Below are 459,942 nucleotides of genomic sequence, written 5' to 3'. Positions count from 1 at the left end.
CCAGATCGCGGCTGACAGCGGCGACGGCGTGACCTTCATCGACCGGGAAGCCGACACAAAGACGACCAAGGCGAAGTCCTGGGCCAAGCACCTGGACGTCACGCAGGTCAAGGGCAAGAAGACTACCCCGAAGACGGTGGCTGAAGGAAAGCTCACCGACTGGGACCTGTCTGTCGCCCCTGACGGTACGGTGTTCCTCACAGGTAAGGCCAAGAACAAGGGGACTCTGCCGGGACCGGTGAAGAATCCGGGGCATCTCGCCAAAGGTGCCCGCATGTCGAGTCTCGGCCACGCGGGTGTGTCCACTTCCTGGTCGGACGGCAAGACCAGCTTGATCACACCCGAGGGGGCCAAGCAGGTCCGGGACGCGCGGATCATGCTGGACGTGGTCGCCACCGGCAAGCACACCGAGCTGGACGCCACACCTCAGCTCTCCGCCACGCGGGCCGAGGCCGGAAGGCGACTCTCCCCGGCGCTGGGCATCCCGACAGGGAAGGAGTCGTCCGCGGAACCGTCGGTCAGCGGTGACAGCGAGGGTCTGTCCACGCAGACGATGCGTACCCAGGCTCTGACGGCGTCGGCGACCGGTCCGAGCGAGGGTACCGATGAACGGTACTGCGCGGTGGCCCGCAACGATGTCAAGAAGCAGGCGTTCCAGCCGACCCCGCGGCAGGTGGAATGGGCCGTGGACCAGGCCGTCGTCGGTGAGCTGAACTTCTACCGCGCGGCGAACTGGAAGAGCACCGGCATGAGCGGCTACCAGCCTCAGGGCCTGTTCCCGCCGATTGTGCTGGCCGGCGACCCCAACGGCACCCTGGACAACGAGGACCCCGACGAAACCGACCGCTGGCACATACCCTCGCAGGTAATGCTCGGCGTCACCGCGCAGGAATCCAACATGTGGCAGGCCACCCGGTTTGCTGTCCCCGGCGTCACTTCCAACAGCCTCATCGGCAACTACTACGGAACCCAGTACACATCCGACGGTACTCAGGCCGACCCATGGCGCATCAACTTCTCCGAAGCCGACTGCGGTTACGGCATTACCCAGGCCACGGACGGCATGCGGCTGGCGGGCAAGGAGAAGGACGGTGAGACGGCTCTCTCCCCGCTCACTCAGGAAGCCGTCGCGCTGGACTACACCGCCAACATCGCCTACGGCGTGCAGATCCTCTCCGACAAGTGGAACCAGACCTACCGGGCCGGGATGAAGGTCAACAACGGCCACCCGCAATGGATCGAGAACTGGTTCTTCGCCCTGTGGGCGTACAACTCCGGCTTCTACGAGACGGCTGACTCCAGCGGGCACAAGGGTCTGGGCTGGACCAACAACCCGGCCAACCCGTTGTGGAAAGCCAACCGTGTTCCCTTCCTGCAACACGCCACGGACCCGTCCAAGGACGACTACAGCCATGCCGCGCACCCGCAGGACTGGCCCTATGAGGAGAAGGTCCTCGGCTGGGCTGCTCGCCCGATCTCGGCGATGTTCTCCCCCGGCGACTTCAAGGCCGGGTACCTGGCTGCCTGGTGGAACACCAACGAGTACCGCAGCACCGTGAAGCCGCCGATCGACCTGTTCTGCGATGCGTCCAACGACTGCGTCCCGTCCAAGATCGGCGACAACGACTCCAACGATCCCGGCCTGGGTGCCTGCCAGCTCGATGCGGGTAATTCCGATACCAACCCGCACTGGCTGCACTGCTGGTGGGACAAGTCGGCCCAGTGGAAGAACTGCGACACTGCGGCCCAGTGCGGCCACCAGGTGCACCGCTTCAACACGTCGTTTCCGGAACAGGCGGACGCCAACTCCTACCCGCCGCGCTGCAGCAGCGGCCTGCCCTCGAACGCGCTGATCGTGGACGACGTGCCCGACGGCACCACCCCGGCAGGATCCGGTTCACGCGGCTGCGGGGTCGTGCAGTCAAACGGCACCTTCACCCTCACCTACCAGCCCTCCGACATCATCGACGCCGACACCGGGCAGACGATCACCACCTACCCCGGCAAGATCGACACCCACCAGATCGGCGCGGGGTACGGCAACCACTTCTGGTTCGCCCACACCCGCTCCCCCGAATCCTTCCCGGAACCCGGCGACCGGATGAAGGTCACCGGCACCTGGAAACTCGGCCAGAAGATCACCGAGCACAGCGGCCAGGCCAAGGTCTACGCGCACATCCCCGACCATGGGGCGCAGACCTCCAACGCCGAATACCGCATCAAGCACGGACACGGCACCACCGTCAAGGCGATCTCCCAGGACGCCAACCAGTCCAACAAGTGGGTCGACCTGGGCGCCTACCAGTTCAACGACACCGTCCCCGAGGTCAGCCTGGACAACTTCAACGGCGGCGACGGCTCCAAGGACATCGCCTTCGACGCCGTCGCGTTCGTGCCCGGGGACTACGACGGTCTGAACGACATCACCTTCCCCGAGGCGGACCCGAACGCGCCCGACGTCGACTTCGTGGCCGCTCAGGACGCCAAGGAAGTCCTCGCGGGCGCCACGCTGAAGGCTTCGGCGGCCGCTGAGCCGGGGGAGCAGACGTGCGCGACCGGTCGCGACAGGATCAGCTGGTGCGGCTCCTACGTCCCGTTGGACGAGGGGAAGGCCAAGTCCTCGAACACGCTCAGGAGCGCCGCCGCGGCGGCTGCGGGCCCCGTCGGATGGTGCTCGAACGTCAACGGCGCGGCCATGCAGACCAGAACGCAAGGATGTCTGCGCGGCCTGCTTCCGCTGACCGCGACACGCGACGGCGTCCCCGTCGGGAACGCGACGATGAAGGTCATCCAGGAGATCAACCTCAGCCCCAAGTCCAACGAGTTCACCACGTGGACCGAGCTGTCTCTGGTCAACATGACGGGGCTCACCTCCACCACGCTCGCATCGTTCGCGGAGGACTGCTGGCCGACCGGCGACTGCACCGAAAGCACCGGCCCCTGGATCGGCAGCACCACCTGGACCCCCGGTGACACACACGTCGCCACCCGGACCAACACCTACACCTGGAACAAGACCACCGGAGGCGAATCGAAGCTGGACTTCACCTGGGACACCACCTGGTCCACGCCCAGCGCCGGAGTTCAGGCCGTCCCGAAGTGGAGCAACAGGGCCTTCGATGTCCGCTGCGACAACAAGGTGGGCGGCAACACCGGATGCGTGTTCCCCAACTACAGCCCGACGCTTCAGATGAATACAAAGAAGTACCCGGCCGCTGCCGCGTACTACTGGGTGCTCATGGAGAAGCTGGCCTCCCACCCTGGTAGCGAGCAGCACAACAAGCCGCTGCACCGCCTGGCGGATGAGACGAAGGCAAAGGAAAACCGGGACAAGATGTGCATGCTCGCGGTCGCGGAGTGGAACCCACACCCGAACGCGGACGGCACCAGCTGCGACGAGTACCCGTTCGCAAAATCCCGTGAGAGCGGCGGGATGACGCTGTCCTCGGGCAAGTACTGCGCGCAGTTCTACGCGGACAAGCAATCCGACGGCAGCTGGATGCTAGAGCTCGACAACAACTACCCGTATCCGACATGGAACGAGATCTGCGGCCGCGCCGCGGTCCCGGCTAGGCAGAACACGGATGCCGGTGGCGACCTCGGGCGGTTCACCTCCGAGATGCGCCTGCTCGACAATGACGCGTACTTCGTCCAGACCGGGTTCGAGTACTGCGACATCAAGTCGGTCTGCAACATCACCTGACAGCGGGACTTAAAGCGAAGCGTCCTGCCGGATCATGGTGATCCGGCAGGACGCTTCGTTTCGTGGGTCAGCCCGTGACCCACTCCAGCATGCGCCCTTCATGGACCGACGGGCGACGACGCGCGGTCGGCAGCCGCAGCGATCCCTCCACCGCGTTGCACAGGTCAGTCAGCATCAGAGTCATGGACGGCCAGAGCGGCAGGTACTCGGGATCGCCGAACGAGATCTCGCCGACTTCTCCGTAGTGGCCCGTACGGTGATCGACGAACAGCAGATCACCAGTGAGGGACTGAGCGAAGGGAACCCACTGGGTGTGTGCGGTGCGCCCGACCACTTCTTCCTCGTAACCCTCCTCGACCGCTTCGTGCGCCATGGCGGAAAGGTTCTGATGCCATTCCAGGATTCCTTCGGTATCCAGAAGGCTGTACCCGAGAAGAAAGGCACCGGGCGTCATGCTGGACCTGCGCGGTGTGACACCATTGTGTTCCGAGAGAAGCGACTTCAGTTCACCGTGGAGCGGGAAACCAACTCCGCTCTCCAGCCTGGATATATCAACGGCTGAGGCTCCTGGGCGGAGCGTAGAATAATCGCCCGGCGCGTTCCGTCGAAGCCACTCTTCAAATCGGCTCCAAAGTTCCTGCATGTTGTGTATCCCGTCCATTGTGGTTCCCCGCGCGGGACAGCCGAGCTGTCAGTTCCTCCTGTCACCGTAGCAATCCGGCCGGCCGACGGTGGCTCGGGTGTGCCCATCCAGGGCTTCGGCGTAGTCGCTGAGCGTCCAGTTCATGACTGTCTGCCAGGTTGATCGGCCCGGAGAGCGGGACAGGCACGGCCGCCAAGATCATGGAGTTCTCGACGCCCCGTGACCTGCCTGGAAGACCGTGCCTGCCGAAGCATCATCGCTGATCCCGCCTGCCCTTGACCAACTCCGCGAGCATCCCGAGGGCGCGCCGGACGAAGTGCCCGGGCAGCTGGAGCGCCTCGCTCAGGTGCCCGATCCGCGCGATCCCCGCGGAGTGCGCCACGCTCTGGTCGTCGTCCTTGCCCTGACCGCCTGCGCGGTGCCGGCGGGGGCGACATCACTGCCGGCGGTCGGCGAGTGGATCACCGATGCTCCGCCCCACGTGCTGGAACACGTCGGCGTGCGACTCGACCCCCTGTTCCCCAAACGGTCCCTGCCTGCGGAAACGACGGTTCGGCGATTACTGGCCCGGATCGACGGCGACGCACTGGACCTGGCGGTGGGCCGCTGGCTCGCCGACCGCCGCAACCGAGCCGAGGGCCGGCTGCGTGGCCTGGCGGTCGATGGGAAGAGCCTTCGCGGAGCCGCCAAGCGCGTCCGGCTCACGACTGGCGAGTATGAGGGGCACGATGCGCTCGCGGATCTTCCGGGCGGACGGCGGGCGGCCGTGGAGGAGCAGGTTCGGGATGATCAGCGCTGGTCCGCCTGAGGGGCCACCAAGCCAAGGGACAAGATCGTGAGACAGAAATGCCCTGTCCCTCGAATGAGATGACGGATGAAGTGCAGGTCACCACACTGGAACAGGACATTCCGATTGCGGACCTACAACCCTGCTCGGCAGCCTTTACTCGGCGGGCCTGCTCGTGGGAGCCGGGCTGGGAGGCGTGGTCACCGCGGCATGGGGCACCTCGGCCACTCTCCTCATCGACGGTGTGTCCTTCGCCGTCTCCGCGCTGCTCATCACGAGGATCAAGCGCCCGTTCTCCAAGGCAATGACGACCGGCCGTATCCGGGTACTGGCCGACACCGCCGAACTCTGGACCTTTGTACGGACCACCCCGGTGGTGGCCGCCTTTCTCTGGCTGACTGCAGGACTGCGTCTGTGCTACGGCATGGTCGGCCTGCTGCCGGTCTATGCTCTCGACCGTTTTCACGTCGGTGATGCCGGCGTAGGCGTCCTGTATCTGACACAAGGGCTCGGCGCTGTCCTCGGCCCCTTCCTCGGCAGACGGCTCATTGCCGGGTCGGTGCGCCGACGGTTGCACGTGGCCGGAGCCGCCCTGGCGCTCTTCGGCCTCGGATACCTGGCCCTGGCCCACGCCACAAGCCTCGGCCCGGGCATGGCCGCAGCCCTGATCGGCCACATCGGTGTCGGCGGCTGTGCGATTCTCGCCGTCAACGGTCTCCAGGTGACGACTCCGGACCACATTCGCGGGCGGGTCATGGTGCTCGTCTTCGGCCTTTCCTCCGCTTTCCAGGGCGTGTCGTCCCTGACCGTGGCTCCCCTCGCGGTCGCCATCGGTATGCCCGACACCACCAGCCTCCTTGCACTGTTCGCCATCGTTTATGCGGCCATCTGGTCGATCGGTGTATCACGCAGGTGGAAAGTCCGAAAGATCGTCAAACCGGACGCGGTCCACGAGCAGGCTGACGACCCCATCCCCTGACACTGTCAAGCACACATGCACCTGCGCCTTTCCGTTCAGCACAAGCCGTGACAGCGAGCCAAAATCGATCCTCCGTTCGTACCGCCCAGGGGGGAGTGTCCAATAAACGGCGGATCCCGGGGTGTGGCGTCGTACGGTCCGGTGCTCGTCCAGGCGGCGCACCGGACGACGTGTCATGAGAAGTCGCCCTGGGGGAAGGTACTGAGCCGGCCGGCGAGTTCGGTGCGGGAGCGAACGGAGAGTTTGGCGAAGATCCGGCTGAGGTGGTACTCCACCGTCTTGGGCGACAGGAACAACGCGGCGGCCACTTCAGGAGTGGTGTGGCCTTTGCTGACGAGGACTGCCACCTGGGTCTCGCGCTCGGTGAGCGGGGCCGTGGCACGACCGTGGCGGGCGGGGGTTCTGGCTCCGGCTGCTCGAAGCTCCTCCTCGGCGGCGGTGGTCCACGGGGCGGCCCGGAGCCGCTCGAACACCTGCCGGGCGGCGAGGAGCGGGCGACGGGCGGCACCGCGCCTGCGTGTCCTGAGCAACAGTCGCCCGTACGCGAGATCGGTGCGCGCCTTGGCGAAGGGGTCCGGCAAGCGCTCGTGGTGCGCTGTCGCCCTTCGCAGCGCATCCTCGTCGGCCCGCACCAACCCCTGGCATCGTTCACTGACCGTCTGTCCCCACACGGAGGGCGCTTGCCGTACCTGCCGCAGCAGTTCGGCCGAAGCCGCCTGCGCGGCGGAGGGGTCACCGGCAGCGAGCGCCGCTTCCACGAGGTCGGGCTGGTGCTGTAGCACTGTGGGTTCCGCCAGCCCTGATCGCAGCACGCGCTGCTGCAGATCGGTCAGGCGTGCGGCGGCCTCAGCTGCTTTACCGGTACCCAGTTCGAGCAGGCCGAGTGCGGCTTCGATGTAAGGGCTGACGAGTTCCGCGCCCGTGCCGTCGAGTAGCACGCGAAATCGGTGGGCGTGCTCGACGCACTGCGCGGATTGCCCTCGGGCGGCCTCGATCCGGGCCAGTACGGAAAGGGCGTATGCCTGGAGTACGGGCTGCTTGGTCTCCTCGGCGAGCATGTCTCCCTCACTCGCCAGGGCGCAGGCCTCGTCCCAGTAACCGGTACGCATCTGCGTTTCGGCCAGAACGGTCAGAAACGGGGCGAGCCGCTCGCAAGCGCCGAACTTGCGTGCGCGCCGAACCGCCCGCTCCAGCAGGGTTCGCGCCGCCGGAAACCGCTCGAGCCACATGAGGTCCATGGCGGAGAAGCTCGTCACCTCGATGCCGATGGAGAGCGGATCCATCCCGGTGAGGAACCCCTCGCAGGAACGGAGCACCGCGGCGGCGTCGCCGCGCTCGCCGGCGAGCATCATCGTATGGGCCCGCAGGACGACCGCGGAGCGGCCGAGGTCGCCGTTCCGGTGGTGTCCGGCCGCGGCGCACGCCCGGTCCGCCGTCGCACGGGCCTGGAGGACGGCGCCGCCCATACACGCGGCTCCGGTGGCGGCCACCAGCAGAGGCACGGCCGCGGCCGGGTCCAGCCCCTCCGCCGCGTCCGCCAGTTCGTCGTGCACCTCCCGCGGTTGGCGGCGCAGGAGCAGGACCTGACTGCGCAGTCCCAACGCGCCGTTGAACACGGCGACATCATCCGTGGCGTCCGACGCCGCCCCGGCCAGTCTCAACGCCTCGTCCCCTCGGCCGACGAGCTGGGCCACCTCGGCGGCGGCCAGGAGGCAGCGCCCCTGAGCGGTCGGCGAGGACGTGAGTTCAGCGGCACGCTCGTAGGCGCGGAGCGCGGCCGGTAGGGCGCCACGGGCGCGGGCGCGGGCGGCGGTCTCCGTCAGAGCGGTTGCCGCCGCCGCGTCGGGGCCGTCCGCTGCGGCGGCGAGATGCCAGCTGCGCTGGTCACGGTCGACTGGGCCGTCGCGTTCGGAGAGCGCGCCGGCCAGGACGCGGTGCGCTTCGCGCCGCAGCTGGGGAGTCGCCCCGTGGTAGGCGGCCGCCCGCAACAGCGGATGCGCGAACCGGAAGGCGTTCCCGGCCAAGCTGACCATCCCCGCGGATTCGAGTGTCCGCAGGATCGCGGCGTCGAGGGCGAGGGCGTCGAGTGCCCGGATGAGAACGTCGGCCTCCTCGGTGAAGCCGGCCGCCGCGACGGTCACCGCCCGGCGACCCGGTTCGGGCAGCGCCGCCAGTCGGGAGGCGTAGGCGGCAGTGAGTCGCGGGCCCACCGGCAGGGGGCTCTCCGGTTCCTGTGTGACCCATCGGGAAGCACGCAGAGCCGGCGCCGCCTCCAGCAGGGCCAGTGGGTTGCCGGCGGTCTCCCGGTACAGCTTCCCGATCGTCTCGGGGTCGACGGCCGCGTGAACGGACCGCTTCACCAGCGCGGCCGCGTCAGCGGGCGTCAGACCGGTGAGTCTCAGCGTCGGAAGGTTCGCGTTCGCCTCGGTGAAGGCGCACCGCTCGGCGTCCCGTGCGGTGACCAGCACGGCAACGCCCTCGGCCTGCATACGCCGGAAGGCGAAGAGCAGCGCCTGGGCGCTCGTCTCGTCCATCCAGTGCGCGTCGTCCACCGCGACCAGCACGGGTGCCGCCGCCGCGGCATCGGTGAGCAGCGTCACCACGGCGGCTCCCAGGATCAGCCGGTCCGGCGCCTCCCCGTCCTCCAGTGACAGGGCGACACGCAGAGCGCGCGCCTGAACCTCCGGCAGGCCACCCACCAGACCCTGTACGGGGCGGATGAGTTCACTGAGGCCGGCGAAGGCGAGTTCCGCCTCCATCTCGATTCCCGTCGCCCTGAGAACCCGCATTCCCACAGTCACGGCCTCGGTCACCGCCTCTTCCAGGAGCGCGGTTTTGCCGATCCCGGGTTCGCCGCGCAGTACGAGGAGCCCGCTGCGGCCTTGCCGCGCGTCGGAGAGAAGCAGCAGTAACCGGTCTTTCTCCTCACCACGTGACAGCAGCCCGTGCTGTTCACGGCCAGGCGTCATGGAAACCCCCTGGAAAAGCGACGGTCGACGGTGCTGACGCGCGAGCACCTGTCTCCATTGTGGGCGCTCGACGGCGGCTGCGGCGGATACTAGGGAATTTACCGATATCCCTCGGTCGGCTCATCGCGCCAGAGTTGTCCTTCTCCAGCCCGCCCGGGCCGGAAAGAGAGAAGGGGATCGCGATGAACAACCTGTACACGGGGCAGATGGCCCCGCCCCCGCCGCCCGTGCCGACGGTCACCGGCCAGCTGATCAACGACGTCCGTCCATTCGGGAATGCCAGCGGCACCGTCGCGGGGGCCGCCCAGCTGGCGTGGTTCGTGGGCCGGGGCGTCTGGCGAGCGATCGGCAAGTGACAGGGGACGCCGTGCTGCGGTGGGCCTGAGGGCACCGGCCTGGGACGCCCCCGCCCCGGGCCGGTGCCCACCGTTCATGACGCCCGCCCCGGCAGCCACCGTCCGCTGCCCGGCAACGACCGGGAACGACCGAGGAGGCACCATGTTGTCCGACAATCCGATCGCCGGGCCGGAAGCAGACCGATACGGTTTCGGCACCCACGCCAAAATCCTCTGCGACGCGATATCCGCGGCCGACGACCTGCCACTCACCATCGGCGTCTTCGGCCCCTGGGGAATGGGGAAGTCGAGTTTCATGAAGGTGTGCGAGGGATTGCTCAAGGCACACGACGTCAGGACGGTCTGGTTTAACCCGTGGAAGTACGACCAGAAGGACGAGATCTGGCACGCCCTCATCCAGACCGTGCTGGCTGAGATCGCCCATGAGCTTGAGAAGCGACGGCAGTCCGGCGAGGAGACGCTGCGGGACCGGCTGACGCCAGCCCTGGACACCGTCAGGAAACTCAGCCGGGCGGCGGCCTGGCTGCTCGCCCGCCGAGCCGCCGGCCCTCTCACGGCAGGACTGCTGGCCCCCGAGGACATCGATGCCGTGCAGACCGCTCTCACCGCACCCGGAATGGACACATACCTGCACGTCAACCGCTTCGAGCAGGACTTCAGGGACGTCGTCGACACATACACCGACGGCGGCCGACTCGTCCTGTTCATCGACGACCTGGACCGCTGCACCCCGGACGCCGCGATCACCGTGCTCGACTCCCTGAAGCTCTTCCTGGGAGATGGGTCCTGTGTCTTCGTCCTGGCCATGGACCACCAGATCGTCGCCGAGGCGGCCGCCAAACGTTTCGACAACGAGCACACGGACGGCGTACGCGGGCGACAGTATCTGGAGAAGCTGATCCACTTCCCGTTCCATCTGCCCGGAGTTCCCTTCGAAGCTCTGCACCGGAATCTGCACGACCGGGTCACCGCGCTCGCGTTGACGGGGTCGCGGGAACTGTGGGAGCTCATCGAGGTCGCTTTCGCGGCCAATCCGCGACGGGTGCGCCGCTTCGTCAACGGCCTGAACCACGCGGCCCTGACCCTGCACCAGCACAGCGACGCCCCGGGGCGCGAACGGCTGCTGCACGCGGGCACGCTGCTCGCCTTCCAGATCAAGCACCCGGACTTCTTCACCGCCCTGCAGAACGATCCGGGCGTCTGGGCGCGGTTCGACGAGGCCGAGTTCGCCAAGTCCGAACTCGGCGGCGGGGACGCGGAGCTCGCCAGGAACAACCCCGGTGCACGGCGGCTGATCGCCGCCGTGTCCTCGCGGCGCACGGGTTTCGACTTCCCCCCGCCGCCGACACCCGCCGTGATCAGGCTGCTGACCGAAGTACTGACGGTGAGCGGCGGAGCGGCCCCTGACGAGGTGATGACGCGTGGAGAGTGACATGGAACCCGACGTACGGTACGCCGTCGGCCTGGACATCGGTGACGGGGAGAGCTCCCTGTGCTGGCTGGAGACCCGTGGTCGCGGTGAAGCACGCGTGTACGACAGGGGGACCGAGGGCGCTGCGATCCTGACGGCCCTGGGCCGCGAACGCCTGGATCAGGGGGATTACCGGCACCTCATCGGTGAGGCGGCCGTACTGACGCGGAACGTCCTGCACTTCAGCGTCAACTTCAAGAACCGCCCCGACCCGGACACCCTGAATCCCCCCGACGCCGTGCGGTTCGCCCGGATCCTCCTCACCGAGTTCTTCTCCGAGCACCCGGAGGTCCGGAGGGACTGCGTGGTGTACGTGGGCCATCCCACGGGCTGGGACGCCGTGTCCGTGGCGGCGTACCGCCGGCATCTCTCGTCGACGAATCTGCCCGTACGCCTCGTAGCCGAGTCTCAGTCCGCCCTGGTCCACGTCCGGGACCGAAGGAGCGAACAGCGCGACACACGCGGTCTCGACCGGGTACTGGTCGTCGACATCGGATCGTCCACGACCGACTTCACGTTCGTCGAAGACCTGATCCCGCGCAATCTTCCGCTGGGCTCCGACCTGGGCTGCCGAGTGATCGACGACAGACTGGCCAGGATGGTGCGGCAGGCGTTCGCGGGAGACAAGGCGTTCACGGAGGCTCTCGATCAGGACGGCGCGGAGGAGACGTTGCGCCTGCTGTGTCGCTGGGCCAAGGAGGCGCAGTTCACGAGGGACGATGTGCGCCTCCAGCATCTCCAGGCTGGGTGCGACACCCGCTTCGTCCCCTTCATGAACCCGTCCTTCGGCTGGCTCAGAGGAGTGGACATCCCGCTGCGTGTGGTCCGTGCCCCTGGTGGCTGGGCGGAGCGCTTCTCGGACGTCCTGACAGGGGTGCGCGACGCGCTCGGCTCGGCGGAACCCGAGCTGGTCGTGCTCACCGGCGGCGGTTCGCGCATGTCCGTGGTACGCGAACTGTGCCTGAAAGCGTTCCCGAACGCGTCCGTCGAGCATGACGAGGCACCGTCCCTCGCCGTGACCCGAGGACTTGCCGGCGTCGGACGTCACCGGGTCAACGTGGCCCGGTTCCGGCACGACATCCTGGCGCTCAAGGACCGGCCGGAGTTCGAGGACAGGATTCGTACGGGCCTGCTCGACGCGTTCGACCAGGCCAGGAGCATCCTGCTGACCCGCCTGCTGGAAAAAGCCGAGGCGGGGCCCGTTGACGACCAGGACGAACAGGACATCGACGCGCTCATCCACCGGCTGACCGGGATGGACGAGGTCCTGGCCCGCCTGCAGATACGGCTCAACGCCGAGCTGACCCCCATGGCACTGGGCATCTGCCGCTCGTACGACATCCGGGACGACCAGTTCACCCTGGACATCGTCCTGCCCGGGGTCATCGGTACCGCCATCGGCGCACGGATCCGCCCCAAGTGGCGGACGCTGCGCGCCGCTCAGGGCGTGCTCGAAGCCTACGCGAGCCTGGGAAGCGTCGGCTTCTACGCGCTGCGGTTCGCGACGGCGGGCGCGAAGTGGTCCAGGAAGATCGGCGTCGCGGGAGCCGCGGTCGCCATCGGGCTGGGGCTCCCTCACGCCGCACTGACCGGCGCCCGCACGCTCATCCGCACGACGCTGGAGAAGGCGGAACTCGACCCCGCCGAGGTGACCGGCGTCGTCGCCCAGGTGGCCGACCGGATCACCGCGCAGATGGATCGCCGCGCCCAGGAGGTGGAGCGCTTCGTCTCCGCCACGGCCCTGCCCTGACCGGGCGGTCGCGGGGTGGTCCGGCTTGGTCACCGTCGGGACGGTGACCGGGCCGTGCCGGTCCTCGCGGCAGCCGCCCGGCCGCAGCGGCCGCGCCTGCTGGTCGCCGCCCGTGCGGAGGGCTCGGCCGGACGAACCCGGCCGAGCCCCCGACGGCGCCACTCCCAGGGAAGGTGAACCATGTTTTCCTCCGAGGTCCCGAAGAAGGTCTCCAGGACGTCGTCACACTCTCCGCTCCCTACCTCGACCGCCGCAGCATGTCACTTCCCGCCGTCAAGGCCGCCTACCATGCGTACCTTGCCGTCCAGCAACCCAAGGTTCCGTCGAAGACCGTGGAGCACACCGAATTCGTCCGCGACGGATCACGGCGGACGGAGTTGAGCGGCTGGTTCCGCAGTCCTGACGCACCGGACACGGCGCTGGTGCCGGAGGACTCTTCGGCAGCGGAAGAAGCCTTGGACCGGGTCGAGGAGGGATTCCGCGTCCTGTGCGGGAGCGAGCCGGAACTCGCCCCGCTGTTCGATCTCGTGGTCAACCAGGTATTCGTCATGACGCCCCCGCAGGAGCCGGGCAGCGGTTCCTCCTTCGACGGGGTTGGGCTCGTCTACATCAACCCCCTGCCGGAGTGGAGCACGCAGGACGTCATCGAATGCCTGGTCCACGAGTTCGCCCACACCCTCCTCTACCTGGACGCCCTACGGCACACGCACCACCCTGGCTATCGCCTGCTCGACATGCCGGAAAACGAGGCGGAGACCGCCATCACCGGGCGACGCCGGTCGATCTTCTTTGCGTTCCAGAGCTTCCTCATCGCCGCCGAGATCCTCACTGTGCGACACCGGCATCCCGAAATCTGCCCCGGCGTAGGTATCCACGGGTCCACTCCAGAGATCCTGGCCACCGCGAAGAGGACGTACGACCGTTGCATGACACATCCGAACCTCGACGCTCTCGCAACACCTCGACTCAAGGCCCTTCTCAGCGACGCTCGCGCCCGCATGCAGGAGATCGAACAGAGCATGTAGCTGAAGACCGGGCGCTGTTCGCTCACACTCATAGCGCCAGCTTCACGTGAAGCTGGTGGGGAACGGTCTTCAGTGCCTCTTGTCGCCGCACGTCAGCCCCGCTCGTGAACACCCCGGGCCAGGAGCGCGGAGACGGCTCCTGGTATCAGTGCGGCGTGACCTTGCCTGCCGGCTGATCACTTCGCCTGGGAGAGCGAGACCGCGTCGGGGCCGGCGGGGAAGCGCAGCTGGCCGGTCGTGTCATGCACGGCTCGCCACACCGTCTCGGCGACGTCGCTCTCCTTGGTGAACAGGTCCTGCGCCGTGAAGTCGCCCATGGCCTTCTGCGCCCATGGCACGTAGGGCGCCGGGATCAGTTCGTCCAGCGGCGCCCCGTTCGCCGCCTTGGCCGCGTTGGCCGCGAAGTTCGTCGTCAGGCAGGCGCCCGGCTGGACCGTCTTCGCCTGGACGCCGAAGGGCGCGAGTTCGAGCGCGAGGGACGCGGTGAACCCTTCGACGGCCATCTTGCTCGCCTTGTAGACGGCTGTGAGCGGCATGTGGCCCAGCACCACGCTGGAGGTCACGTTGACCACCACCCCGGAGCCGCGCTCACGGAACTGGGGCAGCACCGCTTGTGTCACCGCCATCACGCCGAACGTGTTGGTTTCGAAGACTTCCCGTACCCGGGCCATGGGGGTGCCCTCGAACACGCCGATCGACGGGACGCCCGCGTTGTTGACCAGGACGTCGACGGGCCCCGCAGTCTCCAACGCGGCAGCGATGGTGTCGGGCCTGGTCACGTCGAGCCCGACGACACGGAGCCGGTCGGACTCGGGCAGGACGTCCGTACGCGGCGTACGCATCGTCGCGACGACGTTCCACCCCTGCGAGTGGAAGTAGAGGGCGGTCGCCCGCCCGTACCCGGATGAGGTACCAGTGATCAGAACCGTCTTCATGGTGTGCCCCTTTGCGATGTGGTGGGATCCATACGGGTGGACAGGCATTTTCCTGCTCCACGGGAGAACCGGTGATCCCATTAAATCGCTCTGACCTGCGGAGATAGTAGAACTATCCTCGCTACTCCTTGCACGATCCTCCGGTAAGGCCCACCCGGCTCAGGGCAGGAGACCTGCCGGCGCACGCACGGCCTGACGCAGGCGGGCGGCGTCCTGGCTGGGGGACGCGCCGAACTGGCGGCGGTACTCCCGGCTGAACTGCGACGGGTTGTCGTAGCCGACGCGGTGGCCGACTCCGGTGACGTCTCCGGGGTGGGTGGCGAGCAGCAGCCGGGCCTCCTGGAGCCGGATCTGCTTCTGGAACTGGATGGGGCTCATCGCGGTCACCGCTTGGAAGTTGCGGTAGAAGGCGGAGACGCCCATGCCGGACTGCCGCGCCACGTCCTCGACCCGGAAGGGCTGCGCGTAGTGCTCGCGGATCCAGCGCACGGCCCGGGAGATGTGGCTGAGGCTGCTGTCGGCCAGGCCGAGCTGGCGAACCGTCGCACCCTGCTCGCCGGTGATCAGACGCCACAGGATCTCGCGCTTGATCAGCGGGGCCAGTACGGCCCGGTCGCGTGGCTCGTCGAGCAGGCGCAACAGCCGGACCACCGCGTCCAGCAGCGCGGCCGGAGCGTCACTGACGCCGATCCCCGACGGCGCGCCCCCACTGTTCCGGGGGGCGTCTCCGGGCCCGGCCTCAAGCAGCAGCTCGGCAACGGCGGACGGTTCCAGGACGAGACCGAACCCCAGCGCCGGCTGCTTGGGGTCGGCCTGGGTGAACTGCCCTGTGACAGGCAGATCGACGGATGCGACCAGGTACTGCCCGGGCCCGTACTCGAACACCCTCTCACCCAGGGCGAGGCGTTTGGCCCCCTGCGCGATGACCGCCAGGAGTGTGCCGGACATCGAAGGCGCCGGCGGATCAGGGCGGTCGACCTTCGAGATGAGGACACCGTCGACAGCGGTGGTCCAGTCGGGCCGCGCATGGCGGGCCAGCAAGGTGCGGAGTTCTTCGAGGTACATGCGTCCATTGCAGCACCATTCCGCGCTGCGGTTCCCGAAGTCGCGAGGATCGTGCAAGTGCGAGCGAGTATCAGTCTAACGTTTCCGCAGTTCAACCCACTTGAATGGAATCACCGCACTCCACCACCGAAGAGGAAGAGAAGGAATTCATGATTGCCGACTACGGCTTCAGCGCCACCCTGACCGCCAGGCCCGGTATGGGCGACCAGCTCGTCGACCTGCTGCTGACCGGACTGAACGAGGGCAGCCCCGGCGCGAGCGAATACTGCCTCGTCTACGTCGTCTCCCGCTCCGCGTCCGACCCCGACGTCGTCCATGTCGCCGAAGGCTGGACCAGCGAGGAGGACCACCACCGCGTCTTCGCCGGCAAGACCGCCCAGGCCATCGTGGCGCAGATCGACCCGCTGCTCGCCAAGGACTCCGAGTACACCGACTACGTTCCGGTCCGCGGCAAATCCGCCCTCTGACACGCCGAACACCCCACACCCCAGCCTCTGCCGCCTCGGTGTCCACCGAGGTGACCCCCGTCCTCGCCCGACCGTCCCGCCACCACCCACGAGAGGCAACGACCATGACCACAGCACGCCCCTCCCTCGACCCCGAACTGCATGAACTCCTGGCCGACATGCCGCTGATGTCCCAGCTCAGCCCGGAAGTGCTGGCGCAGGTACGCCCCTTCTCCTCGATGCCCGTCGAACCTCTCCTCGAAGGTCGCGCCATCGACCGGCGCGAGGTCACCGTTGCGAGTCCGGACGGCACCCCGATCCCCTTGTCCGTCTTCAGCCCCGCGAACAGCGATCGCACCGCTGCCGCACCCTGCGTCTACTGGATGCACGGCGGCGGGATGGTCATGGGCGACCGCTTCTCACAGATCGACATCCCGCTGGAGTGGCTCGACGAGTTCGGCGCCGTCGTGGTCTCCGTCGACTACCGGCTCGCGCCCGAGTCCACCGGCTCCGTCCCGGTCGACGACTGCTACCAGGGACTGCTCTGGATCGCCGACCACGCTGTCGAACTGGGCATCGACCCCGCCCGGATCATCGTCGCAGGCGCCAGCGCGGGCGGCGGCCTCGCCGCCGGCGTCACCCTGCTGGCCCGCGACCTCGGCACCCCGACGATCGCCGCCCAAGTCCTGATCGGCCCCATGCTCGACCACCGCAACACCACCACCTCCAGTCACCAGTACTCGAACGAACCCGGCGTCTGGACCCGCGAGATGAACGAATTCGGATGGCGCTGCCTCCTCGGCGACCTCACCGACGACGAGGTACCCGCATACGTCTCACCCGCCCTGGCCGACGACCTCGCGGGCCTGCCGACCACCTACATCGACACCGGCTCCGCCGAAGTCTTCCGCGACGAGGACACCGACTACGCCACCCGCATCTGGGCGGCCGGCGGCCAGGCCGAACTCCACGTCTGGGCAGGCGGCTTCCACGGATTCGACGCCCTGTACCCGCAGGCACACATCTCGGCCACAGCCCGCCGGACCCGCACCGACTGGCTCGCCCGGCTCCTGCCCACGAACCCCGCCGCATAGGTGAAGCCGACGAGTTTCGGTCGTACGCTTCAGCCTTGGCCGAGACCTCAGCGTCTGCTGTCTCCGGGCGCGAGCAGGCTGGTGACCTCGGCGATCGCCTCCGCCGAGGGGTGGAAGTAACGCCGTACGTTCTCCGGCTTCTTGTGCCGGGACTTCGCCATCAGCATGGGCAGGCCGGCCCCGGCCTCGCCGAGGTGGGTGAGACCAGAATGGCGGTATTCGTGCAGGTCCCAGCCTGTGCCCGGCACCCCGCCGACTGCGGTGTGGGCGTCGAGCAGGGCGCGGGCCCGGCCGTACGACAGCCGGACCAGCCCGGTGTCCGGGCGGACACACGTCACGCGGCGCGAGGACCTTGCTGGGACCCGGCTTGCGGTGGGTGGCCACAGCGTCTTCTCCCGCAGGTGGACTTCGCGCCGGGCGATCAGCCGGTCCACGGCCATCTTCGAGTGGGCCCGGGTCTCCGAGTCCGGCGGAGGCATCCGCTTCACCCAGGCCGGGACAGCCGAGCCGTCGTATCCGCGCTCGACACACCACCCCAGTCATGACAGCACCACCGCCCGCCGGGCGTTCCACGTGTTGACCGCCGCCTCGCCCCACAGTTGTTCGAGGGCGCCGCCGATCTCGTCGTCCGCGACGGTGGCGAGCGGGCGGGCATCACCGAGGTGCTCGGCGGTCTTGCCGACGCCGATTCCGTACGACCGGAGCGTGTTCGCGTTGTCGAGCAAGTCAAGGAACACGTCGGCCGCCGCGCAGACGGTCAACGCCTTCTCGACGGGCCGCCGTACGACAGCGGGCACCGCTTCCCCCTTGCCACAAATAACGGGACCGCTTCATGCACAGCCCCGAGAACGTCACCGCAGGTCGTGATCAGCGATCCCGCAGGTAATAGGGCGTTATCTGCGGGACGACTTCAGACAGGTCCGGCCGCCGAAGGCCCGTCAGCCGCCCACCAGGGCCGCTCGATGCTTAGCGCCGGTTTTCGTTCCGATGTTCCTCAACCCCCGACTTGCGGGACGCACGCAGGGTCGGGGATTCGCGCGAAGAGGCCGGGGTGGACTCAGGAAGCGCGCTGGCCACCGGCCGGAGGACCTCATAGGGCATCCTGGCCGGCGGCATCTGCTCGGTGGACGGGTTGCTTGAGCAGGCGCCCCGGCCGTCGTGCCGTCCCCGTCGGCCACCGCGCGGCGGGTACGGACCACCGTGGCGACGTTGCCCCGGTGGAAAGCGAGCGCCGCCCGGTCGGCCTCGCTCACTGGAGTGCGATGCGCAGCACTGGACCTGCACCTGCGCCGGACGACTGTGCTTTGCGACCGCGTCCAAGCGCACAGCAGCGCCGGTGCGAGTCAGCCTTGTGGTGGGTACCAGTAGGTCAATTGCTCTCAGCAGGCTGTTGCTGCTGGACGGACCACATCGGCGCCACCTATCAGGAGCGGTGCCCTGACCGCTCCGGGACTTTGCCTCGGAGCGTTAAGAGCGGGGCCTATACCCCGGTGCAGAAAGTGATGGAGAAAGATGCGGATTGTCGTCATCGGCGGGAGCGGGCACATTGGCACGTTCCTCGTCCCCAGGCTGGTACGGGCCGGCCACGAAGTGACCAGCATCAGCCGTGGCACCCGTGCCGCATACGCCGATGCTCCCGAATGGCAGCAGGTGCGCCAGATCATCGCTGACCGCGAGCAGGAGGACGACGAAGGCACTTTCGGCGACAGGCTGGCCAGGCTGGGCCCGGACGTCGTGGTCGACCTGATCTGCTTCACCCTGGAAGCGGCAACCGCGCTGGTGGGGCGCCTGCGTGGCCAGGTCGAACACCTGCTGCACTGCGGTTCGATCTGGCGCCACGGTCCCAGCACCAAGCTGCCGATCTCCGAGACCACGGGCACCTCCCCCGTAGGGGAGTACGGAATCCACAAGGACCGGATCGCACGGATGCTGAAGGAGGAGACCGCTTCCGGAGGCTTGATGACCACATCGTTGCACCCCGGGCACATCGTTGGTCCCGGCTGGCACCCAGTCGGTCCACTGGGTAACTTCGACCCCGCCGTCTGGACCACGCTCTCGGCCGGGAAGCCGCTGCGGATTCCCGGCATCGGTATCGAGCTCATGCACCACGTGCACGCTGACGATGTCGCGCAGGCCTTTGAACGAGCAATCGAACACCGAGACACGGCAGCGGGAGAAGACTTCAACATCGTTGCCCCCAGCGCACTGAACGTCCGCGGCTACGCGCACCTGGCGGCCGGCTGGTTCGGACAGACCGCATCACTGGAACCGGTGACCTGGGAACAGTACCGCCGGACCACGACCCCAGAGCATGCCGAAGCGAGCTGGGAACACCTGTACCGCAGCCACTGCGTCACCATCGAGAAAGCCAGGACCCTCATCGGGTACGCACCGCGCTACGAACCGGAGGCTGCCGTGCTCGAGTCCGTCCGATGGCTGATCGAACACGAGGAGTTGCAGGTAGCCCATCCGCTCACCGTTTGATGGGAACGATGCCCTCCGGTTCCTGGAATACCTCTATCGGCACGGAGCGCACCGCACGTGTGGCCTCCGCGTTCAGTCCCTGCGTCAGATCGTGGTGCAGAACTACCACCGCGATACGCAAGGCCGCCTGACCGAGACCTGCGTCCCTGACAGCCTCAACGTGATCACGGACATGGCCCACCGCGGCCACCATCCACGACAGCAAGGTCCTGCCCGGCATCCATACCCGCCTGCACCGCCGCGGGCTGCTGCCCGGCGAACACCTGGTCGACAGCGGCTACACCTCCCTGCCCCACCTGGAACAGGCCGTCCGCGAACAGCAGGTCACCGTCACCGGATCACTGCCGACCAACCCCACCCACCAACACCGAAAGAGCGAAGGCTTCGGTCGGGACAACTTCCACATCGACTTCGACCGCCAGCAGGTGACCTGTCGGGGCCTGGTTCGGGTGAGTTGTTCGGTGTGGAGGCATGGAAGAAGGGCCTCTTGGTAACTCGCGGATGTCGAGTCCAGCGAGGAGCAAGAGGCCCGCTGCAGGACACCGTCGCGCGGATACCGCGCGAAACCGACCTGGCCTCTGCCTCCCCTGTCCCACCACCGCAGCGCAAGCCGTCTCAGGGAGACTCGATGAACCCTCTGGTGTTGATGTCCGACCCGCGGGTCGCCGCGATCCCGGTGCGCGAGTGCGGGGAGCCGCTCGTCGACGTGCGGGACCACAACTTCCGTGTCGATCCCCGCAAACAGGATCCGCTGGGCGCGTTCGCCCACGTCCGCCAGGGCGTCCTCGCCCGGCTGGAGCACGCCCGTTCGCTCCTGCCCGCGGGCACCGACCTGCTGTTCATCGAGGGCTATCGGCCGCTGACTCTCCAGCAGCGCTACTTCACCGACTATCGGGACAAGTTGGCAGCTGCTCAGCCCGGATGGACAGTTGAGCAGCTGCATCAAGCCGCCAGCCGGTACGTGTCGCCTCCGGAGATCGCGCCTCACTCCGCGGGCGCGGCGGTGGACGTGACCCTCGTCGACCAGGACGGTCACGAACTCGACCTCGGCGCCCTCGTCAACGCCTCCCCGGAGGAGAGTGACGGGAACTGCTTCACGCACGCCCCGAACGTCAACGATCAAGCGCGTCGCCATCGCACGCTGCTGCTCAACGCCATGGAGAACGCGGGCTTTACGAACTATGGGACCGAGTTCTGGCACTTCTCGGCAGCGGACCGGTACGACGCGCTGATGCGGCAGGACCCGCACGCGCGCTACGGACCGATCGAACTGCCCTGACGCACCGGCAGCTTCGTCCGCTTCCTCACCCCCATGCCGAGCTGGCGGGACGCTACGCCGCAGTGTGAGGGCCGGCCCCGTCCGTCCTTTCATGCCTGGGGCACAAAGACGAGCGGGAGTCGGGCGGCGCCCCCGGACGCCACGGCTGGTATGCACATACAGGACACCCATGGGCCTCGATCGAACGGACGGTCTTCCGCGATGCAAGCAGCTCTGCCTCACGCAGCTGGCGTGAGCGTAGGGACACGCTCGGCCCGACGGATGCGCTCCCCATGCCGGAGAAGGCCCTCCGCTCCCCGGGGCACCGGCGCGCCCCCGGTCCCTCAGACGGTCGCTCCGGCCGCCCGCACGATGATCTTGCCCTGGTTCTCGCCCCGTAGCATCCCCAGGAACCCGGTGACGATGCCCTCGAAGCCGTCTACCACGGTCTCATCGAGCGTGACACGTCCACTCTGCAGATGCGGCACGACGAACTCGTACAACTCCTCCTGCACCTCACGGTAGTTGCGGACCAAGAAGCCCTCCATGCGCAGGCTCTTCTCGACGATGTCGGGAAGGTTGCGCAGGGCGTAGGGCGTGCCGGTGCTGTTGTACTGGGCGATCGTGCCTATGCGCACGATCCGTCCGTACTCACGCAGCGAGGAGATCGCCGCTTCGAGGTGTTCGCCGCCGACATTGTCCATGTAGAGGTCGATCCCGTCGGGTGCCGCCTCGGCGAGCAGCTGGGCCGCCGGGCCCAAGCGGTAGTCGAAGGCCTCGTCGTAGCCGACGTGTTCGGTCAGGTAGGCCGCCTTCTCCGCTCCGCCCGCACTGCCGATCAGCCGGCCCGCGCCCATCAGCCGGGCGAATCGCCCGGTGGCTGTGCCCACACCGCCGGCCGCCGCCGAAACGAATACGTCCTGTCCCTCGCGGAGTTCGGCGATACGGGTGAGACCGACGTAGGCGGTCAGGCCGGTGCCGCCGAGGATGCTCAAGTGCGCGGAGAGCGGTACGCCGTCGAAGCGGGGGACAGCCCGTGCCTCTTCGGGGGTGACGACGGTGTGGGTGCGCCAGCCCAGCCTGTGGAAGACGATCTCGCCCTCGTGGAGCGCCGGATCACGGGAGTGCACCACCCGGCCGAGAGTGCGGCCCTCCAAAGGAGCGTTCAGCGCGAAGTCACCGTCCATCATTTCGCGGTGGTAGGGGTCCACCGACCAGTACAGGTTCTCCACCAGCGCTGTTCCCGGACCGGGTTCCGGCATCGCGGACTCGACGAAGGCGAAGTGGTCGGGTGTGGGGAAGCCATAGGGGCGGGCGGTCTGGTGCACGGTAAGTACGGTCTCGGTCATGACGGTGACCGTAGGCAGGAATGCGAAGGCCGGGCAGAGGGTTGCGCTCATGGAACGGCCCCATCCATGAAGGGCTCTCATAGAAGCAGGTGGGCCCCATGACAGCCTCAGCCGCCACAGCCTGCCCGCCCACTGCGGCTGCCGGCGCCGACCTCGCCCCGCACGAGCTGCGCATCCTCGTGGCCGTCGACCGCGAGCGCGGGTTCTCGGCGGCGGCCGAAGTCCTCGGAGTGACCCAGTCCGCAGTCTCGCACTCCATACGCGGGACGGAACGCAAGGTCGGAGCGGTCCTTTTCGAGCGGGGCCGCAAGGGCGCGACGCCCACCGCGGCCGGTACCGCCGCTGCCGCCCACGCCCGCCGGGTCCTGCGGCTCCTGGACACCCTGGCCGCAGAAGCCCGCGGCGCCGAGCGGGGCACGGTCACCGGCCCGCTGCGCATCGCAGCCTTCCGTAGCGCCGCCCTCTACCTGCTGCCGCCCGTCCTGGAGCGTCTCACCGCCCGCCACCCCGGCATCGAACCCCAGGTTCGTATCGTCCGCGAGCTGGGCTCGGGCACCGCCGGTGAGGTTGCCGAGGGGCGCGCGGACGTGGGCATCGCAACGATCGGCGCCACCTCGCCCATGCCCGCTGCGTTCATCGGCGACGTACTCATCGAGGAGCCCTACTCGCTGGTGCACCCGGCCGGCCACCCCGCCCCGCGCTCCCTGCCCCTGGTGGACTGGCACGAGAACTGCGGCTCCTACACCCGTCAGTGGTGGGCCCGGCAGGACTGGATTCCGAAGGCGACCGTCCTGGCCGAGGACGACGGCGCGGTGCTCTCCATGGTGAGCAGGGGTCTCGGTATGGCGATCATGCCCGCGCTCTCACTGAGCGAGGCACCGGGAGGCATCGAGATCACCGATCTCGGACCCGGGCGCCCCACGCGTTCCCTGGGTTATGTCACCGCTCCGGAACTGGCCTCCAGCGTCTCCGTCCGCGCTCTGATCCGCGAGCTCAGAGCGGCCCGCCAGTGAACGTGCCAGGGGTGAGCAGGAGCGGAGCAGACAGTGCAGTTTGGTGCACCACCGCACCCGCATCAGCCTCCGGGGCGGCATCGAATGAGTCCCGCACCCGACGAACGTGACCGTAAGGGTCGGGACCTCTTAAATGACTGACGCGCAGTGAGCTCGCCTACCGGAGAAGTACGCAACTGGAGAGGCGTCCACACCATGTTGCAGATGTGGGCTGCCGATGGCACCCGGGAGCGCGTCTTCATCGCGCTGATGGATCGGTCCGACCAAGCCGACGCCGTGCTCGCGGGCAACGTGCTGACGTTGTCATGGATCTCGGGCACAGCCAAAGACCGGGTGGTACCCGCCTACGTCGCCGCCCACAGGAAACAAGATTCCCGGCAGCGCCAGGTACTCGGAGGCGCTGCGGTGCGACGGACGGCGATCGCCAGCCGCCCCCTCCTCCCGGCTGGCTGTCTTCCGGGTTGCGGAGGTCCTCCTGCGGGTCCGGTGCCTTGCCGACCGGCTCCTTCACGATGTGGCCTGCAGGTACCGGTCGACGATCGGTTTGAGGTGGTCGACGTGCGGGCCGGGGAGGTTCTCCAGGTCGGCCGGGCACTCAAGGAGCGCGATCTCATCCAGTTCGGGCTCCTGGACCGCTGTCGCGGCTGAGCCGAGCAGCACCGCGAAGCGCTCATGGATGAACGCTGCGGGGCGGGGCGGGGCGGGGCCACGAAGTGCACACCGATGTTGCCGGTCGTGCCGCGGGTGACGGTCCACAGCGTCAGGTCCTGCGGGGATGTGGTGATGCCGGTTTCCTCGGTTATGGCTGCACCTTTCCGTGTCTCAACGACAGGATTGCTATGCCTCCAGAAGGCATGTCTCACGAGACGCGAGGACGACTTGCCCCAGCACGAAGCACCCGAAGCCGTGGCCGCACTGCACCGCACCAAGAGTCAGCTGGCGACAGTTCCAACATTGGGCATCGACGCCATCGGCGTACTCCAGCGTGCCAGCGTCACCGACGGCTCCGTTACTGCTGTGAACATCGCCGCCGAGGGCGGAGTGTCACGAGCTTCCTACTACCGCTCGCCGGTTGCCCCCGCGATCAAGGAGATCCTCTCTGCCCCCGACATCAAGCGTCCCAAGGTCGACGAGCTCAAGGCCGAGGTCGCCCGACTGCGCAAGAAGGAACGCGCACTCCGCCAGGAGCATGCCGCCGAGGTGCGGGAGTTGAAGGACACCACGGCGACCTACGCCAACCAGATCCAGATCCTGTCCTTGCGCAATGCCGAACTGGAAAGGGACGCCGGCAAGCTCAGGTCACAGCTCTCCTCCAGCGACGGAGTAGTCTGCGCACTGCGTCCGACCTGACATCCCCGACTTACCCCGGACCACCCTCCGGGCCGGGGCCTCCTCCGGTCTCGGGACTGGTGAGCTCGCATGTTGAGGTGTCGCGTATTCCAGCTCAGAGCGCCTCGATCGGTCACTTTGGGTCATGCGGGCGGTGTCCAGGGTCCGGCCCTGAGTGAGTATGTTCGTCCGACGGCGCGTTCGAAGCGCTTCGGGAGGGGAGAGTGCCGGTGGACATCGTCGCGATTATGGAAGCACTGGCTGAACAGGGCGTAACGGTGCTGTTCAAGGCCGACGCTGAGCGGATGGTAGAGAGAGGTAAACCTTGGACCTTCGTCGCCAGTGGAGCGCCGTTGCGCGAGGACGTCCTTGTGCGAACCGATGCCACGTCTGTGGAGCAATGCCTCGCAATGTGCTTGCCCCGCCTACGTGAGCTGGGCTTTTCGTTCCCTGAGTGAGAGAAGGCGTGACCGAACCGCCGCCCTGGATGTCAGCGCCGACTGCTTACATGAGCCCATGGACACCGTGCACACGACCGCCGCCCTCCTCCCGGACCCCGCCGAGCTCCGCGCGCACCTGCGCGCGCTGGCCGTGCTGGCCGTGCTGGACCAGGCGATCTGCCGCGACCCGCGGTTCTCCCGCTACTCCTTCTCCACCACCTGGGGGCCTGGGACGGAGGCGGCCCTAATGGACAACGGCTCGGGTGACGACTTCTCCGTCCTCTTCACCCCGGCCGGTGTGCTCGTCCGCGGCTTCGACCACGAGTCGGAGATGAGTCCGTACGCCACGGACGACGAACAGGTCTGGTCTGGTGTCATCGACGAGGTGCCCGCCGCGCTGCGCCCGCTCCTGGACGACCCGGCCTTCGTCGACGAGGGCCTCGGCGCCCCGCGGGTCACCGCCTGCCTGTGGTGGGAGACCGGCGGCAGCGCCTGGCACACCGGCTCGGGCATCGAGTTCCCCTCAGGCAGCCCGGACCCGGACGGCTCCGGGCACCTCTTCCGCCTCCTCACCGACCGCTCCCCCGAGGCCGTCCAGGCGCACTTCGAGGAGGACTACGGGCGGCCCGTCCCCCTCGACACCGTCCGCCACGTCCTCGCGGGCCACCCCCTGACCCCCGAAGCCGCCCACGGCCTCAACCCGGCCGCCCTCTCCGACGAGGCCCTGCTCCGCCGGATCGCCGCCGACCCCGAGGTCGAGGCGTACCTCGCCTGCGACGGCGAGTTCGACCTCACGCGGACCGACCCTATCGAGTCGATCGCCCTGCCGGCCGGTCTCCCGGTGGAGCCCGTGGCCGGCTGCAACGCGGGAGGCACCCACTACCTCTGCGGCCCGGCCGGCTCCGACCGCGTCCGCCCTGTCCTCTACACCGATTCCGAGGGCCAGGCTTCCCTCATCGCGGAGTCCCTCGCCGAGGCCCTGACCCTGGGCCATCGTCCTCCCCTCCTGGCACGACGCCCTGGCCGGCTTCCGTCCCCCCGCGCTCAACGCCGACTACCTTGAGGACAACCCGGACCACCCCGAGGTCCGCGACCGCCTCCTCGCCGCCCTCCGCCTCCCCCCGGCCACCGAGCCCGAGGTCCTGGCCCGCCTCCTCACCACGGCCGCCCGCACCGTCCCGGACGGCTTCCTCCCTTCGGTCGAGGGCGAGGAGGACGCGGCCTTCGAACCGATGCTCCGTCTGCCGGCCGATTAGGACAGCCCCGCCGCGCGCCGCCTTCCGGAACCGACGCACCGCTACGGCGAAGCTATGACGCACTGCCCGACTGGATGCGCCCGCCCCGCGCGGAGGGCTGTTCGCGGAGGACGTGGACCGCCTCCCCGAGGTTCGGCCCGGCGCATGCCGGATCTTCGGCAGGAGACTTTGGGGTGATCGACCTCAAGGATGCCCGGGGGCGTCCTCCTGTGGTCAGCGCCTGACCCAAGACGTTGCCAACATCTACACCACAGATGAGACACTTTCCCGTGGGACACAGAAGTTGCTCACATAACTTCGGCGAGTTCGCGGGCGGCGTTGTGGCGCAGCGCCGCGGCATCGAGCGGATCGGTGCCCTCGGGGTGCTCGACGGATCCGCCCGGCAGCTGCCAGCTGCCAGCGGCCGGGCGCGGCGGTCAGCGGCGCCATGCGCGCGGCCAGCAGGGCCCCGTCGGCGGTGGGCTGCAGGACGTCGACGAACAAGGGCGGCAGCGGATGGGCGCCCGGCACCCAGCGCAGGGCGTGGTGCCGGTAGGTCACCCGGGTCCAGCGCAGGACCAGCGTGTCGGGTCCGGAGCGGTCGACGCCGGCGCACGCGATGACCGGTCCGTCGAACAGACCTGGATTGGCCTGGGCTTTCTCTTCCCAGACGCGGTCGCGTGCCTGCTCGTGTTCCGGCGAGAGGGACGGCAGGGGCTCTTCGGCCAGGTGGAGCTCGCGGGCATTAAGACGTCATCTCATTTGGCCAGCCTTCGGTAGCAGATGAGGGTGCAGGCGATGCTGGTGAAGGCTAGGAAATGGTCAGCTCTGCGTTCGTAGCGGCGGTGCAGTCGGCGGCATCCGGCGAGCCAGGACATCGTGCGTTCTATGGTCCAGCGGTGTCGGCCCAGATGGGTAGAGGACTCGATACCTCTGCGGGCGATGCGGTGTCGGATGCCCCGGCTGGACAGCCATCGTCGCAGGTGGTTGTAGTCATACCCCTTGTCCGCATGGAGTTTTCGGGGTCTGCGCCGCCGGGGGCCGCGGCGTGAGCGGATTGGCGGGATGCCCTTCACGAGCGGGATCAGTGCCTGGCTGTCGTGCGTGTTGGCGCCCGAGATACCGATGGACAGGGGCAGGCCGGTCCGCTCCGTGATCAAGTGGATCTTTGACCCGTACTTGCCCCGGTCCACAGGATTCGGACCTGTCAGCTCCCCCTTTTCAGGGCCCGCATGTTGACCGAGTCGATCGCGCAACGGGACCAGTCCAGTTCCCCGCGGGATCCGAGTTCATCGAGGACCAGGCGGTGGAGTCTGGCCCACACCCGGGCCTTGGTCCACTCGGTGAACCGCCGGTGGGCCGTCGCGCCCGACGGCCCGAACGAGGCGGTCGGCACCTGCTGCCACGTGCAACCCGAGGTCGCCACGAAGACGATCGCAGCCAGGACTTCACGGTCGCCGTGCCGACGCCGGCCGCCACCCTGCGGCCGCGACGGCGCCTTTGGAACCACTCGCTGGAACAGCTCCCACAGCTCGTCCGGCACCAGCCGCTCAACAATCTTCGACACCCCACAAGTCTAGCTAGCCAAATGAGATGATCTCTGACACATAAGGGTTCGTCGATGCCGAGCTGCGCGGCAGGATGCTCACCAGCCTCCGCGACACGACGAAATCCGGCACCGGCCGTTGATACCGCGCCCTGCCAAGCAGGTTTCCTATAGGAGATTGCCAGAAAGCCTGAGGAACGAGGGCGCCGTGCAGATGGTCGCACTGCCACGCGGGATCGGTTCTTTGCGAAGCCCAGTCAGTGTTCGGGCGCGCCGACAGTTCCTGGAGACGTCAGGCCAGGAGCCGGCTGGCGGCTTTGACCAACTGATCGCTGGCGCCAATCGCGGTTTGCCGGAGAGTCGCGAGTTCGTCGGCATCCATGGCCTGGCGGATGCCGAAGGCCGCTCTTGCGGCGGCGGTGGCAACCTCTGCGAGATCGGGGGCAAGTACCGAAACGGACACCAGCGGGGCAGTGACGGCCGACCTGGTGCCGTGTGACTGGCTACGGGCAGCAGCAAGGGCATCGGCATCTGCTCCGGCCAGGCGCAAGTCTTCACGGCGCCACATGGCACGGCGGTGGTCGCCGATCGCAGCAACCAATGCGGTGACTGCTGCGAGCTGGGCGTCTCGACGCCGGTCCTCGCGCTCCGCGTTGCGGGTGGCGCGGGTCGCACGGGTTTGGAGGGCGCTGGTGACGATTCCGCCGAGTAGTGTTCCGGCCACTGCAATGATGCTTGCCCACATGGCTACTTCCTCGGCGAGGCACAGCAGTCGGGGTGGTCCGTCGTGTTCTGTAAGGCCTGGGCGTAGAGCGTGGCAGTGATGATGTCGGTGGTCACCAGCTAATCCTCCCGTAACCATCGGTCGTCCGGGAGAGCAACAGAGCATGACGGCGCTGACCGCTGTCAATGCCGACCGCGCACACCTCCTGGACATTCCACACATGCTGAGCATTCCGCTCCTTGGTACGCAGCCAGAAGTGTGCCACCAACTGACCCATCAGGTCGGCTTACTGGTTCCAACAAAAGCTGTTGATCATATGACTGTCGGCTTGTCTGCTCATCGGTCTGCTTATGGCGAAGCGTGAGTCGCGGCCGTGGATCGTGTCGGATGAACTGTGGTCGTTCATCGAGCCGTTGCTGCCCGTGTCGGCGCCGAAACCGGTCCAGGGCAGACCTCGGGTGTCGGACCGGCAGGCCCTGTGCCGGATCCTCTTCGTCCTGCACACCGGTATCCAGTGGGAGTACCTGCCTCAGGAACCGGGCTTCGGTTCGGGGATGACCTGCTGGCGCCGGCTGGCCGCCTGGAACGAGGCCGGCGTCTGGGGCCGACTCCATGTCGTACTGCCGGAGCGGCCGCGCTCGAAGGACAAGCCGGACTGGTCGCGGACGGTGATCGACTCCTCGCATGTACGGACTGCCCACAGGGGCCCAAAAGCGGGCCCAGCCCGGTCGACCGCGCACGGCCGGGCAACAAGCACCACCTCATCGTCGACGGGCAGGGCATCCCGCTCGCGGTGTCGCTGACCGGCGGCAACCGCAACGACGTCACACAACTGCTGCCGCTACTCGACAAGATCCCAGCGGTCACAGGCCGGATCGGCAGACCGCGCCCGCGCCCGGACACTCTGCTGGCCGACCGCGGCTACGACCACGACACGTACCGTCGCCTGCTCTGGCAGCGCGGGATCCGACCCGTAATCGCCAAGCGGGGGGGCGAACCCCGCGGTACCGGCCCGGGCATCTTCCGCTACGTCGTCGAGCGCACCATCACCTGACTCCACGGCTTCCGCCGCCTGCGCATCCGCTGGGAACGACGCGACGATATCCACGAAGCCTTCCCCGGATCCGCCCCCCTCCCCTCTGTTGTGTGACCCTCTGAGGCTTGCCCGTTCCACCCTGCCACGGAAACCAGGTTCTGATGAGGTCGCGTCCGAGGGGCCGGACACGCGCGGAGCCCGGCTCCTCACGGGGCCGGGCTCGGGGGCGGAACAGGGAGGAAGGGCCGGTCAGCGGTCATGCTCCACGGGGCCGTCGCCCATGTCCAGGCTGTCGTCGCCGACCGTCTGCCCGACGGTGGTGAGGGTGTTCCCGAGGTCGAGGTCGTCGAGGGCACCGGTGTCCAGGGAGTGGGACGGGGTGATGGCCGCCACGACGAAGCCGGTGGCGAGGGAGGCGATGGCCAGCATGCTGCGCTTCTTCATGCCGGTTCAACTGCCGGCCCGCCCAGGAGTCACGGCCGGGCCTGCGGCAGCTTGCGCAGCGGCGACCACGATGACCGCAATGGCCGCACCGATCGCGATGACCGCGATGACCGCGATGAGTTCTCGCCTCCCCCTCCATGGCTCCATGGCTCCATGGCTCCATGACGCGATACGGCGTAAATCGATGCAGAAGCGTACGTGCCACAGAGCCTGACGGGATGCCGGACACCCACTACCGCACCTCTTCCACCACACTGCGACAGGACCTACCGTGAACGCGCATGGCATGGATGACGCGGACATGCAAAGACGCGGACGTCCACCTTTCGCGAGTACGGAGGAACGTAACGATGCGTCACCTTCCCACCCGCACCACTCGCCGGAGAGCGGCCGGAGCGCTCGTCGCGGGGCTTCTCGCCGCCCTGGTACCTGCCTGGCCGCTACCCGCGGCCGGCGCGGAAGCACCGGCCGCGGTGCCGGCCGTACCGACGGCGGCCGCCGCACCGGCCCCGGCCGACGGCCTCGCCCTCACCCCGCCCATGGGCTTCAACAACTGGAACTCCACGCACTGCCGTGCGGAGTTCGACGAGGAGATGGTCAGGGGGATCGCGGACCTCTTCGTCGACAAGGGGCTCAAGGACGCCGGGTACGAGTACGTCAACCTCGACGACTGCTGGGCGCTGCCCGCCCGTGACGCGAACGGCCAACTGGTGCCGGACCCGGCCCGCTTCCCGGACGGGATCGAGGCGGTCGCGGACTACGTGCACGCCAGGGGACTCAAGCTCGGCATCTACACCAGCGCCGGCACGAAGACGTGCAACGACGCGGGCTTCCCCGGCGCGCTCGGCCACGAGTACAGCGACGCGCGGCAGTTCGCGGACTGGGGTGTCGACTACCTGAAGTACGACAACTGCAACAACCAGGGCGTGGACGCGCAGCTGCGCTACACGACGATGCGTGACGCGCTGGAGGCCGCCTCCGCGACGACCGGCCGCCCGATCGTGTACAGCATCTGCGAGTGGGGCGAGAACAAGCCCTGGGAGTGGGCGGCGGACGTCGGCCAGCTGTGGCGCACCACGGGGGACATCAGCGACGACTGGGGCTCGATGCTCTCGATCATGAAGCAGAACCTGCCGCTCGCGCGGTACGCCGGTCCCGGGCACTGGAACGACCCCGACATGCTGGAGGTCGGCAACGGCGGGATGACGGACACGGAGTACCGCACGCACTTCTCGATGTGGTCGGTCATGGCCGCGCCGCTGCTCATCGGCTCGGACCTGCGGACCGCGTCCGACGAGACCTTCGACATCCTCGGCAACGAGGAGGTCGTCGCGGTCGACCAGGACCCGCTCGGCAAGCAGGGCACCGTGCTCTCCTCCGAGGAGGGCCGCTGGGTCGTGGCCAAGGAGATGGCGGACGGCAGCCGCGCGGTCGCCCTCTTCAACGAGACCAGCAGCCCCCGGCGCATCGCCACGAGCGCGAAGGCCCTCGGACTGCCGGAGGCGGACGGCTACACGCTGCGCGACCTGTGGCGGCACAAGAGCTACCACACGGCGGGCACGGTCTCGGCGACCGTCCCCGCCCACGGCACGGTCCTCGTCCGCGTCTCGGCCGACGACCGCTGGGCCGGGAACCCGCCCGCCGTCGAACTCGGCCTGGACGGCGGCACGCTGCTCGAGGCGGGCCGCCCGAGCGCGTTGACGACGTCGGTCACCGACCTGGGCCGTACACCCGCGAAGCACGTCTCCGTCTCCCTGACCGGACCCGGGGGCTGGACCGTGCGGGCCACGTCACCGACCGGGGCGAACACCCTCCCGACCGGCAGGGCGTTGCGCACCGGGTGGACGGTGACCGCGCCCGCGGGTACACCCCCGGGGGCGTACGGCCTGACGCTGAGGGCGGAGTACCGCTCCGTGAGCGGGGCGCGGGCCGAGAACGTGCTGCCGCTGACCGCGACCGTCGCGGTGGCCCCGCCCGCCGGCACCTCGGCGCTCGGCGACCTCCCTCGGCTGTCCGCGACCAACGGCTGGGGTCCCGTCGAACGCAACACCAGCAACGGCGAGGCCGCCGCGGGCGACGGCGCGCCCCTCACGGTCGGCGGAGTCGTGTACGCCACCGGGCTGGGCGTCCACGCCCACAGCGCCGTCGAGTTCTACACGGGCGGGGCCTGCGGGACCGTCACGGCGCAGGTCGGTGTCGACGACGAGGAGGGCGCCGACGGGTCCGTCGTCTTCGAGATCTGGGCCGACGGCACGAAGGCCGCCTCCAGCGGCGTCCTGACCAACGCCGACGCGGCCCGGGCCCTTTCGGCCGACGTCGGCGGGGCCCAGGTGGTGCGCCTCGTCGTCACGGACGCCGGCGACGGCATCACCTCGGACCACGGCGACTGGGCGGACGCCCGACTCACCTGCTGACACCACCTCCCCGCGCCCCTGACGACACCGCCGGGGGCGCGGGAAGCGGCACCGCCAAAGGCGCGGGAAACAAGCGTCAAGGGCGCGGGGAACGACACCACCAGGAACCCGGGAAGCGGCACCGCCGAGGGGCGCGGGGAACAGCGCGACAAGCCCCCATCGACCCGCACGCGCCGCCGCCACCGCACCTTCACACCTTCGCACTTCAGGGGCGCGGGGAACCGCGCGACAAACCCCCACCGACCCGCACATCACAACAACCGGACCGAATCCTCCCGCACCTCAAGGCAGACGGTCGGCGGCTCAGCCGCCGACCGCCGCGCTCAGCCGCCGACCACCGCCGCGCTCGACCGCCGGCTGAGCGCCGCCGCCGCGGCGCCCACCAGCCCGGCGTCCGTGCCCATCTGGGCCGGGGTCACCGTGAGCCGCTGCACGAACGACAGCGTGGCGTAGTCGCGCAGAGCCGCCCGCAGGGGCGCGAACAGCACCTCGCCGGCCTTGCCCACACCCCCGCCGATCACCGCGATGTCGATCTCCACCAGGGTCGCGGTCGCCGCGATGCCCGCCGCCAGGGCCTGCGCGGCACGCTCGAAGGAGGCCGTCGCGACCGGGTCGCCAGCCCGGGCCGCCGCCGCCACGGCCGCCGCGGACGTGTCGCCCTCGGACCCCGGCCGCCAGCCGCCCTCGATGGCGCGGCGCGCGATGTTCGGACCGCTGGCGATGCGCTCGACGCAGCCGCGGGACCCGCACGGACACAGGTCGCCGTCGAGGTCCACGCTGATGTGACCGATGTGCCCGGCGTTGCCCGTCGGCCCGGGGCACAGCTTCCCGCCGAGGACCAGGCCGCCGCCGACCCCCGTGGAGACGACCATGCAGAGCGCGTTGTCGTGGCCGCGGGCCGCTCCCTGCCAGTGCTCGGCCGCCGTGATCGCCACGCCGTCGCCGATCAGCTCAACGGGCAGGCCGTCCGTCACCGCGCGGACCCGTTCGACGAGCGGGTAGTCGCGCCAGCCGGGTACGTTCACCGGGCTCACGGTGCCCGCCGAGGCGTCCACGGGGCCGGCGCTGCCGATGCCGACCGCCGCGACCCCGCTCCACAGCGGTGCGGCGGTCAGCTCGCCGAGCACGGCCTCCACGGCCCGCATGACGGTGTCGCCGTGCTCCTGCGCGGGCGTGGGCCGCTGGGCGCGCAGCAGGATCCGGCCCTGGCCGTCCACCAGCGCTCCGGCGATCTTGGTGCCGCCGATGTCGAGCGCGGCCACGAGGTCGGTGTGCATCAGAGTCAAATCTCCCGATCGGATCCCGGTCGGTCCGGTTGGACCATGAGGAAAGGGCAGGCCGGTCGCGCGGTGGGCCGGATCCCGTCGTCGGACTCCCGTCGGCCGGCCCCGGGGGCGGACGACGGGAACCTGACCACAGGACCCAGGGCGGCCGGAGAATGCGGTGGACAGTCTCTCTCGCATCTGACAACGTTGTCCAGGCTCTATGCTCGACGCCACATCCCGATCCGGCGGCCCACCGGGCCCGTCAGGACCGGCGCAGCCCCACGGACCAGCGGCCGACCACCGGCCCGACGGACTACAGGACAGGACAGCGCATCGTGGCCGAGACCGCCCGCCGAACCGAGAGCCGCTACGGCAACCGTCCGACCATGAAGGACGTCGCCGCGCGTGCCGGGGTCGGCCTGAAGACGGTATCGCGCGTGGTCAACAGTGAACCGGGCGTCACCCCCGACACCGAGCGCCGGGTGCAGGAGGCCATCGACGCGCTGGGCTTCCGGCGCAACGACAGCGCGCGGGTACTGCGCAAGGGCAGCACTGCCAGCATCGGTCTCGTCCTGGAGGACCTGGCGGACCCGTTCTACGGCCCGCTGAGCCGGGCGGTGGAGGAGGTGGCCCGCGCGCACGGCGCCCTGCTCATCAACGGCTCCAGCGCCGAGGACCCGGAGCGCGAGCAGGAACTGGTCCTCGCGCTGTGCGCCCGCCGGGTGGACGGGCTGGTCGTCATCCCGGCCGGTGACGACCACCGCTATCTGGAGCCCGAGATAAAGGCGGGCGTCGCCACGGTGTTCGTGGACCGCCCCGCGGGGCAGATCGACGCGGACGTCGTGCTCTCCGACAGCTTCGGCGGTGCGCGCGACGGTGTCGCCCACCTCATCGCGCACGGCCATCGCCGCATCGGGTTCATCGGCGACATGCCCCGCATCCACACCGCCGCCGAGCGGCTGCGCGGTTACCGTGCCGCCATGGAGGACGCCGGTATCCCGGTCGAGCCCGCCTGGATGTCCCTGGGCGTCACCGGCCCGGAGCGGGTCCGCCGGGCCGCCGAGACCATGCTGTCCGGCCCCTCCCCCGTGACCGCGGTCTTCGCCGGCAACAACCGCGTGACGGTCACGGTCGTCCGCGTCATCACCGAGCGCGCCCGGCCGGTCGCCCTGGTCGGTTTCGACGACTTCGAGCTCGCCGACCTGCTGCAGCCCGGGGTGACCGTGGTCGCCCAGAACGCGGCCCAGCTCGGCCGCACCGCGGCCGACCGTCTCTTCCGCCAGCTCGACGGCTCCCTCGTCTCGCCCGAGCGCATCGAGCTGCCGACACGTCTGATCACCCGTGGCTCGGGCGAACTGCCGCCCGCCGTCTGACGGATGACGCCCGGCGACGCCCCCTCCGGTCCCACCCTCGAAGAGCTCGGCCTGGCCGTGGCGCCGCGCGACGATCCCCTGGCCTACCCGGGCGCCTGGCCCGCGGGGTCGGGGATCCTCGACGGGGACCGGCTGCTGCCGCCGACCCGCCTCGTCTTCCCGGGCCGGGTCCCGGTCCTCGCGGTCGGCTCCAACGCCTCCCCCGCCCAGCTCCGGCACAAGATGCGGCAGTACGAGCTGTCGGCCCCGCTCCCTCTGGTGAAGGCGCGGGTCACGGGACTGGAGATCGGTGTGTCGGCGCACGTCAGCGCCCTGGGATACGTGTCCGCCTCGCCCTTTCGCGCCCCCGGGCACACCCGGGAGCTGTTCATCACCTGGCTGGACCCGGCGCAGCTCGCCGCGGTCGACGCCAGCGAGGGGGTCACGCGGCCGTCCGGTGCGTACGACCGGGTGCCGCTGCCCGCCACCGGCTTCCGGGTCGAGCTGGAGTCGGGCGAACCGCTCGACGGCGTCCATCTCTACGTGAACCGCCACGGGGTCCTGCACGACGGCACCGGGACCGCGCGCGGGCATCCCGGGGAGCGGCGGCTGCTCACCGAACTCCTCGCCGAGTCACCGGGGTTGAGGGAGCTGTTCGGTGCCACACCGGAGGAGTTCTGCTCCCGGGCGCGCGGGGACCTGCGGCTCTGCGCCGAGGGGACCCGGCTGTTCGCCCGCGAGGGGCGCACGACGGCTTCCGGCCTCGAGAAGTACGCACACGGGGCCGCCCGCCGGACGCCCCTGCCGTGACGGCACGGACCGTGGGCGGCAGCCGTCGCGGGCCGGTCACTTGGCCGAGACCGTGAGGTCGGCGCGCCTCGGTACCGCGTAGCCCTCCAGGTCCGCGCGGGTGAGTCCGGTGGCCCGGGCCACCTCCGCGACGTCGAGGGCCCCGCAGTCCAGGCCGCGCAGCAGATACCCGCTGAGCGCCTTGGCGGTGGCGGGCTCGTCCATCACGTCGCCGCCCGCGCGGCTCGCGTACGCGACGAGCCGCGCCGCGGCCTGCTCGAACCCCTCGCGGTAGAAGGCGAAGACGGCCGCGTACCGGGTCGGGAGGTGCCCGGGGTGCATGTCCCAGCCCTGGTAGTAGGCGCGGGCGAGCGCGCGGCGGGTGAGTCCGTGGTGCAGCCGCCAGGCGTCGTGGACCTTCGGCGTGGGGCCGACGGGCAGCACGTTGGTGGAGCCGTCCGAGACGCGCACGCCGGTTCCGGCGGCAGCGACCTGCATGACCGCCTTGGCGTGGTCGGCGGCCGGGTGGTCGCTCGCCTGGTACGCGGCGGAGACGCCGAGGCAGGCGCTGTAGTCGAAGGTCCCGTAGTGCAGGCCGGTGGCGCGGCCCCGGGCGGCCTGGATCATGCGGGCCACGGTCGCGGTGCCGTCGGTGGCGAGGATGGACTGGCTGGTCTCGATCTGGATCTCGAACCCGATCCGGCCCGGCTCCAGTGCGTGCGCCCTCTCGAACTCCTCCAGCAGCCGCACCATCGCGGTGACCTGCTCCGCGTACGTCACCTTGGGCAGGGTCAGCACCAGGCCGCCGGGCAGTCCGCCGGCCTCCATCAGGCCGGTGAGGAAGATGTCGAGTGTGCGGATGCCGCGGTCACGGACCGGCGCCTCCATGCACTTCATGCGGATGCCCATGTACGGCGCGGCCGTGCCGTCCCGGTACGCCCGCGCGACCAGCCGGGCCGCGCGGGCGGCGGCCTCGTCCTCCTCGGCGTCGGGGCGCGGACCGTAGCCGTCCTCGAAGTCGACGCGCAGGTCTTCGACCGGTTCGCGTTCCAGCTTGGCCCGTACCCGGTCGTACACGGGCTGCGCGAGGTCGTCGCGCAGGCCGAGGACGGCGGCGAAGGAGGCGGCGTCCGGCGCGTGCTCGTCGAGGGCGGCCAGGGCCCGGTCCCCCCAGGAGCGAAGGGTGCCGGCGTCGAAGGCGTCGCCCGGGACGTACACGGTGTGGACGGGCTGGCGGGTCCCGGGGTCTCCGGGGTAGCGGCGCTCCAACTCGGCGTCCACCGGGGCGAGGGAGGCGCTGATCTCCTCACCGACGGCGCCGGTGAGGCTCGTCGTCACCTTCTCCTGCCGGCCCCGAAGATCCTGATGCCCCTGGCCCATTCCACGCCCTCCGGTTTTCCGCTCCACGGAATCAACAATCCGTTGAACGAAGTTAGTCATGGACCTCCCGGCCGGTCAACACCCCTTCCCCTCCCGCGCCACCTCGGGTTACGTTCCCTCCGTCCCCCACGCCTTCCTCCGGGATCCACCCGGAGCTATAGCCATGTTCACGCCAAGAATCGATACTGCGACCCGCACGACTCGCCCGGCGTCCGCCACGGAAGGAGCATGCCGTGCCCCGTCGCAGCCGCGTCACGCGCCGCCTCGGCCTGCAGACCGCGATCGCCGCCGCGGTCGCCCTCCCGGTGTCCAGCACCGCGCTCTCCAGGACGTCCGCCTCGGCGTCGGACCGCCGCGGCAGCCTGGACGTCATGTCGTTCAACCTGCGCTTCGCGAGCGACACCGGGCCCGACAGCTGGGCCGCCCGGCGTCCCGTGATGCGCGCACTGCTGCGCCGCGGGCTTCCCCATGTGATGGGCACCCAGGAAGGCCTGTACCGGCAGGTGCGGGACATCGCGGCGGACCTCGGCCCGCACCACCGGTGGATCGGCACCGGCCGGGCGGGAGGCAGCCGCGAGGAGTTCATGGCGGTCTTCTACGACACCCGCAGGCTCGAGCCCGTCGAGTACGACCACTTCTGGCTCTCCGACACCCCGGCGGTGATCGGCTCCAACACCTGGGGCGCCGCGTACATCCGCATGGTGACCTGGGTGCGTCTGCGTGATCTGCGCGACGGCGGGCGGGAGTTCTACGTCCTCAACACCCACCTCGACAACGAGAGCCAGGACGCCCGGGCCCGTTCCGCGTCACTGATCGCGCGACGCATCGCCGGGCTCGACCGCGCCCTGCCCGTCGTCGTCACCGGCGACTTCAACGCCGCGGCCCACGACAACCCGGTCCACGACACCCTGCTGGACGCGGGGCTCGTCGACACCTGGGACGCGGCGGTCGCGCGGAGCGAGCCGTACGGCACGTTCCACGGGTACCGGCCGCCGACTCCGGACGGCGCCCGCATCGACTGGATACTCACCACGCCGGGGGTGACCACGCACCGGGCGTCGGTCGACACCTTCTCCCTGGGCGGCCGCTTCCCGAGCGACCACCTGCCCGTACGGGCCTCCCTGACCCTGGCGTGAGGACCGGGCCCCGGTACGGGAAGGGCCCCGGTGACCGTGCCGGTCGCCGGGGCCCTCCTCGTACCTCCCGGGAGACGCTCAGCCCTTGCGGGTCCTGATCTCCTCGGTGAGCTGCGGGACGACCTCGAAGAGGTCGCCGACCACGCCGTAGTCGACCAGGTCGAAGATCGGCGCCTCGGCGTCCTTGTTGACCGCGACGATCGTCTTCGACGTCTGCATGCCGGCGCGGTGCTGGATGGCGCCGGAGATGCCGGAGGCGATGTACAGCTGCGGGGACACGCTCTTGCCGGTCTGGCCGACCTGGTTGGTGTGCGGGTACCAGCCGGCGTCCACCGCGGCGCGCGAGGCGCCGACGGCCGCGCCGAGGGAGTCGGCGAGGGCCTCGATGACCGAGAAGTTCTCGGCGCCGTTGACGCCACGGCCGCCGGAGACCACGATCGCGGCCTCCGTCAGCTCCGGGCGGCCCGTCGACTCGCGCGGGGTACGGCCGGTGACCTTGGTGCCGGTGGCCTGCGCGGAGAAGGTGACGGACAGCGCCTCGACCGCGCCGGCGGCCGGGGCGGCCTCCACGGCGGCCGAGTTCGGCTTGACCGTGATGACCGGAGTTCCCTTGGAGACCCGGGTCCTGGTCGTGTAGGAGGCGGCGAACACCGACTGGGTGGCGACCGGGCCCGAGTCGCCGGCCTCGATGTCGACGGCGTCGGTGATGACACCGGCGCCGATGCGCAGCGCGAGACGGGCGGCGATCTCCTTGGCCTCGGCCGAGGAGGGGACGAGCACGGCGGCCGGGGAGACGGCCTCGTACGCGGCCTGCAGCGCGTCCACCTTCGGTACGACGAGGTAGTCGGCGTACTCGGAGGCGTCGTCGGTGAGGACCTTGACCGCACCGTGCTCGGCGAGCGTGGCGGCGGTGTCGGCGGCGCCGTTGCCCAGCGCGACGGCGACGGGCTCGCCGATGCGGCGGGCCAGCGTCAGCAGCTCCAGGGTGGGCTTGCGGACGGCACCGTCCACGTGGTCGACGTAGACGAGAACTTCAGCCATGGGACTTCTTCTCTCCTGCTTGCGAAAAGGCGAGGGACGGGCGGCGACTGCCGGGCTCGGACGAACTTGTGGCCCGTGAGGCCGCATCAGACGAACTTGTGCTCCGCGAGGAAGCCGGCGAGCTGCTTGCCGCCCTCGCCCTCGTCCTTGACGATCGTGCCGGCGGTGCGGGCCGGGCGCTCGGCCGCGGAGTCCACCGCGGTCCAGGAGCCCGCGAGACCGACCTCGTCCGCCTCGATCCTCAGGTCGGAGAGGTCCCAGGACTCGACCGGCTTCTTCTTGGCCGCCATGATGCCCTTGAAGGACGGGTAGCGGGCCTCGCCCGACTGGTCGGTGACCGACACGACCGCGGGCAGCGAGGCCTCGAGCTGCTCGGAGGCGCTGTCGCCGTCGCGACGGCCCTTGACGACGCCGTCGGCGACGGAGACCTCGGAGAGCAGCGTGACCTGGGGGACGCCCAGGCGCTCGGCGACCAGGGCCGGCAGGACGCCCATGGTGCCGTCGGTGGAGGCCATGCCGGAGACGACCAGGTCGTAGCCGGCCTTCTCGATCGCCTTGGCCAGCACCAGCGACGTGCCGATGGCGTCGGTGCCGTGCAGGTCGTCGTCCTCGACGTGGACGGCCTTGTCCGCGCCCATGGACAGCGCCTTGCGCAGGGCGTCCTTGGCGTCCTCGGGGCCGACGGTCAGCACGGTGATCTCCGCGTCGTCCGCCTCGGCGGCGATCTGCAGAGCCTGCTCGACCGCGTACTCGTCGAGCTCCGACAGCAGGCCGTCCACGTCGTCACGGTCGACGGTCAGGTCCTCGGCGAAGTGCCGGTCGCCAGTGGCGTCGGGCACGTACTTCACAGTGACAACGATCCTCAAGCTCACGCCGGCTCTCCTACTGCATCGTCTTTTCTGGGCTGCCTGCTCAGGGGCAGCATATGCGCCTGAAGCGGCCCTTCCCGGTGGGGGCTACCCGCGCTCCGGACGAATATTACTCGCCAGTACGCACGAACTACGCTCCCGCAGGTCGTTCCCTCTAAGCAAGCGCTTTGAACTGTGACCTTCGCAACGCAGCGTAATCGGAACCCGACGCCCCCGAGAGCGCGCCGTCACTCCCGCAGCCCGTTGAACCGCCCCTGGTGGTAGAGGAGGGGGCCGCCCTCACCGGCGGGGTCGCCGAGCACCACCTCGGCCAGCACGATGCGGTGGCCCCCCGCCGGAACCCGCGTGACCACCCGGCACACGAGCCAGGCGAGGACGCCATCGAGCACCGGAACGCCTTCGGGTCCTTCCCGCCAGACGGTGGGTTCGCCGAAGCGGTCGGCGCCGCTGCGCGCGAAGGTGGCGGCCAGCTCCTGCTGGTGCTCACCGAGCACGTGGACGCCGACATGGTCCGTGCGGGACATCACCGGCCAGCAGGAGGCGCCGGTGCCGATGCCGAACGAGATCAGCGGGGGCTCGGCGGACACGGAGGCGAGCGAGGTGGCGGTGAAGCCGACGGGACCGTCGTCGCCCCGTGCGGTGATCACGGCGACGCCGGCCGCGTGCCGGCGGAAGACGGAGCGGAGCAGGTCCGGGGAGGCGAGTCGGGAGGTGCGGAGATCGGGCGTGGCCGTCATGGAGTCGTCCTTCTGCGCGAAACCGGGAACGGGAGGCCTGGACTGCTCAGCAGCCCGGACAGCGCCCGCCCGCACCGCGGACGACGGCCGGGGCACACGTGCGTTCACGCTCGGGGACCTCGAAGAGGGGCGGTTCCATGGACATACGGTCAGGCTGACGATAGGTGGCTGATGCAGTCAAGTGCGTCCCGGCATCTGGGAGAAGCGTCACCGGTGGCCTCCAACCTCTGGTCAGGGGGTTTCGACCGCCTCGCCGAGCGCGGCGATCACGTCGGCTCTGCGCGGCTGTCCGGTCGCGCGGCGTACGACACGGCCCTCGGCGTCGAGGACGAGCACGGTCGGCGTCTTCAGGATGTCGAGTTCGCGCACGAGAGCCAGGCGGTCCTCCGCGTCGATCTCGACGTGCCGCACACCCGGGACCATTTCGGCCACCTCGCCGAGCACCCTGCGGGTCGCCCGGCACGGGGCGCAGAAGGCACTGGAGAACTGGACGAGGGTGGCCCGCTCACCGAGGTCCTCGCCCAGTTCGGCCGCGCCCAGCCGCTTCCCGTCGTCCCGTCCGCGCACTCTGACCCTCCCGCTCCGCCGCCGGTTCAGCACTCCGTAGGCGCTCGCCGTCGCGAGCACCAGCACACACACCACGAGTCCGGTCATCCCCGCCTTCAGCGTTCACGCGACTGCAAAGATTCCCGCCGTCCAGGAAAGATCCTCATACGGAATGCTTGCCTCATGGACATCGACGTGAGGGGGCCGCGCTTCGGCGCGGCCGTGACGACCGCGGTTCTGGCGGTCGTGCTGATCACCGGCAGCGCCTGGCTGCTGGCCTGGCAGACGCTGGCGTTCGCGCTGGGCACGGCGGGCGGCGTCGGCCGCTCGCCCTACGGTCTGCTGTTCCGCCGGGTCGTCCGTCCGCGGATCGGCCCGCCGACGGAGTTCGAGGCGCCGCAGCCGCCACGGTTCGCGCAGGCGGTCGGCCTGGCGTTCGCGCTGGTGGGGCTTCTCGGCTTCACGGCGGGCCCCGAGTGGCTGGGGCTCGCGGCCACCGGGGCGGCGCTCGCGGCGGCGTTTCTCAACACGGCGTTCGGGTATTGCCTCGGGTGCGAGATGTACCTGCTCGTACGGCGCGTGACGGTTCGCACGGAGTAAAGGCCGCGTAAAACACCGAGGTGGATCAAGGGATGACGTGACGAGAATCTCGCCGAACCCGGGCACCAGGGCTGGTCACCCGTCCGTTCTTCGGGCACGATCTGCGCAATGCCGTAAACCTACGGCAGCGTAAGTTTCCCGCCGGGAGCCCCCCTTCCAGGCAGACCAGAGAGAAGGGTCCACGCCGTCCATGGCTGAGCTTGCCTACCGTCCCGCCATCGGTCTCGCCCAGACGTTGTTCAAGGCCTGGGACCTGAAGATCGACCTCAGGGGAACGGAGAACATCCCACGCACGGGCGGCGCCGTGCTGGTGAGCAATCACATCAGCTATCTCGACTTCATCTTCGACGGTCTCGCCGCCCTGCCGCAGAAGCGCCTGGTCCGCTTCATGGCGAAGGAGTCGGTGTTCCGGCACAAGATCTCCGGTCCGCTGATGCGCAACATGAAGCACATCCCCGTGGACCGCAAGCAGGGCGAGACGGCGTACGCGCACGCACTGGAGTCGCTACGCTCCGGCGAGATCGTCGGGGTCTTCCCCGAGGCCACGATCTCCCAGTCGTTCACGCTGAAGAGCTTCAAGTCGGGCGCCGCGCGCATGGCCCAGGAGGCCGGCGTCCCGCTGATCCCGATGGCCCTGTGGGGTACGCAGCGGCTGTGGACCAAGGGCCACCCGAAGAACTTCAAGCGCAGCCACATCCCGGTCACCATCCGCGTCGGCGAGGCGGTCGAGGCCTCCCGCGACAAGTACGCGGGCGCCATCACCCGGCAGCTGCGCGAGCGGGTCCAGGAGCTCCTGGAGGCCGCACAGCGCTCCTACCCGGTACGCCCCAAGGGTCCGGACGACACGTGGTGGATGCCGGCGCACCTCGGCGGTACCGCTCCGACCCCCGAAGAGGTGAAGGCCGCCGAGGCCCGCTGAGCCGCGGCTCCGGGGGCGCTACCGGGGATCCCGGACGGTGATCCGCGCCCCCGGGCTGAACTTCTCCAGCAGCTCGGCCAGTTCGGCGCCCGCGGCCCCGACGTCGGCGACCGGCATCGGGGCCAGGCCCTCCAGCAGGAAGATCGCCGAGGTCGACTCCTCGGTGAGGCGGGTGCGCGGCCCCTGGCGCCAGTTCCAGCGGCGGCAGGTGACACCCTCCCCGTCGCACCACACCACCTCACCGGCGTCGGGGCGCTCGACGGTCTCCTCGCCCCCGGCGACCGTCACGAAGTCCTCGTCGCCGGTGGCCCGCACGAGCCGCATCCCGCCGCGCACCCGGTCGAGGTCCTCGCCGCCGACCGGGATCAGGTGAGCGACGCTGATCGCGTTGTAGACGTCCACGAGCACGTTGATGCGGGGCAGGCCACCGTCCGACAGGGCCCGCCTGGCCAGCGCCTCCGCGGAGTTGCGCGTCCGCGACGGCTTGGAGCCGAAGGCCGTGTACACGGCACGCCAGGCCGCCATGTGCGGGTCCTCGTGCGGCGCGCGCCCTGCCAGCCGTACGGCGAGGCGGCGGGCCGCGTCGTCCAGGAGCCAGGAGCTGTCGTCCGTACTGGGCCCGTTGACGAGGCCGTGCGCCTCGACGGCGACGTGGGTGAAGCCGGGCGCGAGGGCGCGCACCTCGTCGGAGACGGTGAGCGGGAGAGTCATGGTCCGCCTTGCTCGTGGTGGCCGCCTTGGCCACTGCTGCTGTCTTCGCTGTCTTTGCTGTCTTCGCTGTCCGCGCTCAGAGCGCGGTGGGCAGGAGTTCCCACAGGTGCGGCCGGTCACGGGCGGCCCTGAGAGCGCTCAGCACAGCTGGATGCGGTTCAGCGTACAGCACTGGATAGTCCAACTCATTGGACTCCGGGTCGGGTGCGAAGGCCAGTCGCTCGCCGTCGAGGGAGAACCGCGCGTCCACGCCGGGCTTGTTGCCCCGGGGGTCCTGGCGGTGCCAGGCGCCGTGGAAGCGGACGGCGACGAGCCCGTGGACCACGTCGAACTTCTGGTAGCAGAACGCCGTCGGGATGTCCTCGGCCCTCAGCAGGGCGGCCAGCGCATGGGACTTGGCGTGGCAGATGCCGGTGCCCAGCTCCAGCACGTCGGAGGCGCGCCAGGTGACGCGGAGGTCTCCGGAATCCTGCGAGTGCGGGATGGTGTCGCGCATGAACTCGAACGCGGCCTGCGCATAGGCATACGAGTCGGCGACCTGACTCGCCAGTCGTACGGCCGCCGCACGCACCACGGGATGACGGTGGTCGACGACCTCGTCGGCGGCCAGATAGGCGGACAGGTCAGAGGTTTCCTGGATCAGCTCCATACCCGCAGAGCATAGGAACACGATCACCCGTGAGTCAATAAATTTACGAGTGATCGCATAACTATGCATTCAGTGGCGCGCCGCTACCGGGCCATCTCCTCCTTGAGGGCCGCCACGAAACCGTCGACGTCGTCCTCGGTCGTGTCGAAGGAGCACATCCAGCGGACGTCCCCCGCGGCCTCGTCCCAGAAGTAGAAGCGGTAGCGCTTCTGCAGGCGCTCGCTGACGTCGTGGGGCAGCCGGGCGAAGACCGCGTTGGCCTGCACGGCGTGCAGGATCTCGACACCGTGGACCGCGCGCGCACCCTCGGCGAGGCGCTGGGCCATCTCGTTGGCGTGGCGGGCGTTGCGCAGCCACAGGTCCTTGGCCAGCAGGGCTTCCAGCTGCACCGACACGAAGCGCATCTTGGAGGCGAGCTGCATCGACAGCTTGCGCAGGTGCTTCATGTGGCTGACGGCGTCCCGGTTCAGGACGACGACGGCCTCGCCGAACAGCGCGCCGTTCTTCGTGCCTCCGAAGGACAGGACGTCCACGCCGGCCGCGTTGGTGAACGCCCGCATCGGTACGTCCAGGGAGGCGGCCGCGTTGGCCATCCGGGCGCCGTCGAGGTGCACCTTCATGCCGTGCCCGTGGGCGTGGTCGCAGATCGCGCGGACCTCGTCGGGCGTGTAGACGGTACCCAGCTCGGTGTTCTGGGTGATCGACACGACCTGGGGCATCGCCCGGTGCTCGTCGTCCCAGCCGTACGCCTGCCGGTCGATCAGCCCGGGCGTGAGCTTGCCGTCGGGCGTGGGCACCGTGAGCAGTTTGAGGCCGCCCATGCGCTCGGGGGCGCCGCCCTCGTCGACGTTGATGTGCGCGCTCTCCGCGCAGATCACCGCGCCCCAGCGGTCGGTGAGCGCCTGCAGTGCCACGACGTTGGCACCCGTGCCGTTGAAGACGGGGAACGCCTCGGCGCTCGCGCCGAAGTGCCCGCGCATCACCTGCTGGAGGTGGCCGGTGTAGTCGTCCTCGCCGTACGCGATCTGGTGCCCGCCGTTGGCCTGGGCCAGGGCGGCGAGCACCTCGGGGTGGGCACCCGCGTAGTTGTCGCTGGCGAAGCCGCGCACCTGCGGGTCGTGGCGCCGCCGGGCGTCCGTCTTCGCGGGGTTCACGGCTTCTCGGTCAGCCACAGACGCTTTCCGTTCACTTCGGCGGCGGGCTGCTCCCAGACGTCCACGATGGCTTCGGCCAGGTCCTTGACGTCCGTGAAGCCCGCGAACTTGGCGTTCGGGCGCTCGGCACGCATCGCGTCGTGCACCAGTGCCTTCACCACCAGGATGGCGGCCGCGGACGTCGGCCCCTCGGCGCCCTCGGACTTCCCCGCCTTGCGGAAGTAGTCGGCCATGGCCAGCGTCCACGCCTCGGCGGCGGCCTTGGCGGCCGCGTACGCGGCGTTGCCCGCGGTGGGCTTGCCGGCGCCCGCGGCGCTGATCAGGACGTAGCGGCCGCGGTCGCTGCGCTGCAGTGCCTCGTGGAAGGCGAGGGAGGTGTGCTGCACGGTGCGGATGAGCAGCATCTCCAGGAGGTCCCAGTCGTCGAGACTCGTCTTGGTGAAGGTCTCGCTGCCGCGCCAGCCGCCGACGAGGTGGACCAGGCCGTCGACACGTCCGAAGTCCTTCTCGACGCGGGTCGCCCAGTCCTTCGCGGACTCCCGGTCGAGCAGGTCGACCGTGTCACCGACGACGGTGGCGCCGCCGTGGGCGTAGCGGGCCGCGTCCACGGCCTCGGCCAGGCGCTCCGGGTCGTTGTCGGAGCCGACGACCACGGCGCCCGCCTCGGCGAGCCGCAGCAGGGTCGCCCGGCCCACGGGCCCGCCCGCGCCGGCCACCGCGATCACCGCGCCGCTCAGTGCCCCGTTCCCGTTCCCCATGGTCTTCGCCTCCTGAGCAGTGGTGCGGACGCGGTCGCTCACGCGGCCACCCGCTCGGCACTCGCCGTGATGCCCCGGGTCGAGGCGATCACGTTCTTCAGTTTCTTGGAGAGTGCCTCATAGAACATGCTCAGGGGAAACTCGTCCGGAAGCACGTCGTCCACCAGTTTGCGCGGCGGCAGCGTCAGGTCCAGGGCGTCGGGGCCCTTGGCCCAGCGGGATCCCGGGTGCGGGGCCAGGTACTGGGACACCAGGTCGTACGCGGCGAACCAGTGGACCAGTTTCGGGCGGTCGATGCCGTCGCGGTACAGCTTCTCGATCTCGGCGCACAGCTGGTTGGTGACCTGCGGGGCGCGCTGCCAGTCGATGAACAGCTTGTTGTCGGTCCAGCGCACCACGTCGTGCTTGTGCAGGTAGGCGAAGAGCAGCTGCCCGCCGAGTCCGTCGTAGTTGCGCACGCGGTCGCCGGTCACGGGGAAGCGGAACATCCGGTCGAACAGCACCGCGTACTGCACGTCACGGCCCTGCGGGACGCCGTCGGCCTCCAGCCGCACCGCCTCCTTGAAGGCGGTGAGGTCGCAGCGCAGCTCCTCCAGTCCGTACATCCAGAACGGCTGGCGCTGCTTGATCATGAAGGGGTCGAAGGGCAGGTCTCCGTGGCTGTGGGTGCGGTCGTGGACCATGTCCCACAGGACGAAGGCCTGCTCGCAGCGCGCCTGGTCGCCGACCATCTCGCGGATGTCGTCGGGCAGTTCGAGGCCGAGCGTGTCCACGGCCGCCTCCGTGACCCGGCGGAAGCGGGCCGCCTCACGGTCGCAGAAGATGCCGCCCCAGCTGAACCGCTCCGGGGCCTCGCGCACGGCGATGGTCTCCGGGAAGAGGACGGCCGAGTTGGTGTCGTACCCGGCGGTGAAGTCCTCGAAGGTGATGCCGCAGAAGAGCGGGTTGTCGTAGCGGGTGCGCTCCAGCTCGGCCAGCCAGTCGGGCCAGACCATGCGCAGGACGACCGCTTCGAAGTTGCGGTCCGGGTTGCCGTTCTGCGTGTACATGGGGAAGAGGACCAGGTGCTCGAGGCCGTCCTCGCGGTGCGCGGCGGGCTGGAAGGCCAGCAGCGAGTCGAGGAAGTCGGGCACCCCGAAGCCGCCGTCGGCCCAGCGGCGCAGGTCCTCCACGAGGGCCGCGTGGTACCCGGCGTCGTGCGGGACGAGCGGTGACAGCTCCTGGACACAGTCCATGACGCGGCGCACCATCAGGTCGGCGTCGGCCGGATCGGGGGCGCCCTCGGCGTCGAAGTCGATCGATCCGTCCTTGGCCTGCCATGGCCGGATCCGCTCCACGGCATCCTTGAGCACGGGCCAGGCCTGGTGGCTCACCACCCTGCTCCGGGGAGGAATCCGCTCCTCCGCACCCACCTGCACAAGAATTTCCGTCATGACCCATCCTCCACGGGAGAACCTCGCGTATGGACACCGTATGTGTCGATCGCTCTCCGCCACAAGTGGAGATCCGGGAGATTATCCTGCACTCTCACAATTTCACCGCTGTTTTTCCTGCATTGCGGCGCGATGGCGCATACTTCCGCCGTCCGCTGGGTAGCCGCCGGAATTCGGTCAACCCGTCGGGGCAGCCCGGTCAACCAGCCGGGGACTCGCCCACGCGGGAGTGAGCCGGAAAGAGGGCCCGAGGGTGCGCGAAGGCCCGACCGCCCGGCCAAAAGGCGCTGTTCCCGGCCACCGGAGCGGGTCCGGCGACCGCCCGGAGCACTAGGCTGCGGCCTTGCCGCGCGGGTACGGGACCGCAGCGCGCGGCAGCCGAGCCGCCGTCGACGGAAGCGGAGTCATCCCTTGAACTTCCTCACCATCGGTCATCGCGGAATCATGGGTGTCGAACCGGAGAACACCCTTCGTTCCTTCACCGCCGCCCAGCAGGCGGGCCTCGACCTGATCGAGCTGGACCTGCACCTGAGCAAGGACGGCGCGCTCGTCGTCATGCACGACGCCGACGTGGACCGGACGACCGACGGTTCGGGGCCGATCGCCGAGAAGACCCTGGCCGAGCTGCGCATGCTCGACGCGGGACGCGGTGAGCGCGTCCCGGTGTTCGAGGAGGTCCTGGACGCCGTCACGGCCCCGCTCCAGGCCGAGATCAAGGACGTGGCCGCGGCCCGGGCGCTGGCCGAGGTCATGAACCGGCGCGATCTGGTCGGCCGGGTCGAGGTGCTGTCCTTCCACGACGAGGCGATCACCGAGACCGCGCGGCTCGTGCCCGGTGTGCGCACCGCGCTGGTCGCCAGCCGGTACGGCGTCGACGTCGTCGACCGGGCGACCGCCGTCGGCGCCACCACCCTCGTGCTCAACATCCGGCGGCTGACCCTGGAGGTCGTCGAGCGCGCCCGCAAGGCGGACCTGCGGATCATCGGCTGGGTCGTGAACACGCAGGACCACCTGCGGCTGGTGCGCGCCCTGGAACTGGACGGCGCGACCACCGACTACCCGGAGATCAAACGCACCGGCCGCTTCACGGCGTAGCCGCCGGCCGGGCGACCGGCGGCGCGACGGCTATGCGAGCGGCTTGACCAGGAGCTCGAACTGCAGGTCGGCGCGCTGCGGGACGCCGAACCGCTCGTCGCCGTACGGGAAGGGGGTCATCTCTCCCGTACGGCGGTAGCCGCGCCGCTCGTACCAGGCGATGAGGTCCTCGCGCACGGAGATCACGGTCATGTGCATCTCCGTGACGCCCCAGGTCGCCCGGGCCAGCTGCTCGGCCTCCGCGATGATCACCTTGCCCAGGCCCGCCCCCTGGAGCGCGGGGCTCACCGCGAACATGCCGAAGTAGGCGTACGTGCCACGGTGTTCGAGCTGGCAGCAGGCGACCACCGCGCCCTCGCGCTCGACGGTCAGCAGGCGGCTGTCAGGAGACTCGACGACCGCGAGGACGCCCTCCGGGTCCGTCCGCTGCCCTTGCAGGATGTCCGCCTCGGTGGTCCAGCCGGCGCGGCTGGAGTCCCCGCGGTAGGCCGACTCGATCAGTGCGACCAGGGCGTCCACGTCGGAGTCGACGGCGTCGCGGAAGGTCAGTCCCTCGGGGGCGGCGGTGTGCATGGGGCGGTTCTCCGAATCTCGGGCGCGGCTCGGCCATGGACGAGGGTAACCCTCCCCTCTTCGGCCCTAGGCTCGGGCGCATGGTGCACGTACTGAGCAGCCGGACCTTGCTCCGCCCCGCCGACCCCGAGCGTTCCCGTGTCTTCTACGGCGAGAAGCTGGGGCTGCCCGTCTACCGCGAGTTCGGTACGGGCCCCGAGCGCGGCACCGTCTACTTCCTGGGCGGCGGCTTCCTCGAGGTCTCGGGCCGCGGCGGGGAACCGCCCTCCCCGGCCGTCAGGCTGTGGCTCCAGGTGGCCGACGCGAGGGCGGCGTACGAGGAGCTCGTGGCCGCGGGCGTCGAGGTGCGCCGGCCTCCGGTGAAGGAGCCGTGGGGGCTCATCGAGATGTGGCTCGCGGACCCGGACGGGACGGAGATCGTCATCACCGAGGTCCCGGCGGACCATCCCCTGCGGTACCGCCCCTGAGACACCCCTCGTGAGGCGCCGCCCGTTCAGGCCGCCGTCGTGCTCGCGGTCAGTGCCTCACGGAGCCAGGCGTCGGCGCCGCCCAGGGTCGGGCCGGGGGTCAGCTCCCCCGCCAGCTGCCAGTAGCGGGCCATCACCGGGTGGTCCGCCGCGGCGAGACGGACGGTGAGGACGCGGCGGAAGGCGGGACTGTCACGGGTGTCCGCGGCGCGGGCGTGGGCGGCGACGTAGCAGTCCAGCGCCTCGCCGGGACCGGGGTCCCGGCCGGTCCGCAGGGCGGCCTCCACCAGCCGGTGCGCCTCGTGCAGCCCGTCGTAGAGCAGGTCCGGGTGGACGGCCGTGACGGGCCGGTGGGAGACCAGGCAGTGGTCGGTGGCGGCCGTCGCCAGGGCGTGGAGGCGGGCGAAGGCCAGCACCTGGTCCGGGGTCGGGTCCGCCGGGGGCTGCGGGACGGCCGCGTCGGTGACGGACCTGCGCAGGCGGGTGGAGAGGCGGACCGGCAGTACGCGCCGCCAGTAGTGGGCGAGGGCGGAGGTGCTGGGCGGGACGCTGACCGCCCCGATCAGTTCGAGGCGCTCCGCGAGCCTCTCCGGGGCGCCGTCCCGCAGCGCCCGCAGTGCGGCCTCGCGCCAGCGCAGGGCGGCGAGTTCGGTGCCCAGGTCGTCCAGCCGGCGTGCCACGACGGCAGCCAGGACGTCACCACCGTCGCCCTCGACCGGCCCGTCCGCGCCGTCACCGCCGTCCGCGCGGTCGAGGACCCGCCCGATCTCGGGGACGGACACGCCGAGCGAGCGCAGGGCGCGGATCGTGCGCAGCCGGGCCGCCGCCCCGGGGCCGTACCGGCGGTGACCGCCGCCGCTGCGCGGGGCTTCGGGCAGCAGGCCGCGGTCGGAGTAGAAGCGGACGGTCTTGACCGTGGTGCCGGCCGACGCGGCGAGTTCGCCGATGCTCAGGGTGGCTTCCGGTGGCAAGGGTTGAACCTCCCTCAGGGGGAGTTCCTAGGTTACCCAGGACGAACCCAGCCCCTGGAGGTGCGCATGTCCACGTTCATCCTGGTCTCCGGCCCGTTCACCGACGGACGCGTCTGGAGCGAAGTGGCCGAGCGGTTGCGGGAATCGGGCGCCGGAGCGCATCCGGTGACGCCGAGCCGGCAGCCCGGGGCCGACCTGGAGACGCATGTCGAGGACGTAATCCGCCTGATCGACCTTCTCCGGCAGCGGGCGCCGCGGGAGGAGTTGGTGCTGGTGGGCCACGGCTACGGCATCCACCCCGTGCTGGGCGCGGCGGACCGCCGCGCGGAGCGGATCGCGCGGATCGTGCACCTGGACGCCGGGATGCCGCAGGACGGCGATGCGGCGCTGGCCCTGGTGCCGGACCCGTCGGCGCACGAACTGCTGAGCGCCCAGGGGGATTCCGGTCCGCTCCCGCCACCAGCTCCGGCGCAGTGGGAGCGGTGGGGCAGCACGGAAGGTCTGTCCGCGCACCAGCTCGACCTGCTGAGCCGGCTGGCGGCCCCGCAGCCCCGGCGCACGCTGACGCAGCCCTTGCGGCTGACCGGCGCTGCCGCGGCCGTGCCGAGCAGCGGCATCCTGTGCACGGCGGGCGGGACGACCCTCGAACTGGTCGAGGCGCTGGTGCGCACCGGTCCGCCGCAGTTCCGGAAGCTGGCCGATCCGCGGGTGGGCTTCTTCGAACTGGCCACCGGCCACTGGCCGATGCTCTCCTGCCCGGACGAACTGGCCGGGGTGCTGATCCGCGCGGCCGCGGGCGAGGGGCGGCGGCTGACCGTGCCCGAGGGCGAGCCGCCGTTCCTCGGCTCCTTCCTGCTCGACGTCCCGCAGCGGCCACGGGTACGGATCGGACGGGTGGACCTGCACCTGCCGGAACCGGGGGACGCGGGAGGGCCGCGGCCCGCCGTGCTGTTCGTGCACGGCGGGCCGGTGCCGGCCGACCTCGTCCCGGCGCCGCGCGACACGCCGTTCTACCTCGGTTACGCCCGCCTCGCGGCGAGCCTGGGCGCGGTGGGCGCCGTCGTGGAGCACCGCCTGCACGGCGTCACCGACTACGCGCAGGCGGCGGACGACGTGACCGAGGCCCTCGAAATCCTGCGGGCCGACCCCCGGGTGGACGCCCGGCGCATCGGTCTGTGGATCTTCTCCGGCGCCGGTCCGCTCGCCGCGGACTGGCTCGGCGCCCCGCCCCCGTGGCTGCGCTGCCTCGCCCTCACCTACCCGATCCTGGCCCCGCTGCCCGGCTGGGGCGCGGTCGGCCCCCGCTTCCGTCCGGTGGACGCCCTGCGCGCCGACGGCGCGGCACCGCCACCGCTCGTGCTCACGCGGGCAGGGCTGGAGACACCCCTGATCGCCGCCACGGTGGCGCGGTTCACCGCTGCCGCGCGGGAGACGAAGGCCCCGCTCGAGGTCGTCGACGTACCGAACGGCCGGCACGGCTTCGAGCTCCACGGACCGACGGACGAGTCGCGCGAGGCGGTGTCCCGGGCCGTGCGTACGGTGGTGGCCCGTCTGGACGGGGCGGGTGTCAGTCCGTGACGAGGCAGAAGGGGTGGCCCGCCGGGTCCGCGTACACCCGGAAGCCCCGGCTGCCGTCCTTGTCGTCCAGGTCGAGCGGGGTGGCTCCGAGGGCCAGCACCTGCTCCTGGGCCGCGTCGATGTCCGGCACCGTGAAGTCGAGGTGCAGCTGCTGGGAGCCGTCCGCGTCCGGCCAGTGCGGCGGGCGGTGGCCGGGGGCCCGCTGGAAGGAGATGCGGTGGCCGCCGGGTGCGTGGAGGTCGTACCAGTCGTCGCTGTCCCGCCGGACCTCGCCGCCCAGGATGCCCGCGTAGAACTCCGCGAGGGCGGGCGGGTCCGGGCAGTCGAGTGCTACGAGGCAGTACGTGGCGATGGCCATGCCGGTCCTTTCGCTGTCGGGTTCACAGATTCCTCAGTTCGGGCAGCAGTTCCTTCTCGGCCCACTCCATGAAGGGGTACTGCCGGTCGCCGCCGATCTGGACCAGGGCGACCTCGGTGAAGCCCGCCTCGACGTAGGGGCGGACGGCTTCGACGACTGCGTCCACGTCGTCGCCGCACGGGATGCCCTCGGCGACGTCCTCGGGACGGACGTACCGCGTGGCCGTGTCGAAGCCCGCCGGACCCGGGAGTTCGGAGTTGACCGGCCAGCCGCCGAGCGACCAGCGGAACTGCTCGTGGGCCCGCGCGACGGCGGCGTCCCTGTCCGTGTCGAAGCAGATCGGCAGCTGCCCCACCCTGGGCTTGCCGCCGCCGCCGTGCCGGTCGAAGGAGTCGATCAGCTCGGCCTTCGGCTCGGTGGCGATCACCAGGTCGGCCAGCCGGCCGGCGAGGGCGCAGGAGCGCTCGCCGGAGACGGCGACACCGATGGCGGGCGGCTCGTCCGGCAGGTCGAAGAGCCGGGCGTTCTCCACGTCGAAGTACGTGCCGTGGTGGTTCACGTTCCCGCCCCCGAAGAGCGCGCGGATGATCCCGACGGCCTCCTCGAGCATGTCGAGGCGTACGTGCGCGGCGGGCCAGCCGCCGCCGACCACGTGCTCGTTGAGGTTCTCCCCCGAACCGAGCCCGAGCCTGAAGCGGCCCTCGGCGAGCAGTTGCATGGTCGCGGCCTTCTGGGCGACGACCGCCGGGTGGTAGCGGGTCGTCGGACAGGTCACGTACGTCATGAGCGGGATCGTGGAGGTGGCCTGCGCGGCGGCGCCCAGGACGCTCCACGCGTACGGCGCGTGTCCCTGTTCCGTCAGCCAGGGGAAGTAGTGGTCGGACGTCACCGAGAAGTCGAAGCCGGCCTTCTCGGCGGCCACCACGTGCTGTACGAGCTCACGGGGTCCGGCCTGCTCGGTCATCATCGTGTATCCGATCTGCACCATGTTTTTCCAGTAGCCGGTCGGGGGTACCCGAAACGTCCTCCCGGCACCTCCCCACCAGAGCAGAAAGCACGAGCACATGGACGAAGCCCGGACCGGGAACACCGCGCTGATCGTCATCGACATGATCAGCACCTACGACCACGAGGACGCCGAGCAGCTGCTCCCGGCGGCGCGCAAGGCACTGCCCGCGGTGGCCCGCCTCCTGGAGCGGGCCCGGGAGCGGGACGTCCCGGTGATCTACGTCAACGACAACTTCGGCGAGTGGCGCTCGCACCTCGGGGAGATCATGGAGACCGCGCTCGCGGGACCGCACGCCGATCTCGTCGAACCGGTCCGGCCCGACGACACATCGCTGTTCGTCGTGAAGGCACGGCACTCGATCTTCTACGAGACGCCGCTGAGCCACCTCCTGAACCAGCTGGGCGTCGGGCATGTGGTGCTGTGCGGCCAGCTGACCGAGCAGTGCGTGCTGTACTCCGCGCTCGACGCCCACATCCGGCAGCTGGAGGTGACGATCCCCGAGGACGCGGTCGCCCACATCCACGCCGACCTCGCGGACGCGGCCCTGCGGATGATGGAGCGGAACATGGGCGCGCGGATCGCCTCGGCGGAGACGGCACGTCTGTGACCCCGCTCCGGACCTGCACCGGATCACCTCGCCGATCCCGGTGTGCCGGGGGCTTTTCGGGGTAGCCGCAGGGGATGCATATGGGTGTGCTCGACGTCGGCTCCAACACCGTGCGGCTGGTGATCGCGGAAACGGACGGTGCGGTCCCGCTGCCCGTGCACACCTCCAAGCGTCAGTTGCGGCTGTCCGCCCATGTCGAACGGGGCGGCCATCTCCCGGCCGAGCAGGTGGACCGGCTGGTGAAGGCGGTGGGGGATGCCCGCGACGAGGGACGGCGCTGGGGGGTGGACCAGCTCTTCGCCTTCGCCACGGCGATCGTGCGGGACGCCCCGAACCGCACCGAGGTCCTCGGACGGATCGCCGCGGAGGCCGGGGTGCCGCTGCACGTACTGCCCGGCGAGGTCGAGGCCGAGCTGACCTTCCTGGCCGCCCGGCGCTGGATGGGCTGGCGCGCGGGGCCGCTGGCCCTGCTGGACATCGGGGGCGGTTCCTTCGAGGTGGCCTTCGGCCGCAGCAGACTGCCCGACTTCGCGATCGCCCTGCCGCTGGGCGCCAACCGGCTGACCCGTGAGTTCTTCCGCGGCCAGGACCCGCCGTCACCGCACCGCACCAGGCTGCTGCGCCGGCACGTACGCCACCAGCTGCGCGATGTCGCGGCCCGCATACGGTGGGAGGCGCCGCGGACGGCGGTCGTCACCTCACGGACGTTCCAGCAGCTGGGCCGGCTCTGCGGAGCGGCCCCGGGCCGCTCCGGGCCGTTCACGCCCCGGAGCATGACCCGCGCCGACCTCGGCAAGGCCGTGGACCGCCTGGCGGCGCTGCCGGCCGCCGAGCGCGCCCTGCTGCCGGGCATCTCCCTCGCGCGGTCCGGTCAGTCGCTGGCCGGCGCGATCGTCGCGCACACCACGATGAAACTGATGGGCATCGACGAGGTGACCATCTGCCCCTGGGCGCTGCGCGAGGGGGTGCTGCTGCGCTGCATCGAGGACGGCAGCACCGAGTGGTGGGACGCGTACGGCCTGGCGGCCCAGGAGACACCGGAGGTCCGGCAGCCGCGTACGGCCAGGACACCGCTCATGCTCCATCCCCTGCGCGAGGCCGCGGCGCCCCTGGGTGCCGAGAGGTGACTCCCGTCGGTCCCCGGGGCCGCCCCGCGACGGGGTGCGGACCGTCCCGCTGAGGGCGAGGTCCGTGGGCGCGGTGCCGCCGCCCGCCCGGGAAGCGTCGAAGTGGGAGGCGTACGGGGCCGGCGCCGACGGAAGTGCGGCGGTCTCAGACGCGGGGCGCGCGGAGACGGCCCTCGAGCTGCACCAGCAGGTCGCCGAGCAGGGCGGCCAGTTCGCGTTGCCGGGTGCCGTCGAGGCCGGACAGGACCGCCGTCTCGTACGAGAGCTGCGCGGGGAGGATGCCGTCGACGAGGGCGCGTCCGGCGTCCGTGAGGCGGACGTGGGCGACGCGGCGGTCACGGGTGTCCCCGCGGCGCTCGACGAGGCCGCGCTCGGTCAGCTGCTTGAGCCGTTTGGTGACGGCGGCGCCGGAGGAGAAGGTCTCGCGGGCCAGCTCGCCGGGGGTCGGTTCGAGGCCGGTCCGGCGCAGCGCGCCGAGCAGGTCGAACTCGGGGCGCGTGAGTCCGGCGTGCCGCAGCGGCGCGTCCTCGGCCTGCTGGAGCAGCGCGGCGCAGCGGTTGATGCGCCCGATGACCTCCATGGGTCCGGTGTCGAGGCCGGGGTGGACCGCCTGCCACTGCCGGACCACCGCGGCGACCGTGTCCCCCGCGGCCGGCCGGTCCGCCCCGCCGTCCTTCGGCGAGTCGCCGTCGAGGGCGCCGGCCCCGGCCGCCCCGCGCCCGTTCGCTGCCGTCATGCCTGTACGTCCTCCAGATGGTGCGGTCCCTGCCGTCGTACCGTCGCCGCGAGCGTACGGTGTCCGCTCCGCTCGGCGAGCACCACCCGCTCCTCCGGCAGGGCGCGCTGCCACCATTCGCCGGCCGCCGCGTCCGCGGTGGCCCGCAGCTCGACGAGCGCGGCGGCCAGCCGGCGGCGGGCGGACTCCAGCGCACCGTCTTCGGCGCGCTCGGCGGCGACCAGCCGTGCCGCGTGCTCACGGGCCCGCTCCACCGTCTCCAGGGCGTCCTCGATCCGGTCCCCGGCCCGCCGGTTGGTGACGGCGACGGCGGCCACGAAGCCGACCGACGCGCCGACCAGGGTGTCCACGACCCGGTCCGCGATCAGGCCGCCGGACTCCTGGAAGCCGGTGAACTCGGTGATCAGCAGCGCCATCGGGGTCACGCAGATGCTGCCGAGCCAGTAGTTGCGGGTGATCAGGGCCTCGGCACCGAAGTTGAAGGCGAGGCAGCACAGGACCAGGGCGGCGGGGCCGAGGTGGGCGAGCGGGGCGACGGCCGCGAAGAGGAGGACACCGACGAGGTTGCCGACCACGCGCTGCACCCCGCGGCTCCAGGTGAGGGTGAGGTTCGCCTGGTAGAGCGAGGCCGCGGTGACCAGGGCCCAGTAGGGGCGTCCGACACCGAGCGCCAGCGACACGTACCCGGCGAGCGCGCAGCCGAGCGCGGTGCGCAGGGCGAGCGGGAGGAGGGGACGCAGCCTGTCGCCCGGCCGTTGCCGCGGGGCGGCCAGTTCGGCCTCCGCACCGAGCAGTTCGTCGGCGTCCCGGCCCGGCGCCACACGGGGTACGGGGTGCGTGCCGCGCAGGCCGCGCGCCCAGGAGCGCAGGAGGCCGGGGTCCGTGTCGGCCGGGGCGGCCAGCGCGACCTCGGCCCGCACGAGGAGCCGTCCGAGGGCACGGCGGGGCTCCGGACGGGCGCCCGTGGCGAGGAGCGACTGCCAGGCGGCGTGCACGGCGGCCGCCGCCGCGGCCCGGGCGCGCGCACGGCCGCCGTCCGTGTCGCCGGCGCCCTTGCCGTCACCATGGCCGGTGCCGGTGCCGGTGGTCCGGAATGCCTCGACGTGTGCGGCGGCCGCGTTCAGGGCGCGGGCGGTGGCCCGGCGTTCGGGGCCGTGCGGGCGCAGGAGGCCCGGCGCCATGCCGACGAGCCACGCCCAGGCGCCCGCCGCGGCGGCGAGGGCGAGGTGGCCGGGGACCTGACCCAGGGTCTGCGGGGCGAAGAGGGAGGCGGAGCTGATGAAGGTGAAGATCACCGGCCCGGGCGGACCGATGCCTGTTACGTCGGTCACCGCCTTGTGCGCGGCGGCGAGCAGCGCGCCGACGGCGACCAGGACCGCGGCGGAGGACGTCAGCGAGGCCGTGACCAGCGCGACGGCGACCGAGGCCAGCATGCCCAGCACGACCCCGCCGAGAGCACGGCCGCGCGCCGCGTAAGGCAGGTTGTGGGCGTAGAGCGCGCAGAGCGAGCCGGCCATGGTGAAGAGGGCCAGGTCCAGCCGGCCGAGCGCCAGCAGCGTCAGGTTCGGGACGCCGACCGCCACGACCACGCTCAGCGCGGGTTTGTACCAGATGTCGGAGGGGCGGTTGAGGCGCAGGACGCCCGCCAGGGGGAGACGGCGGGCGCGGGCGTGACGGGGTCGGGCACTGCTCATACCCATAAGTTTAACAGGTGTTTTACTCGTAAAAGATACACGTTCGCGAACTTCCGGCTCACGGCGCACTCCCGCACGCTCCCCCGCGTACACCCTTGCGCTCGCTTGCGCCCGCTTGTACGTCGCCGGGGGAGGGCATTTCTTGGACCGGACTGTGCGAACACCGTCGAGCGGGGAGGTGCGCGGTGCACGGACCGGGGTCGTCCGGCTGGCTGCTCGTCGCGCTGTGCGCGGGCACCGGGGTGTACTGCCTGTTGCGTATGCGCAGCAGGATCGAGGAACAGCGGCGTACGGCGGGCGGTGAGGCCCTGATGGGCTTCGGGATGGCGGCGATGGCGGTGCCCGCGGCCGCGATGGCGCCGCCGCGCTGGGCCTGGGCGGTCTACACGGCCGTGTTCGGTGCGGCGGCCCTGCGGGCGCTGTGGGCCCTGTGGGCGGCGCGCAGCGGCCTCCACCACCTGCACCATCTGATGGGTGCCTCCGCCATGGTCTACATGGCCGCGGTGACGGCGAACGGCACGCACTCCGGGGTGCCCGTCCTCACCGGCGTGCTGCTCGTGTACTTCACGGCGTACGTGCTCCGGACCGGGGCACGGCTGGTCCCGGCCGCGGGCGCCGCGCCGGCGGGCGGCGGACCGCCGGGAGGGGCCCGCGCGCCCGGCTGGGGCGACCGCCTGGAGCTGGCCCGCGCGTGCAGACTGTCGATGGGCATGGGAATGCTGGCGATGCTCCTCACGATCTGAGCCGGCCCGTGACAGGCACGCCCGCCCCGGGCACCCCGTCACGGGCACGGGGAACCGCGCGCCCGGCCCCCGCACCCGCGCACCGCCGCGGACACCCGTGGTCTGCGTCACTTGCTCCGGCGGGACGTATCCCGCGGCACCGCCCCGCTCATAGGCTGCCTCCATGATGGTCCCCGCGGCACTGCTGCTGCTCGGCGCCCTGGCCGCCGTCCTCGCCCCGCGGCTGCTCGCGCGGACCGACTGGCAGGACCGCGAACCGGTGGTCGCCCTGTGGGCCTGGCAGTGCGTGGTGGTGGCCGTACTGCTCTGCTGCGCGCTGTCGATGACGCTGAGCGCGGCGGCCGCCTGGCAGGCGGTGCGCGGCCATGTCTTCGCCCCCGCCCCGCACGGCGTGGTGGAGGCGTACGCGCTCACCGGCGGGCCCTGGGCCGCGGCGACGGCGGTGACACTGGCCCTCGGCGCCGCGTGGAGCGCGACCATGCTGGCCCGCGAGATCACCCGGGCCGCAGCCGCCCGCCGCCGACGGCGCGGCGAACTCGCGCTGCGCGCCCCGCTGTTGCCCGGCGAGGAGCCGGACGGCGAGCGCCTGGTCGTCCTGGAGGGGGAGCGGCCCGACGCCTGGTGGTTACCGGGCACCGCGCCCCGACTGGTCGTCACCACGGCCGCGTTGCGCCGTCTGAAGGGGCAGCAACTGGACGCCGTGCTCGCCCATGAGCAGGGGCACGCGCGCGCCCGGCACAATTGGCTGCTGCACTCCTCGGCCGCGCTGGCCACCGGATTCCCCCGGGTCCCGGTGTTCGCGGCGTTCCGCGACGAGATGCACCGGCTGGTCGAACTCGCCGCGGACGACATGGCGTCGCGCCGGTTCGGACGGCTCACCATCGCTCTCGCGCTGGTTCAGCTCAACGAGGACAGCGGCGTGTTCGGTCCGTGCCCGACCCCGCAGGCCCATGTCCCGCGGCGGGTCGACCGGTTGCTCACGCCGCCGGACCGCCTCCCGCCCGTCCGCCGGCTGCGGCTCACCGCGGCGGCGGCGCTGGTGCCGGTGGTGCCGGTCCTGGTGGCCTTCGGGCCCGGCCTGCGGGCGCTCGGCTGACCGCGATCCGACGCGCGGGCCACCCCGGGGTCGCCCGCGGGCCCACCGGTCGGCGAGGATCGGTGCATGCACTCCCCCGTCGACTCGCCGCCCCACGCGACAGGCCCCGGGATCGCCCTGCGCGTCGCCGCGGCCCTCGTCCTGCCCACCGCGCTGCTGCTCGTCCTGGTCGCCGCGTCCTGGGACCCGCTGATGGTCCTCGACGGTGACATCGCCCGCACCACCCACCGCTGGGCGGTCGCCGAACCGGACCTGACGCAGGCGTTCCGCATCCTCACCGACTGGGTGTGGGACCCCTGGACCATGCGCGCCCTGGCCACCGTCGCCGTGCTGTGGCTGGTGCTGCACCACGGTGCCTGGTGGCTCGCGCTGTGGCTGACGGCCACCTGTCTGCTCGGCTCGCTCCTCTCGCAGGTCCTCAAGGCGGCCGTCGACCGCGAGCGCCCGGTGTGGCCCGACCCGGTGGACTCCGCCCACTTCGCGGCCTTCCCCTCCGGGCACGCCATGACGGCCACGGTGGTGTGCGGCCTGCTGCTGTGGCTGCTGCGCCTGTACGGTGCCGGGCGCGTCCTGTGGCGTACCGCGCTGGCCGTGTCGGTGGTGTCCGTCGTCGGAGTGGGCCTCACCCGCGTCTGGCTGGGCGTGCACTGGTCGTCGGACGTGCTCGGCGGCTGGCTCCTGGGCGCGTTGACGGTGGCACTGGCGGTGGCCTCGTACGACCGGTTCCGCGGGACCGGCGCACCGCGCTGACGGCGCCGGGGGGGGCGGCGCGGAGGCGGCCCGGAGGGGCCTTCGGGCCGGACAGCCGTGCGGCCGCACCACTTCAGTCCCGCGCGGGTCGCATGATGTACTCCGCTAGGGTGATCGAACAGTCGATCCGCCCGCATTCACTGGCGCGCGCGATGGAGTTGCCATGCCGACCGAACCCCAGCGGTTCTCCGAGATCGTCACCGACAGGGCGCACCCCGCGCGGGTCTACGACTGGCTGCTGGGCGGCAAGGACAACTACCCGGTCGACGAGGCCGTCGGGGAACAGCTCCCGCCCGAGGCCAAGGACGCGGCCCGGCAGAACCGGCAGTTCATGCACCGGGCGGCCGCCTGGCTCGCCGCACAGGGCATCGACCAGTTCCTGGACATCGGCACGGGCATCCCCACCGAGCCCAACCTCCACCAGATCGTGCAGGACATCGTGCCGACGGCGAAGGTCGTCTACACCGACAACGACCCGATCGTCCTGCGGCACGCCGAGGCACTGCTGATCAGCCGTGCCGAGGGGGTCACCGACTACATCGAGGCCGACGTACGGCAGCCGGCGGGGATCGTCGAACACGCCCGGCACACTCTGGACTTCGACCGCCCGATCGCGCTGTCGCTGATCGCCCTGATGCACTTCATTCCCGACGAGCAGGACGCGCACGCGATCGTCCGCGCCCTGGTCGCGACGCTGCCGCCGGGCAGTTACCTGGTGCTGTCGCACGCCGCCTCCGACCTGTATCCGGAACTCTCCGCCCAGGTCACGGCCGAGTACGCCAAGGGCGGCATCAAGCTCGGCTTCCGCACCCGCGCCGAGGTGGAGCGCTTCTTCGACGGCCTCGACCTCGTCGAGCCCGGCCTGGTGACCGCGACGCAGTGGGACCCCTCGGGCGCGGTGGAGCCGGCCGAGGGCAGCGGGATCTACGTGGGAGTGGCCCGTATCCGGTGACGCGGGCCGTTCCGCGAGGAGTCCGTCCGGTGCGGAGGCACGTCCTCCCGTCGGCACGGGCCGTCAGGTGGTGGCTACCTCGCGGGGTCGAGGGTGCCGGCGGGTGAGGAAACCCCGGGCGAGTTCGGCCAGGGGCCGGTCGTGAGCGGCTGCGTGGGCTCTCAGGCACAGGAGGGCCCGGCCCGGGGAAGTGCCGAGTTCGTCGGCGGGGAAACCGGTGGCCCGGTGGACCTCGGCGCGGTACAGCCGCAGGCCGGGGTCCGGCCCGGTGCCGTCGGCCGGGGTGGTCGGTTCGGTGCACAGCAGGGGCAGCAGGGTGCGGGCCGGCCGTTCCAGGCTCCGGAGTCGAGCGGTGCCGGGTGGGCCGGAGCAGGTCCGGTAGCCGGTGGGCACACCTATGACGGCGGCGCCGAGGCCCAGGGGGGTGGCGATGACGGCGCGCAGTTCGGTGCGTACGGCGGCCGGCAGGAAGAGGGGCCGGCGGGCGGGGCCGGCGGCGGGCAGGTCCGGTTCGGGCAGGATGCGGCCGTGCTGCGCGGCCTCCAGGGTGGGACCGTCGCCCAGGGTGTACTGCAGGGTGTCCGGAGCGGGTCCCAGGCCCTGACCGGGTCGCACCACAGCAGTTCGAGGTGACCGTCGCGGGCGAGCACGTTCACGGTGAGGGCGTCCAGGCCGAGCCGGCGGGCGGTGCCGGGAGCGACGGCGGTGTCCGGACCGGGTGCGCCGTCGCCACCGGCCGGGTGCGCGCGGGGCAGGGGTCCGGCCGGACCGTCGTGGGGTGGCGGAGCGCCGCCCGAGGCGGCGTCCGGGTCGTCGCGGGGCGTGTCACAGCACCGTGTCGAGTTCGGCCGGGATGGATCCCCGCGCGATCTGGGCGGCCAGTTCGGTGAGTTTCTGCTGCCGGGAGCGGGCGAGGCCGCGCAGCCGGACGAATGCCTCCTCCACGTCGACGTCCAGACGGGAGGCGAGGACGCCCTTGGCCTGTTCGATCACGATGCGGGATTCCAGGGCTGCCTCCAGCTGGCCGATGATCTCGTCCTTGGCAACCAGGATCTGACGGTGCTGCAGGCAGATCACGGCGGCATCGGCCAGCACCTGGGCCAGACGCAGGTCCTCGCGCGTCGGCACCCGGTCGGCGCTCATCAGGTTGAGGGCGCCGAGCGGGTGCTGCGGGGTGCGCAACGGCACGGCGGCGATGCTGCTGATGCCGGCGCGCAACGCGCGCGGGGTGAAGCGGGGCCAGCGCTGGACACTGGGATGGGCGGCGCGCAGCAGGACCGGAGCCAGGGCCTTGCCGGTACGGGTGCTGTCCACGCAGGGGCCCTCGTCCAGTTCGAGCTGGTCCTCCTCCAGGCGTCGGCACGTCTCGTCGGAGGCGGTGAGGTAGTCGACCTGCCCCCTCTCGTCGAGGACGGTGACCCCGGCCGAGCGCACACCCAGCAGGCTGACCGCGTATGTCGTCAGGTCGTGCAGCAGTTCCAGGACGTCGCAGCCCTCCGCGCGGGAGGCCAGGTCGAGCACGGCCTGTGCGGCGGGGACGTCATGGCGCGTGGCAGACATGGAGAGTCCGTTCCGTCACCTCCCGGACACGCGGCGGCGAGCGGGGGCCGGGCACGCGGAGAACGTACGGGGAGGTGAGCCAGGTTGGGGCCGGCTGCAGAGAGCCATGGGATGCCCGCCGGCGGAGTGTTCCGGCTGTCGCCTCGATTCAGCTGCCCGCCGGAGCCGTCGCTGTGGCCGGTCCCACCCGCCTGGACGACTCACGGTACGCAACCGAGCGTATCCCCGGCGGGCGGTGAAAAGATCGGCCTCGGAGTCCGAAATCCAGCCATTGCCCGCCACCGGGCCGGTGTTCCGCCGTCGGGCCGTGCGCTCACCCCTGGGCGCCGTTCCCGTACCCCTCGGCGGTGACGGCCTGCAGGACACCCTCCAGAACGGCGGGGTAACGCTGGAGGGTGTCCTTGCGCAACGACACGAAGCAGCGTGTGCCCTCCATCCGGTGACGGGTCAGTCCGGCCTCGCGCAGCGTTTTCATGTGATGGCTGAGCGTCGAGGGCCCGACGTCGACCTCGAACTCGGCGCGCTGGTGCTCTCCGCCGTCGGCCAGGATCTTCATGATCAGCAGTCGGGCGGGGTCCCCGAGCGCCGAAAGCACCCGGACGAGGTGGACGTCCCCGAGGTCGGGATGGTGAGGCTGCTTGGGCATGCGGTGACCCTACCTCCGCACTTTCACGTTCGACGAACATCGATACATCAACCGTCGCGGCACCCCGCGTACTCCTCGCCCGCCGGCGGGCAGGCGGGCGCCCGGATCAGGTGGCCGCGGTGGCGGCGGTGGCCGACCGGCCGGCGATGGCCGTGAGCTTGAGCTTGGTCTCGTCCTCGCTGCCGGGTGCGGCGGTCATGATCACGATCTTGAGGTCGAAGTCGCCGTCGGTCAGGATGTCGCAGTCCACGGTGACAGGCCCCACCGCGGGATGGTCGATCGTCTTCTGGTCCTCACGGTGTGCGGCCACGCCTCCGGCCGCCCACAGCTCGGCGAACCTCGCGTTGGCACTCAGCTCGCGGATCAGCGTGGCAAGACGCCTGTCCTGGGGGTAGCGCCCGGTGGCGCGGCGCAGGTCGGAGACGACGGCGGCGTCGGTGGCCGCCCGGTCCGCCTCGGTCACCGGCCACAGCGCGAGGCGGGCGGGCCCCTCGTCCACGGGGAACCTGTCGCGGGCGAAATTGCGCAGCCGCGCCGGCGAGGCGGCCGGGTCACCCACGAGGGCGGCCCATCCGCGGTTCCACCACACCAGTTGCCAGTCCGCCGCGAAGACGGCGACCGCGACGTCCCCGAGCCGGGCGAGCACCCGCTGGACACCGGGCGTGAGGTGGTCGGAGATCGCGGCGTCCGCCGGAGGAGCCAGGTGCGCCAGCCGGTACAGGTGATCCCGCTCGGCCGTGGACAGCTGCAGGGCACGCGCCAGCGACGCCACCACCGGCGCCGAGGGAGTGGTGGCCCTTCCCTGCTCCAGACGTACGACGTAGTCGACCGACATTCCCGCGAGGTCGGCCAGCTCCTCACGCCGCAGCCCGGCGGCACGGCGGCCCAGCGCCGCCGGCAGCCCGGCGGCCGACGGGGGCAGTCGGTCACGCCACATGCGGATCACCGCGCCCAGACCGGTCCCGGATGTCGTCGTCATACCCCCCATTGTCCCTCCCCTGCCCCCACCCGCACCGCCCCAGGGTGGTACAGCCCTTCCTACCGTCCACGCATCCCTGGCCCCCCACCCCCAACCGCCCCACCATGGACAACACAACACCCTCCGACCCCAGGCCCCCCCGAACGTCCCGGCCGGACCCGCCCTCCACCACACAGGAAGAAACCCATGACCACCACCGAGAACGCACTGGCACGCCTGCTGGACGAAGCATCCATCCGCGACACCGTCGCCCGCTTCGCCGACGCCGCCACCCGCGGCGACACCGACCGCTTCCGCGCCACCTGGGCAGACGACGCCCGATGGACCATCGGCGAACATGTGCACGCCACCGGCCTGGACGACATCGTCTCCACCTACCAGAACCTGCGCCAAGGACGGGACTTCTTCGTCCAGTTCGCCGTACAGGGCCCCATCGACATCACCGGCGACGAGGCAACCACCAGCACCATCTGCCACGAAGCCGCACGCGGCCCCGGCGAGACCTACTACAGGAACCACTGCATGAGCACGGACCACCTCAAACGCTCCGAGAACGGCTGGGTCTTCACCAGCCGCTCCTTCCACTACCTCTGGCTCGACACCACCCCCTTCACCGGCAACGCCATCCCACTGCCCACCGGCTTCTGACCCCGGTCCGGGGCCTTGGGGCAGTCCCGCTGCCGTAGGGCACACAACCGGCGCCGGATCGGTTCCAGGAGTTTCCGCTTCGGACCAATCCGTTTGGCACCGTGGCTACGGATCACTCGGCGAGGCTGACGACGCGCGGCCGGGGTGCCCGTACGAGAGGCACCGCCGTCCGGCTACCGTCGGCACAACGGAACCGAAGCGGAAGGCAGTTGCATGGCAGGCAAGGCGGGCGACGGCGGACACATACGCCCGGAGCGCGGTACGGATGTCCTGGACCGCGCCGAACCCGACGCCCGGGAACCCGGTGTCCAGGAACCGGATGTCCAGGAACCGGATGCCCGGGAACCCGGCACCGGGGCGGACGGGCGGTCGGCAGTCGCGGACGAGCCTGCGAGGCTGGGCAAATCCGCGCAGGCGGAGCGGTCCGCGATCGCGACCGGTGCGCCGGTGTTCGTCGACCCGAGCGGTCGGCGGGCCGGCCGGATGCGCCGGGCGGGCTGGCTCGTGGCGGCCGGCTGCGTGTGCTCGGCCGCGACCCTGGGCCTCGTGGTCACCGACCGCGACTCCTCCGCTCCCTGGCTCAGCATCCCCGGCGTGGTCGGCACCGACCACCACGACCGCGGCGCGAAGGCGGTGGGGGAACCGGAGCGGACGGAGTCCGGCGCCCCGGCCGCCGACAGCCCCGCGACCACCGCCGCGCGGCCCCCTACGGGTCAGGGGACCGAGGCCACCACGGGCACGGAGGTGATGGCCGGTCCGCGGTCGCAGGAGAGCGGCTCCGGCGCCCCGGCGGACGGGAAGTCCACGGCCGCCCCGTCCGCCGGGGCGAACGGCACCGCCGGTTCGGGGACCGGCGAAGGTACGCAGACGCCCGCGGGCCGGCCGTCCCCGTCCTCGTCCCCCGACACGGGCGAGGAGCCCGCGACACAGCCGGGTTCGGAAGCACCCGCACCGGACACCTCGGCGGACCCCGCCCCGGCGGAATCCTCCTCGCCGGGTCTGATCGGCGGCCTGGTGGACGCGGTCTCGGGCCTGTTCGGCAGGTGACCGGCCGGACGGTGACCGGCCGGGCCCCGGCCCGGGTACGGTCCCCGCATGGACGCCGTGCTGTTCGACTTCTCCGGGACCCTCTTCCGTATCGAGTCCCCCGAAGCCTGGCTGCGTGCCGTGCTGACCGAAACCGGAACACCCCTGCCGGAGCAGGAGTTGCTCAGGGCCGCGAAGGAGCTGGAGGCGGCGGGCGCGCTGCCCGGCGGGGCTCCGCGGACGGGGCCGGTGCCCGACGAGCTGGTCCCGCTGTGGAGCGTGCGCGACAAGAGCGCCGAACTGCACCGGGCCGCGTACACCGGGGCCTGCCGCCAGGTGGCACTGCCCGTTCCGGAGCTGTACGACGCGTTGTACGACCGGCACATGAGCCCGGCGGCCTGGCGCCCGTACGCCGACGCGTCCGAGGTGCTGCGCGCCCTGCGGGAGCGGGGGGTCGGCGTCGGCGTGGTCAGCAACATCGGCTGGGACCTGCGTCCCGTGTTCCGCGAGCACGGCCTGGACGCGTACGTCGACGCCTACGTCCTGTCGTACGAGCACGGCGTGCAGAAGCCGGACGCCCGGCTCTTCGCGATCGCCTGCGAGGCGCTCGGGGCCGATCCGCGCGCCACGCTGATGGTCGGGGACGACCGGCGGGCCGACGGCGGAGCGGCGGCCGTGGGGTGCGCGGTGCACTTCGTCGAGCACCTGCCGGTGGCCGAGCGACCCGACGGGCTGCGGCCCGTGCTGGACCTGGTGCCGCGCAAGGCCTGATCCGCGACACCGCCGGCCGGTCGCGAGCGGTCCCGTCGCAGTGGTCCGCGGGCGGTCGGTCGCGGTGGTCCGCGGGCGGTCGGTCGCGGTGGTCCGCGGACGGTCCGTCGCAGTGGTCCGCGGACGGTCCGTCGCAGTGGTCCGCGGACGGTCCGTCGCAGTGGTCCGCGGGCGGTCAGTTGCGGTAGTTCTCGACCTGGGACGAGGGGCGCACCTGGGCGTCGTCCGGGTTCTCGCCGAACTCGGACTTCGCGCGCCGCTGGCGCAACAGGTCCCAGCACCGGTCCAGCTCGCGCTCCAGTTGCCCCAGCCGCTGCTGCTCGGTCGTGTTGTCGATCTCCCCGGACGCGAGGGCGTCACGGAGTTTGCGCTCGTCGTCGACCATCGCCGTGATCCTGGCCAGGATCTGTTCTTGATCCATGCGCGTACGCCTCCTCGGCCCTTTCCCCCCACTGTAAGGAGCGGGCGACGCCCCGGCGACAGGACGGCTCCGTCCGTCCGGGACGATCCCCCGCGTCGCCCCGGACGGACGGCAGCCCGGGCGGGTCCCCGCGGGGGCCTGTCCGGACGTGCTGCGTATAGTTGGCTGACAGCCAGTCAACGCAGGAGTACATAGGATGTCCCCTCGCAGCGCATCGGTCAATGAAGAGTTGCGTCGGCGTTCCCGCGAGAGGCTCCTGCAGGCGGCGCTGGAGCTGGTCAGCGAGCGGGGGTACGACGCCACGACGCTGGGCGACATCGCGGACCGCGCGGGCTCGGCCCGGGGTCTGGTCTCGTACTACTTCCCCGGCAAACGTCTGCTCGTCCAGTCCGCCGTGCACCGGCTGATGCACCGCACGCTGGAGGAGGCGCTGGAGCGCGAGCCGCGTACCGAGGACGGCCGGGAGCGGATGGCGCGGGCCATCGACGCGGTCCTGGGCCTCGCCCGGGACCATCCGGTGGTGATGCGTCAGCACATGGCGGGCATCCTGCAGGGCGAGGGGTTCAAGCAGTGTCCGGAGCAGCGCCGGCTGGCGGAACTGCTGAGCGACACCATGTCCCGCTACGGCTCGCCGGACACCGTCGCCGACTACCCCATGCTGCGGGCGCTGCTGATGGGCGCGGTGTTCGCGGCGCTGGTGCCGGGGGTCCCGATGCCGGTGCCGGTGCTGCGCGGCGAGCTGTTCCGGCGCTACGGGCTCGAGTGGGAGCGGGGTGCCCCGCCGGACGCCGAAGCGCCCGGCGGGACGTACCACGAGGACCTTTCACGGTTCTTCGCACCCGGGAGCCGCGAGCCGGACGACGGTCACGGGCGCGGTCCCGGGCCCGGTCACGGTCACGGTGGTGAGCGGAACCAGGAGACGGACGGGGCGGGTCAGTCGAAGTAGTCCGGCTGCGTCTGGACGTTCAGCTCGCTCTGCCGGTTCCACTTCGCCGGGTCCGTACGACGGTCGTCGATCCTCAGGACGTCGAAGCCCTTGGCGATGTCGTTCGAGTAGATGTAGCCGTTGTAGTAGTACGCGGACCAGGAGCCGCCGGTGACCATGGTCGTGGTGCTCAGCGGACCGCGCTCGAAGTAGGCGATCTCCTTCGGCGCCGAGGAGTTCGTGAAGTCCCAGACGGAGATGCCGCCCTGGTACCAGGCCTGGACCATGATGTCCTTGCCCTTGACCGGGATCAGCGAGCCGTTGTGGGCCACGCAGTTCTCGGTGTCGGCCTGGTGGCGCGGGATCTTGTAGTAGCTCTTGAAGACGAGCTTGCGCTTGTCGCCCTTGCCGACGATGTCGTAGATGCCGTCCGCGCCGCGGTTCGGACCCACGGTCTCGTTGCAGGTGGCCGCGCCGCCGCCGCCCAGCTCGTCGGTGAAGACGACCTTGTTCGCCTTCTGGTTGAAGGTCGCCGAGTGCCAGAACGCGAAGTTCACGTTGTCCTGGACCTGGTCGATGACCTTCGGGTTCTCCGGGTCCTTGATGGAGAACAGGATGCCGTCACCCATGCAGGCGCCCGCCGCGAGGTCCTTGGAGGGCAGCACGGTGATGTCGTGGCAGCCGGTCGTCTTGGAGACGCCCGGGTTGGTGGGTCCGCCCGGGTTGCCGCCGCCGTCCGCGCCCTCACCGGGGAACAGGACGGGGAAGTTGACGACCGCCGCCTTCTCGGGAGCCCTGCGCGGCACCTTGATGACCGAGATGCCGTCGTGCGGCGGCTGGCAGTCGGGGAACGTGGCGCTCGGCGAGTACGAGGACACGTAGATGTAGACGTTCTTGCGCTCCGGCACCAGCGTGTGGGTGTGGGAGCCGCAGGCGGTCTCGACGGCGGCGACGTACTTCGGGTTCTTCTTGTCGCTGATGTCGAAGACCTTCATGCCCTCCCAGGAGGACTTCTCGGTCGCGGGCTGCGTGGTGCTGCTGCAGGAGTTGTCGCTGCGCGAGGAGTCCGTGGAGAGGAAGAGCAGGTCGCCGGAGACGGTGATGTCGTTCTGGGAGCCCGGGCAGAGCACCTGGGCGACCGTCTTCGGGGACTTCGGGTTGCTGATGTCGAAGATGCGGAAGCCGTCGTAGTTGCCGGCGAACGCGTACTTGCCCTGGAAGGCGAGGTCCGAGTTGGTGCCGGGCAGGGCGTCCTTGGGGATGTTCGTGAGGTGCTGGATGTTGTCCGAGTGGACGATCTCGTCCTGCCCGGGTATCTCGCCGTTCGCGATCGCCGCTCTGGCCTCGGCCGCCGCGCTCTTGGAGACCTTTTCCGAAGTCGTCGGCGCGTCCCCGGGGTCGGGGGTCGCGACCGCGGGACCTGCCGTGAGCAGTGCGGCCAGCAGGCCGGCCGCGGTGGCGGCGACGCCCAGACGTCTGCGCCGCGTTCGGAGATTGTTCAACAGGGTCACTGCGTCCTCCCTAGTCGCCGTTCGAAGTCGAACGGTTCAGGTACCACCGCAGTATCGTCTTCATCATGCACAGATCAACAGGTGGCAACGCATTCGTAATGAATGTTTTTGATCATCGGCGCGTGGAAGCGTGCTAGGACGGTCATCGGCACCCACCGAGGTGCCCGCGCCCACGAGGTGTCCGCCGATTCATGTGCCACAGGAGGTCGCTGTGCCCGCTCGCCGTACGTCCCGCCGTCTGATCACGGCGTCCGTGACGGTCGCCGTCCTCGCGCTCGCCGGCTGCACCGGTTCGGACGACGACGCCAAGTCCGCGCCGTCCACGGGCCCTTCGGTGATCGCGCCCGGCAAACCGGGCGAGGCGGCCGAGACGCTCTCCGCCGAGGACGCCGCGGAGCAGCGCTCCGACGACGACACCCCCAACTCCGCGGACCTCGACTACGCCCGGATGATGATCGAGCATCACCAGCAGGCCATCGAGATGACGGAACTCGCCCCCGAACGCGCCAGATCGACGCAGGTGAAGCGCCTCGCCGAACGGATCTCGGCCTCGCAGGGTCCCGAGGTCGAGACGATGGAGGCCTGGCTCGAGAACCACGGCGGCGGCGGCAAGAAGAGCGGGGGCCACCACCACGACGTGATGCCGGGCATGGCGACCGACACGCAGCTGAAGACGCTGCGTGCGGCGAAGGGCGCGGCGTTCGACGAGCTCTTCCTGAAGTTGATGATCACCCATCACAACGGGGCGATCACCATGGCCACGGACGTCCTCTCGCAGGGCAACAACATCCAGATCGGCGAGATGGCCGACGACGTGATCGCCCAGCAGACGACCGAGATCAGCCGGATGCGCGAAATGTGACGGAGCGCCCCCGGAAGAGGCGCGGGGAACTGCGCGCCCGGTCACGACGGACCCGCACCCCGGAGCCGGCCGCCCGCCACCCCGCGATCAGCCTCAGCGGCGGACATGGCGGGGCGCGAGGAGCCCCGCGTCCCGCGCCCCCGCGATCAGCCGGAGCGAGTGCCGTCGGCTGTGCCCCGTCGCGGCCATCACCGCGAGCACCGGGTCCCGTCCCGCCCGCTGGGCCGCCAGGTACTCGCCCGCGACGAGTCGGCGGCTCCCGGTGCCGCACTGCGGGGCGGGGCGCGCGTGCCGCCTGTCGGGACTCCCGTCGCCGCCGGAGGCGCCCGGTACCGCGGACGCGCCTGCGCACGCCGCCAGGAGCGGGCCCTCGATCCAGTCCGGCAGCGCCGCCAGGTCGTCGAGCGAGAGCGCGGGCCGGGCGCGTACGTCCTCGATGGAGACACTGCTCCCGCACACCGCCGCGAGCAGGCGTACGCCGGCGCCGTCGGCGAAGCTCAGCCGGACGTCGCACCAGGTCGTGGCGGTGTCGTTCTCCCGCACTTCCCAGGCGCGCCGTACCGACACCGCACCGTCCGGCTCATCACGATCAGAAAGATTAAGAAAGGATGTTTCCAGCACGCAGGCAACGTAACCGCGTGATCACCTTCATCGTGGACAGGCGCGCGAGCGGGGCCCGTGTCCACACCGTCGGCGCAGCGGCCTGTCCCGCCCCTCCCCCGGCGCGCGGTGCGGTGCGATGCTGGAAGCATCAGCGAGCTCCTCGTTCTCCTCGGGGAAGGGGTCGTGCCGTGCTGCAGGTCGCCGTCGTCGGCTCGGGGCCGAGTGGGGTGTACGCCGCGCAGGGTCTCGTCCAGCAGGACCGGGTGCCCGGGGTCAGGGTCGACGTCCTGGACCGGCTGCCGTGTCCGTACGGCCTGGTGCGCTACGGCGTGGCGCCCGACCACGAGAAGATCAAGTCGTTGCAGGGCACGCTGCGCACCGTCCTGGAGCACGAGCGGGTGCGGTTCCTCGGCGGGGTCCGGGTCGGCCCGGACGGGCTGCCGGCCGCCCGTCTGAGAGAGCTGTACCACGCGGTCGTGTACTGCGTGGGCGCCGCCACCGACCGGCATCTCGGGGTGCCCGGGGAGGAGCTGCCCGGCAGCTGGTCGGCGACCGATTTCGTGTCCTGGTACAGCGCGCACCCGGACGTCGTCTCCGGCGGTTTCGTGGCCGGCGCGCGGACGGCGGTCGTCATCGGTGTGGGGAACGTGGCGGTGGACGTGACGCGGATCCTGGCCCGCGGCGCCGCGGAACTGAGCCCGACCGACATGCCCCAGGCGGCGCTCGCCGCGCTGTCGGACAGCCGGGTGCGGGAGATCCGGATGGTGGGGCGGCGCGGCCCCTCCCAGGCCCGCTTCACCACCAAGGAGCTACGGGAACTGGGCGGCCTGCCCGACACCGACGTGCTGGTGGACCCGGCGGAGCTGGCGCTCGATCCGGCGTACGCGGATCCGTCCGGGCTGCCCGCCGCGCAGCGCCGCAACATCGAGGTGCTGCGTGGCTGGGCCGAGCGGCCACGGACGGCCGGGTCCCGGCGGATCCGGCTCCGCTTCTTCCTGCGGCCGGTCGCACTGCTCCCGGACGCGACAGGACGGGTGGGCGCGGTCCGCTTCGAACGGACCCTTCCGGACGGCCGCGGCGGTGTGACGGGCACGGGGCGGTACGAGGACGTCGAGGCACAGCTGGTCCTGCGCTCGGTCGGCTACCGCGGGGTTCCCCTGGCCGACCTGCCGTTCGACGCGGACCGCGGCACCGTTCCGCACGTCGCGGGCCGCGTGCTGCGCAACGGTTCGGTCGCGCCGGGCGAGTACGTGGCCGGCTGGATCAAGCGCGGCCCGACGGGCGTCATCGGCACCAACCGCCCCTGCGCGAAGGAGACGGTGGCCTCACTCCTGGAGGACGCTCCCGCCCTCGCCCTGCGCGAGGTCCCGCCCGACCCGCTCGCGGCCCTGCGGTCCGAGGGCCTGCGCCCGGTCGGCTGGTCGGACTGGCAGTCGATCGAAAGGGCGGAGGCGGAACTGGGCGCCTCCCTGGGCAGAGGGGTGGTGAAACTCCCCGACTGGGAGTCACTGATGCGAGCGGCCGGGGGGCAGGACGCCCGGTGAGGGGCGCGGGAACTGCGCGACCAGCCGTGTACGCCCCCGCGCCCCGCGTCACGGCCGGGTTCCCGTACGGCTGCCGCCATCCGTCAGAAAGGCTTCGCCGTCCTACCGCGCAGGTGGGTGGCGGAACGGTCCTGGTCGTGAATCATGAGGGCCCGCCGCCACCGCCACGGCCGTGAACGGCTGCCTGGGACGACCGGGTCCCTGACCACCTGGGTGATCGGGGACAGAGCGGCCGTTCATGCGCGGGGCGTTCCTCCCGTGGTGTCCGTCGGAGCCAGGTGGGCGGTGTCGCCCCAGGAGGTCAGGCGCAGCCGGTGGCCGTCACCGTCCCAGGACGACACGGAGGCGTTCGGGACGGGCGGCAACCGCTCGGGCGCGACGGCGCCGATCCCGGCGAGTACGTGGCGCAGGGCGACGACCACGCCGTCGTGCGCGACGACCAGGACGCGCCGCCCGGGCGCGGCGCGGCCCAGGTCGGAGACGAACTGGCCGACCCGGACGGCGACGTCGGTGAAGGCCTCGCCGCCGGGCGGCCGGTAGTTCCACTCCCCCAGCAGTTCGCGGCGGGCGGCCTCCTCCGGTGCCCGGGCCCGCAGCGCGGCCGCGGGGTGCAGTTCGAAGACGCCCATCTCCCGGTCGCGCAGCCGCTCGTCGACCAGCACGTCCATGCGCGGCGTGCCGAGTCCGGCCGCGCGGTCCGCCATCGCCTCCCAGGTCTGCCGGGCGCGCAGGTACGGGGAGCACACGACCAGGTCGGGCCCGGCTCCCGGGGTCCGTCCGGCCAGCCAGTCGCCCAGCGCCGCGCCCTGCACGGCGCCCGGCCCGGACAGCGGGACGTCACGGTCGCGGCCCGGCACCGGCGCGGTGGAGCCGGACCTCTCCGCCGCGGCGAAGGCCACGTTGGCGGTGCTCTGCCCGTGCCGTACGGCCCACAGGCCGCGCAGCGGGCAGGGCGGCAGCAGGCCGACGCGTCCGTTCACCGGGCGTCCTGCTCGGCGGACGCGCGCCGGGAGAGGCCGGGCGGCGAGTCCTCGCCGCCCGGCCGTCCGCTTCCCCGCTGGGCCCGCCGAGGCCGGCGGACCGCGACGTCAGGCCGCTCGGCCCGCGGGCCGCTGCCCGCGACGGCCTCCGTCATCCGGCGCCCCGCAGGTACGCCCCCGCACGCGCCGCGGCCGCGGCGGCCTCGGCGGCCCGGTCCGCGGCGGCCTCGTCGAGAGGGTCACCGGTGGTCAGCAGGCGGTAGTAGAGGGGGGCCGAGACGGCGCGGACGACCTCGTGGGCATCGGTACCCTCGGGCACCTCGCCCCGGTCGACGGCCTGCCGGACGCAGGGCGCCCACTCCTGGACGCGGACGTCGTAGAAGCGGTGCAGGGCCTCGGCCGTCCTGGCCTCGCAGGTGGCGGCGGCGATCACCGCCTTGAACAGCGCTCCTTGCCGCGGATCGGCCAAGGTGCGCTGCACGAGCCGGGCGTTGGCCTTGAGGTCGCCGAGCAGCGACCCGGTCTCGGTACGCGGCAGTGACTGCTCGGCCATGTCCACCAGCAGGTCGGCCACCAGGACGGCCACCGTTCCCCAGCGGCGGTAGACGGTGGTCTTGCCCACCTCGGCACGGCGGGCGACGTCGGTGAGGTCCAGGTGGGCGAAGCCGTGCTCCGCCAGGGCGTCCCCAGCGGCCCGCAGCACCGCCGACCGCACCCGCGCCGTGCGCCCTCCCGGCCGGACGGTCCCCGGATCGGCACCCTCAAACCCCATAACGGGACTCCAGTTTCATTAATGGCTCACGCCTGCTACGTTGAGGGCCAGGCTAACGGAACTCCAGAACCATTAGCCAGTCAGGCAGCGAGAAGTGAGAGAGGAACGGTCATGGAATACAGACGGCTGGGCGCGTCGGGTCTCAAGGTCCCCGTACTGAGCTTCGGCGCCGGCACCTTCGGCGGGCAGGGACCGCTGTTCGGCGCCTGGGGCGACACCGACGCGCGCGAGGCGCGCCGCCTGGTGGACATCTGCCTGGACGCCGGGATCACGATGTTCGACACCGCCGACGTGTACTCCGGCGGCGCCTCCGAGAAAGTGCTGGGCGAGGCGATCAAGGGTCGCAGGGACCAGGTGATCGTGTCCACCAAGACCAGCCTGCCGACGGGTGACGGTCCGGGCGACGCGGGCTCCTCCCGGTCACGCCTGATCACCGCGTGCGAGGACGCGCTGCGCCGGCTCGGCACCGACCACCTCGACCTGTTCCAACTGCACGCCTTCGACGCCGGCACGCCGATCGAGGAGGTCCTGTCCGCGCTCGACGATCTCGTACGAGCCGGAAAGGTCCGCTACCTGGGCATCTCCAACTTCTCCGGGTGGCAGGCGATGAAGTCCCTCTCGATCGCGGAGCGGTACGGCCACCCGCGCTATGTCGCCCATCAGGTCTACTACTCCCTCGTCGGCCGCGACTACGAGTGGGAGCTGATGCCCCTCGGACTGGACCAGGGCCTCGGAGCCCTCGTATGGAGCCCTCTCGGCTGGGGACGGCTCACGGGCAAGGTCCGCCGCGGCCGGCCCCTGCCGGCCGACAGCCGGCTGCACCGCACCGCGGAATACGGCCCGCCCGTCGAGGACGAACACCTTTACCGCGTGGTCGACGCCCTCGACGAGGTCGCGCAGGAGACCGGCCGGAAAATTCCGCAGATCGCCATCAACTGGCTGCTGCGGCGGCCGACCGTCTCCTCCGTCATCATCGGCGCCCGCAACGAGGAGCAACTGCGTCAGAACCTCGGTGCCGTCGGCTGGACCCTCACGCCCGACCAGTTGGCCAAACTCGACGCGGCGAGCAGCAGGACGGCGGCCTACCCGTACTTCCCCTACCAGCGCCAGGAGGGCTTCGCCCGCCTCAACCCGCCGGTGGGCGACATGGCGCCTCCGCCCGCCGCCTGACATCCGTACGGACCGGTGCGCGCCCCCCGATCCGCCCGCCGGCGTGCCGGTGGCGGTCCCGGGAGCGCTTTCCGCCGAACGCGATCAGCGGCTCCCGAGCCGCACGGCCTGCCGCGCCGCCGCCGCGAGCACGCTATCGAGAAGACCGGGGAACAGGCCGTCGAGATCGTCCCGCCGCAGCCCGTTCATCTTGGCGGTGCCCCGGTAGGTCTGCCGGATCATCCCGGACTCGCGCAGCACCCGGAAGTGGTGCGTCGTCGTGGACTTGGTGACCGGCAGATCGAAGTGCGAGCAGGACAACTCGTCACCGTCGGCGGCGAGTTCACGTACGACCTGCAGCCGCAGCGGGTCGGAGAGCGCGTGCAGCACGGCCTCCAGCCGGATCTCCCCGCGCCGGGGGTGCGGCAGATCACGGCTGCTGCCGGTCGGGGCGGCGATCGTCACGGCGGCTCCAGTCCGTCGGGTCCGGGGTCCGGAGGTCCCCGGAGTCCCTCATTGTACGAGGACTCCCGTAGTTTGACATCCGCCGTACTACGATGTCTATCGTACGAGTCGACAACCCGGCCCCCGCCCCACGATTGGAGTCCGCCGTGAGCGCGCTCTTCGAGCCCTACACCCTGCGCGAGCTGACCGTCCCGAACCGGGTCTGGATGCCGCCGATGTGCCAGTACTCGGCCGCGCCGGAGGGCCCGTCGGTGGGCGCCCCCGCCGACTGGCACTTCGCGCACTACGGGGCGCGCGCCGTCGGCGGGACGGGCCTGATCATCGTCGAGGCCACCGCGGTCAGCCCCGAGGGCCGGATCTCGCCGTACGACCTGGGCATCTGGAACGACACGCAGGTCGAGGCGTTCCGGCGCATCACGCGCTTCCTGGCGTCCCAGGGCACGGTTGCGGCGATCCAGCTCGCGCACGCCGGCCGCAAGGCCTCGACGGACCGCACCTGGAAGGGCGGCGCGCCGGTCGGCCCCGAGGCGTACGGCTGGCAGCCGCTCGGCCCGAGCCCGCTGGCCTTCGACGAGAAGCACGCCGTGCCGACCGAGCTGACGGTGGACGGGATCCGCGAGATCGTCGGCCAGTTCGCCGACGCCGCCCGGCGGGCCCTGGACGCCGGTTTCGAGATCGCCGAGATCCACGGCGCCCACGGCTACCTGATCGGCGAGTTCCTCTCCCCGCACTCCAACCGGCGCACGGACGCGTACGGCGGCTCGTACGAGAACCGGGTGCGCTTCGCCCTCGAGGTCGTCGACGCCGTGCGCGAGGTGTGGCCCGACGGCAAGCCGCTGTTCTTCCGCATCTCGGCCACCGACTGGCTGGAGGAGAACGGCTGGACGGCCGACGACACGGTCCGCCTCGCCGCCGAGCTGACCGCCCATGGTGTCGACCTGGTCGACGTGTCCACGGGCGGCAACGCGGCCGGCGTGCGCATCCCCGTCGGACCCGGCTACCAGGTCCCCTTCGCCGCCCGGATCAAGAACGAGACGTCGATGCCGGTCGCCGCCGTCGGACTCATCACCGACGCCGAGCAGGCCGAGAAGATCCTCGCCAACGGTGAGGCGGACGCCGTGCTGCTCGGCCGGGAGCTGCTGCGCAACCCCTCGTGGGCCCTGCACGCGGCCCGCGAGCGCGGCGCCGAGGTGCATGTGCCGGACCAGTACCACCGCTCGGTCTGACGGGAACCGTCCCCGGTGGACCGGCGGAGGGGGAACGTCCCCTCAGCCGGTCCTCCACCTCCACCGAGGGCCGACCCGCGCCCACTCCGTGTCCCACAGGTCCAGCCGCCGCCGCTCCAGGCGGCCCCGGACCAGCCGCCCGCCGGCGAGGGGCACCACCGCCGCGCCCGCGCCCGCGAGGGTTCCGATCAGCCCTGCCCGCAGGGCCGCCTGGGCCTCCGTGACGGGCCTGGTGACGAGACGGCCCCGCGGGTCGGTCCACACGGTGACCGCGGTGCCCGCCGTGCTGCCGGGCTCCACCCGGGCCCGCCCCAGGTGCGCGGAACCGTCCGGCGCCGACCAGCGGACCTCGGCCCACACCTGCTCGGCGCCGGACGCCGTGCCGGGCGCGTGTCCGGTGAGCCGCGCCGTCACGGGCCGCCACTCGACGCGCTCCCGCGCCAGGCCCTGTTCGACCGACCGCGTCACCGAGAGCCCCGCGAGTGTCCCGGTGAGCAGGGCGAGGAGCCACACGGCGAGCACGGTCCAGGCCTCGACCCTGTCGCTGCGCCGCCGCAGCGGGTTGGGCCGCCAACGCCACAGCAACGCCCTCGGACCACGCAAAGCCGCCATCGGGACCCCTCTCCTCATGCCGCTCTCCTCATGCCGCTCTCCTCGTGCCGCACGCGCACACCGGGTGCCCTTGCGTACGGGAACGGGGGCCGGGTTGCTCAGGAGACGTTCCCCACATCACCGGTGGCCGGCGCCCCGCGCCCGCACCTCGTGAAAACGTCCTGACCTGCACCGGAACGCCGTCCGGGGGGTGACTGTCAGTGCCGGGGTGCAGACTGGCCGGTACCTGAGACAACGACGTCCGGAGGTGGCCGGTATGACCGCAGTTCTGCTCGCCGTGGGCACACGCAAGGGGCTGTTCGTGGCACGGCGGCGCAATGGCGCCTGGGAGTTCGACGAAAGCCCGTACTTCAACGCACAGGCGGTCTATTCGGTCGCGATCGACACCCGCCGGGCCGTGCCGCGGCTGCTCGTCGGGGGCGACAGCGCCCACTGGGGGCCGTCCGTGTTCCACTCCGACGACCTGGGCCGCACCTGGACCGAGCCGGCCAAGGCGGCCGTCAAGTTCCCCAAGGATACGGGCGCTTCGCTCGAGCGGGTCTGGCAGTTGCACCCGTCGGCGTCCGAGCCGGACGTGGTGTACGCGGGTACGGAACCGGCGGCGCTGTACCGTTCGGCGGACCGCGGCGAGTCCTTCGAGCTCGTCCGTCCCCTCTGGGAGCACCCCACGCGCTCGCGGTGGGTGCCGGGCGGCGGCGGTGAGGGCCTGCACACCATCCTGACCGACGCCCGCGACCCGCGGGCGATGACGGTCGCGGTCTCCACGGCCGGCGTCTTCCGCACGCAGGACGGCGGGGACAGCTGGGAGCCGTCCAACTCCGGCGTGTCGGCGGTGTTCCTGCCCGATCCGGATCCGGAGTTCGGCCAGTGTGTCCACAAGGTCGCCCGGGACGCGGTGACACCGGACCGGCTCTATCTGCAGAACCACTGGGGCGTGTACCGCAGCGACGACGCGGGGACGCACTGGACGGACATCGGCGAGGGCCTGCCGTCCACGTTCGGCTTCGCCGCGGCCGCCCATCCCCGCCGCGGCGACACCGCCTACGTGTTCCCCATCACCGCCGACTCGGACCGGGTCCCGGCGGACCGCCGATGTCGTGTCTTCCGTACGGCGGACGCGGGCAAGAGCTGGGAACCGCTGTCGGCGGGGCTGCCGCACGAGGACCACTACGGCACGGTGCTGCGCGACGCCCTGTGCACGGACGACGCGGACCCGGCGGGCGTGTACTTCGGCAACCGCAACGGCGAGGTGTTCGCGTCGGCCGACGACGGGGACAGCTGGCGGCAACTGGCCTCCCATCTGCCGGACGTGCTCTGCGTACGGGCCGCGGTGATCGGTTGACCCCCCGGCCCGCGTGCGGGCGAGCGGCGTCATGACGCCGCCGCGCGACGACATGGGAACCGCCGTGCACCTGCCCCGCCGGCCGCGGCGGGTGGTGTCCCTCGTGCCGTCCCTGACGGAGGCGGTCGCCCGCACCCGGCCGGACGTGCTGGTCGGGGCCACCGACTGGTGCACCCACCCCGGCGACCTCGACGTGACCCGGGTACGGGGCACGAAGAACCCGGACCGCGGGGCGATCTCCCGGCTGCGGCCCGACCTCGTGATCGCCAACAAGGAGGAGAACCGCGAACTGGACGTCACCCGGCTGCGCGCGGCGGGGGTGCCGGTGTGGGTCACCGTCGTCGAGACGCTCCCCCAGGCCCTGGCCTCGCTCGACCGGCTGTTCACCCGGGCCCTGGGCGGCCCGGTCCCCGACTGGCTCGACGAGGCCCGGGCCCTGTGGGCCGGCCCTCCCCCCGACGTCGCCGCCACCGTGGCGGTGCCGATCTGGCGCGATCCCTGGATGGTGGTCGGACGGTCCACCTTCACGGGCGACCTGCTGCGCCGGGCCGGCCTCGCCAACGCGTTCGCCGCGCATGCGGACCGCTACCCGCACATGGCCCTGGAGCGGATCGACCGGCCGGACGTGGACGTCGTCCTGCTGCCCGACGAGCCGTACGCGTTCGGTGAGCGGGACGGGCCCGAAGCCTTCCGCACCGCCCCGACCCGCCTGGTGAGCGGTCGGCTGATCACCTGGTACGGCCCGTCGCTGCTGGAGGCGCACGCCGTGCTGCGGGAGCTCGCGGGCAGGTACTGACCCCCGGCGCAGGCCCGGCCCCGGCTTGCCGGCCGGGCCTGCCGCCGTACCGCCTCGCCATGAAGTACTAGGACGTCCTACTATCCTTGGTGTCACCACTCTTCCGAAGTGCTTTGGGAAGGCCCCTCATGCGCGACCTGCACCGGCCCGTGCACCCCGTCCGTCTGGTCACCGCCTCGGCGCTGTTCGACGGTCACGACGCGTCGATCAACATCATGCGGCGGATCTTCCAGTCCCAGGGCGCCGAGGTGATCCATCTCGGGCACAACCGGTCGGTTCAGGAGGTGGTGGACGCTGCGCTCGAGGAGGACGTGCACGGCGTGGCCGTCTCGTCCTACCAGGGCGGACACGTCGAGTACTTCGAGTACCTGGTCGAGTCGCTGCGCCGGCAGGGAGCGGACCACATCCGGGTGGTCGGGGGCGGCGGCGGGGTGATCGTGCCCGAGGAGATCACCCGGCTGCGGGCGAGCGGCGTGACCATCTTCTCCCCCGAGGACGGCCAGCGCATGGGCCTGGCCGGGATGGTCAACTCCGTCGTGAAGGAGTGCGACTTCGACCTCTGGGACAGCAAACCCGCCGACGCCGCCGCCCTGCTCGCCGGCGACCGGTTCTCGATCGCCCGCGCCGTCACCGGCGCGGAGCTGGGCAAACTGCCGGCGGAGTTCACCCAGCGGGTGCGCCTGGCCGCGGCGGAGCGCATCACACCGGTCCTGGGCATCACCGGCACCGGCGGCTCCGGCAAGTCCTCGCTGACCGACGAGCTGGTACGCCGGTTCCGCCTCGACCAGCGCGGCAAACTGCGGATCGCGGTGATCGCGGTCGACCCGACGCGCCGCCGGGGCGGCGGAGCCCTGCTCGGCGACCGGATCCGGATGAACTCCCTCGACGGGGACCAGATCCTCTTCAGGAGTCTCGCCACCCGCGGCAGCCACGAGTTGCCCGAGCACCTGTCCGACGTGATCGATGTCGTCAAGGCGGCGGGCTTCGACCTGGTGATCGTGGAGACGCCGGGGATCGGGCAGGGCGACGCGGCGATCGTGCCGTTCGTGGACGCCTCGCTGTATGTGATGACACCGGAGTTCGGCGCCGCCTCGCAGCTGGAGAAGATCGACATGCTCGACTTCGCCGACGTCGTCGCCATCAACAAGTTCGAACGGCGCGGCGCGAAGGACGCGATGCGCGACGTGGGCCGCCAGCTGGTGCGCAACCGTGAGGCGTTCGACAAACGGCCCGAGGACATGCCGGTGTTCGGCACCTCCGCGGCGACGTTCAACGACGACGGCGTCACCGCCCTGCACCAGCACCTCAAGGCCGTGCTGGCCGAGCGGGGACTGCCGGTGTCCGAGGGCGCCCTGCCGCGGGTGGACGTACGCCATTCCTCCGGAATCCGGCAGGTGGTGCCCGCGGACCGGGTGCGCTACCTCGCCGAGATCACCGGGACGGTCCGCGCGTACCACGCCGAGACCGAGGCGCTCGCCGAGACGGCGCGGCGCGTCCAGCGGCTGGACGCGGTCAGGGGCGAGCTCGCCGACGCCGGCTCCGACGCGGGGAACGTGGAGGCGCTGCTCGACCGGGCACGCAAGCAACTGCGGCCCGAGGTCGCGGAGCAGATCGAGAACTGGCCGGCCGTCGTGGAGTCCTACTCGGGCGACGAGCAGGTCGTGCGGATCCGGGACAAGGAGATCCGTACCGAACTGACCCGTGAGTCCCTGTCCGGCAACAGGGTGCCCCGGGTGGCGCTGCCCGGCTTCACCGACCACGGGGAACTGGTCAGGTTCTGGCGGCGGGAGAACCTGCCCGGCCGCTTCCCGTTCACCGCGGGAGTGTTCCCGTTCAAGCGCGACGGCGAGGACCCGGCCCGTATGTTCGCCGGGGAGGGTGATCCGTTCCGCACCAACCGGCGCTTCAAGCTGCTGTCCGAGGGGCAGCCCGCCACCCGGCTGTCCACCGCGTTCGACTCGGTGACCCTGTACGGCCGTGATCCCGACGAGCGTCCCGACATCTACGGCAAGGTCGGGACCTCCGGAGTGTCGGTGGCGACCCTGGAGGACATGAAGGCCCTCTACGACGGCTTCGACCTGGTCGCGCCGACGACCTCGGTGTCGATGACGATCAACGGTCCGGCGCCCACCGTGCTGGCGTTCTTCCTCAACACCGTGATCGACCAGCGGATCGAGGCGTTCCGCGCCGCCGAGGGCCGCGACCCCTCCCCCGCGGAGGCCGCCGACCTGCGCGCGCACGCGCTGGCGACCGTGCGGGGCACGGTGCAGGCCGACATCCTCAAGGAGGACCAGGGACAGAACACCTGCCTGTTCTCGACCGAGTTCTCCCTGCGGATGATGGCCGACATCCAGGAGTGGTTCATCGCCAACCGGGTCCGCAACTTCTACTCGGTGTCCATCTCCGGCTACCACATCGCCGAAGCGGGCGCGAACCCGATCAGCCAGCTCGCGTTCACCCTCGCCAACGGGTTCACCTACGTCGAGGCCTACCTGGCCCGCGGCATGGACATCGACGACTTCGCGCCCAACCTGTCGTTCTTCTTCTCCAACGGCATGGACCCGGAGTACTCGGTCCTCGGCCGGGTCGCCCGCCGGATCTGGGCCGTCGCGATGAAGGAGAGGTACGGCGCGGGCGAGCGTTCGCAGAAGCTGAAGTACCACGTCCAGACCTCGGGCCGGTCCCTGCACGCCCAGGAGATGGACTTCAACGACATCCGCACCACCCTGCAGGCGCTGATCGCCATCTACGACAACGCCAACTCCCTGCACACCAACGCCTACGACGAGGCCGTCACCACCCCGTCCGCGGAGTCGGTGCGCCGGGCCCTGGCGATCCAGCTCATCATCAACCGCGAGTGGGGCCTCGCGATGAACGAGAACCCGCTGCAGGGCTCGTTCGTCATCGACCAGCTCACCGACCTGGTCGAGCGGGCGGTGCTCGACGAGTTCGACCGCATCAACGAGCGGGGCGGGGTGCTGGGCGCCATGGAGACCGGTTACCAGCGGGGCCGTATCCAGGACGAGTCGATGCTGTACGAGCAGCGCAAGCACGACGGTTCGCTGCCGATCATCGGCGTGAACACCTTCCGCCGGCCCGGCGACGAGCCCGGGGGCGGGGAGGTCGAACTCGCTCGCGCCACGCGCACGGAGAAGGAGTCGCAGCTGCGGCGGGTCCGCGACTTCCAGGCCGCGCACGGCGCGGAGGCCGCACAGGCCATCACCAGGCTGAAGGAAGCGGCGATCAACGGCGACAACGTCTTCGCGGTCCTGATGGACGCCGCCCGGGTCTGTTCGCTGCGGCAGATCACCGAAGCCTTCTTCGAGGTCGGCGGAGAGTACCGGCGCAACGTGTGAGCACCGCCGCGGCCGTACGCACGGCCGTCCCCTACCGGGCCCGGGCCGCGGCGAGGAGGCCCGGGTCGTGGGCGTTGACGAGCAGGAGGTCGTCGGCGCCGGCGCGCCACAACTCGGCGAGCCGCTCGTGGTTGGCCCGCACGGCGCGGCGGTCGTGGGCGACGGCGCGTTCCATCGCGAGCAGCGACCTCGGCGGCCTGGTGGTGCCGTCGATCTGGCCGCGGTGGTAGAACGCGTCACCGGCGTGGAGCACCCAGTGGTCACCGGCGTCGACGGCCACGGCGGCGTGCCCGCGGGTGTGGCCGGGCAGGCCGATCAGCACGACGCCGGGCGCGATGCCGGTGAGTTCGGTGGCGGCCGGGAACCCGCGCCACGACTCGCCCGCACCCGCTGGATGACGGACGAGTTCGGGGCCGTGGGCGCGCTGGGCGGGCCGGTAGCGTCCCTTCTCGGTCCGGGTGCCGGGCGCGAGCGCCGCGGTGGCCTCGGCGTCGGTGAGGTGGACGCGCGCCCGGGGGAAGTCGGCCAGCCCTCCGGCGTGGTCGGCGTCGAAGTGGGTCAGCACGATGTGGCGTACGTCCGCCGGGTCGAGGCCGAGCCGCTCGACCTGCCGGACGGCCGTCTCTGCCTCCTCGAACACGGGGCGCACCAGGTGCCGGGCCGGTCCGAACCGCCGGCCGGGCGCGGCACGGTCGAGGAGCCCCACACCGCTGTCGACGAGCGCGAGTCCGGTGGCCGTCTCCACGAGCAGGACGTGGCAGACCAGCCCTTCGGGCGCGCCCCAGGGACGCATGGTGCCGCAGTTCAGGTGGTGGACCTTCATCCGGATCCCTCCGTCAGCGCACGAAGTCGGGCGGCGTGGTCTCGAGCAGCCTCGGGTCGGGGGCACCACCGGACATCGCGAGGATCCCCTTGACGATGCGCGCCAGCTTGAGCAGCCCCCGCGGGCTGCGCCGGTCGACGCCGCCGACGAGCTGCTTGAGGATGGTGAGCTGGTCGAAGTAGACCCGCTCGGTGACGAGGTTCTCGTGCTCGTCGAAGATGAAGTACGCCGTCATGCGGGTGCGGTGCCTCGATCCGGTCGGCGGTATCCTGCCGAGCGGTCCGCCGTGGGTGCCGAGCAGCCAGAACTCCACGATCACGGCGTCGGCACTGTGCCGGAACGCGATGATCTCGTGGTTCTGGTCGGGGAACGCCACACGCGTGTCCTGGTAGTAGTCACGCACCTCCCCGTCGCCGTCGTGGACGGTCATCTGGGCGATCAGTTCGTAGTGCGGGTGCGGGAACGTCGACAGTGTGGCGTCCCAGTCCTGGCGGACCTCGTCGTGGAAGTGGTCGAGCACGAGCTTCTCCCGGGCCCGCAGGACGTCCTCGGACGGCAGGGTGAATCGCGACATGGGTGCGCCTCTCAGACCGGCTGTACGCCGTGGGTGATGTGGCCGTGGCTGAACGTGGGTGTGGTGCCGGGACCGGTCCGGGCCCCGGTCAGCTCGCTGGAGGGGAAGAACTGGAGGAACCGCGGGTCGGCCCGGCTGGGGTCGGCCAGCGTCTTCTCCAGGACGATCGAGTTGTACTGGTCGGCGGTCGTCTCGATGGTGTTCGCGTTGAGCACCACTTCCTGCTGCCACCGCCGCGCCCAGGCGGCGACGCCGGGCAGCCCGGAGTGCTCGGGGGTGAGGGCCTCGGCGGCGACGGCGTTCTCGCTGCTGACCCAGATGCCCGTCGAGGTGTTGACGACGAGGCTCTGGTTGCCGAAGACGTGTCCCGGCGTCTTGATCACGGCCACGCCCGGCCCCAGGACGACCGCACCGTCGATCGGCAGGAACGCCTCCGGCGGGACGTGGCGGTAGGCGTCCGGCTGGTACCAGGGCTTCTGCAGCGGGTGCAGCTCTGCCATGCCGGCCAGCTCGTCGCGCTGGACGATGACCTTGGCGCGGGGGAACGCGGCCCGCGGCTGCGCGCCGAGGTCGTCCTGGTGGGCGGTCGTGCCGACCCAGCGGCGCAGGTCCTGGGTGTGCAGATGGTCGAACATCAGGTAGTCGACGTCGTCCGGCCGGATCCCCAGGCGCGCGAGGTGTCCGAGGACGGTGCCGTGCTCGCGGACCACCCGCCGCTCGACGAAGCCCGGTGTCCTGCGGCTCAGGTCGTCGAAGTAGGGGGTGTAGCGGCCCCGTTCGACGTCGCTCGGTTCGAAGAGCAGCACCCTGGGGCGGCCGTCGCTGTCGTGCCAGCGGATCACCAGCATGCGATTGGTGATCGACAGGAAGGGGGCGATGGCGCGCGACGCGCGGAACAGGCCGAACCGCGTGGGGTAGGGCAGGGTGACCAGGGGGCAGGTGGTGACGCTGTCCGGCGTGCCCGTCACGGCGAACTCGACGCGGAACGCCATGGCTCGGGTGCGGGCGATCCGCAGCCGGGCGCCCGGTGGCCGGTCCGATCGCGACAGGTCCGGCAGCGTGTCGACGGCGGCGCCGATCGTCGGCAGGTCCGCCACGTCACCGCCGTCCCAGGGAAAGCGCATCGCCGCTCCTTCCTTTACCCACGCCGTGGGTATTGCAGGGAGTCAATATACCCACGTTGTGGATTAATGCAATGCCGGGCATCATGAGGCCATGACCGCGACACAAAAGCCCCGAAGGGGACGTCCTCCCAAGGGGGCGCCGCAGTTGGACCGCGACGCGATCGTCGACGCCACCCTCGAGGTCATCGACGCCGACGGCATCGACGCGGTCTCCATGCGCTCGGTCGCCCGGACCCTCGGCGTCGACGCGAAGAGCCTCTACAACCACGTCGCCGGCAAGGACGGCCTGCTCGACGCGGTGACCGAGCGGCTCCTCGGGTCGATGCGCCTGCCCGAACCCACCGGTGACCTGCGTGGCGACCTGTGGGCCGTCGGCCACGCGTTCCGCGACCGGACCCTCGCCCACCCCCGGGCCGCACCGCTCGTGCTCACCCGTCAGCTGTCCTCGTCCGAAGCACTCGCCCCGGTCGAGGCGGTCCTCGCGGTGTTCCGTGCCGCGGGCTGTCCGCCGCGCGACGCCGTTCCCGTCCTGCGCAGCCTGCTCGCCACCCTGATCGGCACGCTGCTGCGCGAAGTCCGCGCGGGACCCACCTACGGCACGACCGACGTCCCCGGCATCGCGCGCCGCCGGGCCGTGCTGGAGCGGTCGGGTCTGCCCCTCGTCGCCGAAGCCGCCGCCGAGCTGGCACGCTTCGACAGCGACGCCGAGTACGACTTCACGCTCACCCTCGCCCTCGACGCCGTCATGGCACGGCTCGCCGCGCCGTAGCCCGGCGCGGGCACGCCGACGCGCCCGGCGCCGGCAGCCGCAGCCGGCAGATCGCCGCGAACCGCGCCGACACGTCCAGGTCCCACAGCCGCACGGTCCCGTCGTTGCTGCTGCTCGCCACCGTCCGCCCGTCCGGGGAGAACACGGTGCCCCACACCGCGTTCGTATGACCGGTCAGCGTGGCCCACGGCCGCCGCCCGGCCACCTCCCACAGCCGCACCGTACGGTCGCTGCCGCTGCTGGCCAGCAGACGGCCGCCGGGCGAGAACGCGATGCCGCGCACCGCCCCGGTGTGGCCCCGCAGCACCGCCGTGCAACGGTGCCGGCGGACGTCCCACAGACGTACGGTCCCGTCGTTGCCGCCGCTCGCCAGCGCTCGGCCGTCCGGGCTGAACGCCACCGCCCGCACCGCGCCCGTGTGACCGGTGAGCGTGGCCAGAGGGCGGCGGGTCGCCACGTCCCACAGCCGCACCGTCAGGTCGTCGCCCGCGCCGGCCAGGGTGCGCCCGTCGGGGCTGAAGGCGACACCGTTGACGAAGTCCGTGTGTCCGGTGAGCGTGGCCAGGGGGCGGCGGGTGGCCGCGTCCCACAGCCGCACCGTACCGTCCGCGCCCGCCGACGCCAGCAGCGCGCCGTCCGGGGCGAACGCCACCGCGAACACGTCCCCGCGGTGCCCGGTGAGTGTGGCGAGCCGACGGCGGGCCGCCACGTCCCACAGCCGGACCGTGCCGTCGGAACCGGCCGAGGCCACCGTCCGTGCGTCGGGGGCGAACGCCACCGAGAACACGGCCGAGCGGTGCCCCCGCAGCGTCGCGACGGACCGGTGCCGCGCCACGTCCCACAACCGCACCGTGTGATCGGTGGCGGCGGTCGCCAGCAGCCTGCCGCCGGGGCTGTACGCGGACTGCCAGACCTCGGTGAACGGACGGGCCGTCAGCACCGGCCCGCCCAGCGTCCACAGCACCACCGACTGGTCGAACCCGGCGGTGGCGAGCACGGTCCCGCCGGCGTTCACGGCCACCCCCATCGTGTAGTCGGTGTGGCCGGTGAGCGTCAGCGTCTGCATCCCGGCGCGCACGTCCCACAGCCGGGTCGTGCCGTCCCCGCCCGCACTGACGACCGTGGCTCCGTCCGGCAGGTAGGCGACCGCGTTGACGTCGTCGCTGTGCCCGGTCAGGACCGCGGTCGTCCGGTGCCGTGCCAGGTCCCACAGCCGTACGGTCCGGTCGGCTCCCCCGCTCGCCAGACTCCGCCCGTCCGGCGCGAACGCCACGCCCAGCACCTCGTCGTTGTGCCCTTCGAGGACGCCCGCGGGCCGGTCGCGCACCGTGTCCCACAGCCGTACGGTCCGGTCGGCGCCGGCCGACGCCAGGGTCCGCCCGTCCGGGGAGTACGCCAGTGTGTCGACCTGCCCGGTGTGGCCGGTGAAGGACGTGACGCGGCGCCCCCGGCCGATGTCCCACACCTGGACCGAGCCGTCGGTCGCCGCGATCGCCAGCAGGCGTCCGCGGGGGTCGAAGGCCACGGCCCGGGCGCCCTCGGTGCTCACCGGCAGCACCGCCCGCGTACGGTGGCGGGCCGTGTCCCACAGCCGCACCGGCGAGTCCGGGCCGCCCGCCGCGAGCGTACGGCCGTCGGGGCCGAAGGCGACCGAGCGGACCCGCCCGTACATCGTGAACGTGGCGGCCGTACGGCGGTCCGCGAGCCGTCGCAAGGTCACCGTGCCGTCCGAACTGGCGGCGGCCAGCGTGCGGCCGTCGGGCGCGAACGCCACCGAGTTGACCGGCCCGCGGTACCCGCCGAGCCGGGCCGCGAAGGGCTGCGCCTGGGTGCTGAGCAGGGCGCCGCGCGCCTCGGGCGTCGACTGGGAGCGATAGGCCTCCTCGGCGAGCCGGATCGAGGCCTCGGGCCGGCCGGCGGCCAGGGAGGCGGACTGCGCGGCGAGCGCGTGGGAACGGGCGATCCGCTCCTGGTGCAGCGCGGCGGAGCGCTGCCGGTACGCCAGCGCTCCGGCGACGACGGCGAGCGCCAGCAGCACCACCAGCGTGGTCAGCGTGCCCTGCCGGCGCCGGACCTGCCGGCGGGCCTGCCGCTGCCGGTCGGCCTCCTCGGCGCGGCTCGCGCGCAGGAACGCCTCCTCGCGCGCGCTGAGCCGGCTGCGGCCGTCCAGTTCCTCGGCCCATGTCCTGACGGTGTCGAGCCGGGTGCCCCGGTAGAGGGCGGACGGGTCGCCGCCCTCGCGCTCCCACTCGTCGGCGGCGTGCGCGAGCTGCTGGTGGATCAGCAGTCCGTCCCGGTCCGCGTCGATCCAGCCGCGCAGCCGGGGCCAGGCGTGCAGCAGCGCCTCGTGGGCGATCTCGACCGTGTCGCGGTCGGCGGTGATCAGGCGGGCCCGTACGAAGGCGTCCAGGGCGGCCGTGGCGCCGTCCGCGTCGGCCAGCCGCTCCATCAGCGCGGGCCGGCTCATCCGGCGCCGGGTCGGTCCGGTGCCGTCGGCGACGTGGACCAGGCGCACCAGGATCCTGCGGATCGTCCGCTGCTCGGCCGGGTGGAGGCCCGCGAACACGTCCTCGGCGGTCCGGGCGACCGCTCCCCGGATCCCGCCGGTGCGCTCGTACCCGGCGACGGTCAGGGTGGCGCCCTCGCGCCGCTGCCAGGTGGTGAGCAGTGCGTGGGAGATCAGCGGCAGCGCACCGGAAGGGGTGACGTCCGGCAGGGAACGCCCGGTGTCCGGTCCCTCGCCGGGCAGTCCTTCCGGTTCCGCGCGCAGCCCGGCGTCCCGCAGCAGCAGCGGGACGAGCCCCGGCTCCAGGGTGAGTCCGGTGAGGTCGGCGGGGCGCGTGATCGCCTCCCGCAGTCCGGCGACGGACATCGGCGGCAGTACGAACAGCCCGTCTGCGAACGCCGCTGCCAGCTCGGGGAATTCGAGGCAGTTGCCGGACAGGTCGGCCCGTACGCCCAGGACCACCACGGCCGGATCGTGGCCGGCCGGGCCCGCCGGGGACGACGGGCGGCCGGACGTCGACACGGCGCACAGCACCCGGACGAAGGCGCGCCGCTCGTCCTTGTCGGAGCAGAGGGTGAACAGCTCCTCGAACTGGTCGACGAGGAACACCGGCCGCACCGGCGGCGGCCGGCCGTCCCCGTCGGCGGCGGCGCTCCCGTCGGTCGTGCGCCGCACCGCTTCCAGCAGGACCTCGGGCCGCTCCCGCACCTGCTCCGCGGTGACGCCGGGATCGGCGTCCAGCGTCTTCGCGACGCTCGTCAGCAGCTCCCGCAGCGGATGCGCGGTGGGCGTGAACGCCACCACCGGCCACCGCTCGGCACCCGGCATGGGAAAGCCCGCCGGGTCCCGGAAGGCCGGTACGAGACCGGCGTTGAGCAGCGAGGACTTGCCGGCGCCCGAAGGGGCGACGACCATCAGGGGTCCGCCGCCGATCCGTTCGAAGACCCGCTCGACCAGGGCGGCGGTGGCCCGCTCGCGGCCGAAGAACCATCGCGCGTCCCGGGCGGTGAACGCCGACAGGCCGCGATAGGGACACAGTGCGTCGGGCCCCGTCCGGCCGGGCGCGGCGCCGTCGCCCTCGGTGTCCTGCGTCAGCAGCCGCAGCAGCCCGCCCTCGGCCCGCAGGATCTGGTCGCAGCGCCGCGCGACGTCGACGGTGGCCCGCTTGGCACCCGTCTCGATCTTGCTGAGATAGCCCTTGCTGTAGTGCGCCTGCCGGGCCATGTCGGCCAGCGAGAGCCCGCGCTGCCGGCGCAGGCGCCGCAGCTGGGCGGGGAAGTCCGCGACGGTGTCGTCGGGCGGTCGTGGTTCACGTCGGTCACCGGTGTACTGCTCCCCCACCACATCCCCCGTTGTCGCGCGCAAGAGCCGTGAGGCGGCCCACCTCCACAGTAGGGGCGGGATGTGGCGATGGCTCAGCATTTGACCGATGTGGCACGAGGTGCGGGGAAAACACGTACGTCCGGAGCCGCGGACGCGGCTCCGGACGTACTCCGTGCGTGAGGCCCTACGGACGGTTCAGCTTGATCGAGTTGACCGGCCCGAGGTCCGCGTACACACCCTTCTGGGCCCCGATGGTGTAGTTGCAGTTCGTGCCGCCGTAGTTCAGGCACAGCTCGGCGGAGGCGCCGCCGGTCTGGTTGTTGAGGACCCAGTGCCAGCCCACCTGGTTGCTCAGGTTGTGCGGTCCGTAGGCCCAGTAGACGTTGCTGGGCCGCTGGGCGGGGTTCTGGTTCTGCGGGTAGATGCAGACGGCGCCGGACGGGCACCCGGCCCAGTCGGCGGCCGGCCTGGCGTCGGCCGTACCGGCGAACGCCACCATCGCCGTGGCCGCGGTCGCCATCGCGAGCGCTCCGTTGAACAGCTTGCGCATGTTTCCCCCTTGTGGTCGGCCTGCCCGGTCGCAGGTCGTACTCGTTCTTCCGGGCACCAGACTGGCCGCCGGATATCAAGGGGGTCGATGGGTTTCCTGTTTCCCGACGGCACGAGGGGGCGGGAAACCCGCCGTGATCAGCGCGGTCGGCGGCAAGGGGGCAACCCCCGACCGCCGACGGTCACCGCACCTGCCTCACGGCAGCTGCCACTCCACCGGCTGCGCGCCCTGCTGGATCAGCAGCTCGTTGGTCCGGCTGAACGGACGTGAGCCGAAGAAGCCGCGGTCCGCCGACATCGGCGAGGGGTGGGCCGACTCCACCGAGGGCAGGTCGCCCAGCAGCGGCCGCGCGTTGCGGGCGTCACGGCCCCACAGGATCGACACGAGCGGTTTCCCGCGGGCCGCCAGTGCCCGGATCGCCTGCTCCGTGACTTCCTCCCAGCCCTTGCCGCGGTGCGCGGCCGGTTTGCGCGGGGCCGTCGTGAGCGCCCTGTTGAGCAGCAGCACGCCCTGCCGGGTCCACGGCGTGAGGTCACCGTTGGACGGCCTGGGCAGACCGAGGTCCGTGTGCAGTTCCCGGTAGATGTTCTCCAGGCTGCCCGGCAGCGAACGCACCTCGGGCGCCACCGCGAAACTCAGCCCGATGGCCATCCCCGGCGTGGGATAGGGGTCCTGACCGACGATCAGGACGCGGACGTCGTCGAAGGGCTGCTGGAAGGCCCGCAGGACGTTCGCCCCCGCCGGCAGATAGGTCCGGCCGGCCGCGATCTCGGCCCGCAGGAAGTCGCCCATCGCGGCGATGCGTTCGGCCACAGGTTCCAGAGCATGCGCCCAGCCTGCTTCGACAAGTTCGTGTAAGGGTCGTGGTGCCACGGCGCGTCACTCTACTGGCATACGCCGGCGCCCCGCATACGCGGTGCGGCCTGCGCACGGGGACCGCCCGCCGGGCGCTAGTCTTCCTCCTCGCCGAGGTCCTGCCGGCCGACCGGACCGACCGGACCGGTCAGAGGGAAGGAGCGCAGCTTGCCGCGTCCACCGACCGAGCCGCTCCGCCACCGCGCACACCCCGGACCGGCGGCTGCCGCGACCGGTACCGGCACCGCCGACGGGTCGGGCGTCCTCGGGGTGGACTCCGGCGGCTCGGGGCTGCGGGTCGTGCTGGCCGTCGACGGGGGCCCGGTCACCGAGCCGCTGACGTCCGGGGAGCCGGTGCGCACCGGGGCGCACGGCATCGACGCCGGGCACCTGCTGGGGCAACTGGTACCGATGGCCCGGCGGTTGATGGCCGATACCGGGGTCGGCACGCTCCGGGCCGTCACCGTGGGCGCCGCCGGCCTCACCACGCTGGGCGACTCGCTGCGCGCCGACCTGCACCCGGCGCTCGCCCGTGAGCTCGGCGTACGGCGGCTGGCCCTGGTCGCCGACGCCGTCGCGGCCTACACGGGTGCGCTCGGGCAGCGGGTGGGCGCGGTCGTCGCGGCCGGCACCGGGATGATCGCGATCGGCACGGACCTGCGCGCGTGGCGCAGGGCGGACGGCTGGGGACATCTGCTCGGCGACAGCGGCAGCGGGGCGTGGATCGGCCGGGCGGGCCTCGACGCGGCGCTGCGCGCCTACGACGGGCGGCCCGGCGGCTCGCGCCCGCTCCTGTCGGGCGCCGAGGAGGCGTTCGGGTCCGCCCCGGCGTTGCCGCGACAGCTCTATCCGCGCCCGGACCGGCCCGCCGTGCTGGCGTCCTTCGCGCCCATGGTGGCCGCCTGCGCCGACGGCGGCGATCCGGTCGCGGCCGGCATCCTGGCCGCCGCGGCCCGGCACATCGCCGACTCGGCCGCCGCGGTGTGCCCCACCCGGGCGGAGGCCGCGTCCGCGGGAGCCGGCGGGGAGCCCGGGGAGGTGCGTCTCGCCCTCACCGGTGGACTGTTCAGGATGGGCGACCCCCTCCTCGTACCCCTGCGGGCGGCCCTGACGGACCGGCTGCCGTACGCGCGGCAGGTGCCGGCCGCGGGTGATCCGCTCGACGGCGCCGTCGGCATCGCCTCCGACCTGGCCGCCGGGCGTCTGACACTGCCACGCGACGACAGCATGCTGTACGTCGTGACGGACACCCCGGACGTGCCGGACGCCTCGGACACGTGTTCCCGCAATCGCACACCGTGATCCCCTGACAGGCAGGGAGATCCATCCGTACGTAACTCATCAGACAAAACCGGACGGATACCGCTCACCTGCACCCTCCCCGAACAGGGGAGCCCAGGAAACCAGTAACATTCGGCGCCATGAGCTCCCCCACTGGGCCCGCGTCCGGCCTGCCAGTACGAATGCCGCGACCCCGCCAGCCCGGCCGGCACCGCCGACCGGAACCGTTGGCGGCTCCCGAGGGCGCGCCCGCGCTCGTCCTCGCGGTGCCGGGCACGCCCAGCGCCGCGACCCGCAGCCTCGCCGAGGAGATCGTGAGCATCGCGCGCTCCGAGCTGCCCGGCCTCGACGCCCGGATCGGGTACCTGGACGGGGACGACGCGGAGTTCCCGACCCTCCAGTCGGTGCTCGCGCACGCCTCCGAGGAGCGCGCCGCGCGCTTCGAGCAGGCCCGCGAGGCCGGGGGGGACGTGGTGGAGCCCGACGGCCCCGTGGCCGTGGTCGTGCCGCTGCTCGCGGGCCCGGACAGCGCGCTGCTGCGCCGCGTCCGCCAGTCCGTCATGGACAGCCGTGTCGCGGCCGACCTGACTGACGTCCTCGGCCCGCACCCGCTGCTCGCGGAGGCGCTGCACGTACGCCTGTCGGAGGCGGGTCTGGCGCGCGCCGACCGGGCCAGGCTGTTCACCGTGGCGACGGCCGCGGACGGCATCATCCTGGCGTCCGTGGGCGGCGACGAGGCCGTGCAGGCGGCCGGCATCACCGGCATGCTGCTCGCCGCGCGGCTCGCCGTGCCGGTGATGGCGGCGGCGCTCGACGAGGAGGGCGCGATCGCGGCCACCGCCGAGCAGCTGCGCAGCTCCGGCTCCCACCAGCTGGCGCTCGCCCCGTACCTGATCGGCCCCGAGCTGGACGCGGGTCTGCTCGACGAGGCCGCGAAGGAGGCGGGCTGTTCCGCCGCCGAGGCGCTGGGCCCGTACCCCGCGATCGGCAAGCTGGCGCTCGCGAAGTACACGACGGCGCTCGGGATCGCGCCGCCCCAGCAGCAGGGCGCGCCGGTCCGCTAGCGCAGGCCGCGCACACGCACCAACCCCGAAGGGCCCGCTCCGTCTCCGGAGCCGGGCCCTTCGGGGTTGCCGGACCTCTCAGTCGAGCACCACGCAGGACGCCGCGGGCACCTTGACCGATCCGCCGTGCCGCGGCAGGCCCGTGTCGGGGTCCACCCGGAACCACGCGACGTTTCCGGAGCGCTCGTTGGCCACGTACAGGAAGCGGCCCGTCGGGTCGAGGGCGAGCGCGCGCGGCCACACGCCGCCGCACGGCACCGTGGCGACCAGCTCCAGCCCCTCGTCGGCCGTCGTGGGCGCGAGGACGGAGACGACGTCCTGGCCGCGCGTGGCGGCCCAGACGAAGCGGCCGTCGGGCGACACGACGATGCCGGAGGGGTAGGCGTCGCCGTCCGGGAGGTCGGGCAGCACAGCCGTCTCCCCCACCGGCCTGAGCGCGCCCTCCACGGCGTCCCAGTGACAGGCGGTGACGGTCGGCGCGAGTTCGTTGAGGACGTACGCGCGTTCGCCGTCCGGGTGGAAGGCCAGGTGGCGGGGGCCCGAGCCGGGGCGCAGCGCGATCTCCCTGTGCAGCGTGAGGGTGCCGTCCCGCAGTGCGCACACCCGCACCGAGTCGGTGCCGAGGTCGACGCTCACGGCCCACCGGCGGCTCGGGTCGGGCTGGACGTGGTGGGCGTGCGGGCCCTGCTGGCGCTGGGTGTGCGGGCCGCTGCCCCGGTGGTGCAGCACGTCGGCGACGGCGCCGAGGCTGCCGTCGTGGCGCACGGGTACGGCGCTGACACTGCCGGAGCCGTAGTTGGCGGTCAGGATGTGCCCGTCGAAGAGGCTCAGGTGCGTGGGTCCGCCGCCGCCGACCGGTACCGGCGCGCCGGCCAGGGCCGGCTCGTCGCCCTTCACCCGGTAGGCGGCGATCGCGCCCTGCGTCGTCTCGCTCACCGCGTAGAGCATGTCCCCGCCGGGCGACAGGGCCAGGTAGGAGGGGTCCGCGACACCGTCCACGGCGCTCAGCAGGGTCAGCGCGCCGGTCTCCCCGTCCACGGCGGCGGTGAGCACGCCCAGGCCTCCCGCCGCGGTGAAGGAGCCGATGTACGCCCGTCGCTGCCGTCCGTCGCCGTCCGTCACTGTGTCTCCTCCCGGCGCCACGTCCTTCGTGCCACGCCCTTCGTGCCGTGTCCTTGGGAGCGACGGTAGCAGCGAATGGCCTAGACCAGACCTGGACCCTGCCGCCTTTCGCCACTCGTCCGGGCAGGTCCCTCCGGACGGTGCACGGGGGCCGGGCGCCGTCCGGCCGTCGCGGACGGCCGGTCGGCGTACGCCGGACCGGTGTTCAGGCGCTCGCGAGCGGGCCCCGCAGCGGTGCGGCCAGCGCGGCGAGCGCCCGTTCCAGGCCGTGGAGGTGGGCGAGGGCCTGCTCGGCCCCGGGATGGTGGCCGGGCACCCCCGCGGCCGTCGTCACGGCCCGTTCCGGGACCGCGCCGACCAGGACCTCCACGGCGGCCTCGACGCGCCCGCAGGCGGCGGTGAGGCGGGCGTCGTGCGAGGCGTCCGGGTCGGCGGCCACGGCCGCGAGGCCCCGGACCTCCCGGGCGCAGTCGTCGAGGAGCGCGAGCACTTGGCGGGCGCGTTCCTTGCGGGCCCGCACCGGGTTGAGGGGGTGCACCAGCGGGGCGAGCGCGAGGCGGACCCGGCCGAGCACGGCCTCCAGTTCCGCCGCCCGCGGTGCGGGGTCGGCGCCGGGGTCGCCGGCCAGCCGGCGGGCCGCCGCCGCGGTGCAGCCGTGCACGGCGCGTACGGCCTGGCCCACCCAGCGGTCGGTGACCGCGTGCGTGGTGACCGGCAGGACCAGCGCGACGGCGAGCACCGCGCCGAGCGCGCCGACGGCGGTCTCCGTGACGCGCAGGGCGAGCAGGGCGGGGTCCAGCACACCGAGCAGTCCGTACAGCAGGCCCGCCAGCACGGTGACGAAGAACATCATCCAGCTGTACGAGAGCGGCGCGGTGTAGAAGATGCCCCAGACGCAGACGGCCACGATCGCCGCCGTGGGCGCCGGGGCTCCGTCCAGGGGCACGGCGACCAGGAGCCCGGCCGCGATACCGGTGACCGTGCCGACGACGCGCCGGAAGCCGCGTACGAGGGTCTCGCCGCGGGAGGACGTGTTGACGAAGATCCACCAGGCGGTGCCGACGGCCCAGTACCAGCGCTCGTGCGAGAGGAGCTGGCCCGCGGCGATCGCGAACGCGCAGGCGGCCGTCGCCTGGAAGGCCTGCCGGGTGGTCGGCCGGGAGAGGCCGCGGCCGGTCGGCGCGGCGGGCGCGAGTGGCGGCGGCGTACGCCGTTCGACGCACCACACGCCGAACCGCACCGCCGAGGACGCCGCCAGCGACAGGGCCGTCGCGGCGTACAGCTGCGGGAGCAGGCCGGGGACCGCGTGCAGGAACTGGGCGACGAAGAAGGTCATGAAGGCGAAGATGCCGAGCGCGTGGCCGCGCGGGCCCCAGCGGCGGGCGTACACCCCGCCGAAGACGACGGCCAGCCAGACGGCGTCGCGGACGGTCGGTACCGCGTGCAGTACGGCCGCGAGGGCGAGGACGGGGAAGCCGACGGCGGGCAGCAGGGCGGTGGTGAGCGCCTGGCCGCGCACGGTGGGGTCGCCGACCGTGAACAGCGCGAGGAGCGCGGTGAGGCCGCCGGTGATCGAGGCGGGCAGGGAGAGCCCGGCCAGCTCCGACGCGGTCACCGCGAGGCCGATGCCGAGTACCGCGCGCAGCGCGATCCGCAGCCGCAGCAGGCCCGGGTCCGGAGCCATGAACATCTTCTTCACCGTCGGCAGCCCGCCCCTGTTCCGATCGACCGGTCCGCGGGGACCGCACGGTCCGCACGGCCGGCACGGTCCGCGTGATCCCCGTGGTTCCCATGGGAAAGGCGCCGCGGGACCGGTACGGCTTCTTCGCCGTCCGGCGCTGCACGGCGCCATCAGTACCCCCACGTTAGGCAGGAGAGGGGTGGTGGCTCAACAGGCGGCTGATCGACTGGACCATTGGTACAGTCGTAAACGATCACCGGCGACCGCAGGGAGGCCAACGGACCATGGCCGTGGACGAGCTCGACACGCGGATCCTGCGGCTGCTGCTGGAGCGGCCGCGCACGAGTGTGCGGGAGTACGCCCGGGTTCTGGGGGTGGCCCGGGGGACGCTGCAGGCGCGGCTCGACCGGCTGGAGCGGGACGGGGTGATCACCGGGACGGGGCCTTCGCTGTCACCGGCCGCGCTGGGGCATCCGGTGCTGGCGTTCGTGCACGTCGAGGTGACCCAGGGGCATCTCGACGAGGTGGGGGACGCGCTGGCGGGCGTGCCGGAGATCATCGAGGCGTTCTCGATCACCGGCGGCGGGGATCTGCTGACGCGGGTCGTGGCGCGGGACAACGGACACCTGGAGGATGTGATCCAGGTGCTGATCAGTCTGCCGGGGGTGGTCCGTACGCGGACCGAGGTGGTCCTGCGGGAACGGGTGTCCGCGCGGGTGCTGCCGCTGGTGGAGGCGGTGGGGCGGGGCGCGCGGCGGGGGTGACCGTCCGGCGCGGCCGCCGGGCCGCCGACCGTGACGCCGGTTCGCCGTTCCCCGCGCTTCCGGGTGGGGGCGGGCGGGGTGGTGTGTCGTCCGCGCGCCCGACGTGGCTGAGTGCGCAGTTCCCCGCGCCCCTGGGGGTGGCGCTAGTGCATGCCTGCCGCGTCCAGCAGCGTCGCGGCCGTCGTCGTGGTGAGGCCCTGGAGGGTCTCCGCTCCGGCGCCCGCCCTGGCGCTGGCGCCGTCGAAGACGAGGGCCAGCTGGCGGGCCAGGAGTCCGGGGTCCTGGGCGCCGCCCCGCTCGGCCTCGGCCCGGAAGGCCTCGATCAGGGCACCCTTGGCGCGCAGGGCGACGACACTCGCCGGGTGGCCGGGGTCCTTCAGCTCGACCAGGGCCGACAGGAACGGACAGCCCCGGTAGTCGTCCTGCGCCGAGGCCGCTTCGAGCTGCTCGAAGACGTACAGGATCCGTTCCCGGGGCGGACGCGGCGGCCGGGACTCCTCGCCGCTCAGGCCGAGCCGCCGTCCGTACTCCGGCGCCCGCCGCTCCAGGCTCGCCGCCAGCACCTCGTCCTTGCTCGCGAAGAGCTGGTACATCGAGCGCTTGGACACCCCGGCCGCCCGGCACAGCGCCTCGACGCCGATCGAGACGCCGTCGCGGTAGAAGAGCTCCGTGGCCGCGTCGAGCAGCCGGTCCCTGGTGGATGTCCTGTCCGTGCTGGTGGCCATGGGGTGAGGTTACCTCCGCGGGAGGGCGAACCGAAACCGATCGGTATACCGCCCGGGCGATCAGGCGGCGAGCTGGGGGTACAGGGTCGGGAGGTCGGCCGACAGACCGGACTTGACCTGGCGGCTCAGGTCGTCGGCGAGCACCTCGAAGGCCCCGCTCTCGATGCCGTCGAGCGCCTGGGCCGCCACGTCCGCCGGCTTGGACTTGGGCGCGTCGATCGCCGCGGTCATGTCCGTGTCGACGTATCCGACGTGCAGTCCCGTGACGCCGATGCCGCGCGGCGCGAGGTCGAGCCGCAGGGAGTTGGTCTGGGACCACAGCGCCGCCTTGGACGCGCTGTACGAGCCGGCCAGCGCGATCCACGACAGCACGGAGTGGACGTTGAGGAGGTGGCCGCCGCCGTTGCGCTCGATCACGGGGACGAACGCCCGGGCGGTGAGCAGCGGCCCGTAGAAGTTCGTCTCGAAGTCCTTGCGCACGTCCTCGACCGGTGACTCCAGGAACGACGTGTGCAGGGAGATGCCCGCGTTGTTGATCAGGACGGTGACGTCCTGGGCCTGCTCGGCGGCCGCCGCGACGGACGCGGGGTCGGTGACCTCCAGGGCCAGCGGTACGGCCCGGGTGTCCCTGACCGTGCGCGGGTCGCGGGCGGTGGCGTACACCTTCTTCGCCCCGCGCTCGAGGAGTCCGTCCACCAACGCCTTGCCGATTCCCCTGCCGCCGCCGGTCACCAGGACGACGGAACCTTCGATTGCGGTCATGACACTCTCCGACTCAGACATGGAAACCGATCGGTTTCCCGTTGTCCGCAACAGTAAACCGATCGGTTTCACAAAGCAAGCGGGAACGCGAAAAGGGAGCGGCCCCGCCACGACGGCGGGGCCACTCCCTATGAATCGAAGGCTGCAGAGACTACCGACCTGCAGAGATGCGCTTACGCGCCGCTCGCCCTCAGCATGTCCTCACGCTCCACGAGCTTCACACGCTCGCGGCCCTGGGGCTCCCCCAGCGCCTTCTCCGCGGCGTCCAGGCGGTACCAGCCGTCCCAGGTGGTGAAGCGGACGTCGCGGTCGGCGAGGAAGGCGTCCACCGCCTCCGGCTCCGGCGACGCGGGGGTCACGAGGCGGCCGTTCGCGTGGTCGTCCAGGAGGCTGGCGACCGTCTCGTTGGCGTCACCCTTGGTGTGGCCGATGAGGCCCACCGGGCCGCGCCGGATCCAGCCCGTGACGTACGTCGACCGGAGGTGCTCGCCGGTCTCCTCGATCACCCGTCCCGCCTTGTCCGGGACGGTGCCCGACTCGACGTCCCAGGGCAGCTTGGGCAGCTTGTCGGACAGGTAGCCGACGGCACGGTAGACCGCGCCGACCTCCCAGTCCTTGAACTCGCCGGTGCCCTTGACGTTGCCGGTGCCGTCCAGGGCGGTGCGCTCGGTGCGCAGGCCGACGACCCTGCCGTCCTCGCCGAGGATCTCGGTGGGCGACTCGAAGAAGTGCAGGAACAGCTTGTGCGGCCGGTCGCCGACGTCGCGGATCGCCCAGTTCTCCAGGGTCTTGGCGACCATGTCGGCCTGCTTGTTGCCGCGCCGGGTGGCGATCGAGCCCTCGTCGTAGTCGATGTCCTCGGGGTCGACGACGACCTCGATGTTCGGGGAGTGGTCGAGCTCCCGCAGCTCCATCGGGCTGAACTTCGCCTGCGCCGGGCCGCGGCGGCCGAAGACGTGGACCTCCAGCGCCTTGTTCGCCTCCAGTCCCTCGTGGACGTTCGGCGGGATCTCGGTCGGCAGCAGCTCCCCGGCGGTCTTGGCGAGGATGCGCGCCACGTCGAGCGCCACGTTGCCGACGCCGAGCACGGCGACCTTCTCGGCCTCCAGCGGCCAGGTCCGCGGCACGTCCGGGTGGCCGTCGTACCAGGAGACGAAGTCCGCCGCGCCGTACGAGCCGTCGAGCCCGATGCCGGGGATGTCGAGCGCCCGGTCGGCCGTCGCCCCGGTGGAGAAGATCACCGCGTCGTAGAAGGCGCGCAGGTCGTCCAGGTTGATGTCGCCCGGGTAGTCGACGTTGCCGAAGAGGCGGATCTGCGGCTTGTCGAGCACCTGGTGCAGGGCCGTGATGATGCCCTTGATGCGCGGGTGGTCGGGGGCGACGCCGTAACGGATGAGACCGAAGGGGGCCGGCATCCGCTCGAAGAGGTCGATGGAGACACCGGGCTCGGCGGCCACTGCGGACTTCATCAGCGCGTCGGCGGCGTAGATCCCGGCAGGACCGGCTCCGACTATGGCTACCCGCAGAGGGCGAGGCATGATCAGGTTCCCTTCGAGCGGTGATCGGGTGTACTCACCAGGGAGCCTAAACTAAGGGTGACCTAAGCTTGTAGCCGGGCTGGATCTATGACCTCATAAGGCCGGCTTATGAGTGGCTCGTGGGCCGGACCCGTGGGGTGGGCCCGGGAGCCGGACCCATGAGGGGGCCTCTCAGGTGTCGTAGTCCACGGTCAGCGTCCCGGAGGCCGGGAACGACTGGCAGGTGAGCACGTACCCCGCGTCCACCTCGGCGTCCTCCAGGGCGAAGTTGCGGCGCATGTCGGCCTTGCCGTCGGTGACCAGGGCGCGGCAGGTGCCGCAGACGCCGCCCTTGCAGGCGAAGGGCAGGTCGGGGCGGGTGCGCTGGGCTCCCTCCAGGATGCTCCGGTCCCTGACCAGGACGGACGTGGTGGAGCGGCCGTCGAGCGTGACGGTGACCTGGCTGACGGGCCCCCGCACGGCCGCCTCCTCGTGACGTACCTCTCGTACGGGTTCGTCGTCCGCGTGGAACAGCTCCCGGTGCACGCGGTCGGCGGGCACGCCCAGGCCGGCCAGGACCCGCTGGGCGTCGAGGACCATGCCCTGCGGTCCGCACAGCCACCAGTGGTCCGCCGTCGCCACGTCGACCAGCGGGCCGACGAGCGCCGCGAGCCGTTCCGCGTCGAGGCGGCCGGACAGCACCTCGGCCTCACGGGGCTCACGGGACAGCACGTGGGCGAGCTGGAACCGGGCCGGGTACAGGTCCTTGAGGTCCGCCAGTTCGTCGGCGAACATCACGGTGTCCGTGCGCCGGTTGCCGTAGAAGAGGGTGACCGTCGAGCGCGGGTCCGCGGCCAGGACGGACTCGGCGATGGAGAGCATCGGTGTCACACCGGAGCCGGCCGCGACCAGCACATGGTGGCCGGGCGCGGTGAGGTCGGGCGTGAACGTACCGGTGGGGGCCATCACCTCGACCGTGTCGCCCGGACGCACCTCGCGCACGAGCCACGCCGAGAACAGTCCGCCCGGCACCACCCGCACCCCGATGCGCGGCGCCGAGCCGGCCGGGGAGCAGATCGAGTACGAGCGCCGCTCGTCCCGCCCGTCGACCACGCGCCGCAGTGTCAGCGACTGTCCGGGCGCGAAGGCGAACTCCGCCGCCAGCTCCGCCGGGATCTCGAAGCTCACGGCCGCCGCGTCCTCGCACAGCGGCCGTACGGCGGCGACGCGCAGGGCGTGGAAGGCCGGACGGCGGCGCACGCGCGCGGGCACCGGCCGCGCTGGGGCGGCGGCCGGTGTCCCGGCGGCCCGGTTCGGCGGGCTCGACGCCGGTTCTTCCCTCAGGCCTTCCATCAGATCTCCTTGACGTACTCGAACGGCTCACGGCAGGCACGGCAGCGGTACAGCGCCTTGCAGGACGTGGCGGCGAAGCGTGAGGTCTCCTCGGTGTCCGCCGCGCCGCAGCGCGGGCACGCCACCGTGCGACGGACGGGGGACAGGACGAGAGGCACCGGACCGGCCGCGTGCCGGGGCGCGGCTCCGGGCGGTGCGATCCCGTGCTCGGTGAGCTTGCGGCGGCCCTCCGGGGTGATCCAGTCGCTGGTCCACGGCGGGTCCAGGACCGTACGGATCTCCACGCGCGCGTACCCCGCGCCGCGCAGCCGGGCCGCCACGTCCGCGCGCATCTCGGCCATCGCGGGACAGCCCGAGTAGGTCGGCGTCAGCCGCGCGACCACGGTGCCGTCACCGGTCATCTCGACGCCGCGCAGGACGCCGAGGTCGGCCAGCGTGAGCATGGGCAGTTCGGGGTCCGGCACCTGTTCGGCGATGTGCCAGGCACGCTGCACCTCCCGCACCCCGGTCACCACGTCGCCCCCGGGTGCGCGCGGGCCACGCTCTGCAGTTCGGCCAGGAGCGGCGCGAGGTGCTCGGTGTGCTCCCCGGCGCGGCCGGCCCCGGGCAGCGGGCGGTACAGCGGCATGGGCAGCCCGGCCGCCTCCGTGACCTGCCGCAGGACGGCGGCCACCTCGTCCCGCGCGTCGTACGCCGTGAACAACTCGCCGAGGTAGGGCGCCACCTGCTCCATCGCCCGGCGGGTGCGGCGGTGCGACTGCGGCGTGCCGTCACCGAGGCGCACGACCCACTCGGCCGCGTACTGCCGGTGGTACGTCAGTTCCTTGACGCCCTTCGCCGCGACGGCCGCGAGGACCGGGTCGGGGTGCGACGACAGCTCCTCGAAGTGCGCGAGCCGCCAGCTGGACAACACCAGCAGCCGCACGACCGAGAACGCGAAGTCCCCGCCCGGGAGTTCGGCCAGGCGTACGTTCCTGAAGTCCTGCGGGTCGCGGACGTAGGCGTACGCGTCCTCGTCGCGTCCGGTGCCGTCGGCCCGGCCGGCGCGCGCGTACAGCAGGCGCGCCTGGCCGAGGAGGTCGAGGCCGATGTTGGCGAGCGCGACCTCCTCCTCCAGTTCCGGGGCGCGGGTGGTCCACTCGGCGAGCCGCTGGGCGCTCACCAGGGCGTCGTCCGCGAGGGCCACGCACTGCGCGGCCAGCAGGCCGGTGTCGACGCCCTCGGGCACGGTGGTGTCCACGCCGTGCAGCGGGTCCTCGAAGCCGGTGCCGTACGCCCAGCGGGTGTCGTCCTCGTGCCCCTCCACGAGGGACAGGTAGACATGGTCGTCGCTCATGCCCTGCTCCTCAGATGTGCGGGACGTCGTCGGGGATGTCGTAGAAGGTCGGGTGGCGGTAGACCTTGTCGGCGCTGGGCGCGAAGAAGGGATCCTTCTCGTCGCGGGTGGACGCGGCGATGTGCTCCGAGCGCACCACCCAGATCGAGACGCCCTCGTTGCGGCGGGTGTAGAGGTCGCGCGCGTGGGTGAGCGCCATGGTGTCGTCGGCGGCGTGCAGGGAGCCCACGTGGACGTGGTTCAGCCCGCGCTTGCCGCGCACGAAGACCTCGTACAGCGGCCAGTCGCCCCGGGACGCGCCCCGGGCCGGGGTGGGTTCGCCCCTACCGTCGCTCATGCGATCGCTCCTTCCTGCGCGCGGGCGCGCCGCGCCTGCTTGGCCGCGTGGGCCGTGGCCGCCTCCCGCACCCAGGCGCCCTCCTCGTGGGCGGACCTGCGGCGCTGCGTCCGCTCGGCGTTGCACGGTCCGTCGCCGCCGATGACCCGCTTGAGCTCGGACCAGTCGGGGGTGCCGAAGTCGTGCCGGCCACGCTCCGCGTTCCAGCGCAGGTCCGGGTCCGGGAGCGTCACACCGAGCTTCGCGGCCTGCGGGACCGTCATGTCGACGAACCTCTGACGCAGCTCGTCGTTGCTGTGCCGCTTGATCTTCCAGGCCATCGACGCCGCCGAGTTGGGCGAGTCGCCGTCGGGCGGGCCGAACATCATCAGGGAGGGCCACCACCAGCGGTCCACCGCGTCCTGGACCATGTCCCGTTGCGCCGCGGTGCCGCGCATCATCGTCATCAGCAGCTCGTAGCCCTGCCGCTGGTGGAACGACTCCTCCTTGCAGATCCGCACCATCGCGCGCGCGTAGGGCCCGTACGAGCTCCTGCACAGCGGCACCTGGTTGCAGATCGCCGCGCCGTCGACGAACCAGCCGATCACTCCGACGTCGGCGAACGTCGGGGTCGGGTAGTTGAAGATCGACGAGTACTTCTGGCGTCCCTCGATCAGCCGCTCGGTCAGGTCGGCGCGGTCGGCGCCCAGCGTCTCGGCGGCCGAGTACAGGTACAGGCCGTGCCCGGCCTCGTCCTGGACCTTCGCGAACAGGATGGCCTTGCGGCGCAGCGACGGGGCGCGCGTGATCCAGTCGCCCTCGGGCTGCATGCCGATGATCTCCGAGTGCGCGTGCTGCGCGATCTGCCGGACGAGCGTCCTGCGGTAGCCGTCGGGCATCCAGTCGCGGGGCTCGACCCGCTGGTCCCGCGCGATCGTCGCGTCGAAGTGGTCCTGCAACGACTGCTCCGGGAGGGGCGTCCCGGCGGAGTGTGTCGTGGTCATCGATACCAGCTTCCCTACCGACCATTCGTTCGGTGTCAGTGTGCCGCCTTTCCGGCGGCCCGGCAAGACCCGGCCGCGATCGGCGGGGACGGGGCGGGGACGAGGGGGGGGGAGAGCCCCACCTGCCTCGTTCCGGCCGGTCCGAAACCGGGCCCAAGGGTGAAACGGGGTCGTGCAGAGGCGGCGGCCCGGCGTGGGAGCGCGGCGCCGCCGTCGGTACGTCTCGTGCGGTGGATCTTCACTTCCGAAGCGTGAACACGCCCCGCTCACGCGGTTCCCGGCCGCCACCCGCGACTGTTTCGCTTTACATGCGCCACGCGCTGTCCAGACGCCACGCACCGCCCAGCAGGCCGCACGACCGCTCAGCCGCCCCGTCCCGCCCCTCCCCGTTCCGTCCCATGGCGGCGTCCGCGCACCCGCCACGACCGCCCCTGACCACGCACGTACTCGGATCCACGCACCCGGAGGACATGTGACTCTCCCGGAAAGCCCACCCGACAGCGCCGCCGCGCCCGCCGCCGACGACGAACAGCAGCTCACCAGTCTCGGCACCAGGGCCGCACGCCAGCTCACCACCACCGCCAAGTCCGCACCGCAGATGCAGGCCATCACCTCGCGGTGGCTGCTCAGGATGCTGCCGTGGGTGGACGTCAAGGGCGGCACCTACCGGGTGAACCGGCGGCTGCAGCTCCGGGTCGGCCGGGGCCGGGTGCAGTTCGACCACAACGGCGCGGACGACATCAGGGTCGTCCCCGAGACCCTCACCGAGCTGCCCGCCCTGCGCGGCTACACCGACACGGCGGCGCTCACCGAGATCGCCTCGCGCTTCCGGGTGCAGGAGGTGCGCGCCGGCCAGCTCCTCTTCGAGGAGGGGCAGCCCGTCACCGAGACGTACCTCGTCGTCCACGGCCGCTTCACCCGCTGCACCGCCGGCAAGTACGGCGAGGAGGAGGTCACCGGCGTCGTCACGGACGGCGCCGGGCTGGGCGACGAGGCCATCGGTGAGCAGGATCCGCACTGGCACAGTTCGGTGCGGGCCGAGACCGCGGGCGTGGTGCTGACACTCGACCGGGACAGCCTCGAACAGTTCGTGGAGCGCACCCCGTCCTTCGCCGCGCAGCTGGCCGCGTTCGCCGAGCGGCAGCACCGGCCCACGAACCGCAAGGGCGAGGCCGAGGTCCCGCTGCAGGCGGGCCATGTGGGCGAGCCGGTCCTGTCCGGTGGCTTCGTCGACTACGACCTCAGCCCGCGCGAGTACGAACTGTCGCTCACCCAGACGGTCCTGCGCGTCCACACCCGGATCGCGGACCTCTACAACAGGCCGATGAACCAGACCGAGCAGCAACTGCGCCTGACCGTCGAGGAGATCCGCGAACGTCAGGAGTGGGAGCTGGTCAACAACCGCGAGTTCGGCCTGCTGCACAATGTCGACCACAGCCAGCGCATCAGCACCTTCTCCGGCCCGCCGACACCGGACGACCTGGACGAACTGCTGTCGATGCGCCGCAAGACCCGGGTGTTCCTGGCCCACCCGAAGGTGATCGCCGCCTTCTTCCGGCAGTGCAACCGGCGCGGGCTCATGCCCGGCACGGTCGACATCGAGGGACATCAGGTGCCCGGCTGGCGCGGGGTGCCGTTCCTGCCCTGCGGCAAGATCCCGATCGGCCCGCAGCACACGAGCAGCGTCATCGCGCTGCGCACCGGCGAGGCCGACCAGGGCGTCGTGGGCCTCTACCAGACGGGCATCCCCGAGGAGTTCCAGCCGGGCCTGAACGTGCGGTTCATGGGCATCGACACCAACGCGATCGTGAACTACCTGGTGACCGCCTACTACTCGATGGCGATCCTCGTTCCCGACGCGGCGGGGATCCTGGAGAACGTCCAGGTGGGGCGGACCGCGGAGTGAGCGCGCCGATCACGCCCGGTACGCCGCCGCGCCTGCCCGGACCGCCGCGTCTGCCCGGACCGCCGGACCTCGCCGGCGCCACCACCGGCCGCCGGGGCGGTGCGGTGCCGGGGCTGCGGTACCGGCCGGCCGTGCCCGCCGACCCGGCGAAGGCCGCGGAGATCGACGCCGGGCTGGAGGCCTGGGCCCGCTCGCTGGACCTGTTCCCGCAGAGCTGGACCGGGGACTTCGCGGGCTTCCAGTTCGGCCGGGCCGTCGTGCTCCAGCACCCCGGTGCGGTGAGTCCCGACCACCTCATGGCGGCCGGGAAGCTGCTGCTCGCCGAGAACGTCGTCGACGACTGCTACTGCGAGGAGGTCGAGGGCCGGGGGGGTTCGTCGCGCGGGCTGGGCGGACGGCTGATCATGGCCCAGTCGGCGCTCGACCCGTACCACGGCACCCCCGAGCTGGAGGAGGAGTGGCGCGACGGCATGGAGGCGGACGGGCCGCTGCGCTCGTACCACCACGCCGTGCGGGACTACGGCGCCCTGGCCACGCCCAGCCAGATCGGCCGGCTCGTGCACGACCTGGCCCGGCTGCACCTCGGCTACCTCGCGGAGGCCGCCTGGTCCGAGATCCGGTACGTGCCGCGGGTCTGGGAGTACCTGGTCATGCGGCAGTTCAACAACTTCCGGCCCTGTCTGTCGATCGTCGACGCCGTGGACGGCTACGAACTGCCCGAGATCCTGTATGCCCGTCCCGAGATCCAGCGGATCACCGCGCTCGCCTGCAACGCGACCACGATCGTCAACGACCTGTACTCCTACACCAAGGAGCTGGCGAAGGACCCCACCCACCTGAACCTGCCGCAGGTCGTCGCCGCCAACGAGCGGTGCGGGCTGAAGGCCGCCTATCTCGAGGCCGTCGAGATCCACAACCGGATCATGGAGGCCTTCGAGGAGGAGTCGGCGGCCCTGTCGGCCACCTCGCCCCTCGTCGCGCGCTACGCCGAGGGTCTGGCCGCGTGGGTGGCCGGCAACCACGAATGGCACGCCACCAACACGCACCGCTACCACCTGCCCAACTACTGGTGACGCGGCCCGTCCCGTCCCACCGCCCACGCGCCACGAGGAGTGCTCCTTGACCATCGCAGACACCGACACCGACACCGACATCGCCGCCACCGGCACCGGCACGGCCTCGGCGGCAGCGTCCGTGCCGAGCCAGTCCACGTACCAGTCGACGTACCAGACCCGCGTGGCGGACTACTGGAACGCCGAGGAGAACCCGGTCAACCTGGAACTGGGCAGGATCGACGACCTGTACCACCACCACTACGGCATCGGGGCCGTCGACCCGTCGGTGCTCGCCGAGGTCGCGGACGCGGACCGTACGGGCGGCGGCCCGGCCGGGCTCCGCGAGCGGATCACCGCCGAACTGCACCGGCTGGAGCAGGCCCAGGCCGAGCTGCTCGCCTCGCACCTCGGTGACCTCTCCCCCGCCGACCGGGTCTTCGACGCCGGCTGCGGGCGCGGTGGCGGCAGCGTGGTGGCCCACCTGCGGTACGGCTGCCGCACCGACGGTGTGACGCTGTCCAGGAAGCAGGCCGACTTCGCCAACGAGCAGGCCCGCAAGCGGAACATCGACGACAAGGTGCGCTACCACCACCGGAACATGCTCGACACCGGCCTCGCCACGGGTGCGTACGCGGCCTCCTGGAACAACGAGTCCACCATGTACGTGGAGCTGGAGCTGCTCTTCGCCGAGCACGCCCGGCTGCTGCGCCGCGGCGGACGGTACGTGACGATCACCGGCTGCTACAACGACACCTACGGGCGGGCCTCCCGCGAGGTGTCGCTCATCAACGCGCACTACATCTGCGACATCCACCCGCGCTCGGAGTACTTCCGCGCGATGGCCCGCAACCGGCTCGTACCCGTCCATGTGCAGGACCTGACCGCGGACACGATCCCGTACTGGGAGCTGCGCGAGCAGGCCGGCCATCTGGTCACCGGCATCGAGGAGACGTTCCTCGACGCCTACCGGAACGGCAGTTTCCAGTACCTGCTCATCGTGGCCGACCGCGTCTGACGGGCGGGGCGCACGACACGGCGGGTACGGGCGGGACGGTGGGGGCTGGCCGCCCGGTTCCCCGCGCCCACGAAGGGACCGGGGTGAGCCGGGGGTGTCAGCCCCCACCGGTTGCGGCTTCAGGCGGCTTTCGCCGTGTCCGGTCCCTCCCGGTGGATCGGGGTGCCCGAGTCCGTCAGCGGGGTGCCCGTGCCGCCCCGGCGGGACGCGACGATCTCCGCCGCGATGGACAGGGCCGTCTCCTCGGGTGTGCGGGCGCCCAGGTCGAGGCCGATCGGCGACCGGAGGCGGGACAGCTCCGCCGCCGTCAGGCCGGCCTCCCGCAGGCGCCGGTCGCGGTCCGCGTGGGTGCGGCGCGAGCCCATCGCCCCGACGAACGCGACCGGCATCCGCAGCGCCTGCTCCAGCAGCGGGATGTCGAACTTGGCGTCGTGGGTGAGCACGCACAGGACCGTGCGCCCGTCGGTCTCCGTACCCCGCAGATAGCGGTGCGGCCAGTCGACGACGAGGTCGTCCGCCTCCGGGAAGCGGGCCCTGGTGGCGAAGACGGGCCGGGCGTCGCACACCGTCACGTGGTACCCGAGGAACTTGCCCGCCCGGACGAGCGCCGCGGCGAAGTCGATCGCGCCGAACACGATCATGCGCGGCGGCGGCACCTTCGACTCGACCAGCAGGGTGAGCCCGCCGGGGCAGTGCGTGCCGTCCTCCGAGAGGTCGAGGGTGCCGGTGCGCCCGGCGTCCAGCAGAGCCCGGGCCTCGGCCGCCGCCGTCCGGTCCAGCTCCGGGGCGCCGCCGCCCAGCGACCCCTCGTACGAACCGTCCGGGTGCACCAGCAGGGCGCTGCCCAGGAGGTGTTCCGGGCCGCGGACGACCCGGGCCAGGGCCCTGGGCTCGCCCGCGGCGGCGGCCGACAGGGCCGCCCGGAACACCTCGCGGGCGGGCGCGTCCGCCCCGACCGGGGTGACCATGATGTCGAGCACCCCGCCGCAGGTCAGTCCGACCGCGAAGGCGTCCTCGTCGCTGTAGCCGAACCGTTCGACGACGGTCCCGCCGTCCTCGAGGGCCTGGAGGCACAGGTCGTACACCGCCCCCTCCACGCAGCCGCCGGAGACCGAGCCGATCACCGTGCCCGCGCCGTCGACGGCGAGGGCGGCACCCGGGCCGCGCGGCGCGCTGCCGCCGACGGCCACGACGGTGGCGACGGCGAACGCGCGGCCCTCCTCGGCCCAGCGCGCCAGCTCGTCGGCGATGTCAAGCATGGGCGGCGCCCGCCTCGATGACGCGGTCGGGCCGGATGGGCAGGTTGCGGTGGCGTACGCCGGTCGCGTGCCAGACGGCGTTGGCGATCGCCGCGGCGGCGCCCACGATGCCGATCTCGCCGATGCCCTTGATGCCGACCGGGTCGTCCGGGTCCGGGTCGTCCACCCAGTCCGCCTCGACGAGCGGCACGTCGGCGTTCGAGGCCACGTGGTAGCCCGCGAGGTCGGCGCCGTAGAGGGCGCCCGTGTTCCGGTCCCGCAGCGCCTCCTCGTGCAGGGCCATGGAGATGCCCCAGATCATCCCGCCGGTGAACTGGCCGCGGGCCGTGAGCGGGTTGACGATCTTCCCGGCGGCGAAGATGCCGAGCATCCGGCGCACCCGCACCTCTCCGGTGGCCACGTCCACGGCGACCTCGGCGAACTGCGCCCCGAAGGAGTGCCGTTCCTTCTGCGTGAGGGCGCCGACGGCCGCGGTGGTGTCCGACCGTACGGTGATGCCCTCCGGCGGAATGCCGTCGCTCAGGGCGACCCGCTCCCGCAGTTCCCCGGCCGCGGCCGTGACCGCCCAGGCCCACGACCGGGTGCCCATCGAGCCGCCGGCGATCATCGCCGGGCCGAAGTCGCTGTCGCCGATCCGCACGCGCACCCGGTCGGTCGGCACCTGGAGGGCGTCGGCGGCGACCAGGGTGAGCGCCGTCCGCGCTCCGGTTCCGATGTCCGCGGCGTTGATCCGTACGGTGAAGGTGCCGTCGGCCTCCGCGGTCGCGGCGGCCGTGGACGGCATCGCTCCCGCGAAGAAGGAGGCCGCCGCCGTACCCGTGCCGAGCAGCCAGCGCCCGTCCCGGCGCAGGCCCGGGCGCGGGTCGCGGTCCGCCCAGCCGAACCTGCGGGCGCCCTCCCGGAAGCAGGCGGGCAGGTTGCGGCTGCTGAACGGCAGCCCCGACACCGGTCCCACCTCGGGTTCGTTGCGCACGCGCAGTTCGATCGGGTCGATGCCGCTCTTCTCGGCGAGCTCGTCGAGCGCCGACTCCAGGGCGAACGATCCGGGCGCCTCGCCGGGGGCCCGCATGAACGTCGGACTCGGCACGTCGAGCCGTACGACCCGGTTGGCGGTGTGGTGGGCGGGAGCGTCGTACATCACCCGCGCCGGGCCCGCGCCCGACTCGATGAACTCGTGCACGGTCGAGGTGAGGCTCAGGCAGTTGTGCTCCAGCGCGAGCAGCCGCCCTCCGGCGTCGGCGCCGAGCCGGACCCGCTGGGTGGTGGGGCTGCGGTAGCCGGCGAGCGAGAACATCTGCCGGCGTGTCATGACGACGCGGACGGGGCGCGACAGGACGGTCGCGGCCATCACCGCGGCCACCTGGTGGGCGCGCACGCCCTTGCTGCCGAAGCCGCCGCCGACGTGCTCGGAGCGCACGTGCACCGAGGCCGGGTCGAGCGAGAACAGCTTCGCGAGTTCGTCCGCGACCCAGATCGTGCCCTGGTTGGAGTCCACGACCTCGAGCCGGCCGCCGTCCCACAGGGCCGTCGCGGCGTGGGGCTCCATCGAGTTGTGGTGTTCCTCCGGCGTGGTGTACTCGGCGTCCAGGACGAAGGAGGACGCGGCCAGTTGGGCATCGAGGTCGCCCTTCCCCGTCACGCCCGGTCCGCCGGGGCCGGGGATCGAGTACGCGTCGGGGTGTTCTCCGGCGAAGGTGACGTCGTGCGGCTCCTCCTCGTAGTGGACGACCAGTGCTTCGGCGGCCTCCCTGGCCTGCTCGGAGGTCTCGGCGACGACCAGCGCCACCGGCCAGCCCGCGTGCGGCACCCGGTCGTGCTGGAAGACGGCGATGGTCGGGTCCGGGGCCATGCCGAGCATGCCGACGTAGTCGGTGTCGACGCGCGGGGCGTTCCCGTGGTGCAGGACGGCGAGGACGCCCGGCATCCCGAGGACGGGGGCGTCCTCCACCGCGCTGACGCGGCCACGGGTGACCGTCGACAGCACCAGCCAGCCGTGGGTCAGTTCGGTGAAGGGGATCTCGGCCGCGTAGCGGGCGGCTCCGGTGACCTTGTCGCGGCCCTCCACCCGGGTGTGCGCGGTGCCGACGGCGTTCCGTGCCACGGTGGTGCCGGTCGTGGTGCCGGTCGTGGTGGTGGTCATCGGGTGGCCTCCTCGGCGAGTTCGCTCAGTACGGCGACGACGAGGTTGCGCATCAGTGTCACCTTGTATCCGTTGTGCGGCAGCGGCCGGGCGGCCGCGAGTTCGGCGTCGGCGGCCGCGGCGAAGGCGGCGGCGTCGACCGGTCCGCCGGTCAGGGCCGCTTCGGCCGCGCGGGCCCGCCAGGGGCGGGACGCGACCGCTCCGAAGGCGAGGCGCACCTCGCGCACGACACCGTCGTGGACGTCGAGCGCGGCGGCGATCGAGCCGATCGCGAAGGCGTAGGAGGCCCGCTCGCGCACCTTGCGGTAGCGGGAGTTGGCGGCGACCGGGGCGGGCGGCAGGGTGACACCGGTGATCAGTGCCCCCGGCGGCAGGGCGGTCTCCAGGTGCGGGGTGTCGCCCACCGGCAGATAGAACTCGGTGAGGGGCAGCTCGCCCGGCCCGTCCGCCGTCTCGTACGAGACGACCGCGTCGAAGGCCGTCAGCGCGACCCCCAGGTCGGAGGGGTGGGTGGCCACGCAGTGGTCGGAGGCGCCCAGGATCGCGTGGTTGTGGTGCTCGCCCTCGATCGCGGGGCAGCCGCTGCCCGGGACGCGCTTGTTGCACGGCTTGGACACGTCGGTGAAGTAGCCGCAGCGGGTGCGCTGCAGGAGGTTCCCGCCGACGGTGGCCATGTTGCGCAGCTGCCCGGAGGCACCGGCCAGGACCGCCTGGGTGAGGGCCGGGTAGCGGCGGCGCACGTCGGGGTGGGCCGCGAGGTCGCTGTTGGTGACGGTCGCGCCGATGCGCAGTCCGCCGTCCCCGGTCGACTCGATCCGGTCCAGCGGGAGGCCGCGTACGTCGACGAGCCGGGCGGGCCGTTCGACGCCGGTCTTCATCAGGTCGACGAGGTTGGTGCCGCCGCCCAGGAACCGGGCGCCGGGGTCGGCGTCGAGCAGGGCGAGGGCGCCGGAGACGTCGGCGGCGCGCTCGTAGGCGAATTCCTTCATGCCGCCGCTCCCTCGTGCTCGGCGCCCTGTACGGGTCGGGCGTCCGGTATGTCCTGAGTGGTTCGCGCGTCGGCCTCGGCCGCGCGGGCGACCGCCTGCACGATCGACACGTACGCGCCGCAGCGGCACAGGTTGCCGCTCATCCGCTCACGGATCTCCTCGGCGGTCAGGGGCGGTGGCCCCGCTTCGGGGCGTACGTCGTCGGTGGCGGCGCTCGGCCAGCCGGCGGCGTGCTCCTCGATGACCGCGACGGCGGAACAGATCTGGCCGGGCGTGCAGTAGCCGCACTGGTAGCCGTCGAGGTCGAGGAACGCCTGCTGCACGGGATGCAGTTGCTCGCCCTCTGCGATGCCCTCGATGGTGGTGATCTCCCGGCCTTCGGCCGCCACCGCCAGTTGCAGGCAGGCGACGGCCCGGCGTTTGTCGAGCAGGACCGTACAGGCCCCGCACTGTCCCTGGTCGCAGCCCTTCTTGGTGCCGGTCATGTCGAGGCGCTCACGCAGGGCGTCGAGCAGGGTGGTGCGGTGGTCGACGGTCAGCGTGTGCTTCTCGCCGTTGATGTTCAGGGTGACGGCGCTGTACGTCGACGGAGACGCTGTGGCCATGATCAGCCTTCTTTCGCATTCCCGGACCGTCGTGCGAGGACGGTCCGGCAGGCAGGAGAGACGGAAGACGCAAAGACGTGCGGGAGAGGAAGCCGAGATGTCTCGAACGGGGGGAGCCGACGCCGTGCGTAGCGGCGGCGGGCCGGAAGCGTGCAGGATGCAGGCGGGGCGAACCGCTGCCGACCGGCACAGACTGTCCGCAGGGGACGTCAGCCGGTAAGGTGCACCTAACCGGACAACTGTCCGCTCCCTGAAAAACGTAGTGGACAGCTGTCCGCTTATCAAGGACGTTATTCGGCCACACGCCACGAGGAGGACGAGTGCAGCAGAAGAAGGACGTACCGCTGCGCTCCGACGCACAGCGCAATCGCGAGCGCATCCTGGAGGTGGCCCTGGTCGAACTGACCCACTGCGCGGACGCACCGCTCAGCGTGATCGCCAAGAAGGCGGGCGTCGGGCAGGGCACTTTCTACCGCAACTTCCCCAACCGCGAGGCGCTCGTCCTCGAGATCTACCGCCATGAGATGCAGCAGGTCGCCGACGCCGCGACCGAGCTGCTCCGCGCCCACGAGCCCGACCGGGCCCTGCGCGCGTGGATGGACCACCTCGCCCGGTTCGCCATGACCAAGGCCGGTCTGGCGGACGCGATCCGGCAGGCCACCAGCGCTCCGGGCGGCCCGGCCAGGCCGGGGCACACCCCGGTGACGTCCGCGGCGGAACTCCTGCTCCACGCCAACGAGGAGGCGGGCACCATCCGGCCGGGGGTGACCGGCGACGACTTCGTCCTCGCCATCGCCGGCCTCTGGCAGCTCGATCCCCGCGGGGACTGGCAGGCGCGCGCCGACCGGCTCCTGGATCTCGTCATGGACGGCCTGCGCGCGGGGGCTCCCGGCCGGTGAGGGCCGCGGGCCCCGGTGCCCGCGGGAGCGCCGGTCAGTGTCCGGAGCGGTCCCACCGGACGTGCAGGGCCGGGGGCTTGCGGAACACCAGGCCGTGCGGGGCGGCGGGACGGGCCGGGTCGAGGCGCAGGGCGGGGAGGCGTTCGAGCAGGTGCCGCAGGGCGATACGGGCCTCCAGCCGGGCGAGGTGCGCGGCGAGGCAGTAGTGCGGGCCGTGCGCGAACGCCAGCTGCAGACGCGCGTTCCCGCGGCGGACGTCGAACCGGTCGGGGTCCGGGAAGACGGCCGGGTCGCGGTTGGCCCCGGTCAGGGAGACGGTGACCAGGTCGCCCCGGCGGATCGGGGCCGGGCCGAGGACGGTGTCCCGGGTGGCGTAGCGGTCCACGACCGCCGCGCCGGGTTCGAGGCGCAGCGACTCCTCGACCGCGCCGTCCAGCAGCTCGGGATCGGCCCGGACGAGGGCGAGCTGGCCCGGGTTCCGCAGCAGGTGCAGCAGCGCATTGGTGATCATGCCTTCGGTGGTCTCGATGCCGCCGAACATCAGGACCGCGGCGTTGGACGCCACCTCGGGCACGGTCAGCCGCCCGGCGGCGGAGACGAGGAGCGAGGACGCGTCCCGGTCGGCGACGGTGGCCTCCACCGCCGCCCGCAGCTGTGCGTACGCGGCGGTCCCGGCGGGCCCCGCCGCGTGTCCGGCGGTGATGTCCGAGACCGACGCCACGATGGAGTCGTACCAGGAGAGCACGGTGGCCGTGCTCGTGCCGACCAGGCCGAGCGCCTCGGTCACGACGGCGACCGCGAGCGGGCCGGCGAAGGCGCGCCGCAGGTCGGCGGTGCCGGCGGGTGCCAGGTCGGTGACGAGCCGCACGGTCTCCTTCTCGATGAAGGAGGCGAAGCCCTCGCGCACGGCCCGGGGCCGGAAGGGGGCGGTGAAGGGTTCACGGTGGCGGGCGTGCGGTGCGCCGTCCAGGGACAGCATGCTCGGGCCGACGACCTGCGCGGTGGAGAAACGGGGGTCGTCGACCGTGAAGGTCGCGTCGTCCCGCATCACGCTCAGCGCGAGGTCGCGGCGGGTCACCAGCCAGCCGTCCAGCTCGGGCAGCCAGGACACGGGCTCGCGCTCGCGGAGCAGCGCCAGCCGCGCGTGGGGGTCCCGGGTGAGTTCGGCGAGCGTGGTCGCCGCGCCGAGCGGGAAGGAACCGGCGGCGCTCATCGCGCGGTCCGGGCGGGTACGGGGTAACCGGTCACACGGAAGGCTAACCCGGTCGCACAAGAGGCCGGACCGGTCGCATCAGAGGCCGGACCGGTCGACGTCAGAAGCCGGACCGGTCGACGTCAGAGGCCGGCCGCGTGGTAGTCGGTGAGCACGGCCGTGACGACCTCGGTGCGGGACCGCAGCCCGGTGCGGGTGAACAGCCGGGTGAGGCGGTTGGCGACCGCGTCCTCGCTGAGCCGGAGCACCGCGGCCGTCCGGCGGTTGGTGAGCCCCTCGGCGACCAGCGTCGCGAGCAGGCGCTCGTTCTCGACGGTGGCCTGCCTGCGCCCCGGGACCGTGAGGCCGGCCTCCCGCATCGCGGCCCGGGTGCGGAAGCGGGACAGAGCGGCGCCGGTCGTCCCGAACAGCTCGTACGCCTCGTGCAGCAGTTCGGGCGGACCCGTGCCCGCACCGGCGGCGGCGAGCGTCACCGCCGTCTCGAACGGCTGGCGGCGCGAGCGGGCCAGCTCCACCGCCTCCCGCAGGTTCCCGCGCGCGGTGCCGGGGTCGTCCTGGCGCAGGACCCGGGCCGACGCCAGCAGATACGTCAGCCGGGTCCTGCCGCTGCCCGAGCGGCCGGCGATCCGTTCCAGGCGCTCCAGACAGGCCACCGCCTCGCCGGGGCGCCCTTCCTGCGCGTGCACCTCGGCCAGCGAGGCCCACAGTTCGTCGGTGCCGGCGACCTGCCCCTGGGCGTCGGCCGCGTCCAGGCCGCGGCGCAGCGTCCTGACGGCGCCCGCCGGATCGCCGAGGGCCCGCAGCACGTCGGACTCGACGGCGTCCAGCGAGTACTCCAGCGGGCCCCCGGGACGGCCCCGCGCGCTGTCCAGGAGGCGGCGGGCGCTCGTGGTGCGGCCCCGGGCCAGGAGGACGGCCGCGGTCCGCGCGGGAACGAGGTGGCTGTCCGCCGCGGGCGTGCCGGTCCGGTTGTTCGCCAGCATCCAGCGGGCCGGCTCCAGTGCCTCGTCCCAGCTGCCCCGCAGGTGGTGCCAGAGGAACAGGCTGTGCGGGGCGAGCACTTCGGGGGTCAGGCCCCGCTCGGCCAGCAGGGCCTCCGCCGCGCGCAGGTCCCGGCCGCTGAGCAGCTCGTCGAACATGGTGGTCGTCAGTGCGTGGACATGACCGGCGTCGAGGTACGGCGCCTCCGGGAGGGCGAGCGAGGCCCGGAACCGCTCCGGCCGGCCCAGCGCCAGTTCCGCGACGGCCCGGAAGTAGGCGGGCTTCGCCCGGGTGCGGGCGCCGGCGCTCCACACCGGCTCGGTCCGTGCCAGCAGGTCCAGCATCTCGTGCCACCTCTCCAGGCGGCCCAGGGCCAGCGCCCGGCCGGTCACCGTGACCAGGGCGGGCAGCCGCAGCTCGTCCCACCACTGCCGCGTGGTCAGCCGGGACAGCGCCCGCCGGTCCGGTGCCGCGGCGGGCGACGTCCGCCCGTCGAGGAGCGGCGTCCGGTGCGTGCTCCCGGGGTGCCGGCCGGAAGCCCTCGTACCGGACGCACCTGGGCTTTCGGCCGGTGCCGCGAGTGGGGGTCCCCCCGGCCGGAGGCCGGGGGAGTCTGCCGGGCGTCGCGACGGGGCGGACGTCGCCTGTTGCGGCACCAGGTCGTCGGCCGTCGCCGCGGTGAAGAGCACGGCGGTGTCCTGCAGCGCCGACGGGTCCAGGACGTCCGCCAGGTCGCGCAGGATCGACTCCGCGATGGTCCGTGCGGTCCGGTGGTCCCCCGCGTTGTAGGCGGCCTTGGCGTACCGGCGCAGGGCCGCGACACGGTCGGCGGGCCGCTCGACGAGGTGGCAGACCGCCCGGCACCACCGGAGCACCCCCCTGCCCTCGGAGTCCGGGTGCAGCCGCCGTGCCGCGGCCGTCAGCTCGGCGACCGCGCGGCCGGGGTCGACCAGGGAACCGGCCTCCGCGACCCGGTCCGCCAGATAAGCCACCGCGTCCGCCCCGTCGAGCAGGTCCACCACCGGCGGTCTCTGCCCGTACGTGCCGCCCGCCGCGTCCCGGGCCGCCCACAGGGCCTGCGCCGCGGTGGCGGACAGCCGCCCGCGTTCCAGCGGCCCGAGCCGCTCCCGCACGGCGTGCGCCAGCAGGGGCGGACGGATGCGCCAGCCTTGTCCGCCCGCCTCCCGGGGGGCTCGTGAGCCGTGCGCCGCGGGGGTGTCGGGTCCGGGCAGTTCCTCGACGAGCCGCGCGTCCGTCAGGGCGCGGAGCGCGTCGCCGACGGCATCGGCGGACAGCCCGGTCGCGGTCGCGATCAGTCGCGCGGCCCGTCCGCCGAGCGGCCACAGGATGCTCAGCGCCCCGGCCACCGCGCGGCACGGCTCGCCCAGCGCCTCCAGCGCCGTCACGAACCGGTCGTCGTCCGGCAGTACCGGCGCCGGCGTCCGCACGCCGACGAAGGCGTGGCCGTCGGCCACCCTGACCGCCCCCTCGCGCGTCCATCCGATGAGCAGCGCGTCCACCGCTCCCGGGATCCCGAGGGTCAGCTCCCGCACGCGCCGGGCCAGACCCGTGTCCGGCGTCGCGCGCAGCCGCCGGGCCACCACGGCGGTGGTCCCGTCCGGCCCGAGGGCGGGCAGGACGATCGTGTGGGCGCCCGGCGTGTCCGGGCCGCCGCGTCCCACCGCCGTGGCCAGCAGCCGCACACCGGGCGGCACCCGTGCGAAGTCGGTCTCCCGCAGCACGGCGAGCGAACCGGCGTCGGCATGCTGGAGGTCGTCCACCACCACGACGACGGGCGCCGCCGCCCCGGCTCGTGCCAGGGCGGCGCGCAGCAGTCCCGCCATCGCCGGTCCGTCGCACTGCTCGGCGGCCCGCAGCGCCTCGGTGGCCGCCGACCCGGCCCGTCGCGGGTGCTCCGTGGCGGGCCGGTGCTCCGCCAGTGCCATGACCAGCCGCAGCGCGAGCAGCAGCGGCCGTGTGCCGTCGCCCGGCACGCAGTCCAGGGTGAGCACGGCTGTCCCCCGGGCCCGCAGCCGTTCGCCGGCCGCGTGCACGAACGCGGTGCGTCCCGCCCCCCGTTCACCGCGTACGAGCACCAGCCGCGGCCCGTCCGGATCGTTCAGGCGGCCGTGCGCCTCGTCCGACTCCCGCTCACGGCCGACCAGCTGGACGCCGGCGGCGCGGTCCGGGCTCACGGCCGTACCCCCGTGGAGCAGCCAGGGGGTTTCGGACGGGGCGGTCATGGTCCACCGTGCTCTCTTCGACTCCGTGCGCCGGGCGGGCGGCGACGAACCGCGTGCCGGGAACGGTCACCGGCCGACCCCGTGTCCGGGCCTTCGGCCGGCGGCAGTCATTATGGTCGACGGCCGGTGACCGTTCCCTCGTGGCCGGCTCCGCCGGGCGGCGGACCCCGGATGCGGCGCGCCGCGAACGCCCGTGCTCCGGGCGGCCGTTCACCGGCGGGGTACGTGATCAGGAGGAGCGGGCGTGCGTGACGGCGGACCTGTCACAGGCAGGGACAGCGAACTCCGGGAGGTGGCCCGGACGCTGCGGTCCACCGGCGCCCCGGCCCGTACCCTGCTGGTGGTCGGCGCGGCCGGGACGGGCAAGACCGCGCTGCTGGAGCAGGCCCGGCGAGCGGTGGCCGAAGAGGGCGCCAGGGTCCTGCGGCTGCGCTGCCACGACGGTGGGGGCACGCCGGGTGCGGCCGTCCTGGCCGAGGGTGTGCACAGCGCGCTCGGGCAGGTCCACGGCCGCCGGGGCACGGCCCGCGCCGGCGCCGTCCGCCGCACCCCGCGGCAACCGAACGGCTCGTACGGCTCGTACGGCTCGTACGGCGAGTTGTCGCTGCTGTCCGCCCTGGGCGAGGCGCTCGGGGACGCGGCCCGTGACACCCCCTTCGCCCTGGTGGTCGACGACGTCGAGCGGCTGCCGGCGCCCACGGCAGCCGCGCTCGGCCTGCTGCTGCGCGTCTTCCGCCCGGCCGGCGTACCGGTGGTGATGGCCGGCCGGCCGGTACGCCCGGCAGCCGGCGCCTCCTCACAACTGACGGCGGCCGCCGACCGGTTGCTCACGCTGGCACCGCTGCGTCCCGCCGACGTCGAGGCCCTGGTCGTACGGCGGCTCGGCCGACCGGTCGAGCCCGCGCTGGTGACGGCGGTGCTGCGCGCGCTGGGCCCGATGGCGGGCGTCCCCGAGGCCGTCCTGTCGGTGCTCGACTCCATGGAGGAGCACGGCGACCTCCTCGAACTCGGCGGCCAGGTGTGCCTGACCGGGCCGGAGAAGGCGCTGCGGCTCACCACGGACGTGGCCCGGCTGGGACGGCTGTGCTGGCCGGGCCATCCCCCGGACGGGGCCGCCCTGGCGGCGGCCGCCGCGGTGGCCCGCACCCTCGAGCACGCCGAGATACGGCTCGACGACCTGCACCGGCTGAAGCCGGGAGGCCCCCGGCGGGCCGGTCTCGTCGACCGGGCCGTGACCCCGCTGGTCGGGGACGGCATCCTGACCGTGGACGGCGACGGCCGGGCCTCGTTCGCCGTCCCGGCGCTCGCGGCGGCCCTGCGCGCGCTGCCCACCCACCATGACGTGTCGTCGCTGCACGCCCTCATCACCCGGTCGTTGAGCGACCGGATCGGTGCGCGGACGGCCGGGGGCGGCCACCCCCGCCTGGCGGAGCACGTGACGGCGGCCGGGTCCCTGCTGGACGACACGCTCGCGGTGGACGTCCTGCTCGCGGCGGCCCGTACGGACGCCAGGTCCGACTGGCCGCGCTCGGTCCGCGCCTACGCCTCGGCACTGCGGCGCCTGTCCCCGCACGACCCGAGGACGCCGCACGTGCTGCGCGAATCCGCGGAGCTGAGCCTGCGGCACGGCGACCACCCCGGCGCGCTGGCCCTGGGCGAACCGCTGCTCGCCTGCCTGGACGCCGGACCCGCCGGGGAGGACCGGGACCGGTCGGCGTACGTCACCGCGGTGTGGGCGTCGGCGGCGCTGCACGAGCACCGGCTGCCGTACGCGGCGCGGCACGAGCACCGGCTGCCGTACGGCTCCGCCCGCGGTGTCCGGGGCCCGCGGGTGCTGGAGCACCTGCCCGGCGCGGCCGGGTTCACGGACCTGGGCGCCGCGTACGGGATCGGCGGGGTGGCGTCCCGTCCGGGGGACGGGGCCCGTCCTGCCCCGGTTCCCGGCCGGCCCGGCGGATCCGGGGCGCTGCCCTCGCCCGCCGAGCTGCGGCTGGCGGCGGCCGCCGCGGGCGGCCGTGCCGGCCTGCTGGACGCGCTGGGCGCCCTGCCGCCCGACGCGTACGGCGCGCGGACCCTGGACCGGCTGCGGAACGCGGCCGCGCACGCCGACCTGGCCGACGCCCTCGCCGCCGTGCTCGGCGACCGCTACGCGGGGGCGGGTGACAGCACCGCCGCGCGGTACCACGCCATGGTGGGCTCCTACCTGACGGGCGACTGGGACCGGGCCCTGGCGTGCGCCCGCCGGATCGAGGCGCGCAGCCGTACCCGGGGCACGGAGGCGGGCCCGGCACAGGCCGCCCGCGCGCTGGCCGCCGAGATCCACTGCGCACGCGGGGAACTGGGCCACGCCCGGGCATGGCTGGACCTGGTCCCGGACACCGTGACCCCACCCGCTGGTCGCCTGGGCGAGACTGAGCCGGCGGTACTGGTCGGGCCGGCGCGCGGAGGCCCTGGAGGGCGCGCGGGAGGACGTACGGCGGGCGCGCGGGAGCGGTCTGCTCGCGGGCGTGGAGCGGATACTGCTGCGGTGTCTGACCTACGCCCTGCTGGAGGGCATGCCCCGGCTCATGCGGGAGGCGCTGGACGAACTGGAGGCCCTGCACGCGGAGGTGGACTCCCCCATGACGCGCGAGGCGGTGCTCTTCGGCCGGGCCCAGGTGCACGGTGACGCGGACGACGCGCTGGCCGTCCTCGGGTCGGTACGGGAGCGGGGCGACGTGTACATGAGCCTGCTCTGCCGCCTGGGCCTGGTGGAGATCGGCGAGGACGGGGACCGGCACCTGGCGGAGGCCTCCCGCATCGCGCAGGAGCTGGGCATCGGGCGCGCCACCCGGACGACCCTCGGGCACATGGCGCGGCGGCGCAGCCTCGTCCTGCCGAGACCGCGCCCGGCCGGGGACCGGTTGAGCGAGGAGGACGTCAGGCTCACCGTGATGGTCAGCGACGGGGCGACCAACCGGCAGATCGCGGCGCGGCTGGCGTCGAGCGAGAAGACGGTGGAGCGGCGGCTGACGCGGCTGTTCCAGCGCGTCGGATGCCGCTCGCGGGCGGAGCTGGCCGCGGCCTGGCTGGACGGGAGCCTCGCCGACCGCGGCCTGGTGCCGGCCGGGGTGGCCGGCAGCGGCGTAGGGGCGTACACCGCCCCGGACCGAGGGCCGTCCGCCGGCCGGTGACGGGGCGCGCCCGCGCCGCCGCCGGCCGGAGCGGCAGTCCGGAGACGGTGGGTCAGAGGTCGGTGGGTCAGAGGTCGGTGGGTCAGAGGTCGGTGGGGCCGGCGAAGCGGGCGATGTGCGTGTCGACGGGTACGCCGAGCCGCCCGGTGTCCAGGGAGCCGTCGGCGTTCACCCCGAGGTGCCAGACCGCGTCGGTGATGTAGCCGAGGACCAGGAGCGCGTCGGTCGCGCGCAGCGGGGCGTCCGCCCATCTCTCGTCGCGGAACTGGGCGGCGGTGACCACGAACAGCCGGCGGGCGTACGTTCCGGCGGCGGCCACGTCCCTGTCCCTGTCCCTGCCGTCCCTGTCCTTGTTCCGCCGGGAGACCGGAAGGGCGGACGCGGACGCGGACGCAGACGCCGACGCCGACGCCGACGCCACTGTCGCGGACGGCTTGCGCCCTTCATAGGCCAGCGCCTCCTTGCGGCCGGCCGCGGTGTGCAGGCGGACCGACCGCGCGACCACCCCCTCGGTGACCGAGGGGGTGGTCGCCGAACCCACCAGCACGACCGTCGCCAGCTGCCCGACCGGTCCCGAGACGATCTCGCTGATGAGGGCCTGCGCCAGACGCAGCACCTCCATGTCGTCGCCCGTCAGGGCGATCGTCCCCGGGAGCTCCGCGAGGTCCACCAGCACGCGGTCGCCCCGGTGCAGACCGAGGGTGACCACCAGCGAGTACGGGTGCGCGGGCCCGTCGCCCACGGTGCCGGTACGGGGCAGGTCCGCCGGGTCGAGCAGCCATTCCTTCCCGGAGACGTCCGACGTCCAGGGCGCGGGCGCCGCCGTGTCGGCCTGCGCGAGCTGCAGCGTCAGCCGCCGCCCCGAGTGCACGACGGTGTGCACGCCGGGCAGCGGGCGCCCGCCGCGCGCGCGTCCCTCGGCCACGGCCTGCAGCCCCAGGGCGACCGTCTCCAGCGCCTTCCGGCCGGCGCCCGGTCCGGCGGTGCGGGCCGCCGGTCCGGCGGAGGGGCCGCGCCTGCGCCGGGTGAGTGCGACGGCGGCGCCCAGCAGCGCCAGGCCCGGCACCACGAACAGGACGAGGAACGTGATCATGCGACTACCTTTGTTGCTAGAAGGTGGCGGGAAGGGCCACGGGCCGAACGGCGTCCCGAGGACCGGTCCGCGCTGATCCCCGGCCGTGCCGGACCACCGGTGAAGTCCACGCGGACCGGGCGCACGCGCTCCGCTCCTGCGGTACCGACCGGGTCCGGGGCATCGCGCGGCCACCCGCCGGGACGGCCCACCAGCGGTTCGGCCCGACACCCACTCCGGCTTCCGGAGCAGGTCGGAACGCGCTTCCGGGCCATCGTCGTCCGGCCCGCGCCTCCGGTGAAGCGATCACCGCGAACCTTGCCGATCCGTACAGCGTGTTCTCTGACGCGTCGCTCCCCGGACGTGTGCGGAGCCGTGCCGACGGGGCGGGCAGCGAACCCGCAGGCAGCGGGCGTGCGCGAGCGGGCCGGCAACTCGCGCCAGGTTTCCCTCGCTTGTGGGACGTCCGGCCCCTGGCACGGATGTTCCGGTCCTCGCGGATGGCACGATCAGCCTGAATCACACGGACGGCCACATTCCTCATGGACGCCCACATTCCGCATGGGCGACGGCACTCCTCGTGGGCACGCGGTCGGGAGTTGGGAGGGCACATGCCGCAGCAGGTACTCGACGGGACCGTACGCGTGGTCATCCACGCGCCCTCCCCCCTCGTGCGCGCCGGACTGGCCAACTTCGTCGCGCTGGACCCGCGCCTCGACGAACTGCCGCGGGAGAGGATCCGGGAGGCCGACGTGATCGTGGTCGCCCTGGACGCGGCGGACGCCTCGGCCCTGGACCTGCTCCCCCGTCTGTGCGACGAGCCCGGGGCCCGTTTCCTCGTGGTGGTGGGCCGGCAGTGGCGGGCCGACACGGCCGCCGCGCGAAGACGGGGCGTACGCGCCGTCGTCCGCTGGGACTTCTGCAGCCCGGACCTCTTCGCCCGCTCGGTGCGCGCGGTGGCCGCCCGGCCCCGGACCGCACCCGAGCTCGACCCCCGCGAGGTGGACGTGCTGCGCCTGATCGCGGAGGGGAAGCAGGTGGACGAGATCGCCACGGAGCTGTCCTACTCCGCACGCACGGTCAGATACATCCTGTACGGCGCGATGAAGCGCACCCGGACCCGCAACCGGGCCCACGCGGTCTCGTACGCGATACGGGCGGGCCTGATCTGAGCCCGCCCGCCCGGCCTACGGACGTGGTGCCGGGCTCACGAAGCGCCGGGCTCCGGCGAGTCGTCCGGCGCCGCGTCCCGCTGTCCGGAAGCCGCGTCCGCCAGCGTCTGCGCGAGACCGTCCGTGGTCAGCACCATGCTGACCGGGGCCGAACTGTTGAGGGACAGACTGTGGCCCGGCGGGATCCGGGCCAGCAGATCCACGACCGGCAACCGCTCGAACCCGAGCTGCCCCGCGCTCTGGAGGTAGCGCGGGGAGGTGTAGACCGGGACCACCGCCGTGCCGTCCGGCGCCGACGCGCTCACCGGCGTGCCGTCCGCCGTGACCAGCACCGCGACCTCGGCCCCGGCCAGCGCGGCGGTGACGTCCTCGGCCGGACCGTATCCGGTGGTGGCGAGCTGGATGGCCCGGTCCACGTCGTCGGCGGGCTCGGGCCATCCCATCGCCTCGGGCGACGGCCGGTACTCCTCGTTGTCCTCCCACTCGACGATCTCGCCGTCGGAGTCGGAGCGCCACTGGCCGACCACGGCCCAGTCCGGCGGCGCCCCCTCCCCCTGCCAGGCGGGATCGGTCAGGTAGAGCCAGTGGTCGGGTGCCAGTCTGGCGGCCTGGACGAACTCCTCCGGGGGCGGGGGGTCCAGAGGGGAGGTCGGGGTCTCGACGCCGGACTCACTCATCGTGTCCTCGTTCACTGGGGGTGCCTGGTTCGGTGGTCGGGCTCCCGGCCGTCCGGGCGGGGGCGCCCGGTGCCGGTCCGCCCGTCGTCTCCTCCCACCGTGCCCGGAGCTCGTCCGCACGGACGAGCAGGGCCGCGGGGGCGGACGGGCTGAGGAACATCACGTCCCGTCCGGGCGGCAGCCGGCCGAGGAGCTCGGGGAGCGTCATCATCACATGCGCGGGCAGCCGGTCCGCAGGCGCCCGCGGCGACTCGGGGAAGACCGGCACCGCGTGGGTCCCGCCGGGGACGCGCGTCCACGCCGGTTCCCCGTCCTCGGTCACGCAGACGGCCACCGCCGCGGCCTCGGCGAGCGCCTCGGCGACGTCCGCCTGCGGACCGTACCCGGTGGCGGCCAGCTGGACGGCGGCGTCGGCGTCGCTCACCGGCGGCGCCCAGCCCCGTGCGGCGGGCGAGGGCCGGTAGTCCGGGTTGGGCTCCCACGTGACGATCCTGCCGCGGGAGTCGGAACGCCAGCGGCCGAGTACGGCCCACGGGGGCGCGGGTTCGTCGTCGCTCTCGCCCAGCCAGTGCCGGTCGGTCACCGACAGCCAGTGGTCGGGCGCGGTACGGGCCGCCGCGACGATGTCCGCGGGCGGCACCGGAAACTCCGGTTCGCCGGCCGCGACCGTCCCGGCCGAGGGCGCGGACGGCCCGTCGGACGCTCCTCCCGGGACCGGCTCGAAGCCGGCGCCGGGCTGTCCGCTAGGGGGCGGCATCGAGGTCACTCCAGACGGTCATGCCGCGCGGACGCCCGGCTCCGGTCACATCGGACGGACGGCCCGGCGCCGTCGCACCGTACGGAGGGACGGCTCGCCGGGAGGGCCTGAGGGCGGGCCCGGCACCGGACCCGGCCGCTGTCATTCGTCTCCCCCGCCCCGCGGGCCCCCGGCCCGATGCCGCTCGCGCTCCTCCAGGACGGCCAGCAGCGCGCGGGCGTGCTCGTCGGGGAACAGCCGCTCGCGGGCGACGAAGGTCCGCAGCTCCTCCTCGGTCAGCGGAAGGACGTCCCAGTACCGGCCCCAGTTGTCCGCGTAGGCCGGAACCGCCGCGGGGTCGATCTCGTCCAGAGCGTGCTGCGCGCCGGTCATCACCTCGTGGAAGCTGTGGTGGCCCACCCCCACCAGGATGCTCACCAGTCCGGACCGGATCAGGCCGAGGTCCACCGGCACCCCGGCGAGCCGGTTCAGCCGGGCCACGTGCGTGACGATCCGGTAGGCGCTGCCCGAGGTACCGGTCAGCACCAGGCCGCCGGAGTCCTCGGAGCGCGCCTGGAAGTCGGCGGCCATCGGCAGGGTGTGCAGCTGTCCGGCGGGCGACCAGAGCAGGATGCCGTCGCGCACCGCGAGGCGCCGTTCGGCCGGGCTCAGCGCGGGCCACACCTCGTGGGGCCGCAGCGGCGTCCGCAGCATCGCCTCCAGCTCCTCCAGTTCCTGTGCCGCGTCCTCGGGGTCCAGCTCCGCCGCCCGGAGTTCGGCCACCTCGCGCTCGTAACGCCTGAGCTGCTCGCTGCGGTGCCGGTCGCGGCGCTCCACCCCGATCACCGGGTGCTGGGGCTCGACGCCGCCCATGAGGTAGGGGACGAGGTTGCTGGCGACGCCGTTGAACAGGAACGTGACCCGCTCGCGCAGGTTGCCCGACTCCACCACCCGCACGAGGTCCTCGTACGAGGTGCCGACCGCGCCGCCGTCCTCCCCGCTGTCGCTGCCGAACAGCCGGTAGTCCACGCGGTTGTGCAGCGCGATGAGCCACAGCGCTCGTACGACCTTGCCGAACTCCTCGTTGACCTGCGCGTTCTCCCCCAGGTACGCGGCCAGGCGCCGTTCGAAGTACAGGGCTTCCTGTGCGTAGCGGACGCGTGCCAGGGCCCAGGGGGGTGCGGGGAGCCCGTCGGTCTCCTCCTCGGACTCCTCGTCGGACTCTCCTTCGGACTCCTCGTCGGGCTCTTCTTCGGACTCCGGGAGGTCCTGCGGCCCGGGGGTCCGCCGGGGGCCGGCCGGTACCGGGGTGGCCGCACGGTCCGCCGACGGCTCCCGCTCGCGCGACAGCAGCGGTGTCGGGTCGTCGTCCTCGTAGTCGTAGTCGTCATCGTCGTCCCGCGACAGCAGCGGCCGCGGATCGTCGTCCGGCTCCGATTCCCCGTCCGATTCCCCGTCCGTTTCCAGGGACAGGGCGGGGAACGATTCGAGGACCTGGGCGGCGGCCGGTTCCGCCGGGCCCGCGAAGTCCGCGTCCTCGACCCGTCCGGCCGGGGCGAAGTGCGGGTTGGCGACGTACGGCCCGACCGGGACGCCGTTCACCATCGGCTGCGCGCCGCGGATGTAGCGGCGGGCGACGCCTCCGGGGAAGAGCACCTCCTCCTGGTCGGGGAAGGGCGACGCCAGGCCCAGGGTGGCGTTCACGTCGATGCCGCCGCGGACCTCGAGGTCGTAGCGCCAGCGGTAGCGGCGGTGGAGGGCGGGGGCGCCCAGCGGGTTGGCGCGGGCGCTGTCGCGCACGTAGTGGCGGTTGGCGGTGGTGCTGGCGAAGACGGTGTCCGGGACCAGACTGCTGCCGCCGTAGACGTGGTCGATCAGATGCACCGTCTCGGGGCCGTACGGCTTCAGCCCCTCGGCGAAGACCCGCTCGGGGCCGTCCGGGCTGAAGCGGTACAACGGGCCGTCGTGGTCGCGCCACAGGGCGTCGGGCAGCGTGGCACCCGTCAGCGCGGCGGGGTCCGCGGCGACCGCGGCCGGGTCGACGGGCGGTGTCGGGCTGACCGGTCCGGTGGCGGGCCAGCCGACCGGTACCGGCGAGGGGTCCTGTGCGTCCGCGGTGCCCGGCCTCGTCAGCAGGCGGGAGGAGGCGACGAGACCGCGGCCGGGCAGGTACCAGTTCCAGGCGGGCCCGTCGAAGTGGATGCGTCCGCTCATGTCGGTGACGCCCCCGGCGGACGGACCGTCGGAGGTGTACTCGCCGCGCAGGCCCAGGGACGGGATCTCCGCCACGAACACATGGAAGTCCGGGTCGTCCTGGCCGTAGCCCCAGACGGTGTGCCGGTCGGTGGAGTCGGCCACCGGGAAGCCGTCCAGCGTCTGGGCGAACCGCTCGTCGAACCCGCCGTCCGCCGAGTAGGGCAGCGGCGTTCCGGCCGAGGGCCCGGCGGGGGCCGCGGGGGCCGGGTCCGCCTTCCACTCGGCGGGCCCGGCCGAGGCGGCCTGGGCCGGCGGGAGCTGCGGCCGGGTCCGGAGCCAGGTGGCGGGTCCGGTCGCGGACGGGTCCGCGCCGGTCGCGGGGCGCGCCACGGTGGTCACCGTGGCGGGCTGCGCCGCGTCGCCTTCGGTGACCAGGAGCGGACCGCCGTAGCTCCAGACGGTCCGGTCGTTGCGCAGCGAGAACTCTCCCAGCGCGCTGTCCGGTCCGGTGTCGAGTCCGGGCACCAGCAGCGCCAGCGGGCGGTTGCGGTCGGCCCGCACCAGGTCCGGGTCGGACTCCAGGAGGACGTAGAACTCGTCCGACGGGACGTGGACGGTTCCGCCCGGCAGGTGCAGGACGACCGCACCGGCGCCGTCCGTCCGCGCGTACACGAACCACGGGGCGGGCGCGCCCTCCTGGGTCCACGGGGCGAACCGCCGCGTGGCGGCCCCGGTGGGACCGGTCTCCGAGAGCCGGAGCGGGTCGAGTCCGCCGGGGGCCCGCGCGGCTCCCCAGTTGCGGCCCTGGAGGGTCCCCTCGGGCGTTCGCAGACGGCTTTCGTCGGCGAAGGCACCCAGCGTCTCCAGGTGGAAGACGGCCAGTTCACCCGGGTTGCCCCCGTCCCGTCCCGCGGCGAGGCCCTGTTCGGCCAGTTCCCGCAGCCGGGTCTCGGCCGCGGCGTCCCACGGGGCGGTGGCGGGCAGGTGCAGCGCCGTACGTCCCCACGCCTCGCGCTCGGCCGGGGAACCGGTGTCCAGCAGCCGGGCGGCCCCGGCCGTCGCCCACAGCGCCCGGGCCCGCTCGCGCGGACCGACCGGGCCGGCGGGCCGCCGCAGCACGGCGCGCACCGCGGCGTCGCCGTCCGCGGCGAACCGGTCCAGCGCGGTCCGCAGCGCGGGCGTGTCCCACACCTGGCCGAGGGTGGCGTCCGGCGGCGCGGCCAGAGCACGGTCCAGGACGGCCTCGTGGTCGGCCGGCGTCGGCCGGGACCCGTCGGAGGGGGTGGCGAGCAGCTCCCACAGCTCGTGGCGCAACGGGGTGCGCGGGGCCAGCTCCGGGTCGTTCGCCCGCAGCGTCTCCAGTGCGCCGATGCCGCGCAGCAGCCGCTCGTACCGGCCGCCGGGCACCCCGCGGTCGGCCTCGACGTCGCTGCCGAAGACCTGGCGCAGCGCCCGGACCAGCCGCAGCGCGCGCGGCCCCCGGTCGTCCCAGGCGGCCAGGCCCGAGGGGTGGGTGAGCGGGCGGAGCCCGGCGGCCTCGGCCACCTGTGCCGTCGCGTCCACCGGTTCGGGGCGGAAGGTCTCCATCCGTGCCAGGGTGCCGTCCGGTGTCGCGGCCAGCAGCCGCCTGGTGTCGTTGTAACCGGTACGTCCGGTGGCCGCGGTGGTCGTGCGACCGCTGTGGTTGGCGGCGTGCTGGGCGAGCGCCACCTCCTCCAGGGGGTCCTCGACCGGCGGGGCGGGGCGGGTCAGGGGCTGGACGCGCCGGGGGTCGCCCGCCACGCCGCCGTAGCAACTGGCGAGGTGCAGGTCGTCCCCGGCCGCGCGGGCGACCACCTCGGGCAGCCCGCCGACGTAGCGCCCGCCGTCCTCGGCCCCGAGCAGCAGCATCCGGCCGTCCCGGTGGGCGAGCTTGAGACCGCCGGGCACGCCGTGGGCGTGGAAGGTGTAGACCGACGCCTCGGGGTCGGGGGCGACCTCCTCGGAGGCGACCACGTGGTAGGTGTCGCCGACGCGGACCTCGTGGGTGCGCTCGCGCATCTCGCGCCAGCGGCGCAGCCGCCGCTCCCGCAGCCGCCTGCGGCCGTCGTCCGGCATCGACTCGCGGCCCTCGAAGCGGTGGTCGGAACCGACCAGCGGCCGGGTGTCCACGTCGCTGTCCCGGAACCGGATGCCGTCGACCGTGACCCACTCGCGGTCCGCGGAGGGGAACGCGACCCCCTCCGCGGCGCCCTCGGCGGGCGGGTCGAACGGCACCCAGTCGCCGTACGCGTCGTCGGGGTCGGCGTCCACGAGGGTCGGCACCTGCGAAGCCGCGCCGGTGGACGCGCTGCCGGCCCGCGTGGTCCCGTCGGTCCCGCCCTCCAGGTGCCCGTCCCCGCTGGGCGCCCAGACCCTGCGGCCCAGTCGCCGTGCCACGGCGCGGGCCAGCCGCCCGTCCTGCGCGCCCGCGTAGGGGCTCGCCAGCACCACCGGGACGTGCGGCGGCAGCAGGGCCAGCACCGGATCGGCGGCCAGCAGTTCCGCGACCTCCCGCGGGCCCAGCTCGCGGTCGCCGGCGAACAGCGCCTCCTGACCGCCCTCGCCCGCGATCACGTAGGCGTCGTCCCCCCAGGGGGCCGGCTGCTCCGTCACGTGCGACTCGCCGTCCCGCTGCCGGCGGAGCCGGATCCGGCCGGTGTCGACGGTTCCGGCGGCCGAGCCGGTCCAGTCCCGGCCGCGCGCGGTGCCCGAGGCGTCGGTCAGCCGCGTGGCGTCGGAGAGCAGCGCCGACGCGGTGCCGACGGCGCCCGTGACGGACTGCGCGGCGAAGTCCGCGGCGGCAGGCTCGGAGCCGGACGTGGCGGGCGGGGCCGCGAGGGTGACGGGCGGGGCCGGTGCGGAGGCCGTGCCGTCCGCCGGGGCGAACGCCCAGTCGGGACCGGCCGGTCCGGTCCGGCCGTCCCGGGCGGCGCCGCGGGGCAGCGAGGCCGGGACCGAGCGCGGCGCGTCCTGTGCCGGGGCGGGGTGGACCGGGCGCGCCTGCTGCCAGGGGGTGGCTCCGGGGACGTGCCCGTCGGCCGTGGCCCGCAGGGTGAGTACCGGCTCGCCGGAGTCGTCCGTGCCGGAGAGGTCTGCCGGGAAGCCGGTCCACCACACGCCGCGGCCCAGCCGCTGGGCGATCCGGGCGGCGAGTGCGGCGGCGTCGGCCGCCGGGCCGGGGAAGGCCAGCACGACGGACGTGGACAGCTCCAGGCGCGTCAGCATCGGGTCGGCGGCCAGGAGTTCGGCGAACTCGGCCGGGGTCAGCTCGTAGCTCTCCCCCTCCCACGACACCTCCAGCAGGTCCGGGTCGTCCGCGTCGGGGGCGACCTGCACCAGGAAGGGGACGGGCTCGGTCCGTCCGCCGCTGTTCACGGCCCACGGCGCGTCCGTCAGCCCGGACGGGGTGCGGAACCGGGCCAGGTCGGCGTCCGGCGGCCGGGTGTCGGTGTAGTCGCGCCCGGCGCCGTCGGCCGTTCCCTGCGTCACGGTCGTCATGGTGTTGCGGTACGCGCCCGCCTCCGCCAGGCCGTACGCCGCCGCGACCTCGGGGTCGGACGCCTCCCGGCCCACCGCGAAGGCGCGGGTGAGCACGTCCAGCGCCTCCTCGGTCCGGTCGTCGTCCACATCCGAGCCCGGCGGCAGGTGGAGCAGCCGTTCGACGAAGGCGTCCGTGTCAGCGCCGGGCTGCGACAGCGTCTCCTCCGCCCTGACCCGCGCCCAGAACATCCGGGACATCTCCGCCTCGCCGACCGCGTCGGCGCCGATGCGCAGGACGGCGGCGGCCTCGTCCTCGACGCCGCCCTCCCGCAGCCACTCGGCGGTGATCTGCACGGCGGACAGCTGCACGAAGTCCTGGAGCCCGCTGTCGGGGTCCTGGGCCCACTGCTGCGCGGCGGCGGCCAGCACGCGCCGGGCGGCCTGCCGGTCCACCCCGGAGGCGGCCTGCGGGTGTGCCGCGACCACGCGCCGCAGCAGGTCCAGCGTGAACGGGCCGGCCTCGTCGAAGTCGGGGTCGCCGCGCCACATGTGGTCCAGCGCCGCCACGCCGCGCAGCAGGTCGCCGAAGTCGGCCGCGTCGTCGACGTACGGGCCGAAGGTCGTCCGCAGCGCCCGCAGCAGGCGCAGCGCCCCGGTGCGCATCTCCTCGGACACCTCGCCGTCGGGGCTCAGTCCCGCGGTCCGCGCCAGCAGGTCCAGCCCGGCGTCGTCGGGCTCGGGCCGGGCCAGGTCCCAGGCCCGGTGGCGGCCCTGGGCGTCGGCGAACAGGGTCCGCTGGTAGCGGCCGTTGCTGTCGCGGGTGCCCTGCGAGCTGTGGGCGAGGCGCACCCAGCGACCCGTGGAGTTGGCCACGTGCTGTGCCATGGAGACCGTGCGCAGCGGGTCGGGGACGAAGGGGCCGGGGAAGGCGTCGGAGGCGGTGTCCGGCCGGGGCACGGCGCTGTCCGCGGGCGCGCCGCTCCAGCAGACGACCAGGTCGACCCAGTGGTCCTTCGGCAGGGTCGTCAGGCTCTTGCGGCGGCGCAGCCAGGGGCCCGCCTCGCGCTCGTCGACGCTGCGGGTGGAGCCGTCCTGCAGGGCCAGCACCAGGCGGCCGGGGGAGCCGTGCATGTCCAGTCGGTAGGCCCTGTCCTCCGGTCCCGGGCGCGGCAGGTCGTGTTCCGCCGAGACCCGGTCGGTGGCGGGGTACTCGTGCACGAACGTCGTCATCCGGTCCAGGTGGCGGTCGTGGTCCTCGAAGGAGCGGGTGAACTCGGCGGGGTGGTGCGAGGCGCGGCCGATCTGGCGGCCGGTCCGGGCGCTGACGATGGGCCGGCTCACCACCTGGTGGTGCCAGTCCGGCACGTCGTCGTCCGGGTCGGGGGCCAGTCCGGGGGTGCTCGCGATCCAGTCCCCCAGCGGGTACCGGCGACCGGGGCTGCGGACGACGTTGATCGTGCTCGCCGAGCCGGAGACGGATTCGACCGTGACGTCGCCGCTGCGCGCCCACACCGTCAGACCGGTGCGGTCGGCGAGCTTGCGGGGCAGGTCGAGGTAGCCGTTGCCGGCGAACGGCACGGCCAGCACGACGGGGGTGTCCTGCGGCAGCCCTTCACGGGCCACGTCGGCCGCGACCAGCTCCACGAACTCGTCGATGTCCAGCTCGCGCGTCGTGTCGTCCGGCAGCAGCACCTCCACGCGGTCGGGCCCGCCCTCGGCGGCCACCACGTAGGGTGTGGCGCCGCTCGCCCAGGGGACGGGGACGGTGGGCGCCAGCATGCTGGTGGGGGGCTTCGGCAGCAGGTGGCTGCGGGTGGTGTCGAGCTCGACGACGTCGTCCGCGCTCCAGTTCAGGCCCGCCGTCCGGTGGCCCCCCGCGGTGAAGTGGTGCTCGCGGTCCGGTGCGGTGACGCCCAGTTCGGACAGGTGGAACGCGCCCAGCGCCGCCACGCCGGTCGCCCGGCCGGCCGCCGTGGCCCTGGCCACCAGCGCGAACAGCTGTGCCCGGGTGTCCTGTCGGACGGCGACGCCGGAATCCAGGTGCAGGACGCGCCGGGCGATGGCGTCCACGTCGAACGGGCGGTTGCGCAGGGCGCGGTCGTGACGGCGCAGGGTGTCCAGCTTCTGCACCGCCTGCGCGTCCGCCGCCTGGGAGAGGCCGATCGTCGCCTGCCGGCCCAGCTCGGCCCGGCTGACGTGCTGGAGCCCACCGGGGGCCACCCAGTCGGCCGGTACACGGGACATGGCCCGCATCGCGACCGTGTAGTCCTTCGCGGTCAGCCGCGGCGCACCGGCCGGCAGGTCCTGCTGGAGCCTGTCCAGCTCCCTCGTCAGCAGCCGGGTGAAACGGGCGCGCGCGGTGGTCGCACGCCGCATCGCGGGCGCAGCCGAGGGGCCCGTGGCGGGGCGGGCGTCGGCCCCGTAGCCGGTGATCTCGACGCGCGGCAGCGCCGCGCCCGCCCGCCAGTTGCGCAGTCCGGTGGCCGCCGCCTGGACGGCGAGCCGCTCGATGGTCCGCTCGCCCTGCGCGGACGGGTTCGTCTCGTCCCGTCCGTACGCCACCAGGGTCCGCACCGGCAGCGGCGGCAGCGGCCGGACCGGCGCCGCGGCCACCGGGCCTGCGGGCACCGGGAGCGAGGTGGTGTCCACGGCCGCGGGGGCGACGGGCACGGGGAACGAGGTCGTCTCCACGCCCTCCATGGGGTCGCCGACGGAGGAGCGCGCCCTGGTCGCCGTACGGGGCACCGCGCCCTCGCCGGACGGGTCCGCCGCGGGGGTGTGCGGGGCCTCGGGGAGCGCCGGCGGGATCGGGCGCGGGCCCTCCTGGCCGGTGGCCGGGTCGGCGGGGCGCGCCTCGTGCCAGTCCGCGGCCGTCGGAGCGGCCAGCCTGGACAGGGAGTCGGTCAGGGTGGGCAGCACGGGCGCGCCGGCGTCCTTCGCGGACAGCCTCACCGGGAAGGGGCTCCACCACACACTCCGGCCGAGCCGTCCGGCGATGGCGTCCGCGACGCCGGAGGAGGGTCCGTCGAAGCCGTCCAGCGCGAGCAGGACCGGGGTGGTCAGCGCCGTGCGCCGCAGCACGGGGTCCGCGGCCAGCAGTTCGGCGAGCTCGGCGGCCGTGACCCGGTGGGAGGTGCCGCCGAGGTCCATGTCGATGTGGTCGCCGTCCTCCAGGCCCACCGACGCCCGCACCACATAGGGGGCCGGCCGGTCCTGCCCGTTCGTGTCCTGGCCCGCCCACGGTGCGGCGGCCACCGTGTCCGTCGTCCCCTCCTGCACCCGGAACCGTCCCAGTTCGGGCCGGACGGCCGGACTGTCCTGCCAGTCACGGCCGCCGTCGGCACCACTTCCGCCCTCGACGGCCGTCCCGGTCGCGTCGAAGGCGCCGGCCGCCTCGACCGCGTACGCCCCCGTCACGTCCGGGTCGGTCATGTCCCGGCCCGCCGCGAAGCCCCGGGTGAGCAGGGTGCGCGCCCGGTCGCGCAGCGCGTCGTCGAGGCCGGCGGCGGGGTCCTGGCGCAGCGCCCGCGCGGTGAGCGTGTCCGCGTCCGGGCCGGCCAGCGCCTCCTCCGCCTTGACCCGCGCCCAGAACATCCGGGGCCGGTGCGCCGCGGCGTCGGCGGGGTCGAGGAGGCCGAGCGCGGCGACCGCCGTCCCGTCCACGGTCGCGGTGTCCTTGTGCCATCCCGCCGCCGAGAGCAGCGCCGGCAGGTTCACGAACCCGCTGATCGCCGGTGAGGGGCCGGGGCCCTTCCACGCCTTCGCGGCCTCGGCCAGCACACGGCGGGTCGCCTCCCGGTCCACCCCGGACGCCGCCAGCGGGTGCGCGGCGACCACACGGCGCAGCAGGTCGGGTGAGAACGGGCCGGTGGGCTGCAGGTCCGGGTCGGTGAACCACATGTTGACGACCGCGGCGGCGCCGGCCACCAGGGCCGGGAAGTCGTCGGCGTCCTGCACGTCCTGTCCGAGGACCAGTTTCAGGGCACGGACCACCCGCAGCAGCTCCGACCGGATCTGCGCCGACGGCTCACCCTCGAAACCGACCAGTCCCGCCAGCCGGTCCAGCTCCGTCTCGTCGGGCTCCGGGCGGGCCGTCTCCCACCACCAGCGGCGGCCCCGCGGGTCGGTGAACAGCACGCGCACCGATTCGTCCTGGTACCGGCCGGATCCCTGCAGGGCGTAGGACAGCCGCACCGTGCGGCCCGTCACGTTCGCCAGGTGCTGGCCGAGGGAGAGCGCGTCGTCGGCGAGCGGGTCGGCGGCGAACGGCACCGGGAAGGAATGGCCGACCTGGGACAGGTCCTGCAGGGCGCCGTCGACCGGGGCCGCGGAGTAACAGACCACCAGGTCGACCCAGTGGTCCTTCGGCAGGACCGACAGGCTCTTGCGCCGGCGCAGCCATTCGCCCGCCTCGTGCCGGTCGGCCGTGCGGGACCCGCCGCCGGAGAGCGGCATGGTCAGCAGGCCCGGCAGGCCGTGGCCGGCGAGGAAGTACGCCTTCTCCTTCGGGCCGGGATCCACCAGCGGCAGCTTGGCGCTGTAGGTGCCCGTGGCGGCGTTGTAGTGGACGTACACCGTCATCCGGTCGAGGTCGGCGAACGTCTCGCGCGAACCGACGAGTTCCGCGGGCTCGTGCAGGCTGCGCCCGATCTGCCGCCCGGTCCCCGAGCTGACGATGGGCTGGGTCAGCACGTCCCGGTGCCAGTCGGGGGCGCCGGGTTCCGGGGCCAGGCCCGGGGACACCTCGAGCCAGGAGCCGTCCGGCAGCCCGTCGCGGTGGAGTACGGCGACGGTGTTCAGGGCGGCCGGGTCGGGGTGGCGCTGTGCCAGACCGCTGTGCACCCACACGGTGCGGCCGGTCCGGTCCGCGAGGGTGCGGGGCAGGTCGAGGTGGCGGTCGCCGGTGGACGGCACGGCCAGCACGATCGGGGCGTCCGCCGGCAGCGGGTTGCGCGCCAGGTCCGCCGCGACCAGCTCGGCGAACTCGGCCTCGTCCAGTTCCCACCGGCTCCCGTCCGGCAGCAGTGCCTCCACCATGTCGTGGCGGCCGTCGGCGAACACCGGGTACGAGGCGGTCCCGAACGCCCACGGTGCGAGGTCGGAGGGGCCGCTCAGCTGTCCGACGGAGAGCAGGTCCACGAAGAGGCCGCTGCTCCCGGCGGTGTCGGGACCGGTCCAGTTCAGGCCCGGCACCCGGCTGCCGTTGTCGGAGACGTACCGGGCGCGGTCGGCCGCGAGGACGCCCGCCTCCTCCAGGTGGAAGGCGGTGAGCGCGGCCAGACCGGTCGCGCGCCCGGCGGCGGTGGCCCGCTCGGTCAGCGCGTAGAGGTCCCGGCGCGTCTGCGGGCCCACCGGCGCGGACGGGTCCAGGTGCAGGACCCGGCGGGCGACGGCGTCCACGTCCAGCAAACCGGAGCGCAGCATTCCGGAGCCCGGCCTGCGGTCCGTGCGCCGCAGGGCGTCCAGGGTCTCCACCGCCGCCGCGTATCCCGGCGAGACGACGGCGACCGTGGCCTGGCGTCCGAGGTCGGCGTGGCTCACCCGCTGGTCCGGGGCCACGGTGACGCCCTGGCTCGGCACCCGGGTGCGGCCGCGCGCGGAGATCGTGAAGTCCCGCACCCGCAGCGGCGTCCGCCCGGCCGGCAGGTCCGTCTGGAGGACGTCCAGCGCGTGCCGCAGCTTCTGCGTGAACAGGTCGCGCGTCGTGTGCGCCCGCAGGTTTCCCTGGGCCTGGGCGGCCTGGTCCCGTTCACGGGCGGTGCCGGCTCCGCGGGCGTCGGCACCGTATCCGGCGATGTCGATCCTCGGCAGCGGCACCTGGTTGCGCCGGTTGCGCAGGGCGGCCGCGGCCACCCGGTGGGCCAGCCGCTCCAGATCGTGTCCGGCGCCGTCGGCCGGGGTGGTGCGCTGCGGGGCGAACGGTACGAGGCTCAGCGGCGGCAGGGCGGTGAGCGGCCGTGCCGGTGCGGTGACGGGCACCGCGTGCACCGGCTGTCCGGTGCCCGGGGCCGGTGCGACCGGGGCCGGCGCGAACGGGTCCGCATCGGTCATCTCCAGGTCGCCCAGGTCCAGATCCAGGCCCAGATCCAGGTCCAGGTCCAGGTCCAGGTCCAGGCCGGGGAGGTCCGTCCCGAGGAGGGAGAGGTCGAACCCCTCCAGGTCGCCGAGGGCGTCGAAGTCGAAGCTGTCCAGGACCGACGGGCCGGCGTCCGGCATGTCCAGGTCGGGCAGGTCCGCACCGGGCTGCGACTGCGCCGTCGGGGCGGTCTGTGCGGCAGCGGTCCCGGGCGCGGTCCAACGCGGCGGCAGGCCGAGGCCGGACCGCAGCGTGTCGGCCAACTCCGCGGCGGACACCGCCGCCTCCTTCGCCCCGGTCGTCGCCGTGAGCAGGTGGCCGGCGACGCGGAGCACCGCGTCGCGGAAGCCGTCGGTGGCGTACCGGACGTCGGCGAGCACCGGGTGCGGTTCGGGCGGCAGCACCAGGGCGACGGCTGCGGACCAGGCGCGGGAGAGGTCCCCGTCGTCCGTGTCCTGCGGCGCGGCACCGGTGACGTCGGCGCGGGTCCGCGCCCACAGCCGCCGTGCGACATGGGCGGCCACCGTGTCCAGGGTGTCCGTCCACGGCCCGGGACGCGCCATCCGCACCCGGACCAGGTCGAGCGGGCTCAGTGCGCTCGCGGGCAGCCGGCCGTCGCCCAGCATCGCCTCGACGCGCTGCCCCGCGGAGGGCGTGCCGCCCGCCTCGCCCAGTTCCGTCAGGCTCACGGTCTCGTCCGCCGCGGGGGCCGGCGGCGCGGGCGGCAGGTCGTCCGCGGTGACCTGCCCGATGATCCACCGCGTCAGGCCGGCGTCCCGGGGCACCACCGGGGACGGGTCGCCGGGTTCGGAGCCCTCGGCCGCGTCGGTGGTCCGTGCCGCGCCCAGCTCGTCCGGCGCGACCCCCAGGTCCCGCAGCCGTGCCTCGGCGTCCTCCAGCAGCCGGCGCGCATCGTCCGCGGCGGTCCAGGCGTCCGTGACCGCCGTCGCGTCCCCGCCGCTGCGCTGGGCCGTCGCGGCTTCGGCGGTGGCCGCGCCGAACGCGGCCAGCGCCCGCGCGTGCGTGTCCCACGCGGCGGTGAGGCGGGCGTCGGGCGCGGTGCCGGTGCGGGGGGCGGCGGAGTTGGCCGCCGCCGGGACCGGGGTGTGCCCGGGGTCGGGGGCCGTGCCGACCGGGTCGCCGTCGGAGGGTTCGGTCCGCTGCCAGGAGGCGGCCGACACGGGCCGCCCGTCCGGGCCGGGCAGCATCGCGACGGTGTACGTCCCGGTCGCCGGGTCGTGGTGGAGGGTGGTGGCGCCGCCGGTGCTCCACCAGTTGCGGGCCGAGTTCCGGGCGCCCTCGCCCGGGATGCTGCCCCGTACCGGGCGCCCCGCGGCCGGGCCGCCGTGCGGCAGCACCACGACGACCTCGGCGTAGCCGTCCTCGGCGAGCAGCTCCGGGTCCCGGAAGACCAGTTCGCCGAACTCCTGGGGCGGCACCGGTCCCGGCATGCGCAGCCCGTCGGCGTCCCCGTCGGCGACGTACACGAAGGGCGCGGGGCGGTACGGGTCGGCCGCCCACGGGGCGGGTTCGGTGCCGACGGGCATCAGCGAGCCGTCGGGGGCGTGTCCCAGCACGGTGATCACCGCGGGGTCGAAGGTGCCCTCCGGACGGTCCACGCCGTCCAGGGCACGGCCCCAGGACGCGCCGTCGTCGTCCGTCAGGAGCCGTTCGGGGTCCAGCGCGCCCTGCCGCTCCAGGTGGAAGGCGGTCAGTTCCTGGACCTGCCAGAGGTCGCGGCCGGCGGCCGCCGCCTGGCGTGCCACCAGGACCGCTTCGTCGAACCGGGTCGCGTCCGGGGCCGGCAGGTGCAGCACCACGGAGGCGAACGCGCCCCGGTCCACCTGGCCGGTGAAGACGGCGGTCCGGTAGGACGCCCACAGCAGCCGGGACAGCTCGGCCTCGCCGACCGGCTCGGCGGCGTCCAGGCCCAGCACCTCGCGGGCGAGGCTCTCGCGCCGCGGCGCGGTGGCGAGGCCGTCCAGCATGTGGGTCAGGTGCGGCAGACCGATCCAGTCGGTCAGCGGGCCGCGGCGGCCCCCTTCCCATCGCTGGGCGGCCTCGGTCAGCAGAGCGAGGTGGGCGTCCGGCGTGAACCGCGGGACCGGTCCCGCCTGCGCCGCACCGGAGTGGCGGACGAGGATCTGCTCGTACAGGTCCATGGTGAACCGGCGCGCGCCGTCCCGGTTGAGCCGCGGGTCCGCCTCGTGCATCAGGTCGAGCGCGCCCATGCCGCGCAGCAGCTGCGGGTACTGCGGGGTGTCGTCGACGGCGGGGCCGAAGATCTGGCGCAGCGCCCGCACTAGCCGCAGGGTCCGCTCCGCCGTCTCCGGCGGGACGGGCCGCGGGCCCTGGTGCAGTCCGGCGTCGCGGGCCCGCCGGCCGAGGGCGTCCCCGGCCGGTTCCGGCCGGAACATCACCCAGTCGTGGGTGCGGCCCCGCGCGTCGGTCTGGAGGTTGATGTGTGTCCCGGCGGAGCCGGTGGGACGGTGCTCGACGGCGTTCATCAGGACGGACGCGAAGACCGTGCGGTCCGTCTCGTTGGCGGTGTGCTGGGCGACCGCGACGGACGCGAGCGGGTCCGGCACGAACGGAAGGGGGCCGTCGATGTGGCGGCCGTGCATCTCGCCGATGCCGGGGGCGGTCGCCGCGTAGCAGATGACCAGCACCACGGGGTGCTCGGGGGCCAGTGAGGCCAGGCTGCGGCGGCGGGCGAGGGTGCGGGCGAACCGGGGCCCGTCGTCCCTGCGCTCGCCCTGCGGGGTGTGCCACATGACGGTGCCCGGCAGGCCGTGGTTGCCGGCGAAGTACGGCTGCGGCAGGTTGAGTCCGACCCAGGGCACCACGGTGGGCGCGGGGCGTCCGAAGCCGTATCCGTTGCGCTGATGGGCGTAGGCCGTGATCGATCCCAGCCGGCTGTGGGCCAGGGTCCGGGACCAGCCGCCGTCGGCCGAGTCCGCGAGGTCCATGGAGAGATAGCCGGTCGCCCGGGGTCCGTGGTGGCCGATGGAGACGGCGGTGACCCGGTCGTCCGCCGGGTCGGCGGAGGGTGCGGGCGGCGCGGCGGGCGGGCTGAGGAGCCACTGGCTGCGGGGGGCCCGGTCCACCTCGTCGAGGAGGAGCAGCATCGAGCTGCCCGGGGTGTTCGGAAGGGATCCGATCGAGGTCCGTCCCGCGGTCGCCCACACCTCGCGGCCGGTCCGGTCGGCGATCGAGCGCGCCAGGTCCAGGTCGGCACCGGCGCCCCGTTCGACGTGCAGGAGCACCGTCGCGTCGGCCGGGAGGCCGGCCAGTTCCGCGTCCAGGGCCAGCAGTTCGCGGAGCACCTCGGGCCGTACGGCGCGCGAGAACCCGCCGAGTCCGCGCACCACCACGGCGTCGGAGTCCGCGGTGAGCAGCAGGGTGTAGGGGTCGGGGCGGCCGGGGACGGCGCGCCACGGTGCGGCCTCCGGGCCGCTGTGGCCGGTGGTGCCGTCGGGCGAGCGCGAGAGGCGGCCGGTGAGGTCCGGGTCGAAGTCGCCGGGCAGCGGCCGGCCGAGCCAGTTCCAGCCGCGGCCGTGGCCCCGGGCGTCGGTGAGCCGGAAGCCGGGGTGGAACGCCCCGCGGCGGACCAGGTGGTGGGCGGAGAGCGCGTCCAGGCTGCCGGCCGCCGCGGTGCCCGGGTCGGCCACCAGCCGGAGCAGGGCGCCGTGGGCCGCCGCGTTCAGCGGGGTGGCGGGGTCGGTCAGCAGCACCCGGCGCGCCACCGCGTCCAGGTCGAGGAAGCCGCCGCGCAGCTCAGGGTCGGCCTCGCGCAGCCGGTCCAGCCGTTCCAGGCCCTCGGCGGCCCGCTGCCGGTCGAGGTCGTCCAGGGAGCCGAGACCGTACAGCGCGTCGAGGATCGCCTCCAGGTGCCGCTCCGTCTCCTCCACGGTGACGGGCTGGGCGGCCGGGGCGGTGGTCCGGGCCGGGCCCGGGGCCCCCGGGTGGTTGGCGAGCTGCGGGGCCGGGCGGTTGGACCGGCCGGCGACCGGCCGGGTGTGGACGGGGCGGTGCGGGAGCGCGCGGTGGGTGCCGGGACCGCTCCGGCGCTCGCCGGTCCCCGCGTCGGACGAGGGGCCGCCGGTCTGCGCGGCGGACGGCGGGTCCAGTTCGGTGAGGAGGGCCTGGGCGTGCTCGTCGGGAAAGCGTCCGTCCCGCGCGACGTCGTCGCGCAGTTCCTGCTCGGTGAGCGGGTAGACGTTCCAGTAGCGGCCCCAGTTGTCCTGGTAGTCCAGGGACGGGTCGTGGCCGGGGATGTCGTCGAGCGCCAGCTGGGCGCCGCGCATCACCTCGTGGAACGAGTGGTGGCCGGCCGACAGGGAGATGGCGATCATCCCGGCCCGGATCAGCCCGAGGTCGAGGTCGATCCCCCACTGGTCCCGCATCCGGGCGGCGTGCAGCAGGAAGCGGTACGTCGATCCCGCGGTGCCGGTCAGGACGAGGCCGCCGGTGTCCTCGGACAGCTCCTGGATCGCGGAGCTCATCGCGATGTCGTACGCCGAGGAGGCCGGCATCCAGGCCAGCCTTCCGTCGGCGACCCCGAGCCCGCGCTCCGCCCGGCTCAGCGGCGGACGCACGTCGTCCGGGTCCGTCTGGACCAGCAGCGGCCGGGTGGCCTCCGCCAGCGCGGCCTGCTTCTGCGCCGGGGACAGACTGTCGTCCCGCTGGATCTCCTCGGCCCGGCGCTCCAGTTCGGCACGGACCTCCGCCTTGCGGCGGCTGGGCCGCTCGGCGGCGATCTCCGGGTGCTGCTCCTCGGGGCCGCCGAGCAGCTCGGGCACCAGGTCGCTGGAGATCCCCTGGAACAGGAACGTCACCAGTTCCCGCAGGTTCCCGCTCCGCAGCACCTGCTGGAGGGCGGGCCTGGCGGTGCCCACGGAACCGGCCAGACTCGGGTTCGCGCTGCCGAACGCGCCCAGACCGTTCGGGTACTGGAGCCGCGCCCGCTCCCACGCGGCGCGGGCCATCTTCCGGAACTCCTCGGCCACCGCCTCGTTGTCGGCGAGGTGCTCGGCCAGCCGCCGGTCGAAGGCGGCGGACTCCTCGGCGTAGCGGATCCGCGCCTGCACCCATGCGGGTACGGGGGCGCCGCGGTCCGGGCTGGGGGCCGCGGAGCGGCGCGGCGTCCGGGAGCCGTCGCGGACGGAGGAGCCGGCCGGTGCGGTGCTGCCGGAGCGCCGCCCGGTGGCCGGGGCGAGGTCCGCGGAGGTGGGCCGCAGCGGCGCGGGGGTCCCGGGCCGGGGCGGCTGCCCGGTGGTGGCGGGGTCCGGCGGCGGGGCGGGGGTGTGGCGCCGGTCGTCGATACCGACCGTCACCACCCGTCCCTGGTCCGGGTCGGTGGCGCGGCGCACCCGCTTCGCCTCCAGGGCCACCGGGAAGTCGGACAGGGTGACGTGCGGTCCGGGGAGGGCCGCCTGGAAGTCCTTCAGCAGCCGGTCCAGCCGGGTGCCGAGGGCAGCCCTGACCGCCTCGGCCCGCTTGCGGCCGCTGGCCTGCGAGCGGTTGCCGTGGCCGGTGACGGTGATCCCCGGCAGCGGCAGGCCGTTGGCCCGGTTCCACAGACCCGCGCGCGCCAGCGACCGGGCCAGCGCGTCCAGGGTCGCGTCCGCGTCGGCGGACGGGGTGTGCTCCTCCTGCGCGAAGGCGATCGTCCGCTGGTGCCAGCGCGGCGCGTGGCCGTGCAGGACCACCGTGGTCAGCGGGTTGGCGACGGCGGGCGCCTGCTCCGACAGGAGCGCCGCGTTGACCTCGTGCGCCGATTCCCCGGGGCGCCTGCTGTAGGCCCGGAAGAACCACAGGTCCTTGTCCTCCGTCACGGGGGCCGCGGAGCGGACCGCGTCCCGGGCGCGGGCGCGGGCCGCGTCCAGGTCCCGCTGGGCCAGCGCGTGTTCGGGGCGGTCCTCGGGGAAGTACCACCGCACCTGCTCGGCCTCGTGGACCTCGGCGAGCGCCCGCGCCACGCGGACGAACCCTTCCAGCCGGCCGGTGGCGGCCTCGTCCGCGCCCTCGCGCCGGGCCGTGTCGAGGCGCCGGCCGGCCTCGTCCGCCAGCCGCTTCAGCTCGTCCTCGGCGTAGCGCTCCAGGTTGTCGTCGACGATGTCGTCGAGCTGGTCCGCCGGGATCTCGGTACGGGAGTGGGTCTCGTTCTCCAGGGTGATCTGGTGGGTGCCGTCCTCACTGGCCAGCACCACCTGGGCGAAGTGGTACGGGGCGTGCGGGCCGACCCGGTCGCCGGGTTTGGCGTGGTTGTGCGTGAACAGCTGGGCGCCGCCGTCGTTCGTGGTGCTGACCGACTGGATCAGGTAGCCCTCGCCGACCTGAGCCCAGGCGAACTCGTTGACGCCGACGCGCGCCGCGGCGGCGGTCAGCGGGCCGCGCCGCGTGTTGTCCGGGGCGTGGCTCAGGGCCCGGCCGTACTCCTGGCCGGGGGTCGGCGCGCCCACCACGCCGCCGGTGAAGCGCTGGTCCGAGCCCGCCTCGCGGGCCGCCCAGCCGGGGGTGACACCGGTGGCGGGACGGGTGCCGTCGGCGACCTCCGTCAGTGCCTGGGCCAGGTGGTGGGTGCCGGTGACCTCGCGGCCGTGCAGTGCGTTGACGGGGACCGTGGCCACGGAGCCGTCCGGGCCGCGGAAGGCGAGGTGGGAGAGCGGCGGAGCCTCGATCCCGGCGACCGTCCGGGCGAAGTCACGGGTGAAGGCGTGCTCGGAGGAGCCGGAGGGGGTCAGGAACCGCGGCTCCACCCGGAACAGCGGCTCGCCCGTCGAGCCGTCCTCCTTGGTCAGCAGCACGCTCACCGACGGGTCGACGACGAGCTGCATCCCGGCGGCGGCCAGCAGCGCCGAGGAGCGCTCGACGGCGGCCCGGGTGGCGTACACCTGCCTGCTGCGGCCGGTGGTGTCGTCGCCGGCCGAGAGCAGCGCCAGCGTCCGGTCCGCGGAGATGTGCAGCGGCGGCCGGTCGGCGGCGCGGACCTCGACCTCGTCCTGGCGGGGCAGGACGAGGGCCGGCGCGTCGGACCCGTCCGCGGCCCGGACGTCGCCGACCGTCCGGGGGGACATCTCGGTGAACAGCACCCCGGTGCCGTTCTCGTCGACGACCCGGTAGTCGCGGGTGATCAGCGGCCGGGGGCGCAGGGCGTCGGTGCGGCGTTCCCGTTCGAGCTCCTCGACCATCCGGTCGAACTCGGCGTCGCCGTCGCTGTCGGAGTCGCTGCCGAAGTCGCTGCCGTCGTCGCTGTCGCTGCTGAGGTCGCGGGCGCCGCTCAGGCCCCGCTCCTGGGGCGGCGGGGGCGTGGTCCAGCCCGCCGCGGGGTCGCCGTCGGGCTGGTGCAGCAGCAGGTGCCGGGCTCCGGTGTCGGGGTGCGTGACGATCTCGGCCGGGCCCTGCGGGTACCAGACGGGCCGGGCCGTCGTACCGGAGACCAGGTCGGCGACGCGCGCGGCGTACGCGGCGGGGAGCGCCAGGACGATGTCCGCGCCGGGCGGCCGCCGGGAGTCGTAGGAGATGAGGCGGGCCATCTCCACGGCGTCGCGCACCACGAAGGTGCGCCACGGCGTGACGATCTCGATGCCGCCTCCGTCGGCCTCCTCGGCGACGAACAGGTAGGGGTTGCGCCACGGCGCGGGCTGCCGGACGCGCCGCCCGGAACGCTCGGTGAAGGTGGTCCCCAGATCCGGCAGCGGCTCGTCGCCGTCGGTGAAGTCGCGTCCGGCCGGGCTGCCGTCCGCGGTGCGCAGCAGGGTCTCGTCGGCCAGGGCGTCCCGCCGGATCTCGACCTGCCGGTCGATGAAGTACTCCGCGAGGCCCTCGGCGCTCGCGAGGTCGTCCGAGGAGGCCTCCAGCGCCAGCGAGCCGAGGTCCAGCACGTCCTGGCCGGTCATCGGCGCACGGCGCGGCATGTGCAGGACCCGGCGGGTGAGGTCGGCCAGTCCGTCCCGCAGGCTGCGGTCGCCGGCCGTCTCCCGGACCAGCCGGTACAGCGCCTGGGAGGTCTCCTGGAGCCGGGCGCGCGGGGCCCTGCTCCACTGCGGTCCGAAGACCGGGCCCAGCCAGTCCGGGGAGGCCCAGACCGGCGGCTCGGCCGTCTCCTCGTCCTCGGAGTCCGTGTCGTCGTCCGAGTCCGTCCCGGAATCGGACTCCTCGGCGGCCGGGGCCGTGCCGGGGGGCAGCGGCGGCGGCACCGAGCCGTCCGGTTCCGTCTGCGGGGAGGGTCCGGGCAGTGACACCGGGTCGGCCCAGGTCCGTTCCCGGGTCTCTTCCGGCGCGTCCGTCCACGCCTGGTCCCAGCTCGCCCCGTCCGCCGGGACGTGCACGGGGAGGTCGCCGGCGACCGCGGCCCACACCTGGAGGTGGCGGTCGCGCAGTCCGCTCTGCGCGAGACCGGCCGGGGCCGGTTCGCGGAACGGCCCGAGCAGACTGCCGGGGGCGTGCAGCCGGGCGGGGTTGTCCGCGCCGCGGGTCTCGTCCCGCAGGAAGAGCTGGTGGGCCAGCTCGTGCGCGAACTCCACCGGGTCGGCGTCGGTCCACCACGCCCGCTGGTTCATCGGCTGGTCCCGGCCGACGAGGTCGACGGTCAGGTGCGGGTCGGCGTCCGGGGCGACCAGGGTGAGGGAGACGTGCACCCGGTCGCCGTTGGGAAGGCGGTGGCCCGGCCTGTTGTAGAACTCCTCGACGCCCTCGCGCACCCGCGCCAGTACGGCCTCGGGATCGCCCTGTCCGTCCCCGGGGCGGAGCGCGAGCCGGACCTCCAGGTCGGTGACGGTCTCCCCGCCGAAGGCGATGCGGCGTACGCCGAAGGAGGAGCGCACCACGACGCGCGGCCGGTCGTCGAGACGGGCGCGCGGTGCGGGGCTCTCGCGCAGCGGGATGCGGAACGCGGCCTCGCCCTCACCGTCCGGCACCAGGTAGAGGGACGAGGAGTCGGTCGTGATCCGGTACGGCGCGGCGTCCGGGTCGAGGTCGGCGAGGGCCGGGGCGAGGGTGTCGATGTTGGCGACCCTGCCGAGCCATCCGCTGTCGCCCCGCAGGAGCGCCCCGGTCTCGGGGTGCACGAAGTCGTCGCCGAACCGCGTCCATCCGGTCGGCGGGATCTCCTGTCCCTCGGGCAGCCGCAGGTGCCCGGTGTCGGCGACCTCGTAGCGCAGCGGCTCCGAGCGGGACTCGGCGGCGCGGGTGTAGGGGAACCAGCGCTGCGGCTGCGGCTCGGGGCTCTTGCCCTTGCCGGAGCCGGCGGTCCCGGCGGGTGCCTCGGCGGCGGGCAGCACGCCGGGGGGCACCCGGTCGCCGAAGCGCGGGCGCATGACGGTGACCGGACGGCCGATCGGCCAGTGCTCGGCCAGCGGGTCGAGGCCGTCGTCGGGGGAACCGCCGCGCAGTCCACCCGGCAGGGAGCCTCGTGTGACGACCTGCCGTGCCCCGCCGCGCCGGTCGTCGACGCTGATGTCGACGGTGCCGGCGCCCTGTTCCCCGACGGAGACCCGGCGGCCGCGGGCCGTGGCGGGCACGACGGCGATCCGGTCCGCGCCCAGGTGGGGCCCGGGGGTGCCGTCCTGGAGGTCCGCGAGCGCGGACGCCAGCTCCTGCCGGAACGAGGCGGCGACCGCTTCCGCCCGGATCCTGCCGAGGTCCCGGCCCACCAGCGCGGCCGGGCGCCGGCTGACCACGTCGACCTGCGGCATCGGCAGCCCGTTGTCGGCGTTCCACAGCGCCGTGCGGGCCACCACCTTCGCCAGGTGCCGGACGGCGAAGACCGCCGCCTCGGGCGTCTGCTCGGCTCCCTTGGGAAAGGCGACCGCCGCGGGCACGGCCTGCTGGCCCCGCAGGACCACGGCGGTGAGCGGGTTGGCCTCAGCCGAGGGCTCGGTGCTCAGCAGCTCCGCCTTGGAGTCGTGCGGCCACTCGCCCGGTCGCTGCGAGAACATCCGCATGTACCACAGGTCCTTGCCCGGCAGGACGGGTTCGACCTGTCCGATGCGGGACATCACGGCCTGGACGGCGTTGCGCAGCTTCCGGTTGGCCTCGGCCCGCGGCTTGGATCCCTCGGGGGCCGAGGCCCGCTCGGTGTACGCCTCCTTGGCGTGGGCCAGCGCCTGGGTCAGGAAGAGGTAGTGCCGCAGTTCCGCGAGGTCCTCGGTGGTTCCGGCCTCCTCCCGTCGCTTGATCTCGGCGAGCAGCCGGTCGGCGTTCTCCCGCATCTCCTCCACGGAGAAGTTGTCGACGTTCGCCCGGATCGCCCGCTCGTGCCGGTAGGCGCGGGCGGAGACCCGGGAGTGGTTCTCCAGCGAGATCTGGTGTGTTCCGTCCTCGCTCGCGAGGAGCACGGTGGCGAAGTGGTAGCCGAAGTGCCCGCTGCCGGACTCGGCCTGCGGCTTGGCGTAGTTGTGCTCGAGGCTCGCCTGGCCCTGTTCGCCGGCCGCGGCGATGGACTGGAAGACGTACCCCTCGCCGACGTCGGCCCAGGCGTGCTCGTTGACGCCGATGCGGCCCGCCGCCTCGGAGAGGGCCGTGCGTCGCGGGTTCTCCTCCTCGGCGAGGCTCAGCGCGCTGCCGTACTCCTCACCCGGCAGCGGTCCGGTGCCGTCGCCGCCGGTGGGGCGGTTGTCGGAGCGCACCAGCCCCGCCGCCCACCCGGGACCGGTCGCGCGCAGGGGCAGCTTCCCGTCCGCGACGCCGTTGAGGCCCTCGGCCAGCAGGTGGGTGCCGGTGACCTCCGTTCCGTCCGAGGCGTTGGCCGGCGCGGTGACCGCGGGACCGCCGCCGGGGGTGCGGAAGACGAGGTGCGAGGTGCGGGCGTTGCCGGCCAGCGAGTCGGCGAAGTCGCGGCACACCTCCTCGGTGGAGCGGCCCGAGGAGCTCGCGAAGACGGGCCTCACCAGGAACAGCCGCCGGGCGCCCGTGGGAGTGGGCAGGACGACACCGACGTCCGGGTCGGTCTCCAGCCGCGTGGTGATGCCCGCGCGCTTCAGCTTCGCCGACGACCGGGCGATCGCCTCGGCGGTGGCGAAGACCTGCTGCCCGTTCGCGCCGTGCTCGACGGCGAGCGTGCGGTCGGCGGAGATCTGCAGCACGGGACGGTCGGCCGTCGACCTCTCCAGGTAGTCCTGGTGGGTCAGGGCCAGTTCCGGGGCGTCCTCGACACCGGCCAGGGCGCGCGGCGGCCGCATACGGCCGCGGGTGGGGCCCGGCCTGCGGAAGAGGACGCCCTCGCCCCGGTTGTCCACCACGCCGTAGTCGCGGGTGGTCAGCGGCCTGGCCCGGCGGGCCTCGACGCCTTCGGCCGGTCCGGTGTCCTCCCCGCTGCGGTCCGCCGTGTCCGGGGCCGGGGTCCGCGTGTGCAGGACGGGGTCCTGTCCCGGCAGGACGGACGCCCATGCCCTGGCGCCCCCGTCGCGCACCGGGCCGACCAGCAGGTGGTCGGCACCGCTGCGCCAGTCGGTGGCCGGGTGCGGGGCCAGCCCCGAGAACCAGACCCGGGAGCCGGTCAGGTCCGCCACGGTTCGGGCGATCGACTCGATGTCCTCGTGCGGGAACCCCAGCACCACGTCGGCGCCCTCGGACCGGGCCGGGTCGCGCGCCACCAGCCGGGCCAGCTCGGCGGAGTCCTCCACCCGCAGCGTCCCGCTCGAAGTGTGCAGCTGCGCGGTCTCCCCGGAGGACTGGGCGAGAACCAGGTGGGCGTCCGACCAGGGGGCGGGCCACACGACCAGCCCGCCGTCCTCGTCCTGGGCCGTGTAGGAGCCCGCGGACGGCACCTGGTCGGTGCCCGTCCAGTTCCGTCCGGCGCCCTGCCCGGGCCCGAATTGGGTCTCCTCCGTCAGGGCGGCGTCCTGACGGAAGAGGTAGTCGGCGAGAGCGTCCTCGTCGGCCAGTTCCTCGGGCGAGGCGCTGAGCGCCAGTGATCCCAGGAGCAGCAGGTCCCGCCGGCCCACCGGGGCGCCGGGGGCGAGGTCCAGCACCCGGCGGGCCAGGTCGTGCAGGCTCTCCAGGACACCGGTCGCCACGGAGGCCGTGTCCCCGTCCTGGCGGGCCAGGTTCCACAGCGACTGCGCGGTGTCGAGCAGCGTCTCGGACGAGTAGTCGTAGCGGGCGGCGGAACCGAACAGCAGGTCCGTCCATGCCTGCGGCACCGCGTCCGGGTCGCCGTCCGTGCTCGTGGTGTCGCCGTCGCTGTCCTCGGTGAACTGGAAACGCGACAGCGCCTCCGCCTCGGGGTCGCCGGTACGGAGCCGGTCCAGCGCCTCGGTCATCGCATCCGGGAACTCCGCCCAGCCACTGCGCCGGTCGGACGGCGGCGGCGGAGGCAGCGCGGTCCGTCCGTCCGCGTCCGTCCCCGGCTGCGTGCGGGTGTCGGGGGCGGGCGGTACGGGCGCGGGTGGGTGCGGCTGGGCCAGGTGGACGCCCTCCGCCTGGTTCCACAGGGCACGGAAGCCCTCGTACATCTCGTTCTCGGCGCGGGTGGTCTTCACCGGGTTGGCCGGGCCGAGGCCGTCCTGTCGCGGGCCGGCGCCGAACAGCCGTTCGAGGATGGGGAGGAGGGCGGGTTCGTTCCGCCGCACCCAGTCGGCGCCGTTGTTGCGCGGCTGTCTGGTGTACGGGTCACGGCCGGTGTTCGTGCCGAGGTAGGCGTTGACGGCCTGGGCGAAGTACTCGAACTCGTCGGTGGAGGAGTAGTTGTCGGCCGGCCGGCCGTCGGCCGCGCGGCGCCGCGGGCCGTCCGGCCACTCCACGTCGGCCGGGTCCTGCCCGGTGGGCGGGGCGAGCTTGGTGCGGTACGCGGTCTCGACGGTCCGCCGGTCCGCGTCGCCGAGCCCGTACAGGTGAATGGCGTGCGCGAACTCGTGGGTGGTGGTGGAGTACCCGTCCACGTAGCTCCGCGCGCCCGGCACGTCGGTGCTCTCGCCGAGGAGGTTCTCCTCGGTGATGCCCGTGTGGAGCTGGCCGAGGCCGCGCACCGTGTCCCAGGTGCGCCGGTCCGCCGGGGAGAGCCGGCGGCCCGCGAGGTCGCGGAACGGGTCGAGCGTGGTCAGCGCCTCGTTCTTCGGCACCACCAGCACCCGGGCGCCCCGCTCCAGCAGCCGCGCCGCCACGGTGGGGTCGTGCAGCATGGCGGCGATCCGCGCCCGTGCCTCCCGCCCGGCCGACACCGGCTGGTCCACACCGGGGGCCACCTGCACGATCAGCTGGGCGGCCGTGGCGGCGAATTCACCCTCGCCCAGGGCCGAACGCAGCGCCGCCAGCAGGGAGGGGTCGGCCGCCAGCCGTTCCCGGTCGGCCGCCGGCAGCAGCGCCAGCTCCGCCGCACGCTCGGTCTGCGTCATCCCGGGCAGCCGCGCCGCCAGGTCGGCGAGGGCGCCGGTCGGCGGCGGGACGGGCACCGCCGGGCCCGCCGGGTCCGGATCGGCCGTCCGGCCCTGCGTCGGGGCGGCGGTCTCCCGGGCGGGCGGCGGGGGCAGCGGGATGCTGGCCCCGGCCGGGACCGGGGCCGATGTGGGTGCGGGGGCGGGGGTCAGCCGGGTCAGCGGGACGAAGTCGCCGCCGCGGCGGCGGAGCCGGACGTGCGGGCCGGCGCCGCCGGCCGGGCCGGCGTAGGTGTGGGCGGTTCCGTTCTCCTCCACCAGGGTGACGGTGGCGCCGGTCGCGGCGGCGGCCCACTCGGCCACCGCACGGTCGGCCCCCGGACCCCACGGGGCCTCGGCGAGGTGGCGGCGCAGACGGCCGTCGCGGGCCTCCTGGCTCGGCGCGGGCTCACCGGGGCGGGCGATCGGGGGCGGGGGCGAGAACAGGGCGTCGTGCTCCGCCCGGTCGCCGGGCAGGCCGTTCAGGCGCATCAGCTGGGCGGGGGTGGCCCCGGCGCGCATGCGCAGCCGTGCCGCCTCCCGGCGGTCGAGTCCGGGCTGCTCCGCGGCCTGGCGCAGCACCGTGGAGAGGGCGCCGAAGAAGCCGTTGCCGCGGCCGGTGGGCGCACCCTGGGCGTACGTGGCGCCGTCCGGCGCCGTGAGGACGCCGTCGCGGTCCAGGCGGTAGCGCGGGCCGCTGCTGTCGGCCGGCGGCAGCCAGGGCGCGGTGCTGTGGCTGCGGTGCGCGGGCGGCTGCCCGGGCGCGGGAGGCGTGCCGTCGGTACCCGTGGTGCCGGCCGCCGGGGCCGGCAGCGCGGTGGCGGCCGGAGCGGGGGTGCCGGTCGGGAGAGCGGCGTGGAAGAAGCCCTCGTGGGCGAAGAGGACGGGATCGCCGGCCGGATCCACGGAGGCCGCGTCGACGCCGTGCGGGAGGAAGAGCTGATCGCGGCCCTCGCCGGTCACGACGGTGACCGGGGTGCCGAGGACCCGGGCGGCGAGGGCGGGCAGCAGGTCGGCCCCGCCGTGGTCGCCGGCCCGCCGCTCGGGCGGTTCGCCGTCCGGGAGCTCCGTGCCGTCCTGGCGGGGCTCGCTCGCGAAGGGGCGGGCCAGGGCGGTGGCCGCGAGCGCCACCCGCTGCGCCGGGGTCGGCCAGTAGGTCTGCGGGAGCCGGCCGAGGGTGTCGAACTCGGCCTGCTGCGCGGGGGTGAGCACCACGCCGGCCGCGTCGAGTTCGGCCTGGGTGAAGGTGTCCGCCGCGTCCAGGGCGAGGGCGTCCAGCAGGTCCTCGTTGCCGTCCTCGCCCAGCTCCCAGGCCAGCCGGTCACGGGCGGTGCCTACGGCCTCCGCGGTGACCGCCGGATCGCCGGGGTGCCGGACGAACCGGTCGGCGAGGTCGTCGCCCAGGAGGTACGGCAGGCGGCCCCGCGCCCCGGCGGCGGCGAGCAGCGCGTGGAAGAACGAGGCACCGTCGTGCGGTACGTCGTGCAGTTCGCGCACGGTGGCGCCGTCCGGCGAGGTGAGGGTGCGCGGCGCGGAGTCGGTGGCGTCGGTGACGGTGTACGGCTCGGGTGCCTCGGAGCGCCAGTCCGGCTCGGTGTACTCCTGCGGCGCGTCCGGCACGGTGACCGTGGCCGAGCCCTGGTGGTGGGCGGTGAGGCGGGAGGCGGCGAGCTGCAGCCGGTGGTGGTCGCGGGCGGCGGCGTCGGTGCGCCGCTCCCAGCGGTGGACCTCCTCGCGGGCGGCCTGCCAGGCGACGACGGCCGGGGACCAGAGCACGTCCTGCGGCAGGTCGGTCAACGGGCCGGAGTTGTCGTCGCCTAGCGCGGCGCGGTCCGCGTCGCTCAGGTCGAGCCAGGTCTCCCGGGCCCGGGCCCGCGCGTCGTAGTAGTTCTTCTCGGCCGTGGCGAGGTCGGCGGCCGCCTTGGCCTGGCTGTCCCAGGCCGCGAGGACCTCGTCGGGGAACGTGGAGTCGTCCAGCAGCCCGTAGTCGCGGGCGAGGTCCTCGCGGAGCCAGACCAGGGCGGTCGTCCGCGCCTCGGCGGCGCGCGGCCCGCGCCGGGCCTTGCCGAGCGCGCGCAGCGGGCGGCTGTCGGTGACCCGGTGGTCCACCTCGGCCACCGACAGCCAGCTCACCGGCACCGCGAAGAGCATGCTCCGGTCGGTGACGACCTTGAGGTGGGTGCCGAGGGTGGTGTCCGCGGTGCCCTTGAGGGCGGTGCTGTCGTTCGTGCCGGCGATCGGGACCGTGACGCCGGGGTTGGTGACACCGGCGTTGCTGTTGCCCGCCAGCGGCGCGGTGCCCACCGCGCCCTCGACGTTGTCGGTGATGCCGGCCTCCTGCGCGTCGGAGGTCTTGGCCCGCTGCATGGCCTCCATGCGCGGCTTGTTCTCCACGGCGAGCAGCCGTGCGCCGCGGCGGTGCATCTTCGCGTAGAGGCGGGAGTCGGCGGTGTGCGACTGGCCGAGGAGGTGGGCGGACGCCTGGGTGGGCAGCGCGGCGCCGTGCGCGCCGAGCGCCGCGCGGAAGCCGGCGGTCAGGCCGACCTGCGTGGTGGCCTCCTGCTGGGCCTGGCCGGGCGCGGTGCCGAGGCCCGTGAGGGGGGTGAGGCGGGCCATGCGTACGCGGCTGGTGAGGACGTCACCGGTGTGCCGGCTGCCGAGGTCGCCGTCGCCGAGGCCGTCGGCGCGGGCGGTGGCGAGGGTCAGGGCGTCGTGCACGTTGCCGGCGCCGCGGACGTCCACGGCGAGGATGCCGGAGCCGATCTGGTCGTCGAAGGGCAGGACGTCCGGGTCGGGGCCGCCGGCCGGGTCCCCGGCGGCGGAGGTGCGCCAGGCGGCGACGCCCTCCGGGCGGGCCTGGGCGGCGGTCAGCACCCGCACCGCGCGCTCGGGTTCCGGCACGTCCTGCTCGGTGAGCGCGCCGTCGGCGCCGTCGCCGTCCGGGGTGAGCAGGCCGGCCGGGAGGAACTCGTTGAGACTGCCGACGGGGACCGCGGAGACGCCGGGGGCGAGCGCGTCGCCGGCCGAGTCCGTCATGGTGATCGTCAGGGCGTAGCTGGTGACGATCTCGGCGTGGGCCTGGGTGGTGGCGATGTTCGGCATCGCGGTGGTGCCGGCGGTCCGGGTCCGTGTGCTGGACCGCTGCTTGGCCGCGGTGCCCTGGAACGAGGGGTTGGCGATGAGGATGCCGTCCTCCGCGGCGCGCTGGCCGCCGCTGAGCGTCACGTCGGCGCCGCGGTCCTGGGAGATGCCGCCGGCGTCGTCGCGGGCGGTGGTGCGGTAGTCCTCCAGCTCGTAGCCGGTGCGCAGCCTGTCCACGGTGGTGGTGACCGGTGTCAGTTCGAACCGCAGCTGTCCGGGGCTGCCGCCGACCGGCAGGTGGAAGGGGCTGGACCAGGCGCGGTAGCGCACCGGCAGGGTCATCCCGTCGGTCGTCAGCTCGTGCAGGTGGGCGGCGAGGAAGTCCGGGGAGAGCCGTTGGAGGACCTGCTCCCGGTCGTGCGAGGGCACCCCGATCCGCGTCAGCTGGCCCAGCAGCCGCTGTGCCGCCGGACTGGCGTCGAGCTGTCCGCTGGGGTGGCTGGGGAAGCGGCGGAACCGCAGGTAGGGGGGCAGCCGGTAGCCGCCGCCGAGGTTGTGCGGAGTGCTGTCGCCCAGTCCGTCCGGGGCGAGTCCGGCCTCGATGACGTCCTGCATCGGCAGGTGGAACATGACCGCTTCGCGGATGCGCTGGAGCGCGGCGGCGGCCCGGCGCGGGGCCAGAGCGCTGCCGAGGCGGTCGGACATGCGTCCGGCCATCGAGCTGAGGCCGGCCCCGGCGCGGGTGCCGACCGCTCCCATCGCGGCCGTCCACCGGTCCCGTACCGCGATGGTCTCGGCGGTGTCGGCGACCACCAGGTACATCCGCCCGGCGAAGGAGACCGTGGTGTTACGCCCCTGGGTGAGGGTCTGCGAGACGCTGCGGCCCTTGCCCCAGGCGTACTGCAGGGCGGCCGAGTAGGAGCCGACCACCGCCGGCTGGCCCGGGGCCTGCTGCAGCGGCATGTCGGCGCCCTGGAGACCGAGGGTGGTGCGCGAGGCGGTGCTCGAACTTCCGTTGATGCGGTGCTCGTTGCCGACCGTCGTCTCGGAACCGGCCGCCTTGGGGTCGCTCTTGACCTGGAAGTTGCTCAGCTCACCGCGGACGGCTCCCTTGAGGTAGTGGGTCCGGAACGGCCCGGCGCCGTTGAGCCCGGCGATGCGGGAGCCGAACGGGCCCAGGTACTGGCCGATCTGACCGGCCACGCTGAGGTTCGCCATCGCCCGGCGCAGCGCGGTGCGCACCGGGGCGCCGGGCGCACTGACGTGCCAGGAGGCGCCCGAGGCGCGGTCGGCGGTGTCCTGCATGAGCTGCTGCCGCTGCGGGCCGCCCTCGGCGCTGAGCACCACGTGCGGGGCGCTCAGCAGCTTCTTGGTGAGCTGCCGGTCGGGCGAGTCGGTTCTGGGCAGCGGGCGGGTGCCGTCGAGGAGCTGGTCCGCCTCGGTGGCGGAGAGCAGCTGCGGGACGGGTGCGGCCGCCGGGGCGGGGGCGGGTCCGGTGGGCGGCGGGTCGGCGGGGGCGTACCGGTCGGAGCCGTGCGCGGACGGTACGGCCAGTTCCACCCGGCCGACGGTCTCGTTGCCCCGGCTGAACAGGGGCCGTTCCTCGACCTTGCTGACGAAGACACCCGCGCCGAGCAGGCCGACCGTGGCGAGCCGGGCCCAGCCGCGGGGGCGGCGGTGGCCCTCGAAGGAGGCGCCCAGTTCCACCTGGTAGCTGTAGAGGTCGGCGCCGGTCTGGAACATCAGGTGGTCGTGGACGGCCGCGACCGTGCTCCGGGTGGCCTTCTGGTCGGTCCTGGCGTGCCGGAGCCCGACCGACACGTTGCCCGCCTGGCGCGGCACCCCGACGTCGGGCACCTTGTCGTGGTCGCGCGGCGAGACGCCCAGCTCGACACCGCCGGACAGGGTCATGGCGGCCTGCTGGCCCTGACCGGAGACCTCGGTGCCGATCACCGCGTTGCGCAGCGAGCGCTCGCTCATGGTGGTCTCGAACCGCCGGTCGGTGAGACGCGCCTTGAGGATGAGCGTGTGGTGGCCGCGGCGTACCTTGCCGTCCTCGGTGAGGGTGACGGGCACGCCGGTGGTGGAGAGGTCGTCCAGGCTCTGCGCCAGGGTGGGCCGGTTCAGCGCCTCGCGCACCTGGCGGTCGTTGTGCAGCGCGGTCCGCATGCGCCCGTCGCCGTACCAGAACTTGGCCAGCCGCGGGTGCTGCAGCATGAACGGCGGAACGAACAGCGACGGGTACGAGCGGTGCAGCGTGTCCAGGACGGCGTCCGAGAAAACCCGCATGGGGTCCTGGGGGGCGGGCTGCTGGGTCTGAGGCTGCTGAGTCTGGGTCTGGGTCTGGTTCTGGGTCTGGGGCTGCTGGGTCTGGGTCTGGTCCTGACCGGACGGCTGGGACTGGGTCTGTACCGGGGGCTGGGTCTGCGGCTGTCCCGACGGCTGCACCAGGGTCTGCGGGGCGGCGACGGGGCGGAAGCCCTCGGCGCGGACCTGCCCGCTGAGGTGGACCGGGTCCTCCCGGGTGAGGTACCACGGCACCGGCGGCTCGGCGTCCGGGTGAGGGCCCGTCCGGCCGGGCGTACGGCTGTCCCAGCCCGCGAGGCGGCGCGCGTCCTGGGTGGAGATCCAGTCCAGGCTGACCACCCGGACCGGGCGGGCCGCCGACGCCGGCTCGCCGGGCTTGCGCACCATGAGGGTGCGCTCCACGCGGTAGAGCGCGACCGGGTGGTTGCGTACGCGGCCGGTGGTCTTGCGGGCCGCGTCGACGCCGAGGTAGTGGCCCCGGCCGGTGGAGAGGTCCGCGCGGACCAGCGGGCCGCCCTGCAGGCGTACGTCGGTCTCCAGGCCGGGAAGGGTGTAGTTCGGCCCCGCGGTGACCTGGAAGCCCAGACGGGTGTCACGGACGTGCCCGCGCTCGTTCTGGTACGTGGTCTGGGTGAGGTCGCGCAGCTCCGCCTTGACCGACTCCGTGACCAGGGTGGCCCGGTGCGGCACCGACCGCTCCACGATCAGGTGCCCCAGCGGGTGCTGCCCGCTGCCCCGCGTCAGTTCGGGCCCGGTGACAGGCCCGGAGAACCGGCCGAACAGCCCGAGCAGCCGCCCCGGCCGGAGGTACGAGACCAGGGTGCGGTGCGCCGAACTGCCGGGCCGGGCGCCGGACATGGCGATCGCCATGTCCTCCGGGGCGTCCGTCAGGTGCAGGCCGGTGGTGTCGGTCATCCGCGGCTCGATCCCGTCCGGGAACGTGAGCGTCCTCGGTGCCCGCCGAGGTCCCTCGTAGGGGACGGTGAGGTCGTCCGGCAACCGCCAGCTCAGTCCGTCGCGCATCGCGAACTCCGCGGTGTGCACCCGGGTGCGCTGCCAGTCCGGCTTCGGCAGGGAGGGGGCGGGCCCGGCGCCCTTCGGTGCCTCCGTGACGCGGTCCACCCGTACCCGGTAGTGGACGTCGTCCAGGTGCAGGTGCGAGCCCTCCCAGTTGCGCCACTCGGACTGGTTGTAGGCCTGGGTGCCCTGCGCGTAGTCGGTCCGGCGGGTCCAGCCCAGCGAGAAACCGATCTTGAGCAGCCAGTTGAGCGGCGGGCCCATGCTGAGGCCGCCGGCGATCCGGCGCCCGAAGCCGACGCTGCGCCCGCCGCCCGTGCCCGCCTGGCCGCGCCGCACGGTGTCGATCCGGACGGTGCCGCCGTCCACATTGGCGAAGCGCTCCCAGCGGTGGTACGGGATGGCTTCGACCGTCATCTCGTGGCCGACCCCGGACTTCTCCCGGCCGACGAAGCGCGCGCCGCGCGGGGCGGTGAAGGCGTCGGGCTGCTGTATCAGCAGACGCATCAGTTCGGCCTCGTCGAACTGGTCGCGCAGCTTCTTCGGCAGCTTGCCCAGGATCTCCTCGGCGACCTGTTCCGGCGAGCGCAGGGTGGTCTTGCCGATCCCGGTGAAGAGTCCGGCCGGACGGCTGCGCGCGGTTCCGGAGGGCCTGCCGCCGGGGGCGCCGTCGTCCGGGTCCGCGCCGGGGTCGATCAGGATCGTGGGCAGCCGGCTGCCGTCCTCGAACGTGACGGTCCGCGGTACCGGACCGGGCGGCCGGGCGTCCGGACCGGTCAGCAGCCGTGCCGGGCGGTAGCGTTCGAGCTGGGTCTCCAGCGGTACCCGGTCGCCCCGGTCGGGGGTATCGGTGTCGGGGCCGTCCAGCTCGGTGATCCCGCCCATGCCGCGCAGCCACTCCCCGAAGACGTCGTCGTCCGGGTCCTGGGCGGCCGGGTCCTGCGTCGCGGCCGAGCTCTGCGTCGCGTTCGGGTCCTGCGTGGCGTTCGGGTCCGGGTTCGGTTCCGGGGTGGTGTTCGGGTCCGGTACGGGGGTGAGCGGCGCCGTGGCCGGGATCAGCGCGTCGAAGTGATCGGTGCCGTTGTAGGACAGGTGCAACGCGCCGCCCTGTCCGCCCGGGTTGAGGGTGTTGACGAAGGTGGTCCCCGGCGACCGCGGATCGGGCTGGACGAGCCGCAGGTCGAGGTCGAGGGTGTGGGCCAGCGCTTCCGGCAACAGGTCCGCGAAAGGGGAGGACCACAGCGCGGAGCGCTCGGCCGCCGCGGCGACGAGTCCCCTCGCGCCGAGCCGCCGCGCGTCGGCCGGAGTGGGCGCGACGGCGGCGAGTTCCGGATAGTCGCTCTCCCGGAGGATCCGCTGCCACGAGCCGGTGTCACCGCCGGTGACGACGGCCTGCGCGATCCGGTTCCAGCGCCGCCCGACCCGGTCCCGTTCGGCCTCGTCCCGGACCCCGGCGACCGCGCGCATCCGCAGGTCGTCCACCACGGAGAACACCGGGTCCGGGATCGCCACCGCCATGGTGTCGCCCAGTTCGGTCCCGGTGATCCGGTCGCGCAGCAACTGGCGCAGCCCGGCGACGTTCCGCGCGGCCCACGCCGGTGGCACGTCCCGGCTGCGCGCGCTGTCGAGCAGTGACCGGAAGAGACAGTTCCCGCCGCCCGGGGTGTCCAGCCGCCGCAGGGCGAGACCGTCCGCGTGCACGGTGTCCGCCGTGCCGGGCGCGGCCTTGCTCAGGAGGGAGACGTCCTCGGCGAGGCTCTCCGGGCGGCCCGACGCGGACGCCAGGTCGGGTCTGCGGCGGGCGAGTTCGGCGGTGTCCTGCGCACTGAGGTCCAGCTCGGACAGCGGCAGCGGGGTGCCGGAGAGCGACCAGGTGATCTGCGCGGAGGGCGCGTAGGCGAGACCGCGCACGTCCTCGGGCGAAACCCGGACGGTCGGCGCGAGTGCGGGCGGCGGCGGGGGCAGCAGGGCGTCGAGCGTGGTGTCGGGCCCCGCGGTGCCGCGCAGCCCGGCCGCGGCGCGCAGGAAGCCGGTGTACTGCTCGACGGTGGGACGGGCGGAGGGGTCGGCGGTCGTGGCGCCCGTCGCACGGCCGTGGTCGACGACCATCCGGCGCAGGAGGTCCGGGGTCATCCGGCCGTCGCCGTAGCGGGCCGCGGTGTCCTGGCTCAGCCAGCGCAGGCCGTCCACGTAGGCGAGGCCGGCGAGCAGTTCGCGGTTCTCCGGGCGCTGTTCGGCGTCGGTACCGAGGGCGTCCCGCAGCGTGCGGACCTGCTGGAGGGTGCGGGCCCGGGCGAAGGCGTCGGCCGGTTCCGGGCCCGCGTGCAGGCCGGCGTCACGCACCAGCGCGTCCAGGTCGCTGCCGTCGGGCTCCGGGGTGAAGAGTCTCCAGCTCCCCGGCCCGTCCGGTCCCTCGGTGAGCACCGCGCGGACGTTGCCGTCCTGGTCGCGGGCCGTGCCCACCTCGGTCGTGGGCGCCCACACCTGCCGCTTCGTCCGGTTCGTCACGTGCTGGGCCACCGGCAGCCCCGCCACCTCGGGCTGGCGTCCCGTCTTGCAGGAGAACAGCACCAGCGGCCGGTCCGAGTCGCCGTCCTGCGCCCAGGATTTGAGCACCTCACCGAGCTGTACGCCGCTGACCTGCACCGTGGGGCGAGTCGGGTCCGTGGTGCCGAGCGTGACGGTACGGGAGGTGGCGTGCGCCACGAAGCGGTCGGCGCCCCGCTCGGTGTCCGAGCCGGGCAGCGCGGTCGGCGGGCCGGTGAACACGGTACGGCGGACGGGCGGGTCGGCGGCCGCCGCCGTGTTCCGCGTCACCGGGCCGGCGGACGTGGTGCGCACCCCGCGGAAGGTGTCCTGGTCCAGCAGCGCGCGCCGCCCCGCGCCCTGCGCCGTACCGTCCTCGGCCACACCCTGCGAGATGGTCAACGTCTGCACCGCGCGGCCCGGCCGGGGCCTCGTGGTCGCGTCCGGCACCAGGCGCCGCAGCTGTGCGACGGGCACGGTGTGGCCGTCCAGGGTGGTGACGACCGGATCGCCCGCGGGCCGTGCGGGGCCGTTGCCGTTGCCGTTGCTGGCGGTGGTGCCGTTGCCGGAGGCGGCCGGCCGCACGACGATCCGCCCGGTGGGCGGGAGTGCCACGGGGGGTGTCGCCGGGGCGGGCGTCGCGGTCCCGTCGTCCGGATCGGCCGGGGGCGGCGGAAGCGGGGTCCCGCCGTTCCCGGACCCGCGCCCGCCGCCGAGGTCGGCGCCCTGTCCGCCGGTCGCGTCACCGTCGCCCGACTCCAGATGGAGGTCGGTGGCCGTCTCCGTCCACGGGCGGGACAGGGTGGCGAGCTTGGCCGTGGCGGGTGCGCCCGTGTTCGTGTCCGTGGGGACGGAGTTCGGGGCGGCTCCGATGCTGTCCAGGGCCGTTTTCACATCCGAGACGAGCTTGGGACGCGCGGCCGGATCGAGGACCGGGTCGGGAACCGGGTCGCTGTCGGTCGTCACGCCGCTCTGCGTGGCGGGACCGGAAGTCGTGGCCGGGGCAGGGTTCGTGGCCGGGGCCGGACCGAGGGCGTCGGCGAGCGGCAGCAGCACGTCCGCGCCCGGGAACGCGGTGTCCGAGGTGTCCGGGGTGCCGTCCGGCAGCACGGCGGTCGGCGGGCCGGTGAGCGTGCGGACCCGGACCGGGGCGCCCGGAGCCTCCCGGGTCAGCTCGACGGCTGCGCGTACCGGACGCCCCGCCCCGTCCGGCGCGACCGCCGGCCCGAGCACGACGGCCCGGTCGACCCCGGCCCCGTCCAGCAGCTCGGCCGCCTCCGGCGCGCCCTCCCCCGGCGGCGGCACCTCCGAGACGACGATCGTCAACGGCTGGGCCTGCGGCCGGCTGTCCGAGGAGTTCGTGGTGGCGGGGGCCGGACCGGACTTCACGTCACCGGGGCTGCCGGTGTCGCGTACGTCGCCGGTGTCCGCGTACGACCCGGTGGTGCTCACCTTCGGCGGGGCGGCGGTGGGGTCGGAAGTGCCGTCGCTGCCGGCCGGGTTGACGTCCTCCGCGGAGGGCGCGGTCTCGGTCTCGGTCTGGGTCTCGGGAGAGATGACGGTCTGCGGCGACTGCGAGACCTGCGGACCGTCGCCGGTGGCGGCGAGCGGGCCGTCGCCGGGCGTGGTCTGCGAACCGTCGTCGGGCGTGGTCCGGGCGGTGTCGTCCGTCGTGGCCTGTGAGGTGTCGGTCGTCGTGCTCTGCGAGCCGTCCGCCGGGTTCGTGACCTCGGCGGGATCACGGGTGCCTTGAGGCTGTGTACCGGCGGAACTCTGGTTGCTTCCGGCGGCGGGGACACTGCCCGGCCGGGCACCGGTGCCGGTGCCCGAGCCGGTGCCGGTACCAGTGCCGGTGCCGGTACCAGTGCCTGTGCCGGTACCAGTGCCGGTGCCTGTGCCGGTACCAGTACCGGTCCCAGTGCCCGAGCCGGTGCCAGTACCTGTACCTGCGGCTGTGCCTGTCCCTGTCCCTGTGCCTGTCCCCGTCGTAGTCGAGTTGGACGAGCCGTTGGACGGGACGGGACCGCCGGCGCTCTGGTCCGGCGCGTTCCGGACGTCGCCGTCCGGCGACGTCTCCGGCGCGGGCGCGGCACCGTTCAGGTCGGCGGCGGCCGGGGCCGGGGCGGGGGCGGGGTTGCCCGTGGAGCCGCCGCCGAAGCCGCCCGTGGCGATCGGGGCGTCCACCGTGACCGGCGTACCGAAGGCATCGAGGACGCGGCGGACCTCGTCGGTGCCGATCTGGGCCGCAGGACCGTTCCCGGCCGGCACCACCCTGACCTCGGGCACCTGCGACAGGTTGCCGTGCAGGCTGTCGCGGACATCCAGCTCGGTGCTGCCGGGCAGCGGGGAACCGCGCAGGGCGGCGAGATCGCGCAGGGCCTGCTCGCGGACCTCCGGGGTGCCGTTGTGGATCTGCTGCCACAGCTCGTTCTCGGCGGCGGTCACGGGCAGCGGGCCCGGCGAGTACGCAGGCGGGTCCACGCTGCTGTACGGCGGCGGGTCCACGCTGGTGTAGGGCGGGGGCGAGTCGGTCCCGGTGAAGTCCCCGGTGCCGTTGTTCCGCTGCGACGCCGGCGAGGGCGAGGGACGCGCGGAACCGTTGCCGCTGCCGTTGCCGCTGCCGCCCGAGGAGCCCGAGGTGTCCGTGTCCGAGGACCCTTCGGCGCTGTCGGGGCCACCGCCGGTGCGCGTGGAGCCGTCCGAGCCGTGCGCGCCGGTGCCGGTGCCGCCGCCGGAGACGGTGGGCGGCATCCGCAACTTGTCGATGGCGTGGCGCAGTTCGGCACCGCTGTTCAGGGCGGTGTCGCTGAGCGTGGCCTCGACCTGGCTGCTGAGTCCCGCACCGACGAAGGTGGACCAGCTGGTGGACCAGTCGCCGTCGAAGGCGCCCTTGATCAGGATCTCCGCGAGCGCCTCGCCGGCACCGGCGGCGAGAAAGTCGGCCGTCCCCTTGAGCCCGTAGTGCCCGGCCAGCGCGCCCGGCCGGTCGGCGTTGTTGCGCAGGATCTGGTCGTTCCGCCACAAGTTGGTGTTGTTCCGGAAGGACAGCGGGTTGTTCCGGAAGGTGACCGGTGTGTGGTTCCCCAGGCCGGGGCCGTTCCCGTACGGGTTGGCGTTGGGGTCCGGACGGTCCTTCGGCTTGTTGTCGTGGGGGGTCGGGGTCGGGTCGGGGTTCGGCTTCGGGTTGGGGGTCGGGCCCTTGTTGTCGAAGTCGAGCTTCGGCGGGTTCTTGAAGTCGGGATTGTTCTTGAAGTTGAGGTCGGGCCCGTTCTTCAGGAAGTTGTTGTCGTAGCTCTTGACGATGTTTCTCGCGAAGTCGTCGAAGATGCTGGTGAGACCGCCGGCGGCGGCGCCGAACGCGGCCGACTTGAGGATGTCGTTCCAGTCGAAGCCGTCGGGGCGGCGGCCGTTGGGGGCGAAGTTCATCATCGCCAGCCGCACCGCGAAGGTCGTGAAGGCCTCGGCGAACGCCTCGGTCAGCGAGGGTGCGATGTGCAGCCGCTGGAGCAGGTGGCTCAGCGTGGTCAGGATCATGAACCGGCTGCGCAGCTTGGCCATCATGATCTGGCTGGCCGAGGCGCCGCCGGTGAAGAAGGACATCGCCAGGTAGAGGGCGATCTCGATGAGCAGCCGGATGACCTCGGCGATGACCTGCCACTTGGACTCCATGATGTCCATGGAGGTCTTGCGCCGGCCCTCGGCGATCTTGTCGAGCTGCTCGGCGAAGTCGCGCAGGTAGTTCTTGCCGCCGTCGTCGATGAGCATGCCCATCGCCTTGCCGTACGACTTGGCGAGGTCGTCGGGCATGACCTCGGCGATGTCGTGGATCGACTTCGCGATCAGCGACGACATCCGGTCGAGCTTGCGGCCCAGGCCGGCGTAGGGCCGGCGGCTCTCGTAGGCGAGGTCCTCGTCGGCGTCGATGAGCCTCTCACCGGTGAGGATGAAAAGCATCGCGTTGACCTCGGGCGAGGCCATCATGCTCATCGGTGGCCGCCCCGGAGGTCACGCGGGCACGCCTGGCGGGCCGCTCGCGCCAGGAGGCGGGAGCGGCCTGCGGAGCGCGGGTCAGCGGCGGCCATGCCCGCCTGAGCCGTTGCCGTCCAGACCATGGGTGTCGAGCTCTCGGTTGTTCTGCTCGATCGCCTCGATGTTGCCGTCGCGCGTCGTCTTCATGAGCCGGACCTGACTGAGCGTGGCGTCCGTGATGCCCACCAGCGCGTCGCGGATGGACATCATGGTCTCCTTCGTGGTCTGCCGCTCCTTCTGCTCCTGCGGCTTGGCCTTCTCGGCGAAGTCGCCGCTCGTACCGGGCCACTTGACGGTGGGGGCCAGCTCGTCGAGGAACTCCTCGGTCATGCTCCTGGCCAGGGTGCCGATCTCTTCCAGCTGCCCCGCCAGGGCCTCGATGCGCTGCGGGTCGACGTAGTAGCGCTCTCCCATGGTCAGTCCTCCCCGTCCTCGCCGATCGCGTCCCGCCAGGCGGGGGTGGCCTGGTCGTCGCGCGCCGTGTCCTCGTCGTCCTCGCGCAGGACCTCGGGGCCGAAGATCTGCTCCCAGTCCAGCTCGAAGCCCTTCAGTTCCGGCACGTTGCTGCTCGGTTCGGCGAAGGGTGCCATCGCCTTCATCACGTGCCGGTTCATCTTCAGGCGTGCCGCGTTCGTCGCCTCCAGGACGCTGGCGGCCAGCTCCTGGGGGGACATGTCGCGGTACTTGTTCTCCAGGAACTCGATCCCGGTCAGCTCACCCTGCGGGCCCACGCTGGCGCGGACCGCACGGTCGGAGGAGAGCACCGCGAACGACGCCTGGCGCAGCTCGCGTTCGGTGCGCGCGATGCCCTCCTGGGCGGCCTGGAGTTCGGCCATCGCCTTCTCCAGGCGCTTCTCCAGCGGCTCCGTCACGCCGGCTCCCCCTTTCTCCGTAGGTCCCCGCAGCCGTCCGAACAGGGCAACTGCTGTGCTGATCTTGCCTGGTGAGGGCCCGGTTGCGAAAGTCGGAACCGGGTGGGATTCGTCTCTTCGCCCTGGTCACGCCGGGCCCGCGCCGTCGTCACCGGCCGATGACGGCCGGGGTGCCGCCCTCCTCGGTGCCCCACACGTCCTCGTCCTCCTCCAGGTAGTCGGCGGAGCTGGTGACCCTGCGGCCCGGCTCCGTCTCCTCCTGGGGGGAGTCGCCACCGCCACCGGTGGTGTTGACCCGGGACGGGGCGAGGAAGGTGTCGTTGTCCTCCTGGCGGTTCCACGGGCTGCGCCGGCGGCGGTTGCGCCGCTCGCTCTCCTCGGCCGCGTCGACCAGGACGGAGCGCACCCGCTCGCCGTTGCCCTTCTCGCCGCCCGCGCCCATGCCGCCCCCGCCGCCGCCCATCGGCATACCGGGGCTGCCGGGCGTCCCGGGGGCACCGGGGGTGCCGGCCCCGGCGTTGGCGGCCGTTGCGGCGGTCAGCGGGGAGCCTGCGCCGTCCGAGAGGGGGGCGACACCGGACCCCTGGAAGTCCGAGGACAAGGAGTCCGTCCCGGAGAGGCCGCCGCTGTAGGCCCCGCCGCTCGCGCCGCCGCCTGCGCCGCCGCCGAGGCCCAGTTCGGAGAGCGGCACGTCGCGGGAGGTGGTGCCGCCGCCGGTCGTGTCGAGGTCACCGATGCCGTTGAGGTCACCGAGACCGTCGAGGATGTCCGACCTGTCGTTGTTCGCCGAGGAGTTGAGGTCGTGCAGGTCCACGGTCTCGGTGTTGCCCTGCGGGTCGGTGACGGTGGCGATGCCGGTGTCCGGGTCGATGACCTGCGTGCTGCCGTCCGGGAAGGTGGTGGTCAGCTGACCGTTGTCCAGGGTGGTGAAGGAGCCGTCCGGGTTGGCGACCCTCGCACCGTGGGTGAGGTCGGTGGTCGTGACGTTGCCGTCCGCGTCGGTACTGGTGAGCAGCCCGTTGTCCGGGTCGAACGTGGACGTGCCGCCGTCGTCGAACGTCGTCAGGAAGTCGCCGCTGTCGTCCAGCTCCACCTGGCCGCCGGTCGGGGTCTCCAGGGCGGACCCGTCGCTGTTGAGGTCCCCGAGGTTGCCGAGCGTCTCGGTGGTCACGTCGGAGTTGATGTCGCCCAGATCGTTCAGGTCGTTCAGGTCGTTCAGGCTGTTGTTGAGGTCGTTCAGGCTGTTCTGGCTGTTCTGGCCGTTGAGGTCGCCCAGGCTGCCCAGGTTCTCGGTCGTGGTGGTGCCGTCCGGGTCGGTGGTGACCGCCTGGCCGGTCGACGGGTCCACGCTCTGGGTGGTGCCGTCCGGGAAGGTGGTCGTCAGCTTCCCGTCGTCGCCCAGCGACGTCACCGAACCGTCGGGGTTCGTCACCTTCAGACCGTCGCCCAGGTCCTGCGTGGTGACGGCGCCGTCCGGCGAGGTGCTGGTGAGCAGCCCGCTGTCGGGGTCGAAGGAGGTGCTGCTGCCGTCCGGGAAGTCGGTGGTCAGCTCACCCGCATTGTTCAGCTGGGTGCTGGTTCCGGTCGGGCCGTCGAGCACGCCGTCGCCGTTGAGGCTGCCGTTGAGGTCGGTGAGGCTGCCCAGGTCGGTCGTGGTGGTGCTGCCGTCCGGGTTGGTGGTGATCGCCTGACCGGTGGCGGGGTCGACGGTCTGGGTGGTGCCGTCCGGGAAGGTGGTCGTCAGCTTCCCGTCGTCGCCCAGCGACGTCACCGAGCCGTCGGGATTCGTCACCTTCAGACCGTCGCCCAGGTCCTGCGTGGTGACGGCGCCGTCCGGCGACGTGGTGGTGAGCAGCCCGCTGTCGGGGTCGAAGGAGGTGCTGCTGCCGTCCGGGAAGTCGGTGGTGAGCTTGCCTCCGTCGGCCTGGGTCTTTGCGCCGGTCGGGGTGTTGAGGGCGCCGCCCGTGCCGTTCAGGCCGCCGAGGCCGCCGAGGCTCTGGGTGACCGGGCCCAGGTCGGTCTCGCCCTGACCGTTGCCGGTGCCGTTGATGTCCCCGATGTCGCCCAGGCTCTCGGTGGTGACCGCGTTGTTCTGGTTCAGCAGGTCGTCGAGGCTGTCGAGGTTCTCGGTGGTGATCGCGTTGGGGTCGTTGAGCCCGCCGAGGCTCTCCTTCACCTCCTTGGCCTGCTCCTCGGCCTCGCGCTTGGCCTCCTCCTGCTCCTTCTTCTGCTCCTCGCGCAGCTCGTCCGCGTACTTCTTGTCCTCGTCGCGCTGCTGGTTCTGCTCGTTGCGCAGCTCCTCGGCCTCACGTTTGGCCTCGTCCTGCTCTCCCTTCTGCTCGTTGCGCAGCTCCTCGGCCTCGCGCTTGGCCTCGTCCTGCTCCTTCTTCTGCTCCTCGCGCAGCTCGTCCGCGTACTTCTTGTCCTCCTCGCGCTGCTTCCGCTGCTCCTCGCGCAGCTCGTCGGCCTCGCGCTTGGCCTCGTCCTGCTCCTTCTTCTGCTCCTCGCGCAGCTCGTCCTGGTACTTCTTGTCCTCCTCGCGCTGCTTCCGCTGCTCCTCGCGGAGCTCCTCCTGGTACTTCTTGTCCTCCTCGCGCTGCTTCCGCTGCTCCTCGCGGAGCTCGTCCTGCTCCTTCTTGTTCTCCTCCTTCTCCTTCTTGGCCTCCTCCTTTTCCTTTTCGAGCTGCTCCTTCTCGTACTCCTCCGAGGCCGTGCTGGTCGACTTCGGCTTGGGCACGTTGTCCGCGAAGTCCTCGCCGAGTTCGAGGAAGTGGTTGTTCAGGTTGGACTGCACCGTGGCCGCGGGCTTGCTCAGGTACTCCTCGACACCCTGGCTCCAGATCTTGACCGCCTTGTCGCCGACCTTGGCCCAGTTGGCGACGTCGGTCAGGTCGCCGTACTCGGGGTGCGTATGGGAGAAGCCGCCCTTCGGATTGTGACTGACGTTCGAGGTGTAGCGGTTGCTGGTCACCGTGATGTCCGTCTTCGCGACGTTGTTGTTGTCCACCCACTGGGCGAGGTCGTCCAGGACGTAGCGCAGCACCTGGTGCGGGTCGTAGTACGGGGACTTGGCCCACGCCAGCCAGGCGTCCAGCAGCTTGCTGGCGGCGTCCTCCAGGTACTTGCGGCCCAGCGACAGGGCGCGCGAGTACACCGTGTTGCCGGTGCCGGTCTCGTCGCCGGTGCCGGCCTTGGAGTCGAAGGTCTCGACGTAGGCGTCGTAGTTCTCGCGGATCTTCTTCAGCAGGCTGCGGAAGACATCCGCGGCCTCGCCCTTCCAGCTCGCGTCGTCCTTGCCGAAACGATCCTCCCAGTCCTTCAGGACCACCGCGTGGTCCCGGAAGAACTTGGCGGCGTAGTCGAAGGAGTCGCCCGTCGCGTTGAAGGAACTCAGGTCCACCGCGTCGCTGCCGCCCACGCCCAGGTTGCTGAACCGGGCGTTCTGGGTGCCGCCCTTCAGCAGTTCCAGGAGCGCCGTCCGCGGCCCGTTCATGTACCGGGCGAGCGCGACGGTGGACATCTTGTCCTTGTTGTAGTCCGTGAACTCGTTGCCCTCACGGACCTGGGCGTCGTTGACGTTGTCGGAGCCGGGGCCGGCGAAGATGATCTCCTCACCGGCCTTCACACGGCCCTCGAACACGATCCGGGCCTGCATGATCTTCTTCTTCTTGTTGCCGTCGAAGAAGAAGATGTCGTAGTCCTCGCCGGTGTTCGTCAGGAACCCGGAGTCCTTGACCATCAGGCTGAGGCTGCGCTCCTTGATGTCCATCCGGAAGAGCTTGCCGCCGTGGTCGGAGCGGAGCGTGTCGAAGATGGTGCTGCGGTCCGGCACGGGGTAGCCGGTGATGTGCTTGACCAGGGTGGCCCAGGTGTCACTCGACGGGTCGCCGGCGTTGTCGAACTTGTCGAGGTTGGTGCCGGAGTTGGGGTCGTAGCGATCGGCCACCGGGCGCCCTTTCTGGTCGGTTGTCGTACGTGCCGGCACACCGTGTCTTCGTACGGGTGCGCGAGCGTGTGTCTCTTACGGGGGCGCGCCGGTCGGCCGTGGCCACCGTCGGCACGCGTGGGGGTCAGTCCTCTTCCTCTTCTTCCGAACCGCCCGCGGTGAGGGTGTCGACCTCGTCGAAGGTCTGCAGCAGGGTCTGCGCGTCGATCGCGTCGAGGTTCTTGTTCTTGGTCTTGTTGGCTTCCTCGATGGTGTCCGAGAGCGCTTCCTTCAGCTCCTTGAAGAGTTCCATCTGGTCACCCAGCAGCTTGTCGATGGCCTCCGCCGCGGTGCGGACGCCCTCGATCAGCTTCGGTCCCGAGACCAGGGGCTCGGTGGCCATCTTGCCGATGCGCAGGAGCTGCTGGTTCTGGTCGAGGTTGCCCGGGGTGGTGTGCCCGTCGACGAGGTGGCCGAGCGGGCGGATCGTGCTTCCGTCGCCCTCTTCACGGTGCTTCTTGGCAGCGGTGTAGACCGGCTGTACCTCGTTGTCCCGGAAGTTCTCCATCTGCTTGAGGTCGAAATGCTTGACGTCGGCCTTTTCACCGGCCATGGGACGATCTCCTGCTGCTGGGTTCCGGACGGGTGGGGGTGGGACGGCCCGGCGGGGAGGGCGGGGTCACATCGCTGTGACCTCCCGCACGGGAGTTGTCGCCTCAGCCGCCCGCATGAGGCCGCCATGCGGGCGGTTCGGCGCCTTGGGACTACACGTACGCGACGCCGGACCCCGCCCTCAGGACGGAGGGGAGACTCCGGACGGGCCCTGGGGCCCAGCCCTTAACGGGCCCGTACGTTGCCCCAGTTGTCGGCGCTCTTGCGCTCGTCACGGGAGTGGTTGTCGTGGATGGTCCGGATCAGCTCGCCGTTGTCGCCGAGGAGCCGCGCCATGTTCTTGGTGGCGTTGTCCCACTCCGCCTGGACGACGCGGTACTGCTCCTGGTCCGCACCTTCCCAGCTGCTGACGAGCGGCTTGAGCTCGTCCTCCAGGTTGTTGAGGGTGTTGATGATGACCTGGGTCTGGTCCTTCAGTTCCTCGATGGCCTGCTGGACCTTGGGGTACTGCACGTCAATGATGCCGTCGGCCATGACGTCTCCTCTCGAAGGCCGGGCACGCGGCCCGGGAAGCTCACGCAGTCCGGCTCACCGAAGTGCGCCGGTGCCGTGGTCGGTTCAGCTCAGTGCTTCGAAGACACCCTGGCTGGTCTTGCTGTTGAGGACCTCGGTCAGGTCCTGGTTCTCCTTCGCCAGGCGGTTGGCGGAGGTCACGTTCTCCTGGAGCGCGTCGATCATCGTGCTGATCTGGATGACGACCTTCTGCGCCTCGGCGTTCCAGCTGCGGAAGAGCTTCAGCAGGGCCTGGCCCTCGTCGCCGCCGACACCGGACCGCGCGGCGATCTCAGCCACGTTGTTCTGGGTCTTCTCGACCTGGTCGCGGGCCGTCTCCAGGGAGGAGACGCCTCCCAAGCCCTTGGCATAGTCCGCTTTCCTTGCGGCGCTGTCCGCCATGTCACGCTCCCTTCGTTCAGGCGCGTCTCGTCGCACCGTTGCCCGCTGAGGCTAAAGAGAAAACAGGGTTCCGCGCAACGCGTGCAGGAAAGATGTGGGCAACAGCCGGTTCGGTAGAATTCGCCTGTATGGCAACGGAGTTGTGCGAACGTTGCAGAGGGATGAACAGGAGCGCCGCAACCGCGGTGAAGCAGGGCGTGAACTGCCCCGCACGACCCGCGAAACGGGCGGAAAGCGGGCACGGGAAGAGACCGAACGGTCACGGAGAAGAACCACGCCCGGTTTTGTGTGCGCACTCACGGCATTCAACGGGTGCAATCCGCCGATAAGTCTGAGCTTTTTCTGAGGTTTCTCCCGAGTAACCGTCGCCATGACACCGTGCGGTGCCGGCGACTTCGCACCGCCGGCGCCGAGTTCGGCTCGGCCTTTCCCTCCCTCACTTCTTTTCTTTTCCCTTCCCCACTGCCGCGCGCGTTCCCGTCCGGATCGCCACGCGGTGTCAGTTCTGCGCGGCGGCGCCCGCCGTGACCGCTTCACTCCCCTTGTCCGGCTTGCCCGCCCCGTTCCCCGCGACCTTCTGCGCGACCTTTTCCACGGTCTTGCCCCCGGCCTTGTCCGAACGCTCGGCGGTGCTGCACTGCGGAGCCGTGACCTTGGGCTCCGTGGCACCGGTGGCGGCGGTCGCGTCGAGGTCCGCGCCGGTCGGGAAGGCCGCGAGCAGCGGTGCCGGGACGGAGGCGATGTCCCCGGCCCCGTACCCGAGCGCTCCCAGCGACTCCTTGGCGGACACCCGGTACTTCACGCCGTTCTCCGCCACCAGGTACGTGGTCCCGGCGTGCGCGGCGCCGCTCGCGTGCAGGGCCCGCACCAGGGCGCCGTGCCCCGGCCGCACCACCGTGGCGTCCGTCGGCACACAGGCCGGTTCGAGCGGCTGCGCGGTGCCCTGCGACACCGCGACGGGGGTGAGCTGGGTGAGCGGGACCAGCACCGACCTGATCCGTACGCCGCCGTCGCCGCCGTCGACCTGTGCGCAGAGCGCCATGCCGCGTTCCGTGGACTGCGGCAGGGGCGGCGTGTCCGGCAGTTCCGCGGACGCGGCGGCGCCGGAGTCCTTGCCCTGGTGCCCGCGCAGCGCGTCCGCGCCGACGGTGCGCGCCTCGGGCGACTGCCCCTGGTAGGCCTCCTTCTGGGTGGCCGGGTCGCCCAGCACCAGGGCCGCGCCGAGCCGGGTCAGCGGCACCAGGCCGTCCTTGCGCAGCAGGTGGTAGGTGCTGTCGCCGCCGGGCACGCTGACCTTGAACAGCTGGCCGATCCGGCTGGCCTCCCCACCGAGCGTGGGGCCCTTCTCGCCGCGCCCCGGCACCGCGGGCGGCTTCAGGGCGGGGCCGGGTGCCAGCGCGTCGAGGAAGGCCGCCGAGACCGGCATCGCCTTCTGTGAGCCGTAGCCGAGGGCGTTGCGGGCGTCGGAGGCGCGGTCCAGCGGCAGTCTGCTGCCCCGCCACACCAGGTACTCGGTGTCGTCCGGACCGCTCACCAGCACACCGCGGTCGCGGCCGATGCCGTGGGAGTCCAGGGACATCCCGGCCGCCACGGTGGTGGCACCCGGCGCGTCCACCCCACTGGTCGTCACGACGCCGGAGGTGTTGGGCAGGGCCCCGTCCGGTCCGGTGACGCACATGTGCCAGGCGCCGTCGTCGAGCTGACCTGGTGCGGGCACGGCGTCGGGGGCGCCCGGTATGCCGACCGGGGCGCCCACCGGGACACCCTGCAGGGAGGGCGTGCGGACGTCCGCGGTCGCGAGGTCGGAGCCGCCGATCAGCTTCGCCGAGGCGTAGTTGCGCACCGGGTGCAGTACGCCGTCGGTGCCGGTCCACAGGTACCGGGCGCCGGTGTCGCGGTTGACCACCAGGTGCTCGCCGTCGCGCCAGCCGTCGTTGCCGCCCGGACGCAGCAGGCCGTAGACGGTGGTGCCCGCGGCGATCAGGACGGTGACCAGCACGCCGAAGACCACGCCCCGGGTGGTGCGGCCGAGCGGGCTCTCCGGGGCGTCCGGGTCGGCCATCAGCAGGCTCGAGCTGAGCCTGCCCATCATGAACGTGTGGGCGTGTACCTGGTCTCGTTTGGACTGCACGGCCTCTCCTCAACTCCTTCTCATGCCGCGGCGTAAGGGGTGTGCTCAGCCGAACAGGCCGCGCAGCCAGCCGAAGAGGCCCGCCGCCCAGAGGGCGAGCGGCAGCAGCGCCACCGCGAAGCCGGTGTGCGCCAGTTCCGCCGCCCGGCCCCAGTACGGCAGCATCCGGCGGCCGGGCACCGTCCAGGCGGCGATCACGAGCGCGGCGGCGCAGCAGAGCAGCACCGCGAAGACCACCACGCGTACGGCGCCGCCGTCGTCCACCGCCCAGGCGCGGGCCAGCAGCAGCAGACCCAGGACGCCGGGCACGGCGAGGGTCAGCCGCTGCCCGATGTGCACCAGGCCGCGGCTGTGCAGGAGCAGCAGCAGGCTCAGCCCGACGGAGGTCAGCACCTCGGGCAGGTTCGGGCCGTGGGTCAGGACGACCAGGGCGGCCAGGGCGACGACGCCGGTGGCGGCGAAGAGCGCGGTGACCCAGCGCCCGGCCAGTTCGGTGCGCTCGGCGACCTCGTCGCCCGCGTAGGGCTCGATGCCCTCCTGGAGCTGGGCGGCGGAGGACGGCAGCGCGGGCAGCCGCATCCCGGCCAGTTTGAAGGCGAACGGTGCCACCGCTCCGGCGGCGAGGGCGACCACCGTCGCCACGATGCCCGCGGAGGCGGGCACGGACAGGCCGGAGTACCCCATGAGGGCGCCGGTGATCGCGGCCGCCACCGAGACGACGGCGGTGGTGAACAGGGCCGGGGCGCCGACCGCGGTGGCGGCGAGCGCGAGGACCGCGCCGCCCGCGCCCGCGGCGCCGGCCGCCAGCAGCCGGGCGCCCACGACCTGGGCCGCGTCCGGGCCGGTCAGGTCGCCACCGGGCAGCAGCCAGCCGGCCAGCGCCAGACAGGGCGCGACCAGCAGCGCGAGGGCGGTCGCGGAGAGGCGGTCGCCGACCGCACGGCTGGCCGAGCCCGCGCCCGCGAGCAGCAGCAGCCCGGTCACGGCCGCGAAGGCGACCTGCCGGGAGCCGGAGGCGGTCGCCCCGGGCCAGAGCACCAGGGCGAGGCCCGCCACCACGGTCGCCACCGCGGCGGCCACCAGGAGTCCGCGGGCCGCGCCGGGGTGCCAGGTGTGCAGTTTGCGGGCCGCGGTGTCGGCTATGCCGTCCACCAGGTCGTCGAGCCGGGCCTCGGGCAGCGCCTCGGTGTGCGGGCGCAGGTAGAGCACGGCGCCGTCGGCGAGCCCGGCGCGGGCGAGGGTGGTCTCCTCGTCGAGCGGGGCGTCGCCGAGCTGCTGGAGCACCCAGCCCGCGTGGTCGAGACCGGCTTCCTCGGCCTCCTCGCCGACGTAACGCAGCAGCGTGGGCAGCAGATCGGCGACCGGCACGTCGGCGGGCACGGCCAGATCGACGGAGACGCTCGGCGCACGTACGGTCAGGCGGCACAGTTCGGCCACAGCGCTGTCGGTCATCAGCTGAACTCTCGTCTTCCGTGGGGGCTTTGACAGGAGGACTTCCCCGGGAGGGGGACCTGCGAAGGGTACGGAAGGCCGGCGCGGCCAGGAACGGGGGGTACTGGCAGGAGAATTGTGTCCGCGCGGCCGGCGACCGCCTCTCCCACGTGGACAGGTCGCGTTCCGTGAATGCAGACTACTGCCTACGCCCGCCGGATCGTGCTGCGGACCGGACTCGTTGTCCGGTATGGAGTTGTCTTCACGGGAGTTGCCCGTCTTCGCTATCCGCTCGAAACATTCACCCCGGCGTTCACCGCCTGACGCGGGACCCGGAGAATCGACCCGGTACGGTCTTTCCCGCTGCCGGGTGCGTCGGTATTCGGTGCGGGCCGGAAAGTCAGTGAACCCGGAGGTTTCGTTCCTTGAGTGTGGTGCTGTTTCGCCGGCCGGCCCGCAGACGCGGACCGGAGATGCCCGAGGGTCAATTGACCCTGCAGGAGCCACCGGTCCTCGCCGAGGCGGTGCCCGACACCTCGGCGATATGGACCTATCTGCCGATGGCCCTGATGTCGGTGTCGATGATGCTGATGTTCCTGCGCCCCGGCGGCGGGAACGGCGTCTTCATGTACCTGGCCATGGGCGTCATGGCGCTCTCCGCCGGTGCCATGCTCCTGGGGCAGCTGATGCGCCGCTCCAGCGAGCGCAAGCAGCGTCTGAAGGGCGAACGCCGCGACTACCTCCGCTACCTGACCCAGATGCGCAAGCGGGTCCGTTCCACCATCGTGGAGCAGCAGCGGGCGCTCGCCTGGCGCCACCCGGACCCCGCCTCGCTGCGCTCGCTGGCCCGCACCTCGCGGCTGTGGGAGCGCCGCCCGACCGACGAGGACTTCGGCGAGGCCCGGCTCGCGGTCGGTGAGCAGCAGCTCGCGCTGACCCTGCAGCCGGTCTCGACCCGCCCGGTGGAGGACCTCGAACCGCTCACCGCGCACGCCCTGCGCCGCTTCATCCGCGCCTACTCGACCGTGCCCGACCAGCCCCTGGGCCTGTACCTGCGCTCCTCGGCCCGGATCCTGGTGCGCCCCGAGGACGCCCCGGGACAGACCTCCGCCGAACCGGGCGTCCCGCCCGGCGGGGAGCTCGGCGCGGCCCGGTCCGAGGCCGGCACCCCCGCACCGGACCCGACCGACGCCGTACGCTCCCTCGTGCGCGCCGCGCTCGGTCAGCTCGCGGTGTTCCACGCGCCCGAGGAGCTGTGGCTCGCGATCTGTGTCAGCGACGAGCGGCGGCCCGACTGGGAGTGGGTCAAGTGGCTGCCGCACGCGCTGCATCCGCAGGAGGAGGACGGCGCCGGACAGGTCCGCCGAATCACCGCCGACCTCAACGAGCTGGACGACCTGCTCGGCGCGGAGTTCGCCGAGCGGCCCGGCTTCGACCCGGACGCCCGCCCCGGCCGTGACGAGCCGTACACCGTGGTCGTCCTGGACGGCGTCACCGTCCCCGAGGGCCACCGCTGGGAGGGGCACGGCTACCGCAACGCCGTGGTCCTCGACGTCTCCGGGGCGCTGCGCTGGAAGCCCGGCCGCAACACGCTGCGGCTGACCGTCGGTCCCGACCGGGTCAACCTGGTGCGTACCGACCGCAGCCGCAAGGAGCGTTCCGTCGCGCTCGGCCGCCCGGACCGGCTCGGCCCGCTCGGCGCGGAGTCGCTGGCCCGGCTGCTCACCTCCCGCCGGATCAGCCTGGGCACCGACATCGCGCAGCCGCTGGACGCCGACGTCGAACTGACCACCCTGCTCGGCATCCCCGACCTGCACCGGCACGACCCGGCCACCCTCTTCGCCCGGCACACCGGCTCCGCCCGGCTGCGGGTGCCGGTCGCGGTCGGCGTGGACGGGCGCCCGGTGGAACTCGACATCAAGGAGTCCGCGCAGGGCGGCATGGGCCCGCACGGCATGCTCATCGGCGCCACCGGCTCCGGCAAGAGCGAGCTGCTGCGCACCCTCGTCCTCGGTCTCGCGCTGACCAACTCCTCCGAGACCCTGAACTTCGTCCTGGTCGACTTCAAGGGCGGCGCCACGTTCCTGGGCCTGGAGGAACTCCCGCACACCTCCGCGGTCATCACCAACCTCGCCGACGAGGTCGCCCTGGTGGAACGCATGCAGGACGCTCTGCACGGCGAACTCATGCGCCGCCAGGAGCTGCTGCGCTCGGCCGGCAACTACACCTCCGCCCTGGAGTACGAGCGGGCCCGCGCGGCGGGGACCGCCCTGACCCCGCTGCCCAGCCTGTTCGTCGTGGTCGACGAGTTCAGCGAGCTCCTGTCCACGCACCGGGAGTTCATGGACCTGTTCGTGATGATCGGCCGCCTCGGCCGCTCCCTCGGGGTGCACCTGCTGCTCGCCTCGCAGCGCCTGGACGAGGGCCGCATGCACCAGTTGGAGAGCCATCTCTCGTACCGGGTCGGCCTGCGCACCTTCTCCGCCATGGAGAGCCGCGGCGTACTCGGTGTGCCGGACGCCTACGAACTGCCGGCCCAGCCCGGCAGCGGCTACCTGAAGTCCGGGGTGGAGTCGCTGACCCGGTTCCGTGCCGCCTACTCGTCCGGCACCTACCGGCGCCGTACCGGCGCGGTGGTGCAGGCCCGGGTGGCCAGTCAGGTGGTGCCGTGGACCAGCGGCTGGGTCGTGCCGCGCACCCTGGAGGCCGCCCCCGAACCGGAGCCGGAGACCAAGGAGGGCGACGAGGACGAGGAGACGCTGCTCGCCGTGGCCCTCGACCGGCTGCGCGACTCCGGTCCGGCCGCCCACCAGGTGTGGCTGCCGCCGCTGGACGAGCCGTCCCCGCTGGACGTCCTGCTGCCCGGTGGCCTCACCGTCGACCCCGAGCGCGGTCTCACCGCCGCGGGCTGGGGCGGCACCGGCAAGCTGCGCGTCCCGGTCGGCCTGGTGGACAAGCCCTTCGAGCAGCGCCGCGACCCGCTGGTCGTGGACCTCTCCGGAGCCGGCGGCCACGTCGCCGTCGCGGGCGGTTCGCAGAGCGGCAAGTCCACGCTCGCCCGCACGCTGATCGGCGCCCTCGCCCTCACCCACACCCCCGCCGAGGTCCAGTTCTACTGCCTCGACTTCGGTGGCGGCGGTCTCTCGCAGCTCGCGGCGCTCCCGCACGTCGGCGGTGTCGCGGCGCGGCTCAACCCGGAGCGGGTGCACCGGGCGGTCGCCGAGGTGATGACGCTGCTCGCCCGGCGCGAGCAGTTCTTCGTCGACCACACCATCGACTCCATGCAGTCCTACCGCCGCCGGCGGGCCGCCGGGGAGTTCCCCGACGAGCCCTTCGGCGACGTGTTCATGGTGGTCGACGGCTGGTCCACGGTCCGCCAGGACTACGACGACCTGATCGCGAAGTTCAACGAGCTCGCCGCGCGGGGCCTCAACTACGGCATCCACCTGATCATCACCACCACCCGCTGGGTGGAGCTGTCCGCGCAGGTCCGCGACCAGTCGGCCACCCGCCTGGAACTGCGGATGGGTGACCCGATGGACTCCGAGATCGACACCCGCAAGGCCCGTTCGGTGCCGCGCAGCGGTGGCCGTGGCATCACCGCCGACAGCAAGATGCACTTCCTCGCGGGTCTGCCCCGTCTCGACGGCAGCGGCTCTCTGGAGGACCTCGGCGAGGGTGTCACCCACCTGGTCACCGAGGTCGCCCGGCACTGGCCCGGCGCGCCCGCCCCGCAGGTCCGGATGCTGCCGCACCGCCTCCCGGCCGCCGAACTCCCCGCGCCCGAGCCCACCGAGGGCGGCGGTATGCGCCTGCCCCTCGGTATCGACCAGGACGCGCTGGAGCCGGTCTGGCACGACTTCAGCCGTACTCCGCACATGATCGTGGTCGGCGACACGGAGAGCGGCAAGACCAACCTGCTGCGCAGCGTCACGGCGGGCATCACCGCCCGCTACTCCCCCGCCGAGGCGAAGATCATCGTGGTGGACTACCGCCGTACCCTGGTGGACACCGTCCCCGAGGAGTACCGCATCGGGCACGTCATCTCGCTGGACAACCTCAAGGAGACCATCGAGGGCGCGGCCCGGGCGCTGAAGACCCGGGTCCCCGGGGCCGACATCGCCCCCGGCCGCATGCGCCGGTGCGACTGGTGGACCGGCCCGCGTCTGTTCATCCTGATCGACGACTACGACATGGTCTCCGGCAGCTCGTTCCAGAGTCCTCTGGAGCCGCTGTTCGAGTACCTGACGCTCGGCTTCGAGATGGGGCTGCACCTGGTCGTCGCCCGCAGTGCCATGGGCGCGGGACGCGGTCTCAGCGACGGCCTGATCCGCCGTCTCGACGAGGCCAACAACCCGGCCGTCCTGCTCTCCTGCCCGCCCACGGAGGGCAGCCTCTTCGGCAACACCAAGCCCCGCAACCTCCCGCCGGGCCGAGCCCTGCACATCGCCCGCCGCAAGGCGAAGCTGATACAGACGGCCCTGGTGGAGGAGCCCGAGGCACAGAACACCTGAGCGACGCAGCGAAGCGGGGGCCACCTGAGGTGGCCCCCGCTTCCCGTTCCCCGGGCCCTGCAAGGGGCGCGGGGAACGGCGCAGTCCTTCGTCTCAAGGGACGCGGGGAACGGCGCGGTCTTCTGTCTCAAGGGACGCGGGGAACGGCGCAGTCCTTCGCCCCTCAGGGGCGCGGGGAACGGCGCGACCGGACCCCCCGCCCACCCGCAGGCAGCGAACCGCTCAGCCCTCGTCAGGGGCACCCGACGAGGGCCCCGCCCCCGCCGGCCGCCACCCCCGCGCCCGCGCCCGCGGCAGGGCGAAGGCGGCCCACAGGACGGCCAGCACGCCGCCGGTACCGAGGAGCACGAACAGCGTGGCCCGGTCGGTGGCCCGGTCCGCCGCGGAGGTGTCCCGGACCGCTACGGGGTCCGCGGCCCGCCCGGCCCCGGCGGACCCGTCCGCGTCGCCCGAGTCGTTCAGGACGGTGGTGACGGCCGCGTAGGCGTCGAGCTGCGGGATGTCGGCCGGATAGGCGGTCGCGGTCAGGCGGCGCGCGACGGCGTCGGGCGAGTCGTCCGGCCGCACGGCGCGGACCGCGGCGGCGGCCCCGGCCGCGTAGGCGGCGGCCACCGAGGCGCCCGCGCCGAGGTAGTGACCGTCCCCGCGCGGACCGCCGGAGACCACTCCGGCGCCCGGAGCGGCCAGGTCGATGCCACCGGTGGCGAGGGCGTTGTCCGGCCGGACCCCCGCGGGCATCATGTCGGCCACCGACAGCACGCCGGGCTCACCGGCCGGCCAGTACGTGCGGGCCGGGATCTCGTCGGTGCCGCTGCGGGGCGGGTCCGGGGTGGCCGCGGCGACCACCAGCGCGCCCGCCTCGCGCGCGTCGGCGACCGCGCGGGTCAGCTCCGCGTCACGGCGCGGCAGGGCCACCCCGACCGCGATCACCTCGGCCTTCGCCGCGATCGCCGCGCGAACCGCCGCCACGACGAGGGTCGTACTCGCCTGGCCGCGTGTGTCGGTACCGCGCAGGGCCAGGATCTTCGCGCCCGGGGCGACCCCGGTCAGGCGCGCACGGCCCTCACCGGTCCCGGCGATCAGCCCGGCCAGGAAGGTGCCGTGCCCGACGCAGTCCTCGGCGGCCGCGCCCTCGGCGGTGACCCGGCCGGCGAGACCGGCGGCGCCCGGCACTACACCGGTGTCGATCAGGGCGACGGTGACACCCGCGCCGGTGCTGTACCCGTGCAGCCGGTCCAGGTCGAGGCGCTGGCGCGACCAGTCCTGCTTCCCGGCCTTCTCACGGGAGGCGGGGGTGCAGTCCACCGTGTCGGCGTCCGCGGCGAGCGCGGAGGGCATACCGGGCAGTTCCTGGCCCTTCCCGTCGGCCGCGGGCGGACCGGCGGCAGGGGTCGCCTGCGCCGGGACGACGGTGGGCAGCAGCAGCGCGGCGGCGAGGCCGGTGCCGGACAGCAGGCGGGCGACCCCGCGCGCGGGCTTTCTCATCGGGGGGCCGCCTTGGGTGCCGCGGACACGACGTCCTCGGGGAGCAGGATGCGCAGGTCGTCGAGGGTGGGCGTAGCCAGTGAACTGAGCCGTCCCGCCTGCCGGGTGACCATCGACTCGACCACCTGGCGGGCCAGCCGGGCGTTGCCGAAGGAACGGTCCCGGGGCACCGAGTCGAAGTACTCCTTGAGCACCGGGCCGGTGCCCGCTCCGCACTCGTACCCCATGCTCGCCGCCTGGGCGCGCACGATGGTGACCAGTTCCTCGGAGGAGTAGTCGGCGAAGCCGATGCGGCGCGGGAAGCGGGAGGACAGGCCCGGGTTGGAGGCGAGGAAGCGCTCCATCTCGTCGGTGTAGCCGGCGACGATGACGACCACCTCGTCGCGGTGGTCCTCCATCAGCTTCAGCAGCGTGTCCACCGCTTCCTGGCCGAAGTCGGCGCCGCCGCCGCGCGGGGTGAGGGTGTACGCCTCGTCGATGAACAGCACACCGCCGCGGGCCTTCTCGAAGACCTCGCGGGTGAGCTGGGCGGTGTGACCGATGTAGCGGCCCACCAGGTCGGCGCGGGCGGCCTCGATCAGCTGTCCCCGGTCGAGGATGCCGAGCTGCGTCAGGATCTCCCCGTACAGGCGCGCGACGGTGGTCTTGCCGGTACCGGGCGGGCCGGTGAAGACCAGGTGGTTGCTGAGCGAGGGCACCGGCAGCCCGGCGGCGGCACGGTGACGGGCGGTGGTGATGAGGTTGACCAGGTCGGCGACCTCGCGCTTCACCTCGGCCAGGCCGATCATGTCGCCGAGGCGGGTCAGCGGGTCGTCGGCCGGGGCCGCGGTGTCGGTGGCCTGCGCGGCGGCGGTGGCGGAGACGTCCTCCGGCAGCAGCAGCCGCAGGTCGTGCTCACTGACCTGTTGCAGGGTGGCGAGCCGGACCGCCTGTCTGTCCACCATCTCCTCGAACACCCCGCGCGCGGCACGGCCGTTGCCGAACCCGCTGTCCCGCGGCATCGCCTCGAAGTGCGCGGCCAGCGCGGCCGGGGTGCCCTCGCCCAGTTCGTACTGGTGCTGGCCGCACATGTTCTCCATGATCGCGACCAGTTCGGGCACCGAGTAGTTCTCGAACTCGACGGTCCGCGAGAAGCGGGAGGCCAGACCCGGGTTGGAGCCGAGGAAGGACTCCATCTCGCGGGAGTAGCCGGCCGCGACCACCACCACGTCGTCGCGGTGGTCCTCCATCAGCTTCAGCAGGGTGTCCACCGCCTCGCGGCCGAAGTCGGCGCCGCCGTTGCCGCTGTCCGAGGAGAGGGTGTACGCCTCGTCGATGAACAGCACGCCGCCGAGCGCCCGCTGGAAGGTCTCGGTGGTCTTGATCGCGGTGCCGCCGACGACCTGCGCGACCAGGTCGGCGCGGGAGACCTCGACCAGGTGCCCGCTGCGCAGCGAGCCCAGTTCGGCGAGGATCGACCCGTAGAGGCGGGCGACGGTGGTCTTGCCGGTACCGGGCGGGCCGGCGAAGATCAGGTGCCGGCTCATCGGCGGGGCCGACATGCCGAGCTGTTCGCGGCGCTGGGCGAGCTGGGTCAGGTTGACCAGCGTGCGCACCTGCTGCTTGACGTTCTCCAGGCCGATCAGCGCGTTCAGGGCGCCCAGCGGGCCGTCCGCGCGGTCCGGCGGGGGCGCGTCCGCGGCGCCGGAGCCGGCCGGGTCGGTGTTCTCCGCGCTGCCGGAGCCCCAGGCGTCCCGCTTGCCGTTGCCGGTGCTGTTCAGGCCGTCCACGGCGAGCCGGTCGCCGGGCGCGGTCTGCACCAGGCCGCCGCCCTCGTTCTCGCGGGCGAGGCAGTTCACCAGGGAGACCGGCGCGGTGGACTCCACCCGGAAGCCGTCCTGGGCGCCTCCGGAGACCTCGCAGCCGCTGAGCGAGGCGAGCGCGCCCTCGCGGAGCAGGAAGCCGTGGCCCTTGGAGGCGTGCACGGAGGTGCGGTTGGCGGTCAGTTCGCCGCCCGGGGCGACGACCACGCCTTCCTCGCCGGATATCTCGACGCGGAAGTCACGGACGGTGACGTTGCCGCCGTCCTCCACGACCAGGCCGTTGGTGGCCGTGTCGGAGACTCCGCCGCCGGCCAGGTAGAGGGTGCTGCCGGAGGCCACGCGGACGCCCGCGCCCTTCGGCCGGACCACCTCGCAGTCCTCGACGCGGCCCCGGGCGTCCTTGGCCGTCGAGATGCCGTCGCCTGCGGGCTCCACCAGCCGGGCCCGGCGCAGCAGCGGGTTGGCTCCGCCGCGCACCGCGATGGCGGGCGCGCCGCCGATCACCTCGAGGTGGTCCAGCTCGGGCGCCGAGTCCTCCTCCAGGAGCAGTCCGGTCTGGTCGCAGTCGCGGACCGTCAGACCGGTCAGGGCCGGGGAGGCGGCGCCGGCGACCCGCAGTGCCGCACCCTGTGTGCCGTCGATCCAGCAGTCCTCGAAGGTGCCGCGCGCCCGGTCGGTGACCAGCACGCCGTGTCCGCGGGTGCGCGAGACGCGGCAGCGGCGCAGTACCGGGTCGGTGCCCTGGGCGAGCGTGATGCCGTTGCCGGACGCCCCGGTGACGCGGACGTCCTCCAGCGTCGTACGGCCCGCACTGCTCAGGTGCACGCCGGTGCTGGTGTCGTGCACCACGGTGCGGACCACCGAGAGGGAGCAGTTCTGTTCCAGGGCGATGGAGGGCTTGTCGGTGGAGGAGATGTCGCAGTCCTCGACCGTGCCGCGGGACTCGCCGTTGGCGAGCAGGCCGTTGCCGCGGGCGTCGCGCACCGTGCAGCCGCGGATGCGGGCCTCGCCCTGCTCGGCGAGGACCAGGCCGCTGGTGCCCAGGTGCTCGAAGGTGCAGGACTCCACGGTGGTGGGCGTGGTCGAGGTGACCACGATGCCCGCGCCCTGCGAGTTGCTGATCCGGCACTCCCGCAGCGCGAGCGAACCCGTGCCGCCGGCGAGCATCGCGGTCCACGCGGCGCCGATGATCTCGCAGCCGTCGAGCGCGGCCTGCCCGCGCCGCACGTCCACGGCCGGCAGCTCGGCGTCGCCGCCGCGCAATGTCACTTCGGAGAGCATCACGGCGTCGGCGCGCAGCGCGATCACGCTGCCCGAACGCGGGCGGATCTCCACCGTTCCCCGCCCTTCGGCGGCGGTGAGGGTGACCCTGGTGTTGATCACCAGGTTCTCCGCGTACGTCCCGGGCGCGACGCTGATGAGTGCGCCGGTCCGGGCAGCCGCGAGTGCCTCACCGATCGTCCGGTGACGGTCCCGGTCTCCCGGACCGACCGTCAGTACCTGGCGCGACACGCACCAACCTCCTTGCCACGGGGGCGTCTGCAACGGACGCCCCCGTCTGCTGGGGGCGTGTGTCGGCGAGCCGACGGTGCCATCATGCCCCGCCCGCGGGGCGGACGGGTATCGGGAGTGTTGCTCCCGGTCCGCGGGCGTCCTCAGACGCTCCACTTCTGGTTGTCGGTCCCCGCGCAGCTCCACAACTGCAGCCAGGCACCGCTGTCCCGGTTGTTGTCCTTGATGTCCACACACTTGCCGACGACGGTGTTGACGAGGTCGTGGCTAGCGTTCAGGACGAACTTCTGGGCGGCGTTGCCGCTGCACCGGGCGATCTGGATCGGGGTGCCGTCGTTGTAGTTCGCGTCGGCCACGTCCAGGCAGTAGCCCTTGATGCGGACGGTGCCGTCGGAGGCGAACTGCCATTTCTGCGCGGCGCCGCCGTTGCAGTCCCACACGAACAGCTTCCTGCCGTCGCCGAAGTCGCTGCCCGGTACGTCGATGCAGCGGCCCGAGAGGTGACTGCGCAGGGAGACGGGGGCGCCGAAGGTCACACCCGAACCGGACCTCACCGGCTGGTCCTTGTCACTGTCGGCCTTCTCGTCACCCTTGTCGCCCTTGTCGCCGCTTCGCTTCTTCGGCTGTTCCTTCTCACCGGTGTCCTTGGGTCCGCCGCCGCTCTCGCCCTTCGCGGCGGTGGAGGCGGACGCCTTCTCCACCGGCTTCCCCTGCTTGCCGGCGGACTCCTTCGCGTCGGCGCCCGGGGAACCCGTGCCGGGTGCGGCCGCCGCGAACTCGCCCGGCTCCTCCTGGGCGTCGCCCCCGAGCACGGTGCCCGCCGACGCCGGTCCCTTGCGGTCCTCCTTGTCGTTGCCGCCGAGCATCAGCAGCGGCACCGACACGAGCAGCGCGCCCGCGACCGCGGCTCCGGCCAGCACGGCCCTGCCCGGGCGCCCGACCGGGGCGGTCTCCGGCTGCGGCCGGTCGATGGCGGTCGCGGTCATGGTCCGTACGAGCGCGGGCAGTCGGCTCTTGGCCGCCGCGGCGGCACCGGGGTCCGTACCGGAGTCCGCTTCGGCGTCGGACTCGCTGTCGGGCTCCGCGCCGGGCTCTGCGGCTGTGCCCCGGGACCCTGCCGCCTCGGCTTCGGCGGCTTCGGCTCCGGCTCCGGTCGAGGCCTCGTTCCCGGACCCGGCCTCTGCGGGTGCGGACGTGGCCCCGGGGGTGGGCTCGGACGTCGGCCCGGGCTCGGCAGCCTTCGTACCGGACGTGCGGGATTCACCGGGCGTACGGGACCCGGCTGTGGCCGCGGTCTTCGCCTCGGCGGACTCGGTGCCGGCGGCAGGTGCGGTCGCGGCCGTCGCCTCGCCCTCCGAGCCCGACGATGCGCTCGGGGAAGTGGAGGACTCGGGGGAGGTGGGGGGCTGCTGGGCCGGACGTGTCACGTGGTCCTCCCTGTGGTGTGAGGCCGGGCGCCGGGGGTGTCGTCGTCCCGGGGCGCGGCCTCCGGGCGGGTGGGGTCCGCCGGGCCGGAGGGGTCACCGGAGCCGGGCAGGTCGCCGGAGCCGGGAAGAAGACTGTCCGCCGGTACGAGCAGGGGGGCCGCGGCCCCGGCGTTGGCCAGCAGCCGGGCGCCCGAACCGGTCAGTGAACGGGCCAGCTCCCGGGCCGGGAGTGTGCCGTGCCGAAGCGTCGGGGACATGAACTCGTGCGCCGGTGAGGTGAACAACAGCACCACCGGCGCCCCGTCCTGACCGGTGGCCGTGAGCGGTCGGCCGTCCGCCCCGCGCACCACGGTGACCTCCGCCTCCGCGAGCGCCGCGACCGCCTCGTCCACCGAGCCGTAGCCGGTGGCGGCGCGCTGGGCTGCCGCGTCCACCGGGTCGGTGGGTTCCGGCCAGCCGAGCACGCGGGCCGAGGGCCGGTAGGCGGGATTGGCACGGTAGTCGCCGACACCCCCGCTCCCGTCCGACTGCCACTCCCCCAGCACGGCCCACTCCGGGGGTGTCCGCTCGTCGGTCCACTCCGGGTCGACCACACCGATCCAGTGTCCGGGCGCCCGGCGGGCGGCGTCCCGCACGGCCTCGGGTATCTCGACCTCCGGGATACCCCGGTCCGTCTCCGGGACGCCGGCCACGGGCGACTCGGAAGCAGAGGCGGAGGCGGTGACCGGGGCGGAGCCGTCGGGCACCACGGACGAGGCATCAGGCCTGCCCTCTTGCCGTTCTCCGGGCCGCATCTTCACCTGAACTCTTCGGTCCGTACGAATTCCTGGGTGCCGCACACCATGCGCGCACGCCCACACTGAGCCGACACTGATCAGATCGGGGAGTCAACAGAATGCCACACACGCCCCACCCGTGGGCGCGGGGGTGCGGGTCCGTATCGGGCTCCCACGTGCCCGTTCGCTGCCCGGTCGGAGAACTTTTGGGGAGCAGTGAGGCGTGGACGGACAAAGCGGTGGGGCGGTTGGGACGGTGGGTGCTGCTGTCGCTCCCGTGACGGGCTAAGTTGGATACGCCATCGGACCCGTCGAACGTACATGTGCCTTCCGCCCGGACGTCCAAGCCAGGGCCGTACGGGAGGACTTCGCAGCTCGGAAGGCATCGGACCGGTTCGCGGCCGCCACCGCGGAAGGTCATGCGGACCCGGCGACCCGGACCGGGCCCCACCGGCGCACCTCGACGCGGCACTTGACCAACGCCCGGCGAGCCGGGCGGTGTTCGTCGGCCCGCCCGCTGCGCGGGCCCTCGCCCACCACCGACGGCTCCGCCACCGAGGAGGAGTACCGCATGTCCCCCCAACCCCCACAGACGCCAGGCGCGGACACGAACGCGGACCCGGCCTCCGCTACGCCGGCGGCCGGGTCCGCGACCCCGCCTCCGGTGCCGACACCGTCACCCGCACCCTCATCCGCACCGGACGAGCAGGCCCCGAGCGCGAGCGCGGCCAAGGCTCCTGAAGCCGCGGCTCCCGAGACCGCGGCTCCCGAGGCGGAGTCCGGCACGGCCCCGAAGACCGGGGAGACCCCCGCCGCCCCCGACACCGCCGCCCCGGCCGCCGCCAAGCCGGCCGAGGAATCCGAGGAGGCCACCGCGATGGCGGCGGCCGTCACCATCGCGCCGCCGAACGTCAAGTCCGACACCGGCGTCGACACCGGGCGGCCCCGCAAGCCGATCCTGGCGGGTGCCGCGATCGCCGGCGCCGTCCTGGTCGCCATACCCCTGCTGCTGGCCGGCAGCGCGAACGACGAACGTCCCGGCTCCGACAAGGGTTTGGCCGCGGACTCCGACACCGTCCTCAACGCGAGCTCCGCCCCCGCCATGCTCGACGACTACGTGGCGAAGAAGCCCAGTTCGTCACCGGGCAAGGCCAAGCCGAAGAAGAGCGCGGCTCCGAAGGTCGCCGTGGCACAGCCCGCCTCGCCCTCACCTTCGGCGTCGGCACCGGCGCCGGCCGAGAAGAGCAAGTCGCCCGAGAAGAAGAAGACCGAGAAGCCCAAGGCGGACCCGAAGCCGGTCTGGGGCACCAAGACGGTCTACGCGACCAGCGTGCTGCAGGCCGGGCAGTCCTGGTCCACCAACCGCATCCGCATGGTCATGCAGAGCGACGGCAACCTCGTCGTCTACAACGAGAAGGACAAGCCCGTCTGGGCGTCCATGACCTTCGGCGCCAACCACCGGGCGATCTTCCAGCAGGACGGCAACCTCGTCGTCCACAACGGCGACGACCGCCCGATCTGGGCCTCCAAGAGCCACGGTCACGACAACGCCCAGCTGGTCCTGCGCGCGGACGGCAAGGTGGTCGTCCTGCACAACGGCAACGTCATCTGGTCGACCTGACACCACACCACCGCACCGTCACCACGGCGCGCCGTCACCACGGCGCGCCCTGCCGGCAGGCCTCAGCCGAGGAACGACAACCGGACCTTCCTGTCCGGGTTGTCGCGGTTGGTGTCGACCAGGCACACCGACTGCCACGTGCCCAGTTCCAGCCGGCCGTCGATCACCGGCAGCGTGGCGTGCGGGGGGACGATCGCCGGCAGGACGTGGTCGCGGCCGTGGCCCGGGCTGCCGTGGCGGTGCTGCCAGCGGTCGTCCGCGGGAAGCAGCGTGTGGAGGGCCGCGAGCAGGTCCTCGTCGCTGCCCGCACCCGTCTCGAGGACGGCCACGCCCGCTGTCGCGTGCGGCACGAAGACGTTGAGCAGGCCGTCACGGCCGCCCGCCGCTTCCCGCAGGAACGCCTCGCAGTCACGGGTGAGATCGACGACCGCCTCCCTGGATCCGGAGGTGACGTTCAGGACGCGGGTGGTGAAGGCATCGGACATGCCCCCATCCTGACCCATGCGCCGGATCCCCCACCCGACGACGGCGCCGGGCCGATGCGTGGGACGCATGTCCGTCCCGTGGGACGCGGGTCCGTCCCACGAGACGGCATTGACCCCGTGCGGGCCGACTGGCTACTTTCCTGACCATGCTGCGTTCAGTCCTGCTCACCACGCGCGGTCACATCGACCTGCTGCGGGTGGCCTCCGCCGCGTGTCGCACCGGCCGCTGACGCCTCCTCGCCCCTTTCTCCCGGCGCCCCTGCGCCTCCCCGCTCCCGCAGGCCTGCCCGACCCGGCCCGGGCCGACCCTGGCCGACCCGGGCCGCGTCGGTGCCGGTGCCGGTGAAGGCTCACCAGGGCACGGCTTCCCCCAGCGACACCGTCCGCTTCCCCGAAGGGCTGGCGCCGCCATGGCGACCGACATCCAGGAACCGGCCGCACCCGCCTCCGCGGTACGCGTCGAGGGCCTGACGCGGACCTTCGGCGACCGCGCCGTCCTCAAGGGCCTCGGGCTCGACGTGCGGCCCGGCGAGTTCGTGGCCGTCCTGGGCCGCAGCGGCTGCGGCGGGTCCACCCTCGTGCGCGTACTCGCCGGTCTCGACCGCGACGTCGAGGGCACCGTGCTCGTCCCGCGCCGCAAGGCCGCCGTGTTCCAGGAGCCCCGCCCCACGTCCTGGAAGCGGGTGGTGCGGCGCCACGCGCTGCTCGGGCTGCCCGGCGGGACCGCTCGGACCCAGCGCGCCGCGCTGGCCCGCGCGTTGCTGCGCGAGCCCGACCTCCTGCTGCTCGACGAGCCGTTCGGCGCCCTGGACCCGCCGAATCGACGCCGGGCGCAACGGCTCCTCGGCGAGCTGTGGCGGCGCCGGGGGTGCGCCGTCCTGCTGGTCACACACGACGCGGAGGAGGCCGTACTGCTCGCCGACCGCGTCCTCGTACTGGACCGGGGCGTCATCGCGCACGAGACCGGGGTGGAGCTGGACCGCCCGCGGGACAGCGCCGACCCGCGCTTCACCGCACTGCGGGCCAAACTGGCCGGGCTGCTGGCACGCCCGGGCGACGCCGGCCCGTCCTCGTGACCCCGCCGGGAAGATTCGTACCGGGCCCGGAGTTGGTAGAAGCGTGAACAACAGCGGAGTGCGGGACAGCGCGCGGGAAGTCGATGCGGTAGTCGTCGGCGCCGGTCAGGCCGGGCTGTCCAGCGCGTACCACCTGCGGCGCACCGGCTTCGAGCCCGAGCGGGACTTCGTCGTCCTGGACCACGCGCCGCGGCCGGGCGGCGCCTGGCAGTTCCGGTGGCCGTCGCTCACGTACGGCAAGGTGCACGGCATGCACGCACTGCCGGGCATGGAGCTGACGGACGCGGATCCGCAGCGGCCGTCCTCCGCGGTCATAGCCGAGTACTTCGACGCGTACGAGCACGCCTTCGACCTGCGTGTACGACGCCCGGTCGACGTGAAGGCCGTGCGCGAGGGCGACGCGGGCCGGCTGCTGGTCGAGACCTCGGACGGTATGTGGTCGACACGGGCGCTGATCAACGCGACGGGCACCTGGGACCGGCCGTTCTGGCCGCGCAGCCCCGGCCAGGAGACCTTCCGGGGGCGGCAGCTGCACACCGCCCAGTACCCCGGCCCGCAGGACTTCGCGGGGCAGCGCGTCGTCGTGGTGGGCGGGGGCGCGTCCGGGACACAGCATCTGCTGGAGATCGCGCCGTACGCCGCCGAGACCCACTGGGTGACACGGCGGCCGCCCGTCTTCCGGGAGGGGCCGTTCACCGAGGACGTGGGCCGGGAGGCGGTCGCCCTCGTGGAGGAACGGGTCCGCCGGGGGCTGCCGCCGAAGAGCGTCGTGTCGGTGACCGGCCTGCCGCTGAACGACGCGATCCGGCAGGGCATCGCCGACGGCGTCCTGGACCGGCTGCCGATGTTCGACCGGATCACCCCGGACGGGGTGGAGTGGGACGACGGACGCCGTGTGGATGCGGACGTCATCCTGTGGGCGACCGGTTTCCGCGCCGCCATCGACCATCTGGCCCCGCTGCGGCTGCGCGAGCCCGGCGGCGGCATCCGGGTCGAGGGGACCCGGGTGGTCGCCGATCCGCGGATCCACCTGGTCGGGTACGGGCCCTCGGCCAGCACCATCGGCGCCAACCGCGCCGGACGGGCGGCGGTACGGGACATCCGGCGACTGACGGCGGACGCTCCGCGGACCGTCACGCCGGCCGGGTCGGTCGGATCGGCCGGGTCGACCGTGCCGGCCGGGTCGGGGGAATGACGACTTCGCCGCGCCCCCGGAGGGGCGCGGACGGCTCCACGAGCACACACCACACCGCGGCTACGGCATGGCTGCGGCTGCGGCCGGGCTCAGCGTGACGGCGCCGGGGCGCTCCTGCCGGCGCGGTTGAACTCGGCGACGTTCTTCTTGTGCTCCTCGTAGTCGGCCGTGAAGCGCGTGTCGCCCCGCTTGACGGTGACGAAGTACAGCCAGTCGCCCTGGGCCGGTGAGACCGCGGCACGCATGGCCTGCGCGCCGGGGTTCGCGATCGGCGTGGGCGGCAGCCCCATCCGCGCGTACGTGTTGTACGGGCTGTCGAGCTGCGTGTCGTTCCGGCTGGTCTTCAGGGTGCTGCGGTTCAGCGCGTAGTTGACGGTGGAGTCCATCTGCAGCGGCATGCCCCGGTCGAGCCGGTTGTAGATGACCCGGGCCACCTTGCCCATGTCCGCCTCGGTGGCCGCCTCCGCCTGGACGATGCTCGCGACGGTGACGGTCTGGTAGACGTTCATCGCGTTGCGCTCGGCCCCGGCCGTGACCGTACCGCCGTCGAACTTCTTGTTCGCCGTCTCGACCATCCGGGCGAGCAGGGACGTGGGCGTCGACTTCCTGTCGAGGGGATAGGTCGCCGGGAAGAGGTAGCCCTCGGGGTTACCGCTCGCGTCGTTCGGCAGCTTGAGGTGCGCCTTCTCCAGTGACTTCCTGCTGGTGCCCGCGGGCAGCGCGAGGGCCTTGTCCATGGCCTGGTACACCTGGCCGGAGCGCCAGCCCTCGGGGATCACGAGGGTCCGGGGTTCCTTCCTGCCGTCCGTGCTCAGCAGCGGCACCGCCACGGCGGTGGCCGCCACGACGGCGCCGGTGGCGATGAGGGCGGTCCGCCCCCGGCGCGTCAGTCGGATCGTTCTCCGTGGCGGAGTGGGCGGAGTGTAGTTCTGCATGCGGGCACGTTAACCCGCATACGGTCATAAACTCGACATATAGTCAGTTTGTCGGCTCCAGTTGGGCGTCCCTGCGGACCAGGGCGGCGTAGCGTCCGCCCCGCGCCAACAGTTCCTCGTGCGTGCCCCGTTCGGCCGTGCGCCCGCGGTCGAGCACCACGATCTGGTCGGCACCCCTAATGGTGGACAGCCGGTGCGCGATGGTGAGCGTCGTCCGGTCGGCCGACAGGGCGTCGATGGCCTCCTGGACGGTACGTTCGGTACGGGTGTCCAGGGCGCTGGTCGCCTCGTCGAGGATCAGGACCGGCGGGTCCCGCAGGATGGTACGGGCGATGGCCAGGCGCTGCTTCTCACCGCCCGAGAACCGGTGCCCGCGCTCCCCCACCACCGTGTCGTACCCGTCGGGCAGGGCCGCGATGTGGTCGTGGATCTGCGCGGCCTCCGCCGCGGCGTACAGCTCCTCGTCGGTGGCGTCCGGCTTGGCGAACCGCAGGTTGTCGGCCACTGTGGCATGGAAGAGGTACGTCTCCTGCGAGACCACCCCGATCCCCCGCGCGAGGGTGTCGAAGTCCAGGTCGCGCACGTCCACCCCGTCGAGGGTCACCCGGCCGCCCGTGACGTCGTACAGACGCGGGACGAGATGACTGAGCGTGGATTTCCCGGCACCGGTCTGCCCGACGACGGCGAGGCTGCCACCGGCCGGCACGGTGATGTCGATGCCGTCGAGGATGGGCCCGCTCTTGTCGTCGTAGCGGAACTCGACCCCCTCGAAGCGCACTTCGCCCCTGACCCGGTCGAGGTGGACCGGGCGCTCGGGCTCGGTGATGTCGACGGGCAGGTCGAGGTACTCGAAGATGCGCTGGAACAGGGCGAGCGAGGCCTGGATCTGGACGCCGGTGGACAGCAGGCTGACGGCGGGCCGGAACAGTCCCTGCTGGAGCGAGACGAAGGCGACCAGGGTGCCGATGGAGACCGAGGGCCCGCCCAGCTGGAGGGCCATGCCCGCGGTCCAGTAGATGACGGCCGGCATGGCCGCCATGACGATGCCGATGACGGCCATCCGCCAGCGCCCCGCCATGTTCGACCGGACCTCGAGGTCGACGAGGCTCTCGGACTCCTCGGCGAAGGAGCGGGTGAGGGAGTCGGAGCGGCCCATCGTGCGGCCCAGCACGATGCCGCTCACGGACAGCGACTCGGTGACCGTGGCGGCCATGACCGCCATCTGCTTCTGGCGCTCGGTGGTGATCTTCTTGCGCTCGTTGCCGACGCGGCGGCTGATCCACACGAACACCGGCAGCAGGAGCAGCGAGACGACGGTCAGCCGCCAGTCGAGGGCGACCATCGCGACGATCGTGGCGACGACGCTGGTGAGGTTGGAGACCAGGGAGGTGGCGGTCGAGGTGACCGTCGCCTGCATCCCGCCGATGTCGTTCGCGATGCGCGACTGGACCTCGCCGGTACGCGTCCTGGTGAAGAACGCGAGTGACATGCGCTGCAGCCGGTCGTAGACGGCGGTGCGCAGGTCGTGCATGACGCGCTGGCCGACCGTCGTGGAGATCAGGGTCTGCAGGACGCCGAGGACACCGCCGAGGACGGCGCTGAGGATCATGCCCAGCGCGAGCAGGCTCAGCAGGCCGGTGCGGCCCTGCGGGATGGCGGTGTCGAGGATCTCCTTGAGCAGGAAGGGCGTCGCGACCGAGACCAGGGACGCGGCGCCGACGAGCAGGCCGACGATCGCCAGCCGCCCGCGGTAGGGACGGAAGAGGGTGAGGATGCGGCGTACCTGCCGGGGCTGTCCTGCCTCGACGGGTGGCGGCGTCCAGTTGATGTCGTCGCGGGGCATGGGCTCCTACGGGGTGTGAGAGGAACGGAGGCGGTTCGAAGCCTGACGGAGCATAGCTCATTGTTACCTATACTCACAATGAACATGGTCCTGATATTGTTCCCGCCATGGACACCTCCGACGCCGACGGTCTGCTCGCCGAGCAGTTGCTGCGGCTGACCCGCCGTGTGCACCGCATCCAGAAGCACCACCTCCAGACGCGAGGGCTGGGCATCACGCCGGCCCAGTCCCGCCTGCTGCGCACCCTCGCCCACTACGGCTCGCCGCCGCGCATGGCCGACCTGGCCGAGCGGCTGGAGGTGGTGCCCCGGGCCGTGACCACACTGGTCGACGGCCTGGAGGCGAGCGGCAAGGTACGGCGCGTACCGGACCCCACCAACCGGCGGGTCATCCGCATCGAGCTGACGGAGGACGGCGGGCGGACCCTGCGAGAACTGCACGACGCGCGCCGGGCGGCCGCGGAGGACATCCTGGCGCCTCTCACCGACCAGCAGCGCACGGTGCTCGGGGGGTTGCTGGACACACTCGTCGACGGGACGGGTGCGGCGGCCGGGGGGACGGACGCCCCGCGGGGCCCGAAGGGCACCTGCTGAAGGAGCCCTCCGACCTGCCCGACCCGCCCGGCAGTCACCGCGGACATGGGCTGCATCATGTCGTTCCGGCTGATGCGGTCCGTCCGTCCCGGACCGGTACCGGACCTCAGCCGCGAGTTGGGGAAGAAGAGGCACCCGGGCATGAACTCACCGAAGTCCCAGGACGGGTGAGGGTGCCCTGCACGGTCACCAGGCGTCGGTCGTAGCACCCGCCCGAGCCGTGGAGGCGGTAGCGCTCGCTCGTGGTGGCGACGGCGTGCCGTTGGTCGCGCGGCACGTTCGCGGTGTAGGTCGCGTCGCCCGAGTAGCTGTCGTCGAGCCGGGACCACGCGGTGCGCCGGCCGCCGCGGGTCTCCTCGACGGCCGCCCGGTCGCCGAGCGACAGCACGGTACGCAGCCGGTCACCCGCGCCGAGCGTCGTGGTGCCGTCCATGGTGTAGGTGCGGTCCGTCCGGGTCACCAGGGCGGGCCCGCGCCCGTCGACGGTGAGCTTCTCGTCGTCGGTCCAGGTCCCCTCGAGCGCGTCCGTGGTCTCGCCGTCGGTCCAGCGGTGCGCGGACGCGCTCGCCAGCGTGCGGTCGACCGTGGTCCTGACCCGGCCGTGGGACGTGTCGACATACCCGGACACGGTCAGCCGGTGCCCGGCGTCCGTGTCGAGCCGGTGCTCCGGACCGGGCGTGTATGTCGAGGAGTTCGCGAGGGCGCCGGCCCTGTGGCCGGTGAGCTTCCCGGTGACATGGGCGCTCTTCGCGTCCTGCCAGACGAGGACGTTCACCGGGGTGCTCCAGCCGCTCCGCCCCTCGGGAACGCCCACCACGGAGACGTCGATCCGGTGCGGCCGGCCGTCGTTGAGCAGCCCCGCGAACGGGGTCAGGTCGTACTCGACCGGCTTGATGTCGAAGGCGCGCGGGCCCGGGATCACGTACCAGAGGAAGGGGTTGGACCAGCCACCGGTCCACACGGTCGGGAACGGCGCGGCGATACCGGCCAGTTCGCCGTCGACGGCGATCTGCACCTCGCGGTAGGGGCCGTCGCCCGCCTTGCAGGAGTAGGGAGCGGCGTCGGGCACCGTCAGGTACCAGTACTCCTCGCAACCGCCGCCCGAACCGGTGGCGTACACCTCGGCGACGATGCGTTCACTGTTGCGCGGCGTGGTGAGGGTGCCGTCCCGGAGGGTGAGGACGCGGTCGGGGGTGACGGCTGCGACTGCGGGCTTGTTCGCGGCTGCGGGCCCGTTCGTGACTGCGGCCGCGGGACCGTCCGCGGTTCGTTCTCCGGCCGCGTAGAAGGTCAGGGTCACCTTGACGTCGATGACGCCGGTGTAGGTGTCGTCGACGACGTTGCCGATCAGCATCTCGACGTCGCGGCCCGCGCGGAACGTGTCGCTGTAGCGCGTGACGTCCTTCTCCACCGACCACTCGATGCCGTCGGGCGAGGGCTGCGGGGTGGACGTGCGGAGGACTTCGACACCGCCGATGTGCAGGTAGCCGAGCCGGTCGTACTGGCGTCCCTTCACCTTGCCGTCGAGGCGCAGCACGACCTTGCTCCAGCGGTCGCCGCAGCCGCTCGGGGGTGCGTACGTGCCCTTGTAGGGCGTGAAGTCCCGGAACTGCGCCTCGGCGACCGTGACTTCGCAGGACCGTCCGGCGGGCTTCGTGACGGGCGGGGCGGCGGTGAGGGGATCGTGCCAGTCGGTGCCGAACTCGGCGGGCGGGTCGGCGAGGGCCGAGGCCTGTGGCGGCCGGGCGGCCGAAGCGGGGTGCGCGCCGAGGAGGGTGCTCGCCGCCAGGGTCGCTCCGGCGAGCATGGACATGATGATCCGTCTTCTCATGAGCGGTGTTCTACGGGGAGCCGGCCCGGCGCGCAATGCGGCCTCGGTCGTGCACCGGGACCCGGGGACCGGGAGCTCGCCGCATGACAGGACCCGTACCACTGCTGAAGCGGTACGGGTCCGGGCCGCTGAAACGGTACGGGTACGGGTCCGGGTCCTGCGGGTGTCAGGCCTTGAGGTCGGCCTTGTCGCCCATCACCACGACCGGGTTGCGGTCCGGGTCGAGGGTGCGGAGCAGGTACTCCATACCGGACTTGGACAGGCTCACGCAGGCCGACGTACCACTGCCGTGGTCCATGTGCAGCCAGATGCTGCCGCCCTTGGACTGGCCCTCGGGGCGGGTCGGGTCGTTCGGCGAGGTGCCCTTGACGCGGTTGTAGTCGATGGCGATGACGTAATCGAAGTCGTTCCAGTGCGACTTGGCCCAGTAGTGCGGGGCCTGGAAGCCGGCCGACTCGGTGTACGGGAGTTTGGCGCCGGGGTCGGTGAGGACGCCGCCCGCGTCGCTGAGCGTGAACACCCCGACGGGGCTGCGTTTGTCGCCCTCGCGGTGGCCGGTCGTCCAGCCCTTCTTGCCGTTGTGCCCTTTCCAACTGCGCGTCTTGTCCCAGGTGGAGCCGGACTTGGTGTAGAGGACGATCGTGGAGTCCGCCGAGTCCTTGCCCTCGCCGTAGACCGCGACGACCTGCCGGGAGCCGGCCGGGATCTGCTTCTGCAGCTTGTCACCCACATCGGGGATGCGCTTCAGGTCGACGGTGCGCGCCTGTTCGGGACGGGACCCGTCGCCCGCCTGCCCGTCGTTCTCCTTGCCGCTCCCGCCGTCCGAGCCGCCGCAGGCGGCCAGAGGCACCAGCAGGGCGGTCAGGACCGCGGTCACGGCCGTCGTGCGCTTCGCACCGCGTATTCGCATACCGTCCATCGTCGCACCACGTTCCGGACAACCGCGCCCGACCCTCGGCCTACCTGCCGAATACGGGCGTTCCAGGCCGAATCTTTGCCCTGTGACGGAAAACCGTTTGCCTGCGGACACGCTGCGACGCGAACCTTGCACAGTTTGTTGCCTCCCCTCACTCCGTACTACCAGCCCTTTGGGACGTCATGCAGATTCAAGACCTTCCGTATCCCGACCCGGGTGTGCCGGACGCACGCTCGGGGCCCCGGTTCCTGATGTGGCTCGGCCGCAATCAGCTCGGCGGGCAGGTGAAGGCCCTGGTCTGGGGTCTGCTGCACTTCGTGTCCGTGTCCGCGCTGCCCTTCTGCGTCGGTTTCGCCGTCCAGGCCGTCGTGGACCGCTCCGGAGCGCGGCTCGCCCTCGCGGGCGGGGTGATCGCGCTGTGCGGCGCCGGCATCGCGCTGGGCGACACGATGCTGCACCGGGCCGCCGTCACCAACTGGATCACCGCGGCCGCACGCGTACAACAGCTGCTGGCACGCCGGACCGCCCTGCTGGGCTCCGCGCTGACGCGACGGGTCGCGGCCGGCGAGGTCGTCGCGGTCTCGACCGGTGACGTGGAGAAGATCGGCTGGTTCGTGGAGGCCGTGTCGCGGTTCACCGCGGCCGCGCTGACGATCGTGGTCGTCTGCGTCGCCCTCGTCGTCTACCAGCCGGCGCTCGGCATCGTCGTCGCCGTGGGCGTGCCCGTCCTGGCGCTGTCGGTACTGCCGCTGCTGCCGCGGGCCACCCGCCGCGCCGACTTCCAGCGCGAGAAGGCCGGGCGCGCCACCGAGCTGGCCTCGGACACCGTCGCGGGCCTGCGCGTGCTGCGCGGGATCGGCGGCGAGGAGCTGTTCCTCGACCGCTACCGCCGCGCCTCGCAGGAGGTCCGGCACGCCGCCGTGCGCAGCGCCCGGATGTGGGCGCTGATCTCCGCGATCCAGGTGCTGCTGCCCGGACTGCTGCTGATCGCGGTCGTCTGGCACGGCGTGAACCTGGCGCGCGAGGGCCGCATCACCGTCGGCGAGATGGTCACCGTGTACAGCGCTGTCATGCTCCTCAGTTACCCGTTGCGGCACTTCACCGAGATCGCGATGGCGTACTCCTTCTCCCGGCCGTCCGCCCAACGCGCGGCGCGGGTCCTGTCGCTCGAACGCGCCATGGACAGCGAGGGGTCGCGGGAGGCGCTGGTGCCGACCGGGGACCTGTACGACCCCGCGACCGGTCTGCTCGCGCCCGCCGGACGGCTCACCGCCGTGGTGTGCGGTGACCCCGACGCCGCGGGCGCACTGGCCGAACGGCTCGGCGGTCATCCGGCGGACTCCTCGGAGCTGCCGTCGGCGCTGGTCGGAGGCGTGCCGCTGGACGAGTTGCCCCTCGACTCCGCCCGCACCGCCGTCCTCGTGCAGGACAAGGACCCGGTCCTGCTCTCCGGAACCCTGCGCGACCTGCTCGCCGTGCCCGCCTCGGGGGACGTCACCGCCGAGGAGGCGCTGTCCGCGGCGCAGTGCGGGGACGTCCTGGACGCGCTCGCCCAGGGCGCGCTGGACGCCACCGACCCGATGGACGCCCGGATCACCGAACGCGGGCGCTCCCTGTCCGGCGGCCAGCGCCAGCGCCTCGCGCTGGCCCGGTCGCTGGTCACGGCACCCGGGGTGCTGGTCCTGGACGAACCCACGTCCGCGGTCGACTCGCACACCGAGGCGCGGATCGCCGACGGGATCAGGGCACTGCGCCAGGGACGCACCACGGTGGTGTTCACCTCGTCGCCGCTGCTCCTGGACCGCGCGGACCGGGTCGTACTCGTCCACGGGGGCGAGGTCGCGGCGGTCGGCGTGCACCGTGAACTGCTGCACAGCGACGTGCGGTACCGCGCGGTGGTCACCCGGGAGACCGACGACGAGGCCACCGCGCACGAGCTGGGCCACCGGCAGAAGTTCGAAGGCCTCGAAGAGATCGAAGACCTGGAAGAGATCGAGGAGACGGCATGATCGGCGTGGCGCCACCGGCCTACGACCCGGCGGCCCCGACGACAGCAGAGACCCTGCCCGTCGGTGCCCCCGCGACCGTACGCGCCTATGTGAGCGAACTCTTCCGACGGCACCGGCGGGCCTTCCTGCTCCTCGTCGCCGTCAACACGGTCGCCGTCGTCTCCTCGATGGTCGGCCCCTATCTGCTGGGCTCCCTGGTCCAGCACGTCTCCGACGGGGCGGAGGCGGCGCGCGAACTGCACATGGAGCGCACCGTCGCACTGTTCGCCGTCGCCCTGGTCGTCCAGGCCGTCTTCGTGCGCCAGGTACAGCTGCGCGGGGCCATGCTCGGCGAACGGATGCTGGCCGACCTGCGCGAGGACTTCCTCGTACGGGCCGTGGGGCTGCCGCCCGGCGTCCTCGAACGGGCCGGCACCGGCGATCTGCTGTCCCGCATCACCACGGACATCGACCGGCTGGCCAACGCCATGCGCGAGGCCGTGCCGCAGCTGTCCATCGGTGTGGTGTGGGTGGCGCTGCTGCTCGGCGGACTCGTCGTGACCGCGCCGCCGCTCGCGCCCGCCGTGCTGGTCGCCGTCCCGATCCTGGTGGTCGGCTGCCGCTGGTACTTCAAGCGCGCGCCGAAGGCCTACCGCTCCGAGGCCGCCGGTTACGCGGCCGTCGCCGCCGTGCTCGCCGAGACCGTGGACGCCGGACGGACCATCGAGTCGCACCGCCTGAGCGCCCGCCGCATCGACCTGTCGGACCGGCGGGTCGCGGAGTGGACCGCCTGGGAGCGGTACACCCTCTGGCTGCGGTCGGTGCTCTTCCCGGTCATCAACGCCACGCACACCACGGTCCTCGGCTCGGTCCTGATGATCGGCGGGTGGTTCGTCCTCCGGGGCTGGATCGACGTGGGCCAGCTGACGACCGGCGCGCTGATCGCACTGATGCTCGTCGACCCGGTGGGCCTGATCCTGCGCTGGTACGACGAGCTGCAGGTGGCCCACGTGTCGCTGGCCCGGCTCGTGGGCGTCCGTGACATCGAGCCGGACGCGGGCGACGGTTCGCTGGCCCCCGACGGACGTGACGTGCACGCCGACGAGGTGCACTTCGGCTACCGGGCGGGCGTCGACGTGCTGCGCGAGGTCTCCCTGGAGGTCGCGCCCGGCACCCGCCTCGCCCTGGTCGGTCCGTCCGGCGCGGGCAAGTCCACACTGGGCAGACTGCTCGCCGGGATCTACGCGCCCCGCACGGGCAGCGTCACCCTGGGCGGCGCCGAGCTGTCCCGGATGTCCGCGGAACGGGTCCGCTCCCACGTGGCGCTGGTCAACCAGGAACACCATGTGTTCGTGGGCGCCCTGCGCGACAACCTGCTCCTCGCCCGCACCGGTGCCGAGGATGCCGAGCTGTGGGCGGCCCTCGGCGCGGTCGACGCCGACGGCTGGGCCCGGGCGCTGGACGACGGGCTCGACACCGAGGTGGGCTCGGGCGGTGTGGCGCTCACACCGGCCCAGGCGCAGCAGGTGGCGCTCGCCCGCCTGGTGCTCGCCGACCCGCACACGCTGGTCCTGGACGAGGCCACCTCGCTCCTGGACCCGCGGGCCGCCCGTCATCTGGAGCGCTCCCTGGCCCGCGTGCTGGAGGGCCGCACGGTGGTCGCCATCGCCCACCGGCTGCACACCGCCCACGACGCGGATGTCATCGCCGTCGTCGAGAACGGCCGCATCAGCGAACTCGGCAGCCACGACGAGCTGGTCGCCGCCGGGGGCGCGTACGCGGCGTTGTGGCGGTCGTGGCACGGGTGAGCCGCTGCCCGGCCCCGGTCCGCCGCACGGGGGCGGGCCGGGGCCGGCGGGGGCCCACCCGGGGGTGGACCGGGGCCTTGCCACTCCAGGCTCACCGCCACGGCCCGCCCCGTACCCGCCCGCATGTCCGCCCCACGTGAGCAGGCGGCCACGCCCGGCCGGGCCCCTTGCCGTTGCGCGGTGTCGAAGAGGGGTGGAAGGGTAGATGGCGGCACCGGCTCGGAGAAAGCCCGGGAACCATCCGGTTCCACGTGTTCCGGACGGACGGACGGGCGGGCGGGCGGGGTCCGGGCCGGACGGTCCGCGCACCGGCGGCCGGACGCGACAGCAGACCGGCCCGCACCACCTGGAGGTACTCGTGGACAGCGCCGACGGTTGGGGAGACGACGTCTACCAGCCCGACGGATCCGAGATTCAGGACGACGCCGGGCTGCTCGACGCCGAGGACACCCTGGAGACCGACGGTGTGAACGACCCCCTCGATCGTGGCTGGTCACCTCCGGAACGCCCCTGGGCGGTGGAACGCAGAGACGTGACGGCGGCCGAGCGGCACCGCGGCGAGACCCTCGACGAACGTCTCGCGGAGGAGCTCCCCGACATCGCCCCACCCGACGGCGACGGCATCGGGGACTGTCCGGACTCGGACGGGGAACCCCTGGACAACGAAGTGGGCACCCTCCGCTCCGGGCGTCTCGTGGCTCCCGGCGAAGGCGCGCACGAGGACGGGGAGAGCGGGCTGATCGCCACGGACGTGGGCATCGACGGAGCGGCGGCCTCGGCGGAGGAGGCCGCCATGCACATAGTCGACGAGGACACCCTGTCCGGCTGACCCCGCTCTCTCCCCCGATCCGTCCGCGCACCCCTCCCCCACGCAAGGAGTACTCATGCAGCAGGACAAGCACCCCGACTACCACTCGGTCGTCTTCCGTGACCGCGCCGCCGGATACGCCTTCCTGACCCGGTCCACCGCCGTCAGCGACCGGACCATCGAGTGGGACGACGGCCGGACGTACCCCGTCGTCGACGTGGAGATCAGCTCGGAGAGCCACCCCTTCTACACGGGCACCGCCAGGACCGTCGACACGGAGGGACGGGTCGCCCGCTTCGAGAAGCGCTACGGCACCGGCACCGGCACCGGCACCGCCGCCGGGAGCGAGGGCGGAGCGGGCCAGGGTGGGGCACCGGACGGCGACGACACGGTGTGACCTCGCCGGGAGGGGTGCGGTCCGCCGCCCGTCGGCGGTACCCGCCCCTCCGGCACGGTGCCTCAGATGTAGTTGAGAGCGGCCGCGCCGCCCACCCCGCCCAGCACCATGAACGCGGGCATCAGCACCTTCAGCTCTACCCAGCTGCCCGCCCTGAACCGCAGCACCTTGGGCGGCCCGAGCGGGTACCAGCGCTTGCGGCCCACCGGGATCGGCCACAGTATCGGGCAGCCCGACACCGTCAGCGCGTCCCCGATGTCGTGCACCAGCGCACCGAGGACGATCGGCAGTCCGAGCCACAGGTACTCCTGGCCCGGCTCCGTGAACAGCCAGCCGGCGCCGTTGCCCGGCTCGTCCAGTATTCCTCCGATGATCCACGCGCTCGTCGCGGCCAGCAGCCAGACCAGGACGTCGGAGCTGGAGCCACGCGTCGCCCGCCAGAGCAGCCCCTCGATGGCCAGCACCAGGTGCACGAACAGGATGGCCAGCACCGCCCAGCGGCCTCCCTGGATCGCGATGACCGAGGCACCCGCGCCGATCAGCACCGCCCAGAGCCAGGTGTGGGTGAGGGTGCGGTGTCCACCGGAACGGCTCGGGTCGCCGGGCTTCTTCGTCCCCTTGTAGACGGCGTACGAGAGCTTGTCGACGATCTCGCACAGTCCCCGGGAGACGGGCCCGAAGGCCCGCGAGATCGTGGCGGCCTTGTGGTCCAGGTCCGGGGCCAGCGCGGCACCCGCGCAGATCAGTGCTCCGGTGAGCACGACCGGCCAGGGCATCGTGTGACCGGCGGCGGCCGCCGCCGCTCCGACGCCCAGCCAGGCCGCCGCCCCGGACAGTGAGTGTGCTGGTCCCATCATCGCCGTGCCCCGCCCCATTCCTCTTGTACGGGCCGCCGGTCGCCCGCCCGTGCCGACACCTGGCCGGCGACACAGCGTAGCCTTCATGATCTTCGGTCCCGCATCCGATTCCCTCATCGGGTGCGATGACAGGCAAGATGGGGTCGTGACCCTTATCGATCAGCTGCCGCCGACCGCAGATCCCGACGCCCTCTACGAAGCCTTCGAGTCGTGGGCCGGGGAACGCGGTCTCACGCTCTACCCCCACCAGGAGGAGGCGCTGATCGAGGTGGTCTCGGGGGCGAACGTGATCGTGTCGACCCCCACCGGGTCCGGCAAGAGCATGATCGCCGCAGGTGCCCACTTCGCGGCGCTCGCCCGTGACGAGGTCACCTTCTACACCGCGCCGATCAAGGCCCTCGTCTCGGAGAAGTTCTTCGAGCTGTGCAAGATCTTCGGCACCGAGAACGTGGGCATGCTGACCGGCGACGCCTCCGTGAACTCCGATGCCCCGGTCATCTGCTGCACCGCCGAGGTCCTGGCGTCGATCGCGCTGCGCGACGGCAGGCGCGCCGACGTCGGCCAGGTCGTCATGGACGAGTTCCACTTCTACGCCGAGGCCGACCGCGGCTGGGCCTGGCAGATCCCGATCCTCGAACTGCCGCAGGCGCAGTTCATCCTGATGTCGGCGACGCTCGGCGACGTCTCCATGTTCGAGGAGGACCTGACCCGGCGCACCGGCCGTCCCACCTCGGTGGTGCGCTCGGCGACCCGCCCTGTGCCCCTCTCCTACGAGTACAAGCTGACGCCGCTGACCGAGACGCTCACCGAGCTCCTCGAGACGAGGCAGGCGCCCGTCTACATCGTGCACTTCACCCAGGCACAGGCTGTGGAGCGCGCGCAGGCACTGATGAGCATCAACATGTGCACGCGCGAGGAGAAGGACCAGATCGCCGATCTGATCGGCAACTTCCGCTTCACCACCAAGTTCGGCCGCAACCTCTCCCGCTACGTACGGCACGGCATCGGTGTGCACCACGCCGGCATGCTGCCCAAGTACCGCCGTCTGGTGGAGAAACTGGCGCAGGCCGGTCTCCTGAAGGTCATCTGCGGCACGGACACCCTCGGCGTCGGCGTGAACGTGCCCATCCGCACCGTGCTGTTCACCGCGCTGGCGAAGTACGACGGCACCCGCGTACGGACGCTGCGCGCGCGGGAGTTCCACCAGATCGCGGGCCGGGCCGGGCGGGCGGGCTTCGACACGGCCGGCTTCGTCGTGGCGCAGGCCCCCGAGCACGTCGTGGAGAACGAGAAGGCCCTGGCCAAGGCGGGCGACGATCCGAAGAAGCGTCGCAAGGTGGTGCGCAAGAAGGCTCCGGAGGGCTTCGTCGGCTGGACGGACACCACGTTCGAGAAGCTGATCTCGTCCGATCCGGAACCGCTGACCTCGCGTTTCCGGGTCACGCACACGATGCTCCTGTCGGTCATCGCACGCCCCGGCAACGCCTTCGCCGCGATGCGGCATCTGCTGGAGGACAACCACGAGTCCCGCAAGCAGCAGCTGCGCCACATCAGGCGGGCGATCGCCATCTACCGCTCGCTCCTCGACGGCGGAGTCGTGGAGAAACTCGACACGCCCGACGCCGAGGGCCGGATCGTGCGCCTCACCGTCGACCTGCAGCAGAACTTCGCCCTCAACCAGCCGCTGTCGACCTTCGCTCTCGCCGCGTTCGAGCTCCTGGAACCCGAGTCCCCCTCGTACGCCCTCGACATGGTGTCCGTCGTGGAGTCCACGCTGGACGACCCCCGGCAGATCCTCGCCGCCCAGCAGAACAAGGCCCGTGGTGAGGCCGTGGCGGCGATGAAGGCGGACGGTGTCGAGTACGAGGAGCGCATGGAGCGGCTCCAGGACGTGTCGTACGCCAAGCCGCTCGAAGAACTGCTCTCCCATGCGTACAACACCTACCGCCAGAGTCATCCGTGGGTGGGCGACCATCCGCTCTCCCCGAAGTCCGTCATCCGCGACATGTACGAACGGGCCATGTCCTTCACGGAGTTCGTCTCCCACTACGAGCTCGCCCGCACCGAGGGCATCGTGCTCCGCTACCTGGCGAGCGCCTACAAGGCCCTCGACCACACCGTCCCGGACGACCTGAAGTCGGAGGACCTGGAGGACCTGATCGCCTGGCTCGGCGAGATGGTGCGCCAGGTCGACTCGAGCCTCCTCGACGAGTGGGAGCAGCTCGCCAACCCCGAGGTCATGACGGCCGAGGAGGCGCAGGAGAAGGCCGACCAGGTCAAGCCGGTCACGGCCAACGCGCGCGCCTTCCGGGTCCTCGTCCGCAACGCCATGTTCCGGCGCGTCGAACTCGCCGCCCTCGACCACCTCGCGGAACTGGGCGAGATGGACGCCGAGGCCGGCTGGGACGCCGACGCCTGGGGCGATGCCATGGACAAGTACTGGGACGAGTACGACGATCTCGGCACCGGTCCCGACGCGCGTGGACCCAAGCTCCTGCGCATCGAGGAGGAGCCTCAGAACGGACTGTGGAGGGTGCGGCAGACCTTCGCCGACCCGAACGGAGATCACGACTGGGGCATCGGTGCGGAAGTCGACCTCGTGGCCTCCGACGCCGAGGGACGTGCCGTCGTCAAGGTCACCGCCGTCGGCCAGCTGTGAGCACAGGAGAACGCGACTCATGACGAACCCGGCGGAACGACTCGTCGACCTGCTCGACCTGGAGCAGATCGAGGTCAACATATTCCGTGGCCGCAGCCCGCAGGAGTCCCTGCAGCGGGTCTTCGGCGGGCAGGTGGCGGGCCAGGCCCTCGTCGCCGCCGGCCGCACCACGGACGCGGAACGGCCCGTGCACTCGCTGCACGCGTACTTCCTGCGTCCGGGCCGGCCGGGCGTGCCCATCGTGTACCAGGTCGAACGGGTCAGGGACGGGCGGTCGTTCACCACACGCCGCGTCACCGCCGTGCAGCAGGGCCGCACGATCTTCAATCTGACCGCCTCCTTCCACAAACCTGAAGAGGGGAGCTTCGAGCACCAGTTGCCGCCGGCCCGCGAAGTCCCGGATCCCGAGTCGCTCCCGAGCGTCACCCAGGAGATCAAGGAGCATCTGGGCGCGCTCCCCGAGACACTGGAGCGCATGGCCCGGCGCCAGCCCTTCGACATCCGCTACGCGGACCGGCTGCGCTGGACCCCCGAGGAGATCGAGCACGCCGAGCCGCGCAGCGCCGTGTGGATGCGCGCCGTCGGTCCGTTGGGTGACGACCCGCTGGTCCACACCTGCGCACTCACCTACGCGAGCGACATGACCCTCCTGGACGCCGTCCGTATTCCGGTGGAACCCCTCTGGGGCCGGCGCGGTTTCGACATGGCCTCCCTGGACCACGCCATGTGGTTCCACCGGCCGTTCCGCGCCGACGAGTGGTTCCTCTACGACCAGGAGTCTCCGATCGCGACGGGCGGCCGGGGTCTGGCCCGGGGCCGTATCTACGACGTGGAGGGACGGCTGCTCGTCTCCGTCGTGCAGGAGGGGTTGTTCCGCAAGCTCGAGAGCTGACGGGTCGGGCGGGTCCGGGTCAGGAGTTTCTGCGCCTGAGCCGGTCGAGGAGGCGCCGGGGACGCTCCGGTTCGTCGATCACGTGCCGGGCTGCCTCGACCGCTCGCCCCGGCCCGGCCGGGTGGGGCACTCCGGCCGCGTGCAGCACCGGCACCGGCCGTCGCCGCGCAGTGGGCGTCCGGTGCCTGCCGAGCGAGGTCGGCCGGTCATGACGCAGGTCGTGGCTCCTGGGCCACGGCGCAGGCTCCGTCGTCGGTCGTGGGGCGGGCCGACGGTGGCGCGCCTCCTCCAGTCCGTTGGCCAGGTCGGCGCGGAGCCAGCCGATCTCGTCCGGATCCGCCGCTGTCAGGATCCGGGCGGTGATGCGGGCGGCGGGCGAATCGGGCGTCTCATGGCCGCCCTTGTCGGGCCGGTACCGGTTCAGGTAGGCACGCTCGTAGGGATCGGCGACGATCTCGGCGACCTGCCCGGAATCGAGCAGCGACGCCACGGCCGCGGCGCGTTCCCATGGATCCTGGGCCTGCCGGAGCAGAAAGCCCAGGTACCGCCCTCGCCAGTTCCGCGCCCGCAGATCCAGGCCGGTGTCCAGCTGGCCGCGCAGCCCCTCGGGCAGACGGCTGTTCAACAGTGGTGCGTTCTCCTTGTTCGCGGCGAACTGCTTCAGTTCCTCGGCGAGGTACAGCCACACCACGGCCCGGTAGCGGTTCAGGTAGAACTTGACGGGAACGATGAGGCCCAGGCGTGCGAAGCGGGTGAACCGGCCGGTCGTGATGTCCATGAGGGCCGCACCCTCGGAGGTACCGACCGCTTTGACGCGTTCTCGCAGAGCCTCCGGAAAGCCTGCCTCGGACCGCACCCTCTCGATCTCCGGGCGGGTCACGCGACGCCCTCCGCCGCCCTCGTCGGGCACCGTGCGGATGCGGCCGAGTCGTACGGCGAGGTCGAACTCCCCTCGCTTGAGCTCCAGTTCGCGCGCGGCGCGGCTCGGTGTCAGTGCGGGTCGCGCCTCGGACCTGACGGTCTGCGTGATGGTGTCGCCGGCCATGGTGTTCTCCCCCGTGCAGCGGTGTGCGTGTGCGTTCGCTTGCTTCGGGAAAAACCGTAGCCGGTTCGGCGTTCTTCGCGCCGGGCCTGTGGATAACCTCGATCGCGCTGACATCTGCGCAGTTCAGAGACCTGCAGAAAATTCTAGATGTCTATCGAGGACGAGTGCTCGGGCTGTCGCACATCGACGTGGAGGTGCTCTCCGACCCGGTTGACGAGCAGCGTCATCTCGTACGCGACCTGGCCGATGTCCGCTTCCGCCGCGCTGAGCACGCAGAGGCAGCTGCCGGTGCCCGCCGCCGTGACGAGGAGGAGCGCGTCGTCGAACTCGATCATCGTCTGGCGCACGCGGCCCGCGCCGAAATGCCGGCCGGAACCTTTCGCCAGACTGTGCAGACCCGAGGAGACGGCGGCGAGATGTTCGGCGTCCTCACGCCTCAGGCTTGTGCTCGCCCCGGTCACCAGTCCGTCGTTGGACAGCACCAGCGCGTGGCGTATGTGCTCGACACGCTGGGTCAGGTCGTCGAGCAGCCAGTCGAGCCCCTGGTTCTCCGCCATGATCCGTCTCCCCGTGTATGCGTGGCGCCTCCTGGCCGGAGGATCCGATCGACCAGCCTTCCCCACCGTCGGCGTCCGGGCAAGGAGGATGGGGGGCATGGCACAGAAGATGACCGATGAGGAATGGCGGGCATTCGTCTCGCACGGAACCCGCACCGGCAAATTGTCGACCGTCCGGGCCGACGGACGTCCGCATGTGGCGCCGATCTGGTTCCTGCTCGACGGGCAGGACCTGGTCTTCAACACGGGGAAGGACACGGTCAAGGGGCGGAATCTGGCCCGGGACGGACGGGTGGCCCTGTGTGTGGACGACGACCGGCCTCCGTACGCCTACGTCGTCCTGCAGGGGCGCGCCCGGATCTCGGAGGACCTCGACGACGTACGGCTGTGGGCCGGACGGATCGGCGCCCGGTACATGGGTGCGGAGCGCGCCGAGGAGTTCGCGTCCCGTAACGGCGTGCCCGGCGAACTCCTAGTCCGCGTGACGATCGAGAAGGTTCTCGCGGAGGCTTCGGTCTCCGACTGAATCCCGCGGCACGGGGCGTGCGTGGCACCAGGCCCGCACGCCTGGTGCCACGCGTGCGGTGCCGCATGTGCGGTGCCGTACGTCAGCGGGCCGGGTCGAGCAGCCGGGCGGTGTGCATCCGTCCGGCTGCTCGACGAGACGTATCAGCGCCTCCCTCCCCGAGCCGGACGGATGGAGCGACAGACCCGATCCGATGGTGATACGCCCGAAGTCCATGGCGACGGTCGTCGTGACCTTCCGGTCCACGCCGACCGCGCCGACCAGGGTGGTCTTGCCGACGCCGAAGCCGCCGGCAACGAGGATCTTCAGCGCCAGGGCAGTCGTCTCACCGCTGGTGACATCGGAGTGTTCGGGGACCATCGCTCTCTTCTCTCGGGAGGGCCGGGTTGCAATGTGACGCGCAGGTGGTGGGGAACGACCGCATCACGCTCGAACGTGTGCGCCGCCTGGCGTTTCGCGTCGGCGTTCGACCGTGTCGCTCGCGTGCGATGCGGGATCATGCGGTGCATGAGCGACGACCACACGCATGTTCAGGAGTTCTTCTCGGCCCGCGCCGCCCACTGGGACGAGCGGTTCCCCGACGACGGCCCGGTGTACGCGGCGGCCGTCTCCGGGCTGGGACTGCAGGAGGGCGACCGCGTGCTCGACGCGGGCTGCGGTACGGGACGGGCCCTGCCGCCCCTCAGGGACGCCGTGGGGCCTTCGGGCGTGGTCCTCGGCGCGGACCTGACGCCGGCCATGCTGCACGCCGCGGTACGGGCCGGCCGGGACCGGGCCGGACGGTTGCTCCTCGCCGACGTGGCACGGCTGCCGCTGCGCCCGGAGTCGCTCGATGCGGTCTTCGCGGCCGGGCTCGTCGCGCACCTTCCCGACCCGGAGGCGAACCTGCGGGAGTTGGCGCGGGTCGTACGGCCCGGCGGGATCCTGGCGCTCTTCCATCCGATCGGCCGGGCCGCCCTGGCGGCGCGCCAAGGGCGGCGGATCACGCCGGACGACCTGCGCGCGAAGGGCAACCTCGGGCCGTTGCTGTCCACCTCGGGCTGGCACATGACGGCGTACGTGGACGAGGACACCCGGTTCCTCGCGCTGGCGGAACGCCGTCCCTGACCTCGCGGTTCAGGGTCGTCCTGGGCGCGCTCCGCAGGAGGAGCGGGCACCGCCCGTACCGCTGGACGAGGGCGGCCGCTGGCGCTTCACGTCACTGCCCTCTTCTGCAGTCGAAGCTTCAACTCTACGTTGAATGGAGGCATATGGGTGATGACCGATGAAATAGCGCGTTGGGGAAGGTGGCCCGAATGTCAGGCACACTGGCCAAACTCAGAAAGCTCCTCGCACGCCTGGGAACAGCCGGCTCCCAGGGGTCCGTCCGGCCCCCCGGGCCTCGTCCTGAGAATCCGAAGAAGCGGACACACAACCTGTTCGAAGCCGCCGCGGCGTACGTGTCCGCCGGCGCCGAGGACGATCAGGACGGGGTCGACGAGGCCGCGACCTGGGTGTCGCCGGAAGCACTCTCGTTCGGCGTGAACGAGCTGGCGTGCCGAGCCGTCATCGCGCTCGCGCGGGAACGCGACGAGTCGCCCAACGCCGTGGCCCGGACCCTTCTGGGGCTGCCGGCCGCCTGACGGGAGCGGGGGGGGCGGATCGCCCGGACCCGGCCGAGGACAGGGCGTCCGCCGGTGGTCGATCCGCTCCCGCACGAGACGACGGACGAAGCTACTCACGAGTTCCAGCCTCGTGACAAGGGACGTGGGCGCGCATTAGGGTGCGCCGACGGATGTAGTGATGGGGAGGCTGGGATGGCCGGGACGGACGATGCGGCCGTCGCCGCCGGGGACGACGACGCACTGTATGTGCTCACCGCGGTGCTGTTGACGCCGGCGCAGTTCCCCAGCGTGCTGGGCGACGACTACCCGGAGGCCTGTGCGGCACTCGGCCTCGTGCCCGTCGCCGACGGGTACGGCCTGGTACTGGGTCAGGACGGCGACGGGGCACGGTGGACCGTCGTCATCGACGACGTCTCACTGGTGGCCGTCGCCGTCGCCTCCTGGGACTGCGGGATGGAGTACGACCTGTCGCCGGACGATCGCTCGATGGTGGCGGCGCTGCCCGGGTGGCCGCTCGCCCTGGCGGTCGCGGCGCCCGGTGTGCCCGCTCCGCACGACCCCGCGCCGGAGATCGGCGATCAGACCCCGCTGTGTCCGCCGGACACGTCCACCTGGGGTGCCGCTCAACGGCGCCTCGGTGCCGACGAGATCGCGCTGCAGTGGGCCGCCTGGCGCGAACAGATCGACGAGAGCGCATTTGCCGCTCCGACGGACGGCAAGACCGTCGCGAGTGACGAATCCGGGCACGACGCCCCGGACGGGGGCCCCGGACGGGCGCCGCTCACCGGCATCAGGCGCGTCCTCCATGAAGCGCGTTCGTACGTGGACACTCCTCCGCCGCTCGGCCGCGTGCGCTCGTCCTTCGCCCCGGGGGACGCGCGGATGCTGCGGGCCGACGGGCCCGGCTGGTCGATGGTGGCGCGGACCGACGACATCGCCTTCATCCTGCTCGACGAGAAGCCCGGAGAGATCCTCACGGTCGGCCGCGGTCCCGAACTGCCCGGCCTGCTGGAGGCCCTCGACAAGATGGCGGTACGCCCCAACTGAGCCCGACGAGCCACCGAACTCCAGCCGAACGCCGACAGGCGGCGGGCCGGGAGCGTCGGGCCGGGGCGTCGGGCGGCACGTAACCGCCCGTGGACCGCACCTCGGCGGGCCCACGAACGGTGACATGATCGGCTCCCGTGCTCCGGAAGGGGAACTCCCCTGACCGCGAACAGCGAACAGCGAACTGCGGACCGCGGGTGGTTCAGCGGCCCAACTCCTTGCGACCGACGCGGCGCAGCCTGCGCCGCTGCGAGGGGTCCAGCGTCAGATACGCCGCCGCGGGAACCCCCACGACGATCAGCAGGGCGGCCCACCAGGGCACAAAGAAGAGCAGGATGATGCCGACCGCGACACCACCTGCGGCTATTTTCGCGTTCCTTGACATGTGCGTAGCCTCCTCAGCGGCCACTGCCGCTCTCTGTCTTGAGAACGGACCCGCGCTCCCGACGGTTCCGGACCGTGACCCTGATACGACCCTGAGGCGCGCCCCCTACTCGCCCCTGAGAGCGGCTCTCCGACCTGCTTACGTGCCCTGCGGGGCATGACAGCAGGAGCCCACGCCCCCTCCAGCCGGGTAAGCGATACCCGGCTCCCGACAGTGTGCGCGCAGCGGGGAGCGCGCGACAGCCCGTCGGAAGTCCCGCGTCACGGATGCGGCGCTGTGCGTTCCCTTCGCCGTGCTGTACCCTCGGCGACCCCGGCCCCAAGTAGTCAAATTTGAGAAACGCAGTCATCGCTGTGCAGAGGATTCCTGCCCCGACTCCCTTCGAGATCGCCGAACTGGCCCGTCGCTGCGCCGTTTTCGTCCCCGCCGATCCGGCCCGGACGGGCAGGGTCGCCTTCTGGCTGCCCGACGGCGAAGAGCCTCCCCATGTCGACTCCGGCTCCGTGGAGGAGCTGACGGTCGCCCTTCCCGGCGAGGACGGTGTCGAGCTGGTGCGGGTGCCGGCCGTCGTACTGCCGGTGCGGGCGGCGCTGCCGGTCCTCACGCGTGCGCGTACCGCTTCGCAGGCCCATGGGGCGAGCGCCTTCTGGGGCGCCGCGGCCGTGCTGGCGCTGCAACTCGCCGCACGCGGGCTGCTGCTGCCCGGCCTGAGCGCCGGTGACCACGACGCATGGCGCGCAGGTCCGCTGAGTGCGCAGGACCTGGAACGGATCCGCGAGCTGGCCGCCGCCATGCCGCCGCACGCCCACGCGGTACCCGTCGACGAGGCACGACCGCTGCGACTGCCCGATCCCGAGCGGCTGCTGCGTGCCTTCCTCGACGCCGTCGCCGACACACTCCCCCGCTCCCCCGCCGCGTCGCTCGCCGCGGGCGGCCCGGCCTTCGCCGCCGCGCAACCGCAGCACGTACCAGAACACCGCGCGTGGGCCGCCGATGTCGCGGCGGGGCACGACGCCGGTGTGCGGATCTCGCTGCGTGTCGAGGTGCCGGGCCTCGCGTCGGCCACGTCGGACGAGACCCGGTTGCCGCTGCGTGCGGTGCTGCAACTGCACAGCGTCAGCGACCCGGCCCTGCTGGCGGACGCGGCCGAGGTGTGGAGCGGGTCGAGCCCCGCCTTCGGCCCGCGCGCGCGGATGGACGCACTCCTCGCGCTGCGCCGTGCCGTCCGGGCCTGGGCCCCGCTGGCTCCCCTGCTGTCGGCGGCCGTACCCGACACGATCGAACTCGCCGACGAGGAGGTCGCCGAACTCCTGGGCGGGGGAGCCCGGGCGCTGGCCGCCGCCGGTGTGGAGGTGCACTGGCCCAGGGAACTGTCACACAGGCTGACGGCCCGCGCGGTCATCGGTCCGCCGGACGACGGGCGAGGCGCGAGCGGACCGGCCCCGGACACTCCCTCCTTCCTGTCGGCGGACGCGCTGCTGGCCTTCTCGTGGTGGTTCGCGCTGGGAGACCAGCAGCTGACCCGCGAGGAACTGGACCGGCTCGCCGAGGCGAACCGCCCCGTGGTACGGCTGCGTGACCAGTGGGTACTCGTCGATCCGCAGGAGGTGCGCCGGGCCCGCGCCCAGCAGGACCGCAAGCTGACACCGGTCGACGCGCTGAGCGCCGTCCTCACGGGTTCCACGGAGGTCGACGGCCTCAGGGTCGACGTGCGGCCCACGGGGTGGCTGGCGACGCTGCGGGACCACCTCTCGGACCCGGAAGGGCAGGAGCCGGTCGGACAGCCGGCCGCACTCGCCGCGACCCTGCGCGACTACCAGCTGCGGGGACTCGGCTGGCTGGCCCGGATGACGTCTCTCGGACTGGGCGGCTGCCTCGCGGACGACATGGGCCTGGGCAAGACGATCACGCTCATCGCACTGCATCTGCACCGGCAGACCGACGGGCCCACCGCGGGCCCCACGCTCGTCGTCTGTCCGACGTCCCTGATGGGCAACTGGCAGCGCGAGATCGAGCGGTTCGCTCCGGGCACTCCCGTCCGCCGCTTCCACGGCGCGCGGCGGAGCCTGAACGGGATCGCCGCCGGTGAGTTCGTCCTGACGACCTACGGCACCATGCGGCTCGACACGGCACGTCTGGCGGACAGGTCGTGGGGCATGGTCGTCGCCGACGAGGCACAGCACGTGAAGAACCCGTACTCGGACACGGCCCGGCAGCTGCGGACGATCGGCGCACGCGCACGCGTGGCGCTCACCGGCACTCCGGTGGAGAACAACCTCTCCGAGCTGTGGGCGATCCTCGACTGGACGACACCAGGCCTGCTGGGCCGGCTCGGGACGTTCCGCAACCAGTACGCGAAGGCCGTCGAGGGCGGGCAGGACCCGGGGGCGGCGGACCGGCTCGCCCGCCTCGTGGCGCCGTTCCTCCTGCGCCGCCGCAAGTCCGATCCCGGTATCGCACCGGAGCTTCCGCCCAAGACCGAGACCGACCGTGCCGTATCGCTCACCAAGGAACAGGCCGGTCTGTACGAGGCGGTGGTCCGCGAGACCCTCGCGGAGATCACTGGCGCCGACAGCATGGCCCGGCGGGGGCTGATCGTGAAGCTCCTCACCGGGCTGAAGCAGATCTGCAACCACCCGGCGCAGTTCCTCAAGGAGGACCGGCCGAAGATCGCCGGGCGGTCCGGAAAGCTGGAGCTGCTGGACGAGTTGCTCGACACCATCCTCTCCGAGGAGGCATGCGTTCTGGTCTTCACGCAGTACGTGCGCATGGCGCGCCTGATCGAACGCCACCTGACCGCACGTGGTGTGCACTCGCAGTTCCTGCACGGCGGCACGTCGGTCCCCGAGCGTGAGGCCATGGTGCAGCGCTTCCAGGACGGCGAGGTACCCGTCTTCCTGTTGTCGTTGAAGGCGGCGGGCACGGGCCTGAACCTCACGCGGGCCGAGCACGTCGTGCACTACGACCGCTGGTGGAACCCCGCAGTCGAGGCGCAGGCCACCGACCGTGCGTACCGCATCGGTCAGACGCGACCGGTGCAGGTGCACCGGCTGATCGCCGAAGGGACGATCGAGGACCGCATCGCGGACATGCTGCTGCGCAAGCGGGAGCTGGCGGACGCGGTGCTCGGTTCCGGGGAGTCGGCCCTCACCGAACTGAGCGACGCGCAGCTGGCCGACCTGGTGGAACTGCGAGGGGGCGCCTGATGAGCGATCCGTACGAGAACACTCCGGAGCGCACCTTCGCCGCTCTGCCGCCGGCACGCGGCCGGGGGTTCGCACAGCGCTGGTGGGGACAGGCCTGGCTCCGGGCGCTGGAGGACGCCGCGCTGGACTCGGAGCAGTTGCGGGTGGGCCGCCGTCTCGCGCGTGCGGGGGCCGTGGGCGCCGTGTCGGTCCGCCCCGGGCGCGTCACCGCGGTGGTCCAGGACCGCGACCGCACCGCGCACCGTGCGGACGTCCTGCTGCAGGAGCTGTCCGGGGAGCAGTGGGACCGCTTCCTCGGCATGGCCGTCGAGCGGGCGGGGCACATCGCGGCACTGCTCGACCGCGAGATGCCGCCGCACCTCGTCGAGGACGCCGCGAGTGCCGGCATCGAACTCCTGCCGGGCCTGGGCGACCTGGAGGCGGAGTGCGACTGCGACGCGTGGGACCACTGTGGTCACACCGCCGCGCTGTGCTATCAGGTGGCGCGGCTGCTGGACCAGGATCCTTTCGTGCTGCTCCTGCTGCGCGGCCGCGGCGAACGCGAACTGCTCGACGAGGTCCAGAGGCACAGCGTCTCCCGGTCCGCGACGGGAACCGGGACCGGGACCGCAGCGGTTCGACAGGACGCGCAGGAGGGTGTGGACGCCGCCGGGGCGTATGCGGCGGGCGACATCCTGCCGTCGCTGCCCGGGGCACCTGCCGTGCCCCCGGAGCCGGGCCTGCCGCCCTCGCTGGACACGGAGACCGCTCCCGCGCCCGGAGTCGATCCGGCCGCGCTGGAGTTCCTGGCGGCACAGGCCGCGCGTGAGGCGTACCGGCTGCTCGTCGACGCGCTGGCAGCGGACCATGAACAGCGCGCTCCGGAGACCGGCCTGACGCCCGCGCAGGATGCCGTACGACTGGCGTCGGGCCGGCCCGACGCCGCGTCGGCCGATCGGCTCGCGAAGGGTTCGGGACGCGACCGTGAAGGCCTGGCGCTCGCGGTCCGCGCCTGGGAGTACGGAGGTGCGGCCGCCCTCGACGTACTCGAGGCGGACCGGCCGGCGCAGACGTACGCACGTGCGCGTGCCGCCCTGGAGTCGGCCTGGGAGGACGACGAGCGGCCTGCCCTGCACGCGGCCCGCAACCGCTGGACCACTGCCGACGGACGGATCCAGCTCCGTCCGGGACCGGACGGCCGCTGGTGGCCGTACCGCAAGGAGCGGGGCCGTTGGGCCCCCGCCGGTCCTGCCGCCCAAGACCCCGCGACGGCGCTCGCCCTGGCCGAGGGACAGGAGTGACACCGGACCGGGAACCAGGCGGGGCACGGCCCGCCCCCAGCGGATGAGCGCCGGACGCCCGGAGTTCACCCACCGGTCGTCCGGCGTTCGGGGCGAGGGCGAAATCTGGCGACTGTCATCGAACGTGTGCCCCAGGAGGCCCCATGTCCCCGTACGCCGCAGGTCGGCGCCGTGTCCACCGTTCCCTTGCCGTGGGCGTGCCGCTCGCCGTGCTGGCCGCCTTCGCTGCGGCGGGCCCCGCGGTCGGCACACCTTCCGGCGGTGCGCGGGTCACGGGCTCCGCGACGCTCGGCGACGTCCCGCTGGGCACGTTCAGCAACGGACTGCTGCCGGGCACGGTCGCCGACGACCGGGGTGTGGACCTGGGCGGCATCGGGAGCGACATCTACCCGGCGGGCCGCAAGGGGGAGTTCTGGACCGTCACGGATCGCGGGCCCAACGGCCAGATCAAGGTCGACGGGGTGAAGCGCCGTACGTTTCCCGTGCCCGGCTTCGACCCGGCGATCGTGAAGATACGGGTGTCGGGTGCCTCCGTGAAGGTACTGGACGCGATCCCGGTCACCACCGCCCCGGGCAAGCCCGTCACAGGCCTGCCCAACCAGGAGGCACGCGACGAGGCGCCGTACTCCTATGACGCGAGGACGCCGGTCCCGTACGACCCGAACGGTCTGGACACCGAAGGGATCGTGCGCGCCGAGGACGGCAGTTTCTGGCTCGTCGACGAGTACGGGCCTTCACTGGTCCACGTCTCCACGCGCGGGAAGGTGCTCACCCGGTACGTCCCGAAGGGGCTGAAGCTGACCGGCGCGGGCTACCCGGTGGTCGAGGCGCTGCCCTCGGTCCTGCTGCACCGGAAGATCAACCGCGGCTTCGAAGGTCTCGCCCAACTGCCCGGCGGTGACCTGGTGCTGGCCGTTCAGAGTCCGCTGTCCCTGCCGGACACGGATGCGGGTGAGGAGTCGCTGACCGCGCGTCTGCTGCGCTTCTCTCCGAAGAAGCGGGCCGTCACCGCCGAGTACGCGTACAGGTTCGACCCGGTGGGCACGGTCGACCCGGGCGAGGACGACACCTCCGAGCTGAAGATCTCGTCCGTGGTGGCCGTCGGCCGCGACCGGCTGCTGGTCGAGGAGCGCACCGACAGGGCCGCCCGGCTGCAGGTCGTGCAGCTCGGCCGGAGCGCGGACATCCTCGGCGACAAGTGGGACGACAGCACCACGTCGCCCTCCCTGGAGCAGCTGGCGGATCCCGCCGCGTCCGGTGTCCCCGTACTGCGCAAGCGCCTCGTCGTGGACCTCGGCGGGGTGAAGGGGGTACCCGGGAAGATCGAGGGTGTCGCGCGCGTGGACCGCGACACGCTCGCGCTCATCAACGACAACGACTTCGGGATGACGGACGGGGCGGAGGCCTTCGACGCGCAGGGCCGCCTGGTGGACAGCGGGATCGAGACCACCGTGACGTACGTACGCCTTCCGCACGGGATCTGAACGGGGAGCCGCGCGCGGCCCGGTCACGCCACGCGCGCGTGGCTCACTTCAGTGGCCCGGTGAGCTTGCGGTTCCCCTCGCCGATGTCCGCGGCCAGGCTGCAGGCGACGTTGTCGATGCCGACGCCGAAGCCCGCCGGATCCGGGTACTGCACCAGGGTGCCGCGTACGGTGCCCGCGGGTTGCTCGGCAGCCTTGGTGTCCAAGAATTCCTGACAGAGGTCGGATGCCGCCTTCTCGAGGGCGGCATCGGTTGTGTACGCGCCTTCCAGTTCGGCCACTTTCACGACCTCGGCGTCGTGCTTCCCTGTGCACGGACGCTTCACCGCCCGGCCCGGCCGCCCCTCGTCGGCGTCGAAGCAGTCGCCGGTTCGCAGCATGTAGTACGGGACCTCGTCGCTCGCCCGCGACGGCAGGAGGGATTCCAGTCCGCTGGGCAGTTCGGAGGGCCCGCCGGACGGCAGGGAGGGCAGTTCGCTCGGCAGCTGCGAGGGGATGCTCGGTGAGGGCGACGGCGACCGTTCCGTGCCGGAACCTCTCCGCTCGGGCGACTTCCCGCCCGAGGAGCCGTCCCTACCGGTGACCATCAGCACGGCCGCCGCGACCGCGCCGAGTCCCACGATCACGGCCAGCAGGAGCAGGAGCATCCTGCGCCGGCCGGGGCCGCCCGGTGGTCCGGGCGGTGGTCCGGGCGGTGGTCCGGGCGGTGGCGACGGTGGCTGCCGGCCGCCTCCCCCGCCGTTCCAGGGCGGCCCCTCGTTTCCGGAGGGTGGACCGTAACCCTCCGGAGGGGGCCCGAAACCCTCGGGAGGAGGTCCGAAGCCTCCGGGAGGCGGACCGTACCCGCCACCACCGGTGGGCGGCGTGTTGTCCGGCGGCCGAGGAGGCTCGGGCGGTAAGGGCGGCGTGGCCATACCGTCAAGAGTCGCCTCGAACCGGTCACGAAGCGACCCCTGCGCGGAACTTGCTACGGACTCATCGCCCGGACCGCATGATTCCGGACGCTTCCGCGCAGAGGCCGTCGTCCACCCTGGCGGCGCTCAGCCGCGGGCGGCCAGCAGGTGGTCCATCGCCAGCTGGTCGAGCCGCTCGAACGCCATCCCGCGCGCGGCTGCCGCCTCGACGTCGAACTCCTCGAAGGAGGCACGGTCCGCGAGCAGTGCCTGCAGACCGTCCGAGGCGGTGGGCTGCGCCAGTTCGTCCAGGCGCGAGGCCCGCAGTGCCTCCTGGACCTCGGGGTCGGCCCGGAAGGCTGCGGCCCGCTCCTGCAGGATCAGGTAGTTGCGCATGCAGCCCGCTGCCGAGGCCCAGACGCCGTCGTAGTCCTCGGTCCGCGGCGGCTTGAAGTCGAAGTGCTTCGGGCCCGCGTAACCGGCCGTCTCCAGGAGGTCCACCAGCCAGAAGGCCGCTCGCAGATCGCCCCCTCCGAAGCGCAGGTCCTGGTCGTACTTGATGCCGTTCTGGCCGTTGAGGTCGATGTGGAAGAGCTTGCCCGCCCACAGCGCCTGAGCGATGCCGTGCGGGAAGTTCAGCCCGGCCATCTGCTCGTGGCCGACCTCGGGGTTGACGCCGTACAGCTCCGGCCGCTCCAGGCGCTCGATGAAGGCCAACGCGTGGCCGACCGTCGGCAGGAGGATGTCGCCGCGTGGCTCGTTCGGCTTCGGCTCGATCGCGAAACGCAGGTCGTAGCCCTGCGAGGTCACGTACTCGCCGAGGAGGTCGAAGGCTTCCTTCATCCGGTCCAGCGCGACGCGTACGTCCTTGGCGGCACCGGACTCGGCACCCTCACGGCCGCCCCACGCGACGTAGACCTCCGCGCCCAGTTCGACCGCCAGGTCGATGTTGCGGATCGTCTTGCGCAGCGCGTAGCGGCGCACGTCCCGGTCGTTGGCGGTGAAGGCGCCGTCCTTGAAGACGGGGTGTGTGAACAGGTTCGTGGTGGCCATCGGCACGGTCATACCGGTCGTGTCGAGAGCCTGCCTGAAGCGCTTGATGTGTGACTCGCGCTCGGTCTCCGAGGATCCGAAGGGGATCAGGTCGTCGTCGTGGAAAGTCACTCCGTAGGCGCCGAGTTCCGACAGGCGCTGCACCGACTCGACCGGGTCCAGGGCGGCCCGGGTGGCGTCGCCGAACGGGTCCCTTCCCTGCCAGCCGACGGTCCACAGGCCGAAGGTGAACCTGTCCTCGGGGGTGGGCTGGTAGTTCATGCCGCGGCTCCTTGCTTGCTCCGACTATTTCGTCATGGCGCTTAACAAATTAGTATGCGAAGGCATCTCTGGGAAGGGACAAGATGTCCCCGAAGAGGCGCAACGAGTCCGTCCGGGGCTGTGACGACCCGGCGGGAACCGCAAAACACCAGGTCAGATCCCGCGGAGCCGCGGAAGAGGGAGAGCCCGATGTCAGCAGCCGAGGGTCCGCTCGTCGTCGGTGTGGACACGTCCACCCAGTCCACCAAGGCCCTGGTCGTGGACGTGGCCACCGGAAAGGTCGTGGCGAGCGGCCAGGCGCCGCACACCGTGTCCTCGGGAGCGGGCCGCGAGAGCGACCCGCGGCAGTGGTGGGACGCGCTGCGCGAGGCGCTGCACCAGTGCGGCGACGCGGCGCGCGAGGCCGCCGCGGTGTCCGTCGGCGGCCAGCAGCACGGGCTCGTCACACTCGACGCCCAGGGCGCTCCGGTACGTCCCGCGCTGCTGTGGAACGACGTGCGGTCGGCGCCGCAGGCCCGCCGCCTCGTGGAGGAACTGGGCGGCCCGAAGGCGTGGGCCGAGCGCACCGGGACGGTGCCGGGCGCGTCCATCACCGTCACCAAGTGGGCATGGCTCGCCGAGCACGAACCCGAGTCCGTCCGCGCCGCTGCCTCCGTACGGCTGCCCCACGACTACCTCACCGAGCTCCTCACGGGGGTGGGCACGACCGACCGCGGCGACGCCTCCGGTACGGGCTGGTGGGCGTCCGGGACGGAGGCGTACGACGAGGAGGTCCTCGGCCACGTGGGGCTCGATCCGGCCCTGCTGCCCCGGGTGGCCCGGCCCGGCGAGGTCGTCGGGACCGTGCGTGACGCGGCCGGCCTGCCCTTCGCCAAGGGCACGCTGGTCGCTCCCGGTACCGGTGACAACGCCGCCGCCGCGCTGGGCCTCGGGCTGCACCCGGGCACCGCGGTGCTCAGCCTCGGCACGTCGGGCACCGTGTACGCGGTGTCGACGCGGCGGCCCGCGGACCCCACCGGCACCGTGGCCGGTTTCGCCGACGCGCGGGGCGACTGGCTGCCGCTGGCCTGCACCCTCAACTGCACCCTTGCCGTGGACCGCGTCGCCACCCTGCTCGGCATCGACCGGGAAGCCGTCGAGCCCGGTACGAGTGTGACGCTGCTCCCCTACCTGGACGGCGAGCGCACCCCGAACCTGCCGCACGCCTCGGGCCTGCTGCACGGGCTGCGGCACGACACGACCCCGGGGCAGCTGCTCCAGGCGGCGTACGACGGGGCCGTCCACTCGCTGCTCGGCGCCCTCGACCTGGTGCTCGACGAGGAATCCGACCGTTCGGCGCCGCTCCTGCTCATCGGCGGAGGCGCACGCGGGAGGGCCTGGCAGCAGACCGTACGCCGGCTGTCGGGACGTCCCGTCCAGGTGCCCGAGGCCAGGGAACTGGTCGCGCTCGGCGCCGCCGCGCAGGCCGCGGGCGTGCTCACCGGGGAGGATCCGGCGGCGGTGGCCCGGCGCTGGAACACGGCGCGCGGGCCGGTGCTGGAGGCCGGGGAGCGGGACGAGGCGGCGCTGGCGCGGATCGCCGGGGTACTCTCCGACGCGGCTCCGTTGCTGGAACGGGGGTCCGATCGGCGCTGACGGATTCGCCTCCGGGGAGCGGGGCCGGTTGTCGCCCGCTCCCCCGAGGCGCCGGCGCGCAGAGGACAGCCCTCAGGGGACCGGCCGGACGAGGACCGACTCAGGTATGACCGCACCGCTGCACGAGGCCCATCCCAGCAGTCCCGGCCGACGGCTGCCCGACACGCAACAGGGCATGCGGCGCCGCAACCTCTCGCGGGTGCTGCACACCGTCAACGCCGAGGGGCCGCTGTCCCGTGCGGCCGTCGCCTCGCGCATCGGACTGACCCGGGCGGCCGTCTCCACCCTCGTGGACGAACTGATCCGCTCAGGACTCCTCGACGAGCTGGGTCCCGAGCGCCCTGGACGGGTGGGGCGGCCGGGTTCGGCGCTGGCCCTGAGCGGGCGCGGCCCGGCGGGGATCGGGGCGGAGATCGGCGTCGACCACCTCGCCGTGTGCGCGGTCGACCTGCGCGGCAAGGTGCGTGCCCGCATCGTGCGGCACGCCGCCAACCGCGGCCGCGCGCCCGGGCCCGTGCTGCGGGACCTGACCGGTCTGGTACGCCGGATCGTCGCCGAGGCGGACCAGGAGGGGCTGTGGCCGGCGGGTCTGGCCGTCGCCGTGCCCGGTCTGGTCGCACGGGACGCCCGGACCGTGGTGCGCGCCCCCAAACCTCGGCTGGCACGACACGGACCTCGGGCCCCTGCTGCCGGACGGACTGCCGCTGACCGTCGACAACGAGGCGAACTTCGGCGGCCTGGCCGAACTATGGCTCAACGAGGAGGCGCCGCGCGACTTCCTGCACGTCTCCGCGGAGATCGGTATCGGCGGGGCCGTGGTGGTGGACGGGCGGCTGTTGCGGGGGACGCGCGGCTTCGCGGGCGAGCTGGGACATGTGCCGGTGCGGCCCGAGGGCCCCGCGTGCGCCTGTGGCGGGCGCGGCTGCCTCGAGCAGTACGCGGGCGAGGAGGCCGTGCTGCGCGCGGCCGGGCTGCAGCCCGGCGAGGACCGCGTCGGACTGCTGGCCGAGCATGCCGCGGGGGGCGACAAGAACGTACGGCGAGCTCTGCGTGACGCCGGTACCGCGCTGGGCATCGCGTTGACGGGTGCCGTCAATCTGCTGGATCCCGAGACCGTCGTGCTGGGCGGGGCGCTGTCCGGGCTCGCACCCTGGCTGCTGCCGTCGCTCGAGCGGGAGTTGGCCCGCAGGACGGCGGGCCCCGCCTGCGCGGTGTCGGTCTCAAGGCTCGGTCCGGAGGGCCCGCTGCTCGGCGCCGCGCATTCGGTCGTACGGGCCGTGCTGGACGATCCCGCGGCGGTGGGGGGCGGGGCGTAACGGCGGGCGCCGGGCGTGGTCGGGGCTGGGGCTGGGGCTGGTGCTGGGGCTGGTGCTCGTGACCTGAGCGCCGACACCGACACCGATGTTGATGCTGATGCCGGCAGCAGGAAGCCGTGATCCCCCCTTTCGGGTGACCGAGTTGTCCACAATCACAGTGCTGTCCACGGATCCGGGCCGACTCCTCCTCCTCAACCGGCGCGGCCCGTACCGTGATTCACGCGAGACGCCGCCATCGGGTGAACGGAGCAGTGCAAGCATGAGTGACCTTCGGATTCTGACCGTGCGCCCCGAACCGGGCGAGTACGCCTGGACGTTCGGCGGCGTGCCGCCCGTCGCCCGCATCGCGCCGGGCACGGTCCTCGACCTCTACACGGAGGACTGCTTCGCCGGGCGGGTGCGCTCGGAGAAGGACCTGGTGTCCGAGGTGTGCGAATTCCCGTTCCTCAATCCGCAGACGGGGCCGTTCCATGTGGAGGGCGCGGAACCGGGTGACACGGTCGCGGTGCACTTCGTGTCGATCGAACCGGCCCGGGACTGGGCGGCGTCGACGACGGTCCCACTCTTCGGGGCGCTCACCTCCACCCACACCACGGCCACGTTGCAGCCGCCGCTGCCGGAGACCGTGTGGATCTGGCAGCTCGACCGGGCGCGCCGCACCGCCCTGTTCAGCGCACGGGACAGCGACATCCGGATCGAACTGCCCATGGATCCGATGCACGGCACCGTGGGGGTGGCGCCGGCCAACCTGGAGGTGCGCTCCGCCCTGGTACCGGACGCGCACGGCGGGAACATGGACACGCCCGAGATGCGGACCGGCGTCACGTGCTACCTCGGCGTGAACGTCGAAGGCGCCCTGCTGAGCCTCGGCGACGGCCACGCACGGCAGGGAGAGGGCGAGACCTGCGGAGTCGCCGTCGAGTGCGCGATGAACACGGTGGTGATCGTCGAGCTGCTCAAGGGGATCGTCACTCCGTGGCCCCGCATCGAGTCCGACACCCACATCATCTCGACCGGCTCGGCACGTCCGCTGGAGGACGCGTTCCGGATATCGCAGCTCGACCTGGTGCGATGGCTGGTGCGTGACTACGGGTTCAGCGAGCGGGACGCCTACCAGTTCGCCACCCAGACCGTCGAGTCACCGCTGGCCAACGTCTGCGACACCAACTACACCTGCGTGGCCAAGATCCGCAAGGAGTGGCTGCCCGAGCGGGAGACGCACCGGGGGCTGCACGCGCGGATGCGGGAGACGGCCGCGGCACTGAGCCGTTGAGTTCCGGCCCCACGGTTCGAGCGCCCCACGCAGCCTGCCGCCACTGCCACCGTTACTTGAGAGGAAATCCGTGGATCGGGCGAAGTTCCTTCCCACCTCCCTGCCCAGCAGGCGGCGCCTGCTGCAGAGTGCGGCTCTCGCCACGCTCTCCACCGCGCTGCTCCCCACCACGCGAGCGGGCGCCGAACCGCAGGGCGTCGACCACCCGCAGTCCGAATGGTCCCCGGCGAGTCCGTCCAACTACACCGTGGCCGGCCGGCCGACGAGCCATCCCATCGACTTCGTCGTCGTCCACGTGACCCAGGCGACCTACTCGGACACCCTCGCCATCTTCCAGAACCCGAAGAAGCAGGTGTCCGCGCACTACGTCGTTCGGTCCGGCGACGGCCACATCGCCCAGATGGTCCGCGAGCGCGACATCGCCTGGCACGCGGGCAACTGGGATTACAACACCCGCAGCATCGGCATCGAGCACGAGGGCTGGGTGGACAGGCCGGCGTACTTCACCAACGCCCTGTACGAGGAGTCGGCAAAACTCACCGCGGCGATCTGTGACAAGTACGAGCTTCCCAAGGACCGTTCACACATCCTCGCGCACTACGAGGTACCCGGCAGCGACCACACGGACCCCGGCCCGCACTGGGACTGGACGCGCTACATCAGACTGGTCAACCTCGCCTAGCAGTGCTTCGTCAGGTTCTTGCCCTGGTTCTGCTGGTTTCGAGGGGCGGCCACAGCAGGCCGTGTTTGAGTTCACGGTAGTCGTGCTCGATCCGCCGGCGCGTCCTCGCCCACCGCACCAGGTCGGCGGCCGGTGTGGTGACGGGCAGGTTCGATGTCCGGCAACCCGTCGGGGTGCCCCGGCCGTCCGGCCGTCCGGCCGTTCGACCAGGACGATCTGGGCGGTCTGGGCGGGCAGGACGCCGTCCCACCGGTTGCGGCCGCCACCCACTTCCTGAGCCGCCGGCCAGGGACGACTGCTTGCCCGCGGGCCGCAGTACGCCACGCGCGGCCACGAACCGGCGTGGCAGGTGGCGTTCCGCCTCGCGTACCTGCAGCGAGGCCCGGAAGCGGCCCGATCGATGACGGGCCGGCACCTCCGGTCCGCTCTCGCTCAGCGGTGGAACCTGTGGACGGGGACGGCTGCCCGCGCCCTCGCCGCCTCCCGGTCAGGAACCCGACCCGCGGCTCGTGGTGCCCCTCGCCCTGGTCGGTCCCGCGGCCACCCGTTCTCGGCCTGTGCGTCTGACGACGGACGGACTCGCCGCGACGCGGTCCCCTCCTGCACACGGTCAGCCTCGATCACAACGGGGGCTGCTCGCGGCGGGACGGTCGGCGTGACGGGCTGGTCGCCCCCGCGTCCGGTTTCACGGTTCGATCCACAAGTCCGGCGGCGCCGAGGCGTACGCCTGGAGCACGGCCACTCCAGCGAAGGCGACCATCGCCATGACCACAAGGAAACCGAGAAAGAAGACCAGGACCGGGTACAGCGGTTCGCCGTACCCCTGCTGCCCGTCCGCGGGTGCGCACACGGCGTGGTCGGGTTGCGCGGGCAGGTAGGCGACGGTCAGTTCGTCACCCACACGGGTCGCCGCCGGGGTCGCGTCGTCCTCGAAGGACACGCGGTCGCCGTCGGGGCCGGCGAACTCGAGGACGAAACGCTGCCTGATCTTCCGGCCCGGTTTCGCGATCGCCGGGTTCGGGTGGCTGTAGACGTGGACGCAACGCGCCGTGGCCCGTTCACCGGTCCGCAGCACATGCCGTCGTGTGCCACGCTCCCTGAGCAGCGCCACGTACGCGTAACCCGTCAGCCAGCACCCCAGCAGGACGACCAGCCCGACCGCACTGAGAAACACTCCGGTCAGTACATCGAAAACCGACACAGGTCCTCACCCCCCGCACCTGCTGTACCCCACGCCGGCGCACCCGTACCCACTCGGTTACCCGCCTCGGCCGTCCGCCTCCGACCCTCCACCTGGCATTCGCGTACCAGACGCTCGCGCACCATCAACGAGTTGGTGCGTCCGGCGCGCGTGCAGGCAGCGTGGAGCCGGAGGCCGGGGTGTCGAGAAAGCTTTGCCACCTGCCAGAGGGGGCTTCTCGCAGGACGCCGGAGAGCCGGTTGGCTATCCGTACCGGCGTTCCTAGGCTGACTTGGGGTTACCCAGATCGTGCAATGCGCTGAGTGGGTGGGTGCTGCCGGAGCGCCCGTCGGGGATGTCCGCACGTCATGTCTTGCCGGGGGGAACCGTGATGCCGGAACAGATGGGGCGCTGGCCGTTGGTGGGCCGCAGGCAGGAGTTGGAGGCTTTCGCCGGTGCGTTGGCGGACCCGGGATGCTGGGGGTTCGTGGTGGGCGGATCAGCCGGGGTGGGCAAGTCCCGGCTGGCCGAGGAATGCCTGGAACGGGCCGCGGCGGCGGGTTTTCGAGTGGGGCGGGCCACGGCGAGTACCGCGGCGGGGGCGGTGCCGCTGGGGGCGATCGCGCATCTGCTGCCCGCCGGGGTGGATCTGTCCGACCCGGTGACCGGGTTCGCCGCGGTCGCCAGGCGGCTGACCGTCGGGGCGGGGCTGCGGCGAGTGCTGTTGGTCGATGACATGCATCTGCTGGACTCGGCCTCCGCCATGCTTCTGCGGCAGCTGATGGATTCTGGAGCGCTCCTGCTGATCGGTACCGTTCGCAGCGGGGAGCCTTACGGGGAGGCTGTTGCGGCGCTGTGGGGCGGGGACGCGGTGCATCGGGTCGATCTGACCGTCCTGAACTCGCGGCAGGTCGAGGCACTGCTGCGGGCTTCGCTCGGCGGACCGGTCGCCCGGCGTGCTCTGCACGAGCTGTCGGCTGCGAGCGGTGGCAACGTGCTCTATCTGCGCGAACTGGTCCTCGGCGCCCTGGCTTCCGGGTATCTGACCGAGGACGGGGAGCTGTGGCACCTGGCTGAGGGCCGGCTCCCGGCCACGGCGCGGCTGACCGAGGTGATCGGCGCCCGGCTGGCGGCGGCCGGCGCGACCGGGCGCCCCGCGCTGGAACTGCCGGCGCTGTGCGAGTCACTGCCTCTGGCCGATGCCGAAGCCGTCGTCCGGCCGCAGGTGATGGCGGCTCTGGAACAAGCGGGGCTGATCCGCGTCGTTCAGGACCGGCGTCGTACCACGGTCCTCCTGACCCATCCGCTGTACGGCGAGGTGCTGCGCGCCGGTCTTCCTGCGCCGTCGAGCCCTGCTGCTGGACCAGGCCGTACGCGTCGAGACCCGCGGTGCGCGCCGCGGAGGCGACCCGTGCGCGTCGCCACCTGGCGACTGACCGCCACTGGCACAGCTGACCCCGCCCTGCTCTCCCAGGCTGCCGCGGTGGCCCGTCACGCGCACGACTACCCCCAAACAGTCGCTCTTCTGCAGGCGTTACCCGAAAAGCACCACACCACCGCCACCGGCTTGATGCTGGGCAACGCCTTCTTCGAGATGGGCCGCTGGGAGGAGGCCGAGGCCGTGCTCGTCCGGGCCGACGCCCTTGTCCGCGGCGAGCAGGACCAGGTCGCGGTCGCTCTGGTCCGTACGATAAATCTGCTGTGGAGCAACGCTCCCCTCGCCGAGGCGCTCGCGGTCAACGCAGCCGCTCGGGACCGAATCAGCAGTGAGGCGGGCCGTCACGAATTCACCGTCAATGAGGGTTTCATGCGGATCGTCGGCGGCCTGCCGAGTCAGGGGCTGGCCCTGCTGGAGGACCTGGAAACCGAGGTGCGCGGTGCCGGCGACGTCAACGTCTGGTTGCGGGGGGCCTGGATTGGATGAAAGCCTTCGCACTGGCGCTGGTGGGCCGCACCGCGGAGGCCGTGACCTGGGCGGAGCACGCTCACGCCGGTCATCGCCAGGTCGACGAACGCGCCCTGGTCTCCCATCCCGCCGTACAGCGCGTCCCGCTCGTCCTCGCACTCAGCGAGGCCGCCCGCCCGGCCGAAGCCCGCCGGGAGGGCGAGCGCGCCTACGCCGAACCGGTCGCTGCCGATTCCGTCGTACGGGTCTGGATGGCGGCCTTCCTCGGCCGTGCGGAGTGGCTGGCGGGCCTGCCGGCGACGGCCCGCCGCTGGTGGGCCGAGGCCGCCGCGCTGGCCCGTACCTTCGACCACGTCATGGCCCTGCGCCTGGCGCTTGGAGGTCTCACCGCGTGTGCGGCCGTGCTCGGTGACATGGACGCCGTCGGGACGTCGCTGGCCGAACACCGCACCCTGCCGCCGCAGGCACCGGGCCTGCTGTCCGCCGGCGAGGAACGCCTGGGCGAGGCGTGGCTGATGGCCGCCCGCCGGCACCTGGGGAGCCGTCGCCCGTCCGCGGTGATGACGGAGCCCCAGCCCGCGGCGGTGCCGCCCAGGACGCCCAGCACCAGACAGCACAGACCGAGCGCCCGGCCCACCGGATCCAGTCCGGCGCCCTGCCGGTGGTGCACGGCCATGGGGACGATCGACGACACACCCCACAGGGCCCAGACGAGACCCACCGCGGCACTGGCCGTGACCAGCCGCAGGCCTGTGCGCAGCGCGCCCCGACCCAGACCCCGGACGAGCCGGTGCACCGGGACCAGGAACACGGCCAGGCACCACAGGCTGTAGCCGGTGAAGACCGTGCCGCCGGCGGCGAGGAGCACCGCTCCGGTCCCCTCCGCGAGGAGCGAGCCGTACCGGGTGCGTACACCGGAGGAGAGGAAGAGGACCGCGTACAGCGCGGTGGCCGCGAGGGTGACGGCGATGTGCAGCCGTCCGGTCAGCAGGCGGGGGCCGGGGCAGGCCGATCTCGATGACGGCCGGCGGGAGGAAGGCGAGGGCGGCCGTCTCCGTCTCGCGGCCCAGGAGATGAGTCAGCCGCGGGAGCCCCGGCCACAGCCACTCCAGGTACGTCGTCGGAGCGGCCAGCAGGGCCATCGCCGCGGCCATGCAGAATCCGAAGCGGCACAGGCAGCGCACCGCGAAGAGCGAGTCGCTCCCGGTGCGCAGCAGACGCAGTTCGTAGCGGCCCAGCCACAACGCGGCGAGGGCCGGGAGGTACGCGAGCAGGTCAGACACGTGGCCGCTCGGACCGGCGGGAGGGCGCCCCGACCAGGGTTCCGGCCCGTCCGTGGTCCCGTCCCGGCACAGGCCCCTCCCCCAGCGCGCGGTGCAGGATGAGGGAGGCGAGCAGTTCCGCCTCCTGCTCGGCGGGCTCGGCGTACACGGTGCGGCCCAGGACCCGGCGTACCAGGTCGGGGGAGAGTCCGGGCAGCAGTGCGGGTACGCCCGGCGCCTCGGAAGCGGGCGACCGGTCGTGCCCGCACAGCAGGTGGGCCGCCTCGTGCACGAGGATGTGCTGCCGGTGCAGTGCGCTGGTCCCCGGGGTGCACAGGATGTAGTCGGCGTGGTCGGTCGTCACCAGCAGACCGCACGGGACCCCCGCGTCCACCCCGACCGGCAGGATCTCGATCGGGCGGCCACGGCGTTCGGCCAGGAGGACCAGGAAGGTCTCGGCGTCGAAGGGGTCCGGCAGCTCGATCCCCTCCGCGAGGGCGCGGGCCTTCCGCCACAGGCGTCTGTGCGACCGATCGGTGAGCATCAGGGACCCCTCCCACCGGAGACGGCGCCGCTCCGCGTCTGCTGCCGTCGAGCGGCCCGGCGTCCCTTCCCCGGACCACTCCGACATCCGCCCCGAAGGGTCACCTGATCGATCAAAGCGTATTTTTTGATCGTACAACCATCCGGTCATACGTCGACAGAGCGCACATCGCGCCCCCGTTGCGCGCCTCCTGTCCGCCAAAATGCGCCGCGTGCGCCCCCGGGCGGAGCCACCTCCCGCGGCCGGTCCCGACACCCGTGGAACCGCGGCGGAACCGGCGGCCGTGCCCGGAGCGGATTCCGGTGCCGGGGCGAACTGCCGCCCCGGCACCGCCGTGTCACCGCCGTGTCACCGCCGTGTCACTCCTCGTCGCGCAGCCGGGCCGCCAGGGCGGTCAGCGGCCGGGCCTCCTCGGTGTGGCCCAGGGCGGTCAGGCGGGAGGCCGCCGCGTCGAGGCGGGTGAGGGCGGGGACGGGGCGTTCCAGGTAGAGGCCCTCCACGGCGCCCGCGAGACGGACGCACTCGGCCCACTCCCCGGCCCACTCCTCGGTGTGCTCCTGCTCCGGGCCGGGCTCGCCGAGCAGGGCGAGGGCCTTGTCCAGCGCGGCCAGGGCGTCCTCGTACTCACCCGCGTAGGCGTTGACCCGCCCGTGTTCGTACGCCAGGGCGGTGTCCAGGGAGCGACCGCGTGCCTCGTACGCGGCGGCGCGGGCCTCATCGGCGATCCGGCCGGCGGCGGAGAGGAGGGCGAGGGCGTCGGCCAGGCCTTCGGCGCCCTGCTGCTGAGCCTGGAGGCGGGCGAGTTCGCGCAGGCAGTTGCTGAGCTGCTCGTAGCGCGGGTCCCGCGCGTGGGCGGCGAGTGCCTGGTCCGCCGCCTCGCGGGCCCGGCCGAACTCGCCGGACTCGCCCAGGAGTACGGCCGTCTCCGCGGCGATCATGGCGTGGCTCCCCGGGTCGTCGTCCCAGCCGGCCGACTCGGCCGCGAGGGCGACGAACTCCGCCGTGGCCGCCTTGAGGTCCTCCCCCACGTGCAGCGCGCGGGCGCGGGTCAGACGCAGCTGGGCCACGATCCGGTCGTCCAGCTCACCGGCGGCGACGTCCGGTTCGGCCAGCAGGGAGTCGAGCAGAGCGATGCAGTCCTCGACGCGCCCCAGGTCGAGACTGAGCTGGGCCGCGTTGCTGTAGGTACAGAACGCCTCCGTCCGGCTGCCGCGGCGCAGGTCCACCTCGGCCGAGCGCGTCAGGTGCCGCAGGGCCTCGTCGGGGCGGCCCAGGCGTATGCAGGCCTCGGCCAGATCACCGTGGAGCCGGCCGGTGCCGACCGCGTCGGCCGGCCAGTCGGCGGCCAGTCGCAGGCCCTCGGTGAGGTCCGCGCAGGCGGCCTCGGCGTCCCGGAGGCCGAGCTGGAGCCGGCCGCGCAGACCGAGCGTGCGGGGAAGGTGCCAGGCGGGACCGTGCGCCTTCAGCCGGTCGAGGACGGCGTCGATCCCGGCGACCGCGGCGGGCAGGTCGCCGGCGAGGGCGTGGGTACTGGCCCGCAGCAGCAGGGCGCCGGAGATCTGCCCGGCCATGTCGTGCCGGACGGCGAACGCGTGCAGCAGATCCGCCTCGGCGAAGACCGGCGCGACGTGCTCCTCGCTGTGCGAGGTCTGCAGGCGCAGGCCGAGCGCGGTCGCCCGCATCCGCAGCAGGCGGGCCTCCTGATAGGGAGCGAGGCCGGAGCTCTCCTCCTGCAGGCGGACGAGGGAGGCGTGGGCTGCGGTCAGCGCGGCGGCCCTCGCCTCGGCTCCGTCCGCTCCGTCTGTTCCATCTGCTCCGTCGGCACCCGGCACGGGCATCTCGGCGGTGGCGAGCAGGGCGCAGGCATGGGCGAGCGCCGCGTGGCCCGGCGCTCCGGCGTCTTCGTACAGACCCGCGGCCTCCTCCTGGAGGTCGGCGGCGTCGGCGAACTCGTCCTTCTCGGCCGCCCGGCCCGCCTCGTCGGCCAGCAGGTCCGCGCGCAGCCGTACGAGCGGGCCCACCGCCGGGTCGTCGGGGTGGGTGTAGCCGCGGGCCGTGACGAGCGTGCGCAGCCGCGCCCAGCAGGCCGGCGCGTCCGGGTGCGCCTGCTCCTCCAAGGACCGTGCGTGCAGGATGAGTTCGGGCAGCGAGTCGGGGACGGCGGCGACCGTACGGGCGGTGGACGCGACGGGCACGGCGGATGCGGCGGCCGGGGCGGCCGGGGTCATGTCGTCCAGGCCGCGGGGGCGCAGGGTCAGCTCCAGCGACTCCAGGAGCGGGGCACGGTCGAGCCGGGACCTGCGGCGGTCGGCGTGGGCCGTGGTGCCGTTGCGGGCGTCGAAGCGGGCGGCGAGGTCGTCGGCGCGGCCCCGCACCTCGGCGCGCAGGCCGGCCACCGTCCAGGTGCGGCCCGCGTACCCGGCGGCGGGCAGTTCGTCGTGGCCGAGGAGTCCGACGCGCTGCAGGAGAACCTCCACACCGGTGAGGAAGTCGAGCTGGTCCAGCGGCGATTCGACCTCGTCGAACAGGTTCCGGTTCTCGGACAGCAGTTCCAGGCCGCGTGCCTCGTTGCCGGTCAGGGCGCAGAACTCCAGGTGCCGGCCGACCTCGCCGGACATCGACGGGTTGCGGCGGCAGCCGCGGTAGCCGGCGAGGTGCAGTTCGCGTGCCCGGTCGGTGTCTCCGGTGCGCAGCAGGGGAAGCACCGCGTACGACAGGGAGCGGGCCGGCTCCTCCTGGCAGGACTCCTTCCCGGCCAGGACGGGCTCCCAGGCGCGCAGTGCCCGCACGTCGTCGCCCTCCGTGAGGTGGTACAGGGCGCGCTCGCAGATCTCACAGGCCTCGCAGTCGCTGAGCCGGGTGCGGGTGCGGGCCGCCCACAGCTCGAAGGCGGCGGCGGTGTCCTCGCCGACGTGGGCGGCGAGCTGGTACGTCTGTCCGTAGTAGGGCTGGAGACCGAGCCCGGCCTTCTCGTAGCGGTCGCGCATCTCCGTCAGCCACTGGCGCAGGCTGACCAGCGGTATCCCGGGCAGCGCGCGCAGGGCGTTCGCCACCCACTTGAACCGCCAGAACAGCAGGTGGCGCATGCGCTCGTCGAAGACGTCGGGCTGCTCGTCGAAGAGCGTGAGCAGCCGGGCGAAGACGACGGGCGACTTGCGGGGTTCGGAGCCGTAGGTGTACGCCTCCTGCAGCTCGAAGAGCGCGCGGACGAGCGGGACGGCCTCGTCGAACCGCTCGGCGGCGTCGACGAGTTCCTCGGCGGTGACGGTACGGGTGCGGCCGTAGGGGCGCCGGCCGTTCTCCTGGAGCGCCCGGTACAGCTCGTCCGTGTTCTGGGGATGGGGTGCGGTCGGCATCGTCAGCTGTCCTTGCGGAGGGCGTGGGCGAGCAGGTCGAGGAAGGAGCGGTTGATGAGGCTCGACTCGGCGGGCCTCAGCGGGCGCCGGGACAGCATCGCGGCCTGCCCGTAGAGGGCTTCGGCGCTGGTGCGGGCCAGCTCGGGTTCGCCGATGGTGACGGCGGTGCGCACCAGCGGGTTGAGCTGGTTGAGGATCAGCTGGGCCCGTGGGGCCTCCTGGCGCAGGGCGCCGAGGATGTCGCCCCACAGGCCGCCCTCCTGCTCGCGGGCGAGCTGGGAGCGGGTGCGCTCGTGCCGGGCCTCCCGGCTGTCGACGAGGAGGGCGGGGGCGGAGGCCGGCTGGAAGGTGCGCAGCGCGACGTCGCAGTCGAAGACCGCGAGGGCGTCGCGGGCCTGGGCGAGGTAGGCCGCGGCGGCGAGTTCCGTCTCCCGGTCGACGGGGTCGAGGTGGGCGGTGAGGGTCTCGGGGTCGAGGTCGGCGACGGTGGCGCCGGGGTTGATCTCGGGCAGCCGGTGGACCAGTTCGCGGTCGTAGGTGTAGCCGCCGTTGACGACGCCGAGTCCGGCGGCCGAGGCGATCGCGGCGACCTGCCGGAACTCCTCCACGCTGGACGTCACGAGCACGGTGCGGTGGGTGCGCGCGAACTCGTCGAGGGTGGTGTGCCCGTCGGTGGTCTCGAACGGCAGCCAGGGCAGCAGCATCCGCAGGATCTCGTCGTCGTGCACCGCGAGCGACTTCACGGCCAGGTGGTGGGCGTGGAGGAAGCGGGCGAGCAGGTCCGGGTCGCTGGCGGCGGCCCGGGCGATCCACGCGCGCAGCCGCTCGGCGAGGGCGTCGCGGACGGCGGCGAGCGTGTCGTCCTCGTACAGGGACTCGCGGGACGCCGTAGGGCGCAGGCTCTCGGCGTCGACGACGCAGCGGACGAAGAACGCCCACTCGGGCAGGATCTCCTCGGCCTGCTCGGACAGCAGCATGCCCTTGACGTGCACGCGGTGGCCGTGGCGGCGCCCGGCCGGCACCGTCTCGGGCAGCACGCACGCGATGCCCTTGAGGCCCACGGCCGGCAGGTCCAGTTCGATGGTGTCCAGGGGCGTGAACCCGAAGACCTCCTCGCCGTACGCGGCCAACGCGCGGGAGCGGGCTCCCGGGGTGGGGTACGTACGTGCCCAGGGCGCGGGTTCGGGGTTGACGGTGGCGCCCGGGCCGCCCGTACCGCCGCCCGTACCGTCGTCGAAGGTCACCGGGTGGCGCAGCAGGGAGCCGAAGTGCCGGGCCAGCGCGTGCACCTGGGCCGGACGGGTCCACTCGCCCGCGTCGGCGCGCGGCGTCAGCGTGACGGTGGTGCCGGGCCGGGGGCGGGCGGTGGCGGGCAGGGTGCGGACGGTGTAGCTGCCGTCGCCGCGTCCCCGCCATTCGACGGCGGGCGCGTCGGGGGTGCGGGCCGAGCGGCTCAGGACATGGATCTCGTCCGCGACCAGGAAGCACGAGAGCAGGCCGATCCCGAACTGGCCGATGAAGTCGCCGCGTTGCTCGGTGATCCTCCCCCAGCCCTGGACGGGTTCGTCCGAGGGGGCCGCCAGGGCGCGCTTGCTGCTGCGGCCGATGGTGGCGAGGAAGGCGTGCACGTCGGCCTCGGTGAGGCCGACGCCGTCGTCCTCGACGCGTACCACCGAACCGTCCGCGTACAGGCTGATCCCGAAGGCGTGGGCGGGCGCGGGCTGTTCGAGAAGGTGCCGGGCGGTCAGCGCGTCCACCGCGTTCTGCAGGAGTTCACGCAGATAGACGCGGGGACTGGAGTAGAGGTGGTGGGAGAGGAGGTCGACGAGGCCGCGCAGGTCCACCTGGAAGGTGCGGTCGGCGCCGGCCGGGTTCGATGCGGTGTCGGGCAGAGTCATCGGGCAGTCCGAAGGAGGAGGGGCAGAAGATGCCGGGGCGGGAGGGGCCTGAGCGGGAAAGGCCGGGGCGGGAGTCGGGACCGGCCGGCGCTCAGGCGCGGCGGTGGTGGCGCGCGAACTGCTTCTCGGGGTCCGCGAGATAGGTCCAGGGCCACTTGGTGTAGGCGCCGTCCAGCGTCCGGAAGACGCGCCGGACCGTGTGACGCTCACCGGCCAGCGACAGGGCCATGGCGAACATGTTGAAGTCGTGCTGCCAGCCCGGACGCCGCACATGGGAGGGGTGGAGGATGCTGTGGTCCGCCGCCTCCCGCAACTGCGCCTGGATCTCGGGGGTTTCGAGGTAGTCCCCGCGCTCCGACTCGACCCACTCCTCGATGTACGCCATGGCGATCACGCAGCCGAGGCGGTGCCCCTGCGGGGCGCGGGCGAACGCCTCCTGGGCGAACGCCAGCGCCTGGCCCGGCTCACCGCCCCAGCGGGGCTGCAGCTGTGACACCCACTCGATGTGGGTCTCCAGGTCCAGCGGGTCGCGGCGCAGGGCGGCGTCGCGGCGGGTCTCGCTGACGGTGGGGCCCAGCGACATACCGCGCCCGGAGGTGAGCAGGCGGCGCCACGGCGTGACCCAGTCGGGCCGCAGCTCGGCGGCCTCGAGCAGCTGCTCCTCGGCGATGTGGAGCCGCTCGTGGAAGATCCTCCACTGCTCCTGCGTGACGTTCACAGCGCGGTCGGCGGTACGCGCCTCCCAGCCCCAACCGATGTGGCGCGTCCCGGATATCAGCAGGGCCTCCGCCCGGTGCTCCTTGTCCTCCTCGACGGCCCGGCCGATCCAGTCCTGCACGCCGTCCAGGTCGGCCAGCTCGCCCAGCACCTGGTGGTCGCGGCCGGGGTCGAAGGGGGCCAGCGCCGCCTTGACGGCCTCCCAGTCGCCCGCGTCGGCCGCCTCGACCAGCGCGAGCACCCGCGCGTCCCCGAGTGCGCGCAGCGTGTACACGCCGTGCTTCTGCCTTCGCGGGACGGGAAGGGCGTGCGGATCCGCCCCGGGTCTTTCCGCCCCCGGTCTTTCCGCATCCGCGCCGAACAGTTTGCCGAACATACCGCGCCCTCCCCTGGTCCCACATGATCTTCGGGTGCAGCATAGACGGCCCCACCGACACCACTTCCACGGGATTTTCACCGGCTCGGCACGGGTCCGGCGCCGCTCTTCCGCCTCGACGGACCCTTGACGTGGCCACTACACGTCCGAAGAATGACCAGAGCCATCTGACAACGTTGTCGGACGTGAATGGAGACCTCCGTGCACGCAGGAACGCACCGGTTCGGACGCGGAGTGCCGGCGTGGCTCGCCGCAGCCGTGAGCGTCATGGTGGGACTGGGGGGCCTCACTCCCCCGGCCTCGGCGGCCGACGGAAGGGCGGCGGTCACGTCGTGGAACGTGACGCACCGGGCGGCAGAGCCCGGCGAAGCCCTGACCGCGCGGCTGCAACTCGACGAAGCCGAGGGCACCTTGTCGCTGGGCGTCCGCCGCGGCAGCAGCACCGTGCTGGAGCCCGCCCCGGTCGGCATCACCACCGACGCCTCCGACCTGACCTCGGGTCTGCGGCTTCGTGGCCGCACCGTACGGAAGGTGACCGAACGCTACTCCACGACGACCGGTAAGCAGCGCCGGCGTACGGCCCCGATGACCGAGGCGCGGTTCTCCTTCGCCAAGGACGACGGCGCCCGGCTCGACCTGCTCGTCCGTGTCTCCGACGACGGCTTCGCCTACCGCTACGTCCTGCCCGGCAAGGACCGGGTGACGGTGCTCGGTGAGGCCTCCGCCTTCCAGGTGCCGGGCGACGCGACGGCGTGGCTGATGCCGTACACACCCAACTACGAACGGCCGCGCACCGAGACCACCGCCTCCGGCGCCGCGGCCGGCGACTACGGGTACCCCTCGCTCTTCCGGGCCGGCGGGTCCTACGTCCTGCTCACGGAGTCGGACGTGGACGGCCGTTACGCCGGCAGCCGTCTCGCGCACGAGGCCGGAAGCGGCCGCTACACCGTGGAACTGGCCGACGAACGCATCGCCTCGTCCGGTCCGCTGGCGACCCCGTGGCGCACCGCCGTCATCGGCGACCTGGCCACCGTTACGGAGTCCACCCTCGTCGACGATCTGGCGCCCGACTCGCGGGTGGCGGACACCTCGTGGATCCACCCCGGCAAGGTCGCCTGGTCCTGGCTGGCCGGATTCGGCGCCGCGCAGCGCAGCCTGGAGACCCAGCAGCGGTTCGTCGACTACAGCGCGGCCCACGGCTGGGAGTACACGCTGGTGGACGACGGCTGGAAGACCGAGGACTGGATGCCGCGGCTCATCCAGTACGCGCAGCGGCGTGGTGTGAAGATCCTGCTGTGGATGCACTGGACCGACCTGGACACGGCTGCCGAACGCGAGGAGACCCTGGACAAGGTCAAGGCCTGGGGCGCGGCCGGGCTGAAGATCGACTTCATGGATTCGGACGCACAGGAGCGTTTCCGCTGGTACGACGACATCCTCGAGGCGACCGCGGAACGCGAACTGCTGGTCAACTTCCACGGATCGACCCTTCCGCACGGCATCCAGCGCACCTGGCCGCACGTCATGTCGATGGAGGCCGTCTACGGCGCCGAGCAGGGCAGCGTGTCCCTGACCGACGTCACCACCCTGCCCTTCACCCGGAACGTGGTCGGCTCCATGGACTACACGCCCATGGGCTTCCAGTTCGGCACCCGCACCACCTCGGAGGCCGCGGAGCTGGCCCTGTCCGTCGTGTACGAGTCCGGCTTCCAGAACTTCGCCGGTTCGGTGGAGGCCTACCGGTCCCGTCCGGAGCTCGAACGGTTCCTGGAGCAGGTTCCGACCGTCTGGGACGAGACGCGGCTGCTGTCCGGCCACCCCGGTGACGGGGCGACCGTCGCCCGGCGCGACGGCGACCGCTGGTTCGTCGGCGACGTCACGGCCGCCGACGGGCCCGCCACGCGACGCGTACCGCTGGACTTCCTCGGCAGTGGCAACGGCAGTGGCCGCTGGCGGGTGGAGGTCCTGCGGGACGGACCGGACGGCCTGGTCCGCGACTCCCGGGTCACCGACCGCCACGGCGTCCTGACGGTGCCCACCACGGCGGGCGGCGGGTTCGCCGCGGTGCTCTGCCGTGCCGTGCCCGGCCGCACCACGTGCGACCGGCCCGTGGGCCGGATGCCGTTGACCGCCCTGTCGGCCACACCGCAAAAGGCGCAGGCCGACCCGGGGACGGCGGTCGACGTCGAGGGCGCGTTCCAGGTGGAGGACTTCGGTCCGGTACGCGACGCCGAGGTGCGGGTGAGCGCCCCGCAGGGATGGACGGTCACGGACGCCACCGCTCACGCCGGCGAACTCGCCACCGGCGCCACGCTCCGCGCCCGTGCCGTCGTGCACGTCCCGGCGGACGCGGCGTACGGCTACCACGATGTGGTGGTGAGCGCCTCCTACCGGGCTCCGGGCGAGGAACCGGGTGGTGCCCCGCTGCGCCACGAGCGGACGGTACGGGTGTTCGTCGCACCTCCGGGAGTGGACTACGTGAGCGATCTGCCGTTCGCGGCGGAGCGCAACGGCTGGGGACCGGTCGAGCGCGACGCCTCGAACGGGGAGAACGCCGGCGGCGACGGCGGTCCCCTGCGCATCCGGGGCACCGCGTACGACAAGGGCGTCGGCATGCACGCCGCGGCCGAGGTGTCCGTCGACATCCGTGGCGCGTACGACCGCTTCCAGGCACATGTGGGCGTCGACGACGAGGTCGGCGGCGCGGCCACGGTCGTCTTCGAGGTGGTGGGTGACGGGCGACTGCTCGCACGGACCGAGGTGATGACTCCCGCGGATGCCGCTCGCGCACTCGACGTCGACGTCAGTGGAGTCCAGCGGCTGACCCTGCGTGTCACCGACGGCGGCGACGGCATCAACTTCGACCACGCGGACTGGGGGGACGCGCTCCTGCGCCTGGCCGACGCAGACGCAGACGCCGACGCCGACACCGACGCCGACACCACCTGACAGCGGCCGGGGTTGACCCTCGACCTTGTCGAGGGATCAGGGTTCCGGGTGTGGAGAACGAGATGCGCAGTATCGGGGAGATGGCCCGGGACGGCGGACTGAGCGTGAGCGCGCTGCGGTTCTACGACCGTGCCGGTGTGCTGGTCCCGGCCTGGGTGGACCCGGTGAGCGGCTATCGCTGGTACGAGCCCGGGCAGCTCGAAGAGGCCCGCCTGCTGGCCCGGTTGCGCCGGGCCGGGATGCCCCTGGCGGACATCCGCCTGGTGCTGGCCGGCTGGTCGAGCGCGGACACCGACCTCGTCCGGACGCTGCTCAGGGCTCACCTGCGCCACCTCGAAGAAGGGCTGTCCGATGCCCGCAGCGAGTTCTCCGCACTCCGCGTCCTGCTCGACCACAGGGAGAACGTCATGACCTCGCTCCGCACCACCACCGTTCAACTGTCTTTTCCGGCAAAGGAGTTGGCCGCCGCCCTGGACGCGGTCCGTTTCGCGGTGAGTACCGACCCGGGTCTGCCGATGCTCGGCGGCATCCTGTTCGACATCGAGGGCGGGAACCTCGACGTCGTGGCCACCGACCGGTACCGGCTGGCTGTCGCACGGTCCGGTGTCACCGGACACGAGGGGCAGCGCGAACAGGTCATCGTGCCCACCGCGCTCGCCGACGCGATGCGGGCGCTGCTCGACAGCGAGGGGCCGGCTCGGCTCTGCGTCGACGGTGACCGCGTGACGCTGGAGGCCGGGGACCGGCAGGCGGCGGGCCGGTGCCTCGACCACGGCTTCCCCGACCACCGCCGTCTCGTTCCCCTTGCCGACCGACGCCACGCCCTCGTCGAGGTGGCCGCGTTCCGGCAGGCCCTTGCCGCCGGTCCTGTCCGGTCGGACGAGTCCGGCGCACAGGACCTCAGTGTGCTCAAGGTGGAGGACGGCGGGACCGTCACCCTCTGCGCCGACGGTGACGACGACCCGGACCGCGTCGCCGTGAACCGCGACTTCCTGCTGGACTCGCTGGCGGCGGGGGCCCGTGACCGGCTGATCCTGGAAGTCGGCGTCCCCACGGCTCCGATCGCGGTTCGCCGGCCCGACGACGAGAACGCCTTCTCGATCCTGATGCCGGTCCGCCTGGAGGACTGACGGTACGTCCCTGCCGGGACCGTCGACCGCGCGCGAACACAACTGCTGTGCAACTGAACTGACGTCGACCGGCCGAGGGTGTGGGTCGCCCGGCTGGGTGAGGACGAGAAGCCGGTGTCACGAACCCATGGGGCGGAACCGCACCTCCGCCCAGACGGTCTTCGTGTACGCGTCGCGGACGGCGCGTCCCCAGCGGTCGGCGTAGGCCTCCACGAGGAGCAGTCCGCGGCCCGAAGTCCCCTCGTCGGGTTGCGGAGGTGCGGACGGCGGCAGGTGCTCGGGGCGGGTGTCGGTCACCTCGACGCGGAAGCAGTCGGGCAGGAGGAACAGCGTCAGGCGGAAGTCCCGGCCGGGGAGGCTGCCGTGGCGGACCGCGTTCGACGCCAGTTCGGCGGTGACGAGGGCGACGGCGCCGGCCGGGTCGGACTCGTACGGCAGGCCCGTCCACTCGGTGAACTGCTGGACGGCGAGCTGACGGGCGAGGCGGGCGCCGCGTCTGGTGCTGCTGAAGCACAGCGTCAGCCGGTGAGTGGGGGCGTGAGGCGGCTTGGCCTCGTCGGTGAGGTGCTGGTGGGTCACGGTGTCAGCGTGGTGGTGTGTAGCCCCCTTGACCAGGTACGACGGCCGTACTCCGTCCTTGTCGTACGACGTCGGCGGCCTGGTTGTACGGGCGTTGTACGGGTCCGGTGCGTGTCCCGGTCGCCGCGCCTCGCGTTGGACATGGACCGGTGGCGAGCGCGGCCGTGGGCGGGGCGCGGAGCGGGATGGGAAGGGCGTGGGACTGTGGGAACGGTACGGGACGTACGGGAGACGCGGACGGGGCGGGGCGCGAAGGCCAAGGACGAGGGGCCCGATGTGCCGGGCGAGTGGGCGGCGTACGGGGTGCTGTTGCAGTACCTGCGCAAGCGGGCCGGGTTGAACCAGCAGCAGCTCGGGGACGCGATCGGCTACTCGCTGGAGCAGGTGGCCTCGGTGGAACAGGGGCGACGTCCGGCGAAGGTGGCGTTCACGGCGGCGGCGGAGCGGGTGCTGGAGGCGGGCGGGGTGCTGGACGCGCTTCAGGGGGAGGTGGATCGGGCGAAGTTGCCGAAGTTCTTCCGCAATGTCGCGCTGCTTGAGGCGGAGGCGGTCAGCCGGTTCGAGTACGAGCCACTACTGGTGTCGGGGCTGTTGCAGACGGAGGCGTACGCACGGGTTCTGTTCGCCGGGCACTGCCCACCGCTGAGCGAGGAGATCATCGACCAGCACACGGAAGCGCGGCTGGGTCGGCAGAAGCTACTGACGCGAGCGCCGCTCGCCGAACTGTCGTTCATCATCGGCGAGGAGGCACTGCGGAATCCGGTTGGCGACAGGGACGTCATGCGCGAACAATGGCAACACCTCCTGGCAGTACAGGTGTTGCGGAACGTGGAGGTCCAGGTGATGCCTGCCTCATGCGGGCTCCACCCCGGTCTGAACGGCCCGTTCGTGATGCTGGAGACCAAGGAACACAAGCACCTGGGTTACATCGAGTCTCAGGACGTCGGGTGCGTCGTGCATGATCCCGCAGAGGTCAGTGCATTCGGCATGCGGTATGGCAAGCTGCGGTCACAGGCTCTGAACGGCGTCGAGTCTGCGCGGCTCATCGAACGGCTGGTGGGAGAGACATGAGCGTGGAGCAGGTATCCGAGAACGTGAACGGGCTGCGCTGGTTCACGAGCAGCTACAGCGGCTCGGGAGGTGGCAACTGCGTGGAGGTGGCCGCCGGTCTGGACGCCGTGTACGTGCGGGACTCGAAGACTGCGGGTGGCGGGCCGATAGTGCGGGTGGGCCAGAGCCAGTGGACGGCGTTCGTGGCGCTCGCCGTGGAGTAGAGCCGGACACGCCTTGAGCGCGACAGCGGACTCGCCTCACCGCGGTCGGTGGGTCCGTTCTCCTCCTGGTGTCACATATCGCCGCGCTGCGCTGTCAGTAGTGCGTATCGACGACTCGACCAGGAGAACGCCATGGAATCGCGTGTGAACTACTTCGGCAACGCCGTCGCGGGCAAGGTGATGAAGCACATCAACTCCGCGGGCAAGGTCGCCTCGGACGCGGGCCTGCCCGCCGCGACGCAGGAACTGGTGAAGATCCGCGCCAGTCAGATCAACGGCTGCGGTTTCTGCACCGACATGCACACCAAGGACGCTGCCGCCGCCGGCGAGACCCAGCAGCGGCTCAACCTCGTCGCGGCCTGGCGGGAGGCCACGGTCTTCACCGAGGCGGAGCGCGCGGCGCTGGAGCTGGCCGAGCAGGGCACCCGTATCGCCGATGCGGCGGGTGGCGTCAGCGACGAGGCCTGGGCGGACGCCGCCAAGCACTACGACGAGGACCAGCTGGTCGCGCTCATCTCCCTCATCGCCCTCATCAACGCCTACAACCGCATCAACGTGATCAACCAGCAGCCCGCGGGCAGCTACCGGCCGGGCCAGTTCGGCTGACAACCGGCGATTCACCACCGACGGCCGACCGCCGACCGCTGCCCGACGGCGGAAGCGGTCGGCCCGCTCGGGCAGGCGAGGGCACGGACACAGGTCAGGCCATGGGCCGGGGAGCCCGCAGGCGTACGCCCGGCCCACACATCATGTGCCACCACGGACCGGTGGCTTTGTCCACGAGGACAGACAGCAGCGCTGGCGGTCAGCCGCGCACGTGCAGCCCGAAACCCGTGCGGCCCGCCGGTTCCAGTCCCTCCTTCAGGTGCAGCGAGGGGATCTCGTAGTCGCCGAAGTTCTGCCGCCGGAACGCGATCGGCTCGGTCGACTCCAGGGTCAGCAGGCGCTGTTCCCAGGCCTTGGCGACGTCCGGGTAGTCCTCGGTGGTCGTCCGGTCGGCGCCGTACAGCACGAACGGCGGCAGCACCTCGATACCCGGGTAGTAGAGGATGCCGTGCTGGATCGGGAACAGCAGATCGTCGATGGGCCCGCCGATCCCGCGAGCGGCGTAGTGCGGCTCCGGGCCGCCGACGGTCACCGACAGCACGGCCTTCCGGCCCGCGAGGGTGCCTTCGCCGAAGCGCTCGCCGTACTTCGTGTCGCTGTGCTCGCCGACGCCGTACGCGAAGTGGAAGGTGAACACCCGGTCCACCCAGCCCTTGAGGATCGCGGGCATCGTGTACCACCACAGCGGGAACTGGAAGATGATCGTGTCGGCCCACAGCAGTTTCTCCTGCTCGGCGCGAACGTCCGGCGTGAGCGTCCCGGCGTCGAAGGCCCGGCCCGAGTCCCGGGCGACCTTCAGCGGGCTCGATGCGTCGGGGCCGTAGTCCGTGGCGTCCACGACCGCCTTCCAGTTCATCGCGTACAGATCGCTCACCCGCACCTCGTGCCCGGCGCTCTCCAGCGTGGACACCGCGAGATCCTTCAGCGAGCCGTTGAGCGACTCCGGCTCCGGGTGGGCGTAGACGATCAGCGTCTTCATGGGAACTCCTTCGATTCGGATGTCTCCGATCCTGGACGTTCCGCCGTCCGGCATTCAGGGGCTCCTCATCCGTCGGACGGGACTTCCTGGTAACGGCAGGACCACCCTCACGGGCTCCTGCCGAAGCCATACTGGGCACATGGACGATCTCGCGGGTTTCCTGCGGACCCGGCGTTCCCGGGTCGACCCGGCGGCCGCCGGCATCCCCACCGACAGCCGCCGCCGGGTCGAAGGGCTGCGCCGCGAAGAGGTCGCGCACCTGTCCGGAGTCAGCGTCGACTACTACGTACGCCTGGAGCAGGGCCGCGCGACCCAGCCCTCCGAGCAGGTCCTCGACGCCCTCGCCCTCGCCCGCGTCCTCGACCTCGACGAGACCGAACGCGGACACCTCTACCGGCTTGTCCGACAGCGCCGCCACCACGCGAAGGCACCGAGTGGGCGGGTCCGGCCGGAGCTGCTGCGCGTCCTGGACCTGGTGGGCGACGCACCCGCGCTGATCATGAACCACCGCATGGACGTACTCGCCGGAAACCGCCTCGCCGGACTCCTCTACGGCCGCCCGATGCCGGGCCTGAACACTGCCCGGCACATCTTCCTCGAGGAAGCCGAGCGCGGCCTGTACGCGGGCTGGGAGAACTGCACCCTCGACGCGGTCGGGCACCTGCGCCTGGCCGCCGGCAAATACCCCGAGGATCCCCGCCTGGCCTCACTCATCGGCGAGCTGGCGATGGGCAGTGAACGCTTCCGTCGCCTCTGGGCCCGCGCGGACGTGCGCGCCCGCACCCATGGACGCAAGGCGTACCGGCACCCTTTGGTCGGACTGCTGGAACTGCACCATGAGAACTTCGCGCTGCCGAACGAACCAGGCATCGAACTACTGGTGCTGCACGCGGCCCCTGCCAGCCCCGCCGAGGACGGACTGCGCCTGCTCGCCAACCTGGGCGCGGACGACGGCGATGCGCATCCCCCGGTGAACGCCCGGATCCACGAGTGACTCAATGCCCCCACCGCCGAGAATTCCCGCCACGCGAGAAGCCGGGATGGTGTGGGCCGCTACCGAGTCCGCTGGACAGTTCGGTTTCCGTGTGCGGCAGGGTGCCTCCCAAAATGCTGTACATCTGCTGGCGTTTTCGTGGACAAAGCCGAACCGGGTCCGCTCATCCGTCAGCGCGCTGCCGTCCTGGTATCGGCGCACCCTGCGCGTGCCCGCTGTAGCATGAGAGCCCTTTGTGACGGAAAGGGCGCTCATGTACACCGGGGATGACGTCAACTCTCTGGAAACGGCGACGAAGCAGTTCCTCGCGGCGCGTCCTCAGCTCTTCGGAATCGCCTACCGCATGCTGGGCAGTGCCGCGGAGGCCGAGGACGTGTGCCAGGAGACATGGGTCCGGTGGCAGAACGCCGACCGCTCGGTCATCGTCGAACCGGCGGCCTTCCTCGCCACCGTCGCCACCCGTCTCGCCATCAACACCGCCCGGTCCGCCCGGGTGCGGCGCGAGGCGTACGTCGGACCGTGGCTCCCCGAGCCGATCGACACCGGTCCGGACCCGCAGGTGGGGGCGGAGCGCGCCGAGGCGGTCGAGATGGCGGTGCTCCTCCTCCTGGAGAAGCTGAACCCGGTGGAGCGGGCGGCCTACGTCCTGCGGGAGGCGTTCGACTACCCCTACCGGCAGGTCGCCGACATCCTGGAGACCGGTGAGGCCAACAGCCGCCAGCTGGTGAGCCGCGCGCGCAAGCACCTGGCCGCCGAGCGGCGGGAGCAGGTCGACCGCGGCAAGCACCGGCGGCTGCTGGAGGTGTTCCTGACCGCGGCGCGGACGGGCGAGCTGAAGGCACTCGAAGAGGTTCTCGCGGCGGACGTCGTCAGTTACACCGACGGGAACGGGATGCGGGGCGCGTCGCGGGTCCCGGTCGTCGGGCTCTCCCGCGTCTCCCGCTACCTCGTCGCCTTCGCGCCGCGTTTCTGGCCGGAGTCGGACGTCCGCTGGGTCGAGGCCAACGGCCGCCCGGCCGTTCTCGTCCGGTCCGGTGGGAACGCGGTCGCCCTGCTCTGCGTGGACGCGTCCGCGGAGGGCATCGACCGGATCATGTGGGTGCTGGCCCCGGCCAAGCTGGCGCCCTTCGTGGCGTCGCTGGAGTCCTGAGCCGGTCGCCGACGGACCGGAAGGCCGGGCTGCCGTCCGGGACGGGAGGACCGCGCCGGTCACAGTGGTCACCGCGGTCGATGGACGACTGCGACCGGCGCCTCCCCGGTGAGTCCGCGCAGGGTGCGCAGGGTGCGCAGCGACTCACCACTCCCCCGGCAAGAGCCTGCTCACCGCTCCTGCGGCAGGAGCCTGCTCAGCCCTTCTCGACCAGGGTGAGGATCTCCGTGGCCACCTCCGTCGCGTCCTCGACGGTGTCGGCGGTGTAGAGGGAGTCGATCATGAAGTGGTCGATCCCGGTGCGCTCGTGCACGGCCTTGACGGTGTCGACGACGGCCGGGAGCGGGGTGCCGGCGTCGATGTTCACACGAAGGACCGCGCCGATGTCCTGCGGGTCGCGGCCGGCTTCCCGGGCCAGGCCGTCGATGAGGGCGCGCTGGGCGACGAGTCCGTCGATGTCGACGTAGCTCGGCACCACGCACAGCGGCAGCCAGCCGTCGCCCCGCAGCGCGACCCTGCGCAGGGCGCGCTCGGACATCGCTCCCAGGTAGACGGGCGGGCGGGGGCTCTGCCGGGGCTTGAGGGGGGCGTGGTGCAGCGGCACGGTGAGGTGGGTGCCCTGGTACTCGGCCGGGTCGGTGGTCCATATGGCGTCGAGGGCGTCGAGCAGTTCCTCCATCCGCGCACCGCGCCGGTGGAAGTCGAGGCCGGCGGCCTCGTACTCCTCGGGGGACCAGCCGATGCCGAAGCCGGGCAGCAGACGTCCCTCACTCACCAGGTCGAGGGTGGTCAGGGAGCGGGCGAGCTGCACCGGCGGGTACAGCGGCGCGATGAGTACGTGCATGCCCAGCTGGACGCGCTCGGTGACGCTCGCCGCCGCGCCCAGCAGGACGAACGGGTCGGCGGCCGGGTTGAGTTCGGCCGGAATGGTGTTGCCCTGGCCGCCGTAACCGATCTTCGGGGACACCGCGGCCAGGTTGCGGTCCCCGACCCACAGGCTCGCGGCACCGGCCTCTTCGACCGCACGGGCGAACCGCGCGATCCGCGAGATGCCGAAAGCCTGCTTGTGGAACTGGGGAAGCGCGAAGCCGATCTTCATGTTCTGTCTTTCCTTGCGGAGGCACGGCCGGGCGGCCGTCGGCCGCCCGGAAGGGTCGGGTGCCCGGCACGTGATCACCGGCCATCCGTCGCCAAGTCGAGTCCCCCATAAGGTAATTGACCGCACAACCATCTGGCGCGAAGGCACGCCGCGGGGGCCGGTCCGACGCGGGGTGCCGTACCCGGAGATCTCGGGCACGACGACCACGGCAGCGACGTACGCGGCCTGTACGAGCCCTCTACGGGCCCCGCAGCGCGCCGGACGCGCGTTTCCTGTCACAGATCGAAGAGCTGCCCTGTCTCTACTGACGAAGACGTGAAGAGCTTCGCGAAGAACTCCGAGAGGACGCACATCATGAAGGTCGTAGTCATCGGCGGTACGGGCCTCATCGGCTCCAAGCTGGTCGCCAGGCTGGACGAACACGGCCACGAGGCGGTGGCCGCCGCTCCCGGCACCGGCGTCGACACCCTGACGGGCGAGGGCCTGGCCGAGGTGCTGCGGGGTGCCTCGGTCGTGGTCGACGTCTCGAACTCCCCCTCGTTCGAGGACGAGGCCGTCCTGGAGTTCTTCCGCACCTCCACCGGCAACCTCGTGAAGGCGGCGGCGCAGGCCGGCGTGACCCACCACGTCGCGCTGTCCGTGGTCGGCACGGAGCGGCTCCAGGAGAGCGGCTACTTCCGTGCCAAGCAGGCACAGGAGGAGCTGATCAAGGGCTCCGGGATTCCGTACTCCATCGTGCACGCCACGCAGTTCTTCGAGTTCATGAAGGGCATCACCGCCGCGGCGACCGAGGGCGGCACCGTGCGTCTCGCGCCGGTCGGGATCCAGCCCATCGCCTCCGACGACGTGGCCGCCGCCGTGGGCCGCACCGCCGCCGGGGAACCCCTCGGCGGGGTGCTGGAGATCGCCGGGCCCGACGTGTTCCAGCTGGACGAGCTCGTCCGCGAGGCCCTGACCGCCGAGAACGACCCGCGCACGGTCGTGGCGGACCCCAAGGCCCCGTACTTCGGCGCCGTGCTCCAGGAGACGACCCTCCTGCCCGGCCCCGGCGCTCGGATCGCCGAGACCCGGTTCACCGACTGGGTCGCGCGGCAGCAGTAGGCGTTCCGGACGCACGGGCGGCCCCTGTCGCAGGGGCGCCGGCGCCGAGCGCCCCGGGCGCGTCCGGAGCCCCGGCAGGTCCTGGCGCCGGCCGGCCCTGACACCGACCGGCCGGGCAGGTTACCGCCGGCTCCGTATCAGCAGGTACAGGAAGTACGGCGTGCCGATCACCGCGGTCATCAGGCCGGCGCCCAGCTGGGCGGGGGCGATCACCGTGCGGCCCAGGAGGTCGGCCGTGCAGACGAGGGCCGCGCCCAGCAGGACCGCCACCGGCACCACCCGTACGTGCCGCCGGCCGACCAGGGCACGGGCCGCGTGCGGTGCCACCAGGCCGACGAAGCCGATCGTGCCGGCCGAGGCGACGGCGGTGGCGCTGAGCAGGACGCTCACCACCAGGAAGCCGAGCCTGGCCCGGGACAGCCGCAGGCCCAGGAGCCGCGGTGTGTCCTCGTCGAGGGAGACGAGGTCCAGCTCGGTGCGCCGGGCGAACGCGACGACGAGGCCGGCCAGCAGTACGAGCGCGACGGGCAGCACGTCCGGCATGGTCCGCCCGTACGTCGAACCCGACAGCCAGGTCAGCGCCTTGGTGGCGTTGAACGGGTCGGTGAGCACGATGAGCAGGCTGATCAGCGCCGCGGTGCCGGCGGCCACGCCGATGCCGACGAGGACCAGCCGGTTCTGCCGGTAACCGCCCCGGGCCGCAAGACCGAAGACGACCACGGAGGTCAGCGCGGCGCCGGCGAACGCGGCACCCGCGATGCTCCAGGTGCCGGCGACGGGCGCGGTGGTGACCAGGAGCACGGCGCCCAGCGCGGCGCCGCCGGACACGCCCAGGACGCCCGGCTCCGCGAGCGGGTTGCGGGTGACGGCCTGGACGAGGGTGCCAGCCAGGGCGAGCGCCGCGCCGGCGCACAGGGCCGCGAGCACCCGGGGCACCCGGGTCTCCAGGACGAAGGACACGGCCTGTCCGGCCCGGCCCTGCGTCCAGTTCACGACGTCGCCGAGCAGGAGTTTGCTGTCGCCCAGCAGGAAGCCGGCGAGGGCGGTGCCGACGACCACGGCGACGAGGCAGACCAGTGTCACCGTGAACACCGTCCGGCTGGGGATGCGCAGCCGGTCCGGCGCGTCGGACCCCGACGTGTCCCGCAGGCGCAGGGCCATCGCCACCAGGAAGACGGCGCCGACCAGGCTGGTGACGACGCCGGTGGGCACGGCGACCGCGGTGTCCGAGGGGACGAGGGCCCGGAGCAGCACGTCCGACCCGAGGACCAGCCCCGCGCCGACGAGGCCCGCCGCGGGCATGGCCGTACGGGAGCGGGCGAAGCCCCGGAAGCGGCGGGCGAGCGGGCGCACCAGGGCCGGTGCGCACAGGCCGACGAAGCCGATGGGCCCGGCGAGGGTGACCGCCGCGGCGGACAGCAGCGCCGCCAGGACGACCACCGTCACACGGGTGGCGCGGACCGGGACGCCGAGGCCGCGCGCGGCGTCGTCGCCGAGGGCCAGCGCGTCGACCCGGCGGGCCGTCAGCAGCAGGCCGGCGAGCCCGGTCACGGCGACGGGCAGCATCTGCAGGACGCCGTCGAAGCCGTTCTGGCTGATGCTGCCCTGGTTCCACTGGTAGAGGCCCTCGGTCTGCTCGGGGAACAGCAGGAGCAGTCCCTCGGTCGCCGAGTTCAGGCCCAGGGCCAGCGCCGTACCGGCGAGGACCAGGCGTACGGTCCCCGTGCCGAGGCCGGACAGGGCGAGTACGACGGCCGCGGCGAGGAGTCCACCGGCGAAGGCGACTCCGGAGGAGGCGAGCAGCGGGAGCGAGACGCCGGTGGCGCCGACCAGTCCCAGGGCCAGGTACGAACCGGCGTTGACCGCGAGGGTGTCCGGGGAGGCGAGCACGTTGCGGCTGACGGCCTGCAGCACGGCGCCCGCCGCGCCGAGGACGACGCCGACCAGGATGCCGGCGGTCATGCGGGGCAGCCGGGAGGCGATCACGACGGACGCGTCGGCCGAGTCGGCCCGCCCGGTCAGGGCCTTGAACACCTCGACCGGTCCGACGTCGGCGGTGCCCTGCGCGATGTCGACGACCGCGAGGGCCGCGACCACGAGGACGAGCACGGCTGTCACCGCGACCGCGCCCGTCCGGGACGTGGCCGTCGGCGGACGGGTGACGGGGGAGGTTGCGGTGACGGCCATGACTTCCGTGGTTTCCGTTGTTCCGGTCGGTTCCGCTGGTTTCCGTTACTTCGTCAGCGCGGCGACGAGACCGTCGACGTACGCCGACATCGCCCCGGGGCCGCCGAACATCCAGATGCCGTCGGGCAGACGGTGCACGTCACCGGCCTCGACGAACGGCAGGGACTTCCACACGGCGTTCTTCGCGAGCACGCCGGTGAAAGGGGTCGCGCTCTTGTCGTCGTCGTTGCCGATGTACGCGAACTGCGTGTCCTTCGGCAGGTCGGTGAGGCCTTCGACGTCGGTGGCCCCGAGCCCGTAGGCCGCGTCGCCCTTGACCTTCCAGGCGTTCTTCAGGCCCAGCTGCTTGTTGACCGTGCCGATGAGGGACTTGTCGGTGTACGGGCGCAGGGAGACCTGGTTCGAGGTGACGTAGCCGTCGGCGAAGGCGATCTCCGTGCCGGCGAGATCGGCGTCGGCGAGGGCCTTCCTGCCCTCGGCGAGCTTGGCCTCGAAGTCGGCGCGTGCCGTATCGGCCTTGTCGGTGGTGCCGGTGGCCTCGGCGATGAGGTCGAGGTTGTCCAGCATCCGCCCGATCTGGTCGGCGCCGTCGGCGGACTTCACCTCCAGCACGGGGGCGATCTTGCGCAGCTGCTTCAGCGCCGCGGGCGGCAGGTCCGAGGTGGCGACGACGAGGTCGGGCGCGAGGGCGGCGACGGTGTCCATGCTGGGCTCGCCGCGGGTGCCGATGTCCTTGGGCTCGTTCTTCAGCGGGACGGCGGAGTCCCAGGTGTTGTAGCCCTTGACGTCGGCGGCGCCGACCGGGTCGACGCCGAGCGTCACGAGGCTCTCGGTCACGTTCCACTCGGTGGCGACGACCTTGGTGGCCGGACCGTCGAGCTTCACCTTCTTGCCGGAGGCGTCGGTGAGGGTGATGGCCTGCGAGGTCTTCCCGGTCTTGTCGGCGGCAGGCTCGGTGGTGCCGCACGCGGCAAGGGTGAGGGCCGCGGCGGTGGTGGTGGCCGCGGTGAGCAGGAGGCGTCTCATGAGGTGGTGCCGAGCCTTTCGGAGGTTCGAGTGTGCCGGGTGTGGTGTCGGCCGACCGGGCGGGTGCGCAGCCGGCCGCTGAGGGGGTCCGTGTCGACGTCGATCCGGATGCCGTAGACGGCGGTGAGGCGCTCCGGGGTCAGGACGTCCTCGGGCAGGCCGTCGGCGACGACCCGGCCCGCTTCGAGCAGGGTGATCCGGTCGGCGAGGGCCGCCGCCTGGTCGAGGTCGTGCAGCACGACCCCGACGGCGATCCCGTGGTCGTCCGCCAGGTCGCGGACGAGGTCGAGGAGTTCGATCTGGTAGCGCAGGTCGAGGTAGGTCGTCGGCTCGTCCAGCAGCAGTACGCCGGTCTCCTGGGCGAGGCAGCTGGCCAGCCACACCCGCTGCAGTTGCCCGCCGGACAGGTGGTCGGCGCCCCGCTCGGCGAGGTCCGTGACACCGGTCAGCGACAGGGCCCGGTCGACGGCGGCCGACGCGTCCGGGTCGGGCCTGCCGAAGCGGCCCCGGTAGGGGTAGCGGCCGAACTCGACGACGTCCCGCACGGTGAGTCCGCCGGGCGTGGGGCGGCCCTGGGTCAGCAGGGCCACGTACCGCGAGAACTCACGGGCGTTCAGGGCGAGGCCGTCGGTGTCGGTGTCGATCCTGAGCGTGGCGTGGCGGGGCCGCTGCAGCCGGGCGATCGTCCGCAGGAGGGTGGACTTGCCGCTGCCGTTGGGACCGACCAGCACGGTCACCTCACCGGGCCGGAGCGCGACCGCGGCGTCGTGCACGACGTCGGTGCCGTCGTACGCGACGGTCACACCCGTGGCCGACAGTTCATGGCCGCGCAGACGCGGCGCGCCGGCTTGTTCTTCACCAGATCTCACCTGACGAAGGTTAGCCTAACCTTATTTGTGCTGGACAGGGGGTCCGGCCGGCAGCCCCGGGGGACGGCTCAGCCGGTCCGCCACGACCGGGGGTCCCACACTCCCGAGCGGCGCAGCGAGGCCGGGCAGTGCAGGTAGATCTCGTCGATCTCCAGGACCAGGGCCAGCGCGGGCCGCTGCCCCTTCACCGTCATGGCGTCGAAGAACGGGGCGTCGGTGAGGATGCGGGCCCTGCCGTTGACCCGCAGCACCTCCCCGCCGCCCGGGACCAGGTACAGCAGGCCGGCGTGCGGGTTGTCGAGGATGTTGCGGAAGCTGTCGCCGCGCCGGTTCCCCGGCCGGTCCGGCAGGGCCAGCGTGCCGGGGCCGACGACGTGCGTGAAGCCCGGCGCGTCCCCGCGCGGCGACACGTCGCAGTTGCCCCGGGAGTCGGAGGTGGCCAGCAGGCAGAAGGGCGAGCGGGCGATGATGTCCCGGTCCTGGTCGGCGAGCCGGTCGTGGACCTTGTCGATCACGATGGGCCAGGGCTCCCCCAGCAGCGCGCGCAGCTCGGCGTCCGACCCCAGCTCGACCCAGCCCTCTTCGTTCACGGCGTCCGGGGCCGCGGTGTCCGGCCCTGTCCCGGCGGTGTCGATCGTGTGCGGCAAGGCCGACTCCAAACATGCGTGCGGGCGACGAATAGTTGCACGCAGAACATTATCTGACCTTAGGCTTGCCTTACCTAACGACCCTGCGGTGACCGGTACGGGGCGGCGGTTTCTCGCCCGAGGCGCCCGAAGGGGTACGTTTCCCGGCGTGTTCGCGCCCCGTCGGCACGTAGTCATCGTCAAGGCACCCCCTCTGTGGTGAACTCCCCTGTGTCCTGCGCCATTTGAGGAGACAGCGAGAGAGCAGGGGCCACCGTGACACGACGCACCGCACGACGCACCGGACGACTCAGAACCGCGTCGGCGATCTTCGCCGCATGGAGCGCGCTGACCGGGGCCGCCCTCGCCGGCGCGGCGCCGGCCGGCGCCGCGCCGATGACCGGCACCCCGGGCTTCAGCCGGCTCGCGCCGGGCGTGGGCTACACGGAGTTCGACATCCCGGCCGCCGCGGGTGTGACGCACGCGCACGTACTCGGCGTCGACCTCGGCAACCCCGACGTGAGCGTCGACCTGCTCACCCCCGGCGCGGTCGCCGCCCGGGCCACGGTCTCCCGGCTGACCGACGCCCAGGGGGCCGTCGCCGGCGTCAACGGCGACTTCTTCAACATCACCGAGACCCAGCACCCCGGCGTCGAGGCCACCGGCGCGCCCGTCGGCCCGGCCGTCGGAGGCGGCCGCGCGCTCAAGGCGGCCGTCCCGGACGGCCAGCGCTTCGGCCCCGCCCTGCCGCCCGGCACGAGCACCGAGGACGTGCTCGGGGTGGGGACGGACCGCAAGGCCCGCCTCGACAGCCTGGCGCTCGACGGGTCGGTCGAGACCGCGGGGACACGGCTTCCGCTCGGCGGCCTCAACCAGTACGCGCTGCCCGTGGGGTCGGTCGGGGCGTTCACCGCGGACTGGGGCCAGGTCTCGCGGGTGCGGGCCACTTGCGGGACGGACACCGACCGGGCCGCGCCCTGCAGCACCGACACCTACGAAGTGACGGTCCGGGACGGCAAGGTGGTGTCCTCGGCCGACACCCCCGGCAGCGGGCCCATCGCCCCGGACACCACCGTCCTGGTCGGCCGGGAGGCGGGCGCCCAGCAGCTGCGGAAGCTGTCCGTGGGCGAGGGTGCCGTGGTGCGGCACCGGCTGGTGGCGGCCGCGTCGAAGACCCCGTACCGCTTCGCCATCGGCGGCTACCCGGTCCTGCGCGCCGGCCGGCCGCCGGCGGGTCTCGACGACGTGACGTCGGCGGTACGGACCGCGGCGGGCGTCTCGGCCGGCGGCAGCCGGCTGTGGCTGCTGGCGCTGGACGGGGCACCCGGGTTCCGCAGCGGTCTCACCGTCGCGGAGGTCGCAAAGGCCATGAAGAAGCTCGGTGCGCGGGACGCGTTCAGTCTGGACGGCGGGGGCTCCACCACGCTGGCCGCCCGGGAACCGGGGTCGACCGCCTCGACCGTACGCAACCATCCCAGCGGCGGCGCCGAACGGCCGGTCCCCAACGGGATCGGCGTGTTCTCACGGGGGGCCTGACGCACCGGCCGTGAGCCCCCGTCACCGGCGCGGGCTCACGGCCGCAGACTGCTGACGATGTCGGCGGTCGCCGTGAACCCGTTGTGGATGGTCGGCGCCATGCTGGTGCTCGCGAGGTAGAAGCCGAGCAGCACACAGACCACGGCGTGCGAGGTCTTCAGCCCGCCGTTGCGCAGGAAGACCACCGTCAGGATCACCAGCAGCACTACAACAGAGATGGAAATTGCCACCGTCAGCCTCCTCCGCCACGACCACCCCGCGGCTTTCGGCCGCAAGTGTGGCGTAACGGAGGGTTCGTCCGCACGGCTGACGTGTACGCCGAACGTGTGTTGACTGCGCGTGACCGCGTTCAGTTCCCCTACGGCCGTCGGCGGGCGTCCAGGAAGGCCTCCAGGCCCGCGAGGTCGTCGGTGTTGAGGTGGTCGGCGTCCGCGGCGAGGAGCTCGCCCCAGACCGCGTCGCGGGCGGGGCCCGCCAGGTCCGGGGTGGCCCAGAACCGGACCCGCTGTCCACGCGAGTGCGCCGTCGAGATGATCCCGCGCAGCTTCCGCCGCTCGGCCTCGGGGAACGCGCCGACGCCCTGCCAGGTGAAGTTGAGCGTCCAGTTGTCGCTGATCAGCGGGATGAAGGAGGCCGGGGCCGGCACGGGGGCCAGCAGGTCGAGGAGCCGGCCGTCGTAGAAGGCGCGCCGCACGGTCTGAGCCTCCATCGGCACCCGGGCGGCCCGGTCGCCGGAGATCACGGCCGTCACCGCGCCGGGGCGGACGCGGCCGTGGGAGTACGTGGTGAACAGGTGCGGGTAGCGGCGCAGTCGGCGGTCGAGTTCGAGGTAGGTGGCCGCGCCCTCGGTCTTGATGTCGATCAGCAGTTGCAGCGGCTCGCGGTGCCCCCGGTACACCGACCCGCGGTTGGCCTTCACGCGGGCGGCGAGGGGGTTCAGGTAGAGGGACTCCAGTGTGCGGGCCGGGTCCAGCTCCACCGGGTCGTGGGCGACGAGGAGTTGGCCGTCGACGAGGTAGATGTCGGCCTCGACGCTGCCGAAGCGGTGGTCGAGCGCGTCGAGGAGGGGCCGGGGATGGAGGTAGTCGTTGTGCGCGTGGGCCCGCCACAGCGGGCGCGGGCGGTGCCTGTCCTCGCCCGCCTGCGCGTACGCGGGCAGGGCGATGCTGCCGGCCAGGCCGGCGGCGAGGGTGGTGAGGGCTCTGCGACGGGTGGTGAGGGCCATGTCTGCCTCCCTGGGAGTGCCGTACGGGGCCGCCGGGGCGCCCCGTACGGCGGAGTCGGGACTGGGGAGAGTATGGAGCGTGCGCATGGCCAAGGAGCAGGTTCGTGCCGCGAGTTGGCCGGACCGTCCCGGTGTGTTCACTTCGCCGGACCACCTCCGGCGGACGTTCACCCCGATGCCTGTCCGGCCCAGCCCACCGTCCGGTCGCACCACCGCTCCAGCAGCACCCGGTCGTGCCCGACGGCCAGCAGGCCCGCCCCGCTCTCCCGCCGGTAGGCCTCGACGACGCCGACCAGCGCGGCCGTGGTCGAGGCGTCGAGCATCGCCGTCATCTCGTCGCAGACGAGCCAGCGCGGCCGCAGCGCGAGCGCCCGGGCGAGACAGGCCCGCTGCAACTGGCCGTCGCTGACCTCGTGCGGCCGGCGGCCGAGCAGGTCCGCCGTGAGCCCGACGGTTTCGGCCAACTCGGGTACGGCGTCCACCGGCCGGCCGTTGGCCCGCAGCGGTTCGGCGATGAGCCGCGCGAGCGACAGCCGCGGGTCGGCCGACAGGCGCGGCTGCTGGAAGACGACCCCGAAGGAGGTGCGCTGGGCCCTGGGCGCGCGGTGCCGCCAACCACCCGCCGGCTCTCCGTCCAGGACCACCTGTCCGGCGTCGGGCCGGTGCAGCAGGGCGGCGACCCGCGCGAGCGTGGACTTGCCGCAGCCACTGGGGCCGTGGAGACCCACGGCCTCCCCCGCCCGCACGGTCAGGGAGACTCCCCGCACGACGGGGGCGCGGCGGTCGTAGCCCGCTGTGACGTTCCGCAGTTCAAGCACGGGCCACCGCCACGTGGTGGCAGGCGACGCCCGCCGTCAGCTCCGGTACGGCCTCGCACTCCTCGCTCGCCCGTCCGCAGCGGGCCGCGAAGGCGCAGCCCCGCGGCAGGGCGCCGAGTTCGGGCGGCAGGCCCGGGATCGGGGTGAAGTCCCGCTCGGGCAGGGCGTTCAGCAGGCCGCGCGCGTAGGGGTGGCGTGGGCCCGGCGCGCCGAAGAAGGCGGCGGCGTCGGTGATCTCCACGAGGCGTCCGGCGTACATCACGGCCACGCGGTCGGCGATGCGGCCGGCCGCCGCGAGATCGTGGGTGATCAGCAGCAGGGCGCGGTGGTCGCCGGTGTGGCGGCGCAGCTCGTCGACGGTCCGCTCGACGAGGTCGCGGTCGAGGCCGGTCGTCGGCTCGTCGGCGAGCAGCAGGGGCGCGTCCCCGACGAGGGCGAGCGCGGTGGCGGCCCGTTGCGCGAGTCCGCCGGACAGCTCGTGCGGATGACGGTCGAGATGATCCTCGGGGAACGAGGCCCGTCCGGCGGCGGTCCGCACGCCTTCCGGTCCGGAGCCGCCTGTCAATTCCCGTACGGTCTCGTCGAGTTGTGAGCGGACGGTGCGCACAGGGGTCAGGTGCGCCGCGGGGCTCTGCGGTACGAGTCCGACGCGGCGGCCTCGCACCCGGCGGGCCAGCACCCGTTCGTCCGCCGCCAGGAGGTCCAGCCCGTCGGCACCGGGCCCGCCGTCGCCGAGCACGGCCGAGCCGGCGACCGAGGCGTTTGCCGGCAGCAGGCCCAGCAGGGCCGAGGCGAGCACCGACTTGCCGCAGCCGCTCTCGCCGACGAGGGCCAGGCACTCCCCCGCGGCGAGGTCGAAGGAGACGTCCGTGACGGCGCGTACGTACGCCCCGTCGCGCATCCGGAAGCGTACGGACAGCCCTCGCACGGACAGCACGTTCCCGCTGCCGGTCCGGTCGGTTCGCGGTGTCACAGCATCAGCTCCGATCGGCGGCGGGGGTCGAGGCGTTCGCGCCAGGCGCCCGCGAGGCCCGCGACGGCCAGGGTGGCGACGATCGCGCACAGGCCGGGGAAGAGGGTGGGCCACCAGTCGCCGGCGAGCAGCGACCCGCGTGCGCCCTGCACCAGCGTGCCGAGGCTGGCCTGGTGCGTGGGCAGGCCCAACCCGAGGAAGGACAGAGCGGATTCGTGCCAGACGGCGTGCGGCACCATCAGCACGGCGGCGAGCCCGGCCTGGGGCAGCACGCCGGGCAGCAGGTGCCGTACGGCGACCCGGTACCGGGAGGCGCCGCCCGAGATCGCGGCGTCGACGTAGGGGCGGGAGCGCAGCGACAGCACCTCCGCGCGGACGATCCGGGCCGTCGACAGCCAGTGGGTGAGCGCGACCGACACGACGACCGGCCACACGCCCGGCCGGAACATCGCGACGATGAAGATGCCCAGGAGCAGATGCGGCACGGACGCGAAGACGTCCACCAGGCGCATCAGCAGCCGGTCGGGCCACCCGCCGAGGGCTCCGGCGAGCGCGCCGACGGCCGTGCCGACCACGGTGGCGACGACGGCGGCGACCACGCCCACCAGCAGCGAGACCCGCAGCCCGTGGACACAGCGCAGCAGCAGGTCCCGGCCGACGTCGTCGGTGCCGAACGGGTGGGCCGAGGACGGGGGTTGCAGCTTCGCCGCCAGGTCCACGGCCTGCTGGTCGAGCTGGGCGAAGGGCGGCACCAGGAGCACGGCCAGGACCAGCACGGTCACGACGGCGGCGGAGCCGCGCACCCGCCACGCGCGCGTGGAGCGCCGCACGACGGCGCGCGTCCGCCACACCTCGGTCTTCGCCGGTTCCGCGGAGATCCGGTTCGCTTCAGCCATCGAAGCCCACCCTCGGGTCCGCGAGCCCGTACAGCAGGTCCGCGAGGAGGTTCCCGGCCAGGACGGCGATCGTGGCGAGCACGGTCAGCGCGGCCAGCAGCGGGAAGTCGACGGCGGTGGCCGCCTCGACGGTCGCCGCCGCGATGCCGGGCCAGCTGAAGACGGTTTCCACGAGCAGGGCCCCGGTGATGAGTTCGGGTACGCGTGAGCCGATCAGGGTCAGTACCGGCAGCATCCCGGACCGCAGGGCGTGCCCCAGCAGGACCTTGCGCTCGGCGAGTCCACGCGCGCGTGCGCCGCGGACGGGGTCCTCCTGGAGCGCGTCACCGACGCCCTGGCGGACGTACAGCACGAACCACGGCAGCTGGGAGAGCGCCAGCACGGCCGCGGGCAGCACGAGGTGGCGCGCGACCTGGCCGGCGGTGACCACCGTGTTCCCGGTGTCGGTGAGACCGCCGGCGGGCAGCACGCCCAGGTGGAGCGCGAACAGCCACATCACCAGCAGCCCGAGCCAGAACGGGGGCGCCGCCTCCAGGGTGTAGGCCAGCGAGGTGACGGCCCTGTCCGTCCAGCCGCCCGGCCTGCGCGCGGCCAGGACCCCGAGCAGGCCGCCCAGCAGGACGGCGAGGAGGAACGCGGTGGCGGCCAGCAGGACGGACCAGCCGACGCGTTCGCCGATGACCTCGGCGACCGGCTGCCGCAGCGCGCCGGAGTCGCCGAGGTCGCCCCGTACGGCGGACGTCAGCCACTCCCACCAGCGCGTGACCAGGGGCCGGTCGGCGCCCAGGTTGGCACGCAACTGGTCGAGGGTCCGCTGCGAGGCGCTGAGCCCGGCCGTGCCCGCGTACGCCTTGACGGGGTCGAAGGGTGAAGCGGCGGCGATCGCGAAGACGCCGAACGTGACGGTCCCGAGGACGGGGACGGCGAACAGGGCCCGCCGCCCCGCCAGCCGCGCCATGGCGCCCCAGGGCGGCCCGCTCACGGCCGCCAGTCCTCGACGTTCCACCACGGTCCGGCCGCGAGACCGTGGTCGTGCGGTTCGACCTGCGTGGTGAGCTCGCCGAAGCGGTCGTCGACCACGTACAGGTGGTCGATGTGGGTCAGGAAGGTGTAGCCGGGGTTCTTCACCAGCTCGCGCTGCACGGTGTCGTAGGCGGCCTTCCGCTCGGCCCGGTCACCGCTCTCGCGGCCGGTCTCCAGGGCCCGGTCGACCTTCGCGTTGTCGTACCGACCCATGTTGTTGAAGCCGTCGCCGGCCAGGTCGGACCTGAGGAGCGGGTACTGGTCGAAGTCCGGGTCGGCCGGTGAGCCGCCGCCCGCGAGGACGGCGTCCTCGGGCATGCGCGGCTCGATGACCTCCCAGGTGCCCGCCTGCACCTTGATCTCGATGCCGATCTTCTTGGCGTCGGAGGCGTAGGCGAGGGCGTGGTCCTGGCGGAGCTTGTCGCCGGAGACGTACCAGAGCGGGAAGCTCGCGCGGACGCCGTCCTTCGTACGGATGCCGTCCTCGCCGGGCTTCCAGCCGGCCCCGTCGAGGATCGTCCGCGCCCTCTCGGGGTCGTACGTCCGCTCGGTGCCGTCGGTGAACCACTCACTGTCCGTCGGAACCGGGCCGTGGGCCACGCTGCCCGCGCCTTCGAGGATGCCGTCGAGCATGGCCTGCCGGTCGACGGCGACGTCGAGGGCGCGGCGCACGGCGGTGTCGCCCGCGACCTTGCTGCCGGTCGGCAGGGTGACCGTGCGGTAGTCGAAGCTCTTGGCCGCGTACGTCTTCCGCCCCGGCCCCTCGAAGGCCTTGGCCAGGTTCGGCGGCAGGATCGCGCCGTCGAGGTCGCCGGAGCGCAGCCGGGTGGCGCGCACGTCGTCGTCCTTGATGATCGCCATGGTGAAGCGCCCGATCTTCGGAGCGCCGCCCCAGTACCCGGGGTTGGCCTCCAGCACGAGTTGCTCGCCCTTGGACCACCTGGCGAGCCTGTACGGGCCGGTGCCGACGGGTTTCGTCCCGAACGAGCCGGTGTTGACGTCCTGTTCGCCGGCCAGGTGCTCCGGCGCGATGGGCAGCACCGTGCGCTCGGCGAAGGGCGCGTAGGGGTACTTGAGCCGGAAGACGACCGTGCCGTCGCCCTTCGCCTCGATGCGCTCGATCGCGTCCAGTTCGCCCTTGGAGGGGTTGTTGGTCCCCTCGTCGAGGATCGTCTCGTACGTGAAGACGACGTCCTCGGCGGTGAACGGCTCGCCGTCGCTGAACTTCACGCCCTCGCGCAGCTCGTACGTGTAGGTGCGCCCGCCGTCGGTGACCTTCGGCAGGGCCGCCGCGAGCGCGGGCTTCAGCTCCAGGTCGGCGTCGTGCGTGAGCAGCCCGTCGAAGATCTTGGAGTTGCCGTCCTTGCCGAAGCCCAGGAGCGGGCTCAGGGTCTCGGGTTCGTACGCGATGCCGACGACGGCGGAAGTCGCCGCGCCCCCGCCGTCGCTCTCGCCCGGTGCCGAACAGGCGGCGGAGCCGGCCGTCAGAACGGCCGCTGCCGCCAGGGCACCCGCACCTCGTATCGATCCGGCCCTCATCGCCGCCCCACCCCTAATGCAGATGATCAGTTATTGCGAACAGTTCGCAATTATGCATGAAGGCAAGGAGTGCGGCGGGAAAAACCGAAGGCCCGCCCCCCCTGCGGAGGGAGCGGGCCTTCGTGCCGTGCGCAGCACGCGCGTGCGTGTCCGAGGGTCAGGGGGCCTGGAGGTCCACCAGTTTCGCCAGCGCCTCCCGGTGGCTGCCCGCCGTTCCGTACGCGATCGAGTCGGCCTTGGCGCGCTTCAGGTAGAGGTGGACCGGGTGTTCCCAGGTCATCCCGATCCCGGCGTGCAGTTGGAGCGCCTCCTCGGCGGCGTGCACGGCGACCGGCGCCGCGTACGACTGGGCGAGGGCGACCGCCACGTCCGTGTCCGCGCTGCCGGTGGCGAGCGCGTCGGCCGCGTTGCGGGCCGCGGCCCGGGTGCTGACCGTCTCCAGCCACAGCTGGGCGAGCCGGTGCTTGAGCGCCTGGAAGCCGCCGACCGGGCGGTTGAACTGCTTGCGCTCCTTCAGGTAGCGGACCGTCTCCGTCAAGGACCATTCGGCCAGGCCGAGTTGCTCGGAGGCGAGCAGTCCGGCGCCGGTCCGCAGGGCGCGCCGTACGGCGGGGGCGGCGTCGCCGATCCGGCGGGCGGGCGCTCCGTCGAGGACGACCTTCGCGACCGGCCGGGTCAGGTCCAGGGACACCTGCGCGGTGACGGTCACGGCCTGCGCGTCGACCGCGTACAGCCCGCCGTCCTCGGCGGGGACGAGCAGCACGTCGGCGGCGGCCGCGTCCGCGATACCGGTCAACTCCCCGTGCAGGGTGCCGCCTTCGACCCGTACGGTCGTGCAGGCAGCGCCCGGGGCGACGTTCAGGGCGACGGCGAGGGCACCGACGCGCCGGCCGGACGCCAGCTCCGCCAGCAGGTCGTCGGCGTCGCACGCCAGGAGCGCCTCGGTGGCGACGACCGCGCTCGTCAGATAGGGCACGGGGGCGACCGAGCGGCCCAGCTCCTCCAGGACGACGGCCACTTCACGGTGGCCCGCGCCCTGGCCGCCGCGCTCCTCGGGCACCAGCAGGCCCGCCAGGCCCATGCCCTCGCCGAGCGCCTTCCACGCCTGGCGGTCGTACGGCGCGCCGGACTCGGTACGGGCGATCACGCCGGCCGGGTCGCAGTGGTCGGCGAGCAGGTCGCGGACGGCGGCGCGCAGCGCCTCCTCGTCCTGCGAGTACAGCAGGTCGGGCTGTGCGCGCTGCGTTGTCGTCGGGGTCATCGGGCGAGGTCCTTCCAGGCGACGTCCTTGTCGGTGCGCGGCTCGGAGGGCAGGCCCAGCACGCGTTCGGCGACGATGTTCAGCAGGACCTCGCTGGTCCCGCCCTCGATGCTGTTCCCCTTGGAACGGAGGTAGCGGTAGCCGGCCTCCCGGCCGGTGAAGTCCACCATTTCCGGGCGGCGCATCGTCCAGTCGTCGTACAGCAGCCCCTCCTCACCGAGGAGTTCGACCTCCAGGCCGCTGATCTCCTGGTTGAGGCGGGCGAACGCGAGCTTCATGCCGGAGCCCTCGGGGCCGGGCTGTCCCGCGACCATCTGCTGGCGCAGGCGTTCACCGGTGAGCCTCGCCACCTCGGCCTCGACCCACAGCTTCAGCAGCCGCTGGTGCAGGTCGTGGGTGCGCAGCTCCGGGCGTTCGCGCCAGGTCTTCGCGATGGGGCCGATCATCCCGCCCTCGCGGGGGATGCGCATGCCGCCGATGGAGACCCGCTCGTTCATGAGCGTGGTCTGCGCGACCCGCCAGCCGTCGCCGATCTCGCCGAGGCGGTGGGCGTCGGGGATGCGGACGTCGGTGAGGAACACCTCGTTGAACTCGGCCTCGCCGGTGATCTGGCGCAGGGGCCGCACCTCGACACCGGGGTCGGTCATGTCGCAGACGAAGTACGTGATGCCGCGGTGCTTGGGCGCGTCCGGGTCGGTGCGGGCGATGAGGATGGCCCAGCGGGCGACGTGGGCGCTGGACGTCCACACCTTCTGCCCGTTGACCACCCACGCGTCGCCCGCACGGACCGCACGGGTGCCGAGTGCGGCCAGGTCGGAGCCCGCGCCCGGCTCGCTGAACAGCTGGCACCAGACCTCCTCGCCCACCCACAGGGGCCGCAGGAAGCGGCGCTTGTGCTCCTCGGTCCCGAAGCCGAGGATCGTCGGCGCGGCCATGCCGAGGCCGATGCCGATGCGTCGCGGGTCGTTGTCGGGAGCGCCCGCGGCCTCCAGCTCGGCGTCCACGACGGCCTGCAGGGAGCGCGGCGCGCCGAGGCCGCCGAGCCCTTCCGGGTAGTGCACCCAGGCGAGGCCGGCGTCGAAGCGGGCCTTGAGGAAGTCCGTGCGGCCGGTGGTGGCGACCGGGTGGGCGGCCAGCAGCTCCTGGGTGCGGCGGCGCAGTCCGGCGGCGTCCACCGCTGCGCCCCCGCTCGCGGCGTCGGTCATGCGGCGGCTCCGTTCGCGAGGGTGTGGTCAGCGGTGTCCCCGAGGGAGGGCACCACGGCGACCCGGCCGGTGGTCACACCGTCGGCGACCCGCTGGACGGCGTCGGCGGCACCGGCCAGCGGCACGCGGGCGCTGACGAGCGGCTTGATCGCCCCGCGGGCGGCCAGTTCGGTCAGCTGCTCGTGGCAGCGCAGGACCAGCTTCGGGTCCTTGGTGTTGTAGAGGCCCCAGTGCAGGCCCATGATCGAGTAGTTCTTCACCAGGGCGTGGTTGAGCCCCGGGCTGGGGATCGTGCCGCTGGCGAAGCCGACGACGACGATCCGGCCCTCGAAGGCGACGAGCCTGGCGGACTGGGTGTAGGCGTCCCCGCCGACCGGGTCGTAGACCACGTCGGCGCCCCGGCCGCCGGTGGCCTCCTTGACGGCGGCGACGACGTCCTCGGCGCGCCGGTCCACGACGACGTCGCAGCCCAGTCCGCGGGCGACCACGGCCTTGTCCGCGCCGCCCACGACGCCGATGACGGTCGCCCCCGCCGCCTTCCCGAGCTGCACCGCCGCGCTGCCGACCCCTCCCGCGGCGGCGTGCACGAGCAGCGTCTCGCCGGCCTCCAGACGGGCCCGCCGGTGCAGGCCGAACCAGCCGGTCTGGTAGCCGATGTGCAGGGCGGCCGCCTCGGCGTCGTCCAGTGCCTCGGGCGCGGGCAGCAGGGCCGCGGCGTCCGCGACGGCGTACTCGGCGAAGCCGCCGTACGGCAGCGCGGGGTTGGCGATGACCCGGCGGCCGTCCTCGGTCTCGCCGCAGATCTCCACGCCGGGCGTGAACGGCAGCGGGGGCTTGACCTGGTACTGCCCCCGGCACATCAGGACGTCCGGGAAGTTGATGTTCGCCGCGCGCACCTTGAGCAGGACCCGGCCGTCGCCGGGCGTGGGCCGCTCCACCTCCGCGAGCCGCATCACCTCACCGGGCTCACCGTTCTCGTGCACTTGCCATGCCTGCATGCGGGGCCTCCACGGGACTGTGTCGGTACTGTTCGCACCTCGCGGTCCCACGCATACTAAGCGGTCGCTTGCCGATCAGGGAACAGTCGGTGGCGGTCGGCCTCAGTCCCCCTGCCCGCTCCTCCTGGGGCGTGCCCGCACGTGCATCCGCTCCCCCTGCCGCCCGAAGAGGCTCAGGAACTCCACGGGCCCCTCCCCCGTCGACCCGAACCAGTGCGGCACGCGGGTGTCGAACTCGGCGGCCTCCCCCGCGCCGAGCACCACGTCGTGGTCGCCGAGCACGAGGCGCAGCCGCCCCGACAGCACGTACAGCCACTCGTAGCCCTCGTGGACGCGCGGGTCCGGCTCCTGCTTGCGCTTCGGTTCGAGCACCTTGTAGGCCTGCAGACCGCCGGGCTGGCGGGTGAGCGGCCAGTGCGTACGGCCGTGCATGACGATCGGTTTCGCCGCGCGGACGCGCGGGTCGCCCACCTGCGGCGCTCCCACCAGTTCGTCCAGGGGCACCTGGTGGGCCCGGGCGATGGGCAGCAGCAGCTCCAGGCTGGGTTTGCGCAGGCCGGACTCCAGCCGGGAGAGGGTGCTGACGGAGATGCCGGTGGCGGTGGACAGGCCCGCGAGGGTGGCACCGCGTTCCTTGCGGATACGGCGCAGCCGGGGCCCGACCTCCGCGAGGACGCCCTCCGTGTCACGGTCCTCGTGGCCGTCATGGTCCTGGTGGCCCTGGTGCTCGCTCATACAGGTATTGCAGTTTCGGCAAAGGGATTTGTCAACAAGGGTGCTTCGGGGCGACCTTCTCGGTGGAGGTGGTCACCATGACCGATTCGTACGAAGTGGTCGTCGTCGGCGGCGGCACGGCCGGACTGTCCGCGGCGCTCGTCCTGGGGCGTGCGCGCCGCAGCGTGCTCGTGATCGACGCGGGTGAGCCGCGCAATGCGCCCGCCGCGCACATGCAGGGCTATCTGTCCCGGGACGGGATGGCGCCGGCGGAGTTCCTGGCCGTGGGCCGCGAGGAGATCGCGCGGTACGGCGTGGAGCTGGTCCGGGGCCGGGCGGTGGACGTGGCGCGGGACGCGGGCGGGGAGTTCGATGTGACGCTGGAAGGGGGGCGCGTGGTGCACGGGCGCCGGCTGTTCGTCGCCACCGGCCTCGCGGACGAGCTGCCGAAGGTGCCGGGGGTCGCCGAACGCTTCGGCCGCGACGTGCTGCACTGTCCCTACTGCCACGGCTGGGAGGTGCGCGACCAGGCCTTCGGCGTGCTGGCCACGACCCCGATGTCCGTGCACCAGGCCCTGATGGTGTCCCAGTGGTCCAAGGACGTGACCCTGTTCCTGCACACGGTCGCCGAGGAGGAGCTGACGGACGAGGACCTGCGCAGGCTCGCCGCGGCCGGGGTCGCCGTGGTGCCCGGTGAGGTCGCGGGCCTGGACGTCGTCGACGACCGGCTCACCGCGGTCCGGCTCGCGGACGGCACGGCGCACGAGCGTGCGGTGCTGTTCGTGGCGCCCCGGCCCGTCCCGCGCACCGGCCTGCTGGAACGGCTGGGCGCAGCGCTCCAGGAGACACCGTTCGGCTCGTACGCCGCGGTCGACGCGACGGGTCTGACGAGCGTGCCCGGCGTCTGGGCGGCGGGCAACGCGACCGGTTTCGGCGAGCAGGTCGTGAACGCGGCGAGCGGCGGCTACCGGGCCGGCGCCACGATCAACGGAGAACTCCTCTTCGCGGACCTCGACGCGACGGCCCGGACCTGAGAGCGCGCCCGAGCGGAAGCGCCACTCCGGCCGGGCGACGCGACGCGACCGGGCGGCACAGCGCGGGCAGGCCGGCGGGCGGCGCAGCACGGTGTGGCGCGACGCGGTCGGGGGGCACAGCGCGGGCAGGCAGGCGCCCGGCACAGCGCTGCTCGGGCGGCCGGACGGGCGCAGCGGCGCCCGGGCAGGCGGTTGGCCGGGCAGGCGGCGCAGCGCCGGACGGGCCGGCGGGCGGCGCAGCACGGTGTGGCGCGACGCGGTCGGGCGACGCAACGCGGGCAGGCGGGCGCCCGGCGCAGCGCCGCTCGGGCGGCCGGCCGGCCGGGCGAGGGCGGCGTTCGGGCAGGTGGCCGGACGGGCGCGGTGGCGTTCGGGTGGGTGGGCGGAGTGCCGTTGCCGCTCGGGGGTGGCCCGCGGGACCATGTGCGCCCGGGGGCGCGGACCCGTCCGTCCAGGTGTAGACCGGGCGTCCGCGTAGCACCATGACTGCATGCTGTTGTCCCGGCTCGCCCAGGTGTCCCAGGAGGTCGCCGCCACTTCGGCGCGGACCCGGAAGACCGTTCTGCTCGCGGAGCTGTTCCGGGACGCGGAGGCGGCCGACGTGCCGATCGTCATCCCCTATCTGGCGGGCCGCCTGCCCCAGGGGCGGCTCGGCGTCGGCTGGAAGACCCTCGGCACGCCCGTCCCGCCCGCCGAGCGGCCCACGCTGACCGTGCGGGAGGTGGACGCCCGCCTCACGGAACTCGGCGCGGTCTCCGGCGCCGGCTCGCAGGCGCGGCGGGCCCGCCTGGTCGGGGAACTGATGGGCGCGGCCACCGGGCCGGAGCAGAGGTTCCTGCTCGCACTGCTCGGCGGAGAGCTGCGGCAGGGCGCCCTCGACGCCCTAGCGGTCGAAGGACTGGCCCGGGCGACCGGGGCGCCCCCCGCCGACGTACGCAGGGCGGTGATGCTGGCCGGCTCGCTGCAGACGGTGGCCGAGCGGCTGCTCGCCGAAGGGCCTGGGTCCCTGGAGGAGTTCCGGCTCACCGTCGGCCGGCCCGTGTGGCCGATGCTGGCGCACAGCGCCCCGTCCGTCGCCGAGGCCGTCGACAAGCTCGGCACCTGTGTGGTCGAGGAGAAACTCGACGGCATCCGCGTCCAGGTGCACCGCGACGGCGACGTCGTACGCGTGTACACCCGCACCCTCGACGACATCACCGGCCGGCTGCCCGAGATCACCCGGGCCGCACGGGAGCTGCGGGGCGATCGTTTCATCCTGGACGGCGAGGTCCTCGCGCTCGACGCGGACGGGCGGCCCCGGCCCTTCCAGGAGACCGCGGGCCGCGTGGGCTCCCGGGTGGACGTCACCACCGCCGCCGGGACCGTGCCCGTCTCCCCCGTCTTCTTCGACGTCCTGGCCGTGGACGGCCGGGACCTGCTCGACCTGCCGTTCGCCGACCGCCACGTGGAGCTCGCCCGGCTGGTCCCCGAGCCGATGCGCGTACGACGCCTCCTCGTGCCGGACCCCACGGACGAGGCGGCGCGGGCCGCCGCCGAGCGGTTCGCTGCCGACACGCTCGCGCGCGGCCACGAGGGCGTGGTCCTCAAGTCCCTCGACGCCCCCTACAGCGCGGGCCGCCGCGGAGCCTCCTGGCTGAAGGTCAAGCCCGTCCACACACTCGACCTGGTGGTACTGGCCGCCGAGTGGGGCAGCGGGCGGCGCACCGGCAAGCTCTCCAACCTGCACCTGGGGGCGCGCAGGCCGGACGGCTCGTTCGCCATGCTGGGCAAGACCTTCAAGGGCCTCACCGACGTGATGCTGGCCTGGCAGACCGAGCGGCTGAAGGAGCTCGCCGTCGACCCCGTCGGGGAGAGCGGCCCGGTGGTGACCGTCCGTCCCGAGCTGGTCGTGGAGATCGCGTACGACGGTCTGCAGCGCTCCACCCGCTACCCCGCGGGTGTCGCCCTGCGTTTCGCCCGGGTGCTGCGTCACCGCGAGGACAAGAGCCCGGCGGAGGCCGACACCGTGGAGACGGTGCTCGCCGCGCACCCGGGGGTCGCCCCGTGAGCGCCGCCGTGCGACGCAGCGCGGGCCTGCTCCTGTTCCGGCGCTCCGAGCGGGGCGTCGAGGTGCTGCTCGGGCACATGGGCGGTCCGCTCTTCGCCCGGCGCGACGCCGGGGCGTGGTCCGTGCCGAAGGGCGAGTACGAGCCCGGCGAACCTGCCTGGGACGCCGCCCGCCGCGAGTTCCAGGAGGAGCTGGGTCTGCCGCCGCCCGACGGCGAGGCCGTCCCGCTGGGCGAGGTCACCCAGGCGAACGGCAAGATCGTCACGGTCTGGGCCGTCGAGGCGGACCTCGACCCGGCGACGACGGTCCCCGGCACGTTCAGCATGGAATGGCCCCGCGGTTCGGGCCGCTTCCAGGAGGTCCCCGAACTGGACCGGGTGGAATGGCTGTCCCTGGACCGCGCCAGAGCCGTACTGGTCAGGGCCCAGGCGGAGTTCCTGGACCGGTTGGAAGCGCATATGCGCTGACGAGAGGGGCACGCGCCCTTTCTGGGCACGCCCCGTCAGAGGCGTGCAGAAGGGGCGCGGGGAACCGCGCGAGCTGGGGGGGCACCTCCCGGCCGAAGGCTGGGGGACCACGACGTACCCGCACCCGACGTACCGCACCAGGAGGAAGAAGCAATGCCCATCGCAACCGTGAACCCGGCAACGGGGGAAACCCTCAAGACCTACGACGCCCTCGGCGACGAGGAGATCGAGCACCGCCTCGCCACGGCGGAGGCGGCGTTCCGCACCCACCGCACCACCTCGTTCGCCGAGCGCGCGCGTCTGCTGCACCGAGCGGCCGACCTCCTGGAGGCCGACGCGCGGGACATCGGCCGGATCATGACCACCGAGATGGGCAAGCCCGTCAAGCAGGCCCGCGCCGAGGCGGCGAAGTGCGCGAAGGCGATGCGCTGGTACGCCGACCACGCCGAGGAGCTCCTCGCCGACGAGGAGGGCGCCAAGGCCGACGCGGAGGACTCCGGCGCCTCCCGCGTCCTGGTGCGCTACCGCCCGCTCGGGCCGGTCCTCGCCGTCATGCCCTGGAACTTCCCGCTCTGGCAGGTGGTCCGCTTCGCCGCGCCCGCGCTGATGGCCGGCAACGTCGGGCTGCTCAAGCACGCCTCGAACGTCCCGCAGACCGCCCTCTACCTGGAGGACCTGTTCCGCCGGGCGGGCTACCCGGAGGGCTGTTTCCAGACGCTGCTCGTCGGCTCGGGCGCGATCGAGGACATCCTGCGCGACCCGCGGATCAAGGCGGCCACCCTGACCGGCAGCGAACCGGCCGGCCGCGCGGTCGCCTCGGTCGCCGGGGACGAGGTCAAGAAGACCGTCCTGGAGCTGGGCGGCAGCGACCCGTACGTGGTGATGCCCTCGGCCGACATCGAGCGGGCGGCGAAGACCGCGGTGACGGCCCGGGTGCAGAACAACGGGCAGTCCTGCATCGCCGCCAAGCGGTTCATCGTGCACACGGACGTCTTCGACGCGTTCGCCGAACGCTTCACCGAGGGCATGAAGGCCCTCACGGTCGGCGACCCGCTGGACGAGGGCACGGACGTCGGGCCGGTCGCCACCGAGCAGGGCCGCGACGACCTGACGGAACTGGTCGACGACGCCGTCGAGGCCGGGGCGACCGTGCTGTGCGGCGGGGAGCTGCCCGACGGGGACGGCTGGTACTACCCGCCGACGGTCCTCGCCGACATCACCCCCGAGATGCGCATCCACCAGGAGGAGACGTTCGGGCCGGTCGCCACGCTCTACCGGGCGGCAGACCTGGACGAGGCGGTGGCCATCGCCAACGACACGCCGTTCGGACTGAGTTCCAACGTGTGGACGCGCGACGAGGCCGAGACCGAGCGGTTCGTACGGGATCTGGAGGCCGGCGGTGTCTACTTCAACGGGATGACGGCGTCCCACCCGGCGTTCCCGTTCGGCGGGGTCAAGCGGTCGGGTTACGGGCGTGAGCTGTCGGGGCACGGAATCCGAGAGTTCTGCAACATCACCACCGTATGGCACGGAGCGTGAGCGTTCCGCAGCTACGATCCCCCCTGTGAACCGCGAAGTGACCCTGCCTCTGATCGTCGACGACCGCGGGACCCTGCAGGTGGCTGCCGCCGATGTGAGCAAGCTGCTGCGCACGATGGGGGGACGGTGGCTGCATCTGGTCGAGGCCGGGCAGGACGGGCTCGACGAGGACACCGTCGCCGCGCTCACGATCGAGCTGGCGAAGCTGGCCGACCGGATCGATGTGGCGTGCATCGCGCACAGCAGCGGGACGACCTCCGGCGGTTAACGGGAGCACTGCGGTCGTTCGCACGGTGCCGGTGCGTCGTGGCCCCCCGGCCTTCGGCCGGGATGCCCCCGGCTCGCGCGGTTCCCCGCGCCTCTGAAGGGGCGCGCCTTCACCGGGCCCTCTCCGGGAGCGCTGTCCCCGGTCTGGCGTAGTCCCGCGCGATATCCGGGCTCTCCCGGGTGATCGTGGGGGGACCACCCACTGCCGAGGAGAGCGCGTCCCGGCGGGCGAGAGAAGGCGCAGGCTCATGGCGACTTTGTGCAGACCCGCGGTCTCCGTTCCGGAATACGTCATCACGATGGAGGAGACGCTCGAACTGGCGCGTTCCCGCCATCCGGACCACCCCCAACTGCCGCTCGCGCTGAGGCTGATCGAGAACACCGGCGTACGCACGCGGCACATCGTGCAGCCCATCGAGGAGACGCTGAAGCATCCGGGCTTCGCGGAACGCAACAAGGTGTACGAGGCCGAGGCCAAGGCCCGTGTCCCGGCCGTCGTCCGGCGGGCGCTCGACGACGCGGAGGTCCGGCCCGCCGACATCGATGTGATCATCTACGTCTCGTGCACGGGCTTCATGATGCCCTCGATGACGGCGTGGCTGATCAACGAGATGGGTTTCAGGAGCGACACCCGCCAGATACCCATGGCACAGCTCGGCTGCGCGGCCGGCGGCGCCGCGATCAACCGGGCGCACGACTTCTGCTCGGCCTACCCCGAGGCCAACGCGCTCATCGTGGCCTGCGAGTTCTGCTCGCTGTGCTACCAGCCGACCGACCTCGGCGTGGGCTCGCTGCTGTGCAACGGCCTGTTCGGCGACGGGATCGCCGCCGCGGTGGTCCGCGGACAGGGCGGCGAGGGCATCCGCCTGGAGCGCAACGGCTCGTACCTGATCCCCAGGACCGAGGACTGGATCATGTACGACGTGCGGGCCACCGGCTTCCACTTCCTGCTGGACAAGCGGGTGCCGGCCACCATGGAGCCGCTGGCCCCCGCCCTCCAGGAACTCGCGGGCCAGCACGGCTGGGACGCCTCGGACCTGGACTTCTACATCATCCACGCCGGGGGCCCGCGGATCCTCGACGACCTGAGCAAGTTTCTCCAGGTGGAGCCGGAGGCCTTCCGGTTCAGCCGGGCGACGCTCACCGAGTACGGGAACATCGCCAGCGCCGTCGTCCTGGACGCGCTGCGCCGGCTGTTCGACGAGGGGGGCGCCCGCGAGGGGGCCCGCGGCCTGCTCGCCGGCTTCGGACCGGGGATCACGGCCGAGATGGCCCTGGGCCGCTGGCACCGCACGGACGACGGGCGGCGGGCGCGCGACGGGCACCGGAGGAACGACAAGGAGACGGCGGCACGATGACCCTGAGCGAAGAGACGGCGGCGGCTCCCCCGGTACGGCACTGGCCGGCCCTGGACCTGACCGGGGTCGACTTCGACCCCGTCCTGTCCGAGCTGATGCGCGAGGGCCCGATCAACCGCATCCAGCTCCCCAACGGCGAGGGCTGGGCCTGGCTGGTCACCCGCTACGAGGACGTACGGCTGGTGACGAACGACCCGCGCTTCAGCCGCGCGGCGGTGCTCGGCCGCGAGGTCACCCGCCTCGCACCGCACTTCATCCCGGCGGCCGGCGCGATGAGCTTCGTCGACAAGCCCGACCACTCCCGGCTGCGCAGGGCGGTGAACGCCGCGTTCACCACGCGTGGCATCGAGCGTCTGCGGGCCGGCGCCGGGCGGACGCTCGACACGATGGTCGACGAGATGCTGCGGGACGGACCGCCGGCCGACCTGATCGACCGGGTGCTGGCACCCTTCCCGATGAAGGTCATCTGCGAGCTGATGGGGGTCCCGGCCGACGACCGGCACACCCTGCACACCTGGACGCAGGCGATCCTCTCGTCCTCGCAGGGCGCCGCGGCCAGTGAGCGGGCCAAGCGGGACATGGAGGTCTACTTCCGCAAACTGATCGCGGAGCGCCGCGACGCCACCGGTGAGGACGTGACCTCGCTGCTCGGCGCGGCGGTGGGCCGGGGTGACATCACCGAGGAGGAGGCGGTGGCGCTGGCGGGCCCGATCCAGATCGGCGGCGAGGCCGTCACCAACAACACCGGGCAGATGCTCTACATCCTCATGACCAGGCCCGCGCTGTTCGACCGGCTGCGCGACGAGCCGGAGCTGCGCCCCCGGGCCCTCGACGAACTGCTGCGGTACATCCCGCACCGCAACGCCGTCGGCCTGTCCCGGATCGCCACCGAGGACGTCGTCCTGCACGGCGTGCGGATCAGGAAGGACGACCCGATCTACGTGTCCTACCTGGCCGCCAACCGGGACCCGGACGTCTTCCCGGACCCCGAGCGGATCGACTTCGACCGCGGGCCCAACCCGCATGTGGCGTTCGGGCACGGTCCGCACTACTGCGTGGGCGCCATGCTCGCCCGCCTGGAGTCGGAGCTGATGGTGAACACCCTCCTCGACCGGATCCCGACGCTGCGCCTGTCCGTCTCGGCGGACGAGGTGCCGTGGCGGCGCGGCGCGCTGATCCGCGGGCCCGAGGCCCTGCCCGTCACCTGGTGAACGCGCTCACGCCGCCCGAGGGCCTGCTGGTGCCTCCGGGGCACGGCCGTACGGTCCGGACCCCGGCCCAGCACGTGACGTTCAAGGTGACCGGCACGCATTCGCGGGCGGCGTCCAGCTTCGAGGTGGTCGTGCCGCCGGGCTTCGACGTCGGCGCGCACGTGCACACGCGCAGCGAGGAGCTGTTCTACGTCCTGGAGGGCGAGCTGGACGTGCTCGCCTTCGAGCCGCTGGTCCGCACACCCGACCGCTGGCAGCGCTGGCAGTCGGGTTCGGGCAACCGGGTGGTGCGGGCGACGCCGGGCACGGTGATCGTCGTACCGCCCGGCTGTCCGCACGCGTTCGCCAACCCCACGGACACGCCGGCGAAGATGTTCTTCCAGGCGTCCCCGCCGCCGGACCACGAGCGCTACTTCGAGGAGCTGCTGAAGATCCTGGATGCGGAGGGCCCGCCGGACGTGGCCGCGATCGAGGAGCTGCGGTCGCGGTACGACATCGAGCAGCTGACGCCGCTGCGGCACGGGTAGCTTTCGGCTCGTGGGACAGTGCGGGCCCGGTGGGGGCCGGTCGCGCGGTTCCCCGCGCCCCTGAAGGGCGAGAAACCGGGGCGCAGCCCCGTCGTGCAGGAGCGCGGGGAACTGCGCGCTCAGCCACGACGGACCCGCGTTCCGCATCGGACAGCACCCTGCGCGGCGCTACCGGATCGGCATGCCCGACAGCGTGCGCGCGATCACCAACCGCTGGATCTCGCTCGTGCCCTCGAAGATCGTGTAGATCGCCGCGTCGCGGTGCATCCGCTCGACCGGGTACTCCCGCGTGTACCCGTTGCCGCCCAGGATCTGGATCGCCTGCCCGGTGACCTTCTTGGCGGTCTCGCTGGCGAACAGCTTGGACATGGACCCCTCGGCGGAGGTGAACTGCTTCCCGCTGACCGCCATCCAGGAGGCCCGCCACACCAGCAGCCGCGCCGCGTCGATCGACGTACGCATGTCGGCGAGCTGGAACGCGACACCCTGGTTGTCGATGATCGGCCGCCCGAACTGCTCGCGGGTACGGGCGTAGTCGAGGGCCACCTCGTACGCGGCCCGCGCCGTGCCGACCGCCATGGCGCCGACGGCCGGGCGGGAGGCCTCGAACGTGGCCATCGCCGCGTTCTTCAGCCGCTCGCCTTTGCCGGCCCTGGCGCGCTCACGGGCGCGGGCGAGCCGCTCGTCCAGCTTCTCCTTGCCGCCGAGGAGGCAGGACCCGGGGACCCGGACGTCCTCGAGGACGACCTCGGCGGTGTGCGAGGCGCGGATGCCGTGCTTCTTGAACTTCTGGCCCTGGGACAGACCGGGAGTGCCCGGCGGGACGATGAAGGAGGCATGGCCCTTGGAGCCCAGCTCGGAGTCCACCACCGCGACCACGACGTGCACGTTGGCGATGCCGCCGTTGGTCGCCCACGTCTTCGTGCCGTTGAGCACCCACTCGTCCTTGGCCCCGTCGTACACGGCGCGCGTGCGCATCGAGGCGACGTCGGAGCCGGCGTCGGGCTCGGAGGAGCAGAACGCGGCGACCTTCACGTCGTTGGCGTCGCCGTACATCTGGGGGATCCAGGTGCCGATCTGCTCCTCGGTGCCGTTGGCGAGGACGCCGACGGCGGCGAGGCCGGTGCCGACGATCGACAGGGCGATGCCCGCGTCGCCCCAGAACAGCTCCTCCATGGCCATGGGGATACCGAGGCCGGTGGGGTCGAAGTACTGCTGGGCGTAGAAGTCCAGGGAGTAGATGCCGACCTTCGCGGCCTCCTGGATGACCGGCCAGGGAGTCTCTTCCCGCTCGTCCCATTCGGCGGCCGCGGGGCGGATGACGTCGGCGGCGAAGCCGTGGATCCAGTCCCGGACCTCCTTCTGTTCGTCGTTGAGCTCCATGGTGAACTCGGCCATGACCCCTCCAGCGCTGCACTCATGTGTTACTTGCGGTAACCGTAGCCTGTTACCCGTCGGTAGTAAAAGTCAACTCCGCATCCCTGCTCGGCAGCCCGTTCGAGGCACGGCGGACCGGTGGTGTTACGTTGCGCAGGCGTCACCGAATCAGCACGGGTGGGGAGAGCTCATGGACACCACGCAGCGGACCGATCAGCAGAGGTCCGCCGACCGCCGACGGCGCGAGCTGCTGGAGGCCGCCGACCGGGTGGTGCTCCGCGACGGTCCGGGAGCCTCGATGAACGCCATCGCGGCGGAGGCGGGCATCACCAAGCCGATCCTGTACCGCCACTTCGGCGACAAGGGCGGACTCTACGCGGCCCTCGCCAAGCGCCACACCGACGCCCTCCTCGGAGCGCTGCGCGCCGCGCTGGACGCGCCCGCCGAGCGCCGGGAGCGGGTGGAGGCCACCCTCGACACCTACCTCGCGGCGATCGAGGCCCGCCCGCAGGTGTACCGGTTCCTGATGCACCCCTCGGAGGGCGGCGCGCAGAGCGACCGGGGCCTGGGCTTCGACGTGGGGGCGTACTCGTTCCCCCTGCTGCGGCGTATGGGCGAGGAGCTGGCCGACGTCATCGAGGAGCGCGTCGACCTCGGCCCCGGCGGCCAGCAGTCGGCCCGGGTCTGGGGCCACGGCATCGTCGGCATGATGCACGCCGCCGGCGACTGGTGGCTGGGCGAACGCCCCTGCTCCCGGGCCGACTTGGTGCGCGCCCTCGCCGACCTCCTCTGGGGCCGCCTGGCGGCGGCGGGCGACAGGGCGGGCGGCCCGGGCTTCTGATCCGCGGCCGACCGTCCAGGGGCGCGGGAAACGGCGCGAACAGCCACAACGCCCCCGCACACGGCCACCCTCCTCAGCCTCCCGCACCCGCACCCCCGCGCCTCCACGCGGCCCGGCCCACCTGCCACATCACCCGCCGGCGCCGCCACCCCGTCACCCGGTCCACGTACAGCCCACCGTCAAGGTGATCGCACTCATGCTGCAGGCACCGGGCGAACCACCCGCTCCCGTGCACCCGCACCGGCGCCCCGTCCAGGGTCACCCCCTCCACCACCGCACGGTCGTACCGCTCGGTGCCCGCCTCCAGACCGGGCAGCGACAGACACCCCTCCGGCCCCCGCAGCACCATCCCGTCCGCCTCGACGAGCCGCGGGTTCACCACATGCCCCACATGCCGACGTTCCTCGTCGTCGGGGCAGTCGTACACGAACACCCGCAAGGACTCCCCGACCTGGTTCGCGGCCAGCCCGACCCCCTGCGCCGCGTACATCGTCGAGAACATGTCCTCGACCAGCCGCGCCAGTTGGGGACCGAAGTCCGTGACTTCTTCACACGGTGTGCGCAACACGGGGTCGCCGAGCAGGGTCAGGGGAAGAACGCGCCCTCGGGCGCCGGGGATAGAGCCGTGTCGCATGGCCGCAAGGGTACGGTCCTCACTGTCGCGGGCCCGTCGGAGTGGTGCCGCGGTTCGGGCCCGCGAGCGGATCTCGGTAGGCTGAGGGTCACACGTTGCCGGGGGCAGTGCGCGGCGCCGTACGCAAGGAGGATCGGGAACTGATGGCAGGCAACTCGGACCCGCTGTCACCGCGGGCCAAGCTCGCCGTGACAGCGGGCAAGGCGGTCGCGGCGGCATCACGCGCCGCAGGCCGCGGCAGCGGATCGGTGATCGGCGGCCGGGTGGCGCTCAAACTCGACCCCGACCTGCTGGCCAGGCTCGCCCAGCACCTGGACGTCATCCTGGTGTCGGCCACGAACGGCAAGACCACCACCACGCGGCTGATCGCCGAGGCGCTGCAGGCCGCGGGGCCCGTCGTGTCGAACGCGCTGGGCGCCAACATGCCCGCCGGGATCACCTCGGCGCTGGCCGGCGGCTCGGAATCACGGTTCGCCGTGATCGAGGTCGACGAGAAGTACCTGTCCGGGGTGGCGCGGGACACGGATCCCAAGTGCATCGCCCTGCTCAACCTCTCGCGCGACCAGCTCGACCGCGCCGCCGAGACCCGCATGATGGCCGAGCACTGGCGCGAGGGCCTGGCCGGGTCCAAGGCCGTCGTGGTCGCCAACGCCGACGACCCGCTGGTCGTCTGGGCCGCGTCCTCCTCGCCGAACGTGGTGTGGGTGGCCGCGGGGCAGATGTGGAAGGACGACGCCTGGTCCTGCCCGTCCTGCGGCGGTGTGATGCAGCGCCCCGGCGACGACTGGTTCTGCGGCGAGTGCGGTTTCCGCCGCCCGACGCCGACCTGGGCGCTCTCCGGGGACCACGTCCTCGACCCGCACGGTTCGGCCTGGCCGATCCACCTCCAGCTGCCGGGCCGCGCCAACAAGGCGAACGCCGCCTCGTCGGCGGCCGTCGCCGCCGTCTTCGGCGTACCGCCGCAGGTCGCCCTGGAACGCATGTACCAGGTGCAGGCCGTGGCCGGACGTTACGACGTCGTGCAGTTCATGCAGCGCGACCTGCGGCTGCTGCTCGCCAAGAACCCGGCGGGCTGGCTCGAAACGTTTTCCCTGATCGACCCGCCGCCGACCCCGGTGATCCTGTCGGTGAACGCGCGCGGCGCCGACGGCACCGACACCTCCTGGCTGTGGGACGTCGACTACACCCGGCTCACCGGTCACCCGATCTTCGTGCTCGGCGACCGCAAGCTGGACCTGGCCGTGCGCCTGGAGGTCGCGAACCAGTCGTTCCAGGTGTGCGACAGCCTCGACCAGGCGGTGCAGCTCGCGCCGCCCGGCCGGATCGAGGTCATCGCGAACTACACCGCTTTCCAGGACTTGAGGCGTCGTGTCGGCAACTGAACCCCGGAGGACGAAGAGAATGAGCGACAACAGCCTTCGGCTCGTGTGGATCTACCCGGACCTGCTGAGCACGTACGGCGACCAGGGCAACGCGCTGGTCGTCGAGCGCCGGGCCCGCCAGCGCGGCCTGGACGTGGCCCGTCTCGACGTGCGCAGCGACCAGCCGATCCCCACCTCGGGTGACATCTACCTCATCGGCGGCGGCGAGGACCGTCCGCAGCGCCTCGCGGCCGAGCGGCTGCGCCGCGACGGCGGCCTGGAGCGGGCGGTCGGCAACGGCGCGATCGTCTTCTCGGTGTGCGCCGGCTACCAGATCCTCGGCCACGAGTTCATCAACGACCTGGGCCAGCGCGAGCCGGGTCTCGGTCTGCTCGACGTGCACTCCACGCGCGGCGAGGGCGAGCGGTGCGTGGGTGACGTGTTCGGCGACATCGACGCGCGCCTCGGTCTGCCCCCGCTGACCGGCTTCGAGAACCACCAGGGCGTCACCCACCTCGGTCCCACCGCCCGCCCCTTCGCGAACGTGCGCCTGGGCAAGGGCAACGGGACGGGCGACGGCACGGAGGGCGCGTACAACGACACGGTCTTCGGCACCTACATGCACGGGCCCGTGCTCGCCAGGAACCCGCTGATCGCGGATCTGCTGCTCAAGCTGGCGCTCGACGTCAACGCGCTGCCGCCGATCGACGACCGGTGGTACGAGGCGCTCCGCTCCGAGCGCATCGCGGCTGCTCAGCAGCCCGCCTGACCTCAGGGACGAAGCCCATCCGGCGACGTGCCCGCTCACCTGTGCGGGCACGTCCAGCAGGCGGACGCACTCTGCGGATCCGCCCCCCGGCGCCGGTAGGGTGGCGGCGTCCTGCCGGACAGCGTGGTCCGGTTCCCGGCCCACGTTGAGAAGGTATTCCGGACTATGCGTATTGGTGTGCTCACGTCCGGCGGCGACTGCCCCGGTCTGAATGCCGTCATCCGGTCCGTCGTACACCGCGCCGTCGTCGACCACGGCGACGAGGTCATCGGTTTCCGGGACGGCTGGAAGGGCCTGCTGGAGGGCGACCACCTCAAGCTCGACCTCGACGCGGTGAGCGGCATCCTGGCCCGCGGCGGCACGATGCTCGGTTCCTCCCGGGTCCAGCCCGCGCACCTGCGGGACGGGGTGGAGCGGGCCAGGGGTCACCTCGAGAACCTCGGGCTCGACGCGATCATCCCGATCGGCGGCGAGGGCACCCTCAAGGCGGCCCGTCTCCTGTCGGACAGCGGCCTGCCGATCGTCGGCGTGCCGAAGACCATCGACAACGACATCGCGGTCACGGACGTCACCTTCGGCTTCGACACGGCCGTCGGTGTGGCCACCGAGGCCCTCGACCGGCTGAAGACCACCGCCGAGTCCCATCAGCGCGTCCTGATCGTCGAGGTCATGGGCCGCCACACCGGCTGGATCGCGCTGCACTCCGGCATGGCCGCCGGCGCCCACGCGATCGTCGTGCCGGAGCGCCCCTTCGACATCGCCGAGTTGGCCGCCAAGGTCGGTGAACGCTTCTCGGCGGGCAAGAAGTTCGCCATCGTCGTCGTCGCGGAGGGCGCGAAGCCCCGCGAGGGCACGATGAGTTACGACGAGGGCCGCAAGGACGTCTACGGCCACGAGCGCTTCGCGGGCATCGCCCGGCAGCTCTCCATCGAGCTGGAGGAGCGCCTCGGCAAGGAGGCCCGGCCGGTGATCCTCGGTCACGTGCAGCGCGGCGGGACGCCGACCGCGTACGACCGGGTGCTCGCCACGCGGTTCGGATGGCACGCGGTGGAGGCGGTGCACCGGGGTGAGTTCGGCCACATGACCGCGCTGCGGGGGACGGACATCGTGATGGTGTCGCTCGCGGAGGCGGTCGAGACGCTGAAGACCGTCCCGGAGGAGCGGTACGCCGAGGCGGAGTGTGTTCTTTAGGCGCCCACCCGGTCGCGGGCTCCGCCGGGGACGGTTCTAGTCTGGGTGTGGACAGACAGCGCCCAATCAGTACGAAACAGGAGCCGGCGGATGGATCACAGCGGGCACGGCACGACCATGGATCTGCCGCCGTTCACGCTGGGGCGGGGACTCGAGTGGTCCCCGGACCCGTTCTTCCTGGTCGCCTGCCTGGTGGGGCTCGGGCTGTACGGATGGGGCGTGCTGCGGCTGGTGCGGCGCGGTGACGCGTGGCCGGTCGGACGGACCGTGGCGTTCGTCGTCGGCGTCCTGACCGTCATGCTCGTGCTCTGCACCGGACTGAACGACTACGGCATGGTCATGTTCAGCGTGCACATGGTGCAGCACATGGTGATCAGCATGCTGTCGCCGATCCTGATCCTGCTCGGCGCGCCCATCACCCTCGCGCTGCGCGCGCTGCCGGCCGCCGGACGCGACCGCAAGGGGCCGCGCGAGCTGCTCCTGATGTTCCTGCACAGCAGGCTCATGCGGGTCGTCACGCATCCGGCGTTCACGATCCCGCTGTTCATCGCCAGTCTGTACGCGCTGTACTTCTCGCCGATCTTCGACTTCCTGATGGAATCGAGGACCGGGCACATCGCGATGATGTGCCACTTCCTCGCCGTCGGCCTGGTGTTCTTCTGGCCGATCATGGGCGTCGATCCCGGTCCGCACCGGCCGGGCTACCTGATGCGGATGCTGGAGCTGTTCGCCGGTATGCCGTTCCACGCGTTCTTCGGCATCGCGCTGATGATGGCCTCCGGGCCGATGGTCACGACGTACGAGAACCCGCCCGCCTCGCTGGGCATCGACGCCCTCGCCGACCAGACCGCCGCGGGCGGCATCGCCTGGGCGTTCAGCGAGATCCCGTCCGTGCTCGTGCTGCTGGCGCTGCTCTTCCAGTGGCACCGTTCCGAGGAGCGGCAGGCCCGGCGCTCCGATCGGGCCGCCGACCGGGACGGCGACAAGGAACTCGAGGCGTACAACGCCTATCTGGCCACACTCGACGCACGCGGTCGCTGACCCCTTTTCCTTTTTCCGGCCACTCTCCGCCTTTCGGAAATTCTCCTTGGCCGAAAAGGCTTTTCCCTTCAGTAGCATGATGCGTGACGCCCTGCTTCGGTTCTGCGGGGTTCGGGGGAACCGCAGCCGGGGGGGAGCGGTCATGACCATGCACGCGTGCTTGTCCAGGACCGGGAAAACCGTGGTCCGGAGGATTGCTTTTCTGCCTACTGCGCCGTCGAGGGGTACGGCCCCTTCGACCGCGAGTCGGGGCTCGCGGCGCTCACCGCCGTGGTCCTGGAGGAGCCGCGCCCCATGCTCCGCGCGGGCGCCCTGGAACCGCTGCTGTCGGCCATGCTCACCAAGGACCCGGTCCACCGGATCACCGCCGAGGGGACCGCGGCCGCGCTGTCCGCGATCCTGACGCCCCAGCCGCATCCGCGGACCCGGCTCGACCAGGGCTCGGAGCCGCCGTGGGCGGGCGCCGCCACCGACACGGCCGCGCCCCGCACCCCGCCGGTCCCCCGGGCCCCGCAGGGCTACGGCCCTCCCCCGGCGCAGGCCGTCCGGCGCCGGCGCCGCGGGTGTGTCCTGCCGGCCGTGCTGGGGGCCGCGCCCGGGCTGGCCCTCGCGGGCGCCGGCACGTGGTACGCCATCGGCGAGCCGCACACCGGCGACGCCAAGCCGTACGGGGATGCGGTCGGACTGGCCGAGCCGCTCGCGGACGGCGACTGCGTCGCGGCCGACTGGCGGGGCGCAGCCCCCTTCACGGGTCGGCCGAGGCTCGAAGTCGTGCGGGAATGCCGCAGCGGCGGCACCGAGGGCCAGGTGATGGCGGTCTTCGAGGTCGCGTCGGCGGACGAGGCCCGCTCCGGTGGGGCCGGCCGGTGCGAGCGGCGCACCGAACGAACCCGCAAGAGCCTCGCGGCCGTGAGGTCCTACGCCGTACTGCGGACCGACGACGGCTTCGACGCCGCCGGCCGTCGCGTCGCCTGCCTCCTGCTCGACGCGACCGGACATGCGCTCTTCGGCCCGCTCGGGAACCACCGCGCGCCGGGGACCACGTTCACCGACACGGCGACCATGCAGAAACGCGACTGTCTCGACGTGATCAGCGACAACAGCGCCAAGCTGGTCTCGTGCAAGGGCCCGCACCGGCAGAAGGTCCTCGATTTCCTGCAGCTGGGCCAGGACATCGGTCTGCGGGAGGCGAGGGAGCAGGCGACCGCGGCCTGTCGGGCGAACATGCCGCCGAACGACTACGGGCATGATCCGAACACCTACGAAACCTCCTCCTGGGTGGGCAGGAGCGCCTGGAACTCCGGAACTCATTTCGTGGTCTGTACCGCAATTCGCCAGGACGGGGCACCATGGGGGGAGACGAACCATGAGGAGGGTGTCGCGATGCCCGGTTCCACGAAGACCATGGGAGTGCTCACCGTCGGCGGCCTGGTGATGGTCACCGCCTACACGGTGGCGCTCGGCAGCAGCGGCTGGCTGTGGTTCGGCTGGGTGGTGCTCGGACTGATCACGCTGGCGATGGTGGCGACGCGCCCTACCTGACGGGCCCCGCCGAATGCACGCCCGGCTGGTACTTGGGCAGCCGGGCGGTGATCTTCATACCCGCGCCCGGCGCGGTCTCGATGACGAGTCCGTAGTCGTCGCCGTACACCTGTCGCAGGCGGTCGTCGACGTTCGACAGACCGATGCCGTCCGAGGGGTCGGTCTCCCCCGCCAGGATGCGGCGCAGCCGACCGGGGTCCATGCCGGGGCCGTCGTCCTCGATGACGACGAGGGCCTCGGCCCCCGCGTCCCGCGCGGTGATGTTGATCCGGCTCTTGTCGACCTTGCCCGGACCGCCTTCCAGGCCGTGCTTCACGGCGTTCTCGACCAGCGGCTGCAGGCAGAGAAAGGGCAGGGTCACCGGCAGCACCTCGGGGGCGATCTGCAGGGTGACCGCGAGGCGGTCGCCGAAGCGGGCCCGGACCAGCGCCAGATAGTGGTCGATGGCGTGCAGTTCGTCGGCGAGGGTCGTGAAGTCGCCGTGCCTGCGGAACGAGTAGCGGGTGAAGTCGGCGAACTCCAGCAGCAGTTCACGGGCCCTTTCGGGGTCGGTGCGCACGAACGAGGCGATCACCGCGAGCGAGTTGAAGATGAAGTGCGGGGATATCTGGGCCCGCAGCGCCTTGATCTCGGCCTCGATGAGCCGGGTACGGGACTGGTCGAGGTCGGCCAGTTCCAGCTGGACCGAGACCCAGCGGGCGACCTCCCCGGTGGCCCGGACGAGTACGGCCGACTCGCGGGGCGCGCAGGCGACGAGCGCCCCGTGCACCCGGTCGTCGACGGTGAGCGGCGCGACGACGGCCCAGCGCAGCGGGCAGTAGGGCTCGTCGCAGGCGAGGCGGAAGGCCTCCCCGCGGCCGGTCTCCAGCGGGCCGCCGATCCGCTCCATGATCTGGTCCCGGTGGTGCTCGCCGACGCCCTCCCAGGCCAGCACGGTGTCCTGGTCGGTGAGGCAGAGCGCGTCGGTGCCGAGCAGGGTGCGCAGCCGCCGCGCGGACCTGCGGGCCGTCTCGCCGGTCAGGCCGGCCCGCAGCGGGGGCGCGGCGAGCGACGCGGTGTGCAGGGTCTCGAAGGTGGCGTGCTCGACGGGGGTGCCGAGACCGCCGGGGCTCGGTGAGCGCGCGGTGCGCCGGCCGAACCAGAAGCCGGCCGCGAGGAGCGGCAGTACGGCCACGCACAGTCCCGCCAGGAATCCGCTCATGCCCTGATCTCCTTGACCTCCGTGCGTACCTGCCCCCCGGCCAGTTCCTCGGGGAGGTGGAAGCGGGCGAGGATCGCCGCCGTCCCGGCCGGCACCCGCCGGGGCGTCGCCAGCGACACCAGGACCATGGTGAGGAAGCCCAGCGGCACCGACCACAGCGCGGGCCAGGCGAGCAGCGCGTGCAGCGTCCCCGTCCTCGGGAAGCCGGCCATGGTGGCCGCGACCGCGAGGAGCGCGGAGCCGCCGCCGACGAGCATCCCGGCGGCCGCACCGGGCGGGGTGAGCCGGTGCCACCAGATGCCGAGGACGAGCAGGGGGCAGAACGACGAGGCGGACACGGCGAAGGCGAGCCCCACGGCGTCGGCGACCGGCAGCCCGCCCACCAGCATGCTCGCCGCGAGCGGCACGATCATGGCGAGGACCGTGCCGAGCCGGAAGTGCCGTACGCCCCGGGAAGGCAGCACGTCCTGGGTGAGCACGCCCGCCACCGCCATGGTCAGCCCGGACGCCGTGGACAGGAACGCGGCGAAGGCCCCGCCGGCCACCAGGGCGCCGAGCAGGTCCCCGCCGAGGCCGCCGACCACCCGGCCGGGAAGCAGCAGCACGGCGGCGTCGGCGTCCCCGGTCAGGGTGAGCTCGGGGGCGTACAGGCGGCCGAGTGCGCCGTAGACGGGTGGCAGCAGGTAGAAGGCGCCGATCAGGCCGAGCACGGCGACGGTGGTGCGGCGGGCGGCCACGCCGTGCGGGCTGGTGTAGAAGCGCACGACGACGTGCGGAAGCCCCATGGTGCCGAGGAACGTGGCGAGGATCAGCCCGTACGTGGCGTACAGCGGGCGTTCCTCACGGCCCGCGGCGAGCGAGGTGGACATGCCGCCGTTGCTGCCGCGGTCGGCGACGGGCACGGGGTCGCCCCGGGTGAAGGAGAGCCGGGTGTCCTTCTCGATGCGGTGGACGCCCGCGGGCAGCCGGACGCGCCGGTCCTCGTACCGGACGCCGTCGACCGTGCCGTCCGCGGTGACGGTGAGCGGCCCGTCGAGCTTCAGGTCGAGGGCGGCGTCGACGCGGACGACCCGGTGCTCGCGGAACATGGCCGGTTCGTCGAAGGCGGGCCGCGGCGCCCCGTCGTCCTGCCAGGCCAGGAAGAGGAAGAGCGCGGGGACCAGCAGGGCGGTGAGCTTGAGCCAGTACTGGAAGGCCTGCACGAAGGTGATGCTGCGCATGCCGCCCGCGGCGACGGTCGCCACCACGACGACCGCGACGATGACGCCGCCGAGGGACTTGGACGCCCCGGTCAGCACGTTCAGGGTCAGGCCCGCGCCCTGCAGCTGGGGCAGGAGGTAGAGCCAGCCGACACCGACGACGAAGGCTCCGGCCAGTCTGCGCATGCCCTGCGAGGCGAGCCGTGCCTCGGCGAAGTCGGGCAGGGTGTACGCGCCGGAGCGGCGCAGCGGGGCCGCGACGAAGATCAGCAGGACGAGGTAGCCGGCGGTGTAGCCGACCGGGTACCAGAGCATGTCGGGGCCCTGGACGAGGACGAGACCCGCGATGCCGAGGAAGGAGGCGGCGGAGAGGTACTCGCCGCTGATGGCGGCCGCGTTGAGCCGGGGGCCGACCGTGCGCGAGGCCACGTAGAAGTCGGAGGTGGTACGTGAGATGCGCAGGCCGAAGGCCCCGACGAAGACGGTGGCGACGACGACGAGCGCGACCGCCGGGACGGCGTAGTTCTCGTTCACGGACTCCCCGGCCACGGGTGGTTCTCGGTCACGGACTTCTCGTTCACGGGCTTCTCGGTCACGGGCTTCTGAGCCGCGGGCTTGTGGGTCACGGGCTCAGCGGTCCTCGACGAGGCGGACGAAGTCCTTCTCGTTGCGGTCGGCGCGGCGCACGTACCAGCGGGCCAGCAGCACCAGGGGCGGGTAGACGCAGAAGCCGAGCACGATCCATTCGGCGCTCGCGCTGTCGCGCATCACGGTGAAGACCAGGGGCAGCGGGCCCACCAGGAGGACGAGCACGGCGAAGACGGTGAGCGCGGCCCGCAGCTGGCTGCGCATCAGGGAGCGGACGTAGGTGTGGCCGAGCGTGGTCTGCTCGTCGATCTCGGTGCGCGGCCGGTAGCGGCTGAGCGGGCGCGTACGGCGCGGCGGTCCGGTGACGACGACGCGCCGGTCGGCGGCGGCACGGCGGTCGGCGGGGTCGTGCGGCAACTGCGCCTCCTCAGCTCGCGGTCCGGCGCATCAGCAGGTCCCGCAGTTCCCTCGCGTGCCGCCGGCTGACCTGGAGTTCGACCGAGTCGACCAGGACACTCACGGTACCCGCGTCCAGGCGCAGTTCGCTGATGTGGCCGAGGGCGACGAGGTGGCGGCGGTGGATGCGGACGAAACCGCGCGAGCGCCAGCGCTCCTCGAGGGTGGAGAGCGGGATGCGGACGAGGTGACTGCCCTGGGCGGTGTACAACCGCGCGTAGTCGCCGTGCGCCTCGGCATGGGTGATCTCCTCGACGGCGACGAACCGGGTGACCCCGCCCAGCTCCACGGATATGTGGTCCGGGTCGGGTTCGTGCACGGGGATCAGCGGGGCGGCGTCCATCTGCTCGACAGCCCGGCGGACCGCCTCGGCGAGCCGCTCCCGGCGGATCGGTTTCAGGACGTAGTCGACGGCCTTGAGGTCGAAGGCCTGGACGGCGAACCCCTCGTGGGCGGTGACGAAGACGACGAGCGGCGGCTTGGCGAACCCGGCGAGCAGCCGCGCCATGTCGAGGCCGTCGAGACCGGGCATGTGGATGTCGAGGAAGACGACGTCGATGCCCTCGTCGCCGCCGGGACCGCTCTCCAGGGCGCGGTTGATCCGGCGCAGCGCAGCCGTCGCGTCGCTCGCCCCCTCGACACTGCTCACCCGCGGATCGGCGTCCAGCAGGTAGAGCAGTTCCTCGAGGGAGGGCGGTTCATCGTCGACGGCGAGGGCGCGCAGCATGAACCCGCAGTGTAGGAGCAATCCGTGCGCCTGCACATGCGACGGGCAAGGTCGTCGCGGCTGGATACAGTGCCCGCATGAGACCCGTGTCCGCGCCCTTCGACGATCTCGACCGGAAGATCGTGACGGCCCTGATGGCGAACGCCCGCACGAGCTTCGCCGAGATCGGCGCGGCGGTCGGGCTGTCCGCCACCGCGGTCAAGCGCCGGGCCGACCGGCTGCGCGAGACGGGCGTGATCACCGGATTCACCGCGACGGTGCGACCGGCCGCGCTGGGCTGGCGCACGGAGGCCTACGTGGAGGTGTACTGCGAGGGCGCGGCGCCGCCGCGGCGGCTCGCGGAGGTGGTGCGCAACCATCCGGAGATCACGGCCGCGATGACGGTGACCGGGGGCGCGGACGCGCTGCTGCACGTGCGGGCGCGGGACGTGGAGCACTTCGAGGAGGTGCTGGAGCGGATCCGGGTGGAGCCGTTCATCCGCAAGACGGTCAGCTTCATGGTGCTGTCGCACCTGCTCCCCGAGAGCCCGGAGGCGGGGGCGAACCAGGCGGCTCCGGAGGCCTAGTTTTCACTCTTTCGGCCCCGGTCACGCAGCGAACGTGCGTCGAGACCCCGGAACACGCAGCGTTCCTGCGGTGATGCGCACTTCCTGATTCTTGTCGCACCCCTCCCGCGCTTCCTACCGTTGAGACATTCCACCCGACACGCAGGAAAGCGGAGGAACCTCTCTGTGCCCATGAGCCGTGTGCCGCGCCCCAGGCGTTTCCTGGTCTGCGAACCCAGACACTTCGACGTGCGGTACGCCATCAACCCCTGGATGCACGAGGACACACAGGTCGACGTCGACCTGGCCCGCAGCCAGTGGGCGGAGCTGATCCGCGCCTACCGCGCCCACGGCCACACCGTCGACAGCGTGGAGCCGGTCGCCGGTCTGCCGGACATGGTCTTCGCCGCGAACTCGGCGCTGGTCGTGGCCGGCCGGGTCTTCGGCTCGCTCTTCCACGCCCCGCAGCGCCGCCCGGAGTCGATCGCGTACGAGGCGTGGTTCAAGAACGCGGGCTTCGACGTGTACCGCTCCGGGGCGGTGTGCGAGGGCGAGGGCGACCTGGTCCTCGTCGGCCGCCATCTGCTGGCCGGCACCGGCTTCCGTACGGAGCGGGCCGCCCACCACGAGGTGCAGGAGTTCTTCGGCGTACCGACGGTCAGCCTCCAGCTGGTGGACCCGCGTTTCTACCACCTCGACACCGCGCTGTTCGTGCTCGACGACGGGCCCGAGGCGAACATCGCGTACTACCCGCAGGCGTTCTCCGCGGGCAGCCGCGAGGTGCTGCGCCGGCTCTTCCCGGACGCGGTGGTCGCCCGTCACGAGGACGCGATGGTGTTCGGGCTGAACTCCGTCTCGGACGGCCGCCACGTCTTCATCGCGCCGCGCGCCGAGGCCCTCGCGGGCGAGCTCGAGCGCCACGGCTATGTTCCCGTCCCCGTCGACCTGTCGGAGTTCCAGAAGGCCGGCGGGGGCATCAAGTGCTGCACCCAGGAGATCCGCCCATGACCGTCGCGACCGGCCGTTCCCTGCGCTCCTCCGCCGAGCTGATCCGCGCCGAGGAGCCCGTCCTCGCGCACAACTACCACCCGCTGCCCGTGGTCGTCGCCCGCGCCGAGGGCGCCTGGGTGGAGGACGTCGAGGGCCGCCGCTACCTCGACATGCTGGCCGGTTACTCGGCCCTCAACTTCGGGCACCGCCATCCGGCCCTGGTCGCGGCCGCGCACCGCCAGCTCGACCGGCTGACCCTCACCTCGCGCGCCTTCCACAACGACCGGCTGGCCGCCTTCGCCGAGTCGCTGGCCGCGCTGACCGGCCTGGACATGGTGCTGCCGATGAACACGGGCGCGGAGGCGGTGGAGAGCGGCATCAAGGTGGCCCGCAAGTGGGCGTACGACGTGAAGGGCGTCGCGCCGGACCGGGCGACGATCGTGGTGGCCGCGGACAACTTCCACGGCCGTACGACGACGATCGTGGGCTTCTCCACCGACGAGACGGCCCGTGCCGGGTTCGGCCCCTTCACGCCGGGGTTCCGTGTGGTCCCGTACAACGACCTCGCGGCGCTCGAAGCGGCGGTCGACGAGACGACAGCGGCCGTGCTGATCGAGCCGATCCAGGGCGAGGCCGGCGTCGTCGTTCCCGACGACGGCTATCTGCGGGGGGTGCGCGAGCTGACCCGGCGCGCCGGCTGCCTGTTCGTCGCCGACGAGATCCAGTCGGGCCTCGGGCGCACGGGCCGCACGCTGGCCGTCGAGCACGAGGGGGTCGTGCCGGACGTGCTGCTGCTCGGCAAGGCGCTCGGCGGCGGCATCGTGCCGGTCTCCGCGGTGGTCGCGCGGCGCGAGGTGCTGGGGGTGCTGGGCCCGGGCGGGCACGGCTCGACGTTCGGCGGCAACCCGCTGGCCGCGGCGGTCGGTTCGGCGGTGGTGGAGCTGCTGGGGACCGGCGAGTTCCAGCGCCGGGCCGAGGAGTCGGGCGTGCTGCTGCGGGAGGGCCTGACGGCGCTCCTGGGCAAGGGTGTGAAGGGCTTCCGGGCCCGCGGCCTCTGGGCGGGCGTCGACATCGACCCCGCGATCGGTACGGGCCGCGAGATCAGCGAGTCCCTGATGCGTGAGGGAATCCTGGTCAAGGACACCCACGGCTCCACCATCCGCCTGGCCCCGCCCCTGACGATCACGGAAGAAGAGCTCCACACGGCCCTGGCGGCCCTGGAGAAGGTGCTGGGGCAAGGGCCCCGTTAGGGGGGCGCGGGCTGTGCCATCGTGCGGCTTCACCGCGGGGCGCGACCGGCCCCCGCCGGCCCGGACCCGACGACGCTTCGGACGTCGTCGGGTCCGGGCCGGTCCTGTCCAGTCCTGCCGCGGGCTACAGCGCGGTCCCGAACCGCTCCCACACCCGGTGTGAACCGAGCAGCGCGGTGACCTGCTCCAGCGCGGCCGCCCCGCTGTCCGCCGTCACGACACCGGCGGCCCCCGCGGGGATCCCGGCAGCCGAGAGCACCGCGTCGGCCCCGGCCCAGCCCCCGACGGCCTTGCCGTGCCGGAACGCCTCGGTCAGCAGCAGCGAGACCCGCGGGTCGGCGACCACGTCGAGCCCCGCGTCCCCCGCCTTGGCGTCCCGCGCCCCGAACGCGTCCTTGCCGGGTCCGGGCACGCCCGCCACCAGGATGGCGTCGAACTCCACCGACCGGGCGGTCGCGAAGGTGCGCTGCGCCTGCAGCGGCTCGCCCCCGGCGTCGAGCACCCCGCCGGCGGGCGCGATCACGAGCGGGACCATGCCGGCGTCCAGGACCGCCTGCCGCACGGTGCGGACCCCGTCGAGGTCGCCCTGCGCGTCGGTGACGATGCCGATGATCCGCCCGTCCAGCGGCCAGACCGCCCCGACCTGGGAGAGGGCCGGGCTGGGCTCGGCGTCCACGAGCGGCACGGTCGCCTGCGGCGCGGGCAGTCCGAGCCCGGCGGCCACCTGTTCGCACAGCTCGGTGTCGATGTTGGCCAGGACCCGCAGCGCCCGCTCCTTGACGGGCTGCTCGTAGCACTTGTTCAGCTCGAAGGTGTAGGCGTTCACGATGTGCTCGCGCTCCACCGGCGTCATGCTGAGCCAGAACAGCCGGGGCTGGCTGAAGTGGTCCGAGTAGGACGCAGGCGCCTCGCGCACCTTGCGGCCCTGCGGGACCTCGACCGGCGTCTCGATGAACGCGCCGGTGTCCGCCCCGGCCAGGAACGGGCAGCCCCCGTCGAGCGAGTTGGGCTTGTAGGGCGCCGTGCCGGTGTGCACGGCCGTCTGGTGCATACCGTCCCGCAGCATGTCGTTGACGGGGGCGTGCGGGCGGTTGATCGGCAGTTGCCCGAAGTTCGGCCCGCCGAGCCGGGTGAGCTGCGTGTCCAGGTAGGAGAAGAGCCGGCCGGCGAGCAGCGGGTCGTCGGTGACGTCGATGCCGGGGACCAGGTGGCCGACGTGGAAGGCGACCTGCTCGGTCTCGGCGAAGAAGTTGGTGGGGTTGGCGTTCAGCGTGAGCAGCCCGATCGGCTGGACGGGGGCCAGCTCCTCCGGGACGATCTTCGTCGAGTCCAGCAGGTCGATGCCCTCGAAGGTCTGCTCGGGGTTGTCCGGGAAGACCTGGACGCCGAGCTCCCACTGCGGGTACGCGCCGGACTCGATGGCGTCGTACAGGTCCCGGCGGTGGAAGTCGGGGTCGACGCCGGCGGTGATCTGCGCCTCCTCCCAGGTCTGGGAGTGCACGCCGAGCTTGGGCTTCCAGTGGAACTTCACCAGGGTGGTGCCGCCCTCGGCGTTCACCAGCCGGAAGGTGTGGACGCCGAAGCCCTCCATCGTGCGGTAGGAGCGCGGGATGCCCCGGTCGGACATGTTCCACAGCGTGTGGTGGGTGGCCTCGGTGTGCAGGGTGACGAAGTCCCAGAAGGTGTCGTGGGCGCTCTGTGCCTGCGGGATCTCGCGGTCGGGGTGCGGCTTGCCGGCGTGGATGATGTCCGGGAACTTGATGGCGTCCTGGACGAAGAAGACCGGGATGTTGTTGCCGACCAGGTCGAAGGTGCCCTCGCTGGTGTAGAACTTCGTCGCGAAGCCCCGGGTGTCGCGGACCGTGTCCGCCGAGCCGCGTGAGCCGAGGACCGTGGAGAACCGTACGAACACCGGGGTCTCGACGCCCTCGGCGAGGAAGGCGGCCTTCGTGATCCGCGCGGCGGTGCCGTAGCCCTGGAAGATCCCGTGCGCGGCGGCGCCGCGGGCGTGCACGACCCGCTCGGGGATGCGCTCGTGGTCGAAGTGGGTGATCTTCTCCCGCAGGTGGTGGTCCTGCAGGAGGACGGGCCCGCGGGCGCCGGCCTTCAGGGAGTGGTCCGTCTCGTGGAGCCGGGCGCCCTGGGCCGTGGTCAGGTAGGCCTCCCCCTGGGCCCGCAGGTGCCGGTCCGCGCCCGTCGGCCGCCCGGTGGGGCTGACGTACTCGGGTGCGCCCTGGTCGGCCTTGGGCGGCAGCGGCTCCTGGGGCGTGGTCGGCTCCTCGACCGGAGGTGTCTTCACTCCGGGCTTGCCGGGCACACCGTCCGCCGGGCCGTCCCCGTGCAGCACTTCGGCGGCCTTCGCCGCCACGGCCTTCAGCGGGTTCTTCTCAGTCATCGCGTCTCCAAGTGTCGGGGGGACGCCTGGGTACCCCTGACACTCACGGCCGAACCATTGCCCACCAGCGGTTTTCGATGCTTTTGCGCCATCCGGGGGAGCGGACGGGGAGAAGGCCGCGGATCCGGGTCCCACCGGATCCGCGGCCGGTCCGTCAGGGGCGCCCGGGCCGCCGTGGACCGGACGTGCCCGGGCACCTCCGTCGTTCGCCGGACCGTCAGGCCCGGCCGTCGTCCTGCTCGCCGGCGTCGTCCCGGTCCCCCTCCGCCTGGGAGGGCGTGGTCTGCCGCACCGGTTGCTGACCGCCCCGCTCGTCCGCGGACGAACTCTCGGCGTCGTCGCCCCGGTCCCCCTCTGCCTGGGACGGGGTCGGTTCCTGCGTCATCGCTGCTCCTCTCGTCACTGCTGCGGTGGTCGTCGTCACGGCTTCAGGAGGGTCTTGACCATTCCGTCCTCCTTGGCCTGGAACATCGCGTACGCCTTCGGCGCGTCCTCGAGCGGCATGGCGTGCGTCTTGAACGTGTCCACGCCCAGCGGGTCCTCGTCCGTGAGCAGCGGCAGGATGTCGTCCACCCAGCGCCACACGTTGGCCTGGCCCATGCGCACCTGGATCTGCTTGTCGAACATCGTCAGGAGGGGCATCGGGCTGACCGCTCCGCCGTAGACACCGGAGATGGAGAGCGTGCCGCCGCGGCGGACGAGCTCGATACCGGTGTACAGGGCTCCCAGCCGGTCGATCCCCGCCTTCTCCATCATCGGCTGCGCCACCGCGTCGGGCAGCAGGCCGGTGACCCACTGGGCGGCCTTGGCGAACGGCGCGCCGTGCGCCTCCATGCCGACGGCGTCGATGACCGCGTCGGTGCCGCGTCCGTCGGTGAGGTCACGGACGGCGGCCACCAGGTCCTTGCCGTTCATCCGGGCGTCGAAGCACGTGACCCCTTGGGCGCTGGCGCGGGTGAGGCGCTCCTTGACGAGGTCCACGCCGATGACCAGGCCGGCTCCCTGGTGCCGGGCGATCCGGGCGGCCATGTCCCCGATGGGCCCGAGGCCCAGCACGGTGACGCTGCCGCCCGGCGGGATCGCCGCGTAGTCCACGGCCTGCCAGGCGGTGGGCAGGACGTCGGAGAGGTAGACGTAGCGGTCGTCGGCCGGCCCCTCGGGCACCTTGATGGGCAGCCGGTTGCCGAACGGCACCCGCAGGAACTCCGCCTGTCCGCCCGGCACCTGCCCGTACAGCTTGGTGTATCCGAAGAGGCTGCCACCGCTGCCGCGCTCGCGGACCTGGGTCGTCTCGCACTGCGACTGGAGTCCCTGGTCGCACATGTGGCAGTCGCGACAGGAGACGTTGAAGGGGATGACCACCCGGTCGCCGGGGGCCAGGGCGGTGACCTCGGGGCCCACCTCCTCCACGATGCCCATGGGCTCGTGGCCGAGGATGTCGCCGGGGTCGATGAAGGGGCCGAAGAGTTCGTACAGGTGGAGGTCGGAACCGCACAGACCGGTCGTCGTGATCCTGACGATGATGTCGTCGGGCTTCTCGATCCGCGGATCGGGGACGGTCTCCACGCGGACATCGCGCTTCCCCTGCCAGGTCAGTGCACGCATGGTGGGGCTCCTCCAGCCGGTCGTCTGCCACTTCCGCCGCCCGAGTCCCCTTTCCTCGGTTTCCGACACCCCGAACGCGACGGAAGCATCCGTTCCGATCTTCGGGCGCCGGGTACCCGGCGCCCCCGGGGCCTCCTGCGGCAGCCCCGCCCGAACGAACGGAAGGAAGCATCACGTGTGGCACGCCCTCACCTATGAGGCCACCGCCGTCGGGCGTTCGGTGCGCAGGTGCGTCACGGAGTCCGGGCCCGAGCGCGACACGGCGGTCCAGTCGCTCAAGGCGGCCGGCGCCGCACTGCTGGCCTGGGCGGTCGCCGGCTGGTGGTGGAACGCGCCGATGGCGCTGCTGGCGCCGTGGACCGCGCTGTTCCTGGTGCAGAGCACCGTCTACCGCTCGCTCCTGTCCGCCCTGCAGCAGGTCGTGGTGGTGTGCGGCGGCACCCTGCTCGCGGCCGGCGCCCTCGAACTGACCCACCACACGATGGCCGCGATGGCACTGGCCCTGCCCCTCACCGTGCTGCTCGGCAACTACGCGCGGCTCGGCAGTCAGGGCCTGTACGCGCCGACGGCCGCGCTGTTCGTCCTCGCCTACGGCTCGTCCAGCGGTTTCGACATCCTGCACCGGCTCCTGGAGACCCTGCTCGGCGCGGCCATCGGTGTCGCGGTGAACGCCGGTGTCCTGCCGCCGGTCCACTCCCGGCGCGTCCACCGGCTGCGCGAGCGGCTGCCGCAGGACTGCGCCGACCTGCTGCACACGGTCGCCGACGGCGTCGAGGGGCCGTACGACCAGGAGCGCGCCCGCGGCTGGTACGACGGCGCGGTGCGGCTGGCGGACGTGGTGACGGAGCTGCGGAGCGCGCGCCGCTGGTCGGACGAGAGCTACCGCTTCAACCCGGGACGGAAGCTGCGCCGTTCGGCGGAGCCGCCCCCGCCCGCCGACTGGGACTTCACCTGGGACCGGATCACCGAGCACATCAGGGCGATCACGCGCTCGCTGTCCGAGGCGGCCCGGCTCCCGGACTCCGTACCGGGCGTCCTGGCACCGCAGTTGCGGGCGGCCGGTGACGTCCTGGCCTCGCGGCGGGACGCGGCCGACGAGCGCCGCCGCGCCCTGGACACGGCGGAGGCGGCGCACCGCCGGCTGGCCCGGGCCCTCGTGCGCAGCGGGTACGAGACCGCGCCGGTGCTGGGCGGTATGACGGCGGACACCCGGCGGCTGCTCGACGACCTGTCCGCGGTGGCCGACGCGTGGGACGGCGACGCCCCACGGCAGGAGCAGCGCCCGCATCACGGCTGAGAGCGGGTGCGCGGGCCGCCGGGAACGAGCCGGCCGCCGCGCCGGCGGGTGGTGCCGGGCGGTGGCACCGGCCGGCACGAGTCCGATCTCAGGCGGTTGCAGGGGACGGCGCCTCACATACACTGGCGTCCCGCAACACACCTACTGACCAGCTAGAACGCGGCGTTTGAGCCGATCCGGCGAAGCGAGGAGCCACCCGTTGTTCTATTACGTCCTGAAGTACGTGATTTTGGGACCGCTGTTGCGGCTGGTCTTCCGGCCCCGGATCGAGGGGCTGGAGCACGTACCCGCGACGGGAGCCGCCATCGTCGCGGGCAACCACCTGTCGTTCGCGGACCACTTCCTGATGCCCGCGATCCTCAAGCGGCGCATCACGTTCCTCGCCAAGGCCGAGTACTTCACGGGGCCCGGCATCAAGGGAAGGCTGACGGCGGCCTTCTTCCACGCCGTCGGGCAGATCCCGGTGGACCGCTCCGGCAAGGAGGCCGGCCAGGCGGCGATCCGTGAGGGGCTCGGCGTGCTGAGCAAGGACGAGCTGCTCGGCATCTACCCGGAGGGCACCCGCTCGCACGACGGCCGCCTCTACAAGGGCAAGGTCGGCGTCGCGGTGATGGCGCTCAGGGCCGGGGTGCCCGTCGTCCCGTGCGCGATGATCGGCACCTTCGAGGCGCAGCCGCCCGGCCGGAAGATCCCCAAGGTCCACCCGGTGGCGATCCGCTTCGGCGAACCCCTCGACTTCTCCCGCTACGCCGGCATGGAGGGCGAGAAGGCGATCCTGCGCGCCATCACCGACGAGATCATGTACGCGATCCTCAACCTCTCCGAGCAGGAGTACGTGGACCGGTACGCCTCGGACGTGAAGGCCGAGGCGGCCGCCGAGAAGGCGGCGCAGGCGAGGTCCCGCAAGTTCCCGCGCCTGCCCCAGCGCTGACGCCCGCCCCGGCCCCGCCGCCCGGCCGCTCTGCCCACAGCTAATCGGCCGGGTTCCCGGGCGTCCGGCGTCCTACGGTCGCTCCATGAAACGAGCTGTGGTGATCGGGGCGACGGGGCAGATCGGACGGGTGGCCGTGGGCGTGCTGGCCCGGGACGGCTGGGAGGTGACCGCCCTCTCGCGGGGTGGCGGACGGGACGGGGACTGGCCCGGGCGGGTACGCGTCGCGCGGGTGGACCGCGCCGACGGCTCCGCGCTGGCCGCCGCGGTCGGCGACGGGTGCGACGTGCTGGTGGACATGGTGGCGTTCGGGCCGGAGCACGGGCGGCAGCTGACCGCGCTGGCCGGCCGGATCGGTTCGGCCGTGGTGATCTCCAGCGTGTCGGTGTACGAGGACGGCGAGGGCCGCAACTTCGACACGCAGGAGGAGCCGGCCGGGTTCCCCGCCTACCCGGTGCCCCTGACGGAGGACCAGCGCACGGTCGCGCCCGGCGACTTCTCGTACAGTACCCGCAAGGCGGCGCTGGAGCGCGAACTGCTCGCCGCCTCGGACGTGTTGCCGACCACGCTGCTGCGGGCCGGCGCCGTCCACGGGCCGCACTGCCGCACCCCCCGCGAGCTGTACTTCGTCAAGCGCAACCTGGACGGCCGCGGGCGGCGCGTCCTCGCGTACGGCGGGGAGAGCCGTTTCCATCCGGCGGGTGTCCACAACATCGCGGAGCTGGTCCGGCTGGCCGCCGCCCGGCCGGGTACCCGCGTGCTCAACGCGGTGGACCCCGACGTGCCCACGGTCGCGGAGATCGCGGCGGCCGTCGACACCGTGATGGGGATCGGGAACGAGACCGTCCTGGTCGACGGGCCGCCTCCGGCGCCGGGCGTGGGCGACACCCCGTGGTCGGTGCCGCACCCGATGATCTGCGACATGACGGCGGCGGAGCGGGAGCTGGGTTACCGGGCGGTGACGCGGTACGCCGACCGGCTGCCGGAGACGGTCGCCTGGATCGAGCGCCGGCTGGCGGAGGGGGACTGGCGGGAGACGTACCCGAAGATGGTCGCGGCGTACGGCGACCTCTTCGACTACGCGGCCGAGGACGCCTGGCTCGCGGGGCGCGGGGCCTGAGGGCCCGGGACCCGGACGGAGACCGGGACACAGGTGGGGACCGGAACACAGGCGGGGACCGGAACACGAGCGGGGGCGGCCATTGCGCGGCCGCCCCCGTCCGTCGCCGTGCCGGTCCGCGCTACGGCTTGGGCGTGGCGTGCGGCGCGCACGTCACGTCGACCGCGCCGACCTTGCCGGTGAGCAGGTAGGTCTCCACCTTCTCGTTGACACAGGGGTTGGTGAGCCCGGTCACGCCGTGCGAGCCCGCGCCCTTCTCCGTGATCAGACGGGAGCCCTTGAACCGCTTGTGCAGTTCGACGGCGCCCTCGTACGGTGTCGCCGCGTCACGCGTGGACTGCACGATCAGGACGGGCGGCAGGCCCTTACCGGTCTTGACGGTCGGCGGGGTCTGCTGCTTGGCGGGCCAGGTCGCGCACGGCAGGTTCAGCCAGGCGTTGGCCCACGTCATGAACGGATAGTCCTTGTGCAGCTTCGAGTTGTCGCGGTCCCACTTCTTCCAGCTGGTGGGCCACTTGGCGTCGGTGCACTCGACGGCCGTGTAGACGGCGTTGCCGTTCTCCGAGGCGATGTTGCCCGCGGTGTCGGTGAGGTCCGGCGCGGCGGCGTCGACGAGCGCCTGGGTGTCACCGGCGACGTACTTGCCGAAGACGGTCGCGACCGGCACCCACGACGAGTCGTAGTACGGCGCGCTCTGGAAGAAGCTGATGAGTTCGGCCGGGCCGACGAGACCGCCGATGGGGTTCTCCTTGGCGGTGGCGCGCAGCTTCAGCCACTGGTCCTGGACCTTCGCCCGGGTGTCGCCGAGGTGGAAGGACGCGTCGTTCCTGGCGACCCAGTCCTGCCAGTCCTTCCAGCGCGTCTCGAAGGCGACGTCCTGGTCGAGGTTGGCCTCGTACCAGATCTTCTCGCGCGACGGGTTCACGACGCTGTCCGCGATCATGCGGCGCACGTGGTCCGGGTACAGGGTGCCGTAGACGGCGGCGATGTACGTGCCGTACGAGACACCGAGGAAGTTGAGCTTCCTCTCGCCGAGGGCGGCCCGGATGACGTCCAGGTCGCGGACGGTGTTCGGGGTCGTCATCTGCGGCAGCATCGCGCCGCTGCGCTCGGCGCAGCCGTCCGCGTACTCGGCGGCGAGCTTGCGCTGGACGCGCTTGTCGGCCTCGGAGTCCGGCACCGGGTCGAGCTTGGGCGCCTTGACGAACTCCTGCGGGTCGGCGCAGGAGATGGGCGCCGAGTGGCCGACGCCGCGCGGGTCGAAGCCCACGAAGTCGTACGCCTTCGAGGTGTTCACCCACAGCGGGTTCTTGTTGGTGACCCGGGTCGGGAAGCGCAGTCCGGAGCCGCCGGGGCCGCCGGGGTTGTAGACGAGGGCGCCCTGGCGCTCCGCCTTCGTGCCGGTGCTGCCGATGCGGTCCACGGCGAGCTTGATCTTCTTGCCGTCGGGCTTCGCGTAGTCGAGCGGCACCGTGACCCAGCCGCACTGGATGGGCTTCGCGATCCCCCAGTCGGCCGGACAGTCCTGCCAGTCGATCCCGGCCTTGGCCGCGCGGGCGGCGGCGAGTTCGGCACCGCGCGCCTGGCTGCTGTGGCTGTACGGGGCGGTGCGGCCGCTCTGGCCGTGGCGGATGTCCGCGTTGGCCGTCGGGGCCGCGACGGCGCCGGCTATCAGGGTCGCCGTGACGAGCGCTCCGGCGGAGCCGAACGCCGTCACCCTTCTCATCTCTCTCAAGAGAGTTCTCCCCCTGCTGTCGTCTGCTGTCGTCTGCTGCTGTCGTGGTCGGTACGGGGATCCTTTCGGCTGTGAGGTCCCTGAGAACAGAGGCGATGTGTCTTCTTTGCCAATCCGATAACCGGAACCTCCCTGACCGTTCAGCGGTGAGGTGTATTTCCGCGCTGCGTCGGCCGGGCGTCAGCCGAGTGAGCGCAGCGCTTCGTCGAGGGTCCGGCGCAGGTGCAGGGCGTCGGGGGCGAGGGCGGTCACCAGGGCGCCGGGGCCGGCGAGCGGGGTGAGCGCGGCGCACTCCCCCAGCAGCCGCGGCTCGACCGGCCGGGACGCGTACTGCGGACGGACGACGAGGAGCTGGCCGAGCGCGCGGTGCCCGCCGAGCACGGCGGGACCGTCCCATCCGCCGGGTGCCCCGGGCCCGCAGGAGAGCTCCTGGTCGAGCAGCGGCTGTCCGCCGAGCAGCACGGTGAGCCGGCTGGTGAGCCGTCCCGGCTCCTCGCCGGCCCGTCCGAGAACCTGTTCCTCGCGCAGCGTGAGCCGGGCACCCTCGGCGAGCTCGACCCTCGTCGTCATCCGCAGCTCACTGCCACCCGCGGAGATCAACTGCTCGGGCAGCCAGCACAGTTCGGCGCCGGCCTCGACCGTGAGGCGTACGTCGTAGCGCGCCTCCCCCTTGGCCTGGCCGGGCAGCGCGATGGTGGCCGCGGCCGATCCGACGTGCAGGCGGGCTCCCTCGGCCACGTCGGCCGAGACGGTGAAACGATCGCCGCCCAGCGGCCCGCTCATCGCGCCGACCAGCATGACCCTGGCCTCGCAGCCGCCGGCCCGCGTCCGCCGCAGGGCCAGCGGGCCGCCGCCCTCCAGGGTGGGCAGCGCGGTGCCGCCCCGTCCGTCCGGACGGGCACCGATCCGCGCGACGGCCCGCACGCCGACGGCGCCGGCCGTACCGGGCACCGCGGCGGCACCGGCCGTCATGCCGCCCACGCGGCGAGCCGTGCCCGCACCCAGGCGGCGACGTCCCCGACACCGCTCCCGGCCCGCAACGACTGGAACACCACGGGCAGTTCGGCCCGCTGCGCCTTCGCGTCGGCGGCCATCCGCGCGAGATCCGAGCCGACGTACGGCGCCAGGTCCGTCTTGTTGACCACGAGCAGATCGGCGGTGGTGACCCCGGGTCCGCCCTTGCGGGGGATGTCGTCCCCGCCCGCGACGTCGATCACGAAGATCTGCGCGTCGACCAGCCCTTTCGAGAAGGTCGCCGTCAGGTTGTCGCCCCCCGACTCGACGAGGATCAGATCCAGTGGCCCGACCTCGTCCTCCAGGTCCTCGACCGCTTCGAGGTTCGCGGAGATGTCGTCACGGATCGCCGTGTGCGGGCAGGCGCCGGTCTCGACGGCGGTGATCCGCTCGGGCGGCAGCACGGCCTCACGCAGCAGGAACTCGGCGTCCTCGCGCGTGTAGATGTCGTTGGTGACGACGGCCAGCGACCACTCGTCACGCAGGGCCCGGCACAGCGCGGCCACGGTGGCGGTCTTCCCGGACCCGACGGGCCCTCCGAGTCCGATCCGCAGGGCCCGGCGCCGCCCGTCGGCCCGCTGGGCATCGGCGCTGACGGCGGCGGGCCCGTCGTGGGTGTGGTGGTCGAGATGCATGAGAGACACTCCTTGTCGGTCCTTGACCCTACGAAGCGAACAGCCGCACGGCCCAGGCGGCATGTGCCTGCGCCCCGACCTCCAGCAGCGGAGCGGAAGCCGCGGGCAGCACCCCGATTCCACCCGCGACCGCTTCCCGCGCGGCCTCGACCGCCTGATCCACGACCAGGTCCACCCCGGGACTCATCCGCGCCAGCACCCCGGTCGCGTCGAACGGATCGAGGCTCAGCAACCGCACCACCGCACTCGCCGGCCCGCTCACGCTCTCGTACGCGGCGCAGTACGCGGCGTCCTCCGCCCCGAGTCCCGCGGCCCGGGCGGTCAGCCCGAGGACCACCGGCTGATGGGCTCCCTTGGGGAACTCCCGGGCCAGCGCGTCGAGTTCGGGCGAGGGCCAGGTCGCCCGGGCGGCCCGCATCAGCTGCCGTCCCAGCTTGCGCGCGACCACCCGCAGCGCGGGAGACGGCGTACGGGCATCGGCGGCCCGGTCCAGCTCCACCGGATCCACCCCGAGCGCGGCAGCGGCGGCGAGCGAGGCCGACACGAGTCCGGCCGTGTGCAACCGCCCCCGGCAGAACTCCTCCAGGTCCACCGCCCCGGTGATCCGGCCGGCCCCGACCGCCGCCTCGGCCCCACCGGAGTGGGCGTACCCCCCGGCGGGGAACCGGCCGTCGGCCAGGACGAGCAACGCAGCACGCGACATGACGCCTCAGAACGCTAGGTCGTTTACGGGGGCCGGCCTCAGAACAGGAAGTACCGCTGGGCCATGGGCAGTTCGGCCGCGGGCGTGGCCTCCACCAGCTCTCCGTCGATGGTGACGGCGAAGCTGTCGGGATCGACCGTCACCCGTGGCCGTGCGTCGTTCTCCCGCATGTCGGCCTTGGTCACCCGGCGCGTCGACTCGATCGGCACGAACCGCTTCCCGAGCCCGAGCCGCTCCGGCAGCCCGTCCTCGATCGCGATCGGTGCCACGAAGTTGAACGAGTTGGACGCGGGCGCCCGGCCGATCGCCCCGAACATCGGCCGCGGCAGGATCGGCTGCGGCGTGGGGATGGACGCGTTGGCGTCGCCCATCTGCGCGTACGCGATCTGCCCGCCCTTGACGACGAGGTGCGGCTTGACCCCGAAGAACGCGGGCTCCCACAGCACCAGGTCGGCGAGCTTGCCCGTCTCGACGGAGCCGATCTCGCGGGCGAGCCCCTGCGCGACGGCGGGGTTGATCGTGTATTTGGCGACATAGCGACGTACCCGGTGGTTGTCCGCGCGGCCGTCGCCCGGCAGCGCTCCGCGGCGCCGCTTCATGACGTGCGCGGTCTGCCAGGTCCGCATGATGACCTCGCCGACGCGCCCCATGGCCTGCGCGTCGGAGGAGATGATCGAGATCGCGCCGAGGTCGTGCAGGATGTCCTCGGCCCCGATGGTGGTCGGCCTGATCCGGGACTCCGCGAAGGCGAGGTCCTCGGGCACGGCGGCGTTCAGGTGGTGGCAGACCATCAGCATGTCGAGGTGTTCCTCGGCGGTGTTGACGGTGTAGGGCCGGGTCGGGTTGGTCGAGCTGGGCAGCACGTGCGCCTCGGAGACCACCGTCATGATGTCCGGCGCGTGCCCGCCTCCCGCGCCCTCCGTGTGGTACGCGTGGATCGTGCGCCCCTTGATCGCGGCGAGCGTGTCGGCCACGAAGCCGGCCTCGTTGAGGGTGTCCGTGTGGATGGCGATCTGCGCGCCGGTCCGGTCCGCGACGGTGAGCGCGGCGTCGATGACGGCGGGCGTGGAGCCCCAGTCCTCGTGCAGCTTGAGACCGAGCGCGCCGCCGCGCAGCTGCGACAGCATCGCCTCCTCGGAGACGGTGTTGCCCTTGCCGAGCAGCCCGAGGTTGAGCGGGTACCCCTCCATCGCCTCCAGCATCCGGGCGAGGTGCCAGGGGCCGGGGGTGACGGTGGTGGCCTTGGACCCCTCGGCCGGACCGGTGCCGCCGCCGACGAGCGTGGTGATGCCCGACGCCAGCGCCTCGTCGGCGATCTGCGGGCAGATCAGGTGCACGTGGGCGTCGATGGCGCCGGCCGTCAGGATGCGTCCGTTGCCGGCGATGACCTCGGTCTCCGGGCCGATCACCAGATCGGGGTGCACCCCGTCCATGGTGTCGGGGTTGCCGGCCTTGCCGATGCCGGTGATGCGGCCGTCGCGGATGCCCACGTCGGCCTTGACGATCCCCCAGTGGTCGACGATCACCGCGCCCGTGACGACCGTGTCCGGGGTGCCGTCGGCGCGTGTGGCGCGGGACTGTCCCATGGACTCGCGGATGACCTTGCCGCCGCCGAACACGGCCTCGTCACCGGCGCGTCCGGGGCCGCCGGAACGGTCCTCCTCGATCTCGATCAGGAGGTCGGTGTCGGCGAGCCGGATGCGGTCGCCGGTGGTGGGCCCGAACAGGTCGGCGTACGCGGGACGCGAGATCTCAGGCATCGAGGGCTCCTCCGGTCTCGCCGCGCAGGCCGGGCACGATCCGGGCGCCGGCGATCGGGACGAGTTCGACCTCGACGGGGATGCCGGGCTCGAAGCGCACGGCGGTGCCGGCGGCCACGTTGAGCCGCTTGCCGTGGGCGGCACCGCGGTCGAAATCCAGACCGGGGTTGGCCTCGGCGAAGTGGTAGTGGGAGCCGACCTGGACGGGCCGGTCGGCTGCGTTGAGGACGGTGAGCCGGGTGACGGCAAGGCCCTCGTTGAAGGCGACGGGTCCGTCGGCGAACAGGATCTCTCCGGGAATCATGACTGCCGCTCCCCCGTCAGACGATCGGGTCGTGGACGGTGACGAGCTTGGTGCCGTCGGGGAAGGTGGCCTCGACCTGCACGTCGTGGATCATCTCGGGAATGCCCTCCATGACGTCCTCACGGGTGAGGACCCGGCGTCCGGAGGCCATGAGTTCGGCCACCGTGCGGCCGTCCCTGGCTCCTTCGAGGATGTGCGAGGTGATCAGGGCGACGGACTCGGGGTGGTTCAGCTTCACCCCCCTGGCCCGGCGCTTCTCGGCCACGTCGGCGGCCACATGGATGAGCAGCCTCTCCTGCTCGTGCGGCGTCAGTTGCACGGCTTCCCACCTCACAGTCCTCGCTCCGGACCGTGCGGGGTCCGGCTGCCGCAGCCACCATGACGGATCCGGACGCAGTACGCGACTGACGTGACTGCGGTACGCGGCCGGACGCGCGAGTGCGCCCCGGCCCCGGAAACCCCTGGTGACGTGGTGGTGCACGCTAGTTGCGCGGCGTTTCAGGGACGTTAACCGGCACGCGCGGATCCTGGAGTTCCGGCGCGCCCGGCGCGCCCGGCGCGCCCGCCGTCCGGGCGTCGGGGCCTGCCGTCCGACGGGCCCCGCCGGGTCAGCGCGGGGCCCCCATGCCCATCAGGGCGCGCAGACCGTCCTGCAGCACCTCCACCGGCGCCGCGCCGAAGAGGGCCTGCTGCGCGCCGAACCCCTGCGCCGCGGCGATCAGGGTCCTGGCGACGTGCTCGGCGGGGACGTCCGCCCGCATCAGTCCGGCCTCCTGGTAGCCCTCGACGATCTTCACCCACACCTCCCGCACCCTGCCGAAGCCCTCACGCAGCACCGCCGCCAGGTCGCCGTCGCGCAGGGTCTCCGTCCAGACCTGGACCGTCAGCCGCGGGAAGGAGGCGTCGCCGTCCCAGGTCAGTCCGCGCCCGGGCACCCCTCCGAGTCCCGGCACCCCGGTCATGACCAGCCCCAGCAGCACGTCCGGCATCGGCGGCGGAGTGTGCCGGACGGCGTCCTCGAAGGCCGTGCGGATCTCGCCGAGCACCTCGGTGACGATGGCCGCGATCAGTTCTTCCTTGCCGCTGAAGTAGCGGTAGACGGCCCCCCGCCGAGAGGTTCACCTCCTTCAGCGCGTCCTGCATCGACGTGGCACGGAACCAAGACGAACGATCCTTCTTTTTGGGATCCGCGCCACACGCCACGCCACGCCACGTCGCCTGCCCCGTCCCGCCCCGCATCGAGGGAAGAAGCATGTCCGCCACTTCCGCCACACCCTCCACGACCACACCGGAGCCGTCACCGGGGCCGGCACAGCAGCAGCCGTCGCGGCGGTCCTCATCCCGCCCGCACCGCCGCCACGCGGCAGCGGTCGTCCTGCTGGTCCCGGTCCTGGCGGCCCTCGCCCTGTGGGCCTTCGCCCGGCCCGCCGCCCGTACCGGTCCGCACGACCTGCCGCCCGGCGTGGCCGGTCCGGCGACCGCGGCCGCCCAGGTCCAGCGGCAATCGAGGCGCGCGAGGGGGCCTTCGAGATCCACCGCTACGCGGACGAGGCCGCCGCCCGGGAGGCGGTCGAGGACCGGACCGTATACGGAGCGGTCGTGGTCACCGAGCGGGGGTCCAAGCTGCTCACCGCCTCGGCCGCGAGCCCGCTCGTGGCGCAGTCGCTCCAGCGGGCCGTGGCCCGACAGGACGGCGGCGCCCCGATGGAGAGCGTCGACGTCGTCCCCGCCGCCGCGGACGACCCGCGCGGCGCGGTCCTGACGTCGAGCGTGCTGCCCATGACGCTCGCCGGCATCGCGGCGGGGGCCGTGGTGACGCTGCTGGGGCTGCGCGGCGGCCGGGCGGTGGTCACGCTGATCACCGCCGCCGCGGCCGTCGGCGCGGTGGGCGCCCTCGTCGCGGGCAGCCGGCTCGGGGCCTTCGCGGGCGGTCGGTGGTCCGAGGCGGGCGCGCCGGCCCTGTCGACGCTCGCTGTGAGCGCCGCCGTCGCCGGCCTGGCGGCCCTGATCGGCACACCGGGCATCGGGCATCGGGCTCGGCGCGTTCACCATGATGATGCCCGGCAACCCGTTCTCGGGGGCGAGTTCCGCCCCCGAGATGCTGCCCGCGCCGGTCGGCGTGATCGGCCAGTGGCTGCCGCCGGGAGCGGGCGCCTCGCTCCTGCGCTCGGTGTCCTTCTTCGACGGAGCCGCCGCGTCGGGCCCCGCCCTCACCCCGGCCTGGTGGTCGGCCCTGGGCCTCGGCGCGATCCTGCTGGGCGGCGCCCTCGAGCACCGCGCGACGGGCCCCGCCCCGGCCGGGCGGGAGCCCGCGCTCACCGCCTGACCCCGGCCCCGGTCCTGACCCCGGCCCCGCTAAGACGGACCGTGCGCCCCCGCAGCAGCGGACGGGGGTGCACGGTCTTTTCCCGCACCCACCCCCCCCTGTACCCGTCCCCCGTACGAGGCAGCGTGTCCCGTACGAGGCAGCGTGTCCCGTACGAGGCAGCGCGCATCCGAGCGCCCCGTCAGCACCCCGCCCGGGGGCGCCGTGGAGCCGCCTAGGACGCCCCGGAGACCGAGCCGATCACCCGCTCGTCCCCCACCGCGTCGAGTTTCTCGAGCCGCTCCAGATCGGCCGCGGACACCAGGGCGACGAGAGGCTTCCCGTGCCGCGTCACCACGACGCGCTCGGCGCCGTACACCACGCGGTTGATCAGGTCGGCGAGTTCAGCCCTGGCTTGCGTCACCGGAATCTCGTAGGCCATGTTCCCCATCATAACGTCACGTACGTCCTGTACATTTTTTACAGAACCTCTTTCGGGGAAGGCGTGGCCATGACCGAGGTGAACCGCTGATGCTCCCACCCGAGTTGCCCCCGCTGCCGGCGCTGACCCGGGCCGAGGCCGAGCTGATCGACCGCTACCTGGAAGTGGTCGACCTGCTCGGCCGGATCAACCCGGCACACCCCGGCGACACCTACCGCGGACTGCGCGCGGCACAGGCGCTGGTGGGCAGGGCCACGGCCCTGCGCGACGCCCTGGTCCTGATGCACCAACGGGGTGAACACGAGGTCCACGCCCCGACCCTGGCGCAGGCGCTGCGCGTCCTGGACGGGGAACGCCGGGCGGCCCGGGTCGCCCTGCCGCCCGGTTCCGGCACCTGACGTACGCCCGACACCCCGTGTCGCACAGGCAGGTGACGGGGCGTCCGGAGCGACACCGAAACGGGCCGTACGGAGTACCCCCGGACGGCGTACCCGCGACTGCCTTGCACGACCCCCCGAACTTGCGCAACATGCGTACCTCCAGACCGGAATGAACCCTTCCGGTGCTGGTGCGGGGGTCCTCCGGGCCCTCGACACCGACCTCCGGAAAGGGCTGTCCACCCGAACGGGTGAGTGGTGAGTAAGCCCACAAAACGCCGATTCCGCTCGGCTTTCGGGACATCAGTGCGTCAAGATCCCTCCGACGACAAGCCCCCGCCAGAAGCGGCGGGGCGGTCCGGGCGGACGCCGAGTCCTGCCGCTGCCCGGATGACCGGTCGACAGAAGTGCATCGGCAGGAGTGGAGGACCCAGGCACGACGGACCGCCGGAGAGATCCGAGTGGCCCTTGGGGTGAAGCCGCGACAGCGGCCGGGCAACTTCGCCAGCCCGAATCCGACAGGTCATCCTTCACAGGCGGCTGACGAAGGGTTGCGCATGACTGCGCTCAATCGTGTCCCGTCGCTGTTCAGCAGGGCCGGCACCGCCTCGGCCCTCACGATCGCCGCCGTCGGCGGCGGCATAGTGGCCCCGGGCTTCGCGTCCGACGCGCAAGCGGCCACGCACGCGACGAAGGCACTCCAGGTAGCGGCCTCCAAGAAGGGCTCCCCGTACAAGTACGGCGCCGCGGGGCCCAAGCGCTTCGACTGCTCGGGCCTGACGCTCTACTCGTTCAAGAAGGCGGGCAAGAGCCTGCCGCGCACCGCCGCGGCCCAGTACAACAAGACGAACCACGTCTCCTCCTCGCACCGCAAGCAGGGGGACCTGGTCTTCTTCCACTCGGGCCGGAACGTCTACCACGTCGGCATCTACGCCGGGAAGGGACGGATCTGGCACTCCCCGAAGACCGGGGACGTGGTGAAGCTCCAGAAGATCTGGACGAAGAGCGTCTGGTACGGCCGGGTCAGGTGATCGAACCCGCGAGGCGGCCGCGGGTGTCCCGCGGCCGCCTCGCGAGGGACCCCGGATGTGTGTCCCGAGTGTGTGTTCGGCGGACGACTGGTTACTCGTTCACCCATGGCCGCCGAACGGCACCACCACGAGGAGCGCAACGAGACCAGGCTCGAGCGCGCCGACCGGAACTTCAGTGAGCTCCTCCAGGAGCTGCGGGTCACCCAGACCGGCGTCCAGATCCTCTTCGCCTTCCTGCTGACCCTCGCCTTCACCCCCCGCTTCCCGTCGCTCGACACGGTGCAGCGCGCCACGTACGTGGTCACCCTGCTGCTCGCCCTCCTGGCGGCGGCGCTCTTCACGACCCCCGCCGCACTGCACCGACGGCTGTTCCGGCGGGGTGCCAAGCCCCAGGTCGTGAACGCCTCGTCCCGGGTCGCACAGGTCGGTCTGGCCGTGCTCGCGCTGGCTCTGTCGGGTTCCATGCTGCTCGTGGTGGACGTGGCGGTGGACCGGGCGGAGGGCATCGCGGCGGGGGTGACCAGTCTGGTCGTGTGCACCGGGCTGTGGGAGGTCCTGCCGTACCTGGTGAAGCGGGCGGCCGACAAGAACGCGAAGAACAACGCGGCCGGGGCGGGCGGCGTGAGCAGCGGGGACAGCGGGGACAGCGCGGACGGCGGCCCGGCCGGCAGCACCGGCGGCTAGACCTCAGTCGGCCCGTACCGGCGCCACCGCCGCCGTCCACGGCAGCGTGATCGACACGGTCTTCCCGCCCTCCCCGGTGGGCCGGACGGTGAGCTTGCCGCCCCACTCGGCGGTCAGCCAGCGGATGATCACCATGCCGCGGCCGTTGTCCTGCTGGACGGCGGCGGGCAGACGCTTCGGAAACCGGGGGTGGCTGTCGGTCACCCCGATGCGCAGTTGCTCGTCACGGTCCAGCTCGATGTCCACCGTGAAGGTGGGTGACAGCCCGAAGGTGTGCTGCACCGCGTTCGTGGCGAGTTCGGAGACCATGAGCCGGACCGTGTCGGCGGCCTCCGAGTCGGCCGGCAGCCCCCACTCGGCCAGGACGTCCGTGACGTACGTACGGGCGGCGGAGACCGAAGCGGGATCGCTCGGCAGAGTGACGGAGGCTTCCTGGTGGTCTGCCATGCGACGTCATCCTTTCCCACGGGACCGGAGGCCGTCCGAAGTGCACGGCTTCGCCTGCGATCCCGGACTGGTGCTTGCGCCAGAGTGCCACTACCTCGGCGTTCATGGTGCCGATCCACCAAGATATGCATATATCTGTCGCTCGAAGCAGTGAACTCTGCGACGCTCGACCGTATTTGGGTGGACGACTGCCCCGTCCTCTACCGTCGGCCTGACGCCGGACACCATAGCGCCGGCGCGGCGGTCGGAAGGAGACGGCCATGCAGCACGGCCCCGCGGTGCGCCGGCGGAAGCTCGGCGCCGAACTGCGTGCCCTGCGTGCCCTCGCGGGCCTCACGAGCGGGCAGGCGGCCCGCCTCGTCGGCTGGCACCAGTCGAAGGTGAGCCGGATCGAGACCGGCCGCAGCGGGGTCAGACCCGCCGACGTACGGCTGCTCCTGGACGCGTACGGTGTCCGGGATCCGGAACTGCACGAGCTGCTCGTCCTGCTGGCGGGCTCGGACGACGACGGCCGCCAGCGCTGGTGGCACGCCTACCGGAGCATCCTGCCGTCGACGTACAGCGACTTCATCAGCCTGGAGTCGCAGGCCGGCGCGATGCGCACGCTGGAGAACTCCGTGGTGCCGGGCCTCCTGCAGACCCGGGAGTACGCCCGCGCGGTGACGCGGGCCGCCGTGGACGCGGCGCCCGACGGCACGGCCGACGCCCTGGTGGAGGTGCTGGTGAAGGTGCGCCTCGCACGCCAGGACGTACTGCGTTCGAACACACCGCTGCGGCTGAGCGCCGTTCTGGACGAAGCGGTGCTGCGGCGGACCGTCGGCGGACCGGAGGTCATGGCACGGCAGCTGGAGCGGCTGAAGGAGGCCGCGCACCTCCCTCACGTGCGACTTCAGGTGCTCCCCTTCGGAATCGGGGCCCACATCGGAGTCACCGGCCCTTTCGTTATTTTTTCATTTCCGAACAGATCTGATCTGGATGTGGTTGTTCTCGACCACTTGACGAGTAGCCTTTATCTCGAACAGAGGGAAGACCTCCAGTCCTACGAGGAGGCCTTCGACTCCCTCCAGGGCCAGGCCCTTTCGCCCGAGGACACGTTGGACTTCATCGCCGGTCTGGCCGACGGCGCATAAGGAGGCCCCCATGCCCGCCATGCCTCGGTACCTGCCGTCCAGCACCCGCTTACCGGGGGTGCGGTGGCAGCGCAGCAGCCGCAGCACGGGAATGAACAACTGCGTCGAGACGGCCCGTCCGGGCTCCGGCCCGTGCGCCGGCCTGATCGCGGTGCGCGACTCCAAGAACACGTCGGGCCCCGCCCTGCTCTTCGCCCCCGCGGCCTGGGAGGGCTTCATCCGCGCGTTGCGATGACCACGCCCACGGCCCGCTCGATCTGCGCCCCGGTGAGGTCCGCGCGGGCCGTGAGCCGCAGCCGTGAGACACCGTCCGGCACCGACGGAGGACGGAAGCAGCCGACGGCCAGACCCGCCGCCCGGCAGTCCGCCGCCCAGCGCAGCGCCCGCTCCGGTGAGGGGGCGCGCACGGAGACGACCGCGGCGTCCGGACGCACGGCCTCCAGACCCGCGGCCGTCAGCCGCTCGTACAGGGCCGTCGCCACCGCACGCGCGCGCGTGGCCCGTTCGGGTTCCCGGCGCAGCAGGCGCAGGGCCGCCAGGGCCGCGCCCGCCGCCGCGGGGGCCAGACCGGTGTCGAAGATGAACGTGCGGGCCGCGTTGACCAGGTGGTCGATGACGCGGGCCGGTCCCAGGACGGCGCCGCCCTGGCTGCCGAGCGACTTCGACAGCGTGACGGTGGTGACGACGTCCGGCGCGCCCGCGAGCCCCGCCGCCCACGCGGCGCCCCGCCCGCCGTCGCCGAGGACGCCCAGACCGTGCGCGTCGTCGACGACCAGGGCCGCGCCGGACTCCCGGCAGGCGGCGGCGAGTTCCGTCAGCGGGGCCGCGTCGCCGTCCACCGAGAACACCGTGTCGGAGACGGCGATCGCGGGCCCCGTGCGCGTGCCCAGCGCCTTGCGGACGGCCTCGGGGTCGGCGTGGGCGACGACCTGGGTGGTGCCCCGGGCCAGCCGGCAGCCGTCGATCAGCGAGGCGTGGTTGCCCGCGTCGGACACGATGAGGGAGCCGTGCGGCGCGAGCGCGGTGACGGCGGCCAGGTTGGCCGCGTAGCCCGAGGAGAAGACGAGGGCGGACTCGAAACCGCAGAACGCGGCGAGTTCGCGTTCGAGGTCCGCGTGCAGTTCCGTGGAGCCGCTGACGAGCCGGGAGCCGGTGGCGCCGCCGCCCCACCTGCGGGCGGCCTCCGCGGCCGCCCCGGTGACCTCGGGGTGCCGGGCCAGCCCCAGGTAGTCGTTCCCGGCGAGATCGAGGAGCGCGCAGTCCGCGGGGCGGGGCCGCAGGGTGCGGACGAGTCCGGCCCGCCGGCGCGCCCGCGCCTGCTCGTCGATCCACTCGAACGGCGATCCGGGCATGGGTGTCCTCCGGGCCAGGGGATGCGGGTGGCGTGGGGTCCCGGCGCGTGGTGCTCCGCCCGGCCGCTCCCACCGCCTTTTGTAGGCAACGCACAGACCCTAGCGGGACCACCAGCCGCCCATGGTGTGGCAATACCCACACGTGGAACGCTCCGTGTTGTCCGGTCCCTCCTTGGCCCGGTGCGGTCGGATGCGTCAGGATCGGGCCTCATGGACCTGCTGAACACGCTGGTGGACAAGGGGCTTCGGCGCGAGCTGCCGACCCGTGACGAGGCACTGGCCGTGCTGGCCACCTCCGACGACGAACTCCTCGATGTGGTGGCCGCGGCCGGCAAGGTACGGCGGCAGTGGTTCGGCCGACGGGTGAAGCTCAACTACCTCGTCAACCTGAAGTCGGGCCTGTGTCCCGAGGACTGCTCCTACTGCTCGCAGCGACTCGGCTCGAAGGCCGGGATCCTCAAGTACACGTGGCTGAAGCCCGACCAGGCCTCCGAGGCCGCGGCGGCGGGGCTGGCGGGCGGCGCCAAGCGGGTCTGCCTGGTGGCGAGCGGACGCGGTCCCACCGACCGTGACGTCGACCGGGTCTCGGACACCATCAAGGCGATCAAGGACCGGAACGAGGGGGTCGAGGTCTGCGCCTGCCTCGGGCTCCTGTCGGACGGCCAGGCCGAGCGGCTGCGCGAGGCCGGCGCGGACGCCTACAACCACAACCTCAACACGTCCGAAGGGACGTACGGGGACATCACCACCACCCACACGTACGCCGACCGGGTGGACACCGTGCAGAAGGCGCACGCGGCGGGTCTGTCCGCCTGTTCCGGTCTGATCGCCGGCATGGGCGAGAGCGACGAGGACCTCGTCGACGTCGTGTACGCCCTGCGGGCACTCGACCCGGACTCGGTCCCGGTCAACTTCCTGATCCCGTTCGAGGGCACCCCGCTCGCCAAGGAGTGGAACCTCACCCCGCAGCGGTGTCTGCGCATCCTCGCGATGGTCCGGTTCGTCTGCCCGGACGCCGAGGTGCGGATCGCGGGCGGGCGAGAGGTCCATCTGCGGACGATGCAGCCCCTCGCCCTGCACCTCGCCAACTCGATCTTCCTCGGTGACTACCTCACCAGCGAGGGCCAGGCGGGCAGGGCGGACCTGGACATGATCGCGGACGCCGGGTTCGAGGTGGAGGGCACGGGCGAGGTGACGCTCCCGGAGCACCGGGTGCCCGCGCACGGGGAGGCGGGGTGCGGCTCGCACGCCGGCCCGGCCGGATGCGGCTCGCACGAGGGCGGCGGCTGCGGGCCCTGCGGCCCGGACGCCGAGGAGAAGGTTCCGCAGGAGCCGGTGCGGGAGGCCGCGCGGGCCTCCGAAGCGCGTACGGACCTGGTCACGGTACGCCGCCGGGGCGCCGGAACGGACCTCGCGCCCAATGCCTGACCTGCTCCCGCCCGACCCCGCCGTGCGCGAGCTGCCCGACTCCGCCGTGCGCGAGCTGCTCGACCTCGACCGGCGGCACGTCTGGCATCCGTACGGGCCCATGCCCGGCCGCCGGGAGCCGCTGGTCGTGGAGTCGGCGAGCGGGGTGCGGCTGCGGCTGGCCGGCGGGGGCGGCGAGCTGATCGACGGCATGTCGTCGTGGTGGTCGGCGATCCACGGCTACAACCACCCGGCGCTCAATGAGGCGGCCCGCGACCAGCTCGGCCGGATGAGCCACGTGATGTTCGGCGGGCTCACGCACGAGCCGGCCGTACGCCTGGCGAAACGCCTTGTCGACATGTCGCCCGAAGGTCTGGAGCACGTCTTCCTGGCCGACTCCGGGTCGGTGTCCGTCGAGGTCGCGGTCAAGATGTGCCTCCAGCACTGGCGTTCGCTCGGCCGCCCCGGCAAGCAGCGCCTGCTGACCTGGCGCGGCGGCTACCACGGCGACACCTGGCAGCCGATGTCGGTGTGCGATCCCGAGGGCGGGATGCACGAGCTGTGGCAGGGCGTGCTCCAGCGCCAGGTCTTCGCCGACGCGCCCCCGGCCGCGTACGAGGAGTCGTACGCCGACCGTCTGCGGGCGCTGATCGGGCGGCACGCGGACGAGCTGGCCGCGGTGATCGTGGAGCCGGTGGTGCAGGGCGCCGGCGGGATGCGGTTCCACTCCCCCGCGTATCTGCGGGTGTTGCGCGAGGCGTGCGACGCCCATGACGTGCTGCTCGTGTTCGACGAGATCGCGACGGGCTTCGGGCGGACCGGGACGTTGTTCGCGGCGGAGCACGCGGGGGTGACGCCGGACGTGATGTGCGTGGGCAAGGCCCTGACCGGCGGATATCTGACGATGGCGGCGACGCTGTGCACTTCACGGGTCGCGGAGGGCATCTCACGGGGCGAGGTGCCGGTCCTCGCCCACGGCCCGACCTTCATGGGCAACCCGCTCGCCGCCGCCGTGGCCTGCGCCTCGATCGACCTCCTGCTCGGCCAGGACTGGCGGACCGAGGTCAAGCGCATCGAGGCGGGGCTGCGGGACGGCCTGGCGCCGGCGGCGGAACTGCCCGGTGTCCGGGACGTACGCGTCCTCGGGGCCATCGGGGTGGTGCAGCTGGACCACGGGATCGACATGGCGGCGGCGACCGGGGCGGCGGTGCGCGAGGGCGTGTGGCTGCGGCCGTTCCGGGACCTCGTGTACACGATGCCGCCGTACGTCACCGGGGACGCCGACCTGGCGCGGATCACGGCGGCCGTGTGCGCGGCCGCCCGGGAGGGCTGACATGACGGTACTGGTGATCACGGGGACGGGCACGGAGGTCGGCAAGACCGTCGCGACGGCCGCGGTGGCCGCGGCGGCCGCCGCGGCCGGGCGGTCGGTGGCCGTGCTCAAGCCCGCGCAGACGGGTCTGCTGCCCGGGGAGCGCGGGGACGCCGACGAGGTGGCGCGGCTCGCGGGAGCGGTCACGGCCGTCGAACTCGCCCGCTATCCCGAGCCGTTGGCCCCGGCCACGGCGGCCCGGCGGTCCGGACTCGCGCCGGTGCGGCCCGAGGAGGTGGCGAAGGCGGCGGCCGAGCTGGCCGCCGGTCACGACCTCGTCCTGGTGGAGGGCGCGGGCGGCCTGCTCGTACGCTTCACCGACGAGGGCGACACCCTCGCGGACGCCGCCCGTCTCCTGGACGCACCGGTGCTCCTGGTCGCCTCCGCCGGCCTGGGCACGCTCAACACCACGGAACTGACCGCCCGCGAGCTGCGCCTGCGGCGGCTGGACCTGCTCGGCGTCGTCATCGGCAGCTGGCCGGACGGACCGGACCTGGCGGCACGCTGCAACCTGGCGGATCTCCCGGCGGTGGCGGACGCACCGCTCCTGGGCGCGCTCCCCGAGGGTGCGGGCGCCCTGCGGCCCGCCGATTTCCGGTACGCGGCCACCGGTTGGCTCGCCCCGCGCCTCGGGGGAACCTGGGACGCGAAGGCGTTCACGGCTGAGCGACAGGCCCCCTGAGGGACGCGGGAAACTGCGCGACAAGCCCCCACCGCCCCGCCGACGGACGGCCCCGGCCCACTCAGTCCTCCGCCGCGGCCAGCAACCGCACCAACTCGATCCGCGACCGTATCCCGAGCCGGTTGAACACACCCCGCAGGTGATGGTCGATGGTGCGCGGGCTGAGCAGCAGCCGCGACGCGATCTCCCGGTTGGTCGCCCCCTCGGCAGCCATCCGCGCCACCGTGAGCTGCTGCGAGGTCAGCGTCCCGGCCGTGCCGGGCGCACCGGCCGAGGACCGGACCGGCTCGCCCAGCGCCCGCAGTTCCGCCCGGGCCTCGGCCGCGCAGTGCGGCGACCCGAAGTGCTCGAAGGCCTCCAGGGCGCTGTGCAGCCGGTCGCGCGCCTCCGTCCGCCTGCGCAGCCGCCGCAGCGCGCCGCCGAACAGCAGCTCCGTACGGGCGCGCTCGAAGTCACGGGTGCCGCCCGCGTGGAGGTCGAGGGCCGTCCGGTAGTGGTCGGCGGCCTCGTGCCCGGTGGCCAGCAGGGCCCGGCACCGCGCGCTCAGCGCGAGGTCGTCCGCGCTGCGCACCACGCTCGCCCAGCGCTCGTAGTCGGCGTGGGCGCTGCGTGCGACCCGGGTGTCGCCGGTGCGGACGGCGGCCTCCACGTAGTGCGGGATGGCGCAGTGGCGGATGACCCGGTGGCCGTGCCCGGGGCCGAATCCGGCGAGGGCGCGCAGCCGGGACGCGGAGGCCGCGTAACGCCCCGTGCTGAGGTCGAGGAAGGCGAGCGCCCACAGGGCGAGGGCGGCCGGCAGCCCGAGGCCGCGCTCCAGGGCCTGCGTGCGGGCCAGCGCGGCGCGCGCCCGGCAGAGCTCCTGGTCGCCGGTGACGGCCGCGAACACGGCGAGGGCGGCCTGCAGATGGCAGGCGCCGTTGTCCTGTCCGGTGGCGTACGCCTGTCGCAGGGCCTCCAGTGCGGCGGCTCCGGCGGACCGGGGGCGCCCGGTCCAGAACTCGGCGTACGCCCCGAACTCCATGGCCTGCGGCACGGCCGCGGGCTCGTTCGCGGCCCGTGCCGCGGCGGCTGCCCGGACGGCCGCCGCCGCGGCGCGGGTGTGGTCGCCCAGCAGCAGCGCGGCGATGCAGGAGTGGATCAGTACGGTGGGGCCGGCGCCCGGTCCACGGCGGTCGGCCGCCGTCCGCAGCAGGTCGCGGGCGTCCTCGTACCGTCCCTCGGAGGCCGCGACCAGTCCCCCGAGGGTGCCCGGCTGCGCGATGCCGAACCGGGCGGCGACGGCCGCAGCCTCGCGGCAGCGGCGCAGGTCACCGGTGTAGAGCGCGGCTTCGGTGGCACGTGCCACCAGGTGCGTGGCGGTGTCGGGCCCGGCCGTCCGGACGCCCGCGGCGGCCGGCCGTCCCGCCACGTCGCGCCGCACGGCGTGCTCGGCGTCATGCCGCACCGCGTGCTCCGCGCCGGGTTCCGCGCCGCGCCCGGCACTGCGTACCGCTCCTGTGAGCAGCGCGTCGAACGCCTCCGTGGCGTTCCCCGCGCGTAGAGCGAGCAGTCCGCCGAGCCCTTCGACGTCCCGGTCGGCGTGGGCGGCCAGCCGACGGGCCCGGTCGCCGTCGCCGGAGCGCCACGCGTCGGCGGCGGCGCGGGCCAGCAGACGCGGGCGTTCGCGCGGGTCGGGGGTCAGCGCGGCGGCCCGTTCGAGGAGCGCGCAGGCCAGCGCGTGTTCCCCGGCGGCGCGCGCCTCGTGCGCCGTGACGCGCAGTTCGGCGGCGAGGCGCCGGCTGGGGCCGAGCGCGGCGGCGGCCCGGTGCCAGGACCTGCGGGGCGCCTCGCCCTCGCCGCGCAGGACCCGGGCCAGCAGGCGGTGCGCCGCGCGCCGGTCCGCGGCGGACGCGGTCTCGTAGGCGGCGACACGCGTCCAGGGGTCCCGGAACACGACGCCCGCGGACGTCGTACGCGCCAGCCCGGCCGCCTCCGCGTCGTCGAGGGAGCGGGCGTCCAGCCGGAGCGCGGCCACGGCCCGCCCGTAGGCGTGCGCGGCGAACGGGTGCTGGTCGGCGGCGGCGATCAGCAGCAGGCGGCGGGTGTCCGGCGCGAGCGGGCGGAACGCGGGGCGCAGCGAGCGCAGGAGGCCGGGGACCGCGGCGACGGGGTCGGCGGGCAGCGGTTCGAGGCCGGTGCGCTGACGTTCGCCGAGGACAGCGGCGAGTTCCGCCGCGGCGAGCGGATCGCCGTGCACGGCACACAGCACCCGTACCCGGACGCCCTCGGACAACGGCGTTCGCGCGTACGCGTGCGGCGCGTCGTCCGGTGGTCCCGAAGCGTTCATCAAGGGCGGTGGCGAAGGGTGCGACAGAGGTGGGGGGTTCACCGGAGTCACCACGTCCTTCACGTTACTGGCGGGTCAAGTGGCGCGTAAAGACCGGCGGTCGCACCGATGTGGCGCGCGTAGATCCCGCCGAAATCCGCGTGACGGGACCCGCGGGGCCGCGGACGGGTGAACGGGGCGCTGCCGGGGGACAATCGCGGTAGGTCCACGCCCCGAGGGGAGACCGCATGCGACCGCTCGGTTCCAGGAGCGCAGGAAGCGGCAGGAACGCCGGGAGCGCCCGGAGCGCCCAGGCCGGCGCGCTGTCCCCAACCGCGGTGCACCATCCGCTGTTCGCCCGGTTCTACGCCCGGCTCAGTGTGGCGGCCGAGCCGGCGATCGGCGTCCACCGCGACGAGCTGCTCGCCGGGCTCTGCGGCCGGGTCATCGAGATCGGCGCGGGCAACGGGCTGAACTTCGCGCACTGTCCGGGCACGGTCTCGGAGGTCGTCGCGATCGAACCGGAGCGCCGGCTGCGGCAGTTGGCCGTGACCGCGGCCCTGCGCTCCGAGGTGCCGGTCGACGTGGTGCCGGGGGTCGCGGAGGCCCTGCCGGTCAAGAGCGAGGCGTTCGACGCGGCCGTCGTGTCCCTGGTGCTGTGCAGCGTACGGGACCTGCCGCGGGCCCTCGCCGAGATCCGTCGCGTCCTGCGCCCGGGCGGTGAGCTGCGCTTCTTCGAACACGGCCGGGGCGGTGGCCGTGCGATGGCGGCCGGCCAGCGCGTCCTGGACCGCACGGTGTGGCCGGCGCTGTTCGGCGGCTGCCATGTGAGCCGGGACCCGGTCGGCGCGATCCGGGACGCGGGGTACGAGCTCGGGCCCCACCGGCGGCTGCTGGTGCCCGACAAGGGGCCGAGGACGCCGAGTTCGTACTGCGTGCTGGGCACGGCCCGCCGCCCGGCGGCCTCCTGAGGCCGCGTCCTCGGCGTCTGCGACGGCGCCCCCCGGCGCCCCCGGCGCGCCGCGGGGCCTCAGCGCCTCACCCGGTCCACCGGGTGCACCAGGTGCACCGGCGCAGCTCGCGCGCGACGGCCATGGCGTACGTCGCGTACGTGGCGTCCATCGCGTCCGTGGCGTCCATCGCGTCCGTGGCGTCCATCGCGTCCATCGCGTCCATCGCGTTCGAGCGTTTCAGCGTCCCGGCGCCGGGACGTGCAGCAGGACCTGGAGCAGCGCGGCGGCGCGGTCGTGCGGGCGCGCCCTCTCCTCGGCCGGCGCCCCGGGTGCCGTCGGCGCACTCCCTTAAGGGTGCCCCTTACATGGACCCCGAGATAACCGACCTGTGGCGGAGGGCACCCGGGACTTCGGGGGGATACCGGACGTGCCCCGGGTCACACTAGGCTCGCCCGCGGACACCGAAGTCCGACCCAGGGGAGGCGGCCTTGCCCACAGCAGCTGCGGAGCACGCCCTCGGGCGCACGGACGCCGAAGAGGTGGCGGCCCGCGCCCGGGGACTGACGAAGGCGTACGGATCGGGTGAGACGGCCGTGATCGCCCTCGACTCGGTCGACGTGGACATCGCGCGCGGCCGCTTCACGGCGGTCATGGGCCCCTCCGGTTCCGGGAAGTCCACCCTGATGCACTGCCTGGCGGGGCTCGACAACGTCTCGGCCGGACAGGTGTGGCTGGGCGACACCGAGATCACCGGGCTGAAGGAGCGCGAGCTGACCCGGCTGCGACGGGACCGGATCGGTTTCATGTTCCAGTCGTTCAACCTGATCCCGACCCTGAACGCGGCGGAGAACATCACGCTGCCCATGGACATCGCGGGAAAGAAGCCCGACGAGAAGTGGCTGGACCAGGTCGTCGACCAGCTCGGTCTGCGCGACCGCCTCAAGCACCGGCCCGCGCAGCTCTCCGGCGGTCAGCAGCAGCGGGTGGCCTGTGCCCGGGCACTCGCCTCGCGTCCCGAGCTGATCTTCGCGGACGAGCCGACCGGCAACCTCGACTCGCGCGCGGGCCTGGAGGTCCTCGGCTTCCTGCGGGACGCCGTCGACGAGCTGGGGCAGACCGTCGTCATGGTCACCCACGATCCGGGCGCGGCGGCCCACGCCGACCTGGTCCTCTTCCTCGGGGACGGGCGGATCGTGGACGAGATGGCCCGGCCCACCGCCGAGGCGGTGCTGGAGCGCATGAAGAGGTTCGACACCATCCGCGGGACGTTCGAGGAGGACGCGTCCTCGGACCAGGAGAGCGCACCCGACCACAAGAGCGTCCTCGACAAGGACACCGCCCCCGACCGGGACTGAGGCAGACAGTCGTGCTGAAGGCGACACTCCGGAGTTTCCTCGCCCACAAGGGCCGGCTGCTGCTCTCGGCGCTGGCCGTCGTCCTGTCCGTGGCGTTCGTCGCGGGCAGCCTGATCTTCTCGGACACCGTCAGCCGTACGTTCGACCGCCTCTTCGCGTCCACGTCGGCCGACGTGACCCTGGGCCCCAAGGACGACGACCTGGAGGGGGACATCCCCTCCGGCGCCGTCGAAACGGTGCCCACGAGCCTCGTGGAGCGCATCGGCAGGATCGACGGGGTCGCCCTCTCGCGGCCGGACGTGTCCGTCGAGAACGTCACCGTCGTCGACCGGGACAACGAGTCGGTGGGCCCGACCACGGGCGCCCCCACCGTGGCGGGCGACTGGTTCGTCACCGACCGCAGCCCCGTGCGGCTGACCTCGGGGCACGCCCCGCACGGTCCCGGCGAGGCGCTCCTCGACGCGGACACCGCCGACAAGAAGCACGTGGACATCGGCGACCCGCTGACCGTGATCGCGCAGCCCGGGTCGTTCGAGGTGGAGGTCGTCGGCATCGCGACCTTCCGGACCACCAATCCAGGCGCCGCGCTCGTCTTCCTCGACCCGGCCGTCGCGCCGGACAAGCTGCTGGGCCGGCCGGGGGTGGCCACCAGCATCCAGGTGGACGCCGCCGAGGGCGTGAGCGACGAACAGCTCAAGCAGCGCATCGCCGCCGAGGTCGGCGCGGACAGGTACGAGCTGGAGACGGCCGACGAGCAGGCCGAGACGGCCGCGTCCCAGCTCGGCGGGTTCCTCGACGTCATCAAGTACGTGATGCTCGGCTTCGCCGGGATCGCGGTGCTCGTCGGAGTCTTCCTGATCGTCAACACCTTCTCGATGCTGATCGCCCAGCGGACACGCGAGCTGGGACTGCTGCGCGCGCTCGGCGCCGACCGCAGGCAGGTGCGCCGCTCCGTGCTCACCGAGGCGGTCCTGCTGGGCCTGGTGGGCTCGACGCTCGGCCTGGCCGCGGGCGCGGGGCTCGCGGTCGGGCTCATCGAGCTCATGGGTGTGTTCGGCATGAACCTGAAGAGCACCGAAATGGTCATCGGGTGGGGGACGCCCGTCGCGTCGTACGTCGTCGGCGTGGGCGTCACCTTCGTCGCGGCGTACCTTCCGGCCCGCCGGGCCGCCACGGTGTCGCCGATGGCCGCGCTGGCGGACGCCGAGATCGCCGGTGTGGGGCGGCCGTTGCGGACCCGGGCCGTCGTGGGCTCGGTGGTCGGCGCCCTGGGCACCGCCGCGCTCGTGGGCTGCGCGACGGCGACCCGGACCTCGTCCGCCTCCTCCCTTCTCGGTCTCGGTGTGGTCCTCACCCTCCTCGCGACGGTGATCGCGGGGCCGCTGCTGGTCCGTCCGGTGATCCGGGTCCTCGGCGGGTTCTTCCCCGCCGTGTTCGGGTCGGTCGGCCGGATGAGCCAGCGCAACGCGCTGCGCAACCCGCGCCGCACGGGCGCCACCGCGGCGGCGCTGATGGTGGGGATCGCCCTGGTCGGCGGGATGTCCGTGGCGAGCGCGTCCATGACCAAGTCCTTCGACCAGCAGATCGACAGGACACTGGGCGCCGACTTCGTGGTGCAGAACGCCAACTTCATGCCGTTCCCGCAGGAGATCACCGAGAAGGTGCAGGGCACGGACGGCGCGGGACTCGTCGTGCGGCAGCGGTTCGCGCCGGTCGCCGTCCGGCTGCCGGACGGCGACCGGGTCGAGACGACCGCCTCGGGCTACGGCCCGGACCTCGACGACGTCGCCCGCATCACCTACGCCGAGGGGGACACGGCCGCCGCGCTCGGGGACGGGAACATCGCCATGGACGCCGGTTTCGCCGCGGACCACGACGTGCGCCTCGGCAGCACGGTCCCCGTCGAGTTCCCTGCCGGACGCAGGGCCGGGCTGAAGGTCGCCGCGCTGACCGACCAGGACTCCGCCGAGGGCTTCGGGACACAGGGCGGACTGTTCCTCGGCCTCGCGACCGTCGAGAAGTACGTGCCCGGCGGCCAGGACTCCACGCTGTACGTGAACGCGGCGCCGGGCACCTCCGACGCCGACCTGCGCTCGAACCTCGGCAGGACGCTCGACCCGTATCCGCAGGTGCAGGTGCGCGACCTGGCCGACTACAAGAAGCTGATCCACGACCAGATCGCCGTGCTGCTCTACCTGGTGTACGCCCTGCTGGGGCTCGCCATCGTCATCGCCGTCCTCGGCGTGGTCAACACGCTCGCCCTGTCGGTCGTGGAGCGCACCCGCGAGATCGGGCTGCTGCGCGCGATCGGGCTCGCCCGGCGGCAGCTGCGGCGGATGATCAGACTGGAGTCGGTGGTGATCGCCGTGTTCGGCGCGGTCCTCGGGCTGGCGCTGGGGCTCGTGTGGGGCGTGTGCGTGCAGCAGGTCCTCGCCCTGCAGGGCATGACGGCGTTCGCGATCCCGTGGACCACGCTCGTCGCGGTCGTCGTGGGATCGGCGGTCGTAGGCATCGCGGCCGCGCTGCTGCCGGCCCTGCGCGCGTCGCGCATGAACGTGCTCGCGGCCATCGCACACGAGTGACCTGGCCGGGTGGGGTACGGACGCGCGGGCCCGCGCGTCCGTACCCCACCCGGAACCGGGCCGCTGGACGGGCCTCGGGTCCGCCTGGCGCGGGCCCGGGTGACGCCTGTCCGGGGGACGTGGGCCCGGGGGGTGACGTCTGTCCGGGTGGGTGACGCCTGTCCGGGAGTGACGTCCGTCCTGGAGTGGTGTCCGTCCGGATGATGGAATCCGGTGTCCACGGGCGGTGGCCGTGATGGGATCCGGGCATGACTGATCTCCGGATACGGGCCGCCGCGCCCGGCGACCTCGACGCCGTCCTCGCCTTCTGGCGCACCGCCGCCGAGGGCACCAGCATCAGCGACGACCGGGACGGCGTGGAACGGCTGGTCGGCCGCGACCCCGAGGCCCTGCTCCTGGCCGAGCGGGACGGCGAGCTGGTCGGCACGGTCGTCGCCGGCTTCGACGGCTGGCGCTGCCACCTGTACCGGCTCGCGGTGGCTCCGGCGCGGCGCCGGCAGGGCATCGGCGCGGCGCTCCTGGCGGCGGCCGAGGAACGGTTCGTCCGGCTCGGCGGGCGCCGCGGCGACGCGATGGTGCTGCGCCGCAACGAAACGGCCCACCATGCCTGGCGCGCGGCGGGGTACGCGCCGGAGGAGCACTGGCGGCGCTGGACCAAGCCGCTGGCCGAGTGACCTCAGCCGGGCCGTCACCGGTCCGTCGACCGCAAGGGGCGACACGTCCCCTGGAAAGGTGTGAGCGTCCGCCCATGGACGAGCCCTCCGACAGCCCCGGCACGCGCCGGCCCGGCGTCCCGCCGCGTCGACGCCGCGCGTATCCCCTGTACCTGCCCGACCATGGAACGGAGGTGACCCGATGACCGAAGTGCTCCTCCTCGCCCTGGCGGTGCTGCTCTCGCTGGCCTGCGGCGCCTTCGTCGCGGCCGAGTTCTCGCTGACCACGGTCGAGCGCAGCCAGCTGGAACGGGCCGTCGAGCGCGGCGAGGTCGGCGCGGCGGGCGCCCTCAGAGCCGTACGGAACCTCACCTTCCAGCTCTCCGGCGCCCAGCTCGGCATCACCGTCACCAATCTGGTGGTCGGCATGCTCGCCGAACCGTCCGTCGCCGCACTCATCGCCGGTCCCCTGGAGGCGGCCGGGCTGCCGGACTCCGCGACCTCGTCGGTCTCCCTGGTGATCGGTACGGCCCTGTCGACGGTCTTCCTGATGGTCGTCGGCGAGCTGGTGCCCAAGAACTGGGCGATCTCCTCGCCGCTCGCCGTGGCCAAGCGGGTGGCGACGCCGCAGCGCTGGTTCAGCGCGACGTTCCGGCCGTTCATCTCCCACCTCAACAACACCGCCAACCGGGTGGTACGCCGCTTCGGGATCGAGCCCGCCGAGGAGCTGGCCTCCGCGCGCGGCCCGCAGGAGCTCGTCGCCCTGGCCCGGCACTCCGCGAAGCTCGGCGCCCTGGAGGCGGACACCGCCGAACTGTTCGTGCGCACGCTGAACCTCGCCGACCTCACCGCCGAGAACGTCATGACACCGCGGGTCCAGGTCGTCTCCCTGGACGTCCAGGCGACCTGCGAGGACGTGGCGAACGCGACCCGGGCGACGGGTCTGTCCCGGTTCCCCGTCCACCGCGGCAACCTCGACTCGGTCGTCGGCGTCGCGCACATCAAGGACGTCGTCGGCGTACCGGCCGACCGCAGGGCCCGTACCACCGTGTCGCAGATCATGCGGGAGCCCCTGCTCGTGCCGGAGACGCTGACCGTCGACCGGCTGCTGGACCGGCTGTCCGGCAAGCGGACGATGGCCGTCGTGATCGACGAGTACGGCGGCACCGCCGGGGTCGCCACGCTGGAGGACATCGTCGAGGAGGTCGTCGGCGAGGTGCGTGACGAGCACGACCCGCACGAGACGCCCGACCTGGCCCCGGCCGGCACCGACGACGAGGGCCGCACCCTGTACTCGGCCGACGGCTCCGTCCGCATCGACCGGCTCGCCCTCGTCGGGCTGCGGGCGCCCGACGGGCCGTACGAGACCCTCGCGGGCCTCGTGGCGACGCGGCTCGGGCGCATCCCCGTCGAGGCGGACACGGTCGAGGTCGCCGGGTGGCGGCTGGACGTGGTGGACGCCACGGGACGGCGGGCCGCCCGGGTGCTGATGCGTCCGCCGGGCGCCGAGGACGGCGTGTCCGGGGAAGAAGCGGGATCCGAAGGGGGGCGGGGGCGATGACCGCCGTACAGCTGCTGATCGGTCTGGCGACCCTGGTCGTGAACGCGTTCTTCGTGGCGGCCGAGTTCGCGCTGATCTCCGTGCGCCGCAGCCAGATCGAACCGTACGCGGAGGCCGGCGACCGGCGGGCGCGCGGTGTGGTGTGGGGACTGGAGCACGTGTCCGCGCTGATGGCGGCCGCGCAGCTCGGCATCACGCTGTGCACGCTGGTCCTCGGTGTGGTCGCCGAACCCGCGATCGCGCACCTGCTGGAACCGGTGTTCCACGCGGTGGGGCTGTCGTCCGGCACGGGGCACGCGATCTCGTTCGTGATCGCGCTCGCCGCGGCCACGTACCTGCACATGCTGCTCGGCGAGATGGTGCCGAAGAACATCGCGCTCGCGGAGCCCGTGCGCACGGCCCTGCTGCTCGGTCCGCCGCTGGTCGCCCTGTCGCGGGCGCTGCGGCCGGTGATCTTCACGGTCAACGCGTTCGCCAACGGGCTGCTGAAGCTGCTGCGCGTCGAGGCGCGGGACGAGGTGTCTGCGACCTTCTCCGACACGGAGCTGGCCCGGCTCGTGAAGGACTCCGGCGAGGCGGGGCTCATCGACGACCGCGCGCAGGAGCGGCTGCACGACGCCCTGGAGCTGGGCCGCCGCCCCGTGCGGGACGTGGTGCTGCCGCTGGAACGCGTCGTGCACGCGCGCGTGGGCGTCACTCCCGAGCAGCTGGAGGCGCTGTCCGCCGAGTCGGGCTTCTCCCGCGTCCCCGTCGTGGACGACGGACTGCGCATCGTCGGCTATCTGCACGTCAAGGACGCCCTGGACGCGATGCCGCGCGACCTGCCGTTCCAGCTGCGGGACATGCGGTCCATCGCCCGCGTCCGGGAGAGCACGCCGCTCGACGACGTCCTGACCGCCATGCGGCGCAGCCGTACGCACCTGGCGGCGGTGCTCGGCGCGGACGGGCGGCTGGCCGGGCTCGTGACGATGGAGGACGTCCTGAGGGAGCTGTTCGGCCGGCCCGTGTGACGGCCCCACCGGTCACGGGGGCAGACCGGTGGGTATGTGCACGCGCTATCATCTCTGACGCCATGCAGACGAATGCCACCTTCACCAGCCTTGTCGCGGTCGGCGACTCCTTCACCGAGGGCATGTCGGACCTCCTGCCCGACGGGACGTACCGGGGCTGGGCGGATCTCCTCGCGGCCCGGATGGCCGCGCAGACGCCCGGCTTCCGCTACGCCAACCTCGCGGTGCGCGGCAAGCTCATCGGACAGATCGTCGCCGAGCAGGTGGACGTCGCGGTGGCGATGCAGCCCGACGTGATCACGCTGGTCGGCGGGCTCAACGACACCCTGCGGCCCAAGGTCGACATGGTGCGTGTCCGCGGGCTCCTGGAGGAGGCCGTGGAGCGTCTGGCGCCGGCCTGCAAGCAGCTCGTCCTGATGCGCAGCCCCGGCCGGCAGGGTCCGGTCCTGGAGCGCTTCCGTCCGCGTATGGAGGAGCTGTTCGCCTGCATCGACGACCTCGCGTCCCGGCACGGCGCGCTCGTGGTCGACCTCTACGGAGCCCGGTCCCTGAGCGACCCCCGCATGTGGGACGTGGACCGGCTGCACCTGACGGCCGAGGGGCACCGCCGGGTCGCCGAGGCGGTGTGGCAGGCGCTCGGGAACGCGGCGCAGGACGCCGAGTGGCACGCCCCGATGCCGCCGTCCGCGCTGCCCGGCTGGATCGCCCGCCGCACCGCCGACGCGCGCTTCGCCCGCCAGTACCTGCTGCCGTGGATCGGCCGCCGGCTCACCGGCCGCTCGTCCGGCGACGGCCTCCTGCCCAAGCGCCCCCAGCTGCTGCCGTACGAGGAGTACAAGGGGTCCGTGGGGTAGTCCGCCGGACGGGGCGCGGCTGCTTCCCGGAGTCCGTGGAGCGGGGCGCGTACCGGCCCGGCCGTTCCTTCGTAGGTTCCGACGAACGGGCCCGTGGCACCGGTCTGCGGGAACCGCCAGTAGAATCCGTCCACGTGACTGCGCCCGCAAAGCCCCGTATCCCGAACGTCCTCGCCGGCCGCTACGCCTCGGCCGAGCTCGCCACCCTGTGGTCCCCCGAGCAGAAGGTGAAGCTGGAGCGCCGGCTGTGGCTCGCCGTGCTGCGGGCCCAGAAGGACCTCGGGATCGAGGTGCCGGACGCCGCCCTCGCCGACTACGAGCGGGTCCTCGACCAGGTCGACCTGGCCTCGATCGCCGAGCGCGAGAAGGTCACGCGGCACGACGTGAAGGCGCGGATCGAGGAGTTCAACGACCTCGCCGGGCACGAGCACGTCCACAAGGGCATGACGTCGCGCGACCTCACCGAGAACGTGGAGCAGCTGCAGATCCGGCTCTCCCTGGAGCTGGTGCGCGACCGCACGGTCGCCGTCCTCGCGCGCCTGGGGAAGCTCGCGGGCGAGTACGGCGAGCTGGTCATGGCGGGCCGCTCGCACAACGTGGCGGCGCAGGCGACCACCCTCGGCAAGCGGTTCGCGACCGCCGCCGACGAGCTGCTCGTCGCGCACGGCCGGGTCGAGGAACTGCTCGCCCGCTACCCGCTGCGCGGCATCAAGGGTCCGGTGGGCACGGCCCAGGACATGCTCGACCTGCTGGGCGGCGACGCGTCGAAGCTCGCCGACCTGGAGCGGCGGATCGCCGGGCACCTCGGCTTCTCGCAGGCGTTCACGTCGGTGGGCCAGGTCTATCCGCGCTCGCTGGACTACGAGGTCGTCACCGCACTGGTCCAGCTGGCCGCCGCCCCCTCGTCCACCGCCAAGACCATCCGGCTGATGGCCGGGCACGAGCTGGTGACCGAGGGCTTCAAGCCCGGCCAGGTCGGCTCCTCGGCCATGCCGCACAAGATGAACACCCGCTCCTGCGAGCGCGTCAACGGCCTGATGGTGATCCTGCGCGGCTACGCCTCGATGACCGGCGAGCTGGCGGGCGACCAGTGGAACGAGGGCGACGTGTCCTGCTCGGTGGTGCGCCGGGTCGCGCTGCCCGACGCGTTCTTCGCGCTGGACGGCCTGCTGGAGACCTTCCTCACCGTCCTCGACGAGTTCGGTGCCTTCCCGGCGGTCGTCGCCCGCGAGCTGGACCGCTACCTGCCGTTCCTCGCGACGACCAAGGTGCTGATGGGCGCGGTGCGCGCGGGTGTCGGCCGCGAGGTCGCGCACGAGGCGATCAAGGAGAACGCGGTCGCCTCCGCCCTCGCCATGCGCGAGCAGGGCACCGAGCGCAACGAACTGCTGGACAAGCTCGCCGCGGACGGGCGTATCCCGCTCGACCGCGCGCAGCTCGACGCGCTGATGGCCGACAAGCTGTCCTTCACCGGGGCCGCCGCCGACCAGGTGGCCGTGGTGGTCGCCCGTGTCGAGGAGATCGTGAAGCGGCACCCGGAGGCCGCGGGTTACACGCCGGGGGCGATCCTCTGACGCGGTTCACGCAGGCCGAGCTGGAGGCCGCCCGCGACCGGCTCGTGCCGGACCTCGTCGCGGACGGTCTCCGGGTGCTGTTCTGCGGCATCAACCCCGGCCTGATGACGGCAGCGACGGGCCACCACTTCGCCCGGCCCGGCAACCGCTTCTGGCCGGTCCTGCACCTGTCCGGCTTCACCCCGCGGCAGCTGAAGCCCTCGGAGCAGGGCGAGCTGCTCTCGTACGGGCTCGGCATCACCAACGTGGTGGCGCGGGCCAGCGCCCGGGCCGACGAGATCGGCGCGGACGAGTACCGGGAGGGCGGCCGGCTGCTGGCCGCCAAGGTGGAGCGGCTGCGGCCGCGGTGGCTCGCGGTGGTGGGCGTGACCGCCTACCGGGCGGCCTTCGACGACCGCAAGGCCATGATCGGCCCGCAGGAGCGGACGTTCGGCTCGACGCGGGTGTGGGTGCTGCCCAACCCCAGCGGCCTGAACGCGCACTGGACGGCGGCGACGATGGCGGAGGAGTTCGGGCGGCTGCGCGAGGCCGCGCGGGACTCGCGGGACTGACCCGTCACGGCGGGGCCAGTTCCGTGACCAGCGCGAACAGCTGGAACTCGTGGCCCTGCGCCGGCTCCGATATCCCCACGGCGACCCAGCGCCCGCTGCCGTCGGCCTCCCACAGGTCCACGTACCGGACGTAGGCGCTGAGGTAGGCCCACGGCTTCGGTATCCGCTCGTCCGGGTCCTCGGAGCGCAGGAAGACGCCGTCCAGGCTCTTCGGTTCCGCCTCGCCCCACCGCTCGCCCAGCCGCCGCGCGACGCCCTCCCGGTAGGCCGCGAACCGGCCGGCGATCTCCTCCCGGCCGGACCGGTCACCCGGACCGAGGCCGCGTGTCGTCTCCAGCACCACCAGGTGGTAGCCCGGTCCCCCCGCGCCGACGTCCGACCAGCCGTGCGCCGCGGGGAAGTCGCGCACGCACAGCTCGTCGATCGTGGCGAGGTGTCGCTCAGTGGTCATGAAGTCCAGTAAAGCGGTCACCGCCGGTACTTGGCGGGCCGTCGGGCGACAACGGTGTACGGGGTCAGGCGTCCCGGCGGCGGATGCTCCGGGTTCCGGCCAGGAGTGCGGCCGCCGTCCACACCGCTGTCACCGCGAGCCCGGTCCACGGCCCGAGCAGGCCCTCCCACGTCCCGTGCAGCGCCACCTGCCCGGCGCGGTCGGGCAGGAAGTCGGCGGCGTTCCCGGACATGTCCCCGACCACGAAGGAGACCAGCAGGAGGAAGGGGACGAGGACGCTCAGCGTGGCGACGCCGCTGCGCAGCAGTGCGGCCAGCCCGGCCGCGAACAGGGCCATGAGCGCCAGGTAGACACCGCAGCCCACGACCGCGCGCACCCCTTCGGCCCCGCTGATCCCGCCGGCCCGGTCGCCGAGGACGGCCGTGCCCGCGGCCAGGCTCACGCACCCGGCGAGGAGGCCGGCCACCAGGACGGGCGCGCCGACGGCCACCGCCTTCGCAGCGAACCATCGGCCTCGGCGGGGCACCGCGGCCAGCGAGGTGCGCAGGGCGCCGCCCCGGAACTCGGACGACATGGCCTGCGCGCCGAAGGTGATGGCCGCGATCTGCCCGAAGTTGACTCCGAAGAAGGCCGAGAACAGCGGGTCGAGGTCCACGTCCCCGGAGGTGTCGAGCCCGGCCAGCGCCGAAAAGACCGCGGTGACCAGGACGACGGCGGCGAGACACGCCACGAGCGACCTGAGGGTACGGATCTTGAGCCATTCCGAGTGGAGTACGGGTGCGAACGGCATGGTCAGGCCTCCTGCGGACGGGTCGGGGGCGGGGGTGAGGCCGGGCGCTGGGACGCGGGCCGGGCCGGGGGCCGGGCGGCGAACTCGGCCTCCGTGGCCGTCAGGTCGAGGTAGGCCTGTTCCAGCGTGCCCTCCACCGACGCCAGTTCGAGGAGGGGCAGGCCCGCACCCGAGACGAGGCGGCCGATGTCCTCCACGCGCGCGTGGCGCACGATCCACCGTTCGTCACCATCGCCCCCGTCCTCCCGGTCGTCCCGCTCCACGGCGTCGTACCCGTGCCGGGCGAGCAGGTCGCGAAGGGCGGCGCCGTCCGTGGTGCGCACCCGCACCGCGGGGTCCACGCGCGCGTGGATGAAGTCCCGCATCGGTGTGTCGGCGAGCAGCCGGCCGCGGCCGAGGACGACGAGGTGGTCGGCGAACGACGCGGTCTCGTTCATGAGGTGGCTGGAGACGAGCACGGTACGGCCCTCGCGGGCGAGCCGGCGCAGCAACTCCCTGATCCAGATGATGCCTTCGGGATCGAGCCCGTTGGACGGCTCGTCGAGCAGCACCACCTGCGGGTCGCCGAGGAGCGCCGCGGCGATGCCCAGGCGCTGTCGCATCCCCAGGGAGTACGTCCTGACGCGGTGGCGGGCCACCGCGGCGAGGCCCGCCTCCTCCAGGACCTCGTCCACCCGGCGTTCGGGAAGGCGGTTGCTCGCCGCGAGGACCCGCAGGTGGTCCCGCGCGGTGCGTGAGCCGTGGGCGGCCTGCGCGTCGAGCAGGGCGCCCACGTGGCGCAGCGGCTCCTCCAACGTCACGTAGGCGCGTCCGCCGAGGGTGGCGGTGCCTGACGTGGGCCGGTCCAGGCCGAGGACGAGCCGCATGGTGGTGGACTTGCCCGCGCCGTTGGGACCGAGGAAGCCGGTGACCCGGCCCGGTTCGACGCGGAAGGTCAGCCGGTCCACGGCACGGGTGGCGCCGTACTCCTTGGTGAGGTCCTGGACATCGATGCTGGTCATGGCCCAAGGCTCGCCGTCTGACGAGGTCTTGCGCCTCCCCCGCCCGGGGAGGACGTCTCCCCCGCCCGGGGGAGGCCCGCCGCCGGTGCCTGCTGGCACGATGACGCGATGGCCCGCCTGCTGCATCCGCTGACCCGCGGGACGACCTACACCCGCTTCGTGCACCTGTGGGTGCCCATGCTGGCCACCAGCGTGTGGATCCTCGTCGTCCCCGCCGCGCCGTGGGCGACCGCGCTGATGGTGCTCCCTCTGGGGCTGGTGCCCGCCGTGCGGCGGGGCGAGGGTCTGCAGGCACAGTTCATGCTGACGCGCGACGCGCAGGACCCCGCGATTTCACTCGCCCCGTCGGCCACATGGCGGGACCGGCTGCGGACCGTGCTGTGGCTGGCGACGCGCATGGTGTTCGGCTGGGCGGCGACGGGCGTCAGCGTCTGGCTCCCCCTGATCACCGTGGACCTGGTCCGGATCTCGACCGGTTACGTGCCGGACGACAACCCGTTCCTGCCGGTGTCGCACCCGCACTGGGCGTACGCCCTGCTCGCGCCGCTGCCGCTGATCGCCCTCTACGGGGCGGTGGTCGGTCTCGGTGAGCTGATCACGGTGATCGCCCGCCGTCTGCTGGGACCGTCGGCGGCCGAGCGGGTCGCCGCCCTGGAGGAGCGCACCGAGCAGCTCCTGGAGCGCACCCGCATCGCCCGTGAGCTGCACGACTCGATCGGCCACGCGCTGACGGTCGCCGTGGTGCAGGCGGGCGCCGCGCGGACCGCCGGGGACCCGGAGTTCACCGAGCGGGCACTGCTCGCCATCGAGGACACCGGGCGGGCCGCGCTGGAGGACCTGGAACGGGTCCTCGGTGTACTGCGCGAGTCGAAGCGCCCCGCGAGCAGCCGTCCGACCCTGGTGGAGGCCGACCGGCTCATGGAGTCCGCGCGCGTCTCCGGGGCGAAGATCGACGCCGAGCTGACGGGTCCCCTGGAGACCGTGCCCGGCCCGGTCTCCCGTGAGGGCTACCGCATCCTCCAGGAGTCGCTCACCAACGTGCTGCGGCACGCCGGTCCGGTGCCCGTCCGGATCCGTGTCGCGGCCGGGGAGCGGACGCTGCGCCTGGAGGTGCGCAATCCGCTGACCGCGCGGACGCCGGGGCCCGGCCGGGGCAGCGGTGTGCGGGGCATCCGCGAGCGGGCCGCGCTGCTCGGCGGCCGGGCGCTCATCGGGCCGGACGACGGTGACTGGCAGGTGCACGTCGAGCTGCCGCTGCGCTGATCTACGCTGGCCGGATGCCGGTCACCGTTCTCCTCGTCGACGACGAACCCCTCGTACGGGCCGGTCTGCGGGCCGTCCTGGAGGCGCAGCCCGACATCGAGGTCGTCGGGGAGGCCGCGGACGGCGCGGCCGTGATCCCGCTGGTGCGGCGACTGCGGCCCGACGTCGTCGCGATGGACGTCCGTATGCCGCTGATGGACGGCATCGAGGCCACCCGCGCGGTGCTGCGGACCGTCGACCGGCCGCCGAAGATCCTCGTGGTGACGACCTTCGAGAACGACGAGTACGTGTACGAGGCGCTGCGCGCGGGCGCCGACGGCTTCCTCCTGAAGCGGGCCCGGCCGGCCGAGATCGTGCACGCCGTGCGGCTGGTCGCCGCGGGGGACTCGCTGCTGTTCCCGGCCTCGCTACGGCAGTTGGCCGCCGAGTACGGTGACGGCAATCCCGCGGCGCGGGCGGCGCTGGAGCGGGCGGCCCTGACCGAGCGCGAGGCGGAGGTGCTGCGGCTGATGACCCGGGGGCTGTCGAACGCGGAGATCGCCGCGCGGCTGGTGGTCGGCACCGAGACCGTGAAGTCCCACGTGAGCGCCGTACTGGCGAAACTGGGTGCCCGGGACCGCACGCAGGCGGTGATCACGGCGTACGAGTCGGGATTCGTGGCACCCGGCTGATTCCGGTCCTGGGCGGGCGTCCGGGACGGGCAGGTGATCCCCGGCACTCGCCGGGACCCGCCGCGCCGAGTACGATCCGGCCAACCGACACGCGCACGAGCTGGGAGGACGGACGTTGGGGCAGTTGACCGGCGGGGATCCCTCTCTGCTGCGGAGGATCAACTCCGCTGTGGTGCTGCACGCGCTGCGGGCCACGGACTTCGCGACACTCACCGAGATCACGCAGGTCACCGGGTTGTCCCGGCCGACCGTCGAGGGCGTCGTCGAGGGTCTCATCGACGGCGGGCTCGTCGTCGAGACCGCGGCCGACGAGAGTGCCGCCCGGCGTCAGGGACGGCCCGCGCGCAGGTTCCGCTTCCGGGCGGAGGCGGGCCATCTGCTGGGCCTGGAGATCGGCCCGCACCGGGTGTCCGCGCTCCTGTCGGACCTGGACGGCCGGGTGCTCGGCTCGCTCGCCAAGGACGTCTGCGAGACGGCGTGCGCGGACGAGCGGCTCGACCGGCTGCGCACGGCCGTCGCCGAACTGCTGCGGCGCGCCGGCGTCGCGCGCGGCTCCCTGCGTGCCGTCGGGGTGGCCACGCCCGGCATCGTCGAGGCCGACGGCACGGTACGCCTGAGCACGGCGCTGCCGCAGTGGACGGGGCTGCCGCTCGGCGAACGGCTGCGCCGCTCGTTCAAGTGCCCGGTCCTCGTGGAGAACGACGCCAACGCGGCGGCGGTCGCGGAGCACTGGAAGGGCGCGGCCACCGAGTCCGACGACGTGGTGTTCGTACTGGCGGGACTCAGCCCCGGCGCCGGATCCCTCATCGGCGGGCGGCTGCACCGCGGGTTCGGGGGCGCGGCCGGTGAGATCGGCGCACTGCACCTGCTGGGCAGCGAGGTCACCCCGGAGACGCTGCTGTCCACGACCGACGAGCCGCTGCATCCCCTCGACGAGCAGGCGGTCGCGGAGGTCTTCACGCACGCGCGTGCGGGCGACGAGCGGGCCCTGGCGGCCGTCGAGCGCTTCATACAGCGCCTGGTGCACGACGTCGCCGCGCTCGTGCTGGCCCTCGATCCCGAGCTGGTCGTGATCGGCGGCTGGGCGGCGGGGCTCGACGGCGTCCTGGAACCGCTGCGCAAGGAGCTGGCCCGCTTCTGTCTGCGGCCGCCGCGGGTGGCGCTGTCGCTCCTCGGCGAGGCGGCGGTGGCGACGGGCGCGCTGCGGCTGGCCCTGGACCATGTGGAGGAGCAGCTGTTCGCGGTGGAGAGCACGGTGACGGCGCGCCGCTGAGCCACGCCCGCAGAGCAGGACGCCGCGCCCCGCAGGCCGGGACGCGACGTGTGCACGAGGGCGGGTCCGGTCAGGAGGCGCGGCGCTCCGGGTCGTGGTGGATCTCCACGCCGCCGGTGTCACCGAAGGTCAGCCGGCAGGTGTCGGCGCGGTAGGTGGCGACGGAGACCGCCGCCGTGCGGCCCCCGGCGAAGAAGCGGGTCGTGACGACGAGGACGGGCGCCCCGGGCAGCCGGTCCAGTTCCTTCGCGTCGTCCGCGCGGGCCGAGCCCAGCTCCACCGCGCGGTCCTCGCCCTCCAGGTCCAGGCGCTGCAGCTCCCGCAGGACCGCACGCGCGCGTGCGGTGCCGGACGGGGCGTCGATGCCGGACAGGTCGGGCACCGACGAGGCGGGGACGTACAGGAGCTCGGCGGCGACCGGCTGGCCGTGCGTCACGCGGGAGCGGCGCACGACGTGCACCCGCTCGTCGGGGTCGGTCTCCAGGACCCGGGCCACCGCCGCGGGCGGGACCGCCGTCGCGCAGTCCGCGGGCTGCCAGGCGTCGCCGGCCGCGCCCGGCCAGGTGTGCTGCTCGGATCCGACGGCCACGCCCATCCGGGGCGGTGCCACGGTCGTACCGACGCCGCGGCGGCGCTGCAGGCGGCCTTCCAGCTCCAGCTGTTCGAGGGCCTGGCGGAGGGTGGCCCTCGCCACCCCGAACCGGGCCGCCAGATCACGTTCGTTCGGAAGGATCTCGCCCACCGAGAACTCGGAGTCCAGTGCTTCGCTGAGCACGGTCTTGAGGTGCCAGTACTTGGGCTCCGGCACCGTATCCAACTGCGTGGTCCCCACCGTGTCCTCCGCAATCGCCGTGTCCCGGCGGCTTTTAACGCCCTTGTTTATTAAAGGTTCCTGCACTAACCCTGCGACCATATGGCGGCCCCCACCCTTGGTCAAGACCAATCCTCGATCCGTTACGGCCCGCACAGGCGTGTTGCCGCAGAGCGTTCATACGACGTTCGCGATACGTCACATACGTGCACAGGTCTCGTCGCGGGACCGTCCCGACCCGCCGCACCGGGCCGCGTCCAGGCGATACGGGCGGCGTCGCGCGTCGGTGGACGTGTGCGGCCGCCCCGGGGGCTACCGGCCGGTAGTAATTGCTGACAAGCTGTCCAGGAGTCAGTCGGTTCCGGACGAGGAGCAGCCCATGGCCGCCACGGCCTCCTTCAGCGTCACCTCCGCTCACGGCCCGCGGACCCTCACCCTCGCGTACACGCGCGTGGGCAGGGGCGAACCGCTTCTGCTGCTGCACGGGATAGGCCACCACCGGCAGGCGTGGGACCCGGTCGTCGACCTGCTGGCGGCCGAGCGGGATGTGATCGCGGTGGACCTGCCCGGCTTCGGCGAGTCCCCCGCGCTGCCCCAGGGGCTCCCGCACGACCTGGCGACGATGAACGCGGCGCTGGCCGCGCTGTGCGACACGCTGGAACTGGACCGGCCGCACGTGGCGGGCAACTCGCTGGGCGGGCTGCTGGCCCTGGAACTGGGCCGCGAGAAGCTCGTACGGTCCGTCACCGCGCTGGCGCCCGCCGGGTTCTGGTCGCCCGCCGAGCGGCGGTACGCGTTCGGTCTGCTGCAGGCGATGCGGCAGGCCGCGCGGGGCATGCCGCTCCCGGTGGTCGAGCGGCTGTCGCGGTCGGCGGCCGGGCGCGCGGTCCTGACCAGCAGCATCTACGCCCGCCCGGGCCGCCGTTCACCCGGGGCGGTGGTCGCCGAGACCCTTGCGCTGGCCGACGCCCAGGGATTCACCGAGATCCTCCGGGCGGGCACTTCCGTCCGGTTCACGGACGACGTCCCCGGTCTCCCCGTCACGATCGCCTGGGGCACCCGGGACCGGATCCTGGTCCGCCGCCAGGGGATCCGCGCCAAGCAGGCCATCCCCCGGGCGCGGCTGGTGCGGCTGCCCGGCTGCGGGCACGTCCCGATGAACGACGACCCCGCGCTGGTCGCACGCGTCGTCCTGGACGGCAGCCGCCGCACTCCGGCCCCCGCGGCGCAGCACGCCTGAGCCGAGGACCACCCCGGCCCCCACCAGGGCGCTGCCCGCGGCCTGCGCCGGCCCGTAGGAGCCCGTCGCGACCAGCGGGGCCGTGCAGGCCGCGGCCACCGGGATGAGCCCGGAGAAGAGCGTCGCACGCTCCGCCCCGATGCGCTGCATGCCCATGTACCAGCAGACGAAGCCGACGACCGTGACGACCACCGCCTGCCACAGCAGGGCGGCCGTCTCGGTGGGGTCCGGGATCCGCAGCCAGGCGCGGCCGTCCAGGACCGGCCCGGCCACCGCCGACCCGGCCGCCGCGAGAGCGCACACCGTGGCCGAGAGCAGGCGCGGTCCGAGCGGCCGCAGGACGGGGACGGCGAGCACGGCGAACCCGACCTCCCCGACGAGCGCGCACCCGGAGAAGACGAGGCCGGCCCCGTCGGTGCGGCCCCAGCCCTGGACCGCGCAGGCGCCACCGACCACGAACAACGCCCCGTACAGGACCACCGGTTGCGGGCGGCGACCCTCCAGGACGGGCACGAGGACGGCGACGACGACCGGGGCACATCCCACGAAGACACCCGGTACCGCGGGTTCCGCCGTGCGTTCGGCGGCGATCACGGCGAGGTTGAAGCCGACCATGCCGACGGCCGCGAGCAGGGCGAGGCGCGCCCACTGCCGCGCGGTGAGCGTGCGCAGGGGCGCCGTGCCGCCCCGACCGACCAGCGCCAGGAGCACGAGGCAGGCGAGGCCGTAGCGCAGGAACTGGCCGCCCGCGTACGGGTAGTGGCCGAGCACGCTGTTGGCGGTGAAGGAGGCCCCGACGAGGACGGCGGCGAAGGCCGCGAGCAGACTCCCGCGCGTGGTGGTGGCGTTCATGGGAAGCGACGCTACGGAGCGCGGCGGTCCGGCTTAAGGTCCACTTCCATGACGTCATCGGGGACCAATCCGGACGCGCCCGGCGCCGCGGGACGCGGCGGCGCCTGGGAGATGCTCCTGCCGGCCGCCTCGGCGCCCACGCGCACGCGTGGCCGCGCCCTGCAGGCCGCGTTGCGCGAGTCGGTCCGCTCGGGCCGCCTCGCACCGGGTACGCGGCTGCCGTCCAGCCGGGAGCTCGCCGCCGACCTGGGGGTCTCCCGCGGCCTGGTCACGGAGGCGTACGAGCAGCTGACCGCGGAGGGCTACCTCCGCAGCGGCCGCGGGGCCGGGACGTGGGTCGGCGGGGCCGTGCGGGCCGCCCTCCCCCGCGCGCGGGACCTCGCTCCGCGCCCCCTGGGCGCCCGGGCGGACTTCCTGCCCGGTACGCCCGACCTGTCGCTGTTCCCGCGCGCCGCGTGGTCGGCCGCCCAGCGCGGGGTGCTCGCCGAACTGCCCCACCACGCGCTGGGCTACCCGGACCCGCGGGGCCTGCCCCGGCTGCGTACCGCGCTCGCCGAGCTGCTGACCCGGCGCCGGGGCGTGGTCGCCGACCCGGAACGGGTGGTGGTGGTCTCCGGGGTGGCCCAGGCGGCCACGCTGCTCGGAACGGTGCTCCACGCGCGCGGGGTACGGGCCGTGGGCACGGAGGATCCCGGCAGCCCCGACCACGAGACCCTGTACGCGTCGGCCGGCCTCGACGCCGTGCCGCTGCCGCTGGACGGCGAGGGGCTGGACACGGAGGCGCTGCGCGCGTCGGGGGTACGGGTCGTGGTGACGACACCGGCCCACCAGTTCCCGTCGGGGATCGCGTACTCCGCGCGGCGTCGCGGCGAACTCCTCGACTGGGCGCGTGAGGTGGACGGGCTCGTCGTGGAGGACGACTACGACGGGGACTTCCGCTACGACCGCGCGCCGGTCGGAGCGCTGCAGGGGCTCGATCCGGAGCACGTCGCGTACGCGGGTTCCGTGAGCAAGTCGCTGGCGCCCGGACTGCGGCTGGGCTGGCTGCTGGTGCCGCAGTCGCTCGCCGAGGAGGTCGTGGAGCGCAAGCGCACGATGGACCTCGGCAACCCCGTGGTCGACCAGGCGCTGCTCGCCCGCTTCGTGGAGCGGGGTGACTACGACCGCCAGTTGCGACGCTGCCGCCGCGCGTACCGGGAGCGGCGCGACGCCCTGGTCGCGGCGCTGGCGGAACACTTCCCGGGGCACACGGGTGTCGGGCATCGCGGCGGGGCTGCACGCCATCGCCGAACTCCCCCCGCGGTACGGGCCCGCCGACCGCTTCCTCGCGCGGGTGGACGCGGCCGGGATCGCGGTCCGCGCGCTGACGTCGTACACGCGGACCCCGCCGCCGGACGACGTGGTCCGCCTGGTCCTGGGCTACGCCCACGTCCCGCCGGCCCGCATCCGGGCCGGTGTCCACGCGATGGCGATCGCTGTCGGCCGCGGTGCTTGAACCGGTCCGACTCCGGCCTGCAGCCGGGTGGGGGCCGGTCGCACGGTCCCCCGTGATCCTGAAGTGCCGCGCGGCCCCAAGGGCCTGTTATTCAGGGACGCGAGGAACCGGGCGAGCAACCCGGCTTTTCAGGGGCGCGGGGAACCGCGCGATCGGCCCCATCGGCCCGTACGCACCGGTCGGCCCCCACCGCCCTCCCACCCCTTGATCCCGCCGAACCCGGCGGAGCGCGTTGTTCACTTGTGGTTTGCGCGTGCGCTGCGGCACACCAGTAGGTGTAGCCGTGCACACCGACCGAATCCGCCCCTGGAGGCGTCCCATGTCGCACCGCCCGCAGAGCCCGCCCCCGCTCCCCGCCCGCCGCAGCGTCCTGCGCGGCTCGCTCGCCGCGTCGGCGGCGCTCGCCCTGCCCACCGCGGCCGCGGGCACGGCCGCCGGTACCGCCCCGGCGTTCGCCCTGTCGGGCCGGCCCAGGGCGCGGTGGGGCGTGCAGGCCGGAGACGTGACCACCAACTCCGGCCTGGTGTGGGTCCGTTCCGACCGCCCCGCCCGCATGATCGTGGAGACCTCCGCGACCGAGTCGTTCCGCAGGCCGCAGAAATGGCACGGCCCGCTCCTGGGCGCCGGCACGGACTTCACGGGTACGGTCCCGCTGCACGGCCTGCCGGCCGGGGAGCAGATCCACTACCGGGTGACGCTGGCCGATCCCGACGACCCCCGCCGCACCGGCGAGCCCGTGCTCGGCACGTTCCGGACAGCGCCCTCGAAGCGCCGCCAGGACGTCCGCTTCCTCTGGTCCGGCGACATCGTGGGCCAGGGCTGGGGCATCAATCCGGACATCGGCGGCCTCTACGCGTACGAGGAGATGCGCCGCCGCGACCCCGACTTCTTCCTGTGCAGCGGTGACACGATCTACGCGGACGGCCCGCTGTCGCCGGCCGTGACGCTCCCGGACGGCCGCGTCTGGCGGAACGTCACCACCGAGGAGAAGTCCAAGGTCGCGGAGACCCTCGCCGAGTACCGCGGGAACTTCCGCTACTCGCTGCTCGACGAGAACGTACGCCGGTTCAACGCCGAGGTCCCGACGATCACCCAGTGGGACGACCACGAGGTCCTCAACAACTGGTACCCGGGCGAGATCCTCACCGACGCCCGCTACACGGTGAAGGACGTCGACACGCTGGCCGCCCGCGCCCGCAAGGCGTTCAGCGAGTACGTCCCGATCTCCACGCTGCCCGCCACCGGCGCGGACGGCCGGGTGCACCGGGTCGTGCGCCACGGCCCCCTGCTGGACGTCTTCGTGCTCGACATGCGCACGTTCCGCAACGCCAACTCCCCCGGCCGGCAGAGCGACGACACCACCGGCATCCTCGGGGCGGAGCAGCTGACCTGGCTCAAGCGCGAACTGGCCCGGTCTCGCGCGGTGTGGAAGGTGATCGCCGCCGACATGCCGCTCGGCCTGGTCGTACCGGACGGGGCGACGGACATCGAGGCCGTCGCGCAGGGCGACCCGGGTGCCCCGCTCGGCCGCGAACTGCAGATCGCCGAGCTGCTGCGGTTCGTCAAGCACCGGCGGATCACCGGCACGGTGTGGCTGACCGCGGACGTGCACTACACCTCGGCGCAGCACTACGACCCCTCACGCGGGGCCTTCAAGGACTTCGCGCCGTTCTGGGAGTTCGTCTCCGGTCCGCTCGCCGCGGGCGGTTTCCAGGCGAACGCGCTGGACGGCACGTTCGGTCCGGACCGGGTCTTCGTCCGGGCACCCGACCGGGCGAACGTCTCGCCCATGGAGTCGCCGCAGTACTTCGGCGAGGTCGACATCGACGGCGGGAGCGGCGAACTGACGGTCCGTCTGCGGGCGACCGGCGGTTCGGTGCTGTTCACGAAGGTGCTGCAACCGGGACGCGTGGGGCAGTAGTTCCACCGGCCCGGGTACGGGGCTCCGGTTCCCGTGATCTCATGGCCCGTGCCGCGTACCGGCGTCATCCCCCGGTACGCGGCACGCCGGCAGGCCCGGGGTCTGTGTGGTCGATGCCTGCGTCTTCGGTACGGCGCGGGGCGGTGAAGCCCCTGCGGGCCGCGCTGCCGGTGGTGCTCGCGGGCCTCGCCCCGGACGGCGCGGTCCCGCCCGCCCGGGGGCTCGGCGAGCTGCCGGCCGTCGCCGCCGAGTGTGCCGAACGGACCGGGGGCCGCGAGGACCTGGCGCATCTCGCGCAGACGGCGCAGCGGCGTGGTTCGTCCCGGCTGGTGACGCAGGCCCGGCGGTTGCGGGCCGCGCTGGAACAGGGGGGTGGCCGCCTGACACGGGCGCCGTCGCATGACCTGTCGGATTGCGCCGAAGAGTCGTAAAAAACGCAACAAAGAAGACAGATGCACACTTAACCCGTCAGTCACAAAGCGTTCGCGATCACGCAACACCCGTACTTCACAGTGACTGTATGACTCCGGACATGTCTGATGTGACACGCGCGAAAAACGGCCGGCCGGTCCACCACTGGCGCAGGGACCTCGTCGAACTGGCCGCCCTCTTCACGGCGGTGGCGGTCGCCGACGCCGTGGCGAACCTGATCGGGCACAGCCCCGACGGCCCCGCCCTGCTCGCGATCTCGGCGGTCGCGCTGATCGCCACGGCCGGCTTCCACACCTGGTGGTCACGACGCCACGGTCACGCTCCGCCGACAGACGATCCCGGCGCCCGGCCGCCCGCACCCGGGCCGGCCTCCGGGGAGAGCGTGCTGTGGCGGATGCGGACCACCGTGCGGGACGAGCCGGGTTCGCTGGCCGTCCTGTGCACGGCGCTGGCGGAACTGCGGGTCGACATCCTGAGCCTGCAGACGCATCCGCTGGCCGAGGGCACCGTGGACGAGTTCCTGCTGCGCGCGCCCGCACCGGTGGCGGCGTCCGAGGTGACGCGCGCGGTGTCGCTGTCGGGCGGCTCCGGCACGTGGATCGAGCGGGCCGACGCGCACGACCTGGTGGACGCGCCCACGCGCGTGCTGGGCCTCGCGACGCGCACCGCGCTGGACGCGGCCGAACTGCCTCTGGCGCTGCGTCAGTTGCTGGGGCGGTGCACGATCCGTTCGCTGCCCGCCACGTCGGTGCGCGGAAAGGGTCCGCAGGAGGGCGCGCCCGTCGAGGGGGCGCTGGAGGAGACGGTGATGCGACTGCGCGCACCGGAAGGCGGAGTGATCACCGTGGAGCGGCCCTATCTGCCGTTCACGCCCACCGAGTTCGCGCGGGCCCGGGCGCTGGTCGAGCTGGACGCCCGGCTCGGTCCGCGGATTCCGCGCAGCCAGGACGTACTGACCCTGCCGCAGGGCAACGACATCACCGTGCGCCGCGCCGACGCCGGTGACCTCGACGCCGCGAAGGCCATGCACGAGCGGTGCTCGCAGCGGACGCTCGGCATGCGCTACCACGGCCCCGTCGGCGACGCGGACAAGTACCTCAAGCACCTGCTCAGCCCGCACTTCGGCCGCACGCTCGCGGTACGGACCGCCTCGGGACGCATCGTCGGACTCGGGCACCTCCTGTGGGACGGCGACGAGACGGAGATCGCGCTGCTGGTGGAGGACGACTGGCAGCGGCGCGGTATCGGCGGCGAGCTGCTCGGCCGCCTGGTGGCGATGGCCGTCGAGGCCGGCTGCGAGAGCGTGTACGCCGTCACGCAGGCGTCGAACACCGGCATGGTCGCCGCGATGCGCGGTCTCGACCTCCCCCTCGACTACCAGATCGAGGAGGGCACCCTCGTCATCACGGCCCGCTTGAAGGCGGCGCCGCACGCCGGGGTGGCGCACACGGAGGACACCGAACACTCCGTCCGGGACTGAGCGGACGGCCACCCGGCCGCCCGGTCACCCAACCGCCCTGTCACCCAACCGACCGGCCACCCGGCCGCCCGGCCCCTCACCGCAGCCGCCCCACGGCGGCGGACCCGGTGGCCCCGCGCCGGGTCCGCCGTCCCGCCCCCAGCGCGGCGTCCAGGTCCTGCCACAGGTCCTCCACGTCCTCCAGCCCCACCGACAGGCGCAGGAGCCGGTCGCCGACCCCGCTCCCGCGCCGGTCCGCCGCGTCCACGATGCGGTGGCTGATCGAGGCGGGGTGCTGGATCAGCGTGTCGACGCTGCCGAGGCTGACCGCCGGGGTGACCAGGCGGACCGCGGCGATCACCTCGTGCGGATCGCCGTGGACCTCGAAGGCGACCATGGCACCGCCGAGCCGCGGATAGCGGACACGGGCGACACGCGGGTCGCCGGACAGCCGCCGGACCAGTTCCGCGGCGGTCGCGGAAGCCGCGCGCACCCGTACGGGCAGCGTCGACAGGCCGCGCAGCAGCAGATAGCCGGCGAGCGGATGCAGTACGCCGCCCGTGGCGAACCGGACCTGCCGCAGCCGCCCGGCGAACTCCTCGTCGCAGGCCACGACCCCGGCCATCACGTCGCCGTGCCCGCCCAGGTACTTCGTGGCGCTGTGCAGCACGAGCCGCGCCCCCTGTTCGGCGGGCCGCTGCAGCACCGGTGTGGCGAAGGTGTTGTCGGCGAGCAGCGGAACGCTCCCGCAGGAGTGGGCGATCGCCCGCAGGTCGAGTTCGGCGAGCGTCGGGTTGGCCGGTGACTCGACCAGGACCAGACCGGTGTCCGGCCGCAGCGCGTCCTCGATCCCCGCGGGGTCGACCCACGTCACCTCGGAGCCGAGCAGTCCGGCCGTCAGCAGGTGATCACTGCAGCCGTACAGCGGCCGCACGGCCACGACGTGGCGCAGCCCCAGGGCGCCGCGCGCCAGGAGCACCGCGCTCAGCGCGGCCATCCCGCTGGCGAAGGCGACCGCGCTCTCCGTGCCCTCCAGCCGCGCGAGAGCCGTCTCGAACCGGGCGACGGTCGGATTGCCGAGCCGGCCGTAGACCGGCGGCCCGTCCGGTTCGGCCCCGTCGGCGGCGAACGCGTCGATGCGGGCCGCCTCGCCCCGGCTGTCGTACGAGGGATAGGTGGTCGAGAGGTCGATCGGCGGAGCGTGCAGGCCCTGCCGCGCGAGGTCGTCCCGCCCGGCGTGCACGGCCTCGGTGTCCAGACCCCGGCTCCGCACACCGGCCTCCGCCGCCCCTGCCGCCCACGTCGCTCTCACCGCGCCCGCCGCGTCCACCGCGCCCGCCGTCGCCCTTGTCACCGGTCCGCCCCCGTTCGCCATGCCCTCGCCCGCCCCACGTATGTCCGTGCCGTTGTCCACGCCGCCGAAGTCCATGGGCAGCAGCCTGAACAACGAGCGGGACGCGAGGGGCAAACCCCGTGTTACGTTCGGCGAATGCCCGAATCCGTCGTACTGGACCCGGTGGACCTCCGCCTCCTGTGCCTGCTGCAGAACGACGCCCGGACCACGTACCGGGACCTCGCCGCGCAGATCGGCGTGGCCCCCTCGACCTGCCTGGACCGGGTCACCCGGCTGCGCCGGTCGGGCGTGATCCTCGGCCATCAGCTGCGGCTCGATCCGGCCAAGCTGGGCCGGGGCCTGGAAGCGCTGCTGTCCGTGCAGGTCAGGCCGCACCGGCGGGAGTTGGTCGGGCCGTTCGTGGAGCGGATCAGGGCGCTGCCGGAGTCGCGTACCGTCTTCCACCTCACCGGACCCGACGACTACCTGGTGCATGTCGCGGTCGCCGACATGGCGGATCTGCAGCGGCTGGTCCTCGACGGGTTCACCGCCCACCGCGAGGTGGCCCGCGTCGAGACCCGGCTGATCTTCCAGCAGTGGGACTGCGGGCCGCTGCTGCCGCCCGGCCCGCAGGGCGCCGCTCCCCCGGCGGGATCGGACCGGCACGGCGAAGTGCCTGGAAAACCGGGCTGACGCGACGTCCGTCCGCGTATGAGGATGGCGGTATGTCACAGACGAAGAACTTGCTGCCCCGCGAGGTCGCCGACCTGTACGTCGACGAGCTCATCGCCCTCGACCCGGTCACCGGTACGTACCTCGGTGTGAAGGAGAGTTCCAGCAGGCTGCCCGACACCTCACCGGCCGGCGCGGAGGCGCTCGCGCGACTGGCGAGGCAGACGCTGGCCCGGCTCGACGAGGCGGAGCGGCAGCCGGGCGCCGACCGTGACATCGAGCGCCGCTGCGGCCGCCTGCTGCGTGAGCGCCTCACCGCCGAACTCGCCGTGCACGACGCCGAGGAGGGCCTGCGTTCCGTCGGCAACATGCACACGGCCGCGCACGCGGTGCGCGAGGTGTTCACCGTGACGCCGACGGAGACGGACGAGGACTGGGTCGCGGTCGCCGAGCGGTTGCGCGCGGTGCCGACGGCCCTCGACGGCTATCGCGCGTGCCTCGCCCTCGGCCTGGAGCGCAAGCTGTACGCGGGTCCGCGTCCCACCGCGACCTTCGTCGGCCAGCTCACGCAGTGGTCGGACACGGACGGTTCGGGCCGCGGCTGGTTCGAGGACTTCGCGTCGGCGGGGCCCGCGGCCCTGCGTACCGAACTCGACGAGGCCGCCCGGACCGCGACCGCGGCCGTCGTCGCGCTGCGCGACTGGATGCGCGACGTGTACGCGCCCGCGATCGAGGGCGCGCCGGACACGGTGGGCCGCGAGCGGTACGCGCGCTGGTCGCGCTACTTCAACGGTACGGACCTGGACCTGGACGAGGCGTACGCGTACGGCTGGGCCGAGTACCACCGGCTGTACGCCGAGATGGAGAAGGAGGCCGAGAAGGTCCTGCCCGGCGCCGGGACCCCGTGGGTGGCGCTCGCCCACCTCGACGAGCACGGCAGGCACATCGAGGGCGTCGACGAGGTCCGCGGGTGGCTGCAGGGCCTCATGGACCGGGCGATCGAGGAGCTGAACGGCACCCACTTCGAACTCGCCGACAGGGTACGGAAGGTGGAGTCCCGCATCGCCCCGCCGGGCGGCGCCGCGGCCCCCTACTACTCGGCCCCGTCCGAGGACTTCTCCCGCCCCGGCCAGACGTGGCTGCCGACGATGGGGCAGACCCGCTTCCCGGTGTACGACCTGGTGTCCACCTGGTACCACGAGGGCGTCCCCGGCCATCATCTCCAGCTCGCCCAGTGGGTCCACGTCGCCGAGAGCCTCTCCCGCTACCAGGCGACCGTCGGCGGCGTCAGCGCCAACTGCGAGGGCTGGGCCCTGTACGCGGAACGGCTCATGGACGAACTCGGCTACCTCAAGGACGCCGAGGAGCGCCTCGGCTACCTCGACGCGCAGATGATGCGGGCGGCGCGCGTCGTCGTCGACATCGGCATGCACCTGGAACTGGAGATCCCGGCCGAGTCACCGTTCCATCCGGGCGAGCGCTGGACCCCGGACCTGGCCCAGGAGTTCTTCGGCGCGCACAGCAGCCGCCCGGCGGACTTCGTGGAGAGCGAGCTGACCCGCTACCTCTCCATGCCCGGCCAGGCCATCGGCTACAAGCTCGGCGAGCGCGCCTGGCTGCTGGGCCGTGCGAACGCGCAAAAGCGGCACGGCGACGCCTTCGACCTGAAGGCGTGGCACATGGCGGCGCTGTCGCAGGGCTCGCTGGGCCTGGACGACCTGGTGGACGAGCTGTCCCGGCTCTGACGGCACCCGGTGGCCGGGTCCCGCGCGGGCCCCGGCCACCCCGGCCACCCCGGTGTCCTCGGTGTCCTCGGCGTCCTCGGCGTCCTCAGCGTCTGAAACCGCCTTCCGAATCGATGACCTGCCCGGTGATCCACCCGGCCTCGTCCGTCGCGAGCCAGGCGACGAGCCGGGCCGGATCGTCGGGCATCCCCCAGCGTCCGCCCGGGAACATCGAGGCGACCGTCCGGTACGCCTCTCCTGTCAGGTAGCCGGTGTCGACCGGACCGGGATTGACGGTGTTCACGGTGACGGCGTGCTCGGCGAGCGTGGTCGCGAGCGAACGGGTCACCGAGGCGAGGGCGCCCTTCTGCAGGGCGTACGCGATCTCGCCGGGCATGCCGCCCGCGATGTCCTGGCCGGAGGTCATCATCAGCACGCGCCCGCCCGGCGTACGCGGGGGCAGCGTGGCGCGCAGCCGCGCGTACGCCTGGACGAGCAGGATCACCGACCGGGTGTCGACGGCCCAGTGCGCGTCGAGCGCCGCCGCGTCCAGTTCGTCCAGCGGGCCGTCCGAGCCGCTGAGGGCGTGGTTGGCGACGAGGATGTCGATCCGCCCGCCGAGCGTGTCCGCCGCGTGGGCGATCAGTTCGGCCGGAGCAGCCGGTTCGGAGAGGTCGCCCGGCCCGTGGACGACCCGCGCTCCGGGGTCGCCGAGCGCTTCCCGTACTCCGGCGGCGACCTCCTGCGGGTCGTCCGCACCCCACGGCATCGCGGCGTCGTGCGGCACGTGGTGGTGCAGGTGGACGCTCGCGCCGTACGCGGCCAGACGCCGGGCCACGGCGTACCCGATGCCGCTTCGCCGGCTGGCGCCCGTGACCAGGGCGGTGCGTCCGCGCAACGGCAGCGGGTCGCGGCGCAGGGCTTCGGCGGTGGGTGAGGGAGGTCGAGAGGACATGGCGGACCATGATGGGCGGCGCCGGCCGTTCTTCGCACATCATTTTCCGAGGGCGGATCCGCTTTCCGACGGCGGATCCGCCGGTGGTTCGACCGCGGACGGGCGCCGGGAGCCGGCCCCGGTCACTCCCCGAGAGGTGTCAGCCGGACGAGTCCGATCCATGTCCGCGGGTCCGGTTCGACGTGCGCCGCGCGTACCGCGTACCGTCCCGGTTCGAGGACGATCCGCAGGTGCCCGGCCTTCGTCGACCGCTCCCCCGGCCGGGCCGCGTCGAACAGCACGACGGCCCCGGGGACCCGCCAGCGCACCTCGCTCCCCCAGACCGCCGTGTCGAGGGCGGCCGGCACCCGGGCCAGCAGTCCGCGCTCGGAGTCGCCCGCGAACCACCGTACGAACGTGCCGTGTTCGGGGAGGTAGGCGGTGGCGGCGGGGTCGTCGCCGAGGACGAGGGCCGTGGCGTTGCCGACGGGCAGCAGGCCGGCAGAGCCGTCCACCTCGCAGGCCCGGTCGTAGTCGGGGGCCAGTTCGTCGCCGTCGGCCCCCGTCCAGAACGGCAGCACCACTTCCGGTACCGCTATGAGCGGCCCACCGCCCGACTCGACCCACTCGACCGCCCCGACGGCCTCGACCGAACCTGGGTCCGCGTAACTCACCATGGGCAGAAGCTACACGTCCCGGCGGACCGCAGTTGACGATTCCTTTGCCCGGCCGCCCAGCTGATACCCGACTGAGTCCGTACGGGCCCGGTGGACGGACCGGCCGGGCGCGGCGGCCGGTCAGCAGCCGCAGTCCGCCGCGCCGGCCGGCGCCGTCAACGGGTCGGCGGGACGCCGCTCGCGCCCCTCCCAGGTCTCGAACTCGAAGCCCTCGCGCACCCAGTACTCGAACCCGCCGAGCATCTCCTTGACCTGGTATCCGAGTCGGGCGAGCGCGAGGGCGGCCCGGGTCGCGCCGTTGCAGCCCGGACCCCAGCAGTACGTGACGACCGGCACCGCCCTGTCCAGGAGTTGCCCGGCCTGCCCGGCGACGAGGGCGGTCGGCAGATGGACGGCGCCGGGTATGTGTCCCTGGTCCCAGGACTCCGTGGAGCGGGAGTCGAGGACGACGAAGCCGGGGTCGCCGCCGGCGTCCAGCGCGGCGGCGACGTCGGACACGTCGGCGTGCAGGGCGAGGCTCGCCGCGAAGTGGGCGGCGGCCACGGCGGGCGCCGCCGGGGCGACCCGCAGGACGGGGTTGAGGGAAACAGCGCTGCTCTTCATGGAACGAATGTACGGCCGGTACCACAGCCCGTTGAAGGTGTGATCCACGGCCTCCGCCTTGCTGCGCCGGGGATTCCCCTGCTATTCCTCGTCCATGACCGCGTATTCCCCGGACGCCACGGACTGGCGCATCCTCGAGATCCTCCAGCGTGACGGCCGGACCGGCTTCGCCGAGCTGGCCCGTGCCGTCTCCATGTCCGCGAGCGCGGTCACCGAACGGGTGCGGCGCCTGGAGGAGGCGGGCGTGATCCAGGGGTACGCGGCGGTCGTGGACCCGGAGAACCTCGGCCTGCCGATCCTCGCGTTCGTGCGGCTGCGCTATCCGAACGGCAACTACAAGCCGTTCCACGACCTGGTCGCGGTCACCCCCGAGATCCTGGAGGCGCACCACGTCACGGGCGACGACTGCTTCGTGATCAAGGTCGCGACCCGGTCGATGCGGCACCTGGAGGAGGTGTCGGGAAAGATCGGCACCCTCGGCTCGGTCACGACGAGCGTCGTGTACTCGTCCCCGCTGCCCCGCCGCCCGCTGAGCCACTGGGCCGCTGAGCCACTGGACCGCTGAGCTCTTGGGCCGCCGGGCCGCCCGCACCCCGGTCGTCGGCCGTCAGCCGTCCCCGTCCCGCTGCCTGACCACCGACCCCGACCGCCCCTTCACGACCTCCAGCTGCGCGTGGATGCGGCGGCGCAGGTCGGCGACGTGGCTGACGATGCCGACGCTGCGGTCCCGCTCCCGGAGGGAGTCCAGTACGTCAAGGACCTCGTCGAGCGTCTGGTCGTCGAGGCTGCCGAAGCCCTCGTCGATGAAGAGGGTGTCCAGGCGCACCCCGCCCGCCTCGTCGGTGACCACGTCCGCGAGGCCCAGCGCGAGCGCGAGGGAGGCGAAGAACGTCTCGCCCCCGGAGAGCGTCGCGGTGTCGCGCTCGCGCCCGGTCCAGGCGTCGACGACGTGCAGGCCGAGCCCGCTGCGGCCCCGGCCGGCCCGGTCGGCGGAGTGGACGAGCGTGTACCGCCCGGCGGACATGCGCTGCAGCCGTGCCGTGGCGGCCGCCGCGACCTGTTCCAGGCGGGCGGCCAGGACGTACGACTCCAGGCGCATCCGGCGTTCGTTGTCGGCGGAGGTGCCGGCCGCGAGCGAGGCGAGGCGGGCGACCCGGTCGTACTCCTCGCGCAGCGGTCCCAGCCGGCGGACGGACGTCTCGGCCCGGCGGGTCAGCAGGTCGAGTTCCGTGCAGCGGCGGGCGGCCGCGTCGCGCGCGGAGGCCGCCTCGCGCACCCGCCGGCCCGCCACGGCGGCGGTCTGCTCGGCCGCCCGCGGATCGGCGGCCGGCAGCTGTGCCGCGGCGGCCGTCCCGTCCTCCGCGAGCACCGCGCGGACCGTCGCCTCCTCCTGCTGCCAGGCGTCGAGGCGTCGTTGCAGTTCCCGGTGGGCCGCGTCGTCGAGGAGGGCGTCCGCGGCGGCCTGCGGCGTCTCGAAGCCGGCGCGGAAGGCCGCGTCGGCGAGGCGTGCGTCGGCGTCCTTGAGCCGCTGCCCGGTGTCCGCCGCGGCGCGCGCGGCGTCCGCGGCCTCCGTGAGCGCCGACACCTCGCGTTCCAGCTCGGCGGCGCGCTCGCGCACGCTTCCCGCCGAGCCCCTGGCCTGTGTCAGCTCCCCTTCCAGGGAGGCCGCCTCGCGGGCGAGGGCGTCCCTGCGCGCGGTCCTGGACGCGCCGCGCACGGCGGCCTCCTGGTGGGCGGTGAGTCGCCGCCGGTGCTCCTGCTCGGCCTGCCGGAGCGCCTCCGTGGCCGCGTGCAGCCCCGACGCGGCGCCGCGCGCCTCGGCGTGCCGCCGCTCCAGCTCCTCGGCCTGTTCGGCGAGCCGGCCGGTGGGGGTGTCGCCCGCCTCGGCGGTCGCGGCGGCCAGCGCCTCGCGCACCACCCCCAGCCGCCGCTCCTCCTCGGCACGCTCTTCCTCGGCACGCTGGTACGCGGCGAGCGCGGTGTCCTCGGCCCGCCGGTCGACGTGCCCGTCGACCTTCCGGGCGGGGGCGGGGTGCTCGGTGGCGCCGCACACGGCGCAGGCCCCGCCGTCCACGAGACCCGCGGCGAGCTCCGCGGCGATGCCCCTGAGGCGCTGTTCCCTGAGGTCCAGCCAGTGGGCCCGGGCGTCCGTGGCCCGCTCGCGGGCGGCCAGCACGCGCGCGTGGGCCTTCTCGGTGTCCCCGGCGAGCTGGTCGCGCAGCCGGGCGGCCGCCAGCCGTGACCGCGCGGGGTCGCGCTGCACGGCGAGCTGTTCGGCGCGGGCGGCGGCCTCCTGGGCCGACTCGATGCGGGTCTGGAGGGAGGTCCTGGCCGTCTCCCAGTCGGCGAGCCACTGTTCGGCGTCCTGCAGCACGTCCTCGTCGGCGCGCTCCTGGCGGTCCAGTGCCGCCCGCTCGGTGGTGAGTTCGGTGAGCCGGTGCTCCGCGCGCCGGGCCGACTCCAGTCCGCCCAGTTCCTCGGCGGCCTTGCGCGCGGCGGCCGCCAGGCCCGTGGGCCCGGCGTCGGCGAAGGCCTCGGGAAGCAGGGCACGCGTGCGGGCCTCGGCGTCGGCCGCCCGCCGGTGCTCGGTGTCGGTGGCCTCGCGCAGTCCGAGCGCGGGCGCCACCGCCTCGGCCTTCCTGCCGCGCTCCACGCGGCGCTGCTCCTCCCGGTGGGCCCCGGCGCGCTCCTCCAGCCGGGCGGCCCGCTCCCGCGCCTCGGCGAACCGGTGCTGCAGCCGGGCCACTTCGCGTACCTCGTCGAGCACGCGGTCCGCGGCGGCCTGCGCGGACTCGGTGGCCGTCTGCGCGCAGCGGGCGATCGCGTACCTCTCGCGGGCCGTGCTCCTGGCGACGGCCGCCCATTCCAGCACGGCCCCGGCGAGCCCCGGGTCGCCGGGCGTCAGGTCGGGCAGCGGCAGCTCGACGAGGTCTCCGGCCGCCTGCTGCATCCGGTGCGCGTCGGCCAGCAACTCGGCGTCCCCGGCCCGTACTCGCGTCTCGGCCAGGCGTCTGCGCTCGGCCAGGCGCTGCTCGACGGCGGCGAAGCGCTGGGTGTCGAAGAGGCGGCCGAGCAGCCTGCCGCGGGCTTCGGCGTCGGCCCGCAGGAAGCGCGCGAAGTCGCCCTGCGGCAGCAGGACCACCTGGCAGAACTGTTCCCGGCTCATGCCGAGGAGCTGGGTGATCTCCTCGCCGATCTCCTGGTGGGAGCGGCTGAGGTCCTTCCAGGAGCCGCCCGGCGCGTGGTACTCGCGCAGCCAGCTCTGCGCCTTCTCCGTCGTGGTGCCCGTGCCGCGCTTCTTGGGCCGCTCCCACGGCGGCTGCCGGGTGATCTCCAGGCGGCGGCCGGCCACGGTGAGTTCGAGCTTCACCTCGGTGCGGGTGCCGGAGGGCGCGTGGTCGCTGCGCAGCGAACCGCCCTGCCGGGCGCCCGGCACCGAGCCGTACAGCGCGAAGCAGACGGCGTCCAGGACGGAGGTCTTGCCGGCGCCGGTCGGCCCGTGCAGCAGGAAGAGCCCGGCGGCCGACAGGTCGTCGAAGTCGACCTCCTGGGCGCCGCCGAACGGCCCGAAGGCGGTGATGTACAACCGGTGCAGCCTCATCGGCCCCCCTCGAAGTCCCGTTCGCCGACCGGCCCGTCCGAGCGGGCCGGACCCTCCTGGCGGTTCGCGCCCCACCGCGTCACCGGGCGACCTCGCGGACCGTGTCGTCGGTGCGGACGGTGTCGAACGCGTCCCGCAGCACGGCCTGTTCGCGCTCGTCGGGACCGGCGCCGCGCACATGGGCCACGAAGTCCTCCGCGATCTGCTGGTCGCTGCGGCCCGCGAGCCGTCGCGCGTACGACACGTCGGGGTCGTCCGGTGCCCGCTCCGGTGCGAAGACGAGGCTGAGCGTGTGCGGGAACCGCGCGGTGAGCCGCGCCATGGGGTCGGCGGGACGCACCGGGTCGGTGAGGGTCGCCTCCACCCAGGCCTCCTCGTGGCGCGTCAGCCCCGGATCGGCGAGCAGTTCCTCCAACCCGCCCCGGATACGGGCCAGCGCGCGCGGTACGGGGCAGTCGACGCGCTCGGCCTCCACGGAGCCGTCGGCACCCAGGTCGACCAGCCACATGCTCTTGCGGTGGTCGGTCTCCGAGAAGGAGTACGGCAGCGGCGACCCGGAGTAGCGCACCCGCGCGGTGATGGTCTGGCTGCCGTGGAGATGGCCGAGCGCCGCGTAGTCGGCACCGTCGAAGACACCGGCGGGCACGGCGGCGACCCCGCCCACGGTGATGTCCCGCTCGCTGTCGCTGACCTCACCGCCCGTGACGAAGGCGTGGGCGAGGACGACGGAACGGGTGCCCTCCGCGCGCGTGGCGAGGTCGGCCCGCACCCGGTCCATGGCGGCGGCGAGCACACTCTCGTGGCCCGCCCTCTCCACCCCGAACTCGTCCTTCACCAGCGCCGGTTCCAGATACGGCAGTCCGTAGAAGGCGACGTCCCCGAAGGAGTCCGCCAGCAGCACCGGTGTCCCGCAGGCCGCGGGCGCGGTCCGCAGGTGGATGCCCGCGCGGCCGATGAGTCCGGCGCCGACCCCGAGCCGGCGCGCCGAGTCGTGGTTCCCGGAGATCATCACCGTGGGCACCCCGAGGTCGGCCAGGCGGTGCAGCACGTCGTCGAAGAGCTCGACCGCGGCCAGCGGGGGCACGGCCCGGTCGTACACGTCCCCCGACACGACCACCGCGTCCACACCGCGCTCGCTCACGGTCGTGACGAGATGACCGATGAACTCGGCCTGGGCACCGAGCATGTTCACGCGATGGAACGCCCGGCCCAGATGCCAGTCGGAAGTGTGCAGCAGCCTCATGATCCCCGAGACTAACGGCCGGGTCGGACATCACGGGCGGCTACTCCCGTATCGGCCCGATGTGCGGTCCGTGCCCTCCCCGTACGCCTGTGCGTCCCCGTACGCCTCTCCGCCCAGTTCGAACCCCGCCGTCCCTGCCGTGACATCGGCCAGCCAGCCCTTGAAGACCTCGACCTCGGCGTCCGGCAGGCCGATCTCGAGGGTGACGGCCTCCCCGTAGCGCACGTCACGCACCTCGCGGCCGGTCGAGCGCAGGTCGTTCTGCACCTTGCCCGCCCGCTGGTGGTCGACGGTGACGGTGGCGAGCCGGAAGCGTCTGCGGGTGAGCGTGCCGAGGCTGTCCAGGGCCTCCCCCACCGTGCCGCCGTAGGCCCGGATGAGTCCGCCCGCGCCGAGTTTGACGCCTCCGTAGTAACGGGTGACGACGGCGACCACGTAGCGCATGTCGCGGCGCAGCAGCATCTGGAGCATCGGGAGGCCCGCGGTGCCGCCCGGTTCGCCGTCGTCGCTCGCCCGCTGGACGGCGGCGTCGGCGCCGATGACGTACGCGAAGCAGTTGTGCGTCGCGTCCGCGTGCTCCCTGCGGACGGCCGCGACGAAGTCCTGGGCCTCCCGCTCGGTGGCCGCCGGTGCCAGCGCGCAGCGGAAACGGGAACGGTTGATCTCGGTCTCGTGCACCCCTGCGCGGGCCACGGTGCGGTACTCGTCCTGCATCGGCCCAGCGTATGCGTGCCGCGCACAGGTGTGCGACCGCCGGCGGTCCAGCGGGACCCCCTATCCGGGTCCGGGGCTCTCCCCGGGTCCGGGTCCGGGTCCGGGGCTCTCCCCGCCGGGCTTCTTCCGGCTCGGCTTCTTCCCGCGCGGCACGATCATGTCCGTGAGGAGTGCCGCGCGGGGGCCGAGCGCCGTCCAGTCGCCGCCGTGCCAGGCGAGGACCGCGATCGCCGAGGTGGGGAACTTCACGCGGACGTCGTCCAGCGCGTCGCCCAGGCCGTCCCCCGCCAGGGTGAGGACCAGCTCCTCCAGGCCGGGGTTGTGGCCGATCAGCAGCAGGGTCCCGACCTCCGCGGGGACGTCGCGCACGGCCTCCAGCAACTCGGGCACGGTCGCCGCGTACAGCCCCGGGTCGTGACGCACCGGCGGGGGCGTGCCCCACTCGGCGGCGGCCAGTTCCCAGGTCCGCCGGGCCCGTACGGCGGTCGAGCAGAGCGCGAGGTCCGGCAGGCAGTCGGCGTCGGCGAGGGCGCGTCCGGCGGCCGGCGCGTCCCGGCGGCCACGTGGCGCGAGGGGCCGCTCGTGGTCCGGGACGCCGTCCGGCCAGGCGGACTTGGCGTGCCGCAGCACGACGAGCCGGCGCAGCGGACCCGCCGCGGCACGCGCGATCACGCCGGGGCCCCGCGGCCGATGTCCCGGGTGAGTTCGAGACCCAGGAGCCGGTCCGCGTAGGCGTACGTCTCGAAGCGGGCCCCGTCCGGAACGGTCCCCGAGGTCTCCACCTTCCGCAGCACGTCGAGCACGGCGGGCACGTCCAGGTCGTCCTCCCAGGCGGCGCGCAGCTGGTCCCGTACGGGGTCGGGGATGGGTCCCGAGGGGCGGGTGGCCCAGGCGGCGACGGCGCTCCGCCAGTGCTTCAGCTGGTTCCCGGCGTCCGTGAGGTCGGCCGCGCCCAGGCGCAGGGTCTGTCCGCGGGGGCGGGCCAGCAGGGCCAGCCGCAGGGCCGTGGCGCTGTCGGCGTCGTCCGCCACGCCGGTCCCGACACCGGCCGGGGCGACCTCGACGCGCAGCCCGCCGACCGGCTCTCCGGCGGCCGGCCCGCCCGTACCGGTATCCGCACCCGCACCCGTGTCCGTGTCCGTACGGGCGAGTACGTGCAGTACCTGGGCCTCGCCCAGGCCCGGGGTGACGTCCCGTTCGTCCTCGAAGGGGCGGATGCCGAGCTCCGCGGCCCGGGCGCGCAGTTCCGCGCGTCCCTCGGTGCCGGTCAGGACGGTCCAGACGGGGGTGCCGCCGATCTCCAGGGCCCGTACGAGGACGTCGGCGGTCAGGAGCACGCGCAGGCCGGTGGTGTCGGGGCGCGGCACATGGGCCACGACACGGGTCAGGCCGCGGCGGGCGGGGGCGGCGGCGGTGGGGTCGCCTGTTCGGGGGTCGTTGATACGCAGCACAGGCTGAGCGTAGGCGGGCGCGGGCGGTCGCGCAGGGATGCCCGCGTCATTGCGGACACGTGTTCGCGGGATCCCGGGCCGGCGGCCGGTCCACGGTGCCCAGGAAGCGCACGTGCGGCCGTCCGTCGGCGCCCTCGCGCGTCACGGCGGCCCGGACTCCGTACACCCCGGCGATGAGCTCCTCGGTGAGGACGTCGCCCGGGGTTCCGGCGGCCACCACGGATCCCTCGCGCAGGACGACGAGTTGGTCGCAGTACATCGCCGCGAGGTTCAGGTCGTGCAGGGCGACGACGCTGGTGACCGGGAGCGAGGTGACGAGGGTCAGCAGGTCGAGCTGGTGCTGGATGTCGAGGTGGTTGGTCGGTTCGTCCAGGAGAAGTTCGCGGGGTTCCTGGGCCAGGGCGCGGGCGATCTGCACGCGTTGGCGTTCGCCGCCGGAGAGGGTGTGCCACGACTGGCGGGCGCGGTCGGTGAGGCCGGTGCGGGCCAGCGCCTCCCGGACGGCCTTCTCGTCGGCGCCGGACGGGGGTGTCCAGGCGCGGCGGTGCGGGACACGGCCGAGGCGTACGACGTCCAGGACGCTCAACTCGACCTGTGTGTCGGCCTGTTGCTCGACCACCGCGACACGGCGGGCGATGTCGCGGCGGCCCAGGTCGGCGAGCGGGCGGCCGTCGAGGGTGACGACGCCCGAGGCCGGGGCGAGGACGCCGGCGAGCAGCCGCAGGAGGGTGGACTTGCCGGAACCGTTCGGGCCGAGGAGGCCGACGGTGGCGCCGGGGGCGGGGCCGATGCTGACGCCGTCCAGGATGACGCGGCCGTCGGCGGTACGGGTGACGCGCCGGGCCCGGAGTCCCGCAGCCGGTACGGCCGCCTCCTTCGCGGCGCCGTCGGTGTGCGCGCTCGTCATCGCGTCCTCCGGGTCCGGTACAGCACCAGTACGAACACCGGTACGCCGATGAGCGAGGTGACCACGCCGACGGGCACCTCCTGGGGATCGAGGACGGTACGGGCCAGGGTGTCCACCCACACCAGGAACACCGCGCCGGTGAGGGCGGCGACCGGCAGCAGCCGCGCGTGGCCGGAGCCCACCAGCGCCCGGGCCGCGTGCGGCAGGACGAGGCCCACGAAGCCGATGGCGCCCGCCGAGCTGACCAGCGCGGCCGTCAGGAGGGCCGTCGCGCACAGCAGCACCAGCCGGGTGCGGGCCACGGACACCCCGAGGCTTGCGGCGGCGTCCTGGCCGAAGGCGAACGCGTCGAGCGTGCGCGCGTACGCCAGGCAGACCACCAGGGCGACCGCCAGCACCGCGGCGCAGACCCAGACGTCGGTCCAGCCGACGCCGCCCAGCGAGCCGAGCAGCCAGAACAGCACGCCCCGGGTGGTCTCGGCGTCGGCGGCGGTCATCACGACGAAGGAGGTGAGGGCGGAGAAGAGCTGCATCGCGGCGACGCCGCTGAGCACGACCCGGTCCGTCGTCCCGCCGAGGGTGTGGCTGAGCAGCAGGACCAGACCGAACGAGAGGAGCGCGCCGAGGAACGCGCCCCCGGACACGGACAGCAGGCCGCCGCCGGCCCCGAGGACGACCACGAGGACCGCGCCGGTGGAGGCGCCCGAGGACACCCCGAGGACGAACGGGTCGGCGAGGGGGTTGCGCAGCAGGGACTGCATGACCGCGCCGCACACGGCCAGTCCGGCGCCGCAGACGGCGGCCAGGAGGGTGCGCGGCAGCCGCAGCTGCCAGACGATCCCGTCCCGGACGGGGCTCAACCGCGTGCCGCCCCGGCCGAGATGGGCCGCGACCACGGACCAGACGTCACCGACACCGATGTCCGCGGGGCCGATCGTGATCGCGAGGGCGACGGAGCCGACGAGCAGGGCCCCACCGGCCGCGCAGAGTGTTCCCACGCGCGGCCGGGTCACCCCGCGAGCCCGAACTCCCGCAGGGCGGCGGCCACCCGCTCGACGCCCTCGACGGTACGGATGGTCGGGTTCAGCGCCTGTCCGCTGAGCAGGACGTACCGCTTCTTCCTGACGGCGGTCATGTTCCTGGTGACCGGGTCGGACTCCAGGAACTCGATCTTCTTCCTCGCGGACTCGGCGGTCTGCGACCTGCGGGTCAGGTCGCCGATGACCAGGACGTCGGGGTCGCGGTCGGCCACCGTCTCCCAGTTGATCTGGGGCCATTCCTCGTGGGTGTCGTCGAAGACGTTCCTCGCGCCCAGCGCCCGGGTCATGATGCCGGGGGATCCGCAGCAGCCCGCCATGTAGGGCGACGCGGAGTTGGCGAACCAGAAGAGGAGGGAGACGCCGGAGGCGTCGACGCCCGAGGTGGCCTTCGCCATCCGCCGCTCCAGTCCGGCGACGAGCTCGTCGCCCCTGTCCTCGACGCCGAAGATCCTGGCCAGGTCGTGTATCTCGCCGTAGACGGCGTCGATGCCGAGCGGTTTCGCGCGGGCGCCGTCGCCGTCTCCGGTGTTGTCCTTGCCCGCGCAGTCGGAGGGCGCGACGTACGCGGGTACGCCGAGCTTCTCGAACTGCTCCCGGGTGGCGACGCCTCCCTTGCCGAGCGTGGACGCGAACGAGGCGGCCACGAAGTCGGGGTCGGCGTCCAGGACCCGTTCGAAGGAGGGGCTGTTGTCGGCGATGCGCGGCACCTGCGCATCGGCCTTCTCCAGGCCCTTCAGCACGGGATCGGTCCAGGTCGCGGTGCCGGCCATGCGGTCGGCGAGACCCAGCGACAGCATGATCTCGGCGGCACCCTGGTTGAGGGCCACGGCCCGCCGGGGCGGGGACTCCACGCGTACGGTGTGGCCGCAGTCGTCCAGGGTGACGGCGGCCGCTCCGGCCTCGGCACCGGGCGGGTCGGCCGCTCCGCAGCCGGTCAGCAGGACGGCGCCGCACAGGAGCAGGGCAGCGGGGCGGGCGGGGCGTGCGAAGGGCACGGAAGTTCCTCGGGCGTCGAGGGCTCGGACGCGGAGCCCGGTCGTACGGTGCTCCCCCGCCGTCCGGTGACCGCGGAGGCCGCCAGCAGGTCTTCGGACTCGGGTTCACCCGGACGGAGCGCCTTCCCGGACCGTCGTTCCGGTCCAGTGGCCGATGCCCCGCCCGTCACCCTCACCGCTGCGCGTCAGCTCCGGATTCGCACCGGATTCCCTGACCCACGTACATGGGTTCGACTGGCTTCCGCAAGCTATCACGGCGGTTTTCGGGCCGGGGCGGCGGTGCGCGGGCACCGTCGCGGACATCCGTCGGGCGCCTCGGCGGACCGTTGCCGGACACCGCGGCGGACACGTGTCGGGCACCGTGCGGGAATCAGCGTGCCGCGCCCGCTGTTGTCGGGCGCAACAGCACCCGTCCGTAAGTCCACGCAAGTCCACGCAAGTCCAGGAGGCCCCTCGTGTACGGCGATCCGGCAACGATCCGCAAGATCCTCACCTAGCGCGGCGACACCTGGGCGGTCGTCGGTCTCTCGTCGAACGAGGGGCGCGCCGCGTACGGCGTCGCGGCCGTGCTCAAGCGCTACGGCAAGCGGGTGGTCCCGGTCCACCCGAAGGCCGAGACGGTCCACGGGGAGAAGGGGTACGCCTCCCTGGCCGACATCCCCTTCCCGGTCGACGTCGTCGACGTGTTCGTCAACAGCGACCTCGCGGGCTCCGTCGCCGACGAGGCGGTCGCCATCGGCGCCGGGGCCGTCTGGTTCCAGCTCGGCGTGATCGACGAGGGCGCCTACGAACGCACCCGGACGGCCGGTCTCGACATGGTCATGGACCGCTGCCCGGCGATCGAGATTCCCCGCCTGGGCTGACCCGGCGCGGCGGCGGTTCGAAGGCCGAGCCGCCGGACCAGGCGGGCCGGTCCGTACGGGAAGCGGGTGCCCGGCGGGACGCGGTCCGGTTCCAGTCGCCGTCCCCGAGGACCAGCAGCGGGTCGAACATCACGACCACCGCGGCGAGCACCAGGAAGAGGACCGGGCCGATGAGCATCGGCAGCAGGAGCGAGTGGGCGGAACCGCCCGTGCCCGGTCCGCCTACCGCGCCGTGCAGGTGCACGCTGACGGCCGCCATGCCCGTGTAGTGCATTCCGGACACGGCGCCTCCCATGACCAGGCTCGCACCGAGGCTGGTCAGGAAGCCGCGGATCGCGACCGCCGCCCAGAGCGCGGCGGTCGCCGCGACGAGGGCGATCAGGACGGACAGCGCGACGGTGGCGGTGTCGTACCGCAGGCCGCCGTTCAGACGGATGGCGGCCATGCCGATGTAGTGCATGGCCGCGACACCGAGGCCGGTGAAGACGCCCGCGACGAGCAGGGTCGTGGTGCCCGCGCCGCGGTAGCCGACGGCGAACACGCCGATACCGACCACGGCGATCGCCACCAGGAGGCTGAGGACCGTCAGGCCGACGTCGTAGCGGATGTCGCTCTCCTCGACCTGGAACCCGATCATCGCGATGAAGTGCATCGTCCAGATCCCGCAGCCGATCGAGGCCGCGCCGAGCGCGAGCCAGCCCGGTTTCCACGACCTGTCGTCGTGCAGGGACCGGGTGACGCAGCGCAGCCCCAGAGCGGCTCCCAGACAGGCCATGACATAGGCCGTGAGCGGCGTGACCATGCCATAACTGAATCCGTCGACCGTACCTTGCATATGCCAACATCCCCCCGAAATTGGACTGTGCGGGGACAGATGTACGTGCCGTGACGGGGCGGAAGCAAGGGGTTTCGTTCAAATTGCAGTTAACGATGCGCCCGACCGGTTACTTCCGGTCACAGACGGACTTCTTTGAGCCGGAAGGACCCGTTCTGGTGACGCGCTCTCACGACTGTGGCTTGGACGTGATCGTGAACTGGGCCCCGTCGGGGTCGCGCAGCACCGCCTCCGTGGCACTCGCCCCGTCCTGGACCGTGCCCCCGTGGGACAGCGCGGCACGGACACAGGCGTCGACGTCGGCGACCGCGAAGTGGACCTGCCAGTGCGGCCGGATCGTCGGGTCGGGGGCCGCCTCCACCGCGCCCGAGTGGATACGGGCCACCACGTCGCCCTCGCTGCGCAGGACCACCTCGTCGCCGTCGTAGTGCACCTCGCAGCAGCCGGGTCGCGCGGTCGCCCACCGCAGCACCTCGCCGTAGAACATGGCGGCGTCGAAGGCGTTGCGCGTGTGCAGCCGCAGGAAAGCGGGGGCGGCCCGCCGCCAGGTCTCCCAGCCGACCACCAGCCGGCCCTCCCAGATGCCGAAGACGGCTCCGTCGCGGTCCGCCAGCAGGGCCGCCCGGCCCGGCGGGAAACCGATCGGGCCGACCGCGGTCGTGCCGCCGCGCTCCTGACCGCGGGCCACCGCCTCGTCGGCGCTCTCCACGGCGAAGTACGGGGTCCAGGTGACGGCCATCTGCCACCTGGAGGCCACGGCGGCGATGCCCGCGACGGGCACCCCGTCCGCGTAGGCGATCCGGAAGCGGTCCATCAGCGAGGCCGTCCGGAAGCGCCAGCCGAGCACCGCCCCGTAGAAGTCCTCGGCGGCCTGCTGGTCCCGGGCCGTCAGGCTGACCCAGCACGGGGCACCCGCCACCGAGTGGCTGGAGACGACGTCGTTGCGGACTTTTGCGTCGCTGTTCATGGCAGTACCGTTCCTGAATTCGTGCCGAGGGCGTGGCCGGACGTCCGGCGGCGTCGAAAGCGGCGCCGGGCCGTGATTCCGTCCCCCTCAGCATCTCCCGCTCCCGCCCTCCGCGCCCGGAGGCGGGCTGGGGCTCGCGCCCCGAGTACCCGGGGAACGGGCCCCAAACAGGACGGCGGGCGGGGCCGCCCAGTCGTGCGCCGGCCGGTCGCGCAGCCGGTGGCCGGCCAGCTCCAGGGCCTCGTCCACGACCCGCCGCAGGTGCCCGTCGCGCAGCGAATAGATCACCCGGCGGCCCGCCTTGCGCGTGTTGACGAGACCCGCCGGCCGCAGTCGGGCCAGGTGCTGGCCGACGGCCGGACGGGCCGCGCCGCACCGCTCGGTCAGCGTCGTGACGTCCGCCTCGCCCTCGGCCGGGGCGTGCAGCAGGACGAGCCTGGTGCGGTCCCCAGCAGGGCCAGGAGTTCGGCGACGAGGGCGAACCGCTCCTCGCCCGGGGTGCGGCCCACCACACGCCGGTCCGCCTCACGGCCGGTTGACCCGCGGGAGCTCCGGAGAAGTCCCGCCGGAGGTCAGGACGGAGGTCGGGACGGAAGCCGAGACGGGGAGGTCAGGACGGAAGCCGGGACGGGGAGGTCAGGACGGGGAGGTCAGTCGACCCCGAGTCCTTCCAGCACCACGGCGTTCGGCAGCTCCGCGAAAGCCTTCCCGGGCACGAGGAGCTTTCCGCGTCGCCGCCCGCTGCCCACCAGCACGTACGGCAGGTCGACGACGGCCGAGTCGATCAGCACGGGCCAGTCGGCGGGCAGTCCGATCGGGGTGATGCCGCCGTACTCCATGCCGGTCTCGCCGGTCGCCGTGTCCATCGGCGCGAACGACGCCTTGCGGGCACCGAGCTGACGCCGGACCACGCCGTTGACGTCGACGCGGGTGGCGGACGGCACCACGCAGGCGGCGAGCGTGGTCGCACCGCCGCGCCTGCCCGCGACGACCACGCAGTTCGCCGACCGGTCCAGGAGTTCCGGCCCGTAGTGCTCGAGGAAGGTGGCGGTGTCGGCCCACTCGGGCTCGGTGTCGACGTACACGATCTGCTCGGCGGGGACGCCGCCGCGCCAGCCGCGTACGGCGTCGGCGACCGGGCCGGTCAGCACGTCGAGGCGTTCGGGAGCGGGCGTGGCGTCGTCGAAGTGTCCGATGGGTGCGCGCATGAGCGCACGCTAACAGCCGTGCGAACGGCCGCCGCCGCAGGCCCGGCACACCTCTTCACCGCGGGTCCCGGCGCGGATCACCGAGCCCCTCCGAAGAGCCCGCAGGCGCCTCAGTGCACGCCGGGGACCGACACGGCCATGACCATCTCCACCGGCACGTCACCGGCGTTGCCGTACGTGTGGGGGGTGTTGGCCTCGAAGGAGGCGCTCGCGCCGGCCGGGACGCGGTACTCCACGCCGTCGACGGTGAGCGCCAGCTCCCCCTTCGTCACGTGGATGAGTTCGACCGTGCCCGTGGGGTGCGGGTCCGAGGGGCTGCCCTCGCCCGGCATCAGCAGCCAGTCCCACATCTCCAGCGGACCGGGCGCCTCCGTGCCCGCGAGGAGACGGTTGTAGCTGCCGGCGTCGGTGTGCCAGAGCCGGACGGCCTGCTCGGCCGGGACGATCCGGACCTTCGGGCCCTGCTCGTAGTCGAGCAGGGTGGTGATGCTGATGCCGAGCGCGTCGCCGATCTTGACGACGGTACCGAGGCTGGGATTGGTCCGGGCCTGCTCGATCTGGATGAGCATGCCGCGGCTGACCGCGGCGCGGGCGGCGAGCGTGTCCAGGGTGAAGCCGCGCTCGGTGCGCCAGCGCTTGACGTTGCGCGCCAGTGACTGGGTCAGCAGATCGAGGTCCGACACATTCCGTCCAATATTATGGATGACAGAGTTCAATGGACTGAACTACGGTGGGGTGCACCGGATTGTTCACCGAACTGTACTGCGAGGGCCCGATGACAGCACTGTTCGCCCTGGCCACCAGCCTCCTGTGGGGGCTGGCCGACTTCGGCGGCGGACTGCTGGCGCGGCGCACCCCCGCGCTGACGGTGGTGGTCGTCTCGCAGACCGTCGCCGCCCTCGTCCTGGGCGCGATCGTCCTCGTGACACAGGCCTGGGGCGCGGCGGGCCCCCGGTTGTGGTTCGCGGTGGCGGCAGGGCTCGTGGGGCCCGTCGCGATGCTGGCCTTCTACAAGGCGCTCGCGCTCGGTCCGATGGGGGTCGTCTCACCGCTCGGTTCGCTCGGGGTCGCCGTGCCGGTGGGGATCGGGCTCGTCCTCGGGGAGCGCCCCGGGCCCGTGCGGTGCGCGGGTATCGCGGTCGCAGTCGTGGGCGTCCTGCTGGCGGGCGGCCCGCAGTTCAGGGGCGCGCCCGTGCAGCGGCGGGCCGTCCTGCTCACCCTGCTCGCGGCGTTCGGCTTCGGCGCGGTGATGGCTCTCATCGCCGAGGCCTCGTCCACACTCACCGGCCTTTTCCTGGCGTTGTTCGTCCAGCGCGTCACCAACGTCGTCACGGGCGGCACCGCCCTGTACGTCCGTGTCCGGCGCGGCGGCCCGGCCCGCCCGCGGATCGCCCGGGGCCGGCAGGTCCCCCTGGGGGCCCTGCCGGCCTTCGCGTTCGTCGGTCTCGCCGATGTCGCCGCCAACGGCACGTACGCGCTGGCCGCCCAGCGCGGTCCGGTCGCCGTGGCCGCCGTCCTCGCCTCGCTCTACCCGGTGGTCACGGCCCTCGCGGCGCGCGGTTTCCTCGGTGAGCGGTTGCGGGGTGCGCAGGCCGCGGGGGCGGGGCTCGCGCTCGTCGGGACGGTGCTGCTGGCCACGGGCTGAGCCCCGCCCACCGGCCCCCGGCCGGGCCTTGGGCCGGTGTGTCGGCTGCGGGTGCGTCGTGGCTGGGCGCGCAGTTCCCCGCGCCCCTTCGGGCGCACCCTCGGGAGCGCGCCTGCGGAGTCCGGGGTCAGGGCTTCGCGCGTGCGTCCTCGTGGGTGTCCTCGATGGCGCGCAGTGCGGCGATGCCCTGCGCGTCCAGGTCGGACAGGGCGAGCAGTTGCTCGGGGGTGACCCCGTCGGGGATCGGCACCGGCGCCGGTGTGCGCAGCGGTGGCTGCCAGCCGTCGTCGGGGGTCCAGCGGCGCACGACGCGGGCCGGCGCTCCGGCCACCACCGCGTGGTCGGGTACGGCACCGCGCACCACCGCGCCGGCCGCCACCACCACGTTCCGCCCGATCCTCGCCCCCGGCAGGATCACCGCCCCCGTGCCGATCCAGCAGCCGGGCCCGATCTCCACCGGCTCCATCCGCGGCCACTGCTTGCCGATCGGCTCCTGCGGGTCGTCGTACGAGTGGTTCGTGGACGTCACGTACACATAGGGCCCGAAGTAGCAGTCGCTGCCGATCGTGACCGTCGTGTCGGCGATGACGTGGCTGCCGCGGCCGAGGACGACGCCGTTGCCGACGCGGAGTATGGGCTCGGGGCCGAGGTCGAGGTCCGGCATCAGTCCGGCGGTCAGCGTGACCTGTTCGGCGATGATGCAGTGGTCGCCGAGGTGGATCCACGGTTCACCGAAGACCGTGCCCTGCGGGAAGGCGAGCCTGGTCCCCGCCCCCAGCGCGCCGAAGCGCAGCCGTCCGGGCCGCTCGGCGGTCACCGCGCCCGTCCGCTGCACCCAGGCCCAGCCCGCGTGGACGGTCCGCTGCGCGAGGCGGCTCCGCCAGGACGAGAACGTGTTCTTGCTTCTGGGCACCCGCTCACCGTACTCAGCGGCACGTCCGCCCGAGAGTTCGCGGAGCTGTGATCTTCGCCCCACCGTCGTCCGTCCGGCGTCCGGCGTCCGGCGTCCGGCGTCCGGCGTCCGGCGTCTGGTGTCTGGTGTCCGGCGTCTGGTGTCTGGTGTCCGGCGTCTGGTGTCTGGTGTCCGGCGTCTGGTGTCTGGTGTCTGGTGTCCGGCGTCTGGTGTCTGGTGTCCGGCGTCTGGTGTCCATCCGTCCATCCGTCCGCCCGTCGTCGCTCCGTCGCGCGGTACTTCACCCGCGGCGGATGATGCGCGCACGACCTGGCGGAGGTCCGCTGACGGTATGACCCTGTACCGCGTCCTCCGTCCCGTCGACACCGCGCAACGCCTGGCGCGGTGCGCGCTGGGGACGGTCTCCGACGTCACCGACACGCTGATCCGCGCACTGACGTCCGCGGTCGTCGAGCGCCTGGACCTGGACGACCTCGTGTCCCGCGTCGACGTGAACCGGGTGGCGGACCGGGTGGACGTCGACCGGATCGCCGACCGCGTGGACGTGAACCGCGTCGCCGGCCGGGTCGACGTGAACGTGGTCGCCGAGCGCATCGACGTCGACCACGTGGCCGCCCGCGTCGACGTGGACCGGGTGGTTGCCCGCGTCGACGTGGACCGGATCGCCGACCGGGTCGACGTCGACCGGGTCGCGAGCCGTCTCGGTCTCGACGCCGTGCTCGCCCGACTCGATCTGGCCGTGCTCACCAAGGGCGTGCTGGAGGAGATCGACCTCGGACGGATCGTCCGCGACACGAGCGGCGGGATGGCCGGGGAGACCGTCAACGGGTTCCGGACGCGGAGCATGCGCGCGGACCGGATGGTCAACCGCCTCGCCGACCGTCTGCTGCACCGGCCCGATCCGCTCCCGGCGGCGGCCGAGGAGGCCGGGGCCGTGGAGAGCGGGTCCGCCGCGGCGGAGTCCGGGACCGGGCCGCCGTGCGAGCCGGCGCGATGACGGGGGCGGAGCGGAACCCGGCTCAGGACACGGCGGGGCTCGTGTCACGGGCCCTGGCGGGCCTGGCCGACGCGCTGGTGGTGGCCGGGCTCGGTCTCGGCGTACAGGTCGGGACCGCCGCCCTGCGCGTGCTCGTCACCGGCCCGCCGTTCCGTCTGCCCGACCCACCGCTGTGGCTGTCCGGGGCGTGCGGGTGGGCCCTCGCCCTGCTCTACCTCGGCGGCAGCTGGACCCTGACCGGGAGCACCGTGGGTGACCGGCTGCTGGGCCTGCGCGTCACGGGCCGCTCGGGCCGGCTCCTGGGCGTACCGCGTGCCCTGTCGCGGGCGGCGCTGTGCCTGGTGCTCCCGCCGGGACTGCTGTGGATCCCGCTGAGCAGGCGCCGCGCCTCGGTCCAGGACCTCGTCCTGTCCACCGTCGTCCGCTACGACCGCCCGCGGCCCGCGGCCCGTGCCTCGTCGCCCGCGACCCGCAGCCCGTGAACCAGTCGTCCGCGGCCCCGCAGCCCGCGAGCCGCCGTCCATGAACCGGGGACTCAGGCCTCCGGCCGGGCCGGCGCGGTCCGTCCGCCGGGCAGCAGCGCCGCGGCGCCCAGTCCGCCGAGGCCGACGAAGGCCAGTACGCCCAGCGCCACGGCGTACGGTCCGGCGGCGGGGTCGGCGACGAGGATCGTGCCCGCGATCGCCGTGCCGAGCGACGAGCCGAGGTTCGACACGCTGCGGGACAGCCCCGAGATCTCGCCCTGCCGCTCCTCGCCGAAGCTCGACTGGACCACGTTGACCGACGGGGTGAGCATCGCGCCGCACCCCAGTCCGATGAGGAGCAGTCCCGGTGTGGACGCCCAGGCGCTCTGCGAGTCCGAGGCGAGCGCGATGAGCAGGCAGATCCCGCAGATCGTGACGGCGAAGCCCACCATGATGAGCGTCCGCTGCGACCACCGCTCCACCAGGCGCTCGGCGGCGAGCGACGCCGTGAGCAGGCCCAGGGTGGCCGCGGTGAAGATCACACCGGTCCCTATCGCGTCGTACCCGCGCACCACCTGGAGGTACGCGGCCACCACGAACGACACCCCCATCAGCATCAGCCACTGGGCGTGCTGGGTGAGGAGTCCGAGGTTGGACGTGCGGTCGCGGAACAGGCTCGTCGAGAACAGCGGTTCCCGGCCGGAGCGCTCCTTCGCGCGCACCCAGCGGAAGAGCCACACCAGGACGAGCACGCCGAGCACCAGCAGGGCGGCCATCAGCCAGCCGTTGTCGTCGGCGGCGAGGATGCCCATGACGACGAGGACCAGGCCGACCGCGGACAGGACCGCTCCGCCGATGTCGAAGTGGCGGTCCGGTTCGGGAGGCAGGGGGTCCTGGACGTGCCGGCTGAGCACGATGATCAGCGCGACCACGACCGCCTGGAAGACGAAGGCGGCCCGCCAGCCGATCGCCGAGGCGATGAGCCCGCCGATCAGGGGGCCCGCCGCGGCACCGACGCCGCCCAGTGCCATGACGGTCCCGAACGCGCGGGCGCGGGAGGTCAGGTCGGTGAACAGGAGCGTGGTGAGGATGTAGACGGGCGGGATGAGCAGGGCCGTGCCGACCCCCTGGAGGATCGAGTAGCCGAGGGTGAGGACGCCGAGGCCCGGGGCGAGCGCGCTGAGCACGGCTCCCACTCCGTAGACGCAGAGGCCGGCGAGGAAGCAGCGTTTGCGGCCGTAGCGGTCGGTCAGCTTGCCGCCCGGGATCATCAGTGCCGCCATCGTCAGCAGGAAGAGCGTGATCACGGTCTGCACGCCCTGGACGGTGGTGTCCAGGTCCTCGCTGATGTCGTTGATCATGACGTTCATGTTGGAGCCGGCGTAACTGCAGATGAACTGGGCGAGGGCGAGCGGTGCCAGGACGCGTCGCGCGACGCTCCGCGACTGTCCCGAGGACCCTGTTTCTGAGGGCGTGGGCGGCATGGCCATGTCGGCTCCCGGACATTCGGATGCGGATATCGTCGGCGGCGGCCGATCGCCCGTCATCACCCTTGCGAGGTGACGACGGGCATCTGTGCGACGGGGTAGAAGTCGTGGGTGGAGGACCGGGCGGAGGACTGCGATGGCAGGTGACAGGAAGCGCGTTCCGAGCGTCCTGCCCGGGTTGCGCACGCTCTCGGGCTACCGGCGGGAATGGCTCGCCAAGGACGTCGTCGCGGGCGTCGTCCTCACCACGCTGCTCGTGCCGCAGGGCATGGCGTACGCGGAACTGGCGGGCCTGCCGGCGATCACCGGCCTGTACACGTCCGTCCTGTGCCTGCTGGCCTACGCCGTGTTCGGTCCGTCCCGGATCCTGGTGCTCGGCCCGGACTCCTCGCTGGGGCCGATGATCGCCGCGACGGTGCTGCCCCTGATCGTCGCCGGCGGGGACAGCGGACGGGCCGTGGCACTGGCCTCGATGCTCGCCCTCATGGTCGGGGCGATCACGTTCCTGGCGGGTGTGGCCAAGCTCGGCTTCATCGCCGACCTGATCTCCAAGCCCACGATGATCGGTTACATGAACGGCCTGGCCCTGACCATCCTGATCGGCCAGCTGCCGAAGCTGCTGGGCTTCAAGACGGACGCGGACGGGCTGGTCGGCGAGGTGGGCGCGCTCGTCCAGGGGCTGGCCGACGGGAAGGCGGTACCCGCGGCGGTGGCCGTGGGAGGGGCCGGCATCGTCCTGATCCTGGTCCTGCAGCGGCTGCTGCCGAAGGTGCCCGCGGTCCTCGTCATGGTCCTGCTGGCGATCGCCGCGGCGTCGCTCCTCGACCTGGGCCGGCACGGCGTGGGCCTGGTCGGCGAACTGCCGCGGGGCTTCCCGCCGCTGACGGTCCCGGGCATCCGGTGGAGCGACGTCGGCCCGCTCTTCGTCGGCGCCCTCGGGATCGCGCTCGTCTCGCTCGCCGACACCATCTCCAACGCCTCGGCGTTCGCCACCCGCACGGGGCAGGAGGTCCGCGGCAACGAGGAGATGATCGCGATCGGCACGGCGAACATGGCGGCCGGCCTCTTCCAGGGCTTCCCGGTCAGCACGAGCGGGTCCCGGACGGCGGTGGCCGAGCGGGCCGGTGCCAGGACCCAGCTCACGGGCGTCGTCGGCGCCGGCCTGATCGTCCTGATGCTGGTGCTGCTGCCTGGGCTGTTCCGCAACCTGCCCCAGCCCGCGCTGGCCGCGGTGGTCGTCACGGCGTCGCTGTCCCTGGCCGACCTCTCCGGGACGGTACGGCTGTGGCACCAGCGCAAGGCGGAGTTCTTCCTCTCGATCGCCGCCTTCCTGGGCGTGGCCCTGCTCGGCGTGCTGCCTGGTATCGCGGTCGCGGTCGGCCTGTCGATCCTCAACGTCTTCCGGCGGGCCTGGTGGCCGTACAACACCGTGCTGGGCCGGGTGCCGGGGCTCGAGGGCTTCCACGACGTCCGTTCCTACCCGGAGGCCGAACACCTGCCCGGACTGGTGATCCACCGCTTCGACGGTCCGCTGTTCTTCGCCAACGCCAAGGCCTTCCGCAACGAGGTGACGCGGCTGACCCGTGGGGAGTCGCCGCCCGTCTGGGTACTGATCGCGGCCGAGCCCGTCACCGACGTGGACACCACGGCGGCCGACGAGCTGGAGGAGCTGGACGAGGAGCTCAACGAGCGGGGCGTGAGCCTGGTGTTCGCCGAGCTCAAGGACCCGGTGCGGCGCAAGATCGAGCGCTACGAGCTGACCCGCACCATCGACCCGGGGCACTTCTTCCCCACCATCGAGGCCGCGGTCGCCGCCTTCCGTGAACGGACCGGCGCCGACTGGACGGCATCGGAACCGACACCGCCGGACGCGACGGCCGACCGGGCGCCGACGGATGCGACGGCGGCGGATGCGGCGGCGGCGGATGCGGCGGCGGCGGATCCGCCGCCGGAGGACGCCGCCGCCGGTCACTCGCCGCGCGGCGAGTGACCGGCGGGGTCCGGTTCCCGGCAGGTGTCCTCAGCCGTCGACGGGTCCGAGCGCGAAGACGTGCGTGCCCCACGCGGGCAGGTCGACGAACAGGCCCGGACCGCCCAGTTCGGCGCCGGGGCGCAGGTGCCGGGCTCCGTCGAGCAGTCCCGTCACGGTCAGGTCGCCGGTACCGAGGTCGGACCACGGCAGCCGGATCCTCGCCTGGGCCGGGTGTCCGGAGAGGTTGACCACCGTCAGGAACCGCCCCGCCCCGCCCGACCAGCACCAGGCGAGCAGGTCCCGGTGCGAGTCGTTGTCCGGCCAGCCCTCGCAGTCGAGGAGCCGCCACTGCCCGGTGCGCATGCCGCTGCGGTGGACGGCGGCCAGCAGTCCCTCGTGGAAGGCGCGCAGGTCCTCGTCCGGGGTCTCCTCGGGCCGTCGGTCCAGGAAGACCGGCAGCTGGGTGCGGCGGCCGGTGAACTGGCCCTCGTGCCACAGGGTCGCCCCGGGCAGCGTGGCGATCATGACCGCGGCGGCGCGCTCCTTCGCGGGGTCCATGGTGTGCGCGGCCCGCGGTTCGTCGTGGTTCTCCAGGAACCGTACGAGCCGGCGCTGGTAGTCCTCACCCGCCGTCAGGTGCCCCCGGACGGATTCGGCGCCCTCGTGCAGCAGCCGGTCGTAGAACCGCTTGTCGTAGCAGAAGTCGAACCCCTGCTGCTGCAGCTCCCGTTCGAGGTCCCAGTACGCCTCGGCGACGAAGATCATGCCGGGGTGCCGTCGCCGTACGCCGGAGAGGACCGTGGGCCAGAACTCCTCCGCGGGCCGCTTTCCGGCCCGCTCCCCCCAGGTCCGGGCGAAGACGTCGTTCGTCATCAGCATCGCCATGTCGCAGCGGACCCCGTCGCACAGGTCGCCGATCCGCGTCAGCACGTCCGTGGTGGCCGCGCGCAGGGCGGGCGCGAACGCGTTGAGCTGGACCACGTCGGGCCAGGGCGGGAAGAAGGGGTCGCGGCCGCGGGCGAGGACGCCGCCCCCGACCGCGAGGTAGCCGGCCGGATCGTCGCGCAGCTCGTCCTCGCCGCCCCGCACGAAGTACTCGGGGTGCGCGGTCGTCCAGGGGCTGTCCGGCGCCACGTGGTTGGGCACGTGGTCGAGGAGCAGCCCGACGCCCCGGCCGGCGAGCTCGGCGCGCGCGGCCGCGAGGCCCTCGGTCCCGCCGAGGGCCTCGTCGACCTCGTAGCGGCGGACGCAGTACGGCGAGCCGGCGATCTCGTCCTCGCGGATGTCGGGCACGGCCCGTTTGAAGGCGGCCGTCAGCGACGGGTCCCGCAGCGCGATGTCCCGGCCCTGCGGGCTGCGCTCCCACACGCCCATGAGCCAGACGGCGTCGACGCCGTGCGGGGTGATCCGGTCCCAGGCGTCCTTCGACACGTCGGCCAGTCCCCCGCGCCGGCCGGTGCTCCGCAGGACCTCCTGGAGCCAGACCCGCGTGTTGACCTCGTGGACGACGGGCTGTGCCGGGAGTTCGGTCATGATGTCCCCTTCTTACCCGACTTCTTCCCTGTCTTCTCGTCCGGCTCCTCGTCCGGTGCCCCGGCGGCGTGCCGGCCGCGGCCGGCCAGGAAGTCGGCCGGGGTGAGCGTGCCGAAGACCGACATCAGCATGGCGACCAGGCCCGTCCAGCCGGTCTGGTGGGCGGCGCCGATCCCGGCGCCGTTGTCGCCGTGGAAGTACTCGTGGAACAGGAGCAGGTCCCGCCAGTGCGGGTCGTCCTGGAACACCTGCTGTCCTCCGTACACGGGCCTGCGCCCGTCGTCGCCGCGCAGGAAGAGCCGGGTGAGCCGGTCCGAGATCTCCTGGGCCACCTCGAAGAGGGTCATACGGACACCGGACCCGGTCGGGCACTCCACGGTGAGGTCGTCGCCGTAGAAGCCGTACAGGTTGAGCAGGGCCCGCACGACGAGGGCGTTCATGGGGAACCACACGGGGCCCCGCCAGTTGGAGTTGCCGCCGAACATCCCCGTGTCCGACTCGGCGGGGAGGTAGCCGACGTGGTACTCCTCGCCGTGCACCCAGAAGCGGTACGGGTGTTCGGCGTGGTGGCGGGAGAGGGACCTGATGCCGTACGGGCTGAGGAACTCGTCCTCGGACAGGAGGTACGAGAGCACCCGCAGCAGCTTCTTCTCGTCGACCACGGACAGCAGGCGGGGGCCGCCCGCCGCCCCTGCCCGGGCGGAGACGAGGGTGACGGAGAGCGAAGGGTGGCGGTCCGCGAACTGCCGCAGCCGCTCGCCGATGCCGGACACCCGGGCCAGTTGCGACGGCCGGAAGACGGTGGCCGCGCACAGCGGGAGCAGACCGACCATCGAGCGGACCTTGAGCCGTACGGCCTGTCCGTCGGGCAGGCGCAGGACGTCGTAGTAGAACCCGTCCTCCTCGTCCCAGAGTTCGTCGCCGAGGTCGCCGACCCGGTCCATGGAGGCGGCGATCCACAGGTAGTGCTCGAAGAACTTCAGGACCAGTTCCTCGTACGCCTCGTTGTGCTCGACGAGTTCCACGGCGATCTGCAGCATCGCCTGGCAGTAGAGGGCCATCCACGCGGTGCCGTCGGCCTGTTCGAGCCGGCCACCGGTGGGCAGGGGCGCGCTGCGGTCGAAGACGCCGATGTTGTCGAGGCCGAGGAAACCGCCCTCGAAGACGTTGCGGTCGTCGGGGTCCTTGCGGTTGACCCACCAGGTGAAGTTCGTCAGGAGTTTCTGGAAGGTCCGCTCCAGGAACGCGCGGTCGGCCCGGCCGGTGGTGCGTTCCTCCATCATGTAGACGAAGTACGCGGCCCAGGCGTGCACCGGCGGGTTGACGTCGGTGAAGTTCCACTCGTACGCCGGGATCTGGCCGTTGGGGTGCAGATAGGTGTCCTTGAGGAGCAGTTCGAGCTGCTCCTTGGCGAAGCGGACGTCCACGGCCGACAGGGCCACGGCGTGGAACGCCAGGTCCCAGGCGGCGAACCAGGGGTACTCCCACTTGTCCGGCATGGAGACGATGTCGTCGCTGACCATGTGGAACCACTCGCGGTTGCGCACGCCGGGGCTCGGCATGCTCCACGGGTCCAGGCCGTGCTCGGCCAGCCAGGTCTCCAGGTCGAACAGGTAGTACTGCTTCGACCAGAGCATCCCGGCGAGCGCCTGCCGCTGCACCCGGGCCCGGTCCTCGTCCGCGCCCTCGGGGAGCAGGTCCCGGTAGAAGGCGTCGGCCTCCTCGATCCGCTCCCGGAACACCGCGTCGAAGTCGTCGCAGAGGGACGGTTCCGTGTCCGCGGGCGCGAGGCGCAGCCGCAGCGTCCTGGAGCCGCCGGCGGGGACGGTGAGGAGGTGGTGCGCGGCCGCCTTGGTGCCCTCCAGCGCCGGGTTGACGGCTCCCGCCTCCCCGTCGACGACGTACCGGCCGATGCCGTCCTTGACGTACGGGGAGGAGTTGGGCGCGTCGAAGAGCCGCTCGGTGTTCGTCTCGTTCTCCGTGAACAGCAGCGGCACCGGTCCGGCGAACCGGCAGTCGTAGACGCCGAGTCGGGGGTGCTCGGCGCGGACGGTCGCCGTTCCGGACGGGCCCTGGACCGCGCTCATCCGTGGTTTCGCCGTCCTGTCGCCGCGCTGCCACGCCCAGGTGTTGCGGAACCACAGGGTGGGCAGGACGTGCAGGTCAGCCTCGTCGGGGCCCCGGTTGACGACGGTGATCCGGGCCAGCACGTCGTCGGCCGCCGCCTTGGCGTACTCCACGGTCACGTCGAAGTAGCGGCTCTCCTCGAAGACACCGGTGTCGAGGAGTTCGTACTCGTAGTCCTGCCTGCCGCGGTCCCGGTTGACGGCCACCAGGTCGTCGTACGGGTAGGCGGCCTGCGGGTACTTGTACAGGTACTTCATGTAGGAGTGGCTCGGCGTGCTGTCGAGGTAGAAGTAGTACTCCTTGACGTCCTCGCCGTGGTTGCCCTCGCTGTTGGTGAGGCCGAAGGCGCGCTCCTTGAGGATGGGGTCGCGGCCGTTCCACAGGGTGAGGGCCAGGCACAGCCGCTGCTTGTCGTCGCAGATGCCGCCGAGTCCGTCCTCGCCCCACCGGTAGGCGCGCGACCGCGCGTGGTCGTGGGGGAAGTGCGACCAGGCGTCCCCGCCCTCGCTGTAGTCCTCCCGGACCGTGCCCCACTGACGCTCGCTCAGGTAGGGCCCCCACAACCGCCACCGTCCGCCGTCCTCGCCGGTCGGGCCGATCCGTTCACCGTTCGTCCGCGCGCTCATCCTGGCTCCCTGTCACAGGCCTACCGGGATGCGCAGTCTGTCCGGCCGCCCTGCCGCGCGCCTCACCTCCCACGGGTGACGCGGACCGGGCCGCCGGGCGGCTGGATGGAGAGGGACCGCACGAAGGGAGCGGACATGGTCAGGATCGGACCTGTACAACTGCTGACGGTCGAGTTCGGACCCGACGCGAAGTTCGAGGGAAGGATCATCGACGAGCTCGGGGCACTGGACCAGGGGGGCCACGTCCGGGTGCTGGACCTGCTCTTCGTGCAGAAGGAGACGGACGGCAGCCTCGTCACGCTGGACTACCAGGCGGAGGGCATGGGGCAGACGGTCGCCGCGCTGCTCGGCATCCCGCGCGATGTGCTGGAGGACGCGCGGGGAACCGTTCCGTCACTGACCGAGGGGAACGCCTTCGGTCTCGCCCTGGACGACATCAGGGCCATGGCACGGCAGCTGGACCCGGGGACCGCGGCCGGGTTCGTGCTGCTGGAACACACCTGGGCCCGGGAGCTGAGGGCGGCCGTCCGTGAGGCGGGCGGCGTGCCCGTCGCGGAGGGCTTCCTCACCGAGGAATCCCTGGGCCTGGTGGTCGCCGAGATCACCGAGGCCGTCGCCCGGCTCGACGAAGCCGCCGCGGAGAACACCCCCGAGGGCCGGGCATCCGGCCGGAACACCAGGAGGTCCTGATGACCGATCTCGTCGTACTGGGCTTCTCCGACAAGGAGAAGGCCGAATCCGTGCTGCGCCTCTCGAAGGACCTGTCCCAACAGGAACTTCTCGATCTGGAGGACGCCGCTCTCGCCTGGCGGACCCCGGACGGCAAGATCCACGTGCGCCAGTCCTTCAGCCCCACCGGACACGGAGCGGCCGGGGGCGCCCTGTGGGGCACGCTCTTCGGCATGCTGTTCCTGATGCCGGTGTTCGGTGCCGCGGTCGGCACGGCCACGGGTGCGCTCGCCGGGAAGCTCACGGACGTGGGGATCAACGACGCCTTCATCAAGGAGATCGCCGGCACCCTCGAACCGGGCAGGGCCGCCGTCTTCGCGCTCGTCCGGCGTTCCACCCCCGACCGGGTGCGCGATGCGCTGCGTCCCTTCGGGCCCACCGTGCTGCGCACGTCGCTGACGAAGGAGCGCGAGGAGGAGCTGATCGCCACCCTGCAGCAGTGAGCGACCACGCTCCGCCCGGGTGAAGTTCACCCGGGTGAGATTGCGGCCCGCACCGGTTCGCGGTTCCCCGGTGCGGGCCACACTCTCGTCTGGCGGACATCCACTGCGTTCCGGGAGCGAGGTATCGTCGATGGGCGAGCACACGGAACGACGACCTCCACCGAACGCACCCGGCGCGTCCGCGCCCACCCGTGGCCGCCCCCCTCCTGTGCAGCGCGTCCAGGAGCACCGCATGTCCCGTCCCGGCGTACCGCCGCTGCCGACGTGGCTGGTCCCGCGCCCCCGTCTGACGGACCGCCTCGCGGGCGGCGTGCTGGGGCCGTTGACCGTGGTCGTGGGCCCGGTGGGCGCCGGCAAGTCGGCCCTCGCCGTGGAGTGGGCGCACACCCGGCGGGCGCCGGGTCCGGTGGCCTGGGTCACCTGTGACGGCGCGGAGGAACGGCCCGACGTCTTCTGGCCGCGGGTGCTCGCGGCGTTGCGCGAAGCCGGTGTCGAACTGGAGTCCGCCTCACCGACGCTCTCGTCCCCGATCGCGGCCATGGATCCGCCGGGCCGCGGCGCCCTGGACGTCCCCGCTCCGGGCACCGGCGTCAACGGTGTCGCCGGGCCCGGTACGGCGGGACCCGGTGCGACCGGGTCCCGCGGCACGGCTTCCGGAACACATCCGTCCGGTTCCGTCGCCGGTGGAGTCCCCTCCGCGGGCGGCACACCGGCGGGCGGCCCGTACGACGACGACGCCGTGACCGGTGTCCCGCCGGAGCCGCCGGAGCCGATCGGCACGGCGCCGCGCGACGGCGTCCTCACCGGCATCCCCCTGCAGGACGCCCATCTGGCCGGCGCCGCCTGCGACGACCTGGCACCGCACGGTTTTCCCGCCATGGTGGCGCCGGCCGGCCCGCTGGCCGGACAGCCGCTGCTGGTGGCCGCTCTCGCGGCCGACCTCGCGGCACGGGACGAGCCCGTCGTCCTCGTGCTGGACGACTTCCAGCCGGAGAGCGGCTCGCCGGTCGCCGAGGGCGTGGTCCGCCTGATCAGACACGCGGCCCCCGCGCTGCGGCTGATCGTGGTCTCGCGCCGGGACCCTCCCCTGCACCTGCACCGGCACCGGCTGGCCGGCGACCTCACCGAACTGCGCACCGGGGACCTCGCCTTCGACGACCGGGAGACGGCGGCGCTGCTGGCCCAGCACGGTGTCGAGGTGCCCAGGGCGTCGGTGAACGCGCTGCGCGAGCGGACGGACGGCTGGGCCGCGGGTCTGCGGCTGGCCGCCATGTCGATGGAGGGGCATCCCCGTCCGGAGAAGCTCGTCGCGCAGTTCGCGGGCGAGGACGAGGCGATCGTCAGCTACCTCGTGGAGGAGGTCCTCGACGGCCAGCCCCCGGCGATGCGCCGCCTCCTGCTGACGACCAGTGTGCTGGACCATCTGAACGCCGAGCTGGCCACCCGGCTGGCGGGGCCGGAGGCCGGCCGGCACTTCGCGGCGCTCGTCGAGCAGAACTCCTTCCTCCAGCACGTCGGTCAGGGGTGGTACCGGTGCCACCGGATGTTCTGCGACGTGCTGCGGGTGCGGCTGCGGCACGAAGCGCCGGACCTCGTGCCCGATCTGCACGGGCGGGCGGCCGAGTGGCTGGGTGAGCACGGCCTCCTCGCCGAGGCCGTACGGCACGCCCTGGACGCGGGCGACCGGAGTCAGGCCGACCGTCTCGTCGTACGCCACCTGGCGATCGGGCAGGTCCTCGCCCTGGCCGCCTCGCGGCTGCCGGCGGAACTGCTGGCGCGTACCTCCGCCGATCTCACCAGGCGCTCCGGACGTCCTGCGGGCCCGGAGTCCGCGCTGGTCGCCGCGGCGGCGGCGCTGGCCCGTGGTGAGGGCCCCGCCTGCACGGAGAACCTGGTGCTCGCCGACCGGCTGATCGGTGAACTGCCCGTCGGCGGACCGCCCGGCGGCGGCGCCGACCGGATCGCCCGGTGCCGACTGTCGCACGCGGTGATCCGTACGACGAGGGACCGTCCCCGGCACCTCGCCGCGGCACGGGCCGCGGCGGCGGACGCCGAGCACCGCTTCACGCTGCTCCCGCGCGCTTCGCGGGAGGAGCGGCCCGAACTGGTGGCGCTGACCCTGTCGGTCCTCGGCCGCGCCGAGCTGCGGGACGGCGGGCTCAAGGCCGCCGAGGTGTCCCTGACCGCGGGGCTGAAGGCCGCCTGCGCCGCCGGGAACGGCGTCCTGCGCCGCGACTGCCTCGTCGAGCTTGCCCTTCTGGAGGTGCTGCGCGGGCGTTTCCGTGCCGCGGAGCAGTTCGCCGCGCACGCCCGGCGGCCGCCGCTGCCGGCCTCCGCGGTGCCCGATCCGTCCCTGGCCGCCCTGCACGTCGTACGCGCCTGGGTCGCCCTCACCCGCTTCGACGCGGCGCGTGTCCGCGGCGAACTCGCGCAGGCGAACACGGCGTTGCGGGCGGTGCCCGATCCCTTCGTCACAGGCGTCGGTTCACTGGTCGCCAGGCTGGTCACCGCGGTGGAGAGCGGCGCCCACCACGTCGAGGCACCGGACGGCCTGCTCGGTACGCCGGCGCAGGGCCGGCCGGCCGAGGAACTGCGGCAGACGGTGCGGCACGCGTGCGCCGCCTCGCTCGCCGAGGCCCGCGCCCATCCGCTCGCGGTACGGCGGACCGGCCTGTGCGCCACGCCGGAGCCGCCCCGTCAGGAGCGGCCCCCGGTGGAGCAGCTCAGCGCGCGGGAACGCGATGTGCTGCGCCACCTGGCGCAGATGATGACGACGGAGGAGATCGCCGAAGAGCTGTACGTGTCGGTCAACACGGTGAAGACCCACCTCAAGAGCGTCTACCGCAAGCTCTCCGTGACCCGGCGCTCGGCCGCGGTACGGCGCGCGCGCGAGCTCGAACTCCTCTGAACTCCTCTGAACGCCCCGGGACGTCGCGCAGGCCCGTCACAGGTACCGCAGGTGCCTCGCCCGGTCGACGGCCGCCGCGCGCGACGACACCCCGAGTTTGCGGTAGACGACCCGCACATGGCTCTTGACCGTGTTGTGCGACACGAAGAGGTCCGAGCCGATCTGCCGGAGCGGCACGTTCTCCTGGAGCCTGACGAGCACCGCGTGTTCGCGTTCCGTCAGGAGGGCTGCCGTTGACGCGGGGGCAGGGCGTCCGGCATCGGTTCGAACGGCGTCGTCGACCTCGGCGGCCTCGGCGGTTCCAGTGGCTTCGGCGGTTCCAGTGGCTTCGGCGGTCTCGGTGGGAGGTACGGCGGCCAGTGCCGCCGACGCCTCGTCCAGCAGCATGTGCGTACTGCGCGGGTCGGGTGACGCGACCGCGATCTCCATGAGCGCGTCGGCGACCCACACCAGACAGGCCGCCACCACCGAGTCCGTGTCCTCGCCGGCCCGGTCCAGAGCCCGCAACCGTCCCCGCAGCACGGACACCCGTCCGGGTTCCGTCCCTTGCGAGTGCGCTTGCCTCCTTCTGCATCCTGTGTTCGGCACGGCAGGCATATGACTCACCTCCTCGACAGAGTGCGGAGGGGGGTACACCACTACCGTCGGAGCTGGATCTTGGAACGGGAAGAGGGTTCTGGGTCATTTCATCCCGATGCCGGACGGTGTCTACGCCGGGCCGTGGGGTTCGGGAGCCGCATCGGGACCGCGGCCCTCGGGCAGTCGGCGCACTTCCACCAGTTCCAGTCCCAGTGCCTGGATGCGGTCCAGGATCCCGTACAGCGCCGCCTGGTCGAGCCGGGCGCCCTGCAGGACGGTCTCCGGCGGACTGACCGTGACCGTCAGTTCCGCGAAGGCGGACCGGAAGGCCTGGGACACCCTGCCCTTGATACGGATCTCGAAGTCGTCGCCCACCTGCCGCGCTTCGTCCCGCTCGGGTCCCGGGCGTTCCTCCGCCGTTCCCATGACGCACCACCTCCGCCGCCGCAGCCGGGGTCGTTCCGACCTTTCCAGGAACCGCGTCGTCCGCACCTCACACAGGGTGGGTGACGGAGGCGGCCGGCCTCGTGCGCACACACGCACCGAGACTCATCCACGGCGGGTGAGGCTCCGGCCCGCGTACCGGCGGGATGCTCCTTCCCCCGAGACGGAGGTACTCGACATGGCCGAGCAGACATCCACAGGACAGCCCCGGCGCGGCTCTTCCCCGCCGGAACCCCGGATCAAGCCGCTGATGGTCGGCGGGGTCGTCTTCGCCGTCTGCATGATGGCGATCGTGGGCGCGTACCAGGTGTTCGTCGGTATGGGCGCGCTGATGGAGGACAACTTCTACACGCGGTCGAACGACTATCCGTACGACCTCGACATCAATGTGTGGGGCTGGGTCCACCTGATCTCCGGGATCGTCGTCCTGGCCGCCGCCTTCACCGTGTTCAAGGGCCGGACGTGGGCGCGCGTCGTCGGTATCACGGTCGCCGCGCTGAGCGCGCTGGAGAACTTCCTCTTCACCCCGTACTACCCGGTCTGGTCGATCCTGATCATCGCGTTCGACGTGCTGATCATCTGGTCCCTGGCCACCTACGGCCAGGCCCAGGCCCACAAGGTCTACGGCGCGCCGCTGTAATCGCCACCGCGGCCCCGGTGCGCCGTGGCGCCCGTTCACCGGGCACGGCCCGGGGCCGTCGGCAGGGCCAGCCGCGCGATCCGGCGCCAGTCGAGCCGCGGCACCGCCCGGGGGGTCCCCGGGCGGTCGCGCGGCACCAGCACGGACAGCGCGCCCGGCCGCGCCTCGCAGCGCACGGGGACGCTCAGGAGCAGTGCCTCGCCGTCGACGCCGACGGGGATCCGCTCCCGGTCCGCGTCGACGATCACTTCCCGGGCGGTCACCCGGGTCAGACCGGTGGCCCGGCGCCCGCGCAGCAGGCCGGCGGCCTGGGCGGCGCCGCTCACCTTGACGCCGACGACCCCCAGCTCCCCGCCGTCCATGCGGGCCCGGCGCCCGAGACCCGCGATGTCACCCGTGCCGTACGGGTTGTTGCTCACCAGCAGTGCCTGCGACTCGCTCAGCGCCGTGTCGCCCGCCCGGGCGGCGAGGCGCGCACCCCGGTGCCCCACGAGCAGGCCGGGGAGGAGTTCCAGGGTCGTACGGGTCTTGCCGTCGCGGTAGGACGGGCTCTGCACCACCTCGGCGTAGGCCCCGAACGACACGTTGTTGACGAAGGGGTGCGAGCCCGCCCGGCCGAGGTCGACGCGGAGCAGCACCCCGTCGCGCAGGGCGTCCAGCGCCTTCGCCGGATCCGCGCGGTCCAGGCCGAGGTCGAGGGCGAAGTGGTTGTGGGTACCGGCGGGCACGACGAGGAACGGGAGGCCGAGCGACGCGGCGACGTCGGCGACCAGCGCCTGGGTGCCGTCCCCGCCCGCGACCCCGAGCAGATCGGCGCCCCGGGCCGCGGCCGCGCGCGCCAGTTCGGTCACGTCGGTCTCGCCGGGCCCTTCCAGGAGCAGCACCCGCGCGCCCAGTGCCTCGGCCTTCTCGCGCAGCCCGAACCGCCCCACCTTGCCGCCGCCCGAGCGCGGATTCATGATCAGCACGGGGTGCCGGACCCGCGGGGCGGGGTGTTCCGACGTCCGGGCCGGTCCGTCGGAGCGCAGGAGGGCATGCCGGCCCGCGGCCACCGCGACCAGCGACAGCGCCCCGGCCAGGACGACGACCCACGCCAGATGCGCCCTGGTGTACGCGACGACGATCCACACCGGGGCGGCGAGGGCCAGCACGCCGGCGAGCAGGCGCCACACGCTCCGGCGGGTGAGCACCCACCAGAGCGCCGCGGCCGTGACCGCCAGACCGATGAGTCCCACACCCAGCAGGGCGAAGGTCCGCAGTCCGGCGAACACGCCCAGCACCAGCATCGCCGCCGCGGCGGCCGTCAGCGACGCGCGCGCCGACCACCGCTGTCCCCTCGTAGTGGGTTCCATGGGGTCATGATCGTTCGCGGTCCGGCGCGGCGCATCACCCCCGGCAGGGGATCCGGTGGGCGATCCGGCGGCGTGCGCGGCGGGCGGCGGCACGGCGTCCCCGGTGCGCTCGGTGCGCTCGGTGCGCTCGGTGCGCTCGGTGCGCTCGGGCGGGGGCTCTGCCCGCGGCGGGGTGTCGGGCAGGCCGAGCCTGGTCCTGAGGAGGTCGTCGTGGGCCAGGACGTACCCGACGGCGATCCCGCCGGCGACGATCGCGAAGAAGCCGATGAGCCACGTCAGCACGGTGAAGACCGAGCCGAGCTGCCCGTACCGCGCCACGCTCAGACTCAGCGAACGCGGCAGCCAGATCCCGGACAGGGAGGAGAACACGACGACGCCGACGCCGGTGAGCAGCGCGCCCGGCAGCAGCGGCGGCCAGGCCACCCGGCCGCCCAGCAGCAGGTGCTGCGTCCACCACCACATCAGGACCGAGGCGGCGAGCTGCAGGGGAACTCCCAGCGCGGGACCGGCGCCGAACCCGTCGCGCAGCGTTCCCTGCAGCACCAGCACCGTGATCCAGACGAGGAGCCACACCGCCCAGCGCCACGCCACCGTGCGCAGCCCGGAGCGCGGCAGGTGCCAGGAGCGCTCGCACAGCCGTTGCAGGGCCCGGCTGAGGGCCGTCGCGGACAGCAGCGCCACGAGCACCCCGACCGCGCCCCAGGTATCCGTCGCCCCGCCGCCCCGGTAGACCTCGTCGACCTGGGTCAGGACGGGTCCCGAGGACCCCAGCTGGAGGCGCAGGGTCGCCACGAGTTCCCGGCGCACCACGGGCGGGGTGAAGGACGCGACCGCCAGGAGCAGCGGCAGCGCGGCAAGGAAGGCCTGCGCCGCGAGCCGGGTCGCCATGTCGAGGATGCTCACGCTCACGAGCTGCCGGCCGACGCGGCCCGTCAACGACCTGGCGAGCCGGGTGAATCCCATGCGCGTGCCTTCCTGCCCCCGGGGAACTGCCGGCATCCCACCCTGTTCGCACCGGGCCCTTCGCGCCTCGCCCGGGGCGGGTGACACCGGCCGCGGCACGGACCCGGCGGGCCGTGCGGACGGGCCATCGCCTACCGTGCCGGTGTACCGACGACGAGGAGACGGTGATGGGCACAGAGGCGCTGGTCATGGGGTTCGGCGGCAAGGATCCGCAGGTGGATCCGGCGGCGTTCGTGTCGCCCACGTCCGTGGTGATCGGCGAGGTCACTCTGGGCCGGGGCGCGAGTGTCTGGTACGGCGCGGTGCTGCGTGCCGACGCCGGGCCGATCGTCGTCGGCGCGGACAGCAACGTGCAGGACAACTGCACGCTCCATGTCGACCCGGGTTTTCCGGTCACCGTCGGGGAGCGGGTGTCCGTCGGGCACAACGCGGTGCTGCACGGGGCCACGGTCGAGGACGACTGCCTGATCGGGATGGGGGCGACCGTCCTCAACGGGGCGGTGATCGGGGCGGGGTCGCTCGTCGCCGCGCAGGCGCTCGTGCCGCAGGGGATGCGGGTCCCGCCCGGGTCGCTCGTCGCAGGTGTCCCCGCGAAGGTCAAGCGGGAGCTCACCCAGGAGGAGCGGGAGGGTGTCTCCCTGAACGGGGTGTTCTACGTGGAGCTGGCCGCGGCCCATCGGGCGGCGCACGAGGGGTAGCCGCGGAGGGTTGCTCGGCGGGTGCGGGTCCGTGGTGCGGGTGCGGGTCCGTGGTGGCTGATCGCGCAGTTCCCCGCACCCTTTACGGGGCTACGGGGCTACGGGGCTACGGGGCTACGGGGTCACCGGGTCCGGCGTGGCTCCCTCGGCCTCTTTTTCCGCTGTCATCCTCTTCGCCTTGCGCTTCATGATCAGCATGGAGGCCAGGCCGATGAGGACCGCGGCCACCAGGCCGAGCCAGGAGAAGCGCTTGAGCCAGGACTCGGCGACCACACCCACGTAGTAGATGACCGCGGTGGTGCCGCCCGCCCAGATGACGCCGCCGAGCACGTTGGCGATCAGGAACTTCCAGTACGGCATGCGCAGCACACCCGCGAGCGGGCCCGCGAAGATGCGCAACAGGGCGATGAAGCGGCCGAAGAAGACGGCCCACATGCCCCACTTCTCGAAGGACCGCTCGGCGGTGGCGACATGGCCCTCGCTGAAGTGCCGGGGGAACTTCGCGCCCAGCCAGGTCAGCAGCGGGCGTCCGCCCTTGCGGCCGATGGCGTACCCGATGGAGTCCCCGATGATCGCGCCGGCGGTCGCGCAGGCGCCGAGGACGACGGGGTTGATGTCACCGTGCTGGGAGGCGAGCAGCGCCGAGGAGACGAGGATGATCTCGCCCGGCAGCGGGATGCCCAGGCTCTCCAGGCCGATGACCAGGCCCACCAGCGCGTAGATGCTGACCGCAGGCACGGTCTCTAGCCACTCCTGGACGTGCAACGCCGGCTCCTCCCGAAATTCACCACGGACCGGGCCGGGCCCGGCGTGCGCTCGCTCGCGCGCACGCCGGGCAGCCTACCCGCTCACCCGGACGGCCCGGCGCCCCGTCGGCCCCTCACACGGCGACCGTCGTACGCAGCCGCAGGTCACGGGACGAGGCGCCGACCCACACGGTCCGCCGCCCGGTGCCGAGCACCCAGCCGTGCCGGCGCGGGTCCCAGGAGGAGAGGGTGCGTTCGTCGACGCGCACGGTGATCCTGCGCGATCGCCCCGCCGCGAGGGCGAGCCGCCGGTAGCCGCCCAGGACCCGGACGGCCCGCTCGACCCGCAGGTCGGGCGAGGGGCCCAGGTAGACCTGCGGGATGTCGATGCCGGGCCGGCGCCCGGTGTTGCGCACGGTGAAGGTCACGTCCAGGCCGTCCCCGGTCCGCTCCACCGTCAGGTCCTCGTGGACGAAGGAGGTGTACGAGAGCCCGTGCCCGAACGGGAACAGCGGCCGTACGCCCTGGGCGTCGTACCAGCGGTGGCCCGCGTGGATGCCTTCCGAGTACTCCTCGACGCCGTCGACGCCCGGGTAGCGCAGGGGTTCGCCGGCGACGGGGTGGCTGTCGTCGTCGGCCGGGAAGGTCTGGGTGAGCCGTCCGCCGGGGTCGCAGTCGCCGAACAGGACGGCGGCGGTGGCCGCCGCGCCCTCCTGGCCCGGGTAGTACATCTGCAGCACGGCGGCGGTGCGCTCCAGCCACGGCATCGAGGTGGAGGACGAGGTGTTGAGGACGACGGTCGTGCGCGGGTTCGCCGCCGTCACCGCCTCGATCAGCCGGTTCTGGTGGCCGGGCAGCGCGAGGGTCGTGCGGTCCTGGTTCTCGGTGGCGTCCTCGTAGGCGAAGAGGACGACGCTGTGCGCGGCGCTCGCGGCCCCGACCGCCTCGGCCACGTCCTGGGCGCGGGTCGCGCCGGTGACGCGCCGCAGCCGGAACGTCTGCCCCGCGGCGCCGCCCCGCGCGGTGATCTCGATGCGGTGCCCGCCCGCCGCCAGGTCCAGCGTCCTGCGGCGCACGTCGAGGCCGTCGGGTGCAGTCGGCACGAGTCCGCCGGCGAACCGTTCGGCGAGCCCGGCCGCCACCGGGAAGAGTTCGGTCCCGTCGAGGAGCACCCGGGGCCGCGTACCGGAGTAGTGGATGACGAAGGTCCACTCGTCGTCGTCCTCGACGGTGAGCGTGCCGTCGTACGTCCAGGTCCTGCCGGCGCCGACCCGCTGGGCCTCGGGGGTGATGCCCGCCGAGAGCGCGTTCTTCGGCAGGGGCTTGCCGTAGAGGTCCTCGCCGAGCGCGTACGACACCCGGGCGCCCTGTCCGGCGCGGGACCTGATGGCTTCCAGCGGGCTGTCGGCGTGGTCGGGGACGACGTGGGCGCTGCCGCCGCCGCTGACGAACGGCACGGCACCGGTGGGGCCGACGACGGCGATGCTGCGGGCGGCCTCGCCGGTCAGGGGGAGCGCGCCGTTCCGGTTGTGCAGGAGGGTCGCGCCCGCCTTGGCGACCTCCAGGGCGACGGCCGCGCCCGCCGCCGGGTCCCGCCGGGGCCGGGGCGGGGCGCTGCCGTCGAGCAGGCCGAAGTCGTCCATCGCGGTGAGGACACGGCGTACGGACCGGTCGACGTACTCCTCGGGGACGCCGCCGTCGTGCACCGCCGTCCTGAGCGCGGCCCCGAAGTACCTGCCGTTCGGCATCTCCATGTCGAGGCCCGCGGCGAGCGAGGCGACGGTGCTGTGGGCGGCGTACCAGTCGGTCATCACCCAGCCCTCGAAGCCCCAGCGGTCGCGCAGGATGCCGGTGAGGAGCTCCTTGTTCTCACAGGCGTAGGTGCCGTTGACCTTGTTGTAGGCGCCCATGGCCGCGCGGGCGCCGGCGCCGACGGCGGCCTCGAAGCCGCGCAGTTCGACCTCGTTGAGGGTCTGCTCGTCGACCCGGACGTCGATGCTCTCGCGGTCCTTCTCCTGGTTGTTCATCGCGAAGTGTTTGACGGTCGCGATGAGGCCCTCCTCCTGGATGCCCCTGATCTCCTCGGCGACGAGGTCGGCGCAGAGCAGCGGGTCCTCGCCGAAGGTCTCGAAGTTGCGGCCCGCGTAGGGGGTGCGGACCAGGTTGACCATCGGGGAGAGCAGCACGTCCTGGCCGAGGGCGCGGCCCTCGTGGCCGATGACCCGGCCGTAGCGGCGGGCGAGGTCCGGGTCGAAGGCGGAGGCGAGCAGGACGGGTGCGGGCAGGGCGGTGGCGCGCTGCCCGACGCGGACGCCGGCGGGGCCGTCGGCGAGGCGCAGGGGCGGGATGCCCAGCCGCGGTACACCGGGGACGTAGCCGGCCTGGCCGAGGGACTTCGGGTCGGTGGCGCCGTGCAGCAGGGAGATCTTCTCGTCCAGGGTGAGCCGGGTGAGCAGGCCCTCGACGCGGGGGCCCGCGGCCGGCCGGCGCACGGCCGCCCGGGCGGGCGCGGGGCCGGCGGCGGTGGCGGCGAGGGCGACGGCGGTCGCGCCGCCCAGCAGGCGCAGGACGGAGCGCCGGGACACGGTGTCGGACATGAGGTGTCACTCCTCGTTGGGTGCGGGCACGAGGAGGTGAACCGCGGGGCGCGCGGGCGGCCGTCCTGGTTCGCCCTCCGGCACGCACTATGCGACAGGGCGACCTGACAGACCGTGAGGCACCACTGACACGGCGTCACATTCGACCCCACCGGAAGAGCGGGCCCCGCCGCCCGCCGGCGCCGCGGTCAGACCGACGGGCCCGTGAGGGACTGCTCCGTCCAGATGATCTTGCCGTCCTGGGTGTAGCGGGTTCCCCAGCGCTGGGTGCAGCGGGAGATCAGGAAGAGGCCGCGGCCGCCCTCGTCGGTCGTCTTCGGGTGACGCAGGTGCGGGGCGGTGGGGCTGGCGTCCCACACCTCGCAGACCAGGGTCCTGGACATGATCAGCCGCAGCGTGATCGGCCCGGTGGCGTGCCGGATCGCGTTGGTGACGAGCTCGCTGACGACGAGTTCGGTCGTGAAGGTCAGGTCGTCGAGACCCCACTCGCACAGCTGCCGCGAGGTCCGTTTGCGGACCTCGGCGACCGTGGCCGGGTCGGCGGGCAGCTCCCAGGACACCATGCGGTCCGCCGGCAGACGGCGGGCGCGGGCCAGCAGCAGCACCACGTCGTCCGGCGGGCGCACCGGGACCAGGGCGTCGACCGCGGCCAGGCAGCGGTCGTCGAGCCCGGCGGCCGGCTGCTCGAGCGCGCGGCGCAGCCGCTCCCGGTCGGCGGCGCCGTCCCGCAGGCCCGCGGGGCCCTCGGCGGCGAGCAGGCCGTCGGTGAACAGGGCGAGCACGCTGCCCTCGGCGAGCCGCAGTTCGAACGCCTCGAAGGGCGGACCGCCGATGCCCAGCCCGGGCCCCGGCGGCAGCCCGGGGAAGTCCACCGTGCCGTCCGGGGCGACCACGGCGGGCAGGGCGTGGCCGGCGGAGGCCATGGCGCACCGGCCGCCGACCGGGTCGTACACCGCGTAGAGGCAACTGGCGCCCCTGGCCCGTACGCCGTCGGCGCGCAGCGGGGTGCCGGGCCCGTCCTCGCTCGCGGACCGGTCGACCAGGTCGTCGAGGTGGGCCAGCACCTCCTCGGGCGGCAGGTCCAGGTCGGCGAGGGTCTGGACGGCGGCCCGCAGCCGGCCCATGGCGGCGGCGGCCTCGATGCCGTGCCCGACGACGTCGCCCACGACGAGCGCGACCCGGGCGCCCGACAGCGGGATGACGTCGAACCAGTCCCCGCCGAGGCCGGTCAGTTCGTCGGCGGGCCGGTAGCAGGCCGCGACCTCCATCGCGTCCTGCTCGGGGAGCCGGTGGGGCAGCAGGTGACGCTGCAGGACCAGCGCGGCGTCGCGTTCGCGGGTGTAGCGGCGGGCGTTGTCCAGGCACAGGGCGGCGCGCGCCACGAACTCCTCCGCCAGGGCCAGGTCGTCCCGGTCGAAGGGCTCCTTGCGGCCGCGGCGGAAGAACGTGGTGATGCCGAGCGTGGTGCCGCGTGCCCGCACGGGCACGATCATCGCGGTGTGCAGTCCGAGGTCCGGGAAGGCGGCGGCCCCGTCGCCGGGCGGGCCGGCGGTCCACCGCCCGGCCGGCGGGTCGAGGCGCTCCTCGATCCAGGACGCGCCGCTGGTGAGGACGGTGAGCGGGGGCGCGTCGGCGGGGTAGCGGACGACCTGGCCGACACCGGCGGGGGGTGCCGCCGTGTCGTCGGCCGACCGGTGGGCGGCCCGGCGCAGCGGCGCGGCGTCGGGCCCGTCCACCGGTCCGGGGACGAGTTCGCCGCCCTCCAGGACGGTCTCCAGCAGGTCGACGGTGACGAGGTCGGCGAGGCCCGGCACCGCGACGTCGGCCAGTTCCTGCGCGGTCCGGGTGACGTCCAGGGTGCGGCCGATGCGCTCGCCCGCCTGGTCCAGGAGGGTGAGGCGCTCACGGGCCCGGTGGCGGTCGGTGACGTCCACGACCGTGTAGTACACGCCGAGCGGTCTGCCCGCGTCGTCGTCGAGCCGGGTGAACGACATGGCGTGGGCGGTCTGCCGGTGGGGCGCCGAACGGATCGTGCCCACGTGCTCGTAGCCGGCGACGCTCTCGCCGGTCGCCAGGACCTGGCGCATCACCCCTTCCAGGGCTTCCGCGTCCAGGCCCGGCTGGATGTCCGCGAGCCGTTTGCCGATCCGCTCGCGCCCCGGCCCGCCGCCGAACCGTTCCAGCGCGGCGTTCGACCAGACGAACCGCAGGTCGACGTCGACCATGGCGATGCCGATCGGTGTGTGCGCGGCCATCCGCTCCAGCGCCCCGCGGCTCATGCGCCAGCCGGGGGTGCCCGCCGTGTCGGCGGCCAGGGCCACCCAGCGGGGCGGGCCGTCCGCCGCCTCCCCGGCCGGGAGGACCCGGACGGTGGCGACGACGGGATGCCCGTCCCGGTGGCGCACCGCCAGGAGCCCGCTCCAGCCGCCGTCCCGCGCGCACCGGGCCGTCAGGGCGGGCAGGCGCGCCGCGTCCTCGGGCAGCAGCAGGCCGGCCACCGGGCGGCCCACGACGTCGGCCCCGCGGTGGCCGAACAGCCGTTCGGCGTCGGCGGTCCAGCCGGTGACCGCCGCGTGGGCGTCCAGCAGCACCACCGCGGCGTCCGCCATGTCGGGCTGCCGCCGCGCCACACCGTTCTCCTCGCTCGTCGCCACCCGACCGTCTCCGTTCCCGGGAGTGGTCTCCCATGGGAGTGGTCTTCCCGTTCGACACGCTCGGTGCACCCGCGCCGCACGGACCAACCTACCGTCGCGCGGGGACCGCGAGCCCGGCGACCGCGCCCGATCAGGGCCGGACGAGCAGTTGGAAGTCGAAGGCGTAGCGGGAGGCGCGGTAGACGTGCGTGCCGTACTCCACGGCCCGGCCGGTGTCGTCGTAGGCCGTGCGCCGCATGGTGAGCAGCGCGGCTCCGGCGGGTTCGTCGAGCAGGGCGCCCTCGGCCGCGGTGGCGCTGCGGGCGCCCACGGTCTGGCGGGCGCTGTGCAGGGTGATCCCGGCGGCCCGCATCATCCGGTAGAGGCCGGTCGACTCGAGCTTCGCGGTGTCCGCGTCGAGGAGCGCGGCGGGCAGGTGGTTGCGCAGGTGCGCCATGGGCTCGCCGTGGGTGGAGCGCAGCCGTTCCAGCACGATGACGTCCCGGCCCTCGGGTATGCCGAGGGCCGCGGCGACCTCCGCGGAGGCGGACTCGACGTCGTTGCGCAGGACCCGGGTGGCGGGGCTCTGGCCGGCGGCGGCGAGGTCGTCGTACAGGCTGCTCAGTTCCAGCGGGCGCCGGACCTGGCTGTGCACCACCTGGGTGCCGATGCCCCGGCGGCGTACCAGCAGGCCCTTCTCGACCAGGGACTGGATCGCCTGGCGGACGGTCGGCCGGGACAGGCCGAGGCGGGCGGCGATGTCCACCTCGTTGCCCAGCAGGTCGCCCGGGGCGAGCGCCCCCTGCTCGATGGCGGACTCCAGCTGCTGGGCGAGCTGGTAGTAGAGCGGGATCGGACTGCCCCGGTCCAGGGCTACCTCCAGGCGCTCGAAAGCCCCGGCGCCGGCCGGGCGTGCGGTGCCGGTCTCTGCCACGAGAGCCCCCTCTCTTCAGGAGTTGCTGGGAAAGCCGAGGTTGATGCCGCCGCTGTCGGCCGGGTCGGGCCAGCGGGTGGTGACGACCTTGCCCTGGGTGTAGAAGGCGATCCCGTCGTTGCCGTAGATGTGGTGGCCTCCGAACAGCGAGTCCTTCCAGCCGCCGAAGGAGTGGTAGCCCACCGGGACCGGGATCGGCACGTTGACGCCGACCATGCCCGCCTGGACCTCCAGCTGGAAGCGGCGGGCGGCGCCGCCGTCCCGGGTGAAGATCGCGGTGCCGTTGCCCCAGCGGGAGGCGTTGACGAGGGCGATGCCCTCGTCGTACGTCGCGGCGCGGACCACGCACAGCACCGGGCCGAAGATCTCGTCCCGGTAGGCGTCCGCGGTGACCGGGACCTTGTCGAGGAGCGAGACGCCGAGGAAGAAGCCCTCCTCGTGCCCTGCCACGGTGAGGCCGGTGCCGTCCACGACGACCTCGGCGCCCTGGGCGGCGGCGCCCGCCACGTACGAGGCGACCTTGTCGCGGTGCTCGCGGGTGATGAGCGGGCCCATCTCGCTGGCGGGGTCGCCGCCGGGGCCGATCCGCAGGCCCGCGGCCCGCTCGGCGATCTTCGCCACCAGCTCGTCGCCGGTGTCGCCGACCGCGACGACCACCGAGACGGCCATGCAGCGCTCACCGGCCGAGCCGTACGCGGCGCTGACCGCCTGGTCGGCGGCGAAGTCCAGGTCGGCGTCGGGCAGCACCAGCATGTGGTTCTTGGCGCCGCCGAGGGCCTGGACGCGCTTGCCGTGCTCGATGCCCTTGAGCTGGATGTACTTGGCGATGGGCGTGGAGCCCACGAAGGAGACGGCCCTGACGTCCGGGTGCTCCAGGAGGCGGTCGACGGCCTCCTTGTCGCCCTGCACGACGTTGAGCACGCCGTCCGGCAGCCCGGCCTCGGAGGCCAGTTCGGCCAGCCGGAACGAGGCGGAGGGGTCCTTCTCGCTCGGCTTGAGCACGAAGGTGTTGCCGCACGCGATCGCCAGCGGGAACATCCACATCGGCACCATGGCCGGGAAGTTGAACGGCGTGATGCCGGCGACGACCCCGAGCGGCTGGCGGATCGAGGCCACGTCGACCCGGGTGGAGACCTGGGTCGACAGCTCACCCTTCAGCAACTGCGGTACGGAACAAGCGAGTTCGACGATCTCCATGCCCCGGGCGACCTCGCCGAGCGCGTCGGAGTGCACCTTGCCGTGCTCGGCGGTGATCAGCGCGGCGATCTCGTCGCGGTGCGCGTCCAGCAGCTCGCGGTACTTGAAGAGCACCGCGGTGCGCCTGGCCAGCGAGGCGGTGCCCCAGCTCTCGAAGGCGGCCTGCGCGGAGGCGACGGCGGCGTCCACCTCGTCCGCGGAGGCGAAGGGCACCCGCTTCTCCTGGGTGCCGGTGGCCGGGTCGTAGACGGGGCCGGAGCGGCCGGAGGCGCCCGCGACGGGCTTCCCCCCGATCCAGTGGTCGATGTTCTTCATGGGGTACGGGTCCTTTTCGTGGGCGTGGAGGTCCTGAACGGGGCGGGGCGGGGCGGTCAGAGGTGGCGGCGGCGGTCGGCGACCTGCTCGTCGTACGCCGCGCGGGCGCGGGTGGCGGCCTCGCGGGAGGCGACCTCGGCGACCGGTACGTCCCACCAGGCTTCGGCGCCGGGGGCGGTGGGCGTCGGGTCGGTCTCGACGTACACGCAGGTCGGCCGGTCGCTGGCGCGGGCGGTGGCCAGCGCGTCGCGCAGTTCGCGCACGGTCTTGGCGCGCAGGACGTCCATGCCGAGGCTGGCGGCGTTGGCGGCCAGGTCGACCGGCAGCGGGTCGCCGGTGAACGTCCCGTCGGGGGCCCGGTAGCGGTAGGCGGTGCCGAAGCGCTCGGCGCCCACCGACTCGGAGAGCCCGCCGATGGACGCGTACCCGTGGTTCTGGATGAGCACCAGGTTGACGGGCAGCCCCTCCTGGACGGCCGTGACGATCTCGGTCGGCATCATGAGGTACGTGCCGTCGCCGACCAGTGACCAGACCGGGGTGCCGGGGGCGGCCTGCTGGACGCCGATGCCGGCCGGGATCTCGTAGCCCATGCAGGAGTAGCCGTACTCCAGGTGGTACTGGCGCGGGCTGCGCGCCCGCCAGAGCTTGTGCAGGTCGCCGGGGAGCGAGCCGGCCGCGTTGATGACCACGTCGTCGTCGCCGACCACGGCGTCCAGGGCGCCCAGGACCTGGGTCTGGGTGGGGACGGCGTGCTCGTCGTCGGCCCGGTAGGCGGCGTCCACGACGGCTTCCCAGCGTTCCTTGCCCTCGCGGTACCCGGCCTCGTAGGCCGCGTCCACGCGGTGGCCGGCGAGTGCCTCGGTGAGGGCTTCGAGGCCCGCGCGGGCGTCGGCGACCAGGGTCCGCGCGCTCAGCTTGTGCGCGTCGAAGGCGGCGACGTTGAGGTTGACGAACCGTACGTCCGGCGCCTGGAAGAGGGTGGCGGAGGCGGTGGTGAAGTCCGAGTAGCGGGTGCCGACGCCGATGACCAGGTCGGCGGTGCGGGCCAGTTCGTCGGCTACGGCGGTGCCGGTGTGGCCGATGCCGCCGACGTCGGCCGGGTGGTCGTACCGCAGCGAGCCCTTGCCGGCCTGGGTGGACGCGACCGGGATGCCGGTGGCGTCCACGAACGCCTTCAGTGCCTGCTCGGCCTCGCTGTGGTGGACGCCGCCGCCCGCGACGATCAGGGGGCGCCGCGAGCCGCGTACGGCCTGCGCCGCGGCGGCCAGTTCGGCCGGTTCGGGCGCCGGGCGGCGCACGTGCCAGATCCGTTCGGCGAAGAACTCCTCGGGCCAGTCGTACGCCTCTGCCTGCACGTCCTGCGGCAGGGCGAGGGTGACGGCTCCGGTGTCCACGGGGTCGGCGAGCACCCGCATCGCGTTGAGGGCGGAGGGGATGAGCGCCTCGGGGCGGTGGACGCGGTCGAAGTAGCGGGAGACCGGACGCAGGGTGTCGTTGACGGACAGGTCGGCCTCGACCGGGTGTTCCAGCTGCTGGAGCAGCGGGTCGGCCACCCGGGTCGCGAAGTAGTCGCCGGGCAGGAGCAGCACGGGCAGGCGGTTGACCGTGGCCAGGGCCGCGCCGGTGACGAGGTTGGTGGCGCCGGGACCGATGGACGTGGTGACGGCCTGCGCGGAGAGCCGGTCGAGCTGGCGGGCGTACCCGACGGCGGCGTGCACCATGGCCTGTTCGTTGCGGCCCTGGTGGAAGGGCATGGTCTCCTCGCCGGCCTCCAGGAGCGCCTGGCCGAGTCCTGCCACGTTGCCGTGGCCGAAGATCCCCCAGGTGCCGGCGATCAGCCGGTGCCGTTCGCCGTCGCGTTCGGTGTACTGGACGGCCAGGAAGCGCACCAGTGCCTGGGCGACGGTCAGGCGGAGGGTGGAGCTGCTCATCGGTTCCTCACTGGGACGGGGAGGTGGCAGGGGGTCACGGGGTCAGCCGGGGGTCGACGGGCTGGTCCGGCCAGGTCTCCCTGATCCAGGCGTGGTCGGGGTGGTCGCGGATCAGCCAGGCGCGGTCGGCGCCGGGGCCCGCCATGACGTTCAGGTAGTACATGTCGTGGCCCGGGGCGGCGATGGAGGGGCCGTGCCAGCCGTCCGGGATCAGGACGACGTCCCCGCCGCGCACCTCGGCGAGCACGTCCGTGCCGCCGCCGTGGCCGGAGGGCGAGACGCGCTGGTAGCCGAGGCCGGGGGTGCCCTCGTGGCCGGCGATCTCGAAGTAGTAGATCTCCTCCAGCTCGGACTCCTCGCCGGGCCGGTCCTCGTCGTGCTTGTGCGGCGGGTAGGAGGACCAGTTGCCGCCGGGGGTGATCACCTCGACCGCGATGAGCTTGTCGCACTCGAAGACCCCGGCCGCGCCGAAGTTGTGGACCCTGCGGGAGCAGGTGCCGCTGCCGCGCAGTTCGACGGGCACGGCGTCGGCGGGCCCGTAGCGGGCCGGCAGACGGCGCTCGCAGCGGGCCCCGGTGAGGGCGAACCGGCCGCCCTGGTGGGAGGTGAGGCCGGCGGTCGCGTCCCTGGGCACGTAGACGAAGTCGCTGACGCCGCTGAACACGTCCGGGCGGCCCCGCAGTTCGAACTCGTCCTGGCCGTAGTCGTCGGTGACGGCGACGGTGCAGGAGCCGCCGAGCGAGGTGACGATCCACTCGCTGTCCCCGGCCGTGAACAGGTGCGTGCCGCCGGGCGGCAGTTCGAGGACGCGCAGACTGGAGTGGGCCCAGCCCGCGCTCTCCGGGGTGACGTCCACGGCGTACGGGCCGCTGGCGGCCTTGCCCGCGGGCAGGTGGTGTGCGCTGGTCACGAGGTGGGGTCCTTCCGATGTCCGGTCGGGGCGGGCTGGTGCGTTCAGAGCAGGCCGACCGCGGTGTCCACGGCGGTCTCCACGGTGCCTTCCGCGGGGTAGAGCAGGGACCGGCCGACGACCAGGCCCTGGACGGTGGGCAGCCGCAGGGACTTGCGCCACTTCTCGTACGCGCCCTCCTGGTCCCGGCCGACCTCGCCGCCGAGCAGGACGGCGGGCAGGGTGGAGGTCTCCAGCGCGGCGGCCATGTCGTCCGGGTCGCTGGTGACCGGCAGCTTCAGCCAGGTGTACGCGGAGGTGCCGCCCAGGCCGGAGGCGATGGCGATGGACCGGGTGACGGCCTCCGCGGAGAGGTCGTTGCGGACCTTCCCGTCGACGCGGCGGGAGATGAACGGCTCGACGAACACGGGGAGCCGGTGCGCGGCCATGTCGTCGATCGCCCGGGCGGACGACTCCAGCGTGGTCAGCGAGCCGGGGTCGTCGTAGTCGATGCGCAGCAGCAGCTTGCCCGCGTCGAACCCCAGCCGGGCGATGTCCTCGGCGCGGTACCCGGTGAAGCGGTCGTCCATCTCGAAGGCCGCGCCGGCCAGGCCCCCGCGGTTCATGGAGCCCATGACGACCTTGTCCTCCAGCGCGCCGAGCAGGAGGAGGTCCTCCAGGACGTCGGCGGTGGCGAGCACCCCGTCCACACCGGGCCGGGACAGCGCGACGCACAGGCGCTCCAGCAGGTCGGCGCGGTTGGCCATGGCCAGCTCGTGGCCGCCGACGCCGAGCGCGCCGCGGGCCGGGTGGTCGGCGGCCACGATCATGAGGCGGCCGCTGTCGCCGACGAGGGGGCGCCGGGTGCGGCGCGCGGCCGCTTCGGCCACGGCCTCCGGATGCCGGGCACGCACCCTGACGAGGTCGGGGATGGTGATGCTCAAGGGTGTGACTCCGTTTCGGGGGTTGCGGTGTCAGCCGCGGGAAGCGACGAGTTCCTCGACCTCGGCGGCGGTCGGCATCGCGGAGGAGCAGGCGAGGCGGGAGGCGACCAGGGCGCCGGCCGCGTTGGCGTACCGCATGATCCTCTCCAGTTCCCAGCCGCCCAGCAGACCATGGCAGAGCGAACCGCCGAACGCGTCACCCGCGCCGAGGCCGTTGACCACCTCGACCGGTACGGGCGGTACCTCGGCGGTGGTGCCGTCGCGGTGGACGGCGAGGACGCCCTTGGGGCCCTGCTTGACGACGGCCAGCTCCACGCCCGCCGCCAGGAGCGCCTCGGCGCAGGCCCGCGGTTCCCGGACCCCGGTGGCGATCTCGCACTCGTCGAGGTTGCCGACCGCGACGGTGACGTGCCGGAGGGCTTCGGCGTAGTACGGGCGGGCCTCGTCGGGGTCCTTCCAGAACATGGGGCGCCAGTCGAGGTCGAAGACGGTGGTCCCGGCCTTGTCGCGGGCCTTGAGGGCGGCGAGGGTGGCCGAGCGGCTGGGTTCCTCGCTCAGTCCGGTTCCGGTGATCCAGAAGATCTTCGCGGCGCGCAGCGCGAAGAAGTCGAGTTCGTCGGTGCGGATCTCCAGGTCCGGTGCTTTCGGCTGCCGGTAGAAGTACAGCGGGAAGTCGTCGGGCGGGAAGATCTCACAGAACGTGACCGGCGTGGGATATGCCTCGACCGGGGTGACCCAGCGGTCGTCGACCCCGAATTCTTTCAGACTCTGGTGCAGATAGGCTCCGAAGGGATCATCGCCGGTACGGCTGACGATCGCTGTGGCGCGTCCCAGACGTGCCGCGGCGACCGCCACGTTGGCTGCCGAACCGCCGAGGAACTTGCCGAACGTCTCGACACGGGCGAGCGGTACGCCGGTCTGCAGGGGGTAGAGGTCGACTCCGATGCGACCCATGGTGATCAGGTCGAAGGACTCGGTCATGCGCGTCGCTCCTCGTGGTGGGGTGCGGAGTTCCGGGGTGTGGGGTGCAGCGGGACCGGTGTGTCCCAGATGTAAGTCCGGCGCCGAACCCATGTCAAGACTTTGTACTTACATTCTCACGTGATCGTGAAATGATGTCTTAACAAAGTATTGACAGCGGGGTCGTACAGGGACTTACATCCCCTCCCAACAGCACAGCCGAATATCCGCTTCTTCTCCCTCTGTCGCACAGTGAGGTGCCGGAAAGATGGACCGCACGTCTCGCCCCCGCTCCCGCAGATTCGCCCTCGCCGCCGCGGCCGCCGCGGCGGCCCTGATAGTCACCGGCTGTTCCAGCGACTCCGGCGGCAAGAAGGCCGAGGAGGACTCGGGCGGCGGGTCCGCCGGCAAGGCCGACACCCCCCGTATGAAGGTCGCGATGATCACCCACGCGGCCCCCGGTGACACCTTCTGGGACCTCATACGCAAGGGCGCGCAGGCCGCCGCCGCCAAGGACAACGTCGAGCTGATCTACTCGAACAACCCCGACTCGGCGAAGCAGGCCAACCTCGTCCAGAACGCGATCGACCAGAAGGTCGACGGCATCGCGGTCACCCTCGCGAAGCCCGACGCGATGAAGTCCGTGGTCGCCAAGGCGGAGAAGGCCGGCATCCCCGTCGTCGGCCTCAACGGCGGCATCGAGGACTGGAAAAAGCAGGGGCTCCTGTCGTACTTCGGGCAGGACGAGTTCGTGGCCGGTGAGGCCTTCGGCGAGAAGCTCAACACGCTCGGCGCGAAGAACGCCATCTGTGTCATCCACGAGCAGGGCAGCGTCTCCCTGGAGGCGCGCTGCTCCGGTGTGAAGAAGACGTTCAAGGGCAAGACCACGAACCTCAACGTGAACGGCACGAACATGCCGTCCGTGAAGTCGACGATCAACGCCAAGCTCAAGCAGGACACGTCGATCGACTACGTGGTCGCGCTCGGTGCCCCGTTCGCCCTGACCGCCGTGCAGTCCGTGGACGACGCCGGCAGCAAGGCGAAGGTCGCCACGTTCGACCTGAACAAGGAGATGGTCAAGGCCGTCCAGGACGGCGACATCGAGTTCGCCGTGGACCAGCAGCCCTACCTGCAGGGCTATCTGTCGGTGGACTCCCTGTGGCTCTACAAGACGAACGGCAACTTCAGCGGTGGCGGGCAGCAGCCCGTGCTGACCGGTCCGGCGTTCGTCGACAAGGAGAACGTGGCCGACGTCTCGAAGTTCGCCGCGAAGGGCACTCGGTGACACCCATGACCCAGGCCACGGCACCGGCGGCGAGCTCCTCGCCGCCGGCATCGCCGGCCGCCCCCAAGGACGGCCGGACCACACAGCGGTCCCTGTCCCGCAGGCTGGCGGCCCGCCCCGAGATCGGCGCACTGATCGCGGCGGTCGTCGTCTACGTCTTCTTCTTCGCGGTCGCCTCCCCCTTCCGTGAGGCGAGCTCGCTGGCCAACGTGCTGTACGAGGCCTCGGTCATGGGCATCATGGCGCTGCCGGTGGCGCTGCTGATGATCGGCGGGGAGTTCGACCTGTCCGCCGGCGTCGCGGTCACCACCTCCGCGCTGACCGCCAGCATCTGGAGCTTCCAGCTGTCCATGAACGTGTGGACCGGCGTCCTCGTCGCCCTCGTGGTGGCGCTGGCGGTCGGCGCGTTCAACGGCTGGCTGCTGGTCCGCACCGGTCTGCCGTCGTTCCTGATCACCCTGGGCTCGTTCCTGATCCTGCAGGGCGCCAACCTCGCCGTCACCAAGTGGTACACGGGGAACGTCGCCACCGACTCGATCAGCGACATGGACGGCTTCGACCAGGCCAAGGCCGTCTTCGCGTCGGAGGTGACCATCGGCGGCGTCGACGTCAAGATCACCGTCTTCTACTGGCTGATCTTCGCCGCCCTCGCGACCTGGCTGCTGCTGCGCACCAAGTTCGGCAACTGGATCTTCGCCACCGGCGGCAACCAGGAGAGCGCCCGCGCGGTCGGTGTGCCGGTCACCTTCACCAAGATCACCCTGTTCATGACCGTCGGTGCCGGCGCCTGGTTCGTCGGCATGCACATCCTGTTCTCGTTCAACACCGTCCAGTCCGGCGAGGGCGTGGGCAACGAGTTCCTGTACATCATCGCCGCGGTCATCGGCGGCTGCCTGCTCACCGGCGGTTACGGCTCCGCGGTCGGCGCCGTCATCGGTGCCTTCATCTTCGGCATGGTCTCCCAGGGCATCGTCTACGCCAACTGGAACCCCGACTGGTTCAAGGCCTTCCTCGGCGTCATGCTCCTGCTCGCCGCCCTCGTCAATCTGTGGGTCCGCCGTCAGGCGACCCGGAGGTAACCCATGACCGACAACACCACCTCCACCGACGGCGACGCACCGGTCACCGACGCGGCGGTCACCGACGCGGCGGCCACCGACGCCCCCGCCGCCGGCCCGGTCGCCGGCCCGGCGGCCGAGGACCGGACCAGGAACGCGGCCGGCGACCACGGGCGGCCGCTCGTCCAGCTGCGCGGGGCCGGCAAGGCGTACGGCAACGTCCGCGCCCTGCACGGCGTGGACCTGGCCGTCCACCCCGGCCAGGTCAGCTGCGTGCTCGGCGACAACGGCGCCGGCAAGTCGACCCTGATCAAGATCATTTCGGGGCTGCACCAGCACACCGAGGGCGAGTACCTCATCGACGGCGAGGCGGTGCGGCTGAGCACCCCGCGCGAGGCCCTCGACAGGGGCATCGCCACCGTCTACCAGGACCTGGCCACCGTGCCGCTGATGCCGGTGTGGCGGAACTTCTTCCTCGGCTCCGAACTGACCAGGGGCCCCTGGCCGGTCCGCCGCCTGGACAGCGCGGCGATGAAGGAGACCGCAGACTCCGAGCTGCGCGCCATGGGCATCGTCCTGGACGACCTCGACCAGCCGATCGGCACCCTCTCCGGCGGTCAGCGGCAGTCCGTGGCCATCGCCCGCGCCGTCCACTTCGGCGCCCGCGTCCTCATCCTGGACGAGCCCACCGCCGCGCTGGGCGTCAAGCAGTCCGGTGTGGTGCTCAAGTACATCGCGGCCGCCCGCGACCGGGGCCTCGGCGTCATCTTCATCACCCACAACCCGCACCACGCCTACATGGTCGGCGACCACTTCAGCGTCCTGCGCCTGGGCACCATGGAACTCTCCGCCGCCCGCGACGACGTCACCCTCGAAGAGCTCACCAACCACATGGCCGGCGGCGCCGAACTGGCCGCCCTCAAGCACGAGCTGGCCCAGGTCCGGGGCGTCGACGTCGACGGGCTGCCCGGACCGGAGGACGTGCGGGCGCCCCTCGCGACGGCGGAGGGGAAGTCCTGATGGCCCGGAGCGCCAGCCTGGGCGTGGCCGTCGTCGGCACCGGCAGGATGGGGGCCGACCATGTGCGCCGGCTCCACGAGGTGACCAACGGCGCCCATGTGGCGGCGGTCGTCGACGTCGACGCGGAACGGGTCAAGCGGATCGCCGACGGCATCGAGGGCTGCTCCGCGTACACCGACCCGGCCGCCGCGATGGCCGCGGACGGTGTCGACGCCGTCCTCGTCGCCTCCCCGGGCACCGCCCACGAGGCGGCCCTGATGACGGCCTTCGAGCACGACCTGCCCGTCCTGTGCGAGAAGCCGCTGACGCCCGGTTCGGCCTCGGCGCTGCGCATCCTGGAGGCCGAGCAGCGGCTCGGGCACCGCAGGGTCCAGGTGGGCTTCATGCGCCGCTACGACGCCGAGTACGCGCAGCTCAAGGCGCTGCTGGAGACGGGCCGGCTGGGCCGGCCGCTGATGCTGCACAACCGGCACCGCAACGTGTCGACCCCGCCCGGCTTCACCAGCGAGATGCTCATCAACGACTCCGTCGTGCACGAGATGGACATCACCCGCTGGCTCCTCGGGCAGGAGATCACCGCGGTCACCGTGCTGAAGCCGACCCCGTCGGGCAACGCCCCCGAGGGCCTGCAGGACCCGCAGTTCGTGGTGTTCGAGACCGCCGGCGGCGCGATCGTGGACGTCGAGATCAACGTCAACTGCGGCTTCGGCTACCAGGTGCAGGCCGAGGTGGTCTGCGAGCGCGGCACGGCCCGGATCGGCGACGGACACGCCCTGGTCACCCAGCAGGCGGGCCGCTGGGGCGGCGGCATCGCCCAGGACTTCACCGAGCGGTTCGAGGACGCGTACGACCGCCAGATGCAGGCCTGGGTGGACGCCACCCGGCGCGGCGAGGTCACCGGGCCCAGCGCCTGGGACGGCTACGCCACGGCCGCGGTCTGCGAGGCGGGCGTCCGGGCCCAGCAGGAGGGCGGCCGCATCGAGGTACGGCTCGTCGACCGCCCGGCCTTCTACGGCTGAACCGCCCTGGGAAGAGGGGGGGCCGGACCGGCCCCCCCTCTTCTCAGAAGCGCGGGGAACCGCGCGCCCGGCCCACGCCGGCCCGCGGGCGACGAACCGCCCGGACCCGGCCGAACCCGCGGGGCGCCACGCGCTAGAGCTCCGTGCGCGGCCGGGGCGCGAACCCGGCCCCCCGGTAGCAGTCGTCGATCAGCCGCATCGTCGCCACCGCGTCCTGCGCGTCGAGCGGCAGCGCCGCCCGGCCGCGCACATGGGCGGCGAGCGCCTCCAGTTGGTACATGTACGAGGACCGCTTGCCGAGCTGCTCGGTGCGCTCCCCCGCGGGCGTGCGGACGACGACCCGGTCGTCCCGCTGCGGCAGGACGAAGTTCATCGCGGTCGCCTCACCGCGGGAGCCGACGATCCGGCAGGTCATCCGCAGCTCGCCGTGGTCCATGTGGCAGCGGGCGGAACCGGTCGCGCCGCCCGGGAAGGCCAGGTCCGCGTCCAGCCACTCGTCCACCTCGGGAGCGCCCTCGCGGCCCCCGCCCCGGGCCCCGAGCAGGGTGGGCGCCCCGCCCGCCCAGGGAGCGAGCATGCGCTGGGCGTGCAGGCCGTAGCAGCCGAGGTCCATGAGGGCGCCCCCGGCCAGCGACAGCGACCAGCGGGGGTCCTGCGCGGGCGGGGCGGGGATGGCGACGAGCGTCTCGACATGCCGGAGTTCGCCGAGCTCACCGGATTCCAGCAGCTCGTGCAGGCGCCGGGTGACGGGGTGGAAGAGGTAGTGGAAGGCCTCCATGAAGACGGTGCCCGCCTTGCCCGCGGCGTCCTGGACCTCGACGGCCTCCTCGGTGTTGCTCGCGGAGGGCTTCTCCGTCAGCACGTGCTTGCCCGCGGCGAGCGCGGCGAGGTTCCACGGCCCGTGCAGGCCGTTCGCCAGAGGGTTGTAGACGACCTCGACCCCGGGGTCGGCGATCACGTCGGCGTACGAGTCCAGGACCCGCTCGACGTCGTGCTCGGCGGCGAAGGCCTCGGCCCGGGACCGGTCGCGGGCGGCCACCGCCACCAGCCGGTGCCCGGTCGCGCGGGCCGGGCCGACGAGGGCCTGGTCGGCGATGCGGGCGGCGCCCAGCACTCCGATGCGCAGTGGCTCGGCGGGGATCGTCATGCGCCGCGTACCTCCTCGATCGTCACGGTGCGGTGCTCGCGCAGGGACAGCGTGCAGGCCTCGGCGATCCAGCCCGCCTCCAGCGCGTCGGCGACGGTGCACGGCGAGGTCAGCCGGCCGGCGACGACATCGGTGAACGCGCTCAGTTCGGCACGGTACGCCTCGGTGAAGCGGTCCATGAAGAAGTCGTGCGGGACGCCCGCCGGGAAGGTGACGCCGGGCTCGACGGAACGCAGCGGCAGCTTGTCCTCCAGGCCCACCGCGATGCTGTCCCGGAAGCCGTGCAGCTCCATCCGGACGTCGTAACCGCGGGCGTTGTGGCGGGAGTTGGAGACCACCGCGAGGGTGGCGTCGTCCAGCGTGAGGACCGCTGCGGTGGTGTCGGCGTCACCGGCGTCGGCGATGTAGGCCTCCCCGCGGTTGCTGCCGGTCGCGTACACCTCGGTGACCTCGCGCCCGGTGACCCAGCGGATGATGTCGAAGTCGTGCACGGAGCAGTCGCGGAAGATGCCGCCGGAGGCCGCGATGTACGCGGCCGGGGGCGGCGCCGGGTCCAGGGTGGTGGACCGCACGGTGTGCAGCGGGCCGAGTTCGCCGCCCAGGACGGCGGCGCGGGCGGCCACGAACCCCGCGTCGAAGCGGCGGTTGTAGCCGATCTGGATCTCGACGCCGCTGTCGAGCACCGCGTCCAGGACGTCGGTGCCCTCCTTCATGGTGCGGGCGACGGGCTTCTCGCAGAAGACCGGCACGCCCGCCCGGACCGCGGCGAGGATCAGGCCGGGATGGGCGTCGGTCGCGGCGGCGACGACCACGCCGTCCACGCCGGCGGCCAGCAGTGCCTCGGGCGAGTCCGCGGCCTCGGCGCCGAAGCGCTCGACGGCGGCCGTGACCGCGCCGGTGAAGGGGTCCGCCACGACGAGGGACTCGACCACGTCGAGCCGGGAGAGGGTCTCGGCGTGGAAGGCGCCGATCCGGCCGAGGCCGAGGATGCCGATACGCATGTTCAGGTGCTCCTTGCTCACGTGCTGCTGGCTTACGTGCTGCTGTACTGGGCCGGGCGGGTCGGCGGGCGGGCGGATCGGCCGGAACCGTCGCCGGGGCGGGTCAGTCGAGGCCGCCGAGGACGTTCTGGTCCCAGTCGAGGACCGCGCCGGTGACGACGCCGCTGCGGTCGGAGAGCAGCAGCACGACGAAGTCGGCGATCTCGTCGGGCTGTCCGAGCCTGCCCATCGGCAGCCGCTCGGCGGCCCGTTCGCGCCAGTCGTCGCCCGCGTCGTGGAAGGCGCGCTGGGTGGCGTCCTCGCCCTCGGTGGCCGTCCAGCCGATGTTGAGGCCGTTGATCCGGATCCGGTCCCAGCGGTGGGCGTGCGCGGCGTTGCGCGTGAGCCCGGCCAGTCCGGCCTTGGCGGCGACGTACGGGGCCAGGAAGGGCTGTCCGCCGTGCTCGGAGCTGGTGATGATGTTGACGACCGTGCCGGGCGCCCCGCGGGCCACCATGTCGGCGACGGCCGCCTGCATGGCGAAGAACGGGCCCTTGAGGTTGACCGCGATGTGCGCGTCGAACAGCTCGGGGGTGGTGTCGAGCAGCGTGCCGCGCGAGGTGAGCCCGGCGGAGTTGACCAGGCAGTCGACACGTCCGTACGCGTCGATCACCTCGGCCACGCCGCCGAGCGCCTGCCGGGCGTCGGCGAGGTCGGCCCGTACGTACCGGGCCTCGGCGCCTGCCGCGGTCAGCTCGGCGGCCAGGGCCTCGCCGGGCCCGGGACGGCGGCCGGTGACCGCGACGGTCGCGCCCTCGCGGGCGGCGGCCCGGGCGACGGCCGCGCCGACGCCCTGGCTGCCGCCGTTGACGAGGACGACCTTGCCGTCGAGCAGTCCGGTGTCCCGGTCCGCGAAAAGTCCCATGCGCTGCTTCCTCCTCGGCTCTCCCGGCTCTCTCAGCTCTCCCGGCGCCCGGCGGCGGCGCGCAGTGCGGCGCGCAGGTCGTCCGGGGAGCGGCCTTCGCCCAGGAAGCGGCGCACGAGGTCCGCCTGGGACGGCGGGGCCAGTCCGTCGACGGGCGGGTCGGAGTCCAGGTTGGTGGGGAAGGGGTACCCCTCCGCGCAGGCGGCGACGACCGCGTCCAGCCACTCCTGGCTCGCGCCCTCCGCCCTGCGCCGCAGCAGCACCGGGTAGACGGCGTTCGACAGCGCCTCGCGGTCGACGCTCTCCATGGCGCGGCCGAAGGCGGAGGAGATCTGCAGCAGGTTGGCCATGCGGCGGATGTCCGCGGACCTGTTGTGTCCGGCGGCGTGGAAGAGGGCCGGGTTGAAGAACACGGCGTCCCCCGCCTCCAGCGGCAGCTGGACGTGCTGTGCCTCGAAGTACGCGCGGAACTCCGGCAGCCGCCAGGCCAGGTAGCCGGGCTCGTACTTCTGCGAGTGCGGGAGGTACATCGTCGGGCCGGACTCGACGGGCATGTCGCAGTGGGCGACCGCGCCCTGGAGCGTCAGCACCGGCGAGAGGCGGTGGACGTGCGCGGGGTACGCGGCGGCGGCCTCGTCGCTCAGGAAGCCCAGGTGGTAGTCGCGGTGCACGGTCTGCGCGGCGCCGCCCGGGTTCACGACGTTGATCTGCGAGGTGACCTGGTGGCCGGGGCCGAGCCAGGCGTGCGAGACCAGGGCGAGGATGTCGTTGGCGTAGTAGTCGGCGAACGCCTCCGGGTCCAGCAGGCCCGCCTTCTCCAGGGCGTTCCAGACCCGGTCGTTCGCGCCCGGCCTGGCGAAGTGGTCGCCGGCGGTGGCGCCGGAGGCCCGCTGCCCGGCGATGAGGGCGTCGAAGACACCGGTCGCCCGGTCCAGGACCGCGCGGTCGGGGAAGGCGCCCTTGAACACCGCGATGCCGGGTCCGTCGCTGAGGGCCGCGACCAGCTCCGCCTGTACGGCGCGGCGGCCCCGCGGCGTACGGATCTCGGTGCGCAGGCTCGCGCTGTCGTACAGCGGCACGTTCCGCTCGACGGCGGCGGCGTACGGGTGGTCGGCCGGGTCGGTGTCCCGCTCGACCAGCTCGCGGAAGGCGGCGAGGTCGCAGTCGTCGGCGGACAACCAGGCTCGGGGCGCTGAAAGGGCGCGGGGGCCTGAAGGCGCCTGAGGTTCTGAAAGGGTGCGGGACATCGTCGTCCTCTCGGAGTCGTCCTCTGCGGTCGCGGCGTACCGTCCGGGCCGCGGCGACGCATTGATGTCATTCTTGTGACGCCGCATCCCTCGGGCAATCGTCAGCGGGCCATCAAAAACCCCTCAAGGAGCAGGCGCATGGGCCACCCCTACGCGATCAGGGAGATAGCCCGTCAGGCGGGCCTCAGCGAGGCGACCGTGGACCGGGTCCTGAACGGGCGGGGCGGGGTCAGGGAGAGCACGGCACGGTCGGTGCACCAGGCCGTCACGGACCTCGACCGGCAGCGGACCCAGGTCCGGCTCACCGGCCGCACCTTCATGACCGACGTCGTCATGCAGACACCGGAACGGTTCTCCAGCGCGGTGCGCGCCGCGCTGGAGGCCGAACTGCCGTCGCTGAGCCCGGCGGTGATGCGCTGCCGCTTCCACTTCCGGGAGACTGGCGCGCCGGACGACCTGATCGCGACGCTGGACCGGATCGCCGGGCGCGGCTCCCAGGGCGTGCTCCTGAAGGCGCCGGACGTACCGGGGGTGACGGCGGCCGTCGGCAGGCTGGTGGCCGCGGGCATCCCGGTGGTGACCCTGGTGACGGACCTGCCCGCCAGCGGCCGGCTCGCCTACGTCGGTATAGACAACCGGGCGGCGGGTGCCACGGCCGGGTACCTGATGGGCCAGTGGCTGGGCGACGGCCCGGGGCACGTCCTGACCACCATCAGCCGCGGCTTCTTCCGCGGCGAGGAGGAGCGGGAGATGGGTTTCCGGGCCACGATGCGCACACTGCGGCCGGCCCGGCGCCTGGTCGAGGTCACCGACAGCGACGGCCTGGACGCCACCCAGTACGACCTGGTGCTCGACGCGCTGCGGCAGGACCCGCGGATCAGGGCCGTCTACTCGATGGGCGGGGGCAACAACGCCACGCTGGAGGCCTTCGACGCCATCGGGCGGCAGTGCGCCGTCTTCGTCGCCCACGACCTGGACCACGACAACGCCCGCCTGCTGCGTGCCGGACGCCTCTCCGCCGTGCTCCACCACGACCTGCGCCAGGACATGCGCACCGCCTGCCGGGCCGTCATACGGGCCCACGACGCCCTGCCCGCCGACCCGTCCCCCGCGCTCCCGTCGGCGATCCAGGTGGTGACGCCGTACAACATGCCACCGGAGACCCCGCTCGTCGCCGCCGGCACCTGACGGCTGGGGGCCGGCGCCCGGCCGCCGGTCCTCAGCCGTCGGGGCGCAGTGTCCAGACGACCGTCATCTCACCGGTCACCGCGCCGTCCTCGCGCCGGATGGCGACCGTGACCGGGAACTCCGGGCGCCCGCCCGCGTCGAGCTCGGCGACGACGTCGGCGGCGGGGCGGCCCAGGGTGGCGGTGGCCGTGACGGGCCCCCTGGCCAGTTTCCTGAACGCGATCCCGGCGCTGACGGGCAGCGGCACGGCCCGGGCGAGCTGGTCGCCGAACGCCGCCAGCACGACCGCCCCGCTCGCCGACTCCCCCAGCGTGAACATCGCGCCGGCGTGGGGCCCGCCCACATGGTTGTGGTACTCGCTCTGATCGGGCAGCGCGAGCACGGCCTTCTCCGGAGTGGTCTCGAGGTACTCCAGCTTCAGGGTCCGGACCATCGGCACCGTGGCGGCGAGCAGCTCGCCGATCGACATCTGGTCTGCGCTCATGGCCGAACGTTACCCATGAGTAGCCATCTCTGAACAAGAGCGTCCCGCCTCCGGCCGGTCCCGCGGCGGCACCCTCGGTTCCGGTACGTCCACATTGGGGCGCATCTGGCTCCTGATCCGGTACGCGCCTGACGGGAGCCGGTGACCCAACCGTGTCCGGTGCGGCATTAGGGTTCTCGCCATGTGGCCAGGAAACCAGCCGCCCGGGGGCGAGCAGAACCCGCAGGACCAGAACCCGAACCCGTACCAGCAGCCGGGGTACCAGCAGCCGAATCCGTACCAGCAGCCCGGGTACCCGACCGTGCCCCAGCCGCAGACCCCGTACGCGCAGCCGGGACAGCACGGCTGGAGCGCGCCCGGCGCGCCGCAGCCCCCGCAGGGCGGCGGGAACCGGACGAAGATCGTCGCGATCGTGGCCGCCACGGCCGTGGTCGTCGCGGCCGGCGTCACGGGCCTGCTGGTCCTGGGCGGCGACAAGGACGACGAGGCCGACGGGGACAAGGGCGGCAAGGCCTCGCGGCCGCCGTCGTCGAGCGCGCCCGCGGACCCGAGCGCGTCCGCGTCCGCCGGTGAGGACAACCCGCGCGGCACGGACGACGAGAAGCCGACGGTCGCCGGCTGGAAGGTCGTCGTCAATCCCCGCTTCGGCACGATGTTCGACGTGCCGGCCGAGTGGGAGATCGAGAGCACCGACACGAGCGTCGGCTTCGAGTGGGAGGAAAAGGGCAAGACCGACCGTACGACGGTCACCGCCCCCGCCTACCTCAAGTCGAAGTGGTGCACCAGCGACAGCGACAAGGACGGCCGCAAGGAGGACACCGCGCTGGCCGTCGCCGGCACGCGCGGTGAGAACGGCGCCAAGGACACGGCCGAGGCGGCCGAGACCCGCGTGCCCTGGTGGATCTTCGGTGGCTACACGCAGCCCGACAAGAAGAGCGTGAAGTGGGACAAGGCGACGGCCTACACCACGAAGTCGGGGCTGCGGGGCAGCGTCGCCAAGGCACACTCCAGCAACACCCCGCAGAACGAGAAGTGCGACAGCGAGGGCAAGGCCATCACCTTCGCCTTCAAGAACGGCACGGGCGACTTCGTCACCTGGAACCTGTACGGCGCCCAGGGCGTCGACGACGAGATCCCCGAGGCGACGGTCCAGAAGATCCTCAGCACCGTACGCCTCACCGAGGACGCGCCGACGGACGGCTGACGTCGCGGCGGGCCGCGTCCGCCCGGCGCGGAAGAGGCCGGTAACCCGTTTGGCAAGTCGCCCCGCCGGCAGGGATAGTCGCCTGGTGAACCCCGCCGCCGACTCCCGCGCCCGACTGCGCCGCCCCTCCTGGGCGGGCCGCAACTACACCCTGCTGACCGCCGCCGCGGTGGTGACGAACCTGGGCAGCCAGGGTGCGTTGATCGCGGCGGCGTTCGCCGTCCTGGACGAGGGCGGTGACGGCGGCGACGTGGGTCTGGTGGCGGCGGCCCGCACCCTGCCCCTCGTGCTCTTCCTGCTGATCGGCGGCGCGGTCGCGGACCGGCTGCCCCGGCACCGTGTGATGGTCGCCGCCAACGCGCTCAACTGCGTCTCCCAGGCGGCCTTCGCGGTCCTCGTCATCGCCGGTGAGCCGCGGCTGTGGCAGATGATGCTGCTCACCGCCCTCGGCGGCACCGGCCAGGCGTTCTTCAACCCGGCCGCCGAGGGCATGCTGCTCTCCTCGGTCAGCGGCAGACAGGCCGGCCGCGCCTTCGCGGTGTTCCGCCTCGCGATGCACGGCGCGGGCCTCGGCGGCGCCGCGCTCGGCGGTGTCATGGTCGCGCTGGTCGGACCCGGCTGGGTGCTCGCCGTGGACGCGGCGGCCTTCGCGGTGGCGGGCGCCCTGCGCGCCTTCCTGCGGGTGGGGCACATACCGCCCCGGGTGCCGGGCACCGGTCTGCTCTCCGACCTGCGCGAGGGCTGGCGGGAGGTCGTCGGACGGCCCTGGCTGTGGGCGATCGTCGCGCAGTTCTCGGTCGTGGTCGCCGTCGTCGGCGCCGCCGAGGCGGTGTACGGCCCGCTGGTCGCCCGGGACAGTCTCGGCGGCGCCGGCCCGTGGGGCCTGGCCCTCGCCGCGTTCGGCGGCGGGACCGTCGGGGGCGCGGTCCTGATGATGCGCTGGAAGCCCCGCAGGCTGCTCTTCGCCGGAACGCTCTGCGTGTTCCCGCTCGCCCTGCCGTCCGCCGCGCTCGCCGTTCCGCTCCCGGTCGGCGCCCTGTGCGCGGTGATGTTCGTGACCGGCGTCGCCATCGAGGTGTTCGGCGTCTCCTGGATGACCGCGCTGCACCAGGAGATCCCGGAGGACAAGCTCTCCCGCGTCTCGGCGTACGACTGGTTCGGCTCGATCGCCATGGTACCGCTCGCCACCGCCCTCGCGGGTCCCGCCGAGTCCGCCTTCGGCCGGACGCCGTCCCTGTGGGGCTGCGCGGTCCTGGTGGTCGTGGTGACGGCGGGGGTGCTGTTCGTGCCCGACGTACGCAATCTGACCCGGCGCACGAAGGAAGTGGCGCAGGGGATCCCGGCGAAGAACGAGCCGGTCCGCTCCGAGGGCTGAGCGTCCTCGCCTCCACCGGTCAGCCGATGCCGAACGCCCCGTCCGGCGGCACCGGCGACCCCACCGCGTCCTCGTCCCGTACGGGACGCGCGTCCCCCGTGAAGACCCGCAGCGTGTCCCCGTGCTCGACCCGCGCCGGAAAGGCGTCGGCGGCCGTGCGGCGTATCAGGGTGGCGGTGTCGAGCGGCCGGTGCGAGGCGACCAGGACCGCGTTGCCGAAGCGGCGGCCGCGCAGCACGCCCGGCTCGGCGATCAGCACGAGCTCCTCGAACACCGTGGCGAACGTGGCCAGTTGCGAGCGCAGAAAGGCGAAGGGCGAGGCGTCGGCGAGGTTCGCCAGGTACACGCCGTCGCCCCGCAGCACCCGTACGGCCTCGCGCGCGTACGCCACCGAGGTCAGGTGCGCCGGTACCCGGGAACCCCCGAAGACGTCGGCGATCAGGACGTCGGCGCAGGCGGCGGGGGCGGACTCGAGCCAGGCGCGGGCGTCCGCGCCGTGCAGCGCGATGCCCGCGTCCGCGGGGACCGGCAGGTACTCGCCGACGAGGTCCAGGAGGGCGCTGTCGGCGTCGACGACGTCCTGCCGGGACCCGGGCCGGGTCGCGGCGAGGTAGCGGGGCAGCGTGAGCGCCCCGCCGCCGAGGTGCAGCGCGTCCAGCGGGCGTCCCGGCGCCGCGACCGAGTCCAGGACGTGCCCGAGGCGCCGCGTGTACTCGAACTCCAGGTGCGTCGGCTCGTCCAGGTCGACGTACGACTGCGGCGCCCCGTCGACGGTCAGCAGCCAGGCCCGCTCCCGGTCGACGTCCGGCATCAGCTTGGCGGTCCCGTGGTCCACGGTCCTGGTCACGGGTATCGGCTCGTCCACGGGTCCATTGTGCCCGCGGGGCGAGGCACCGGCCCGCCTCTTTCCCGCCCGCCGCCCGCCTCCCGTCCGGACGGGAGGCGGGCGGCGGCGGTGGAGCGGTTCAGCCGACGGCGGTCACCGTGCCGGCGCCGACCGTGCGGCCGCCCTCGCGGATCGCGAAGCCGAGGCCGGGCTCCAGCGGCATCGCGCGCCCCAGCTCGACCGTCATGGCGACGGTGTCACCGGGCCGCGCGACCCCGCCCGCGCCGAGGTCGACGTCACCGACCACGTCCGCGGTGCGGATGTGGAACTGCGGCCGGTAGCCGGTGGCCACCGGCGTCGTCCGCCCGCCCTCGCGCGCCGACAGGACGTGGACCTGCGCGCAGAAGCGACGGCTGGGGACGACGCTGCCGGGCGCCGCGACGACGTGACCGCGGCGCACGGCGTCGCGCGGGACGCCGCGCAGCAGCAGCGCCACGCTGTCGCCGGCCTGCGCCTCGGCCATGGGCCTGCCGAACGTCTCCAGACCGGTGACCACCGTGTCCACGGCGGCCCCCAGCACTTCGACGCGATCGCCCACCCGGACGGTGCCGCGCTCGACCGCGCCCGTGACGACCGTGCCGCGGCCGGTGATGGTGAGCACGTTCTCCACCGGCAGCAGGAACGGCGCGTCCACGTACCGCTCGGGCAGGGGCACGTACGTGTCCACGGCGTCGAGCAGCGCGCCGATGGCGTCGGTCCAGCGGGGGTCGCCCTCCAGCGCCTTCAGCCCGGAGACCCGCACGACCGGTACGGAGTCGCCCCCGTACCCGTGCGAGGTCAGCAGTTCGCGGACCTCCAGCTCCACGAGGTCGGTGAGTTCCTCGTCACCCGCGTCGGCCTTGTTCAGGGCGACGACGATGTGGTCGACGCCCACCTGCCGGGCGAGCAGCACGTGTTCGGCGGTCTGCGGCATGATCCCGTCGAGCGCGGAGACCACGAGGATCGCCCCGTCGAGCTGCGCCGCGCCGGTAACCATGTTCTTCACGTAGTCGGCGTGGCCCGGCATGTCCACGTGGGCGTAGTGCCGGGTGTCGGTCTCGTACTCGACATGCGCGATGTCGATGGTGATGCCGCGCGCGGCCTCCTCCGGCGTCCGGTCGATCCGGTCGAACGGGACGAAGGTGCCGGAGCCGCGGTCGGCGAGGACCTTGGTGATGGCGGCGGTCAGGGTCGTCTTGCCGTGGTCGACATGGCCCATGGTGCCGATGTTGAGGTGCGGTTTGGTGCGGACGTAAGCCGTCTTGGGCATGGCTGTACCTCGAAGCCTCTTCGGTTTCAGCAGAGCTGAGGGATGGCCCCGGCGTCAGATCGGCCGGAACGGGGACCCCGAGGACTTGCCGACCCTCCCCCTGCGGGGTCCGCCGGACGATCCGGGAAGGGTCAGCTTCGGGCGCCTTCTGCGGCGGCCACGGTGTTCACGACGGCAGCCTTCGGGGCGTCCGCGACTGCGGGCGCTGCGAAAGGGAAGGCGTACCGGAACATGAGGCGATCATCGCCGACGGCCACGGCCGCGTCGAATGGTTTTCCACGGGTCCCGGACGGGACCCGGACAGGACCACGGACGGGGCCACGGACGAGAGACGCCTCACATGCGGTGCGGATGGCCGGCGGTGAAGTACCGGTACGCGTGTGCCGGTGACCGCCGGCCGCGCGACGCCACCGCCGTGCGGCGGGTTCCGTCCGCGCGCGGCATCCCCCGCAGGACCGCCCGAACCGGGTGCGCGACCGTCAGCCGTGGTCAGGCCCGGTGAAGGGGTGAGGTCCCTCCTGTCACGCGCGCGTCCGTGCGGCCCGTTCCGGACCGGCCGCGGCGGCGTGGCCGGGGGCCGGCCGGCCGGGCACGGGGTCCGCCGGACCGCCCGGCGGCGGTTCCGAACAGCCGTCCGGCGTTCCGGAAGCTGTGACGCCCGTGAGACGTTCCATACGGCAATCACATACACGGGTCGGTTAGTGTCACCGGATGCTCGATGCCACCACCCGCTCTGGGGGCACCGCCACGGTCACTCCCCCCCTCCCCGCGACAGAACTCGTCCCCGTCGAGTTCACCACCGTGCCCACGGGCCTGGCCGCCCGCTGCACGAGAGCACTGCTCTCGCCGTGGTCCCGGCTCTCGCTGCTGGTCGCGCTCCTGCTGTCGGCCGCCGGGACGGTACTGCTGTTCGAGCCGCAGAGACTGCTGTCCGACGGCTGGCCACCGCAGTTGAACGGCGCCGCGGCGGCCCTGGTCTTCGCGGTCGCGTACGGCCTGTGCACGGTCGCGTTCGTGCCCCGGCCGATCCTCAACCTCGCGGCGGGCGCCCTCTTCGGCTCGCAGCTGGGGCTCGGGGCGGCGCTCGCAGGCACGGTCCTCGGGGCCGGAATCGCCTTCGGGCTCGGCCGGATGCTGGGGCAGGACGCGCTGCGGCCGTTGGTGCGCGGCCGCTGGCTGAAGGCCGCCGACGGGCAGCTCAGCCGGCACGGCTTCCGCTCGATGATGGCCGCGCGACTCTTCCCCGGGGTGCCGTTCTGGGCCGCGAACTACTGCGCGTCGGTGTCCCGGATGAGCTGGTTCCCCTTCCTTCTCGCCACCGGTCTCGGCTCGATCCCCAACACCGCCGCGTACGCCGTCGCGGGTGCCCGCGCCTCGGCCCCGACCTCCCCGGCCTTCCTGATCGCGATGGGCTTCATCGCACTCCCCGCCCTGGTCGGCGCGGTCGTCGCCTGGCGCAAGCGCCACCAGATCCGCGCCCGCTGACACCGGCCGCCCCGGCCCGCGGGCCCTGGCCCTGGCCCCGCGGTGGCTACAGGCCTTCCAGCACCATCGCGTTGGCCAGTCCGCCCGCCTCGCACATCGTCTGCAGCGCGTACCGGGCCCCACGCTCCCGCATCGCGTGGACGAGGGTGGTCGTCAGCCGCGTCCCGCTCGCGCCGAGCGGATGGCCGATCGCGATCGCACCGCCGTGCACGTTGACCTTGGCGAGGTCGGCGCCCGTCTCCTGCTGCCAGGCGAGCACCACACTGGAGAACGCCTCGTTGACCTCGAAGAGGTCGATGTCGTCGAGGGTCAACGAGGCCCGGCGCAGCACCTTCTCGGTGGCCGGGACGACACCGGTGAGCATCAGCAGCGGGTCGGACCCGGTGACGGCGAAGCTGTGCAGCCGGGCCAGCGGCCGCAGGCCCAGCCGGGCCGCGGTCTCGCCGGACGTGATGAGCACGGCCGAGGCGCCGTCGTTGACCGGGCTGGCGTTGCCCGCGGTGACGTTCCAGTCGATCTGCGGGAAGCGCTCGCCGAAGCCCGGGTCGTAGTAGGCGGACCTGAGCCCGGCCAGGACCTCCGTGCTGCTGTCCGGCCGCACGCACTCGTCGCGCGTCACCCCGTCGAGGGGCGCGGCCTCGGCGTCGAACAGTCCGCCCTCCCACGCGGCCGCGGCCCTGCGGTGCGACTCCACCGCGAAGGCGTCCATCCGCTCCCGGGACACCGACCACTTCGCCGCGATCAGCTCGGCGCTGATGCCCTGCGGGACCAGGCCCCCGGGGTGGCGCGCGGCCACCCCGGGCCCGAAGGGGTCCTTGCCCTCCGGGACGTTCGACCACATCGGCACCCGGCTCATCGACTCCACTCCGCAGGCCACGACCAGGTCGTACGCCCCGGAAATGACGCCCTGGGCAGCGAAGTGCACGGCCTGCTGGGAGGACCCGCACTGGCGGTCCACCGTCGTCGCCGGCACCGACTCGGGGAAGCCCGCCGACAGGACGGCGTACCGGGTGGTGTTCATGGCCTGCTCGCCGACCTGGTCGACCGTGCCGCCGATCACGTCGTCGATGAGCGCGGGGTCGACACCGGACCGCTCGACGAGCGTACGGAGCGTGTGGGCGAGGAGTTCCACGGGATGGACGTGGGCGAGCGCGCCGTTCGGCCTGCCTTTGCCGATCGGGGTGCGTACGGCTTCGACGATGACTGCGTCACGCATGGTCCGGCTCCTCGGGATCAGTGTCGGAAGCGGCGCCGGAGTCAGTGGGTTTGGATTCCGGACCGACTGGGTGACTCCACGGTAACCCAGTGGGTTGGAAGAACCAACCCACCCCGTAGACTGGGCGCCATGAAGGACGCCCGCCCCTGTTCGATCGCCGGCACCCTCGCCCTCGTCGGCGAAAAGTACTCCCTGCTCGTGCTGCGCGAGGTGACCCTGGGGGCCACGCGGTTCGACCAACTGGTCCGCAACACCGGCGCCCCGCGGGACGTCCTGGCGGCCCGGCTGAAGCGGCTCGTCGAGGCGGATCTGCTGGAGAAGGTCGCGTACAGCGAGAAGCCGCCGCGTTACGAGTACCGGGCCACCGGGGCCGGTCTGGAGCTGGAGCCGGTGCTGCTGACGCTCATGGCGTGGGGCGACCGGCACCTCGACGACGGCGGCCGTCCGATGGTGCTCGAACACATGGAGGGCCGCGGACAGGCCGGCGGCCGTCCCGGCGGCCATGAACTGGTCCCGGTCGTCATCTGCGCGGAGTGCGGCGAGAAGGTCCGCCACGACGACCTGACGGCCCATCCGCAGACGCCGGGCTGGACGGCCACGGGGCCCGCGGGGGTGTGAGCCCGTCCGGGACCCGACGGCGCCGGCTACTGCGCCCGGTACACGTCGAGCCGCCCGCACATGCCGTACTTCCCGTACTCCGAGGGCTGTTCGGCCCGTACGGCGGCCTCCGCGAGGTGGGACACGTCCCCGCGCTCCAGCCGGTCGAGCTGTTCCCCCGTCGCCGCGGAGGCCGCCGCGGCACCCCGCCGCCACCGCTCCCGCCACTCGGCGAGCCGGGGCCGCACGAGGGCCGCGGCGGCCCGGTGGAACGCGGCGAGGGGTTCGGGCCCGTCCGCCTCGCGCAGCGCCCGGTACCCCGTCAGGGCGAGGTCGCGCCGGACGCGGGCGATCCGCTCCCTCTCCTCCTCGGGCGCGTCCGCCGGGATCACGGTCGCGGCGGCGTAGGTCCGCGGGTCGCTCAGGTACGCGGGGGGCAGCGTGAGCACCGCGTCCCCCGCTTCCGGCAGCCCGCCGTTCTGCATGAGGACGGTGATGCGCAGGCCGCCCTCGTCGACCAGCCGGTGGACGGTGCCGGGCGTGAACCGGGCGACCGTGCCGGGCGTGAGCGGCGTGACCTCGTACCCGGAGGTGGTCAGCGTCTGCACCGCGCCCCGGCCGCCGGTGACGACGTACGCCTCCGAACAGGTCAGGTGCAGATGGGGTGTTCCGCCGCACACGCCGTCGTCGGCGGGCCAGTCGTAGACGCGCAGGTGCGAGACGGCGACCCCGCCGGGCAGACCGCCGAAGCCCTGCGGCGTCCCGGCGCGGTCGCCGTCGGCGCTCACCACGGGTGCTCCGCCAGGTACTCGGCGATCTGCGCGCGCTCCCAGGCACCGTCGGCGACGACCACGCGGTAGCGGCGGGTGAGCGTGTCGCCGGGCGCCAGTTCCAGTTCGTCGAAGAAGGCGAGGGAGGGCGCGACGGCCGCGAAGGGCTCGTCGCGGACGAACCAGTGGGCGGGGTGGGCCCCGTTCCCGCCCGTGTGGTCGTTCTCGGGGGCGTGCGCGAAGACGAGCGTCGCGTGCCCGTCGGCGCCGTCGTGCTCGGCGCGGTACGCGAGCCAGGGCGCCTGCCGCCCCATGAGTCCGGGGCCCTCCGCGTCCGGGCCGATGATCCGCCCGCCCCGGAAGCCCCGGGGGCCGCGCCAGAACAGGCCGGTGTACCCGGCCAGTTCGCGCCCGGCCGTCGTGGGACTGCCGAACCGCAGGGGTTCGTCCCGGCGGTTGGTGACGGAGGTCGTCCAGGTCAGCGCCCACGAGCCGGACGCGGGATCCACGTCGCGCACCTCGACGCGGCGCTCCTCCTGCGCCCAGAGCGAGCCGTCGTACGGGTGCCAGGTGAGCCGCTCCGCGATGACCGCGCCACCCGGTTCGGCGCCGTCCGTCCCGACCCGGTCGAAGGCGACGTGCCGCATCGACCCGACCCGCTCGGGCAGTTCGAGATACCCCTCGCCGTGCACATACGTGTTGCCGCCCCACAGGTTCGCCCCCGACAGGTGCGAGGCGGTCATCTGCAGACCCTTGTGCCAGCGGTGGTCGTTGGGCCGGTAGTCCGTGACGACGTCGCCGGCGAGGGTCCTGATCGGGTGCAGATACGGTTTCGGGGCCTCCCAGGCCGCCTCCGGGCCGTACACGTAGCTGAACAGCTCCACGCCGGTGGTGGGTTCGGTGACCGTGACGCGGTCGCCGTGGGCGTGGACGACGCGCAGGCCCTCTCGTGCGGTCATGCCGGTGTCTCCTCGTGCGGCGCGGATGCGGGTGCGGATGCGGGGACGGAGGCGGATGCGGGGGCCGGGGCGGATGCGGGTGCCCAGCCGGGGGCGCCGCCGTGCAGGGCCGTGTAGTAGGGGTCGCCGGGGCCGATGCCGCCGGCCCGGACGGTCGTGTCCGTGAACGCCGACTTGTAGAGCGCGGTGATCAGTTCGAGGCCGGTGCGCCCGTCGGTGCCGCTGCTGCGCGGCCGCTCCCCCGCGCGCATGCTCGCGACCAGCTCGCGCAGCTGGGCGAGGTGCGAGCTGGGCACGTCGGCGCCGAAGTCCCGCCAAGCGGCCACGTTCCCGGCCGGCTCGTCCGGTACGGGGGTGATGCGCCAGTTCTCGTTGCGGTGCCCGTAGAGGTGGGTCAGCTCGACCGTCGCGCGCTCGCAGTCGATGCGGATGCGGCTGACCTCGTCCGGGCTGAGGACGCTGTTGACCACGGTCGCGAGGGCGCCGCTCCGGAACCGCACGAGGGCGGTCGACACGTCCTCCGTCTGCACGTCGTGCACCAGGCGTCCGGTCATGGCCCGCACCTCGCTCCACGGCCCGAGCAGGTCGAGCAGGAGGTCCATCTGGTGGATGCCGTGGCCCATGGCGGGGCCGCCGCCCTCGGTCTCCCATCTGCCGCGCCAGGGCACGGCGTAGTAGGCGGCGTCGCGGTACCAGGTGGTCTGGCAGTGGGCCACCAGGGGCCGCCCCATGGCCCGGTCGGCGATCAGGCGGCGTACGTGCCGCGCGCCCGAACCGAAACGGTGCTGGAAGACGATGGAGGCGTAGGGACCGCCGTCGCCCTCCTCGGCCTCGACGGCGTCGAAGTCGGCGAGGGACGGCACGGGCGGCTTCTCGCACCACACCCAGGCACCGGCGCGCAGCGCGGCGACGGTCTGCTCGCGGTGCAGGGTGGGCGGGGTGCAGACGGAGACGAGGTCCGGGCGCTGTTCGGCCAGCATCCGGCCGAGGTCGGTGTACCCGTGCGGGACCCCGCCGTCCCTGCAGAACCGGCGCACCGCGCCGGCGTCGATGTCGACCGCGGCGACGACCTCCACCTCGCCCTCGGCGGCGAGGGCGGCGAGCGCGGGCAGATGGCTGCCGGCGGCGATGGCCCCGGTGCCGATGACGGCGGCCCTGATACGGCGCCCCCGGAGGCTTCCGAGGCCTCCGGCACCTCCGAGGGGGGCCGCGGCAGGTTTTCCGGATTCGGGGTCGGGCGACTTGCCGGTGGTGGCGTCGCGGGAAGTACGCATGGACGGGATCAGCGCTCCATCGGACGTGACGGCGGACGTGACGGTGGACGTGACGGCGGACCTGGCGGACGCCTGCCCGGCACGGCGACCAGGGGGCGGTCCGGCCGTAGCAAGCGCTTTCACTCCTCGCGGAAACGTAAGCGGCGACGTCGTCGCGGGTCAACACCCCGGCCGGCGCCGCCGGCTCGGCCGCGCGCGGCCGAGCCGGCGGCGCCGGCCGGGCCGAAAGAATGCGCGGTTCCCCGCGCCTCCGGGAGCCGGGCCCGGCCCAAGGGCAGGGCCCGCCCTGAGGACAGAGCCCGCGGGACCCGGACGGCGGTCCGGCGCGACGCGCGCTGCGGCCCCGTGCGCCCCGCCCGGTCGCACCGCACGACTCCCGTCACCGCCCCGCGCACCTCCCGTCGCCGCCCCCCACGTCAGGTCCTCGTCGACGTTCCGTGCGGCCCGCTCCGCCGTTCCCGGCGATGCCCGCTGTCGGCCCGTGCGCCCCGTACCGGGGAGCCCTGTCGTCGTACGGTCATCCGGGGGCGCTACGCTGCCCCGGGCGCGCCTGATCACCGCGGACGACAACGCGGCCCGTACGCCTGTCCATTCGCTCCGCTCCCGCCATCAGCACTTGGATCACGAAACTTCATGTCTTGGTTTGAATCCCTCATCCTCGGACTCGTCCAGGGGCTGACCGAGTTCCTGCCCGTCTCCTCCAGCGCGCACCTGCGGCTGACCGCGGCGTTCGCGGGCTGGGAGGACCCGGGAGCGGCCTTCACGGCGATCACCCAGATCGGCACGGAAGCGGCGGTGCTGATCTATTTCCGGAAGGACATCGCGCGGATCGTCTCGGCGTGGTTCCGTTCCCTGTTCAACAAGGAAATGCGCCAGGACCACGACGCCCGGATGGGCTGGCTCGTGATCATCGGCTCGATTCCGATCGGCGTCCTCGGCGTCACCCTCAAGGACCAGATCGAGGGGCCGTTCCGCGATCTGCGCGTCACCGCGACCACGCTGATCGTGATGGGCGTCATCCTGGGGGTCGCGGACCGGCTGGCGGCGCGTGACGAGACGGGCGGCAAGCACCGGGCCGCGAGGGAGCGCAAGTCCCTGCGCGACCTGAGCGTCAAGGACGGCCTGATCTACGGCCTCTGCCAGGCGATGGCCCTCGTCCCCGGCGTGTCGCGCTCCGGCGCCACCATCAGCGGCGGTCTCCTGATGGGCTACACCCGCGAGGCCGCGGCCCGCTACTCGTTCCTGCTCGCCGTCCCGGCGGTGCTCGCCTCCGGCGTGTTCGAGCTGAAGGACGCGAGCGAGGGCGGCCATGTGTCGTGGGGGCCCACGATCTTCGCCACGGTCATCGCGTTCCTGGTGGGTTACGCGGTCATCGCGTGGTTCATGAAGTTCATCACGACCAAGAGCTTCATGCCGTTCGTCTACTACCGCATCGCGCTCGGCATCGTCATCATTGTGCTGGTCAGCATGGGTGCGCTGAGTCCTCATGCGGCTGAATCCGGCGGCTGAACCAGGGCCGCACAGGTAGCGCCATCGAGCATTTCCCAGCGCCTGATTGCAGCACCGCGCCATGATCATCTCCCACTTGTCTCCCACTCATCTCCCACCGGGGAGGCGGGATACACCCCACTAGGACGTGTGCGTCCGCGAAGCAGGGGATGACGCGGAAGGGCCCGCACGGCAAGCCGTGCGGGCCCTTCCGTACCCAGGGTGGGGCGGATCAGCTGAGGTTCATGTCCGGCCCACGCCGCAATCCTCGCCACGAGGGAAACGCAGCCGGTCATCCACCGTGTCCCAGGCATCGCCCGTGAGGTCGTCCAGCGCGGCGGCGGCCGTGAGGATGAGCCGGACGAGGCGCGCTTCCGGCGTCCGCCGCGGCCGGTTCGGTCACGTCCGGCGGCGCCCCGGCGCCAGGGCGGCCGTCAGGGCAGAGCGCGCCTTGACGCACGGCCACGGAGGTTGGCCTCCGCCGCCCCGAGCCCCCGGGTCCAGGGGCCACGCTCGCGGTGAAGCCTGCGCACGCTTCACCAAATCCCCGAGCAATCTGGACCTGGATGTCAGACCGTTCCTGCCAACGGGCGTCGATCGGGGATAATCGACGCCATGTCGCTCCCCGGAGCCGTCGCACTCGCCCCGGGCGTCGCCGACCCGTACCGAATCAAGTTCGTCCGGCGGCTGCCCGGCTCCCTGGACGAGCTGCGCGGACCGGTGCACGGCGTGCTCGAGCTGCCGCTGACGGTGGCCTGGTCCGGGCTGCGCTCCTTCGACCTGGACCGGCCGCGGCTACGGATGAGCCTGTACCGCACGGTGCTGTCCGAGGGCATGCGCGAGGACCTGTGCCGCTTCCTCAACGCCGACCTGCTGATCGAGCTATGGCCGACTCTGCGCACCCTGATCGGCACCGCCGTCCGCGACGCCTGGGAGGGCGCCTTCCCCGAGCTGCGTGAAGCCGGTCAGGCCACCGCCACGTGAAGAAACCACCGATGCCGGAGCTGCACGCCCGGCTCCTCGAAGACGTCCTCGCCCTCGGTTCGCCCTACCCGCTGGTGCCGACCGGCGGCTACGCCGTCCAGGCGACCAGCTCGTCGACCGCCCCAGCCAGGATCTGGACGTCGCCACCCAGAACCCTGCCCCCATGGCCGACATCGCCCACTACCTGGTCGACGGTCTGACCCGGCTCGGATGGCGGGCCGAGACCATCGAGGTTTCCCCGCTCTCCGCCCGCTTCCTGGTCACCGATCCCGACAGCGGTCAGGAGTGCGAGGTCGACATCCTCAAGGAGGTGGCACCCGCGGGCCCGTGCCCGCGGTCAGCCGTGTACCGCTTGCTCATGTTGCTCTTCTTGCTCACTACCTGGAACTGCTTCCTCCGGGACCCGTCAGTCCCAGTATCAGGCTGTCCAGCTCAGCGGGGGAACTTCAGATCGACTCTGCCCGTCGCCACGTACGTCACGCACCTACGAGGTTCACCTCTCCAGACCTCCTCGCTTGATCAGCTGGCTCGCGATGATGTTGCGCTGGATCTCGTTGGTGCCCTCGCCGACGATCATCAACGGGGCGTCTCGGAAGTAGCGTTCGACGTCGAACTCGGTGGAGTAGCCGTAACCGCCGTGAATGCGCACGGCGTTGAGGGCGATCTGCATGGCCGTCTCGGAGGCGAATAGCTTCGCCATCCCTGTTTCCATGTCTACTCGCCGCCCGGCGTCAGCCTCTCGCGCCGCGTACAGGGTCAGCTGCCGGGCAGCTGTCAGTGAAGTCGCCATGTCCGCCAGGTAGTTGCCGATCGACTGGTGCTGCCAGATCGGCTTGCCGAACGACTCCCGCTCCTGGGCGTAAACCAGCGCGTCCTCCAGCGCCGCCCGAGCGACCCCGAGCGCGCGGGCGGCAACCTGCAACCGCCCGGTCTCCAGGCCCTTCATCATCTGCCCGAAGCCCTTGCCCTCCACGCCGCCGAGCAGAGCGTCGGCCGGCGCCCGATACTCCTCGAAGGACAGTTCGCAGCTCTCCACACCCTTGTAGCCGAGCTTGGGCAGGTCTCGGGAGATGGTGAGCCCCGGCCCGTGCTCGACCAGGAGGACGGAGATGCCCCGGTGTGCGGGAGCGGCCTCGGGGTCCGTCTTGCACAGCAGGGCGATCAGTTGCGAGCGGCGGGAGTTGGTGATCCACGTCTTGGTGCCGTTGACGACATATCCGTCGTCCTCCCTGCGGGCGACCGTGCGCATCGCCTGCAGATCCGAGCCGCCGCCCGGCTCCGTCAGGGCCATGGTCGCCCGGATCTCGCCGGTGGCCATCTTGGGCAGGTACCGCCGCTTCTGCTCCTCGGTGCCGAAGTGCAGCAGCAGCTTGGACACGACCGTGTGGCCTCCCATCGCGCCGGCCAGGCTCATCCACCCGCGGGCCAGTTCCTCGGTGATCAGCACATAGCAGGGGCCGGAGACAGGGGTGCCGCCATACTGCTCGGGGACGGCGAGGCCGAAGATGCCGAGTTGCTTCATCTGCTCGATCAGGGCTTCGGGGTAGGTGTTGGCGTGCTCCAGCTCCTGGACGACAGGTTTCACCTCCTTGTCCACGAATTCGTGCACCGTGCGGACGATGAACCGCTCGTCCTCGGACAGGGTGTCGAGAGTGCTCATGTTGAGTTGCTCCTGGGAGTGGGCGCCGATGTCAGAGGATGCGGGCGGCTCGTAGGTCCTGGATCTCGGCCGGGCTGTATCCCAGTTCGGCGAGGAGAGGCTCGGTGTGCTCGCCTGCAGCAGGCACGGCGCCCATGCGGGGCATCACGCCTGCCAGGTCGGCCGGAGGAAGCAGGGCCGGCACCGTCATTCCGCCAGGAATCGGCACGTCCCGCCAGCGGCCGCGTGCGGCAAGCACCGGGTGGGCAAGGAAGTCCTCGACGTCGTTGACTCCGGCGTTGGCGATGGCGGACTCGTCCAGCAGTCTCATCGCCTCGGCACTGTCCGTCTCCGCGAACCGTGCGGTCACGACCGCGTTCAGTTCCTCGCGGTGGGCGACGCGTGCCGGGCCGGAGGCGAAGCGCGGGTCGTCAACCAGATCGGGGGCGTCGAGGAAGCGCTCGCACAGCGCGGCCCACTCGCGTTCAGTCTGGACGGAGAACAGGACGTCCTTGCCGTCGGCGCAGGTGTAGACGCCGTAAGGGGCGATGGTGGCGTGCTGGGTACCCACCCGTGGGGGCTGGCTGCCGGTGAAGCGGGTGTAGTACGCGGGCTGGCCCAGCCATTCCGCCAGCGCCTCGAACAGCGATACCTCCACAGGTCGTACGGCACCCGTGGTGGCCCTGGTGAACAGAGCCGTGAGGATGCCCGAGTAGGCGTACATACCGCCCGCGATGTCGGCGATGGAGATGCCCACCCTGGCGGGTTCCTCCGGGCTTCCGGTGAGGGAGACGAGTCCGGTCTGGCACTGCACCAGCAGGTCGTACGCCTTGCGTTCGGCCCAGGGTCCGGTGGCGCCGTAGCCGGAGATCGAGCAGGGGATCAGTGACGGGAAACGCTCGCGCAGCGCGTCTGTTCCCAGACCTATCCTCGCAGCCGCGCCGGGCGTCAGGTTCTGCACGAACACATCAGCCCGGGCGAGGAGTTGTTCCAGGATGTGTCGTCCCCGTCCGGTCTTCAGGTCGAGGGTCAGGGACTCCTTCGAGCGGTTGAGCCAGACGAAATAGCTGGACTCACCGTGCACGCTTGTGTCGTACCGGCGGGCGAAGTCACCTCCTCCCGGCCGCTCCACCTTGATCACCCGGGCGCCGAGGTCGGCGAGTTGCCGCGTGGCGAACGGGGCCGCCACCGCCTGCTCGACGCTGACGACGGTAACACCGGACAGGGGCAGGTTTTCGGGGTGCTCAGGCATGCGTTGGCCTCCGGGAGTGGACTCGACCCGCTGAAGCCATCATGAGCACTCATGACAGTGGGAGTGAAATACTAAATCGTGATGGCATCATGCCCGGTGCGGATGCTGAGGGGAGAGCAGTGGACGTCAAACAGCTGAAAGCGCTCGTCACGGTTGCCGAGGTGGGAAGCGTGACCCGCGCTGCGGAGCTGCTGCACCTGGTGCAGCCGGCCGTGACCCGGCAGATCCGCACCCTGGAGCACGAACTCGGCGTCCCGCTCTTCGAGCGGACCCGGCTGGGCATGCGCCCCACCGAGGCCGGCTCGATCATGGTGGACCGGGCTCGGCGGGCGCTGAACGAGCTGGAACGGGCCCGTGCCGAGGTGCGGCCCGCACCCGGCGCTGTCACGGGCATCGTCAACGCCGGCCTGCTCGAGAGCACGATCGATCTGCTGGCCGAACCACTGGTCTCGGCCCTCGCCAGGAAGCACCCCGGTGTCGAACTGCGCCTGATGACGGCCTACTCCGGGCACCTCCAGCGATGGCTCGACGACGGGGACCTGGACCTGACGCTGCTGTACAACCTGGACAGCACCCCCTCGCTCCACACCCGGCCGCTGGTGCGCGAACAGCTGTGGGTGGCAGCCCCGCCCTCCGCCGGCCTGAAGGCCGATCGTCCCGTGCCCTTTGCCGAGGTCGCCGGCCATCCCATGGTCCTGCCCGCCTCCGGCCATGCCCTGCGCGCACTGATCGACGCCGCTGCGGCGCGCGCGCAGGCCGACATGGAGGTCGTCGTCCAGACCAACTCCCTGCGGGTGCAGAAACAGCTCGTACTGGCCGAGCACGGCTGGACCGTGCTGCCCGGGGTCGGCATCGCCGAGGACGTCGCGAACGGCACTCTGAGCGCAGCGCCGCTCACCGAGCCGGCGGTGTGGCGTTCGATCGTCCTCGCCACCCCGAGGTCCGGCCGGACGCCACCCGCCGTGGATGCGGTGGCTCAGGAGCTTGTACGGCAGATCAGCGTGGCCGTGCGTGAGGGCCGATGGCCGTCCGCGCAGCCTCACGGTGAGTGACGTCGTCCAGCCCGTTCCAGATCCGGACCGGACGACGTCCCCCTGCCGGCCGTGCAGTCATACAGGCCGGGCATACCTGCATCATGCCTTTTTATTGTTCAGCTCCATCCATCAGCACTCATGATGTACGGCGTGCACGAGTCACCCACTCCCCCGCCGCCCTCCGGGGCGGCACCTGCGCCCACTGGTACGGCCGCCACGCGCCGGCCCTGCAGGTCGTCACCCCGATGAGAGGAAACCGTGCCCATGCCTGCGCCCCTCGCCTCCTATGTGGAGTCCTGGCATCCCGAACCGGCGACTGCCAAGGATCCCCTGTTGCTCGGCCCGGCGGCGGCCTTTTCGAACCTGCTTGACCTCCCCGGCGCCGCCGCCGAGTCCGGCGATCCGCTGCCGCCTCTGTGGCAGTGGCTCTACTTCCTGCAGTGGGTTCCCCAGCAGGGCCTCGGCCCCGACGGACACCTGCGCGACGGCCGCAATCTGCCGCCCGTTCCGGACCGTCGGCGCATGTTCGCCGGTGGACGCTGCGAGGTCATCGAGCCCCTGCGTCTCGGCGAGCCGGCCGAACGCACCAGCAGCCTGGCCGCGGTCACCCCCAGGCACGGCCGCAGTGGCGAGCTTCTGTTCGTCACCGAGCGCCAGGAGTTCCGGCAGCACGGCCGCCTCTGCGTGGTGGAGGAGCAGGACATCGTCTACCGGTCGGGCAACGGCAACGCGCCCCGGCATCCGGCCACGCTCGACATCTCGGCCGTACCGGAGGCGGAGGGGCAGTGGCAGCTCCGGCTCAGGCCGACCGAAACGCTGCTGTTCCGGTTCAGCGCGCTCACCGCAAACGCTCACCGCATCCACTACGACACTCCGTACGCGCGGGATGTGGAGGGGTATCCGGGTCTCGTCGTCCACGGCCCGCTGCTGGCTCTGCTCATCCTGGAACTCGTGCGCAGGAACGCCCCCAGGCGCCGGGTACGGTCGCTCTCCTACCGGCTGCACCGGCCTGCGTTCGTCGGCGAGCACCTCATCGCCGGCGGCACACCCACCGAAGGACAGGCCCGGCTGCGCGTCGCCACCTACCGCGAGGCCCGGCACGCCACCGCCGAGGTGACCTTCGCATGAGCCACCCGGACGGCGACCGCGTCACCGCCGCGCGAACCCTGCTCTTCGTCCCGGGCAACCGGCCCGACCGCTTCGACAAGGCAGCCTCATCCGGCACCGACCTGGTCGTCATCGATCTGGAGGACGCCGTCGCCCCGGACGACAAGGACAGTGCCCGCGGCAACGCGAGCACCTGGCCTGCCCTTGGCACCCGAGCCGTCGTACGCATCAATCCACCCGGCACCCCCTGGTTCGAGGCGGACCTGGCGCAAGCGGCCGCCCACGGCTGCCCCGTCATGGTGCCCAAGGCCGAGGACGCGTACGTCCTGGCAGAGATCGCCGGCCGTGTGGCCGGACGCTGCCCGCTGATCCCGCTGGTCGAGACGGCTCTCGGCATCGAGCGGGCCCATGAGGTGTGCTCCGTCCCCGGAGTCGTGCGCGTCGCTTTCGGCAATGTCGATCTTGCCGTTCAGCTGGGCGTTGCCCCGGATGACCATGTCGCCCTCACACATGCCCGCTCCCGACTGGTGCTCGCGTCCGCGGCAGCCGGCATCCGCCCGCCCGTCGACGGTGTCACCACCGCCGTACGGGACGCCGGTGCGCTCGATGCCGACATCGCGCACGCCCGGCGCCTGGGCTTCACCGGCAAGCTGTGCATTCACCCCGCTCAGGTGCGGCCCGCCGCCGACGGGTTCGCTCCCACCGCCGACGAACTGCGCTGGGCACGCAGCGTCCTGGGCGTCGGCGATTCGGTCACCGTGGTCGGCGGACAGATGGTCGATCGGCCGGTATTCGAACGGGCAAGGGGTGTCCTGGCCCGGGCAGAAGAAGTCCGGGAGCCGGCCGAATGATGCTCGAGCCTGGCCGTGACGGAACGTTCATGGCAAGTCGAGCAGAAGGTCGGGACGGTGACGGGGCCGGGCTCGGTCAGCCGGCGGCGGTCCTCTGGTGCTCGGAGCGCTGCGCGGCGAGCTGTGCCAGTGCGGTCGCCGCGGCATTGCGGACGTGAATCTCGCACGCTTCACGAGCGGCACCGGCATCACGGCGCACGGCCGCGGCATCGTGGATGGCGGTAAGTTCCCGGACGGTCTCCGGGTCCCGCCCTTCAGCCTGCATGGACAGCCCACGCAGCATCTGCACGCGTGCGTGGATGCCGCGGAGGGTCGAATCGATGATCGTATTCCCCGCCCCGGCAGTGAGGACGTCGTAGAACTCGTCCTTCATCGAGAGCCGCTCGCTCAGGTCGGCCTTGCCGTAGGTGCGTGAGAAACGGCGAACCAACTCACCCATCTGCTCACACTGTTCGGGGGTGGACCGCTCGGCGAACAGGGCCCCGGCCAGGCCCTCCAGCGCGCACCGCACCTCGTAGAGCGCCTTGGCGTCGGAGGCCGTCAGTTCGGTGACGACCGGACCGCGGTTCGCAACCGTGGTCACAAGCCCTTCGGACTCAAGCTGTCGCAAGACCTCACGGATCACCGTCCGGGAGACCTCGTACCGTGCGCACAGCCGCGCCTCGACCAGCCGCTCCCCGGGTGTGAACTCCGCTGCCAGGATGTCTTGCCGGAGCAGTTCGAGCACCTGGGACCGTAGTGGCGCGGCCACACGCTGCACTCGCTGCCCTGCCACGCGGCCGCTCCTTCTCGTCACCGGTTCTTACGTAACACTGTAATACAGTAATTCGGCAAGGCTGGTCATGACACTGCCGCGATGTTCGAGGAGATTTCGGCGGGCAGCTCACACCGGCGCGTCACCGGGTGAGGTCGACACCGGTCGTCGTCGCCATGTAGCGGGCGATCTCGGACTGATCCGGGTTCTCCCCGTCGAGGCCAGCGAGCGCCGCTCGGCAGAACCGGACACAGGCCTGCGAGACCTCCGGCGACAGGTCCAGTGACGTGAACAGGTCCAGCGCGGTGGTGATGTCCTTTACGGTCAGCGGGAGGGAGAACCCGACCTGGAACCGTCCGTCCAGCACCTCCGGCCCGATCTTGACCTCGGTCGACTGGTTGCGACCGGTGGACCGGTTGATGACGTCGAGCATGATCCGTGGATCCAGGCCGAATTTGGTTCCCGCGGTGAGGACTTCGAGTGCTCCGACCAGTCCGATGGCCGACAGCAGGTTGTTGAGCGCCTTCAGCGCATGCGCGGAACCGGCGGCGCCGACGTGCGTCACCGACGTTCCCACGGCGCGCAGCAGCGGGAGCGACCGCTCGTAGTCGTCGGCCGGCCCGCCCGCCATGATCGTGAGCTCGGCCGTCCTGGCCTTGCGCGGGCCGCCGGAGACCGGAGCGTCGACCATCCCCACTCCGCGCTCCCGGAGCCGCTCGGCCAGCTCCTGGGTGGCCCGGGGTGCCGACGAGCCCATGTCCACGACGAGGGAACCCGGACGCAGTCGGCCGGCGAGGCTCGCGGGGTCCTGCGGATCGCCGAGCACACGCTGGACGATCCCGCTGTTGGGGAGCATGAGGATGAGGACGTCGGTGTCGGCCGCGTCGTCGGGATTCGCCAAGGCCGTCACACCGTCGTTCCGGGCGGCCACGGCGATCGCGTCGGCGTCGGTGTCGTAGACCGTTACCGGCACGGATCGTGCGAGGTTGCGGACCATGGGCTGCCCCATCGTGCCCAAGCCGATGAAGGTCACGGTGTCCGTCATGTCTGACCTGCTTTCCTTGCTGGTCCTGGACGGCCTGGATTCCCGGTCGTCAGGAGTTGTCTGACGACATCAGGCGCCCGCGCCCGATCCTCCCTGGTGAGCCTCCACGGTCGGCTCCAGGCCGTCGGCGCCCACGACCTCACGCCAGGCCTCGAACCCGGTCTGGAAGGCCACGATGCCGGCCTCGGGCAGGCTGATCTCGATCGCTTCGAGGATCTCCTGCGGAGTGACCCCCAGGTCCAGGGCGACTCTGATGTGACTCTGGATGTGCCCCTTCGAGGCCCGCATCACCGTGAGGCTGACGATGAAGATGAGTTCCTTCGTCTTGCGGTCCAGTGTCCGCTGGTCGAGATAGGCGGCGCCGACAAGGCCGTTGGCGGCTTGGAGAACGGGGAAGTCCTGCTTGGCCATCACCTTGTGGTAGTCGAGGACGTAGCCCCGCTTGCGTGCCATCTCATCGATGTAGAGCTGGGGATCCTGAGCAGTGGTCATGGTGTGCTCCTTCGATTGGCGACCAGGCATACCGTAATACAGTATTACGGTATGCCGCCATAGGTCTGTGCCCGGGTCTGTGTTCAGTCCTGGGCCGGCTTGTCCGTCTCTTCCGCGGAAGGGGTGTTCCGCCGCCAGGCCGCCCGTTTCAGGCTCTACGAGGTCCGGGTCAGGGATGTCGGCGTGGTGCAGGGCGGTTCGACCTGCCCTGCTGCCCGGTCCGAGCGCGGATCCGGGTCTGCACGGAGCACGTGCCGTCGGCACCGGAGGAACCCGTGGTATCGGTGCGGACAGTCCAAGCTCGCCAACGCACTGTTCACCGTCGAGCTCGACCGGCGCCGGGCCGACGGGATCCGCGGCTATGCGGTGCACCGGGTGTCGTCGTCGGTACGGCCCTCAACGGTGCGGTCGGCCGGAAGGGGCCGCGGGCCATGGGCTTGTTCGACGAGGTCGGCCGGTCATCGACACCGCGCACGGGAAGAAGACCCCGCACCAGGGCGCCGGCACGATCGTATTCGCGGCCACCACCTCACAGCTGGCCGACGTCGGCGGCGTCTACCTCAAGGACAACGACATCGCATCGCTGGACGACGAGATGACGCCCGTGACGCCCGTGACGCCCGACAGCATCCCCTCCGCGGCCGTCAGCCACGCCTTGGTCCCCGAGTCGGCACGGCGGCTGTGGGACCTCAGCGAGAAGTTGGTGGCCGAGGTGTTCGTCCCCGGCCGGTGTGGGGTGGGCCGTGCCGGTACCGGCCCACGACCACGGCGTCATCCGGGGCTCACCGTATGCCGTCCGTACCCTGCGGCGGCTCAGCACACAAGCACATGTGCCGGCCTGACCCTCTGCCAGGTGCTGGACGCAATCCACGACCTGGCAGAGGAACCGGGCGCAGCACTACCGGGCGGACACCACGTCGACCAGCAGCTTGGCGGTGCCTTCGGGGGACTCGACGTGGAAGTGGTGGCTTCCCAGGTCGACGGGCACGATATGGATGCGGTCGCCGTAGCGGTCGATGGCTTCCTGCGTGAGGATGTCGCGCACCGCGAACAGCGTGATCGGCTGCTTGACCTCGCGCAGCGCGGCGTCCATGTCCCAGTGCACCAGGCCCTCGATCGATCTCAGGCCCGCAGGCTGCCGTACGGCCGACATCTTCTCGAAGTAGGCGTCCTTCAGTGCCGGATCGGTGTCCTCCAGCGAGCCTCCCTCGACCAGGCCGCGTACCGCGGCGGGGAAGTCGTCGTGGAACGGCTGGAGGAGCGCCTTGGCGAGCTGCTCGTCCGGTGCGGGGAACAACGCGAGGTAGTGCAGGGCGTCGAGCGCGACCACATGGGAGACCACGTCGGGAAGGAGCCGGCCGGCTTCGACGGCGACCGCTCCGCCGAGGGAGTGCCCGACCACGACACAGTCGTCCACCGACTCCGTTTCCAGCACGGCCTTCACGTCATGGGCGAACTCCTCCATCGTCCAGACGTCACGGGTGGACCGGGAGTCGCCGTGCTCTCCGAGATCGACCGCGAGGAGGCGGTAATTCTCCGGGAGGAAGCCGGCTATCGCGTCGAAGTCGTTACGGTTGCAGCCCCAGCCGTGGATGAAGGCCAGGGTCGGGCCGTCGGCCGGGCCGCTGATCGTGTAGTGGATCGTCGTGTGGTCGGCGCGCTGAACCTCGCGGCTCGCGGCAATTCTGGTCGTCACTGTCGTCCTCTCTTCCTCTTGCGGTCTCCACAGCACATCCGGATTACAGCGCACGGTGGTACCGGGCCGGCCAGGCCGCCGGGTCGCCGGCCCGGTTGCGCAGGGCGAAGTACGGATCGCGCAGCAGGGCGCGTCCGACCAGCACGGCGTCCGCCTGGCCGTCGGCCAGGACCCGGCCGGCCAGCGACAGGTCGGCGATCTGTCCGACCGGGGCGACCGCGAGTCCCGACGCCTTCTTCAGTGTGTTCGCAAACTCGACATTGACCCCGTCCCGGGCCGGCGGACGGGCCTCCAGGTCGCGCACGAGCACGCCTGAGGTGACGTCGAGAAGGTCGATGCCCACGGTCGCCAGCTCCTTGGCGAACGTCACCGCCTCGTCGATGGTGATGCCGCCCTCGGCCCAGTCCGTCGCGGTGATGCGGACGAAGACGGGCTTCTCCGCCGGAAAGGCCTCACGGACGGCCTCGGCCACGCGCAGCGGAAGACGCATCCGGTTCTGCAGGCTGCCGCCGTACTCGTCCGTCCGCTGGTTGGCCAGGGGGGAGAGGAACTGGTGCAGAAGGTATCCGTGCGCAGCGTGGATCTCGACGACCTCGTACCCCGCCAGATGGGCCATCCGCGCCGACCGGGCGAAGGCCTCGACGACCTCGTCCATGTCCGCGGAGGTGGCTTTCCGGGGAACGGACAGGTCGCCGAACGGGACCGCGGACGGCCCGAACACGTCCCAGCCGCCGTCGGCCACGCTCACGGGGCCGTTCTGCCCCTCGCCCTCCCAGGGAACCTGGTGGGATCCCTTCCTGCCGGCGGCCAGCAGCTGGACCGCGGGGACCGCGCCCTGCTGGGCTATGAACGAGGTCAGGCGCCGGTGCGCGGCGGCCTGCTCCTCGTTCCAGATTCCGAGGTCCGCCGACGTGGTCCGGTGCAGCGGTCCGACGGCATTGGACTCGATCATGACCAGGCCCACTCCGCCGACTGCGCGCGCACCGTAGTGCACGAGGTGCCAGTCGGTCGGTTTCCCGTCGGTTCCGGCCGCGTACTGGGCCATGGGGGACATCCACAGGCGATTGGGGATGGTGACTTCCCGCAGTCGCAGCGGGGTCATTTCCGGGCCCGCGAACTCTGTGCTGGACACACCTGGACTCACTTTCTTCACGCCGTGCGTATTCCAGTAATACAAAAGGTTGACAGTCACCGTACCGCAACACGATACTCCGTGCCACTAGATGGTCCAACAAGGGAACGAACGCAGCAACGAAGCCGGACCCGGATGCGTCGCGACGGGCCGGCACAACGCGGGCAGCGGGCCCGGAGAGTGGCACGACGTGGCACCGGACAAGATCACCCGGACCACAGAGTTCTCTTGCCTCGGCGGAGGAGCGCCGTGTGCCGCCCGCTGCAGCCGCTCGGCACCCGCGTCTCCCTGACGACCGACCCTCGTGGCGGTTCGACGGAACTCCTCCTCACTCCGATGCATAGGAGAAGTCGTGGCAGCAGAACAGCAAACCGCCGTGATCGGACGCGCAAACGGTGATGCGCCTTCGAGCAGGATGACCCGCAGACAGATGAAGGCGATCTTCGCCGGCTCGCTCGGGAACACGGTCGAGTACGTGGACTGGGGAATCTATGCGTCCCTGGCTCCGGTCTTCGCAGGTCAGTTCTTCCCCAAGGGGGATCCCACCACAGCGTTTCTGTCCACACTGGCGATCTTCGCGGTGGGATTCTTCGTACGCCCTCTCGGCGGCCTCGTCCTCGGCGCCTACGCCGACCGGTACGGCCGCAAGAAGGCCCTCACGCTGACCATCACCCTCATGTCGGCCGGCGGCCTCGCCATCGCGGTGTGTCCGACGTACGAGCAGATCGGAGTCGGCGCGCCCCTGGTGCTGCTGGTAGCCAGGCTGGTGCAGGCCTTCTCCGCCGGCGGCGAGTGGCCGAGCTCCGTGTCGTACATCGTCGAGAACGCGGCACCGGGACGGCGGGCGTTCGCCGGATCCTTCCAGCAGGTGTCGACGGCGAGTGGAATGCTGCTCGCCTCGCTGCTCTCGCTGGCCGTGACCTCGAACCTGAACGACCACCAGATGGAGAGGTACGGATGGCGGATCGCCTTCGCCGTCGCCGCCGCTCTGGGGCTGATCGTCCTGTGGCTGCGCCTCCGTACGCAGGAGAGCGAGCACTTCGACAACGCGGAACAGTCGGGCAAGACCCACAAGCCGGTCAAGACGCTGTTCGCCTCACACAAGCTGAACATGCTGCGCGTCATCGGGATCACGGTTCCCGGCGCGATCATCTATTACCTGTGGATCACCAGCATGCCGGGCTACGCCAGCACGACGAACGGCCTCGACCTGGACAAGGCGCTGCTCGCGAACTCCCTCGCGGTCGTCCTGTTCATGATCCTGCTTCCGATCGGCGGAATCCTGTCGGACCGCTGGGGCAGGCGTCCCCTGTTCCTGTTCTTCGTGATCGGTTTCGCGCTGTACGCCTGGCCCGCCTATCGCATGCTCGGCGCCGGCGGCTTCTGGACGCTGCTACTGGTCGAATCCATCGGGATGGTCCTGCTCGCCGGCAACTGCGCGATCGTGGCCGCCATCTACGCCGAACTCTTCCCGACCTCGGTGCGGACGACCGGGATCGGACTTCCCTACGCGACGGCCGTCGCGCTGTTCGGCGGCACCGCACCGTACTTCACCACCTGGCTGGCCAGCATCGGGCACCAGGACAAGATCTGGATCTACATCATCGCCTCGGCAGCGATCGGCATGGTCACGATCATGACGATGTCCGACGGCGTGAAGAAGGGATCACTCGACTGATGAGTACTTCACCCGAGGCATCAACGGGACAAGAGCCGTGGCAGTGGGACGAGGCCGTATGGCGGGGACACGCTGAGCGCGTCCGCGCGGGGCGGGACCTGACTCCGCGGGAATGGCCGGGCGGCGCCCGTATGGCCGTGGCACTCTCCTTCGATCCCGACCACGAGACGCTCTCGTTGCGCGAGGGCGACACCTCGCCCGGCGCGATGGGCAGGGGCGAGTTCGGGTCGCGGGTGGGATCGCGCCGGATTCTCCGGCTTCTCGAAGAGTTCCAGATCCCGGCCACGTTCTTCATCCCCGCGGTGTCCGCGCTGCTGCACCCGCAGGAGGCCAAGGACTACGCCGCGGCAGGCCACGAGATCGGTGCGCACGGCTGGATCCACGAGCGGAACGCGCTGCTGACCCCGGAGGACGAGCTCGACCTCAACCGCCGCAGCCTGGATGTGCTGGAGAACCTCGTCGGTCAGCGGCCGGTCGGGATCAGGACACCCAGTGCCGACTTCTCCGACTCCACCGTGGAGATCCTGCAGGAGCTCGGGTTCCGGTACGACACGTCACTCATGGCCGACGACATGCCCTACGAGATCCTCTCGAACAGGCGCCCCACGGGGATCGTGGAGGTTCCCATGGAGTGGATCCGCGACGACGCGCCCTACTTCATGATGACGCGGTTCGGTCCCCACCGGCCCTACACCCCTCCCCGCGCCTGGGCCGAGATCATGAAGGACGAGTTCGACTCGGCCTATGCCGACGGAGCGGTCTTCCAGATGGTCTGTCATCCGCACATCATCGGCCACCGCTCGAGGATGCACGCGCTGCGCGGGCTGGTCGAGCACATGAAGTCGCATGAGAACGTCTGGTACGCCACGCATGGCGAGATCGCCGACTACGTGTGGCGCAATGCCGACCAGGACCCGGAGAACCGCCTCTGACGACAGCGGTGATCACAAGACGAGGAAGACATCGAAGCCCGCTCCGGCGGACGGTGCCCCGGCGTCAAGGTCAGGCGGATGCGATCAGCGTGCTGATCTCGTCCGCGGCCGCGACGACCAGCGCTGCCAGGGTCTCTTCCTGCGAATTGTCGTAGCGCATCTCCGGGACGGCGAGCGTGACTCCTGCTATGGGCCGTCCGGACGGGTCCGTGATGGCCGCGGCGAGCGAGGCGACGTGCGGACGGAACCACCCGGACACGTTGCGCGCGTATCCGAGCCCGGCGGTCCGCCGGATCTCCTCGCGCAGCTCGTCGGAACTCAGCACGGGGGACTGCGCGTATTCCCTCAGCTCACGCTTCAGCAACTCATCCACATCAGTGGAGGCAAGGCGCGACATGATCGCCACGCCCGCCGAAGTGGCCCTGAGCGGCAGACGCGTGCCCACCTCAAGGATGACACGGACCACGTGCGTGCTCTCCTGCGTGGCGACGATGACGTAGTCCTCCCCGTCGCGCAGCCCGAGTTGGACCGTCTCCTCGGTCTCCGTGGCGAGGCGTTTGACCACGGGCGCCGCCAGATCCCGGAGGTCCTGCTCACCGGCCCCGCGCAATCCGATGGCGAGAGCCTTCATCGTCACGCCCCACCGCGCGTGCTCAGGGTCGACGACCCGTAGCCAGCCGGCCTGCTGAAGTGTGACGAGGCAGCGCTGGACCGAGCTCTTCGGGATCTGCGTGACACGCGCCAGCTCCGAGACGCCGATGGGCTGTCGCACGGCGACTTCCTCGAGGACGCGAAGTGTGCTGAGAACGCTGTTCATCGACCGAATACCACTGCTCGGCCTGTCCTGCCCGGTCACGTCTCCGCCAGCCTCCCCGTATCCCAGATGTGAACTCCTGAGCGTACCACCCACCGCGCAGCCATCTCGCATCGCGGCACAGGCAACCCCTTGTCGGGGGCGGGATGCGTGGATTACTGTGCGGCACGCCGTGCCGTATAGCGAAACGGATTTCCTATGGATCTCACTGTTGTGGGCGATGTCGTTGTGTCAGGGCTGCCGCGGCGTCCTGTGGTGGAGCCCGCCGGGCCGGGCGAATCGGCGTTCGGGCTGCTGAAAACCGGCGATCTGACGATCGGCAACCTGGAGGTGCCACTCACGGAAGCCGGGGTGCCCGCGGAGAAGCTGGTGGTGATGCGGGCGCCGACATCGGGCGCCGCGGAACTGGCGGAACTGGGCTTCGATCTGGTGTCGCTGGCCATGAACCACGCCCTGGACTTCGGGGCCGACGGCATGCGCGACACCGTACGCGCGCTGGACGCCGCGGGAGTCCTGCACGCCGGGTTCGGAGAGTCGGCCGCCGAGGCGACCCGGCCCCGAGTGGTGACGGTCGGCGAGAGCAAGCTGGCCTTCTTCAGCTTCTGCTCCGCCCTTCCCTTGGGCTACAACGCCACCGCGGACCGGGCGGGCATCGGCGCCATCCGCGTGCGCCAGAGCTTCGAGTTCGACAGCACCTTCCTGGACGAGACGCCCGGCACGCCTCCCTTCGTGCACTCCAGCGCGCACGAGCCGGATGTCAGGGCGGCCGAAGCCCTGATCCGCGAAGCCAAGAAGCACAACGATGTGGTCGCCGTCGCACTGCACTGGGGTGTGCCCTTCTGTTATCTGCCGGACGTACAGGGACCGCTGGCGCAGTACCAGCAGCCACTGGCACGGCGGTTGATCGACGCGGGGGCGGACCTCATCATCGGGAGCCATCCGCACTGCCTTCACCCCGTGGAGTTCTACAAGAACGGGCTAATCCTGTACTCGACGGGAAACTTCGTCTTCGACTGGTGCGACGGCTGGAGTCCGGAGTCGATGACCGTCCGGGAGGACGCTCATCCGGCCCCGCCCTATCAGTCGGCACTGCTGAAAGGCCCGTGGTTCGAGAGCGCGGTGTTCCATGTGAGCCTGGACGGGCGCGGGAGGCCCCAGCTGCGCGTCGAGCCCATCGAGCTCGACGCGGACAGCCAGCCGATTATGCCCCGGCCCGAGGTGGCGCGATCGGTCCTCGACCGGTTCGCACAGGCGTCGAGGGAGCTGGATCCGTTCGTCACGGTGGACGCCGACGGATCTGTACGGCGGGAGGAAACGCCGCCGGAACTGCACGGTGCGGGCCACGGCGCCATCGACGCTCGCCGGCCCTCCGAACGACTCTGACAGCAATATGCCGCCGTGCCGCAATGAAGCACGTCGTGCTAATATACGGCACATTGGCGTTGCAAAACAGCCCGACCGGCGCTCACCGCGCATCTGAGAAGGGTCGCTGCCGATGCCCAGCCCTGTCGCCAAGCCATCCGACTACGAGTCGTTCCCCTATGTGGAACGCGGAGTCGATTTCCCTGCCATCGAACTGTCCGACCCCAGTCACCGGCGGAGCACCTACGCCGCCGAGCTGGACGAGCAGCAGGCGGCGCGGGTCGAGCGGCTGCTCGCGGAGAACGTGATCATCAGCTTCCACGATCACCCGCAGCTGCTTCCGGCGGACCCGGCCGAGACGTTCACATACCTGCGTACCAAGCGCGATTTCACGGCCTTCACCGAGCTGCGCGGGGCCGGCCTGACGGCCGTCTTCGACAACCCGTTCGGCGCCATCGGAGCGACCACACCATCGGGATGGAAGTGGGACGACCTGATCACGACGCTCGGTATGCGCCTCGCGGACCTGGCCCATCAGGACGGTGCCGTGATCGCCCGGGAGGTCAAGGACATTCTCGATGCCAAGCGTGACGGCCGCATCGCGTTCGTCCTGGGCACCGAATCCGCCGGAGCCATCGAGAACGAACTCGACCGCATCGACGTTCTCTACGGCTTCGGAATCCGCCAGATGGGCTTGGTCTACGCCGACTCCAACGCCCTGGGGAGCGGGCAGAAGGAACCCCATGACGCGGGCCTGACGACCTTCGGCCGCCGGGCAGTGGAACGCATGAACGCGCTGGGCATCCTCATCGACGTCTCCCACGCCAGTGACCAAACCTGCTTGGACGCGATCGAGGCATCCACCAAACCGATCGCCATCACGCATGCCGGCGCCCGCGCGGTCTGGCCGACCCCGCGGATGAAACCCGACGACATGCTCAGGGCGTGCGCCGAGCGCGGGGGAGTTCTCGGCATCGAGGCGGCCCCCCACACCACGGTCTCCCACGACCACACGACGCACACCATCGAATCCGTGATGGACCACTTCCAGTACGCCGTCGAACTGATGGGTATCGAGCACGTCGCCTTTGGGCCGGACGGGTTCTACGGCGACCACGTGGGCTTCCATCACGCGACGAGCGCGAACCTGGGCTTCTCGGCCATGACGAACGCCGGAGACCACACATATGCGCGGGTCACTCACGTCGACGGAATGGAGAACCCGAGCGAGAACTTCCGCAATGTGGCCGGCTGGCTCGTCGAGCACGGCTACAGCGACAGCGACATCAAAGCCGTCCTGGGCGGCAACATCCTCCGATTGCTGAATGAGGTGTGGCGATGACCGACATCACCGAGCGCATCAAGCGTGAATTCGACAACCACCTGAACCTGGTCACGGAGCTCTCGCACACGATCAACGCCAGACCTGAACTCGCCTTCGAGGAGCACGAGACGTCGACACTGCTCGTCTCGACCCTCGAGGACAAGGGCTTCACCGTGGAGAAGGGCGTGGCCGATCTCCCGACGGCGTTCGTGGCATCGGCGGGCTCGGGTGAGCTGGCGATCGGCCTCTGCGCGGAGATGGATGCGCTCCCCGACATCGGTCATGGCTGCGGCCACAACGTCATCGCCGCCTCGGCCGTGGGAGCCGCGCTGGCCCTGGCCCCGTTCGCCGACGAGCTGGGGCTGACGGTGCGGGTCTTCGGCACCCCCGCCGAGGAGAGCGGGACCGGCAAGGAAATCATGGTCAACCGCGGCGTCTTCGACGAGACGCACGCGGCCATGATGGTCCACCCGCAGGTGAAGGACGTCGTCGTCCCGATACTGCGCGCCTCGCGGTCCTGGCGGATCACCTACACGGGCGTCGGAGGACACGCGTCACGGCCGTGGAACGCGCTCAACGCCGCCGACGCGACGGTCCTCGCCCAGGCGGCCATCGGACTGATGCGACAGCAGCTGCGCGACGGCATCAGAGTCCATCACTTCGTGCGGGAGGCCGGAGCGGCCGTCAACGTCATCGCGGACCGTGCCGTGGTCGACTGCATGATCCGCAGCGACACGATCGCCGAAGTGGACGAGGTGTGGGAGCGCGTGAGGCGGTGCTTCGACGCCGGAGCCGTCGCGACCGGGACCAGCGTGGCATACGAGTCCCTGCCCTCCATCTACCGGGAGTTCCGCCACGACCAGGACTTGGCGCCCCTGTTCGAGAAGAACGCCCAGTCCCTCGGACGGACGTTCCCGGACTACCCGGACGGCAAGATGTTCGGTTCGACCGACATGGGCAACGTCTCGCTGCGGATCCCCGCGATTCACCCCATGCTGTCGTTCGACCTTCCGCCCGAGGACGGGAACCACACCGCGGCGTTCGCCGCCGCCGCTGCCGGCCCGGAGGGCGACCGGTTCGTCCGTGACGCCGGCCTGGCCATGGCGCTCACGATCGGGGACGCCGCACGGTCCGAGTCCGTTCGCGCTCGACTGCTGCGGCGAGCCTCCTGAGGAAGACCGACTGACGCTTGGAGTGGGGGTCTGAGGGGCCCTGCAGGGTTTCGGCGTAGTCGGCGGGAGTCCGTTTCGTGATCACTTGAGGCCGGGCAGGGCGAGCGGGCGATCCGCGTTGCGGGCGTTGTGTCGCAGAGCTGCGGCGATGTTGGTCGCGCCGGCCAGCCGCAGGGCGCCGATGGCGAGGTTGCGCCAGGTGGCCATCGCCCGGGGCGCGTTGCCGGTTCGTAGCTGTGAGGTGTCTTCGGCGAACGTGGTGTCTCTGACGTGGTGCAGGGCCTCGATCTGCCAGTGATCACGGATCAGGGTCGCGAGCTGGGCGGGGTTGGCTCGCTCAGCGGTGAGGCTGGTGACGGCGTAAACGGTCTTGAGGGTGGTCCTGCCGGTCTTGCGGTCGGTGCGGCGGCGCTTGATCTGGACGGCTTGGCGGGCTCCGGGGAAGAGCAGGCTGTTGACCGTGACCACCTTGATCCGTCGGATCTCCGAGCGTTTGTGGCCGATGCCCCGCGCGCGGCCCTGCGGCGGGATCTCTTCCCACGGAAGGGATCTGAGCTGCTTGCGGAGCTTCCTCTGGTTGCCCTTGGCGATCACGATGTAGTGGGCTTCGCGGTCAAGGAGGTAGTCGGCGTGTTCGCGTTGGGTGCGTATGGCGTCGCTGGTGACGACGATCCCGGCCAGGTCGGCCATGGTCTCCAGCGGCGGCTGGAAGCAGGTGATCTCGTTCGTCTTCTCGCCGACGTCCAGCTGGGCCAGGACCAGGCCGGTGGTGTGCTCCAGGGCTGCGAGCAGGTGGATCCTGCGGCCCTTGGCCCTGGCGGCTCCGCGAAGCCTCTTGCCGTCGGCCGCCAGGCCGCGCAGCCGACCCTCGGCTCGGGTGCGGCGGTCGGCGAGCCAGCGGCCGACCGCCAGGTCCAACGCGTCGCCGTCGATCCGGGCCAGCAGCCGTCGGACCGTCGTTTCCGCAGGCAAGGACCGTTTGGGGAACAGGGGGTCCAGCCGCACGCCGACAGCGGTCCGCAGCGGCCGGCTCGCGGAGCTTGGGCGTTGTCCAGCCCAGTGTCTGTTTGAGCATGCGGAAGGTGTGTTCCAGGTCGAATCTGCGCAGGAAGGCCTGCCAGAGGCGGTCCGCGTCTCCGGCGGTGTCGCCCGTGGCCGACCACCACAGCCAGATCGGCTTGGGGTTGCGGTCGCCGCGCAGGTGGCCGACCTGCAGACGGATGACGATGCCTTCGATGACCGGCAGGTGGGCGAAGCCGGCCCAGGCCGAGCGGACGAAGCCGCGCAGGTCCTCGAGAACGGCGACCCTGGACGGCCCGCCGACGACCCCGTCATCTGACCTCCGTTCGGGGAGGGTGGAAGAGCACGGCGTACCGTACTGCCATGACGAATTCATCCCTGCAGTTGCTTCCCGATGCCATTAACCGCTTCAGCTCACGAGTGCACGCGGTCGACGGCCACCAATGGAACGATTCGACGCCGTGCACCGAGTGGACCGTTCGGGACCTCGTCAACCACCTGGTCAGCGAGCACTTGTGGGTGCCGCACCTGCTCGCCGGAGAGTCCCTGGAGCAGGTGGGCGACCGCTACGACGGCGACATGGTCGGCGCAGATCCCGTGCGCGCGTGGGACGAGGCCGCAGAGCGCTCCCTCGCGGCGTGGAAGGGCGCCGATCTTTCCGGGACAGCTCGGTTCTCCTTCGGGGAGGCCCCGTTGACCATGTACGCGGACCAGATGCTCGTCGACCTGACCATCCACGAGTGGGACCTGGCCCGCGGGTGCGGCCAGCCCGAGTGGCTCGACCCGGCCGCGGTCGACCATAGCCTGGCCTACGCGCGTGCCAACGCCGAGAGAGTGGCAGGCCTGGGAATCTTCGCTGCTCCGGTGCGCACCACCAGCACCGACCCCACCGTTCAGCTTCTTTCCTTGCTGGGGCGCGCCGTATGACGGGTCCGAGGTTCCCTCGAGATGCGGAGTGTGTTGACAGAAGGCCACCCGGGCCGAGGCGAATCTCGCGCTGTTCGAGTACATCGACGGCTTCTACAACTCCCGGCGCATCCAGAAGCAGCTCGGCTGCCTCAGCCCGATCGAGTTCGAGGAGAAGCACTACGCCGACCAGGCAACGGCCGAACGAACGAACCTGAAACCCCGTCAACCCGCACTGACCAGCTGATCGGCACCTCCCACACGCTGGTGGCCTTTATCCCGCGTCGCCGCAGCTAGACGCGGTTCTCGCGACTTGAGTACGCCTTGTCACCGCGCACCCGGTCCGGCCGGCTGCGCGGGCGGCCCCTGCCGCGGCGCCGGACGCGTAAGCCGTCCAGCACCGGGCGAACATCGGGCTGTCGCCTCACTGACCGGGTGAGGTGAGCCAGTGCAGCGGGCGGGCACGGTCGTCGGACAGCAGATGGACCTTGCTGGTCAGCCCGCCCCGTGAGCGCCCCAACGCCTCGCGCCCATCTGCCTCCTCACGTGTCCCGCCCCTTTTTGCGGATGGTCGGCCGGAGGCTTGCGGGGCGCCCCGGCCGCGTGCTGATGCGCCCGGCAGAAGGTGGAGTCGATGTTCACAGCCCACTCCTGCCGGTCCGCCTGGCCGGCGAGGGTCCTGTCCGGATCACCGGCATCGGCCTCGATCTGCAACTTCTCAAGGACAGCCTTCCAAGTGCCGTCGGCCGACCAGCGGCGGTGACGCTCGTAGATGGTCTGCCAGGGACCGTACCGTTCGGGCAGGTCAGACCAGGGCACCCCGATCCGGGCCCTGAACAGCACCCCGTTGATCATTCTGCGGTGATCCGCCCGCTGCCCGCCCGGCTTGCCGTTGCCGGGCAGGAGAGGCTCGATCTTCAGCCACTGCGCGTCCGTGAGCTCATGTCGCCGCACCATACGAGCGTCCTGCCCGGCCAACCGCGAGATCCACCCAGCCCACCAAGAGCCCTCAGAAAGGGCCTAGGCCCAACAGTGGGGTCACGTACTGCCTGTCGGCGAAAGAGGGGCGAACAGTTCGGCCAGTCGGCTGCAATGCTCGGTCAGCACGCCGGCGAACTCCCGTGCCTTTTCCGCTGTCCAGCGTCCAGAGGGTCCGGAGACGGCAACGGATGCCGCAGGCTGGCCAGATGCGGTGAGCACCGGTGCGGCGATGCCTGTCAGCCCCGGGTGATTGGCGCCCTGGGACAGGGCGAACCCCTGGTCGCGTACGGCGCTCAGTGCGTGGTCGACTCGCGATGCCTCCAGGTCGCTGTCCACTCGCTTGAGAAGCGTGGCGACCTCGCGGACGGGGAGATGGGCCAAGATCGCCTGCCCGCTGCATCCGCGGTGCAGTGGAGTCGCGGAGCCGAGGCGGGCCGCTCTGCGCAGTTCATGGGCGCTGTCGACTCCGAGTACCAAGATGGCTTCGTCCCCGGCCCGCAAATGCAGCGTCGCCGTCTCTTCAGAGAGCCCAGCGAGGGCTTGCAGAACGGGGCGAGCATCGACGAACACGTCGGCCCGGGGCATGACTTGGGCGGCGAGGGCCATCAGCTGCGTGCCTATGCGATACCCGCCGGAATCTCCCCGTGTCAGGTAGGACTCCTCCTGCAGCACACGCAGCAGGCGGTAGGCCGTCGGCTTGCTGAGCCCGGCGGTCTCCGCCAGTTCCTGCAAGCCGGAAGGTGCCCGTGACGCGACCACGGCCTCAAGCAGCCGTAGAGCCCGCCGCGCGGTGTTACCGCCCTGGGTCTGATCCGGCACGACCCCTCCTGTCTCAATATTTACTCCATCATAAGCACTATCTGAAACGTAAGGCTTCTACATGCCGACTGCAAGGCATGGATCGCGAACTCAGGGTGGTTGACCTCCCCTCTTGACGAGAGTGTGCGCCCCTGTCACTCTCGGCCTCCCAATATGAAACCTCGGTTATAAATAATGAAACCGGATGGGATCATGGCAGACACTCGCGGCGCTTCTCAGTCCCTAAACAACATCACCGACACTCGCCGGCTGCAGTCTCTCGTCGCGGCTCGCCTCGACGGTCTCCCGGTGACCCGCTGGCACCGAAGGGTGCTTGCCGTTGTCGGTCTCGGCTCCTTCTTCAACTTCTTCGAGGTGGCCCTGAGCAGCCTGCTCGTTCCCCTACTGCCAGCGGACTGGGCTGCAACCACGACGGGCAAGTCCCTGCTCATCAGCGCGACGTTCGCCGGTGAGCTTCTCGGCGCGATTGCCCTTTCAGGGCTCGCCGACCGCATGGGGCGGCGGCGGATGTTCCAGATCAACCTCGTCGCCTACGCCGCGCTGTCCATCGCGGCCGCGTGCACCCAGAGCCCCACACAGCTGATCGTGCTGAGGTTCCTGCTAGGCATCGGACTCGGCGCTGAGCTTGCCCTGGTCGACACGTATCTCACGGAGCTCATGCCCGCAGCCCGCCGCGGACGGATGCTGGCCACCGCCTACGGCCTCGGCATGCTGGCCGTGCCCGTGGCCGGAGTGCTCGCGGCCAAGCTCCCGCACACCATGCTCGGCGCCTCCAGCTGGCGCTGGCTCATGGCCCTGGCGGGCGCAGGCGCTCTCGTGGTCTACCTGCTGCGCCGCAGCCTTCCCGAGTCGCCCCGCTGGCTGGCCACCCACGAACCACAGCAGGCCATCGACGCGCTGGGCCGCATTGAGAAGACAGCCGGCCTGGCGGTGACCGGCACTTTTCCCTCTGCTCCCGCACTGGGACTCGCCCGTGAGGAAGCAGACGAACGGAGCGGCCGCCCCGAACTCTGGGGTCCCGCCCTGCGGCGGCGCACGGTGCTGGTGTGCCTGATGGAGACCCTGGGGCCTGTCGGCTTCTACGGCTTCGCCTCGATCGCCCCCCTCGTACTCCTGCACAAGGGGTTCACCGTCGTCGACTCGCTGACGTACCTGGCCCTGACGGCAATCGGTTATCCGCTCGGGTGCTATGTGCTGATGCACCTGGCCGAACGGATCCAGCGCAGAACCCTGGTGATCGTCTCGTCCCTGCTGGTGGCCGTCGCCGGCACGGCCTTCGGCATAGGAACTTCCGTCTGGGTGATCGTCCCGGCCGGCCTGCTGACCACACTGATGAGTGTCATCAACGCCACCGTCTCGCGCGCCTATGGCGCCGAACTCTTCCCTACCGAGGTTCGCAACACCGCGCTCGGCCGGACCTACTCGCTCTCCCGCCTGGTTGCGGCCGTCCTGCCCTTCTGCACCCTGCCCATTCTCGACACGCTCGGCGCAGGGCCCATCTACCTCACCTGCGCCTGCATCATCGCGCTGATGGCCCTCGCGGTCGCCCTGCTCGGGCCCCGAACCAACGCGGTCGCCCTCGAGAGCATCTAGAAAGGGCTGTACCGATGCCACGTCGTCCACCACCAGCAGACGGTGGAAGTCCGACCAGCCGCCCGCGCGCCACTTGGCAAGCAGGCGCCCGGCGAGAGGGACGTCGTCCCGCCCGAAGGCGGCGACGGTCCCCTCCCTTTCCCGAGGATCACCTCGGGCCGGGCAGCATCCCCCTGCCACCCGCGCGGCCCTCACAACCAAGAGGTTCGCGGGAGACCAGACCACTCCTGCCGCCCGATCCAGGCTCCACGACATAGGAGGTGAGCGCGGTGTCCGCACCGACGCCAACGACCACCCGGCAGCCCACCGACCCCAAGGGCCCCACGGGGCAGCTGGCCGGCTGGCTGGCCGCCACCACAGTGGAACAGATCCCCACCAACGTGCGGGAGCGGGCCGCGCACCTGGTGCTCGACGGCCTGGCCTGCGCACTGATCGGCGCCCAGCTGCCCTGGTCGCGCACCGCTGTCGAAGCGGTCCTGAACCTTGAGGGCTCCGGAGAGGTCCCGGTGATCGGCTGGGGGCGCACCACCAGCGGCCCGGCAGCCGCCGTGCTGAATGGCACGTTCATCCAGGGCTTCGAACTCGACGACTACTACCCGGCAGCCCCACTGCACAGCACTTCGCTGGTCCTGCCGGCACTGTTGTCCACCGCATCGCAACTACCGTCGGTCACGGGGGCGGAGTTCCTCAGGGCGACGGTCCTGGGCTTCGAGACCGGCACCCGGGTCGGCCTGTCCCTGCACGGTCCGCAGATGCTGTCCCGCGGCTGGCACTCGGGTTCGGTCTTCGGCACGCATGCGGCCGCCGCAGCATCCGGGGCACTGCGCGGCCTGGACGCCGCAGCGTTCGAGGACGCGCTCGGCCTGGCCGCCACGCAGTCCGCGGGTCTCATGGCCGCGCAGTACGAGGCGATGTCCAAGCGGATGCACCACGGTCTGGCCTCCCGTAACGGTTTCTACGCCGCCGGTCTCGCCCAGGCCGGCTACACCGGCATCAAGAAGGTCTTCGAGCGCTCCTACGGCGGCTTCCTGTCCACCTTCGGCGAGGGCCACAACCCCGACGCCACCCAGATCACCAAGGGCCTGGGTCAGATATGGCACACCGAGCAGATCACGGTGAAGATCCACGCGGCCATGGGCGGGCTGCATCCCGCCATCGACGCCGCCATCACGGTGACCGACGGCCGTACGCTCAGTGCCGAGGCCGTCGAATCCATCCTCATCGAGGTCCCTGACACGATCTACCACCACGGGTGGTGGACCCCGGAGCGCCCGCTGACCACCATCGGCGCCCAGATGAACATCGCCTACGCCACGGCCGTGGCCCTCTTGGACGGCCACGTGAGGCCGGAGCAGTTCACGCCCGCCCGGATCGACGCCGACGACGTCTGGCAGCTAATCGGCCGCACCGAGGTGAAGCAGGTCGACGAGCCCCAGGACCCGACCTGGACCCAGCGCGGCTACAACACCCGCCTCACGATCACGCTGCGCGGTGGCGAGGTCCGCACCCAGGCCCTCAACCAGCCCCACGGCGGCCCGGACGACCCGCTCACCCACACGGAAATCCGCGACAAATACCGGGCACTGACCACCGGCGTCATCGATGCCGACCGGGCACAGGAGATCGAACGCATCGTCCTTGACCTCGAAAACCAGCCCGCTCTGGACCGTCTGGTGGAACTGCTGGCCGCACCCGCTCGCAGCGTCCTCGACTGACCCGTCACGAACTGCAAGGAATACCCATGTCACCGTCTCGACAAGCACGTCCCGCCACCGCGGGCGGCCGGCTGCGCTCGCTGCTCGCCCAGGACAGCCTGATCACCGCCCCCGGCGTGTTCGACGGCCTCTCCGCCCACCTCGTTGCCCGCACCGGTTTCAGGGCCGCCTACCTGAGCGGCGCGGGGGTGTCCGTCGCCGGGTTCGGGCTGCCCGACATCGGGCTTCTCACCCAGAGCGAGATGACCGAGCGAGCCCGCATCGTGGTCACCGCACTCGACGGCATCCCGCTGATCGCCGATGCCGACACCGGCTACGGCGCACCGATGAACGTGGCGCGCACGGTGCGCGAGTACGAGAAGGCAGGAGTGGCCGCCCTCCACCTCGAAGATCAGTCATTCCCCAAAAAATGCGGCCACCTGCCCGACAAAGAACTCATTGCCCCCGGGGAGTTCATCGACAAGCTGGACGCCGCCCTCCAGGCCCGCACCGACTCCGATCTGGTGATCATCGCACGGACCGACGCCCGCGGACCGCTGGGCATCGCAGAGGCGATCGACCGCGCCGGCCGCTACGCAGCTGCGGGCGCCGACGTCCTCTTCGTCGAGGCTCCGCGGAACATCGGGGAGATCGAGAAGATCGCCGCCGAGGTGGAGGCCCCCCTGCTGATCAACATGGTGCAGGGCGGCCTCACTCCCGACACCGCACCCGACCGGCTCGCCGAGCTCGGCTTCCGTATCGCCATCCACCCCGGCGCCCTGCTCGCCCCTTACGTCCTGCACGGGTTGGAGGCTCTGAGCCGCATGGGCGGCACCATGCCTCAGGCCACGCCCGGCCCTCAGGGTCTGTTCGAGCTCGTCGGGCTGCGCGAGTGGTCCGCGATAGGCGAGCGCTACCGCGACGACGCCAAGGACGGTGCCTGATGGGTATGACGATGATGGAGAAGATCCTTGCCCGCAAGGCCGGCGTGGACCACGTCAGCGCTGGTGACACGGTGGTGTGCGACGTCGACATGACCGTGATGATCGACCTGCAGTTCGCCACCGGCTGGGTCCAGCCCCTGAAGATCAACGACCCGGACAAGGTTGCCGTGATCATGGACCACGCCGTGCCCGCCCCCAGCGTCCACGACGCGATCGGCGGCACCCACGCCCGCACCTTCGCCCGCGACTTCCACATCGACAAGTTTTACGACGTCGGCCGCCACGGCATCTGCCACCAGGTCATCGCCGAGAACGGCCTGGCCCGCCCCGGCGAGATCCTCGCCTGCACCGACTCCCACACCTGCGCGGGCGGCGCCTACAACACCGCAGCCCGCGGACTCGGCCCTGCCGAGGTGTATTCGATCCTGTGCACCGGCAAGACCTGGTTCCAGGCCGCACCCACCATCCGCTACGAATTCACCGGCACCAAGCCGAACGCCGTATCTGGCAAGGACATCTTCCTGTACATCGCCGGCACCTACGGCGACGCCACCAATCACAACCTCGAATACGGCGGACCGGGCCTCGCCTCGATCCCCATGAACGACCGGCGCACCATCGCGACCCAGGGCGCCGAGATCTCGGCTGACTTCTCCACCTTCCCCATCGACGACCTTGCCCGCGACTTCCTCGCGGCCCACGGAGCCGCCCCCGGCTCCTACACAGCAGCCGACCCGGACCCGGACGCTACCTACGCCGCCGTACGCACCGTGGACCTGTCGTCGCTGGAGCCCTACGTCGCCCGCCCGGGCACCGTCAGCCACAACTCGCTGCCGGTATCAGCGATCGAGAAGCGGCCGGTCAACCAGTGCTTCATCGGATCGTGCGCCAACGGGCAACTCGAGGACCTCAAGATCGCCGCCGACATCGTGCGTGGCCGCACTGTCGCGCCGGGAGTACGGCTGCTCATCACCCCGGCCTCCCAGGAGGTCTACAAGGACGCCATGCGCGCCGGCTACCTCCAGGACCTCGCCGACGCCGGCGCGGTGATCACCAACTCCACTTGCGGCGCCTGCTTCGGCTACCACATGGGCCTGCTCGCCCCCGGCGAGGTCTGCCTGACCTCCTCCACCCGTAACTTCACCGGCCGTATGGGCAGCCCCGACGCCGAGATCTACATGGCCTCCCCCGCCACCGTCGCCGCCTCCGCCCTCACCGGCCACGTCACCGACCCGCGAGGGGAACACAGCTGATGGACACCCTCATCACCGGACGCGTCTGGGTAGTCGGCGACTCCGTCACCACCGACGCCATGTACCCCGCCTTCGCCATGAAACTGCCCGTGTCCGAAGCCGCGCGCCACATCTTCTACGAACTGCGCCCCGGCTGGACCGACGAGGTCGAGACAGGCGACATCGTCGTGGCGGGCCGCAACTTCGGCCTTGGTTCGTCCCGTCCCGTCGCCGCACTCTTTCGCGAACTGGGCATCGCCGCACTGATCGCAGAGGAGTTCAACTCCCTATTCCTGCGCAACTGCATCAATCACGGCCTGCCCGCCCTCACCGTCCCCGGTGCCAGCGCGGCATTCACCGACGGCGACACCGCACGCCTCGACTTCGCCGAAGGATGGGCCGAGAACACCAGGTCCGGTACGTGCCTGGAGGCAGGCGCACTGCCGCCCCTGGTCCTCGACATCCTGGCCAACGGCGGCATCCTGCCCAAGCTCGCCCGCGAGGGCTACATCCCCGCCCCGGCCGCACGCGACCACTGAGCCGGTGTCAGGGAGGTGCCGGCGCCGCCCCGGCAACGTTCCGTCCCCGTCTGTAACTGCACCCTTCACAATCAAGGAATCCTCATGCACAGCCCGCTCTCTCCGGGCGTCACCCGGATCGCCACCAGCAGGCGTGACAACGCCTTCCTCGTCGACGGCGACGACGGCTTCACCCTCATCGACGTCGGCTGGTCCAAAGCCCCCGAAGTACTCCTCAACACGATCGCCGCTCTGGGCCACAAGCCCTCCGACATCCGCCGCGTCATCCTCACCCACGCCCACCCCGACCACGTACAGGGTGCCGCCGAACTCCGCCGCGCCACCGGTGCACACATCCTGATCCACCACGCCGATCGCGCCTGGCTGGAAGCCGGACGCGTACCGGCCCAGGGACGCTCCGGCACCGTCGGCCGCCTCATCGACCACCTGCCCGCACTCCACTGGGCCCCCACCACCGCCGACGGCACCGTCTCCGACGGAGAAGTGGTGGAAGGCAGCAACGGACTGCGCGTCATCCACACCCCCGGCCACTCACCCGGCCACATCGTGCTGCTTCACGAACCCAGCCGGACCGTCCTCATGGGAGACGCCGCCTTCAACCGCGGCAAACTCGCCATCGGCCCGGCCGCACTCGCCGCCGATCCCGGCCTCAGGCCCGGCAGCCTGGCCCGCATCCCCCCGAACCTGAATGCAGTCGGCTTTGCCCACGGCGCCCCACTGACCGGCAGCGACGTGCACACCTTCCAGGAGTTCATGCGGCAATTCCCAACAGAATCCTGAACCCGGGCGCCAAGGCCAACACCGGACGGGTGAGCGCGTACGACGCGACGTTCGAGGCCAGAGGGTGAAAGCCAGACTGGACGAGACCGCAGGACGGTCAGTCGCCGAAGCAGGCCGCTGAAGAGCACGCCGACGAGGGTCAGAACCTGACGTGTGCGCGAGGCTGCACGGGGATGAGCGTCTTGGAACGGTGGCCGGCACGGAAAGCTTGTCGGGCAGCTCCTGGCTCAACGTGCGTGCTGCTGAGTGCTGCTGACAGACCCTGGACCAACGGAGGCCGAGCCGCAGTGGCGACTGACCGAGCACGCGGACCGCACCGATGGCGGTTCGCGGAGACCGCCTGCAAACCGGGGCTTCCCGCTCGGCCGCCCCACCGGCGTCATCGTGCCGAGCGCTGACAACGAGGGCAAGGCCGCCCCGCACCGCGATGCCCTTCTCTCCTTTGGCCTGGAGTCCACTCATCTGCAGGCGTTGCACGCATTGCTGAGCGAACTCAGCGTCACCGCGGCGGCGACGCGTCTGGGACGCACCCAGCCGACGTTGTCGAAGTCGCTGCGACGACTGCGCCGGCACTTCGGTGACCCGTTGCTGGAACGGGGCGGCAACTCCTACCGGCTGACCGCGTTCGGGGAGCGGCTACGTCCCCTGGTCGCAGCCGCGGTCACGGCCGTCGACCGGACCTTCGCCGCGGAGACGACCTTCTCGCCGGAGACCTCGACCCGGACCTTCACCATCGTCTCGTCCGATCACGGGATCGTCACGGCGGGGGCTGAGCTCCTCCGCCGGGTCCGCGGTCCCGCGCCCGGCGTGGGCCTGCGTTTCCAGCCGGTCAGCGCCGAACTGCTAGAGCACGAGGACAAGTACCTGCGCACTGTCGACGGTGTCCTGCTGCCGCACGGATATCTCAGCCTGGCGTCTTTCGCGGATGTCCACACGGACCGGTGGGTGTGTGTAGTCTCCGCGGACAACAAGTCGGTCGGCGACGAGCTGACCAGACAGGACCTGGAACGGCTGCCGTGGATCGCGACCTTCGCGGACCGGGCCGGCCGGCCGCCCGCCTGGCGGCAACTGGAGTTGCTCGGGATCACCCCTCGGGTCGTCGCGGTCGCGGACTCCTTCCTCGTCGTGCCCCGGCTCGTTCGCGGCACGGACACCATCGGGGTCGTGCCGGGCCGGGTCGCGGCGGCCCAGGACGGCGACGGCATTCGGGTGCTGGAGTTCCCCTTCGAAATGGTGTCGCTGACCGAGGCGTTCTGGTGGCATCCGATGCACGACGCCGACCCGGGACATCGGTGGCTGCGTGGCGTCCTGGGCGCGGTGGATTTCGACATGGTCGCGTCCGCGGCGATCTTCGACCTGTTCGCCGGGTTGATCACGACCCCGCCCAGCGCCGCGGCGCAGAACGGACCGCTGCTCGATGTCACGACCCTCGAACCCTATGGCGTCATCGGGGCGATCGCGCCGTTCAACTGGCCGCCCATCCACACCGCGGGCAAGCTCGCCCCGGCGCTCGCCGTCGGTAACGCCGTCGTGCTCAAACCGCCGGAGCAGGCACCGCTGTCGGTGCTTCGGCTCATCGAGCTCATCGAGCTGATCGAGCTGATCGAGCTGATCGAGCTGATCGAGGGATCGTTCCTGACGACGTGGTCCACGTCGTACCGGGCCGCGACCCGGTCGGCGCAGCGCTCGCCGCGCACCCGCTCGTCGGGAAGATCTCCTTCACCGGCGCCCCGGCCACGGGGGTGTCCGTGCTGAAGACGGCGGCGGACAACCTCACCCCGGCGTTGCTCGAACTCGGCGGTAAGAACCCGTTCATCGTCTTCGACGACGCCGACCTCGACTCGGCCGTACCCTGGCTCGTCGAGGCTGGCTACTTCAACCAGGGCGAGGCGTGCACCGCCGCCTCCCGCCTGCTCGTGCAGGACACCGTCTACGACGAGGTGGCCGACCGCGTGGCGCGGGCCGTACGCCGACTGACCGTGGGTGACGGCGCCGATCCGGCCACCCACGTCGGGCCGCTCGTGACGTCCGAGCAGCAACACCGGGTGCTGGACTACCTGGACATCGGGCGCGCCGAGGGAGCGGTGCTTCTCGCGCAGGCCGAGTTGCCTGCGAACCCACGGCTGGCCGGTGGGTACTACGTTGCTCCGACCCTGCTGACGCAGGTCACGCCGGCGATGCGGGTGGCGAACGAGGAGATCTTGGGACCGGTCGTGACGATGATCCGGTTTCACGACGAGGACGAGGCCGTCCGGATCGCCAACGGCACCCCGTTCGGACTCGTCGCGGGTGTGTTCAGCGGGAACCACCAGCGCGCGCTGAGAATCGGCAACGCTGTCCGCGCTGGTCTGGTCTTTGTCAACCATTACCACAGGGCTGCTGTCGGGGTTCCGTTCGGCGGTACGGGAGCCAGCGGCTACGGCCGCGAGCACGCCCACGAGACCCTGCACGAGTTCGGCTACAGCAAGAGTCTGCGCATCCCCAACGGGCTCGGCCCAATACCCCGGTGGCAGCCGTCGCTCGACGCCACCGCGGCCCCGGAACAAGAACGACCGGAACAACAATGAGAGGAACGCCGTTGACCACCAGGGCCTGGGTGGACGTGCACGCGCACTTCACCCCTCCGACCACCGAAGAACAACGACACACCGCGTGGACCGCCATGCAGGAGTTGTGTTTCCTCGCGCCCCAGCCGCACCATTGGACCGTCGAAGGCGCCCTGCGCTCGATGGACCGGACAGGGGTGGCGATGCAATTGTTGAGCGCTGTGCCGCAGACCCACGACGCGCTGCGCGCCTCCAACGACTACGGTGCCGAAGTCGTCACCGAACACCCCGATCGCTTCGGTCTGCTGGCGGCTCTGCCCACCGATGACCCGCACGTCGCGCTTGCGGAGATCGCCCGTGCCGACAAGGCCATGCAGCCGGACGGCTGGGCGATGAGCACGACCTACAACGGCGTCAACCTGTCCGATCGGGTGCTGGAGCCGGTATGGGACGAGCTGAACCGGCGTAGCGCGGTGGTGTTCGTGCACCCTGACACGACGACACGGCCCGAACTCGGGCTGCCCACCCCGCTGGTGGAAGTCGCGTTCGACACGGCACGCACCGTCGTCGCCATGCTGTACCAAGGCGTATTCCGCCGCTGTCCGGACATCCGCTTCGTCCTCGCGCACTGTGGCGGCGCCCTGCCCGGTCTCTCCGGTCGGCTCGCACTGCTCGGCACCGAGGCATGGGTGCCTGCCGGGGATCAGTTCACCGCTGAGGAGATCGCCGGGCAGTTGAGCCGCCTCTACCTCGACACCGCCGCATCCGGCACGGACGCCAACCTGGCGGCGGCCTTGACGATGGTTCCCCTCGACCACATCGTCTACGGTGGCGACGCGGGCGTGCCGTGCAGCGGCGATCGCACGCTCAACGCGAACATCACCGCCTTGCGCGGTTCCTCGGTCGTCACCCCCGCCCAGGCGGAGCTGATCGGGCGACGTGCGCTCGAACTCTTCCCGGCCATCGCACACCGCCTGGCAGGACGGACGCCGGTGTTCGGGTGATCAGTTCGAAATGAGCTTGCGGAAACAGGCGTTCGAGCAGGCCAGGTGGGCGGCGGTGGACGACAGACCTGGCCAGGACGTATGTCGGGCAGCGCCCAGGCCGTCCGGGACGCCCGAGCGCCCCTAGTACTGCAACGGTGCTTGTGCTGATTGCTGGGCAGTTTTCAGGGACTGTGTCCGCGTCGTTTGTAGTGGCTGATGCGGGCTTGTTTCTGGCGTCGTCGGCGCCATGTTGACCAGTGGAGGATGTGGTCGACCGGGGTGGGGCGGCGGTTGGTGAGGCGAGTGATCAGGCGTCGGATTTCGGCGAGGCTGTAGTGGATGAGCTGGGAGGATCCGTTTCTGCTTTACCTGTGTCCAGTTCTCGGGCTCTCAGGACGGTCAGGCAGGCGTGGGCGGCCATGGCCAGGGTCATGTGGCGGTGCCAGCCGGGGTAGCGGCGGACCTGGTAGTCGTCCAAGCCGCACTCCTGCTTCGCGGTCTGCAAGCACTCTTCCACCGCCCAGCGGCTGCCCGCGATGCGGATCAGCTCGTCCAGCGTGGTGTCGGCGGGACAGTAGGCGATGTAGTAGGAGATCTCCTCGGGCCTGCTGACGCTGCGGCGGGCGAGAACCCAGTGTCGGCGGTCCTCGCGGTGCCAGGGCCTCACTTCGACGCGGGCCCAGTCGAAGATCCGCCGGCCATGGGCTCCCGCGCCGCAGGAACGGCGTTTCCACTTCTGTCGTGGCAGGCCGGGAAACAGATCGTGGACGGGGTGGTCGAGTGCCCAGCGGGTGACGACCGTGTCGTGCCGGGTGGTGGCCATGACATGGAAGACGTCGGCCTGCTCCAGCTCGAACCGCTAGCCCTTGCTGAAGCCGTAAGCGGCGTCCGCCGTCACCCACCGGAACGGGACCTTCTCCGCGATGGCCCGGCGGACCATCGCCTTGGCCATGGCCACCTTCGTCTCGAAGGCGACGCTGTCGTCGATACCCGCCCGGCGGCAGCGTTCCCGGTCGTCCGTCCAGGCGGTGGGCAGATACAGCCGCCGGTTGATCAGAGTACGTCCGCGGCTCGTGGCATAGGTGAGGAAGACGCCGATCTGGCTGTTCTCGGTGCGTCCGGCGATTCCGGAGTACTGCCTTTGCACGCCGGCTGAGCGGACACCCTTCTTCAGGAACCCGGTGTCGTCGACGATCAGGACGGCATCTGGGTCTCCGAGGTGTTCGACGATGTAGTCGCGTACGTCGTCCAGGACCTTATCTGCGTCCTACTCGATGCGGTTCAGCAGCCGGTGGATGCGGTCCGGCCCGGCATGTCCGGCCTCCTCCGCCAGCGTTCAGCCGTTCTTTCGCTCCAGCGGAGCAACCAGCCCCCGCATATAGGCCAGCGCCGACTGACGCGGCTCCTCCCGGTTGAACCGGTGCACGAACCGCTCATGCACCGCCTCGAGTTCACCCGCCCACACCCTGACATCAGCAAGGTCCCCACCCATAACCACACCAACGAACGAACTGGCCAGCAGTCACGACAAGCACCGTTGCAGTACTAGGACGTGTCGTCCGAGCGGTGTGCGGCCACATCATGGTCCGGTTCGCTGCCACCGAGGCAGTCGGTGATCATTTCGTTGACGATCGCAGGCTTCCAGCCCTCGAACGGCGGGATCCCGGCCTCGGAGACCGCACGGGCTCGCGTTCCTCGGTGTAGCCCTCGGGCAGGTACCAGATCACATGGATGTCGTTGCGGCCCCAGTTGTCGTGGCACACCCCGCAGGGGATGCGCACGAAGTCGCCGGGTCGCAGCTCGGCGGTTCCGAGTTCCGTCATCAGCGTGCGGTGGCCGGTGACCTGGTAGGCCATCTCGTCGACATCGAGATTGCGGTGGTAGATCGGCTGACGGGAGTTCATGTTCGTCCACTCGATGCGGCCCCCGGGTCCCTGGTAGATCCACCGCGGGGGCGCGAACTCCTGGTCACGGAAGGTGGCCCCGGCGCGCACGACCTGGACGGCTTCGACGTCGGACCACATGGCGCCGTGCGGCCCCGGGCCCGGCTGCGCGCGCCTGTCCTGCGCGCGGCCTGCGGATATCGGTCATGGGAGTGGAGCGGCGAGTCGCATGGGGGGCCGCCGCGGGAGGTACGTTGCTCACTCGTACCCGCATCCGGACAGCGAGGCTTGTCGCGTGTTCATGCCCCCGTGTGCAGGAGCCGGAGGATGTCCTGGAGGCTTTCCCAGATCATGTCGCCTCTCTCCCACGGTGCCGCGTGTCCTTCGCTGCACCGGTGCCCCTCGATGAGGTGAAGCCCGTCCACGTGGCCGAGGTGCGCTGCGAACCGCTCTTTCTGGTTCATGGGCACGAGCATGTCTTGGGAGCTCTGGTCCAGCACGATCAGCCGCGGCGCTGTGCCCTCTCGGATCCGCTGGGCGATGCCTTCCGGGTCGAAGCGCGCCGGACTCGCTGTGGCCCATGCCTTCCTTTGTGGGGTGAAGGCGTTCGCCAGCAGCGTCCCGTACTCCTGGCGGAGATGCTCGTGCGAGTCGCCGAGCCCGTCGGTCAGTTCCGGAAGGTCGTACAGGCCGTTGAGGCCGACGATCGCAGCCGGGCAGGGCGCGTCGGGAAGCTCCAGCCCGTGCTGGGTCGGAGCCTGGAGGATTGCCTGGAATGCGATGCAGGCGCCGCAGCTGTGGCCCGACAGGATGTACGAGCGGTCAGTGAGGCCGAACGAGCGCAGCAGGGCCAGCCCGTGCAGGACGTCGCTCACGTGGTCGGGGTGGACGGCCTCACGGGCGGGATCCGCGTGGTTGTCCCTGACGGCGTCGTAGGGCAGGGACGGATGCGTGGGGAACTGCGAGACCCGGTAATTGAGCGAGGCGACAGCGGTGATCGGCTGTGCCGGGTCGGAGAAGGCGTGGGCGACGGTCGGCTCGATCGACGCGGAAGTGAGCTGGGGGTCGCGCCAGGCACCTCCGTGGATGTGGACGTGGTAGCGCGGGACGGCGGAGTCGGAGCCCGCTTCCGGAAGACGCTCGGCTGCGGTACCGACCAGTTCCAGTGTGTCCGGTGTCCTGGGCAGATAGACACTGAGGGTCCGGAAGCGATCGGCACCCGGGAAGTACGGGATGTCCTCAGCCACGACAACGGGTACTCGCTGAGCAAGCAGAGGGCTCGTGACCTCGGCGAGCCGCCACTTCACAGGCTTGGAGCCTTCGACGTTCATGTGCGGTGCCCGCTTTCTTCGAGGTGTTCGTAAACAGCGCGGAAACGAGGGTTGTGGCGTGGTCGGGAAACTTCGGTCTGTCTCGCGTTGCCTGGCACGCCCGGATTTCACGGGCGTGCCCATCGAACGGCGGTTGCCGACCGAAATCAGAATCCGACGGGCAGCTTGAAGGCGTTGCCGGTGAACGGGGACGTGTCGAGCCAGAGGTACTGGAACGAGCGGCTGGTGAAGACCCAGCCGTCCTCCGAGCGCCTGAGGCGGTCGGAGGTGACACTGTGGTTCCGGTAGTACGTCTCGCCCGGCCCGCGCGCGGCCTCGTGGCAGATGATGCTGGTGGTCGCCTCGTCGCCGGAGATCTCGATCGGGCCCGGTACCGCGAACTGCACGAAGAAGTCCCGCTCGTCCCGTAGCTTCCGGAACGTGGAGACGATGTCGTCCGCGCCGACGGCATGCACGCGCTCGCCGATCGTCCACTCCGCGTCCTCGGCCCAGGTCGCGCGGAAACGGTCGGTGTCGCCTCGGGTGGCAGCGTCGGCGAAACGGGCGAGGGTGTCCCGAATTGCCGCTTCGTCCAGCAGACGAGATAGTGCGTTCTCGATGTCTGTCGTGGTCATGAGTGGCTCCTGCATGGTGGATGGCCGGTCTGGCCGGGAGGTCCCAGAAGGCCCGGGTCCGGTGTTCATGTCTTTCATGGTGAGGCCGCCGTGGCATACGAACCAGAGACGCTTCGACGGTAGGAAGAGCTGTACTACCCTCGCGTTATCGTGTTGACCGGCAATGAGGGAAAATCGGTAACCATAACGACCACATCCGGCAGCAACCTGGGCGCGATAATCCGCACATGGTGCGACCGGATTCCGCCGTCGGCCGCCGGACTGCCGACGACTTCGGGGCGCCGTGCCACCGGACTGCGGCGTGAGGAGCTCGCCGATCTCGCCGGCATGTCGGTCGACTACGTCGTGCGTCTGGAGCAGGGAAGGGCCACCGCCCCTTCGGCGTCGATGGTGGCGTCCCTGGCACGTGCCCTGCAGTTGTCCACCGCCGAACGTGACCACCTGTACCGGCTGGCGCAGCTCGCCCCTCCGGCAAACGGCATGATCTCCGACCACCTCCCGCCCGGCGTGCAACGGGTACTCGCCCGGCTCGGGGACGTCCCGGTAGCCCTCTTCGCGGCGGATTGGCAGCTGGTGTGGTGGAACCGCGGATGGGCTGCCCTTCTGGGTGCCCCCTCCGCGTCACCGGCGCGTCTGCGCAACTTCGCCCGCGACAGATTCCCCGTGGACGACGGGCCCGCCCGGCTCGTACGGTGGCCGGTTGCCGAGGCGGACCGGGAGGCCGCCGACGCCGCCGTCGTCTCCGACCTGCGCCGCGCCACCGGCCGCTACCCCCGGGGCAAGCGTCTTGCCAGGCTGATCCGTGATCTGAGCGAGAACACAAGGTTCGCCAGGTTGTGGGCGACCGGAGAAGTGACTGCGCACCGTGAAGACGCGAAGACGATCGACCACCCCACAGTGGGCCGTGTCACGCTGGACTGCGACATCCTGACCGACGGCGACCTCGACCTCAAGACTGTAATCATGACTGCCGCGCCTGGTGGCGAGGACGAGACCAGACTCCGGCTCACCGCCATCGCCGGCCAGTCGGCCACCACGCCCGGATGACCGGGGTGCCGGCCCGTCGGCAGGCGGCCACACGGCAGCTCGTTGCCACTGGTGGGTGAGGAACTGCTCGGGATGCGGGAGATCCTGAAGTTGAGCAAGTGTCTCTTTCGTGTCGGAACCCCCGCCGAACGCCAACTTCTCACCTTGAACGACCTGTTCGGCCAGGCACGTGAGGCAGGCACTATCACCACGCCAGAGATCAAGAATGCGAGTTGATGCTCTGCGAGCCCTGAACCACCCCTTCTTGGGTCAAGGCCCTCCACGGCCTGCGCCGACGCGGCCGCCACTTTGCCGGGACGTCGTCGAGCGGAGTGATCCGGGACCGGAGCGCATGGCGGTCGGTGTCGCAGGCGACGGGCCGGGGAAATCTTTCTTCAGTATGTGTGGGTGCAGTCACGGTCGGGGTTCTTCGCCGTGGCGATCACTCCCTCGAGTCGGTTGCGCACACTCAGCAGGTCGGTGATCTGTCGGTCGACACGGTCACACTCGGCGGCCAACAACTCCAGCAGTGCTGAAGTCGCTTCTCCCGACTTCACGCACGGCAGCACCTCGCGGACGGTTCTGCTCGGCAGACCCGCAGCGTAGAGCTGCTGGATCAGCCTGACATGGGCCACGGCGCTGTCGGGGTACTGCCGCTGCCCACCGGAGCCGCGGTCGGCGTGGAGAAGATCCTGCTCCTCGTAGTAGCGCAGCGCTCTGACACTCACTCCCGCCTTCGCGGCGACCTCACCGATTCGCACTGGGACTCCTTGGTTCGAATGTGCTCGGACGGCACAACAGGCTTGCAGCTGACGTCAACGTCAGGTTCTAGCGTAGGGGCTGCCGGCGTTCGCCGGATTACCCAGCACTCTGCGAAGGAGACATCATGCGTGCAGCCCGCTTCCATGAGTACGGCGGTGTGGAGACCCTGGTGATCGAGCAGGCGCCAGAACCGCACGCAGGCCCCGGCGAGGTTCGCATCCGTGTCGCGGCTGCCGGTGTCAACCCCATCGACTGGAAGTTGCGGTCCGGTGCACTGCACAAGTGGCTGCCGTTGGACCTTCCTGCGGTCCCCGGCCGTGACGCCGTCGGCGTCGTCGACGAGATCGGTGAGGGAGTGCGAGGGGCGGAGATCGGCGACCTCGTCTTCGGTTTGGGCGGTGATACCGGCGCGACCGCAGAGTTCGCCGTGCTCTCAGCATGGGCCCATGCGCCGAGCACATGGAGCAACGAGGAATCCGCCGGCGCCGGACTGGCAGCGGTGACCGCAACGCTTGGGCTGAAGGCGCTCGGCCCTTTGCAGGGACGCACCCTCCTCATCGAGGGCGCCGCCGGAGGCGTGGGCAGCGCAGCCGTCGAGATCGCAATCGCCGGCGGCGCCGTCGTCATCGGGACGGCCAGCGAGCGTAACCACGAGTTCCTGTCTTCTCTCGGTGCCATCCCCACCACTTACGGCGCCGGGCTCGCCGAGCGTGTTGCCGTCCTCGCTCGCGGTGGCGTCGACATCGCACTCGACACCGCCGCCTCCGGATCCCTGACCGACCTGGTCACGATTGTCGGCGATACCACGCGTGTGTCAACCGTCGCCGACCACTTCAATGCACCGCGGGGAGTGCACGTGGTGAACGCGGAGAACAATTCCGCGCTGTTGACCGCAGCAGCCGAGCTGGGCCGACAAGGCCACTACACACCGCGTATCGAGCGCGTTTACGCCCTCGCCCAGATCGCCGACGCGCACGCGCACGCGGAGCGCGGACACACACGAGGAAAGATCGTCGTCTCCCTCCAGGACAATTGACCATCCGAGCACGACCATCCGTTCCGGGACATCACCCGCACGGGAAATGCCGCGGCGTCAAGGGCCTAGCGAGTTCGTGCACGGTAGGCGGTGGGCCGTTGAGCCTCTGATCGTCGATCATGGCCCTGTGGTGGGGAACGTGTCTCGTGCAGCGATCATCAGCGACCGGAGGATCACGGGCCTGTCGGCCGACGTGATCGCTGAACTTGTCGCAGAGCTGGGCCCGTTGTGGCACGGACGGCACCAGGCCAGGCTTGCCTCCCGGCCGCGGAAGCGTGCTGTGGGTGCGGGCGCGAAACACCGGCTGGTGTTTGTCGACCGGCTCCTGGCCACGCTCGTGCGCCTTCGGCATGCCACCACGCACGATGTGCTCGCCTGCTGGTTCGGTGTCGACCGCTCCACCATCACTCGGGCCGTCGCAGAGGTGCGGCCCTTGCTCGCCGAGCGAGGGTGCACCATCAGCCCGGGTGTGCGGCTGCGGACCCTGGCCGAGGTCATCGACCACCTCGGCGCCGAAGGGAAGACCGGGATCATCGACGGCACCGAGATCCGGGTCCGCCGCCCGGCAGCCGGGCGCAAGGACCGGGACCGGTTCATCTCCGGCAAGAACAGGCAGTACGCCTTCGTCTCGGGCCCGAAGACTCTGAACGGGCGCGCCTACGACGTGTACGTCACCAGCCTGGTCCACCGCGTCTACGCCGCCCGGGTATCCGGCGCTCTGAACTCGCCGGACGACACCGAAATCGCCGTGCGCTGCGGCCGGGGGTGAGCGAAGCCCTGCGGCACATCCTCGACTAGACACAGAAGCATGCCGTCGGGTTGTTCGGAACTTACGTGGGTCTTCGATCTTGAGCGGTGCGCCTGCTCAGGGCCTCTGACGTTTCGTTACGCTCAGCGACGGCGGTTGGTGGCTGCTGCCGGGATCGCAGGCGCGCCGGGAGTCCAGGGCAGCACACGGCCACGGTCCCTCTCCGTGACTACGGGTGCAGCTTCTCGCCCTTCGCCAGCATCGCTACGTACTTCTCGATCCGGCGCGCCCGGGTCTCGGCCTTCTTGGCATCTTGGATCCGGTACAAGATCGCGTAGCGGTTCTGCCGGTCCAGTGTCTCGAAGAACGTGGCCGCGGCCGGGTCGGCGGTCAGGGCCGCCGCGAGGTCGTCCGGCACCGTGGCGGTCCTCGCGCCGTCGTAGGCCGCCTCCCAACGGCCGTCCGCCTTGGCGCGGTCGACCTCGGCCTGCCCCGGCGGACGCATCCGGCCCTGCTCGGTCAGGGCGACCACCTTGTCCCGGTTGACCTTGGACCACTTGCTGCGCGGCTTGCGCGGGGTAAACCGCTGGAGCCACCACTGGTCGTCGAACGTGGCCTTCTGGCCGTCGATCCAGCCGTAGCAGAGCGCCACGTCGAGCGCCTGCGTGTAATCCAGCGCGGCGATTCCAGGGGCCTTCTTACGAAGCTTGAGCCAGATGCCGGACGAGACGGCGTGGTTCTCGCCGAGCCATGCCTGGAATGCCTCGGCGGATTCGAATGCGACGATCTCCAAGTCCTGAGTCACCCCAGCAGCGAACCACACCCGGCCGATTGTCATGAGGCATTCGGCACGGCCCCGGATGCGGAATGCCCGTGGGCCTGCGTGATCATCTCTGTTCTCGACGCAGAACGATCATCCAGGAGCCACGGGCTTGGTCAACGATATGACGTTGCTGCTCGACCTCGACGGGGTGTCCGTCGCGCGGGTTGAGCGGCTGGCCGACGGAAGGCGCCGAGTTCACCTGGTCACGGCCGACGAGACAGCCAGAGCCTGCCCGGCCTGCGGGGTGTTCGCCACCCGGGTCAAGGGCTCGGCGGTGACGCCGCCCGCGTTCAGGCGGCGGGCGGCTGGCTGGCTGGCTGGCTGGCTGGCACATCAACACCCCAGCCGCTCCGGCACGGAGTTCCGCTTGGACATGGATGAGGTCAGCGAGTACCGGACTCCCTATCGATTCCTGACCTATCTGCTGGAGCGCCGGGGATACGGCATCGCGGACGACCTCTACGGCGACGACCGCCCGGACGAGGTCGCCCGGCTGTACCAGGACGCCCGCGTCCGGCTGGGCTCGTCCGGCCGCGGGCCGGGGTGGCCTGCGATCAGTGACCGACCTGCACGACGCCTCAGGCGGTGGCCGCGAGGATGAGCCGGGCGATCTGCCTGGGGTGGGTGATCAGGGACAGGTGGCCGGCCTCGACCTCGACGGTCGTGGCCTTCATGCGCTGGGCCATGAACCGCTGCAGGCCGGGGTCGATGGTGCGGTCGTTCCGGGAGACGGCGTACCACGAGGGCTTTTCCCGCCATGCGGCCGTGCTCGTGGTCGGGGCGGCGGTCGACAGCAGGCCCTGCGCGGCATACAGGGCGAGGGCCTCCTTACGGGGCACGCCGTTGGCGAAGTCGCTCAAAAAGGCGTCCTGGCTCAGCCACTTGAACCCCTCTGAGCTGACGACGCCGGACGTGACGGGCGGTGTGGGGTAGGAGGCGGAGAGCGCGGCGTAGTCCTCCCCGGCCTCGGGAGCTCGCGCGGCGACGTACACGAGGCCGGTCACGTTCTCCGCGAGCCCGACCTCTGATATGACCGCCCCTCCGTAGGAGTGGGCGACCAGGACAGTGGGGCCGTCCTGCCGGGACAGTGCGAAGCGGACCGCCTCGGCATCGTCCGCGAGCGACGTGAGCGGGTTCTGCACCGAGGTCACCCGCAGTCCGGCCTCCTGCAGCAGCGGAACGACCTTCGACCAGGACGAGCCGTCGGCGTAAGCGCCGTGCACGAGGACCACGTTGCTCGCCGCGGCCCCGGTGCCCTTCCCCGTCGCGGCCCGGGCGGCGGCAACGGACATGAGAGGGGCGGCCGTGATGGCTGCACCTAACGCGGAGAACTGACGACGGTTGATCAAGATGTTTCCTTTCACCAACGAGCTCGAACGCAGTCGTGCGGCAGAGCGACACGTGCGGATCCGGTGACGGCCGCGATCTGTGGTCGGACACCGGCCCCCCACGGCCGTTCCAAGTCTCTGGAGTTTATCGGCGTCCTCGGCCCGGCTCGCATGTGCGCCCGGCCGCAAACGCGGACTGGCCGTGGACGTCCTCGGCCTGGTCGTCGCAGTCGTCGTCCTCTCCGCGCACACCCACGACAACGCCGCTGGCGCCATACTGCTGCACCAGGTCGCCGAGAACGCAGGCGGGGCGGTCCGCAAAGTCCTCGTCGACAAGGGCTACGACTACGCCCAGCTGCGGCGATGGTTACGCGAACGCGGCATCACCCACCGCATCGCCCGCAAGGGAGTCGAGTCCTCGCAACGGCTGGGTCGCCACCGCTGGACCGTGGAACGCACCATGGCCTGGCTCGCCGGCTGCCGCCGCCTCCACCGACGCTACGAACGCAAGGCCAACCATTTCCTCGGCTTCACCAGCATCGCCCGCACCCTCATCTGCTACCACCGACTCACCAAATGAGATGACTTCTCAGCCACAACGTCCAGGGCGTGTGGATCTGCTGCGCCGACACGGCTGGTCGGCGCAAGTGTGGGTGCGGCGCGCGGGCAAGGACACCGAGACTCTCACTCTTCGCCATCAGATCGGGGTACTGGAGCGCCAACTCGACGGCCGGAGAGTGCGGTTCGCCCCGGGCGATCGCGCGTTCCTGGCAGCACTGCTGCGCCGGTTGCCGACGGAGGTGC

General features: G+C 72.4%; 366 protein-coding genes, 20 pseudogenes and 2 riboswitches (2 of these 388 cut by a window edge). Of the genes and pseudogenes, 186 read left to right on the top strand and 200 right to left on the bottom strand.

The annotated features are described in order from the left end of the window. On the top strand, window positions 1–3,703 hold the 3' portion of the coding sequence (locus QFZ75_RS35060) for a hypothetical protein (protein WP_307543423.1). 764 nt of this gene lie to the left of the window's left edge; 3,703 of the gene's 4,467 nt are visible here — the last part of the coding sequence; the start codon falls outside the window, past its left edge; its stop codon occupies window positions 3,701–3,703. Between the two features lie 67 nt (window positions 3,704–3,770). Here the strand turns inward: QFZ75_RS35060 and QFZ75_RS35055 are convergent, their stop codons facing one another. Beyond that, a complete protein-coding gene (locus QFZ75_RS35055) occupies window positions 3,771–4,346 on the bottom strand; it encodes an SMI1/KNR4 family protein (protein WP_307544998.1) in 576 nt (191 codons plus the stop codon). A gap of 238 nt (window positions 4,347–4,584) precedes the next feature. Here QFZ75_RS35055 and QFZ75_RS35050 point away from each other — a divergent pair, with 238 nt between their 5' ends. Together QFZ75_RS35050 and QFZ75_RS35045 are read left to right on the top strand one after the other, a co-directional pair. Further along, window positions 4,585–5,154 carry a transposase family protein gene (locus tag QFZ75_RS35050; RefSeq protein WP_307543422.1) on the top strand — a complete coding sequence of 190 codons (570 nt, stop codon included), beginning with the start codon at window positions 4,585–4,587 and terminating at the stop codon, window positions 5,152–5,154. A gap of 121 nt (window positions 5,155–5,275) precedes the next feature. Then, entirely contained in the window at window positions 5,276–6,112 is an 837-nt protein-coding gene (locus tag QFZ75_RS35045) for an MFS transporter (protein WP_307544996.1), read from the top strand. 173 nt (window positions 6,113–6,285) lie between these two features. Here the strand turns inward: QFZ75_RS35045 and QFZ75_RS35040 are convergent, their stop codons facing one another. Then, entirely contained in the window at window positions 6,286–9,081 is a 2,796-nt protein-coding gene (locus QFZ75_RS35040) for an AAA family ATPase (protein WP_307543420.1), read from the bottom strand. Window positions 9,082–9,263: 182 nt separating this feature from the next. Between QFZ75_RS35040 and QFZ75_RS35035 the strand changes: the two genes are divergently transcribed. The 4 genes from QFZ75_RS35035 (at window position 9,264) to QFZ75_RS35020 (ending at window position 13,683) form a co-directional block, all read left to right on the top strand. Next, complete coding sequence (locus QFZ75_RS35035) at window positions 9,264–9,437, top strand: hypothetical protein (RefSeq protein ID WP_307543418.1); 174 nt, start codon at window positions 9,264–9,266, stop codon at window positions 9,435–9,437. Between the two features lie 142 nt (window positions 9,438–9,579). Next, window positions 9,580–10,869 (top strand): P-loop NTPase fold protein, encoded by a 1,290-nt coding sequence (locus tag QFZ75_RS35030; RefSeq protein ID WP_307543416.1) that lies wholly within the window; start codon window positions 9,580–9,582, stop codon window positions 10,867–10,869. 1 nt (window position 10,870) lies between these two features. Further along, window positions 10,871–12,658: an Hsp70 family protein gene (locus tag QFZ75_RS35025; RefSeq protein ID WP_307543414.1), complete on the top strand. Its 1,788-nt coding sequence runs from the start codon at window positions 10,871–10,873 to the stop codon at window positions 12,656–12,658. Between the two features lie 173 nt (window positions 12,659–12,831). Next, window positions 12,832–13,683 (top strand): hypothetical protein, encoded by an 852-nt coding sequence (locus QFZ75_RS35020; protein WP_307543413.1) that lies wholly within the window; start codon window positions 12,832–12,834, stop codon window positions 13,681–13,683. Between the two features lie 176 nt (window positions 13,684–13,859). On the opposite strand, the gene QFZ75_RS35015 is transcribed toward QFZ75_RS35020, so the two are convergent. Together QFZ75_RS35015 and QFZ75_RS35010 are read right to left on the bottom strand one after the other, a co-directional pair. Then, window positions 13,860–14,618, bottom strand: a complete 759-nt coding sequence (locus QFZ75_RS35015) for an SDR family oxidoreductase (protein ID WP_307543411.1) — start codon at window positions 14,616–14,618, stop codon at window positions 13,860–13,862. Between the two features lie 159 nt (window positions 14,619–14,777). Beyond that, window positions 14,778–15,683, bottom strand: a complete 906-nt coding sequence (locus QFZ75_RS35010) for an AraC family transcriptional regulator (protein WP_307543410.1) — start codon at window positions 15,681–15,683, stop codon at window positions 14,778–14,780. Between the two features lie 149 nt (window positions 15,684–15,832). Between QFZ75_RS35010 and QFZ75_RS35005 the strand changes: the two genes are divergently transcribed. Then, window positions 15,833–16,150, top strand: coding sequence for a putative quinol monooxygenase (locus tag QFZ75_RS35005; RefSeq protein WP_307543408.1), 318 nt, complete (start codon window positions 15,833–15,835; stop codon window positions 16,148–16,150). A 104-nt stretch (window positions 16,151–16,254) separates the two neighbouring features. After that, window positions 16,255–17,223 carry an alpha/beta hydrolase gene (locus tag QFZ75_RS35000; RefSeq protein ID WP_307543407.1) on the top strand — a complete coding sequence of 323 codons (969 nt, stop codon included), beginning with the start codon at window positions 16,255–16,257 and terminating at the stop codon, window positions 17,221–17,223. 47 nt (window positions 17,224–17,270) lie between these two features. Here QFZ75_RS35000 and QFZ75_RS34995 read toward each other — a convergent pair. Beyond that, window positions 17,271–18,020: pseudogene (locus QFZ75_RS34995) on the bottom strand (site-specific integrase). Window positions 18,021–18,735: 715 nt separating this feature from the next. Between QFZ75_RS34995 and QFZ75_RS34990 the strand changes: the two are divergent. Both QFZ75_RS34990 and QFZ75_RS34985 read left to right on the top strand, forming a co-directional pair. After that, window positions 18,736–19,707, top strand: coding sequence for an NAD(P)-dependent oxidoreductase (locus QFZ75_RS34990; protein ID WP_307543405.1), 972 nt, complete (start codon window positions 18,736–18,738; stop codon window positions 19,705–19,707). 628 nt (window positions 19,708–20,335) lie between these two features. Continuing rightward, entirely contained in the window at window positions 20,336–20,986 is a 651-nt protein-coding gene (locus QFZ75_RS34985; protein WP_307543403.1) for a M15 family metallopeptidase, read from the top strand. 323 nt (window positions 20,987–21,309) lie between these two features. Here the strand turns inward: QFZ75_RS34985 and QFZ75_RS34980 are convergent, their stop codons facing one another. Further along, window positions 21,310–22,314 (bottom strand): NADP-dependent oxidoreductase, encoded by a 1,005-nt coding sequence (locus QFZ75_RS34980; protein WP_307543402.1) that lies wholly within the window; start codon window positions 22,312–22,314, stop codon window positions 21,310–21,312. A gap of 98 nt (window positions 22,315–22,412) precedes the next feature. Here QFZ75_RS34980 and QFZ75_RS34975 point away from each other — a divergent pair, with 98 nt between their 5' ends. Beyond that, window positions 22,413–23,327, top strand: a complete 915-nt coding sequence (locus QFZ75_RS34975) for a LysR family transcriptional regulator (protein ID WP_307543400.1) — start codon at window positions 22,413–22,415, stop codon at window positions 23,325–23,327. Window positions 23,328–23,834: 507 nt separating this feature from the next. Here the strand turns inward: QFZ75_RS34975 and QFZ75_RS34970 are convergent. Then, complete coding sequence (locus QFZ75_RS34970) at window positions 23,835–23,987, bottom strand: hypothetical protein (RefSeq protein WP_307543398.1); 153 nt, start codon at window positions 23,985–23,987, stop codon at window positions 23,835–23,837. 219 nt (window positions 23,988–24,206) lie between these two features. On the opposite strand from QFZ75_RS34970, the gene QFZ75_RS34965 reads away from it, so the two are divergent. From QFZ75_RS34965 to QFZ75_RS34955, 3 genes are all read left to right on the top strand, one after another. Further along, window positions 24,207–24,677, top strand: a complete 471-nt coding sequence (locus tag QFZ75_RS34965; RefSeq protein ID WP_307543396.1) for a hypothetical protein — start codon at window positions 24,207–24,209, stop codon at window positions 24,675–24,677. Between the two features lie 209 nt (window positions 24,678–24,886). After that, window positions 24,887–25,114 (top strand): hypothetical protein, encoded by a 228-nt coding sequence (locus QFZ75_RS34960; RefSeq protein ID WP_307543394.1) that lies wholly within the window; start codon window positions 24,887–24,889, stop codon window positions 25,112–25,114. Between the two features lie 58 nt (window positions 25,115–25,172). After that, window positions 25,173–26,159, top strand: a complete 987-nt coding sequence (locus tag QFZ75_RS34955) for a hypothetical protein (protein WP_307543392.1) — start codon at window positions 25,173–25,175, stop codon at window positions 26,157–26,159. A 930-nt stretch (window positions 26,160–27,089) separates the two neighbouring features. On the opposite strand, the gene QFZ75_RS34950 is transcribed toward QFZ75_RS34955, so the two are convergent. Then, a protein-coding gene (locus QFZ75_RS34950; RefSeq protein WP_307544994.1) for an IS5 family transposase occupies window positions 27,090–27,889 on the bottom strand; the annotation gives its coding sequence in 2 pieces (ribosomal slippage) (window positions 27,090–27,541 and window positions 27,541–27,889; 801 coding nt in all). Window positions 27,890–28,169: 280 nt separating this feature from the next. Next, on the bottom strand, window positions 28,170–28,622 hold the full coding sequence (locus QFZ75_RS34945) for a protein kilB (protein WP_307543390.1): 453 nt from the start codon (window positions 28,620–28,622) through the stop codon (window positions 28,170–28,172). A gap of 142 nt (window positions 28,623–28,764) precedes the next feature. On the opposite strand from QFZ75_RS34945, the gene QFZ75_RS34940 reads away from it, so the two are divergent. Continuing rightward, on the top strand, window positions 28,765–28,965 hold the full coding sequence (locus QFZ75_RS34940) for a hypothetical protein (RefSeq protein WP_307543388.1): 201 nt from the start codon (window positions 28,765–28,767) through the stop codon (window positions 28,963–28,965). Then, window positions 28,952–29,751, top strand: a pseudogene (locus QFZ75_RS34935) (IS5 family transposase). The gene QFZ75_RS34940 and the pseudogene QFZ75_RS34935 overlap by 14 nt, the downstream one beginning before the upstream one ends. A 135-nt stretch (window positions 29,752–29,886) precedes the next feature. On the opposite strand, the gene QFZ75_RS34930 reads toward QFZ75_RS34935, so the two are convergent. After that, a complete protein-coding gene (locus QFZ75_RS34930; RefSeq protein ID WP_307543386.1) occupies window positions 29,887–30,081 on the bottom strand; it encodes a hypothetical protein in 195 nt (64 codons plus the stop codon). Between the two features lie 350 nt (window positions 30,082–30,431). Here QFZ75_RS34930 and QFZ75_RS34925 point away from each other — a divergent pair, with 350 nt between their 5' ends. Next, complete coding sequence (locus tag QFZ75_RS34925; protein ID WP_307543385.1) at window positions 30,432–32,495, top strand: NPCBM/NEW2 domain-containing protein; 2,064 nt, start codon at window positions 30,432–30,434, stop codon at window positions 32,493–32,495. Window positions 32,496–32,818: 323 nt separating this feature from the next. On the opposite strand, the gene QFZ75_RS34920 is transcribed toward QFZ75_RS34925, so the two are convergent. Continuing rightward, on the bottom strand, window positions 32,819–33,772 hold the full coding sequence (locus QFZ75_RS34920; protein WP_307543384.1) for an ROK family protein: 954 nt from the start codon (window positions 33,770–33,772) through the stop codon (window positions 32,819–32,821). Between the two features lie 323 nt (window positions 33,773–34,095). On the opposite strand from QFZ75_RS34920, the gene QFZ75_RS34915 reads away from it, so the two are divergent. Further along, window positions 34,096–35,133 (top strand): LacI family DNA-binding transcriptional regulator, encoded by a 1,038-nt coding sequence (locus tag QFZ75_RS34915; protein ID WP_307543382.1) that lies wholly within the window; start codon window positions 34,096–34,098, stop codon window positions 35,131–35,133. Between the two features lie 3 nt (window positions 35,134–35,136). Then, a complete protein-coding gene (locus QFZ75_RS34910) occupies window positions 35,137–35,922 on the top strand; it encodes a hypothetical protein (RefSeq protein ID WP_307543380.1) in 786 nt (261 codons plus the stop codon). 36 nt (window positions 35,923–35,958) lie between these two features. Here QFZ75_RS34910 and QFZ75_RS34905 read toward each other — a convergent pair whose 3' ends face one another. Continuing rightward, complete coding sequence (locus QFZ75_RS34905) at window positions 35,959–37,281, bottom strand: aldolase/citrate lyase family protein (protein ID WP_307543378.1); 1,323 nt, start codon at window positions 37,279–37,281, stop codon at window positions 35,959–35,961. 233 nt (window positions 37,282–37,514) lie between these two features. On the opposite strand from QFZ75_RS34905, the gene QFZ75_RS34900 reads away from it, so the two are divergent. Continuing rightward, complete coding sequence (locus QFZ75_RS34900; RefSeq protein ID WP_307543376.1) at window positions 37,515–38,417, top strand: endonuclease/exonuclease/phosphatase family protein; 903 nt, start codon at window positions 37,515–37,517, stop codon at window positions 38,415–38,417. 78 nt (window positions 38,418–38,495) lie between these two features. On the opposite strand, the gene QFZ75_RS34895 is transcribed toward QFZ75_RS34900, so the two are convergent. From QFZ75_RS34895 to QFZ75_RS34880, 4 genes are all read right to left on the bottom strand, one after another. Then, the gene (locus QFZ75_RS34895; protein WP_307543375.1) at window positions 38,496–39,458 is read right to left on the bottom strand and encodes an electron transfer flavoprotein subunit alpha/FixB family protein; all 963 of its coding nucleotides are present in this window, start codon (window positions 39,456–39,458) and stop codon (window positions 38,496–38,498) included. Between the two features lie 86 nt (window positions 39,459–39,544). Then, a complete protein-coding gene (locus tag QFZ75_RS34890) occupies window positions 39,545–40,330 on the bottom strand; it encodes an electron transfer flavoprotein subunit beta/FixA family protein (protein WP_307543373.1) in 786 nt (261 codons plus the stop codon). 224 nt (window positions 40,331–40,554) lie between these two features. Beyond that, window positions 40,555–41,064 (bottom strand): flavin reductase family protein, encoded by a 510-nt coding sequence (locus QFZ75_RS34885; RefSeq protein WP_307543372.1) that lies wholly within the window; start codon window positions 41,062–41,064, stop codon window positions 40,555–40,557. Between the two features lie 231 nt (window positions 41,065–41,295). Continuing rightward, window positions 41,296–41,718 carry a thioredoxin family protein gene (locus tag QFZ75_RS34880; protein ID WP_307543370.1) on the bottom strand — a complete coding sequence of 141 codons (423 nt, stop codon included), beginning with the start codon at window positions 41,716–41,718 and terminating at the stop codon, window positions 41,296–41,298. Between the two features lie 75 nt (window positions 41,719–41,793). Here QFZ75_RS34880 and QFZ75_RS34875 point away from each other — a divergent pair, with 75 nt between their 5' ends. Together QFZ75_RS34875 and QFZ75_RS34870 are read left to right on the top strand one after the other, a co-directional pair. Next, a complete protein-coding gene (locus QFZ75_RS34875; RefSeq protein ID WP_307543369.1) occupies window positions 41,794–42,210 on the top strand; it encodes a DUF4395 domain-containing protein in 417 nt (138 codons plus the stop codon). 190 nt (window positions 42,211–42,400) lie between these two features. Next, a complete protein-coding gene (locus QFZ75_RS34870) occupies window positions 42,401–43,129 on the top strand; it encodes a 1-acyl-sn-glycerol-3-phosphate acyltransferase (protein ID WP_307543367.1) in 729 nt (242 codons plus the stop codon). A gap of 18 nt (window positions 43,130–43,147) precedes the next feature. Here the strand turns inward: QFZ75_RS34870 and QFZ75_RS34865 are convergent, their stop codons facing one another. From QFZ75_RS34865 to QFZ75_RS34845, 5 genes are all read right to left on the bottom strand, one after another. Next, window positions 43,148–43,840 carry a B3/4 domain-containing protein gene (locus QFZ75_RS34865; protein WP_307543365.1) on the bottom strand — a complete coding sequence of 231 codons (693 nt, stop codon included), beginning with the start codon at window positions 43,838–43,840 and terminating at the stop codon, window positions 43,148–43,150. A gap of 76 nt (window positions 43,841–43,916) precedes the next feature. Next, window positions 43,917–44,489 (bottom strand): transglutaminase family protein, encoded by a 573-nt coding sequence (locus QFZ75_RS34860; RefSeq protein ID WP_307543363.1) that lies wholly within the window; start codon window positions 44,487–44,489, stop codon window positions 43,917–43,919. 83 nt (window positions 44,490–44,572) lie between these two features. Further along, window positions 44,573–45,643, bottom strand: a complete 1,071-nt coding sequence (locus tag QFZ75_RS34855; protein WP_307544992.1) for a low specificity L-threonine aldolase — start codon at window positions 45,641–45,643, stop codon at window positions 44,573–44,575. After that, window positions 45,640–46,401 (bottom strand): SDR family NAD(P)-dependent oxidoreductase, encoded by a 762-nt coding sequence (locus QFZ75_RS34850; RefSeq protein WP_307544990.1) that lies wholly within the window; start codon window positions 46,399–46,401, stop codon window positions 45,640–45,642. The genes QFZ75_RS34855 and QFZ75_RS34850 overlap by 4 nt, the downstream gene beginning before the upstream one ends. Window positions 46,402–46,439: 38 nt before the next feature. Then, window positions 46,440–47,834, bottom strand: a complete 1,395-nt coding sequence (locus QFZ75_RS34845; protein ID WP_307543361.1) for a DUF6421 family protein — start codon at window positions 47,832–47,834, stop codon at window positions 46,440–46,442. A gap of 411 nt (window positions 47,835–48,245) precedes the next feature. Here QFZ75_RS34845 and QFZ75_RS34840 point away from each other — a divergent pair, with 411 nt between their 5' ends. Further along, on the top strand, window positions 48,246–48,929 hold the full coding sequence (locus QFZ75_RS34840; RefSeq protein ID WP_307543359.1) for a glycerophosphodiester phosphodiesterase family protein: 684 nt from the start codon (window positions 48,246–48,248) through the stop codon (window positions 48,927–48,929). 30 nt (window positions 48,930–48,959) lie between these two features. Here the strand turns inward: QFZ75_RS34840 and QFZ75_RS34835 are convergent, their stop codons facing one another. Continuing rightward, a complete protein-coding gene (locus QFZ75_RS34835; RefSeq protein WP_307543357.1) occupies window positions 48,960–49,502 on the bottom strand; it encodes a GNAT family N-acetyltransferase in 543 nt (180 codons plus the stop codon). An 80-nt stretch (window positions 49,503–49,582) separates the two neighbouring features. Here QFZ75_RS34835 and QFZ75_RS34830 point away from each other — a divergent pair, with 80 nt between their 5' ends. Further along, on the top strand, window positions 49,583–49,969 hold the full coding sequence (locus tag QFZ75_RS34830; RefSeq protein ID WP_307543355.1) for a VOC family protein: 387 nt from the start codon (window positions 49,583–49,585) through the stop codon (window positions 49,967–49,969). Window positions 49,970–49,995: 26 nt separating this feature from the next. Here QFZ75_RS34830 and QFZ75_RS34825 read toward each other — a convergent pair whose 3' ends face one another. Next, a complete protein-coding gene (locus tag QFZ75_RS34825; protein WP_307543354.1) occupies window positions 49,996–50,940 on the bottom strand; it encodes a MerR family transcriptional regulator in 945 nt (314 codons plus the stop codon). A 66-nt stretch (window positions 50,941–51,006) separates the two neighbouring features. Here QFZ75_RS34825 and QFZ75_RS34820 point away from each other — a divergent pair, with 66 nt between their 5' ends. Continuing rightward, window positions 51,007–52,518 carry an alpha/beta hydrolase gene (locus QFZ75_RS34820; protein ID WP_307543352.1) on the top strand — a complete coding sequence of 504 codons (1,512 nt, stop codon included), beginning with the start codon at window positions 51,007–51,009 and terminating at the stop codon, window positions 52,516–52,518. Here QFZ75_RS34820 and QFZ75_RS34815 read toward each other — a convergent pair. Both QFZ75_RS34815 and QFZ75_RS34810 read right to left on the bottom strand, forming a co-directional pair. Then, a complete protein-coding gene (locus tag QFZ75_RS34815) occupies window positions 52,508–52,876 on the bottom strand; it encodes a VOC family protein (protein WP_307543350.1) in 369 nt (122 codons plus the stop codon). The genes QFZ75_RS34820 and QFZ75_RS34815 overlap by 11 nt on opposite strands. Window positions 52,877–52,898: 22 nt before the next feature. Next, on the bottom strand, window positions 52,899–53,864 hold the full coding sequence (locus QFZ75_RS34810) for an LLM class F420-dependent oxidoreductase (protein ID WP_307543348.1): 966 nt from the start codon (window positions 53,862–53,864) through the stop codon (window positions 52,899–52,901). Window positions 53,865–53,940: 76 nt separating this feature from the next. Between QFZ75_RS34810 and QFZ75_RS34805 the strand changes: the two genes are divergently transcribed. Both QFZ75_RS34805 and QFZ75_RS34800 read left to right on the top strand, forming a co-directional pair. Then, window positions 53,941–54,492 (top strand): cysteine hydrolase family protein, encoded by a 552-nt coding sequence (locus QFZ75_RS34805; protein ID WP_307543346.1) that lies wholly within the window; start codon window positions 53,941–53,943, stop codon window positions 54,490–54,492. A gap of 74 nt (window positions 54,493–54,566) precedes the next feature. Further along, the gene (locus QFZ75_RS34800) at window positions 54,567–55,619 is read left to right on the top strand and encodes a Ppx/GppA family phosphatase (protein WP_307543344.1); all 1,053 of its coding nucleotides are present in this window, start codon (window positions 54,567–54,569) and stop codon (window positions 55,617–55,619) included. Between the two features lie 145 nt (window positions 55,620–55,764). Here the strand turns inward: QFZ75_RS34800 and QFZ75_RS34795 are convergent, their stop codons facing one another. Both QFZ75_RS34795 and QFZ75_RS34790 read right to left on the bottom strand, forming a co-directional pair. After that, complete coding sequence (locus QFZ75_RS34795; protein WP_307543343.1) at window positions 55,765–56,355, bottom strand: MarR family winged helix-turn-helix transcriptional regulator; 591 nt, start codon at window positions 56,353–56,355, stop codon at window positions 55,765–55,767. Continuing rightward, window positions 56,352–58,049 (bottom strand): FUSC family protein, encoded by a 1,698-nt coding sequence (locus tag QFZ75_RS34790; RefSeq protein ID WP_307543342.1) that lies wholly within the window; start codon window positions 58,047–58,049, stop codon window positions 56,352–56,354. Before QFZ75_RS34790 ends, QFZ75_RS34795 begins: the two co-directional genes overlap by 4 nt. Window positions 58,050–58,234: 185 nt before the next feature. Between QFZ75_RS34790 and QFZ75_RS34785 the strand changes: the two genes are divergently transcribed. From QFZ75_RS34785 to QFZ75_RS34770, 4 genes are all read left to right on the top strand, one after another. Then, complete coding sequence (locus QFZ75_RS34785) at window positions 58,235–58,792, top strand: DUF5134 domain-containing protein (RefSeq protein ID WP_307543341.1); 558 nt, start codon at window positions 58,235–58,237, stop codon at window positions 58,790–58,792. A gap of 163 nt (window positions 58,793–58,955) precedes the next feature. Next, window positions 58,956–59,888 carry a M56 family metallopeptidase gene (locus tag QFZ75_RS34780; RefSeq protein ID WP_307543339.1) on the top strand — a complete coding sequence of 311 codons (933 nt, stop codon included), beginning with the start codon at window positions 58,956–58,958 and terminating at the stop codon, window positions 59,886–59,888. Between the two features lie 66 nt (window positions 59,889–59,954). Further along, on the top strand, window positions 59,955–60,638 hold the full coding sequence (locus QFZ75_RS34775) for a phosphatase PAP2 family protein (RefSeq protein ID WP_307543337.1): 684 nt from the start codon (window positions 59,955–59,957) through the stop codon (window positions 60,636–60,638). Between the two features lie 163 nt (window positions 60,639–60,801). After that, on the top strand, window positions 60,802–61,590 hold the full coding sequence (locus tag QFZ75_RS34770) for an SAM-dependent methyltransferase (RefSeq protein WP_307543336.1): 789 nt from the start codon (window positions 60,802–60,804) through the stop codon (window positions 61,588–61,590). Window positions 61,591–61,653: 63 nt separating this feature from the next. Here QFZ75_RS34770 and QFZ75_RS34765 read toward each other — a convergent pair whose 3' ends face one another. The 4 genes from QFZ75_RS34765 to QFZ75_RS34750 form a co-directional block, all read right to left on the bottom strand. After that, a complete protein-coding gene (locus QFZ75_RS34765; RefSeq protein ID WP_307543334.1) occupies window positions 61,654–62,205 on the bottom strand; it encodes a hypothetical protein in 552 nt (183 codons plus the stop codon). A gap of 210 nt (window positions 62,206–62,415) precedes the next feature. Next, a complete protein-coding gene (locus QFZ75_RS34760; protein WP_307543332.1) occupies window positions 62,416–63,150 on the bottom strand; it encodes a GAF and ANTAR domain-containing protein in 735 nt (244 codons plus the stop codon). Between the two features lie 313 nt (window positions 63,151–63,463). After that, on the bottom strand, window positions 63,464–63,796 hold the full coding sequence (locus tag QFZ75_RS34755; protein WP_307543331.1) for a helix-turn-helix transcriptional regulator: 333 nt from the start codon (window positions 63,794–63,796) through the stop codon (window positions 63,464–63,466). Window positions 63,797–63,902: 106 nt separating this feature from the next. Next, on the bottom strand, window positions 63,903–64,775 hold the full coding sequence (locus tag QFZ75_RS34750; RefSeq protein WP_307543329.1) for a helix-turn-helix transcriptional regulator: 873 nt from the start codon (window positions 64,773–64,775) through the stop codon (window positions 63,903–63,905). Between the two features lie 186 nt (window positions 64,776–64,961). Between QFZ75_RS34750 and QFZ75_RS34745 the strand changes: the two genes are divergently transcribed. The 3 genes from QFZ75_RS34745 (at window position 64,962) to QFZ75_RS34735 (ending at window position 67,220) form a co-directional block, all read left to right on the top strand. Then, window positions 64,962–65,423: a nuclear transport factor 2 family protein gene (locus QFZ75_RS34745; RefSeq protein WP_307543328.1), complete on the top strand. Its 462-nt coding sequence runs from the start codon at window positions 64,962–64,964 to the stop codon at window positions 65,421–65,423. 213 nt (window positions 65,424–65,636) lie between these two features. Further along, entirely contained in the window at window positions 65,637–66,470 is an 834-nt protein-coding gene (locus QFZ75_RS34740; RefSeq protein ID WP_307543326.1) for a hypothetical protein, read from the top strand. A gap of 48 nt (window positions 66,471–66,518) precedes the next feature. Further along, window positions 66,519–67,220: an HAD family hydrolase gene (locus QFZ75_RS34735; protein WP_307543324.1), complete on the top strand. Its 702-nt coding sequence runs from the start codon at window positions 66,519–66,521 to the stop codon at window positions 67,218–67,220. Between the two features lie 175 nt (window positions 67,221–67,395). Here the strand turns inward: QFZ75_RS34735 and QFZ75_RS34730 are convergent, their stop codons facing one another. Next, a complete protein-coding gene (locus QFZ75_RS34730) occupies window positions 67,396–67,641 on the bottom strand; it encodes a DUF2630 family protein (protein ID WP_307543323.1) in 246 nt (81 codons plus the stop codon). A gap of 196 nt (window positions 67,642–67,837) precedes the next feature. Between QFZ75_RS34730 and QFZ75_RS34725 the strand changes: the two genes are divergently transcribed. Then, window positions 67,838–68,587, top strand: coding sequence for a TetR/AcrR family transcriptional regulator (locus QFZ75_RS34725; RefSeq protein ID WP_307543322.1), 750 nt, complete (start codon window positions 67,838–67,840; stop codon window positions 68,585–68,587). On the opposite strand, the gene QFZ75_RS34720 is transcribed toward QFZ75_RS34725, so the two are convergent. Continuing rightward, window positions 68,575–70,077, bottom strand: a complete 1,503-nt coding sequence (locus tag QFZ75_RS34720; RefSeq protein ID WP_307543320.1) for an LVIVD repeat-containing protein — start codon at window positions 70,075–70,077, stop codon at window positions 68,575–68,577. The two genes, QFZ75_RS34725 and QFZ75_RS34720, sit on opposite strands and share 13 nt — an antisense overlap. A gap of 211 nt (window positions 70,078–70,288) precedes the next feature. On the opposite strand from QFZ75_RS34720, the gene QFZ75_RS34715 reads away from it, so the two are divergent. Continuing rightward, window positions 70,289–70,939: a DUF305 domain-containing protein gene (locus QFZ75_RS34715; RefSeq protein WP_307543319.1), complete on the top strand. Its 651-nt coding sequence runs from the start codon at window positions 70,289–70,291 to the stop codon at window positions 70,937–70,939. 93 nt (window positions 70,940–71,032) lie between these two features. Here the strand turns inward: QFZ75_RS34715 and QFZ75_RS34710 are convergent, their stop codons facing one another. Continuing rightward, window positions 71,033–71,506 (bottom strand): DUF6214 family protein, encoded by a 474-nt coding sequence (locus tag QFZ75_RS34710; protein ID WP_307543317.1) that lies wholly within the window; start codon window positions 71,504–71,506, stop codon window positions 71,033–71,035. A gap of 224 nt (window positions 71,507–71,730) precedes the next feature. Here QFZ75_RS34710 and QFZ75_RS34705 point away from each other — a divergent pair, with 224 nt between their 5' ends. Beyond that, window positions 71,731–73,086, top strand: coding sequence for an FAD-dependent oxidoreductase (locus QFZ75_RS34705; RefSeq protein ID WP_307543314.1), 1,356 nt, complete (start codon window positions 71,731–71,733; stop codon window positions 73,084–73,086). 236 nt (window positions 73,087–73,322) lie between these two features. Here the strand turns inward: QFZ75_RS34705 and QFZ75_RS34700 are convergent, their stop codons facing one another. Beyond that, a complete protein-coding gene (locus tag QFZ75_RS34700; protein ID WP_307543313.1) occupies window positions 73,323–74,066 on the bottom strand; it encodes a histidine phosphatase family protein in 744 nt (247 codons plus the stop codon). A 151-nt stretch (window positions 74,067–74,217) separates the two neighbouring features. Next, window positions 74,218–74,838 carry a TetR/AcrR family transcriptional regulator gene (locus QFZ75_RS34695; protein WP_307543311.1) on the bottom strand — a complete coding sequence of 207 codons (621 nt, stop codon included), beginning with the start codon at window positions 74,836–74,838 and terminating at the stop codon, window positions 74,218–74,220. Between the two features lie 111 nt (window positions 74,839–74,949). Between QFZ75_RS34695 and QFZ75_RS34690 the strand changes: the two genes are divergently transcribed. Then, window positions 74,950–76,008, top strand: coding sequence for an aldo/keto reductase (locus tag QFZ75_RS34690; protein WP_307543310.1), 1,059 nt, complete (start codon window positions 74,950–74,952; stop codon window positions 76,006–76,008). 84 nt (window positions 76,009–76,092) lie between these two features. Here QFZ75_RS34690 and QFZ75_RS34685 read toward each other — a convergent pair whose 3' ends face one another. Further along, window positions 76,093–76,452 (bottom strand): ArsR/SmtB family transcription factor, encoded by a 360-nt coding sequence (locus QFZ75_RS34685; RefSeq protein WP_373465985.1) that lies wholly within the window; start codon window positions 76,450–76,452, stop codon window positions 76,093–76,095. A 146-nt stretch (window positions 76,453–76,598) separates the two neighbouring features. On the opposite strand from QFZ75_RS34685, the gene QFZ75_RS34680 reads away from it, so the two are divergent. Continuing rightward, window positions 76,599–77,678, top strand: a complete 1,080-nt coding sequence (locus QFZ75_RS34680; protein WP_307544986.1) for an NADH:flavin oxidoreductase/NADH oxidase — start codon at window positions 76,599–76,601, stop codon at window positions 77,676–77,678. A 42-nt stretch (window positions 77,679–77,720) separates the two neighbouring features. Here the strand turns inward: QFZ75_RS34680 and QFZ75_RS34675 are convergent, their stop codons facing one another. Beyond that, complete coding sequence (locus QFZ75_RS34675) at window positions 77,721–78,290, bottom strand: hypothetical protein (protein WP_307543308.1); 570 nt, start codon at window positions 78,288–78,290, stop codon at window positions 77,721–77,723. Window positions 78,291–78,546: 256 nt separating this feature from the next. On the opposite strand from QFZ75_RS34675, the gene QFZ75_RS34670 reads away from it, so the two are divergent. The 3 genes from QFZ75_RS34670 (at window position 78,547) to icmF (ending at window position 83,784) form a co-directional block, all read left to right on the top strand. Next, on the top strand, window positions 78,547–79,632 hold the full coding sequence (locus tag QFZ75_RS34670; RefSeq protein WP_307543306.1) for an exo-alpha-sialidase: 1,086 nt from the start codon (window positions 78,547–78,549) through the stop codon (window positions 79,630–79,632). Window positions 79,633–79,663: 31 nt separating this feature from the next. Next, window positions 79,664–80,428, top strand: coding sequence for a helical backbone metal receptor (locus tag QFZ75_RS34665; RefSeq protein ID WP_307543305.1), 765 nt, complete (start codon window positions 79,664–79,666; stop codon window positions 80,426–80,428). 128 nt (window positions 80,429–80,556) lie between these two features. Then, the gene (icmF, locus tag QFZ75_RS34660; RefSeq protein ID WP_307543303.1) at window positions 80,557–83,784 is read left to right on the top strand and encodes a fused isobutyryl-CoA mutase/GTPase IcmF; all 3,228 of its coding nucleotides are present in this window, start codon (window positions 80,557–80,559) and stop codon (window positions 83,782–83,784) included. 31 nt (window positions 83,785–83,815) lie between these two features. Here icmF and QFZ75_RS34655 read toward each other — a convergent pair whose 3' ends face one another. From QFZ75_RS34655 to QFZ75_RS34645, 3 genes are read right to left on the bottom strand one after another with little or no spacing between them, the layout of a single operon-like run. Continuing rightward, entirely contained in the window at window positions 83,816–84,607 is a 792-nt protein-coding gene (locus QFZ75_RS34655) for an MBL fold metallo-hydrolase (protein WP_307543301.1), read from the bottom strand. Window positions 84,608–84,620: 13 nt separating this feature from the next. Beyond that, window positions 84,621–85,181, bottom strand: coding sequence for an ester cyclase (locus tag QFZ75_RS34650; protein WP_307543299.1), 561 nt, complete (start codon window positions 85,179–85,181; stop codon window positions 84,621–84,623). Window positions 85,182–85,192: 11 nt separating this feature from the next. Then, window positions 85,193–86,305 carry a hypothetical protein gene (locus QFZ75_RS34645; RefSeq protein ID WP_307543298.1) on the bottom strand — a complete coding sequence of 371 codons (1,113 nt, stop codon included), beginning with the start codon at window positions 86,303–86,305 and terminating at the stop codon, window positions 85,193–85,195. A 91-nt stretch (window positions 86,306–86,396) separates the two neighbouring features. Here QFZ75_RS34645 and QFZ75_RS34640 point away from each other — a divergent pair, with 91 nt between their 5' ends. Then, the gene (locus QFZ75_RS34640; RefSeq protein ID WP_307543296.1) at window positions 86,397–87,074 is read left to right on the top strand and encodes a TetR/AcrR family transcriptional regulator; all 678 of its coding nucleotides are present in this window, start codon (window positions 86,397–86,399) and stop codon (window positions 87,072–87,074) included. Here QFZ75_RS34640 and QFZ75_RS34635 read toward each other — a convergent pair. From QFZ75_RS34635 to QFZ75_RS34625, 3 genes are all read right to left on the bottom strand, one after another. Then, window positions 87,049–90,921, bottom strand: a complete 3,873-nt coding sequence (locus QFZ75_RS34635) for a helix-turn-helix domain-containing protein (RefSeq protein WP_307543294.1) — start codon at window positions 90,919–90,921, stop codon at window positions 87,049–87,051. The genes QFZ75_RS34640 and QFZ75_RS34635 overlap by 26 nt on opposite strands. Window positions 90,922–91,087: 166 nt before the next feature. After that, entirely contained in the window at window positions 91,088–91,453 is a 366-nt protein-coding gene (locus QFZ75_RS34630) for a hypothetical protein (protein ID WP_307543293.1), read from the bottom strand. A 195-nt stretch (window positions 91,454–91,648) separates the two neighbouring features. After that, the gene (locus QFZ75_RS34625) at window positions 91,649–92,326 is read right to left on the bottom strand and encodes a uracil-DNA glycosylase (RefSeq protein WP_307543291.1); all 678 of its coding nucleotides are present in this window, start codon (window positions 92,324–92,326) and stop codon (window positions 91,649–91,651) included. A 252-nt stretch (window positions 92,327–92,578) separates the two neighbouring features. Between QFZ75_RS34625 and QFZ75_RS34620 the strand changes: the two genes are divergently transcribed. Next, complete coding sequence (locus QFZ75_RS34620) at window positions 92,579–93,610, top strand: N-acetylglucosamine kinase (protein ID WP_307544984.1); 1,032 nt, start codon at window positions 92,579–92,581, stop codon at window positions 93,608–93,610. 119 nt (window positions 93,611–93,729) lie between these two features. Beyond that, window positions 93,730–94,653: a sirohydrochlorin chelatase gene (locus tag QFZ75_RS34615; RefSeq protein WP_307543289.1), complete on the top strand. Its 924-nt coding sequence runs from the start codon at window positions 93,730–93,732 to the stop codon at window positions 94,651–94,653. A 78-nt stretch (window positions 94,654–94,731) separates the two neighbouring features. Here the strand turns inward: QFZ75_RS34615 and QFZ75_RS34610 are convergent, their stop codons facing one another. Continuing rightward, window positions 94,732–95,775 (bottom strand): lactonase family protein, encoded by a 1,044-nt coding sequence (locus tag QFZ75_RS34610; protein WP_307543287.1) that lies wholly within the window; start codon window positions 95,773–95,775, stop codon window positions 94,732–94,734. Between the two features lie 205 nt (window positions 95,776–95,980). After that, entirely contained in the window at window positions 95,981–97,465 is a 1,485-nt protein-coding gene (locus QFZ75_RS34605; RefSeq protein WP_307543286.1) for an FUSC family protein, read from the bottom strand. 275 nt (window positions 97,466–97,740) lie between these two features. Here QFZ75_RS34605 and QFZ75_RS34600 point away from each other — a divergent pair, with 275 nt between their 5' ends. Next, complete coding sequence (locus QFZ75_RS34600; RefSeq protein ID WP_307543284.1) at window positions 97,741–98,220, top strand: Lrp/AsnC family transcriptional regulator; 480 nt, start codon at window positions 97,741–97,743, stop codon at window positions 98,218–98,220. 143 nt (window positions 98,221–98,363) lie between these two features. Here the strand turns inward: QFZ75_RS34600 and QFZ75_RS34595 are convergent, their stop codons facing one another. The 8 genes from QFZ75_RS34595 to paaA form a co-directional block, all read right to left on the bottom strand. Beyond that, a complete protein-coding gene (locus QFZ75_RS34595; RefSeq protein ID WP_307543282.1) occupies window positions 98,364–98,945 on the bottom strand; it encodes a TetR/AcrR family transcriptional regulator in 582 nt (193 codons plus the stop codon). Window positions 98,946–99,005: 60 nt separating this feature from the next. Further along, window positions 99,006–99,707: an SDR family oxidoreductase gene (locus tag QFZ75_RS34590; RefSeq protein WP_307543281.1), complete on the bottom strand. Its 702-nt coding sequence runs from the start codon at window positions 99,705–99,707 to the stop codon at window positions 99,006–99,008. 173 nt (window positions 99,708–99,880) lie between these two features. Beyond that, a complete protein-coding gene (locus QFZ75_RS34585) occupies window positions 99,881–101,245 on the bottom strand; it encodes an FAD-dependent oxidoreductase (protein WP_307543279.1) in 1,365 nt (454 codons plus the stop codon). 171 nt (window positions 101,246–101,416) lie between these two features. Continuing rightward, window positions 101,417–102,577, bottom strand: a complete 1,161-nt coding sequence (gene paaE / locus QFZ75_RS34580) for a 1,2-phenylacetyl-CoA epoxidase subunit PaaE (RefSeq protein WP_307543277.1) — start codon at window positions 102,575–102,577, stop codon at window positions 101,417–101,419. Beyond that, on the bottom strand, window positions 102,577–103,089 hold the full coding sequence (gene paaD / locus QFZ75_RS34575) for a 1,2-phenylacetyl-CoA epoxidase subunit PaaD (protein WP_373465984.1): 513 nt from the start codon (window positions 103,087–103,089) through the stop codon (window positions 102,577–102,579). Before paaD ends, paaE begins: the two co-directional genes overlap by 1 nt. Continuing rightward, the gene (gene paaC / locus QFZ75_RS34570; protein ID WP_307543274.1) at window positions 103,086–103,913 is read right to left on the bottom strand and encodes a 1,2-phenylacetyl-CoA epoxidase subunit PaaC; all 828 of its coding nucleotides are present in this window, start codon (window positions 103,911–103,913) and stop codon (window positions 103,086–103,088) included. The genes paaD and paaC overlap by 4 nt, the downstream gene beginning before the upstream one ends. 10 nt (window positions 103,914–103,923) lie before the next feature. Beyond that, window positions 103,924–104,250: a 1,2-phenylacetyl-CoA epoxidase subunit PaaB gene (paaB, locus tag QFZ75_RS34565; RefSeq protein WP_307543273.1), complete on the bottom strand. Its 327-nt coding sequence runs from the start codon at window positions 104,248–104,250 to the stop codon at window positions 103,924–103,926. After that, window positions 104,247–105,233 carry a 1,2-phenylacetyl-CoA epoxidase subunit PaaA gene (gene paaA, locus QFZ75_RS34560; protein WP_307543270.1) on the bottom strand — a complete coding sequence of 329 codons (987 nt, stop codon included), beginning with the start codon at window positions 105,231–105,233 and terminating at the stop codon, window positions 104,247–104,249. Before paaA ends, paaB begins: the two co-directional genes overlap by 4 nt. 598 nt (window positions 105,234–105,831) lie before the next feature. Between paaA and QFZ75_RS34555 the strand changes: the two are divergent. The 3 genes and pseudogenes from QFZ75_RS34555 to QFZ75_RS34545 all read left to right on the top strand — a co-directional run. Next, window positions 105,832–107,067: pseudogene (locus QFZ75_RS34555) on the top strand (family 2B encapsulin nanocompartment shell protein); the annotation flags it as partial. Next, a pseudogene (locus tag QFZ75_RS34550) lies at window positions 107,007–108,128 on the top strand (cyclase); the annotation flags it as partial. The pseudogenes QFZ75_RS34555 and QFZ75_RS34550, both read left to right, overlap by 61 nt. A gap of 136 nt (window positions 108,129–108,264) precedes the next feature. Next, complete coding sequence (locus tag QFZ75_RS34545; RefSeq protein WP_373466075.1) at window positions 108,265–109,209, top strand: geranyl diphosphate 2-C-methyltransferase; 945 nt, start codon at window positions 108,265–108,267, stop codon at window positions 109,207–109,209. Window positions 109,210–109,328: 119 nt separating this feature from the next. On the opposite strand, the gene QFZ75_RS34540 is transcribed toward QFZ75_RS34545, so the two are convergent. From QFZ75_RS34540 to QFZ75_RS34525, 4 genes are read right to left on the bottom strand one after another with little or no spacing between them, the layout of a single operon-like run. After that, window positions 109,329–110,468: an XdhC/CoxI family protein gene (locus QFZ75_RS34540; RefSeq protein ID WP_307543268.1), complete on the bottom strand. Its 1,140-nt coding sequence runs from the start codon at window positions 110,466–110,468 to the stop codon at window positions 109,329–109,331. Continuing rightward, window positions 110,461–112,608 (bottom strand): xanthine dehydrogenase family protein molybdopterin-binding subunit, encoded by a 2,148-nt coding sequence (locus tag QFZ75_RS34535; RefSeq protein ID WP_307543266.1) that lies wholly within the window; start codon window positions 112,606–112,608, stop codon window positions 110,461–110,463. The genes QFZ75_RS34540 and QFZ75_RS34535 overlap by 8 nt, the downstream gene beginning before the upstream one ends. After that, the gene (locus QFZ75_RS34530) at window positions 112,605–113,597 is read right to left on the bottom strand and encodes a xanthine dehydrogenase family protein subunit M (RefSeq protein ID WP_307543265.1); all 993 of its coding nucleotides are present in this window, start codon (window positions 113,595–113,597) and stop codon (window positions 112,605–112,607) included. The genes QFZ75_RS34535 and QFZ75_RS34530 overlap by 4 nt, the downstream gene beginning before the upstream one ends. Continuing rightward, window positions 113,594–114,202 carry a (2Fe-2S)-binding protein gene (locus tag QFZ75_RS34525; RefSeq protein ID WP_307543263.1) on the bottom strand — a complete coding sequence of 203 codons (609 nt, stop codon included), beginning with the start codon at window positions 114,200–114,202 and terminating at the stop codon, window positions 113,594–113,596. Before QFZ75_RS34525 ends, QFZ75_RS34530 begins: the two co-directional genes overlap by 4 nt. Before the next feature lie 320 nt (window positions 114,203–114,522). Here QFZ75_RS34525 and QFZ75_RS34520 point away from each other — a divergent pair, with 320 nt between their 5' ends. After that, window positions 114,523–115,101, top strand: a complete 579-nt coding sequence (locus QFZ75_RS34520; RefSeq protein ID WP_307543262.1) for a TetR/AcrR family transcriptional regulator — start codon at window positions 114,523–114,525, stop codon at window positions 115,099–115,101. Between the two features lie 34 nt (window positions 115,102–115,135). Here the strand turns inward: QFZ75_RS34520 and QFZ75_RS34515 are convergent, their stop codons facing one another. Next, on the bottom strand, window positions 115,136–116,314 hold the full coding sequence (locus QFZ75_RS34515) for a cytochrome P450 (RefSeq protein WP_307543260.1): 1,179 nt from the start codon (window positions 116,312–116,314) through the stop codon (window positions 115,136–115,138). 122 nt (window positions 116,315–116,436) lie between these two features. After that, entirely contained in the window at window positions 116,437–119,538 is a 3,102-nt protein-coding gene (locus QFZ75_RS34510; protein WP_307543259.1) for an AAA family ATPase, read from the bottom strand. A 244-nt stretch (window positions 119,539–119,782) separates the two neighbouring features. Between QFZ75_RS34510 and QFZ75_RS34505 the strand changes: the two genes are divergently transcribed. Next, window positions 119,783–122,206 (top strand): ATP-binding protein, encoded by a 2,424-nt coding sequence (locus QFZ75_RS34505; protein ID WP_307543257.1) that lies wholly within the window; start codon window positions 119,783–119,785, stop codon window positions 122,204–122,206. Beyond that, window positions 122,160–122,711 (top strand): helix-turn-helix transcriptional regulator, encoded by a 552-nt coding sequence (locus QFZ75_RS34500; protein WP_307543255.1) that lies wholly within the window; start codon window positions 122,160–122,162, stop codon window positions 122,709–122,711. The genes QFZ75_RS34505 and QFZ75_RS34500 overlap by 47 nt, the downstream gene beginning before the upstream one ends. An 82-nt stretch (window positions 122,712–122,793) precedes the next feature. On the opposite strand, the gene QFZ75_RS34495 is transcribed toward QFZ75_RS34500, so the two are convergent. Then, window positions 122,794–123,804 carry a hypothetical protein gene (locus tag QFZ75_RS34495; protein WP_307543253.1) on the bottom strand — a complete coding sequence of 337 codons (1,011 nt, stop codon included), beginning with the start codon at window positions 123,802–123,804 and terminating at the stop codon, window positions 122,794–122,796. 590 nt (window positions 123,805–124,394) lie between these two features. Here QFZ75_RS34495 and QFZ75_RS34490 point away from each other — a divergent pair. Beyond that, entirely contained in the window at window positions 124,395–124,955 is a 561-nt protein-coding gene (locus QFZ75_RS34490) for a helix-turn-helix transcriptional regulator (protein WP_307543251.1), read from the top strand. Window positions 124,956–124,990: 35 nt separating this feature from the next. On the opposite strand, the gene QFZ75_RS34485 is transcribed toward QFZ75_RS34490, so the two are convergent. The 11 genes from QFZ75_RS34485 to eccD form a co-directional block, all read right to left on the bottom strand. Further along, a complete protein-coding gene (locus QFZ75_RS34485) occupies window positions 124,991–125,632 on the bottom strand; it encodes a type VII secretion system-associated protein (RefSeq protein ID WP_307543250.1) in 642 nt (213 codons plus the stop codon). Then, entirely contained in the window at window positions 125,625–126,389 is a 765-nt protein-coding gene (locus QFZ75_RS34480) for a type VII secretion system-associated protein (protein ID WP_307543248.1), read from the bottom strand. Before QFZ75_RS34480 ends, QFZ75_RS34485 begins: the two co-directional genes overlap by 8 nt. A gap of 141 nt (window positions 126,390–126,530) precedes the next feature. After that, window positions 126,531–164,414, bottom strand: coding sequence for a lonely Cys domain-containing protein (locus QFZ75_RS34475; RefSeq protein WP_307543247.1), 37,884 nt, complete (start codon window positions 164,412–164,414; stop codon window positions 126,531–126,533). Window positions 164,415–164,495: 81 nt separating this feature from the next. Then, a complete protein-coding gene (locus tag QFZ75_RS34470) occupies window positions 164,496–164,870 on the bottom strand; it encodes a hypothetical protein (protein WP_307543245.1) in 375 nt (124 codons plus the stop codon). A 2-nt stretch (window positions 164,871–164,872) separates the two neighbouring features. After that, window positions 164,873–165,328, bottom strand: a complete 456-nt coding sequence (locus tag QFZ75_RS34465; protein WP_307543243.1) for a YbaB/EbfC family nucleoid-associated protein — start codon at window positions 165,326–165,328, stop codon at window positions 164,873–164,875. 148 nt (window positions 165,329–165,476) lie between these two features. After that, window positions 165,477–169,274 carry an AAWKG family protein gene (locus tag QFZ75_RS34460; RefSeq protein ID WP_307543242.1) on the bottom strand — a complete coding sequence of 1,266 codons (3,798 nt, stop codon included), beginning with the start codon at window positions 169,272–169,274 and terminating at the stop codon, window positions 165,477–165,479. A gap of 124 nt (window positions 169,275–169,398) precedes the next feature. Then, window positions 169,399–169,866, bottom strand: a complete 468-nt coding sequence (locus QFZ75_RS34455; protein ID WP_307543240.1) for a type VII secretion system-associated protein — start codon at window positions 169,864–169,866, stop codon at window positions 169,399–169,401. 224 nt (window positions 169,867–170,090) lie between these two features. Further along, window positions 170,091–170,399 (bottom strand): WXG100 family type VII secretion target, encoded by a 309-nt coding sequence (locus QFZ75_RS34450; protein WP_307543237.1) that lies wholly within the window; start codon window positions 170,397–170,399, stop codon window positions 170,091–170,093. 84 nt (window positions 170,400–170,483) lie between these two features. Then, window positions 170,484–170,819, bottom strand: a complete 336-nt coding sequence (locus tag QFZ75_RS34445; protein ID WP_121409269.1) for a hypothetical protein — start codon at window positions 170,817–170,819, stop codon at window positions 170,484–170,486. Between the two features lie 499 nt (window positions 170,820–171,318). After that, a complete protein-coding gene (gene eccB, locus QFZ75_RS34440; RefSeq protein WP_307543236.1) occupies window positions 171,319–172,950 on the bottom strand; it encodes a type VII secretion protein EccB in 1,632 nt (543 codons plus the stop codon). Between the two features lie 45 nt (window positions 172,951–172,995). Beyond that, window positions 172,996–174,402 carry a type VII secretion integral membrane protein EccD gene (gene eccD, locus QFZ75_RS34435; RefSeq protein ID WP_307543234.1) on the bottom strand — a complete coding sequence of 469 codons (1,407 nt, stop codon included), beginning with the start codon at window positions 174,400–174,402 and terminating at the stop codon, window positions 172,996–172,998. 452 nt (window positions 174,403–174,854) lie between these two features. On the opposite strand from eccD, the gene eccCa reads away from it, so the two are divergent. Beyond that, a complete protein-coding gene (eccCa, locus tag QFZ75_RS34430; RefSeq protein ID WP_307543233.1) occupies window positions 174,855–178,895 on the top strand; it encodes a type VII secretion protein EccCa in 4,041 nt (1,346 codons plus the stop codon). A 222-nt stretch (window positions 178,896–179,117) separates the two neighbouring features. On the opposite strand, the gene QFZ75_RS34425 is transcribed toward eccCa, so the two are convergent. The 4 genes from QFZ75_RS34425 to QFZ75_RS34410 all read right to left on the bottom strand — a co-directional run bounded on the left by QFZ75_RS34425 (window position 179,118) and on the right by QFZ75_RS34410 (window position 185,915). Beyond that, entirely contained in the window at window positions 179,118–180,380 is a 1,263-nt protein-coding gene (locus tag QFZ75_RS34425; protein WP_307543231.1) for a S8 family serine peptidase, read from the bottom strand. Further along, a complete protein-coding gene (locus QFZ75_RS34420) occupies window positions 180,377–183,694 on the bottom strand; it encodes a right-handed parallel beta-helix repeat-containing protein (protein WP_307543229.1) in 3,318 nt (1,105 codons plus the stop codon). Before QFZ75_RS34420 ends, QFZ75_RS34425 begins: the two co-directional genes overlap by 4 nt. 143 nt (window positions 183,695–183,837) lie before the next feature. Continuing rightward, entirely contained in the window at window positions 183,838–185,121 is a 1,284-nt protein-coding gene (locus tag QFZ75_RS34415) for a ricin-type beta-trefoil lectin domain protein (protein ID WP_307543227.1), read from the bottom strand. Continuing rightward, a complete protein-coding gene (locus tag QFZ75_RS34410; protein WP_307544980.1) occupies window positions 185,118–185,915 on the bottom strand; it encodes a type VII secretion system-associated protein in 798 nt (265 codons plus the stop codon). The genes QFZ75_RS34415 and QFZ75_RS34410 overlap by 4 nt, the downstream gene beginning before the upstream one ends. A gap of 646 nt (window positions 185,916–186,561) precedes the next feature. Between QFZ75_RS34410 and QFZ75_RS34405 the strand changes: the two genes are divergently transcribed. Next, window positions 186,562–187,518, top strand: a complete 957-nt coding sequence (locus QFZ75_RS34405) for a mannose-binding protein (protein WP_307543225.1) — start codon at window positions 186,562–186,564, stop codon at window positions 187,516–187,518. 62 nt (window positions 187,519–187,580) lie between these two features. On the opposite strand, the gene QFZ75_RS34400 is transcribed toward QFZ75_RS34405, so the two are convergent. Beyond that, window positions 187,581–188,003: a secondary thiamine-phosphate synthase enzyme YjbQ gene (locus QFZ75_RS34400; protein WP_307543223.1), complete on the bottom strand. Its 423-nt coding sequence runs from the start codon at window positions 188,001–188,003 to the stop codon at window positions 187,581–187,583. A gap of 146 nt (window positions 188,004–188,149) precedes the next feature. Between QFZ75_RS34400 and QFZ75_RS41255 the strand changes: the two genes are divergently transcribed. The 3 genes from QFZ75_RS41255 (at window position 188,150) to QFZ75_RS34390 (ending at window position 190,274) form a co-directional block, all read left to right on the top strand. Next, complete coding sequence (locus QFZ75_RS41255; protein WP_373466074.1) at window positions 188,150–188,233, top strand: putative leader peptide; 84 nt, start codon at window positions 188,150–188,152, stop codon at window positions 188,231–188,233. Window positions 188,234–188,413: 180 nt separating this feature from the next. Continuing rightward, on the top strand, window positions 188,414–189,079 hold the full coding sequence (locus tag QFZ75_RS34395) for an ATP-binding cassette domain-containing protein (RefSeq protein ID WP_307543221.1): 666 nt from the start codon (window positions 188,414–188,416) through the stop codon (window positions 189,077–189,079). Between the two features lie 43 nt (window positions 189,080–189,122). Further along, a complete protein-coding gene (locus QFZ75_RS34390) occupies window positions 189,123–190,274 on the top strand; it encodes an NAD(P)-binding domain-containing protein (RefSeq protein ID WP_307543219.1) in 1,152 nt (383 codons plus the stop codon). An 89-nt stretch (window positions 190,275–190,363) separates the two neighbouring features. Here QFZ75_RS34390 and mltG read toward each other — a convergent pair whose 3' ends face one another. Together mltG and QFZ75_RS34380 are read right to left on the bottom strand one after the other, a co-directional pair. Next, the gene (mltG, locus tag QFZ75_RS34385; RefSeq protein WP_307543218.1) at window positions 190,364–191,209 is read right to left on the bottom strand and encodes an endolytic transglycosylase MltG; all 846 of its coding nucleotides are present in this window, start codon (window positions 191,207–191,209) and stop codon (window positions 190,364–190,366) included. Between the two features lie 43 nt (window positions 191,210–191,252). Next, window positions 191,253–193,052, bottom strand: a complete 1,800-nt coding sequence (locus tag QFZ75_RS34380) for an ABC transporter ATP-binding protein (protein WP_307543216.1) — start codon at window positions 193,050–193,052, stop codon at window positions 191,253–191,255. A gap of 107 nt (window positions 193,053–193,159) precedes the next feature. Here QFZ75_RS34380 and QFZ75_RS34375 point away from each other — a divergent pair, with 107 nt between their 5' ends. Next, window positions 193,160–193,645, top strand: a complete 486-nt coding sequence (locus QFZ75_RS34375; protein WP_307543215.1) for a MarR family winged helix-turn-helix transcriptional regulator — start codon at window positions 193,160–193,162, stop codon at window positions 193,643–193,645. Between the two features lie 106 nt (window positions 193,646–193,751). Here QFZ75_RS34375 and QFZ75_RS34370 read toward each other — a convergent pair whose 3' ends face one another. Next, window positions 193,752–195,476, bottom strand: coding sequence for a peptide-N4-asparagine amidase (locus tag QFZ75_RS34370; RefSeq protein WP_307543213.1), 1,725 nt, complete (start codon window positions 195,474–195,476; stop codon window positions 193,752–193,754). Window positions 195,477–195,642: 166 nt separating this feature from the next. Beyond that, window positions 195,643–196,386, bottom strand: a complete 744-nt coding sequence (locus QFZ75_RS34365; RefSeq protein ID WP_307543211.1) for a hypothetical protein — start codon at window positions 196,384–196,386, stop codon at window positions 195,643–195,645. A gap of 188 nt (window positions 196,387–196,574) precedes the next feature. Between QFZ75_RS34365 and QFZ75_RS34360 the strand changes: the two genes are divergently transcribed. The 4 genes from QFZ75_RS34360 (at window position 196,575) to QFZ75_RS34345 (ending at window position 201,393) form a co-directional block, all read left to right on the top strand. Next, window positions 196,575–198,401: an ABC transporter ATP-binding protein gene (locus QFZ75_RS34360; RefSeq protein WP_307543209.1), complete on the top strand. Its 1,827-nt coding sequence runs from the start codon at window positions 196,575–196,577 to the stop codon at window positions 198,399–198,401. Beyond that, window positions 198,398–200,188 (top strand): ABC transporter ATP-binding protein, encoded by a 1,791-nt coding sequence (locus tag QFZ75_RS34355; protein ID WP_307543207.1) that lies wholly within the window; start codon window positions 198,398–198,400, stop codon window positions 200,186–200,188. Before QFZ75_RS34360 ends, QFZ75_RS34355 begins: the two co-directional genes overlap by 4 nt. A 358-nt stretch (window positions 200,189–200,546) precedes the next feature. Next, window positions 200,547–201,017, top strand: a complete 471-nt coding sequence (locus tag QFZ75_RS34350; protein ID WP_307543205.1) for a DUF5709 domain-containing protein — start codon at window positions 200,547–200,549, stop codon at window positions 201,015–201,017. A 55-nt stretch (window positions 201,018–201,072) separates the two neighbouring features. Then, on the top strand, window positions 201,073–201,393 hold the full coding sequence (locus QFZ75_RS34345) for a type B 50S ribosomal protein L31 (protein ID WP_307543204.1): 321 nt from the start codon (window positions 201,073–201,075) through the stop codon (window positions 201,391–201,393). Window positions 201,394–201,455: 62 nt separating this feature from the next. Here the strand turns inward: QFZ75_RS34345 and QFZ75_RS34340 are convergent, their stop codons facing one another. After that, on the bottom strand, window positions 201,456–202,250 hold the full coding sequence (locus QFZ75_RS34340; protein WP_307543202.1) for a metal-dependent hydrolase: 795 nt from the start codon (window positions 202,248–202,250) through the stop codon (window positions 201,456–201,458). A gap of 145 nt (window positions 202,251–202,395) precedes the next feature. On the opposite strand from QFZ75_RS34340, the gene QFZ75_RS34335 reads away from it, so the two are divergent. Next, window positions 202,396–204,909: an RNA helicase gene (locus QFZ75_RS34335; protein WP_307543200.1), complete on the top strand. Its 2,514-nt coding sequence runs from the start codon at window positions 202,396–202,398 to the stop codon at window positions 204,907–204,909. 19 nt (window positions 204,910–204,928) lie between these two features. After that, window positions 204,929–205,801 (top strand): acyl-CoA thioesterase II, encoded by an 873-nt coding sequence (locus QFZ75_RS34330; RefSeq protein ID WP_307543199.1) that lies wholly within the window; start codon window positions 204,929–204,931, stop codon window positions 205,799–205,801. Between the two features lie 19 nt (window positions 205,802–205,820). Here the strand turns inward: QFZ75_RS34330 and QFZ75_RS34325 are convergent, their stop codons facing one another. Then, on the bottom strand, window positions 205,821–206,846 hold the full coding sequence (locus QFZ75_RS34325) for a DUF6397 family protein (protein ID WP_307543197.1): 1,026 nt from the start codon (window positions 206,844–206,846) through the stop codon (window positions 205,821–205,823). A gap of 143 nt (window positions 206,847–206,989) precedes the next feature. Then, entirely contained in the window at window positions 206,990–207,403 is a 414-nt protein-coding gene (locus QFZ75_RS34320) for a roadblock/LC7 domain-containing protein (protein ID WP_307543196.1), read from the bottom strand. A gap of 97 nt (window positions 207,404–207,500) precedes the next feature. Here QFZ75_RS34320 and QFZ75_RS34315 point away from each other — a divergent pair, with 97 nt between their 5' ends. Continuing rightward, window positions 207,501–207,929 (top strand): PPOX class F420-dependent oxidoreductase, encoded by a 429-nt coding sequence (locus QFZ75_RS34315; RefSeq protein ID WP_307543194.1) that lies wholly within the window; start codon window positions 207,501–207,503, stop codon window positions 207,927–207,929. A 159-nt stretch (window positions 207,930–208,088) separates the two neighbouring features. Here the strand turns inward: QFZ75_RS34315 and QFZ75_RS34310 are convergent. Continuing rightward, window positions 208,089–208,289: pseudogene (locus QFZ75_RS34310) on the bottom strand (ATP-binding protein); the annotation flags it as partial. 147 nt (window positions 208,290–208,436) lie between these two features. Between QFZ75_RS34310 and QFZ75_RS34305 the strand changes: the two are divergent. The 3 genes from QFZ75_RS34305 (at window position 208,437) to QFZ75_RS34295 (ending at window position 210,580) form a co-directional block, all read left to right on the top strand. Continuing rightward, the gene (locus QFZ75_RS34305; RefSeq protein ID WP_307543192.1) at window positions 208,437–209,036 is read left to right on the top strand and encodes a class I SAM-dependent methyltransferase; all 600 of its coding nucleotides are present in this window, start codon (window positions 208,437–208,439) and stop codon (window positions 209,034–209,036) included. 188 nt (window positions 209,037–209,224) lie between these two features. Beyond that, complete coding sequence (locus QFZ75_RS34300; protein WP_307543191.1) at window positions 209,225–209,551, top strand: hypothetical protein; 327 nt, start codon at window positions 209,225–209,227, stop codon at window positions 209,549–209,551. Between the two features lie 174 nt (window positions 209,552–209,725). Next, window positions 209,726–210,580, top strand: a complete 855-nt coding sequence (locus QFZ75_RS34295) for a hypothetical protein (RefSeq protein ID WP_307543190.1) — start codon at window positions 209,726–209,728, stop codon at window positions 210,578–210,580. Between the two features lie 202 nt (window positions 210,581–210,782). Here the strand turns inward: QFZ75_RS34295 and QFZ75_RS34290 are convergent, their stop codons facing one another. Continuing rightward, window positions 210,783–210,965, bottom strand: a complete 183-nt coding sequence (locus QFZ75_RS34290; protein ID WP_307543188.1) for a hypothetical protein — start codon at window positions 210,963–210,965, stop codon at window positions 210,783–210,785. Window positions 210,966–211,318: 353 nt separating this feature from the next. Between QFZ75_RS34290 and QFZ75_RS34285 the strand changes: the two genes are divergently transcribed. The 3 genes from QFZ75_RS34285 to QFZ75_RS34275 all read left to right on the top strand — a co-directional run bounded on the left by QFZ75_RS34285 (window position 211,319) and on the right by QFZ75_RS34275 (window position 216,935). Further along, on the top strand, window positions 211,319–214,171 hold the full coding sequence (locus QFZ75_RS34285) for a DEAD/DEAH box helicase (RefSeq protein WP_307543186.1): 2,853 nt from the start codon (window positions 211,319–211,321) through the stop codon (window positions 214,169–214,171). Further along, window positions 214,171–215,451 carry an SWF or SNF family helicase gene (locus tag QFZ75_RS34280; RefSeq protein WP_307543184.1) on the top strand — a complete coding sequence of 427 codons (1,281 nt, stop codon included), beginning with the start codon at window positions 214,171–214,173 and terminating at the stop codon, window positions 215,449–215,451. Before QFZ75_RS34285 ends, QFZ75_RS34280 begins: the two co-directional genes overlap by 1 nt. A 143-nt stretch (window positions 215,452–215,594) precedes the next feature. Continuing rightward, window positions 215,595–216,935, top strand: a complete 1,341-nt coding sequence (locus tag QFZ75_RS34275; RefSeq protein WP_307543182.1) for an esterase-like activity of phytase family protein — start codon at window positions 215,595–215,597, stop codon at window positions 216,933–216,935. Between the two features lie 43 nt (window positions 216,936–216,978). Here the strand turns inward: QFZ75_RS34275 and QFZ75_RS34270 are convergent, their stop codons facing one another. Both QFZ75_RS34270 and xylA read right to left on the bottom strand, forming a co-directional pair. After that, complete coding sequence (locus tag QFZ75_RS34270; protein ID WP_307543180.1) at window positions 216,979–217,581, bottom strand: hypothetical protein; 603 nt, start codon at window positions 217,579–217,581, stop codon at window positions 216,979–216,981. 393 nt (window positions 217,582–217,974) lie between these two features. After that, a complete protein-coding gene (xylA, locus tag QFZ75_RS34265) occupies window positions 217,975–219,141 on the bottom strand; it encodes a xylose isomerase (RefSeq protein ID WP_307543178.1) in 1,167 nt (388 codons plus the stop codon). A 189-nt stretch (window positions 219,142–219,330) separates the two neighbouring features. On the opposite strand from xylA, the gene xylB reads away from it, so the two are divergent. From xylB to QFZ75_RS34245, 4 genes and pseudogenes are all read left to right on the top strand, one after another. Continuing rightward, on the top strand, window positions 219,331–220,776 hold the full coding sequence (xylB, locus tag QFZ75_RS34260; protein ID WP_307543176.1) for a xylulokinase: 1,446 nt from the start codon (window positions 219,331–219,333) through the stop codon (window positions 220,774–220,776). 106 nt (window positions 220,777–220,882) lie between these two features. Beyond that, a pseudogene (locus QFZ75_RS34255) lies at window positions 220,883–222,092 on the top strand (ROK family protein). Between the two features lie 259 nt (window positions 222,093–222,351). Then, complete coding sequence (locus QFZ75_RS34250) at window positions 222,352–223,365, top strand: acetamidase/formamidase family protein (protein WP_307543174.1); 1,014 nt, start codon at window positions 222,352–222,354, stop codon at window positions 223,363–223,365. A gap of 70 nt (window positions 223,366–223,435) precedes the next feature. Continuing rightward, window positions 223,436–224,047 carry an N-acetylmuramoyl-L-alanine amidase gene (locus QFZ75_RS34245; protein WP_307543172.1) on the top strand — a complete coding sequence of 204 codons (612 nt, stop codon included), beginning with the start codon at window positions 223,436–223,438 and terminating at the stop codon, window positions 224,045–224,047. Between the two features lie 685 nt (window positions 224,048–224,732). On the opposite strand, the gene QFZ75_RS34240 is transcribed toward QFZ75_RS34245, so the two are convergent. Then, window positions 224,733–225,221 carry a DUF3592 domain-containing protein gene (locus QFZ75_RS34240; protein WP_307543171.1) on the bottom strand — a complete coding sequence of 163 codons (489 nt, stop codon included), beginning with the start codon at window positions 225,219–225,221 and terminating at the stop codon, window positions 224,733–224,735. Window positions 225,222–225,618: 397 nt separating this feature from the next. Here QFZ75_RS34240 and QFZ75_RS34235 point away from each other — a divergent pair, with 397 nt between their 5' ends. Together QFZ75_RS34235 and QFZ75_RS34230 are read left to right on the top strand one after the other, a co-directional pair. Next, complete coding sequence (locus tag QFZ75_RS34235; protein ID WP_307543170.1) at window positions 225,619–227,151, top strand: AAA family ATPase; 1,533 nt, start codon at window positions 225,619–225,621, stop codon at window positions 227,149–227,151. After that, window positions 227,148–227,966: a hypothetical protein gene (locus QFZ75_RS34230; protein ID WP_307543168.1), complete on the top strand. Its 819-nt coding sequence runs from the start codon at window positions 227,148–227,150 to the stop codon at window positions 227,964–227,966. Before QFZ75_RS34235 ends, QFZ75_RS34230 begins: the two co-directional genes overlap by 4 nt. 442 nt (window positions 227,967–228,408) lie before the next feature. Here QFZ75_RS34230 and QFZ75_RS34225 read toward each other — a convergent pair whose 3' ends face one another. The 4 genes from QFZ75_RS34225 to QFZ75_RS34210 all read right to left on the bottom strand — a co-directional run bounded on the left by QFZ75_RS34225 (window position 228,409) and on the right by QFZ75_RS34210 (window position 235,286). Then, window positions 228,409–228,939 carry a ParH-like protein gene (locus QFZ75_RS34225; RefSeq protein WP_307543166.1) on the bottom strand — a complete coding sequence of 177 codons (531 nt, stop codon included), beginning with the start codon at window positions 228,937–228,939 and terminating at the stop codon, window positions 228,409–228,411. A gap of 359 nt (window positions 228,940–229,298) precedes the next feature. After that, a complete protein-coding gene (locus QFZ75_RS34220; RefSeq protein WP_307543164.1) occupies window positions 229,299–232,295 on the bottom strand; it encodes a hypothetical protein in 2,997 nt (998 codons plus the stop codon). A 2-nt stretch (window positions 232,296–232,297) separates the two neighbouring features. Continuing rightward, window positions 232,298–234,193, bottom strand: a complete 1,896-nt coding sequence (locus tag QFZ75_RS34215; RefSeq protein ID WP_307543162.1) for an HSP90 family protein — start codon at window positions 234,191–234,193, stop codon at window positions 232,298–232,300. A 91-nt stretch (window positions 234,194–234,284) separates the two neighbouring features. Beyond that, a complete protein-coding gene (locus tag QFZ75_RS34210; RefSeq protein WP_307543160.1) occupies window positions 234,285–235,286 on the bottom strand; it encodes a hypothetical protein in 1,002 nt (333 codons plus the stop codon). 201 nt (window positions 235,287–235,487) lie between these two features. Between QFZ75_RS34210 and QFZ75_RS34205 the strand changes: the two genes are divergently transcribed. Further along, window positions 235,488–238,235, top strand: a complete 2,748-nt coding sequence (locus QFZ75_RS34205) for a glycoside hydrolase family 97 catalytic domain-containing protein (RefSeq protein ID WP_307543159.1) — start codon at window positions 235,488–235,490, stop codon at window positions 238,233–238,235. A 62-nt stretch (window positions 238,236–238,297) separates the two neighbouring features. Beyond that, a complete protein-coding gene (locus QFZ75_RS34200; protein WP_307543157.1) occupies window positions 238,298–239,365 on the top strand; it encodes a MerR family transcriptional regulator in 1,068 nt (355 codons plus the stop codon). Between the two features lie 117 nt (window positions 239,366–239,482). On the opposite strand, the gene QFZ75_RS34195 is transcribed toward QFZ75_RS34200, so the two are convergent. Beyond that, window positions 239,483–239,944, bottom strand: a complete 462-nt coding sequence (locus QFZ75_RS34195) for an ATP-binding protein (protein WP_307543155.1) — start codon at window positions 239,942–239,944, stop codon at window positions 239,483–239,485. A gap of 204 nt (window positions 239,945–240,148) precedes the next feature. Between QFZ75_RS34195 and QFZ75_RS34190 the strand changes: the two genes are divergently transcribed. From QFZ75_RS34190 to QFZ75_RS34180, 3 genes are all read left to right on the top strand, one after another. Continuing rightward, window positions 240,149–241,015 carry a helix-turn-helix transcriptional regulator gene (locus QFZ75_RS34190; RefSeq protein WP_307543153.1) on the top strand — a complete coding sequence of 289 codons (867 nt, stop codon included), beginning with the start codon at window positions 240,149–240,151 and terminating at the stop codon, window positions 241,013–241,015. Next, window positions 241,012–241,218, top strand: a complete 207-nt coding sequence (locus QFZ75_RS34185; RefSeq protein WP_307543151.1) for a DUF397 domain-containing protein — start codon at window positions 241,012–241,014, stop codon at window positions 241,216–241,218. Before QFZ75_RS34190 ends, QFZ75_RS34185 begins: the two co-directional genes overlap by 4 nt. Before the next feature lie 132 nt (window positions 241,219–241,350). Beyond that, the gene (locus QFZ75_RS34180; RefSeq protein ID WP_307543149.1) at window positions 241,351–241,824 is read left to right on the top strand and encodes a carboxymuconolactone decarboxylase family protein; all 474 of its coding nucleotides are present in this window, start codon (window positions 241,351–241,353) and stop codon (window positions 241,822–241,824) included. Between the two features lie 199 nt (window positions 241,825–242,023). Here the strand turns inward: QFZ75_RS34180 and QFZ75_RS34175 are convergent, their stop codons facing one another. Continuing rightward, complete coding sequence (locus tag QFZ75_RS34175) at window positions 242,024–242,803, bottom strand: NAD(P)H-dependent oxidoreductase (protein WP_307543147.1); 780 nt, start codon at window positions 242,801–242,803, stop codon at window positions 242,024–242,026. A 139-nt stretch (window positions 242,804–242,942) separates the two neighbouring features. On the opposite strand from QFZ75_RS34175, the gene QFZ75_RS34170 reads away from it, so the two are divergent. Next, the gene (locus tag QFZ75_RS34170; RefSeq protein ID WP_307543145.1) at window positions 242,943–243,797 is read left to right on the top strand and encodes a helix-turn-helix transcriptional regulator; all 855 of its coding nucleotides are present in this window, start codon (window positions 242,943–242,945) and stop codon (window positions 243,795–243,797) included. A gap of 253 nt (window positions 243,798–244,050) precedes the next feature. After that, a complete protein-coding gene (locus tag QFZ75_RS34165) occupies window positions 244,051–244,947 on the top strand; it encodes an RNA polymerase sigma-70 factor (protein ID WP_307543143.1) in 897 nt (298 codons plus the stop codon). 196 nt (window positions 244,948–245,143) lie between these two features. Here the strand turns inward: QFZ75_RS34165 and QFZ75_RS34160 are convergent, their stop codons facing one another. After that, a complete protein-coding gene (locus QFZ75_RS34160) occupies window positions 245,144–246,046 on the bottom strand; it encodes a TIGR03619 family F420-dependent LLM class oxidoreductase (protein WP_307543142.1) in 903 nt (300 codons plus the stop codon). Between the two features lie 354 nt (window positions 246,047–246,400). Between QFZ75_RS34160 and QFZ75_RS34155 the strand changes: the two genes are divergently transcribed. Next, on the top strand, window positions 246,401–247,147 hold the full coding sequence (locus QFZ75_RS34155; RefSeq protein ID WP_307544978.1) for an SDR family oxidoreductase: 747 nt from the start codon (window positions 246,401–246,403) through the stop codon (window positions 247,145–247,147). Between the two features lie 120 nt (window positions 247,148–247,267). Here the strand turns inward: QFZ75_RS34155 and QFZ75_RS34150 are convergent. From QFZ75_RS34150 to QFZ75_RS34135, 4 genes and pseudogenes are all read right to left on the bottom strand, one after another. After that, a pseudogene (locus QFZ75_RS34150) lies at window positions 247,268–249,337 on the bottom strand (iron ABC transporter permease); the annotation flags it as partial. Window positions 249,338–249,379: 42 nt separating this feature from the next. Further along, window positions 249,380–250,360 (bottom strand): iron-siderophore ABC transporter substrate-binding protein, encoded by a 981-nt coding sequence (locus QFZ75_RS34145; RefSeq protein WP_307543140.1) that lies wholly within the window; start codon window positions 250,358–250,360, stop codon window positions 249,380–249,382. Beyond that, the gene (locus tag QFZ75_RS34140; protein WP_307543138.1) at window positions 250,357–251,229 is read right to left on the bottom strand and encodes an ABC transporter ATP-binding protein; all 873 of its coding nucleotides are present in this window, start codon (window positions 251,227–251,229) and stop codon (window positions 250,357–250,359) included. The genes QFZ75_RS34145 and QFZ75_RS34140 overlap by 4 nt, the downstream gene beginning before the upstream one ends. A 68-nt stretch (window positions 251,230–251,297) precedes the next feature. Next, window positions 251,298–251,876: an MSMEG_1061 family FMN-dependent PPOX-type flavoprotein gene (locus QFZ75_RS34135; protein WP_373465983.1), complete on the bottom strand. Its 579-nt coding sequence runs from the start codon at window positions 251,874–251,876 to the stop codon at window positions 251,298–251,300. 255 nt (window positions 251,877–252,131) lie between these two features. Between QFZ75_RS34135 and QFZ75_RS34130 the strand changes: the two genes are divergently transcribed. After that, window positions 252,132–253,391: a phosphodiester glycosidase family protein gene (locus tag QFZ75_RS34130; protein WP_373465982.1), complete on the top strand. Its 1,260-nt coding sequence runs from the start codon at window positions 252,132–252,134 to the stop codon at window positions 253,389–253,391. A gap of 35 nt (window positions 253,392–253,426) precedes the next feature. On the opposite strand, the gene QFZ75_RS34125 is transcribed toward QFZ75_RS34130, so the two are convergent. The 11 genes from QFZ75_RS34125 to QFZ75_RS34075 form a co-directional block, all read right to left on the bottom strand. Beyond that, the gene (locus QFZ75_RS34125) at window positions 253,427–253,621 is read right to left on the bottom strand and encodes a hypothetical protein (RefSeq protein WP_307543136.1); all 195 of its coding nucleotides are present in this window, start codon (window positions 253,619–253,621) and stop codon (window positions 253,427–253,429) included. A gap of 128 nt (window positions 253,622–253,749) precedes the next feature. Continuing rightward, window positions 253,750–254,616 (bottom strand): phosphatidylinositol-specific phospholipase C/glycerophosphodiester phosphodiesterase family protein, encoded by an 867-nt coding sequence (locus tag QFZ75_RS34120; RefSeq protein WP_307543134.1) that lies wholly within the window; start codon window positions 254,614–254,616, stop codon window positions 253,750–253,752. Window positions 254,617–254,783: 167 nt separating this feature from the next. Then, window positions 254,784–255,434: an ABC transporter ATP-binding protein gene (locus QFZ75_RS34115; protein ID WP_307543132.1), complete on the bottom strand. Its 651-nt coding sequence runs from the start codon at window positions 255,432–255,434 to the stop codon at window positions 254,784–254,786. After that, on the bottom strand, window positions 255,427–256,335 hold the full coding sequence (locus QFZ75_RS34110) for an ABC transporter ATP-binding protein (protein ID WP_307544971.1): 909 nt from the start codon (window positions 256,333–256,335) through the stop codon (window positions 255,427–255,429). The genes QFZ75_RS34115 and QFZ75_RS34110 overlap by 8 nt, the downstream gene beginning before the upstream one ends. A 68-nt stretch (window positions 256,336–256,403) precedes the next feature. Next, entirely contained in the window at window positions 256,404–257,303 is a 900-nt protein-coding gene (locus tag QFZ75_RS34105; protein ID WP_307543130.1) for an ABC transporter permease, read from the bottom strand. After that, the gene (locus tag QFZ75_RS34100) at window positions 257,296–258,261 is read right to left on the bottom strand and encodes an ABC transporter permease (RefSeq protein ID WP_307544969.1); all 966 of its coding nucleotides are present in this window, start codon (window positions 258,259–258,261) and stop codon (window positions 257,296–257,298) included. The genes QFZ75_RS34105 and QFZ75_RS34100 overlap by 8 nt, the downstream gene beginning before the upstream one ends. A gap of 20 nt (window positions 258,262–258,281) precedes the next feature. Then, window positions 258,282–259,865, bottom strand: coding sequence for an ABC transporter substrate-binding protein (locus QFZ75_RS34095; protein WP_307543128.1), 1,584 nt, complete (start codon window positions 259,863–259,865; stop codon window positions 258,282–258,284). 157 nt (window positions 259,866–260,022) lie between these two features. Further along, window positions 260,023–261,126: an acyl-CoA dehydrogenase family protein gene (locus tag QFZ75_RS34090; protein WP_307543126.1), complete on the bottom strand. Its 1,104-nt coding sequence runs from the start codon at window positions 261,124–261,126 to the stop codon at window positions 260,023–260,025. After that, window positions 261,123–262,331: an acyl-CoA dehydrogenase family protein gene (locus tag QFZ75_RS34085; protein WP_307543124.1), complete on the bottom strand. Its 1,209-nt coding sequence runs from the start codon at window positions 262,329–262,331 to the stop codon at window positions 261,123–261,125. Before QFZ75_RS34085 ends, QFZ75_RS34090 begins: the two co-directional genes overlap by 4 nt. Next, window positions 262,328–263,329, bottom strand: a complete 1,002-nt coding sequence (locus QFZ75_RS34080; RefSeq protein WP_307543122.1) for an NADPH:quinone oxidoreductase family protein — start codon at window positions 263,327–263,329, stop codon at window positions 262,328–262,330. Before QFZ75_RS34080 ends, QFZ75_RS34085 begins: the two co-directional genes overlap by 4 nt. A gap of 102 nt (window positions 263,330–263,431) precedes the next feature. Next, window positions 263,432–264,064 (bottom strand): helix-turn-helix domain-containing protein, encoded by a 633-nt coding sequence (locus QFZ75_RS34075; RefSeq protein WP_307543120.1) that lies wholly within the window; start codon window positions 264,062–264,064, stop codon window positions 263,432–263,434. 77 nt (window positions 264,065–264,141) lie between these two features. On the opposite strand from QFZ75_RS34075, the gene QFZ75_RS34070 reads away from it, so the two are divergent. The 8 genes from QFZ75_RS34070 to QFZ75_RS34035 all read left to right on the top strand — a co-directional run bounded on the left by QFZ75_RS34070 (window position 264,142) and on the right by QFZ75_RS34035 (window position 272,493). Beyond that, window positions 264,142–265,077: an NAD(P)/FAD-dependent oxidoreductase gene (locus QFZ75_RS34070; RefSeq protein WP_307543118.1), complete on the top strand. Its 936-nt coding sequence runs from the start codon at window positions 264,142–264,144 to the stop codon at window positions 265,075–265,077. Between the two features lie 490 nt (window positions 265,078–265,567). Beyond that, window positions 265,568–267,124, top strand: a complete 1,557-nt coding sequence (locus tag QFZ75_RS34065) for an ATP-dependent DNA ligase (protein ID WP_307543116.1) — start codon at window positions 265,568–265,570, stop codon at window positions 267,122–267,124. 8 nt (window positions 267,125–267,132) lie between these two features. Next, on the top strand, window positions 267,133–267,591 hold the full coding sequence (locus tag QFZ75_RS34060; protein WP_373466073.1) for an NUDIX domain-containing protein: 459 nt from the start codon (window positions 267,133–267,135) through the stop codon (window positions 267,589–267,591). A 153-nt stretch (window positions 267,592–267,744) separates the two neighbouring features. Next, window positions 267,745–269,130, top strand: coding sequence for an NADP-dependent succinic semialdehyde dehydrogenase (locus QFZ75_RS34055; protein ID WP_307543113.1), 1,386 nt, complete (start codon window positions 267,745–267,747; stop codon window positions 269,128–269,130). Between the two features lie 25 nt (window positions 269,131–269,155). Next, entirely contained in the window at window positions 269,156–269,398 is a 243-nt protein-coding gene (locus tag QFZ75_RS34050) for a DUF6213 family protein (protein WP_307543111.1), read from the top strand. A gap of 247 nt (window positions 269,399–269,645) precedes the next feature. Continuing rightward, the gene (locus QFZ75_RS34045; RefSeq protein WP_307543110.1) at window positions 269,646–270,755 is read left to right on the top strand and encodes a type III polyketide synthase; all 1,110 of its coding nucleotides are present in this window, start codon (window positions 269,646–269,648) and stop codon (window positions 270,753–270,755) included. After that, on the top strand, window positions 270,752–271,966 hold the full coding sequence (locus QFZ75_RS34040) for a cytochrome P450 (protein WP_307543108.1): 1,215 nt from the start codon (window positions 270,752–270,754) through the stop codon (window positions 271,964–271,966). The genes QFZ75_RS34045 and QFZ75_RS34040 overlap by 4 nt, the downstream gene beginning before the upstream one ends. Further along, window positions 271,963–272,493, top strand: coding sequence for a cupin domain-containing protein (locus QFZ75_RS34035; RefSeq protein ID WP_307543106.1), 531 nt, complete (start codon window positions 271,963–271,965; stop codon window positions 272,491–272,493). Before QFZ75_RS34040 ends, QFZ75_RS34035 begins: the two co-directional genes overlap by 4 nt. A 168-nt stretch (window positions 272,494–272,661) precedes the next feature. On the opposite strand, the gene QFZ75_RS34030 is transcribed toward QFZ75_RS34035, so the two are convergent. Next, complete coding sequence (locus QFZ75_RS34030; protein ID WP_307543104.1) at window positions 272,662–273,891, bottom strand: acyl-CoA dehydrogenase family protein; 1,230 nt, start codon at window positions 273,889–273,891, stop codon at window positions 272,662–272,664. Between the two features lie 169 nt (window positions 273,892–274,060). Between QFZ75_RS34030 and QFZ75_RS34025 the strand changes: the two genes are divergently transcribed. Next, window positions 274,061–274,711: a TetR family transcriptional regulator gene (locus QFZ75_RS34025; RefSeq protein WP_307543102.1), complete on the top strand. Its 651-nt coding sequence runs from the start codon at window positions 274,061–274,063 to the stop codon at window positions 274,709–274,711. A 73-nt stretch (window positions 274,712–274,784) separates the two neighbouring features. Here the strand turns inward: QFZ75_RS34025 and def are convergent, their stop codons facing one another. Next, window positions 274,785–275,345 carry a peptide deformylase gene (def, locus tag QFZ75_RS34020; RefSeq protein WP_307543100.1) on the bottom strand — a complete coding sequence of 187 codons (561 nt, stop codon included), beginning with the start codon at window positions 275,343–275,345 and terminating at the stop codon, window positions 274,785–274,787. 143 nt (window positions 275,346–275,488) lie between these two features. Here def and QFZ75_RS34015 point away from each other — a divergent pair, with 143 nt between their 5' ends. The 5 genes and pseudogenes from QFZ75_RS34015 to QFZ75_RS33995 form a co-directional block, all read left to right on the top strand. After that, on the top strand, window positions 275,489–276,727 hold the full coding sequence (locus QFZ75_RS34015) for a MurT ligase domain-containing protein (protein WP_307543098.1): 1,239 nt from the start codon (window positions 275,489–275,491) through the stop codon (window positions 276,725–276,727). Window positions 276,728–276,746: 19 nt separating this feature from the next. Continuing rightward, window positions 276,747–277,475 (top strand): type 1 glutamine amidotransferase, encoded by a 729-nt coding sequence (locus QFZ75_RS34010; protein WP_307543097.1) that lies wholly within the window; start codon window positions 276,747–276,749, stop codon window positions 277,473–277,475. 165 nt (window positions 277,476–277,640) lie between these two features. Further along, a complete protein-coding gene (locus QFZ75_RS34005; protein ID WP_307543095.1) occupies window positions 277,641–278,666 on the top strand; it encodes a 6-phosphofructokinase in 1,026 nt (341 codons plus the stop codon). Window positions 278,667–278,756: 90 nt separating this feature from the next. Then, window positions 278,757–279,707, top strand: a complete 951-nt coding sequence (locus tag QFZ75_RS34000) for a cytochrome c oxidase assembly protein (protein ID WP_307543093.1) — start codon at window positions 278,757–278,759, stop codon at window positions 279,705–279,707. Between the two features lie 294 nt (window positions 279,708–280,001). Then, window positions 280,002–281,018: pseudogene (locus QFZ75_RS33995) on the top strand (septum formation family protein); the annotation flags it as partial. Between the two features lie 223 nt (window positions 281,019–281,241). Here the strand turns inward: QFZ75_RS33995 and QFZ75_RS33990 are convergent. The 4 genes from QFZ75_RS33990 to QFZ75_RS33975 form a co-directional block, all read right to left on the bottom strand. Further along, window positions 281,242–282,450: a sensor histidine kinase gene (locus QFZ75_RS33990; protein ID WP_307543091.1), complete on the bottom strand. Its 1,209-nt coding sequence runs from the start codon at window positions 282,448–282,450 to the stop codon at window positions 281,242–281,244. Beyond that, entirely contained in the window at window positions 282,447–284,183 is a 1,737-nt protein-coding gene (locus QFZ75_RS33985; protein WP_307543090.1) for a cation acetate symporter, read from the bottom strand. Before QFZ75_RS33985 ends, QFZ75_RS33990 begins: the two co-directional genes overlap by 4 nt. Before the next feature lie 96 nt (window positions 284,184–284,279). Then, the gene (locus QFZ75_RS33980) at window positions 284,280–284,654 is read right to left on the bottom strand and encodes a hypothetical protein (RefSeq protein ID WP_307543088.1); all 375 of its coding nucleotides are present in this window, start codon (window positions 284,652–284,654) and stop codon (window positions 284,280–284,282) included. 10 nt (window positions 284,655–284,664) lie between these two features. Continuing rightward, complete coding sequence (locus tag QFZ75_RS33975) at window positions 284,665–285,420, bottom strand: LytTR family DNA-binding domain-containing protein (protein WP_307543087.1); 756 nt, start codon at window positions 285,418–285,420, stop codon at window positions 284,665–284,667. A gap of 77 nt (window positions 285,421–285,497) precedes the next feature. Between QFZ75_RS33975 and QFZ75_RS33970 the strand changes: the two genes are divergently transcribed. From QFZ75_RS33970 to rocD, 3 genes are all read left to right on the top strand, one after another. Next, a complete protein-coding gene (locus QFZ75_RS33970) occupies window positions 285,498–285,986 on the top strand; it encodes an Lrp/AsnC family transcriptional regulator (protein ID WP_307543086.1) in 489 nt (162 codons plus the stop codon). Window positions 285,987–286,151: 165 nt separating this feature from the next. Continuing rightward, window positions 286,152–286,973, top strand: coding sequence for a dimethylargininase (gene ddaH / locus QFZ75_RS33965; RefSeq protein WP_307543085.1), 822 nt, complete (start codon window positions 286,152–286,154; stop codon window positions 286,971–286,973). After that, complete coding sequence (rocD, locus tag QFZ75_RS33960) at window positions 286,970–288,205, top strand: ornithine--oxo-acid transaminase (protein ID WP_307543083.1); 1,236 nt, start codon at window positions 286,970–286,972, stop codon at window positions 288,203–288,205. The genes ddaH and rocD overlap by 4 nt, the downstream gene beginning before the upstream one ends. Before the next feature lie 124 nt (window positions 288,206–288,329). Here rocD and QFZ75_RS33955 read toward each other — a convergent pair whose 3' ends face one another. From QFZ75_RS33955 to QFZ75_RS33945, 3 genes are all read right to left on the bottom strand, one after another. After that, window positions 288,330–290,600 carry a catalase gene (locus tag QFZ75_RS33955; protein WP_307543081.1) on the bottom strand — a complete coding sequence of 757 codons (2,271 nt, stop codon included), beginning with the start codon at window positions 290,598–290,600 and terminating at the stop codon, window positions 288,330–288,332. A 217-nt stretch (window positions 290,601–290,817) separates the two neighbouring features. After that, a complete protein-coding gene (locus tag QFZ75_RS33950) occupies window positions 290,818–290,985 on the bottom strand; it encodes a hypothetical protein (RefSeq protein WP_307543079.1) in 168 nt (55 codons plus the stop codon). A gap of 35 nt (window positions 290,986–291,020) precedes the next feature. Further along, window positions 291,021–292,205, bottom strand: a complete 1,185-nt coding sequence (locus tag QFZ75_RS33945) for an alcohol dehydrogenase catalytic domain-containing protein (RefSeq protein ID WP_307543077.1) — start codon at window positions 292,203–292,205, stop codon at window positions 291,021–291,023. A 175-nt stretch (window positions 292,206–292,380) separates the two neighbouring features. On the opposite strand from QFZ75_RS33945, the gene QFZ75_RS33940 reads away from it, so the two are divergent. The 3 genes from QFZ75_RS33940 (at window position 292,381) to QFZ75_RS33930 (ending at window position 295,553) form a co-directional block, all read left to right on the top strand. After that, entirely contained in the window at window positions 292,381–293,502 is a 1,122-nt protein-coding gene (locus QFZ75_RS33940) for an aromatic acid exporter family protein (RefSeq protein WP_307543075.1), read from the top strand. Between the two features lie 199 nt (window positions 293,503–293,701). Next, window positions 293,702–294,433 (top strand): 1-acyl-sn-glycerol-3-phosphate acyltransferase, encoded by a 732-nt coding sequence (locus tag QFZ75_RS33935; protein ID WP_307543073.1) that lies wholly within the window; start codon window positions 293,702–293,704, stop codon window positions 294,431–294,433. Window positions 294,434–294,530: 97 nt separating this feature from the next. Next, window positions 294,531–295,553, top strand: a complete 1,023-nt coding sequence (locus tag QFZ75_RS33930) for an NAD(P)-dependent oxidoreductase (RefSeq protein WP_307544967.1) — start codon at window positions 294,531–294,533, stop codon at window positions 295,551–295,553. A gap of 121 nt (window positions 295,554–295,674) precedes the next feature. Here QFZ75_RS33930 and QFZ75_RS33925 read toward each other — a convergent pair whose 3' ends face one another. From QFZ75_RS33925 to QFZ75_RS33890, 8 genes and pseudogenes are all read right to left on the bottom strand, one after another. Further along, complete coding sequence (locus QFZ75_RS33925; protein ID WP_307543071.1) at window positions 295,675–297,279, bottom strand: alpha/beta hydrolase; 1,605 nt, start codon at window positions 297,277–297,279, stop codon at window positions 295,675–295,677. Window positions 297,280–297,468: 189 nt separating this feature from the next. Further along, window positions 297,469–298,260, bottom strand: coding sequence for an urease accessory protein UreD (locus tag QFZ75_RS33920; RefSeq protein WP_307543069.1), 792 nt, complete (start codon window positions 298,258–298,260; stop codon window positions 297,469–297,471). Then, entirely contained in the window at window positions 298,257–298,937 is a 681-nt protein-coding gene (ureG, locus tag QFZ75_RS33915; RefSeq protein WP_307543067.1) for an urease accessory protein UreG, read from the bottom strand. The genes QFZ75_RS33920 and ureG overlap by 4 nt, the downstream gene beginning before the upstream one ends. A gap of 28 nt (window positions 298,938–298,965) precedes the next feature. After that, window positions 298,966–299,640 (bottom strand): urease accessory protein UreF, encoded by a 675-nt coding sequence (locus QFZ75_RS33910; protein WP_307543066.1) that lies wholly within the window; start codon window positions 299,638–299,640, stop codon window positions 298,966–298,968. Between the two features lie 38 nt (window positions 299,641–299,678). Beyond that, window positions 299,679–301,400: an urease subunit alpha gene (locus QFZ75_RS33905; protein WP_307543065.1), complete on the bottom strand. Its 1,722-nt coding sequence runs from the start codon at window positions 301,398–301,400 to the stop codon at window positions 299,679–299,681. Further along, entirely contained in the window at window positions 301,393–301,704 is a 312-nt protein-coding gene (locus QFZ75_RS33900; protein WP_307543064.1) for an urease subunit beta, read from the bottom strand. The genes QFZ75_RS33905 and QFZ75_RS33900 overlap by 8 nt, the downstream gene beginning before the upstream one ends. A gap of 16 nt (window positions 301,705–301,720) precedes the next feature. Further along, window positions 301,721–302,023 carry an urease subunit gamma gene (locus tag QFZ75_RS33895; protein ID WP_307543062.1) on the bottom strand — a complete coding sequence of 101 codons (303 nt, stop codon included), beginning with the start codon at window positions 302,021–302,023 and terminating at the stop codon, window positions 301,721–301,723. A gap of 289 nt (window positions 302,024–302,312) precedes the next feature. Continuing rightward, window positions 302,313–302,862: pseudogene (locus QFZ75_RS33890) on the bottom strand (TetR/AcrR family transcriptional regulator); the annotation flags it as partial. 94 nt (window positions 302,863–302,956) lie between these two features. On the opposite strand from QFZ75_RS33890, the pseudogene QFZ75_RS33885 reads away from it, so the two are divergent. Beyond that, window positions 302,957–304,030: pseudogene (locus tag QFZ75_RS33885) on the top strand (ABC transporter permease). Between the two features lie 226 nt (window positions 304,031–304,256). Here QFZ75_RS33885 and QFZ75_RS33880 read toward each other — a convergent pair. Further along, a pseudogene (locus QFZ75_RS33880) lies at window positions 304,257–304,451 on the bottom strand (type II toxin-antitoxin system Phd/YefM family antitoxin); the annotation flags it as partial. A gap of 89 nt (window positions 304,452–304,540) precedes the next feature. Between QFZ75_RS33880 and QFZ75_RS33875 the strand changes: the two are divergent. From QFZ75_RS33875 to QFZ75_RS33865, 3 genes are all read left to right on the top strand, one after another. Continuing rightward, window positions 304,541–304,849 carry a hypothetical protein gene (locus tag QFZ75_RS33875; RefSeq protein ID WP_307543058.1) on the top strand — a complete coding sequence of 103 codons (309 nt, stop codon included), beginning with the start codon at window positions 304,541–304,543 and terminating at the stop codon, window positions 304,847–304,849. Window positions 304,850–305,195: 346 nt separating this feature from the next. Beyond that, a riboswitch (cyclic di-AMP (ydaO/yuaA leader) is annotated at window positions 305,196–305,382 on the top strand. A 3-nt stretch (window positions 305,383–305,385) separates the two neighbouring features. Continuing rightward, window positions 305,386–305,859, top strand: a complete 474-nt coding sequence (locus QFZ75_RS33870; RefSeq protein WP_307543057.1) for a C40 family peptidase — start codon at window positions 305,386–305,388, stop codon at window positions 305,857–305,859. A 105-nt stretch (window positions 305,860–305,964) separates the two neighbouring features. Then, a complete protein-coding gene (locus QFZ75_RS33865) occupies window positions 305,965–306,543 on the top strand; it encodes a DUF6328 family protein (RefSeq protein WP_307543055.1) in 579 nt (192 codons plus the stop codon). A gap of 3 nt (window positions 306,544–306,546) precedes the next feature. On the opposite strand, the gene QFZ75_RS33860 is transcribed toward QFZ75_RS33865, so the two are convergent. Further along, window positions 306,547–306,990: an ATP-binding protein gene (locus tag QFZ75_RS33860; RefSeq protein WP_307543053.1), complete on the bottom strand. Its 444-nt coding sequence runs from the start codon at window positions 306,988–306,990 to the stop codon at window positions 306,547–306,549. A 260-nt stretch (window positions 306,991–307,250) separates the two neighbouring features. Here QFZ75_RS33860 and QFZ75_RS33855 point away from each other — a divergent pair, with 260 nt between their 5' ends. Both QFZ75_RS33855 and QFZ75_RS33850 read left to right on the top strand, forming a co-directional pair. Next, window positions 307,251–308,120 (top strand): helix-turn-helix transcriptional regulator, encoded by an 870-nt coding sequence (locus QFZ75_RS33855; RefSeq protein WP_307543051.1) that lies wholly within the window; start codon window positions 307,251–307,253, stop codon window positions 308,118–308,120. Between the two features lie 10 nt (window positions 308,121–308,130). After that, window positions 308,131–308,355 carry a DUF397 domain-containing protein gene (locus QFZ75_RS33850; RefSeq protein WP_307543049.1) on the top strand — a complete coding sequence of 75 codons (225 nt, stop codon included), beginning with the start codon at window positions 308,131–308,133 and terminating at the stop codon, window positions 308,353–308,355. On the opposite strand, the gene QFZ75_RS33845 is transcribed toward QFZ75_RS33850, so the two are convergent. Then, on the bottom strand, window positions 308,336–309,472 hold the full coding sequence (locus QFZ75_RS33845; protein WP_307543047.1) for an 8-amino-7-oxononanoate synthase: 1,137 nt from the start codon (window positions 309,470–309,472) through the stop codon (window positions 308,336–308,338). The two genes, QFZ75_RS33850 and QFZ75_RS33845, sit on opposite strands and share 20 nt — an antisense overlap. A 210-nt stretch (window positions 309,473–309,682) precedes the next feature. On the opposite strand from QFZ75_RS33845, the gene bioB reads away from it, so the two are divergent. Genes bioB through bioD form a run of 3 tightly spaced genes read left to right on the top strand, consistent with a single transcriptional unit; the run spans window position 309,683 to window position 312,933 of the window. Further along, a complete protein-coding gene (gene bioB / locus QFZ75_RS33840; RefSeq protein ID WP_307543046.1) occupies window positions 309,683–310,900 on the top strand; it encodes a biotin synthase BioB in 1,218 nt (405 codons plus the stop codon). Continuing rightward, the gene (locus tag QFZ75_RS33835) at window positions 310,893–312,212 is read left to right on the top strand and encodes an adenosylmethionine--8-amino-7-oxononanoate transaminase (RefSeq protein ID WP_307543044.1); all 1,320 of its coding nucleotides are present in this window, start codon (window positions 310,893–310,895) and stop codon (window positions 312,210–312,212) included. Before bioB ends, QFZ75_RS33835 begins: the two co-directional genes overlap by 8 nt. A gap of 1 nt (window position 312,213) precedes the next feature. After that, complete coding sequence (gene bioD, locus QFZ75_RS33830) at window positions 312,214–312,933, top strand: dethiobiotin synthase (RefSeq protein ID WP_307543043.1); 720 nt, start codon at window positions 312,214–312,216, stop codon at window positions 312,931–312,933. A gap of 61 nt (window positions 312,934–312,994) precedes the next feature. Here the strand turns inward: bioD and QFZ75_RS33825 are convergent, their stop codons facing one another. After that, on the bottom strand, window positions 312,995–315,259 hold the full coding sequence (locus QFZ75_RS33825) for a helix-turn-helix transcriptional regulator (RefSeq protein WP_307543041.1): 2,265 nt from the start codon (window positions 315,257–315,259) through the stop codon (window positions 312,995–312,997). A 227-nt stretch (window positions 315,260–315,486) separates the two neighbouring features. Between QFZ75_RS33825 and QFZ75_RS33820 the strand changes: the two genes are divergently transcribed. After that, window positions 315,487–316,209 carry a class I SAM-dependent methyltransferase gene (locus tag QFZ75_RS33820; RefSeq protein WP_307543039.1) on the top strand — a complete coding sequence of 241 codons (723 nt, stop codon included), beginning with the start codon at window positions 315,487–315,489 and terminating at the stop codon, window positions 316,207–316,209. 67 nt (window positions 316,210–316,276) lie between these two features. Here QFZ75_RS33820 and QFZ75_RS33815 read toward each other — a convergent pair whose 3' ends face one another. After that, window positions 316,277–316,414: a hypothetical protein gene (locus QFZ75_RS33815; RefSeq protein WP_307543037.1), complete on the bottom strand. Its 138-nt coding sequence runs from the start codon at window positions 316,412–316,414 to the stop codon at window positions 316,277–316,279. A 265-nt stretch (window positions 316,415–316,679) separates the two neighbouring features. Between QFZ75_RS33815 and QFZ75_RS33810 the strand changes: the two genes are divergently transcribed. The 8 genes from QFZ75_RS33810 (at window position 316,680) to mug (ending at window position 326,331) form a co-directional block, all read left to right on the top strand. Then, entirely contained in the window at window positions 316,680–317,546 is an 867-nt protein-coding gene (locus tag QFZ75_RS33810) for an ABC transporter ATP-binding protein (RefSeq protein ID WP_307543035.1), read from the top strand. 11 nt (window positions 317,547–317,557) lie between these two features. Beyond that, window positions 317,558–320,128, top strand: a complete 2,571-nt coding sequence (locus tag QFZ75_RS33805; protein WP_307543033.1) for an ABC transporter permease — start codon at window positions 317,558–317,560, stop codon at window positions 320,126–320,128. A 248-nt stretch (window positions 320,129–320,376) separates the two neighbouring features. Then, on the top strand, window positions 320,377–320,802 hold the full coding sequence (locus QFZ75_RS33800; RefSeq protein WP_307543031.1) for a GNAT family N-acetyltransferase: 426 nt from the start codon (window positions 320,377–320,379) through the stop codon (window positions 320,800–320,802). A gap of 181 nt (window positions 320,803–320,983) precedes the next feature. Then, entirely contained in the window at window positions 320,984–322,342 is a 1,359-nt protein-coding gene (locus QFZ75_RS33795; RefSeq protein ID WP_307543029.1) for a hemolysin family protein, read from the top strand. Further along, a complete protein-coding gene (locus QFZ75_RS33790) occupies window positions 322,339–323,352 on the top strand; it encodes a hemolysin family protein (RefSeq protein ID WP_307543027.1) in 1,014 nt (337 codons plus the stop codon). Before QFZ75_RS33795 ends, QFZ75_RS33790 begins: the two co-directional genes overlap by 4 nt. Before the next feature lie 62 nt (window positions 323,353–323,414). Continuing rightward, complete coding sequence (locus tag QFZ75_RS33785) at window positions 323,415–324,206, top strand: SGNH/GDSL hydrolase family protein (RefSeq protein ID WP_307543025.1); 792 nt, start codon at window positions 323,415–323,417, stop codon at window positions 324,204–324,206. 134 nt (window positions 324,207–324,340) lie between these two features. Continuing rightward, window positions 324,341–325,780: an adenylosuccinate lyase gene (gene purB / locus QFZ75_RS33780; protein ID WP_307543023.1), complete on the top strand. Its 1,440-nt coding sequence runs from the start codon at window positions 324,341–324,343 to the stop codon at window positions 325,778–325,780. Then, complete coding sequence (mug, locus tag QFZ75_RS33775; RefSeq protein ID WP_307544966.1) at window positions 325,777–326,331, top strand: G/U mismatch-specific DNA glycosylase; 555 nt, start codon at window positions 325,777–325,779, stop codon at window positions 326,329–326,331. Before purB ends, mug begins: the two co-directional genes overlap by 4 nt. Before the next feature lie 4 nt (window positions 326,332–326,335). Here mug and QFZ75_RS33770 read toward each other — a convergent pair whose 3' ends face one another. From QFZ75_RS33770 to QFZ75_RS33760, 3 genes are all read right to left on the bottom strand, one after another. Next, a complete protein-coding gene (locus QFZ75_RS33770; protein ID WP_307543021.1) occupies window positions 326,336–326,782 on the bottom strand; it encodes a hypothetical protein in 447 nt (148 codons plus the stop codon). A gap of 64 nt (window positions 326,783–326,846) precedes the next feature. After that, entirely contained in the window at window positions 326,847–327,572 is a 726-nt protein-coding gene (locus QFZ75_RS33765) for an ABC transporter permease subunit (protein WP_307543019.1), read from the bottom strand. Between the two features lie 2 nt (window positions 327,573–327,574). Continuing rightward, window positions 327,575–328,573 (bottom strand): ABC transporter ATP-binding protein, encoded by a 999-nt coding sequence (locus QFZ75_RS33760; RefSeq protein ID WP_307543017.1) that lies wholly within the window; start codon window positions 328,571–328,573, stop codon window positions 327,575–327,577. Between the two features lie 108 nt (window positions 328,574–328,681). On the opposite strand from QFZ75_RS33760, the gene QFZ75_RS33755 reads away from it, so the two are divergent. The 3 genes from QFZ75_RS33755 to QFZ75_RS33745 all read left to right on the top strand — a co-directional run bounded on the left by QFZ75_RS33755 (window position 328,682) and on the right by QFZ75_RS33745 (window position 331,780). Further along, a complete protein-coding gene (locus tag QFZ75_RS33755) occupies window positions 328,682–329,836 on the top strand; it encodes a sensor histidine kinase (protein WP_307543015.1) in 1,155 nt (384 codons plus the stop codon). Between the two features lie 14 nt (window positions 329,837–329,850). Continuing rightward, the gene (locus QFZ75_RS33750; RefSeq protein WP_307543013.1) at window positions 329,851–330,507 is read left to right on the top strand and encodes a response regulator transcription factor; all 657 of its coding nucleotides are present in this window, start codon (window positions 329,851–329,853) and stop codon (window positions 330,505–330,507) included. A 115-nt stretch (window positions 330,508–330,622) separates the two neighbouring features. After that, window positions 330,623–331,780: an ROK family transcriptional regulator gene (locus QFZ75_RS33745; RefSeq protein WP_307543012.1), complete on the top strand. Its 1,158-nt coding sequence runs from the start codon at window positions 330,623–330,625 to the stop codon at window positions 331,778–331,780. 70 nt (window positions 331,781–331,850) lie between these two features. Here QFZ75_RS33745 and QFZ75_RS33740 read toward each other — a convergent pair whose 3' ends face one another. Beyond that, on the bottom strand, window positions 331,851–332,612 hold the full coding sequence (locus tag QFZ75_RS33740) for a GntR family transcriptional regulator (RefSeq protein WP_307543010.1): 762 nt from the start codon (window positions 332,610–332,612) through the stop codon (window positions 331,851–331,853). Between the two features lie 358 nt (window positions 332,613–332,970). On the opposite strand from QFZ75_RS33740, the gene QFZ75_RS33735 reads away from it, so the two are divergent. After that, on the top strand, window positions 332,971–333,831 hold the full coding sequence (locus tag QFZ75_RS33735; protein ID WP_307543008.1) for an alpha/beta fold hydrolase: 861 nt from the start codon (window positions 332,971–332,973) through the stop codon (window positions 333,829–333,831). A 63-nt stretch (window positions 333,832–333,894) separates the two neighbouring features. On the opposite strand, the pseudogene QFZ75_RS33730 reads toward QFZ75_RS33735, so the two are convergent. Continuing rightward, window positions 333,895–334,683 (bottom strand): annotated as a pseudogene (locus QFZ75_RS33730) (EamA family transporter); the annotation flags it as partial. Between the two features lie 48 nt (window positions 334,684–334,731). Here QFZ75_RS33730 and QFZ75_RS33725 point away from each other — a divergent pair. The 4 genes and pseudogenes from QFZ75_RS33725 (at window position 334,732) to QFZ75_RS33710 (ending at window position 340,011) form a co-directional block, all read left to right on the top strand. Beyond that, window positions 334,732–336,178, top strand: a pseudogene (locus QFZ75_RS33725) (PLP-dependent aminotransferase family protein). A gap of 319 nt (window positions 336,179–336,497) precedes the next feature. Further along, window positions 336,498–338,099: an alkaline phosphatase gene (locus QFZ75_RS33720; RefSeq protein WP_307543006.1), complete on the top strand. Its 1,602-nt coding sequence runs from the start codon at window positions 336,498–336,500 to the stop codon at window positions 338,097–338,099. Between the two features lie 128 nt (window positions 338,100–338,227). Then, window positions 338,228–338,530: pseudogene (locus QFZ75_RS33715) on the top strand (hypothetical protein); the annotation flags it as partial. A 101-nt stretch (window positions 338,531–338,631) separates the two neighbouring features. Further along, window positions 338,632–340,011 carry a GNAT family N-acetyltransferase gene (locus QFZ75_RS33710; protein ID WP_307543004.1) on the top strand — a complete coding sequence of 460 codons (1,380 nt, stop codon included), beginning with the start codon at window positions 338,632–338,634 and terminating at the stop codon, window positions 340,009–340,011. A gap of 76 nt (window positions 340,012–340,087) precedes the next feature. Here QFZ75_RS33710 and QFZ75_RS33705 read toward each other — a convergent pair whose 3' ends face one another. Beyond that, window positions 340,088–341,419, bottom strand: coding sequence for a PLP-dependent aspartate aminotransferase family protein (locus QFZ75_RS33705; protein ID WP_307543002.1), 1,332 nt, complete (start codon window positions 341,417–341,419; stop codon window positions 340,088–340,090). Window positions 341,420–341,479: 60 nt separating this feature from the next. On the opposite strand from QFZ75_RS33705, the gene QFZ75_RS33700 reads away from it, so the two are divergent. After that, window positions 341,480–342,016: an Lrp/AsnC family transcriptional regulator gene (locus QFZ75_RS33700; RefSeq protein ID WP_307543000.1), complete on the top strand. Its 537-nt coding sequence runs from the start codon at window positions 341,480–341,482 to the stop codon at window positions 342,014–342,016. Between the two features lie 32 nt (window positions 342,017–342,048). Further along, window positions 342,049–343,740, top strand: coding sequence for a DUF885 domain-containing protein (locus tag QFZ75_RS33695; protein ID WP_307542998.1), 1,692 nt, complete (start codon window positions 342,049–342,051; stop codon window positions 343,738–343,740). An 85-nt stretch (window positions 343,741–343,825) separates the two neighbouring features. Here QFZ75_RS33695 and QFZ75_RS33690 read toward each other — a convergent pair whose 3' ends face one another. The 3 genes from QFZ75_RS33690 to QFZ75_RS33680 form a co-directional block, all read right to left on the bottom strand. Beyond that, on the bottom strand, window positions 343,826–344,674 hold the full coding sequence (locus QFZ75_RS33690; protein WP_307542996.1) for an SDR family oxidoreductase: 849 nt from the start codon (window positions 344,672–344,674) through the stop codon (window positions 343,826–343,828). Between the two features lie 122 nt (window positions 344,675–344,796). After that, the gene (locus QFZ75_RS33685; RefSeq protein ID WP_307542994.1) at window positions 344,797–345,330 is read right to left on the bottom strand and encodes an immunity 21 family protein; all 534 of its coding nucleotides are present in this window, start codon (window positions 345,328–345,330) and stop codon (window positions 344,797–344,799) included. 120 nt (window positions 345,331–345,450) lie between these two features. Continuing rightward, a complete protein-coding gene (locus QFZ75_RS33680; RefSeq protein ID WP_307542993.1) occupies window positions 345,451–345,933 on the bottom strand; it encodes a rhodanese-like domain-containing protein in 483 nt (160 codons plus the stop codon). 94 nt (window positions 345,934–346,027) lie between these two features. On the opposite strand from QFZ75_RS33680, the gene QFZ75_RS33675 reads away from it, so the two are divergent. Continuing rightward, complete coding sequence (locus QFZ75_RS33675) at window positions 346,028–346,498, top strand: Lrp/AsnC family transcriptional regulator (protein WP_307542991.1); 471 nt, start codon at window positions 346,028–346,030, stop codon at window positions 346,496–346,498. Window positions 346,499–346,540: 42 nt separating this feature from the next. Here the strand turns inward: QFZ75_RS33675 and QFZ75_RS33670 are convergent, their stop codons facing one another. From QFZ75_RS33670 to QFZ75_RS33635, 8 genes are all read right to left on the bottom strand, one after another. Then, the gene (locus QFZ75_RS33670; protein ID WP_307542989.1) at window positions 346,541–349,534 is read right to left on the bottom strand and encodes an SMC family ATPase; all 2,994 of its coding nucleotides are present in this window, start codon (window positions 349,532–349,534) and stop codon (window positions 346,541–346,543) included. A gap of 79 nt (window positions 349,535–349,613) precedes the next feature. Continuing rightward, complete coding sequence (locus QFZ75_RS33665; RefSeq protein WP_307542987.1) at window positions 349,614–350,777, bottom strand: exonuclease SbcCD subunit D; 1,164 nt, start codon at window positions 350,775–350,777, stop codon at window positions 349,614–349,616. 30 nt (window positions 350,778–350,807) lie between these two features. Further along, window positions 350,808–351,491, bottom strand: a complete 684-nt coding sequence (locus tag QFZ75_RS33660; RefSeq protein WP_307542985.1) for a YigZ family protein — start codon at window positions 351,489–351,491, stop codon at window positions 350,808–350,810. Between the two features lie 60 nt (window positions 351,492–351,551). Then, complete coding sequence (locus QFZ75_RS33655; RefSeq protein ID WP_307542984.1) at window positions 351,552–352,163, bottom strand: histidine phosphatase family protein; 612 nt, start codon at window positions 352,161–352,163, stop codon at window positions 351,552–351,554. Further along, window positions 352,160–352,942: a hypothetical protein gene (locus QFZ75_RS33650; protein WP_307542982.1), complete on the bottom strand. Its 783-nt coding sequence runs from the start codon at window positions 352,940–352,942 to the stop codon at window positions 352,160–352,162. Before QFZ75_RS33650 ends, QFZ75_RS33655 begins: the two co-directional genes overlap by 4 nt. Before the next feature lie 46 nt (window positions 352,943–352,988). Next, window positions 352,989–353,849 carry an ABC transporter ATP-binding protein gene (locus QFZ75_RS33645; RefSeq protein WP_307542980.1) on the bottom strand — a complete coding sequence of 287 codons (861 nt, stop codon included), beginning with the start codon at window positions 353,847–353,849 and terminating at the stop codon, window positions 352,989–352,991. Beyond that, complete coding sequence (locus QFZ75_RS33640; protein ID WP_307542978.1) at window positions 353,846–354,862, bottom strand: iron ABC transporter permease; 1,017 nt, start codon at window positions 354,860–354,862, stop codon at window positions 353,846–353,848. The genes QFZ75_RS33645 and QFZ75_RS33640 overlap by 4 nt, the downstream gene beginning before the upstream one ends. After that, window positions 354,859–355,884 (bottom strand): ABC transporter substrate-binding protein, encoded by a 1,026-nt coding sequence (locus QFZ75_RS33635; RefSeq protein WP_307542976.1) that lies wholly within the window; start codon window positions 355,882–355,884, stop codon window positions 354,859–354,861. Before QFZ75_RS33635 ends, QFZ75_RS33640 begins: the two co-directional genes overlap by 4 nt. A 66-nt stretch (window positions 355,885–355,950) precedes the next feature. Further along, window positions 355,951–356,138: riboswitch (cobalamin riboswitch) on the bottom strand. A 201-nt stretch (window positions 356,139–356,339) separates the two neighbouring features. Between QFZ75_RS33635 and QFZ75_RS33630 the strand changes: the two are divergent. Continuing rightward, window positions 356,340–356,747 (top strand): annotated as a pseudogene (locus QFZ75_RS33630) (CoA-binding protein). On the opposite strand, the gene QFZ75_RS33625 reads toward QFZ75_RS33630, so the two are convergent. The 5 genes and pseudogenes from QFZ75_RS33625 to QFZ75_RS33605 form a co-directional block, all read right to left on the bottom strand. Beyond that, entirely contained in the window at window positions 356,704–357,582 is an 879-nt protein-coding gene (locus QFZ75_RS33625) for an MHYT domain-containing protein (RefSeq protein WP_307542973.1), read from the bottom strand. The pseudogene QFZ75_RS33630 and the gene QFZ75_RS33625 overlap by 44 nt on opposite strands. Before the next feature lie 169 nt (window positions 357,583–357,751). Then, on the bottom strand, window positions 357,752–358,549 hold the full coding sequence (locus tag QFZ75_RS33620) for a VOC family protein (protein ID WP_307542971.1): 798 nt from the start codon (window positions 358,547–358,549) through the stop codon (window positions 357,752–357,754). A gap of 192 nt (window positions 358,550–358,741) precedes the next feature. Next, window positions 358,742–359,061: pseudogene (locus QFZ75_RS33615) on the bottom strand (ArsR/SmtB family transcription factor); the annotation flags it as partial. A 138-nt stretch (window positions 359,062–359,199) separates the two neighbouring features. Next, complete coding sequence (locus tag QFZ75_RS33610; RefSeq protein ID WP_307542969.1) at window positions 359,200–359,757, bottom strand: YbaK/EbsC family protein; 558 nt, start codon at window positions 359,755–359,757, stop codon at window positions 359,200–359,202. Between the two features lie 110 nt (window positions 359,758–359,867). Further along, complete coding sequence (locus QFZ75_RS33605) at window positions 359,868–360,440, bottom strand: helix-turn-helix domain-containing protein (protein ID WP_307542968.1); 573 nt, start codon at window positions 360,438–360,440, stop codon at window positions 359,868–359,870. 92 nt (window positions 360,441–360,532) lie between these two features. On the opposite strand from QFZ75_RS33605, the gene QFZ75_RS33600 reads away from it, so the two are divergent. After that, window positions 360,533–361,402, top strand: a complete 870-nt coding sequence (locus tag QFZ75_RS33600) for an EamA family transporter (RefSeq protein WP_307544964.1) — start codon at window positions 360,533–360,535, stop codon at window positions 361,400–361,402. Window positions 361,403–361,529: 127 nt separating this feature from the next. Here QFZ75_RS33600 and QFZ75_RS33595 read toward each other — a convergent pair whose 3' ends face one another. After that, window positions 361,530–362,315 (bottom strand): DapH/DapD/GlmU-related protein, encoded by a 786-nt coding sequence (locus tag QFZ75_RS33595; RefSeq protein WP_307542966.1) that lies wholly within the window; start codon window positions 362,313–362,315, stop codon window positions 361,530–361,532. A gap of 331 nt (window positions 362,316–362,646) precedes the next feature. Here QFZ75_RS33595 and QFZ75_RS33590 point away from each other — a divergent pair, with 331 nt between their 5' ends. Together QFZ75_RS33590 and QFZ75_RS33585 are read left to right on the top strand one after the other, a co-directional pair. Beyond that, window positions 362,647–363,312 (top strand): hypothetical protein, encoded by a 666-nt coding sequence (locus QFZ75_RS33590; RefSeq protein WP_307542964.1) that lies wholly within the window; start codon window positions 362,647–362,649, stop codon window positions 363,310–363,312. A 41-nt stretch (window positions 363,313–363,353) separates the two neighbouring features. Then, window positions 363,354–363,794, top strand: a complete 441-nt coding sequence (locus tag QFZ75_RS33585) for an RDD family protein (RefSeq protein WP_307542962.1) — start codon at window positions 363,354–363,356, stop codon at window positions 363,792–363,794. Between the two features lie 53 nt (window positions 363,795–363,847). Here the strand turns inward: QFZ75_RS33585 and QFZ75_RS33580 are convergent, their stop codons facing one another. After that, on the bottom strand, window positions 363,848–365,266 hold the full coding sequence (locus tag QFZ75_RS33580; RefSeq protein ID WP_373465981.1) for an MFS transporter: 1,419 nt from the start codon (window positions 365,264–365,266) through the stop codon (window positions 363,848–363,850). A gap of 133 nt (window positions 365,267–365,399) precedes the next feature. On the opposite strand from QFZ75_RS33580, the gene QFZ75_RS33575 reads away from it, so the two are divergent. Next, window positions 365,400–367,253, top strand: coding sequence for a SulP family inorganic anion transporter (locus QFZ75_RS33575; RefSeq protein ID WP_307542961.1), 1,854 nt, complete (start codon window positions 365,400–365,402; stop codon window positions 367,251–367,253). Window positions 367,254–367,283: 30 nt separating this feature from the next. On the opposite strand, the gene QFZ75_RS33570 is transcribed toward QFZ75_RS33575, so the two are convergent. Together QFZ75_RS33570 and QFZ75_RS33565 are read right to left on the bottom strand one after the other, a co-directional pair. Next, a complete protein-coding gene (locus tag QFZ75_RS33570; protein ID WP_307542959.1) occupies window positions 367,284–368,768 on the bottom strand; it encodes an alpha-amylase in 1,485 nt (494 codons plus the stop codon). Beyond that, entirely contained in the window at window positions 368,765–371,521 is a 2,757-nt protein-coding gene (locus QFZ75_RS33565) for a glucosidase (protein WP_307542957.1), read from the bottom strand. The genes QFZ75_RS33570 and QFZ75_RS33565 overlap by 4 nt, the downstream gene beginning before the upstream one ends. Before the next feature lie 135 nt (window positions 371,522–371,656). Here QFZ75_RS33565 and QFZ75_RS33560 point away from each other — a divergent pair, with 135 nt between their 5' ends. From QFZ75_RS33560 to QFZ75_RS33550, 3 genes are all read left to right on the top strand, one after another. Then, entirely contained in the window at window positions 371,657–372,211 is a 555-nt protein-coding gene (locus QFZ75_RS33560; protein WP_307542955.1) for a DUF1269 domain-containing protein, read from the top strand. Continuing rightward, entirely contained in the window at window positions 372,211–372,693 is a 483-nt protein-coding gene (locus QFZ75_RS33555) for a DUF1269 domain-containing protein (protein ID WP_307542953.1), read from the top strand. The genes QFZ75_RS33560 and QFZ75_RS33555 overlap by 1 nt, the downstream gene beginning before the upstream one ends. A gap of 232 nt (window positions 372,694–372,925) precedes the next feature. Further along, window positions 372,926–375,601, top strand: a complete 2,676-nt coding sequence (locus QFZ75_RS33550) for a LuxR C-terminal-related transcriptional regulator (protein WP_307542951.1) — start codon at window positions 372,926–372,928, stop codon at window positions 375,599–375,601. Window positions 375,602–375,637: 36 nt separating this feature from the next. On the opposite strand, the gene QFZ75_RS33545 is transcribed toward QFZ75_RS33550, so the two are convergent. Both QFZ75_RS33545 and QFZ75_RS33540 read right to left on the bottom strand, forming a co-directional pair. Beyond that, on the bottom strand, window positions 375,638–376,129 hold the full coding sequence (locus QFZ75_RS33545; protein WP_307542949.1) for a helix-turn-helix transcriptional regulator: 492 nt from the start codon (window positions 376,127–376,129) through the stop codon (window positions 375,638–375,640). A 180-nt stretch (window positions 376,130–376,309) separates the two neighbouring features. Continuing rightward, complete coding sequence (locus tag QFZ75_RS33540; RefSeq protein ID WP_307542947.1) at window positions 376,310–376,606, bottom strand: hypothetical protein; 297 nt, start codon at window positions 376,604–376,606, stop codon at window positions 376,310–376,312. 196 nt (window positions 376,607–376,802) lie between these two features. Here QFZ75_RS33540 and QFZ75_RS33535 point away from each other — a divergent pair, with 196 nt between their 5' ends. Continuing rightward, a complete protein-coding gene (locus tag QFZ75_RS33535; RefSeq protein ID WP_307542945.1) occupies window positions 376,803–377,264 on the top strand; it encodes a hypothetical protein in 462 nt (153 codons plus the stop codon). Between the two features lie 35 nt (window positions 377,265–377,299). Here QFZ75_RS33535 and QFZ75_RS33530 read toward each other — a convergent pair whose 3' ends face one another. Next, entirely contained in the window at window positions 377,300–379,579 is a 2,280-nt protein-coding gene (locus QFZ75_RS33530) for a diacylglycerol kinase family protein (protein WP_307542943.1), read from the bottom strand. Window positions 379,580–379,746: 167 nt separating this feature from the next. Between QFZ75_RS33530 and QFZ75_RS33525 the strand changes: the two genes are divergently transcribed. After that, window positions 379,747–380,277, top strand: a complete 531-nt coding sequence (locus tag QFZ75_RS33525; protein WP_307542941.1) for a gamma carbonic anhydrase family protein — start codon at window positions 379,747–379,749, stop codon at window positions 380,275–380,277. 114 nt (window positions 380,278–380,391) lie between these two features. Here the strand turns inward: QFZ75_RS33525 and QFZ75_RS33520 are convergent, their stop codons facing one another. From QFZ75_RS33520 to iolC, 9 genes are all read right to left on the bottom strand, one after another. Next, window positions 380,392–381,042, bottom strand: a complete 651-nt coding sequence (locus QFZ75_RS33520; protein ID WP_307542939.1) for a DedA family protein — start codon at window positions 381,040–381,042, stop codon at window positions 380,392–380,394. A 115-nt stretch (window positions 381,043–381,157) separates the two neighbouring features. After that, window positions 381,158–383,620: a beta-glucosidase gene (locus tag QFZ75_RS33515; protein ID WP_307542937.1), complete on the bottom strand. Its 2,463-nt coding sequence runs from the start codon at window positions 383,618–383,620 to the stop codon at window positions 381,158–381,160. Window positions 383,621–383,808: 188 nt separating this feature from the next. Continuing rightward, the gene (locus QFZ75_RS33510; RefSeq protein WP_307542936.1) at window positions 383,809–386,274 is read right to left on the bottom strand and encodes a SpoIIE family protein phosphatase; all 2,466 of its coding nucleotides are present in this window, start codon (window positions 386,272–386,274) and stop codon (window positions 383,809–383,811) included. Window positions 386,275–386,404: 130 nt separating this feature from the next. Then, on the bottom strand, window positions 386,405–387,187 hold the full coding sequence (locus QFZ75_RS33505) for a GntR family transcriptional regulator (RefSeq protein WP_307542935.1): 783 nt from the start codon (window positions 387,185–387,187) through the stop codon (window positions 386,405–386,407). 15 nt (window positions 387,188–387,202) lie between these two features. Next, the gene (locus QFZ75_RS33500; protein ID WP_307542934.1) at window positions 387,203–388,699 is read right to left on the bottom strand and encodes a CoA-acylating methylmalonate-semialdehyde dehydrogenase; all 1,497 of its coding nucleotides are present in this window, start codon (window positions 388,697–388,699) and stop codon (window positions 387,203–387,205) included. Between the two features lie 56 nt (window positions 388,700–388,755). Next, window positions 388,756–390,630 (bottom strand): 3D-(3,5/4)-trihydroxycyclohexane-1,2-dione acylhydrolase (decyclizing), encoded by a 1,875-nt coding sequence (gene iolD / locus QFZ75_RS33495; RefSeq protein ID WP_307542932.1) that lies wholly within the window; start codon window positions 390,628–390,630, stop codon window positions 388,756–388,758. Window positions 390,631–390,664: 34 nt separating this feature from the next. Next, on the bottom strand, window positions 390,665–391,540 hold the full coding sequence (gene iolB, locus QFZ75_RS33490) for a 5-deoxy-glucuronate isomerase (protein ID WP_307542930.1): 876 nt from the start codon (window positions 391,538–391,540) through the stop codon (window positions 390,665–390,667). A 44-nt stretch (window positions 391,541–391,584) separates the two neighbouring features. After that, window positions 391,585–392,463 carry a deoxyribose-phosphate aldolase gene (locus QFZ75_RS33485; protein ID WP_307542928.1) on the bottom strand — a complete coding sequence of 293 codons (879 nt, stop codon included), beginning with the start codon at window positions 392,461–392,463 and terminating at the stop codon, window positions 391,585–391,587. 30 nt (window positions 392,464–392,493) lie between these two features. Continuing rightward, window positions 392,494–393,444: a 5-dehydro-2-deoxygluconokinase gene (gene iolC / locus QFZ75_RS33480; RefSeq protein WP_307542927.1), complete on the bottom strand. Its 951-nt coding sequence runs from the start codon at window positions 393,442–393,444 to the stop codon at window positions 392,494–392,496. A gap of 247 nt (window positions 393,445–393,691) precedes the next feature. Here iolC and QFZ75_RS33475 point away from each other — a divergent pair, with 247 nt between their 5' ends. From QFZ75_RS33475 to QFZ75_RS33460, 4 genes are read left to right on the top strand one after another with little or no spacing between them, the layout of a single operon-like run. Then, on the top strand, window positions 393,692–394,708 hold the full coding sequence (locus tag QFZ75_RS33475) for a sugar ABC transporter substrate-binding protein (protein WP_307542925.1): 1,017 nt from the start codon (window positions 393,692–393,694) through the stop codon (window positions 394,706–394,708). A gap of 5 nt (window positions 394,709–394,713) precedes the next feature. After that, window positions 394,714–395,787 (top strand): ABC transporter permease, encoded by a 1,074-nt coding sequence (locus QFZ75_RS33470; protein ID WP_307542923.1) that lies wholly within the window; start codon window positions 394,714–394,716, stop codon window positions 395,785–395,787. A 3-nt stretch (window positions 395,788–395,790) separates the two neighbouring features. Further along, on the top strand, window positions 395,791–396,786 hold the full coding sequence (locus tag QFZ75_RS33465) for an ATP-binding cassette domain-containing protein (RefSeq protein WP_307542921.1): 996 nt from the start codon (window positions 395,791–395,793) through the stop codon (window positions 396,784–396,786). Further along, window positions 396,786–397,805 carry a Gfo/Idh/MocA family protein gene (locus QFZ75_RS33460; RefSeq protein WP_307542919.1) on the top strand — a complete coding sequence of 340 codons (1,020 nt, stop codon included), beginning with the start codon at window positions 396,786–396,788 and terminating at the stop codon, window positions 397,803–397,805. The genes QFZ75_RS33465 and QFZ75_RS33460 overlap by 1 nt, the downstream gene beginning before the upstream one ends. A 133-nt stretch (window positions 397,806–397,938) precedes the next feature. On the opposite strand, the gene QFZ75_RS33455 is transcribed toward QFZ75_RS33460, so the two are convergent. From QFZ75_RS33455 to QFZ75_RS33440, 4 genes are all read right to left on the bottom strand, one after another. Next, window positions 397,939–398,952, bottom strand: coding sequence for a Gfo/Idh/MocA family protein (locus tag QFZ75_RS33455; protein WP_307542917.1), 1,014 nt, complete (start codon window positions 398,950–398,952; stop codon window positions 397,939–397,941). After that, window positions 398,949–399,953 (bottom strand): Gfo/Idh/MocA family oxidoreductase, encoded by a 1,005-nt coding sequence (locus QFZ75_RS33450; protein WP_307542916.1) that lies wholly within the window; start codon window positions 399,951–399,953, stop codon window positions 398,949–398,951. Before QFZ75_RS33450 ends, QFZ75_RS33455 begins: the two co-directional genes overlap by 4 nt. A gap of 103 nt (window positions 399,954–400,056) precedes the next feature. Continuing rightward, a complete protein-coding gene (locus QFZ75_RS33445; RefSeq protein WP_307542915.1) occupies window positions 400,057–400,857 on the bottom strand; it encodes an SDR family oxidoreductase in 801 nt (266 codons plus the stop codon). A 32-nt stretch (window positions 400,858–400,889) separates the two neighbouring features. Beyond that, window positions 400,890–402,104, bottom strand: coding sequence for a phytanoyl-CoA dioxygenase family protein (locus tag QFZ75_RS33440; protein ID WP_307542914.1), 1,215 nt, complete (start codon window positions 402,102–402,104; stop codon window positions 400,890–400,892). Window positions 402,105–402,242: 138 nt separating this feature from the next. Here QFZ75_RS33440 and QFZ75_RS33435 point away from each other — a divergent pair, with 138 nt between their 5' ends. Next, complete coding sequence (locus QFZ75_RS33435) at window positions 402,243–403,292, top strand: LacI family DNA-binding transcriptional regulator (RefSeq protein WP_307542912.1); 1,050 nt, start codon at window positions 402,243–402,245, stop codon at window positions 403,290–403,292. A gap of 31 nt (window positions 403,293–403,323) precedes the next feature. Here the strand turns inward: QFZ75_RS33435 and QFZ75_RS33430 are convergent, their stop codons facing one another. After that, entirely contained in the window at window positions 403,324–403,761 is a 438-nt protein-coding gene (locus tag QFZ75_RS33430; protein ID WP_307544960.1) for a DUF4442 domain-containing protein, read from the bottom strand. A 196-nt stretch (window positions 403,762–403,957) separates the two neighbouring features. On the opposite strand from QFZ75_RS33430, the gene QFZ75_RS33425 reads away from it, so the two are divergent. Next, window positions 403,958–404,980 (top strand): hypothetical protein, encoded by a 1,023-nt coding sequence (locus tag QFZ75_RS33425; RefSeq protein WP_307542910.1) that lies wholly within the window; start codon window positions 403,958–403,960, stop codon window positions 404,978–404,980. An 85-nt stretch (window positions 404,981–405,065) separates the two neighbouring features. Beyond that, window positions 405,066–406,355 (top strand): MFS transporter, encoded by a 1,290-nt coding sequence (locus QFZ75_RS33420; RefSeq protein WP_307542907.1) that lies wholly within the window; start codon window positions 405,066–405,068, stop codon window positions 406,353–406,355. A 19-nt stretch (window positions 406,356–406,374) separates the two neighbouring features. Here QFZ75_RS33420 and QFZ75_RS33415 read toward each other — a convergent pair whose 3' ends face one another. Both QFZ75_RS33415 and tuf read right to left on the bottom strand, forming a co-directional pair. Then, the gene (locus QFZ75_RS33415) at window positions 406,375–407,220 is read right to left on the bottom strand and encodes a spermidine synthase (protein ID WP_307542905.1); all 846 of its coding nucleotides are present in this window, start codon (window positions 407,218–407,220) and stop codon (window positions 406,375–406,377) included. Window positions 407,221–407,320: 100 nt separating this feature from the next. Then, a complete protein-coding gene (gene tuf, locus QFZ75_RS33410) occupies window positions 407,321–408,490 on the bottom strand; it encodes an elongation factor Tu (protein WP_307542903.1) in 1,170 nt (389 codons plus the stop codon). A gap of 711 nt (window positions 408,491–409,201) precedes the next feature. On the opposite strand from tuf, the gene QFZ75_RS33405 reads away from it, so the two are divergent. Continuing rightward, complete coding sequence (locus QFZ75_RS33405) at window positions 409,202–409,975, top strand: TVP38/TMEM64 family protein (protein WP_307542901.1); 774 nt, start codon at window positions 409,202–409,204, stop codon at window positions 409,973–409,975. Window positions 409,976–410,021: 46 nt separating this feature from the next. Here the strand turns inward: QFZ75_RS33405 and QFZ75_RS33400 are convergent, their stop codons facing one another. Continuing rightward, a complete protein-coding gene (locus QFZ75_RS33400; RefSeq protein ID WP_307542899.1) occupies window positions 410,022–411,191 on the bottom strand; it encodes a thiolase family protein in 1,170 nt (389 codons plus the stop codon). 120 nt (window positions 411,192–411,311) lie between these two features. Here QFZ75_RS33400 and QFZ75_RS33395 point away from each other — a divergent pair, with 120 nt between their 5' ends. Further along, entirely contained in the window at window positions 411,312–411,809 is a 498-nt protein-coding gene (locus QFZ75_RS33395) for a helix-turn-helix domain-containing protein (RefSeq protein WP_307544959.1), read from the top strand. A 26-nt stretch (window positions 411,810–411,835) separates the two neighbouring features. On the opposite strand, the gene QFZ75_RS33390 is transcribed toward QFZ75_RS33395, so the two are convergent. Genes QFZ75_RS33390 through QFZ75_RS33380 form a run of 3 tightly spaced genes read right to left on the bottom strand, consistent with a single transcriptional unit; the run spans window position 411,836 to window position 414,791 of the window. Further along, on the bottom strand, window positions 411,836–412,579 hold the full coding sequence (locus QFZ75_RS33390) for a cupin (protein WP_307542898.1): 744 nt from the start codon (window positions 412,577–412,579) through the stop codon (window positions 411,836–411,838). Further along, the gene (locus QFZ75_RS33385; protein WP_307542896.1) at window positions 412,573–413,517 is read right to left on the bottom strand and encodes a PmoA family protein; all 945 of its coding nucleotides are present in this window, start codon (window positions 413,515–413,517) and stop codon (window positions 412,573–412,575) included. Before QFZ75_RS33385 ends, QFZ75_RS33390 begins: the two co-directional genes overlap by 7 nt. Further along, window positions 413,514–414,791, bottom strand: coding sequence for a Gfo/Idh/MocA family protein (locus QFZ75_RS33380; protein WP_307542894.1), 1,278 nt, complete (start codon window positions 414,789–414,791; stop codon window positions 413,514–413,516). The genes QFZ75_RS33385 and QFZ75_RS33380 overlap by 4 nt, the downstream gene beginning before the upstream one ends. 633 nt (window positions 414,792–415,424) lie before the next feature. Here QFZ75_RS33380 and QFZ75_RS33375 point away from each other — a divergent pair. From QFZ75_RS33375 to QFZ75_RS33365, 3 genes and pseudogenes are all read left to right on the top strand, one after another. Next, entirely contained in the window at window positions 415,425–416,300 is an 876-nt protein-coding gene (locus QFZ75_RS33375; protein WP_307542891.1) for an undecaprenyl-diphosphate phosphatase, read from the top strand. Between the two features lie 594 nt (window positions 416,301–416,894). Then, entirely contained in the window at window positions 416,895–417,263 is a 369-nt protein-coding gene (locus QFZ75_RS33370) for a hypothetical protein (RefSeq protein WP_307542889.1), read from the top strand. Window positions 417,264–417,274: 11 nt separating this feature from the next. Then, window positions 417,275–417,591: pseudogene (locus QFZ75_RS33365) on the top strand (hypothetical protein); the annotation flags it as partial. Window positions 417,592–417,756: 165 nt separating this feature from the next. Here QFZ75_RS33365 and QFZ75_RS33360 read toward each other — a convergent pair. Next, the gene (locus tag QFZ75_RS33360; RefSeq protein WP_307542886.1) at window positions 417,757–418,923 is read right to left on the bottom strand and encodes an acyl-CoA dehydrogenase family protein; all 1,167 of its coding nucleotides are present in this window, start codon (window positions 418,921–418,923) and stop codon (window positions 417,757–417,759) included. Window positions 418,924–418,954: 31 nt separating this feature from the next. Beyond that, window positions 418,955–420,154, bottom strand: coding sequence for a CaiB/BaiF CoA-transferase family protein (locus QFZ75_RS33355; RefSeq protein ID WP_307542884.1), 1,200 nt, complete (start codon window positions 420,152–420,154; stop codon window positions 418,955–418,957). Between the two features lie 41 nt (window positions 420,155–420,195). Here QFZ75_RS33355 and QFZ75_RS33350 point away from each other — a divergent pair, with 41 nt between their 5' ends. The 3 genes from QFZ75_RS33350 (at window position 420,196) to QFZ75_RS33340 (ending at window position 423,146) form a co-directional block, all read left to right on the top strand. Next, window positions 420,196–421,206, top strand: a complete 1,011-nt coding sequence (locus tag QFZ75_RS33350; RefSeq protein WP_373465980.1) for a LysR family transcriptional regulator — start codon at window positions 420,196–420,198, stop codon at window positions 421,204–421,206. A gap of 246 nt (window positions 421,207–421,452) precedes the next feature. After that, complete coding sequence (locus QFZ75_RS33345; protein ID WP_307542879.1) at window positions 421,453–422,316, top strand: hypothetical protein; 864 nt, start codon at window positions 421,453–421,455, stop codon at window positions 422,314–422,316. Continuing rightward, window positions 422,313–423,146 (top strand): CoA ester lyase, encoded by an 834-nt coding sequence (locus tag QFZ75_RS33340; RefSeq protein WP_307542878.1) that lies wholly within the window; start codon window positions 422,313–422,315, stop codon window positions 423,144–423,146. The genes QFZ75_RS33345 and QFZ75_RS33340 overlap by 4 nt, the downstream gene beginning before the upstream one ends. Window positions 423,147–423,222: 76 nt before the next feature. On the opposite strand, the gene QFZ75_RS33335 is transcribed toward QFZ75_RS33340, so the two are convergent. The 5 genes from QFZ75_RS33335 to QFZ75_RS33315 all read right to left on the bottom strand — a co-directional run bounded on the left by QFZ75_RS33335 (window position 423,223) and on the right by QFZ75_RS33315 (window position 428,265). Continuing rightward, window positions 423,223–423,921 (bottom strand): GntR family transcriptional regulator, encoded by a 699-nt coding sequence (locus QFZ75_RS33335; RefSeq protein ID WP_307542876.1) that lies wholly within the window; start codon window positions 423,919–423,921, stop codon window positions 423,223–423,225. Window positions 423,922–424,042: 121 nt separating this feature from the next. After that, the gene (locus tag QFZ75_RS33330; RefSeq protein ID WP_307542874.1) at window positions 424,043–424,945 is read right to left on the bottom strand and encodes an NAD(P)-dependent oxidoreductase; all 903 of its coding nucleotides are present in this window, start codon (window positions 424,943–424,945) and stop codon (window positions 424,043–424,045) included. 69 nt (window positions 424,946–425,014) lie between these two features. Beyond that, complete coding sequence (locus QFZ75_RS33325) at window positions 425,015–425,437, bottom strand: carboxymuconolactone decarboxylase family protein (RefSeq protein WP_307542871.1); 423 nt, start codon at window positions 425,435–425,437, stop codon at window positions 425,015–425,017. An 898-nt stretch (window positions 425,438–426,335) separates the two neighbouring features. Further along, window positions 426,336–427,133, bottom strand: coding sequence for an alpha/beta fold hydrolase (locus tag QFZ75_RS33320; RefSeq protein ID WP_307542870.1), 798 nt, complete (start codon window positions 427,131–427,133; stop codon window positions 426,336–426,338). A gap of 43 nt (window positions 427,134–427,176) precedes the next feature. Further along, window positions 427,177–428,265 (bottom strand): NADH:flavin oxidoreductase/NADH oxidase, encoded by a 1,089-nt coding sequence (locus QFZ75_RS33315; RefSeq protein ID WP_307542869.1) that lies wholly within the window; start codon window positions 428,263–428,265, stop codon window positions 427,177–427,179. Window positions 428,266–428,680: 415 nt separating this feature from the next. On the opposite strand from QFZ75_RS33315, the gene QFZ75_RS33310 reads away from it, so the two are divergent. Beyond that, a complete protein-coding gene (locus QFZ75_RS33310) occupies window positions 428,681–429,943 on the top strand; it encodes an MFS transporter (RefSeq protein ID WP_307542866.1) in 1,263 nt (420 codons plus the stop codon). Next, window positions 429,943–430,875, top strand: coding sequence for a polysaccharide deacetylase (locus QFZ75_RS33305; protein WP_307542864.1), 933 nt, complete (start codon window positions 429,943–429,945; stop codon window positions 430,873–430,875). The genes QFZ75_RS33310 and QFZ75_RS33305 overlap by 1 nt, the downstream gene beginning before the upstream one ends. A 70-nt stretch (window positions 430,876–430,945) precedes the next feature. On the opposite strand, the gene QFZ75_RS33300 is transcribed toward QFZ75_RS33305, so the two are convergent. After that, window positions 430,946–431,692 (bottom strand): IclR family transcriptional regulator, encoded by a 747-nt coding sequence (locus QFZ75_RS33300; RefSeq protein WP_307542861.1) that lies wholly within the window; start codon window positions 431,690–431,692, stop codon window positions 430,946–430,948. A gap of 195 nt (window positions 431,693–431,887) precedes the next feature. Between QFZ75_RS33300 and QFZ75_RS33295 the strand changes: the two genes are divergently transcribed. The 3 genes from QFZ75_RS33295 (at window position 431,888) to QFZ75_RS33285 (ending at window position 435,547) form a co-directional block, all read left to right on the top strand. Next, the gene (locus QFZ75_RS33295; protein ID WP_307542859.1) at window positions 431,888–433,072 is read left to right on the top strand and encodes a CapA family protein; all 1,185 of its coding nucleotides are present in this window, start codon (window positions 431,888–431,890) and stop codon (window positions 433,070–433,072) included. Window positions 433,073–433,184: 112 nt separating this feature from the next. Next, the gene (locus QFZ75_RS33290; protein ID WP_307542857.1) at window positions 433,185–434,393 is read left to right on the top strand and encodes a dipeptidase; all 1,209 of its coding nucleotides are present in this window, start codon (window positions 433,185–433,187) and stop codon (window positions 434,391–434,393) included. Next, the gene (locus QFZ75_RS33285) at window positions 434,390–435,547 is read left to right on the top strand and encodes a M20 family metallopeptidase (protein WP_307542855.1); all 1,158 of its coding nucleotides are present in this window, start codon (window positions 434,390–434,392) and stop codon (window positions 435,545–435,547) included. Before QFZ75_RS33290 ends, QFZ75_RS33285 begins: the two co-directional genes overlap by 4 nt. 81 nt (window positions 435,548–435,628) lie before the next feature. Here the strand turns inward: QFZ75_RS33285 and QFZ75_RS33280 are convergent, their stop codons facing one another. After that, the gene (locus tag QFZ75_RS33280; RefSeq protein ID WP_307542853.1) at window positions 435,629–436,519 is read right to left on the bottom strand and encodes an ISAs1 family transposase; all 891 of its coding nucleotides are present in this window, start codon (window positions 436,517–436,519) and stop codon (window positions 435,629–435,631) included. Between the two features lie 112 nt (window positions 436,520–436,631). On the opposite strand from QFZ75_RS33280, the gene QFZ75_RS41250 reads away from it, so the two are divergent. The 3 genes and pseudogenes from QFZ75_RS41250 to QFZ75_RS41245 all read left to right on the top strand — a co-directional run. Next, window positions 436,632–436,886 (top strand): hypothetical protein, encoded by a 255-nt coding sequence (locus tag QFZ75_RS41250; RefSeq protein WP_373465978.1) that lies wholly within the window; start codon window positions 436,632–436,634, stop codon window positions 436,884–436,886. 44 nt (window positions 436,887–436,930) lie between these two features. Then, complete coding sequence (locus tag QFZ75_RS33270; protein WP_307542851.1) at window positions 436,931–437,494, top strand: TIGR03086 family metal-binding protein; 564 nt, start codon at window positions 436,931–436,933, stop codon at window positions 437,492–437,494. 55 nt (window positions 437,495–437,549) lie between these two features. Continuing rightward, window positions 437,550–437,720 (top strand): annotated as a pseudogene (locus tag QFZ75_RS41245) (IS3 family transposase); the annotation flags it as partial. A 248-nt stretch (window positions 437,721–437,968) separates the two neighbouring features. Here QFZ75_RS41245 and QFZ75_RS33260 read toward each other — a convergent pair. Together QFZ75_RS33260 and QFZ75_RS33255 are read right to left on the bottom strand one after the other, a co-directional pair. Further along, on the bottom strand, window positions 437,969–438,451 hold the full coding sequence (locus QFZ75_RS33260) for an IS5 family transposase (protein ID WP_307542849.1): 483 nt from the start codon (window positions 438,449–438,451) through the stop codon (window positions 437,969–437,971). A 60-nt stretch (window positions 438,452–438,511) separates the two neighbouring features. Beyond that, window positions 438,512–439,273, bottom strand: a complete 762-nt coding sequence (locus tag QFZ75_RS33255) for an IclR family transcriptional regulator (RefSeq protein WP_307542847.1) — start codon at window positions 439,271–439,273, stop codon at window positions 438,512–438,514. Window positions 439,274–439,465: 192 nt separating this feature from the next. Between QFZ75_RS33255 and QFZ75_RS33250 the strand changes: the two genes are divergently transcribed. The 9 genes from QFZ75_RS33250 (at window position 439,466) to QFZ75_RS33210 (ending at window position 449,605) form a co-directional block, all read left to right on the top strand. Continuing rightward, the gene (locus QFZ75_RS33250; RefSeq protein WP_307542845.1) at window positions 439,466–440,866 is read left to right on the top strand and encodes an MFS transporter; all 1,401 of its coding nucleotides are present in this window, start codon (window positions 439,466–439,468) and stop codon (window positions 440,864–440,866) included. 269 nt (window positions 440,867–441,135) lie between these two features. After that, window positions 441,136–442,581 carry an MmgE/PrpD family protein gene (locus QFZ75_RS33245; RefSeq protein WP_307542843.1) on the top strand — a complete coding sequence of 482 codons (1,446 nt, stop codon included), beginning with the start codon at window positions 441,136–441,138 and terminating at the stop codon, window positions 442,579–442,581. 26 nt (window positions 442,582–442,607) lie between these two features. Beyond that, window positions 442,608–443,504 carry an oxaloacetate decarboxylase gene (locus QFZ75_RS33240; RefSeq protein WP_307542841.1) on the top strand — a complete coding sequence of 299 codons (897 nt, stop codon included), beginning with the start codon at window positions 442,608–442,610 and terminating at the stop codon, window positions 443,502–443,504. Next, the gene (locus QFZ75_RS33235; protein WP_307542839.1) at window positions 443,504–444,757 is read left to right on the top strand and encodes an aconitase/3-isopropylmalate dehydratase large subunit family protein; all 1,254 of its coding nucleotides are present in this window, start codon (window positions 443,504–443,506) and stop codon (window positions 444,755–444,757) included. The genes QFZ75_RS33240 and QFZ75_RS33235 overlap by 1 nt, the downstream gene beginning before the upstream one ends. Next, complete coding sequence (locus QFZ75_RS33230; RefSeq protein ID WP_307542837.1) at window positions 444,757–445,275, top strand: 3-isopropylmalate dehydratase; 519 nt, start codon at window positions 444,757–444,759, stop codon at window positions 445,273–445,275. Before QFZ75_RS33235 ends, QFZ75_RS33230 begins: the two co-directional genes overlap by 1 nt. An 84-nt stretch (window positions 445,276–445,359) precedes the next feature. Beyond that, window positions 445,360–446,055 carry an MBL fold metallo-hydrolase gene (locus QFZ75_RS33225; protein ID WP_307542835.1) on the top strand — a complete coding sequence of 232 codons (696 nt, stop codon included), beginning with the start codon at window positions 445,360–445,362 and terminating at the stop codon, window positions 446,053–446,055. 384 nt (window positions 446,056–446,439) lie between these two features. After that, a complete protein-coding gene (locus QFZ75_RS33220) occupies window positions 446,440–447,810 on the top strand; it encodes a LysR family transcriptional regulator (protein ID WP_307542832.1) in 1,371 nt (456 codons plus the stop codon). Beyond that, window positions 447,699–448,622, top strand: coding sequence for an aldehyde dehydrogenase (locus tag QFZ75_RS33215; RefSeq protein ID WP_307542830.1), 924 nt, complete (start codon window positions 447,699–447,701; stop codon window positions 448,620–448,622). Before QFZ75_RS33220 ends, QFZ75_RS33215 begins: the two co-directional genes overlap by 112 nt. Window positions 448,623–448,633: 11 nt before the next feature. Continuing rightward, complete coding sequence (locus tag QFZ75_RS33210) at window positions 448,634–449,605, top strand: amidohydrolase family protein (protein ID WP_307542828.1); 972 nt, start codon at window positions 448,634–448,636, stop codon at window positions 449,603–449,605. 289 nt (window positions 449,606–449,894) lie between these two features. On the opposite strand, the pseudogene QFZ75_RS33205 reads toward QFZ75_RS33210, so the two are convergent. From QFZ75_RS33205 to QFZ75_RS33190, 4 genes and pseudogenes are all read right to left on the bottom strand, one after another. Next, a pseudogene (locus QFZ75_RS33205) lies at window positions 449,895–451,079 on the bottom strand (IS701 family transposase). Between the two features lie 124 nt (window positions 451,080–451,203). Beyond that, entirely contained in the window at window positions 451,204–451,611 is a 408-nt protein-coding gene (locus QFZ75_RS33200; protein ID WP_307542826.1) for a hypothetical protein, read from the bottom strand. Window positions 451,612–451,769: 158 nt separating this feature from the next. Further along, window positions 451,770–452,717 carry a hypothetical protein gene (locus tag QFZ75_RS33195; protein ID WP_307542824.1) on the bottom strand — a complete coding sequence of 316 codons (948 nt, stop codon included), beginning with the start codon at window positions 452,715–452,717 and terminating at the stop codon, window positions 451,770–451,772. 230 nt (window positions 452,718–452,947) lie between these two features. Continuing rightward, window positions 452,948–453,415, bottom strand: a complete 468-nt coding sequence (locus QFZ75_RS33190; RefSeq protein ID WP_307542822.1) for a nuclear transport factor 2 family protein — start codon at window positions 453,413–453,415, stop codon at window positions 452,948–452,950. A 183-nt stretch (window positions 453,416–453,598) separates the two neighbouring features. Here QFZ75_RS33190 and QFZ75_RS33185 point away from each other — a divergent pair, with 183 nt between their 5' ends. Together QFZ75_RS33185 and QFZ75_RS33180 are read left to right on the top strand one after the other, a co-directional pair. Next, window positions 453,599–454,462, top strand: coding sequence for a helix-turn-helix transcriptional regulator (locus QFZ75_RS33185; protein ID WP_307544957.1), 864 nt, complete (start codon window positions 453,599–453,601; stop codon window positions 454,460–454,462). A 51-nt stretch (window positions 454,463–454,513) separates the two neighbouring features. Then, window positions 454,514–454,678, top strand: coding sequence for a hypothetical protein (locus QFZ75_RS33180; RefSeq protein ID WP_307542820.1), 165 nt, complete (start codon window positions 454,514–454,516; stop codon window positions 454,676–454,678). 158 nt (window positions 454,679–454,836) lie between these two features. Here QFZ75_RS33180 and QFZ75_RS33175 read toward each other — a convergent pair whose 3' ends face one another. Then, on the bottom strand, window positions 454,837–455,202 hold the full coding sequence (locus QFZ75_RS33175) for a MerR family transcriptional regulator (RefSeq protein WP_307542818.1): 366 nt from the start codon (window positions 455,200–455,202) through the stop codon (window positions 454,837–454,839). Window positions 455,203–455,327: 125 nt separating this feature from the next. On the opposite strand from QFZ75_RS33175, the gene QFZ75_RS33170 reads away from it, so the two are divergent. Together QFZ75_RS33170 and QFZ75_RS33165 are read left to right on the top strand one after the other, a co-directional pair. Further along, window positions 455,328–456,239 carry an NADP-dependent oxidoreductase gene (locus tag QFZ75_RS33170; protein WP_307542816.1) on the top strand — a complete coding sequence of 304 codons (912 nt, stop codon included), beginning with the start codon at window positions 455,328–455,330 and terminating at the stop codon, window positions 456,237–456,239. A 139-nt stretch (window positions 456,240–456,378) separates the two neighbouring features. Beyond that, window positions 456,379–457,008 carry a transposase family protein gene (locus tag QFZ75_RS33165; RefSeq protein WP_307542814.1) on the top strand — a complete coding sequence of 210 codons (630 nt, stop codon included), beginning with the start codon at window positions 456,379–456,381 and terminating at the stop codon, window positions 457,006–457,008. Window positions 457,009–457,216: 208 nt separating this feature from the next. Here QFZ75_RS33165 and QFZ75_RS33160 read toward each other — a convergent pair whose 3' ends face one another. Further along, a complete protein-coding gene (locus QFZ75_RS33160) occupies window positions 457,217–457,825 on the bottom strand; it encodes a YdeI family protein (RefSeq protein WP_307542812.1) in 609 nt (202 codons plus the stop codon). Between the two features lie 94 nt (window positions 457,826–457,919). Between QFZ75_RS33160 and QFZ75_RS33155 the strand changes: the two genes are divergently transcribed. After that, on the top strand, window positions 457,920–458,411 hold the full coding sequence (locus QFZ75_RS33155; RefSeq protein WP_307542809.1) for a hypothetical protein: 492 nt from the start codon (window positions 457,920–457,922) through the stop codon (window positions 458,409–458,411). Here QFZ75_RS33155 and QFZ75_RS33150 read toward each other — a convergent pair. Then, entirely contained in the window at window positions 458,389–459,159 is a 771-nt protein-coding gene (locus QFZ75_RS33150) for an alpha/beta fold hydrolase (RefSeq protein ID WP_307542807.1), read from the bottom strand. The two genes, QFZ75_RS33155 and QFZ75_RS33150, sit on opposite strands and share 23 nt — an antisense overlap. Window positions 459,160–459,238: 79 nt before the next feature. Here QFZ75_RS33150 and QFZ75_RS33145 point away from each other — a divergent pair, with 79 nt between their 5' ends. Beyond that, window positions 459,239–459,718: an IS5 family transposase gene (locus QFZ75_RS33145; RefSeq protein ID WP_373465977.1), complete on the top strand. Its 480-nt coding sequence runs from the start codon at window positions 459,239–459,241 to the stop codon at window positions 459,716–459,718. A gap of 31 nt (window positions 459,719–459,749) precedes the next feature. After that, a pseudogene (locus QFZ75_RS33140) lies at window positions 459,750–459,942 on the top strand (integrase); it runs 816 nt beyond the window's last position.

This window comes from Streptomyces sp. V3I8 (assembly GCF_030817535.1).
Classification (GTDB): Bacteria; Actinomycetota; Actinomycetes; order Streptomycetales; family Streptomycetaceae; genus Streptomyces.
This window is presented reverse-complemented; position numbering and strand designations above follow the sequence as displayed.

What these genes read in the sequence shown, in the direction of transcription:
- QFZ75_RS35055 (WP_307544998.1), bottom strand. Translation starts at nt 4,346, where the DNA reads ATGCAGGAACTTTGGAGCCGATTTGAAGAGTGGCTTCGACGGAACGCG.
- QFZ75_RS35040 (WP_307543420.1), bottom strand. Translation starts at nt 9,081, where the DNA reads ATGACGCCTGGCCGTGAACAGCACGGGCTGCTGTCACGTGGTGAGGAG.
- QFZ75_RS35035 (WP_307543418.1), top strand. Translation starts at nt 9,264, where the DNA reads ATGAACAACCTGTACACGGGGCAGATGGCCCCGCCCCCGCCGCCCGTG.
- QFZ75_RS35030 (WP_307543416.1), top strand. Translation starts at nt 9,580, where the DNA reads ATGTTGTCCGACAATCCGATCGCCGGGCCGGAAGCAGACCGATACGGT.
- QFZ75_RS35025 (WP_307543414.1), top strand. Translation starts at nt 10,871, where the DNA reads ATGGAACCCGACGTACGGTACGCCGTCGGCCTGGACATCGGTGACGGG.
- QFZ75_RS35015 (WP_307543411.1), bottom strand. Translation starts at nt 14,618, where the DNA reads ATGAAGACGGTTCTGATCACTGGTACCTCATCCGGGTACGGGCGGGCG.
- QFZ75_RS35010 (WP_307543410.1), bottom strand. Translation starts at nt 15,683, where the DNA reads ATGTACCTCGAAGAACTCCGCACCTTGCTGGCCCGCCATGCGCGGCCC.
- QFZ75_RS35005 (WP_307543408.1), top strand. Translation starts at nt 15,833, where the DNA reads ATGATTGCCGACTACGGCTTCAGCGCCACCCTGACCGCCAGGCCCGGT.
- QFZ75_RS35000 (WP_307543407.1), top strand. Translation starts at nt 16,255, where the DNA reads ATGACCACAGCACGCCCCTCCCTCGACCCCGAACTGCATGAACTCCTG.
- QFZ75_RS34990 (WP_307543405.1), top strand. Translation starts at nt 18,736, where the DNA reads ATGCGGATTGTCGTCATCGGCGGGAGCGGGCACATTGGCACGTTCCTC.
- QFZ75_RS34985 (WP_307543403.1), top strand. Translation starts at nt 20,336, where the DNA reads ATGAACCCTCTGGTGTTGATGTCCGACCCGCGGGTCGCCGCGATCCCG.
- QFZ75_RS34980 (WP_307543402.1), bottom strand. Translation starts at nt 22,314, where the DNA reads ATGACCGAGACCGTACTTACCGTGCACCAGACCGCCCGCCCCTATGGC.
- QFZ75_RS34975 (WP_307543400.1), top strand. Translation starts at nt 22,413, where the DNA reads ATGACAGCCTCAGCCGCCACAGCCTGCCCGCCCACTGCGGCTGCCGGC.
- QFZ75_RS34955 (WP_307543392.1), top strand. Translation starts at nt 25,173, where the DNA reads ATGGACACCGTGCACACGACCGCCGCCCTCCTCCCGGACCCCGCCGAG.
- QFZ75_RS34945 (WP_307543390.1), bottom strand. Translation starts at nt 28,622, where the DNA reads ATGTGGGCAAGCATCATTGCAGTGGCCGGAACACTACTCGGCGGAATC.
- QFZ75_RS34940 (WP_307543388.1), top strand. Translation starts at nt 28,765, where the DNA reads ATGACGGCGCTGACCGCTGTCAATGCCGACCGCGCACACCTCCTGGAC.
- QFZ75_RS34930 (WP_307543386.1), bottom strand. Translation starts at nt 30,081, where the DNA reads ATGAAGAAGCGCAGCATGCTGGCCATCGCCTCCCTCGCCACCGGCTTC.
- QFZ75_RS34925 (WP_307543385.1), top strand. Translation starts at nt 30,432, where the DNA reads ATGCGTCACCTTCCCACCCGCACCACTCGCCGGAGAGCGGCCGGAGCG.
- QFZ75_RS34920 (WP_307543384.1), bottom strand. Translation starts at nt 33,772, where the DNA reads ATGCACACCGACCTCGTGGCCGCGCTCGACATCGGCGGCACCAAGATC.
- QFZ75_RS34910 (WP_307543380.1), top strand. Translation starts at nt 35,137, where the DNA reads ATGACGCCCGGCGACGCCCCCTCCGGTCCCACCCTCGAAGAGCTCGGC.
- QFZ75_RS34905 (WP_307543378.1), bottom strand. Translation starts at nt 37,281, where the DNA reads ATGGGCCAGGGGCATCAGGATCTTCGGGGCCGGCAGGAGAAGGTGACG.
- QFZ75_RS34895 (WP_307543375.1), bottom strand. Translation starts at nt 39,458, where the DNA reads ATGGCTGAAGTTCTCGTCTACGTCGACCACGTGGACGGTGCCGTCCGC.
- QFZ75_RS34885 (WP_307543372.1), bottom strand. Translation starts at nt 41,064, where the DNA reads ATGACGGCCACGCCCGATCTCCGCACCTCCCGACTCGCCTCCCCGGAC.
- QFZ75_RS34880 (WP_307543370.1), bottom strand. Translation starts at nt 41,718, where the DNA reads ATGACCGGACTCGTGGTGTGTGTGCTGGTGCTCGCGACGGCGAGCGCC.
- QFZ75_RS34875 (WP_307543369.1), top strand. Translation starts at nt 41,794, where the DNA reads ATGGACATCGACGTGAGGGGGCCGCGCTTCGGCGCGGCCGTGACGACC.
- QFZ75_RS34870 (WP_307543367.1), top strand. Translation starts at nt 42,401, where the DNA reads ATGGCTGAGCTTGCCTACCGTCCCGCCATCGGTCTCGCCCAGACGTTG.
- QFZ75_RS34865 (WP_307543365.1), bottom strand. Translation starts at nt 43,840, where the DNA reads ATGACTCTCCCGCTCACCGTCTCCGACGAGGTGCGCGCCCTCGCGCCC.
- QFZ75_RS34860 (WP_307543363.1), bottom strand. Translation starts at nt 44,489, where the DNA reads ATGGAGCTGATCCAGGAAACCTCTGACCTGTCCGCCTATCTGGCCGCC.
- QFZ75_RS34850 (WP_307544990.1), bottom strand. Translation starts at nt 46,401, where the DNA reads ATGGGGAACGGGAACGGGGCACTGAGCGGCGCGGTGATCGCGGTGGCC.
- QFZ75_RS34845 (WP_307543361.1), bottom strand. Translation starts at nt 47,834, where the DNA reads ATGACGGAAATTCTTGTGCAGGTGGGTGCGGAGGAGCGGATTCCTCCC.
- QFZ75_RS34835 (WP_307543357.1), bottom strand. Translation starts at nt 49,502, where the DNA reads ATGCACACCGCCGCCCCCGAGGGACTGACCTTCCGCGACGCCGTCGAC.
- QFZ75_RS34830 (WP_307543355.1), top strand. Translation starts at nt 49,583, where the DNA reads ATGGTGCACGTACTGAGCAGCCGGACCTTGCTCCGCCCCGCCGACCCC.
- QFZ75_RS34820 (WP_307543352.1), top strand. Translation starts at nt 51,007, where the DNA reads ATGTCCACGTTCATCCTGGTCTCCGGCCCGTTCACCGACGGACGCGTC.
- QFZ75_RS34815 (WP_307543350.1), bottom strand. Translation starts at nt 52,876, where the DNA reads ATGGCCATCGCCACGTACTGCCTCGTAGCACTCGACTGCCCGGACCCG.
- QFZ75_RS34810 (WP_307543348.1), bottom strand. Translation starts at nt 53,864, where the DNA reads ATGGTGCAGATCGGATACACGATGATGACCGAGCAGGCCGGACCCCGT.
- QFZ75_RS34805 (WP_307543346.1), top strand. Translation starts at nt 53,941, where the DNA reads ATGGACGAAGCCCGGACCGGGAACACCGCGCTGATCGTCATCGACATG.
- QFZ75_RS34800 (WP_307543344.1), top strand. Translation starts at nt 54,567, where the DNA reads ATGCATATGGGTGTGCTCGACGTCGGCTCCAACACCGTGCGGCTGGTG.
- QFZ75_RS34795 (WP_307543343.1), bottom strand. Translation starts at nt 56,355, where the DNA reads ATGACGGCAGCGAACGGGCGCGGGGCGGCCGGGGCCGGCGCCCTCGAC.
- QFZ75_RS34790 (WP_307543342.1), bottom strand. Translation starts at nt 58,049, where the DNA reads ATGAGCAGTGCCCGACCCCGTCACGCCCGCGCCCGCCGTCTCCCCCTG.
- QFZ75_RS34780 (WP_307543339.1), top strand. Translation starts at nt 58,956, where the DNA reads ATGATGGTCCCCGCGGCACTGCTGCTGCTCGGCGCCCTGGCCGCCGTC.
- QFZ75_RS34775 (WP_307543337.1), top strand. Translation starts at nt 59,955, where the DNA reads ATGCACTCCCCCGTCGACTCGCCGCCCCACGCGACAGGCCCCGGGATC.
- QFZ75_RS34770 (WP_307543336.1), top strand. Translation starts at nt 60,802, where the DNA reads ATGCCGACCGAACCCCAGCGGTTCTCCGAGATCGTCACCGACAGGGCG.
- QFZ75_RS34760 (WP_307543332.1), bottom strand. Translation starts at nt 63,150, where the DNA reads ATGTCTGCCACGCGCCATGACGTCCCCGCCGCACAGGCCGTGCTCGAC.
- QFZ75_RS34755 (WP_307543331.1), bottom strand. Translation starts at nt 63,796, where the DNA reads ATGCCCAAGCAGCCTCACCATCCCGACCTCGGGGACGTCCACCTCGTC.
- QFZ75_RS34750 (WP_307543329.1), bottom strand. Translation starts at nt 64,775, where the DNA reads ATGACGACGACATCCGGGACCGGTCTGGGCGCGGTGATCCGCATGTGG.
- QFZ75_RS34745 (WP_307543328.1), top strand. Translation starts at nt 64,962, where the DNA reads ATGACCACCACCGAGAACGCACTGGCACGCCTGCTGGACGAAGCATCC.
- QFZ75_RS34740 (WP_307543326.1), top strand. Translation starts at nt 65,637, where the DNA reads ATGGCAGGCAAGGCGGGCGACGGCGGACACATACGCCCGGAGCGCGGT.
- QFZ75_RS34735 (WP_307543324.1), top strand. Translation starts at nt 66,519, where the DNA reads ATGGACGCCGTGCTGTTCGACTTCTCCGGGACCCTCTTCCGTATCGAG.
- QFZ75_RS34730 (WP_307543323.1), bottom strand. Translation starts at nt 67,641, where the DNA reads ATGGATCAAGAACAGATCCTGGCCAGGATCACGGCGATGGTCGACGAC.
- QFZ75_RS34725 (WP_307543322.1), top strand. Translation starts at nt 67,838, where the DNA reads ATGTCCCCTCGCAGCGCATCGGTCAATGAAGAGTTGCGTCGGCGTTCC.
- QFZ75_RS34695 (WP_307543311.1), bottom strand. Translation starts at nt 74,838, where the DNA reads ATGGGGTTTGAGGGTGCCGATCCGGGGACCGTCCGGCCGGGAGGGCGC.
- QFZ75_RS34690 (WP_307543310.1), top strand. Translation starts at nt 74,950, where the DNA reads ATGGAATACAGACGGCTGGGCGCGTCGGGTCTCAAGGTCCCCGTACTG.
- QFZ75_RS34675 (WP_307543308.1), bottom strand. Translation starts at nt 78,290, where the DNA reads ATGGCGGCTTTGCGTGGTCCGAGGGCGTTGCTGTGGCGTTGGCGGCCC.
- QFZ75_RS34670 (WP_307543306.1), top strand. Translation starts at nt 78,547, where the DNA reads ATGACCGCAGTTCTGCTCGCCGTGGGCACACGCAAGGGGCTGTTCGTG.
- QFZ75_RS34665 (WP_307543305.1), top strand. Translation starts at nt 79,664, where the DNA reads ATGACGCCGCCGCGCGACGACATGGGAACCGCCGTGCACCTGCCCCGC.
- icmF (WP_307543303.1), top strand. Translation starts at nt 80,557, where the DNA reads ATGCGCGACCTGCACCGGCCCGTGCACCCCGTCCGTCTGGTCACCGCC.
- QFZ75_RS34655 (WP_307543301.1), bottom strand. Translation starts at nt 84,607, where the DNA reads ATGAAGGTCCACCACCTGAACTGCGGCACCATGCGTCCCTGGGGCGCG.
- QFZ75_RS34650 (WP_307543299.1), bottom strand. Translation starts at nt 85,181, where the DNA reads ATGTCGCGATTCACCCTGCCGTCCGAGGACGTCCTGCGGGCCCGGGAG.
- QFZ75_RS34645 (WP_307543298.1), bottom strand. Translation starts at nt 86,305, where the DNA reads ATGCGCTTTCCCTGGGACGGCGGTGACGTGGCGGACCTGCCGACGATC.
- QFZ75_RS34640 (WP_307543296.1), top strand. Translation starts at nt 86,397, where the DNA reads ATGACCGCGACACAAAAGCCCCGAAGGGGACGTCCTCCCAAGGGGGCG.
- QFZ75_RS34630 (WP_307543293.1), bottom strand. Translation starts at nt 91,453, where the DNA reads ATGCGCAAGCTGTTCAACGGAGCGCTCGCGATGGCGACCGCGGCCACG.
- QFZ75_RS34615 (WP_307543289.1), top strand. Translation starts at nt 93,730, where the DNA reads ATGAGCTCCCCCACTGGGCCCGCGTCCGGCCTGCCAGTACGAATGCCG.
- QFZ75_RS34605 (WP_307543286.1), bottom strand. Translation starts at nt 97,465, where the DNA reads ATGTTCATGGCTCCGGACCCGGGCCTGCTGCGGCTGCGGATCGCGCTG.
- QFZ75_RS34600 (WP_307543284.1), top strand. Translation starts at nt 97,741, where the DNA reads ATGGCCGTGGACGAGCTCGACACGCGGATCCTGCGGCTGCTGCTGGAG.
- QFZ75_RS34595 (WP_307543282.1), bottom strand. Translation starts at nt 98,945, where the DNA reads ATGGCCACCAGCACGGACAGGACATCCACCAGGGACCGGCTGCTCGAC.
- QFZ75_RS34590 (WP_307543281.1), bottom strand. Translation starts at nt 99,707, where the DNA reads ATGACCGCAATCGAAGGTTCCGTCGTCCTGGTGACCGGCGGCGGCAGG.
- QFZ75_RS34585 (WP_307543279.1), bottom strand. Translation starts at nt 101,245, where the DNA reads ATGCCTCGCCCTCTGCGGGTAGCCATAGTCGGAGCCGGTCCTGCCGGG.
- paaE (WP_307543277.1), bottom strand. Translation starts at nt 102,577, where the DNA reads ATGGAAGGCCTGAGGGAAGAACCGGCGTCGAGCCCGCCGAACCGGGCC.
- paaC (WP_307543274.1), bottom strand. Translation starts at nt 103,913, where the DNA reads ATGAGCGACGACCATGTCTACCTGTCCCTCGTGGAGGGGCACGAGGAC.
- paaB (WP_307543273.1), bottom strand. Translation starts at nt 104,250, where the DNA reads ATGAGCGACGGTAGGGGCGAACCCACCCCGGCCCGGGGCGCGTCCCGG.
- paaA (WP_307543270.1), bottom strand. Translation starts at nt 105,233, where the DNA reads ATGACCACGACACACTCCGCCGGGACGCCCCTCCCGGAGCAGTCGTTG.
- QFZ75_RS34540 (WP_307543268.1), bottom strand. Translation starts at nt 110,468, where the DNA reads ATGCTTGACATCGCCGACGAGCTGGCGCGCTGGGCCGAGGAGGGCCGC.
- QFZ75_RS34535 (WP_307543266.1), bottom strand. Translation starts at nt 112,608, where the DNA reads ATGACCACCACCACGACCGGCACCACGACCGGCACCACCGTGGCACGG.
- QFZ75_RS34530 (WP_307543265.1), bottom strand. Translation starts at nt 113,597, where the DNA reads ATGAAGGAATTCGCCTACGAGCGCGCCGCCGACGTCTCCGGCGCCCTC.
- QFZ75_RS34525 (WP_307543263.1), bottom strand. Translation starts at nt 114,202, where the DNA reads ATGGCCACAGCGTCTCCGTCGACGTACAGCGCCGTCACCCTGAACATC.
- QFZ75_RS34515 (WP_307543260.1), bottom strand. Translation starts at nt 116,314, where the DNA reads ATGAGCGCCGCCGGTTCCTTCCCGCTCGGCGCGGCGACCACGCTCGCC.
- QFZ75_RS34510 (WP_307543259.1), bottom strand. Translation starts at nt 119,538, where the DNA reads ATGACCGCCCCGTCCGAAACCCCCTGGCTGCTCCACGGGGGTACGGCC.
- QFZ75_RS34500 (WP_307543255.1), top strand. Translation starts at nt 122,160, where the DNA reads ATGACGCGCGAGGCGGTGCTCTTCGGCCGGGCCCAGGTGCACGGTGAC.
- QFZ75_RS34495 (WP_307543253.1), bottom strand. Translation starts at nt 123,804, where the DNA reads ATGATCACGTTCCTCGTCCTGTTCGTGGTGCCGGGCCTGGCGCTGCTG.
- QFZ75_RS34490 (WP_307543251.1), top strand. Translation starts at nt 124,395, where the DNA reads ATGCCGCAGCAGGTACTCGACGGGACCGTACGCGTGGTCATCCACGCG.
- QFZ75_RS34485 (WP_307543250.1), bottom strand. Translation starts at nt 125,632, where the DNA reads ATGAGTGAGTCCGGCGTCGAGACCCCGACCTCCCCTCTGGACCCCCCG.
- QFZ75_RS34480 (WP_307543248.1), bottom strand. Translation starts at nt 126,389, where the DNA reads ATGCCGCCCCCTAGCGGACAGCCCGGCGCCGGCTTCGAGCCGGTCCCG.
- QFZ75_RS34475 (WP_307543247.1), bottom strand. Translation starts at nt 164,414, where the DNA reads ATGAGCATGATGGCCTCGCCCGAGGTCAACGCGATGCTTTTCATCCTC.
- QFZ75_RS34470 (WP_307543245.1), bottom strand. Translation starts at nt 164,870, where the DNA reads ATGGGAGAGCGCTACTACGTCGACCCGCAGCGCATCGAGGCCCTGGCG.
- QFZ75_RS34455 (WP_307543240.1), bottom strand. Translation starts at nt 169,866, where the DNA reads ATGGCCGGTGAAAAGGCCGACGTCAAGCATTTCGACCTCAAGCAGATG.
- QFZ75_RS34450 (WP_307543237.1), bottom strand. Translation starts at nt 170,399, where the DNA reads ATGGCCGACGGCATCATTGACGTGCAGTACCCCAAGGTCCAGCAGGCC.
- QFZ75_RS34445 (WP_121409269.1), bottom strand. Translation starts at nt 170,819, where the DNA reads ATGGCGGACAGCGCCGCAAGGAAAGCGGACTATGCCAAGGGCTTGGGA.
- eccD (WP_307543234.1), bottom strand. Translation starts at nt 174,402, where the DNA reads ATGACCGACAGCGCTGTGGCCGAACTGTGCCGCCTGACCGTACGTGCG.
- eccCa (WP_307543233.1), top strand. Translation starts at nt 174,855, where the DNA reads ATGCCCGAGGGTCAATTGACCCTGCAGGAGCCACCGGTCCTCGCCGAG.
- QFZ75_RS34425 (WP_307543231.1), bottom strand. Translation starts at nt 180,380, where the DNA reads ATGAGAAAGCCCGCGCGCGGGGTCGCCCGCCTGCTGTCCGGCACCGGC.
- QFZ75_RS34410 (WP_307544980.1), bottom strand. Translation starts at nt 185,915, where the DNA reads ATGCGGCCCGGAGAACGGCAAGAGGGCAGGCCTGATGCCTCGTCCGTG.
- QFZ75_RS34400 (WP_307543223.1), bottom strand. Translation starts at nt 188,003, where the DNA reads ATGTCCGATGCCTTCACCACCCGCGTCCTGAACGTCACCTCCGGATCC.
- QFZ75_RS41255 (WP_373466074.1), top strand. Translation starts at nt 188,150, where the DNA reads ATGCTGCGTTCAGTCCTGCTCACCACGCGCGGTCACATCGACCTGCTG.
- QFZ75_RS34395 (WP_307543221.1), top strand. Translation starts at nt 188,414, where the DNA reads ATGGCGACCGACATCCAGGAACCGGCCGCACCCGCCTCCGCGGTACGC.
- mltG (WP_307543218.1), bottom strand. Translation starts at nt 191,209, where the DNA reads ATGCAGAACTACACTCCGCCCACTCCGCCACGGAGAACGATCCGACTG.
- QFZ75_RS34380 (WP_307543216.1), bottom strand. Translation starts at nt 193,052, where the DNA reads ATGCCCCGCGACGACATCAACTGGACGCCGCCACCCGTCGAGGCAGGA.
- QFZ75_RS34375 (WP_307543215.1), top strand. Translation starts at nt 193,160, where the DNA reads ATGGACACCTCCGACGCCGACGGTCTGCTCGCCGAGCAGTTGCTGCGG.
- QFZ75_RS34370 (WP_307543213.1), bottom strand. Translation starts at nt 195,476, where the DNA reads ATGAGAAGACGGATCATCATGTCCATGCTCGCCGGAGCGACCCTGGCG.
- QFZ75_RS34365 (WP_307543211.1), bottom strand. Translation starts at nt 196,386, where the DNA reads ATGCGAATACGCGGTGCGAAGCGCACGACGGCCGTGACCGCGGTCCTG.
- QFZ75_RS34360 (WP_307543209.1), top strand. Translation starts at nt 196,575, where the DNA reads ATGCAGATTCAAGACCTTCCGTATCCCGACCCGGGTGTGCCGGACGCA.
- QFZ75_RS34355 (WP_307543207.1), top strand. Translation starts at nt 198,398, where the DNA reads ATGATCGGCGTGGCGCCACCGGCCTACGACCCGGCGGCCCCGACGACA.
- QFZ75_RS34345 (WP_307543204.1), top strand. Translation starts at nt 201,073, where the DNA reads ATGCAGCAGGACAAGCACCCCGACTACCACTCGGTCGTCTTCCGTGAC.
- QFZ75_RS34340 (WP_307543202.1), bottom strand. Translation starts at nt 202,250, where the DNA reads ATGATGGGACCAGCACACTCACTGTCCGGGGCGGCGGCCTGGCTGGGC.
- QFZ75_RS34330 (WP_307543199.1), top strand. Translation starts at nt 204,929, where the DNA reads ATGACGAACCCGGCGGAACGACTCGTCGACCTGCTCGACCTGGAGCAG.
- QFZ75_RS34325 (WP_307543197.1), bottom strand. Translation starts at nt 206,846, where the DNA reads ATGGCCGGCGACACCATCACGCAGACCGTCAGGTCCGAGGCGCGACCC.
- QFZ75_RS34320 (WP_307543196.1), bottom strand. Translation starts at nt 207,403, where the DNA reads ATGGCGGAGAACCAGGGGCTCGACTGGCTGCTCGACGACCTGACCCAG.
- QFZ75_RS34315 (WP_307543194.1), top strand. Translation starts at nt 207,501, where the DNA reads ATGGCACAGAAGATGACCGATGAGGAATGGCGGGCATTCGTCTCGCAC.
- QFZ75_RS34305 (WP_307543192.1), top strand. Translation starts at nt 208,437, where the DNA reads ATGAGCGACGACCACACGCATGTTCAGGAGTTCTTCTCGGCCCGCGCC.
- QFZ75_RS34300 (WP_307543191.1), top strand. Translation starts at nt 209,225, where the DNA reads ATGTCAGGCACACTGGCCAAACTCAGAAAGCTCCTCGCACGCCTGGGA.
- QFZ75_RS34295 (WP_307543190.1), top strand. Translation starts at nt 209,726, where the DNA reads ATGGCCGGGACGGACGATGCGGCCGTCGCCGCCGGGGACGACGACGCA.
- QFZ75_RS34290 (WP_307543188.1), bottom strand. Translation starts at nt 210,965, where the DNA reads ATGTCAAGGAACGCGAAAATAGCCGCAGGTGGTGTCGCGGTCGGCATC.
- QFZ75_RS34280 (WP_307543184.1), top strand. Translation starts at nt 214,171, where the DNA reads ATGAGCGATCCGTACGAGAACACTCCGGAGCGCACCTTCGCCGCTCTG.
- QFZ75_RS34275 (WP_307543182.1), top strand. Translation starts at nt 215,595, where the DNA reads ATGTCCCCGTACGCCGCAGGTCGGCGCCGTGTCCACCGTTCCCTTGCC.
- QFZ75_RS34270 (WP_307543180.1), bottom strand. Translation starts at nt 217,581, where the DNA reads ATGCTCCTGCTCCTGCTGGCCGTGATCGTGGGACTCGGCGCGGTCGCG.
- xylA (WP_307543178.1), bottom strand. Translation starts at nt 219,141, where the DNA reads ATGAACTACCAGCCCACCCCCGAGGACAGGTTCACCTTCGGCCTGTGG.
- xylB (WP_307543176.1), top strand. Translation starts at nt 219,331, where the DNA reads ATGTCAGCAGCCGAGGGTCCGCTCGTCGTCGGTGTGGACACGTCCACC.
- QFZ75_RS34250 (WP_307543174.1), top strand. Translation starts at nt 222,352, where the DNA reads ATGAGTGACCTTCGGATTCTGACCGTGCGCCCCGAACCGGGCGAGTAC.
- QFZ75_RS34235 (WP_307543170.1), top strand. Translation starts at nt 225,619, where the DNA reads ATGCCGGAACAGATGGGGCGCTGGCCGTTGGTGGGCCGCAGGCAGGAG.
- QFZ75_RS34230 (WP_307543168.1), top strand. Translation starts at nt 227,148, where the DNA reads ATGAAAGCCTTCGCACTGGCGCTGGTGGGCCGCACCGCGGAGGCCGTG.
- QFZ75_RS34225 (WP_307543166.1), bottom strand. Translation starts at nt 228,939, where the DNA reads ATGCTCACCGATCGGTCGCACAGACGCCTGTGGCGGAAGGCCCGCGCC.
- QFZ75_RS34220 (WP_307543164.1), bottom strand. Translation starts at nt 232,295, where the DNA reads ATGCCGACCGCACCCCATCCCCAGAACACGGACGAGCTGTACCGGGCG.
- QFZ75_RS34215 (WP_307543162.1), bottom strand. Translation starts at nt 234,193, where the DNA reads ATGACTCTGCCCGACACCGCATCGAACCCGGCCGGCGCCGACCGCACC.
- QFZ75_RS34210 (WP_307543160.1), bottom strand. Translation starts at nt 235,286, where the DNA reads ATGTTCGGCAAACTGTTCGGCGCGGATGCGGAAAGACCGGGGGCGGAA.
- QFZ75_RS34200 (WP_307543157.1), top strand. Translation starts at nt 238,298, where the DNA reads ATGCGCAGTATCGGGGAGATGGCCCGGGACGGCGGACTGAGCGTGAGC.
- QFZ75_RS34185 (WP_307543151.1), top strand. Translation starts at nt 241,012, where the DNA reads ATGAGCGTGGAGCAGGTATCCGAGAACGTGAACGGGCTGCGCTGGTTC.
- QFZ75_RS34180 (WP_307543149.1), top strand. Translation starts at nt 241,351, where the DNA reads ATGGAATCGCGTGTGAACTACTTCGGCAACGCCGTCGCGGGCAAGGTG.
- QFZ75_RS34175 (WP_307543147.1), bottom strand. Translation starts at nt 242,803, where the DNA reads ATGAAGACGCTGATCGTCTACGCCCACCCGGAGCCGGAGTCGCTCAAC.
- QFZ75_RS34170 (WP_307543145.1), top strand. Translation starts at nt 242,943, where the DNA reads ATGGACGATCTCGCGGGTTTCCTGCGGACCCGGCGTTCCCGGGTCGAC.
- QFZ75_RS34165 (WP_307543143.1), top strand. Translation starts at nt 244,051, where the DNA reads ATGTACACCGGGGATGACGTCAACTCTCTGGAAACGGCGACGAAGCAG.
- QFZ75_RS34160 (WP_307543142.1), bottom strand. Translation starts at nt 246,046, where the DNA reads ATGAAGATCGGCTTCGCGCTTCCCCAGTTCCACAAGCAGGCTTTCGGC.
- QFZ75_RS34155 (WP_307544978.1), top strand. Translation starts at nt 246,401, where the DNA reads ATGAAGGTCGTAGTCATCGGCGGTACGGGCCTCATCGGCTCCAAGCTG.
- QFZ75_RS34145 (WP_307543140.1), bottom strand. Translation starts at nt 250,360, where the DNA reads ATGAGACGCCTCCTGCTCACCGCGGCCACCACCACCGCCGCGGCCCTC.
- QFZ75_RS34120 (WP_307543134.1), bottom strand. Translation starts at nt 254,616, where the DNA reads ATGGCCCTCACCACCCGTCGCAGAGCCCTCACCACCCTCGCCGCCGGC.
- QFZ75_RS34110 (WP_307544971.1), bottom strand. Translation starts at nt 256,335, where the DNA reads ATGCGCGACGGGGCGTACGTACGCGCCGTCACGGACGTCTCCTTCGAC.
- QFZ75_RS34105 (WP_307543130.1), bottom strand. Translation starts at nt 257,303, where the DNA reads ATGGCTGAAGCGAACCGGATCTCCGCGGAACCGGCGAAGACCGAGGTG.
- QFZ75_RS34100 (WP_307544969.1), bottom strand. Translation starts at nt 258,261, where the DNA reads ATGGCGCGGCTGGCGGGGCGGCGGGCCCTGTTCGCCGTCCCCGTCCTC.
- QFZ75_RS34095 (WP_307543128.1), bottom strand. Translation starts at nt 259,865, where the DNA reads ATGAGGGCCGGATCGATACGAGGTGCGGGTGCCCTGGCGGCAGCGGCC.
- QFZ75_RS34090 (WP_307543126.1), bottom strand. Translation starts at nt 261,126, where the DNA reads ATGACCCCGACGACAACGCAGCGCGCACAGCCCGACCTGCTGTACTCG.
- QFZ75_RS34085 (WP_307543124.1), bottom strand. Translation starts at nt 262,331, where the DNA reads ATGACCGACGCCGCGAGCGGGGGCGCAGCGGTGGACGCCGCCGGACTG.
- QFZ75_RS34080 (WP_307543122.1), bottom strand. Translation starts at nt 263,329, where the DNA reads ATGCAGGCATGGCAAGTGCACGAGAACGGTGAGCCCGGTGAGGTGATG.
- QFZ75_RS34075 (WP_307543120.1), bottom strand. Translation starts at nt 264,064, where the DNA reads ATGAGCGAGCACCAGGGCCACCAGGACCATGACGGCCACGAGGACCGT.
- QFZ75_RS34070 (WP_307543118.1), top strand. Translation starts at nt 264,142, where the DNA reads ATGACCGATTCGTACGAAGTGGTCGTCGTCGGCGGCGGCACGGCCGGA.
- QFZ75_RS34065 (WP_307543116.1), top strand. Translation starts at nt 265,568, where the DNA reads ATGCTGTTGTCCCGGCTCGCCCAGGTGTCCCAGGAGGTCGCCGCCACT.
- QFZ75_RS34055 (WP_307543113.1), top strand. Translation starts at nt 267,745, where the DNA reads ATGCCCATCGCAACCGTGAACCCGGCAACGGGGGAAACCCTCAAGACC.
- QFZ75_RS34045 (WP_307543110.1), top strand. Translation starts at nt 269,646, where the DNA reads ATGGCGACTTTGTGCAGACCCGCGGTCTCCGTTCCGGAATACGTCATC.
- QFZ75_RS34040 (WP_307543108.1), top strand. Translation starts at nt 270,752, where the DNA reads ATGACCCTGAGCGAAGAGACGGCGGCGGCTCCCCCGGTACGGCACTGG.
- QFZ75_RS34030 (WP_307543104.1), bottom strand. Translation starts at nt 273,891, where the DNA reads ATGGCCGAGTTCACCATGGAGCTCAACGACGAACAGAAGGAGGTCCGG.
- QFZ75_RS34025 (WP_307543102.1), top strand. Translation starts at nt 274,061, where the DNA reads ATGGACACCACGCAGCGGACCGATCAGCAGAGGTCCGCCGACCGCCGA.
- def (WP_307543100.1), bottom strand. Translation starts at nt 275,345, where the DNA reads ATGCGACACGGCTCTATCCCCGGCGCCCGAGGGCGCGTTCTTCCCCTG.
- QFZ75_RS34015 (WP_307543098.1), top strand. Translation starts at nt 275,489, where the DNA reads ATGGCAGGCAACTCGGACCCGCTGTCACCGCGGGCCAAGCTCGCCGTG.
- QFZ75_RS34010 (WP_307543097.1), top strand. Translation starts at nt 276,747, where the DNA reads ATGAGCGACAACAGCCTTCGGCTCGTGTGGATCTACCCGGACCTGCTG.
- QFZ75_RS34005 (WP_307543095.1), top strand. Translation starts at nt 277,641, where the DNA reads ATGCGTATTGGTGTGCTCACGTCCGGCGGCGACTGCCCCGGTCTGAAT.
- QFZ75_RS34000 (WP_307543093.1), top strand. Translation starts at nt 278,757, where the DNA reads ATGGATCACAGCGGGCACGGCACGACCATGGATCTGCCGCCGTTCACG.
- QFZ75_RS33990 (WP_307543091.1), bottom strand. Translation starts at nt 282,450, where the DNA reads ATGAGCGGATTCCTGGCGGGACTGTGCGTGGCCGTACTGCCGCTCCTC.
- QFZ75_RS33975 (WP_307543087.1), bottom strand. Translation starts at nt 285,420, where the DNA reads ATGCTGCGCGCCCTCGCCGTCGACGATGAACCGCCCTCCCTCGAGGAA.
- QFZ75_RS33970 (WP_307543086.1), top strand. Translation starts at nt 285,498, where the DNA reads ATGAGACCCGTGTCCGCGCCCTTCGACGATCTCGACCGGAAGATCGTG.
- rocD (WP_307543083.1), top strand. Translation starts at nt 286,970, where the DNA reads ATGACCGTCGCGACCGGCCGTTCCCTGCGCTCCTCCGCCGAGCTGATC.
- QFZ75_RS33955 (WP_307543081.1), bottom strand. Translation starts at nt 290,600, where the DNA reads ATGACTGAGAAGAACCCGCTGAAGGCCGTGGCGGCGAAGGCCGCCGAA.
- QFZ75_RS33950 (WP_307543079.1), bottom strand. Translation starts at nt 290,985, where the DNA reads ATGACGCAGGAACCGACCCCGTCCCAGGCAGAGGGGGACCGGGGCGAC.
- QFZ75_RS33945 (WP_307543077.1), bottom strand. Translation starts at nt 292,205, where the DNA reads ATGCGTGCACTGACCTGGCAGGGGAAGCGCGATGTCCGCGTGGAGACC.
- QFZ75_RS33925 (WP_307543071.1), bottom strand. Translation starts at nt 297,279, where the DNA reads ATGAGAAGGGTGACGGCGTTCGGCTCCGCCGGAGCGCTCGTCACGGCG.
- QFZ75_RS33920 (WP_307543069.1), bottom strand. Translation starts at nt 298,260, where the DNA reads ATGACGGCCGGTGCCGCCGCGGTGCCCGGTACGGCCGGCGCCGTCGGC.
- ureG (WP_307543067.1), bottom strand. Translation starts at nt 298,937, where the DNA reads ATGCATCTCGACCACCACACCCACGACGGGCCCGCCGCCGTCAGCGCC.
- QFZ75_RS33910 (WP_307543066.1), bottom strand. Translation starts at nt 299,640, where the DNA reads ATGTCGCGTGCTGCGTTGCTCGTCCTGGCCGACGGCCGGTTCCCCGCC.
- QFZ75_RS33905 (WP_307543065.1), bottom strand. Translation starts at nt 301,400, where the DNA reads ATGCCTGAGATCTCGCGTCCCGCGTACGCCGACCTGTTCGGGCCCACC.
- QFZ75_RS33900 (WP_307543064.1), bottom strand. Translation starts at nt 301,704, where the DNA reads ATGATTCCCGGAGAGATCCTGTTCGCCGACGGACCCGTCGCCTTCAAC.
- QFZ75_RS33875 (WP_307543058.1), top strand. Translation starts at nt 304,541, where the DNA reads ATGCTCCCACCCGAGTTGCCCCCGCTGCCGGCGCTGACCCGGGCCGAG.
- QFZ75_RS33870 (WP_307543057.1), top strand. Translation starts at nt 305,386, where the DNA reads ATGACTGCGCTCAATCGTGTCCCGTCGCTGTTCAGCAGGGCCGGCACC.
- QFZ75_RS33865 (WP_307543055.1), top strand. Translation starts at nt 305,965, where the DNA reads ATGGCCGCCGAACGGCACCACCACGAGGAGCGCAACGAGACCAGGCTC.
- QFZ75_RS33860 (WP_307543053.1), bottom strand. Translation starts at nt 306,990, where the DNA reads ATGGCAGACCACCAGGAAGCCTCCGTCACTCTGCCGAGCGATCCCGCT.
- QFZ75_RS33855 (WP_307543051.1), top strand. Translation starts at nt 307,251, where the DNA reads ATGCAGCACGGCCCCGCGGTGCGCCGGCGGAAGCTCGGCGCCGAACTG.
- QFZ75_RS33850 (WP_307543049.1), top strand. Translation starts at nt 308,131, where the DNA reads ATGCCCGCCATGCCTCGGTACCTGCCGTCCAGCACCCGCTTACCGGGG.
- QFZ75_RS33845 (WP_307543047.1), bottom strand. Translation starts at nt 309,472, where the DNA reads ATGCCCGGATCGCCGTTCGAGTGGATCGACGAGCAGGCGCGGGCGCGC.
- bioB (WP_307543046.1), top strand. Translation starts at nt 309,683, where the DNA reads ATGGACCTGCTGAACACGCTGGTGGACAAGGGGCTTCGGCGCGAGCTG.
- QFZ75_RS33835 (WP_307543044.1), top strand. Translation starts at nt 310,893, where the DNA reads ATGCCTGACCTGCTCCCGCCCGACCCCGCCGTGCGCGAGCTGCCCGAC.
- bioD (WP_307543043.1), top strand. Translation starts at nt 312,214, where the DNA reads ATGACGGTACTGGTGATCACGGGGACGGGCACGGAGGTCGGCAAGACC.
- QFZ75_RS33825 (WP_307543041.1), bottom strand. Translation starts at nt 315,259, where the DNA reads ATGAACGCTTCGGGACCACCGGACGACGCGCCGCACGCGTACGCGCGA.
- QFZ75_RS33820 (WP_307543039.1), top strand. Translation starts at nt 315,487, where the DNA reads ATGCGACCGCTCGGTTCCAGGAGCGCAGGAAGCGGCAGGAACGCCGGG.
- QFZ75_RS33815 (WP_307543037.1), bottom strand. Translation starts at nt 316,414, where the DNA reads ATGGACGCGATGGACGCGATGGACGCCACGGACGCGATGGACGCCACG.
- QFZ75_RS33800 (WP_307543031.1), top strand. Translation starts at nt 320,377, where the DNA reads ATGACTGATCTCCGGATACGGGCCGCCGCGCCCGGCGACCTCGACGCC.
- QFZ75_RS33795 (WP_307543029.1), top strand. Translation starts at nt 320,984, where the DNA reads ATGACCGAAGTGCTCCTCCTCGCCCTGGCGGTGCTGCTCTCGCTGGCC.
- QFZ75_RS33790 (WP_307543027.1), top strand. Translation starts at nt 322,339, where the DNA reads ATGACCGCCGTACAGCTGCTGATCGGTCTGGCGACCCTGGTCGTGAAC.
- QFZ75_RS33785 (WP_307543025.1), top strand. Translation starts at nt 323,415, where the DNA reads ATGCAGACGAATGCCACCTTCACCAGCCTTGTCGCGGTCGGCGACTCC.
- QFZ75_RS33770 (WP_307543021.1), bottom strand. Translation starts at nt 326,782, where the DNA reads ATGACCACTGAGCGACACCTCGCCACGATCGACGAGCTGTGCGTGCGC.
- QFZ75_RS33765 (WP_307543019.1), bottom strand. Translation starts at nt 327,572, where the DNA reads ATGCCGTTCGCACCCGTACTCCACTCGGAATGGCTCAAGATCCGTACC.
- QFZ75_RS33760 (WP_307543017.1), bottom strand. Translation starts at nt 328,573, where the DNA reads ATGACCAGCATCGATGTCCAGGACCTCACCAAGGAGTACGGCGCCACC.
- QFZ75_RS33755 (WP_307543015.1), top strand. Translation starts at nt 328,682, where the DNA reads ATGGCCCGCCTGCTGCATCCGCTGACCCGCGGGACGACCTACACCCGC.
- QFZ75_RS33750 (WP_307543013.1), top strand. Translation starts at nt 329,851, where the DNA reads ATGCCGGTCACCGTTCTCCTCGTCGACGACGAACCCCTCGTACGGGCC.
- QFZ75_RS33735 (WP_307543008.1), top strand. Translation starts at nt 332,971, where the DNA reads ATGGCCGCCACGGCCTCCTTCAGCGTCACCTCCGCTCACGGCCCGCGG.
- QFZ75_RS33720 (WP_307543006.1), top strand. Translation starts at nt 336,498, where the DNA reads ATGTCGCACCGCCCGCAGAGCCCGCCCCCGCTCCCCGCCCGCCGCAGC.
- QFZ75_RS33710 (WP_307543004.1), top strand. Translation starts at nt 338,632, where the DNA reads ATGTCTGATGTGACACGCGCGAAAAACGGCCGGCCGGTCCACCACTGG.
- QFZ75_RS33705 (WP_307543002.1), bottom strand. Translation starts at nt 341,419, where the DNA reads ATGGACTTCGGCGGCGTGGACAACGGCACGGACATACGTGGGGCGGGC.
- QFZ75_RS33700 (WP_307543000.1), top strand. Translation starts at nt 341,480, where the DNA reads ATGCCCGAATCCGTCGTACTGGACCCGGTGGACCTCCGCCTCCTGTGC.
- QFZ75_RS33695 (WP_307542998.1), top strand. Translation starts at nt 342,049, where the DNA reads ATGTCACAGACGAAGAACTTGCTGCCCCGCGAGGTCGCCGACCTGTAC.
- QFZ75_RS33690 (WP_307542996.1), bottom strand. Translation starts at nt 344,674, where the DNA reads ATGTCCTCTCGACCTCCCTCACCCACCGCCGAAGCCCTGCGCCGCGAC.
- QFZ75_RS33685 (WP_307542994.1), bottom strand. Translation starts at nt 345,330, where the DNA reads ATGGTGAGTTACGCGGACCCAGGTTCGGTCGAGGCCGTCGGGGCGGTC.
- QFZ75_RS33680 (WP_307542993.1), bottom strand. Translation starts at nt 345,933, where the DNA reads ATGAAGAGCAGCGCTGTTTCCCTCAACCCCGTCCTGCGGGTCGCCCCG.
- QFZ75_RS33675 (WP_307542991.1), top strand. Translation starts at nt 346,028, where the DNA reads ATGACCGCGTATTCCCCGGACGCCACGGACTGGCGCATCCTCGAGATC.
- QFZ75_RS33670 (WP_307542989.1), bottom strand. Translation starts at nt 349,534, where the DNA reads ATGAGGCTGCACCGGTTGTACATCACCGCCTTCGGGCCGTTCGGCGGC.
- QFZ75_RS33665 (WP_307542987.1), bottom strand. Translation starts at nt 350,777, where the DNA reads ATGAGGCTGCTGCACACTTCCGACTGGCATCTGGGCCGGGCGTTCCAT.
- QFZ75_RS33660 (WP_307542985.1), bottom strand. Translation starts at nt 351,491, where the DNA reads ATGCAGGACGAGTACCGCACCGTGGCCCGCGCAGGGGTGCACGAGACC.
- QFZ75_RS33645 (WP_307542980.1), bottom strand. Translation starts at nt 353,849, where the DNA reads ATGACGAGCGCGCACACCGACGGCGCCGCGAAGGAGGCGGCCGTACCG.
- QFZ75_RS33625 (WP_307542973.1), bottom strand. Translation starts at nt 357,582, where the DNA reads ATGCAAGGTACGGTCGACGGATTCAGTTATGGCATGGTCACGCCGCTC.
- QFZ75_RS33620 (WP_307542971.1), bottom strand. Translation starts at nt 358,549, where the DNA reads ATGAACAGCGACGCAAAAGTCCGCAACGACGTCGTCTCCAGCCACTCG.
- QFZ75_RS33610 (WP_307542969.1), bottom strand. Translation starts at nt 359,757, where the DNA reads ATGCGCGCACCCATCGGACACTTCGACGACGCCACGCCCGCTCCCGAA.
- QFZ75_RS33600 (WP_307544964.1), top strand. Translation starts at nt 360,533, where the DNA reads ATGACAGCACTGTTCGCCCTGGCCACCAGCCTCCTGTGGGGGCTGGCC.
- QFZ75_RS33590 (WP_307542964.1), top strand. Translation starts at nt 362,647, where the DNA reads ATGACCCTGTACCGCGTCCTCCGTCCCGTCGACACCGCGCAACGCCTG.
- QFZ75_RS33580 (WP_373465981.1), bottom strand. Translation starts at nt 365,266, where the DNA reads ATGGCCATGCCGCCCACGCCCTCAGAAACAGGGTCCTCGGGACAGTCG.
- QFZ75_RS33575 (WP_307542961.1), top strand. Translation starts at nt 365,400, where the DNA reads ATGGCAGGTGACAGGAAGCGCGTTCCGAGCGTCCTGCCCGGGTTGCGC.
- QFZ75_RS33570 (WP_307542959.1), bottom strand. Translation starts at nt 368,768, where the DNA reads ATGACCGAACTCCCGGCACAGCCCGTCGTCCACGAGGTCAACACGCGG.
- QFZ75_RS33565 (WP_307542957.1), bottom strand. Translation starts at nt 371,521, where the DNA reads ATGAGCGCGCGGACGAACGGTGAACGGATCGGCCCGACCGGCGAGGAC.
- QFZ75_RS33560 (WP_307542955.1), top strand. Translation starts at nt 371,657, where the DNA reads ATGGTCAGGATCGGACCTGTACAACTGCTGACGGTCGAGTTCGGACCC.
- QFZ75_RS33555 (WP_307542953.1), top strand. Translation starts at nt 372,211, where the DNA reads ATGACCGATCTCGTCGTACTGGGCTTCTCCGACAAGGAGAAGGCCGAA.
- QFZ75_RS33550 (WP_307542951.1), top strand. Translation starts at nt 372,926, where the DNA reads ATGTCCCGTCCCGGCGTACCGCCGCTGCCGACGTGGCTGGTCCCGCGC.
- QFZ75_RS33540 (WP_307542947.1), bottom strand. Translation starts at nt 376,606, where the DNA reads ATGGGAACGGCGGAGGAACGCCCGGGACCCGAGCGGGACGAAGCGCGG.
- QFZ75_RS33535 (WP_307542945.1), top strand. Translation starts at nt 376,803, where the DNA reads ATGGCCGAGCAGACATCCACAGGACAGCCCCGGCGCGGCTCTTCCCCG.
- QFZ75_RS33530 (WP_307542943.1), bottom strand. Translation starts at nt 379,579, where the DNA reads ATGGGATTCACCCGGCTCGCCAGGTCGTTGACGGGCCGCGTCGGCCGG.
- QFZ75_RS33525 (WP_307542941.1), top strand. Translation starts at nt 379,747, where the DNA reads ATGGGCACAGAGGCGCTGGTCATGGGGTTCGGCGGCAAGGATCCGCAG.
- QFZ75_RS33515 (WP_307542937.1), bottom strand. Translation starts at nt 383,620, where the DNA reads ATGTCCGACACCGTGTCCCGGCGCTCCGTCCTGCGCCTGCTGGGCGGC.
- QFZ75_RS33500 (WP_307542934.1), bottom strand. Translation starts at nt 388,699, where the DNA reads ATGAAGAACATCGACCACTGGATCGGGGGGAAGCCCGTCGCGGGCGCC.
- iolD (WP_307542932.1), bottom strand. Translation starts at nt 390,630, where the DNA reads ATGAGCAGCTCCACCCTCCGCCTGACCGTCGCCCAGGCACTGGTGCGC.
- iolC (WP_307542927.1), bottom strand. Translation starts at nt 393,444, where the DNA reads ATGACCGAGTCCTTCGACCTGATCACCATGGGTCGCATCGGAGTCGAC.
- QFZ75_RS33475 (WP_307542925.1), top strand. Translation starts at nt 393,692, where the DNA reads ATGGACCGCACGTCTCGCCCCCGCTCCCGCAGATTCGCCCTCGCCGCC.
- QFZ75_RS33470 (WP_307542923.1), top strand. Translation starts at nt 394,714, where the DNA reads ATGACCCAGGCCACGGCACCGGCGGCGAGCTCCTCGCCGCCGGCATCG.
- QFZ75_RS33465 (WP_307542921.1), top strand. Translation starts at nt 395,791, where the DNA reads ATGACCGACAACACCACCTCCACCGACGGCGACGCACCGGTCACCGAC.
- QFZ75_RS33460 (WP_307542919.1), top strand. Translation starts at nt 396,786, where the DNA reads ATGGCCCGGAGCGCCAGCCTGGGCGTGGCCGTCGTCGGCACCGGCAGG.
- QFZ75_RS33455 (WP_307542917.1), bottom strand. Translation starts at nt 398,952, where the DNA reads ATGACGATCCCCGCCGAGCCACTGCGCATCGGAGTGCTGGGCGCCGCC.
- QFZ75_RS33450 (WP_307542916.1), bottom strand. Translation starts at nt 399,953, where the DNA reads ATGCGTATCGGCATCCTCGGCCTCGGCCGGATCGGCGCCTTCCACGCC.
- QFZ75_RS33445 (WP_307542915.1), bottom strand. Translation starts at nt 400,857, where the DNA reads ATGGGACTTTTCGCGGACCGGGACACCGGACTGCTCGACGGCAAGGTC.
- QFZ75_RS33440 (WP_307542914.1), bottom strand. Translation starts at nt 402,104, where the DNA reads ATGTCCCGCACCCTTTCAGAACCTCAGGCGCCTTCAGGCCCCCGCGCC.
- QFZ75_RS33435 (WP_307542912.1), top strand. Translation starts at nt 402,243, where the DNA reads ATGGGCCACCCCTACGCGATCAGGGAGATAGCCCGTCAGGCGGGCCTC.
- QFZ75_RS33430 (WP_307544960.1), bottom strand. Translation starts at nt 403,761, where the DNA reads ATGTCGATCGGCGAGCTGCTCGCCGCCACGGTGCCGATGGTCCGGACC.
- QFZ75_RS33425 (WP_307542910.1), top strand. Translation starts at nt 403,958, where the DNA reads ATGTGGCCAGGAAACCAGCCGCCCGGGGGCGAGCAGAACCCGCAGGAC.
- tuf (WP_307542903.1), bottom strand. Translation starts at nt 408,490, where the DNA reads ATGCCCAAGACGGCTTACGTCCGCACCAAACCGCACCTCAACATCGGC.
- QFZ75_RS33405 (WP_307542901.1), top strand. Translation starts at nt 409,202, where the DNA reads ATGCTCGATGCCACCACCCGCTCTGGGGGCACCGCCACGGTCACTCCC.
- QFZ75_RS33400 (WP_307542899.1), bottom strand. Translation starts at nt 411,191, where the DNA reads ATGCGTGACGCAGTCATCGTCGAAGCCGTACGCACCCCGATCGGCAAA.
- QFZ75_RS33385 (WP_307542896.1), bottom strand. Translation starts at nt 413,517, where the DNA reads ATGACCGCACGAGAGGGCCTGCGCGTCGTCCACGCCCACGGCGACCGC.
- QFZ75_RS33380 (WP_307542894.1), bottom strand. Translation starts at nt 414,791, where the DNA reads ATGCGTACTTCCCGCGACGCCACCACCGGCAAGTCGCCCGACCCCGAA.
- QFZ75_RS33375 (WP_307542891.1), top strand. Translation starts at nt 415,425, where the DNA reads ATGTCTTGGTTTGAATCCCTCATCCTCGGACTCGTCCAGGGGCTGACC.
- QFZ75_RS33370 (WP_307542889.1), top strand. Translation starts at nt 416,895, where the DNA reads ATGTCGCTCCCCGGAGCCGTCGCACTCGCCCCGGGCGTCGCCGACCCG.
- QFZ75_RS33360 (WP_307542886.1), bottom strand. Translation starts at nt 418,923, where the DNA reads ATGAGCACTCTCGACACCCTGTCCGAGGACGAGCGGTTCATCGTCCGC.
- QFZ75_RS33355 (WP_307542884.1), bottom strand. Translation starts at nt 420,154, where the DNA reads ATGCCTGAGCACCCCGAAAACCTGCCCCTGTCCGGTGTTACCGTCGTC.
- QFZ75_RS33350 (WP_373465980.1), top strand. Translation starts at nt 420,196, where the DNA reads ATGAGCACTCATGACAGTGGGAGTGAAATACTAAATCGTGATGGCATC.
- QFZ75_RS33345 (WP_307542879.1), top strand. Translation starts at nt 421,453, where the DNA reads ATGCCTGCGCCCCTCGCCTCCTATGTGGAGTCCTGGCATCCCGAACCG.
- QFZ75_RS33340 (WP_307542878.1), top strand. Translation starts at nt 422,313, where the DNA reads ATGAGCCACCCGGACGGCGACCGCGTCACCGCCGCGCGAACCCTGCTC.
- QFZ75_RS33330 (WP_307542874.1), bottom strand. Translation starts at nt 424,945, where the DNA reads ATGACGGACACCGTGACCTTCATCGGCTTGGGCACGATGGGGCAGCCC.
- QFZ75_RS33325 (WP_307542871.1), bottom strand. Translation starts at nt 425,437, where the DNA reads ATGACCACTGCTCAGGATCCCCAGCTCTACATCGATGAGATGGCACGC.
- QFZ75_RS33310 (WP_307542866.1), top strand. Translation starts at nt 428,681, where the DNA reads ATGACCCGCAGACAGATGAAGGCGATCTTCGCCGGCTCGCTCGGGAAC.
- QFZ75_RS33305 (WP_307542864.1), top strand. Translation starts at nt 429,943, where the DNA reads ATGAGTACTTCACCCGAGGCATCAACGGGACAAGAGCCGTGGCAGTGG.
- QFZ75_RS33300 (WP_307542861.1), bottom strand. Translation starts at nt 431,692, where the DNA reads ATGAACAGCGTTCTCAGCACACTTCGCGTCCTCGAGGAAGTCGCCGTG.
- QFZ75_RS33295 (WP_307542859.1), top strand. Translation starts at nt 431,888, where the DNA reads ATGGATCTCACTGTTGTGGGCGATGTCGTTGTGTCAGGGCTGCCGCGG.
- QFZ75_RS33290 (WP_307542857.1), top strand. Translation starts at nt 433,185, where the DNA reads ATGCCCAGCCCTGTCGCCAAGCCATCCGACTACGAGTCGTTCCCCTAT.
- QFZ75_RS33285 (WP_307542855.1), top strand. Translation starts at nt 434,390, where the DNA reads ATGACCGACATCACCGAGCGCATCAAGCGTGAATTCGACAACCACCTG.
- QFZ75_RS33270 (WP_307542851.1), top strand. Translation starts at nt 436,931, where the DNA reads ATGACGAATTCATCCCTGCAGTTGCTTCCCGATGCCATTAACCGCTTC.
- QFZ75_RS33250 (WP_307542845.1), top strand. Translation starts at nt 439,466, where the DNA reads ATGGCAGACACTCGCGGCGCTTCTCAGTCCCTAAACAACATCACCGAC.
- QFZ75_RS33240 (WP_307542841.1), top strand. Translation starts at nt 442,608, where the DNA reads ATGTCACCGTCTCGACAAGCACGTCCCGCCACCGCGGGCGGCCGGCTG.
- QFZ75_RS33235 (WP_307542839.1), top strand. Translation starts at nt 443,504, where the DNA reads ATGGGTATGACGATGATGGAGAAGATCCTTGCCCGCAAGGCCGGCGTG.
- QFZ75_RS33230 (WP_307542837.1), top strand. Translation starts at nt 444,757, where the DNA reads ATGGACACCCTCATCACCGGACGCGTCTGGGTAGTCGGCGACTCCGTC.
- QFZ75_RS33225 (WP_307542835.1), top strand. Translation starts at nt 445,360, where the DNA reads ATGCACAGCCCGCTCTCTCCGGGCGTCACCCGGATCGCCACCAGCAGG.
- QFZ75_RS33200 (WP_307542826.1), bottom strand. Translation starts at nt 451,611, where the DNA reads ATGTGGTCCGACGTCGAAGCCGTCCAGGTCGTGCGCGCCGGGGCCACC.
- QFZ75_RS33190 (WP_307542822.1), bottom strand. Translation starts at nt 453,415, where the DNA reads ATGACCACGACAGACATCGAGAACGCACTATCTCGTCTGCTGGACGAA.
- QFZ75_RS33170 (WP_307542816.1), top strand. Translation starts at nt 455,328, where the DNA reads ATGCGTGCAGCCCGCTTCCATGAGTACGGCGGTGTGGAGACCCTGGTG.
- QFZ75_RS33160 (WP_307542812.1), bottom strand. Translation starts at nt 457,825, where the DNA reads ATGACAATCGGCCGGGTGTGGTTCGCTGCTGGGGTGACTCAGGACTTG.